The following is a 365,203-nucleotide window of genomic DNA, read 5'->3' on the forward strand; positions in this document are numbered from 1 at the left end:
CGCCGGGTGCCCATCGAGCCCGCCGAATCATGAGCCGCCGGGCCGCTCCCAAGGCGAATACCGAAGCGCTGCTGCGCGAAGGTTCACCAGTGCCCCGCCGCCAGGCGGCAGAATCGACCCCATGGCCCAGTTCTTCGAAGTCCACCCCGACAACCCCCAGCAGCGCCTGCTGAAACAGGCCGCCGCCCTGCTGGCGCGCGGCGAGATCGTCGCCGTACCCACCGATTCCAGCTACGCGCTGGCCTGCCACCTCGACGACAAGGACGCGGTCGACCAGCTGCGCCGGATCCGCCAGGTCGACGACAAGCATCACCTGACGCTGATCTGCCGCGACCTGAGCGAGCTGTCCAACTACGCCCGGGTCGACAACAAGCAGTACCGGCTGCTGAAGGCGGCCACGCCAGGCCCCTACACCTTCCTGCTCGAGGCGACCAAGGAGGTGCCGCGCCGGGTCAGCCATCCGCAGCGCAAGACCATCGGCCTGCGGGTGCCCGACCACCGGGTGCTGCTCGAACTCCTGACCCTGCACGGCGAGCCGCTGCTGGCGACCACGCTGATCCCGCCCGGCGAGACCGAGGCCATGAACGACCCGACCCAGATCCGCGAGCGCTTCGAGAAACAGATCGGCGGCGTGATCGATGCCGGCGCCTGTCCCTCCGAGCCGACCACCGTGGTCGACCTCACGCCCATGGGCACGGGCGGTGAACCGCTGCTGGTGCGGCAGGGGCGCGGCGCGCTGGCCGTGCTGGGCTTGTGAGTCCCGCAAGGGACATCCGGACCGTCTGAGACAATCCGGCGGTGGATATTTCAAATCTCATCCAAACCGTCCTGATCTACGCCTTGCCGGTGGTCTTCGCGATCACCATCCACGAAGCCGCCCATGGCTACGTGGCGAGGTATTTCGGCGACAACACGGCCTTCGTGATGGGCCGGGTCACGCTCAACCCGATCAAGCACATCGACCCCGTCGGCACCATCCTGATGCCGCTGCTGCTGTATTTCGCCACTTCGGGCGCCTTCCTGTTCGGCTACGCCAAGCCGGTCCCGGTCAATTTCAACCGCCTGCGCCATCCCAAGCGCGACATGGTCTGGGTCGCGCTGGCCGGCCCGGCCTCCAACTTCTTCCAGGCCATTCTCTGGGCGCTGTTCCTGGTCGGCCTGGTCGGCGCCGGCATCAATGAAACCTTTTTCATCAAGATGGCCCAGGGCGGCGTGCTGGTCAATCTCGTGATGTGGGCCTTCAACCTGTTCCCGCTGCCGCCGCTCGACGGCGGCCGCGTGCTGGCCGGCCTGCTGCCGCGCGGCCGCCCCCAGGAGTTCCTGGCCCGCATCGAGCCCTTCGGCTTTTTCATCGTGATGGGCCTGGTCATCGCCGGCGTCGTCAGCACCTGGTGGCTGAGCCCGCTGATGGCCTTCGGCTACCAGGCCATCTCGCTGCTCCTGAGCCCGCTCACCGCCCTCATCCGCTGAACCTCCCATGGCCCTGCTTCCCGACACTCCCATCCGCTACCTGACCGGCATCACCCCCAGCGGCACGCCGCACCTGGGCAACTACGTCGGTTCGATTCGCCATTCGGTGCGCTTCAGCCGGCGCGACGACGTCCAGAGCTTCTACTTCCTGGCCGACTACCACGCGCTGATCAAGACCGACGAACCGGCACGCATCCAGCGCTCGACGCTCGAAATCGCCGCGAGCTGGCTGGCCTGCGGGCTCGATCCGGAGCGCGTCACCTTCTACCGCCAGTCCGACATTCCCGAAATCCCCGAGCTGACCTGGTTCCTGACCTGCGTCACCGGCAAGGGCCTGCTCAACCGCGCCCATGCCTACAAGGCGCAGGTCGACAAGAACGCCGCCCGCGGCGAGGACCCGGACGCCGATGTCAGCGCCGGCCTGTTCATGTACCCGGTGCTGATGGGCGCCGACATCCTGATGTTCAACGCCCACAAGGTGCCGGTGGGCCGCGACCAGGTGCAGCACATCGAGATGGCGCGCGACATGGCGCAGCATTTCAACCATCTCTACGGCGAGCACTTCACGCTGCCCGGGGCAGAGATCGACGACTCGGTGGCGACCTTGCCCGGCCTCGACGGCCGCAAGATGAGCAAGAGCTACGACAACACGATCCCGCTGTTCACGCCGCGCGCCCAGCTGCAGAAGCTGATCAACGGCATCGTGACCGATTCGCGCGCGCCGGGCGAACCCAAGGAGACCGAGGGCTCGGCGCTGTTCCAGATCTACCAGGCCTTCGCCGACGACGAGGAGACCGAGAGCCTGCGCCAGGCCTTCGCCGCCGGCATCGCCTGGGGCGACGCCAAGCAGCTGCTGTTCGAACGCATCGACCGCGAAGTCGCGCCGATGCGGGCCCATTACGACGCCCTGCTCAACGACCCGGCCCAGATCGAGCGGATCTTGCGCGCCGGAGCCGAGAAGGCGCGCGCGCTGTCGCGGCCCTTCATGGAGGGCGTGCGCCACGCGGTCGGCCTGCGCAACCTGGCCAGCCACGATCCGGCGGTGGCCCGCAAGGCGGCCAAGGTGGCGCGGCCTAGCTTCAAGCAATACCGCGACAGTGACGGCCTTTTCTATTTCAAGTTGCTCGACGCCAGTGGGGTCCAACTGGTACAAAGCCGGGGGTTCGCGTCGCCGCAGGAGGCGGGCCGCGCCATCGGCACCTTGCGCCAGCAGCGCGCGGACGGCCTGGCGCAGCTCGCCGCGCAGCTTGAGCCACTGGACAACGAGAGTATGCGTGCGGCTTCGGCCGCACTGGAGGCGCTTGCTGCAGCCGATGCGGCGAGCGAGGGTTGAAGTGAGTCAATTTCCCGCGGCGATGGGCAGCGCCCGACCCGCGGACACTGCGAGTAAATCATGAGTATCTATGTCATTGACGACCACCCCCTGATGCGCGACGCGATCGTGATGGTGCTGCGGCGCCTGCGGCCGGCCGAGAACATCGTCGAACTCGAGCGCCTCGACAAGCTGGCAGCGGCCGTCAAGCAGCACGGGGCACCCGGCCTGTTCTGCCTCGACCTCAAGCTGCCGGACACCACCGGCGTCTCGGGCGTCGTGGCGGTCAAGCTGGCCTACCCGGACGTGCCGATCGCGGTCTATTCCGCCTCGCCCTCGGCCGACATGGAAGAAGCCTGCATCGAGGCCGGCGCCGACACCTACATCGAGAAATCGGCCAGCTCGGCCGAACTCACCGCCGCGCTGCGCGGCCTGCTGATGGCCGACACCGACGCCGAAGAGCCGGTGGCCGCCGCCAACAGCAAGCTGTCGAAGCGCCAGACCCAGCTGATCGCCATGCTCGACCAGGGCATGAGCAACCGCGACATCGCCACCGAGCTCGACATCAGCGAGCACACGGTGAAGGTGCACCTGTGGCGCCTGTTCCGTCGCCTCGGCGTGAAGAGCCGCACGCAGGCGCTGCACCACGCCCGCACCAACGGGCTTCTGTCGGGTTAACCAGCCCCCACGCTCCTCACTGCGTGTGTCGCTGCCCCCCGAGGGGGCGCAGGCCGCCTTGGGGCGGCCCGGCGTCGGCCCAAACCAGCCCCCACGCTCCTCACTGCGTGTGTCGCTGCCCCCCGAGGGGGCGCAGGCCGCCTTGGGGCGGCCCGGCGTCGGCCTAACCCAGCCCCCACGCTCCTCACTGCGTGTGTCGCTGCCCCCCGAGGGGGCGCAGGCCGCCTTGGGGCGGCCCGGCATCGGCCTAACCAGCCCCCACGCTCCTCACTGCGTGTGTCGCTGCCCCCCGAGGGGGCGCAGGCCGCCTTGGGGCGGCCCGGCGTCGGCCTAACCCACCGCGCCCGAGATCCGGGTCTGGGCCTGGGTCTCGTCGGCGTCATGCAGGGCGACGCGGAACACGCTGCCGCGCCCCAGCCGCGAACGCACACTGACCGGATGGCCGAGCGCGTGCGACAGCCGCGCCACGATCGCCAGCCCGAGGCCGAAGCCGTCCGAGGTGCCGGCATGGTCGGCCACCTTGTAGAACTCCAGGAAGACATCGCGCAGGTGCTCGCGCGCGATGCCGATGCCGGTGTCCCACACCTCCACCCGCAGGCCGTCGCGGGTCTGCCTCGACGCCAGCAGAATGCCGCCCTCGGCGGTGTACTTGGTGGCATTGGCCAGCAGGTTGCCGATCATCCGGCGCACGCGGATCGGATCGGTCAGCACGGTGCCGGGCGTCACGTGCATCCGGAAGGTCAGGCCCTTGGCCTCGGCCACCGGCCGGTACTGCAGTTCCAGGTCGTGCAGCAGCTGGGCCACGTCGACCCGCTCGATGTGCAGGCGCACCTGGCCCGAATCGATGCGCGCCAGGTCGAACAGCGAATCGAACAGGGCATTCACGGCGTGCGTGGCTCGCACGATCTTGGGCGCGATGTCGGCCACCAGCTCGGGCTCGTTGCGCAGCCAGTCGGCGTACAGCGACAGCGCCAGCACGGGCTGCCGCATGTCGTGGGCGGCGCTGGCGAGGAAGCGATTCTTCATGGCCACCGCCGAGACCGCCGCCTGCCGCTGCTGGGTCAGCGAATTGATCAGGATGTGGTTGTGGAACAGCAGCTCGAAGCTGTTGCGCGCGGTCTCGTGGATGCGCCGGCCGGCCCGCAGCAGCAGCCACCAGTGCAGCACCGGCAGCATCAGGAAGCCGTAGTGGAAATGCGGCCGCTCGAACTTGAGCTCGATCATGCGCAGGATGATCGCCGCCAGCATCGTGAAGAACAGGGTGTTGACGTAGCGCCTGAGCAGCGGCGGGTGCAGCGCCAGCCCGTTGAGCGGGAAGGTGGCGACGCCGGCGACGATCAGCCAGCTCATGAACTGGTTCACCAGCGGCGTGCGCTCGAAGAAGATCAGGATCGACAGGCCCCAGGCGAAGCCGCTGGCGCTCCAGAGATAGCGGTAGCGCTCGACGAAATACTGCTGCGCCGCCGAGTCGCGATCGGCGTAGTGGCGGGCATAGAGCTGCTCGCCCCAGATCCGGCAGCCGGTGGCGACGATGCCGATGACCAGCCAGACGATCAGTTGCCAGGCCGGCACATGGCCCCAGCTCAGGCCCACCATCGCCGGCATCAGCGCCGCCGCCAGCAGGTAGGAGCCGCGCGAGGCCCGCATCAGGCTGCGGATCAATTCGCCGCGCACCCACGGTTCCGCCTCGTCGGCGGAAGCCGGTGCCGGTGTGAGGCTGGCGAACGAGGAGTTGCCCAGCCCCGCGAACGACGAATTACCGATCATGGCTATCACGCCCTTGTCATCCAGGCCAAAAAAAAAGGCCCCTCGCGAGGGGGCCCTGCATGCGGCACATGGGAGCGTGCCGCCTCGTGCCACACACCCCGGGGTGCGCCAGGCGCTAGCGCTTGATCTTAATTGGCCGGCAGCGTGTCACCGGCCAAAACATGGCCTTGTTCGTCGCGTTCGCACAACGCACCCGCCATGAAATTGCTCACTGGGCGACCACCGCGATGCCCCGGATCTGCCCCGCCTTCGCCTCGACCGCCGGACGCGGATAGCGTTCGGGCGCGAAGCGGTGCAGCAGCTCGGCCTCGCGGCCGCGCGCCAGGGCGAGGTTGGCCAGCTTCACGTGGCCGTAGCCGCGGATCGCCAGCGGCACGGCCGCGATCTGCGCCGCCAGCCGCTGGTTGGCGGTCGACAGCCCGGCCGCCAACTCGTCGAGCCGGGACTCGAAGCGCGCGATCAGCTCGCGCTCCAGGCGACGCTCCTCGGTGTGGCCGAACAGGTCGAAGGCCGTGCCCCGCAGGGCCTTGCCGCGCGCCAGCCACTTCATCGCCGGCAGCATCCAGCCGCCGAGCCGGATCTTGACCGGCGGCTGGCCGTCCCGGGGCTTCGCGAGGAAGGGCGGCGCCATGTGGAATTCGAGCTTCAGGTCGCCCTCGAACTGTTCGGCGAGCTTCTCGCGGAAGTTGCCGTCGCTGTACAGGCGGGCCACCTCGTACTCGTCCTTGTAGCTCATCAGCTTGAGCAGGCTCTGCGCCGCATTGCGGGTGACGGGCAGCGAGGCGTCGCCGCCGGCCAGGGCGGCTTCGCGCTCGCGCAGCGACAGCACCCGGGCCTCGAAGCGCCGGGCCCAGGCCTCGTTCTGGTAGCCCGCCAGATGCCGCATGCCGCGCGCCACCAGTGTGTCGAGCGATTCATTCTCGGGCACCGCCGCGGGCGCGCCGCGGAGCGCATCGATCGCCCGCGGATCGCCGGCCGCCAGCCGGCCGAGCGAGAAGGCCATCAGGTTCGACGCCACGGCGACACCGTTGAGTTCGATCGCGCGGGTCAGCGCCTCCAGGCTCAGCGGGATCAGCCCGCATTGCCAGGCATAGCCGGCAGCCAGGATGTTCGATGCCAGCGTGTCGCCGAGGAACTCCTCGGCCAGGGTCTGGGCGTCGAAGGTCTGGACCTGGTCGCGACCGGCGACGAAGCGCATCTTCTCGAGCAGCAGCGCGGTCTTGAGGTCGGCGTCGGGGTTGCGCAGCGACTCGGCCACCGGGATCTCGTGCATGTTCGCAAGGATGCGGGTGCGGCCGTGGCGCACGGTCTGCAGCGCATCGGCCGAGGCGCCCACCACCACGTCACAGGCCAGGATCGCATCGGCCTGCTGGGTATCGATGCGCACCTGGTTCAGCCGCTCGGGCGTGTCGGCCAGGCGCACGAAGCTCAGCACCGCGCCGCCCTTCTGGGCGAAGCCCATGAAGTCCAACACGCTGGCCGACTTGCCTTCGAGGTGCGCGGCCATCGCGATCACCGCGCCCACCGTGACCACGCCGGTACCGCCGACGCCGGTCACCAGCAGGTCGTAGGGGGCGCTCCAGCCGTGGGCCGCGGGCCGTGGCAGCGCCGCGACGTGCTGCAGGAAGGCGTCCTTGCCGGCCGCCAGGGCGCCGCTCTTCTTGCGCAGCTTGCCGCCGCTGACGCCGACGAAGCTCGGGCAAAAGCCCTTGGCGCAGGAATAGTCCTTGTTGCAGCTGGTCTGGTCGATCTTGCGCTTGCGGCCGAGGTCGGTCTCGTGCGGCAGCACCGCGACGCAGTTGCTCTGCACCGTGCAGTCGCCACAGCCCTCGCACACCGCCTCGTTGATGAAGAGCCGCTTGTCCGGGTCGGCCAGCTCGCCCTTCTTGCGGCGGCGGCGCTTCTCGGCGGCGCAGGTCTGCTCGTAGATCAGCACCGTGACACCAGGCACTTCGCGCAGGCGGCGCTGCACCGCGTCGAGCTCGGCGCGGTCGTGGAACTCGGTGCCGGCCGGGAACTTGCCCTTGATGGCGTCGTACTTCTCGATCGCATCGCTGACCACCACCACCTGCTTCACGCCTTCGGATTCGACCTGGCGCGCGATCGCATCGACGCTGATGATGCCGTCGACCGGCTGGCCGCCGGTCATCGCGACCGCGTCGTTGAAGAGGATCTTGTAGGTCAGCGTGGCCTTGGCCGCCACCGCCTGGCGGATCGCGAGATAGCCCGAGTGGTAGTAGGTGCCGTCGCCGAGGTTCTGGAACACGTGCGGCGTGCGCGTGAACATCGAGTGCGAAACCCAGTCGACGCCCTCGCCGCCCATCTGGATCAGGCCGGCCGTGCTGCGGTCCATCCAGTTGGCCATGAAGTGGCAGCCGATGCCGGCGCGCGCGGTCGAGCCCTTGGGCACCTTGGTGCTGGTGTTGTGCGGGCAGCCGGCGCAGAAGTAAGGCACCCGCTTGACCGAGTCGCCGTCGTTGCTGAGCAGCTCGGGCGGCGTGAAGTCGCGCACGTGCTGCAGGTGGTCGCCGAATTCGGCGTGGCCGGGGAAATGGACCGCCAGCCAGTGGGCCACCAGCTCGATCAGCCGCGAAGGCCGCAGCTCGCCGAGCGCCGACACCAGCGGCCGGCCGTCGCGGTCCAGCTTGCCGATCAGCGCCGGGCGGGCTTCGGGCGGCGCGTTGTAGAACAGGTCGCGCAGCTGGGTCTCGACGATCGCGCCCTTCTCCTCGACGATCAGGATCTCGTCCAGGCCCTGCGCGAAGTCCTTGATGCGCGTCTGCTCGATCGGGAAGCTCAGCCCCACCTTGTAGAGCCGCACGCCGGCGCGCGCCAGGACGTCCGGCGTGATCTCGAGGCGGCGCAGCACCTCCATCAGGTCGTAGTGCGCCTTGCCGCAGGTCACGATGCCGACCTTGGCTTGTGGGCTCTCGATCACGTGGCGGTCGATGCTGTTGACGCGCGCGAAGGCCGCCACCGCCTCCAGCTTGTCGGCCAGGCGCGATTCGATGCGCAGCGACGGCAGGTCGGGCCAGCGGTAGTGCAAGCCGTCGTCCGGCGCGCGGTGGCCGGTGGCGGCATGCACCGTGTCGGCATCGGCCCAGGCGGCGGCGCGGGCGTTGACGAGGTCGAGATCGACCGTGCTGCCGCTCTCGACCACCTCCGACAGCGCCGCCATCCCGACCCAGGCGCCCGAATAGCGAGACAGCGCATAGCCGTAGAGCCCGAACTCGAGGTACTCGGCCACCGAGGCCGGCTGCAGCACCGGCATGCTCCAGGCCACGAAGGCATGGTCGCTCTGGTGCGGCATCGACGACGAGACGCAACCGTGGTCGTCGCCCGCCACCACCAGGACCCCGCCGTGCGGCGACGAGCCGTAGGCGTTGCCGTGCTTGAGCGCATCGCCGGCGCGGTCGACGCCCGGGCCCTTGCCGTACCACATCGCGAACACGCCCTCGACCGTGCGCTCGGGGTCGGACTCGACCCGCTGGGTGCCCAGCACCTGGGTGGCCGCCAGCTCCTCGTTGATCGCCGGCACGAAGCGGATGCCGGCTTCCTCGAAGCCCTTGCCGGCCTTCCAGATCGCCTGGTCGACCATGCCCAGCGGCGAGCCGCGGTAGCCGCTGATGAAGCCCTGGGTGCCGAGGCCGCGGGCCGCGTCGCGCTGGCGCTGCATCAGCAGGATGCGGATCAGCGCCTGGGTGCCGGTCAGGAAGACGGCGCCCGATGTCGCCCACAGGCTGTCGCTCAGCTTGTAGTCGGCGCGCAGGACGTTCGGATCGTGGGGAAGGCTTTTCATATGGCCGAAATTGTTCCATCGCGCGGCGAGTAAGTGCTTCTTCAATACACTATGGAATCCCCCTGATTGGAGGATGAAATTCTCCAAATACGCCATGAACGTCGATTCGATTCTTCTTGACGCCCACAGCCTGAAGATCCTTTTCGAGCTGCAGCGCGATGCGCGGCAGACCGTGCAGCAGATCTCGGAGGCCGTCGGGCTCTCGCCGACACCGTGCTGGAAGCGCATCAAGGACATGGAGGCGGCCGGCGTGATCCGCGGCTACACCGCCTTGATCGACCGCGAGAAGGTCGGCCTGCACGTGGCGGCGGTGGCCGAAGTCAACCTCGACCGCCACAGCGAATCGCAGGTGCAGCGCTTCGAGGACGCGGTCGCCGCCAGCCCGCAGATCACCAGCTGCGTGTCGGCCACCGGTCCGGCGGACTACATCCTGACGGTGCTGGTGCAGGACATGAAGCACTACGAGCGCTTCCTGCACGAGACCCTGTTCAGCCTGCCGGGCGTGACGCATGTGCGCTCGAGCATCGTGCTGCGGCAGGTGAAGTCGGAGATGGCACTGCCGATCGAGCAGGCGGTGCAGCCGGCCGCGCCGGCGCGCGGGCGGCGGCGCTGAGGGCGGCGCGTTGTGCCATGCCTGAACAAGTGATACGGTCCGATTCCCGTCCGCTCCCGAGCTTCAAGACAAAGGAATTGCCGTGGACCAGAAACACCCTCTGCAACCGGGAGAAGCCGCGCCGGCGTTCTCGCTTCCCGCGGCCAATCACGAAGGCCGGGTGTCTCTCGCCGACCTGCGCGGCCGGCCGTTCCTGATCGGCTTCTTTCGCGGCTTGCACTGCCCGTTCTGCCGGCGCCAGGTGCTGCGGCTCGGCGAGGTCCAGCCGGCGCTGCAGGCGGCCGGCATCGATACCGTGGCCGTGATCAACACGCCGGTCGAGCGCGCCAGCCTCTATTTCCGATATCGGCCGACGCCGGTCATGCTGCTCAGCGACCCGGACTGCCTCACCCACCAGGCCTTCGGCGTGCCGCGGGCCGAGTTCCTGCCGGAGGGCAGCACCGACAGCCCCCGGTGGCCCTACCTCGCGAGCATGGCGGAGTTCGAGGCGGCGCGCATCAACCCGACCGGCGAGCTGCCGGAACCGATGAACCCGATGGCGGCCAACCCGGTACTGAATGCCAAGGACGGCTTCGCCATGACCCAAGCCGACGAGGCGATCCTGGCCAGCCACCCGACCCAGCTCGCCGGCCACTTCCTCATCGATGCGCAGGGCATCGTCAGCTGGGTGCAGATCGAGGCCATGGACGGGCCGAACAGCATCTCCCTCTTCCCGACCGCGGCGGATATCATCGCCGCCACCGGCGGCCTCCGACACTGAGCGGCGCGGTGTTCCTGGAAGCCCGATCTTGTACAGCTGCACCTCACTGACCCAAGACACCGAGGTACGACGCGCCGTCTGCCTCTGCCATCGCCCTGAACTCCAGGCCTTGACCCGCCGCATCGACGCCGATCTGTCGCGCCGCGGCTTCGTGGCAGGCATGGCGGCCTCCGTGGCCGCGCTCGGCCTTCCGTTCCGCGTCCAGGCCCAGACGCCGGCGCCAACGAAGGTCCTCTTCACCAACGTGCGCCTGTTCGACGGCAAGTCTTCGACGCTGCGCGACGGCCTGCACCTGCTGGTCGAGGGCAACCGGATCCAGTCGATCGGCGCCGGCACGCCCGCCGCGCCCGAGGGGGCCCAGACCATCGATGGCCGCGGCCGCGTCCTGATGCCGGGGCTGATCGACGCGCACTGGCATTCCCTCTTTGCGGCCCTGCCGCTTCCCGTGCTCCTGCAGGGCAATATCGGCTACATCCACATGGCCGCCGCCGCGGAAGCCCAGCGCACGCTGATGCGGGGCTTCACGACCGTGCGCGATCTCGGCGGCCCGGCCTTCGCCTTCAAGCAGGCGATCGACGAAGGGCTCACGCCAGGGCCGCGCATCTATCCCTGCGGCGCCATGATCACCGGCAGCGGTGGCCACGGCGACTTGCGCGGCTTGTCCGATCTCCCGCGCTCGCCGGGCGTCCCGAGCGCCGTCGAGCGCACGGGAGCGGCGGCCATCGTCGACAGCCCCGACGAGATCCGCCTGCGGGTGCGTGAGCAGCTGACCCAGGGCGCTTCGCAGATCAAGGTCGTGGGCGGCGGCGGCGTCTCGTCGCCGCGCAGCCCGCTCGACCTGACCACCCTCTCCGAGGCCGAACTGCGCGCCGCCGTCGAGGTCGCGAAAGACTGGAACACCTACGTCGCGGTGCACGCCTATGCACCCGCCACCGTGCAGCGAGCGGTCATGGCCGGCGCGCAGTGCATCGAGCATGCGCACCTGATGGACGACACCACCGCGCGGATGATGGCCGACAAGGGGGTCTGGCTGAGCACCCAGCCCTTTCTCTCCGAGGAAGACACGGGCGCGCTCACGGGCCCCAACAGGGTCGCGGCCCTCCAGGTGTTCGCGGGCACCGACAACCTCTACAAGCTGGCGAAAAAGTACAAGCTCAAGACCGCGTTCGGCTCCGACATGCTGTTCGCGCCGGCGCTCGCGAAGCGGCAGGGCACGATGCTCACGCACCTGACGCGCTGGTATTCGAACCCGCAGATCCTCTCGATGGCGACGGCCGACAACGCGCAGCTGCTCGCCCTGTCGGGCCCGCGCAATCCCTATCCGGCCAAGCTGGGCGTGCTCGAGCAGGGCGCCTACGCCGACCTGCTGCTGGTCGACGGCAATCCGCTGGACGACGTGTCGCTGCTGGCCGAGCCCGATGCCAGCCTGGTGGTCATCATGAAGGACGGCAAGATCCACAAGAACCTCATCAAGGGGTGACGATGCCGCCCATCGTCATGGCGCTGATCCCGACGGTGCTGCTGCTGGTCTGGATGGGTTTTTTCATGATGGGCTCGCTGCCGCTGCTGGTGCTCAAGCACGACACGCCGCTCGACTCGCGCTTCATCCGCGGCCTGTTCAACGTCTACTACCTCGCCGTGATGCTGACGGCCGGCGCGGCGGCCCTGGGCTACGCCTGGACCGCCAAGCCTGCCTTCGCCCTGGGCATGGCCTGCATCGCCACCCTGGCCTTTGCGCTGCGCCGCTGGCTCGTCATCCCGCGCATGGACCTGCTGCGTGACTCGATCCCGGCCTCCGACACCGCGATCTTCCGGTTCCGCCGGCTTCACATCGTCGGCATGATGCTCAACGTGGCCGAGCTGGCCACCGTGGCCTGGGCCCTGACGCGGCTGGGGCTGTGACCCACCCCTCGACCATGACCGACCTACGTTCACTCTACCCACCGATCGAGCCTTACGACAGCGGCCTGCTCGATGTCGGCGATGGCCACCGCATCTACTACGAACGCGTCGGCACGCCGGGCGGCAAGCCGGCCGTCTTCCTGCATGGCGGCCCCGGCGGCGGCATCTCTGCCGACCATCGCCGGCTGTTCGACCCATCGCGCTACGACCTGCTGCTGTTCGACCAGCGCGGCTGCGGCCGTTCGACGCCCCATGCCGGGCTCGAGGCCAACACCACCTGGCACCTGGTCGCCGACATCGAGCGCCTGCGCGAACACATGGGCGTTTCGCAGTGGCTGGTGTTCGGCGGCTCGTGGGGGTCGACCCTGGCCCTGGCCTATGCGCAGAAGCACCCCGAGCGCGTCAGCGCGCTGGTGCTGCGCGGCATCTACACCGTGACCCGGGCGGAACTCGCCTGGTACTACCAGTTCGGCGTGTCGGAGATGTTCCCGGCGCAGTGGGAATGCTTCCAGGCGCCGGTGGCCGAGGCCGAGCGCGACGACATGATCGGTGCCTACCGCCGGCTCCTCACCGGCGACGACCCGGCGCGGCAGCTCGAGGCGGCCAGGGCCTGGAGCCTCTGGGAAGGCCAGACCATCACGCTGCTGCCCGATCCCTCGATCGCGGCGGCCCATGGCGACGGCCATTTCGCCCTCGCCTTCGCCCGCATCGAGAACCACTATTTCTCGCACGGCGCCTGGCTCGACGACGGCCAGCTGCTGCGCGATGCCGATCGGCTGCACGGCATCCCCGGCGTGATCGTGCACGGGCGCTATGACATGCCCTGCCCGGCCCGCTACGCGCATGCGCTGCACAAGGCATGGCCGGAATCCGAGTTCCACCTGATCGAAGGCGCCGGCCATGCCTGGTCGGAGCCGGGCATCCTGGACCAGCTGATACGGGCGACGGATCGCTTCGCGAAGGGCTGAGCCGAAAGGGGCTCAGGGCGCGCCGCCCCGCAGCTCGCGCCGTTGCACGAAGCGCGACGCCCACTCGGCCACGGGCATGAAGCTCGGGTCGGTGCGCACGACGCTTTCGGTCTGGGCCCAGATCGCCGCGTCATCCTGGTCGAGATCGAGCGGGTCGCCATGCGGTTGGCTCACGTACCACGGGGTGTCGAGGTAGACCTCGACCGTGTTGTCCTCGGGATCCATGCAGTAGATCGACAGCGCATTGCCGTGGTTCAGGCCGCGCATCTGCGTGGCGCCGAGCGCCAGCGCGCGGCGGCGCGCTTCGCGCAGGTGGTCCAGCGTCTGCACCTTGAACGAGAGCTGCATGACGGTGCTCGGGGCATCGCTGGCGCGGCCGCCAGCCAGCACCAGTTGATGGTGCTGGTCGTGGCGACCACTCAGGAACACGATCTGGAAGCGGAAGGTGACGCCCTCGCCGCGATCGGTTTCCTGCATGTCGAACACGCCGGTGTAGAACGCCTTCATCAGGTCGAGGTCGCGGCAGAAGATGCCGCAGTGCGAGAGGTTGGGAGCGTAGGGCTGCGTCATGGAGGCCTCCGGGCGCTATCAGGGGACGAGGACCAGCTTGCCGAGCGAGCCGCCGTTGTCGAGCAGTTCATGGGCCCGGCGAGCCTGCGCCAGCGGCATGCGCGTGGCGCGCGGCGCGCGCACCTGGCCGGAGGCCATCAGTGCGATCGCCTGCGCCATCAGTCCGCGGCGCTGCGCGACATCGGCATCGACCGTGTGGATCGAGAAGGTCCGGATCGCCAGGCTCCGGCCCAGCAGCCGGCGCAGTTCGTCGAAGACGTCGCTCGATGGCGGACCCGCGAGGATGTTGTAGGAGACCGCCATGCCGAACGGCGCCAGGCTGCGCAGGCAGGCGACGAAGAGCGCGCCGCCCACGTGGTCGAAGGCCAGGTCCACGCCGCGGCCGCCGGTCAGGGCCAGCACGCGCTCGGGCAGCGTCCGCGGGTCGCCGTCGACGATGTCGGAGACGCCGTTGTCCAGTGCGAAGGCACGCTTCTCGTCCGACGAGGCGGTGCCGATCACGCGCAGCCCCCGCGCGCGCGCCACCTGTGCCAGCGTGGTCGCCACGCCGCCGGCGGCACCCGGCACCAGCACCGCCTGCGCGGGCAGGTTGCCATTGCTCGCCAGCAGCGCGATCGCCAGCTGGAAGTTGCCCAGGCTGACGGCGGCGTCGAAGCTCACGCTGGCGGGGAGCACGAAGGGCACCGCCTCCGGCACGCAGATGTACTCGGCATAGCAGCCGCCGCGCTGCGGCAGCTCGCGCGCGCTGACCAGGACGCGCTCGCCGACCGCCAGCCGGCTCGCGCCTGGCCCCACCGCATCGACCACGCCGGCCAGCTCGTTGCCCGGAATGGCAGGCAGCGGCGGCATCCACTTGTAGGTGCCGTTGCGGATCAGCACGTCCGGCCCGCCGGCCCCGACGGCCTCGGCCTTGACCCGAACCTGGCCGGGACCCGGCACGGGCAGCGGCAGCTCGACCAGGGACAAGACCTCGGGGCCGCCCGTGACCTGCAACTGCACGGCTTTCATGGTGTTCGTCATGCTCATCGCTGCCCGTCGTGGACCGAGACCGCGTCCTTGGTCAGGCCGCCCAGGCGCGAATGGATGCGGCCGCCGTCGGCCATCACGAGGGCGAACAGGATCTCGTCGGGCCGCGGCGCGTCCTGGATGCCGACCTCCATGCTGTTGAAGTGGCTGCGCACATAGGCCGCATGGATGTAGTGCAACGGCACCATCAGGCGGTAGCCGGCCGCGGCCACGGCCTTGGCCGCAGGCACGATGGCCTTGGGCTCGCCCAGCACCTGGCGCATCGCCCAGCCGCCGGCCTCGTGCCACACCGCGCCATGCTCGAGTTCGCCGTTGACGCCGACGATGGCCGCCTTGCTGTAGGCCTCGACCTTGTCCTTGCCCAGCGTCGCCACCAGCTCCTCGGCCAGCAGGGTGCCGAGGCTGCGCAGCTCGGCCATGAAGGGCAAGAGGTCGGGCTCGTAGCGGCCCGCGTAGGGATTGCGGATCACCGCGCAGGCGGCGGCCACCCGCAGCGGCCTGTCGGCGACTGGGCCGCCTTCGTGGTACACGGTCTCGATGGTGAGGCTGCGTTTGCGCAGCGCGATCAGCGACATGGAATCATCCTTCGGTTCGTTCATTGCCTGGGAATCTTGGCATCGGCCACCACCTGCGTCCACTTGTCGACCTCGCGGCTGACCATGGTCTTCATCTCCTCGGGCGTGCTGCCGCGCGCCTCGCCGCCCATCTCCTCGAGGCGCTGGCGCACGGCCGCCGACTGCAGCGCGCGCTGGGTCTCGGCCTGCAGGCGCTCGACGATGGGCCGCGGGGTGCGCGCGGGTGCCATCAGCCCGGCCCACGAGCGCACGTCGTAGCCGGGCACGCCCTGCTCGGCGACGGTGGGCACGTTCGGCAGGCCGGGCCAGCGCTGCGGCCCGGTCGTGGCGATCGCACGCAGCTTGCCGGCCAGGATGTTCGACATGACCGCGGTCGGCGGAGCGACGATGAACGGGATGTCGCCGCCGAGCAGTGCGGTCAACGCGGCGGCATCGCCGCGGTAGGGCACGTGCAGCATCGACGCGGCGGCCATCTTCGCGAGCAACTCGCCGGCCAGGTGATGGGTCGAGCCGACGCCGGCCGTGCCGTAGGCCACGGTGCCCGGTGCGGCACGCGCCGCCGCGAGCACCTCCGGGAGGCCCTGCACCTTCGAGTTCGCGTTGACCACGATCAGGAACGGAAAGTAGGTGACCGTGGAGATCATCTCGAAGTCCGCCACCGACTTGTACGGCAGCGTGTTGTAGAGCGCCCCGGCCACCGCGTGGCCACCCGTCGCCAGCAGCAGCGTGTAGCCATCGGGCCTGGCGCGCGCCACCGTGGCCGCGGCGATGGTGCCGCCGGCGCCCGACTGCGCCTCGACCACGATCGGCTGGCCCAGCGTCTTGCCCATCTCGAGGCCGACTGCGCGCGCGATCGCATCGGCATTGCCGCCCGGCGCGAAGCCCTGGTAGATCTTGATCGGGCGCTCCGGATAGGCCTGCGCAGAGGCCCGGGGCGTCGACCAGGCCGCAGCGACTGCGGCGCAGGCCGCGACCAGTTGTCTTCTTTTCATGGGTGTCTCCACGGGCAGCGCGTCTCGGTCTCTGCGCTCGCCCTTGTTGCCGGGAATGCCGCAGGCGCTCAGTCCTGGGCGACGATGGGATTGCGCAGCAGGCCGACGGCCTCGATCTCGACCTCGACCACGTCGCCGGGCTTCATGAACTGCGGCGGCTTCTTGCTCCAGCCCACGCCGGCCGGCGTGCCGGTGGCGATCACGTCGCCCGGCACCAACGTGAAGATGGTCGAGGCATAGGCGATCAAGCGCGGGATCGAGAAGATCATGTGGCCGGTGTGGCTGGACTGGACCACCTGGCCGTTGAGGCGGGTCTCGAGCTTGAGTTCGCGGCCCGGCGCGATCTCGTCGGCCGTGACCATCCAGGGGCCGAAGCCGCCGGTCGATTCGAAGTTCTTGCCCGAGGCGATCTGCTTCGCATGGAACTGCCATTCGCGCACGCTCGCGTCGTTGTAGCAGCTGTAGCCGGCGACGTGGTTCCAGGCGTCGGCCTCCTGGATGTCGCGGCCACCGGCGCCGATGATCACGGCCAGCTCGCCCTCCCAGTCGAGCGACTCGGACACGCGCGGGCGGACGATCGGGCCTTGATGCGGCGTCTGCGAGCGCCACACGCGCAGGAAGATCGGCGGCTGCTCGGAGAGCTCGCGCTGCATGCCGGCGGCGAGCACCTCCTGGTGATGGTCCAGGTAGTTGCGCACCGCGCAGACGATCTTCTCGGGCTGCGGGATCACCGGCAGGTACTTCACGTCGGACAGCTGCGTGTCGGCGGCCAGGCCGGCGAGCAGCGCGTCGCGGCGGGCGAAATCGGGACTGGCGATGAAGGCGGCCAGGGTGGCATGGCCGGTGCGGCCCGCGAGGTCGACCACACCGCCATCGACGACGGCGCCCCAGGTCTCGCGCCCTGCGATCGAGTAGGACATCAGTTTCATTCGGCTTCCTTTGTTTAATGCACGAATGGATTTTTATGCACAAAAATGATCTCGTGCATAGTGGTTTCTACTGAACGCGGGTCGGCGGGCGGGCAGGCGCGCGCGTGCGGCTGCGCTGGCAGCCGCACGAAGCGGTGGGCGGGAAGCAGATCGGAGCGGGTCCGGACCGGCCCCGGCGGCGAGGTGCTAGGCGAGTTCCTTGAGCGCGGCGCCCAGGATCGTCATGACATTGCGCTGGGTGCCGAGGATGTGCTCTTCGAGCAGCATGCAGGCGGTGTCGGCGTCACGGCGCAGGGTGGCGTCCATGATCTTGCGGTGCTCGTTCGACTTGCGCCGGGCGCTCTTGCGAAAGCGCGCCGAGTAGCGCCGGTAGCGCTCGGCTTGGTCGAACAGGCTCGCGCTCCAGCCCCGCATCCGCTCCGAGGGACAAGCCGCCAGCAGCGACAGATGGAAGGCGGCGTGCAGCTGGGTCCAGTCGTCGTCGAGTACGACCGGGCCGTCGGCGAGGCGGGCCTCGACCTTCTCCAGCCGATGGTACGCACCGACCACCAGGGCCTCCCAGGCGTCGTCGCCATGGGCGATCGACTCGCGCAGCGCAGGCACGTCGAGCATCACGCGCATCCGCGTGATGTCCGCGAGGTCTTCGGGCGAGATCTCGGCCACCCTGAAGCCGCGCCGCTCGTCGGCGCGGATCAGACCTTCCTGCGCCAGCCGGCTCAGCGCCTCGCGCAGCGGGCTGCTGGAGAAGCCGTACGCGGTCTGCAGCTCGTCGAGCTTGAGCTTGGCGCCGGCCGCGAAGGTGCCTGTCAGCACATCGTGGCGCAGCCGCGCGAAGGCCTGGTCGACCAACGGCGGGGTACGGGCGAGCATCTCTTTTTTGTACATGATCCTAATTTTATGCATAAACTCCCGCAACCCAAAGAGAAGGATCCGCACCGTTGAACACTGCCCAGACCCCGCCCCTGCGCCTCGCTGCCATCTCGGGCAGCATCCGCCGCGCCTCGAACTGCACGGCCGTGCTGCGCAGCCTGCAGCCGCTGCTCCCTGCCGGCGTCACGCTCCAAATCTTTCCGCTCGACGAGATCCCCGTGTACAACGCCGATCTCGACGGCGAGTTGCCGCCACCGCCGGTCGCGCAGCTCAAGCAGGCGATCCGGAATGCCGACGGCCTGGTGCTGTGCTCGCCCGAATACAACTACGGCATGCCCGGCGTGCTGAAGAACGCCATCGACTGGGCCTCGCGCCCGGGCTTCGCGTCGCCGCTGAAGGGCAAGCCGGCGCTGGTCATGACGGCATCGCCCGGCACCGCGGGCGGTGTCCGCGCGCAGGCGCAGATCCGGGACGCGCTGGCGGCGACCCTGGCACGGCCCGTGGTGCGCCAGCATGTGGCGATCGCGAATGTCGGCGCCAAGATCCAGGATGGCCGGCTGGTCGATCCCGCCACCCTGGACTTCATCGGGGCGGCGCTGGGCGACCTGCTCGACGAGATCGCGCTGATCGCGGCGCGCGCGCCGCGCGGCTGAGGGCGCGACGCTGCCTGTTTTGGAGGCATCGTATCGGAAGCCAAGCCTGGAGCCCTTCCCCGGAGTTACCCCTGCTGTTGTCCACAAGGCTGTCCACGCGGCCGGTGGAGAACAGGCCCGGCCGGGGCCACCGTGCAGACGCAAAAAAGCCCCGGCTAGCGGGGCTTTCATGGGCTTTTTCGATGCGCCGCGAGGCGCATCAGATCCTGGAGGAGAGGGAGGGATTCGAACCCTCGGTACTATCGCTAGTACGCCTGATTTCGAGTCAGGTACATTCGACCACTCTGCCACCTCTCCGGTGTCTGTCGAGCCAACGATTATAGCAGCACTTTCTGGCCGATTTTTCAGCCTCGCAGCAGTTCGAGGCCGCCGAGATAGGGACGCAGCGCCGCCGGCACCCGGATCGAGCCATCCTCGTTCTGATGGTTCTCGAGCACCGCGACCAGTGCCCGGCCCACCGCCAGGCCCGAACCGTTGAGCGTGTGCACCAGTTCGTTCTTGCCCTGCGCATTCTTGAAGCGGGCCTGCAGCCGGCGCGCCTGGAAGGCCTCGCAGTTCGACACCGAGCTGATCTCGCGGTACGTGTCCTGCGCCGGCAGCCAGACCTCGAGGTCGTAGGTCTTGCTCGAACCGAAGCCCATGTCGCCGCTGCACAGCAGCACCACCCGGTACGGCAGCTCGAGCGCCTTCAGCACCGCCTCGGCGTGGCCGGTCATGGCCTCGAGCGCCTCGTAGCTCTTCTCGGGATGCGTGACCTGCACCATCTCGACCTTGTCGAACTGGTGCTGGCGGATCATGCCGCGCGTGTCGCGCCCGGCGCTGCCCGCTTCCGAGCGGAAGCAGGGCGTGTGGGCGGTGAGCCGGATCGGCAGCTGCGCCTCGGCCACGACTTCGTCGCGCACGAAATTGGTCAGCGGCACTTCGCTGGTCGGGATCAGGTAGAGCGCCGAATGGTCGGGTGCGGGCTCGCCGTCTTGCCCGCCCTTCTTGGCGGCGAACAGGTCGCCTTCGAACTTGGGCAGCTGGCCGGTGCCGCGCATCGAATCGGCATTGACGACGTAGGGCACGTAGCACTCGGTGTAGCCGTGCTGCTCGGTCTGCAGGTCGATCATGAACTGCGCGAGTGCCCGATGCAGCCGCGCGATCGGGCCCTTCATCACCGTGAAGCGCGAGCCCGAGAGCTTGGCGCCCATCTCGAAATCGAGGCCCAGCGGGGCGCCGAGATCGACGTGGTCCCGGGCGGCGAACCCGAGCGGCGTCGCCGAAGCGCCCTCGCCGCCCTGGGGGCTCCAGCGCCGCACCTCGACATTGGCGTGCTCGTCCTCGCCGACCGGCACGCTGGCGTGCGGCAGGTTCGGCACCGCCAGCAGCAAGGCCTGCAGCTCGGGCTGGATCGCATCGAGCCGCACGGCCGAGGACTCCTGCTCGGCCTTCAGCCCGTTGACCTCGGCCATCAGCGCGTCGACCGACTCGCCCTTGGCCTTCAGGGGCCCGATCTGCTTGTTGAGCGTGTTGCGGCGCGCCTGCAGTTCCTCGGTGCGCGTCTGCAGCGTCTTGCGCTCGGCCTCGAGCGCGCTGAACTTCGCGACGTCGAGGAAGGTCTGGTTCTTCTTGCGAGTTTCGAGGCGGGCAACGACCGAGGGGAGGTCCTTGCGTAACAGTGTGATATCGAGCATGGCGTGATTTTAGGTGCGCGTAGCATCCCACCCATTCCCCAAGGAGTTGCGATGCAAGCCTACCTGACCTTCAACGGCAACGCGGCCGAGGCGCTCGCGTTCTACGCCCAGGCCCTGGGCGGAAAGATCCTCTTCAGCATGACCTTCGGCGAAAGCCCGATGGGTGCCGAGACGCCGGCCGACTACAAGGACAAGATCATGCACGCCACGCTCGAGGCGCGAGGCCACCAGCTGATGGCGTCCGACGCCCCGCCCGGCTATCCGCTCAAGGGCTACCACGGCTTCTCGCTGTCGGTGCAGGCCAAGGATGTGAAGGAAGGCGAAAAGCTCTTCAACGCCCTCGGCGCCGGCGGCAAGGTGACGATGCCCTACGCGCCCACCTTCTGGTCGACCGGCTTCGGCATGCTCGAAGACAAATTCGGCGTGCCCTGGATGGTCAACTGCGAGCAGGAGCCGGCCAAGGCCTGACCGATCAGCCCAGCATCCCCGGATCGACGTTGGCGCCGCAGACTATCAGGCAGACCTTCTCGCCTTCGCGCGGCGCGTAGGCGCCGGTCTGCAGCGCCGCCAGCGGCAGCGCCGCAGCGGCCTCGACCCCCAGCTTGAGCTCTTTCCACATCCAGGACTGGGCGGCGCGGATGGCATCGTCGGACAGCAGCAGCGCATCGCCGACATGGCGCTGCGTGAGCTCCCAGGCGATCGCGCCGATGCGCTTCGCGCCGAGCGAGTCGGCCGCGATGCCGCCGACCTCGACGTCGACCGGCTCGCCGGCCTCGCGGGCCCGCGCCAGCGTCGGTGCGCGCTCGGGTTCGAGCGCCACCACGCGGCTGCGCCGTTCGAACCAGGCCGCCAGCCCGCCGATCAGGCCGCCGCCGCCGACGCTCACCAGCACCGCATAGGGCAGGCCGCCCTGCTGCTCGATCTCGCGGCCCAGCGTGCCCGCACCGGCCACCACTTCGGGCTGGTCGTAGGCATGCGTGAGCAAGGCGCCAGTCTTGCGCTGCCGCTGCAGGCAGGCCGCGAGCGCATCGGCGTATGCGGCACCGCCGACCACCACCCTGGCACCGAGCGAACGCAGCCGGGCACGCTTGGCCTCCGGCGACATCTCGGGAAGGAAGACTTCGCAAGGCACGCCGAGCGCCTGCGCGGCCGCCGCGGTGGCGATGCCGGCATTGCCTCCCGAGGCCACGATGGCGCCGCTGGCCGGAATCTCGTTGGCCAGCAGCCGGTTCATCATGCCGCGGGCCTTGAAGCTGCCGCTCACCTGCAGGTGCTCGAGCTTGAGCCAGACTTCGACACCCGGCGTGTCCACGCCCAGCGCGCGCCCCGGGAGCTTCCACAGCGGCGTCTCTCGCAGGAAGTGCGGCGCGCGCTCGCGAATCCGGCGCGCGGCGGCCTCGACGTCGCCGCGCCAGTCTTGCTGCAGGTCGCCGCTCACGAGATGTGCCCCGGCGGCGGGATGTCGTCGAGCTTGAGCCCCTTGGGCAGCGGAAACTTCAGGGTCTCCTGGATGCCGTCCATCTTGCGCACGGACACCGCGCCCAGGGCCTTGATGCGGTCGATCACCTCGCGCACCAGCACCTCGGGCGCCGAGGCGCCCGCCGTGAGGCCGATGCGGGACTTGCCCTCGAACCATTCGGGCTGCAGTTCCGCGGCGGAGTCGACCATGTAGCTTTCGGTGCCGAGGCGCTGCGAGAGTTCGCGCAGCCGGTTGCTGTTGGAACTGGTCGGACTGCCGACCACGATCACCAGGTCGACCTGCGGGCTCAGCATCTTGACCGCGTCCTGCCGGTTCTGCGTGGCATAGCAGATGTCCTGCTGCTTGGGCTCGCGCACGCTCGGAAAGCGCGCCCGCACCGCGGCCGAAATCTCGGCCGCATCGTCGACCGACAGCGTGGTCTGCGTCACGACCGCGAGCTTCGCCGTCTGGGCCGGCGCCACCTGCGCCACGTCCGCCACGTCCTCGACCAGGTGGATGCCGCTAGACAGCTGCCCCATCGTGCCCTCGACCTCGGGGTGTCCCTTGTGGCCGATCATGATGAACTCGTAGCCTTCCTTGGCCAGCTTGGCCACTTCGACGTGGACCTTGGTCACCAGCGGGCAGGTGGCGTCGAAGATCTCGAAGCCGCGCGCGCGCGCCTCGGCCTGCACCGCCTTGCTGACGCCGTGGGCGCTGAACACCAGCGTGGCGCCGGGCGGCACGTCGGCCAGGTCCTCGATGAAGACCGCGCCCTTGGCCTTGAGCTCGTTGACCACGTAGGTGTTGTGCACGATCTCGTGGCGCACGTAGATCGGCGCGCCGAACTTGGCAATGGCGCGCTCGACGATCTCGATCGCGCGGTCGACGCCGGCGCAGAAACCGCGCGGCTCGGCCAGGATGACTTCTTCGATTCCGTTCACAGCACGCCGATCAGCTTCACTTCGAAGGTCACGGGCTGCCCTGCGAGTGGATGGTTGAAATCGAAGCGCACCGCGGTCGCGTTCGACTCGATCACCGCGCCCGCATAGCTGCCGGTGCCGTCGGGTGTGGGGAACTGGATCACGTCGCCGATGGCGTATGGCTCGTCGGGGTCGCCGATCTGGGTCAGCAGCTTGCGCGCGACCCACTGCTGCATCTCGACATTGCGCTCGCCAAAGGCCTCGCCCGCCGGCAGCTCGAAGGTGGCGTGCGCCCCTTCCGCCAGGCCGATCAGGCGCTGCTCGACCGCCGGCGACAGCTCGCCGGTGCCGAGCGACAGCGTGGCCGGCTTGTCGTCGAAGGTGTTGATGATGTCGCCCGCAGGACCGGACAGCCGGTAGTGCAGCGTGAGGAAGGAACCGGGCGTGACGACGGCGGCGGTGGAAATCGAAGACAAGGTGAGGGGTCCCTATAGACTGGGCCCCTATTTTAGGGAGTGGGGTCAGAACCCCGTAGGCACCATGTCTTTCAAGGACCTGCCGGATGGCGCGCGGCCGCGCGAGCGACTCATCTCGCTCGGCGCCGGTGCGCTGGCCGATGTCGAACTGCTGGCGCTGCTGCTGCGCACCGGCCTGCGCGGCAAGAACGTGCTCCAGCTCTCGCAGGAACTGCTGGATCGCTTCGACGGCCTCTCCGGCCTGCTCCACGCCGGGCTCGACGACCTGAAGCAGATCAAGGGCCTGGGCGGCACCGCCAAGCGTGCCGAACTGGCGGCGGTGCTCGAGCTCGCGCGCCGCGCGATGGCCGAGCGGCTGAAGGAGCGCGCGGTCTTCGACTCTCCCGGTGCCGTCAAGCAGTACCTGCAACTGCACTTGGCCGCCCGGCCGCATGAAGTCTTCGCCGCCCTGTTCCTCGACGCGCAACACCGGCTGATCGCCATGGAAGAGCTGTTCCGCGGCACCCTCACCCAGACCAGCGTCTACCCGCGCGAGGTGGTCACGCGCGCGCTGCACCACCACGCCGCCGCCGTGGTGCTGGCGCACAACCACCCGAGCGGCTCGGTGGAAGCCTCGCGCGCCGACCAGTCGCTCACTCAGACGCTGAAGGCCGCGCTGGCGCTGATCGACGTACGCGTGCTCGACCACGTGATCGTTGCTCGCGGCGGGGCGCTGTCCATGGCCGAGGGCGGCATGCTTTGAGAACAATTTCGTTATGGATCAGAATTGAAACCATTCGTAACCGAGGCGGGTTCGACCGACAATGCCGGACCCCCAAGGATGCAAAGCTGGCCGTGGAAGACATATTGATCGTCGATGACGACCCGTCGGTGCGCGAGCGCCTCGAACGGGTGAGCGCCCAAGCCGCACCCGAGGCCCGCTGCGCGATGGCCGGTTCGCTGGCCGAGGCGCGCCAGCAGCTGTCGGCCGGCCGCTTCGACCTGGCGCTGCTCGATGTCGGCCTGCCCGACGGCAACGGTCTCGAACTCCTGCCCGGGATGCAGGCCCGCGCACCCACGGTCGACGCGGTGGTGGTCTCCCGCCTCGGCGACGATGCGACGGTGCTGCAGGCGATCCGCGGCGGTGCCGTCGGCTACCTGCTGAAGAACGGCAGCGACGCCGAGCTCGAGCTGTCGCTGGGCAGCATGCGGCGTGGCGGCGCGCCGATCGATCCGGTGATCGCGCGCCGCATCCTCCAGCTGATGGCCGCGCCGCAACTCGGTCCGGGCGCGCTTGCTAACATCGGCGCGGCCCCGGCGACCACGCCGCCCGCCCAGCTGAGCGCCCGAGAAACGCAGGTTCTGCAGCTGGTGGCGCAAGGCCACAGCAACCGCGAGATCGCCCATAGCCTCTCACTGTCCATCAACACCGTCGAATGCCACGCCAAGAACATCTACCGCAAGCTCGCGGTGCACTCGCGCGCGGGCGCGGTGTACAGCGCGCGGACGAAGGGCTTGCTGCCCTGATGCGCTGGGCAGGCCTGTGGCTGGCCTGCCTCTTCATCACCGGCACAGCGCAGGCCTTCGAGCGCATCGAGGCGGCGCGTTCCGACTGGAATGCCGGCGCGCAGCCCGCACGGGGCTGGACGGCCGTCACACTGCCGGACAGCTGGACTTCGCGCTGGCCCGGATTCGACGGCGTCGTGTGGTATCGCCTGCGCTGGTCCGAGCCCGCAAACCCCGCCGGCTTGCGCCCCAAAGGCCTGATGGCCGGCCACTTCAACATGGCGGGCGCCGTGTATCTCAACGGCAGCCTGATCGGCGGCGACAGCGACCTCGTGGAGCCGCTCTCGCGCGCCTGGAACCTGCCGCGCTACTGGGTACTCGACGCCCCGCTGCTGCGCCCCGGCGCCAATGAACTGCTGGTGCGCGTTTCCGGGCTGGCGGCCTACCAGCCGGGGCTCGGCGCGGTCACGCTCGGCGAACCCGAACTGGTGCGGGCAACGTACCGCCGCGCGACCCTGGTTCACCGGTCGCTGCCCCTGCTCGGCATCGGCCTGACCCTGGTCATGGGGGTGCTCTACGGCATGCTCTGGCTGATGCGGCGCAGTGAGCTGTCGTATGGCTGGTTCAGCCTGTTCTGCCTGCTGTGGGTGGCCTATTCGTACAACTACGTGGCGCTGGGGACCTGGCCCTTCGACAGCACCGAGGCCTTCCAGCGCGCCAACCACATCGCGATGCTCGCGAGCATCGGCTGCTTCCTGATGTTCGCACTGCACTTCTGCCAGCTGGCCGGCGCGGGGCTGCGGTGGATCCTCCTCGTGAGCTCGGGGGCCGGCATCGCGCTGCTCGTGTTGGCGCCGTCGGCAATCCAGGTGCAGGTGCGCAACCACACCGTACTGGCGACGCTGTTGCTCTATGTCGGCGGCTGCGTGGTGATCCTGCGGCATGCGTTCCGCTCGCGCCAACTCGAGGCGGCCGTGCTCGCGGCCTTCCTGTTGATCCCCTTGATGGCCGGCGTGCACGACACGCTGGTGTTCCTGGAATACCTGCCGGGCAACCGCTACTACGCCACGCTGTCGTCGAGTGCGACGCTGCTGGGAATCTCGTTCGTGCTGACCTGGCGCATGGTCAAGGACATGCGACTGGCCGAGCACTTCAACGCCGAGCTCAAGCAGCGTGTGGAAGAGGCCACGCGGCGCCTGGCCGACGGGCTCAGCCGGCAGCATGCGGCGGAACTGGTGCAGACCCGGCTGACCGAGCGCCTGAGCCTGGTGCGCGATCTGCACGACGGTCTCGGCATGACCCTCAGCAGCCACATCCATTCGCTGGGCAACCGGCCTGACAGCGACGACGGCGCGCTGTGGGCGCTCAAGGAAGTGAACGACGACCTGCGCCTGATCATCGAGAGTTCGGCCTTCCACGACACCGAAGAACTGGCGGAGCGGCTGCTGCCCCTGCGCCACCGCAGCACCCGCCTGCTGGAAGCGGCCGACATCGAATGCCGCTGGCGCTTCGCCGGGCTGCAGTCCTGCCGGCTGGGCGGCAAGCGGGACCTGGATTTCCTGCGCGTGCTGCAGGAAGCGCTCGCCAACGTGGTCAAGCACAGCGGTGCGACCCGGGTGGATGTCGCCATCGAGGCGGCGGGCGGACAGCTCGCGCTCTCGGTCCGCGACAACGGTCGGGGCATCGCGCCGGATGCGGCGTCGAGGCAGAGCAGTGGAATGGGCCTGAAGAGCATGGAGGCCCGCGCGGCACGGCTGGGCGGCAGGCTGGCCCTCCACAGCAACGACTCCGGCACGACGCTCGAACTGCATTGCCCGATCGACGCAACGGTCTCCCCGTGAGCGTTAGGCTCCACACCATGCCTGCCAAATCCAACAGCCTCAAGAGCCTCTCCGATCTCAAGCAGGTGCAACGCTCACTCGCCGAGCAACGCGAGCGCGAAGCGGCTGCGGCGGCCGAGCGGGCCGCCGCGCAGAAGAAGCGCCTGGCCGACCAGGACCTGTTCTCGCGCGCGATCGGCGCCACCCAACCGCTGCGCAGGAAGGCCTCGGTGCCCCTGGCCCCCGAGCCGCCGGCGCCGATCCCGGTACAGCAGCAGCTCGACGACCAGCGCGTGCTGCGCGAATCGCTGTCCGACGAATTCGACGTCAGCACTCTGCTCGACGCCGACGACGCCATGAGCTTCCGGCGGCCCGGCATCCATACCGATGTCACGCGCAAGCTGCGGGCCGGCGAATGGTCGATCCAGCGTCAGCTCGATCTCCACGGGATGCGCAGCGACGAGGCCCGCGAGGCGCTCGGCGCCTTCATCCGCGACGCCTGGAAACAGGGCGTTCGCTGCGTGCGCGTGGTGCACGGCAAGGGCCACGGCTCGCCGGGCAAGCAGCCGGTGCTCAAGGCCAAGGTGCAGCGCTGGCTGATCCAGAAGAACGAGACCTTGGCCTTCGTGCAGGCCAAGCCCGCCGAGGGCGGCGGCGGGGCGCTGGTGGTGCTGCTGGCGCCGGCGCGGCGCTGAGCCGCGGCAGCCCGCGAAGCGCGCTCAGCGCGCAGGCTCGCGATCGATCTCCTTCAGCAAGCGCGCATAGCGGTCGATCTGGGCCGCCAGGTAGGCATCCGCCTGCGCCTGGGTCGCGAACGGCTGCAGCACCGTTCGCCCTTCGGCTCCGAGCCGGGTGCGCACGTCGGGCTGCCTCAGCGCATGGCCCACCGAGGCCCGCAGCCGTTCCACGATCTCGTTCGGCGTCTCCAGTCCGATGTGCGCCCGGTCCTCGGCGATGAGATCGACGCCGCCCGCGGTGCTGGCGACGTGCACGGCCAGCGTGACCTGCGGATGGCCGCGCACGAAGTCGGCGATCAGCGGCTCGAAGAACAGGTCCAGCATGCCTTCGCCCAGCACCATGTCGACATGGCCCCGGCTCGCATGGCGCAGCTTGTCGACCTCGGCATAGAAGGTCGCCTGCACGTCGAGCTGGCGCCGTGCGTAGGTGGCCAGCAGCCGGCCCGCATCGGTCGGCACGACGCCGCGGCCGCGACGCTCCTCGGCGGCGGCGCGCACCGACCCGCTGGCGACGACCGCTGGAAGTAGTGCACCCGCCGCGAATCGAAGAGCTCCTGCATGCCGGCGTCTAGCGGTTCCGCATCCAGTCCGCCGTCTGGAAGAACGATCCGCGCAGGCGCTCGCGCAAGTCCTCCGGCACTCCGGTCTCGCCCATCGCCTGGTCCATGCAGGCCAGCCACTCGTCGCGCTCGCGGATGCCGATGCTGTGGCCGCCGATGCTCTGCGGCAGATGCCGCGCGCGCAGCATCGGATGGCCGAAGCGGTCGGTGTAGTGCTGCGGCCCGCCGAGCCAGCCGCAGAGGAACCAGAACAGGCGCTGGCGCGCGTTGTCGAGCGAGCTGCCGTGCACCGCGCGCAGTTGCGCATAGGCCGGCTCGAGATCCATCAGGTCGTAGAAGCGCTCGACCAGCGCGTGGACCGCGGCTTCGCCGCCGATCCATTCGAAAGGGGTGTCGAAAGGCGGTTTGTCCTGGATTTGCATGGACGCCATTGTCCCAAGACTTGAGGCACCATCGCAGCCATGGCCGATTCAACCCCCTCCTCCCCCGGCAAAAGCCTGCCCGTGATCGACGTCTCGGCCCTGGTCGCCGACGGCGCCGGGCGCGAACCGGTGGCGGCGCAAATTGGCGCCGCCTGCCGGGCCCACGGCTTCTTCTACGTCACCGGCCACGGCGTCGACCCGGCGCTGGTGCAGCGCCTCGAGGATCTGAGCCGCCGCTTCTTCGCGCAGGACGAGCCGACCAAGATGCGCTGGCGCATGGCGCTCGGCGGCCGGGCCTGGCGCGGCTACTTCCCGCTCGGCGGCGAACTCACCTCCGGCCGGCCCGACTGGAAGGAAGGCCTCTATCTCGGCACCGAACTGCCCGCGGACCATCCGCTGGTGCGCGCCGGCACGCCGGTGCACGGGCCCAACCTGTTCCCCGACATCGACGGTTTCCGCGCCACGGTGCTGGCCTACATCGACGCCGTCACGCGGCTCGGCCACCGCCTGATGGAAGGCATCGCGCTGAGCCTGGGCCTGCCGGCCGCCTATTTCGCCGAGCGCTACACGGCCGACCCTCTGATCCTGTTCCGGATCTTCAACTACCCGACGCAGCCGGTGCCCGAGGGCATGGACGTGCACTGGGGCGTCGGCGAGCACACCGACTACGGCCTGCTCACGATCCTGCGCCAGGACGACGTGGGCGGCCTGCAGGTGCGCACGCCCGGCGGCTGGATCGAGGCGCCGCCCGTCGCGCAGTCCTTCGTCTGCAACATCGGCGACATGCTCGACCGCATGACCGGCGGGCTCTACAAGTCGACCCCGCACCGCGTGACGCGCAACACCTCGGGCCGCGACCGGTTGTCCTTCCCGCTGTTCTTCGATCCGAATTTCGAGGCCCGGGTCCGGCGCATCGAAGGGCTGGACAGCGCCGCCACGGACGACAGCGCGGAGCGCTGGGACCGCGCCAACGTCCATGCCTTCAGCGGCCGCTACGGCGACTACCTGCTGGCCAAGGTGTCGAAGGTGTTCCCGCAGTTGCGCGACGAAGTGCTGTGAAGGGTCAGAAGCCGAGGAGAACTTCGCTGCGCAGAGCACACCATCGGCGCGAGCCGTCAAGCCGGTGGTTCATCCTCGGCCAGCACCGCACGGCGCTACCCGTGCCGAGGGCACCGGGTGGCCCCCGCAGCTACTCCGCAGCCTGCCGCAGCGTCGCCACCACCGGCCGCAGCAGCACTTCGCGCAGTCCCCACCAGCCGGCCGCGAGGGCCAGCGCCGCGCCCGCCAGGGCGCCGGCGATCGGCACCAGCGGCGACGCGGTCCAGGTGAAATCGAACACGAAGCGCGCCAGCGCCCAGCCGATGACCGAGGCCACGATGCTGGCCAGGAAGCCGGCCAGCAGCCCGACTCCCGCCAGCTCCGCGCGCTGCACCTGCCGCAGCAGGCTGGCCCGCGCACCCACCGCCCGCATCACGGCGAACTCGCGCGCGCGCTCCTCGCGGGTCGCGGTGACCGCCGCGAACAGCACCACCAGCCCGGCCGCGAGCGTGAAGCCGAACAGGAACTCGACCGCCCGGATCACCTGGTCGAGCACCCGCTGGACCTGGCCGATGGTGGCGCTCATGTCGACGTTGGTGACGTTCGGGTAGCTGCGCACCAGCGCGTTGTCGAAGCCCTTGACCTCGGGCGCGCGGAAGGCGCCCATGTAGGTCACGGGCACGTCGGCCAGCGCCGCGACCGTGTACATGACGAAGAAATTGGCGTGCATCGAGCCCCAGTCGACCTTGCGCAGCGAGGTGATGCGGGCCTCGTTCTGCTGGCCGCCGATGTCGAAGCGCAGGGTGTCGCCGAGCTTCAGGCCCAGCGTCTGGGCCAGCCCTTCCTCGACGCTCAGTTCGCCCGCGGCATCGGGCGTCCAGGCCCCCGCGGTGATCTGGTTGTGCGGCGGCGCCTCGGCGCTGTTGCTGAGGTTGAATTCGCGGTCGACCAGCCGCTTGGCGCGGTCTTCGGTGTAGTCGTCCGGCGAGACCGGCCGGTCGTTGATCGCCACCAGCCGGCCGCGGATCATCGGGTACCAGTCGAACTTGCGTACGCCACCGTCGCGCAGGCTCTGCTGGAAGGCATCGCTCTGGTCGGGCATGACGTTGATCACGAAGCGGTTCGGCGCATCCGGCGGCGTGGCCGCGCGCCAGCTCGACACCAGGTCGGTGCGCAGCAGCACGAGCAGGATCAGCGCCAGCAGGCCGACCGCCAGCGCGCTCACCTGCACCACCGCATACGCCGGCCGGGCCGAGATCTGGCGCGTCGCCAGCACCAGCCAGCGCGGCGCCGTGGTCTCGTTGACGCTGCGCCGCAGCACCTTGACGGCGAGCCAGCTCAGGAGCGCGAACACCGCCACCGCCACCGCAAACCCGCCGACCGCGATCAGCCCCAGCTTGAGGTCGCTGCTGGCCGCGACCAGCAGCGCCGCGAACCCGGCCACCCCGATGGCCAGCACGGTGATCGAGGCCGGCTTCAGGCCGCCGACATCGCGCCGGATCACGCGCAGCGGCGGGACCCGGGCGAGTTGCAGGACCGGCGGCAAGCCGAAGGCGAACAGCAGCGTGAGTCCGACGCCGAGTCCGAAGGCGACCGGCCACAGCGTGGGCGCAGGCAGCGCGCTCTCGACCAACCCGGCCAGCAGCAGCACGAAGACATAATGCACGCCGTAGCCGATCGCCACGCCCAGCGCGCTGGCGATCAGCCCGATGACGGCGAACTCGAAGGCATAGGCGCCTGCGATGGTGCGCTGGCTCTGGCCCAGCACGCGCAGCATCGCGCAGTCGTCGAGGTGGCTGGCCGCGAAGCCGCGTGCCGCCAACGCCACCGCCACGGCCGACAGCAGCGCCGCCAGCAGCGCCACCAGGTTGAGGAATTTCTCGGCCCGATCGAGCGTCTGCCGCATCTCGGGGCGGCCGCTCTCGAAGGATTCGAGGCGGGCCCCACGCAGTTCGCCCTTCTTGATCGAAGCATCGACCTCGTCGCTGAAGCGCTTCACCGCCGCCGTATCGCCGGCCACCGCGAAGCGGTAGCTCACCCGGCTGGCGGGCTGCACGAGCCCGGTGCGGGCAATGTCGGCCTGGTTCAGCATCACGCGCGGCGCGAAGCTCATGAAGCCGGCGCCGCGGTCGGGCTCCAGCGTGATCACGCGGGCGATGCGCAGGCCGGCATCGCCGAGCAGCAGCGTGTCGCCGACCTTGAGCGCCAGCGCGTCGAGCAGCGGGCCGTCGACCCAGGCCTCGCCGGGCGCGGGCACCTCGCGCGTGGCCTGTCCGGGACCTTCGGCGTCGACCGCGACCTGCACCGCGCCGCGCAGCGGATAGCCGGCCGAGACCGCCTTCAGCGCCACCAGCTTGCTCGCACCGCCCTGGGCCTCGCTGGCGCGCGCCATGGTCGGGAAGCCGTAGGTGCCGGCACCCGCCAGCCCGAGCGAGCGGGCCCGCTCGACGAAGGCCGGTGGCGTCGGGTTGTCGCTCGCCAGCACCGCGTCGCCGCCGAGCAGCTGGCGGGCATCGCGCTGCAGCCCGCCCTTGAGCCGGTCGGCGAAGAAGCCGACCGCGGTCAGCGCCGCCACCGCCAGCAGCACGGCGACGATCAGGAGTCGGAGTTCACCGGCGCGCAGGTCGCGCCAGAGCGTGCGCCAGCCGAGGCGAAGAAAGGCATTCATGGGCCCGACGATAGCCGAGCCGGCGGCGCCCGCGAAATCGAAGGATTTAGGGCCTGGCGCCGGCCAGCCCCGGCTGCAGCACCAGCCGCCGCGCCCCCGCAAAGCAAAGGAAGCGCCGGTTGGTCGCCCGCCCGATCGCGCACAGCCCGACCCGCTGCGCCACCTCGTGTCCCATCTGCGTGATACCGCTGCGCGAGACGACGATCGCCACGCCCATCTGCGCCGACTTGATGACCATCTCGCTGGTCAGGCGGCCGGTGGTGTAGAAGACCCGCGCGCCGGCCAGCTGCGCCTGCATCGCGATCCAGCCGGCTATCGTGTCGATCGCGTTGTGGCGGCCGACGTCCTCGACGAAGCACTGCATGCGGGCCTGGTCGCCCTCCTCGAGCGTGAACAGGGCGCAGCCGTGCACCGAGCCGGCCGACTTGTAGGTGCTTTCCTGGAGCCGGATCGCGTCGACCAGCGCATAGAGCTGGGCCTGGGTCATGCGGGTGTCGGGCAATTGCAGGCTGTCGATGCCGGCCATGAGTTCGCCGAACACGCTGCCCTGCCCGCAGCCGGTGGTGACCACCTTCTTCGCGGTCCGCTCCTCGATCCGGTCGATGCCGGCATGGGTCTTGACGGCCGCGGCACCGACCTCCCAGTCGACCGTGATCGACTCGACGTCGGCCGCGGATTCGATCAGGCGCTGGTTCAGCAGGTAGCCCAGCACCAGCAGTTCGGGCTGCGCGCCGAGGGTCATGAGCGTGACCAGCTCGCGGCGGTCGACGTAGATCGTCAGGTCGCGTTCGGCAGGAATCGACACTCGGCTCGACGCGCCATGCTCGTCGACCACCTCGACTTCGCGCGTGAGCGGTGCCCGCGCCTTCGTCAGCCGCGGAAGGGCCGCTGCCACGGCCGACGGGGTTTCAGGATTCGCCATGCAGGGGACGATAGCCGAAGCCGGGCGCCGGTGGCCGAGTCACATCCTGAAGCAAGCCCGGCGCGGATTTCGTGACAAAGGTCCGCACAAAAACGAAACCTTAGTTCTCATTTTCCAGGCTTGGCCGCTTTCTGCGCTCCAATGGACGCATTCCACCGGAGATCCCCCACATGAGCTACTACGAACACCTTCACGCAGTCGAATCGCTCGAGGTGACCGTGTCCGAACTCCTGATGGCGACCCCGGACATGAGCGATCCGCTGCTCGACCCCTCGGTCCACCAGGTGCTCAGGCTGCTGCGTGACCAGCACGCGATGGAGGCCGCCTTCGCCTGCGAGTTCGTCGACGGCCGCCAAGTCTCGCATCGCCGGCAGGACTCGCAGCGCGCCCAGTTCATCGACGAGCAGGCCGAGCCGCTCGAACTGGCTTTCTGCAAGCAGGTGCTGCGCGCCCAGGTGCCCGCGGGCTGCTACTTGAGCGCACCGGTGGTGCTCGCCGACGGCGCAGTCTATGGCACCTTCTATTCGTTCAGCTTCAATCCCGATCCGGCGCTGGAGGCGCGCGACCTCAAGAAGCTCGAATTGGCCGCCCAGCTGGTCGCCCGGCTGATCGCCGAGCGTCGCCAGGCGATGGCCATGCCGGCCCAGGCGATCGCGCCGCAAGGCCGGCCGATGGCGGCGCAGTACGCCTGAGGGCGCCCCGCGTCAGCGGGCGAACACGCGGCGCTCGGACAGGCGCCGGTTCGCGCTGCGCGCCATGTGCGCATCGAACTCCACCAGCTCGCCCGGCTGGGTCATGAGCCGAAGCGCATCGACCGGCGGCAGGGCCCGGCTGTAAAGAAACCGCAGCTGGCAATCGCCGACCACGATCGCATCGCCGTTGACCAGGGCGTGCGACCTGACCTTCTCGTTGTTGACGTAGGTGCCGTTGCGGCTGCCCATGTCGGTGAGCAGGAAATGCTCGCCGGTCCACTCGATCGCCGCGTGATGCCGGCTCACGCGCTGGCTGTCGATGCAGACGCTGTTGCTGCCGGACCGCCCGATCGTGGTGATCGGGCTTGCGATGTTGACCTGGCGCACGCTGCTGTTTCGAGCCAGGATGATCAGTCTTGCCATACCCCGTTCCTGTGGTTCATTGAACTGGGATCGAGCTTAGGACTTAAGTGCGCTTTCGAAAGAACGAAACAGAAGGCTTAATCCATTCCTGTTCGTTTCAGGGGCGTCAAGTTTTGGCATCCAGCGCGTGGCCGGCCGCGTACAGCACGCCGCGCGGGGCCCGGCACAGCCCCCACAGCCGCAGCCCGGCCAGCTGGGCGACCTGCACGCCCATCGCCGTCGGCGCCGAGATGGTGGCGATCGCGGCAATGCCGAGGCGCGCGCACTTGCGGACCAGTTCGTGGCTGCCGCGGCTGGAGAGGACGACGAAGCCGGGCTCGCTGAGCCGGCCGGCGCGCGCCAGCGTGCCGAGCAGCTTGTCGAGCGCATTGTGGCGACCCACGTCTTCCAGCACGTCGGTCAACTCGCCGCCCAGGGTCGCCCAGCCCGCCGCGTGAAGCGCGCCCGCCTCGGCATTGAGCGCCTGGCGCGCCGGCAGCGCCGCGAAGGCGCGCAGCACGGTCGGCAGGTCGACTCGTTCGATCCAGGCGCGGCGCGCGACCGGGCTGCTTTGCAGGTCGAGGGCCGCGAAGCTCTCGACACCGCAGACGCCGCATCCGGTGCGCCCGGCCATGCTGCGCCGGCGACCCTTGAGCCGCTCGAAGCTGCGCGCCGAGATCTCGAGCTGCACCTCGATGCCCTCGATGCCCTCGGGCAGGCCGGCCTCGCGCGCGTCGATCCGCCGCTGCGCGATGCCGCGGCAGTCGCGCACGTGGTCGAGGATCCCTTCGCTGAGCGCGAAGCCGAGGGCGAAGGCCTCGAGGTCCTGCGGGGTGGCCATCATCACCGCATGCGAAATGCCGTTGAAGACCAGGGCCACCGGCAGCTCGGTCGCCAGCACGTCGCCGCGCGCCAGTCCCGCCGCCGGCGCACCGGCCTCGCCGAACACGCGCACGCTTCGGTGCGACAGCGGCGCCGGGGCCTCGAGGTCGAACCCGACACCGGCGTCGACCAGGGCGCTCGTCACAGCGGCCCCGCCGCGTGCGGCAGCAACACCACCGGGATCGACTTGGACGCCGGCGTGCCGGCATCGCGCGCCACCGATTCCAGCGGCACCAGCGGATTGGTCTCGGGGTAGTAGGCCGCGAGGTTGCCGCGCGGAATGTCGTAGGCCACCAGCTTGAAGCGGTCGGCCCGGCGTTCCTGGCCATCGTCCCAGACGGTGTGGATGTCGACCCAGTCGCCGTCCTTCAGGCCCAGCGCCCGGATGTCCTCGGCATGGATGAAGACCACGCGGCGCTGGCCGAAGACCCCTCGGTAGCGGTCGTCGTGGCCGTAGATGGTGGTGTTGTACTGGTCGTGCGAGCGGGTGCTCAGCAGCGTGAACACCACCGTGTCGCCCCGCCGGGCGCGGGCCCGGTGCGAGGGCGTGTCCTGCGGCACCGCATGCGTGAAGAAGACGGCCTTGCCGGAAGGCGTGGCCCAGTCGCGCCGCGCCGCCGGATTGGGCAGGCGGAAGCCGCCCGGGACGGCGAGCCGGCGGTTGAAATCCTTGAAGTCGTCGAACACCGCCTCGATCCGGTCGCGGATGCGCCCGTAGTCCTCGATCAGCGCCAGCCAGGGCGTACGGCTGCGCGCCCCCAGCGTGGCGGCGGCCAGCCGCGCCACGATCGCCGGCTCGGACAGCAGGTGCTCCGAGGCCGGCGCGTTGATGCCCACCGACATGTGGACCATGCTCATCGAGTCTTCCACCGTCACCCCCTGCAGGCCGCCGGCCTGGCGGTCGACCTCGGTGCGGCCCAGGCAAGGCAGGATCAGCGCCTCGCGCCCGTGCACCACGTGGCTGCGATTGAGCTTGGTCGTGACGTGCACCGTGAGATCGCAGCGGCGCAGCGCCTTCCAGGTCTCGTGGGTGTCGGGCGTGGCGGCGGCGAAGTTGCCGCCGAGCGCGAAGAAGACCTTGCCGCGGCCATCGCGCATCGCGCGGATCGACTCCACCGTGTCCCAGCCGGGCTGACGCGGCGGCTCGAAGCCGAATACATCGCGCAGCCGGTCCAGCAATTCGGCCGGCGGCTTTTCCCAGATGCCCATGGTGCGGTCGCCCTGGACATTGCTGTGGCCACGCACCGGGCAGGCGCCGGCGCCGGGACGGCCGATATTGCCGCGCAGCATCAGCAGGTTGACCAGCATCTGGATTGTGGCGACCGAATCGACGTGCTGCGTGATGCCCATGCCCCAGCAGACGATCGCCCGTTTGGCCTGGCGGTAGACCTCGGCGGCGGCCCGGATCTGCGCCTCGGACAGCCCCGACTCGCGCACCAGCAGCGCCCAGGACTCGGCCCGCAGGTCGGCCGCCAGGGCCTCGAAGCCGACCGAATGCTCGGCGATGAAGGCGTGGTCGAGCGTGGCCTGGCCGGCGTCCTCGCACTCGACCAGGTGCTTCATCATCCCCTTGACCAGCGCGAAATCGCCGCCGACGCGCAGCTGGAAGTAGTGGGTGCTGATCGGCGTCGAGCCGAGCGTCGCCATCTCGAGCTTGTCCTGCGGGTCGGCGAAGCGCTCCAGGCCGCGCTCGCGCAGCGGATTGAAGCTCACGATCTTCGCGCCGCGCCGGTGCGCCGCGCGCAGCTCGCCGAGCATCCGCGGATGGTTGGTGCCCGGGTTCTGGCCAAAGATGAAGATCGCGTCGGCGTGCTCGAAATCCTCCAGCGTGACCGTGCCCTTGCCGACGCCGATCTGCGGCCGCATGCCGCTGCCGCTGGGCTCGTGGCACATGTTGGAGCAGTCGGGGAAGTTGTTGGTGCCGTACTCGCGCACGAACAGCTGGTAGAGGAAGGCGGCCTCGTTGCTGGCCCGGCCCGAGGTATAGAAGATAGCCTGGTTCGGATCGGGCAGCGCCTGGAGATGGCGGGCGATCAGCGCAAAGGCGTCGTCCCAGCCGATCGGCACGTATTTGTCGCTGGCGGCGTCGTAGGCCATCGGATGCGTCAGGCGGCCCTGGTCCTCGAGCCAGAAATCGCTTTGCTCGGCCAGTTGCCTGACGGTGTGCTGCGCGAACAGCTCGGGCCCGGCCCGCCGGGCGGTCGCCTCGGCCGCCACGGCCTTGGCACCGTTCTCGCAGAACTCGAAGGTCGAGGCATGGTTGCGGTCGGGCCAGGCGCAGCCGGGGCAGTCGAAGCCATCGGGCTGGTTGGCAGACAGCAGGGTCCTCGCCCCCTTCAGCGCGATGCTCTGCGCCCGCAGCGCCCGTGTCACGCTGCGCAGCGCACCCCAGCCGCCGGCCGGCCCCTGGTAAAACTCGATCTTCTGTTCCTGCATGGCGGGCAGTGTTGGCGGCCCCCGCCGCAGCGTCAAATTGAATCGGGACATGCCACGATTCAAAACGGAAATGATGCGCCCCCGCGTCCAGCTCAGCCCTTGGCGCCGCCCCGCCCCTTGAAGCGCGACTCCAGGAAGTCCAGCAGCGCCCGCAGCGCGGCGCTGTTGTGGCGCCGCTGCAGGTAGGCGGCCGACAGCCACATGTCGCTGCGCACGTAGTCCTGCAGCACCGGCACCAACTCGCCGTGGTCGATGTGCGGCTGCACCAGCATCTCGGGCATGTAGATCACGCCGAAGCCCTGCATCGCGACCTGGATCAGGGGCGCCGCCTCGGTCGCATCCATGCGGCTCTTCATCGCCACGTCGAAGGGCTTGCCGTCGACTTCGAAGCGCCACTCGGGGTGGGCGCCCAACCGGGTCTGGGTCAAGGCATCGTGGCCCGCCAGTTCCCGCGGGTGCGTGGGCTTGCCGTGCTTGCGCCAGTACAGCGGCGAGGCGCACACCACCAGGGCGCGGCGCGCCAGCTTGCGCACGATCAGGTTCTCGTCCTCGATCGGGCCGAAGTGCAGCGCCAAGTCGATGCCCTCCTCCGCCATGTCGGGGGCCCGGTTCAGGAGCTGCAGGCTGATGCTGACGTCGGGATAGTGGCCCATGAATTCGCCGATCATCTTCGGCAGGTCGCCCTGGCCCGCCCCCAGCGGCGCCGAGATGCGCAGCCGCCCGGTGGGGTGGCTGGCGTGCTCCTGGACCTCGGCCTGGGTCAACTCGAACATCTCCATCATCGGCTTGCTGCGCTCCAGCAGCAGCGACCCGGCGTCGGTCAGGCTGACGGCGCGCGTGGAGCGGTTGAGCAGCCGCACGCCCAGTCGGGTCTCGAGTTCGGCGATGTACTTGCTCACCGTGGCCTTCGACACGTCGAGCTTGGTCGCGGCCCGGGAAAAGCTGCCGTGCGATGCGACCTCGCGAAAGGTCTTGATCAGGTCGAGGCTGTCCATGGGTGGGGTGGATTGTCCCCCGTCGCGCCGGTTCCGTAACCCGCAGCCGCCATGGGCTGGCCGCCGCGCTCGATCCGCACCGCGCAATACTTGAACTCCGGAATCTTGCCGAAGGGGTCGAGTGCGGCGTTGGTCATCAGGTTGGCCGCCGCCTCGTAGTAGGCGAAGGGCACGAACACCGCCCCGTGCGGCGTGCCGTCGTCGCGCCGCACGTGGATCGCCACCTCGCCGCGGCGCGACCGGATGGTGATCACGTCGCCCGGCGCCAGCCCCATCGCGTCGAGGTCGGCCTGGTGCATCGAGGCGGTCGCCATCGGCTCCAGCGCGTCGAGCACGGTCGCGCGGCGCGTCATGCTGCCGGTGTGCCAGTGCTCGAGCTGGCGGCCGGTGATGAGCACGAAGGGGTAGTCGGCGTCGGGCCGCTCGTCGGCCGGGATGATGTCGGCCGGCACCAGCTTCACGCGGCCGTCGGCGGTCGGGAAGCGGTCGATGAACACGGTCGGCTGGCCGGGATCGTCCGCGCTCAGGCACGGGTAGGTCACGCTCGACTCGCGCTGCAGGCGCTCCCATGTGATGCCGCTGATGGCGGCATGCATGGCCTGGCGCATTTCGTCGTAGACCGCGGCCACGCCGCTTTCTTCGCCCTCGTAGTTCCAGGCCAGTCCCATGCGTCGGGCGATCTGCTGGATGATCCAGAGATCGGGCCTGGCATCGCCCGGCGGATCGAGCGCCCGCTTGCCGAGTTGCACCATGCGGTCGGTGTTGCTCACCGTGCCGGTCTTCTCGGGCCAGGCGCTGGCCGGCAGCACCACGTCGGCCAGCCAGGCGGTCTCGGTCATGAAGATGTCCTGCACCACCAGGTGCTCCAGGCTGGCGAGCGCATGGCGCGCATGGTTCAGGTCGGGGTCGCTCATGGCCGGGTTCTCGCCCATGATGTACATGCCGCGCACCTTGTGCGGATCGTCGTCGGGCGCCAGCGCCTTGTGCATGATCTCGACCACCGTGTAGCCGGGTTTCTCGTCGAGCGGCATGCCCCAGAACTCTTCGAACCAAGCGTGCGCTGCAGCGTTGTCGACGCGCTGGTAGTTGGGGAACATCATCGGGATCAGCCCCGCATCGCTCGCCCCCTGCACGTTGTTCTGGCCGCGCAGCGGGTGCAGGCCGGAGCCGGGCTTGCCGATCTGGCCGGTGACCGTGACCAGCGCGATCAGGCAGCGCGCGTTGTCGGTGCCGTGCACGTGCTGGCTGATGCCCATGCCCCACAGCACCATCGCGCCCTTCGCGGTGGCGAAGGCGCGGGCGACTTCGCGCAGCGTCTCGGCCGGCACGCCGCAGATCGGCGCCATCGCCTCGGGGCTGTAGCCCTTCACGTTGTCGCGCAGGGCCTCGAAGTTGCTGGCGCGGTCGCGGACGAAGGCCTCGTCGACCAGCCCCTCGTCGATCACCGCGTGGATCAGCGCGTTGAGCATCGCGACATCGGTGTCGGCCTTGAACTGCAAGGTGCGCCAGGCATGCTTGCTGATGTCGGTGCGGCGCGGGTCCGCCAGCACGATCTTCGCCCCGCGCCTGGCCGCGTTCTTCATCCAGGTGGCGGCCACCGGATGGTTGGCGGTCGGATTGGAACCGATGATGAAGATCAGTTCCGCGTGATCGACGTCGTTGACCTGGTTGCTCACCGCGCCCGAGCCCACGCCTTCGAGCAGCGCCGCGACGCTGGACGCATGGCACAGCCGGGTGCAGTGGTCGACGTTGTTGCTGCCGAAGCCGGTGCGAACCAGCTTCTGGAACAGGTAGGCCTCCTCGTTGCTGCCCTTGGCGGAGCCGAACCCGGCCAGCGCCTTCGGGCCGTGCGTGTCGCGCAGGCCCTTGAGCTGGCCGGCGGCGAGCGCCAGCGCTTCTTCCCAGCTTGCTTCGCGGAAGGCTTCGCTCCAGTCGCCGGGACGCGGCGCATCGTCGAAGCCCTTGGGAACGCCGGGCTTGCGGATCAGCGGCTTGGTGAGACGCTGCGGATGGTGCGCGTAGTCGAAGCCGAAGCGGCCCTTGACGCACAGCCGGCTGTGGTTGGCAGGGCCGTCGCGGCCGTCGACGCTGACGATCTTCTCGTCCTTGACGTTGTACGTGATGAGGCAGCCCACGCCACAGAACGGGCACACCGAATCGACCTTGCGATCGACCGCCTGCGAGCCGATGAAGCTCTTGGGCATGAGCGCACCGGTCGGGCAGGCCTGCACGCACTCGCCGCAGGCCACGCAGGTGCTGTCGCCCATCGGGTCGTCGAGGTCGAAGACGATCTTCGAATGCTCGCCGCGCAGGGCGTAGCCGATGACGTCGTTGACCTGCTCTTCGCGGCAGGCGCGCACGCAGCGGTTGCACTGGATGCAGGCATCGAGGTTCACCGCCATCGCCGGGTGCGACACGTCGGCCGCAGGCTGCTCGCGGCGCAGCGCCTTCAGTTCGGGCCGCACTGCGACATCGAGCCGCGCCGCCCAGTCGCTGAGCTCGCCGTGCTGGCGCGTCGCGTCGTCGCCGATCCACTTGTAGCCTGCGTCCGGCATGTCCGACAGCAGCATCTCGACCACCATCTTCTGGCTCTTCAGGGCCCGTTCGCTGGTCGCCTGAACCTCCATGCCGGAGGCGACGGTGCGGCAGCAGCTCGGCGCCAGGGTGCGCTCGCCCTTCAGCTCGACCACGCAGGCGCGGCAATTGCCGTCGGGGCGCAGGCCGTCCTTGTAGCAAAGGTGCGGAATGTCGACCCCGTGGCGTTGCGCCGCCTTCAGGATGGTCTCGCCCTCGAAGGCTTCCACGGTCTTGCCGTCGAGCCGGAACTCGACCGTCTGCGGCAGCAGTTCGGCCAGCTTGGCGGGCGCGTTCATTCGGCAATCTCCTGCGGAAAATATTTCTGGATGCAGCGTATCGGGTTGGGTGCAGCCTGCCCCAATCCGCAGATGGATGCATCGCCCATGACCTGCGCGAGGTCTTCGAGCGTGGCGTTGTCCCACACCGGCGCTTCCATCAGCGCCGCCGCCTTCGCGGTGCCGACCCGGCACGGCGTGCACTGGCCGCAGCTCTCGTGCTCGAAGAAGCGCATCACGTTGAGCGCGGCATCGCGGGCGCGGTCATGCTGGCTCAGCACCATCACCGCCGCCGAGCCGATGAAGCAGCCGTGCGGCTGCAGCGTGTCGAAGTCCAGCGGGATGTCGTTCATGCGCGCCGGCAGGATGCCGCCCGATGCGCCGCCCGGCAGGTAGGCATACAGCGCGTGGCCGTCCTGCATGCCGCCGCAGTATTCGTCGATCAGTTCCTGCACCGTGATGCCGGCCGGCGCCAGCTTCACGCCCGGCGACTTCACGCGCCCGCTCACGCTGAAGCTGCGCAGCCCCTTGCGGCCGTGGCGGCCGAAGCCGCCGAACCATTGGGGTCCCTTCTGCACGATGTCGCGCACCCAGTAGAGCGTCTCGAAGTTGTGCTCCAGCGTCGGCCGGCCGAACAGGCCCACCTCCGCGATGTAGGGCGGCCGCATCCGCGGCTCGCCGCGCTTGCCTTCGATGCTTTCGATCATTGCGGACTCTTCGCCGCAGATGTACGCACCCGCGCCGCGACGCAGTTCGATGTGCGGCAGCGGACATGGCGGGTCGGCCTGCAGCTTGGCCAACTCGGCGGCGAGCAGTTCGCGGCAGTCGTGGTATTCGTCGCGCAGGTAGAGGTAGCAGGCATCGATGCCCACGATGCGCGCCGCGATCAGCACGCCTTCGAGGAAGCGATGCGGATCGCGTTCGAGGTAGACGCGGTCCTTGAAGGTGCCGGGCTCGCCCTCGTCGATGTTGACCGCCATCAGCTTGGGCGCCGGCTGGTCGCGCACGATGCGCCACTTGCGTCCGGTCGGAAATCCCGCGCCGCCCAGGCCGCGCAGGCCCGAGTTCTCCATGGCGCGGATCACCGTCTCGGCCTGCTTGTCGTTGTCGACCAGAGCGGCGACCAGCTGATAGCCGCCGTGCGCGCGGTAGGTCGCGTAGTCGGTGTAGGCCGGATGGACCTCGATCGCGCCGAGCCCCGGCGACACGCTGCGCTCGGCCCAGGCCGAGGGCTCGAAGCGTGCCACCGGCTGCGCAGGCCCGGGCGGCTGCGCCCGCAGCGTGTCGCCGGAGCGCAGCGCGGCGAGCACCTTGTCGGCCGTCGCCTGCGGCACCGCGCGCTGGTGCACGGCCGCGGCGGGCGCCTGCTCGCAGCGGCCCAGGCATGGCGCCGCGACCACCCGCACGTCGTTGCGCCCGGCCTGCCCGAGCAGCGCGGGCAGCCGCGCGATCAGGTCCTTGGCGCCCGCCATCTCGCACGACAGGCTGTCGCACACGCGCACCGTGAGGCCGGGCGCCGCGTCGCCGCCGCGAACGACTTCGAAGTGGTGATAGAAGGTCGCGACCTCGAACACCTCCGCCATCGGGATGTTCATGAGCGTCGCGAGGGCGACCAGGTGGTGGTCGCGCAGGCAACCGTGCGCGTCGTTGACCTTGTGCAGGTATTCGATCAGCAGGTCACGCGGGTAGCCGTCGCCGGGCCGCGGGCCCAGCAGTTCGCCGACCTGCCGCAGCGAATCCTCTTCGGGTTGCCGCCCCTTCAGCCGGCTCTTCTTGCGAATGCGCTCGCGCAACTGGTCGGGGGTTGCGACGACGACTTCCCTGATTGTCTCTTCGGTGCCTGGGTATTGCATTTGCCTCGGCCTTGGGCGCCCGCCGTTCGGGCGGGCGCCTGGGTCTCACGGTCAGTTGAAAAATTTCGCGGCGGCCACCAGTGTGCGGTAGACGCCCCAGGTCAGCGGAATGCCGACCGCCAGCCAGGCCAGTGCGACCACGAGCGGGCTGACTGCGTCATTGTTGCGCGCCGAGGCCGAACCCATCTCGGCGGCAATGGCTTTTTCGTGCGCTAGCTTCTTCTCATGCGCGAGTTCTTCGTCGCTCATGAAGTGCTTGTCCGCCACGGGCCGCACCAGCAGGTTGCAGACCAGCCCGATCACGAGCATGCCGACCAGGATGTACATGGTCTGGTTGTAGACCTGCTCGCGCGGAATGCCAAGTCCGAGCTGGTATTCGCGCATGTAGTTCACCACCACCGGCCCGAGGATGCCGGCCGTCGCCCAGGCGGTCAGCAGGCGGCCGTGGATGGCGCCCACCATCTGCGTGCCGAACAGGTCGGCGAGGTAGGCCGGCACGGTGGCGAAGCCGCCGCCGTACATCGACAGGATGATGCAGAAGGCACCGACGAACAGCAGCTTGCTGCCGGCGCCGGCGGACGACGGAATGCTCCAGTACAGCAGGCCGCCGAGCACGAAGAAGACGGTGTAGGTGAGCTTGCGGCCCAGCTTGTCCGACAGGCTGGCCCAGAAGAAGCGCCCGCCGATGTTGAACAGCGAAAGCAGCGCCGCGAAGCCGCCCGCCACCGTGGCGATGGCCGCGAGCTGGGTCTTGTCGAGTTCGCCGAACTTCTTGGCGACGCCGATCAGGTTGCCGCCGAACACTTCCTGCAGCATCGGGCTGGCCATGCCGATGACGCCGATGCCCGCGCTCACGTTCATCGTGAGCACCATCCACACCAGCCAGAACTGCGGAATGCCCCAGACCTTCTTCACGTGCACGTGGCGCTGCGTGATCATGGCGTTGCCGGCCTGCGCGGGCGGCGGTGTCCAGCCCTTGGGCTTCCAGCCGGTCGCGGGCACCCGGTAGCCGAGCGCGCCGCCCATCATGAAGAGGAAGTAGACCATCGCCATCACGACGAAGGTCTGCATCACGCCGACGTCGGTCGGGCTCGCGAAGCTCTTCATGAGGTCGACGGCGAGCGGCGAGCCGATCATCGCGCCGCCGCCGAAGCCCATGATGGCCATCCCGGTCGCCATGCCGCGTCGGTCGGGAAACCACTTGATGAGGGTGCTCACCGGCGAGATATAGCCGAGGCCCAGCCCGATGCCGCCGATCACGCCCGAGCCGAGGATCATCAGCCAGAACTGATGCAGATGGATGCCGACGGCCGACAGCATCATGCCGCCGCACCAGCATACGGCCGACACGACGCCGGCCTTGCGCGGGCCCGCGCGCTCGAGCCAGCCGCCCCACAGCGCCGCCGAGCAGCCGAGGAAGACGAAGAACAGCGTGTACATCCAGCCCAGCGTCGCGATGCGCCAGTCGCAGCCGCTGGCGAACAGTTCGGCGAAGAAGCTCATGTCCTTGGCGCAGGCCTGGGCGCCGGTGCCGGCGGTGGCGAGCGCCTTCGACAACGGCAGCCAGAACACCGAGAAGCCATAGGCCATGCCGATGCAGAGGTGGATGGCCAGGGCGGCCGGCGGCACCAGCCAACGGTTGAAGCCCGGCCCGGCGATGATCCGTTCCTTGTCGAGAAAGCCGGGCTGCGGCCCGGTTGCGCCGATGCCGTCCCCGTCGAGGACGCCTGCGGATGAAGCTGCCATCTGTTTTTCTCCAGTTGTGGTGTGAACCCGAACGGCCCTCTCTGGGGCCCGTGGAGTGTCGGCGCGCTTGTTACAAAACGTCAAGTAGGTATGACGCTTGTATCCAGATCAGGCACCCAGGGCACCGCTGTGCATCTCGACCTGGGCCTGCCATTGCGGCGTGCGCAGCAGCGCCAGCGCCGCTTCGAGGGCGCGCGAAGGCCGCACGCCCTGCTGGGTCATGAAGCCGATCGGCGTCGTCACCTCCGGGGCCACGAGCGGCAGCGCCTCGAGCTCGCGCTGGCTGCGCACGGCGGCGACCATGGCGCCCGGCAGCACGCTGCAGACCTCGCCGGCGACGACGCCGAGCACCAGCGTGAGCACCGAGTTGGTCTCGATCGCCGGGGTCACGGTCGCGCCCGCGCTCCGGAAGGCCTGGTCGACGATGGAGCGGTTGTGCATGTCCGGCGTCAGCAGGCACAGCGGCTGCAACGCCGCTTCGGCCCAGCCGATCGGCTGGCCGATCCGCAGCGTATCGGCCGCCGGGCGCGCGGCGCGCCGCAACAGGAAGTAGTGCTCGATGCTTTGCGGCCAGGCCTCCAGCTTGACGTCGCGCAGGTGCATCCGCTCGATGTAGCCCAGCGCCAGGTCCAGCGACAGGGTCTCGAGGCCGGTCTCGAGCTCCTGGGAGCTCATCGTCAGCACCGCCGGCACGATGCCGGGGTGGCGCTGCTGCAGCAGCGCCGCGAAGCGCGAGAGCATCGGAATGGCGGTGGGGACGGCGGCCATGCGCAGATGGCCGCAGGGCCTGCCCTCCTCGCTGCGCAGCGCCTGCTGCAGCACTTCGCTTTCGCGCAGCATGCGCTGGGCGGTCGCGAGAACGAGTTCGCCTTCGTGCGTCAGACCGGCGTAGGTGCGCCCGCGGCGCGCGATGACCACGCCGTACTCGGCCTCCAGCGCCCGCAGGGCATTCGACAACGCCGGCTGCGTGATGTGGCAGGCCTGCGCCGCACGGCCGAAATGACGATGCTCGTCGAGCGCGACGAGATAGCGCATCGAGGCGAGCAGGTTCATCGAGCCGGCGCGGCCTCAGGTGTTCTTGCTGACGGTGATGGTCGGGAACTTGGCCGAGAAATCCTTGGCTTTTTCGGCGATGCCCACGGCCACCCGCCGGGCGATCGCCTTGTAGATGCCGGCCACCGCGCCGTCGGGGTCGGCCACCACCGTCGGCTTGCCGCTGTCGGCCTGCAGGCGGATGTCGATGTCGAGCGGCAGCGCGCCGAGGTAGTCCATCTGGTACTGCTCGGCCATCTTCCGGCCGCCGTCGGCGCCGAAGATGTGCTCGACATGGCCGCAGTTCGAGCAGACGTGCACCGCCATGTTCTCGACGATGCCGAGGATCGGCACGCCGACCTTCTCGAACATCTTGATCCCCTTGCGGGCATCCAGCAGCGCGATGTCCTGCGGCGTGGTGACGATCACCGCGCCGGTCATCGGCACCCGCTGCGACAAGGTGAGCTGGATGTCGCCGGTGCCGGGCGGCATGTCGACGATCAGGTAGTCGAGGTCTTTCCAGTTGGTCTGGCGCAGCAGCTGCTCGAGCGCCTGCGTGGCCATCGGGCCGCGCCAGATCATGGCTTCGTCGGAGTCGACCAGGAAGCCGATCGACATGACCTGCACGCCGTGGTTGGACATCGGCTCCATGGTCTTGCCGTCCTCGCTCTCGGGACGGCCCTGGATGCCCAGCATCATGGGCTGGCTGGGGCCGTAGATGTCGGCATCGAGCAGGCCGACGCTGGCGCCTTCGGCGGCCAGCGCCAGCGCCAGGTTGGCGGCCGTGGTGCTCTTGCCGACGCCGCCCTTGCCCGAAGCCACGGCGATGATGTTCTTGACGTTCGGCATCAGCTGGACGCCGCGCTGCACCGCGTGGCTGGTGACCTTGGTCACGATGTTCACCGAGACGTTGTCCACCTCCGGCACCGTCCTGGCGGCCGCCACCAGCGCCTTGCGCAGCGCCGGCGCCTGGCTCTTGGCCGGATAGCCCAGCTCGATGTCGAACGAGACCTCGCCCTCGTGGATCTGCAGGTTCTTCAGCGCCTTGGTGCCGATGAAATCCTTGCCTGTGTTGGGGTCGAGGACGGCCTTGAGGGCCTCCGCGAGCGCCTCTTGCGTAACTGCCATTGATCACTCCTGAATGGCGGGTAGTCTAGGGCAGGTACGCTCGGGCCATGCTGCCTGCCCCGGATGCCCCTCCCGCCGCCGCCACCGGCCTGGTCCTGACCGGCGGCGGCGCCCGCGCCGCCTACCAGGTCGGCGTGCTGCAGGCGCTGGCCAAATTGCGGCGCGCGGCCGGCGCGTCCTCCCGGGCCCCGCTCTTCCCGATCATCACCGGCACCTCGGCGGGCGCGATCAATGCGGCCGCGCTGGCGTGCGGCGCCGACGATTTCGAGGCCACGGTGCGCCGGATCGGCCAGGTCTGGGCCGGGCTCGGGCCCGACCAGATCTACCGCGTGGACGCCTTGCGCGTGCTCAGCAGCGATGCACCCTGGGCGCGCCTGCTCTCGGCCGGCTGGCTGATCGCGCGCTGGCGGCGCAGCGGCTCGCGCTCGCTGCTCGACAACAGTCCCCTGCGCCGGCTGCTGGAAGAACTGGTGCCGCTCGGCCGGCTCGACGAACTGATGGCCCAGGGCCACCTCGACGCCCTGGCCGTCACCGCGTCCAGCTATGGCTCGGGTGAGCACGTGACCTTCTACCAGGCCAGCGACACGCAGCAGCCCTGGGTCCGCTCCAGGCGACTGGCGGCGCCGGTGCGCATCGCGCACGAGCATCTGCTGGCCTCGTCGGCGATCCCGTTCGTCTTCCCGGCGACCGCGCTGGACATCGGCGGCCATGCCGAATACTTCGGCGACGGATCGATGCGCCAGTCGGCACCCCTGGCCGCCGCCATCCACCTGGGCGCGCGCCGCATCCTGGCGGTCGGGGCCGGCCGCATGCAGGAGCCGGCCGAAGCGCTGGCGCCCAATGCCCTGAGCGGCTACCCGTCGCTGGCGCAGATCGCCGGCCATGCGCTGTCGAGCATCTTCCTCGACGCGCTGACCGCCGACGTGGAGCGCCTGCGCCGCATCAACTCGACCTTGGCCCTGATCCCGGCCGAGGCACGCGCCGCCACCACGCTGGAGCCGGTCGAGCTGCTGCTGATCGCACCGTCGCAGCGCATCGACGCGATCGCCGCGCGCCACGTCCATGCCCTGCCGCCCGCGGTGCGCAGCCTGCTGGGCGAACCGGCGGTGTCCGCGGCGACAGCCGAGCTCAAGGGTTCGGCGCTCGCGAGCTACCTGCTGTTCGATGCGGGCTTCACGCGGGAATTGATGGCGCTGGGCCGGGCCGATACGCTGAACCAGCGCGACGCGGTGTGCGAATTCTTCGGCTGGGGCGGCCTCAGACGGCCGGGCCCAGTCGCTTGACCATCCGGACCGCATCCTCCACGTCTTCGTAGTAGCCCGGGCTCGATCCGCACTCGGTGAAGCCGTGCCTGCCGTAGAACGACTTGGCCGCCGCGTTGCCGGCCCTCGCCTCGAGCCGGATCGCGCGGATGCCGGCGACGCCGGCGGTCGCTTCGAGCCAGGCCAGCAGGGCGCTGCCCAGCCCCGAGCGGCGCTGCGACGCCCGCACCGCGAGCAGCGAGATGTGGGCCTCGTCGTCTCCGTACTGCATGATGGCGAAGCCGAGCAGCACGCCGTCGCGCCGCGCCACCACCACGTTGGTCGCCTCGTCGCGGCTGGCGCGCAGCACCCGCCGCTCGGTCCAGCGCCACGACAGGCCCTGCTCGATCGTGTCCCGGGAAAGCTCCGCGATCTCCCGGGCATCGGCCGCCTGGGCAAGGGTGATTTCGTAGGCGGTGATCACGGCTTCCTCCGGTTGCGGCAACGACTATAGCCCCGCGACCTAAAATGCACCCCCTATGTCCCAGCGCAAACTCTTCGTCACCACCGCCCTGCCCTACGCCAACGGCAAGTTCCACGTCGGCCACATCATGGAATACATCCAGGCCGACATCTGGGTTCGCTTCCAGCGCATGCAGGGCCATATGGTGCATTTCGTGGGGGCCGACGACGCGCACGGCGCGCCGATCATGATCGCGGCCGAGAAGGCCGGCAAGACGCCGCAGGCCTTCGTCGGCGAGATCGCCGCGGGCCGCAAGGAATACCTCGACGGCTTCCACATCCGCTTCGACAACTGGCACTCGACCGACAGCGCCGAGAACACCGAGCTCGCGCAAGGCATCTACAAGAAGCTCCGCGACGGCGGGATGATCGCCACCCGCACCATCGAGCAGTTCTACGACCCGGTCAAGGGCATGTTCCTGCCCGACCGCTACATCAAGGGCGAGTGCCCGGTGTGCCACGCCAAGGACCAGTACGGCGACGCCTGCGAGGTCTGCAGCAGCGTCTATTCGCCCACCGAGCTGATCAGCCCCTATTCGACCCTGACCGGCGCGACGCCCGAGCTGCGCAGTTCCGAGCACTTCTTCTTCAAGCTGTCCGACCCGAAGGTGGTCGACTTCCTGAAGACCTGGACCCAGGACGGCAAGCTGCAGCCCGAGATGGCGCGCAAGGCCAGCGAGTGGTTCGAGGCCGGCATGGCCGACTGGGACATCTCGCGCGAGGCGCCCTACTTCGGCATCGAGATCCCCGATGCCCCCGGCAAGTACTTCTACGTCTGGCTCGATGCGCCGGTCGGCTACCTCGCGAGCCTGAAGAACCACTTCGACAAGGGGCAGGCGGCCAGCCACTGGCACGAGCCCTCGCGCACCGCGCAGAGCTTCGACGACTTCGTCGCCGATCCGGCGGTGGAGCAGGTGCACTTCATCGGCAAGGACATCGTCTACTTCCACACCCTGTTCTGGCCTGCGATGCTGCAGTTCAGCGGCCGCAAGACGCCGAGCCAGGTCAACGTGCACGGCTTCATCACGGTCTCGGGCGAGAAGATGAGCAAGAGCCGCGGCACCGGCATCGACCCGCTCAAGTACCTGTCCATCGGCATGAACCCCGAATGGATGCGCTACTACATCGCGGCCAAGCTCAATGCCAAGGTGGAAGACGTCGACTTCAACCCCGACGACTTCATCGCCCGCGTCAACGCCGACCTGATCGGCAAGTACATCAACATCGCGAGCCGCGCCGCGGGCTTCATCGCCAAGCGCTTCGGCGGCAAGCTCGGCACGCCGTCGGCCGACGGCGCGGCGCTGCTGGCTACCTTGCAGGCCGCCGCGGCGCCGATGCAGGCGCTCTACGACAGCCGCGACTTCGCCCGTGCACTGCGCGAGATCATGTTGCTGGCAGACAAGGTCAACGAGTACGTCGACCAGAACAAGCCCTGGGAACTCGCCAAGAAAGAAGGCATGGAGGCCCGCCTGCAGGACGTCTGCACGACCTGCATCGAGGCCTTCCGCCTGTTGACGATCTACCTCAAGCCGGTGCTGCCCGCGCTGGCCGCGCAGGTCGAGGCCTTCCTGGGCTGCGCCCCACTGCTGTCGGCCGACGCCGGCCGGCTGCTGGGCGCCGGCCATGCGATCAACGACTACAAGCACCTGATGCAGCGAGTCGACGCCAAGCAGCTCGACCAGCTGTTCGAACCACCGGCCGGCGAGGCGCCCGCGCCCGCCGAGAAGGCCGTCGTACTGCCCGGCGGCGAGGGCATCGCGCCGACCATCACCATCGACGAGTTCGCCAAGATCGACCTGCGCATCGCGAAGATCGTCGCCTGCCAGAAGGTCGAGGGCTCGACCAAGCTGCTGCACCTGACGCTGGACGCCGGCGAGGGCCGGACGCGCAACGTGTTCTCGGGCATCGCCTCGGTCTACCAGCCCGAGCAGCTGGTCGGCAAGCTCACGGTGCTGGTCGCCAACCTGGCGCCGCGCAAGATGAAGTTCGGCATCTCCGAGGGTATGGTGCTGGCCGCCAGCCACGCCGACGAGAAGGCGAATCCCGGCATCCACGTGCTGGAGCCGTGGCCGGGCGCGACGCCAGGCATGCGGGTGCGCTGAGCCCCAAGCCATGAAACATCGCCTCGTCCTGATCCTGGCCCTGGCCGCCTGCGCGTCACTCCCCGGCTGCGCGGTGGTCAGCGTGGCCAGCACCGCCGTCAGCGTCGGTGCCGGCGCCGTGGGCCTGGCGGCCGATGCCGCCATCGGCACCGTTCGCATCACGGGCAAGGCGGTCGGCGCCGCCGCCGACGCGGTGCTGCCCGGCAGCTCCGACTGAGGCGCCCGCCCGGCGTCCACAATGGCGCCATGACATCGCCCCTGAAGCTCGCTGCCTTCCGCCCTCGACTGATCGACGCACTGGCGGGCTACGACAGGGGCCGCTTCCTGAAGGACGTCGGGGCCGGCGCCACCGTCGGCATCGTCGCGCTGCCGCTGGCGATGGCCTTCGCGATCGCGTCCGGCCTGAAGCCCGAGGCCGGCATCTGGACCGCGATCATCGCCGGCTTCCTCATCTCCGCGCTCGGCGGCTCGACGGTGCAGATCGGCGGCCCGGCAGGCGCCTTCATCGTGATCGTCTACGGCATCGTCGAGCGCTACGGCGTGGCCAACCTGCTGATCTCCACCGCCTGCGCCGGCCTCCTGCTGTTCCTGATGGGGCTGTTCCGGCTCGGCACGCTGGTGCGCTACGTGCCGGTGTCGATCGTGGTCGGCTTCACCAACGGCATCGCGGCGCTGATCCTGATCTCGCAGATCAAGGACTGGCTCGGGTTGTCGATAGAGAAGATGCCGGCCGACATGTTCTCGCAGCTGCACACGCTGGCGACGCACCTCGACACCTTCAACCCCTCCGCGTTCGGGCTCGGGCTGGCCTGCCTGGCCGGCCTGTTCGCATGGCCGCACCTGCTGCGCGAGAAGACCCGCGTCGGCCAGACGGTGCGCATCGTGCTCGGCCGCTTCGCCAACACCGGCGCGGCGCAGGCCGGCTCCCGCGTGCCGGGCCCGATCGTGGCGCTGGTGACCCTGACGCTGGTGTCCTGGGGGTTCAACCTGCATGTCGAGACCATCGGCACCCGCTTCGGCGGCATCCCCGAGGGCCTGCCGGCCTTCGCGCTGCCCGACTTCTCCTGGGAGACGGTCAAGCAGCTGGTCACGCCGACCCTCACCATCGCGGCGCTGGGCGCCATCGAATCGCTGCTCTGCGCGCGCGTCGCCGACCAGGTCAGCGGCCTGCCGCGCCACGACCCCAACCAGGAACTGATGGCGCAGGGGATCGCCAACGCGGTCGCGCCGTTCTTCGGCGGCATGCCGGCCACGGGCACCATCGCGCGCACCGTGACCAACGTGCGCGCCGGCGCCACTTCGCCGATCGCGGGCATCGTGCATGCGATCACCTTGATGGTGGTGGTGCTGGTCGCGGCGCCGCTCGCGCAGCATGTGCCGCTCGCGGTGCTGGCCGGCATCCTCGTCTCCGTGGGCTGGAACATGGGCGAATGGCGCGAGTTCGCACCGTCCATGCTGCGGCGCTTCAGCCGCCACTACCGGCTGCTGATGCTGGGCACCTTCTTCCTCACCGTGGTGTTCGATCTCACGGTGGCGGTGCAGGCGGGGATCGTGCTGGCCTGCGCGCTGTTCGTGCGGCGCATGAGCACCTTGTTCAGCGTCGAACTGGTTTCGCTGGAACCGCCGGTGCTGACCTACCGGCTCTACGGGGCGCTGTTCTTCGGCGCTGCCGCCAGGCTCGACCCGATGGTGGCGGCGGTCGAGCGTGCGCCGCGCGGCATGACCGTGGTGCTCGACGCCATGCAGCTGATCCTGATCGACGCCACCGGCCTGGACGCCTTGCGCCAGTTGCACAAGGCGGTGCGTGAGCGCGGCGGCGTGCTGCGGGTGGAATCGCTGCACGGGCAGCCGAGCGAGGCGTTCGAGCGCTCGGGGTTCGCGGCGGAGCTGGCGGCCGCGGCACCCGAATGAGCGATCAGGGCGCCTCGGTGCTGCGGTCCGGCGAAGAGCCGGCGCTCGTCACGCGCTGGTCGTCATCGAGCGTCGCGGTGAACACCATCGGCGAGTTCGGCGGCTGCATCCAGCGCCACTCCCACGCGGTCTCCTTTTTCAGCGGGTAGGGGATGCGCTGCGCCGGCTTGCCCAGCAGCCGGCGCAGATCCTCCATCGCCATCCCCGGCTTCACCCGGGCGAAATTCTCCGGCGTGAGCACCTGGCGCAAGGCCTTCATGCGGCCATCGGGCCCGATGGTGATCATGTAGTTCTTCTGGCCCTGCGGCTGGCGGTTGTATTCGAAGACGCGCCCAGCAGGCGTGTCCCAGACGTTCTCGGGCTCGCCGAAACGCGCGCGAACATCGGCCTCGGTGGAGACGCCCTCCTCCAGTTCGCTGATGCGCTTCGGGTCGCAGCCGAAAAGCCAGAACATGTTGGTCAGCAGCAGAAGGGCCGCGAGGCCGCGGCGGATTGTGGTTGGCGCCATACCGTCCCAGGAAATTGCACGGGGCGGTCAGTCTAGCCGCCGCCCTCAGTTCGCCGCGAAGCAATACATCAGCCCTGCGCCGCCCGTCCTCCTGAAGGCTTCCAGGCTGCAGCCCTGGGTTGCATGCGAAGAGTTCCAGGACATCGAGGCCGGAGGCGCGTTCGTGCCCATGCGGTTGTGATGGCCGACGATGGCCGAGCCCTCGCCGCTCTTGGTCCAGTTGCCGCAGGTGGTGTCCTTGCTGGTGTCGGTGGAGGCGCGCCCATCCGGCATCGAGCCGGTGAGGATGTCGTGGTTGTTGACGGGGTCGCCGCTGGCACTGACGATCTCGCCCTTTTCCGTCAGGCCGGTCTGCTTGTCGAGGTTGTTGGTGCCGTGCAGTTCGTCGATGTTGTTGGCGATCGTCACGCCTTTCACGTTGACCCACGGCCCCTTGCCAATGCGATCGCGGGCGTTCACGGCCGCACCGCCGGCCGTCGCGGTCGTGCTCAGGTACGCGCGCCAGCTGCGCCCGCCTGCGCCGACGCTGTCGGCCAGGCTCTGGCAGTAGCGGTCGGCGCCCGCGAGTCCGCCGAAGTCCCCGCCCTTGCCCGGGTTCGCGCTGGTGATGAAGAAGCTCATCTTGCTCTGGGGCGTGGCGGGTCCGCTGGTGCTGCAGGCGACCAGCGCCAGGGCAGCGGCTCCGGTCGCGGCGAGGAAGATCGAGTAGCGGCGCTTCATCGGCAATCTCCTTGGATGGATGGGAGCCGCCACGCTAGCGCATGCGCAAGAAGGCTTCAAGGCGGATTCCACCCGGTAAAATCCCGCCAAAGGTCCAATTGCCATGTCCATCTTCGCCCGTCCCCACTACCAGTCCGAAATCACCAACTTCATCGAGCAGATGAAGGAACAGAAGCCGACGCTGGAGGCCGAGCAGCGCGCCGGGCGCGCCCTGCTGTGGGACAAGCACCTCGACCGCAGCCTGCTCGAGGAGTACAGCGAGGCGAAGGTGCCGCAGCAGCCCTACGTCTACCAGACCCGCGTGAAGTAAGTGGTCATCCGGGCCGTTCCGGGTTCCGGTGCCCGCCGCCAGGGCGATGGCGCATCGGCCGACAGCGCAGGCTCGGGGCCGATCGAGGTGATCGCGGACGACGGCGCTGCGGTGGTCGCCGCCATGCCGGAGGTCATCGACCAGGTCGCCCTCGCCCGCCTCTACGGCGAACCCCTGTTCGCCCTGCCGAACGACCTCTACATCCCCCCTGAGGCGCTGCAGGTCTTCCTCGAGGCCTTCGAAGGCCCGCTCGACCTGCTGCTCTACCTGATCCGCAAGCAGAACTTCAACATCCTCGACATCCCGATGGCGGGGCTGACGCGGCAGTACCTGAGCTACGTCGACGAAATCCGCCAGACCAACCTCGAACTCGCCGCCGAATACCTGCTGATGGCGGCGATGCTGATCGAGATCAAGTCGCGCATGCTGCTGCCGCCCAAGAAGTCGGCCGAGGGCGAGGAAGCCGAAGACCCGCGCGCCGAACTCGTGCGCCGCCTGCTCGAGTACGAGCAGACCAAGCTGCAGGCGGCATCGCTCAGTGCCATGCCGCAGGCCGGTCGCGACTTCTGGAAGGCCCAGGTCTACATCGAGCAGTCGCTCAAGCCGCGCTTCCCGGACATGAACGTGGTCGACCTGCGCGACGCCTGGGCCGACATCCTCAAGCGCGCCAAGCTGGTCCAGCACCACAAGATCTCGCGCGAAGAGCTCAGCGTGCGCGAGCACATGAGCATCGTGCTGCGGCACCTGCAGGGACGGCAGTTCGTCGAGTTCGAGAAGCTGTTCGACATCACGCGCGGCACGCCGGTCCTGATCGTGACCTTCATCGCGATGCTCGAACTCGCCAAGGAAACCCTGATCGACATCACGCAGGCCGAAGCCTTCGCGCCGATCTACGTGCGGCTTGCGTACTCGCCGGCCTGACCTGACCCCCGCACGTCCCTCCGTCTCGTGGAGCGACCGGGCTCCAATGAGGTTCCTGGCTCGGCAGCACGGCTGATCGACAACCTCGAAATCGACACCTGAACACGATGAGCTACAGCGTCAAAGAAATCTTCTACACCCTGCAGGGCGAAGGCGGCCAGGCCGGCATGCCCGCCGTGTTCTGCCGCTTTGCCGGCTGCAATTTGTGGAACGGCCGCGAGAGCGATCGTGCCGACGCCGTCTGCCGCTTCTGCGACACCGATTTCGTCGGCACCGACGGCACGCTGGGCGGCAGGTTCGCGAACGCCGAGTCGCTGGCAGACACCATCGCCGCGCAATGGCCGGCCGATGACGCCGCGCATCGACTGGTCGTCCTGACCGGCGGCGAGCCGCTGCTGCAGGTCGATGCCGCACTGATCGCCGCATTGCATGCGCGCAGCTTCCGCATCGCTGTGGAAAGCAACGGCACCGTGGCGGCACCCGAGGGCATCGACTGGCTTTGCATCAGCCCGAAGGCGGGCGCGCCCTGGCTGCAGCGCTCCGGCCAGGAACTCAAGGTGGTATGGCCGCAGCCCGGCCTGGACCTCGACGCCCTGCAAGCCGGCGGTCACTTCGCACACCGCTTCCTGCAGCCGATGGATGGCCCGGCGCAGGCGGACCACATCGCGCTGTGTATCGACACCTGCATGCGCCGCCCCGGCTGGCGCCTGAGCCTGCAGACTCACAAGCTGACCGGCATCCGCTGATCCCTCAAGCATGACGACCCTCACGATGAACCCTCGCCGATTCACCGTCAGCCAGCGCTTTTTCTTCGACGCCGCCCACACGCTCGAGCGCGCCATCGAGACCGAAGCCAGCCGCCGTATCCACGGCCACACCTATCGCGCGGAAGTCGCGGTGAGCGGCCCGCGCGATGTCCGGACCGGCATGGTGGTCGACCTGGGCCTGCTGCGCCGCCGGCTGGACGCACTGCGCGAACGGCTCGACCACCACCTGCTCGACGAAGTGCCCGGACTGGGCGCGCCGACGCTGGAAAACCTCTGCGTATTCATCGCCGATGCCCTCGCCGACATGGAGCCGGCGCCCTCGCGCGTGCGGGTCTGGCGCGAGGCATTGGGCGACGAATGCGTGCTGGAGCTGGCGCCGCGCGCTTGAGCGCCAAGACTGGCTCGACGAAGCCGGCGGCTCAGGCCGATTCGACGCCCGGCTCGCGGCCCATCAGGCCGGCCACCGCTTCGGCCGGGGCCATCCGGCCATCCAGCACTGCCACCACGCTGTCCGAGATGGGCATCTCGATCCCGAGGTGGCGCGCCCGCTGGACCACCGTGCGCGCGCAATAGACCCCCTCGGCCACGTGGCCCAGCGAATCGACCGCCTGCGCCAGCGTGCGGCCTTGCGCCATCAGCAGCCCGACCCGGCGGTTGCGCGACAGGTCGCCGGTCGCCGTCAGCACCAGGTCGCCCAGTCCCGAAAGGCCCATGAAGGTGTCGCTGCGGGCACCGATCGCGAGGCCGAAACGCGTCATCTCGGCCAGTCCGCGAGTGATCAGGGCCGCCCGGGCATTGAGGCCCAGGTGCAGTCCGTCGGCCAGGCCGGTGGCGATCGCCAGCACGTTCTTGACCGCCCCTCCGACCTCGACGCCGACGATGTCGTCGTTGGCATAGACCCGCAGGGTCGGACCGTGAAAGGCCTCGACCAGCGCATCGCGCACCGCCGCCAGCGGACTGGCCGCGACCAGTGCCGTCGGCCGGCCCTGCGCCACTTCCTGGGCGAAACTCGGTCCGCTCAGCACACCGGCCTTCAGCCCCGGTGCCACGCGGGCCTGGATCTCATGGGCCAGCAGCCCCGGGTCCGCGGAGCCCGGGCGTGACGGCTCGACCCCCTTCGAGAGCCATGCCACCGGACAGGCCACGTCACGCAGGATGCCGAGTTGTTCGCGCAACGCCGCCATCGGCGTCGCCACGATGACCAGTTCGGCCCCTTCGAAGGCGGCCGTGGCGGATCCGCCGACGACCTTCAATGCCGGGGGGAAGGGAATGCCCGGCAGATAGCGGGCATTGTCGCGCGCCGCCGCCATGGCCTGGGCCTGGGCGGCATCGCGCGCCCACAGCGTGACCGCGTGGCGGCCGGCGGCATTGATGGCCAGCGCCGTGCCCCAGGCACCGGCACCGAGCACGCAGATCTTCATCGGCGTTGGCGCCAAGCCGGATTTACTGCGTGACGATCGGCGAAGCCTGGCCCGCGGCCTGGGCCTGCTGCTGTTCGAACATCGCCTGGAAGTTGATCTCGGCCAGGTGCACCGGCGGGAAGCCGCCGCGCTGGATCACGTCGGCCACGTTGCCGCGCAGGTACGGGTAGACGATCTGCGGGCAGGCGATGCCGAGGATCGGGCCCATCTGGTCTTCCGGCAGGTTGCGGATCTCGAAGATGCCGGCCTGCTTGGCCTCGACCAGGAACACGGTCCTGTCGCCGATCTTGGTCTGCACGGTGGCCGACACGGTGATCTCGAAGATGCCGTCGGTCACCGGCTGGGCGTCGACGCCGAGCTGGATGTCGACGGTCGGCTGCTCCTGCTCCAGCAGGATGGCCGGCGAATTGGGCTGTTCGAGCGACAGATCCTTCAGGTAGACGCGCTGGATCTGGAAAACGGGGTCTTGTGATTGCTGGTCGGCCATGGCTCTAACTTTCGAGGATCAAAACAAGGCCCGCCCGGGAAATGCTCCCGAGAGCGGGCTTCTGAGGGGTCAGCCGGCGATTATCGCCCGGCCGGATGGCAGGCCGGCGACCGGCTCAGGCGCCTTGCAGCAACGGCGCCAGACCGCCGCGCCCGTCGAGCGCGATCAGGTCGTCGCAGCCGCCGACATGGGTGTCGCCGATGAAGATCTGCGGCACCGTGCGCCGGCGCGTGAGGTCCATCATGGTGGCACGCGCCTGCGGGTCGCTGTCGATGCGGATCTCCTCGATCTGATCGACACCCTTGGACTTGAGGATTTGCTTCGCGCGAATGCAGTACGGGCAAACGGCGGTGGTGTACATCTTGACGGCTTGCATCTGGGCTATTTCGTGGAGGGTTCAGGCCTTTTCAAGCGGCAGATTAGCGTCTTTCCAGGATTTGAGTCCGCCAGCGACCGCTTGGGCCTGTTCGTAGCCGAGCTTCTTGGCGGTCGCCACGGCGCGCTGGGCCCGTGCGCCTGTTGCGCAGACAAGCAATAATGGCAACGACTTGTTCTTGACCGTGGCCGGCAGCTTCTGCTCGAGCTGGTTCAGCGGCACGTTCTTGGCACCGGTCACGTGGCCGGCCGCGAACTCCTCGGGCTCGCGGACGTCGACCACCACCGCACGCTCGCGATTGATCAGCTGCACCGCACCCTGCGCCGTGAGCGAGCCGGCGTTGGCGCCGCGCACCAACGGCCATGCCAGCATGCCGCCCGAGCTGAGCGCAATCAGGATCAGCATCCAGTTGTCGACAATGAATTTCACGGTGTTCCTTGAGTGGCAAACCCCGGATTTTAGAATGTCGGCTTTCCGAACGCGTTCCCAAAGGCCTCTCCCATGCACAAACTGGTACTGATCCGCCACGGCGAATCGACCTGGAATCTCGAAAACCGCTTCACCGGCTGGACCGATGTCGACCTCACGCCGACCGGCGTCGAGCAGGCCAAGCAGGCCGGCCGGCTGCTCAAGGCCGAGGGCTACGACTTCGACGTCGCCTACACGAGCGTGCTCAAGCGCGCCACCCGCACGCTCTGGCACACGCTCGACGAGCTCGACCGCACCTGGCTGCCCGTGATCCATTCCTGGCGCCTCAACGAACGCCACTACGGCGGCCTGCAGGGCCTGAACAAGGCCGAGACGGCCAAGAAGTACGGTGACGAGCAGGTGCTGGTCTGGCGCCGCAGCTACGGCACGCCGCCGCCGCCGCTGGAGCCCAACGATCCGCGCAGCGAGCGCGGCGACGTCCGCTACGCCAAGCTGGCCCCCGAGCAGGTGCCCTTGACCGAATGCCTCAAGGACACGGTGGCCCGGGTGCTGCCGTTCTGGAACGAATCGATGGCGCCGGCGATCCGCGCCGGCCGCCGGCTGGTGGTGGCGGCGCACGGCAACTCGATCCGCGCGCTGGTGAAGTACCTCGACGGCATCTCCGACGACGCCATCGTGGGCCTGAACATCCCCAACGGCATTCCGCTGGTCTACGAACTCGACGACGAACTCAAGCCGCTGCGGCACTACTATCTGGGTGACGCCGACGCCGCCGAAAAGGCCGTGGCCGCGGTGGCGTCGCAAGCCAAGGCGTAACAAATATTCTTAATTTGTTCAAAGGGTCGCGGAACCCCGGCAGACAACTTGCTTCCAAGCTGTGTATATTGGTTTGACAGGCGACAAGGACACTTTCACATGGGCCAGAAAATGAAGATCACCGGGTGGGTCGCCGCAGGCGCCTTCGCCGGCGTGCTGACAACCGTCTCGTTACAAACCGTTGCACGAGGCTCGCTGGCTCCCTTGCCGCTCGAAGAACTGCAGCAGCTGGCTGCGGTTTTCGGCATGGTCAAGAGCGACTATGTCGAGCCGGTCGACGAGAAGAAACTGATTTCGGATGCGATCTCGGGCATGGTCGCCGGGCTCGACCCGCATTCGCAGTATTTCGACAAGAAGTCCTTCAAGGAATTCCGCGAAGGCACGACCGGCCGTTTCGTCGGCGTCGGCATCGAGATCTCCCAGGAAGACGGTTTGATCAAGGTGGTGTCGCCGATCGAGGGTTCGCCAGCGTTTCGCGCCGGCCTCAAGCCGAACGACCTGATCACCAAGATCGACGACACCGCGGTGCGCGGCCTGTCGCTCAACGAGGCGGTCAAGCGGATGCGCGGCGAGGCCAACACCAAGGTGCTGCTGACGATCTTCCGCAAGGACGAGAACCGCACTTTCCCGGTCACGATCACGCGCGAGGAAATCCGCACCCAGTCGGTCCGCGGCAAGGTCATGGAACCGGGCTACGCCTGGATCCGCCTGTCGCAGTTCCAGGAACGCACGGTCGACGACTTCGTCAAGAAGGTCGAAGAAATCTACAAGCAGGACCCGAATCTCAAGGGCCTGGTGCTCGACCTGCGCAACGACCCGGGCGGCCTGCTCGACGCTGCGGTCGCGATCTCGGCCGCCTTCCTGCCCGAGAACGTCACGGTGGTGTCGACCGACGGCCAGCTGGCCGAGAGCAAGTCGATCTACAAGGCGGCGCCCGAGTTCTACCAGCGCCGCGCCGGCAGCGACCCGCTGCGCAACCTGCCGGCCGGACTCAAGACCGTGCCGCTGGTGGTGCTCGTGAACGAAGGCTCGGCCTCGGCCAGCGAGATCGTCGCCGGCGCCCTGCAGGACCACAAGCGCGCCACGATCATGGGCAGCCAGACCTTCGGCAAGGGCTCGGTGCAGACCGTCCGCCCCCTGGGCCCCGACACCGGCCTCAAGATCACGACCGCGCGCTACTACACGCCGAGCGGCACCTCGATCCAGGCCAAGGGCATCGTGCCCAACGTGCTGGTCGACGAGAGCGCCGAGGGCAGCCCCTTCGCAGCCCTGCGCATGCGCGAGGCCGACCTCGAGAAGCACCTGGCCAGCGGCCAGGGCCCCGAGAGCAAGGACCCGGAGCGCGAAAAGGCCCGCGACGAGGCTCGCAAGCGCCTCGAGGAAGAAGCCAAGAAGCCGCCGCAGGACCGCAAGGTGCCCGAGTTCGGCGCCACCGACGACTTCGCGCTGGCGCAGGCCCTCAAGAGCCTGAAGGGCCAGCCGGTGCTGGTCAGCAAGACCCAGATCATCGTCGACAACAAGGAAGAGAAGAAGGACAACTGATCCCGGGCGGCTCCTCAGGGGGCCCGCCCCGGCGGTCGGTTCCGCGCGGCGCATGGAAGACCAGGACCTGCTGCGCTATTCGCGCCACATCCTGCTGGAGGAATTCGGCATCGACGGCCAGGCGCGGGTGAGCGCCGGCCATGCTCTGGTGATCGGCGCCGGCGGGCTCGGTTCGCCCGCCCTTCTCTACCTGGCCGCGGCCGGCGTCGGCCGCATCTCGCTGGTCGACGACGACGACCTCGACCTCACCAATCTCCAGCGCCAGATTGCGCACGCCACGGCCCGCGTCGGCATGCCGAAGGTCGAGTCCGCGGCCGAGGCGATGCGCGCCATCAACCCCGACATCCAGATCGAGACCCACCGCCTGCGCGCCGACGCCGAGTTGCTCGACCGGCTGGTGGCCGACGCCGACGTGGTGCTCGATTGCTGCGACAACTTCGCGACCCGGCAGGCGGTGAACCGCGCCTGCGTCGCCCATGGCAAGCCGCTGGTGGCGGGGGCGGCGATCCGCTTCGACGGCCAGCTCAGCGTCTACGACACGCGCGATCCGGCGTCGCCCTGCTACGCGTGCCTGTTCCCGCCGGAGGCCGAGTTCGAGGAGACCCGCTGCGCCGTGCTGGGCGTCTTCGCGCCCGTGGTCGGGACCATCGGCACGCTGCAGGCCAGCGAAGCCCTGAAGCTGCTGGCCGGCATCGGGCCATCGCTGGCGGGCCGGCTGCTGATGTTCGATGGCCGGCGCACGGCCTTCGATTCGCTGGGCGTGGCCCGCGACCCGGGCTGCGGGGTGTGCGGCCACCGCCCGCCGCCGTCCTGAGGCCGGTTCGACTCAGCTGCCGCCTGCCGGCGTCGGCTGCTGCTTCGCCTTGGCGGCGCCCGCCTTGGCGGCGCGCGACGACGGGGTCTTGGCCTCGGTCAGCACTTCGGTGCAGTCCGCATCCTTGCCCGGACCGGTTTCGACCGTCGCCGCCAGCGCCAGCAGCGGATTGATCGCCGCCAGGGCCAGCGCCGCAGCGCCGCGGGCCGCGAGCGGCGCGACCTCCACACCGGCCTTCGGCGCCGCGAAGGTGCCGCGCACCCGCAGCGGCGTGCGCAGCGCCAGGATGCTCTTGTCCTTCGGCGCCTGTTTGACGATGAGGTCCATGCGCTCGTCGGCCAGGTTGATGCTGCCGGTGCCATGGAACACCGTGTCGCTGGTGTCGAACAGCAGGGTGCGGCCGTTCATCACGCCCTTCTCGACGTCGAAGGCCACGGCGGCGCAGCGCAGTTCCACGTTGTGGTCGCCTTCGAGCAGGAACTTGATGATCTCGCCGCCGTCGAGGCCGAGGAACTCGAGCAGCAGGTTGCTGAACTGCCCGCGCCCGGTGAGCGCCGCGACGTCGCCAGACGAATTGGCCAGCCAGGCCGCCACCGAGTTGCCGCGGCCCGACAGGTTGATCCGGCCGTCCAGTCGGCCAAAACTGGTCTTCAGGGTATCGACCTTCGGAATCAATCGATTGAGCTGCATCCCGCGGATATCGAGCGCCGCACGGATGTCGGCCGGATTCTGCGTTGCATCGATTCGGATCGCGCCGGCAATCCTGCCGCTCGCCACGCCGAGATCGAGCGGGTCCAGGGTCAGCACGCCGTCCTTCAGCTTCACCTGCACACTGCCCTTGTCCAGCGGAAGCTCGCGCACGTTCTGGATCCGCTCCGCGGTGTAGCTGACATCGGCGTTCATGGCACGCAGCCGCTCGAAATCCAGGGTCGCGTCCGGCAGCACCTTGCGCGCGGGGTCGTTGCGCTTTTGCTTGTCGACCTGCGCGATGCCGGGCGGTGCGGCCACGCCCTCGACCGCGTTGGCCGAGCGCGCGGTCGGTGGCAGCCCGATCAGCGGGCCGAGATCATCCATGTCCATGACCCGCGAACGCAGCGTGCCGCCCAGGTGCGGCACCTGCTGCGACTTGTCGAACTGCATGTCCCCGCCGATGTCGGACAGGCCCAGGCGTCCCTTCAGGCCGCGAACTTCCCAGAGCTCGCCGTTCTTTCGCAGGTTTCCGCTCAGCGCGTAGGGCGGCGTCTGCGGCAACGCGATGCCCAGCGCCGGATAGAGGCGGCCCAGGTTCGGCCCCCTCATCTCGACCTGGGCGTCGAGGCCGTCCAGGTCGGCCAGCTCGGCCACCGTGCCCTTGCCCGTCAGGCGGGTCTGCGCGACCTTCAGGTCGATCTCGATCGGAAACGGCGGCTGGCCGACGGACGTCAGCTGCAGCACGTTGCCGGTGCGCCCCACCGCGGACATTGGCTGCCCCCGGTAGCGACCCTTGATCTCGTAGTCGACGGGCAAGTCGCCGCGGCTGCTGTCGAAGCTGAAATCCGCGTGCAGATCGAGGGCCTGCGCCTTGGCGAGGAAGTCGATGCTGCCGTCGTCGACCTGGATCAGGCCGATGACCGGGACCGTTGCCGGGTCGGCGCTGTCCTTGCCGAGCGCCCAGGTCTTGCGGCCGTCCTCCTCCATCTGGAGGCCGAGCGATGGCCGGCTCAGCACCAGTCGCGGCAAGACGATGCGGCGCCGCAGCAACTCCCAGAAGCGGATGTCGAACTCGGCCTTTTCGGCACGAACGAGATAAGGATCCCGGGCCCACGACGGGTTGGCGAACTCGATGCCGTCGAACTTGACCGTCGCCTGCCGCCAGCCAAGGGCGACGTCGAGATGCCGCGTGATCTCGAACTTGCGCCCTGTCTGCTCGCTGACATAGCGATTGACCGGCGCACGCAGTGTGTCCCACGGGAAGAAAGCTGCCAGCAGCAGCAATGCGAGGACCAGGCCCAGGACCAGCGCGCCGAGCGTCACCCAGCGCCGGCGGCGCGGCGGGGAGGCGGCGGGAGCGGTCGGCATGGGCTTCAATCGATCGGCGCGCCCGTATGCACCGCGCTGAGGCCCTGGGCCGCCTCGCGGACGCAGACGGCAGCGATCCCGGCGGCAGCCGCCCTCGTGGCCGCCTCGGCCAACCGCAATTCGGCCACCGCCGGCTCGCCGCCGGCCACGGCGACGCCGCCGGCGAGCGCCAGCAGACCGATCGCGATGGAGCCCCAGATGATGTTCATTGCCGCACCTTGCAGAAATTGTGAAATGGTCGGCGGGCCGCCGCCAGTGGGTGCAAGCATGGATCCCCTTGCACGTCCGGCGGGTCGGCGGCCGAGTACAAACGGTGTGCGGCGTCGCCTACGGGTGCGTTCTCATCGGCGCGTAAGAACCAGCCTACAGCCGCAGGCCGCGCAAACCTTCATCATGCGAACGAACAACTCCGTAGCATTGCCACCGCGGGCTTTCCTTGGAGACAATCCAGTCCACCAAGAAAGCGCCCCCGGGGGACAGCGGTTCTCATGGACCCAAGATTAAAGACCTACATCGTCGAAGACAACGTCACGATCCGAGAGAACCTCGTCGGCACTTTGGAGGAGCTTACGTGCATTTCGGCGATCGGCTTTGCCGAGACCGAGGCCGAGGCCAGCCAATGGCTGACCGACCATGCCGACGAGTGGGAACTGGCCATCGTCGATCTGTTCCTGAAGCAGGGCAGCGGGCTGGGCGTGCTGCAGACATGCCGCTCGCGCCGGCCGAACCAGAAGGTGGTGGTGCTCAGCAACTACGCCACCCCCGACATCCGCAAACGCTGCGCCCAGTTCGGGGTCGATGCGGTGTTCGACAAATCCAACGAAATCGACGGACTGATCGACTTCTGCATCGAGCAGGCGTCCGCGTCGAGGGTCTCGCAGAGCAGCAACTGACGGCGCTGGACGCCTCGGGCTCAGTCGATCAGCTTGTTCTTCAGCGCGTAGTAGGTCAGGTCGCTGTTCGATGAAAGATTCATTTTTTCCATCAGCCGCGTCCGGTAAGTGCTCACCGTCTTCACCGACAGCGACAGCGTCTTGGCGATATCGCCGGCGGTCTCGCCCTTGGCCAGCTTGAGGAACACCTGAAACTCCCGCTCCGACAGCTGTTCATGCGGCGCCGCGTCGTCCTTGCGGTCGAGTTGGCGCGCCAGCAGTTCGGCCACCGCAGGGGTGATGTAGCGACGACCGAGCGAGATGGTGCGAATCGCATTGACGATCTCGATCGGATCGCACTCCTTGTTGAGATAGCCGCTGGCGCCCTGGCGAATCAGGTTCATCGCATAGTGCTCTTCCGGATAGCCGCTGAGGATCAGGATGCCGACGTCCGGCGCCTTGGCGCGGATCATCGCCAGGGCGTCGATGCCGCTTTGGCCCGGCATCGACAGATCCATCACCAGCACATCGAGTTCGGTGGTCCGCACGAGCTCGATCGCCTCGCGGCCGCTGGCCGCCTCACCTACCACCCGCAGGTCGACATGTTCCGAAAAGAACTGCCGCAAGCCGGAGCGCACGATGGCGTGGTCGTCCACAATTCCGATCTTGATCATCTGTTACCTTCGTCGTTGTATCGCGGCCTCTTGCGTCGCAACATGCCGGTCCCTGGTCGGCTCCGATTATTCCCGAATTTGATCTGCAGGCATTGCTCGGAGACCTCATGCGCTGGTTAGCTTTTCCCAAGATGGCCCTCGGGCTGGCGCTCGCCGCCTTGGCGGCCCTGGCGCTGGTGGGCATCAACGAGGCAGGCTACCAACAGTCGCACCGCGCCCTGCAGGATGTCGGCGACGCGCAAAAGGCGCGCGGCCTGCTCAACCTCGTGCTGCAGAACGTCCTCGATGCCGAAACGGGCCAGCGGGGCTTCCTGCTGACAGGGGAAGCCCGCTATCGCGAGCCCTATGACCTCGCCGTCAAACAGGTGGAAGGCAACCTGGCCACGCTGCAGGGCCTCTACGCCCGGCGCCCGGGCGAACTGACGCGGGTCGGCGAACTCTCCAAGCACGTGTCGCGCAAGCTCGCCGAAATGGAAATGAGCGTGCGCCTGCGCCAGAGCGGCAACGAGGACGCCTGGAAGTTCGTGATCACCACCGATGTCGGCCGCGAGGAGATGGAGGCCATCCGCCAGCAGGTCGGCCAGCTGATCGCGATCAGCAACGACGAGCTGACGCGCAGCCAGCGCCAGATCGCCAGCTCACTGCGCCTGGGGCGCATCGGCATCACCCTGGTCACGCTGGCGGGGCTGCTGGCCTTCTACCTCTACCTGCGCCAGACGCATGCGCTGCAACTGGTCGGCGAGCGGCAGCAAGAGGCGCTGCAGCGCGAACGCAACGCGCTCGAAGGCGAGGTGCGCGAGCGCACGGCGACGCTTGGCGAACTCGCCACCCATCTGCAGCAGGTGCGCGAATCCGAGCGCGGCTTCCTGGCGCGCGAGCTGCACGACGAACTGGGCTCGCTCCTGACGGCCGCCAAGCTCGACGTCGCGCGCCTGAAATCCAGGCTCGGCGATTCGCCGGACGCCATCCAGCGGCTGCAGCACCTGAACGAACTGCTCAACAGCGGCATCGCGCTCAAGCGCCGGATCATCGAGGACCTGCGCCCGTCATCGCTGTCCAACCTCGGGCTGATCGCATCGCTCGAAATACTGGGCCGCGAGTTCGCCGAGCAGTCGGGCATGGAGATCGAGATGGTGCTGGAGCCGGTCGATCTCGACGAGGACAACCAGCTCACGGCCTACCGGATGGTGCAGGAGAGCCTGACCAACATCGGCAAGTACGCGCAGGCCACCGAAGCCAGCATCGTCATGAAGAACTACGGCAACCACGTGGTGGTCGAAGTGATCGACAACGGCCAGGGCTTCGACACCCAGCGCACCCGTCCGACGACGCACGGCCTGGCCGGCATGCGGCACCGGGTCGAAGCCGCCAAGGGCAAGCTCAGCGTGGCGTCGACGCCCGGCAAGGGCACCCACCTGAGCGCCATCCTGCCGGCCAGGCAGGCCTGAGGCGGCCGGCCCGCGAGGCGCCCCTTTCGGTCCTCTCCTACGCCCCCAGGCCGCGGCTGCTGACAGGTTCCGGGCGACCATGCCCTTAACGTGGATGCCAAGCCGTTCGGAACCAGAACGCGCTGTTTTTGCATCCACGGGGGCCATCCCTCGGAAAAGGAGTCAGCATGTTGCACTACGCCGTCGTCTTCCTGGTCATTGCCTTGATCGCCGCGCTGTTCGGTTTCGGCGGCATCGCGGCCAGTGCCGTGGGCATCGCGAAAATTCTCTTCGTCATCTTCCTTGTCCTGGCCCTCGCCAGCTTCATCGCGGGCTTGATGCGACGCCGCTAGCGTCGTTACGATGGACAGGTCACGCAATCATTTTTCGGAAGGACTCATTTCATGAACACGACCACCAAGACGCCCGCACAGCTCGCCGAAGACGCGCGCCAGACGGCCAACGACGCGATCGACACGACGCGGGCCTATGCGCAGAACGCGGTCAATGCGGCCGGCGAGAAGGTGCGCGACCTGCGTCGCGATGCCGAGCCGGCGGTGGAGCAACTGGCGGCGCGGGTCCAGCAGGCGGTGCAGCGCGGGCTCGATGCCGCGTCGACCACCAGCGCCCGGGCCCAGCGCCGCCTCGAGGCCGCGGCCGATGTGACCGGCAAGTACATCGCCGACCAGCCGGTTCGCTCGGTGCTGGTGGCCGCCGCAGCCGGCGCCGCCATCACGGCGCTGATCGTCCTGGCCAGCCGCCGTCGCGACGACTACTGATCCCCCGCACCGGCCGCCGCAGCACCATGTTCCATCCCATTGTCTCCACGGTGCTCGGTCACCCGGAACTCGTCGCCGAACATCTCGCCAACTACGGCGCGCTGATCCGGGAAGAGTCCCAGGTTGCGAGCCAGGGCCTCATCTCGAAGGTCATGGCGGGTGTCATCGCGGCTGTCAGCGGCATGCTGGCCCTTGGCCTGGTCGGCGTCGCCGTGATGCTCGGCGTGCTGCATGGCAGTTTTCATTGGGTCTTGGCGGCAGTGCCCGGCGTGGCGATCGTGATCGCCTTGTTCTCGGCGCTGGCCGCGGCGCGTCCCCGGCCTTTCCACGCCTTCGACGACCTCCGCAGCCAGCTCGACGCGGACGTGCGGGCGCTGCGGGTGGCCGGAGAACGTCATGGGCGCTGAACGCCAGCCGCTCACGCCCCAGCAACGGCTGGCGCTGTCGCGCCGGGCGCTGGTTGCGCAGCTGCAGGGAGACCGGCCCGAGGCGCCCCAAGACGAACTGTCTGCCTTGCCTGCGCCTGCAGTCCGTCCTGCGGTATACGACCACTTCGCCTGGTCCTCGGTGGCCCGCGGCGTGGTGCGCCGCTGGTGGCGCCGGCACCCGGCGAATGCGGCGGGCCAATTGGCGCGTCCGCTGCTCGAGCGCTATGCACGCGAGGAGCCGGCCAAACTGGTCGGCGCGGCCGCCGCGGCCGGTGCCCTGGTGGTGCTGGTCAAGCCGTGGCGATTGCTCTCGATCACCGCGGTGCTCGCCGCGGTCGTGAAGACATCCGACGTCGCCGACATGGTGACGACGCTGATGCAGAAAAACGCAAACCCACGAAAGGACCCTCCATGAACACCGCCGTCAAAGAGCGCCATGAACCGCTGAAACTCGACCAGGCAGCGATCGACAAGGCCTCGAAGAGCCTCGAAGAAGGGGCCGTCACGCCCAGCTACGGCCCCTGGCGCGACGACATCGTCAAGCTGCTCAACGACGCCCTGGCCACCGAGCTGGTCTGCGTACTGCGCTACAAGCGCCACTATTTCACTGCCAGCGGCGAGGCCTCGCCAGCCATCGCCGATGAATTCCTGGTGCATGCCAACGAGGAATCGGCGCACGCCGACAAGATCGCGGAACGCATCGTGCAGCTGGGCGGCGAGCCCGATTTCAATCCCCAGACCCTGCAGGGCCGCAGCCACGCCAGCTATGACGCATCGCTCGACCTGCAAGCGATGGTGCGCGCCAACCTGATCGCGGAGCGCATCGCCATCGAGACCTACCGCCAGATGATCGTGCTGATCGGCGACAAGGACCCGACGACCCGCCGCATGCTGGAAGAGATCCTGAGCGACGAAGAAGAGCATGCCGATGAACTGAAGGACTGGCTCGGTCACTGAGCGCTCATCGGCCAGCAGAACCAGCAAAAAGCCCGGGCAACCGGGCTTTTTGCTGGGTGTCGCGCCGAAGCGGCGGCTACATCTTCACTTCGAGCCTGTTGTCGACCCCGCTCACGCCCTTGACGGACTTCGCGATCTCCTCGGCGCGCGCCTTGGCGGCGGCGTTGGGCGCGGGCCCGCTCAAGGTCACCTGGCCGCCCTTGGTGTCGACGTCGATCTTGATCGCGCTCAGGTCGGGGTCCTTGGCCAGTCCGGTCGACACGGCCGCGGTGATCGATGCATCGTCCATGGCGCCGGCCACCGATGCCGCGGCCGACTCCGTCTTGGCCTTGGCAGTGGTGCCGGCCTGCTCGGACTTGGCAACGGCCGAGTCGACCTTCTTGCCCATGGTCGTCTCGTTGTCTGTCTTGCTGCAGGCGCCCAAAGCCAGGACGCCGGCGGCCAAAAGCAGCGCCACGGCGCCGCGCCCGCTGGGTTTGTTCGATGGGGTCATGGATGGCTCCTTTCTCACGCTTACGGATTTTGGGGATCGCTTCTCAAGGCGTCCTTGGTCTTTTCCTTCACGTCGCCATAGGTCTTCTGCACCTTGCCGGCGGCCTGGTCGACCACGCCCTCGGTCTGAAGCTTGTCGCTGCCGGTCACCTTGCCCGCGACTTCCTTGATCTTGCCCTTGGCCTCTTCGACGCGGCCTGCAACTTGGTCCTTGTTCATGGCGTTTCCTTCGCAAATGAGATGAATCGGTGGTTCGACTGAACCACTGCTTTCAATCTAGTGCGGTGGAGCGGACGCTGCGGCGGGCAGCGGCTCGTCCTGTTGTAGGACACGGGGAAGTCAGGCCGTCACGATCCAGCCTTCGACCGGATCGATGGCCTCCGGAAGCCCGTAGCCGGGCCCTGGGCGGCTGTCGCGGCGCGCCTCGGCCCAGGCCGCCTGCAGGAGGCACAAGACCGCATCGAGACGGTCGCCCTTCGCGTCGGCGAGCAACGCGTCGCGCGCGCCCGGGTCCAGCGCGAGGCGCAGGCCGAGCCTTCCGGAGCCCCTCTCCAGTGCGGCGAGGAGGTCAGCCCGCGCCTGGCGGCGTTCGAGGGTTTGGTTGGACACCGCATCGCTCTTGTAGCTGCGCCGGCCGATCAGCTCGCGCGCCAGCAGGCCCGGATAGGCCTCCAGCGCGATGCGCGACGCGCCCGCCACCCGCAGCGGCGGGTGCAGGCCCGGCAGCGCGGCGCCGGCGGCCAGCAGCCGCGGCACGCCGGCATGCAGCATGAACGCCACTGGGGGGTTGACCCATTTCATGGAGGGGCTGGAGCCCGCAGGGCCATCCGTCTGCCGGCGCGCGAACTTCCCGCCGCTGGGCCGGGCGGCACAGAAGGCGGCGAAAGTGCGTCGGATCTCGTCGCGCCCGAGGCCCGCGTAGTGCGCGATCAGCGGCTCCCAGGCCAGCGGCCAGCCAAGTTGCACCACCAACTCGCGCGGCAGTCCGAACGGGAGGTCGAAGGCGCCCACCCAGGCCGGGAGCGTGCGCAGCCAGTGCGTCCAATTGTCGAGCGCGGCGAAGGTCTCGAAGCCGGCCAGGTCCACACGGCCGTCCAAGGCCGCGCCGAGCGCGACCACGATCGGCTTGCGCACGCTCGGCGCGCTCGAGAAATCGCAGCCGAGCAGTGGCGGCGAATCTGCGGACAGCGGCACCCCGGAGGCCAGGGCTTCAGTGGCGCCCGACGATGGCGGCGGTGGCCATCAGTTCCTCGAGCAGCGCCAGCGAGACCTTGCCCGACACCGCGTAAGGGTCGAGTTCGGGGCGCTCCGAGTACTTGAGCAGGGTCGAGGCGTTGAGCTTCGACAGGTTGACCTGCCCCATGGTCCAGCCGCCGAAGCGGCGTTCGGAGATCTCTTCGTAGTGCAGCAGCACCACGTCCTTGTGGCGCGGATCGCGCTGGATGTGGCCGTAGAGTTCGCTGATCGCCACCCGGCCGCCCTCGATCGCCTGCAGGAACACGCCGGCCCCGTAGCAGAGGATGCCGGTGATGCCGCAAGATGTGTTGTGCGAGCGCGCTTGCGCGAGGATGGCCTCGATGGCGCCCTGGCTGGTGTCCACGGCGCGGCTGGCGTAGAGAAGGCGTACGAGCATGGTGTGTCCGGCTTAGCGCTTGCGCGGCAGGAGAGAGAGGAATTCGCGCCGCAGGTTGGGGTCTTTCAGGAAGACGCCACGCATGACCGAGTTGATCATCTTGCTGTCCATCTCCTTGACGCCGCGCCACTGCATGCAGAAGTGTTCGGCCTCGACCACCAGCGCCAGCCCGTCGGGCTGGGTCTTTTCCTGGATCAGGTCGGCCAGCTGCACCACGGCTTCTTCCTGGATCTGGGGCCGGCCCATGACCCATTCGGCCAGTCGTGCGTACTTCGAGAGGCCGATCACGTTGGTCTTCTCGTTCGGCATGACGCCGATCCAGAGCTTGCCGATGATCGGGCAGAAATGGTGCGAGCAGGCGCTGCGCACCGTGATCGGGCCGACGATCATCAGCTCGTTGAGGTGCTCGGCATTGGGGAACTCGGTCAGCGAGGGCGGCGGCACATAGCGGCCCCTGAAGACTTCGTTGACGTACATCTTGGCGACGCGGCGGGCCGTGTTGCCGGTGTTGTGGTCGTTGTCGAGATCGATCACCAGGCTCTCGAGCACGTCCTTCATCTTGCCCTCGACCTCGTCGAGCAGGCCTTCGAGCTCGCCGGGCTCGATGAACTCGGCTATGTTGTCGTTGGCGTTGAAGCGCTTGCGGGCAGCGAGGAGACGCTCGCGAATCTTCACGGACACGGGCGTGCCCTCGTCTTCATCCCCTGCGGCGGGGCGCGGTACGGCGTCGATGGTCCTGAGCATCCGCCCATCGTATCAGCGAATGGATTCCCACAGGCTCCCTAAGGCGCCCTCCCCGCCTGCCGAGGCAGCTATTGTTTTGATAGCGAAAAGTCGGTCACCAGGGGCAGGTGGTCGGACATGCGGGCCCAGATCGGCCCGCGCGGCACCGCGCTGGCAACGGGCTCGACCTGTCGCCCATAGATGAAGTCGAGCTGTGCGACCGGCAGGCGCGAGGGATAGGTCAGCGTTCGCGGCCCGCGCAGGTCGCTGGAGTCGCGCATGCCCATCGCGTTCATCGCATAGCGCATGCGCGCACCCCAGTCGTTGAAGTCGCCGGCCACCACCAGCGCCTCGCCGGGCGGGATCTCGCGCTCGACGAATTCGCGCAGCTGCGCGATCTGGCGGATCCGGCTGCCCTTGATCAAGCCCAGGTGCACCACGATGGTGTGCACCGTGCGGCCATCGAGGTCGATCGCCACGTGCAGCAGCCCGCGCTGCTCGAAGCGGTGGTCCGAGATGTCCTGGTGGGTCTTGCGCAGCACCGGCCAGCGCGTGAGCAGTGCATTGCCGTGCTCCCCGTGCTTGGTGATCGCATTGGTCTCGTACACCGCCGTGTAGCCCTCCGGGGCGAGGAAATCCGCCTGAGGCAGCTCGGGCCAGCGATGGAAGCGCGCGGCCGCCTGGCGGTTCATCTTGCGGACTTCCTGGAGGCAGATGATGTCGGCGTCCAGTTGCTCGATCGCATGGCCGAGGTTGTGGATCTCCAGCCGCCTGGCGGGGCCGATGCCCTGCACACCCTTGTGGATGTTGTAAGTGGCTACGCGGAAGCTGGTCGCCGGAGGATTCATCGTGCAAATTGTGGCAGGAGCAGGATGGCTGCGGCATTGGTTGAGGAAAAAGTCGCTGCTGCCGCCTCCCGGTAGGGCAGCCAGCGCCAAGCCGTGTGCTCGCAAGGATCGAGCCGCGGCGCCAGCGGCGCCGGCACGCAGAGGCTGAACAGGTGTTCGGTGTTGGAGCTCACGCCCGGCGCATAGCGTGCGCGCCAGCGCGGCAGGATCTCGTAGACGTTCCGGCGCTGCCAATCGAGCAGCCGCGGCGCCAGCGGGCTGCCCTCGCCGCACTGGATGCCGGTCTCTTCCTCGACCTCGCGCGCGGCGGTGTGCGCAAGCGGCTCGTCGTCGAAATCCTTGCTGCCGGTGACCGACTGCCAGAGGTCGTCGTCGCCCGTGCGGCGGATCAGCAAGACCTCGAGCGCCGACGTGTGGACCACGACCAGCACCGACTCGGGGATTTTCCAAGGCCGCTCGCTCATGTCGGCGACCCCTTGCCTGAGTTGCGCCTTGGCCGCCTCAGGCGGCCTGGGGCGCGTTGCGCAGCTTGATGTGCAGCTCGCGCAGCTGCTTCTCGTCGACCGGGCTCGGCGCCTGCGTCAGCAGATCCTGGGCGCGCTGGGTCTTCGGGAAGGCGATTACGTCGCGGATCGACTCGGCGCCGGTCATGAGCATCACCAGGCGGTCGAGCCCGATCGCGATTCCGCCGTGCGGGGGCGCGCCGTACTGCAGCGCGTCCAGCAGGAAGCCGAACTTGTTCTGCGCGTCCTCGGCACTGATCTTGAGCGCGCGGAACACCTTGCTCTGCACTTCCTCGCGATGGATACGGACCGAGCCGCCGCCCATCTCGATGCCGTTGAGCACCATGTCGTAGGCCTTGGCGATGCACTTCTCGGGCGCCGTGTCCATGAGGTCCTCGTGGCCGTCCTTGGGCGCGGTGAACGGATGGTGCACGGCCGACCAGCGCTGGCCTTCCTCGTCGAACTCGAACATCGGGAAGTCGACCACCCAGAGCGGCGCCCAGCGGTCGTCGAACAGGCCGTTCTTCTTGCCGAAGGCGCTGTGGCCGATCTTCACGCGGAGTGCGCCGATAGCGTCGTTGACGACCTTTTCCTTGTCGGCGCCGAAGAACAGGATGTCGCCATTGCGGGCACCGGTGCGGGCGATGATCTCGGCCAGCGTGCCGTCGTCGAGGTTCTTGACGATCGGGCTCTGCAGGCCTTCACGGCCCAGCGCCGCGTCGTTGACCTTGATGTAGGCCAGGCCCTTGGCGCCGTAGATCTTGACGAATTCCTGGTAGCCGTCGATCTCGCCGCGCGACAGGCCGCCCTCGCCGCCGCCGCCCGGCACGCGCAGCGCCACCACGCGGCCGCCGGTCATCGTGGCGGCATTGGAAAACACCTTGAACTCGACCCGCTTCATGAGCTCGGTGAGCTCGGTGAATTCGAGCTTCACGCGCAGGTCGGGCTTGTCGGAGCCGTACTTGAACATCGCGTCAGCGTAGCTCATGGTCGGGAACACCGGCAACTCGATGCCGGCCGCATTGCGGAACACGTTGCGGATCATGCCCTCGAACATCTCGCGGATCTCCTCCTCGGACAGGAAAGAGGTCTCGATGTCGATCTGCGTGAACTCGGGCTGGCGGTCGGCGCGCAGGTCCTCGTCGCGGAAGCACTTGACGATCTGGTAGTAGCGGTCGTAGCCGGCCACCATCAGCAGCTGCTTGAAGAGCTGCGGCGACTGCGGCAGCGCGAAGAAGCTGCCGTCGTGCACGCGGCTCGGCACCAGGTAGTCGCGCGCGCCCTCGGGCGTCGACTTGCCGAGCATCGGCGTCTCGATGTCGATGAAGCCGTTGGCGTCGAGGAACTTGCGCGCCTCCATCGTCACCTTGTAGCGCAGCATCATGTTGCGCTGCATCGCCGGACGGCGCAGGTCGAGAACGCGATGCGTGAGGCGGGTGGTCTCCGAGAGGTTGTCGTCGTCGAGCAGGAACGGCGGCGTCACCGACGGGTTCAGCACCTTCATCTCGTGGCAAAGCACTTCGATCTTGCCGCTCTTGAGGTTGTCGTTGACCGTGCCTTCGGGGCGCGCGCGCACCAGGCCCGTGACCTGCACGCAGAACTCATTGCGCAGGCCTTCGGCGGCGGCGAAGGTGGCGGCGCGATCGGGATCGCACACCACCTGCACGTAGCCTTCGCGGTCGCGCAGGTCGATGAAGATCACGCCGCCGTGGTCACGCCGGCGATTAACCCAGCCGCACAGGGTGACGGTCTGTCCGAGCAGGGCTTCGGTCACGAGACCGCAATAGATTGAACGCATGGCCATAGATGGATTCCCCGGCGCCGCATGGGCGCGTCTTTATTTGATCGCGATCGTCGCGGGGCCGCCAGGAACGACCACCCCCATCGACACGATGTACTTGAGCGCGTCGTCCACGCTCATCTTGAGTTCGATGCAGTCGCTGCGCTTGAGCATCACGAAATAGCCGCCCGTCGGGTTGGGCGTGGTCGGCACGTAGACGCCGAGATAGTCGCCGCCGCCCAGGTGGCCGACCACCTCATGGCCGGGCGTGCCGGTCACGAAGGCGATGGTCCAGGCGCCCGCGCGCGGCCACTCGATCAGCACCGCGGTGCGGAAGGCGTTGCCGTTCTCGGAGAACAGCGTGTCGGACACCTGCTTGACGCTGGAATAGATGGAGCGGACGACAGGGATGCGCCGCACCACGGCATCGCCCCAGCCGAGCAGGCGCTTGCCGACGAAATTGCTCGCGATGGCGCCGACCGACAGCAGGATGCCCAGAGTCAGCAGCACGCCGAGCCCGCGTACCTTGTGCTCGTTCAGGTACTGCTGCCACGTCTCGGGCAGCAGCCACAGCGTCTGGTCGAGCGTGCCGATGATCCAGTTCAGCACGCCCAGCGTGATGACCAGCGGCACGATGACCAGCAAGCCGGAGAGCAGCCATTTGCGCAGCGCGAGCATGGGGGGTCTCAGTCGCTGCCTGAAGAAGAAGCGGCAGGGGCCGGGGCCGCCGCGGCGGGCGCCGGGGCGCTGGCGGGCGCGGCGGCGGGTGCCGCGGCCGTGCCGTCAGCCGGCGCGGCGGCCGGGGGGGCGGCGGTCTTGTCGACGCCGTCGCCCTTCTTGCCGCCACCGTCGCGGAAATCGGTCACGTACCAGCCCGAGCCCTTGAGCTGGAAGCCGGCGGCGGTGAGCTGCTTGCTGAACGCGCTCGCGCCGCAAGCCGGGCACTCCGAGAGCGGAGCGTCGGACATTTTCTGCAGCACGTCCTTGGCAAAGCCGCAGGCGCCGCACTTGTAGGCGTAGATAGGCATGGGATTGGAAAGCGGAAAAGGAGCGGCCGGCGGCCGCTCGCAAAGCCCTCGATTATAAGGGCGCCCCCGCTTCGGGCGGGCGGGCGTTCAGGCCGGATCGACCGCCAAGGGCCGATGCGGCGTGCGGGTGTTGGACACCCACTGCGGCGCCAGCGAGCCGGCCACCATGCCGCCGAACGAAGCCAGCAGGCCGGCCAGCTGGGCCGGGAACTCCTTGCCCCACGGCATTCCGAGGAACAGCAGCCAGGTCCCGATGCCCAGCACGACGGCCGCCACGGCGCCCTGGGTGGTCGCGCGCTGCCAGTAGAGGCCGCACACCAGGGGCACGAAGGCGCCCACCAGTGGCACCTGGTAGGCCCCGGACACCAGTTCGTAGATAGGGGTGCCCTGCATGCGGATCGCATAGGCCAGCACGGCCGCGCTGAACACCAGCACCGTGATGCGCATCGTCATCAGGTTGGACTTGTCGCTGCCCGCGGGCCGGAACTGGCGCCAGATGTTCTCGGTGAAGGTCACGCTCGGCGCCAGCAAGGTCGCCGAGGCGGTCGACTTGATGGCCGACAGCAGCGCGCCGAAGAACAGCACCTGCATCACGAAGGGCATCTTCTGCAGCACCAGCGTCGGCAGCACCTTCTGCGGATCGTCCTTCAGCAGGTCGGCGGTCTCGGCCGGCATGATCAGCAGCGCGCTCGCCACCAGGAACATCGGCACGAAGGCGAACAGGATGTAGGCGATGCCGCCGATGACCGGACCGCGCGTGGCCGACTTGACGCTGTTGGCCGACATGACGCGCTGGAACACGTCCTGCTGCGGGATCGAGCCCAGCATCATGGTGATCGCGGCGGCGAAGAAGAAGACCATGTCCTTGTAGCTCGGCTCGGGCCAGAACCTGAACAGGTCCTTGCTGACCGCGAAGGCCACCACCTTGTCGGCGCCGCCGGCCATGTTGCCGGCGAAAACCGCGATCACGGCCAGCCCGAGCACCAGGATGATCATCTGGATGAAATCGGTGACCGCGACCGACCACATGCCGCCGAACAGGGTGTAGGCCAGGATCGAGACGACGCCGATCACCATGCCCAGGGAAACCCCGATCGCGCCGCCCGAGAGCACGTTGAACACCAGCCCCAGCGCCGTGACCTGGGCCGACACCCAGCCCAGGTAGCTCAGCATGATGATCAGCGAGCAGGCGATCTCGATGGTGCGGCCGAAGCGCTCGCGGTAGTAGTCGCTGATGGTCAGCAGCGTCATGCGATAGAGCTTGCCGGCGAAGAAGAGGCCGACCAGGATCAGGCAGGTGCCGGCGCCGAACGGGTCTTCGATCACGCCGTTGAGCCCGCCCTCGATGAACTTGGCCGGAATGCCGAGCACGGTTTCGGAGCCGAACCAGGTGGCGAAGGTGGTCGTCACGATCATGTAGAGCGGCAGGTGCCGGCCGGCGATCGCGAAGTCGGTGGTGTTCTTCACCCGCCGGGCCGCATACAGGCCGATGGCGATGGTGACCAGCAGGTAGACGAAGACCAGTGTCAGCAGCACGGCAGCAATTCCTTCCTCAGAAAAGACGCACGCGCACCAGCACCTGCATCGCGATCAAGCCCAATACAAATCCCATGCCACCGTAGATGATCGCCTGCAGCAGCCGGTTGGTCCGCTTCTGTGCAGCCAGCAGTTCGAGCAGCTCGCGGCGGTGGTCCGGGGGGCGATTTTCCAGGAAATCGTGCATCAGTCGAGGCAGCTGCGGCAGCAATTTTGCGTAGCGCGGCGCCTCGGCGCGCAGCTGCTCGAACAGCTTGCGGGGGCCGATCTGGTCGGTCATCCACTTCTCGAGGAAGGGCTTAGCGGTGTGCCAGAGGTCGAGCTCGGGATCGAGCTGGCGACCCAGCCCCTCGATGTTGAGCAAGGTCTTCTGCAGCAGCACCAGCTGCGGCTGGATCTCGACCTGGAAACGGCGCGAGGTCTGGAACAGCCGCATCAGCACCATGCCGAGCGAAATCTCCTTCAGCGGCCGGTCGAAGTAGGGTTCGCAGACGGTGCGGATCGCCGCCTCGAGTTCGTCGATGCGGGTGCCGTGCGGCACCCAGCCGCTCTCGAGGTGCAGCTCGGCCACGCGCTTGTAGTCGCGGCGGAAGAAAGCGACGAAGTTCTGCGCCAGGTATTCCTTGTCCGACTCCGTCAGCGTGCCGATGATGCCGAAGTCGAGCGACACATAGCGCCCGAAGCTCTCCGGCTCGAGGCTGACCTGGATGTTGCCCGGGTGCATGTCGGCGTGGAAGAAGCCGTCGCGGAACACCTGGGTGAAGAAGATCGTGACGCCGTCGCGGGCCAGCTTCGGGATGTCGACGCCGGCCGCGCGCAGGCGGTCGAGCTGGGCGATCGGCACGCCCTTCATGCGCTCCATCACCATCACTTCGGGGTGGCAGAAGTCCCAGTACATCTCGGGGATCAGCACGAGGTTGAGCTTTTCCATGTTGCGCCGAAGCTGGGCCGCATTGGCCGCCTCGCGCACCAGGTCGAGCTCGTCGTGCAGGTACTTGTCGAACTCGGCGACCACCTCGCGCGGCTTCAGGCGCTTGCCGTCGGCCGACAGGCCCTCGACCCAGCCGGCCATCATGGCCATCAGGGCCAGGTCCTTCTCGATCACGTCGCGCATGCCCGGGCGCAGCACCTTGACCGCCGCGTCGCGCACCGAGCCATCGGCCAGGCGGACGGTGGCGAAGTGCACCTGGGCGATCGACGCGCTGGCCACCGGCGTCTCGTCGAACTGCACGAAGATGTCGCTCACCGGGCGTCGGAAGGCGCGCTCGATGGTCGCGATCGCCACCTTGGAGGGGAATGGCGGCACACGGTCCTGCAGCCAGGCCAGTTCGTCGGCGATGTCCGGCGGCAGCAGGTCGCGCCGGGTCGACAGCACCTGGCCGAACTTGACGAAGATCGGGCCCAGGCGTTCGAGCGCCTCGCGCAGCCGCTGGCCCCGCGGCGCGTCGAGATTGCGCCCGACCGAAACGATGCGTGCGACCACGCGCAGCCAGGGCTTCTGGAAACTCGTGAGGACGAGTTCGTCGAGGCCGTAGCGCAGTGCGACCCAGACGATGAATACGCCGCGGTAGATCCGCCTCATTCGGCTGCAGACCCGCCGGCCTTGCCCGGACGTTGGCCGACGAACTGCCGCAGCGCATCCACCACGCGGCGAGCCCCGGTCGCGATGGTGTGCGCGGGCACGTCGCCGATGGCGCGCGCCAGGTCGTCCTCGACGTCCCAGCGCACGTGGTCGACCAGCCAGTTGATCTCGGCCGCCAGCTGCACATCGCCCTCGATGCGCACCGCCGGCTTCTCGCCCTTGAAGGCCGCGCGGGCCAGGCCGAACGGCGAAGTCTCGGTGACGGTCAGCGTGAGTTCGGCGACGGCGCCTTCGGGAGCCAGGTCGAGCAGGCCGGCCGGCGTGGGGACGAACTGCATCGTGACGAAGCGCCACTCGAACTTCACCACCCGGCCCTGCAGCGGCAGCAGGCGCTGCTGCGCTTCGGGCTCCTGTTGGAGCACATGGTTGAGGAACAGGACGGCGCGGTGCTGGATCTCGTGGACCGCCCACTCGGGGGGTTGGAGGCGGCTGCCGACGCGATTCGCGAGGTCTTCCAAAAAAGCAAATGGGGACGATGGTGTAACCATGTCCCCATTATTCCCGCTCTTGACCCGGTCTTGCGACCGGGGCCAAGGGAAGTTCGCGTTTACTGCAGCGCTTGGACGCCCGCGACCAGCCAGCCGCTGCTCCCCTTGGTGTCCTTGGTCATGTTCCAGACTTCACGGAAGGGGCTCGGGCCCGACGACACGTCCTCGCGGATCATGCCGGAGAACTCGACGCTGGCCAGGTAGGCATCGGGCAGTTCCTCGATGCCGAGCAGCTTGGCGTCGAGCATCACGACCTCGGTCTTGTTCGGCTGGCCGCCGGTGTGGGTCTCGCGCTCGGCGAGCTGCTGGCGGATTTCGCCGACCATGCCGTCGGTCATCATCGAGCGCAAGGTGCCGATGTCGGCGCGGTCCCAGGCGTCCTGGAGCGTGACGAAGTTGCGCTTGGCCGCCGTCAGGAAGCCGTCGGCATCGAAGCCCGCGGGGATGCCCCAGGACTGCGAGCCGACCAGAGCCGAGCCGATCGTGCTGCCGCCCGCGGCGGCGGCACCGGCCATCGACGAGCCGCCCGTGCGGTCGGCCGGATGGTCGACAGGGGACGCGCTGGCATCGAAAGCGGCGGCATGGTTCTCCCAGGGCCTGGCCGAGGCGTCGTTGCCGACGTTGCGCGGGCTGTACTGGGGCGGTGCGGTGGCATCGGCCGGGCTGCCCGCGCCCTGGAAGGCGAAGCCGCCGGCGCGCGGCGCGGCCGCGGCACGCGAGCGGGCCGCGAAGATCCGCCAGACCACCACGGCGGCCAGCACCAGCAGGCCGATCAGGAGGATGTTGCCGAAGGCGGCACCGAGGCCGAGCGAATGGGCGAGCCAGGCCAGGCCCAGGCCGGCCGCGAGGCCGCCGAGCATGCCGGCCCACGGACGCTTGGGCGCCGCGGCCGCGGGCGCCGCCGGTGCCGGCTTGGCGGCCGTGGCGCTGTTCGCGGTCTGCGCCGGCGCGCCGGGCGTCGCGGGCGGCGTCGCCTGACGCTGCGTCACGTTGCTGGATTGCCGGCCGAACGACTTGCCGCCACCCATGCGGGCGGCACTGGCATCGATGCTCACGACAGCCAATGCGCACACCAGCAACAAGGACCCAAACTTCTTCATGACGTCTCCTCTTCGGCCAAAAACAGCTTCAACACTTGATTCCAACATGCAGGGCGACCACGCCGCCCGTCATGTTGTGATAGTCCACATGACCGAAACCGCCCTCCTTCATGAGGGTCTTGAGGTCTTCCTGGTCCGGATGCATGCGGATCGACTCTGCCAGGTAGCGATAGCTGGCGTCGTCGCCCGCCACCACCTTGCCCAGGCGCGGCAGCACGCTGAACGAATACCAGTCGTAGGCCTTTCGCAGGGGCTTGGCGACTTTGGAGAATTCGAGCACCAGCAACTTGCCGCGCGGCTTCAGCACGCGATTCATTTCTTTCAGCGCCGCATCCTTGTGCGTCATGTTGCGCAGGCCGAAGGCGACGGTCACGACATCGAAGTGGTTGTCGGGGAACGGCAGCTTCTCGGCATCGCAGACCAGCGTGGGCAGGACGACGCCGGCGTCGAGCAGGCGGTCGCGGCCGGTGCGCAGCATGGCCTCGTTGATGTCGGTGTGGACCACCTCGCCGCTGGCGCCCACCTTCTTGGCAAAGGCCAGCGCGAGGTCGCCGGTGCCGCCGGCGATGTCCAGCACCTTCGATCCTTCGCCGACGTTGGCGACCATCACCGTGTAGGCCTTCCAGGCGCGGTGAAGGCCCATCGACATCAGGTCGTTCATGAGGTCGTAGCGCGAGGCGACCGAATCGAAGACGCCGCGCACGCGCTTGGCCTTGTCGCTTTCGTCGACCGATTCGAATCCGAAATGGGTGGTGCTCATACCTCTGATGTTAGGCCGGAAGCGTTCACCTCAAGCCGGATACCCCGCAAGGAATCCGGAATTTGGTCGTTCAGTGGTTGCCGCAGGCGTGTCCGCCGTGGCCGGAAGCCGCGGGTTTGTCGGCCATCGGCGCGTCGCGATCGACGCCGGCCGCAGCCAGGCGCTGTTCGTACGCGGCCCACAGCTCGGCCTCCCGGGCGCCGAGGTCGTAGAGCAGGTCCCACGAGAAGATGCCGCTGTCGTGGCCATCGCTGAAGGTCGGCTGCACCGCGTAGTTGCCGACCGGCTGCAGGTCGACCAGCTCGACATTGCGCTTGCCCGTCTGCAGCACCTCCTGCCCGGGTCCGTGGCCCTGCACCTCGGCCGAGGGCGAATAGATCCGCATCAGCTCGAACGGGATGCGGAAGGTCGCGCCGTCGGAAAAGCCGACCTCCAGCACGCGCGACTGGCCGTGCACCGTGATCGACTGCGGGGTCGGTGCGCCCGCCTGCAAACCTGCCATCAGAAACTCCTTGTCGCCAGCTGCTGGACCATGTCGCGTTCCAGCCCTAGCAATTGTTGCGCGATCGCCTGCTCGCGCTGCGGGTCGGCCGGACGCTGGGCCGCGGCCCACACGGGCGAAGGAAAGCGGCTGTCCCAATCGAAGCGCGCGATCACGTGCCAATGCAGGTGCGGCACCATGTTGCCAAGGGCCGCCAGGTTGATCTTGGCGGGCGACAGGTGCGCGCGCAGACATTGCTCCACCACGGCCACGGCCTCCATGCAGAGGGCGCGGTCGTCGGGCGCCAGGTCGGACCATTCGGCCACGTGGTCGGCCCAGACCACCCGGTAGAAGGCCGGGAAGTCCGCCTCGGCCGCATGGATGACTCGCAGCTTCGCGCTCTGGAAGACCAGGCGGCCGCCCGGTTCGTCGCACAGCGGGCATCCCGCGACACGCAGCGCCATCACACCAGCACGCGTTCGATGCCGCCCTGGTTGGCGGCCGCGACATATTCCGGCATCCAGTCGGCGCCGAGGATCTTGTTGGCCATCTCGACCACGATGTAGTCGGCTTCGAGAAGGCCGTTGTTCAGGTCGTTGCCGTAGCGGCTCAGACCCTGCAGGCAGCTCGGGCAGCTGGTGAGGATCTTGACGTTGGCGCCGGGGGCCACTTGGCCGGCCTCGCGCAGTGCCGTCTCGCCCTTCTTCAGTTCCTCTTCCTTGCGGAAGCGGATCTGCGTCGAGATGTCCGGCCGGGTCACGCCCAGCGTGCCGGATTCGCCGCAGCAGCGGTCGTTCTTGAGCACGTTGTCGCCGACCAGCGCCTTCACGGTCTTCATCGGATCCTGCAGCTTCATCGGCGTGTGGCAGGGGTCGTGGTAGAGGTAGCCGCCACCGCCCGCATCGCCGAGCGTGATGCCTTTCTCGAGCAGGTATTCGTGGATGTCGATGATCCGGCAGCCCGGGAAGATCTTGTCGAACTGGTAGCCCTGAAGCTGGTCGTAGCAGGTGCCGCAGCTCACCACCACGGTCTTGATGTCGAGGTAGTTGAGCGTGTTGGCGACGCGGTGGAAGAGCACCCGGTTGTCGGTGATCATCTTCTCGGCCTTGTCGAACTGGCCGCTGCCGCGCTGCGGATAGCCGCAGCACAGGTAGCCCGGCGGCAGCACGGTCTGCACGCCCGCATGCCACAGCATCGCCTGGGTGGCGAGGCCGACCTGCGAGAACAGGCGCTCCGAGCCGCAGCCCGGGAAATAGAACACCGCCTCGGTCTCGGGCGTGGTCGCCTGCGGGTTGCGGATGATCGGGACGTAGTCGGCATCCTCGATGTCCAGCAGCGCCCGCGCCGTCTTCTTGGGCAAGCCGCCCGGCATCTTCTTGTTGATGAAGTGGATCACCTGCTCCTTGAGCGGTGCCGGGCCCAGCGTCGCCGGCGGGGCGGCGGTCTGCTTCTTCGCCAGGCCGCGCAGCAGGTCGTTGGCCATGCGCTGGGCCTTGAAGCCGATGTCGACCATGCCGGTGCGCATCAGCTTGATGGTCTGCGGGCTGGTCGCGTTGAGGAAGAACATCGCCGCCGCATTGCCGGGCCGGAACGACTTCTGCCCCATCTTGCGCAGCAGGTTGCGCATGTTCATCGAGACGTCGCCGAAGTCGATGTTGACCGGGCACGGCGTCAGGCACTTGTGGCACACGGTGCAGTGGTCGGCCACGTCCTCGAACTCTTCCCAGTGCTTGATGCTGACGCCGCGCCGGGTCTGCTCCTCATACAGGAAGGCCTCGACCAGCAGCGAGGTGGCGAGAATCTTGTTGCGCGGCGAATAGAGCAGGTTGGCGCGCGGCACGTGGGTGGCGCACACCGGCTTGCACTTGCCGCAGCGCAGGCAGTCCTTGACGCTGTCGGCGATGGCGCCGATGTCGCTCTGCTGCATGATGATCGACTCGTGCCCCATCAGGCCGAAGCTCGGCGTGTAGGCGTTGGTCAGGTCGGCATGCAGCGCCCGCCCGTCGGGGCCGGCATGCGCGCTGCCGCGCAGCAGCTTGCCCTTGTTGAAGCGGCCTTCAGGGTCGACTTTCTGCTTGTAGTCGGTGAAGGGCTGCAGCTCGGCGTCGCTCAGGAACTCGATCTTCGTGATGCCGATGCCATGCTCGCCCGAGATCACGCCATCGAGGCTGCGCGCCAGCGCCATGATGCGCACGACGGCCGCGTGGGCGGTCTGCAGCATCTCGTAGTTGTCGCTGTTGACCGGGATGTTGGTGTGCACGTTGCCGTCACCGGCGTGCATGTGCAGCGCGACCCACACGCGGCCCTTGAGCACGCGCTGGTGGATCTGGTTGCATTCGGCCAGGATCGGCGCGAATTCGGCTCCCGAGAAGATGGTCGCCAGCGGCGTGCGGATCTGCGTCTTCCAGCTGGCGCGCAGCGAGTGGTTCTGCAGTTGTGGAAACAGCGCCTCGACGTTGTCGAGCCACCCCTGCCACAGCGAACGCACTTCGCGCACCAGCGCCACGGCCTGCGCCACGCGGTCTTCCAGCAACTCGGCGGAAGGGATGTCGTTGGCGTCGTCGCTCTTGCCCAGCGGCAGGTTGCCGCGCGCCAAGAAGGCTTCGAGTTCGTCAGCCAGCGCGATCTTGTTCTGCAGCGACAGCTCGATGTTGATGCGCTCGATGCCGTCGGTGTACTCGGCCATCCGCGGCAGCGGGATCACCACGTCCTCGTTGATCTTGAAGGCGTTGGTGTGCCGGCTGATGGCGGCGGTGCGCTTGCGGTCGAGCCAGAACTTCTTGCGCGCCTCGGGGCTGATCGCGATGAAGCCCTCGCCGCTGCGCGAGTTGGCGATGCGCACCACCTCGGAGGTGACGCGCGCCACCGTGTCGGCGTCGTCGCCGGCGATGTCGCCGAACAGCACCATCTTCGGCAGGCCGCCGTGGCGCTTGGACTTGGTCGCGTAGCCGACCGCCTTGAGATAGCGGTCGTCCAGGTGCTCCAGCCCCGCCAGCAGGACGCCCGAGCGCTTCTGCTCGGCGAACATGAAGTCCTTGATCTCGACGATGCTGGGCACCGCGTCCTTGGCGTTGCCGAAGAACTCGAGGCACACAGTGCGGGTGTGGGCCGGCATGCGGTGCACGATCCAGCGGCAGCTGGTGATCAGGCCGTCGCAGCCTTCCTTCTGGATGCCGGGCAGTCCCGAGAGGAACTTGTCGGTCACGTCCTTGCCCAGGCCTTCCTTGCGGAAGGTCTTGCCGGGGATCTCGAGCCGCTCGGTGCGCAAGGGCGTCTTGCCGTCGGCGGCGAAATACTGCAGTTCGAACACGGCGCTCTCGGCGTCGTGGATCTTGCCGAGGTTGTGGCCGATGCGCGTGACCTCGAGCCATTCGGCGTCCGGCGTCACCATGCGCCAGGAAGCCAGGTTGTCGAGCGCGGTGCCCCACAGCACCGCCTTCTTGCCGCCGGCGTTCATCGCCACGTTGCCGCCCACGCACGAGGCCTCGGCCGAAGTCGGGTCGACCGCGAACACGAAACCGCCGCGCTCGGCCGCATCGGCCACCCGCTGCGTGACCACGCCGGCCTCGGTCCAGATGGTCGCCACCGGGGCATGAAGACCCGGCAGCGCGCGCATCTCGACCTCGGTCATGGCCTCGAGCTTCTCGGTGTTGAGGACCGCGCTGTTCCAGGTGAGCGGGATCGCGCCGCCGGTGTAGCCGGTGCCGCCGCCGCGCGGCACGATGGTCAGGCCGAGCTCGATGCAGCTCTTGACCAGGCCCGCCATCTCGGCCTCGGTGTCGGGCGTCAGCACCACGAAAGGGTATTCCACCCGCCAGTCGGTGGCGTCGGTCACGTGCGATACGCGCGACAGGCCGTCGAACTTGATGTTGTCCTTGGCCGTGACCCGCCGCAGCGCCCGCGTGGCCTTGCGCCGCAGCGCCGCCACGTCGCGGAACATGGCGTCGAAGGCGGTCACCGCCCGGGCCACCAGGTCGGTCAGCTCGCCGACCGAGACGTCGCGCTGGGCGTCGCTGGCGGGCGTGCGGCGCTTCTGCACCTCGCCCAGCCGGTGGTTGAGCGCCTCGACCAGCTGGCCGCGCCGGCGCGGGTTGTCCAGCAGGTCGTCGACCAGGTAGGGGTTGCGCTGGACCACCCAGATGTCGCCCAGCACCTCGTAGAGCATCCGGGCCGAACGGCCGGTGCGGCGCTCGGAGCGCAGGCTCTGCAGCAGTTCCCAGCCGCGCTCGCCCAGCAGGCGAATGACGATCTCGCGATCGGAGAAGCTGGTGTAGTTGTAGGGGATCTCACGCAGTCGCGCGGGCTCTGCGGCCTGCGACAACAACGCCGTCAACGCGGTCGGAGCATTCATCGGGGAGTGGCCTCGGTCGGGCGCTGCGCGCCCATCAACCAGGGGTGGGGATTTTAAGGCAGCACCGGCCGGCGTGCGGCGGCAGGGGCATCGGCCCCTAGAAGAGGACCCGGCTGCGGATCGTGCCCGGCACCTTGGCCAGCTTCTCGAGCGCGAGGTCGGACGAGGCGGCGTCGATGTCGGTCACCACGTAGCCGACCTTCTCGTTGGTCTGCAGGAACTGCGAGGCGATGTTGATGTGGTTGTCGGAAAAGATCCGGTTGATCTCCGACAGCACGCCCGGGACGTTGCGGTGCACGTGCAGCAGCCGGTGCTTGCCCGGGTGCGCCGGCAGCGCCACCTCGGGGAAGTTCACGGACGAGGTCGAGGTGCCGTTGTCGCTGTACTTCACGAGCTTCTCGGCCACCTCGAGGCCGATGTTGGCCTGGGCTTCCATGGTGGAGCCGCCGATGTGCGGCGTCAGGATCACGTTGTCGAGCCCGCGCAGCGGCGACTGGAACTCGTCCTTGTTGCTGCGCGGCTCGACCGGGAAGACGTCGACCGCGGCGCCCAGCAGCTTCTTGGCCTTCAGCGCCTCGGCCAGCGGCTCGATCTCGACCACGGTGCCGCGCGAGGCGTTGATCAGGATCGCGCCGGGCTTCATGGCGGCGATCTCGGCGGCGCCGATCATCCATTGCGTGGCCTGGGTCTCGGGCACATGCAGGCTCACGATGTCGCTCTGCGCCAGCAGGTCGGGCAACAGCCGGACCTGGCGGGCGTTGCCGAGCGGCAGCTTGGTGACGACGTCGAAGAAAGCGACCTGCATGCCGAGCGCCTCGGCCAGCACCGACAGCTGGGCGCCGATCGAGCCGTAGCCGACGATGCCGAGCGTCTTGCCGCGGATCTCGAAGGCGTTGTCGGCCGACTTGAGCCAACCGCCGCGGTGGGCCACCGCGCTTTTCTCGGGCACGCCGCGCAGCAGCAGGATGGCTTCGGCCAGCACCAGTTCGGCGACCGAGCGGGTGTTCGAATAGGGCGCATTGAAGACCGCCACGCCGTGTTCGCGCGCGGCTTCCAGGTCGACCTGATTGGTGCCGATGCAGAAGCAGCCGACGGCCACCAGCTTCTGGGCCTCGGCGAACACCTCGGCGGTCAATTGCGTGCGTGAGCGGATCCCGAGGAAATGGACGTCGGCGACGCGTGCCTTGAGTTCGGCGTCCGGCAAGGCGCCCGGGAGCGATTCGATGTTGCTGTAGCCGGCGGCCCGCAGCACCTCGACGGCCGAGGGGTGGATGCCCTCGAGCAGGAGAAACTTGATCTTGCTTTTGTCGAGTGAAGTCTTGCTCATTCCGGGGCCAGGAAGTCGAGGGACGATGCTAGCATGGTGCGCCGCAGCATGCAGCGCACGCCGCGGCGCACCAAAAGGGTTTCCCCCGTTGGTGCACACTCCGGGATTGTCAAAAAATGTGACGCTGTCGTGTCATACGCACGACCTAGCATCCGCGCTTTCATTTCCCCCTCAGGAGTCTTCATGCGATTCAAAACGCTCGCCATGGCATCGGCGCTGGCTGTGACGCTTTCCACTTCCGCGTTGGCACAGACCGAGATCCAGTGGTGGCATTCCATGACCGCCGTCAACGGCGAATGGGTCAACGACCTGGCCCGGCAGTTCAACGAGAGCCAGAAAGAATTCAAGATCGTGCCGACCTATAAGGGCCAGTACGACGAATCGATGACCGCCGCCGTCGCCGCCTTCCGGGCCGGCAACGCGCCGCACATCCTGCAGGTGTTCGAAGTCGGCACCGCGACCATGATGGCCAGCAAGGGCGCCATCGTCCCGGTCGGCCAGGTCATGAAGGACGCCGGCGAGAAGTTCGACCCGAGCGCCTACATCCCCGCGGTGGCCGGCTATTACACGGCGCCCAGCGGCCAGATGCTGAGCTTCCCGTTCAACAGCTCGACCACCATCTTCTATTTCAACAAGGACGCCTTCAAGGCGGCCGGCCTGCCCACCGACAAGGCGCCCGCCACCTGGCCCGAGGTGGTCGCCGCCGCCGCCAAGCTCAAGGCCAGCGGCCACAAGTGCCCGTTCACGACCGCCTGGCAGAACTGGACCCAGATCGAGAGCTTCTCGGCCTGGCACAACGTCGAGTTCGCGAGCAAGAACAACGGCCTGTCCGGCCTGGACACCCGCCTGAAAGTCAATTCGCCGCTGCACCAACGCCACGTCGAGAACCTCGCGAGCATGGCCAAGCAGGGCCTGTTCATCTACAAGGGCCGCGGCAACGTGCCCGAGGCTTCGTTCGTGTCGGGCGAGTGCGCCATGATCGCCACCTCGTCGGGCTTCTACGGCAACGTGGCGAAGAACGCCAAGTTCGCCTACGGCCTGACCGCGCTGCCCTACTACCCCGATGTCCCGGGCGCGCCCCAGAACACGGTCATCGGCGGCGCCAGCCTGTGGGTGATGGCGGGCAAGAAGCCCGAGGAGTACAAGGGCATCGCCAAGTTCTTCAGCTTCATCTCGACGCCTGAAGTGCAGTCGGCCAGCCACAAGCGCACCGGCTACCTGCCGATCACCACAGCCGCCTACCAGCTCACCGACAAGTCCGGCTTCTACAAGGAACACCCGGGGACCGACGTCGCCGTGACCCAGATGATCCGCAAGGTGACCGACAAGAGCCGCGGCATCCGCCTGGGCAACTACGTCCAGATCCGCGCCATCGAGGACGAAGAGCTCGAACAGGTCTGGAGCGGCAAGAAGACCGCCAAGGAAGCCCTCGACGCCATCGTGACCCGCGGCAACGAGCAACTGGAAAAGTTCCAGAAAGCTAACAAGGGCTGAAAGCCCTTGTTAGCTTGCGCTGCATTGCCGCACCCCTCCCAACCCTCCCCGCCGGGCGGGGAGGGCTCCTGCTGGCGGGGCTGACACAGTTGAGACACAGTTAGACTCGCAGCCCCGCCGGGCTCAAGAATCGGCGGGGTTTCTTTTTGAGGGATCCATGGAAAAACGCGTCGTCTTTCGCTCGGGCTGGCTGCCGTGGGCGCTGCTCGCGCCGCAGATGATCGTCATCATCGTGTTCTTCTTCTGGCCGGCGAGCCAGGCGCTGCTGCAGTCGATGCAGATGCAGGACGCGTTCGGCACCTCGACCGAATGGGTCGGCCTCGACAACTTCAAGCAGCTGTTCGCGGACCCGAAGTACATCGCCTCGTTCGAGACCACGGCGCTGTTCTCGATCCTGGTGGCCTTCTTCGGCCTCACGATCTCGCTGGTGCTGGCGGTCTTCGCGGACCGCATCGTGCGCGGGGCGATGATCTACAAGACGCTGCTGATCCTGCCGTACGCGGTGGCGCCCGCGGTGGCCGCGGTGCTCTGGGTCTTTATGTTCTCGCCGTCGCTGGGCGTGGTGGCGTACGCATTGGCCAAGGTCGGCATCGACTGGAACCACCTGCTCAACGGGACCCACGCCATGACCCTGATCGTCATGGCGGCGGTCTGGAAGCAGATCTCCTACAACTTCCTGTTCTTCCTGGCCGGCCTGCAGTCGATCCCCAAGTCGCTGATCGAGGCGGCGGCCATCGACGGCGCCGGACCCTGGCGCCGCTTCTGGACCGTGCAGTTCCCGCTGCTGTCGCCGACCACCTTTTTCCTGCTGGTGATCAACGTGGTGTACGCCTTCTTCGACACCTTCGCGATCGTCGATGCCGCGACCCAGGGCGGGCCGGGCCGCGCCACCACGATCCTGGTCTACAAGGTCTACTACGACGGCTTCAAGGCGATGGACCTCGGCGGCTCGGCCGCGCAGTCGGTCGTGCTGATGGCGATCGTCGTCGTTCTCACGGTCGTCCAGTTCCGCTATGTCGAGAAAAAGGTGAACTACTGATGGTCGAGCGAAACCCGTCCCTGGGCATCCTGGCCCACGCCGTGATGATCTTCGGCGTGCTGATCGTCGCCTTCCCGCTCTACCTGGCGTTCGTGGCGTCGAGCCACACGGCGCAGGAGATCGTCCAGGCACCGATGCCGCTCCTGCCCGGCGGCCACCTCTGGGAGACCTACAAGTCGGCCCTGTTCGGCCGCACGGCCGGCGCCGGCTCGACCGCGCCGGTGGCCCGCATGATGTGGGTCAGCCTGGTGACGGCGCTGGTCATCACCTTCGGCAAGATCGCGATCTCGCTGCTCTCCGCGTTCGCGGTCGTGTACTTCCGCTTTCCGTTCAAGTCGCTTTGCTTCTGGGCCATCTTCATCACCCTGATGCTGCCGGTCGAGGTCCGCATCGGTCCGACCTACCAGGTGGTGTCGGACCTCGGCATGCTCAACAGCTACGCCGGCCTGACGGTGCCGCTGATCGCCTCGGCGACCGCGACCTTCCTGTTCCGGCAGTTCTTCCTGACCGTGCCCGACGAGCTGATCGAGGCCGCCCGCATGGACGGCGCCGGCCCGATGCGCTTCTTCTGGGACGTGCTGCTGCCGCTGTCGAAGACCTCGATCGCGGCGCTGTTCGTGATCCAGTTCATCTACGGCTGGAACCAGTACCTGTGGCCCCTGCTCGCCACCACCAGCGAAGACATGTACCCGGTGGTGATCGGCATCAAGCGGATGATCGCCGGCGGCGACGGACAGAACGAATGGAACATCGTGATGGCGACCGCGCTGCTGGCCATGCTGCCGCCCGCACTGGTGGTGATCCTGATGCAGAAATGGTTCGTCAAGGGACTGGTGGACACCGAGAAGTGACCCGCCCACCCTCCCCGGTCCACCCCTTGCCTTCAACCGACTAGATATGGCTGCCCTCTCACTTCGCAACGTCATCAAGCGCTACGGCCACGGCCCGAAAGCCAACCAGGTCATTCACGGCGTGAGCGCCGAGATCCCCGACCACGAGTTCGTCGTCATCGTCGGCCCCTCGGGCTGCGGCAAGTCGACCCTGCTGCGCATGGTCGCGGGGCTGGAAGAAATCAGCGCCGGCGAGATCCGCATCGGCGACCGCGTGGTCAACAACCTCGAGCCCTCCGAGCGGGACATCGCGATGGTGTTCCAGAACTACGCGCTCTACCCGCACATGACGGTGTTCGACAACATGGCCTATGGCCTGAAGATCGCCAAGGTGCCGGTGCCTGAGATCAAGACCCGGGTCGACAAGGCGGCCGGCATCCTCGAGCTCGGCCACCTGCTCACGCGCAAGCCGCGCGAGCTCTCGGGCGGCCAGCGCCAGCGCGTCGCCATGGGCCGCGCGATCGTGCGCCAGCCGAAGGTCTTCCTGTTCGACGAGCCGCTGTCGAACCTGGACGCCAAGCTGCGCGCCCAGACCCGCCTCGAGATACAGAAACTGCACCGCGAGCTCGGCATCACCTCGCTGTTCGTCACCCACGACCAGGTCGAGGCCATGACCTTGGCCGAGCGGATCATCGTGATGAACGGCGGCGTGATGGACCAGTTCGCCACCCCCGAAGAGGTCTATTCGCGGCCTGCGACCACCTTCGTCGCCAGCTTCATCGGCTCGCCGCCGATGAACCTGCTGCGGCACGCGCCGGGTGTGCGTCCCGGCATGATCCTCGGCATCCGGCCCGAGCACCTGAGCCTCGACGCCAACGGCTGGTCGGTGCAGGTCGAGCATGTCGAGTTGCTGGGCGCCGAGCGCCTGATCTACGGCCGCATCGGCGAGGAACCGCTGATCATGCGGGTCGACGAAGGCCAGGCGCCGCCGGTCGCCGGCGACACCGTCAAGATCGCGGCCCGCCAGGACAAGCTGCACTGGTTCGACGCCGGCTCCGGAAAACGAAGCCCATGACCGACTGGCCCTACCCGCGCTGGATCGCCCATCGCGGTGCCGGCAAGCTGGCGCCGGAAAACACGCTGGCGGCGTTCCGTCTCGGCGCCGAGCATGGCTTCCGGATGTTCGAATGCGACGCCAAGCTGAGCGCCGACGGCGTGCCCTTCCTGCTGCACGACGCGACGCTCGAGCGCACCAGCAACGGGCGCGGGGTCGCCGGCGAGCTGCCGTGGGCGGCGCTGTCGCAGCTCGATGGCGGTGGCTGGCACTCGCGGCGCTACGCCGGCGAGCCACTGGCCAGCCTCGAGGGCCTGATCCGCTTCTGCCAAGCCAACCGCCACGCGCTCAACATCGAGATCAAGCCGACACCGGGCACCGAGCGCCGCACCGGCGAGGTCGTCGCCAACCACGCGGCGCGGCTCTGGACCGACGCTACCCAGCCTCCGCCCTTCCTGACCTCCTTCGCCCCGGACGCCCTGCGCGGCGCCCTCGCCGCCCAGCCGGGACTGCCGCGCGGCCTGCTGCTGGACACGCTGCCCGCGGGCTGGCTAGCCACCGCGCTCGCGCTCGGCTGCGTCGCGGTCGTCTGCAACTACGCGCTCTGGGACGCCGCGACCGTGGCGCAGGTGCATGCCGCCGGCCTTCGTGCGTTGAGCTACACCGTCAACGACGAATGGGCGGCCGAACGGCTGCTCGCGCTCGGCACCGATGGCATCATCACCGACCGCGTCGATCGATTCAGTCCGGCCTGAATGCCGGCCCGGCGCCGGCCTGAGCGCGCCCTCGGCCGACATCGATCCGGTCCGCCGGCTTTTATGATGAAGCCCATGCGCTGGCTCCTCCGTCTCCCGGCCCTCCTGCTGGCTGTCGCGCTGTGCGGCGGCGGCGCCTGGGCACAAGCCCCCGCCGCGCCCGATGCCGCCCCCACGGTGGCTGCCCTGCGCAGCCAGCTCGAAGCGATCCCGTCTTCGGTGGAGACCAGCGCCGACGTGCGCGGCGTGGTCGAGCAGCTCAACGCCATCAGCACCGCGACCGACAAGTTCATCGCCGCGCGCACCGGCGAGCTGAACGATATGAACGCCCGGCTCGGCGAGCTCGGCAACGCGCCCGCCGCGGGCACCACCGAAAACCCCGACATCACCCGCCGCCGGGCGGCGCTGACCCGGGACCGCAATGCGCTGGATGCCAATATCCGGCTGGCGCGGCTGGTGTCGGTGGATGCGCAGCAACGCGCCAACGACCTGCTGAACAAGCGGCGTGCCCTGTTCGAGGCCCAGCTGACCGAACGCGCGCCCTCGCCGCTCGGGCGGGAGTTCTGGGAGGACATCGCCGACGCCTGGTCCGGCGACGTCGCGCGGCTCGAGAGGCTCGGCGCCGAGTTCGAGAGCGGCTTCGAGGCCGCGCGCAGCCCGGACAACGCCGCCCCGGTGCTGGGCACGCTGGCCGCCGCCTTGCTGCTGGCACTGCTGGGCAACTGGCTGGCCGAGCGGGCGCTGGCCCGGTTCGCCGCGAGCTACCTGCCGCCCGGGCGCCTGCGGCGCTCGCTGTTGGTGATCGCGATAGTGACCACCAACATGGTGCTGGTCGGAGTGGCCGCGCAAGGCGCGTTCTCGGTGTTCGACAACCACGGCGTCTGGGGCCCGCAGACCCGCAAGCTGGCGCAGAGCGTGGTCCAGTCCAGCATCTTCATCGCTTTCGTGGTCGGGCTCGGGCGCGCGCTGCTGTCCAACGGGCGTCCCTCGTGGCGGTTGCCGCCGATCTCCGACCCGATGGCGGAACGGCTCGCGCCCTTCCCCTGGGTCATGGCGCTGGTGGCGATAGTTGTCTGGGCGCCGACCCAGATCAACGCCGTCGTCGAGGCCAGCTTCGCCGCGGTCGTCGCCACCCACGTGATGACGGCCCTGATCCTGACCGCCATGATCGGCGCGATGCTGCTGCGCCTGCACGGCGCGCCGGTGGCCGAGCCGCCCGCGGCGGCGCCGCCGAAGGAAGCCCCGCCGGGCCCGGCGCCGGCCGTCGTCGCGCCCGAGCCCCCCAAGGGCAGCCTCGACGAGCGGCCCATGTGGGTCGGCGTGCTGCTCGCGGCGGTCACGCTGATCTTGATCGGGATCTGGGTGCTGGTGGCGACCGGCTATGTCGCGATGGCGAGCTTCTTGGCCAGCCAGCTCACCTGGGCCGGCATCGTGGCCGCGGCCTTCTACGTGCTGTTCAAGTTCGCCGACGACCTCTTCGTGGCGGTGGTGTCGTCGCGCAGCAATTTCGGCCAGCGGCTTCAATTGAGCTTCGGCCTGGAACCGCGCACGCTCGACCAGGCGGCGGTGGTGCTCTCCGGCCTGAGCCGCGTGATCCTGTTCTTCTACATGGTGATCGCGCTCGCCACGCCACTGGGGACCAGCCCCGGCGAGGTCTACCAGCGCAGCGGCAAGTTCGGCGGCGGGATCAAGATCGGCGAGATCCAACTGGTGCCCAGCGCGATCATCAGCGCCGTCACGGTGCTGGTGGTCGGCTTCATCGCGCTGCGGGTGGTCAAGCGCTGGCTCGAACAGCAATTCCTGCCGCATACCGGGCTCGAGCCCGGTATGCAGAGTTCGATCACCACCCTGCTCGGCTACGTCGGCGGCATCCTGGTGGTCGCCTTCGGACTCTCGGCGCTGGGCATCGGCATCGAGCGCATCGCCTGGGTGGCGAGCGCGCTGTCGGTCGGCATCGGCTTCGGGTTGCAGGCCATCGTGCAGAACTTCATCTCGGGCCTGATCCTGCTGGCCGAGCGGCCGGTCAAGGTCGGCGACTGGGTGGTGCTGGGCAATGCCGAGGGCGACGTGCGCCGCATCAACGTGCGCGCCACCGAGATCCAGCTGGGGGATCGCTCCACCATGATCGTGCCGAACTCCGAGTTCATCACCAAGACCGTGCGCAACATGACCCTCGCCAACGCCGAGGGACGGGTGTTGATTCGGCTGCCGATGCCGCTCACGACCCACGCGACGCGGGCCCGGGAAGTCATGCTGGCGGCGTTCGCCGAGCACCCCGGCGTGCTGGCGAGTCCCGCCCCCTCGGTCACGCTCGAGGGCGTGGAGGTGGGATTCCTGATCTTCCAGGCGGTCGCCTACGTGCAAAGCCCGCGGCTGGCCGGCGGCGTGCGCAGCGACGTTCTGTTCGCCATGCTCGACGGTTTGCGCGCGGCCGAACTGCCGATGGCGGCCTATCCGGGGGCGCCCCCTTATCCGGGTGGACCGCCCGCGCCGGCGACCGTGGTGCCGCCACCGCCGCCCGTTCTGCCGGGTATGGCGACCTAGGAACGGCGCCAGCTGCCGGCCAGCAGCCACTGGCTGGAGGCACAGGCCAGCACCAGGGCCGCGTAAGTCGCCATCTTGCCGTCGCGGCCGAAAAAGACCAGCCCGCCTGCCAGCACGGCCACCCCCACTATAAAATTGATAGCGCCCTGACGCCACCAGGCCATGGCTCCAGCCGCTTTTCGCATCGTCAACCGACCCAGCAGCGCCGAAAGGAAGCCGACCGCAAAGGCCGGTGCGACGAAATTCAGCAGGTGATTGAAAAGGTCCAGCGGTGCCATGTCAGGGGGTCGCCGATCAGTTTGCGGCCTTTTTTCAGGCCGCGGGTGGTCTGGGCCTTGCCCATTTTATAATCAGCTGCTATGTCAGTCTGGGCCCTCGGCTTGAACCACACGACCGCGCCGCTCGACCTGCGCGGTCGTTTCGCGTTCGCCATCGACCAGATCGCCCCGACACTGCACAGCCTGCGCCACTCCTTCGGCTCGAACCGCCATCCCGGCGTCGAGGCCGCGATCATCTCGACCTGCAACCGCACCGAGATCTATTGCGCCGCCGACCAGGTCGCGCTCGAGCACACGGTCGACTGGCTGGCCCACAGCGGCGGCGTCTCGCCGGCCCTGCTTCGCTCGCACGCCTACACCCTGCACGACGACCACGCCGCGCGCCACGCCTTCCGGGTCGCGAGCGGGCTCGATTCGATGGTGCTCGGCGAGCCCCAGATCCTCGGCCAGATGAAAGACGCCGTGCGTGCCGCCGAGACCGCCGGCGCCCTCGGCAGCACCCTGAACCAGCTGTTCCAGCGCTCCTTCGCGGTCGCCAAGGAGGTGCGCACCGCGACCGAGATCGGCGCCCATTCGATCAGCATGGCCGCCGCCGCCGTACGCCTGGCCGGCCAGCTGTTCGAAGACCTGCGGCACACGCGCGTGCTTTTCATCGGCGCCGGCGAGATGATCGACCTGGCGGCGACCCACTTCGCGGCCCGCCAGCCCAAATCCATCGTGATCGCCAACCGCACTCTGGAACGCGGCGAAAAGCTGGCCTCGCGCTTCGGCGGCGAGGCGATGCGGCTGGCCGACCTGCCGGCCCGGCTGGCCGAGTTCGACATCGTCGTGAGCTGCACCGCCAGCACGCTGCCGCTGATCGGCCTGGGCGCGGTCGAGCGCGCGCTCAAGGTGCGCCGGCACCGCCCGATGTTCATGGTCGACCTGGCGGTGCCGCGCGACATCGAACCCGAAGTGAAGGCACTCGAGGACGTCTATCTCTACACGGTGGACGACCTGGCGCAGGTGGTGCAGCAGGGCCACGCCAACCGGCAGGCCGCCGTGGCGCAGGCCGAGGTCATCATCGATGCCGGCGTGCAGAGCTTCATGCACTGGCTCGACCAGCGCGGCACGGTGCCGCTGATCCGCCAGCTCAACGCCCAGACCGACGAATGGCGCGCCGCCGAACTGGCCCGCGCGCGCAAGCTGCTGGCCCGGGGCGAAGACGTCGATGCGGTGCTCGAAGCCCTGTCGCGCGGCCTGACGCAGAAGATGCTGCACGGGGCGATGGCCGAGCTGCACGCCGGCGATGCCGCGGCCCGCGAGCAGACGGCAGAGACGATCTCGCGCCTGTTCCTGCGCAACGAACCGCGCAAAGAGCGTTAGCGACGCTGGCCGTCCCGGCGGCGCCGCCTGCCGCCACGCCCGCCGCCGCGCACCGGCCGCGCCCCCTCTCATTCGCAACGCCCCTTCTCGTGAAACCCTTCCTGCGTCACCAACTCGAGCGCTACGCGCAACGCCTCGGCGAACTCGACTTCCTGCTTTCGCGCGAGGACATCATGTCCGACATGGCGCAGTACCGGACCATCTCGCGCGAGCATGCCGAGGTGACGCAGGTGGCCGGCCGCTACAGCCGCTACCTGCAGCGCGAGGCCGACCTGGCCAGCGCCCGCGAGATGCTCGACGAGCCCGAGATGGCCGAGATGGCGCAGGAGGAGATCTCCGCGGCCGAGGCCGAGCTGCTGCAGCTCGACGCCGAACTGCAGCGCCTGCTGTTGCCCAAGGACCCGGACGACGCCCGCAACGCCTTCCTGGAGATCCGTGCCGGTACCGGCGGCGACGAATCGGCGCTGTTCGCCGGCGACCTGCTGCGCATGTACACGCGCTACGCCGAGCGCGCCGGCTGGCGCTGCGAGATCGTCAGCGAGAGCGAGAGCGAGCTCGGCGGCTACAAGGAAGTCGTGATCCGGATCGTCGGCGACGACGTGTTCGGCAAGCTGCGCTTCGAATCCGGCGGCCACCGGGTGCAGCGCGTGCCGGCGACGGAAACGCAGGGCCGCATCCACACCAGCGCCTGCACGGTGGCCGTGCTGGCCGAGCCCGACGAGGCCCAGGCGGTGCAGATCAACCCGGCCGACCTTCGCATCGACACCTACCGCGCCAGCGGCGCCGGCGGCCAGCACATCAACAAGACCGATTCGGCGGTGCGCATCACCCACATCCCGACCGGCATCGTGGCCGAATGCCAGGACGACCGCAGCCAGCACCGCAACAAGGCCAAGGCGCTGCAGGTGCTGTCGGCGCGGATCCAGGAAAAGGACCGCAGCGAGCGCGCGGCCAAGGACGCCGCCATGCGCAAGGGCCTGATCGGCACCGGCGACCGCTCCGACCGCATCCGCACCTACAACTTCCCGCAAGGCCGGCTCACCGACCACCGCATCAACCTCACGCTCTACAAGCTGCAGGCGATCATGGAAGGAGACCTCGGCGACGTGCTGGCAGCCCTGCAGGCGGCACGCGAGGCCGAGCAGCTGGCCGAACTCGAAGCCAGTCTGCCGGCGTGACCGCTTCGCCCGAACACCGGCCCTCGACCCCGGCGCAGATGCTGGCCGCGGCGGCCGCGCTGGGCGTCGAGCGGCTCGACGCCCAGTTGCTGCTGCTGCATGCGCTGGGCCGTGCCGCCGGCGAGCGCGCCTGGCTGCTGGCGCATGACACCGACCCGCTGCCGGACGCCGCCTGGCAGGCCTTCGAGCGGCTGTGCGAGCGCCGCCTCGCCGGCGAGCCGGTGGCCTACCTGGTCGGCGAGAAGGAGTTCCACGGCCTGGGCCTGCAGGTCGACGCCCGGGTGCTGGTGCCGCGTCCCGACACCGAGACCCTGGTCGAATGGGCGCTGCAATGCCTGGACGGCCGGCCGGCCCCGGCCGTGCTCGACCTCGGCACCGGCAGCGGCGCGATCGCCCTGGCGATCCAGCATGCGCGGCCCGACGCCCGGGTGGCCGCGGTCGATGCCAGCGCCGACGCCCTGGCCGTGGCCCGCGCCAATGCGACGAGGCTCGGCCTGCCAGTGCGCTTCGCCCAGGCCGACTGGCTGGACGGCGCCGACCGCGGGCTGGACCTGATCGTCTCGAACCCCCCCTACATCGTGGCCGGCGACCCGCACCTGGCCGCCCTGCGCCACGAGCCGCTGCGGGCGCTGGTCTCCGGGGCCGACGGGCTGGACGACATCCGCCGCATCGTCCGGGCGGCGCCCGAGCACCTGGCCGAGGGCGGCTGGCTGCTGCTCGAACACGGCTGGGACCAGGCCGGCGCGGTTCGGCAGCTGCTGGCCGCAGGCGGCTTCGCCGGGGTCCAAAGCCGCAACGATCTCGCCGGCATCGCGCGCTGCTCGGGCGGAATCCGGCGCACAGTGAAATAATCCGCCCAATCCAATTTCCAGGAGTTCCCCATGTCCGATACCCAGCAACGCATCGACGATCTCGTCAAGAGCAACGACCTCGTGCTCTTCATGAAGGGCAATGCCAGTTTTCCGATGTGCGGTTTCTCGGGCCGCGCGATCCAGATCCTCAAGGCCGTGGGTGTCGACACCCGCACGCTCAAGACCGTCAACGTGCTGGACGACGCCGAAGTGCGCCAGGGCATCAAGGAATACAGCAACTGGCCGACCATCCCCCAGCTCTACGTCAAGGGCGAATTCGTCGGCGGCTCTGACATCCTGATGGAAATGTACGAGTCGGGCGAGCTGCAGCAGATGCTCAACGGCAGTCCGGCCTGAGCCTCCCCACGGCGATGAGCCACGACCACGCCGATCACGGACACGCCGAGCCGGCGTGGAAGCACGACGGCGTGCGCGTGATCCCCGGCAACCAGCTCGACACCAACACTGCCCAGACGCCGGGCATGAACCGGGCCGCCGCGATCAACTTCGCGCGCGTCGGGGCCCAGAAGCTCTGGGCCGGCACCGTCACCATCCACGCCAACGCCAAGACCGGCGCCCACCATCACGGCCATCTCGAATCCGTGATCTACGTGGTGCGCGGCCGGGCCCGCATGCGCTGGGGCGAGCAGCTCGAATTCACGGCCGAGGCCGGCCCGGGCGACTTCATCTACGTGCCGCCCTACGTGCCGCACCAGGAAATCAACGCCAGCGAGACCGAGGCGCTCGAATGCGTGCTGTGCCGCAGCGACGGCCAGGCGGTGGCGGTCAACCTCGACATCGAGCCGGCCGAAAAGCCCGAATCGGTGCTGTGGGTCGACCCGACCCATCCGCACGGCGGCGTGTGACCGCAGCGCGACAGATCCCCAAAACAGGGCAAAGCGAGAAAACGTAGACATCCGGCGAACCCGGGCACGGCTTATGCTGTCCAAAGAGTGTTCGAAACCGGAGGTGTCCATGGATTCCCGCAGTCTCGTCCCCGCATCGCCGTCGTTCCAGCTGCCGGTCGCCAACCTGCGCAGCGTGTTCCAGACGCACGATGTCGAACGCAAGCTCGCCAAGCTCCCCGAGCGCGAGCACGAACACCTTCGCACCACTTACGAGCGCATGCTCGAGCGCGGTCCCGACCGGTTCCAGGTCAAGCCGAGCGGCGTGCCCGAGATGGCATCGCTCTACGCCCAATTGCCCAATTTCACCGAAGTCCTCGACGACGTGCGGCGCCATGTCGCCCTGGCGCAGGACAGCCGCGACGGCCTCGAGGTCACGCCGATGCTGCTGCTCGGCGCGCCCGGCATCGGCAAGACCCATTTCGCGAAGAAGCTGGCCGATCTGCTGGGCACCGGGATGTCACTGGTGCCGATGAACTCCATGACCGCGGGCTGGCTGCTCTCGGGCGCCTCCTCGCAGTGGAAGGGTTCCAAGCCCGGAAAGGTGTTCGAGGCGCTGGTCGAGGGCCAGTACGCCAATCCGGTGATGGTGGTCGACGAGATCGACAAGGCCGGCAGCGACAGCCAGTACGACCCCCTGGGCGCGCTCTACAACCTGCTCGAACACGACACCGCCCACGCTTTCGTCGACGAATTCGCCGAGGTGGCCATCGACGCCAGCCAGGTGATCTGGATCACGACCGCGAACGACGCGCGCGGCATCCCGGAACCCATCCTCAATCGCATGAACGTGTTCGAGATCGAATCGCCCTCGCCCGAGGCGGCTCGCCAGATCGCGCGCCAGCTCTACGACGCGATCCGCGGCGACCACGACTGGGGCCGGCTGCTGGCCGTGGAGCCCGCACCGGACGTGCTCGACCAGCTCGCCACGCTGGCGCCGCGCGAGATGCGGCGCGCCCTCATGACCGGCTTCGGCAATGCCCGCCTGGCCGGGCGCGACGAGGTCCGGGTCGACGACCTGCCCCGGATCAACGCGGCGAGAAGCCGGATCGGCTTCGTCCAATAACGGGGCCGCTGCCGGTCATGGCACCATGGCGGTCTTCATCGACCGCACCATGACCCTGACTCAGAGCCTCCTGACCATCGTCGCGCTGATCGCGACCAGCGCCTTCTTCTCGCTGGCCGAGATCTCGCTGGCAGCCTCGCGCCGACTGCGGCTGCGCCAGATGGCCGACGAAGGCGATGCGCGCGCCGAACGGGTGATGCGCGTCCAGGAACAGCCGGGCCACTACTTCACCGTGGTGCAGATCGGCCTGAACGCGGTCGCGATCCTCGGCGGCGTCGTCGGCGAGGGCGCGCTGAGTCCCTATTTCGCCCGCCTGTTCGGACTCTGGCTCAGCGTCGACGCGGCGCAGACCGCCGCCTTCCTGGCCTCCTTCATCACCATCATCTCGGTCTTCCTGGTGTTCGCCGACCTGTTCCCGAAGCGCCTGGGCATGAGCAGCCCTGAACTGCTGGCGGTGCGCATGGTCGGGCCGATGCAGGTGCTGATCACCGCTTTCAAGCCGCTGGTCTGGCTGTTCACGGTCACGACCGACCTGCTCTTCAAGCTGCTGGGCATGCCGCTCGCGCGCGACGAGAAGATCACCTCGGCCGACATCCTCGCGATGACCGAGGCCGGCGCCCGGGCCGGCGTGCTCGCGGTGCGCGAGCAGCAGGTGATCGCCAACGTGTTCGAGCTCGACACCCGGCTGGTCAGCAGCGTGATGACGTCGCGCGACCGCATCGCCTGGTTCCTGCGCGACGACCCCGAATCGGTGCTGCGCGCGCGCATCGTCGCCGAGCCCTTCTCTGCCTACCCGGTGTGCGAGCGCGACATCGACCACGTGCTCGGCTACGTCGACGCCAAGGACATGTTCCAGCGCGTACTGAGCGGCCAGCCGCTGTCCTTCGACCATGGCCTGCCGCTGCACAAGTCGCTGGTGATTCCCGACCGGCTCTCGCTGACCGAAGTGCTCGAGCAGTTCCAGCAAGCTCACGAGGACTTCGCGATCATCGTCAACGAATACAGCCTGGTGGTCGGCGTCATCACGCTCAACGACGTCATGAGCACCGTGATGGGCGACCTGGTCGGTGCCCAGGACGAGGAGCAGCAGATCGTCAGGCGCGACGAGAACTCCTGGCTGATCGACGGCGTGACGCCGATCCAGGACGTGCAGCGCGCGCTTGACATCGAGAGCCTGCCGCACGACGACGAGTACGAGACCCTGGCCGGCTTCCTGATGGTCATGCTGCGCCGGGTGCCCAAGCGCACCGACAGCGTCAGCTGGGCCGGCTACACCTTCGAGGTGATGGATGTCGACAGCCACCGCATCGACCAGGTGATGGTGACGAAAATTTGACTCGCCCCCAGGTTGCCCGGCACTTCGTGTCCGGGCGCCCACCCCCCTACCGAGGGCAACGCCAGCGGCCCGGCAAAGCCGGTTCCGCTGTGTTTCACCAACGGGCCCCGGCTGCGCCGGCCGCAAAAGACAGACGCCGTGCTTGCTTGCGGGGCGGCGCGCAGCGCACGCCTGTTCGTGGGCAGTCGCGGAACCGGCTTTGCCGGGCCGCTGGTGGGAGGGCGACACGAAGTGAGCCCGACCTGGGGGCGAGCTAATCCTCCCGGTCCTTGAAGGCCCACACGCGCTGGTTGGCGAACACCGCATCCGGATACGGAGAGCGCCCGCGGCTGCCGTTGTAGCGCCCCAGCGTCATGAACAGGTCGCCCTTTTCGCGGTCGAGGTAGTGGCGCAGGATCACGCAGCCGAAGCGCAGGTTGGTCTGCATGTGGAAAAGCTTGGACGGATCGCTGTCGCCGATCACGCGGGTCCAGAAGGGCATGACCTGCATGTAGCCCCGGGCGCCGGCGCTCGAGACCGCGAACTTGCGGAAGTTGCTCTCGACCTGGACCAGCCCCAGCACCAGGCTGACATCGAGCCCGGAACGGCGGGATTCATACCAGACGGTCTGCAGGAACTCCTTGCGCGTCGGCCAGTCGGTCAGCTTCTTCTTGAGCCGCTCGCTCATGGCGCCGAGCCAGCGCAGGTAGGCCATGCGCGCTTCGGTGTCGCCGAATTCCGGGATCGGCGGCGCCTTGTTCTGGATCGCCGAGCTCAGCGCGGTGCGTACCGAGTCGATCAGCGGCTCCTCGATCTGCGCCCCGGCCAGGGCACTCTGCGGCAACGCCAGCGAGAGCGCACCCGCGGCCGCGCCGCCGAGGCACAGACGCCGGGAAAGGCCGGGCGCTTTCAAGGCCGTCGACTCAGGCCGCCGCGAGGCGGCCCGCGATGAAGTCGGCGATGCCGGCCGCCGGCACTTTGGTCGCCGCCGTGTCGCGGCGGTGCTGGTACTCCAGCTGGCCTTCCTTGAGGCCGCGGTCGGAGATCACGACCCGGTGCGGCACGCCGATCAGCTCCCAGTCGGCGAACATCGCGCCGGGCCGCTCGCCGCGGTCGTCGAGCAGCACGTCGACGCCGGCCGCCAGCAGCTGCTCGTAGAGCGCTTCGGCCGCGGTCTTGACCTCGGCGCTGCGGTCCATGCCGATCGGGCAGACCACCACGGTGAACGGCGCGATCGCGTCCGGCCAGATGATCCCGCGCTCGTCGTTGTTCTGCTCGATCGCCGCCGCCGGCAGCCGAGTGATACCGATGCCGTAGCAGCCCATCTCGAGGAACTGCGGCTTGCCGGCCTCGTCGAGGAAGGTGGCGTTCATCGGCTTGCTGTACTTGGTGCCGAGCACGAACACATGGCCGACCTCGATGCCGCGCTCGATCGCGAGCAGGCCGCGGCCGTCGGGCGACGCGTCGCCGGCCACCACGTTGCGCAGGTCGGCCACCGCATCGGGCTCGGGCAGGTCGCGCCCCCAGTTGACGCCGGTCAGGTGGAAGTCGACTTCATTGGCGCCGCAGATCCAGTCGGCCATCACCGCGACTTCGCGGTCGGCGACGATCTTGACCGGCTGCCTGGGGTTCAGCGGGCCCAGGTAGCCCGGCTTGCAGCCGAAGTGGTCTTCGATCTCGGTCACGGTGGCGAAGCGGAAGCCTTGGTCGAGCCCCGGCACCTTGCTCACCTTGATCTCGTTCATGTCGTGGTCGCCGCGCAAGAGCAGCAGCCAGACCGTCACCTTCCGGACGTTGCCGGCGTCGTCCAGCTCCTCGGTGGCCAGCACCAGCGACTTCACGGTGGTCGCCAGCGGCACGCCGAGCAGCGCCGCGACGTCCTCGCAGGTCGCCTTGCCGGGCGTCGGCGTCTTCGTGAGCGCATCTGCGGCCGCAGGACGCGGGCCGGCGGGCGCCAGCGCCTCGGCCTTTTCCATGTTGGCGGCGTAGTCGCTGTCGGGGCAGTAGACGATCGCATCCTCGCCGGTCGCGGCGATCACCTGGAACTCCTGGCTGACGTCGCCGCCGATGGCACCGCTGTCGGCCGCCACGGCGCGGTAGCGCAGCCCGAAGCGGTCGAAGGCCCGCCGGTAGGCGTCCGACATGATCTTGTAGCTGGCCTTGGCGCCGTCGAGGTCGCGGTCGAAGCTGTAGGCGTCCTTCATGATGAACTCGCGCCCGCGCATCAGGCCGAAGCGCGGCCGGCGCTCGTCCCGGAACTTGGTCTGGATCTGGTAGAAGTTCTTCGGCAGCTGCTTGTAGCTGCGGATCTCCTGGCGCGCGATGTCGGTCACGACCTCCTCGCTGGTCGGCTGGATCACGAAATCGCGGTCATGCCGGTCCTTGATGCGCAGCAGCTCGGGGCCGTAACCCTGGAAGCGCCCGGCCTCCTGCCAGATCTCGGCCGGCTGCACCACCGGCATCGCCAGCTCGACTGCACCGGCCCGGTTCATTTCCTCGCGCACGATGGCCTCGACCTTGCGGATCACGCGCAGGCCCATGGGCATGTAGGTGTAGATGCCGGTGCCCAGCTTCTTGATCATGCCGGCGCGCATCATGAGGCGGTGGCTGGCGACCTCCGCATCGGCGGGCGCTTCCTTGAGGGTGGAGATAAAGAATCGGGAAGCTTTCATCGGTCTCGCAGGGGGCTGGAACGGGTGGTCGGGAGGGCAGGTCCTGGGGGGTCCTGGAACCGGTCGCTTGCCGTGCGCAACCCGGCATGCATAATCGACTCAGTTCAAAAAATTGGGGTTTGATTATGCTCGACCGGGACGGCTTCAGGCCCAACGTCGGCATCATCCTGCTCAACCAGAGAAACCAGGTTTTCTGGGGCAAACGCATTCGCACCCATTCCTGGCAGTTTCCGCAAGGCGGCATCGATCGCGGCGAAAGTCCCGAGCAGGCCATGTTCCGGGAACTGCACGAGGAAGTAGGTCTCCATCCGGAGCATGTGCGGATCGTCGCCCGTACCCGCGACTGGTTGCGCTACGAGGTGCCGGATCGGTTCATCCGCCGAGACGCACGAGGCCATTACAAGGGCCAGAAGCAGATCTGGTATTTGCTGCAGCTGACCGGTCACGACTGGGATCTGAACCTGCGCGCCACCGACCACCCGGAGTTCGACGCCTGGCGCTGGCACGACTACTGGGTGCCGCTCGACGTCGTGGTCGAGTTCAAGCGCGGCGTCTACGAGATGGCGCTGACCGAACTCGCCCGCTACCTGCCTCGGCAGGATTTCCGCAACCGCTTCCTGCGCAGCAATGTGCGGGCCCGTGAATTCGAGCGCCATCCGCCCGGCCCGGGCCACGAACCGACCTTCGAGCTGCCGCCCGGCGCCAGCTTCGATCCCAACCCGAATGCCAATCTTGCCAACGATCCCGCCTCGACGAACGACCCGTCCCACTTTCCCCGCTAGCCGCGCCGGCCGCGCGCTGCTGCTGGCCTGCGCGCTGGGCGCCGCCGGCCTGACCCAGGCTCAGGTGTTCGGCGATGTCGACTGGAAGGAAACCGAGGCGCCGCCGCCGCCGGCGTTCGACCTGAACAAGCTGGTCCCGATCACCATGCCGCCCTACATGACGCTGAAGTTCGGCGTCGATCCGGCGACCATCAAGATCACCGGCGACGGCGTGGTCCGCTACGTGGTGGTGGCAACCCACAAGGAGGGCGGCGCGCTCAACGCCTACTACGAGGGGCTTCGCTGCGCCACGGCCGAATACAAGAGCTACGCGCGCTTCACCAACGGCGCCTGGGACCCGACGCCGGCGCCCGAATGGAAGCGCCTGAGCGAACGCAACTCGATCTACACCAAGGCGCTGGCGGCGCAGGCCCTGTGCCGCGGTGATGCCCCGCGGGGCTCGGTCGGCGAGATGATCCGGGTGCTGAAGGCGCCGGTGCGCGAAGTCGAGTAACTGGCGCCCCGCGGGCGCTCAGCCCTGCAGCAGCACCATGTTGTCGCGGTGCACCATCTCCGGCTCGGCCGCATAGCCCAGCAGGCGCTCGAACTCCGACGAGGGCTTGCGGCACAGCATCCGCGCCTCGGCGCTCGAATAATTCGCCAGTCCGCGCCCGAGTTCGACGCCCTGGGCATCGCGGATGGCGATCACGTCGCCGCGCGAGAACTCGCCTTCCACCCCCGTCATGCCGATCGGCAACAGGCTCTTGCCCTCGCCGCGGACCTTGGCCGCCGCGCCGGCATCGACCAGGACCGCGCCGCGCAGCTGCAGATGGTCGGCCATCCAGCGCTTGCGCGCCTGGTGCTTGGCGGTCTGGGCGACCAGCAGGGTGCCGATCGCCTCGCCGCGCGCCAGGCGCAGCAGGGCGTCGGGCTCGCGGCCCCAGGCGATCACGGTCGAGGCGCCGGAACCCGCCGCGCGCTTGGCCGCCAGGATCTTGGTGATCATGCCGCCGCGCCCGATGCTGCTGCCGGCGCCGCCGGCCATGGCTTCGAGCTCGGGGTCGCCGGCGGCCGCCTCGTCGACAAAACGGGCAGCCGGATCCTTGCGCGGGTCGGCCGTGAACAGGCCCTTCTGGTCGGTCAGGATCACCAGCGCATCGGCCTCGACCAGGTTGGCGACCAGCGCGCCCAGCGTGTCGTTGTCGCCGAACTTGATCTCGTCCGTGACCACCGTGTCGTTCTCGTTGATGACAGGCACCACGCCCAGCGCCAGCAGGGTCACCAGGGTCGAGCGCGCATTGAGGTAGCGCTCGCGATCGGCCAGGTCGGCGTGGGTCAGCAGCACCTGGGCGCTGCCCATGCCGTTCTCGCGCAGCTTGGTCTCGTAGACCTGCGCCAGGCCCATCTGGCCGACGGCGGCGGCGGCCTGCAGTTCGTGGATCTCGTGCGGGCGGGTGCGCCAGCCGAGGCGCTTCATGCCTTCGGCGATCGCGCCGCTCGACACCATCACGACCTCTCGGCCGTCACGCACCAGCGCCGCCAGCTGCCGGCACCATTCGCCGATGGCAGCTTCGTCGAGCCCGCGCCCCTCGTTGGTCACGAGGCTGGAGCCCACCTTGACGACGATGCGGCGCGCGTCGCGCAAGACGGTGGAGCCGGAAGTCGAACTCATGGCTGGAGATCGGGGAAGCGTGGATCGACTTCGACCGGCGGCTGCTCGGCCACCTGCTGCGCCTTGACGTGCTGGTAGATCGCCTGCACCAGCGGCTCGCAGCCTTCGCGCGTGAGCGCGGAGATCTCGAACACCGGCCCCTTGAAGCGCAGCCGCTTGACGAAATCCTTGACCTTCGCGGCCCGCTCGTCGTCGGCCACCATGTCGAGCTTGTTCAGCACCAGCCAGCGCGGCTTCTCGTACAGCGCCTTGTCATATTTCTTGAGCTCGCCGACGATCGCCTTGGCCTGGGCGACCGGGTCCACGCCCTCGTCGAAGGGGGCCAGGTCGATCACGTGCAGCAGCAGGCGGGTGCGCTGCAGGTGGCGCAGGAACAGATGGCCCAGGCCCGCGCCTTCGGAGGCGCCTTCGATCAGGCCCGGCAGGTCGGCGACCACGAAGCTCTGCTCCGGCCCGACGCGCACCACGCCCAGGTTCGGGTGCAGGGTCGTGAACGGGTAGTCGGCGATCCGCGGACGCGCGTTGGAGATGGCGCTGATCAAGGTCGACTTGCCGGCGTTCGGCATGCCCAGCAGGCCGACGTCGGCCAGCACCTTGAGTTCGAGCTTGAGGTTTTTCTTTTCGCCCGGCCAGCCGGGTGTCTTCTGCCGCGGCGCACGGTTGATGGCGCTCTTGAAGCGCATGTTGCCGAAACCGCCGTCACCGCCCTTGGCGATCGTGATGACCTCGCCGGGCGTCAGCAGTTCGTAGAGCACCTCGCCGGTCTCGGCGTCCGAGATGATGGTGCCGACCGGCATCTTCAGCGTGATGTCCTCGCCGGCGGCGCCGAACATGTCGGAGCCCATGCCGTGCTGGCCGCGCTTGGCGTCGTGACGGCGCGAGAAGCGGAAGTCGACCAGCGTGTTCAGGTTCGAGTCGGCGACCGCGAACACATGGCCGCCGCGACCGCCGTCGCCGCCGTTCGGACCGCCGAACTCCTTGTACTTCTCATGGCGGAACGACACGCAGCCGTTGCCGCCGTCGCCAGCGGCGACGTCGATGAAGGCTTCGTCCACGAACTTCATGAGATGTCCAGTTCAGTCAGTCTACAAAATGAAAAAGCCCCGGCAAAGCGGGGCTCCGATCGGGTCGAAGTGACTGGCTTACGCCGGCGTCACGTTGACCGTGTGCTTGTTGAGCGCACCCTTGGTGCCGAAGGAAACAGTGCCTTCGACCAGGGCGAACAGCGTGTGGTCCTTGCCGATGCCGACGTTGACGCCGGGGTGGAACTGGGTACCGCGCTGGCGCACGATGATCGAGCCTGCGCTGATCAGTTCGCCGCCGAAGCGCTTCACGCCGAGCATCTTGGGCTTGGAATCGCGCCCGTTTCGCGTTGAGCCGCCGCCTTTTTTCTGTGCCATGGAATGTGCTCCTTAGCCGGCGATCGCGCCGATTTGCAGTTCAGTGAACTGCTGGCGATGGCCTTGACGTTTCTGATAGTGCTTGCGACGGCGCATCTTGAAGATGCGAACCTTGTCGTGCTTGCCGTGCGACAGGACCGTGACCGTCACCGTGGCGCCGGATACCAGGGGCGTACCGACCTTGATTTCGCTGCCGGTTCCGACTGCGAGCACCTGATCGATCACGATTTCCTGGCCCACGTCCGCAGCAATCTGTTCTACTTTAATTTTTTCGCCGGAAGCAACGCGATACTGCTTGCCGCCGGTTTTTATGACCGCGTACATTATTGACCTCTTGGGAAAAGATGGCTCCACGGCGAATTCCGTAGAGCCCACGATTATAGCACTCCGGCCGTTTTGCGCCACATGGCATGCCGGGGCCGCCTGGGGACCGGGCCGGCCGTCCCTATAATCGACAGCTTCCGGCCCCTCCGGCCTCCCCGGCCGCCAGCGCCATCGTCGCATCTCCTGCTGCGCGCAAGCGCCCTTGCCTTTGTCAGTTCACGCCGCCGACACCTCCCCCGCCGCCGCCGTTCTCAGCCTGATCGCCGACGACATGGACAGCGTCGATCTCGTGATCGCACGTCGGCTCGACACCGGCGTGCCGCTGGTCAGCCAAGTCTCGAAATACATCATCTCCGCCGGCGGCAAGCGGCTGCGCCCGGCGCTGCTGCTGCTGATGGCGGGCGCCCTGGGCTATCGCGGCGAGCAGCGCTTCAACCTGGCAGCAGTGGTGGAGTTCATCCATACCGCCACCTTGCTGCATGACGACGTGGTGGACGAGTCCACGCTGCGCCGCGGCCGCCCGACCGCCAACGAATCCTTCGGCAACCCGGCCAGCGTGCTGGTCGGCGACTTCCTCTACTCGCGCGCCTTCCAGATGATGCTGGACGCCGACGACGTTCGCGTGATGCAGATCCTGGCCGAGGCGACCAACGTGATCGCCGAGGGCGAGGTGCTGCAGCTCATGAACATGCACGACGCCACCCTCGACGAGGACGCCTACCTGCGCGTCATCCGCTCGAAGACCGCCAAGCTGTTCGAAGCCAGCACGCGGCTCGCCGCCGTGCTGGCCGGGGTGCCGCCGGACGTCGAAGAAGCCTGCGCCACCTACGGGCAAGCGCTGGGCACGGCGTTCCAGGTCATCGACGACGTGCTCGACTACGCCGGCGACGCCAGCGAAACCGGCAAGAACGTCGGGGACGACCTGCGCGAGGGCAAGACCACGCTGCCGCTGATCCTCGCGATGCAGCGCGGCACGGCGGCGCAGCAGGCGCTGATCCGCGACGCCATCGAGGCCGGCGACACGACGCAACTGCCGCAGATCGTCGCCATCGTGCGCGAAACCGGCGCCCTGGAAGCCACGCGCGCCGCCGCCGCCGCCGAGGCGCAACGCGCGATCGACGCGCTTCGTGGTTTTTCTGCAAATCCGCACTCCGCGGCTTTGCTACAATTAGCGGCTCAGCTGCTTGAGCGGCGCGCCTGACGATCAACTCACCCGAGTGAACGCCACGGTCGCGTCACTGTTCTCGCAATCAGCACCATCGGGGTGTAGCTTAGCCTGGTAGAGCGCTACGTTCGGGACGTAGAGGCCGGAGGTTCGAATCCTCTCACCCCGACCATTTTTCTTGAATCAACTCGACATTTCTGGCGTCCATGCAACGTGGACCGCCTGCTGAACACGCAGGCACCGGCCGAGTCGTTTCGAATCCTCTGCGCCATCAACCGGTGTGCGGCATCCCCGCAACATCCCTTTCGGCGTCCCTGGACGCTGTGCTACGCTAAGCCTCCGGTGCGTCGATTGCACAGGGTTTGCCCATTGACTCAGGCAGCGGGCCCCTGGAGCAGGGCAGTGCAAAGGAGGTCCGACCCTCTCACCCCCATCAGCCTTTCAGGGCTGTAATTGCCAAATGCTCCGCGGAACCGTTGCCGCGCAGCGGTTTACAGCGCTTGGGCGATCAGCGATGATCGTGAAGCAAATTTTCACGTTTCTTACATTCGTTGAATGGCCGCAGCCGAACCCCTCGTCAAAGACAGCTCGCCGATCGCCCTTCCAGGGCTTGCGCGCGCACTGGTTTCGGCCGGAAAGCTCCCGGCCAAGACGGCCGAGGACATCTACCAGAAGTCCCTGAGCGGCAGGACCAGCTTCATTGCCGAGCTGACCGGCACCGGCGCCGTGTCGGCGGCCGACCTGGCGCACACGTTGTCGAGCGCCTTCGGCGCTCCGCTGCTCGACCTCGACGCCATTGATTCCCAGCGGCTGCCCAAGGACCTGCTCGACCCCAAGCTGTGCCAGGCCTACCGGGTCGTGGTGCTCAGCAAGCGCAACAACCGTCTCATTGTCGCAACAGCCGATCCTTCGGACCAGCAGGCGGCCGAAAAGATCAAGTTCGCCTCCCAGATGGGCGTGGACTGGGTCATCGCGGAGTACGACAAGCTTTCCCGCATGATCGAGGCGGCGGCGGTGAGCGCCTCCGAGACCATCGACAGCATCATCGGCACCGAATTCGAGTTCGACGAAGTCTCGGCCGACACCTCGAGCGAAAGCAACGACCCGGCGGTGGCCGAAGTCGAGGACGCGCCGGTCGTCCGGTTCCTGCACAAGATGCTGCTGGACGCCTTCAGCATGCGGGCCTCCGACATCCACTTCGAGCCCTACGAGCACAACTACCGCGTGCGCTTCCGCATCGACGGCGAGCTGCGCGAGATCGCCAGCCCGCCGACGGTCATCAAGGACAAGCTGGCCTCGCGCATCAAGGTCATCTCCCGGCTCGACATCTCCGAGAAGCGGATCCCGCAAGACGGCCGGATGAAGCTCAAGATCGGTCCCGAGCGCGTGATCGACTTCCGGGTCAGCACGCTGCCCACGCTGTTCGGCGAGAAGATCGTGATCCGTATCCTGGACCCGAGCAGCGCCCGCCTCGGCATCGATGCGCTCGGCTACGACGCCGACGAGAAAGAGCGCCTGCTCACGGCCATCGGCCGCCCCTACGGCATGGTGCTGGTCACGGGGCCGACCGGCTCCGGCAAGACGGTGTCGCTCTACACCTGCCTGAACCTGCTCAACAAGCCCGGCGTGAACATCGCGACCGCCGAGGACCCGTCCGAAATCAACCTGCCGGGCGTCAACCAGGTCAACGTCAACGACAAGGCCGGCCTGACCTTCGCGACCGCGCTGCGGGCCTTCCTGCGCCAGGATCCCGACATCATCATGGTCGGCGAAATCCGCGACATCGAAACCGCCGACATCTCGATCAAGGCGGCGCAGACCGGCCACCTGGTGCTGTCGACGCTGCACACCAACGACGCCCCCACCACGCTGACGCGGATGCGCAACATGGGCATCGCGCCCTTCAACATCGCTTCCAGCGTGATCCTGATCACCGCCCAGCGGCTGGCGCGCCGGCTCTGCACCGTGTGCCGGACGCCGACCGAGGTGCCGCGGCAGGCCCTGCTCGACGCCGGCTTCAAGGACAGCGACCTGGACGGCTCCTGGAAGCCCTACCACCCGGTGGGCTGCTCGGCCTGCAACGGCGGCTACAAGGGGCGCGTCGGCATCTACCAGGTGATGCCGATCACCGAGGAGATCCAGAAGATCATCCTTCGCGACGGCACCTCGCTCGACATCGCCAAGCAGTCCGAATCAGAGGGCGTCAGGTCGCTGCGCCAGTCGGGCCTGCGCAAGGTCATGCAGGGGCTGACCTCGCTCGAAGAAGTGCTGGCAGTCACCAACGAATAGAACGCGTCGATTCGCACGCATCAGCAGCAGCACCAGCACACGGAGAAGCGGAGATCCCATGGCAACGGCAACAGCATCGTCCCGGACGGTCAAGGAATTCGTCTTCGAATGGGAAGGCAAGGACCGCAACGGCAAGACCGTCCGCGGCGAAGTCCGCGCCGCCGGCGAGAACCAGGTGCAGGCCGCCCTGCGGCGCCAGGGCATCCTCACGACCAAGATCAAGAAGCGCCGGATGCGCTCGGGCAAGGCGATCAAGCCCAAGGACATCGCGATCTTCACGCGCCAGCTGGCGACCATGATGAAGGCCGGCGTGCCGCTGCTGCAGGCCTTCGACATCGTCGGCCGCGGCAATGCCAACCCGAGCGTGGCCAAGCTGCTCAACGACATCCGCAGCGACGTCGAGACCGGCACCTCGCTCTCGGCGGCGTTCCGCAAGTTCCCGAAGTACTTCGACAGCCTCTACTGCAACCTGGTCGAGGCCGGCGAGGCGGCCGGTATCCTCGAAGACCTGCTCGACCGGCTGGCCACCTACATGGAGAAGACCGAGGCGATCAAGTCGAAGATCAAGTCGGCGCTGATGTACCCGACCTCGGTCATCGTGGTGGCCTTCGTGGTGGTGGCGATCATCATGATCTTCGTGATCCCGGCCTTCAAGCAGGTGTTCACCTCCTTCGGCGCCGACCTGCCCGCGCCGACCCTGATCGTCATGGGCATCAGCGAATTCTTCGTCTCCTACTGGTGGCTGATCTTCGGCGTGATCGGCGGCGGCATCTATTTCTTCCTGCAGGCCTGGAAGCGCAACGAGCGGGTGCAGAAGGTCATGGACCGCCTGCTGCTGCGCCTGCCGATCTTCGGCACCCTGATCGACAAGTCCTGCGTCGCCCGCTGGACCCGCACCCTGGCCACGATGTTCGCCGCCGGTGTGCCGCTGGTCGAGGCACTCGATTCGGTCGGCGGCGCCTCGGGCAATTCGGTGTATGCCGATGCAACGGTCAAGATCCAGCAGGAGGTGTCGACCGGCACCAGCCTGACCACCGCGATGACCAACGCCAACCTGTTCCCGTCGATGGTGCTGCAGATGACCGCGATCGGCGAGGAATCGGGCTCGATCGACCACATGCTGGGCAAGGCGGCCGACTTCTACGAGTCGGAAGTCGACGACATGGTCGCCGGCCTGTCGAGCCTGATGGAACCCATCATCATCGTCTTCCTGGGCGTGATCATCGGGGGCATCGTGGTCTCGATGTACCTGCCCATCTTCAAGCTCGGCCAGGTCGTCTGATGCTGGTGTCGCAGGGGGTGGACGCCGCAATGGCCGGCGTGCTGGGGCTCATGATCGGCAGTTTTCTCAATGTCGTGATCTACCGGCTGCCCAAGATGCTCGAGCGGCAGTGGGCGGCCGAATGCGCGAGCCTCGCCGACGGCGACGCGGCGGCAGCGCCCGCCGTCGAGCCCTTCAACCTGATGGTGCCGCATTCGCGCTGCCAGCAGTGCGGCCACGTGATCCGCTGGTACGAGAACGTTCCGGTGCTGAGCTACCTGGCGCTGCGCGGCCGCTGCTCTTCCTGCAAGGCGTCGATCGGCCTGCGCTACCCGGTGGTCGAACTGCTGACCGGCGCGCTGTTCGCCTGGTGCGTCTGGCGCATGCCCGGCCAGTACGGCGCGCTGGCCTGGTGCGCCTTCGCCGCCGCGCTGCTGGCGCTGGCGCTGATCGACTGGGACACCACCCTGCTGCCCGACGACATCACCCTGCCGCTTTTGTGGGGCGGCCTGCTGGCATCGATCGCAGGCTTCACCGGTGTGCCCCTCGCCCATGCGGTCTGGGGCGCCGTGGCCGGCTATGTGTCGCTCTGGGCCATCTACTGGCTGTTCAAGCTGACCACCGGCAAGGAGGGCATGGGCTATGGCGACTTCAAGCTGTTCGCGGCCTTCGGCGCCTGGTTCGGCTGGCAGGCGCTGGTTCCGATCATCCTGATGGCGTCGGTGATCGGCGTGGTGGTCGGGCTCGCGCTCAAGTTCAGCAGCGGCCTGCGCGAAGGCGGCTACGTGCCCTTCGGGCCCTTTCTGGCCGCTGCCGGCTTCACCGCCATGATCTTCGGCCCGGACGCGATCCTGCGCGCGGTCGGGCTCTGAGGGCGGGCGCACCATGCGCATCGGCCTGACCGGCGGCATCGGCAGCGGCAAGAGCACCGTCGCATCGCTGCTGGTCGGGCTCGGCGCCAAGCTGGTCGACACCGATGCGATCGCCCGGGCGGTGGCGCAGCCGCAAGGCGCCGCCATGCCGGCGCTGGAGGCCGAGTTCGGCCCTTCGGTCATTGCGGCCGACGGCGGCCTCGACCGGGCGCGGATGCGCGAGCTCGTGTTCGCGGACCCGGACGCCAAGCGCCGGCTCGAAGCCATCCTGCATCCGCTGATCGGGGCCGAATGCGAACGGCAGGCGGCGACCGCGGCGGCCGGCCAGACGCTCGTCTTCGACGTGCCCCTGCTGGTGGAGTCCAGACGCTGGCGCGCCATCGTCGATCGCGTGCTGGTGGTGGACGCGTCCGAGGCGGTGCAGCTGCATCGCGTGGTGGCACGTTCCGGCTGGGCGCCGGAAGCGGTCCGCGCCGTGATCGCGCAGCAGGCCGAACGCAGCCTGCGGCGCGCGGCCGCCGATGCGCTGATCTTCAACGAGACCTTGTCGCTGGCGGAACTCTCCCTCGAAGTCCGGAGTCTTTGGGATCGCTGGGCCGTCGCGGACACGCGATAATCTCCGGTCCGCCGGCGCGCGTGCGCCCGACAACAAGAAAGCGGCGTGCGTTTCGACCCCGCGAGACAGCCCTCCCCCAAGATGCTTTTCAATTCGTACGCGTTCATCTTTTTCTTTTTCCCGATCGTGCTGGTCGGGTTCTTCCTGATCGGAAAGCGCAACGCACGGGCCGCCGCCGGATTCCTGGCGCTCGCCTCCCTGTTCTTCTATGGCTGGTGGAGTGTTCAGGCGCTGCCGCTGCTGCTGGGCTCGATCTGCTTCAACTACTGGGCCGGCCTGCGCCTGACCCCCGGCCCCGGACGCACCGACACCGGCCGCAAGCGGATGCTGGTGTTCGCGCTGGTGGTCAACCTGGGCGTGCTGGCGGTGTTCAAGTACGCGAACTTCTTCGTCGCCAACGTCAACGACGGCCTCCTGGCCGCGGGCTATTCGCCGATCTCGATGCTGCACATCGCGCTGCCGATCGGGATCTCGTTCTATACCTTCACGCAGATCGCCTTCCTGGTCGACTGCTGGCAGGGCAAGGTGCACGAGCGCAGCTTCGTGCACTACGTGCTGTTCGTCACCTACTTTCCCCATCTGATCGCGGGCCCGGTGCTGCATCACGCGCAGATGATGCCGCAGTTCGCCAATCCGGCGACCTACCGGGTCGACTACGACAAGGTCGCGCTCGGGCTGGCGATCTTCGTCTTCGGGCTGGCCAAGAAGCTGCTGATCGGCGACCCGATGGGCGAGTACGCCGACCTGATGTTCAACGGCGTCCACAACGGCATGACGCCGACGATGGGCACCGCGTGGGTCGGCGTGCTGGCCTACACGCTGCAGATCTACTTCGACTTCTCGGGCTACTCGGACATGGCCGTGGGCCTGTCGCTGTGCCTCGGCGTGCAGCTGCCGCTCAACTTCAATTCGCCCTACAAGTCGACCAACATCATCGAGTTCTGGCGCCGCTGGCACATCTCGCTGTCGACCTTCCTGCGCGACTACCTCTACGTGCCGCTGGGCGGCAACCGCAAGGGACCGGCGCGCCGCTACCTGAACCTGTTCCTGACGATGCTGCTGGGCGGCCTGTGGCACGGGGCCGCCTGGACCTTCGTCATCTGGGGCGCGCTGCACGGCTTCTTCCTGATGGTCAACCACCTCTGGAACGCCAAGGTGCGCCGCAACGCCAAGCCCGGCAGGCTGGCGCGCCTGCTCGGCTGGCTGCTGACCTTCGTCTGCGTGATGATCGCCTGGGTGGTGTTCCGGGCCGAGAGCATGCACGCCGCGACCACCATCTACCAGGCCATGCTCGGGCTGCACGGCACCTCGGATTCGGTGTTCAGCGAACTCGGCGCCGTGCCCTACCGAAAGAACGACTTCTTCCATACGCTCCTGGTCGGGCTCTTCATCTGCCTGGTCATGCCGCCGACCATCACGCTGCAGCGCTGGGTGCCGCAGCTGCAGGCGCTGGCCGGCCGGCCGCGCCTGGCCTGGGTGTTCACGGCGCTGATGGCCGCCTTCACGGTGTACCTGCTGGGCGTCTGCGTTTCGAAGCTGGGCTCGTACAGCCCCTTCCTCTATTTCCAATTCTGATATGACTCCCGCGAAACTCTGGCTGCGGATCTTCGGGGCCGGCTTCCTCGTCATCATCGCGCTGCTGATCGTGACCCTGAAAACGCCGCCCTTCTATGGCGACATGACCCGCATCGGCCTGCTGTCGGAGACCGCCTTCGGCTGGCGCATCGAACCGCCGCACGTCGACCCGAAGTACCTCAATGCGGTGCCGGTGGCCGAAGCCGACATCGTGGTGATCGGCGACAGCTTCTCGATGTCGAACCGCTGGCAATCGATGCTCACCCGGGCCGGCTACCGGGTCACGACCACCTTCTGGGGCCAGATCAACGAGGAGCTCTGCGGCGACTTCGATGCCTGGCTCGATCGCGCGGGCTTTCGCGGAAAGCTGGTGATCGTCGAGAGCATCGAGCGCCTGGTGAACGACCGCATGGTCGCCACGCAGACCTGCAAGACGATGGCCAAGCCCTTCTCGGCCGGCATCAAGCCTTTCTTCGAGTCGCCCTCGTCGGTGCCGGCGCCGGTGCTCAACTGGGACGGCAAGCTGACCTCGGGCGTGCGGATCTATCGCAACACCCGGCGGGCGCGCGAGGCGACCGAGCCGATCCTTTCGAACGACAAGATCCTGGTGCGACCGGTTCCCGAGGGCTGCGCGTTGTTCAGCCACCAGCTCTGCGACAAGGTCCCGTTCTGGCCGGCCGACGACGAGAACGGCGAGCTCACGGTGCAGCACGCGGCCCAGATGAAGGCCTTCGGCGACGCCCATCCGCGGCGCGCCGTGCTGTGGATGATCATCCCCAACAAGACCACCGTGTATGTCAAGCCGGAACATTCGAAAGATTTCGTGACGGCATTCGGTGCCGCCGACATCGGCCCCGACCTGTTCAGCCTCTCGTTCGAGCAGAAAAACAAGGTCCGCGACTATTTTTTCCCGAACGACACACACCTGTCGATGCACGGGCAACTGGTGGTCGGCCAGCGGATGCTCGAAGCGGTTCGCAAGATCCTACCCGCCGCCCCCTCGAAGGCCTCTTGAAGCTATCATCTGCAACCGGAAGCCACCACGCGTGATCCTCTACGAGTACCCCTTCAACGAGCGCATCCGGACCTACCTTCGGCTGGAACACCTGTTCCGTCGCCTTGGCGAGCTGGTCCCGGCCGATTCGCCGCTGCTGCATCACTACGCACTCGTCACGATCTTCGAGATCATGGACGTGGCGGCGCGCGCCGACCTCAAGGCCGACGTGCTGCGGGACCTCGACAAGCACAAGAACGTCTTCAACAGCTACCGCGGCAACCCGGCCATCGCCGAATCGGTGCTGGACCAAGTGGTGGGCAAGCTCGAAAGCAATTTCACCACCCTCAACACGGTGCCGGGCAAGGCCGGCCAGGCCCTGACCGAGAACGAGTGGCTGATGAGCATCCGCAGCCGCGCGGGCATTCCGGGCGGCACCTGCGAGTTCGACCTGCCGGCCTACTACGCCTGGCAGAACCGCCGCGCCCACGAGCGCCGCGCCGACCTCGAGCGCTGGTCGTCCACGCTCGCGCCGCTGGCCGAGTCGATCTACCTGCTGCTCAAGCTGCTGCGCGATGCCGACGTGCCCTACAAGGTGATCGCGGCCAACGGCCAGTTCCAGCAGACCCTGCCGCAGGGCCGCAGCTTCCAGTTGCTGCGCCTGCGCATCGACCCCAAGCTCGGGCTGATTCCCGAAATTTCCGGCAACCGGCTGATGGTGTCGGTCAGGCTGATGCGGCATGGCACCGATGATCGCCTTCACCAAAGCACGGACGAGGCCCCGTTCGAACTGACCCTTTGCGCCTGAGACATCCGATGAGCGGTGCGACGAATTCCATCGGCGAGCGGATCGTCCGCTGCCCGGCATGCGGACAGGACAGTGTCTACGCGGCCAGCAATCCCTACCGGCCGTTCTGCAGCGCGCGCTGCAAGGGCATCGACCTGGGTGCCTGGGCCAGCGAAGAATTCAGGATGCCGGCCGATGCGCCCCCGGACGACGATCCGTTCGGCGATCCGAAGCGGCAGTAGGCCGCCAGCCTCGGCCCCTGCTAAGCAGCGGGCGGCTCGAAGACCAGCCCGCGCTCCTGGGCCAGCCAGGCCAGCACCGGCAGTGCGCCCGGCAGCACCGGCGTCACGTCGAGCGGCAGTTGCTGCCAGCACATCGCCTGGCCCTCGCGCATCTCGAAATCGCCGCTCCAGCGATGCACCTTGCACCAGTGCAGGCGCACCAGCGCATGCGGGTAGTCGTGCTCGGTGACCTTCCAGACCGCGGCCCCGGCGATCGTGATGCCGAGCTCTTCGTGCAGTTCGCGCCGAAGCGCCTCCTCGACGGTCTCGCCGGCCTCGAGCTTGCCGCCCGGGAATTCCCAGTAGCCGGCATAGGGCTTGCCTTCGGGCCGGGTCGACAGCAGCAGCGCATCGTCCTCGCGGATCAGGATGCCGACCGCGACTTCGGTGTGCTTGCGGGTCCCGGTCAAGCCGCGCGTCCTGCGTAGTCGCGCGCGAACTGATAGGCCACGCGGCCGCTGCGCGAGCCGCGCTCGAGCGCCCAGACCAGGGCCTCGGGGCGCGCGGCCTCGACCGCCTTGGCGTCGACGCCGAACGAGGACAGCCATTGGGCGACGATCGCCAGGTATTCGTTCTGGCTGAAGGGATAGAAGCTGACCCAGAGGCCGAAGCGCTCCGACAGCGAGATCTTCTCCTCGATCACCTCGCCCGGGTGGACTTCGCCATCTTCGGTGTGGGTGTAGCTGAGGTTGTCCTTCATGTACTCGGGCAGCAGGTGGCGCCGGTTGCTGGTCGCATAGATCAGCACGTTGGGCGTCGACGCGGCGATCGAGCCGTCGAGGATCGACTTCAGCGCCTTGTAGCCCGGCTCGCCCTCGTCGAAGCTCAGGTCGTCGCTGAAGATGATGAACTTCTCGGGCCGGTTGGCCACCACCTCGATGATGTCGGGCAGGTCGGTCAACTCGGCCTTGTCGACCTCGATCAGGCGCAGGCCCTGCGGCGCATAGGCCTGCAGGCAGGCCCGGATCAGCGAGGACTTGCCGGTGCCGCGGGCGCCGGTCAGCAACACGTTGTTGGCCGGCCTGCCTTTGACGAACTGGCGCGTGTTGCGCTCGATCTTGTCCTTCTGGACGTCGATCTCCTTCAGTGCGTCGAGCGACATCGCGGCCACGTGGCGCACCGGCTCGAGCGTGCCATGGCCGGAGCTGCGGCGGCGGTAACGCCAGGCGATGGAGGCGCTCCAGTCGGCCGGCGCCGCGAGCGGCTGCGGCAGGATCGATTCGATGCGCGCGATGAGGTGCTCGGCCCGCTCGAGCAGGCGTTCGAACTGAGGATTCATGACCGGTAGTCGGCGTTGATCGAGACGTAGTCGTGGCTCAGGTCGCAGGTCCAGACGGTGTCGGCGGCGCTGCCGCGTCCGAGCGCGATGCGCACCGTGATCTCGCTCTGTTTCATGACGCGCTGGCCGTCTTCCTCGCGGTAGGCCGGATTGCGGCCGCCCTTGATCGCCACGTGGACATCGTCCAGGTAGAGGTCGATGCCGGTCTGGTCGAGGTCGGCGATGCCCGCGTAGCCGACCGCCGCGAGGATCCGGCCCAGGTTCGGATCGCTGGCGAAGAACGCGGTCTTGACCAGCGGCGAATGCGCGACCGCATAGGCGACCTGTCGGCACTCGGCCGCATCCTTGCCGCCTTCGACCCGGATGGTGATGAACTTGGTCGCGCCTTCGCCGTCGCGCACGATGGCCTGCGCCAGCTGGCGGGCAACGTTGCGCATCGCTTCGAGCAGCGCGCGACCTTCGGGCGATTCGAGCGAGCCGATCGTGGCATGCGCCGCTTTCTGCGTCGCGATGACCACGAACGAGTCGTTGGTCGAGGTGTCGCCGTCGATCGTCACGCGGTTGAAGGACGCATCGGCCAATGCCTTGGCCAGGGGCTGGATCAGCGCCGGGTCGATCTTCGCGTCGGTGGCCATGAAGCCGAGCATGGTCGCCATGTTCGGCCGGATCATGCCGGCGCCCTTGCTGATGCCGGTGACCGTGACGGTCGCACCGCCGATCTGCACCTGCTGGCTGAAGGCCTTGGGCACGGTGTCGGTGGTCATGATGCCCTCGGCCGCGCGCGCCCAATGGTCGGGCGCGGCATCGGCGAGCGCGGCGGGCAGGCCGGCTTCGATGCGGTCGATCGGCAGCGGCTCCATGATGACGCCGGTCGAGAACGGCAGGATCTGCTCGGGCGCCAGGTTCAGGTGGCGCGCCAGCGCGATGCAGGTGGCGCGGGTGCGCGCCAGTCCGTCCTCGCCGGTGCCGGCGTTCGCGTTGCCGGTGTTGATCAGCATCGCCCGGATGCCGAAGTTCTGCGCCAGGTGCTCGCGGCAGACCTGGACCGGCGCCGCGCAGAAGCGGTTCTGCGTGAACACGCCGCCGACCGCGGCGCCTTCGTCGATCAGGACGACCGTCAGGTCCTTGCGGTTGGCCTTGCGCACGCCCGCTTCGGCCACGCCGATGCGAACGCCGGGCACCGCATGCAGCGCGGCGGGGTCGGGTGCGGAGAGATTCACTGGCATGGAGAAATCCTGTCGATGGATGTCAGGTGAGCTTGCCGTGGCACTGCTTGAATTTCTTGCCACTGCCGCAGGGGCACGGGTCGTTGCGCCCGACGCGCGCGAAGGCCGCGGCACCGGCGGAGAGGCCGCCGACGAGTTGGCGACGCTGGCTTTCCTCGTCGACCCGGACCTCGACCTCGCCGGTCTCGGTCGGCGCGGTGTAGGTGATGTTGGCGAGGTTCTCGCCGCGGCTCTCCATCGCCTCGGCCGCCTCTTCGAGCTGTTCGCCCGACTGCACGCGCACCGTCATGAGCTGGCGCGTGACCTCGTTCTTGACCGAATCGAGCAGCTGGCCGAAGAGCTCGAACGCCTCGCGCTTGTATTCCTGCTTGGGCTGCTTCTGCGCATAGCCGCGCAGGTGGATGCCCTGGCGCAGGTAGTCGAGCGACGCCAGGTGCTCGCGCCAGTGGGTGTCGATGCTCTGCAGCAGCACCATGCGCTCGAACTGGGTGAAGTTCTCCTGGCCGATCAGCGCCAGCTTGGCATTGAAGACCTCGTTGGCGGCGGCCACCACCTTCTCGACCACGTCCTCGTCGCCGATCGCGGTCGCGGCCTCGACCTGCTGGCGCAGCGGGATCTCGAGGCCCCATTCGTCGCTCAGCACCTTCTCGAGGCCGGCCAGCTGCCATTGCTCCTCGACCGATTCCGCCGGCACGTACTGGCGCACCAGGTCGGTGAAGCAGCCTTCGCGCAAGGCCTCGATCTGCGCCGTCAGCTCGGTCGCGTCGAGGATGTCGTTGCGCTGCTGGTAGATCACCTTGCGCTGGTCGTTCGAGACGTCGTCGTACTCCAGCAGCTGCTTGCGGACGTCGAAGTTGCGCGCCTCGACCTTGCGCTGCGCGCTCTCGATGCTGCGGGTCACGATGCCGGCCTCGATCGCCTCGCCGTCGGGCATCTTCAGGCGGTCCATGATCGCCTTCACGCGGTCGCCGGCGAAGATGCGCATCAGCGGGTCGTCCAGGCTCAGGTAGAAGCGCGAGGAACCCGGATCGCCCTGGCGGCCCGAACGGCCGCGCAGCTGGTTGTCGATGCGGCGCGATTCATGGCGCTCGGTGGCGATGATGCGCAGGCCGCCGAGCGACTTGACGAACTCGTGGTCCTTCTCCCACTGGGCGCGCAGGCGGGCGATTTCCGCGGCCTTGGCCGTTTCGTCCCTGGACTCGTCGGCCTCGACCGCCTCGATCAGCTTCTCGACGTTGCCGCCCAGCACGATGTCCGTCCCGCGACCGGCCATGTTGGTGGCAATCGTGATCATCTTGGTGCGGCCCGCCTGGGCCACGATGTCGGCTTCGCGCGCATGCTGCTTGGCGTTCAGCACCTGGTGCGGCAGGCCGGCCTTCTCGAGCAGGCCGGCGATGATCTCGGAGTTCTCGATCGACGAGGTGCCGACCAGCACCGGCTGGCCGCGCTCGTGGCACTCGCGGATGTCCTGGATCGCGGCCTCGTATTTCTCGCGCGTGGTCTTGTAGACGCGGTCGAGCTGGTCTTCGCGCCGGCTCTGCCGGTTCGGCGGGATGATCATGGTCTCGAGGCCATAGATCTCCTGGAACTCGTAGGCTTCGGTGTCGGCCGTGCCGGTCATGCCGGCCAGCTTGCCGTACAGGCGGAAGTAGTTCTGGAAGGTGATCGAGGCCAGGGTCTGGTTCTCGGCCTGAATCTCGACGCCTTCCTTGGCTTCCACGGCCTGGTGCAGGCCGTCGCTCCAGCGGCGGCCGGTCATCAGGCGGCCAGTGAACTCGTCGACGATCACGACCTCGCCCTGCTGCACCACGTAGTGCTGGTCGCGGTGATAGAGATGCCGGGCCCGCAGCGCCGCGTTCAGGTGATGCATCAATGTGATGTTGGCCGGGTCGTAGAGCGAGGCGCCCTCGGGCAGCAGCTTGAACTCGGACAGCACCTGCTCGGCCTTCTCGTGGCCGTCCTCGGTCAGGAACACCTGGTGGGTCTTCTCGTCGACCGTGAAGTCGCCCGGCTTGGTGACGCCCTCGCCGGTGCGGGGGTCGGCCTCGCCCTCCTGCTTGACCAGCAGCGGCACGACCTTGTTGATCGCCAGGTAGAGCTCGGTGTGGTCCTCGGCCTGGCCGCTGATGATCAGCGGCGTGCGGGCCTCGTCGATCAGGATCGAGTCGACCTCGTCGACGATCGCGTAGTTCAGCCCGCGCTGGACCCGGTCGCCCGGCTCGTAGACCATGTTGTCGCGCAGGTAGTCGAAGCCGTACTCGTTGTTGGTGCCGTACGTGATGTCGCTGCCGTAGGCCTGCTGCTTCTCCTCGCGCGGCATCTGCGGCAGGTTGATGCCGACCGAGAGCCCGAGGTAGTTGTAGAGCCGACCCATCCACCGGGCGTCACGGTTGGCGAGGTAGTCGTTGACCGTGACCACGTGCACTCCCTTGCCGGTGAGCGCGTTCAGGTACACCGGCAAGGTCGCCGTCAGGGTCTTGCCCTCGCCGGTGCGCATTTCGGAGATCTTGCCGTTGTGCAGCGCCATGCCGCCCAGCAGTTGGACGTCGAAGTGGCGCATCTTCATGATCCGCTTCGAGGCCTCGCGCACCGTGGCGAAGGCCTCGGGCAACAAATCGTCGAGCGACTCGCCCTTGGTGACACGGTCCTTGAACTCCTGCGTCTTGGCGCGCAGCGCCGCGTCGTCGAGCTTCTCGAAGGATGGCTCCAGCGCATTGATGCGTTCGACCGTCTTGCGATACTGCTTCAGGAGCCGGTCATTGCGACTGCCGAAAATTTGAGTCAGGAAGTTGGTGGCCATGAATGGAGATCGATGCACACTCGCCGGATGCGGGCGCCTCGACCGAAATCCCTAAGATAGACAAGAGAACGAACTTGGGCGCGCTTGACCAAAAGGCAAGCGGGCCGGCGCGCAGGATGCCGGCAAACCGCTGATTTTAGCCACCTTGCCTCGACCTTCCGATCCGCCGCCCATTGCCCGCAAACCGCCTTCGAACCGTCCATGTACCGCCGTCTCAACCCCGCCGTCACCCTGCTCGAAGCCGCCGAGGGTTCGCCCACCCTGGCGAGCCTGGCGGCGCGCGCGCGTGACGCCAACGAACGGCTGGCCGCGGTGCAGGACCTGATCCCGACGGAAATGCGGGCCGCGGTCCAGGCCGGGCCGGCCGAAGCCGACGTCTGGTGCATGCTTGTCAACGGCAGCGCCGCGGCCGCCAAGCTGCGTCAGCTGGCGCCCATGCTGCAGGCGCGGCTCAAGACGCGTGGCTGGGACGTCTCGACGATCCGGATCAAGGTGATGTCGCGGCGCTGAGGCCGGCCGCGCCGGGGCTTCAGACCTGCGCCAGCGCCAGGCCCAGGGTCAGGGCGACCGAGGTCCCGAAGATGGCCAGCCCGACCGCGCGGCGGCGGTGGGTCAGCATCCAGAGGATCACCCCCGAGATCGACAGGAAGATCAGGCTGCCGGCCAAGGTGTCGACCAGCAGGATCCAGCCGACCGACATGCCGGCGCCCTTGTGCATGTTGGTCAGCGTGGCGACGAAGCCGTTCTGGGTGGTCGTGACGCCGACCGAGCGGTTGCCGCGCCAGTAGTCGGCCTGGACGATGGCGTCGGGTCCGCCGAAGTTGAAGGTCCAGCGTTCGGGCTGCATCAGCGTGTCGGGCTTGCCCTTCTCGCCCCAGGCCACCGGTCGCGCGGGCTCGGTGCGCACCGAGTTAGGAGGCCGGTCCTGGTCCAGCGCCGCCTGCAGCCAGACGGCCATCTCGGCCGCGCTCGCCGGTGGCGGCTCGGGCAGCGCCAGTTGGGCGCTGGCGCGCTGCTGGGCCATCGGCAGCTTGAGCACCGCGCGGTGGTTGAGCCAGATGCCGGCGGTGCCGAAGAGCAGGCCGAGGATCGCGCCCCAGAGGCCGATCCAGCCGTGGGTCTTGCGAATCCATTGCACGGCGGTGGCGCGGCGCTGCAGCGCCTGCACGCGCCCGCCGGCGGCGAGGGCATTCGATGAAGTGTTCATGGGAGCGCCGGACGGATGCGCCAGGAAATTGGTGCCGCTTGTCGGAATCGAACTGACGACCTACCGCTTACAAGGCGGTTGCTCTACCAACTGAGCTAAAGCGGCGGGACCTGGGATTTTAGCGGGCCGGAACGAACCGGGCCGCGCCGTTCATTTGATGCGCTTGAGCGATGGACGCGCCCCGCCGCCGGCCGGCGGCCGTGGCGGGTCTTCAGGGTCCGGCGGCGGCGTGCTGCTGCTGGTGGCGGCGGGCTCCTCGCCCTCCCCGGTCACCAGGTGCACGACCTTGCTGGCGTCGCCTTCGGTGCCGCGCGATGCGTCGCGCAGGGGTGTCCGGGTCGAGGCGGCCGACGGCGTCGGGGCGGCAGGTGCGGCAGCCCCATCGGCCGGTGCCGGTGCCGGCGCCGGGAACGCCATGCCCTGCCCGTTTTCTCGGGCATAGATCGCGATCACGCGGCCGACCGGCACGCTGATCTCGCGCGCCGTCCCGGCGAAGCGGGCCTTGAACTCGATGAAGTCGTTGCCGAGCTTGAGCGAGCTGGTCGCGTCGAAGCTGATGTTCAGCACGATCTCGCCGTTCTTGACGTACTCGCGCGGCACCTGCACCGTGTCGTCGACCTGCACCGCGACATACGGCGTGAAGCCGTTGTCGGTACACCATTCGTACAACGCCCGGATCAGGTAAGGGCGGGTGGATGACGACTCGAGCGCGTTGATCATGGGCGACGGCGCAAGCGACTCACTTGCGCATGACTTTTTCGGAGGGCGTCAGCGCCTCGATGTAGGCCGGGCGCGAGAAGATGCGCTCGGCGTACTTGAGCAGCGGGGCCGCGTTCTTGCTGAGGTCGATGCCGTAGTAGTCGAGGCGCCACAGCAGCGGCGCGATCGCGACGTCGAGCATCGAGAAGTTGTCGCCCAGCATGTACTTGTTCTTGAGGAACACCGGCGCCAGCTGCGTGAGGCGGTCGCGGATGTGCGAGCGCGCCTTCTCGAGGGCCTTCTCGTTGCCCTTGGTGGTGCGGTTCTCGAGGGTGGACACGTGAACGAACAGTTCCTTCTCGAAGTTGAGCAGGAACAGGCGCACGCGGGCGCGGTCGACCGGGTCGCCGGGCATCAGCTGCGGATGCGGGAAGCGCTCGTCGATGTACTCGTTGATGATGTTCGACTCGTACAGGATCAGGTCGCGCTCGACCAGGATCGGCACCTGCCCGTACGGGTTCATCACGTTGATGTCCTCGGGCTTGTTGTAGAGATCGACGTCGCGAATCTCGAAATCCATGCCCTTCTCGAACAGCACGAAGCGGCAGCGATGTGAAAACGGGCAGGTCGTTCCAGAATACAGGACCATCATGGCGAAAGACTCCTAAAAATCAAAAAGAGTGGGTCGCGTTCGCAACCCACTCTGCGGGACCCGGCGCACGAGGCGCCGGATCGGCGTGGCATTACTTGACGTCTTTCCAGTACGAGGCATTGAGGCGCCACGTGAAGACAATCGCCATGACCAGGAACAGCAGCACCCAGACGCCGACGCGAATGCGGGTGTTCTGCGCCGGCTCGGCCATCCATTGCAGGAAGCTCACGAGATCGCCCATGTTCTGGTCGAACTGGATCGGCGTCATGGTGCCGGGGCTCACTTGCTCCCAGCCCTTGAACACTTCGGTTTCATGGCCGTGGGCTTCGACCTTGTCGAAGACCGGGCGGCGCTCGCCCTGCAGCTCCCACATGACATGCGGCATCGCCACGGCCGGGAACGCGAGGTTGTTCCAGCCCGTGGCCTTGGTGTCGTCACGGTAGAAGGTGCGCAGGTAGGTGTAGAGGTAGTCGGCACCCGTGCCGCCGTGGCCGGCACGCGAACGCGCCACCAGGGTCAGGTCGGGCGGCACCGTGCCGAACCATTCCTTGGCCTGGCGCGGGTCCATGTTGACCCGCATGGTCTCGCCGATCTTGTCGGTCGTGAACAGCAGGTTGTCCTTGATCTGCTGCTCGGTGATGCCGAGGTCGGTCAGGCGGTTGAAGCGCATGTACGCCGCCGAGTGGCAGCTCAGGCAATAGTTGACGAACAGCTTGGCGCCATTCTGCAGCGCGGCCAGGTCGGTGGTGCGGTTCGGCGCCTTGTCCCAGGCGAGGCCGCCTTCGGCAGCGTGTGCACCGGTGACGATGCCGAGCGCCGCGATCAACGTGAGGATCAGTTTCTTCATTCTTGTTGTCTCCCGGTCAGTGAGCGTTGAAAACCACGCGCTCGGGGACCGGCTTGAATTCGCCGAGGCGGCTCCACCACGGCATCAGCAGGAAGAAACCGAAATAGAAGAGCGTTCCGATCTGCGAGATGCGTTCGCCGACCGGCGACGGCGGCTGCACGCCGAGGTAGGCCAGCACCACGAAATTGATGACGAACACGCCGTAGACATACTTGTGCCAGCTCGGGCGATAGCGGATCGACTTGACCGGGCTGTGATCCAGCCAGGGCAGGAAGAACAGGATGACGACCGCGCCGCCCATCACCAGCACGCCCCAGAACTTGGCGTCGATCGACAGCATCATCGCGACCACGCCGACGGCGACGATCACGATGCCGGCCTTGATGAAGGACGGGAAGCGGGCCTTCCAGACGCCGTAGGCGGCGGCACCGACCACGCAGGCGATCAGCGCATACATCATCTCGCTGGTGATGGCACGCAGCATCGAATAGAAGGGCGTGAAGTACCAGACCGGCGCGATGTGGTTGGGCGTCTTGAGCGAGTCGGCCGGGATGAAGTTGTTGTATTCGAGGAAGTAGCCGCCGGCCTCGGGCGCGAAGAAGATCACGGCCGAGAAGATCGTCAGGAACACCACCACGCCGAAGATGTCGTGCACCGTGTAGTACGGGTGCGACGGGATGCCGTCGACCGGATGGCCGTCGGCACCGCGGCTGGCCTTGATCTCGATGCCGTCGGGGTTGTTCGAACCCACTTCGTGCAGCGCGATCAGGTGGGCGACCACCAGGCCGAGCAGCACCAGCGGCACCGCGATCACGTGGAAGCTGAAGAAGCGGTTGAGGGTGGCGTCGCTCACCACGTAGTCGCCGCGGATCAGCAGGGCGAGGTCAGGGCCGACGAAGGGGATCGCGGCGAACAGGTTGACGATCACCTGGGCGCCCCAATAGCTCATCTGGCCCCAGGGCAGCAGGTAGCCCATGAAGGCCTCCGCCATCAGGCACAGGAAGATCGCGCAGCCGAAGATCCAGATCAGCTCGCGCGGCTTGCGGTAGCTGCCGTACATCAGGCCGCGGAACATGTGGAGGTAGACCACGATGAAGAAGGCCGAGGCCCCCGTCGAGTGCATGTAGCGGATCAGCCAGCCCCACGGCACGTCGCGCATGATGTACTCGACCGAGCCGAACGCCAGCGCGGCGTCGGGCTTGTAGTGCATCACCAGGAAGATGCCGGTCACGATCTGGATCACGAGGACCAGCATCGCGAGCGAGCCGAAGATGTACCAGAAGTTGAAGTTCTTCGGCGCGTAGTACTTGCCCCACTGGTCGTTCCAGAGCTTGGTCAGCGGGAATCGGTTGTCGACCCAGTTGAGCAGCTTCTCGTTGGCTGGCGCGTTGGGGGAAATTTCGTGGAATTCAGCCATGTTCTTGTTCTCTTCAGGCCTTCTTGTCGTCGCCGATCAGGAGGCGCGTGTCGGAGAGGTACATGTGCGGCGGCACCGGCAGGTTGTCGGGTGCGGGCTTGTTCTTGAAGACGCGGCCGGCCAGGTCGAAGGTCGAGCCATGGCAGGGGCACAGGAAGCCGCCCTCCCAGTTGTCGGGCAGCGAGGCCTGCGGGCCGGGCTGGAAGCGGTCGGTGGGCGAGCAGCCCAGGTGCGTGCAGATGCCGACGACCACCAGGATCTCGGGCTTGATCGAGCGATGCTCGTTGCGCGCGTACTGCGGCGTGAACTCGTCGGGGTTGCGCTTCGATTGCGGATCGGCGAGCAGCGGATCGAGCTTGGGCAGCTCGGCGACCTGCTGGGGCGAACGCTTCAGGATCCAGACCGGCTTGCCCCGCCATTCGACGGTCATCTTCTCGCCGACCTGCAGCGCGCCGATGTCGGCTTCGACCGGAGCGCCGGCGGCCTTGGCCTTTTCCGACGGCTGGAACGAACTCACGAAAGGCACTGCGACGGCCACGCCACCCACTGCGCCGGCGCAGCCTGAGGCAATCAACCATGTCCGCTTGCTGGTGTCGATCCGGGGTCGGCCGGCGGTACTCGCGCTGCTGTCACTCATGGAGATCCTCAATCTTCTTCGGGGGGACTTGGGTCAACCAAGGATTGTAGCGGAGCGTAAAAGGCGAATTCAACCGCACGCAGCGCCCGCCGCACGCGCCTGTGACCGGACGCAGACACCGCCCCCACCCCTATACTGGCCGCCGTTCAAAACCAACAGAAGACGAGGTGCACGACATGAGCTTTCTGAAAGAGTTCCGCGAATTTGCCGTCAAGGGCAACGTGATCGACCTGGCAGTCGGCGTGATCATCGGTGCGGCCTTCGGCAAGATCGTCGACTCGCTGGTGAGCGACATCATCATGCCGCTGGTCGGACTCATCTTCGGCAAGCTCGATTTCTCGAACCTCTACATCGTGCTGGGCCCCAGGCCCAGCGGCGTGGCCGACACGCTGGTCGAACTCAAGAAGGCCGGCGCACCGGTGCTGGCCTACGGCAACTTCATCACCGTGGCGGTGAACTTCGTGATCCTGGCCTTCATCATCTTTCTGATGGTCAAGCAGATCAACCGGCTGCGCAGCCTGACCGAAGCCCCGCCGCCGCCGGCGCCCGCGGCCACGCCCGAAGACGTGATGCTGCTGCGCGAGATCCGCGACAGCCTCAAGCGTTAACTTCCCCCACCAACGAACGCGCCATCCGCACAGCCTCGATCAAGCTGGAAGCATCCGCCCGTCCGGTCCCCGCGATATCGAAGGCCGTCCCATGGTCGGGACTGGTCCGCACCAGAGGCAGCCCCAGCGTCACGTTCACGCCCTTCTCGACCCCCAGGTACTTGACCGGGATCAGCCCCTGGTCGTGGTACATCGCGATCACGACATCGAACTCGCCAGGGCCATCGGCCTTCGCACGGGCGCGCATGAAGACGGTGTCGGGCGCGTGAGGTCCGTCGGCATCGATGCCTTCGGCGCGCGCGGCCGCGATCGCCGGCGCGATGATGTCGCGCTCCTCGGAGCCGAACAGGCCGCCCTCCCCCGCATGCGGATTGAGCCCCGCGACGCCGATCTTCGGCGCCCGCCCGAGCACCGCGCCAAGCGCCCGGTGCGCGATCCGCAGCGTCTGCAGCACGCCATCGGCGGTCACGGCCTCGATCGCCTGGCGCAGCGACATGTGGATGCTGACGAGCACGGTGCGCAGTTCGTCGTTGGCCAGCATCATGCGCACCGGCACTTCCGACAGCGGCCGGGCCAGGTGGGCCGCGGCTTCGGCCTGCAGCAGTTCGGTGTGGCCCGGATACGGGAAGCCCGCCGCTGCAAGTGCCTCCTTGTGCAAGGGGGCCGTGACGATCGCGGCGATCTCTGCGCGCAGCGCCGCGCGCGCGGCCCACACCACGCAATCGCCGGCGATGCGGCCGGCCTCGGCGCTGATCCGGCCATGGACGATCGGCGCGCCCGGGGGCGCGACCACTTGCAGCACCGGGATGCAGCCGGCCGGCGCATCGCGCACCTCGCCCGGCGTCTCGAGCAACGCGACCGGCAAGGCCGGCCCGCCGGTCGCGGCGATCGCCTGCGCGGCCCGGCGCACGGTCGCCACGTCGCCGGCCACGAAGCAGCCACGCAAGTCGGCCGCGGCATCGCGGAAGGCCTTGGCGATGATCTCGGGGCCGATCCCGGCCGGGTCGCCGAGCGTGATGGCGATGGGGAGGGAAGCGTCGTTGTTGCTCACGCCGGATTGTCGATGTCGATGAATTCGTGGGCCAGGCCCAGTTGGGCGGCGACATGCGCCGCGACGGCCGGCGCCCCGTAGCGTTCGGTGGCATGGTGGCCGCAGGCCAGGAAGGCGACGCCCATCTCGCGGGCGTAGTGGGCCTGGGGCTCGGAGATCTCGCCAGTGATGAAGGCATCGGCACCGGCGGCGATCGCGGCCTCGAAGTAGCTCTGCGCCCCGCCCGTGCACCAGGCGACGTTGCGGATCGGGCGCGGCGCGCCTTCCACCAGCGTCACGGCCTTGCCGAGCGCCTTCTCGACGTGCGCGGCCAGCGCCTTCGCATTCGTGAAGCCTTCGCCGTTGTCGCGCGCGCCGAGGAAGCCGAGTTCCTGCTCGCCGAAGCGGCCGGCCGAGCCCGGGTGCGCGACCAGGCCGAGCCGCAGCCCGAGCTGCGCGTTGTTGCCGAGTTCCGGATGGGCATCCAGCGGCAGGTGGTAGGCGAACAGGTTGACGTCGTCGCCGAGCAGGAGGCCCAGGCGCTGTCGCATCCAGCCCGTGACACGCCCGTCCTGGCCGCGCCAGAACAGGCCGTGGTGGACGAAGATCGCGTCGGCTTCGGCGTGGATCGCGGCTTCGATCAGGGCCCGGCTCGCGGTCACGCCGGAGACGATCTTGCGCACCGTGGTGCGGCCCTCGACCTGCAGGCCGTTGGGCCCGTAGTCCTTGAAACGCGCGGGCGCCAGCAGCAGGTCGAACGCGTGCAGGAGTTCGTGGCGGGTCGTGCTCATCGCGCCATTGTGGCCCCGGCCGGCCCCGCCCGCATCGCAAGACGTAGATGACGAAGTCGCAAGGCGTTGAGCGGTCATGGGCGGGCGAAAGGAAGGGTTTTCCCTTATTTCTGCCGACGCTCCCGGGCTCGCGGGCGGGGCCGACCGAAGCGCAGCACCCTTTGGGGGACAATTGGCGCTTTGCTTACCGCTTTTTCATGAAACGCACCTGGCTGCTGTTTGCCCAAGCCGTGACCGTCCTGCTGGCGGCCTATTTCGTCGTCGCGACGCTCAAGCCCGAATGGCTGAACCGGCGCACCGGCCCGCTCAACGGCCTGGTCTCGGTGGTCGAGGCCCCTGCCGCGCCGGCCGGCAGCATCGCCGTCGGCAGCCTGAGCGCCGCAGCCAAGAAGGCGTCGCCGGCCGTGGTCAGCATCAACACCAGCAAGGCGGCCCAGCGCTCGCCGCGCAGCAACGACCCCTGGTTCCGCTTCTTCTTCGGCGACCAGGGCGACCAGCCGCAGATCGGCCTCGGCAGCGGCGTGATCGTCAGCGCCGACGGCTACATCCTGACCAACAACCACGTGGTCGAGGGCGCGGACGAGATCGACGTCACGCTCAACGACAGCCGGCACGCGCGCGGCAAGGTGATCGGCACCGATCCCGACACCGACCTGGCGGTGCTCAAGATCGAGCTCGACAAGCTGCCCGTGATCGTGCTGGGCAACTCCGACGCGCTGCAGGTCGGCGACCAGGTGCTGGCCATCGGCAATCCGTTCGGCGTCGGCCAGACCGTGACCAGCGGCATCGTCTCGGCGCTCGGGCGCAACCAGCTCGGCATCAACACCTTCGAGAATTTCATCCAGACCGATGCCGCCATCAACCCGGGCAATTCGGGCGGCGCGCTGATCGACATCAACGGCAACCTAGAAGGCATCAACACGGCGATCTACTCCCGCTCGGGCGGCAGCATGGGCATCGGCTTCGCGATCCCGGTCTCGACCGCCAAGCAGGTGCTGGAGGACATCGTCAAGGCCGGCAAGGTCACGCGCGGCTGGATCGGCGTCGAGCCGAACGACCTTTCTCCCGAACTGGCCGAGACTTTCGGCGTCAAGGCCAGCAGCGGCGTGATCATCACCGGCGTGTTGCAGAACGGCCCGGCCGCCAAGGCGGGGGTGCGTCCCGGCGACGTGATCACGGGCGTGGCCGAGAAGAGCGTGGGCAACACCCAGGAGCTGCTGAGCGCCGTGGCCGGGCTCAAGCCGGGCACGGCGACGCGCTTCGCGCTTCAGCGCGGCAGCGACAAGCTGGAACTGGACGTGACGCCGGGCCTGCGCCCGAAGTCACCGGTGCGCCGGGTGCCGAGCAGCGACGCCGAGTGAACCCGGCTCCCGTTCAGGATTGCGCCGAGTCGGCGCTTTCCTCTGGCGGCTTGCTGAACCTGGTGAAGTAACGGGCGCCGAGGATGCCGACCTCGTACAGCAGACACATCGGAATCGCCAGTGCGAGCTGCGAGACGACGTCGGGCGGCGTCAGCACCGCGGCCACCACGAAGGCCAGCACGATGAAATAGCCGCGGAACGAACGCAGCTTCTCGATCGTGACGAGCTCGAAGCGGACCAGCAGCATCACCACGATCGGCACCTGGAAGGCGACCCCGAAGGCGATGTAGAGCGACAGGATCGCCTCCACGTAGGACGAAATGTCGGGCGTCGCGTTGACCGAGGGCGGCGTGAACTTCTGGATGAAGCCGAACATCTTGTCCAGCACGAAGAACTGCACGAAGGCGATGCCGCCGTAGGCCAGCAGGCTGCCGAAGAAGATCAGCGGCAACGCGAACTTCTTTTCGTGGCTGTAGAGGCCGGGCGCCACGAACATCCAGGCCTGGTACATGAGCCACGGCAGCGCCAACAGCACGGCCGTCATCGCCAGCACCTTGAGCGGCACGAAGAACGGCGAGAAGACGCCGATGGCGATCAGCTTGGCATCCGGCGGCATGTGGGCGCGGATCGGCACCGCGATCATGTCGATCAGCCCGGCCGGCCCGGGCCAGATGGCCAGCAGCACACCGGCCACTACCAGGCCGTAGACGCAATAGAGCAGGCGATCCCGCAGCTCCATCAGGTGCTGGACGAAAGGCTGCTCGGTGCCGGCCAGTTCGTCTTCTTTGTTCTTGTCTGTGGAATCGGCCATGTGGGGACGCTGCGTTCAGAAATCGGCGCGCGCTGTGCGCCGCCCTTCGCTTGCTTGCGCCTAATTGATTTTGTGAGGGCGGTAGCGGGCGACGCGCGCCGCGCCCGAGAGCGCCTTGGTGCGCACGCCGTTGCGCGCCTTGTACCACTGCGGGGTGGCGCCCTGCTTCAGGCGCCAGTTCTTGCGTGGGTGCTTGTACTCGGGATAGGCGGGCGTGGTGTCCGACAGCGCGGACAAGGTCTGACCGCTTTCCGAGAACTGCTTCTCGAAGTCGCTGGCGCCGGACTGGATGCTCTGCTCGACATCGCGCGCAGCCTCCTGCACGGTGTCTTTCATCTTTCGCAGTTCGTCGAGGTCCATCGACCTATTGACCTCGGCCTTGACGTCGTTGACGTAGCGCTGCGCCTTGCCGAGCAGGGTGCCGACGGTGCGCGCCACGCGCGGCAGCTTCTCCGGCCCGATGACGATCAGCGCCACGGCGCCGATCAGGGCCAGTTTCGAGATGCCGAGATCGATCACGGAACGGTCTGGCTCAGGACTTCTGACGCGCTTCGACGTCGATCGTGGTCTTGTCGGTGGTGCTGTTGCCACTCACCTGGGCGTTCGGGCCGGCGGCGGTCGGGGCATCGGTGCTCGCGCCGTCCTTCATGCCGTCTTTGAAGCCCTTCACGGCGCCACCGAGGTCGGACCCCATGTTGCGCAACTTCTTGGTGCCGAAGATCATCACGACGACGAGCAGCACGATCAGCCAGTGCCAGATGGAAAGTGAACCCATGGATTACTCCTGAAGAATGTGTCGCATTTTAGTCGGCGCCGAATGACCGGCCGAAAGGATGGCTTTCAGCCACGAAGCCAGGGCCGCGGGCCACCCATGACGTGCACATGGAGATGGTGAACCTCCTGCCCGCCCTCGGTGCCGGTATTGACCACGATGCGGAATCCACCCTCGGGATACGGCCGGCAACCCTGCTCGACCGCCAGCTTGGGCGCCAGGGTCATGATCCGGCCCAGCAGGCCCGCGTCGTCGGCCGTGACCTGGGCCATCGACGGGATGTGGCGCTTCGGGACGATCATGAAATGTATCGGCGCCCAGGGCGCGATGTCGTGGAAGACGAACAACTCGTCGTCCTCGTAGACCTTGCGCGAGGGAATCTTGCCTTCGATGATTTTGCAGAAGATGCAGTTCGGGTCAGATGACATTGCTGGTATCCATGGGACGGCCCGCGTTCATGCGCACCATCCCCTTGACGATGCGATAGAGGAACCAAAGCGAAATCAGTGCCCAGGCGATCCAGCCCGGCACCAGGAAAAGCAGCCACAGCCACGAGGTCAGAACGTACAGCACGCCGGCCCACAGCACCGAGCGGATGCGCCAGCTGAAGTGCGAGGCCTGCCAGGTGCCGGCCGCATCCTCTCGCTTGATCAGGTCGATCACCAGCGCGATCACCAGCAGGCCGATCGACGCCTGGGCGCCGGGCAGCACCGCGCCGACCGCCACCACCAGGTGCAGGATGTAGCTGACCCAGCCCCAGGTCTTGAGCGAGTCGTCGGGCTCGATGGTCACGATGTCGTTGGGCATGGCGTGCGCTCCTTTCAGTCGTTGGAAGCTTCGCGATCCTGCGCCTTGCGCAGGGCCTTTTCCTCGATGCCGCTGGTGCCCTCGCGACGCTCGAGTTCGGCCACCACGTCGGCGGGCGAAAAACCGTAGTGCGCGAGCGCCACCATGCTGTGGAACCAGAGATCGGCCACTTCGTTCACCACCTTCGCGCGGTCGCCGCCGTGGTCAGCATCCTTGGCCGCCATCACGACCTCGGTGGCCTCCTCGCCGATCTTCTTGAGGAAGGCATCCGGGCCGCGCTGCAGCAGGCGGGCGACATAGCTCTTGTCAGGGTCGCCGCCGCGCGACGGCAGGCGGCTTTCGATCACGGCCGCCAGGCGCGCCAGGGCGTCTTCGGCGTTGCGGGGTTCGGTGCTCATCTTGGGGACGATGTGTAGATCGAGGCCGGGTCTTTCAAGACCGGCTCGGTCGCGACCCACTGGCCGTTCTGGTATTTGCTGAAGAAGCAGCTGTGGCGGCCGGTGTGGCAGGCAATGCCGGGCTCGTGGCCCTGCTGCGTGACCTTGAGCAGCACCACGTCGTTGTCGCAGTCGATCCGGATCTCGTGCACGGTCTGGACGTGGCCGGATTCCTCGCCCTTGAACCAGAGCTTCTGGCGGGAACGGCTGAAGTACACGGCGCGGCCGAGTTCCGCCGTCCTGGCCAGCGCCTCGCGGTCCATCCACGCGAACATCAGCACGTCGTTGCTGCCCTGTTCCTGCGCGATCACCGGCACCAGGCCGTTCGCGTCCCATTTCACTTCGTCGAGCCAGTTCATAGCGGGCTATTGTCGGTCACAGACGCACCGGGATGCCGCGCGCGGCCATCTGCCGCTTCGCTTCGCCGACGGTGAACTCCCCATAGTGGAAGATGCTCGCCGCAAGCACGGCGTCGGCGCCGCCGGTCTGGATGCCGTCGGCCAGGTGCTCCAGGCTGCCGACACCGCCCGAGGCGATCACCGGCACGCTCACGGCGTCGCTCACGGCCCGCGTCAGTTCGAGGTCGAAACCGCTTTTCGTGCCGTCGCGGTCCATGCTGGTCAGGAGGATCTCGCCGGCGCCGCGGCGCGCCATCTCGACCGCCCACTGCACGGCGTCGAGGCCGGTGTTCTTGCGCCCGCCATGGCTGTAGACGTCCCAGCCCGGGCCGCGCGTGGCGGCGTCCTCGGGCGAGCGCCGCTTGGCGTCGATCGCCACCACGATGCACTGGGCGCCGTACTTCTGCGAGGCGTCCTCGATCACCTGGGGATCGGCGATCGCGGCCGAATTGAAGCTGGTCTTGTCGGCCCCGGCGTTGAGCAGCCGGCGCACGTCGGCCACGGTGCGCACGCCGCCGCCGACGGTCAGCGGGATGAAGACCTGGGAGGCCACCGCCTCGATGATCGGCAGGATCAGGTCGCGGCCGTCGCTGGTGGCGGTGATGTCCAGGAAGGTGAGCTCGTCGGCGCCCTGTGCGTTGTAGCGGGCCGCGATCTCGACCGGGTCGCCGGCGTCGCGCAGTTCGACGAAGTTGACGCCCTTGACGACGCGGCCGCCGGTGACGTCGAGACAGGGAATGATGCGTTTGGCAAGCATGGTGTGAGGTTCAGGCGAAGGAGGTTCAGGCGACCCTGAGCTGTTGCCAGCCCTGCCACTGTGCGCCGGGCGCCAGCAGCACGGGTTCGTCGATGCGGGCGGCCTCGACGCAGAGCATGTGGCGCCAGCCGTCGTCGGGCAGGTCGTCGAGCTTGGCGGCGAGCAGCGGGCCCGGGTTCCAGACCACGGTCTCGGTGCAGCTCGCGCTTTGCGAGATCTCGAGTGTGCCCGAAGGCTGGACCAGCCGCAGCGGTCGGGCGGGCGCGGCGTAGACACTGTCGAATTCGCTGCCGAAGGCCAGCGCCGGCGCCATCTCGACATGGCGGTCGTCGCGCACCGCATCCCAGCGGTTGGCGCCCTGCAGGCCCTCGAGCCGGACCTCGGTGGCCTCGTCGACCCGCAGGTAGCTGTGGAGCGCCGCCGCGAAGGACCAGGGTTCGCCGCCCATGTTGTCGATCGCCAGGGCGACGCGCAGCGAACGCGCGGCCAGGGTGACGGCCAGACGGGCCCGGAACGCGTGCGGCCAGAGCGCCCGCGTGGCGGCGCCGTCGCGCAAGGCCAGCACGACGGTGTCGCGTCGGTCGTCGGCCTGCGGCTCGGCCGTCCACGGCAGGGTGCGGGCAAAGCCGTGCTTGGGCAGCGGGCCGCGCATGTTGAACTGCGGCCAGCAGACCGGGATGCCGCCGCGGATCGGGCTCTGGCCGTCGAAGCGGGCGTCGGGGCTCAGGTAGAGCCGCTCGACGCCATCGGCCGTGGTCCACGACAACACATGAGCGCCGTGCAGCGCTACAGTGCAACTGTCGCCGCCGGGCAGCGCCAGCCGCACGGCCGGCTGGCCACGAAAGACGAGGGCTTGGAGGGTCATGGCCCGATTCTAGGTTTGGCCGGCGGTTGCGGTTGGGCACCGGCGACACGGATCTCGCTTCAGAACAACTCGCAACGAGGAGCGCCTCCATGAGAAGGAAACTGCCGCCGGCCGTCTGGATCCTGATCGCGATGCTGATCGGGATCGCCATTGGCTACATGGTCTTCGTCAACTTCCCGAACAAGAAGACAGCCGGCGAGATCGCCGGCTACATCTCGATCATGTCGGACGTGTTCCTGCGCCTGATCAAGATGCTGATCGGGCCGCTGGTGTTCTCCACTCTGGTGGTCGGCATCGCCCACATGGGCGACGCGGCCGCCGTCGGACGGGTTTTCGGCAAGGCGTTGGGCTGGTTCATCACCGCCTCGCTGGTCTCGCTGCTGCTGGGCCTCCTGATGGCCAATGTGCTGCAGCCGGGCCACGACCTCGGGCTGCCGCTGCCCGAGATCGGGTCGTCCGCCAACCTCGCCACCTCCAAGTTCACGCTCAAGGATTTCGTCGGCCACGTGGTGCCGAAGTCCTTCGTCGAGGCCATGGCGAACAACGAGATCCTGCAGATCGTGGTGTTTTCGATGTTCTTCGGCGTCGCGCTGGCCTCGCTCGGCGAGAAGGCCCGCACGCTGGTCAACGCGATCGAGGAGCTGTCCCACGCCATGCTCAAGATCACCGGCTACGTGATGAAGCTGGCGCCGCTGGCGGTGCTGGCCGCCATGGCGGCCACCGTGGCGGTCAACGGCCTGGGCATCCTGCTCAAGTTCGCGGTCTTCATGGGCGGCTTCTACCTGAGCCTGTTCATCCTGTGGGGGCTGCTGGCCTTGGCCGGGTTCTTCTTCCTCGGGCCGCGCATCGTGACGCTGCTGAAGCTGATCCGGGAGCCGTTCCTGCTCTCGTTCGCCACCGCCAGCTCGGAAGCGGCCTACCCCAAGATCCTGATCGCACTCGACCGCTTCGGCGTCAAGCGCAAGATATCCAGCTTCGTGATGCCGATGGGCTATTCGTTCAACCTCGACGGCTCGATGATGTACTGCACCTTCGCGGTGCTGTTCATCGCCCAGGCCTACGACATCCCGCTGTCGCTCGGCACCCAGCTCACGATGCTGCTGATTCTCATGCTGACGTCGAAGGGCATGGCCGGCGTGCCGCGCGCCTCGCTGGTCGTGATCGCCGCGACCCTGAACCAGTTCAACATCCCCGAAGCCGGGCTGCTGCTGATCCTCGGCGTCGACACCTTCCTGGACATGGGCCGGTCGGCCACCAACGCGGTGGGCAATTCGATCGCCACGGCGGTGGTCGCCAAATGGGAGGGCGAACTGCTCTCCGAAAGCGACGCCGCGGCCAATGCGCGGGCGATGGACATCGAAAGCGCCGCCACGCTCGCCCATCCGGTGCATGCCTGAGGCCCCGAAATGAGCGCCGTACGGACCCTGGCGACCACCGCCGTGCTGCTGGGCGCACTGCTGGGCCTGGCGCCGGCCGCGTTCGCCCAGTCCGATCCGACGCCGGCGACGCCGGTCGCGCTCAGCGGCACGCTGGCCAAGGTGCGGGCGGCCGGGGCGGTCGTGATCGGCTACCGCGAATCCTCGGTGCCGTTTTCCTTCCTGTCGCCGCGCAAGGAGCCGATCGGCTACTCGATCGAGCTGTGCAAGGCGGTGGTCGAGGCGATGGGCGACGCGGTGCACAAGACGCTGGAGATCCGGTGGCTGCCGGTGACGGCCGAGACCCGCATCGATGCCGTGGCGAGCGGCCAGGTCGACCTCGAATGCGGCTCGACCACCAGCAACCTCGAGCGCCAGAAGCGGGTCGCCTTCTCGCCGACGCTGTTCGTCTCGGGCACCCGGCTGCTGGTCAGGAAAGGCTCGCCGATCCAGTCCTTCCGCGACCTCGCCGGCAAGCCGGTGGCCGTGACCGCCGGGACCACCAACGAGAAGACGATGCGCGATCTGTCGGCGCGCTTCAAGCTGGGCCTGGAGCTGGTCGTTTCGCGCGATCATGCCGAATCGTTCGCGCTCGTGAAGTCCGGCAAGGTGGAAGCCTTCGCAACCGACGAGGTGCTGCTGTATGGCCTGATCGCCCAGGACAGGGGCAGCGCCCAGGGCCCGACCGACTACCAGGTGGTCGGCGACTTCCTGTCCTATGACCCCTACGGCGTGATGTACCGCAAGGGCGATCCGGAGATGGCGAAGGTGGTCAACGACACCTTCCAGGTGCTGGCCGAGGACGGGGAGATCGAGCGCCAGTACAAGCGCTGGTTCCTGCGCAAGCTGCCCGGCGGCACCAGCCTCGACCTGCCGATGAGCCCACAGCTGGAGACGATCATCCAGGCGATGGCCATCAAGGCCGAGTAGTCGGCCCGGACCTGAACCCTAGACCGCGAGTTCGTCGGCCCGGGCCTGGGCGGCGGCGAAGTCCAGGTCGCCCGAATAGATGGCCCGGCCGCAGATGACGCCTTCGATGCCGTCCGCCTCGACGGCGCACAGCTTGTCGATGTCGGCCATGTTCGAGAGCCCGCCCGAGGCGATCACCGGGATCGTCAGCGCCTGGGCCAGCCGCACGGTGGCATCGATGTTGATGCCCGACAGCATGCCGTCGCGGCCGATGTCCGTGTAGATGATCGACTCGACGCCGTAGTCCTCGAATTTCTTGCCGAGGTCGGAAACCTCGTGCCCGGTCAGCTTGCTCCAGCCATCGGTGGCGACTTTGCCGTCCTTGGCGTCCAGGCCGACGATGATGTGGCCGCCGAAGGCGCTGCAGGCGTCCTTCAGGAAGCCCGGGTTCTTGACCGCGGCGGTGCCGATGATGACGTAGCGCAGGCCGTCGTCGATGTAGCGCTCGATGGTGTCCAGGTCGCGGATACCGCCGCCCAGCTGCACCGGGATCTCGTCGCCCACCGCCTTCAGGATCGCCTTGATCGCCGCATGGTTCTGGGGCTTGCCCGCGAAGGCGCCGTTCAGGTCGACCAGGTGGAGGCGGCGGGCACCGGCTTCGAGCCACTTGCGCGCCATCGCGGCCGGGTCTTCGCTGAAAGTGGTGGACTGGTCCATATCGCCTTGCTTGAGACGAACGCAGTGGCCATCCTTGAGGTCGATCGCAGGAATGAGGAGCATGGTGGTGCGGGATTGCGGACGGGGAAAAGCGCGATGGTACTCAGAACCCGGCGGGCCGCGGGCACAGGCCCGGGCCGAACGGTGGAGGCGTTCAATGCGTCAGGGGTTCCAGTGGAGGAAATTTCGATAGAGCTGCAACCCGTGGTCCGCACTCTTCTCCGGGTGGAACTGGGTAGCGAAAATATTATCGCGTGCGACGGCAGCGGTAAAGCGCTCGCCATAGTCGGCCTCCCCGGCGCTGTGCGCGGGATCGGCGGGCCGGGCATAGAAGCTGTGGACGAAATAGAAATAGCTCTGGTCGGGCACGCCGGCCCAGACCGGGTGAGGCCGGGTCTGGAAAACCTGGTTCCAGCCCATCTGCGGCACCTTGAAGCGGCTGCCGTCCGGCTGCAGCCGGCCTTCGAGCTCGAACTTCCGGACCTGGCCCGGGATCAGGTCCAGGCCATCGGTCGGACCTTCGTCGCTGTGCGACAGCAGCATCTGCATGCCGACGCAGACGCCGAACAGCGGCTTGCTGGCGGCGGCCTCGAGCACCGAGTCGAGGAGGCCGGAGTCGGCCAGTTCGCGCATGCAGTCGGGCATGGCGCCCTGTCCCGGCAGCACCACGCGGGTGGCCCGGCGCACCACGTCGGGGTCGGAGGTGACGAACACCTCCACCCCGACCTGGTCGGCGGCGTGCTGCACGGCCTGCGACACCGAGCGCAGGTTGCCCATGCCGTAGTCGACCACGGCCACGGTGTTGTTTGCAGTCGACACGGTCAGAGGGAGCCCTTGGTCGAGGGAATGACGCCGGCCGAGCGCGGATCGAGCTCGAGCGCCGCCCGCAGCGCCCGCGCGAAGGCCTTGAACACGGTCTCGCACTGGTGGTGCGCGTTGACACCCTTGAGGTTGTCGATGTGCAGGGTCACGAAGGCGTGGTTGGCGAAGCCCTGGAAGAACTCGTAGGTCAGCTGGCTGTCGAAGGTGCCGATCATGCCGCTGGTGAAGGGCACGTCCATGACCAGGCCCGGGCGGCCCGAGAAATCGATCACGACACGGCTCAGCGCCTCGTCGAGCGGCACATACGCATGCCCGTAGCGGCGGATGCCCTTCTTGTCGCCGACCGCCTTGGCGACCGCCTGGCCCAGGGTGATGCCGACGTCCTCGACCGTGTGGTGGCCGTCGATGTGCAGGTCGCCCTGGCAGTCGATGTCGAGGTCGATCAGGCCATGGCGGGCGATCTGGTCGAGCATGTGGTCGAAAAAGCCGATGCCGGTCGACAGTTTCGCGCGGCCGGTTCCGTCGAGGTCGAGCTTGACCGTGATCTTGGTCTCGGCCGTGTTGCGGGTGACGGACGCCGCGCGCGCGCCGGTGGCGATGACGGCTTCGGGTGCCAGTGGGGTGTTCATAGTGAGGCTTCGAGGGCCGCGAGCATCTGCGCATTCTCGTCGGCGGTTCCGACCGTCAGGCGCAGGCAGTTGGCGAGCAATGGGTGCATTTTAGAAACGTTCTTGACCAGCACGCCGCGTGCCTTCATTCCCTCGAAGGTCTTTGCCGCGTCGGGCACCCGGATCAGGATCATGTTGGCCTCGCTCGGCCAGCTCCGGACCGCCGGCAGGCGGGCCAGCCGCGCCACCACCACGGCGCGCTCGCTGCGGATCTCGGCCGCCTGGGCGGCGAACACATCGGCATGCTCGAGGGCGAACAGGGCGCACTCGCAGTTCAGCACGCTGATGTTGTAGGGCGGGCGCACCTTGTCGATCTCGGCCACCAGCGCGGCCGGGCCCATCAGGTAGCCCAGGCGGGCGCCGGCCAGGCCGAACTTGCTGAGCGTGCGCATCAGCAGCACGTGGCCATGGCGGGCCACGCGGTCGATGTAGCTGCGGCCCGCGAACGGCTGGTAGGCCTCGTCGATGACCACCAGCCCGCCCTGGGCGCCCTGGGCCTGGACGATCTTCTCGATCACCGTGTCGTTCCAGAGATTGGCGGTCGGGTTGTTCGGGTAGGCCAGGAACACGATGGCCGGCCTCTCGCGGGCGATGGCGTCGAGCATGGCGCCCTCGTCGAGCTCGAAGTCGGCCGAGAGCGGAACGCCGACGAAGCGCAGGCCCTGCAACTGGGCGCTCATGGCGTACATCACGAAGCCGGGCACCGGCGCCAGCATCGTGGCGCCCGGCAGGTCGCAAGCAATCGCCAGCAAGGAGATCAGCTCGTCCGAGCCGTTGCCCAGCATCAGCGCGAAGCCCTCGGGCATGCCGGCGTGCGCCGCCAGCGCGCGCTGCAGGTCGGCGCCGCGCTCGCCCGGGTAGCGGTTCAGGGCCAGCGCGCCGAGCCGCTCGCCGAGGGCGGCCTGCAGCGCCGGCGCCAGGCCGTGGGGGTTTTCCATCGCGTCGAGCTTGAGCAGGCCGCGGGCGTCCTGCACGGCGTAGGCATGCATGGATTGCACGTCGGCGCGGATGCGGCCGAGGGCGCGGCGGGTATCGTCGGTGGCGGTCATTCGGGGCTGGTTCGGATTCACGGGTTGCAGCGATAGCTGTTGCGCAGCGCCGCCGAAAGGACGAGTTGCACCGGCATGTCGGCCTCGTAGCTGTCGGCGTTGCGCGTCAGTTCGGTTTGATAGAGGGAGCGCGCCATCGCGGGCTCGAGTCGGCGGCCGTTGATGCAGAACAGCGGCTTCTGGCCGGCGCGCTGTTCGGCGTCGTTGGCTTCCCGCAGGCCTTCCATGACGCCCACCAGGTAGTAGTTGGCGTAGAGCTTGCCATCTTTCTCGTTGGCCTCGAGCGTGCGCAGTTCGCGGATCGACATCGCCTGGGCGAAGGCCGTCATCGCCAGCAGCATCCCGGCCGCCCCGATGCGGATCAGGCGCGCGGCCGTGGCTTGATCAACACGCATGGGTTCCCCGCATGAACCGACCAGCCCTCGAGGTCGCGGGTGACCACCGAGCGGGCCCCGACCACGGCGCTGTCGCCGATCGTGACGCCGGGCGCCACGAAGGATTCAGCCGCCAGCCAGACACCGTCGCCGACGTGGATGTCGTCCCAGATCAGCGGGAAGCTGGGCAGCTTGTAGTCGTGCGTGCCGGTGCACAGCCAGACCCGTTGCGACACGCAGCAGTTCTTGCCGATGTGGACTTGGCCGTAGTTGTAGATCTCGACGCCCTCGCCGATCGCCGTGTAGTTGCCGATCACCAGGTTCCAGGGCATCAAAACCTTGACCCCGGCGCAGACCAGAACGCCCTCGCCGATCCGGGCGCCAAAAAGCCGCAGAAGCAAGATCCGCAGCGGCGAGAAGGCGCGTAGCCCGGGTCGGCCCAGGAGGCCCCAGATCAGGATCCAGCAGGCGCGGCGCAGCTTCTGGCCCAGGCTCCAGGGGTGCCTGCGGTTGGTCTTGAGGTCGAGGGCTTCGTGTTTCATGGCTTCGCGTTGCGCAGCCGCATCTCGGCCGCCCGGGCGTGGGCCTGCAGGCCCTCGCCATGGGCGAGCACCGAGGCCACCTGCCCGAGCGCCTGGGCGCCCTCCTCGCTGACTTCGATCAGGCTCGAGCGCTTCTGGAAATCGTAGACCCCGAGCGGCGAGCTGAAGCGTGCCGTGCCGCTGGTCGGCAGCACGTGGTTGGGGCCGGCGCAGTAGTCGCCCAGGCTTTCGCTGGTGTAGGCACCGAGAAAGATCGCGCCGGCGTGCCTGAGCAGGGGCTCCCAGCGGTGCGGCTCCTGGCTGCTGACCTCGAGGTGTTCGGGTGCGATCCGGTTGCTGATTTCGCAGGCTTCTTCCATGCTGCGCGTGTGGATCAGCGCGCCGCGGCCGTTGAGCGAGGCGGCAATGATCTCGGCGCGTGGCATCGAGGGCAGCAGGCGGTCGATCTCCTGCTGCACGCGCTCGATGTAGGCGGCGTCAGGACTGAGCAGGATGCTCTGCGCGAGTTCATCGTGCTCGGCCTGGCTGAACAGATCCATCGCGACCCACTCGGGCGGCGTGCTGCCGTCGGCCAGCACCAGAATTTCGCTCGGGCCGGCGATCATGTCGATGCCGACGGTGCCGAACACGCGCCGCTTGGCGGCCGCCACGTAGGCATTGCCGGGCCCGGTGATCTTGTCGACCGCCGGAATCGTGGCCGTGCCGTATGCCAGGGCCGCCACCGCCTGGGCGCCGCCGATCGTGAAGGCGCGCGTGACACCGGCCACGTAGGCGGCAGCGAGCACCAGCGGGTTGCGCTCGCCGCCCGGCGTCGGCACCACCATGATGATCTCGCCGACCCCGGCCACGTGCGCCGGAACCGCGTTCATGAGCACGCTCGACGGATAGGCGGCCTTGCCGCCCGGCACGTAGATGCCGACGCGGTCCAGCGGCGTGACCTTCTGGCCGAGCAGCGTGCCGTCGGCATCGCGGTAGCTCCAGCTCTCGCCGCTCGCCTTTTTCTGCGCCTCGTGGTAGCTCCTGACGCGGCTTGCCGCGGCTTGGAGCGCATCTTTCTGCTCCGCCGGCAGCGACTCGAAGGCGGCGCGCAACTCGGCGGCCGTGAGTTCCAGCGCCGGCAAGCCGTCGACGTCGAGGCGGTCGAAACGCCGCGTGTAGTCGAGCACGGCCTCGTCGCCCCGCTGCCGAACGTCGGCCAGGATGTCGGCCACCACCTGCTCGATGGCCGCATCCGCTTCGGCCGACCAATGCAGGCGCGCCTTGAATTCGGCCTCGAAGGTGGCCGACGCGGTGGACAGGCGGGCGGGAGCGGCTTTCAGGTTCATGTCGGGATGGCCGATGCGAAGGCATCGACGATGCGGCGGATGGGCTCTTGCTTGAGCTTGAGCGCGGCCTGGTTGACCACCAGCCGGGCGCTGATGTCCATGATGCGTTCGACCTCGATCAGATGGTTGGCCTTGAGCGTGTTGCCGGTCGAGACCAGGTCGACGATGGCATCGGCCAGCCCCGTGAGCGGAGCCAGTTCCATGCTGCCGTAGAGCTTGATCAGGTCGACGTGCACGCCCTTGCTGGCGAAGAATTCGCGCGCCAGGCCGACGTACTTGGTCGCCACCTTGAGCCGCGAGCCTTGCTTGACGGCCGAGGCGTAGTCGTAGTCGGCGCGCACCGCTACGCTCAGGCGGCAGGCCGCGATGCGCAGGTCGAGCGGCTGGTAGAGGCCCTGGTTGCCGTGCTCGAGCAGCACGTCGAGCCCGGTCACGCCGAGGTCGGCGCCGCCGTACTGGACGTAGGTCGGCACGTCGGAGGCGCGCACCAGCACCACGCGGACATCGGGCCTCGTGGTGGCGAGGATCAACTTGCGCGATTTCTCGGGGTCTTCGGTGACCTCGATGCCGGCCGCAGCCAGCAGCGGCAGGGTCTCCTCGAAGATGCGGCCCTTCGACAGCGCCAGCGTGATCACGGCTGCACCTCGGCCGGCCCGGCCACCCGCTCGATGTCGGCGCCGATGCCGCGCAGCTTGCCTTCCATGCGGTCGTAGCCGCGGTCGAGATGGTAGATGCGGTCGACCAGGGTCTCGCCATCGGCCACCAGGCCGGCGATCACGAGGCTGGCCGAGGCGCGCAGGTCGGTTGCCATCACGGTGGCGCCGGACAGCTGGCGCACGCCCTCGATCACCGCCACCTTGCCGTCGGTCTGGATCTTGGCGCCGAGACGCAGCATCTCGTCGACGTGCATGAAGCGGTTCTCGAAGATCGTCTCGGTGACGGTCGAGGTGCCTTCGGCGATCGCGTTGAGCGCCATGAACTGGGCCTGCATGTCGGTCGGGAAGCCCGGGTACTCGGTGGTGCGGAAGCTCTGTGCCTTGAGCCGGCCCTGGCTCTGCACCCGGATGCCGCCGTCGACCGCCTCCACCTGCGCCCCGGCCTCGCGCAGCTTCTCGATCACGGCATCGAGGTGGTCGGCGCGGCCATGCTTCAGGAATACCTCGCCGCCGGCCGCGGCCACGGCGCACAGGAAGGTGCCGGCCTCGATCCGGTCGGCCACCACCTGGTGGGTGCAGCCGTCGAGCCGCTCCACGCCCTGGATGCGGATGCGGCTGGTGCCGTGGCCCTCGATCTTCGCGCCCATGGCAATCAGCATCTCGGCCAGGTCGGCGATTTCAGGCTCCTGGGCGGCGTTCTCGAGCACCGTCTCGCCCTCGGCCAGCGCCGCCGCCATGAGGAAGTTCTCGGTGCCGGTGACCGTCACCATGTCGGTGGTGATGCGGGCGCCGTGCAGGCGTTTGCGGCCACCGCCGATGCCCGCCACCATGTAGCCGTGCTCGACCACGATCTCGGCACCCATGGCCTGCAGGCCCTTGATGTGCTGGTCGACCGGACGCGAGCCGATCGCGCAGCCGCCTGGCAGCGAGACCTTGGCCCTGCCGAAGCGCGCCAGCAGCGGGCCGAGCGCGAGCACCGAGGCCCGCATCGTCTTGACCAGTTCGTAGGGTGCCTCGGGCACCTCGAGCGAGCGGGCATCGATGCGCACCGTGCCGTTGTCGTCGCGCTCGGCGCGCACGCCCATGTTGTGGACCAGCTTGAGCATGGTCGCGACGTCCTTCAGGCGCGGCACGTTGTGCAGCATGACGGGGCGATCGGTCAGCAGAGCCGCGCAGAGTTCGGGCAGCGCGGCATTCTTGGCGCCGGAAATGAGTACCTCGCCGCGAAGCTTGCGCCCGCCGCGAATCAGAAGTTTGTCCATGAGGAATCCAGCGGAGGTCTAGCGAGACTGGCCTGCCCATTCGGCAGGCGTGAAGGTTTTCATCGAGAGCGCGTGCACTTCGTCGGTGTGCATTTTCGCACCCAGGGTGGCATAGACCCGCTGATGCCGCTGGATGGCGCGCTTGCCCTCGAACTCGGCGGAGACGATGGTGGCGTACCAGTGGCGGCCATCGCCCTCGAGCGTGATGTGGTCGCAGGCCAGGCCGGCCTGGATGATCGATTGGAGTTCGTCAGCTGTCATGGTTCGTTTTCATCCGCGGATCTTGTAGCCGATGCGCAGGAGGTGCACGGCGATCGCGCTGACCACCAGCCAGGCGCTGCCGACGATCGCCAGGCTCAGCCAGGGCGAAGCATCGCTGATGCCGAAGAAGCCGTAGCGAAAGCCATCGATCATGTAGAAGAAGGGGTTCAGGTGGCTCACCGTCTGCCAGAAAGGCGGCAGCGACCCGATCGAATAGAACACGCCGGACAGGAAGGTCATCGGCATGATCAGGAAGTTCTGGAACACCGCCATCTGGTCGAATTTCTCGGCCCAGAGGCCGGCGATCAGGCCCAGCGTGCCGAGGATGGCGGCGCCCAGGAAGGCGAAAACCAGGATCCACAACGGCGCCACGAAGCTCGGCATCGCGAAGAAGGCGGTGACGATGAACACGCCCAGGCCCACCGCCAGCCCGCGCACGATCGACGAGCCCACGTAGGCGAGGAACCAGCCCCAGTGCGACAGCGGCGTCAGCAGCACGAACACCAGGCTGCCCATGATCTTGCTCTGGATGATCGACGACGAGCTATTGGCGAAGGCGTTCTGCAGCACGCTCATCATCACCAGGCCCGGGACCAGGAAGGCGGTGTAGCTCACGGTGCCGAAGACCTTGACGTGGTCCTCGAGCACATGGCCGAAGACCGCCAGGTAGAGCACCGCGGTCAGCACCGGGGCGCCGACGGTCTGGAAGCCGACCTTCCAGAAGCGCAGCGTTTCCTTGTACAGAAGCGCGCGCCAGCCGAGCGCGTTGATCATCATCTTGCGACCTCCAGCGGCGTCTGCTCGCCCGCCATCAGGTCGATGAAGACGTCCTCGAGGTCGGCCTTGCGCATCTCGACGTCCTCGACGTCGAGCCCGGCTTCGCGGATCGCGGCCAGCAGCTGCTCGACCTCGTGGGCGTTCTGCGCCGGCAGCTGCACGATGCGGCCCGTGATGCGGGCGTTCTGGGCGATCGCCCAGGGCAGCATCCCGTCGGTCTTGAAGCGCAGCACGTTGCTGGCTGCCGACCGCAGCAGCTCGCTGGTGCGGTCGAGCGCGATCACGCGGCCTTGCTTGAGCATCGCGATCCGATGGCACAGCGCCTCGGCCTCTTCGAGATAGTGGGTGGTCAGCAGCACCGTGCTGCCCTGTTTGTTGAGCTTGGCGACGAACTGCCACAGCGTCTGGCGCAGCTCGACGTCGACGCCGGCGGTGGGCTCGTCCAGCACGATCACAGGCGGCTTGTGGACCAGCGCCTGGGCCACCAGCACGCGCCGCTTCATGCCGCCCGAGAGCTGGCGCATGTTCGCGCCCGCCTTGTCGGCCAGGCCGAGGCTCTGCAGGAGTTCGTCGATCCAGGCGTCGTTGTTCTTGATGCCGAAGTAGCCCGACTGGATCCGCAGCGCCTCGCGGACGTTGAAGAACGGGTCGAAGACCAGCTCCTGCGGCACCACGCCGAGTTGGCGGCGGGCCTGGGCGTAGTCCTTCTGGACGTCGAAGCCGTGGACCGCGATGGCGCCGCTGGTCGGGCGCGACAGCCCGGCGAGCATGCTGATCAGGGTGGTCTTGCCGGCCCCGTTCGGCCCCAGGAGGCCGAAGAACTCGCCCTCTTCGATCTGGAAGCTCACGTCATCGACGGCGCGGAGCCCGGGCTTGCCCTGGCTTCGTTGCTGGCGTGAGGGGGGGTAGGTCTTGCAGACCGATTGAAAGGAGATCGCGGGCATGGGAACCCGCGATTTTAAGCGGCCGCCGGTTTTCTAGGGCGCGGCCGGCAAAAGGCCTGCGATTCCGTACAGCGCGGCCAGTTCGCGCAGGCGGGCCGGCAACCCCTTGACGGCAAAGCCGCGACCGAGCGCGCTGGACTCGCGCCGGCACTCGAGCAACACCGCCAGCGCCGAGGAGTCGAAGTGGACCAGCGCGCTGGCGTCGACCACCGTGGCCGTATCGGTCTGCCCGGCCAGGCCGCGCTGGAGCATGTAGGCGCAGGCCGGCGCCTCGTCGTGCGTCAACTTGGGTGGCAGCACCAGCATGGCCGGCTCAGCCCTTGCCGTTGTTCTTGTTGCGCGCCTCGAGGGCGGCGATCAGGCCGTCGATGCCCTTGGCGTTGATCTGCTGCGCGAACTGGGTGCGGTAGGTATCCACCAGCCATACGCCCAGGACGTTGATGTTGTAGATCTTCCAGCCGCCGGCCTCGCCGGGGGTCTTCTCGAGCCGGTAGTCGAGCTGCACCGGATCGCCGCTGCCCTTGACTTCGGTGCGCACGAGCACCTCCTTGTCGTCGGCCGAGCCACGGAACGGGCGCACGACGACGGTCTGGTCGCTGACCTGGTCGAGGGCGCCCGCGTAGGTGCGCACCAGCAGGGTCTTGAACGCGTCCTCGAGCCGCTTCTGCTGCTCCGGCGTGGCCTGGCGCCAGGCCGGACCGACGGCCGAGGACGTCATGCGCAGGAAGTTCACGTTCGGCATGATCTTGGTGTCGACCAGCAGCATGATCTTGCCGACATCGCCCGCCTTGATCGACTTGTCGGCCTTGATCGTGTCCAGCACGTCGGAAGACAGCCGCTTCACGAGCGCATCGGGCGCCTCGTCCGCGGCCAGGGCCGGCCGCACGAATCCGGCAGCGGCAGCCGCCAGCAGCAGGCCGCCCAGCGCCAACCGTCCCAGGGTGCGGCGTTGAAGAATCTGGTTCATCGAGTCAATCCCTTGTCATGAAAAGTGAGGCGTTCGCCCAACGGGGTTCGAGTCCACGCCACACGGAGGGTTCCACATCGCGGCTCATGGCCTGCAACCGAATGCAATGGCCCCGCCCGCGCAAGGCCTTAATTGCCCTCGTCGGGCAGGTTTCCGTCGTGCACATCGTTGCGGCGGCGCTGCAGGAAGGCGTCACGGGTGAAGGTGTACCGGTCGAGCGCCGCATCCTCGAGCAGCTGGCCGACGCGCAACAGGTTGGCGCGGATGTCGATCAGGCGGAGAGCGTACATCGAGTTGCGCACCGAGATGTCCGACACGCCGCTCAGCAGGTCGCCCCGGAGGTCGAGCGGCAAGGCAGCGGTGTCGCGCAGGGTGGAGGGGCCGAGCAGGGGCAGGATCAGGTACGGGCCCGCCGGAACGCCCCAGCGGCCCAGCGTCTGGCCGAAGTCCTCGCTGTGGCGGTCGATGCCGAGTTCGGTTGCGATGTCCAGGATCCCGCCGAGGCCGAAGAACGTGTTGACGTTCAGGCGCATGAAAGTCTGCGCGCTGTCCTGGAGCTTGAGCTGCGCCACGCTGTTGGCGAAGCTCCAGACGTCGGAGAGGTTGCCGAAGAAATTGTTCACGCCGGTGCGCACCGGCGAGGGCAGCACCTTGACGTAGACCGTGGCGGCCGGCTTCAGAACCGCATCGTCGAGCGCGTTGTTGAAGCGATACACCTGCCGGTTGAGCGGCTCCAGCGGATCGGCCGGATTGGCGTTCGGGCCGGTGGCGCAACCCGTGAAGAAGGCGAGGACGCCGGCGGCGCCTGCTGCGCGCAGGCCATTGGCGATGCGGACGCACGCGACCCGGCCGGCGAGAGAAGTTCGTGGTTTCATTTCTTGTTGTTGGCGTTTCCGGATGGCGTGCTTCCTTCGGCCGCCTTGCTGTACAGGAACTGGCTGATCAGGTTCTCGAGCACGACCGCTGATTGGGTATCGGTCACGACATCGCCGGCTTGAAGGGTCTTTTCGTCGGCGCCGGCCTCGATGCCGATGTATTGCTCGCCCAGCAGGCCGCTGGTCAGGATCTTGAACGAGCTGTCCTTGGGGAAACTGTAGCGATTCTGGAGCGCCAGCGTCACGGCGGCCTGAAAGTTCTTGTCGTCGAACGTGATGGATTCGACGCGCCCGACCACCACGCCGGCGCTCTTGACCGCGGTTTGGGGCTTGAGCCCGCCGATGTTGTCGAAGCGCGCGGTCACGGCATAGGTCTTCTGGAAATTCAGGCTCAGCAGGTTGGCCGACTGCAGCGCCAGGAACAGCAGCGCCGCGCCGCCGATCAGCACGAACAGGCCGACCCAGATGTCATTGTTGGAACGTTGCATGTGTTGCACTCTCAGTGAACGTGGAGCCTAAATGCTGAACATCATGGCGGTCAGCATGAAATCGAGCCCGAGCACGGTGAGCGAGGCGACGACCACCGTGCGGGTGGTGGCGCGCGAGACTCCCTCGGGCGTCGGCTGGGCCTGGTAGCCCTGAAGCAGAGCGATGAAAGTCACGGCGATGCCGAAGACGATGCTCTTGACGACGCCATTGCCGACGTCCTTCCAGACGTCGACGCCGCCCTGCATCTGGCCCCAGAAGGCCCCCGCATCGAGGCCCAGCATCAGCACGCCGACGACATAGCCGCCGATCACGCCGACCGCGCTGAACACCGCCGCCAGCAGGGGCATGGTGATCACGCCGCCCCAGAAGCGCGGCGCCAGGATGCGCTGGACCGGGTCGACCGCCATCATTTCCATCGCGCTGAGCTGCTCGCCAGCCTTCATGAGGCCGATCTCGGCGGTGAGCGAGGTGCCGGCACGGCCCGCGAACAGCAGGGCCGCCACGACCGGGCCGAGCTCGCGCACCAGGCTCAATGCGACCAGCAGGCCCAGCGCCTCGGACGAGCCGTAGCGCTGCAGCGTGTAGTAGCCCTGCAGGCCCAGCACGAAGCCGACGAACAGGCCGGAGACGGCGATGATCGCCAGCGAGTAGTTGCCCAGGAAGTGGATCTGGTCACGCACCAGGCCGAAGCGGCGCAGGCTGCGCGCACCCTCCCCCACGAGCTGGAAGAACAGGCGCGCACCCAGACCGAGGTCGGCCAGCTTGCTGCGCACGGCGAAGCCGACGTCGGCCGGCTTGTACCAGCTCATAGGCTAACCTCCATGCTGCTGCGCACTGCGGTGCGAGCCCCCTTCGGAGCGGCCGGGCGGGGGCTCATTCGCGCCCCCCTTGGGAATTGCCGAAATCGGCCTCGACGGCCACCGCGGGGTAGTGGAAATGCACCGGCCCCTCGGGCAGCGCATTGACGAACTGGTGGACCAGCGGGTCGGCGCTGGCGCGCACCGCGTCCGGGCTGCCCTGCGCGGCAATGCCGCCGTTGGCGAGGATGATCACGTGGTCGGCGATGCGGAAGGTTTCCTCGAGGTCGTGCGACACGATCACGCTGGTGAGCCCCAGCGTGTCGTTGAGCTGCCGGATCAGCCGCGCCGCGGTGCCGAGCGAGATCGGGTCGAGGCCGGCGAAGGGCTCGTCGTACATGACGAGGTCGGGGTCGAGCGCGATTGCCCTGGCCAGCGCCACGCGCCGCGCCATGCCGCCCGAGACTTCGCTCGGCATCAGCTCGCGGGCGCCGCGCAGGCCGACGGCGTCGAGCTTCATCAGCACGATGTCCCGGATCAAGCCTTCGGACAGGCGGGTGTGCTCGCGCAGCGGGAAGGCCACGTTGTCGAACACGCTCATGTCGGTGAAGAGCGCGCCGAACTGGAACAGCATGCCCATGCGACGCCGGGCGGCATAAAGCGCATCGGGCGGCATCCGGCCGACGTCATGGCCGTCGAACAGCACCTCGCCACGGCGCGCCCGCACCTGCCCGCCGATCAGGCGCAGCACGGTGGTCTTGCCGCCGCCCGAGGCGCCCATCAACGCGGTCACCTTGCCACGCGGCACGAGGAACGAGACGCCATCGAGGATGGCGCGGTCGCCATAGCCGAAGACGACGTCGCGAAACTCAACGAGGGAAGTGGCTGGTGATGGGTCCATGGCAATGAAAAAGCCGGGGCGCCCCACATGAGGACATCCCGGCTCGCGGTAACAGCCAATGATAAGGGAAGCGCGTAACAGGCTGTGCCTACGACGATTCTGAAAAACGAACCGGATCAAAGGGACGCAGGCCGGCGCCGGGCCGCCCCAAGGCGGCCTGCGGCCCCCTCGGGGGCAGCGACCCACACGCCAGTGGGGGAGCGTGGGGCCAGTTCAGCGCGGCAGGTCGCTGAAGCCCATCAGGAACTCGTCGACCGAGCGGGCCGCCTGGCGGCCCTCGCGGATCGCCCAGACCACCAGCGACTGGCCACGGCGGATGTCGCCGGCGGCGAACACCTTGGGCACGTTGGTCGCGTAGCCGCCGATGAAATCGACGCTGGCCTTGGCGTTGCCGCGGGCGTCCTTCTCGACGCCGAAGGCGTCCAGCACATTGGCCACCGGGCTCACGAAGCCCATCGCCAGCAGGACCAGGTCGGCCTTGAGCACCTGCTCGCTGCCGGCCACCTCGACCATCTTGCCGTCCTTCCACTCGACACGAACCGTCTTCAGGCCCGTGACCTTGCCCTTTTCGCCGATGAATTCCTTGGTGGAGATGGCGAACTCGCGCTCGCAGCCCTCTTCGTGACTGGAACTGGTGCGCAGCTTGTACGGCCAGTAGGGCCAGGTCAGCGGGCGGTTCTCTTCCTCCGGCGGCTGAGGCATCAGCTCGAACTGGGTCACGCTGGCCGCGCCGTGGCGGTTGCTGGTGCCCACGCAGTCGGAGCCGGTGTCACCGCCGCCGATCACGATGACGTGCTTGCCGTCGGCGCGCAGCTGGCCCTTGACCTTGTCGCCGGCGTTGATCTTGTTCTGCTGCGGCAGGAACTCCATGGCGAAATGAATGCCGTCGAGGTCACGGCCGGGCACCGGCAGGTCGCGCGACTGCTCTGCGCCGCCGGTCAGCAGCACCGCGTCGAACTCCTTGTCGAGCTGCTCGGGCGTGACGGTTTCCTTGGCCCAGTTGGTGACCTTGGAGCCCTTGCCCAGCGGATCCTTGGCGGCGCCGACCATCACGCCGGTGCGGAAGGTCACGCCTTCGGCCTTCATCTGCTCGACGCGGCGATCGATGTGAACCTTCTCCATCTTGAAGTCGGGGATGCCGTAGCGCAGCAGGCCGCCGATGCGGTCGTTCTTCTCGAACAAGGTGACATCGTGGCCGACCCGCGCCAGCTGCTGGGCTGCCGCCATGCCCGCCGGGCCGGACCCGACCACGGCGACCTTCTTGCCGGTCTTGTGCTTGGCCGGACGGGCCGCCACCCAGCCTTCGTCCCAGGCACGATCGATGATCGCGTGCTCGATCGACTTGATGCCGACCGGATCGTCGTTCACGTTGAGCACGCAGGCCGCCTCGCAGGGGGCGGGGCAGATGCGGCCGGTGAACTCGGGGAAGTTGTTGGTCGAGTCGAGCACCACGAAGGCGCTCTGCCAGTCGGCCCGATACACCAGGTCGTTGAAGTCCGGAATGATGTTGTTGACCGGGCAGCCGCTGTTGCAGAACGGCGTGCCGCAGTCCATGCAGCGCGCGCCCTGGACCTTGGCCTGTGCCTCGTCGAGGCCGACCACGAATTCCTTGTAGTGCTTGACCCGCTCCTCGATCGGCTTGTAGCCCTCTTCGATGCGCTCATGCTCCATGAACCCGGTGATTTTTCCCATCGTGCTTTCCTGTTCTGTTCGTTGTCGCTCAGACCGCCGCCACCGGCTTGGCGGCCGCATGCGGCTCCATGCCGGCATGCGCGTTGTTGCCGCTGCTCGTGAGCTCGACTTCGCGGTCGTGGATCTCGGCCAGCGCGCGCTTGTATTCGTTCGGGAACACCTTGACGAACTTGGTGCGCGAAACGGCCCAGTTGTCGAGCAGTTCGCGGGCGCGCTTGCTGCCGGTCCAGCGGTGATGGTCTTCGAGCAGCTTGCGCAGCTGCGCCTCGTCGGTCTCGCCCTCGTGCCAGACCTTGCGGTGCACGCTAGCGGTCTGCTCGGCCGAGGTCAGCACCTTGTCGAGCGACACCATCGACAGGTTGCAGCGCGAGGCGAACTGGCCGTCCTCGTCGTAGACGAAGGCGACGCCGCCGCTCATGCCGGCCGCGAAGTTGCGTCCGGTCTGGCCCAGCACCGCGACCGTGCCGCCGGTCATGTACTCGCAGCCATGGTCGCCGGTGCCTTCGACCACCGCGGTGGCGCCCGACAGCCGTACCGCGAAGCGCTCGCCGGCCACGCCGCAGAGGTAGGCCTCGCCGGTGGTCGCGCCATAGAGCGCGGTGTTGCCGACGATCGTGTTGCGCGCCGCCTCGCCGCGGAAGTCCAGGCTCGGGCGCACCACCACGCGGCCGCCCGACAGGCCCTTGCCGGTGTAGTCGTTGGCATCGCCGATCAGGTAGAGCGTGATGCCGCGCGCCAGGAAGGCGCCGAAGGACTGGCCGCCCGTGCCTTCGAGCTGGATGCGGATCGAATCGTCGGGCAGGCCCTGCGGATGCACCTTGGTCAGCGCGCCCGACAGCATGGCGCCGACCGAGCGGTTGACATTGCGCGCCACCTCGATGAACTGCACCTTCTCGCCCTTGTCGATGGCCGGGCGCGAACGCTCGATCAGCTTCACGTCCAGACTCTTCTCGAGGCCGTGGTCCTGGTTCTCGACATGGAAGCGCGGCACGTCGGCCGGCACGTTCGGCTGCGCGAACAGGCGGCTGAAGTCGAGCCCGCGGGCCTTCCAGTGCTCGATGCCGGTGCGGGTATCGAGCAGGTCGGAGCGGCCGATCAGGTCGTCGAACTTGCGAATGCCGAGCTGGGCCATGATCTGGCGCACTTCCTCGGCCACGAAGAAGAAGAAGTTGACCACGTGCTCGGGCTTGCCCGAGAACTTCTTGCGCAGCACCGGGTCTTGCGTCGCCACGCCCACCGGGCAGGTGTTCAGGTGGCACTTGCGCATCATGATGCAGCCTTCGACCACCAGCGGCGCGGTCGCGAAGCCGAACTCGTCGGCGCCGAGCAAGGCACCGATGGCGACGTCGCGGCCGGTCTTCATCTGGCCGTCGGCCTGCACCCGGATGCGGCCGCGCAGGCGGTTCAGCACCAGGGTCTGCTGGGTCTCGGCCAGGCCGATTTCCCACGGGCTGCCCGCGTGCTTGATCGACGACCACGGCGAGGCGCCGGTGCCGCCGTCGTGGCCGGCGATCACGACGTGGTCGCTCTTGCACTTGGCGACGCCTGCGGCGATCGTGCCGACGCCCACTTCGCTCACCAGCTTGACGCTGACGCTGGCATGCGGCGCGACATTCTTCAGGTCGTGGATCAGCTGCGCCAGATCCTCGATCGAGTAGATGTCGTGGTGCGGCGGCGGCGAGATCAGGCCCACGCCCGGCACCGAGTAGCGCATCTGGCCGATGTACTTCGTGACCTTGCCGCCGGGCAGCTGGCCGCCCTCGCCGGGCTTGGCGCCCTGCGCCATCTTGATCTGCACCTGGTCGGCGGACGACAGGTACTCGGCCGTGACGCCGAAGCGGCCCGAGGCCACCTGCTTGATCTTCGAACGCAGCGAGTCGCCGACCTGAAGCGGCAGATCGACCTCGACATTGGCCTCGCCGATCACGCTCTTGAGCGTGTCGCCCATCTTGATCGGGATGCCCTTGAGCTCGTTGCGGTAGCGCGCCGGATCTTCGCCGCCTTCGCCGGTGTTGCTCTTGCCGCCGATGCGGTTCATCGCCACCGCCAGGGTCGCGTGCGCCTCGGTGCTGATCGAGCCGAGCGACATCGCGCCGGTGGCGAAGCGCTTGACGATCTCGCTCGCGGGCTCGACCTCGTCGACGGGAATCGCCTTGGCCGGATCGATCTTGAACTCGAACAGGCCGCGCAGGGTGAGGTGCCGGCGGTTCTGGTCGTTGATCAGCTGCGCATATTCCTTGTAGGTGCTGAAGTTGTTGGCGCGCGTGCTGTGCTGCAGCTTGGCGATCGCGTCCGGCGTCCACATGTGCTCCTCACCGCGCGTGCGCCAGGCGTATTCGCCGCCGGCGTCGAGCATGTGGGCGAGCACCGGATCGTCGCTGAAGGCCGCCTTGTGCATGCGGATGCCTTCCTGGGCGATCTCGAACACGCCGATGCCCTGGACCCGGCTGGCGGTGCCCGTGAAGTACTTCTCGACCGTCTCGGTGTTCAGGCCGATGGCCTCGAACAGCTGGGCGCCGCAGTAGCTCATGTAGGTGCTGACACCCATCTTCGACATGATCTTCGACAGACCCTTGCCGACCGCCTTGACGTAGTTGTAGATGGCCTTGTCGGCGCTCAGGTCGCCGGAGAGGTCTTCATGCATCGCGGCCAGCGTTTCCATCGCCAGGTACGGGTGCACGGCTTCGGCGCCGTAGCCCGCGAGCACGCCGAAGTGATGCACTTCCCGCGCCGAGCCGGTCTCGACCACCAGGCCGGCGGTCGTGCGCAAGCCTTCGCGCACCAGGTACTGGTGGATCGCAGACAGCGCCAGCAGCGCCGGGATCGCGACCTGCGTCGGGCCGACGTTGCGGTCGCTGACGATCAGGATGTTGTGGCCGCCCTTGATCGCATCGACCGCCTCCGCGCACAGCGAGGCCAGCTTGGCTTCCACGCCTTCGTCGCCCCAGGCCAGCGGGTAGGTGATGTCGAGCGTATGGCTCTTGAACTTGCCCTGGGTGTACTTGCCGATGTCGCGCAGCTTCGCCATGTCGGCGAAGTCGAGGATCGGCTGGCTCACCTCGAGCCGCATCGGCGGGTTGACCTGGTTGATGTCGAGCAGGTTCGGCTTCGGGCCGATGAAGGACACCAGCGACATCACGATCGCCTCGCGGATCGGGTCGATCGGCGGGTTGGTCACTTGCGCGAACAACTGCTTGAAGTAGTTGTAGAGCGGCTTGTTCTTGTTCGACAGCACGGCCAGCGGGCTGTCGTTGCCCATCGAGCCGATGCCCTCCTCGCCGGCCGCGGCCATCGGGCTCATCAGGAACTTGATGTCTTCCTGGGTGTAGCCGAAGGCCTGCTGGCGATCGAGCAGGCTGACCTGGCTCGGCGGCGGCTGCACGGCCTCGGCCTCGACGCTGTCGAGCTTGATGCGCAGGTTCTCGATCCACTGCTTGTAAGGCTTGCTGTTGGCCAGCGTCGCCTTGACTTCCTCGTCGTCGATCATGCGGCCCTGCTCGAGGTCGATCAGGAACATCTTGCCGGGCTGCAGGCGCCACTTGCGGACGATCTTCTGCTCGGGCACCGGCAGCACGCCGGACTCGGAACCCATGATGACCAGGTCGTCGTCGGTCACGCAGTAGCGCGACGGGCGCAGGCCGTTGCGGTCGAGCGTGGCGCCGATCTGGCGGCCGTCGGTGAAGACGATCGAGGCCGGGCCGTCCCAGGGCTCGAGCATCGCGGCGTGGTACTCGTAGAACGCGCGGCGACGCGGGTCCATCGTCGCGTGCTGCTCCCAGGGCTCCGGAATCATCATCATCACGGCCTGGCTGATCGGATAGCCGGCCATCGTGAGCAACTCGAGACAGTTGTCGAAGGTGGCGGTGTCGGACTGGCCGGCGAAGCTGATCGGATAGAGCTTCTGCAGGTCGGCGCCCAGCACCGGCGAGGACATCACGCCTTCGCGCGCCTTCATCCAGTTGTAGTTGCCCTTGACCGTGTTGATTTCGCCGTTGTGGGCGACATAGCGGTACGGGTGGGCCAGCGGCCACTCGGGGAAGGTGTTGGTCGAGAAGCGCTGGTGCACCAGGCCCAGGGCCGAGACGCAGCGCTTGTCCTGCAGGTCGAGGTAGTAGGTACCGACCTGGTCGGCCAGCAGCAGGCCCTTGTAGACCACCGTGCGGCTCGACATGCTCGGCACGTAGTATTCCTTGCTGTGCTTGAGCTTCAGGCGCTGGATGTTGGCGCTGGCGGTCTTGCGGATCACGTAGAGCTTGCGCTCCAGCGCGTCCTGCACGATCACGTCGTTGCCACGGCCGATGAAGACCTGGCGCAGCAGCGGCTCCTTGGCGCGCACGTTGGGCGACATCGGCATTTCGCGGTTGACCGGCACGTCGCGCCAGCCCAGCAGCACCTGGCCTTCGACCTTGATGGCGCGTTCCATCTCCTGCTCGCAGGCCTCGCGCGAGGCGTGCTCCTTCGGCAGGAAGATCATGCCGACGCCGTACTCGCCGGGCGGCGGCAGGGTCACGCCCTGCTTGGCCATCTCTTCGCGATACAGCAGGTCGGGCAGCTGGATCAGGATGCCGGCGCCGTCGCCCATGAGCTTGTCGGCGCCCACTGCGCCGCGGTGGTCCAGATTCTCAAGAATCTTGAGGCCCTGCAACACGATGGCATGGCTCTTTTCGCCCTTGATGTGGGCCACGAAGCCGACGCCGCAGGCGTCGTGCTCGTCAGCGGCGGAATAAAGACCGTGTTCTTGGAGATGCTGGATCTCGGCAGCCGTCGTCATGGGCGTGCTCCTTCAGTTTTCGCAGGGAAAAGGAGCATATTGCTTTGCACAAATAATGCCAAATCCTTTAATTGGGGTCAGATTCCAATTTATTTCCGATAAATCTTGTCGACTTAAAATCGGGGACATATCAAAAAACATAGCAAATGATCGCGCATTGGCGCGAGATCAGGCACTTTGCGCTACGATTTTCGAGGCAGCGGCGGCCTGCCTGCGCGTGCCTTGACCGTGCGCCGACCTGTCGTTTTTTGTAACGAATCGACGAATTCAGGGTCGCCGGCGGCCCACCCGTGCAACGTCGCTTCGGTCAACAGCGCCTGCGCGGCGGCCGGAACGCCCGCGCGCACCATTTCGGCATAAGCGGCCTCGCGCGCGAAGGGCGTGTTGCCCAGCGTCCAGTAGAGGGGGTGCGGCGTCAGCAGCTTGTCGTGCACCAGGCCGGCATAGTGCCCGTGGCTCGACCACGGATGCTCGCGCGCCTCCGCCACCAGACCGGCGCGCACCGGATTCAGGTCGATGTAGGCCATGCAGGCGAACAGGTAGCGGTCGGTCTGGATCAGCGTCGACTTGTAGCGCCCCTCCCACAGGGTCCCGCTGCGCCCGTGCCGGTCGTTGAAGTAGCGCACGTAGCGCCGCCCCACGGCCTGCATCCATTGCGGCAGACCGTCGGCGGTCGACGGCGTGGCCAGCAGGTGGAAGTGGTTGTCCATCAGGACATAGGCGTGCAGCGCGATGCCGAATCGCGTGGCGTATTCGCCCAGCAGGCCGAGGAACATCTCGCGGTCGGCGCGATCCAGGAACACCGCCTGCCGGTTGTTGCCGCGCTGGATCACGTGGTGCGGCTGGCCGGCGAGCGTGAGGCGGGGCAGTCGTGCCATGGCGGAGGACGGCGCAGGAGGGTGACGGGCGGCGCGCCGGCTCAGGCCAGTCGGAAGCGCGTCTCGAGCAGCGATGTCAGGCCGAACTGCTCGAGCAGCTCGCGCAGCCGCTCGGCCGCGCTGGCTTTGCGCTGCCCGGTGCGGCGCGCGATGATGAGCTCGTTCTTCATGCTGTGCTCCCAGCCCACGAGCTCCGTCACCGTGACCTGGTAGCCGCTGGCTTCGAGGTACAGGCAGCGCAGCACGTTGGTGAGCTGGCTGCCGATCTCGCGCGTGTGCAGCGGATGGCGCCACAGCTCCGCCAGCGGCGTGCGGGACAGCGCCAGCGCCTTGGTCTCGCGCAGGCAGGCGGCGACCTCGGCCTGGCAGCAAGGCACCAGCACCATGAAGCGCGCCTGCTTGGCCAGCCCGAAGGCGATCGCGTCGTCGGTGGCCGTGTCGCAGGCATGGAGCGCGGTGACGACATCGATCCGCGGCGGCAGCTCCGCCGCGGTCGCGGATTCGGCCACCGTGAGATTGAGGAAAGCCATGCGGTCGAAGCCCAGCCGCGCGGCCAGCGCGCGCGATTTCTCGACCAGCTCGGCCCGGGTCTCGATGCCGTAGACATGGCCGGCGCCGCCCTGCTTGAAGAACAGGTCGTAGATGATGAAGCCGAGGTACGACTTGCCGGCGCCATGGTCGGCCAGCGACGCCTCGGCGCCTTCGCCGGGGACCTCGCGCAGCAGCTTCTCGATGAACTGGAACAGGTGGTAGACCTGCTTGAGCTTGCGCCGCGAATCCTGGTTCAGCCGGCCTTCACGCGTGAGGATGTGCAGTTCCTTCAGCAGTTCGACCGATTGTCCCGGCCGCAATTCGGCCAGCACTTCCGCCTCGGCCCTGGACGCCTTCGACGCCTTGTTCATGATGCACTCCCAGGCCCGACGTCGAGCGCGGCCCAACCGTCGGCGCCCAACGCTTCGAGCGTCTCGATGTTGCGGCCGAAGATCGCCTCGGCCTCCGGAAAGGCGTCCACCGCCCGGCTCACGCTGTCTTCGCGCAGCAGGTGCAGCGTGGGATGAGGCGCCCGGTTGGTGGCGTTGGTGATGTCGTCGGCCTCGGTGCCGCCGAACTGGAAGCGCGGGTGAAAACTCGCCAGCTGGAATATGCCGTCGAAGCCGGCGCGCGCCAGGCGCCGTTCGGCACGCCCCGTGAAATCGTTGAAGTCGAGGAAATCGGCCAGCGTGTTCGGTGCCATCAGCAGCGTGGTGTCGCGCTCCGACGCAGCGCTGGCCGCCAGCGCCCGGGCTTCGGCGAGCAGCGCGTCGATCAGTCCGGATTCGTCGCCCGCCAGGTAGACGGCATAGTGAACCTGGCCACGCACGTGCACGGCCTTGGCGAAGGGGCACAGGTTGAGCCCGATCACGGCGCGCTCGAGCCAGCGCCGGGTGTCGGCCTCGGCTTGCGCAGCGGAGATCGGAGCGCTTTCGATCATGCAGTGCCCCTCCTGGAGACCGGCCGCGCCAGCCGGGCCGCCAGGCCCAGGCCGGCCAGCGAGCACGACAGGGTGACGATCCAGGTCCATTGCCAGCCGCCCATGCGATGGGCCAGCCAGGCCACGACCGGCGGGGCGACGAACTGCCCGAACGACGAGGCCTGCTGCATCATGCCCACGGTGGTCGAGACCGTGGCGGGCCCAGGCGCCAGCCGCACGCTGAGCATGAACAAGGTCGCCGGCACCATGCCGCCGCCGAGTGAGAACAGGCAGACCGCCAGGTAGCGCAGGGCCGGCGGCAGGCTCCAGGCGGTCTCGGGCGCACCGATCCGCAGAAAGGCCGCGACGCTCGCGAGCGCCATCACGACGAAGCCCCAGCGCAGCAGCCGAACCGGTGGCAGCCCTTGCTGGAGCAGCCGGCCGCCGACCACGTTGCCGATGATGTTGAGGGCCGCGGCGAGCGCGGTCAGTGCCGCGTTCCAGCCGCTCGGGACGCCGGCGTCGACATAGATGGCCGGCAGGAATCCGATCACGGCGATCCATTGCGAGGAGTAGACCGCGAAAGCCAGCGCCAGCGTCCACGGACCGCCCGCACTCAGTGTGTCGCGCAGGCGAACGCCCCACCCCTCTGCCGAGCCGACGGACGCCACTCGGACGCGGGCGCCGTCGGCCGGCACCGCCAGCGCGACCCAGACGGCCGCGCAGGCCGAAGCCGCCGCCAGGGCGCACCACCAACCGGGCCAGCCGGACTGGGCGATCAGCGCCGGCCCGACCAGCAGCGCCAATGCCACGCCGAGCGGCATGTAGGCCCCCCAGAGTCCGATGGCGGCCTTGTCGGCACCCACCGGCGCGACGGCACGGATCAGTCCCGGCCCTGGCATCACGGCCAACAGGAAGCCGACCCCCTCGAGCGCCCGCAGCGCGAGCAGCCAGGCAAAGGCCTGCGCCGGATCGTCGACCCAGACGCCGACACCGCCACCGGCCGCACTGGCGACGGCGAGCAGCGCCAGTCCGGCCAGCATGCTGCGTCGAAGACCGATGGCGTCGGCCATCAACCCGACACCCAGGCCCAGGCTCATGCCGGCGACCTGCACCAGCGATAGCAGGAAACCCGCCTGCACCAGCCCGATGGCCAGGCTGGCCTGCAAGGCGGGCACCGCCGGCGGCAGCTTGCCGATATGCAGCGCCGCGGCGACGCCGCCGGCGACCACCGCGAGCGCGGCGACCGGAATCCCGGGACGGGTCGCAAGGGGGCTCATGGCACCCACCGCTGCCCCGTAAGGCGCTCGTACTCCCGGATCGCGAACCGATCGGTCATGCCGGCGATGTAGTCCGCCACGCCGCGCTGCCGGTCGTCGCGACGGGCGAAGGTCTCGGGCATTTCCGCCGGCGCCGCCAGGTAGGCATCGAACAGCGCACGCACCACGCCCTGCGCCTGTTCGGCGGTCTGCACCACTTGCGGATGGCGGTACAGATTGCGAAACAGGAAGCGCTTGAGCGCCGTGGATTCGGCCCGCATCCCGGCACTGAAAAGCACCAGCGGGTCGCTTCGCCGGACCGCGTCGGCGTCGGCCGGCGCGGCCGCTTCGAGCGCGCCCCGCGTGGCGTCGATGACGTCGTAGACCTGGGCGCTCAGCATGCGGCGGATCGTCTCGTAGAGCACCCGCCGCCCTTCCAGCCCCGGGTGCTCGGCCAAGGCCTCGCGCCGGTGGCGATCGAACAGGTCGACCTCGCCCAGGAGCTCGATGCTGATCAAGCCCGACCTGACGCCGTCGTCGATGTCGTGGGCGTTGTAGGCGATCTCGTCGGCCAGGTTGCACAGTTGCGCTTCCAGGCCGGGCTGGGTCCGGTCGCAGAAGCGCCGCCCCACCCCACCGGGCTCCGCGGCCTCGATCCGCTCGGCATTGGCGCGCGAACAGTGCTTGAGGATGCCTTCGCGAGTCTCGAAGCTCAGGTTGAGGCCGTCGTATTGCGGATATCGGTGCTCGAGTTCGTCGACCACGCGCAGGCTCTGCAGGTTGTGCTCGAAGCCGCCATGCGCCTGCATGCAGGCGTCGAGCGCATCCTGTCCGGCATGGCCGAAGGGGGTGTGGCCGAGGTCGTGGGCCAGCGCGATCGCCTCGACCAGGTCTTCATTGAGCCGCAGCGCCCGCGCGATCGAACGTCCGAGCTGCGCGACCTCGAGCGAGTGCGTCAGGCGGGTGCGAAACAGATCACCCTCATGGTTCAGGAACACCTGGGTCTTGTAGACCAGGCGCCGGAAGGCGGTCGAGTGCACGATGCGGTCGCGGTCGCGCTGGAAGTCGTCGCGGGTCGGCGCCGGCGCCTCGGCATGACGCCGGCCGCGCGAGCGGGCCGGATCGCTGGCGTAGGGCGCGAGGCTCATCGGAAGAAGCCCGGCAAGATCAAGCGGCGCAGCACTGCGCCAGGACTTCGCGCACCATGGCATCGGGCGCGCCGCGCACGACCGCCGAACCGGGCTTGTCGAGCACCACGAAGCGGATTTCGCCGGCCTCGGATTTCTTGTCGACCCGCATCAGTTCCAGGTAGCGCTCGGCGCCCAGGGCGGGCGCGACCACCGGCAGGCCGGCACGCCGCACCAGCGCGGTCAGCCGCTCGACGAAGGCGGCATCGATGCCGCCGAGACGCGCCGACAGCTGCGCCGCCAGGACCATGCCGCAGCCGACCGCCTCGCCGTGCAGCCATTCGCCATAGCCGAGCCCGGACTCGATCGCATGGCCGAAGGTATGGCCGAAATTGAGGATCGCGCGCAGGCCGGCTTCGCGTTCGTCCTGGCCCACGACCTCGGCCTTGATTTCGCAGCTGCGCTTGACCGCATGCGCCAGCGCCGCGGGCTCGCGGGCGATCAGCGCATCGATGTGGGCCTCGATCCAGGCCAGGAAGTCCAGGTCGTAGATCGGCCCGTACTTGATGACCTCGGCCAGCCCGGCGCTGAGCTCGCGCGGCGGCAGGCTGGCCAGCGTCGCCAGGTCGCACAACACCAGCTTCGGCTGGTAGAAGGCGCCGATCATGTTCTTGCCCAGGGGGTGGTTGATCGCGGTCTTGCCGCCGACCGACGAATCGACCTGCGCCAGCAGCGTCGTCGGCACCTGCACGAAGGGCACGCCCCGCATGTAGCTGGCGGCGGCGAATCCGGTCATGTCGCCCACCACGCCGCCGCCCAGCGCGAACAGCACCGTCTTGCGATCGGCACCGCGGGCCAGCAGGGCGTCGAAGACCCGGTTCAGGGTCTGCCAGTCCTTGTGCGCCTCGCCATCGGGCAGCTCGAGCACGTGCACCTCGCGGTAGCGGCCGGCCAGCGCCTCGCGCAGGGTGGCCGCATAGAGCGGCGCCACGGTGGTGTTGGTGACGATCAGGGCGCTGGCGGCCGAAGGGGCGGCCGCGAAGCTGCGCGGATCGCCCAGCAGGTCGCTGCCGATCAGGATCTGGTAGCTGCGCTCGCCGAGCTGGATCTCGACGCGTTCGGGAGGGACTGGCAATGGCATCCCCCGAGTTTAGGTGCATGCGGCGGCGCGGGTCCGGGCCCGGCCCCGGAGGCCGGTCAGTCCGTCAGCGGGCCTGGGTCGGGGGGCACCACCACGCCGGCGAGTTCCAGCTGCATCACGATGATGTTGACCACCACCGAGATCGACGGTCGGCCGGTCTCGACGGTTTCGTGGGCGGTCTCGCGGTAGAGGGGGTCGCGCGCGTCATGGAGCTCGCGCAGCCGGCCCAGCGGATCGGCCACCTGCAGCAGCGGACGCTTGACGTCGTGGCGCAGCCGGCGGAACAGGTCCTCGGGCAACGAGCGCAGGTAGAGCACATGGAAGCCGGCCCGCAGGGCCTGCCGATTGGCCTCGCGCAAGACGCAGCCGCCACCGGTGGCGACCACCCCGCGGGGCGCCGCGGCCAGCTCGGCAATGACGGATTGCTCGACATCCCGGAAACTGGCCTCTCCTTCGCGCTCGAAATAGTCGCGGATCGAGCAACCGATCCGCTCCTCGATCAAGTGATCGCTGTCGACGAAGGGAAGTTGAAGTCGCTGCGCAAGGCGCCGGCCAATCGCGGATTTGCCGGCGCCGGGCAAGCCGACGAGTGCGACCGCCATGCAAAGCTGCGAACGCCGCGCGTCAGCGCGCAGCGTTGCGGTCGGTGATCATTTTCGGGGTGATGAAGACGAGCATTTCAGTTTTGTTGGCAGTGCGAGTGCGCGTCCGGAACAGCGCCCCGAGGTAGGGCACCTCACCAAGCACCGGGATGCGCGATTCGTCGTTGGCTTCGGTGAGCTCGAAGATACCACCGATGACGACCGTGCCGCCGTTTTCGACCAGCACCTCGGTCTGCACGTGCTTGGTGTTGATCGCGAAACCGGCGGTGGTCGGCTGACCCACCGTGTCCTTGTTGACGTCCAGCGTCAGGATGATGTTGCCCTCGGGCGTGATCTGCGGCGTCACCTCGAGCTTCAGGTTGGCCTTGCGGAAGGCGATCGAGGTGGCGCCGCTGGAAGTCGCGACCTGGTAGGGCAGCTCGGTGCCCTGCTCGATGAGCGCCTTGGTCTGGTCGGCGGTCACGACGCGCGGGCTCGACACCACCTTGCCCTTGCCGTCGGCTTCGAGGGCCGAGATCTCGAGGTTCAGGATGCGCGAGAGGCTCGAATTGAACAGCGAGACCGCAAAGGTGCCCGGCGCATTGCCGTTGCCGGAGACACCGGTCGACGGCAGGTTGACGAAATTGCTGCCCGTCGGGGTCGAGATCAGGTTCGGCGGCGTCGTAGCGGTCCCCGGGATGAAGGTCGTCGGCCCGATCGCGTTGTTGTTGTTCAGCGCGCCGCCACCGAGGCGCACGCCCAGCGACTTGCCGAAGGTGTCGGACGCCTCGACGATGCGGGCCTCGATCAGCACCTGGCGCACCGGGATGTCCAGCTTCTGGATCAGTTCGGCCACCTGCACCAGCCGCGACGGGATGTCCGAGACGAACAGCTGGTTGGTGCGGGCTTCGGCGATCACGCTGCCGCGCGGGCTCAGGATACGGGTGGTGCTGCTGCCGCCTCCGCCGCCGCTGGAAGCGCCGGTGCCGGTCAGGCCCTGGGCGATCTGGATCGCCTTGGTGTAGTTGAGCTGGAACGACTGGGTGCGCAGCGGCTCGAGGTTCTGGATCGCGGCCTGGGCCTCGAACTCCATCTTTTCCTTGGCGTTGATCTCGTCCTTCGGTGCGATCCAGAGCACGCTGCCGTTCTTGCGCATGCCCAGGTTCTTGGCCTGCAGGATGATGTCGAGCGCCTGGTCCCAGGGCACGTCCTTCAGGCGCAGGGTCAGCGAACCCGTCACCGAGTCGGAGGTCACGATGTTGAAGTTGGTGAAGTCGGCGATCACCTGCAGCAGCGAGCGCACTTCGATGTTCTGGAAGTTCAGCGACAGCTTTTCGCCGTTGTAGCCGACGCCCTGCGTCAGCTTGGTCGGATCGATCTTGCGCGGACGCACTTCGACCACGAACTGGTTCTCGCTCTGGTAGGCGCTGTGCTCCCACTCACCGCGCGGCTCGATCACCATCCGGACACGGTCGCCGACCTGCTGGGTGGTCACGAGCTGAACCGGGGTGCCGAAGTCGGAGACGTCGAGGCGGCGGCGCAGGCCTTCGGGCAGGGTCGACTTGGTGAACTCGACCACCAGGTTCTTGCCCTGCTGGCGAATGTCGACGCCGACCTGGTTGTTGGCGAGGTCGACAATCACTCGGCCGGTGTTGTCGCTGCCCAGGCGGAAATCGACATCGCGCAGCGGCAGCATGTCGCGGTTGCGGTTCTCGGCGAATGCGGACGGCGTCGAAGCGGCCAGTGCGGCCCCCGCGACCGGTTCCAGCGAGACCAGCAGGGACTTGCCCTGGATCTCGGTCTTGTAGGCGGTGGCCTGCTTCAGGTTCAGGACCAGGCGCGTGCGATCGCCGGCCTGGACCACGTTGACCGAGCGCAAGTTGCCCTGGTTGACCTCGATCGCGTTGCGGCCGATGGCGTTGGTCACGCCCGGAAAATCAAGCGCGACACGGGCCGGCGACTGGATCGCGAAGCCGGTCGGCGCCGCGGCCAGCGGCTGGGTGAAGTCGACCCGGATCACCTCGGCACCGGACTGCATCGAACTCGTGACCGATTCGATCGCGTTCTGCGCATGAACGACTGCCGCGGCACCGAAGGCCACGATCGCGGCACCGGCCACGCGCAGCCACTGCGCAAGCATAGATTTTTGTTGGTTCATTTCGCCTTCTCTTGCAACTGCAGCGTCGCCACGCGTTCGATCCATTCACCGGCAGCGTCCTGCACGATTTCACGCAAGCCGAGTTCGGTTTCGCTGATACGGGTGATGCGCCCGTAGTTGAGTCCCAGATAGTTGCCGACCCGCACCTGGTAGAGCAGCTTGTCGACGCTGATCAGCGCCACCGGCTGGCCATTGCGGCTCAGGCTGCCGACCATCGCCATCGAGTCGAGCGGGAAGGCCTCGAGCGCTTCCTTGCGACGCGCCAGTTCTGGCGCGATCAGGCCCGAGGTGCTGGGCTGGGCCGAGTCCCGGCGCAGCGCCTGCGTCAGCTTCTGAATGTTGAACGGGTCGAAGGCCGCGGCCTCGGTGTACGCCTGCGGCGTGAACTTCTTCGGTTCGGTGATCGGCGGCACGCTGGGCTTGACCTGCGCGCGCTGTTCGGCCATCCAGCGCTGGAGGTCTTCCTGCTCCGAGCCGAAGCAGCCGGTCAACCCGACGGCTGCGACCGCGATCCATAGAAAGCTGAGCGTTCTCATTTCTTCTTGGCCCCCGCAGCCGCGGCGGCTGCGCGCTTCTGCGCCGCCTGCTCTTCCTCGTCGAGATAGCGGTAGGTGCGCGCCGTGGCGTCCATGACCAGCACCCCGTCTTTCTGCGGCGCCACCGAGAGGTTGTTCAGCGTCACGATCCGCGACAGGTTCGCGATGTCGGCGGCGAAGGCACCCATGTCGTGGTAGCGGCCGGTCACGCGCACGGCGATCGGGAGCTCGGCGTAGTAGTCCTTGACCGAAATCTGACCCGGACGGAACAGCTCGAACTGGAGGCTGCGACCCAGGCCGGCCTGGTTGATGTCCGACAGCAGCGCATCCATCTCGGCCTTGCTGGGCAGTTGCTTCTCGAGCAGGGTGACGTATTGCTGCACCTGCTCGCGCTGCTTCTTGAGCAGATCGAGGTTGGCGGCCTGCGCCACCTTCTTCTGGTAGTCGGCCCTGAGGGTGACTTCCTTGGCGCGCTCGGCATCGAGCTCGTCGTTCGAGTTGGTGAGCCAGACGAACCACAGCGCCGCCAGCACTGCCGCGACCACGGCGACGCACAGGGCGTAGCGCGGCACCGGCGGCCAGACCGACGGATCGTTGGGGTTCAGCCCCTGGAACTGCTGGTTGAAGCGGCGCAGGGCCAGTGCGAGGTCGAACCTCTCGGAAGGGCGTTTCTTTGCCATGAGCGCTTACCCCTTCGCCTTGATGGCCGCGGGCGCGCCGGCGGGTGGTTTCTGGGCGTCGGTCGGCCGCTTGAGGCCGATGCGCATCCTGAAGTTGGCGACGCGCCGCTGGTCGCGCGCACTCAGGCTCACCGTCGCCGAAGTGATCTCGATGAGCTCGGGCTTGACCAGCCACGGGCTGCTGTTGCCCAGGTTGCGCAGCAGCTCGGAGACCCGCTCGTTCGACTGCGCCATGCCCTGCAGCGTGACGGTCTGGTTTTCCTGCTTCATGCTGGTGATGTAGACCCCGTCGGGCAGCTGCCGGACCAGCTCGTTGAGGAGGTGAACGGGCAGGTTGCGGTCGCCTTGCAGGTCTTCGACTGCCGTCTGGCGGGCGCGCAAGGCGGCGATCTCGGCCTGCAGCGTGGAAATCTCCTTGATTTCCGTCTCGAGTTTGGTGATCTCGGTTTTCAGTAGCGTGTTCTTCGCCTGCTGGTTGGAGATCTGGGCCTGGAACCAGAGGAAGGCGGTGACCGCGATGAGCCCGCCCAGCACCGCGGAAAGACCCAGCGTGGCATAGAAGGTCTCGCGACGGCGCTTGCGCGCGGCTTCGCGGTGCGGAAGCAGATTGATCAGGATCACTGCAGGAACCTCCGCATCGCGAGGCCGCAGGACGTCAGGTAGGAGGCCGCTTCGCGCCGCACCTTCTTCTCGCGGATGCCGCTGCCGATTTCCATGCCTTCGAACGGGTTGACCAGCGAGCAGGCGAACGAAGTCTGGCGCGTGACCGCGCTCGTGAGGCCGGGCAGGCCCGCCGATCCGCCGGCCAGCAGAACATAGTCGACGCGGTTGTGCGGCGTGCTGGTGAAGAAGAACTGCAGCGCCCGGGCGATTTCCTGCGCGATGCTGGCCACGAAGGGCTTGAGCACGCCGGCCGCGTAGTCGTCGGGCAGTTCGCCGCTGCGCTTCTTGGCCTCGGCCTCCTCGGCCGAGAAGCCGTACTGGCGAACGATCAACTGGGTCAGCTGGGCGCCGCCGAAAGCCTGGTCACGGTCATACAGCACTTCCTGGTTGCGCAGCACCTGCATGCTGGTGGTGAAGGCACCGACCTCGAACAGCGCGACCACGGCATCCTGGCCCTGACCGGGCAGTTGCTCGATCAGGCGCGCCGTCGCCAGCCGGGAGGCATAGGACTCGACGTCGAGGATCACCGCCTTGAGACCCGAGGCCTCGGCCAGGCCTTGGCGGTCCTGCACCTTTTCCTTGCGGGAGGCGGCGATCAGCACCTCGACGTCGCCGGCCGAGTTGGCACTCTGCCCGATGACGCAGAAATCGAGGCTCACCTCGTCCAGCGAGAACGGGATGTACTGGTTGGCTTCCGACTCGACCTGGATCTCGAGCTCCTGCTCGCTCATGCCGCCGGGCAGGATGATCTTCTTGGTGATCACGGCCGACGGCGGCAGGGCCAGCGCGACATTCTTGGTGCGGGTGCCGCTCTTGCGGACCACGCGCCGCACGGCCTCAGCGACTTCGTCGAACTTCTCGACATTGCCGTCGGTTATCCAGCCGCGTTCGAGGGGCTCGATCGCACAGCGCTCGAGCACCAGCTTGCCGCTCGCGTCACGGCCGAGCTCGACCAGCTTGACGCTGGACGAACTGACGTCGAGCCCGAGCAGAGGCGCGGGCTGGCGGCGAAACAACGATCCGAGAGCAGTCAAGTTCGATCCCATCCGTTTGTAACGATTGGAAATAATTGCGAGTGGTTGCATGCTAGCAGCAAGGTGCAAGCCAATCCAAGCGCCGAATCCCCAGTGAGTGAGCAATCGTTGTCAAAAGTCGACGTAACAGTTCGGAACTGCAACTTGCGTCACAAATAAGAGTACTTGGGTCCTAACTGCTACCGCGGGCGCCGTCCTACGGCGGCGCGTTTTTATAATGCGCTCAGACTCCAACAGCCTCAATGCCCGAAAACTCTCGACCCAAAGGGCCTGCGAAGGCTCCCGTTCCCAAACGCCCGGCCTGGCTGAAATGGTTGCTTCGCCTGATCCTGTGGAGCCTCGGCCTCGTGGTGGCCGGCACGGTCGCGCTGATCTGCGTGATCGCGGTCGCGCTGGCGGTCGCCTACCCCAACCTGCCTGACATCTCCGAACTCGCCGACTACCGTCCCAAGCTGCCGCTGCGGGTGTTTTCGGCCGAAGGGATCCTGATCGGCGAGTTCGGCGAAGAGCGCCGCAACCTGACGCCGATCGCGACCATCCCGAAGATCATGAAGGATGCGGTGCTGGCCGCCGAGGACGCCCGCTTCTACGAGCACGGCGGCGTCGACTACAAGGGCATGCTGCGGGCCGGCATGGCCAACATGAACCGGGCCAAGAGCCAGGGCGCGTCGACCATCACGATGCAGGTGGCGCGCAACGTCTATCTCAGCTCCGAGAAGACGCTGACCCGCAAGATCTACGAAGTGCTGCTGACTTTCAAGCTCGAGCACCTGCTGAGCAAGGACCAGATCCTCGAGATCTACCTGAACCAGATCTACCTGGGCAACCGCGCCTACGGCTTCGCGGCCGCCTCCGAGGCCTATTTCGGCAAGCCGCTGTCGGACATCACGATCGCCCAGGCGGCGATGCTCGCCGGCCTGCCGAAGGCACCGGGCGCCAACAACCCGGTCAACAACCCGGCCCGGGCCCGCGGTCGCCAGCTGTACGTGATCGATCGCATGCAAGAGGCCGGCTTCATCAACGCCGACCAGGCCGCCCAGGCCCGCAAGGAGGAACTGCACCTGCGCGACGCCGCCGACCCGACGCGGCTGCACGCCGAGTACGTGGCCGAGACCGTGCGCCAGCTGATGTACGCGCAGTACGGCGACAGCACCTACACGCGCGGGCTGAAGGTCTACACCACGCTGGTCGCGGCCGACCAGGCGGCGGCCTACCGTGCGCTGCGGCGCGGAATCATGGACTACGAGCGGCGCCAGATCTACCGCGGCCCCGAGAAATTCGTCGACCTTCCGAACGACCCCAAGGAGCTCGACGAAGCAGTCGACGACGCGTTGGCCGACCACCCCGACAACGGCGACGTCATGTCGGCCGTGGTGCTGAAGGCGAACGCCAAGGAGATCCAGGCGGTGCGCGGCAACGGCGACGCGGTCCAGATCACCGGCGACGGCCTGAAGCCGGCACAGTCCGGGCTGTCGGACAAGGCACCGCCCAACATCCGGATCCGGCGCGGCGCCGTGATCCGGGTCGTGAAGACCCCGAAGGGCGCCTGGGAAATCACCCAGCTGCCCGAGGTGGAAGGCGCTTTCGTTGCCATGGATCCGCGCGACGGCGCCGTCAAGGCGATGATCGGCGGCTTCGACTTCGACAAGAACAAGTTCAATCACGTCACGCAGGCTTGGCGGCAGCCGGGCTCGAGCTTCAAGCCCTTCATCTATTCGGCCGCGCTCGAGAAGGGCTTCACGCCCAGCACCGTGATCAACGATGCGCCGCTCTTCTTCGACGCCGGCACCACCGGCGGCCAGCCCTGGGAGCCGAAGAACTACGACGGCACCTTCGAAGGCCCGATGTCGATGCGCCGGGCGCTGATGAAGTCGAAGAACATGGTGTCGATCCGCATCCTGCAATCGATCGGCACCCGCTACGCCCAGGATTGGGTCACCAACTTCGGCTTCGAACGCGAGAAGCACCCGGCCTACCTGCCTATGGCGCTGGGTGCGGGCTCGGTGACGCCGATGCAGATGGCGACCGCGTACTCGGTGTTCGCCAACGGCGGCTATCGCGTCAACCCCTATCTCGTGACCCGGGTGACCGACCATAAGGACAAGGTGCTGGTCGACAAGCAGCCGCCGCTGCTCAACGAGACCCTGCGTGCGGTGCCGCAGCGCAACGCCTTCCTGATGGCCAGCCTGCTGCAGTCGGTGGCCAGCGGGGGCACCGCGGCCAAGGCGCAGGCGACTCTCAAGCGGACCGACATCTACGGCAAGACCGGGACCACCAACGACTCGCTCGATGCCTGGTTCGCGGGCTTCCAGCCCACCATGGCGGCGGTCGCCTGGATGGGCTACGACACGCCGCGCAAGCTGGGCGACCGCGAGACCGGCGGCGGGCTGAGCCTGCCGATCTGGATCAACTTCATGGAGACCGCGATCAAGGGCGTGCCGGTGGCCGAGGTGCCGGCGCCGCCGGGCGTGGTCAATGTCGGCGGCGAGTGGTACTACGACGACTACGCGCCAGGCCGCGGCGTCGCCAGCCTGGGGGTTGACAGCGGACCGACGCAGCCGGCGGAGGCGATCGCGGCACCGCCGATCAGCGCGCCGGCGCCGGTCGAGGAGCGCAGCCGGATCCTGGACCTCTTCAGGAATTAGGCTCGCCCCCAGGTTGCCCCTCACTTCGTGTGGGGCGCCCACCCCCTGCCGGGGGCAACACCAGCGGCCTGGCAAAGCCAGTTCCGCGGTGTTTCACCAACGGGCCGGGCTGCGCCGGCCGAGGGAGATCGTTACGCCGTCTCGCTCAGCCGGCGATGAACTGGAGCGGCTGGCCTGATTGCCGGGTCGCCTCACGCGACAGGTTGTCGAAGAATTCCTCGCCGGTCTTGGTGTCGACCCAGGCGCGGCCGTCGTGCCGGTAGTGGTAGCCGCCGGAACGCGCGGCGAGCCAGATCTCTTGCAGGGGCTTCTGCAGGTTGACGATCAGCTGGCTGCCGTTGCCGAAGATGATCGTGATCATTCCCCCGACGCGCTGGTTGTCGATGTCGACGTCGCTCTCGTCGTTGATGCGGTCGCAGCTTCGCTCGATCGCTGCCAGTGCGGCTTCAGCGCGGTCCATGTATTCGGGGTCGGTCATTACAATTTCGCCATGTTGAATGTTCGTCAAATTCTAGTGAGCGCCTTAGGCCTCGCGCTCGTCGGGGTCGGCCTGACGGCCTGCGGCCAGAAGGGCTCGCTGTACCTGCCCACCGATCCGCTCGCCAAGGAACGCACCACGCTGCCCGGCCTGCTGCTGCCCACGCCGCCCGCCAGCGCCGCCGGCGATGCCCCGGCCAAGCCGCCGGCAGCCGCCAGCAGCGCCCCCGCAGGAGCCAGCCAGTGAACGCCGCCACCGCCGCACGGCTCCCGGGCCATCCCCACATCGCGCGCCAGGACGGCGCCCTGCAGGTCGAAGGCCGGCCGCTCGCCGAACTGGCGCAGAAATACGGCACCCCCCTGTTCGTCTACTCGAAGCAGTGGATGCTCGACGCCCTCGCCGCCTACCAGCGCGGCTTCGCAGGCCGCGATGCGATGGTCTGCTACGCGATCAAGGCCAATTCCTCACTGGGCGTGCTGCGGGTCTTCGCCGAGGCCGGCTGCGGCTTCGACATTGTCTCCGGCGGAGAACTGGCGCGGGTGCTGGCCGCCGGCGCCGATCCGGCCAAGGTGATCTTCTCGGGCGTCGGCAAGACCCGGGCCGAGATGCGCGAAGCGCTGGCGGCCGGCATCGGCTGCTTCAACGTCGAAAGCGAAGCCGAACTCGACGTGCTGAATGCCGTCGCGCTCAAGGACGACCGCCGCGCGCCGGTCAGCATCCGCATCAATCCGAACGTCGATCCGAAGACGCACCCCTACATCTCGACCGGACTCAAGGGCAACAAGTTCGGCGTCGCGCACGATCGCGCGGTCGCGATCTACCGGCATGCGGCTGCCCTGAAGGGCCTGAAGGTGGTTGGAATCGACTGCCACATCGGCTCCCAGATCACCGACGCCTCGCCCTACCTCGAGGCGCTCGAGCGCGTGCTCGACCTCGTCGAGGCGATCGAGGCGGCCGGCGTGCCGCTGCACCATCTCGACTTCGGCGGCGGCCTGGGCATCGATTACAACGGCGACACCCCGCCCGCCGCCGATGCGCTCTGGCAGCAGTTGGTCACGCGGCTCGATGCCCGCGGCTTCGGCCAGCGCCGGCTGATCGTCGAGCCGGGCCGCTCGCTGGTCGGCAATGCGGGGGTCTGCGTGACCGAGGTGCTCTATCTCAAGCCCGGCGAGGAAAAGAACTTCTGCATCGTCGATGCGGCGATGAACGACCTGCCGCGACCCGCGATGTACCAGGCCTTCCACCAGATCGTCCCGCTCGCTGAACGCGCCGGCGCCGCCGCCACCTATGACGTGGTCGGCCCGGTCTGCGAAAGCGGCGACTGGATCGGCCGCGACCGCGCGCTGCAGGTCCAGTCGGGCGACCTGCTCGCGGTCCTGTCCGCCGGGGCCTACTGCATGGCCATGGCCAGCAACTACAACACGCGCGGGCGCGCGGCCGAGGTGCTGGTGAGCGGCAAGACGGCGACGCTGATCCGCCGCCGCGAAAGCATCGACGATCAACTGGCAAGCGAACGTTTCAGCGACTGAGCGGGGCCCGGGGCGCCGCGGCCAGTGGCCGCGGCAGCTTGTTGTTCTTGTTGCGCGCGAAGTTCCACACGCGCCAGCCGAGCAGCACGGCGATGATCCCGGCGTAGACGAAAACTTCGGCGAAGTTGTTCTTGCCGGCCCGCATCCAGAAGAAGTGCAGCAGGCCCAGCGCGGCGATGCCGTAGACCAGCTTGTGCAACGCCTGCCAGCGCTTCGCGCCCAGCGCCTTGATGGCGCGGTTGAACGAGGTCGCGGCCAGCGGCGTCAGCAGCACGAAGGCCGAGAAACCGACCAGGATGAACGGTCGCTTGGCGATGTCCTTGGCGATGTCGGCCATCTCGAAACCCATGTCGAACCAGCTGTAGCTCAGCAGGTGCACCACGACATAGAAGTAGGCGAACAGCCCCAGCATGCGCCGAAAGCGCGCCAGCGCGTTCGCCTTGGCGATGACGCGCAAGGGCGTCACGGCCAGCACGATGCAGATGAAGCGCAAGGTCCAGTCGCCGGTGGAGCGGATCAGGTACTCGGCCGGGTTGGCGCCGAGGCCGTCGGTCAGCGCGCCGTAGAACAGCCAGGCGAAGGGCAGCAGGCAGAGCACGAACACCACCGGCTTGGCGGCCGGGTGCATCAGCAGCTTGTTCATGGGTGATTCTGATCAGTTGAGGACAGAGCAAAAACTGCTGCGCAGTTTCTTGGTCTGTCCCGCAATGTCTCAATAATTCTTCTTCAAGTCCATGCCGGCGTACAACTGGCCGACCTGGGCCTCGTAGCCGTTGAACATCTGGGTCTTTGCGCGCTTGGCGAACAGCCCCCCGCCGTCGCCGATGCGCCGCTCGGTCGCCTGGCTCCAGCGCGGGTGGTCGACGTTCGGATTGACGTTGGAATAGAAGCCGTACTCGTTGGCCGCGGCCTTGTTCCAGGCCGTGCCCGGCTCCTTCTCGACGAAGCGGATCTTGACGATTGACTTGGCGCTCTTGAAGCCGTACTTCCAAGGCACCACGATGCGCACCGGGGCGCCGTTCTGGTTCGGCAGCACCTCGCCGTACATGCCGAAAGTCAGCAAGGTCAGCGGATGCATCGCCTCGTCCATGCGCAGGCCCTCGGCATAGGGCCAGTCGAGCACGCGCGAGCCGACGAAGGGCATGGTCTTGGGATCGGCCAGCGTCAGGAACTCGACGTACTTGGCATTGCCCTGCGGCTCGACCTTCTTGATCAGTTCCGACAGCGAATAGCCGACCCACGGGATCACCATCGACCACCCCTCGACGCAGCGCAGGCGGTAGATGCGCTCTTCCTGGGCGCTGAGCTTGAGCAGGTCCTCGATGCCGTACTTGCCGGGCTTCTTGACCAGTCCTTCGACCTCGACGGTCCAGGGCCGGGTCTTCAGGGTGCCGGCGTTCTTCACGGGGTCGCCCTTGTCGGTGCCGAACTCGTAGAAGTTGTTGTAGCTGGTGGCGTCCTTGTAGTCGGTCAGCTTTTCCATCGTCTGGGCGCCAGGCACCGCCGATTTCGCGCCCGCGAGCGGCGCCAGCTTGCCCGGTGCCGCCGCCTGCGCCAGTGCGTCGCGCGCCGCCCAGGAAGCCATGGCCGCGCCGGCGACACCGCCGGCCATCCAGCGCAGCATGTCGCGCCGGCCTTCGTAGACGCCCTTGGGCGTGATCTCGCTCGAACGCGGGTGGAGGAAGCCGTCGTCGCGGGAATGAATCAACATGAAATGCCTTTCGCCTGAAAACGCTCAGTCAGGGGGAGTTCGTTGCCGATGCCGATCCGGTTACGCGCAAAGCACGCCCCCGGATCATTCCACGCGCAAGAGACCGCGCTAGAGCGTGCCGTAGCTGTGCAGCCCGCTCAGGAACATGTTGACGCCGAGGAACGCGAAGGTGGTGACGGCCAGGCCGCCGAGCGCCCACCAGGCCGCCACAGTGCCTCGGAGGCCCTTCACGAGCCGCATGTGCAGCCAGGCCGCGTAGTTGAGCCAGACGATCAGCGCCCAGGTCTCCTTCGGGTCCCAGCTCCAGTAGCCGCCCCAGGCATCGGCCGCCCACAGCGCGCCCAGCACGGTGGCGATGGTGAAGAAGGCGAAGCCGACCGTGATCGACTTGTACATCACGTCGTCGAGCACCTCGTTGGCCGGCAGCCGCGCCGCGATGCGCTTGCGGCCCATCAGGATGCCGGCGGCGATCAGCGCCGAGATCGCGGCATAGCCGACCCAGTAGCTGCCGCCAGCCTCCTGCACGCGCTGGCGGAACGCCACCGGCACGAAGCACAGCGCCACGCCGAGCAGCCAGATCGGCGTCAGCTTGTACCAGCGGGTCTCGGCGGCCTGCTCCTTGATCAGGTAGGCGAAGGCCACCATGGCGGCAAGCGAGAAGGTGCCGTAGCCGATGAAGTTGGCCGGCACGTGCAGCTTCATCCACCAGCTCTGCAGCGCCGGCACCAGCGGCTGGATCTCGTGGGCGTCGCGCACCAGCGTGTACCAGAGCAGGAAACCGACCGCGGCGCTGACCACCAGCATCACGAAGGCACCCAGCGCGCGGGTGCGATAGCGCCATTCGAAATACAGGTAGAAGGTGGCGGTGAGCCAGCAGAAGAGGACGAACACCTCGTACAGGTTGCTGACCGGGATGTGGCCGATGTCGGGGCCGAGCTGGTGGCTCTCGTACCAGCGCACCATGGTGCCGATCAGCGCCATCGTGACCGCGGCCCAGGCCAGCCGCGAGCCGATCAGGTCCATGGCGTCGCCCTGCCGGCCGCTGAAGAAACCGATCCAGTAGAAGATCGTACTCATGAAGAACAGCATGCTCATCCAGAGGATGGCCGACTGGCTCGACAGGAAGTACTTGAGCCAGAAGACGCTGTCGGCCCGCGCCAGGTCGCCCTGGTAGGACGCGATGGCCAGCAGCGCGGCGGCCGCGACCACGATCGCCAGCACCCGCAGCGGCCGCCAGAACCAGCCCAGCCAGACGGCGGCGGGCACGGCCGCCACCAGGATAGTCTGCTCGTAGTAGTCCATCGCACCGTGGTAGCGCGAGAAGGCGAAGACGGCGCCCGCCAGCACCAGCAGCGCAAACACCCAGTCGAGGGCGTTGCGGCGGGAGAGCCAGCTGTCGTTGAGAGTAAGCGTGGTGGTCGTCATGACGCGGTGTCTTTCGTGATGGCGAGCAGCTTGTGCTTCAGGTGCTCGAATTCGCGGTCGCTGTCGATGGTCTTGCGGTTGACCGAGAAAGCCAGGGTCGCCGCCGTGCCCCGGGCGTCGTCGCCGTCCTTCGCGAGCCACACCCAGAGCCGGCGCTCGCGCACGTACAGCATCGCAAAAATGCCCACGATCAGCAACAGACAGCCCAGATAGACGATGTTCTTGCCAGGGGCTCGTGCGACCTGGAAGACGCTGGCCTGGACCTGCTTGAAGTCGGTCATCATCATCGCGACCGGCGCCGGATAAAAGTGGGCGTCGCTGATCGCCAGCACCGCCTGCGTGAGGAAGAGCTGCGATTTCTCGTCGGGCGGCATGGCGGCCAGGCCGGCCTGCTCGCGGCTCAGGTTGAGCACCTCGAACAGCACGTCGTTGAGGATGCGCACCAGCACGGCGGCCGCGCGTTCGCGCTCGGCCTCGGGCACGTTGGCTTCCATGAACTCGGCCACCGCCTGCCAGCCGCCGCTGCTGACCGCATCGACCTTGGCGCGCTCGGTGCCCGCGAACAGGGCCAGCGCCCGGGCCGCGGAGGCGCGCAGCTGGGCGGCCAGTTCGGGCCGCTTGGGATCGGTGGCGCGCGCGATGTAGCGGTCGAGGGCGCGGTCGCGCAACTTGGCATCGGCCAGGGCGGCGCGCATGCGCACGAAGCCTTCCATCGAGCCTTGCTCGTCGGCCGGCACGCGCAGGTAGCGGAAGGGGTCCTCCGGCCGCTCGCGCACCCCGAGCAGGAACACCGGCTGACCATCCCCGGTATCGACCGGCACCATGTAGTTCTGGAACTCGCGCGCCTGCCCCGAAGCGTCGCGCAGCTTGTAGCCGATGCTGGGGCCGATGTTGCGCAGCACCTTGGGCTTGTTGGTCTTGTTGGCCGCCCCCAGGCGCGACTCGAGGTCGTGCCGCAGGTCGACCTTGCGGACGTCGGCGCCGCTGGTCATGGCGCCGCCGCCGTCGGCGAAGTTCTCGACGTTGATGACGCGCAGCGCCACCAGCTCGAGCGTGAGCCGGTCGTTGCCGTTGGTGATCTCGCTGCTGCCGCCGATGGTGCCGTCGATCTCGAAGGGCTTGGCGGCCGCGCCCATCGGCACCGCCTTGAGCTTCACGCTGGAGCCGCCGTCGTCGAAGCTCGACTGGTAGATCTCGACGCCCTTGTAGCTGGCCGGGTGGTTGACCTCGATGCGCTTGGGCAGCTGCTCGCCGGTCTCGCGGTCGTGCAGCACCACTTCGCTGGCGAACAGCTTGGGCATGCCGGTCGAGTAGTACTCGACGATGAACTTCTTGAGCTCGATCGAGAACGGAAGGTCCTGGAGCAGCACGCCGTCGGCCTGGTTCAGGATCGCGACGCTGGATTGCGCGCCCTCGGGCACCAGGATGTTGCCGCGGAAGGTCGGGTTGCGCGGCGACAGCCGATGCTCGGGCGCCACGTCCTTGATCAGGCCGCCGCCGGTGTAGACGCTCTTGCCGTTGAACCAGGTCTGGGCCCGCACGACGAGGTCGCCGTCGAACAGGCCGCCGATGCAGACCAGCACGATCGCCCCGTGGGCGGCGATGTAGCCGAGCTTGTGGGCCCCGCCGGCGCGCGCGGCGACCATCCAGCCCTGGCTCTGCCCTTCGGCCTCGCGGTGCTGCAGCTTGACTTTCCAGCCGCCGCCGGCCAGCAGCTCGCCGATGCGCTTGGCGGCGCTGTCGGGCGTCTCGGCCAGCACGGCCTCGGCGCGCTGTCCGAAGGCCTTCAGGCTCTGGGCCCGAATGCCTTCCTTCACGGTCTTCAGGTCGCGCAGGATATGCGGCGTGTTGCGCGCGATGCACAGCGAGGTGCTGACCACCAGGAACAGCAGGATCAGCAGGAACCACCAGGCGCTGTAGATGGAGTCGAGCCTGGCGGCGCGGAACAGCTCGGCCCAGAAGGGGCCGAACTGGTTCACGTAGTTGCCGGCCGGTTCGTGCTGCTTGAGCACGGTGCCGATGATCGAGGCGATGCAGATGATGGTCAGCAGCGCGATCGCGAAGCGCATCGACGAGAACAGCTCCACCGCCGCGCGGACCGCGTGGGGGCCGCGGCGGACGCGAAGGCCGTGGGTGGAGACTGACATCGGTGCGAGGCGTGGAAAGCAAACAAGGCGGGCCATCCTGCCGGATGGACCCGCCTTGTTAGGAGTTTGTTATTGGCGGTTGGTTCAGGCTTGGAGGCCCGGCGTTCAGCGCAGGCCGGCGATGTAGTCGGCGACCGCGGTGATTTCCTTGTTGCTGAGCTTGGCCGCCACCCCGGTCATGACCGGCGAATTGAGGCGGGTGCCTTCGCGGAACAGGGTCAGCTGCTGCGCAGTGTATTCGGCGTGCTGGCCGCCCAGGCGCGGGTACTGGGCCGGGATGCCGGCGCCGTTCGGGCTGTGGCAGCCGGCGCAGGCCGGGATCTGGCGATCGGCGATGCCGCCGCGGAAGATCCGCTCGCCCAGGCCGACCAGGTCCTTCTCCTTGGCGAAGCCCGGCTTGATCTTTTTCGAGGTCACGAACCAGGCGATGTTGCGCATGTCGTCGTCCGACAGCGCCGTGGCCATGGGCTTCATGATTGCGCTCTTGCGCTTGCCGGACTTGAAGTCCTGCAGTTGCTTGAGGATGTATTCGGGGTGCTGCTGCGCCAGCTTGGGGTTCGCCGCGATGGCCGAATTTCCGTCCGCGTTGTGGCACGAGGCACAGCTCTGGCTGTTTGCCGGCGTGGCATTGAAGACCGTATCGCCCTTGGCGGGGTCGGGCTTCGGTGCCTTGGCGGGCGCCTCGGCAGCCGGCTTTGCAGCGGGCTCGTCAGCCGCGAAGCTGGCACTGGCGGCGGCGCCCAACAGGGCTGCAAGCAGAAATTTGGCAAACAACTTCATATCGGGGGCTTGGATTTATGGCGCAAAACCCGGCGATTCTACAATGGCGCCCCGTACCGAAAGCCCATCGATGACCACCCCGCCGCGGAAGCCCGCCGCCAGCTACTCCCGCAAAGCGACCACCGTCGACCCCCAGGCGGCCGAACGCGCCCGTGTGGCGCGCGGCTGGCTGCACACTGCCCACTTCCTCACGAGCGCCCCCCAGCTCGAGCATCTGCCGACCTTCGACCTGCCCGAGATCGCCTTCGTCGGCCGCTCGAATGCCGGCAAGTCGACCGCCATCAATACCCTGACCCAGCAGACCCGGCTGGCCTTCGCCTCGAAGACACCGGGCCGGACCCAGCACATCAACCTGTTCGGCGTCGGCAAGCAGAAGGTCGACGACGCCGTGCTCGCCGACCTGCCCGGCTATGGCTATGCGGCCGTGCCCAAGGAGGCCAAGCTGCGCTGGCAGCGCGTGATGGGCAACTACCTGATGACCCGTCCGAACCTGCGCGGCGTGGTGCTGATGTGCGATCCGCGCCACGGCCTGACCGAGCTCGACGACATCCTGCTCGACGTGATCCGGCCGCGGGTCGAGCAGGGGCTCAAGTTCCTGGTGCTGCTCACCAAGTCGGACAAGCTCACGCGTTCGGACGGCGCCAAGGCGCTGTCGATTGCGCGACTGCAGGCCGGCGGCGGCGAGGTCAAACTGTTCTCGGCCCTGAAGCAGCACGGCGTGGACGAGGCGGCCGAGCTGCTGTGGCGCTGGGCGCACCCGGAAGACGGGCAGCCCGCGCCGCCTTCCGAGCCGGCATCCGAGCAAGCCCCCATCGACGAGCAGCCCTGAATCCGGCGCTGGCCTCCTCGCCGCATGGACAACGAAGGAGACAGCCTGTGATCGAGACTTTCGCCCGCGCACTGCCGAACGGCACCACCCTGAGCTGCCGCGCGGCCGGCGCGCCCGGCCGGCCGCTGATGGTGTTCCTGCACGGCTTTCCCGAGGCCGCGTTCATCTGGGACGAACTGCTCGAGCACTTCGCCGCGCCCGAGCACGGCGGCTTCCGCTGCATCGCACCGAACCTGCGCGGCTTCGAACAGTCCAGCGCACCCACCGAGGTCTCGGCCTACCGGGCCCACCTCCTGGTGCAGGACCTCGCCGAACTGGCGGCCAGCGAGAACCCGGCCGGCCGCATCGAGGTGCTGGTGGCGCACGACTGGGGCGGCGCCTTCGGCTGGGGTTTCGGCAATCGGCACGGCGACCGGCTGGGACGCCTGGTGATCATCAACTCGCCGCATCCCGGCACCTTCGCCCGCGAGCTGCAGAACAACCCGGACCAGCAGGCCGCGAGCGCCTACATGAACTTCCTGGCCCGGCCGGATGCCGAGGCGCTGCTGGCGGCCGACGACTACCGCCGCATGTGGCCCATGTTCCTCGGCATGAAGGCCGGCGCCGATGGCTTCGGCTGGCTCACGGAGCCGGTCAAGGACCAGTACCGCAAGGTCTGGGATGCGGGCCTCACGGGCGCCTGCAACCTGTATCGCGTCACGCCGTTGAAGCCGGCCCTGCCCGGCCAGCCGGCGCCCGCGATGCCGGACCTGCCCCACGACAAGCTCACGGTCGCCGCACCCACCCTGGTCCTGTGGGCGCTCGACGACAAGGCGCTGCTGCCCGGGCTGCTGGACGGCCTGGAGGACTACGTGCCGAAGCTTGAGATCGTCCGGGTGCCGGGCGCCACGCACTGGGTGGTGCATGAGCAGCCCCGGTTTGTCGTCGGCGAGATCGAGGCCTTCCTGCGCCGCTCCTGATCAACTGCCGCGCAGTTTCTTGGCCTGTCCCGCAAAGTCCTAGTAGACAGGACGCTCGCCTTCCGGCCGGGTCTTGAAGCGCCGATGGACCCAGTAATACTGCGACGGCATGGTGTCGATGTAGCCCTGCAGGCGCTGGTTCATGAGGGCGGTGTCGGCCACCGCGTCATCGCTCGGGAAGTCTTTCCAGGCCGGCAGCACCTCGATCTCGTAGCCGTCGGGGGTGAGCTTCGAGACCACCGGCACCACCTTGGCCCGCCCCAGCCGCGCGAAGCGCGACAGCGAGGGCACGGTGGCCGCCTGCACGCCGTAGAAGGGCACGAACACCGTCTGGTCGCGGCCGAAGTCCATGTCCGGCAGCAGGTACAGCAGGCCGCCCTTGCGCAGACCGGCGACGATCGGCTTGATGCCGTCCACCCGGTTCAGCGTGATCACGTTGCCGAAGCGCTTGCGGCCCTCGCTGACCCACTGGTCGATCATCGGATCGCGCTGCGTGGTGTAGATGGTGGTCGATGGCCGGTCGGTGTGCATCGTGAGCGCCGTGGCGGCCGCGTCGAGGCCGTAGAAATGCGGCGCGAACAGGATCATCGGCTCGTGGCCGTGGGCGATCTCCTCGATCACGTCGGCCGCGCCCACGACCTTGAGGCGGCGCGCCACCACCGCCTCCGGCGCATGCCAGAGCCAGCTGCGGTCGAACCAGGACTGCGCCACGTAGACGAATGTCTGTCGCGCCATGCGGCGCCGTTCGGCCTCCGACCGGGTCGGAAAGCACAGCGCCAGGTTGGTGTCGACCACGCGCCGCCGCGGCACCGCCAGCACGTGCAGCACGCGCCCGAGCACCGCCCCGAAGCCGCGCACGAGCGGGAACGGCACGTGCGCCAGTGCGCGCATGAAGCCGATGCCGAGCTTCGAAGTGAGCTTGCTCATGTCGCCGCCTCCACCGCCGCCTCGGCGCGCGGCTGCTTGTAGCGGGCGTAGTCCCAGACGTATTGCCCCGGCAGGGCGCGGATCAGCTTCTCGATGCCTTCGTTCATCGCCGTGGCGGCGGCCTCCGGCGTGGCCTTGGGGTCGCTCATCGCGGTGCCGTCGAAGGGCACGAAACGGATCGCATAGCCGGCGCCGCGCGGCAGCCGCTCGCAGACACCGAGGAAGACCCGGGCACCGGTCTGCTGCGCCAGCCGCGGCAGCAGGGTCATCGTGTAGGCCGGCCGGCCCAGGAACGGTGCCCAGACCCCCTGGCCCAGCGGCGGCACCTGGTCCGGCAGCAGCCCGGTGTAGCCGCCGCCGCGCAGCGTTCGGATCAGGCCCCGCACGCCGGAGACGGTGGTCGGCAGGGTCTGCAGGCCGGGACGGTCGCGCGAACCGGCGATCAGGTCGGCCATGAATTTCTTGCGCGCCGGCCGGAACAGCGCCGTGATCGGACCGTAGTCCTTGAAGAAGCGCTCGCCCACCGCCTGGCCGAAGGTTTCCCAGCTGCCCAGGTGCGGCGACACCAGGATCACGCCCTTGCGCGCGGCCAGCGCGGCCTCGAAGGCCTCGATGCCGTCCCAGCGCACGATGTGCGGCAAAAGGCTCTCGTCGCGCGGACGGGCCCAGACCCAGGGCAGCTCGCCGACCATGGCGCCGGCGGCGGCGATCGCGGGGCGGTACTGCGCCGGCGTGAAGCCCGCCGCCTCGGCGTTCTCGCGGAAACGGCGGCGGTAGTCGGGTGCGAACCACCAGACCAGCCAGCCCAACCAGCCGCCCACCGCATGCATCACGGGCAGCGGAACACGAGCGAGCAATCTGAACAAGGCAATCATCGAAGCATGGGGATGGACATGGACGCGCGCGCAGGGTACAGCGCGGCTCGGATAGAATGCAAATTGTCGCCGAGTTATGGAACTACTTGCAGGGCGACGTTAAACACCACTGCTAAAGCGTTCGCCAGAGCTCCGAAACGGGTTGGCAACGCGCCAATTGACCTGCTGCTACGGAGTTTGAAACACATGGCGAACGATTTCCTCTTTACTTCCGAATCCGTCTCCGAAGGCCATCCCGACAAGGTGGCCGACCAGATCTCGGACGCGATCCTCGACGCGATCTTCGAACAGGACCCGCGCTCGCGCGTGGCCGCCGAGACGCTGACCAACACCGGCCTGGTGGTGCTCGCGGGCGAGATCACGACCAACGCGCACGTTGACTACATCCAGGTGGCGCGCGACACCATCAAGCGCATCGGCTACGACAACACCGACTACGGCATCGACTACAAGGGCTGCGCCGTGATGGTCTGCTACGACAAGCAGTCCAACGACATCGCCCAGGGCGTCGACCACGCCAGCGACGACCACCTCAACACCGGCGCCGGCGACCAGGGCCTGATGTTCGGCTACGCCTGCGACGAGACGCCCGAGCTGATGCCCGCGCCGATCTACTACGCCCACCGGCTGGTCGAGCGCCAGGCCCAGCTGCGCAAGGACGGCCGCCTGCCCTTCCTGCGTCCCGACGCCAAGAGCCAGGTCACGATGCGCTATGTCGACGGCAAGCCGCACAGCATCGACACCGTGGTGCTCTCGACCCAGCACCACCCCGACCAGAGCGAGACGCCGACCAAGATGAAGGCCTCGTTCGTCGAGGCCGTGATCGAGGAGATCATCAAGCCAGTGCTGCCCAAGGAGTGGCTCAAGGAGACCCGCTACCTGATCAACCCGACCGGCCGCTTCGTCATCGGCGGCCCGCAGGGCGACTGCGGCCTGACCGGCCGCAAGATCATCGTCGACACCTACGGCGGCGCCTGCCCGCACGGCGGCGGCGCGTTCTCGGGCAAGGACCCGAGCAAGGTCGACCGCTCGGCCGCCTATGCCGCGCGCTACGTGGCCAAGAACATCGTGGCCGCCGGCCTGGCGCGCCAGTGCCAGATCCAGGTCGCCTACGCGATCGGCGTCGCCAAGCCGATGAACGTGACGGTCTACACCGAAGGCACCGGCGTCATCTCCGACGAGAAGATCGCCGCACTGGTTCAGGAGCATTTCGACCTGCGTCCCAAGGGCATCATCCAGATGCTCGACCTGCTGCGCCCGATCTACGGCAAGACGGCCGCCTACGGCCACTTCGGCCGCGAAGAGCCCGAGTTCACCTGGGAAAGCACGGCCAACGCGCAGGCGCTGCGCGCTGCCGCCGGCCTCTGATTCCTGTCGGGCATTGAGCCTCGCCGAGCCTGCGGATGCGCCTGCATTCGCAGGCTTTTTCTTTGGCACCGGGTCCTGGCACCCTCACGCCAGCAGCCTGTCCACCTCTTCGTCGCTGGTCTGCGTGAAGTCCTGGTACCAGAGGCCCACCGCACGAAAGTGCTCCGGCGTGAAGAGGCACACCACCTCGTCGGCCAGCGCGCTCAGGCTTTGCACGGCCTCGGTCGAAGCCACCGGCACGGCGACAATGACCTGCTTCGGGTAGCCCGCGCGCGCCGCCTGCACCGCGGCGCTCATGGTTGCACCGGTGGCGAGGCCGTCGTCCACCAGGATCAGGACGCGGCCGGCCAGATCGAGCGGCGGTCGTCCGCCGCGATAGCGCTGTTCACGCCGCACCAGCTCGGCCTGTTCACGCGCCACGACCGCTTCGAGCTCCCGTGCCGAGACCGGCCAGCCAGCGTCCGCCTCACCCATGACGCGCACGCCGCCGGATGCGATGGCGCCCATTGCATACTCTTCCTGGCCCGGAAAGCCCAGCTTGCGCACCACCAGCACGTCGAGTGGCGCACCGAGCGCGCGGGCCACTTCCCAGGCCACCGGAACGCCGCCGCGCGGCAGCGCCAGCACCAATACGCCGGGCCGCCCGCGCCAGGCTTCCAGTGCCTTGGCGAGCGCACGGCCAGCGTCGCGTCGATCCTTGAATTCCATGGACTTCTCCTTTCTGGCGACTCTCGAGGTCTCAGAAACGATACGCCGCGCTCAGCCCCATCGTCCAGTTGCGCCCCGGTGCCGGCTCGTAGTAGCGGGCATTGCCCTCGTTGACGATCACCGAGCCGATGTACTGGCGGTCGAACAGGTTGTCGATGCGCGCAAAGGCATTCAGGTCCCAGCGCTGCCACTGCATGACGTAGCCCGCGAACAGCGCGACCACCGCGTAGCCCGGTGCGCTCACCGTGTTGCGGTCGTTGGCCTCGATGCTCGAGAGCGCGCGCAGCTCGGTGCCGGCACGCCAGCCCTGGGGCGGCACCCAGCCGTAGGAGGCGAACAGCGCTTGCGGCGCGATGCCCGGAATCCGGTTGCCGGCCGGCACCAGGCCCGCCGCCGTGCACGGCACCGTGGCGCAGAAGGTGTCGCTGTAGCGGGCGTCGAGCCAGGTGTAGGCCAGCTGGGTGCGCCAGTGGTCCTCGGTCTCGTGCTGCCAGGCCAGCTCGAAGCCGTCACGCGTGGTGCGGCCTGCGTTCTGGAAAGTGGCGCGGCCGCCGATGTTGGTGGCGGTGACGATTTCGTCGCTGGTCCGGGTCTTGAACAGCGCCGCCGTGAGCAGGCCGCCCGCCAGGCGCGCCTTGGCGCCCACTTCGAGACTGTCGTTGACCGCCGGCTGCAGCGCGAAGTTGAGCCCGCCCCGCCCGTCGGGACGGTACGAGAGCTCGTTCAGCGTCGGCGTCTCGAAGCCTCGGCCCACCGAGGTGTAGAGGGCGAGGTCGCGCGTGGCCTCGTAGCGCAGCGACGCCACCGGCAGCGTCTCGGTGTAGCGCGCGCTGCCACTGTCGTTGCCGTTGGCGCCGACGATGTAGTGGTCTTGCGAATCGAAGTCCACGCTGCTGCGGCGCACGCCGGCCTCGAGCGTCCAGCGATCGGCGAAGCGCCAGTTGCCCTGTACGTAGGGGTCGAGGTTGTAGACCTCGTTGACCTCGTTGCGCCGCAACCGGCCCTGGACGCCCAGCACCGGCCGCGCGACCGGCCCCAGGAAGTTCTCATAGCCGGTGCGGTGCTCGCGCAACTTGTTGTATTCCAGCCCGGCGACGAGCTCGAACGGCCGGTCGGCCAGCCGCATCTGCGAGATCCAGCGCAGGTCGACCCCGCCAAAGTCGCGATCCAGCCCGATCACGCCGCCGGCGCTGGTCGGGCTCGACTGCGCGGAGGGCGGGATGGCCTGGTACTGCGAGGTCTTGCGCTCGCCGCCGTAGACCATCAGGCGCAGCGCGTTGTCGCCGTCGAGGCGGCGCTCGTAGGTCAGGCCGGCCTGCGTCTGGTCGACGCTCTTGCGGGTGTCGAACTGCGTCGCGACGGCCGCGCTGCGCCGGTTCAGCGCGTACTGCTCGGCCGTCAGCCCGAGCGGGTCCTGCGCATTCAGGTGCACGCTGTTGGCGACCAGCGTCAGTCGGCTGCCGTCGTCGAGCGCGAGGCCGAACTTGCCGTTGACGATGTCGCGATAGGCCGCGCTGTGGTCGCGGTAGCCGTCGGTCTCGAAGCGCCCGGCGCTCAGGAGGTAGTCGACCGCACCGGAGGAGCCGCTGGCCATGACCCCGGTACGGGTCGTGCCGAAGCTGGCCACGGCCATCGAGAAGCCGAGCCTGGGCGGCCCCTCTCCGGTCTCGGTGAAGGTCTGCACCACGCCGCCCGAGGAGTTGCCGTAGAGCGCCGAGAACGGGCCGCGCAGCACCTCGACATGGTCCACCGAGCCGATGTCGATGTTGGAGGTCTGGCCCTGGCCGTCGGGCAGGGTCGCGGGAATGCCGTCGACATACAGCCGCACGCCGCGCACGCCGAAGGTGGAGCGGGCGCCGAAGCCGCGGATCGAGATCTGCAGGTCCTGCGCGTAGTTCTGCCGGTTCTGTATCTGCAGCCCGGGCACGCCGCTCAGGCTTTCCGACAGGTTCACGCCGAGCCGGCTGTCGCGCATGGCCGCGCCCTCCACCCGGTCGACCGAGCCGGCGACATCGAAAAGGGGCGTCGGGCCGGCCGGTGTGGAGACCGTGATCTCGCCCAGCGTCGGTGCGCTTCCGGCGTCCCGGGCCTGATCCTCCTCTTGGGCCAGGGCCGGGAACCAGGCTGCGAGCAGGAGGCAAGCGGTGGGGGCGGCTGAGAATTTCATCGCGGCGATTCTGCGGTGCGCGCTTCGCCGCTCCCGGGTGGGCAACACCCTATGGCGCGGTCCGACGTGCTGAGCTGGATCGGCTCGATGCCCGACGTGACGCAACAATGCGGCCGGAGAGCTACGATCCGCGGGCCGTCCATCCGGGGCGGAACTCCTTCCGGTCGCCTTGCCGCGGTCTCCCCAATGCTGCTTCGCTGCCTGGTCCTCGCCCTCGCCTGCCTGCTGTCGGCCTGCGCCGGGCTGCCGGCCGTCCCCGCATCGCCCTATGTCCCGGCCATTGCGGCCTCGACATCCAACGAACTTGGCCGGCTCGCCGCGCCCTTCAACGGCTCGCCCGAGGGCCTGTCGGGCGCGCGGGTGCTGGCACAGGGCGCCTTCGCGCTGGACGCGCGGCTGGAGCTGATCCGGCGGGCCCAGGCCTCGCTCGACCTGCAGTACTACCTGCTGGGCAACGACAAGACCGGCAAGCTGATCCTGCGGGAACTGCGCGACGCCGCCCGGCGCGGGGTGCGGGTGCGGCTGCTGCTGGACGACTTCTACACGACCAAGCTGGACCCCCTCCTGCTCGGCCTGGCCACCTGGCCGAACGTGGAAATCCGGCTGTTCAACCCCTTCGTGGCCGGCCGCGACCATTCGGCCACCCGCTGGATGGGATTCGCGGCCGATTTCCGCCGGCTCAACCACCGCATGCACAACAAGCTCTTCATGGCCGACGGCGCCTTCGCGATCGTGGGCGGGCGCAACCTGGCGGACGAGTATTTCCTGCGCAGCGAGGGCGCCAACTTCATCGACCTCGACATGCTGCTGGCCGGACCGGTGGTGACCGACCTGCAGACCATCTTCGACAACTACTGGAACAGCGAGGTGGTCTACCCGCTGCACACCATCGTGCCGGCGATCGAATCGGCCGCCGAGCTGCGCGCCGAGTTCGACCGGCGGACCTCACGCAAGGAAGCGCCTCTGCCCCCCGCACCGCCCGAGACCGACATGTTCGGCGACCCGCCGCTCGGCAGCCTGATCGCCCAGGGCCGGTTCGAGATGATCCCGGCGCGGGCCAACGCGGTGTCGGACTCGCCGACCAAGGCGCTGCAGACCGACGACGGCGAGTGGGCCCGCGAACGCCGCCCCCCGACCGTGGCCGAGCGCATGCGGGTGCAGCTCGACCTGGCGCGCTTCAGCGTCGACATCGTGTCGCCCTACTTCCTGCCCGGCGAGGAAGGCATGGCGCAGCTCGCCCGGCTGCGCGCCCGCGACGTCCGCATCAGCGTCGCCACCAACTCGCTGGCCGACACCGACGAGCCGCTGGTCAACATCAACTACAACAACTACCGCGTCGAGATGCTCCGCCTCGGCGTACGCCTCTACGAAGTGAGCTCCGAGCAGATCAAGCGCAGCCTGAACCTGCGCAAGGTGTTTCGCCAGTCGCGCGGGCGCCTGCATGCCAAGCTGTCGCTGATCGACCGCGAGTGGTCGCTGATCGGCTCGCTCAACTTCGATCCCCGCTCGGCCCACATCAACACCGAACTCGGGGTGCGCCTGCAGAGCTTCGAGGTCGCGCACCGCCTGCTCGACGCCTACCAGGTCGACAATGTCGAAAGCGCGTACGAACTGCGGCTGAAACCCGGCACCGACCAGATCCAATGGGTCAGCACCGACGGCGAGAACGCGGTGTACGACGACGAGCCCGAGGCCAGCACGCTGGTGAAGATCAAGCTGCTGCTGTTCTCGTGGTTCGTGCCGAGCGACCTGCTCTAGGAGTTTGCGGATGCATGACATCGTCTTCTTGCTCGACGTCGACAACACGCTGCTCGACTTCGACGGCGTGCTCGACGACCTGCGCCGCCGCCTGGTCGACGACCTCGGCCCCGTGGGGGCCGAGCGCTACTGGCGCGGTTTCGAGGAACTGCGCGACGAACTCGGCTACACCGACTACCTGGGTGCGCTGCAACGCTATCGCCTGGGCGGGCCCGGCGCCGACATGAGCGATCCGCGGCTGCTGCGGATGGCGAGCTTCCTGCTCGACTACCCGTTCGCCGAACGGCTCTACCCCGGTGCCCTGCAAGTCATCGCGCACCTGCAGCGCTTCGGCCTGCCGGTGATCCTGTCGGATGGCGACGCGGTGTTCCAGCCGCGCAAGGTGCAGCGCTCGGGCCTGTGGCAGGCGGTCGATGGGCGGGTGCTGATCTACATCCACAAGGAACTGATGCTCGATGCGGTGCAGGAGCGCTATCCGGCCCGCCGCTACGTGATGATCGACGACAAGCCGCGCATCCTCTCGGCGATGAAGGCCGGATGGGGCGAACGGCTGACGACGGTCTTTCCGCGCCAGGGCCAGTACGCGCTCGCCCCGCAGGCGTTTGCCGGTCATCCGGCTCCCGACATCACCATCGAGCGCATCGTCGAACTGCGCCAATGGCCCATCCTTTGAGACACTTGGACATCGACCAGGAGCTTTCATGGCCTCACGACTCAGCCCTCTTGCCGGCCAGCCGGCGCCCCCGGACAGCCTCGTCGACGTCGACGCGCTGCTCGCCGCCTATCTCGCCGAGCGCCCCGACCCGGGGGTCGCGACCGAACGCGTCGCCTTCGGCACCTCGGGCCATCGCGGCTGCGCCTTCGAGCGTTCGTTCAACGAATGGCACGTGCTGGCGATGACCCAGGCGATCTGCGACCACCGCCGGGCCCAGGGCATCGACGGGCCGCTCTACCTCGGCATCGACACGCACGCGCTGTCGGCCCCCGCGGCGGCCAGCGCGCTCGAGGTGCTGGCCGCCAACGGCGTCGAGGTGATGCTGGCCAGCGGCGACGAATACACGCCGACACCCGCGCTGTCGCATGCCATCCTCACCTACAACCGCGGCCGCACCAGCGGGCTGGCCGACGGCATCGTGGTCACGCCGTCGCACAATCCGCCGCGCGACGGCGGCTTCAAGTACAACCCGCCCAATGGCGGACCGGCCGGCCAGGACATCACGGGCCCGGTGCAGGAGGCGGCCAATGGCTTCCTCGAGAAAGGGCTCGCGGGCGTGCGCCGGATGCCGCACGAGCGGGCCCTGAAGGCCGCCACCACGCACCGCCATGACTTCGTGGCGGCCTACGTCGGCGACCTGGACAACGTGATCGACATGGCCCTGATCCGCGAAGCGGGCGTGCGCATGGGCGTCGACCCGCTCGGCGGTGCCGGGGTCCACTACTGGGGCGCGATCGCCGAGCGCTACCGGATCGACCTCAGCGTGGTCAGCGAGACGGTCGATCCGCGCTTCGCCTTCATGACGCTCGACTGGGACGGCCAGATCCGCATGGACCCGTCGTCGACCTACGCGATGCAGCGGCTGCTCGACATCAAGGACCGCTTCGACGTCGGCGTGGCCTGCGACACCGACCACGACCGCCATGGCATCGTCACTCGCAGCGCCGGCCTGCTGCAGCCCAACCACTACCTGTCGGTCGCGATCGACTACCTGTTCCGCCACCGGCCGCAGTGGGGCGCCGATGCGGCGGTCGGCAAGACGGTGGTCTCGACGCGGCTGATCGATGCCCTGGCGAAGCGGCTCGGCCGCCGGCTCTACGAAGTGCCGGTGGGCTTCAAGTGGTTCGTGGACGGCCTGGTCGACGGCTCGCTCGGCTTCGTCGGCGAGGAAAGCGCCGGCGCCACCTTCCTGCGCCGCGACGGCTCGGTCTGGACCACCGACAAGGACGGCATCACCGCGGCGCTGCTGGCCGGCGAGATCACCGCCCGAACAGGCCGCGACCCCGGTGCGCTCTACGCCGAGCTGGCGAACGAGTTCGGCAGCCCGGTCTCGAACCGCATCGATGCGCCCGCCAGCCGTCAGCAGAAGAAACAGCTGTCGGCGCTGAGCCCGCAGCAGCTCCACGCCACCGAACTGGCCGGCGAGCCGATCGAGAGCGTGCTGAGCCATGCCCCGGGCAATGGCGGCGCGATCGGCGGCATCAAGGTGATCGCGCAGAACGGCTGGTTCGCCGCCCGGCCGTCGGGCACCGAGGACATCTACAAGATCTACGGCGAGAGCTTCCGCGGCGCCGAGCACCTGCAGCGGATCCTGGCCGAGGCCCAGACCATCGTCGACGCGGCGATCTCGCCGGCGCCGTGAAGGCACGACCGGCGGATGCAGCCGCCGGCCGTCGCCTACACCGAAGCCTTGGCGCCCGGTCTATGAACGGCTTTTCAGTTGCGGAGACCTCATGAATCTCGACTCGTTGATCAAGACCGTCAAGGAAGCAGACGCCAACCGGCCGGATCTGCCGGGCGAGCACCTGATCGTGCTGGGCGTCGGTCTGTTGCTCATGATGGCCACGGGCCGCAGCCGCTCGCTGATCGGCAAGGCGCTGATCGGCGCCGCGGCGGGCGCCTTCATCGGCCGCGCGGCCAGCGGCACCGGGGGCGTCGCCAGGCTGGCAGCGCTGCTTCGGCCCGGCGCCCCGCGGGGCTGAAACGGCCCGGCGCAATGCCGGACCACGGTCGGCGAGGCGTGCCTCGGTCCGCCAGTCGGACGAATTGCGCCCCGCGCCTCCCGGCATTCGGGCGGCCCCGGCGCGGCGGCGCGACGCGCCTGCAAAAACAGTCCCCCGCCTTGAAAAGCCAAAAAACACCCTTATGATTAGCACTCGTTGCAGTTGAGTGCTAACAGCGCCTTCTGCCCAACGATGTGGTATCGGCACAACGCCGACGCCCGAACCAAACCCGTTCCCATCAGGAGATGCAAGCAATGAAACTTCGTCCTTTGCACGATCGCGTGATCGTCAAGCGCATTGAAAGCGAAACCAAGACCGCCTCGGGCATCGTGATCCCCGACAACGCCGCCGAAAAGCCCGATCAGGGTGAAGTCCTGGCCGTCGGTCCTGGCAAGAAGAACGACAAGGGCGACCTGATCTCGATGAACATCAAGGTCGGCGACCGCGTCCTGTTCGGCAAGTACAGCGGCCAGACCGTCAAGGTCGATGGCGACGAACTGCTGGTGATGAAGGAAGACGACCTGTTTGCAGTCGTCGAGAAGTAAGCACTTCTCTCTTCAACCCCCAATCAACTGAATCTCGGAGAAATCTCATGGCAGCAAAAGACGTAGTCTTCGGCGGCGAAGCCCGCGCGCGCATGGTCGAAGGTGTGAACATCCTCGCCAACGCAGTCAAAGTGACCCTGGGCCCCAAGGGCCGCAACGTGGTGCTCGAGCGCTCCTTCGGCGCCCCCACCGTGACCAAGGACGGCGTGTCGGTCGCCAAGGAAATCGAACTCAAGGACAAGCTCCAGAACATGGGCGCCCAGCTCGTGAAGGAAGTGGCCTCCAAGACTTCTGACAACGCCGGTGACGGCACCACCACCGCGACCGTGCTGGCCCAGGCCATCGTTCGCGAAGGCTTCAAGCTGGTCGCCGCCGGCATGAACCCGATGGACCTGAAGCGCGGCATCGACAAGGCGGTCACCGCCCTGGTCGCCGAGCTGAAGAAGGCTTCGAAGGCCACCACCACCTCGAAGGAAATCGCGCAAGTCGGCTCGATCTCGGCCAACAGCGACGAAACCATCGGCAAGCTCATCGCTGACGCGATGGACAAGGTCGGCAAGGAAGGCGTGATCACCGTCGAAGACGGCAAGTCGCTCGACAGCGAACTCGACGTCGTCGAAGGCATGCAGTTCGACCGCGGCTACCTGTCGCCCTACTTCATCAACAACCCCGAAAAGCAATCCGCGATTCTGGACAACCCCTTCGTGCTGCTGTTCGACAAGAAGATCAGCAACATCCGCGACCTGCTCCCGACGCTGGAACAAGTCGCCAAGGCTGGCCGTCCGCTGCTGATCATTGCCGAAGAAGTCGAAGGCGAAGCCCTGGCGACCCTGGTCGTGAACACGATCCGCGGCATCCTGAAGGTCGTGGCCGTCAAGGCACCTGGCTTCGGCGACCGCCGCAAGGCCATGCTGGAAGACATCGCCATCCTGACGGGCGGCAAGGTCATCGCTGAAGAAGTGGGCCTGACCCTCGAGAAGGTGACCCTGGCCGACCTCGGCCAGGCCAAGCGCATCGAAGTGGGCAAGGAAAACACCATCATCATCGACGGCTCCGGCGCTGCCGGCGACATCGAAGCCCGCGTGAAGCAAGTGCGCGTGCAGATCGAAGAAGCGACCAGCGACTACGACCGCGAAAAGCTGCAAGAGCGCGTGGCCAAGCTGGCCGGCGGTGTTGCCGTGATCAAGGTCGGCGCTGCCACCGAAGTCGAAATGAAGGAAAAGAAGGCGCGCGTCGAAGACGCCCTGCACGCCACCCGCGCTGCAGTGGAAGAAGGCGTCGTGGCCGGCGGCGGCGTGGCACTGCTGCGTGCCAAGCAAGCCGTGGGCGACTCGCTCAAGGGCGACAACGCTGACCAGGACGCCGGCATCAAGCTGGTGCTCAAGGCCATCGAAGCGCCCCTGCGCGAGATCGTCAACAACGCCGGCGGCGAAGCCTCGGTGGTGGTGAACGCTGTGTTGGCCGGCAAGGGCAACTACGGCTTCAACGCCGCCAACGACACCTACGGCGACATGCTCGAACTGGGCATCCTGGACCCGACCAAGGTGACCCGCACCGCACTGCAGAACGCCGCTTCGGTGTCCTCGCTGCTACTGACGACCGAAGCCATGGTCGCCGACGCACCGAAGGATGAGGCCGGTGCCGGCGGCGGCGGCATGCCCGACATGGGCGGCATGGGTGGCATGGGCGGCATGGGCATGTAATCGGCCCCCGGCGCCAAGCCAATCAAAAAGCCCCGCAGCTTGCGCTGCGGGGCTTTTTTTCGTTCCGGTGGTGGCGCGGCTTCAGACGCCGGCCGGCATGGCGCCGGACGGCGGCCCGTAGGCGTTCGACTCGGGCTGGCTGGGCTGGACCATGAAATAGAGCAGCACCAGGGTGCCAATCACCGGCACCAGGCCGAGCAGCAGGAACCAGGCGCTGCGGCCCACGTCATGCAGGCGGCGCGCGCCGACCGCCAGCAGGGGCAGCAGGAAGGCCAGCACTACGAGGTAGTACAGGAACTCGTGGATGAAACCCGCCACGAAGGCCGAGATGACATAGGCCAGGATGAACCACCAGTATTCGGGCCGGGTCGCCCGGCCGGAAAACTCGACGTACTTGCGAAAGCAGGTCTGGACCGCCTGTTGAAAGTTCATGCGCAGCTCCTCTTGATGTTTTCCCACGGGACAACCCCGCAACCATCATATCGAGCAGCCTGCTCCGGGTGATGACGAAAGCTAGGCGCGCGGGCGAAGCCGCGCCAGCAGCCCGGCCGTGGAGGCGTCCAGCCCCGCCACGTCGCCCGACGCCAGCCGCGGCTCGATGTCCCTGGCCAGCACCTTGCCGAGCTCGACGCCCCACTGGTCGAAGCTGTTGATGCCCCAGAGCGCGCCGCTGGTGAACACGCGGTGTTCGTACAGGGCCAGGAAGGCGCCGAGCGACTCCGGCGTCAGCTGCTCGAAGACGAAGAAGGTGCTCGGCCGGTTGCCAGGAAAGTTCTTGTGGCCGCCGGCGTCGCGCTGGCCCAGCATCAGCGCCTGCGCCTGCGCCAGCGCATTGGCCAGCAGTTTGGAATGGTGGCCGGGGAGATCGTGCGCCGCGTCTCGCACCGCAATGAACTCCAGCGGCGTCACGTCGGTGCCTTGGTGCAGCATCTGGAAATACGCATGCTGCCCGTTGGTTCCGGGCTCGCCCCACAACACCGGCGAGGTGCCGAAGGTGAGCAGCTGGCCAGCCATGTCGACCTGCTTGCCGTTGCTTTCCATCTCGAGCTGCTGCAGGTAGGCCGGCAGGCGCTTCAGCGCGCTGTGGTAAGGCGCGATGCTGCGGGTCGTGAACCGATGGAAATTGCGATACCAGACGTCGAGCAGGCCGAGCCGCACCGGCAGGTTCTGCGCCAGCGGGGCGGTGCGGAAGTGCTCGTCCATCGCGTGGGCGCCGGCCAGCAGGCCCCGGAAGCCGTCCGCGCCGATGGCCAGCGCGATCGGCAGCCCGATGGCCGACCACATCGAATAGCGGCCGCCGACCCAGTCCCAGAAACCGAAGGTGGTGTCGATGCCGAAGGCCTTGGCGGCCGCGACATTGGTGGTGAGCGCCGCGAAGTGGCGCGCGATGTCGACCCCGCCCGACTGCTCGAACCAGCGCTTGGCCGACTGCGCGTTGGCCATGGTCTCGGCGGTGGTGAAGGTCTTCGAGGCGATCAGGAACAGCGTGTGCTCGGGCGCCAGCCCGCGCAGGATGCCGGCCAGTTCGTGGCCATCGACGTTCGAGACGAAATGAAAGCGCTTGCCCGGCGCGACGAACTGGTCGAGCGCCAGCACCGCCATCTGCGGCCCGAGGTCGGAACCCCCGATGCCGATGTTGACGACGTCGGTGATGGTCGAGTCGGCGCGCACTTTCTCGGCGTAGGCGAGCATCGCATCGAGCGTGGCCTGGACGTCGCCGAAGGCCGCGGCCAAGTCGCCGCCAACCGGCGCCGAAGCCGGCCGGCGCAGCAAGGTATGCAGCACCGCGCGGTCTTCGGTCGCGTTGATGTGGCGGCCCGCGAACATCGCGTCGCGGTGTGCCTCCAGCCCCGTTTCGCGCGCCACGTCGAGAAGCAGTTGCTCGGTGCGCGCATCGAGCAGGTTCTTCGACAGGTCGGCGAAGACGTGCGGTGCCGACTGGCTCAGCGCCGCGAAACGCCCCGGATCGCTCGCGAAGGCCTGGCGGATGTCGAAGCCCAGGCCGACGCTGTCGTAGTGCTTCTGGAGCGCGGCCCAGGCCGCCGTGCCGTCGCAGCGAATGTGGGTCATCACGCCTCCATCAGGTTTTCGAGTTTCACGGCATCGGCCGCGAAGGCACGGATGCCCTCGGCCAGCTTCTCGGTCGCCATGGCGTCCTCGTTCAGCGCGAAGCGGAACGCGGCCTGGTCGAGCGACACCTTCGGGATCTCCAGGCGCTGGGCCGCCTCGGCGTCGAGTGCATGCGAAAGCGGGGCCTCGCTGGCGGCCAGTTCGGCCAGCAGTTCGGGGCTGATGGTGAGCAGGTCGCAGCCGGCCAACGCGGCGATCTGGCCGACGTTGCGGAAGCTGGCGCCCATCACCTCGGTCGCGATCCCGTTCTTCTTGTAGTAGTCGAAGATCTGGCGCACGGATTTCACGCCCGGATCGTTGGCGCCCGCATTGGCGGCCTCGTTCCACTGGCTGCCCTGCGACTTCTTGTGCCAGTCGTAGATGCGGCCGACGAAGGGCGAGATCAGCTGCACCTTGGCAGCCCCGCAGGCCACCGCCTGGGCGAACGAGAACAGCAGCGTCAGGTTGCAGTGGATGCCCTTTTGTTCGAGCTGGCGCGCCGCCTCGATGCCTTCCCAGGTCGAGGCGATCTTGATCAGCAGGCGCTTGGACACATCGATGCCCTCGGCCCGATAGAGCGCGACGATGCGCTCGGCCCGATCGATGGTCGCCTGCGTGTCGAAACTCAGGCGCGCATCGACCTCGGTCGACACCCGGCCCGGGATGATCGACAGGATTTCGGTGCCGAAACGCACCAGCAGGCGGTCGATGACCTCGTCGACCGGTGCCCCCTTGTGTTTCCCGACCACCTCGTCCAGCAGAGGACGGTAGTCCGCCTTCTGGACCGCCTTCAGGATCAGCGACGGATTGGTGGTCGCATCCTGCGGCTTGAACTGGGCGAGCTGGCGGAAATCACCGGTGTCTGCGACCACGGTGGTCCATTGGCGGAGGGCATCGAGTTGGTTCATGCGGCCATTATCCCGCCGCAGCACTACATGGCGTGTGGTCCGCGACTGACGCGGCGGCCACTCGCCGCCCGCTAGGCTCGACTTTCGATTGATCGCCTTTCCGGAGAAGCCCATGCCCTACCGCCCCCCTCGTGCAACGCCTCCCGCCGCCTTCGACGACCGCGCCCACAGCGCTTCGATCGGAACCCTCGCGGCGGCCTTCTGCGTCGGCGGCGCCCTGACCCTGCTGGCCCTCACCAACTCGCGCACGGCAAGGGCGCAGACCGTCGCCGGCCCGGCCGATGGCGCGCCCCTGATGCGCGCGCCGCTGCAGGTGGTGGCGCCGGTGGATCTCAAGCGCTATGCAGGGCTGTGGCACGAGCAGGCGCGGCTCCCCAACCGGTTCCAGAAACAATGTACCGGCGCCGTCTCGGCCGAGTACACGCCCCTGGAGGACGGCAGCGTCGAGGTGCGCAACCGCTGCATCCTGGCCGACGGCAGCTTCGACGAATCCGTCGGTTCGGCACGGCAGGTGCCGGTCGCCGGCCAGCCCGGCGCCGGGCGCCTCGAGGTGCGCTTCGCACCCGAGTGGCTGGGCTGGCTGCCGCTGGTCTGGGGCGACTACTGGATCCTCAAGCTCGACCGCGACTACCAGGTGGCCCTGGTCGGCACGCCGAACCGCAAGTACCTGTGGGTGCTCTCGCGGGTGCCGCGGCTCGACGACGCCGCGCTGCAGGCCGAGCTGGACTACGCCCGCACGCTGGGCTTCGATGTCGACAAGGTCGAGCTGACCGGCAGGTAGCCGGCCAGTTGGCCCGGCAAGGCGCTGGGCCGCTCGCAATGGATGGCTTGCCAGCCGAGTTCGCGCGCCGCGAGCACGTTGGCCAGCGAGTCGTCGATGAACACGGTTTCGGCGGCCGCCAGCCGGTACTGGGCGGCGAGCAGTTCATAGATCTCGCGCTGCGGCTTGATCATCTGGACATCGCCCGAAAAAATGCCGCCATCGAACCATTGGAAGAAGGGATGCCGGTACTCGAGCACCCGGGCGTACGGCGACGGCATGTTCGACAGGTAGTACAGCCGCAGATCCTCCCCGGCATCCCGGCGCGCCCGCAGGCTTGCCAGCAATTCGACCGTGACCGGGATCGGCTCGAGCCGCTCGCCCATGGGCGCCAGGACTTCGCTCAAGCGGTCGGCCGGCAGCGCCAGCCGCAATGCCATCCGGCCGATGGCATCGTCCAGGCTGTGGGTGCCGCGGTCGAAACCCAGCCAGTCCTCGTGATGGAACATCTTGCGCGCGAGCGCGTGCGCGGCCTCCGCCGTGGGCGCGTGGGGCGCCAGCTGGTTCTGGACGAGCGCGACAGGCTCCCAGGTCAGAAGCACGGCTCCGAGATCGAAAACGACATTCATAAGGCAACGGGGACGACGGAAACGCCATGGCTGGCGAGGGACAGGGTGGTCTGCGCACCGGCGGCCAGCGGCCGCGTGAGGTCGGACGACACCACGAACACCGGGCCCAGCGCGGTGTCGAAAGCATATTCGTAAAAGCTGCCCAGGTAGGCCGCCTTGCGCAAGGTCGCCGGCAGGCCGATGGCGGCGCCGATCAGCCAGGCCTCGGGACGCACCGCGACCTTGACGAAGCCCGGCGCGACGTCGTAGCGCGGCGTCAGGGTCAAGGGGCCGAGCTCGACCCGGCCGTCGGGCTGGGCCAGCGCCGGGAACACCATCGCCTCGCCCATGAACCCGGCCACGAATTCGCTCGTCGGGTGGCCGTAGAGCTGCTCCGGCGTGCCCTGCTGCGCGATCACGCCGTGGTCCATCACGATGATCTGGTCGCTGACCGCGAGCGCCTCGCTCTGGTCGTGGGTGACATAGGCGACCGTCAGTTGCAATCTTTGCTGCAGGTTGCGGATCTCCTCGCGCATCTCGCGGCGCAGCCGGGCGTCGAGGTTGGACAGCGGCTCGTCGAACAGCAGCACGGCCGGTTCCAGCACCAGCGCCCGCGCCAGCGCGACACGCTGCTGCTGCCCGCCCGACAGTTCGCTCGGCAGCCGCTGGTCGAAGTCGACCAGCCCGACGCCCCGGAGCGCCTCTCGGGCCCGCGCCGCCGCCTCGGGCTTGCGCAGGCCGCTCATGCGCAGGCCGTAGCCGACGTTCTCGATCACGTTCATGTGCGGGAACAGGGCGTAGCTCTGGAACATCATGCTGACGTTGCGCTCGGCCGGCCCCAGCGTGGTCACGTCGCGCCCACCCATGAGGATCGTGCCCGAGGTCGGCGACTCGAGCCCGGCGATCATGCGCAGCGTGGTGGTCTTGCCGCAGCCCGACGGTCCGAGGATGGTGGTCAGGGTGCCCGCGGGCACCTCGAAGCTGATGCCCTTGACGGCCAGCGGCGCGCGCGCATTGCTGCCGTAGCGCTTGGTGATGTTGCGCAGTTCGATGCCGTGGCTCATGGGTCCTCCGTGTTCAATGGGCGGCCACCGCGATGCTCGGCACGCCCTGCTTGCGCCGCCCCAGCTTGCGTTCGCCGACCAGCAGCTGCACCGCCGCGATCGCGACCGACATCAGCATCATCAGCACCGTGCAGTAGGCCAGCGCGATGCCGTAGTCGCCGTTGCCGACCCGACCGATGATGTAGGTGGTCGCCAGTTCGTTCTCGGCCGTGACCAGGAAGATCACCGCGCTCACCGTGGTCATCGCCCGCACGAAGCTGTAGACCAGCGCCGCGACGAGGGCCGGCTTCAACAGCGGCAGCACCACCTTGAACAGCGTCTGCGAGGTCGAGGCCCGCAGCATCAGCGAGGCCTCGTCGAGCGAGCGGTCGAGCTGCTTGAAGGCGGCAGTGCCCGCCCGCACGCCGACCGGCAGGTTCCGGAACATGAAGCACAGCACGATGATCAGGCCGGTTCCGGTGAGCTCCAGCGGCGGCACGTTGAAGGCCAGGATGTAGCTCACGCCGAGCACCGTGCCCGGAATCGCGAAGGCCAGCAGCGCCGCGAATTCGAACGCACCCTGCCCCTTGAACTCGTTGCGCGCCAGCAGCCAGGCGATCAGCAGGCCGAGCCCCGCGGTGAGCGGCGCCGAGATGCCGGCCAGCTTGACCGTGGTGATCAGCGAGTTCCATGCGGTGCCGGCCCAGACGATGCCGAACTGCCCCCATTCGAGCGCGAACGCGGTCTTGAAATGGTTCAGCGTGAAGGTGTAGTCGCGGCCCCAGGTCTGGACGAAGCCGCCCGCGAAGGCGAACAGGTAGACCACCACCGTGAAGGCGATCCATGGCAGCGCGATGCCGTAGATGGTGCGGCGCACACCGGCCGGCAGCGCCATCGCGATGCCGGCGTCGCCCTTGCCGCTGACCGTGGTGTAGTTCTGCTTGCCGAGCACGGCGCGCTGGAGCGCGAACACGCCGAGCGCGAAGAGCGTCAGCACCCACGCCAGCGAGGCGGCGCGGCCCTGGTCGTACTGGGCACCGACGATGGCAAAGAAGATGTCGGTCGACAGCACCGAGAACTGGCCGCCCACCACCACCGGATTGCCGAAGTCCGCGATGCTCTCGATGAAGCCGACCAGGAAGGCGTTCGCGAGCCCGGGCTTGAGCAGCGGCAAGGTGACGGTGAAGAAGGTGCGGCGGCGGTCGGCGCGCAGCATCTGCGCCGCCTCCTCGAGGCTGGGCGAGACACCCTGCACCACGCCGCGCATGATCATGAAGGCGATCGGCGTGAAGGCGAAGAGCTGTGCCACCAGCACGCCCGGCATGCCGTAGAACCAGCGCGTGGGCTCGATGCCGAAGGCGCTCTCGAGCAGCTGGTTGACGACCCCGGCGCGTCCGAACAGCAGGATCAGGCCGAGCCCGACCACGAACGGCGGCGTGATGATCGGCAGCAGCGCCAGCACCCGCAGCGGCGCCTGCCAGCGCCGGCTGCCGCGCTCGGCCATCAGCGCCATCAGCGTGCCGAGGAAGGTGGTGCCGGCGGCCGTCAGCAAGGCCAGCACCAGCGTGTTCCAGGCCACGCCGCAGCGCACGCCGCCGGCCAGGCAGCCCAGGCCCCAGACCCGCTCGGTGCCGATGCGCGCCACGAAGGCCGCGAAGGACGCGCGGCCGTCCTCGTCCAGGAAGGCACCGGCCAGCGCCTTGCTGACCGGGTAGGCGATGAACAGCGCCATCAGCACGCCGCAGCCGACCACCGCGCCGGCGACGAACAGGTCGCCTTTGAAGAAGCCGAGCCGCGCCAGCCCGAAAGCGGCGAGCAGGATCAGCGCCGAGAGCGCGATGAAGCCGCCGGCGCCGATGCCGAACTGATTGACCGGCAGCTCGCCGAGCCGGGCGTTGAGAACGGGCAGGGTCCAGCCGCGAGCGCCGATCAGGAAGGCGCTGAGCGCCAGGCCGATCGCCCCGACCGCGCCGCCCACCAGCAGCAGCCGGCCCTGGGTGCGCCCCGCGGGCAACAGGGCGCCGAGCGCGCAGATCGCCAGCCCGATCAACCCGATCCAGAGCCAGCTGCGGGCCTGCAGCAGCGCCTGCATGACGCCGCTGGCGCCTTCGGCGGAACCGAAGACCTGCGGCAGCGCCTCCCACCAGCTGGTGTCCTGGATCGCATACCAGGGCAGCACGAAGTAGGCCAGCAGCCCCGCCGCGACGCAGGTCCAGACCGGGGCATTGGGGCGCCGAGAAGACATGCTCTCAGCGCGGCAGCGAATTGACGTCCTTCTCCCAGCGCGCGATCAGGCGTTTGCGTTCGGCGCTGGCGCCGTACTTGGCGTAGTCGTAGTCGATCATCTTGATCTTCTTGAAGTCCGGCACGTTGGCGTCGACCGGCGTCGCCTTGTTCGACGGCAGCTGGAACTGCTTGGCCGCGGCGCCGAAGGTCTGCGCCTGCGGCGTCAGCGCCCATTCGTAGAACTTCTTGGCCTCGGCCAGGTTGCGCGCACCCTTGACGATGCTCATCGAGCCGATCTCGGCGCCGGTGCCTTCGGACGGCGTCACGGTCTGGACCGGGAAGCCCTGCATCCGCTCCTGCGGCGCATCGTGGACGAAGCTGATCGACACCGCGGTCTCGCCGCGCGCCACCGCCTTGATCGGTCCGGTGCCCGAGCGCGTGTACTGGCCGACGTTCTTGTGCAGGCCCTTGAGGTACTCGAAGGCCTTGTCCTCGCCCATCAGCTGGACCAGGGTCGCGATCATCGTGTAGGCGGTGCCGCTGGAGGCCGGGTTGGCGACCTGGATGTCGCCCTTGTACTCGGGCTTGAGCAGGTCGGCCCAGCTGCGCGGCACGGCCAGCTTCTTCTTCTGCAGCAGTTCGGTGTTGTAGCCGAAGCCCAGCGGCCCCGAGTAGATGCCGACGGTCTTCCAGCCCGACTGCTGGGCCTGCTGCTGCGCCCACGGATAGAGCTGCGGCAGGCTGGGCGACTTGTATTCGAGCGTCAGGCCCGATTCGGCCGCCTGCAGATGCGGGTCGCCGGTACCGCCGAACCAGACGTCGGTCTTGGGGTTCTCTTTCTCGGCGATCAGCTGCGCCAGCGCCTCGCCCGAGCCCTTGAGCGACATGTTGAGCTTGACGCCGGTGGTGCGTGCGTAGACCGTGGCGATCATGTTGCACCATTCGGCCTGCACCGAGCAGATGACGTTGACGGTCTGGGCCGAAGCGGCGCCCGTGGCGCCCAGCAGCGCAGCCGCCGCGGTCATCGCAAAAATTTTCTTCATCAGGACCCTGCTCCAGAGTAATAAGGTCCTCCCTGTTTCGTTTCAGCTTAGCGTGTAGTCATCGTCGCAACGATCGGTACAAGTACCATTCGCTGAAAGCTGCATGCTCGGCCCTCAACAACACCACGGATGTATCCATGAGTTTCGACCTCGTCCTCTTTGGCGGCACCGGTGACCTCGCATGGCGCAAGCTGATGCCGGCGCTGTTCCAGGCCTTCCGCCACGGCAGCCTGCCCGAAGGCGGGCGCATCATCGGCGTGGCGCGCGACAACCTCACCGACGACGCCTACCGCGAACTGATCCAGTCGCGCTTCGCGGCGGTCGAGGGCGCCAAGCGGCCCTCGCCCGAGGAGTTCAAGCAGTTCGCCTCGATGCTGTACTTCCAGCGCATGGACCTCTCGAAGCCCGAGGACTACGCCAAGCTCGGCGAACTGCTGAAGCAGCGCAATGCCGACACCGTCGTGATGTACCTCGCGACCGCACCCGGGCTCTTCACGCAGGCGGTCGAGCAGCTGGCCGTCGCCGGGCTCAACGGCCCGCACGTGCGCCTGGTGCTCGAGAAGCCGCTCGGCCATGACCTGGCGTCGAACCGCGAGATCAACAGTGCGGTGCGCAAGGTGCTGACCGAGCAGCAGGTGTTCCGCATCGACCACTACCTCGGCAAGCCCTCGGTGCAGAACCTGTTCGCGATGCGCTTCGGCAACGCGCTGTTCGAGCCGATCTGGCGCCGTGAATACATCGCCAACATCCAGATCACGATCGGCGAAGACCTCGGCGTCGAGAAGCGCGGCGCCTTCTACGACCAGACCGGCGCCCTGCGCGACATGGTGCAGAACCATGCGCTGCAGCTGGTCTGCGCGCTCGGCATGGAGCCGCCGATCAACGCCCACGCCGACGCCATCCGCGACGAGAAGCTCAAGGTGCTGCGGGCGCTCAAGCCCTGGACCGCCGAATCGATCGGGATGCACGCGATCCGCGGCCAGTACACGGCCGGCACCGCCTACGGCGAGCGCGTCCAGGGCTACCGCGACGAGCCCGGCGTCGACCCCGAGAGCCGCACCGAGACCTTCGTCGCGCTGCGCACCGAGATCGCCAACTGGCGCTGGGCCGGCGTGCCGCTCTACATCCGAACCGGCAAGCGGCTGGGCTCGCGCGATGCGCGCATCGAGGTCAGCTTCCGCGAGACCCCGCACGCGATCTATCGGGCGCCCGTCAACGCGGCCAACAAGCTGGTGATCAACCTGCAGCCCAAGGACGGGCTCGAACTGCACCTGCTGGCCCAGGCGCAGGACAAGCGGCAACGCAACGGCGACCGCCATGCCGGCCCGCAGTTGGCGCCGGTGCAGCTCGACCTCGACTTCGACAAGCGCTTCGGCACCGAGCGCGTCGGTGCCTACGAGCGGCTGCTGCTCGACGTCATCGACGGCCGGCTGAACCTGTTCGTGCGCAGCGACGAGCAGGAAGAAGCCTGGCGCTGGGTCGAGCCGCTGATCGACAGCTGGGCATCGGACGGGGCGCCGCGCCCTTACGCGGCCGGCACCTGGGGACCGAGCGCATCGAGCGCGATGATCGCCCGCGACGGCTATGCCTGGGGCGAAGAGCAATAGCCCTGATCAGTTGAGGACAGAGCAAAAACCGCTGCGCAGTTTCTTGGTCTGTCCCGCAAGGCTTCAATCTCTGTTCTCTTCCACCGCGTGGCAGGCGACTTGCACGCCGCGCAGCATCTGCAGCGGCGGCCGCTCGGTCTTGCAGCGCTCGTTGGCCAGCGGGCAGCGCGGATGGAAGGTGCAGCCGCTCGGCGGGTTCAGGGGGTTCGGCACCTCGCCCTGCACCGGCGTGCGGCGGCGGCCGGTGTGCTTCATCTGCGGGATCGCATCGAGCAGCATGCGGGTGTAGGGATGCTGCGGCGTCGCGAACAGCTGCGCCTTGTCCGCCACCTCCACCAGCCGACCCAGATACATCACGCCGACCTGGTCGGCCACGTGCCGCACCACCGCCAGGTTGTGCGAGATGAAGAGATAGGTCAGGCCCTGCGCGCGCTGCAGGTCCTTCATGATGTTGAGCACCTGCGCCTGCACGCTGACGTCGAGCGCCGAGGTCGGCTCGTCGCAGACCAGGAACTCGGGCTGGGTCGCCAGCGCCCGCGCGATCGAGATCCGCTGCCGCTGGCCGCCGGAGAACTGGTGCGGGTACTTCACCATGTCGAGCGGACTCAGGCCGACCGACTGCAGCAGCTCGCCCACGCGCGCCTTGAGTGCCGGGCCTTCCTTCAGGATGCCGTGCTCGCGCAGCGGCTCGCCGACGATGTCCTCGACGATCCAGCGCGGGTTGAGGCTCGCGTACGGGTCCTGAAAGATCATCTGCACGCGGCGGCGCAGGATGCGCCCCTCGGCGGTCTTGAAGGCGGCGTGCGCGTCCTGGCCGTCGAACTGCATGCCGCCACGGGTCGGCTCGTAGAGGCCGACCAGCAGGCGCGCCACCGTGCTCTTGCCGCAACCGGACTCGCCCACCAGTGCCAGCGTCTGGCCGCGCTCGATCGAGAAGCTCACGCCGTCGACCGCCTTCAGCTGCACGCGCGGCTTGCGCTCGAGCACCCGGTTGAGCCAGGGCGGCGAGACATCGAAGCTCTTCGCCAGGTCGTGCGCCTGGACCAGCGCCGTCATGCCAAGCCCCCATAGGCCGGCGACGCGGTGTGCACCTCGTGCAGCCAGCAGGCGGCGCGGGTCGCGCCGGCGTTGAACAGGTCCGGGCGCTCGGTCATGCAATGGTCGAACACGCGCGGGCAACGCGGGTTGTAGGCGCAGCCGCGCGGGATCGCGTTGAGGCGCGGCATCGCGCCATCGATCTGGTTCAGGCGTTCGCGGTCCATCGTCATGTCGGGAATAGCGGCCATCAGGCCCGCGGTGTAGGGGTGGGCGGGCTGGTGGATCACCTCGTGCACCGGCCCGATCTCGGCCACCCGGCCCGCATACATCACGGCCACGCGGTCGCAGGTCTCGGCGATCACGCCCATGTCGTGCGTGATCAGCATCACCGCAGCGCCGCGATCCTTGCAGATGCCCTTGAGCAGTTCGATGATCTGCGCCTGGATCGAGACGTCGAGGGCCGTGGTCGGCTCGTCGGCGACGATCAGCTTCGGCTCGGCCGCCAGCGCCAGTGCGATCACCACGCGCTGCCGCATGCCGCCCGAGAACTGGTGCGGAAAGTGGTCGATGCGCTGTTCCGCCGCCGGGATGCCCGTGTCCTGCAGCAGGCCGATGGCGCGCCGCCGCGCCTCGCTCTCGCTCACCGGCAGGTGCGCGCGGATGGTCTCCACCAGCTGCCGGCCCACGGTGTACAGCGGATTCAGCGAGGTCAGCGGATCCTGGAAGATCGCGCCGATCTTGCGCCCGCGGATGTGGCGCATCGCCTCGTGGCCGAGGTTGTCGATGCGCTGCCCTTCAAGAAGGATCTCGCCGCCGGCCACGCGGCCCGGCGGCTCCAGCAGGCCGATGATGGCGGCGCCGGTGAGCGACTTGCCGGCACCGGACTCACCCACCACACCGAGGATCTCTCCCGGCGCGATCTCGAAGGAAATGTCGTCGAGCGCTCGCAGCGTGCCGCGGCGATGCGGAAACTCGACAACCAGGTTCCTGACTTGAAGAAGGCTCATATCAGCGCAGTCTTGGGTTGAGCGCATCACGCAGCCAGTCGCCCAGCAGGTTGACGCTGAGCGAGATCAGCACCAGCATCGCGCCCGGGAACACCGTGATCCACCATTCGCCCGAGAACAGGTAGTCGTTGCCGGTCCGGATCAAGGTGCCCAGCGAGGGCGAGGTCGGCGGCACGCCGACGCCCAGGAACGACAGGGTGGCTTCGGTAATGATCGCGGTCGCGACCTGGATCGTGGCCAGCACCATCACCGGCCCCATGACGTTCGGCAGCACGTGGCGCATCATGATGCGCCAACGCGAAACGCCGGTCACGCGCGCCGCCTGCACGTACTCCTTGCTGCGCTCGACCAGCGTCGAGCCGCGCACGGTGCGGGCGTACTGCACCCAGCCGGTCAGCGAAATGGCGACGATCAGCACGCCGAAGGCGACCGAGGTCGGCGCGTCGGGAAACAGCGCCCGGCCGACGCCAGCCATCAGCAGGGCGATCAGGATCGGCGGGAACGACAGCATCACGTCGCAGACCCGCATCAGGAAGGCGTCGAGCCAGCCGCCCCAGAAGCCGGCGAGCAGGCCGAGCATCACGCCGACCAGGACCGACAGCACCACCGAGACGATGCCGACGACCAGCGAGATGCGGGCGCCGTAGATCACGGCCGAGAGAATGTCCCGGCCCTGGTCGTCGGTGCCGAGCAGGTATTTGGTGGAACCCTCGGCGCTCCAGACCGGCGGCAGGCGGGCATCGCCGAGTTCGAGCGTGGCCAGGTCGAAGGGATTGTGGGGCGTCACCCAGCCGGCGAAGACGGCGCAGAACAGGCACAGGAACGCGATGACGGCGGCGATCATCGCGACCGGCGAGTTGCGGAAGCTGTGTCCGACATCGCTGTCGAGCCAGCGCGCTAGGGTTTTTTTCATCGGGGAGCGGAAAGAAGACGTCTAAGGCCGGAAGCGATCAGGCCGCCGCGGGCCGCCCGGAGGCGGCCCGCGGGACTCGCCATTGCGTTACGGCTTGATGCTCATCCACTTGAAGTACATGAAGTTGTCGGCCAGCTGCGTCAGCTCGACCTTCTTGCTGACGCCCCAGGCCAGCGACTGCTGGTGCAGCGGCAGGTGGCCGACGTCGTCCATGTGGATCGTGAAGGCTTCCTTGATCATCGCGTCGCGCTTGCCCTTGTCGCTTTCCGACTGGATCTTCTTGGTCAGGTCGTCGAGCTTCGGATTGCAGTAGGCGCCCAGGTTGAACTGGCCCGTGCCCTTGTCGTCCGGGCAGGCGGTGAGCGACGACAGCGCGTTGTGCGCGTCATAGGTGGTCGGGGTCCAGCCCAGCAGGTAGAAGCTGGTGTCGCGGCGCAGGATCTTCGGGAAGTACGTGCCCTTGGTCTCGGTCGCGAGGTTGATCTTGACGCCGATCTTCGCGAGGTTGGAGGCCACGCTCTGGCAGATCTGGCCGTCGTTCACGTAGCGGTCGTTCGGGCAGTTCAGCGTGACTTCGAAGCCGTTCGGGTAGCCCGCATCGGTGAGCAGCTTCTTGGCGGCGTCGACGTCGAAGGGCAGGCGCTTGTCCTGCTGCTCGCTCCAGCCGTTGACACCCGGGCCGACCAGCAAGGCGGTCGGGCGCGAGGCGCCGCGCATCACGGTCTTCTGGATGCCGACGATGTCGATGGCCTGGAAGAAGGCCTGGCGCACGCGCTTGTCCTTGAACGGGTTCTTGCCCTTGACGCTCGAATAGAGCAGCTCGTCGCGCTTCTGGTCCATGCCCATGAAGATGGTGCGCAGCTCGGGGCCGGTGATCACGCGGGCATTGGGGCTGGCCGTGATGCGCGCGATGTCCTGCACCGGCACCGGCTCCATCACGTCGACCTGGCCCGACACCAGCGCGGCGACGCGGGTCGCCGGATTGGCGATCGGCGTGAAGATGATCTCCTGCGCGTTGCCTTCGATCTTGCCCCAGTAGTTGGCGTTGCGCGTGAACACGGTGCGGACATCGGGCTGGCGCTCGCGGACGCGGAACGGACCGGTGCCGTTGGCCTTGAACGACGCGGTGTTCTCGATGCCCTTGCGCTTGTCGACCGGCTTGGCGGCGCCGTTCTCCTCGCACCACTTCTTGCTCATGATCATGGTCAGCGAGATCACGTCGGGCAGGATCGGGAAGGCGCCATTGGTCTCGATCTCGACCGCCAGGTCGCCCACCTTGCGCACTTCCTTGATGTCGCTCAGCGTGGCCTTCATGTCGGAGCCGTCGCCCTTGGCGCGGGCGAAGCTGAAGACCACGTCGTCGGCGGTGAACGGCGTGCCGTCGTGGAACTGCACGCCCTTGCGCAATTCGAAGCGCCAGACGTTGGGCGAGGTCTGCTTCCAGCTGGTGGCCAGGAGCGGCGCCAGGCTCAGGTCCTTGTTGCGGCCGGTCAGGGTCTCGTAGACGTTGGCCGCGACGCTGAGCTGCAGCGATTCGTTGAGCGAATGCGGATCGAGCGACAGCGCATCGCCCTGGTTGGCGATGCGGATCGTCTGGGCACCGGCCATCAGGCTCGCGGTCGCCAGCACGGACAGGATCGCGGCCGCGACCACGCTTTTCTTCAGACTCATGGGAAGCACTCCTCGGGTTGGAAAGACTCAGGTGGCCGTCGAGACGGTCCTGTTTTGTGTTGTGCCGGCCTTGGCGGCCAGCGGCATGCCCTGCTCGACGAGGCCCGCATGCAAGGCGGCGCCCAACGGCAGAATCTCATCGTTGAAGTCGTACTTGCTGTTGTGCAGGAAGGCGCCGCCGCGGGCGTCCTGGCCGATGCGCAGGTAGGCACCGGCCTTCTTCTGCAGCATGAAGGAGAAATCCTCGGCGCCCATGCTGGGCTCCATGTTGCGCTCGACGTTGTGCGCGCCCACCAGGGCCTGCGCCACGTCGCCGGCGAACTGAGCCTCGGGGGCCGTGTTGATGGTGGCCGGATAGATGCGCTCGAACTTCACCTGGGCCGTGGCGCCGAAGCCCGCGGCCACCGCGCTGCTGAGTTCGACCAGGCGCCGCTCGACCTGCTCCTGCACCCGCGAGCTGAAGGTGCGCACGGTACCGACCAGCGTCGCCTTGCCCGGCACCACGCTCATCGCGCCCAGGTCGCCGGCGTGCACGGCGCAAATGCTGACCACCGCGGCATCGATCGGCCGCACATTGCGCGACACGATGCTCTGCACCGCCGTGATGATGTGGGCCGACACCACCACCGGGTCGACCGTCAGGTAGGCATGGGCCCCATGGCCGCCCTTGCCCGTGACTTCGATCGTGATGCGATCGGCCGCCGCCATCATCGCGCCGCGATTGATGCCGACCGTGCCGGCCGGCATGCCGGGCCAGTTGTGCATCGCATAGACCGAGTCGACCGGGAAGCGGTCGAACAGTCCGTCCTCGATCATCACCCGGGCGCCCGCGAATCCTTCCTCGCCGGGCTGGAAGATCAGCACCGCGGTGCCGTCGAAATTGCGCGTCTCGGCCAGGTAGCGCGCCGCACCGACCAGCATCGCGGTATGGCCGTCGTGGCCGCAACCATGCATCAGGCCCTGCTTGGCCGAGCGCCACTCGAAATCGTTGTCCTCGGCCATCGGCAGCGCATCCATGTCGGCGCGCAGGCCGAGCATGCGGCCGCTGGCCGTGCTGCGGCCGCGGATCACGCCAACCACGCCGGTCTTGCCGATGCCGGTGTGGATCTCGTCCACGCCGCAGGCCTTCAGCGCCTCGTGGACGCGGCCCGAGGTGTAGACCTCTTCGAAGCCGAGTTCGGGATGCGCGTGCAGGTCGCGCCGGAACGCGGTCAGTTCGGGATGGAGGCGCGCGATGTGCGCAAAGGGCCTGCCGGCCGCCTGCAGTCGGGGTTCAATCATTCAGTGGCCTCCGGCGTTGCTGATCCTCAACCTCGGATCGACCACGAAATAGAGCAGATCCACCACGAGATTGATGACGACGAAGATGAGGGCGATCAGGCACAGGTACGCGGCCATCACGGGGATGTCGGCGAAGGTCACGGCCTGGATGAACAGCAGCCCCATGCCGGGCCACTGGAATACCGACTCGGTGATGATCGAGAACGCGATCAGGCCGCCGAGCTGCAGCCCGGTGATGGTCATCACCGGCACCAGCGTGTTCTTGAGCGCATGACCGAAATGGATCGCGCGGTCGGACAGGCCCCGTGCCCGCGCGAACTTGATGTAGTCGGCGCGCAGCACTTCGAGCATCTCGGCGCGCACCAGCCGCATGATGAGCGTCAGCTGGAAGATCGCCAGCGTGATCGCGGGCAGCACGATGTGCATCCAGCCATCGGACTTCAGCAGGCCGGTGCTCCACCAGCCCATCTGCACCGTCTCGCCGCGGCCGAAGCTCGGGAACCAGCCCAGGTGCACCGCGAACACCAGGATCAGCAGGATGCCGATCAGGAAGGTCGGCAGCGAGACGCCGAGCAGCGACAGCGTCATGAAGACCTGGCTGGTGACGCTGCCGCGCCGCAGCGCCGTGTAGACGCCCATCGGGATGCCGATGACCAACGCCAGCACCGCCGCCACCAGCGACAGTTCGAGCGTCGCGGGGAAGCGCTCGCCGATCAGCCGCGAGACCTTGGCACCCTGTCGCAGGCTGAGGCCGAATTCGCCTTGCGCCGCATTGACCAGGAAGTGCCAGAACTGCACGAAGAAGGGCTTGTCGAGCCCCAAGGCGGCGCGCAGTTCGCGGATCTGCTCGGGCTTGGCGTCCTGGCCGAGCAGAAAGACGACTGGATCGCCCACGTACTGGAACAGGAGGAAGGCGAAGAAGGCGACCGCGACCATGACGATCACGGCCTGAATCAGGCGGCGCAGTACGAAAGCAATCATTCAGAAACAAGAGTGACCAATGATGCTAGCAGAGCAAGCAGCGTGCCCAAGGGGGAGTTCCCCGGGGGTGCGCCGCCGGTTCGGCCATGAAAAAAGCCACTCGACTTTCGTCGAGTGGCTTTCAAGACTTCCCATTGATGCTGGCTTGCGCCAGCGTCAGATCAGAAAGCGTGACGGATACCGAAGTCGTAGCCGGTCGAGCTCTTCGGCACGCCGGTAACGATGGTGTTGCTCGACGAGAAGAAAGCCGGGCCGCCCAGCACCAGGTCAGCACCGTCCTTGTTGCTGAGGTACGCCACCGTTGCGTACAGGGCCGTACGCTTCGAGAGGTTGTGCACATAGCCCAGGGCAAACTTGTCAGCCTTGGCGTCGTCGTTGAAACCGAGGAACGGGTTCGCCGGGTTGATCAGCGAGCCGGTGTTCTTGTAGTTGACTGCCGAGTACGACAGGCGGATCAGGCCAGGACCGACAGGAACGGTCGCGCCGATCAGCCAGCCGTCAGCGCCGGGGTTACGCCAGCCGAACGGGTTGGTCACACCAGCGATGAAGTTCGTCGAGCTCTCTTGCTTGAGTTCAGCATTCGAGTATTCACCGAACAGCTTGACCACGCCGAAGTCGTACGAAGCACCGAGGTTCCAGGTGTTCAGGTTGTTCGTCGTGCCTGCGTAGAAGTTCGACGCGATGGTGCTTTGGCCGTAGGCCAGCGCGACGTCCAGGGGACCGTTGGCGTAGCCGATGCGACCACCACCGTAGCGGCCAGCACGCTCATTGCCAGGAACGAGCAGCAGCGCGGGGTTGTTCACGATGGCCGCCGAGCCGGGAGGGGTCAGGCCGGCCGGATCGTAGCTGGTCTTCTCGTTGAACGAGTACATCACCTGGCCATAGAAACCACCCAGGTTCGGCGGCAGGAAGTAGCCGACCGAGTTGCTGGCGCGAACGTAGTTCTGGTTCGCGGTGAAGCCACCCGTACGGGCGCCGTTGCTGCTGAAACCGTTGGCAGTGGAGATCAGGTTGGTACCGACGCCGTTGGTGCCGAACGGATCGAACACGGTGTCGTTCCAGAACGTCGGGGTGTAGTCGCGACCGAGGCGCACTTCACCGAAGTTGCCCGACAGGCTGACCGTCGAACGACGGTTGAAGTTCAGGCCACCACCGGTAGCAGCACCGGTGCCGTCATCGTTGTTCATGCCGGCTTCGAGCCAGAAGCTGGCAGCCAGGCCACCACCGAGGTCTTCCGTACCACGGAAGCCCAGACGGCTGGAGTTGTAGCCCGAATTGGTCAGCCGCGTCTGGCTGGTCGTGACGCTCTGGACGCCGAAGACCGGCAGGCCATTGACGTTGCCCAGGAACACCGGCTGGTCGGTCTTGTTCGAAATGCCGTTGATCGTGGCGTCAACCACACCGAACAGGGTGACCGACGACTGAGCCGAGGCAATACCGGCAACAGCCAGAGCAGCCAGGGCAACTAGAGATTTTTTCATTGCAAGTTTCTCCAAGGTTAAACATAGGGCTCCGGTGCGAAGGGCTCACCGTGACTGGCACTTTGTGCTCCCACCGGACCCCGGGCCAACCTCCTTTTGGGAAGTTGTCGCTATTGCACCAGAGCCGCTTCGGGAGGGCAAAGCAATTCGCCCGAAAAGGCGGCCGGGCGAGGCGTTTCGTTGCAGCGGTGCAACAAAGCTTTGGCCCACTTGTCCGCTTCATGATGTGGAACGTTTGCGCTCCATGCCTGTGACATTTTGTACATCGGTTCCAATCGCTTCATGAACCGAACGCTTGACTCCGTCCTGGGCGCGGCCGACGCGGCGCTGCGCACTCTTTTTGCCAAGCCGCATGCGACGCGGGCGCTGCCCGCGCCCGCGGTGGCTGGCGGCAGCCTGAGCGAGGCCGAGCGGCGCGAGGCCGGCGCTCTGATGCGGGTCAACCATGTCGGGGAGGTGTGCGCGCAGGCACTCTATACGGCACAGGCGGCGGTCACGCGGGACCCTGCCCTGCGACGGCACTTCGAAGAGGCGGCGCGCGAGGAAACCGACCACCTGGCCTGGACCCAGCAGCGGATCGACGATCTGGGGAGCCACGCGTCGGTCCTGAACCCGCTCTGGTACCTGGGCGCTTTCGGGCTCGGACTGGTGGCTGGCCGCTTCGGGGATGCGACCAGCCTGGGCTTCGTGGCCGAGACCGAGCGCCAAGTCGAAGCGCACCTCGACGGCCATCTCGACCGCCTGCCGGCGGCCGACACCGCCTCGCGCGCGGTGGTCGAGCAGATGAAGATAGACGAGGCCCGTCACGCAGCCCAGGCCTGGAACGCCGGGGCCGAGGAGTTGCCGGCCCCCGCCAAGGCATTGATGCGGATGGCGTCCCGTGTCATGACCACGGTCGCCCACCGGATCTGAATCAGGCCTCCATCAGGTCGAAGCTGGTGGTGATCTCGGCCGTCTTGCCGAGCATGATGGTGGCCGAGCAGTAGGTGTCGTGGCTAAGGGCGATCGCACGTTCGACCGCCGCCGCCGGAATGCCCTTGCCCGCCACCGTGAAGTGCATGTGGATCTTTGTGAAGACCTTTGGATCTTTTTCGGCCCGCTCGCTGGTCAGTTTTACACTGCAGCGCTCGACCTGGTGCCGGCCGCGCTTGAGGATGTGCACGACGTCGTAGGCGGTGCAGCCGCCGGTTCCGGCCAGCACCGTCTCCATCGGCCGGGCCGCCAGGTTCTGGCCGCCGTTCTCGGGCTTGGCGGCATCCGGCGCGCCATCCATCACGAGGACATGGCCACTGCCGGTCTCGGCGACGAAGCCCATCGCCGATCGCGTGCCGGCGTTGCCGGTCCAACTTACTGTGCATTCCATCTTCAGCTCCGAAAATTCGTCGCGCGAGCAGGGAAAGCACCGCACGACGTGATTGAGTGTTCAAAAAAAGCAACGGGCGTGTTGCATTGCAGCAATCAACCGATATACTTTATTTCATCGCACATCCACATGTGTGCACCGGTTGTCTCCTCCACCCTCCCAATTGGTGGATTTAGCCCCGAGCCGCAAGGCCCGGGGCTTTTTTCTTGGGCCCCTGGCGACGCGTCGGCGAGGCCTATGATCGCGGCCCTATGTCCTCCCCGACCCCGCCCCTCACCCCTGCCGACTACCTCAAGAAGATCCTGACTGCGCGGGTCTACGACGTGGCGGTCGAATCGGCGCTCGAACCCGCCCGCGCCCTGAGCGCCAGGCTCGGCAATACCGTGCTGCTCAAGCGCGAGGACCAGCAACCGGTCTTCAGCTTCAAGCTGCGCGGCGCCTACAACAAGATGGCGCACCTGAGCGCCGAGCAGCTCGCCGCCGGCGTGATCTGCGCTTCGGCCGGCAACCATGCGCAGGGCGTGGCCCTGGGCGCGCGCAAGCTGGGGGCGCGGGCCGTGGTGGTGATGCCGGTGACCACGCCGCAACTGAAGATCGACGCGGTGCGGGCGCTCGGCGGCGAGGTCCACCTGCACGGCGACAGCTATTCGGACGCCTATGGCTATGCGCTCGAGCAGCAGAAACTGCACGGACTCACCTTCGTGCACCCGTTCGACGACCCGGACGTGATCGCCGGCCAAGGCACGATCGCCATGGAAATGCTGCGCCAGCACCAGGGGCCGCTGCACGCGGTGTTCGTCGCCATCGGCGGCGGCGGCCTGATCTCGGGGGTGGCCAACTACATCAAGGCGCTGCGGCCCGAGATTCGCGTGATCGGCGTGCAGATGAACGACTCGGACGCGATGATGCAATCGGTCGCCGCCCACCAGCGCGTGACGCTGCCGGACGTCGGGCTGTTTTCCGACGGCACGGCGGTCAAGCTGGTCGGCGAGGAAACCTTTCGCATCTCGAGCGAACTGGTGGACGAATTCATCACGGTCGACACCGATGCGGTCTGCGCCGGCATCAAGGATGTCTTCATCGACACCCGCAGCATCGTCGAGCCGGCTGGTGCGCTCGCGGTGGCGGCGATCAAGCAGTACGTCGAGGCCCGCGGCACGCGCGGCGAAACCTATGCAGCGATCCTCTGCGGCGCCAACATGAACTTCGACCGCCTGCGCTTCGTGGCCGAACGCGCGGAGGTCGGCGAGGAGCGCGAGGCGCTGTTCGCGGTGACGATTCCCGAGGAGCGCGGCAGCTTCCGCCGCTTCTGCGAACTGGTCGGCCAGTTGCCCGGCGCCTCGCGCAACGTGACTGAATTCAACTACCGCATCAGCGACTCGAAGGAAGCCCATGTGTTCGTCGGCCTGACGACCTCGGCGCGCGGCGAATCGACCACCATCGCCGACACCTTCGTGGCGCATGGCTTCGGTGCCATCGATCTCACGCACGACGAGCTCGCCAAGGAACACATCCGCCACATGGTGGGCGGCCGCACCAGCCTCGCGCAAGAAGAGCGGCTGCTGCGCTTCGTCTTCCCCGAGCGGCCGGGGGCGCTGCTGAAGTTCCTGAGCCTGCTGAGGCCGAACTGGAACATCAGCCTGTTCCACTACCGCAACCAGGGCGCCGACTACGGACGCATCCTGGTCGGGCTGCAGGTGCCCGCGGCCGAACACGAGGCCTTCGATGCCTTCCTCCAGACGCTGGGCTACCCGTTCGTGGAGGAAACCGACAACCCGGTGTACCGGCTCTTCCTGCTCTAGTTCTGCGGCGGCAGGGGCGCGGGCGGGGTCATGGTCGCCAGCGGCCGCGTCGGCAGCTGCAGCGTGAAGGCGGTCGCCGAGCCGGCGCTGGCGCCCAGGGCGGCGGCCCGGGCTTCGAGCGACTGCAGCACGTAGCCGTCGGCCACCGTGGCGCCGACCCGGAACGGCCGCGGCGGCTTGCCGTCGACGGCGATCAGCGCCACGCCCTGCTGGCCGGCATCGGCCACCACGCCCAGGAGCGCGAATCGGCTGGCGGCCTCGGGCGTCGCCGCCGCTGCGGCGGGGGTCGACACGGCGCCCAGCATCCGGGCCACCGCGGCCGGATCGGGCGCCGCCTGCGGCGTGCCGGCCACCGGCGGCGGGGCCGGCGCGTCGGCCGGTGCAGCCAGCCGCAGGCCCCAGAACACGACGCTCGCGGCGGCCAATGCCCAGAGGGCGGTCGTGGCGGCGGCCGCGGGCCAGCGAGGGGAGGCGTAAGGGACTGACATGGGGCCGGATTATCATTCCTCCATGCCCATTTCCATCCGCTATCCCGCCCGCGCCCTCCAGCGCGGCTTCACCTTGATCGAGTTGATGGTGGTGCTGGTCATCATCGGCGTGCTGGCCGCGCTGATCGTGCCCAACGTGATCGAGCGGGCCGATGACGCCCGGGTCACCGCGGCCAAGACCGATGTCAACAACCTGATGCAGGCGCTCAAGCTGTACCGGCTCGACAACCAGCGCTACCCGAGCGCCGAGCAGGGGCTGCAGGCGCTCATCGCGCGCCCCACCAGCGGCCCGGCGGCACCCAACTGGAAGCCCTATGTCGAGAAGCTGCCGAACGACCCCTGGGGCCGCCCGTACCAGTACCTGAATCCGGGCGTCAAGGGCGAGATCGACGTGTTTTCGCTCGGCGCCGACGGCGAGCCCGGTGGCGAAGGCAAGAATGCCGACATCGGCAGCTGGCAGTAGCGCGCACTGCCGCCAACCCGTCCACGGCCGGCCCGGCGCGGGCGGTTTCACGCTGTTCGAGCTGCTGGTGGTGATCGCGATCATCGCGCTGGCCACCGCCGGTGTCGGGCTCTCGCTCAGGGACTCCGGCCAGGCCACGCTCGACCGCGAAGCCGAGCGGCTCGCCGCCCTGCTCGAATCGGCGCGGGCGCAGTCGCGTGCCAGCGGCGTCGCTGTGCGGTGGCGCGTCACGCCCGATGGGCCCGGCAGCTTCAGCTTCGACGGCCTGCCACCCGGCGCGCTGCCGACGAACTGGCTGAGCGGCGGCATCTCGGCGCAGCCGATCGGGGTCGACGGCCGGGCCGTGGGCGCCCTGCAGCTGGGCCCCGACCCGATCATCGCCGCGCAGCAGGTGCAGCTGACCTCCGACGCGCTGCCCGATCGCAGCCTGCGCATCGGCACCGACGGCCTGCGCCCCTTCACGGTCGTGGCGCCATGACGCGAACACGCCGGGCCGCGCGCGGCTTCACCCTGATCGAGGTGCTGGTCGCCCTCGGCATCGTCGCCATCGCGCTGATGGCCGGCACCCAGGCCACGATGGCATTGACGCGCAACGCGCAGCGGCAAACCGACGTGATGCTGGCCCAGATCTGCGCCGAGAACGAGCTGATCAAGGCCCGGCTGGCACGGCAGATGCCGCCCGTGGGCGACGCCGGCGGCGTCTGCACGCAGGCCAGCCAGAGTTTCGGCGTGACCGTGACGACCACATCGACGCTGAATCCGAACTTCCGCCGGGTCGACGTCCAGGTGCGCGACGCCTTCGACGCGCCGGTGCTGCGGCTGTCGACGGTGGTGGGGCGCTACTGATGAGGCGCCAGGCCCGCGGTTTCACGCTGATCGAGCTCCTGGTGGCGATCGCCGCCATGGCGTTGCTGGCCCTGATGAGCTGGCGCGGGCTCGATGCGATGGGACGCGCCCAGTCGCTGAACCGGGAGCGCGGCGACGCCGTGCTGACGCTGCAGACCACGCTGTCCCAGTGGAGCGCCGACCTCGACGCCATGGTGGCGCTGTCGCAGACCTCGGCGATCGACTGGGATGGCCGCGTGCTGCGGCTCACGCGCCGCAGCACCGACAGCGCGACGCCGGTGGTCTTCGTCGCCGCCTGGACGCTGCGGCCGGACCCCGCCGGCGGCACCCACTGGCGGCGCTGGCAATCGCAGGGGTTCACGACCCGCGCCGAATGGCAGCAGGCCTGGGCCCAGGCTGCCGCCTGGGCGACGGACGGCGGCAGCGGCACCGGCGGCGCGGACGTCGACCTGATTCCGCTCGACAGCTGGCAGCTCGCCTACTTCCGCAACAACGCCTGGACCCCGGCCACGAGCGCCGAGGCGCTCGGCGCCACCACGCCGGTGCCGGATGGCGTGCGCCTGACCCTGGCCCTGCCCCAGGGACCGGCACTCGCGGGCCTGGTCACCCGGGACTGGGTCCGGCCCAGCTTGACGGTGCCGAAGTCATGAGGACGCCGGTGCACAAGGGGAAGTGTGGGCGCCAGTTCGGCGCAGCGCTGCTCACGGCCATGCTGACCGTGACGCTGGTCGCCACCTTCGCCGCGGCCGCGCTCTGGCAGCAATGGCGTGCGGCCGAGGTCGAGGCCGCCGAGCGGGGCCGGACGCAGGCCGCATGGGTGCTGGTCGGCGCACTCGACTGGTCGCGGCTGATCCTGCGCGAGGACGCCCGGGCGGCCGGCAGCGGCGGGGTCAATGCGGACTACCTGGCCGAGCCATGGGCGATTCCGCTCGAGGAGGCCAAGCTGACCACCTTCCTGGCGGCCGACAAGAACATCGCCAGCGACGCGCTGGAAGGGCTGCCCGACGCCTTTCTGTCGGGCCGCATCATCGACGCCCAATCGAAGCTCAACGCGTTCAACCTGGTCGATGCCGGCAAGCCGGTCGCCGCGTCGGTGGACGCGTTCAAGAAACTGTTTCAGCTGCTCGGGCTGCCGGCCGAGGAGCTGGCGCTTATGACCGCCAACCTGCAGCGCGCGCTGCCGGCCGCCGCCAGTACCGCGGCCACCGGAACCACGGGCACTACGGGCACCACCAGCAGCGCGAGCAGCACCGGCAGCACCTCAACCCCGCAGACCACGACCCCGACCACCACGGCGCCAACCACCGCGACCGGCAGCGCCACCGGCCCCCTGGTGCCCCAGCGCACGGCCCAGCTGGTCTGGCTCGGCCTGTCGCCCTCCACCGCCGCGGCGCTGGAACCCTATGTCACGGTGCTGCCCACCCGGACACAGCTGAACCTCAACACCGCCAGCGCCGAAGCCATTTTCGCGAGCACGCCGGCCCTCGACCTCGCTGGCGCCAAGCGCCTGGTCGCGGCCCGTACCCAGTCCTATTTCAAGACGCTGGCCGACGCCGGCGCGCTGGTCCAGCAGAGCTCGGCGCAGTTCGTGCCGGACCAGCACAGCGTGTCGACCAACTACTTCGAAGTGCAGGCCCGCCTGCGGATCGACCGGACCTGGGTCGAAGAACAGACCCTGCTGCGCCGAGTCGGCATCGACGTCGGGATCGTGTGGCGAGAACGTGGCGCCGGCGCGACGCCGCAGCCGGCCAGATCCTGACGCAACACACCACCTGTCACCGAATGGGTCAAAAATAGGCGCAACGCCCGTTGCATCTGAAAGAGATGCTATCAATTCCGTAGCATCGCCGACCGACCTTCTCTACAATAGCGACCCTTCACTCTCTCCATGGCCTTGCTGCTTGTAACCATTCCTCTCGTTTCCGGCCCGGCGGCCGGCGAGTACGGCTGGGCGCTCTGGTCCAGCGATGGCCGCAAGCTGCGCTCGCAGGGCAGCGCGGCACCGGCCCTGTTGCCGAGCAGCGACGAAGTCATCCTGGGCGTGCCCGCCGCAGCACTGTCGTGGCATCAGGTCACCCTGCCCCAGGGCAGCATGAGCGGGGCCGTGCGCCTGCGCTCGGTGCTCAATGGCCTGCTCGAAGACCGCCTGCTCGACGATCCCGAAGCACTTCATTTCGCCCTTGAACCCGCCGCGCGGGTGGCGGTGCCGGTCTGGGTGGCAGCCTGCAACCGTATCTGGTTGCGTGCCGCCGTGCAGGCGCTGGAGGCCGCCGGCCGGCGCGTGACCCGGATCGTTCCCGAGTTCACGCCCCAGCCGGCCGGCAGCCCGCCGATGGTGTTCGCGATCGGCGACCCGGACGCGGCGCTGTGCATCGTCTGCGGCACCGAGGGCGTGGCCACGCTGCCACTCGACGCCGCCGGCCTCGAGTTGGCCGGCCCCCTTCCCGCCGACACCACGGCACTGGCCGAGCCAGCGGTCGCCGAACTGGCCGAAAGCGTGCTCGGGCGCCGGCTTCCGATCGTCAAGCCGGCCGAGCGCTGGCTGCAGGCCAGCCGTTCGCCCTGGGACCTGGCGCAGTTCGACCTGGCATCGACGGGGCGTGCACGCGCCGGCAAGAAGGCGGCGGCCATGGCGCGCGCGCTGTGGTATGGACGCCGCTGGCGGGCGGCGCGCTGGGGCGTGCTGGCCCTGCTGCTGGCGCAGTTCATCGGACTCAACGCCTGGGCCTGGAAGGAGCGCAATGCGCTCGACGCCAAGCGCGGCGCGGTGCGATCGCTGCTGACCCAGACCTTCCCCTCGGTCAAGCTGGTGGTCGACGCGCCGGTGCAGATGGCGCGCGAGGTCGCGGCCCTGGAACAGGCCACGGGCGGCGTCACGCCGTCCGACCTCGAACCGATGCTGGTCGCGCTGGCCGCCAGCCTGCCGGCGGGCCGCGTGCCAACCGCGATCGATTTCAGCGCCGGCCAGCTGCGCCTGCGCGGGCTCGGCTTGCCGGCCTCGGAGTTCGCCGGCGTCAAGACCGCGCTGTCCTCGCGCGGCTACAGCGCGCGCACCGAGAGCGACCTGCTGCTGGTGCAGGCGGAGGCGCAGCGATGAAGTGGCTCGAAGTCCTCCAAGCGCGTTGGCAGGCCTGGTGGCCCGAACTCGCGCCGCGCGAACAGCGCCTGGTCGCGATCGCGGCCGCGCTGGTGGGCCTGGCGCTGGTCTGGTGGGTGGCGCTGGCGCCGGCCCTGGGCACCTTGTCCGCGGCCCCGGCCGAACACGCGAAGCTCGATGCGCAGCTGCAGCAGATGACGGCACTGCAGCGCCAGGCCAAGTCCTTGCAGTCGCAGCCCCGGGCCAGCCGCGACGACGCGTTGCGCGCCCTCGAAGCCTCGGTGCGCGAGAACCTCGGGCCGAACGCCCAGCTTCAAACCGCCGGCGCCGGCGAGAACGCCACCATCGCACTGCGCGCCGCGCCGGCCGACGCGCTCGCCCAGCTGATCACGCAGGCGCGCAGCAATGCGCGCGCGGTGCCGCGCGAAGTGCACCTGACGCGCAGCAGCACGTCGCAGGCCGGCCCCGGCGGCCCCGGGGCGGCGCCTGCGGCTCCCGCCGCGCCGGCCGAACCGCCCCGTCCGCGTTGGGACGGCACCCTGGTCATGGGCCTGCCGGCCCGTTGAGAGCGCGCATGGCGATCCCGTCCACCTCCCACGCGTCCGGCTCCGGCTGGCGCTGGGCCCTGCTCGGCGCCTGCATCGGCATCGCCCTCGCGCTGGCCGTGTTCGCGCCCGCGCGTTGGCTCGCGGCCGGCCTGGCGCAATGGAGCGACGGCCACCTGCAACTGATCAATGCGCGCGGCACGCTCTGGAACGGCACCGCCGGGGTCGTGTTCTCGAGCGGGGCGGGCGGCGCCGAATCGATCTCCCTGCCCGGCCAGCTGGGCTGGACGCTGCGGCCGCGCTGGGACGGCATCAGCGCCACGCTCGACCTCCCCTGCTGCGCGGCCAAGCCGCTGGAATTCAAGGGACGCCCGCGCTCCGACGGGCTCGAACTCGAGTGGCGCGACGGCCAGTCGCGCTGGCCGGCGGCGATGCTGGCCGGATTCGGCGCCCCCTGGAACACGCTCAAGCTCGAGGGCGCGCTCGACCTCTCGATGCAGGCGCTGGTGCTGCGCTGGAGCGGCCGCCAGCTGACGCTGGCCGGCCGGGCGACGCTCGACGCCACCGACATCTCTTCCAGCCTGTCGACCCTGAAGCCGATGGGCAGCTACCGGATCGCTCTCGAAGGCGGACCGGTGCCTTCGCTGCTCCTGACGACCCGCGAAGGCAGCCTGCAACTGAGCGGCAGCGGCCGCTGGAATGGCACGACGATGCGGTTCGACGGCGAGGCCAGCGCGGCACCGGGCCGCGAAGACGCGCTATCGAACTTGTTGAACATCATCGGACGACGCGACGGCGCGCGCTCCCTCATCACACTGGGTTGACCATGACGAAGCCAAAGTCTTCTTCCGGCGTCCGCCTCGGCACCCTCGCGCTCGCCGCGCAGATGCTGATCGCGGCCTGCATTCCTTCCGCCTTCGCCCAGGACGTGCTGCGGCGCGGCGAGCCGATCACGCTGAACTTCAGCAACGCCGAGATCGAATCGGTGGCGCGCACCATGGCCGTCGTGACCGGGCGCGACGTGGTGGTCGACCCGCGCGTCAAGGGCACCATCACCCTGCAGACCGACCGCGCCATCGAACCGGCCGCGGCCTTCAACCAGTTCGCCGCCGCGCTGCGGCTGCAGGGCTTCGCGATCGTGCAGGCCGACGGCCTCTACAAGGTCGTGCCGGAGGCCGATGCCAAGCTGCAGAGCAGCACCGTGACGACCTCGACGCCCGCCGGGTCCAGCCTCAGCGGCAACCAGATCATCACGCAGGTCTTCAAGCTCAACTACGAGTCGGCCAACAATCTGCTGCCGGTGCTGCGCCCGCTGATCGCGCCGAACAACACGATCAACGTCAACCCGGGCAACAACTCGCTGGTGATCACCGACTACGCCGAGAACATGCGCCGGCTGGCACGCATCGTGGCCGCGCTCGACGTCCCGAACGCCGCCGACATCGAGGTGATCCAGCTGAAGAACTCGGTGGCGACCGACATGGTGCCGCTGGTGACGCGGCTGATCGAAGGCGGCAGCACGACCCCCGGCGCCGGGGCGCCGGGCCAGGTCGACTCATCGTTCCGCACCACGCTGCTGGCCGAACCCCGCGGCAACGCGATCATTCTGCGGGCGGCCAATCCGGCGCGCGCCCAGCTGGTGCGCACGCTGATCGACAAGCTCGACCGCCCGGCGATCGACACCGGCAACGGCGCGGCCGGCAATGTCTACGTGGTCTACCTCAAGAACGCCGACGCCGTGAGGCTGGCCGCGACCCTGCGCGCGGCGATCTCGGCCGAAGCGCGCGGCGGCACCGGCGCCACCGGCGGCTCGCTCCAGGGCGGGGCTTCGCAGGTGGCGCCGCAGCTGGGCGCCAGCCAGCAGAACGCCGGCGCGAGCACCGCGGCCACTGCGCCGGTCAACAACGCGAACCAGCCGTCGACCGGCGGCCAGATCCAGGCCGACCCCTCGACCAACTCGCTCATCATCACGGCCTCGGAGCCACAGTACCGGCAGATCCGCGCCGTGATCGACAAGCTCGACGGCCGGCGTGCGCAGGTCATGATCGAGGCGCTGATCGTCGAGGTCACGGCCAACAAGGCGGCGCAGTTCGGTGTCCAGTGGCAGTCGGCGGTCGGCAACAACGGCGTCATCGGCACCAACTCCAGCCTCTCCGGCGCCAACATCCTGACACTGACGGCCGCCCTGGTGGCAAAAACCCCGGCCGCCCTCACCACGCTCGGCACCGGACTCAACATCGGCATCGGACGCAAGTACAACGGCGACTACGTGCTGAACGCGATCGCCAACTTCTTCGCCAGCGACGCCGACGCCAACCTGCTGTCGACGCCCAATCTGCTGACCCTCGACAACGAGGAAGCCAAGATCGTGATCGGCCAGAACGTCCCGTTCGTGACCGGCCAGTTCACCAACACCGGTGCGGCCAACGGCTCGGTGAACCCGTTCACGACCATCGAGCGCAAGGACGTCGGCCTGACGCTGCGCGTGCGCCCGCAGATCAACGAGAACGGCACCGTGAAGATGGTGGTGTTCCAGGAGACCTCCACGGTGCAGGCCGGCACCGAGAACGCCCCCAACGGCCCGACCACCAACAAGCGCTCGATCGAATCCAGCGTGCTGGTCGAGGACGGCGGCCTGGTGATGCTCGGCGGCCTGCTGTCGGACGACTACAGCAACAACGTCGACAAGGTGCCGCTGGCCGGCGACATTCCGGTCCTGGGCAATCTGTTCAAGAGCGAAAAAAGGGCGCGCACCAAGGTCAACCTCATGATGTTCCTGCGGCCGATGGTGATGCGCGACGGGGTGGCGACCACGAATGTCGCCAACGACCGCTACGACGCGATGCGCGTCCTGCAGCAGCGGGTGCAGCCCGACGACAACGTGATGCTGAACAACGTGACCTCGGCGCCCCCCCTCCCGCCTCTGGCGACGACCCCGGTGCCCGCCCAGCAACAGGACCGGACGGAGGCCACGACCCGGCTGGAGGGCGCCACCTTGATCCCGCTGCCGACGCCGCCGTCCCAGCGGCTTGCCCCCTCTCCGCTGAAGGGCGCATTGCCGCCGACGGCGGACCCGTCGAGCAGGCGCGAACTACCCTAGCAGCAGGACGCCGATCCGATGCGCTATCCCCTCCCCTACGCCTTCGCCCGTGGCCAGCAGCTGCTGCTGGAAGAGGCCGACGACGGCGCCCTCACGCTCTGGATGCCGAAGGTGCCGCCGCGCAGCGCCCTGGGCGAGGTGCTGCGCAAGTACCCGGTGAAGACCTTCGAGCCGCTGGCGCCCGAGCAGCTCGCCCAGCGGATCAGCGCGGCCTACGCCAAGGGCGAGTCGAATGCCGCCGCGGTGGTCAGCGAGGTGCAGGGCGACGCCGACCTCTCGCGCATGATGCAGGAGCTGCCGGCGGTCGAGGACTTGCTCGAATCGGCCGGCGACGCGCCGATCATCCGGATGCTCAATGCCCTGCTCACGCAGGCCGCGCGCGACGGCGCGAGCGACATCCACATCGAGCCCTACGAGCGGACCTCGTCGGTGCGCTTTCGCATCGACGGTTCGCTGCGCGAGGTGGTGCAGCCGAATCGCGCGCTGCATGCCGCGCTGATCTCGCGGCTGAAGATCATGGCCGACCTCGACATCGCCGAGAAGCGCCTGCCGCAGGACGGCCGCATCTCCTTGCGCATCGGCACCCGCGCGGTCGACGTCCGGGTCTCGACCCTGCCCTCGGCGCACGGCGAACGCGCCGTGCTGCGCCTGCTCGACAAGTCCGAGAGCAAGCTCACGCTCGAATCGGTGGGCATGCAGGGCGACACGCTGGCGCGCTTCGAACACCTGATCGGCCAGCCGCACGGCATCATCCTGGTGACCGGCCCGACCGGCTCCGGCAAGACCACCACGCTGTACGCCGCGCTGAGCCGGCTCGACGCCAGCAGCAGCAACATCATGACGGTCGAGGACCCGATCGAGTACGAGCTGCACGGCGTCGGCCAGACCCAGGTCAACGCCAAGATCGACCTGACCTTCGCCAAGGCGCTGCGGGCCATCCTGCGTCAGGACCCGGACGTCATCATGATCGGCGAGATCCGCGACTTCGAGACCGCCCAGATCGCAATCCAGGCCTCGCTCACCGGCCACCTGGTGCTGGCCACGCTGCACACCAACGATTCGGTCAGCGCCGTCACGCGCCTGACCGACATGGGCGTGGAGCCCTTCCTGCTGAGCTCCTCGCTGCTGGGCGTGCTGGCCCAGCGGCTGGTCCGCAAGCTGTGCCCGGTGTGTGCGCCGGCCGCCGGCCACGAGGCCCAGCCCGTGGGCTGCGAGGCCTGCGGCCACACCGGCTACCAGGGGCGCACCGGCATCTTCGAGCTGCTGGTGGCCGACGAGACGGTGCAGTCGCTGATCCACAACCGCGCGCCCGAAAGCCAGCTCTTCGTGGCGGCCGAGCGCGGCGGCCTGCGCTCGATGCGCGAGGACGGCGAACGGCTGGTCCAGGCCGGCATCAGCTCGCGCGCCGAATTGCTTCGCGTGACCCGCGACTGACGCCCGATGCCCGCCTATTCCTTCGAAGCGATCGACGCCCAGGGCCTGGCCCGCAAGGGCGTGCTCGAGGCCGATACGGCCCGCAGCGCGCGCGGGATGCTGCGGGCCCAGGCGCTGATCCCGCTGTCGGTGACGGCGGTCGGCAGCGTCGAGAGCGGCGTGCCGCAGACCCGAAGCTGGCGTCGCATGTTCGGCGGCGGCCGCATCTTCAACTCGACCACGCTGGCGGTCTGGACCCGGCAGATCGCCGGCCTGGTGTCCTCCGGCCTGTCGCTCGAACGGGCGCTCACCGCGCTGACCGACGAGGCCGAGACCGAGGCCCAGCGCAACCTGGTCGCCTCGCTGCGCGCCGAGGTCAATGCCGGCGCGCCCTTCGGCCGTGCGCTGTCGCAGCACCCGCGCGAGTTCTCGCCGATCTACGTTGCCGTGATCGGCGCCGGCGAGCAGAGCGGCAACCTGGGCCTGGTGCTCGAACGGCTGGCCGACGACCTGGAGCAGCGCCAGGCGCTGCAGCAGAAGCTGGTCGGCGCCGCCCTCTACCCGGCGATCGTGACCTTGGTGGCGATCGTCATCGTGGTCTTCCTGGTCAGCTACGTGGTGCCGCAGGTTGCCAACGTCTTCGCCGGCACCAAGCGCGCGCTGCCGATCCTGACGGTGGCGATGCTGGCGCTGAGCGCCTTCGTCCGCAACTACGGCTGGCTGATGCTGATCGCCGTCGTGGTCGCGGCCGTCGCTGCCCGGATGGCGCTGGCGCGTGCCGCCATCCGCGAGCGCTTCGACGCCGCCTGGCTCAACCTGCCGCTGGTCGGCAAGCTGGCACGCGGCTACAACGCGGCGCGCTTCGCCAGCACGCTGGCGATGCTGGCGACCGCCGGCGTGCCGATCCTGCGCGCACTGCAGGCGGCTTCCGAGACGCTCAGCAACAGCGCCATGCGCGCCGATGCGCTCGACGCGCTGGTGCTGGTGCGCGAAGGGGCGCCACTGGCCTCGGCGCTGGCGCAGAAGAAGCGCTTTCCGGGCATCGTCTCGATGTTCGCGCGCCTCGGCGAACAGACCGGCACGCTGCCGCTGATGCTGCAGCGCGCGGCCAACCAGCTGGGCGCCGAAGTGCAGCGCCGCGCGATGCACCTGGCGACCATCCTCGAGCCGCTGCTGATCGTGGCGATGGGCGGGGTCGTGATGCTGATCGTGCTGGCGGTGCTGATGCCGATCATCCAATTGAACCAATTCGTGAAGTAGCCATGGCCGCCTCTCTTGAAGACAAGCTGGTGGTGGCCATTTCCTCGCGCGCACTGTTCAACCTCGAGGAAGAGAACCGGATCTTCGAATCCGGCGACGACGCCGGCTACATGAAACTGCAGCTCGAGCGACTCGACGTGCCGGCCCAGCCGGGCATCGCCTATTCGCTGGTGCGCAAGCTGCTGCGCTTCAACGAAGGCGGCCAGCAGCGGGTCGAGGTCGTGATCCTGTCGCGCAATGACCCGGTGTCGGGCATGCGGGTGTTCCGCTCGGGCGTGGCCAACGGCATCTCGCTGCAGCGCGGCGTCTTCACGCAGGGCCGGCCGCCCTTCGGCTACCTGCGGCCGCTGCGCGCCCACCTGTTCCTGTCGGTCAATGCCGAGGACGTGCGCGAGGCGCTGGTGGCGGGCTTTCCCGCGGCCCGCGTGCTGGTCGAGTCGGTGCGGGCGAGCGACGCCTACCCGAACGAGGTGCGCATCGCCTTCGACGGCGATGCGGTGCTGTTCAGCGACGAAGCCGAGCGCGTCTTCCAGGCCGAGGGCCTGGACGCCTTCCAGTTGCACGAATCCTCCAAGGCCGGGCTGCCGCTGCCCGAAGGACCGTTCAAGCCGCTGCTGGCGGCGCTGCACCGGCTGCAGCAGGCCGGCAGCCCCGAGATGCGCATCCGCACCGCGCTGGTCACGGCGCGGAGCGCGCCGGCCCACGAGCGCGCGATCCGCACGCTGATGAACTGGAACATCAAGGTCGACGAGGCCATGTTCCTCGGCGGCCTGCCCAAGGGCGAGTTCCTGCGCGAGTTCGAGCCCGACTTCTTCTTCGACGACCAGACCGGCCACGTCGACGCGGCGGCGCGCCACGTGCCCTCGGGGCACGTGGCCAGCGGCATCAGCAATCCGCGCTAACGGCTGCGCCAGCCCTGGGTGCGCGCCAGCGCGGCCTGGCCGGCGAGCGCGAACAGCCCGCGCCCGATGGCCGCCGTGAGCATGATCAGCGAGGCCATCGCCGCCGCCGGCGCCACGTCGCCGGCATCGTCCATGTTCAGCACCGCGATCGCCGCCAGCGTGGTCTGCGGCGAATACAGGAACACCACCGCGGAGACGGTCGTCATCGCGTTGACGAAGAAGTAGCCGCCGACCTGCAGCACCGTGGGCAGCGCCACCGGCAGGTGCACGCGCCACAGCGTGCGCCAGAACGGAACGCCCATCGACTCCGCGACCAGCTCGTATTCGCGGTCAAGCTGGCGCAGCGCGGTGAGCGAGGTCAGGTGGGCGACCGAGAAGAAGTGCGCCACGGTGCAGACAATGAGGATCGCCATCCCGCCGTAGAGCCCGTTGAGCGGATTCGCGGGTGCGTTGAAGAAGAAGATGTAGCCCACGCCCAGCACCAGGCCGGGCACCGCCAGCGGCAGGTTGGCCAGCAGGTTCAGCGCCTCGCGCAAGAGGCCGAAGTGGCGCGGCTTCTCGACCAGGTAGGCCGAAAGGAAGGTGGCGACCGCCCCGGCCGCCGCGGCGCCCAGCCCGAGCTTGAGCGAGTTGACATAGCTGCCCCAGCCGCCGCCATCCATGTTGCTGAAGTCGTAGTTCTTCAGCGACGGCGCGAGCTTGTAGGGCCAGTAGGTGGCGAGCGATGCGAACACCGCCATCCCGATCATCACCAGGATGGCCGCGGCGATCAGCAGGCAGACGCCGAACAGCACCCGATCGCGCAGCGCAACGGGCTCGGGCCGGTGCGGCGTCGCCCGGGCCGACATCGCGGCCGCTTGGCGCCGCCGCACCCGACGCTCGACCGCGAACGACAGCACGGCCGGGATCAGCAGCACGAAGCCGACCACCGCACCCATCTGGAAGTTCTGCTGCCCGACCACCTGCTTGTAGATGTCGGTCGCCAGCACGCCGGTCTGGCCGCCCACCACCTTGGGCACGCCGAAGTCGGTGATGACCAGCACGAAGACCACCATGCAGGCCACGATCAGCCCATAGCGCGAAGCTGGCAGGGTGACCGTGCAGAAGATCCGCCAGCGCGAGGCACCGAGGGTCTGCGCGGCCTCGTAGAGCCGGCCGTCGGAGGTCGCTATCGCGGTGGTCAGGATCAGCAGCGCATGCGGCAAGGTCCAGAACACCGAGCCGAGCACGATGCCCAGCGGCCCGTAGATCGACAGGCCGCCCAGCCAGTCCTTGAAGATGCCCTGGTTTCCGAACAGGTAGATCAGGCTGATCGCCGGCAGCAGCGAGGGCGCCAGCAGCGGCAGCAGCGCGACCGCGCGCAGCGGGCCCTTGCCGCGCATGCAGGACAGCGTGAGCGCATAGGCGTAGACGTAGGCGATCGCGGTGCACAGCAGGGCACTCAGCGCGGCCAGCCAGACGCTGTTGAAGGCCGACTGCACCAGCGCCGGGTTGTCGAGGTAGCGGGCGAAGTTGGCCAGCCCGACGAAGGCACCGGCGCGATCGAAAAAGCTCTGGCCTACCAGCGCGGCCACCGGCAGCGCGACGATCACCACCAGGGTGGCGAGCGCGAGCCCGAGGCCGGCCGCCGTGAGCCAGCGTTCGCGGTCCAGCGCCTTCAACGCGCCAGCACCGACAGCGCGTGCTGCGGCAGCTCGATGTGCACCATGCTGCTGGGCACCAGCGCCTCGCCGACCCGGTGGTCGGCCGGCAGCTCGGCCTCGATCTCGATGCCCAGCGGTTCGCAGGCCAGCCGGGCGGCGGTGCGGTTGCCGAGGAACTCGGTGTCGAGCAGCCGGGCAGCGAAGCTGTTGGCGCCCAGGCCGTCGCCGAAGCGGCGGACCACGACCTGCTCGGGCCGGATGCCGACGGTGGCCTGCGCGCCCACCTGCAGCGCGACGGGCGCGCAGTGCAGCTCGCTGTCGCGCACCCGCACGCGGTCGCCGGCCAGCACGGTGGCGGGCAGCATGTTCATGCGGCCGACGAAGCCGGCGACGAAGCGGGTGCGCGGGCGGTGGTAGAGCTCGCCGGGCGTGCCGGCCTGCTCGATGCGGCCGTCGTGCATCAGCACCACGCGGTCGGCCATCGACAGCGCCTCCTCCTGGTCGTGCGTGACCATGATCGTGACGATGCCCAGGCGCTTCTGCAGCGCGCGGATCTCGCCGCGCAGGCTGGCACGCACCTGCGCGTCGAGCGCGGACAGGGGCTCGTCCAGCAGCAGCAGCCGCGGATTGGGCGCCAGCGCGCGGGCCAGGGCCACCCGCTGCTGCTGCCCGCCCGACAACTGCACCGGGTACTTGTCGGCATGGGCGGCAAGGCCGACCAGGTCCAGCATCTCGCGCGAGCGCTTGGCCATCTCCCGCGCCAGCGCGCCGGTCGGATGCAGGCCATAGGCGATGTTCTGCGCCGCCGTGAGGTTCGGGAACAGGGCATAGGACTGGAACACCACGCCGAAGCCGCGCGCCGCGGGCGGCAGGCCCGCGATGTCCTGGCCGTTCAGCAGCAGCTGTCCCTGGTCGGCGCGCTCGATGCCGCAGACGATGCGCAGCAGCGTGGTCTTGCCGCAGCCCGAGGGCCCGAGCAGGCAGACGAACTCGCCGGGCTCGACATCGAGGTCGATGCCGTCCAGCACGCGGCTGGCACCGAAGGACTTGCCGACGCCGCGCAGGGAAAGATAGGACGTCATGCGCCGGGTCTTACTGCGGCGGCGCCTTCTTTTCCGACTTCGATTCGTAGCGCTTCGACCATTCGGTCAGGATGCGGTCGCGGTTGGCGGCGGCCCAGTCGAAGTCGTTCCTGGCCAGCAGCTTCTCGACGTCGCCCGGCACGAATTCCAGCTTCTCCTGGATGCCCGGCAGCGCCAGCACCGCGAAGTTCTTCGCGTAGAGCTCGTTGGCCTGCTTCGTGACGGCCCAGTCGGCCAGCGCCTTCGCGGCCTCCGGCTTCTTCGTCGTCTTCATGACCCCGGTGGCCTCCATGTCCCAGCCCAGCCCCTCCTTCGGCAGCACGATGTCGATCGGCGCGCCGTCGCGCTTGGTCTTGTTGGCGCGGTATTCGAAGGACATGCCGAGCGCGAACTCGCCGGCGCCGGCCTGGCGGCAGGGCTTGCTGCCGGACTGGCTGTAGATGCCGATGTTCTGGTGTAGCGCGTCCATGTACTTCCACGCCTTGTCCTCGCCCATCATCTGGATCCAGCCCGACACCATCAGGTAGCCGGTGCCCGAGGCGGCCGGGTTCGGCATCGTGATCTGGCCCTTGTAGACCGGGTTGGTCAGGTCGGCCCAGCTGGTCGGCTTGGGCAGGTTCTTCTTCTGCGCCTCGGTGGTGTTGAAGCAGATCGCCGACGACCAGACGTCCATGCCGACCCACTTGGGCGGATTGGCGCTGTCGCGCATGGTCGGCTTGATGGCCTCGAGGCCCTTCGGCGCATAGGGCTGCAGCATGCCTTCCTTGTCGAGCAGCATCAGCGAGGTCGCGGCCAGGCCCCAGACCACGTCGGCCTGCGGATTCGCCTTCTCGGCCAGCAGCTTGGCGGTCACGATCCCGGTGGAGTCGCGCACGAACTTGAGCTCGATCGAGGGGTTGTCCTTCTCGAAGGCCGTCTTGTAGGCCTGCACCTGGTCGGCCTCGAGCGCGGTGTAGACCAGGAGCTCGGTGCGGCCTTGCGCGATGGCGCCGGCGCCGAGGCCGAGCAGGACGGCAGGCAGGAGGGATTGGAAGGTACGACGCAGCATGGGGATTCCTATCGGGACACGGGAGAACAGCGCGCAACGGCACGCGAAGCCCGTCGATCATCGGCAGCGGATGTGACAGGCGTTTGTCAGCCGGGCCTGGTTTTCAGCGCCGTTTAAGAAAGCGCGCCCGCGCGGGTTTAGGATGAAAGCAACGCGCCGCCTCCCGGCGCGAACCTACTCCCACGCCATGACTGCAAGCACCGGTTCCAAGAGCATGCTGACCACCCTGCGCCGCATCGGCGCACTGGCGGCGCCCTATTTCAACTCCGAGGAGAAATGGCGGGCCCGCGGCCTGCTGGCGGCGATCGTGGCGCTCAACCTCGGCGTGGTCTACATGCTGGTGCTCAACAACCAGTGGTACGCGCGCTTCTACGATGCGCTGCAGAACAAGGACCAGGCGGTCTTCTGGCGCGAGATCGTTTATTTCTGCTGGATCGCGGCCGGCTTCATCGCGATCGCGATCCTCAAGTTCTACCTGACCCAGCTGCTGCAGCTGCGCTGGCGGGCATGGATGACCCGCAGCTACCTGCAGCGCTGGATGGCCGACCGCACCTTTTACCGGCTCGAACTGGCACGCTACGGCCAGCAGGACGGCCGGTCGCCTGACAACCCCGACCAGCGGATCCAGGAGGACATGCAGCTGTTCACCGACTACACGATGACGCTCTCGATGGGCCTGCTCAACGCGGTGGTCACACTGGTGAGCTTCATCGGCATCCTGTGGGGCCTGAGCGGCGTGGCCAACTTCACGATCCTGGGCCACAGCTTCTCGGTGCCCGGGTCGATGGTCTGGATCGCCCTGCTCTATTGCGCCGCCGGCACCGTCATCACGCACTACATCGGCCGGCCCCTGATCGGGCTGAACTACCAGCAGCAGCGCTACGAGGCGGACTTCCGCCACCACCTGGTGCGGGTGCGCGAATACAGCGAGGCGATCGCGCTCGACCGCGGCGAGCAGGTCGAGCACGGCCAGCTCGAGCTGCGTTTCGGGTCCGTGCTGAAGAACTACCTGCAGCTGATCAAGAAGCAGAAGAACCTGGTGGCCTTCACGGCCTCGTTCGGCCAGGCCTCGGTGATCTTCGCCTTCATCGTGCAGGCGCCGCGCTTCTTCAGCGGCGCGATCCAGCTCGGCCAGCTGATGCAGGTCAACTCGGCCTTCGGCCGGGTCCAGGATTCGCTCAGCTGGTTCGTCGACAACTACGACCGGGTGGCCGTCTGGCGCGCCACCGCCGACCGACTGAGCTCCTTCGAAGCCGCGATGCGTGCCAACGCCGGCGCGGCCAGCGCGCTCGAGCGCACCCCGGCGGACAACGCCAGGGGCCTGCGCGCCGACGGCTTCGGCGTCACCCTGCCTGACGGCGCACGGCTGATCGAAGGTGCCGCGCTGGCCGTCCAGCCGGGCGACACCGTGATGCTGCAAGGCCCTTCGGGCAGCGGCAAGTCGACGCTGTTCCGGGCCTTCGCCGGCATCTGGCCGTTCGCCAAGGGCCGGGTCTCGATGCCCGACAACACCATGTTCATCCCGCAGCGGCCCTATGTGCCGGACGGCCGGCTGCGCGACGCGCTGGCCTATCCCCAACCTGCCAGCCAGTTCAGCGACGCGCAGCTGGTGCAGGCCCTGAACGACGCGCTGCTGCCCGACCTGGCCGGCCGGCTCGACGACCGCGATGCCTGGAGCCAGAAGCTCTCGGGCGGCGAACAGCAGCGCCTGGCGATCGCCCGCGTGCTGCTGCGAAAGCCGGCCTGGCTGTTCGCCGATGAAGCAACGAGTGCGCTTGACGCCGACAGCGAGGCGACGCTCTACAAGCGGTTGACGGCGATGGTGCACGCCGCCGGCGGCGCCATGGTGTCGATCGCCCACCGGGCCTCGGTCGGCGACCACCACCAGCGCCGCTGGACGCTGGTGCCGCAGCCCGAAGGCAGCGGCGTGCGCTACAGGGTCGAGGCGACGTAGCCGGCCCAGCCCCGGGCCCGCAGCTCGCAGGCCGGGCAGCTGCCGCAGCCGTAGCCCCAGTCGTGGCGCTGCGTGCGGTCGCCGAGGTAGCAGGTGTGGGTGTCCTCGACGATCAGCCCGACCAACGCATCGCCGCCGAGGCGATGCGCCATGGCCCAGGTCTGGGCCTTGTCGATCCACATCAATGGGGTCTCGATGACGAAACGCCGGTCCATGCCGAGCGTGAGCGCGACCTGCAGCGCCTTCATCGTGTCGTCGCGGCAATCGGGGTAGCCCGAGAAGTCGGTCTCGCAGACACCGGTGACGATGACCTCGAGGCCGCGCCGGTAGGCCAGCGCGCCGGCCAGCGTGAGGAACAGCAGGTTGCGGCCGGGCACGAAGGTGTTGGGCAGGCCGTTGGCCTGCATCTCGAAGGCGATGTCCTGGGTCAGCGACGACGCGCTGACCTGCCCCAGCACGTCGACCGACAGCAGGTGGTCGTCGCCGAGCCGGGGCGCCCATTGAGGGAAGCGCTCGCGCAGGCGGGCCAGCACGGTGAGCCGCGCATCGAGCTCGACCCGGTGGCGCTGGCCGTAGTCGAAGCCGATGGTCTCGACCCGCTGGTATTTCGCGAGTGCATCGGCCAGGCAGGTGGTGGAGTCCTGGCCACCGGAGAAGAGGACGAGGGCGGTGGTGTGCATGGTGTTCAGTCCGGAATCTTGATGTGGCGCTGGCGTTCGGGCGCGGTGGCGAGCAGTTGCGCGATGCCGCCATCGAAGGTGAGCAGCCTGGCGCCGTGGCGCATGGCCAGGGTCAGGAGCCAGGCGTCGGTGATCTGCCGATGGCCGCGCAGGCCGCCGGTGCAGCAGCCCAGCACCTGCTCGATGCCGAAATCCAGCGCCAGGAAGCGATGCTTGGGATGCGCGGTGTTGCGCAGCAGCACTTCGGCGATCTCGCCGATCGACATGGCCCGGCCCGAAAAGGCCGGCTGCGAGATCACGCGCACGAAAGCCGACTGGGTCAGCGCGCTGGTGGCCCAGCCCTCACGCGCATGGCGGCCGAACCAACGAAGCATGCGCTCGTGGTGCTCGTGCGCCGGCCAACCCAATGCGATCAGCGCATTGGCGTCCAGCAGCCAGCTCAAGGCGCGTCTTCCAGCAGGTCCCTGACCTGGCGGCTGGTGACGCGGGGCGCATCGGCCGGCAGCTCGAACACCCAGACGCCGCCCTTCTTGCGCACCGGCAGGCGCTCGCCGCCGCCGCGCCGGATCAGTTCGGAGATGGCTTGCCCGAGCTTCAGCGCGCGCGCCTGCGCATAGGCCTGGGCCACTTCGAAGGCGTCGTCTTCCAGAGTGACAGTGGTGCGCATGGCTGATGCACTTTCATGGGGTTGATGCACTTCATTCTATTTGATGCACCCCGGAAAGCCTGCCGATGACCCTACAGGAACCGCTCCAGCAGCTTCCTCGACCCGCGGTCCAATGCCTTCACGTCGGGAATCCGGAACTGCACCCCGTGCGCGCTGGCGATCAGCAGCGCGCCGCCTTCGAGCCGGCGGATGTCCTCCTCGGCCTTCAGCACGAAGCTGGTCTCGCCGCGGTCGGTGCTGACGGTCCAGGTGCTGGGCACGCCGAAGCTCGAGACCTTGTGCAGCCGCTGCAGCGTGGGCGCGAAGTCGCGCGGCGCGAGCTCCTGGCCGAGCAGCGCGCGGGCGCCTTCGGGCAGCTGGTCGAGGCGGTCGATCCAGAGCAGTTCGCGGCCGTCGGGCCCGACCAGCGAGAGCCCGTCGTCCGGCGCCGTCAGCGGAAAGGCACGCACCGGCACCACGCCCGCGTGACGCTGGCCTTCGGCATCGGTCAGCACCAGCCGGCCGAAGGCGTCGCGCTCGAGTTCGATGTTCATCATCATGCGTCCCCCGCCGGATGCGCGGCATGGCTGCCCAGCGCCAGGGCCACCGAGGTGCGCTCGGCCAGCGCGCCCGCGCTTTCGTCGTCGGCCTGGCGCAGCTGCGCCTGGTAGAGCCGCCAGTAGGCGCCCTGCTTTTCCATCAGCGTGTCGTGCGGACCGACCTCGACGACCTCGCCCCGGTCCATGACCACCAGCCGGTCGGCCTTGCGCAAGGTCGACAGCCGGTGCGCGATGGCGATCGTGGTGCGGCCCTTCACGAGGTTGTCGAGCGCTTTCTGGATCTCTTTCTCGGTCTCGGTGTCGACCGCCGAGGTGGCCTCGTCGAGGATCAGGATGCGCGGGTCGATCAAGAGCGCGCGCGCGATGCTGATGCGCTGGCGCTCGCCGCCCGACAGGCCCTGCCCCCGCTCGCCCACCAGCGAGTCGTAGCCGTGCGCGAGCCGCAGGATGAAGTCGTGCGCATGGGCGGCGCGGGCCGCCGCGACGATCTCCTCGCGCGTCGCCTCGGGCTTGCCGTAGGCGATGTTCTGCGCGATGGTGCCGAAGAAGAGAAAAGGCTCCTGCAGCACCAGCCCGACGTGGCGCCGGTAGTCGGCCACCGCGAAGCGCCGGATGTCGGTGCCGTCGACCTTGATCGCGCCGTCGGTGACGTCGTAGAAGCGGCAGATCAGGTTCACCAGCGTGCTCTTGCCCGAGCCGCTATGGCCGACCAGGCCGATCATCTCGCCCGGCTCGATCACCAGGTCGAGGTCGCGGATCACCGCCCGGCTGCCGTAGCGGAAGCCGACGTCGGCCATCTCGATGCGGCCCTGCACGCGCTCGACCTTGACCGGGTTGGCCGGCTCGGGCACGTTGCTCACGTGGTCGAGGATGTCGAAGATGCGCTTGGCGCCGGCCGCGGCCTTCTGCGTCACCGAGACGATCCGGCTCATCGAGTCGAGCCGGGTGTAGAAGCGCCCGATGTAGGCGATGAACGCGGTCAGCACGCCGACCGTGATGCGCCCGCGCGCCACCTGCCAGATGCCGAAGCCCCAGACCACCAGCAGGCCGATCTCGGTCAGGAGCGAGACGCTGGGCGTGAACAGCGACCAGGTCTTGTTGAGCTTGTCGTTGACCTGCAGGTTGTAGACGTTGGCGGCATGGAAGCGCTTCGCCTCGCGCTGCTCCTGGGCGAAGGCCTTGACCACCCGGATGCCGGGAATGGTGTCGGCCAGCACGTTCGTGACCTCGCTCCAGACCCGGTCGATCTTCTCGAAGCCGGTGCGCAGGCGGTCGCGCACCACGTGGATCATCCAGGCGATGAAGGGCAGCGGCACCAGCGTCACCACCGCCAGCAGCGGATTGATCGAGAACAGGATCACCGCCGTCATGGCGATCATCAGCACGTCGGTCAGGAAATCGAGCGCATGCAGCGACAGGAAGACATTGATGCGGTCGGTTTCGGAACCGATCCGCGCCATCAGGTCGCCGGTGCGCTTGCCGCCGAAGTAATCGAGCGGCAAGGTCAGCAAGTGTTCGTAAGTGGTGGTCCGCAGGTCGGCGCCGATGCGCTCCGAGACCAGCGCCAGCAGGTAGGTGCGGGCCCAGCCCAGGGCCCAGCCGACCAGCGCCGCGGCCAGCAGCGCGCTCAGGAACATCACCACCTTGGCGACCGCGATCTGCTGCCCGTTCTGGAACGGGATCAGGATGTCGTCCATCAGCGGGATGGTCAGGTAGGGCGGCACCAGCGTGGCGGCGGTCGAGGCCAGGGTCAGCAGGAAGCCGGCGATCAGCTGCTTGCGGTAGGGCTTGGCGAAGCGGCCGAGGCGCAGCAGCACCCAGGTCGAAGGCGGCGCCTGCAGTTCCGGTTCGACGAACGGCGCCTCGTCGAGGTCGGCGCCCCCCGCTGTCGCCTGCGCGACACCCTCGGTGCGGGCGTCGAACAGCTTCTGCAGCCGCAGCGCCGCCGGCTGCTGGGCCAGCGTGAAGCGCCAGCGGCCGAGCCGGCCTTCGGTCCCCAGCAGGTCGAGCGTGCCGATGCCGGCATGGTCGCCGAGGTGGATTTCAAGGCCCTGGGCCGGGACCGGCCATTCGGACCATTGGCCGTCCGGCGCGCGGGCCAGCAGGCGCTGGTCGGTCAGGGCCAGCAGGCCCGTCTTGAATCGAAGTTGCCCGTCGAGGTCAACCGCCAGCGTGGCCAGAACGTTTTCCGCGACAGAGAGCCGACTTTTCAGAGCGTCTGAAGCCGCCTCCCCTTCGCCCCCCGGGGTTCCGACTGGATCGTGATGTTGCATTGTGTTTCTGTATCTCTGGCCCGCCGACGGACCCTTCATGGCGCTCCCGGCGCGCCGATTTTGACCGATGGCCATGGGCGCGCTTGAGGGCGCATCCGTGCTCGGCCAAAGCACAACGAACGTTTTCATGACCCGTTTCGACGACATACGACTGCTGCGCATCAACTATTTGCGCGGCCCGAACCTCTGGACCTACCGGCCCGTGCTGGAAGTCTGGCTCGACCTCGGCGCGCTCGAGGACCACCCGTCCAACACCATTCCCGGCTTCACGGACCGCCTGACCACCCTGCTGCCGGCGCTGATCGAGCACCATTGCGGCGTCGGCGAGCGCGGCGGCTTCATCCAGCGCCTGACCGAAGGCACCTGGGCCGGCCACGTCCTGGAGCACGTGGTCATCGAACTGCTCAACCTGGCCGGCATGCCGACCGGCTTCGGCCAGACCCGCAGCACCTCGCAGCACGGCGTCTACCGGATGGTGTTCCGGGCCCGCGACGAGCAGGTCGCCCGGGTCGCGCTGGCCGAAGGCCACCGGCTGCTGATGTCGGCGATCAACGACCAGCCCTTCGGCGCCGCCGACGTCCAGCGCGCGGTCGATGCGGTCAAGGCCAAGGTCGAGGATTGCTACCTCGGCCCGAGCACCGCCTGCATCGTGGGCGCCGCCACCGACCGCGGCATCCCGCACTTGCGGCTCAACAGCGGCAACCTGGTGCAGCTGGGCTATGGCGCCAACCAGCAGCGCATCTGGACCGCCGAGACCGACTACACCAGCGCCATCGGCGAATCGATCGCCAGTGACAAGGAACTCACCAAGTCGCTGCTCGCCAGCTGCGGCGTGCCGGTGCCCGAAGGCCAGGTGGTGGCCAACGCCGAGGAAGCCTGGGAAGCCGCCGAGGACATCGGCCTGCCGGTGGCGGTGAAGCCTTCGGACGCCAACCACGGCCGCGGCGTCTCGCTCGAGCTCCACACCCGCGACGAGGTCATGGCCGCCTTCGCGGTCGCCGAGCCCGAAGGCAGCGACGTGATGGTCGAGCGCTTCGTGCGCGGTTCCGAACACCGCCTGCTGGTGGTCGGCGGCCAGGTGGTCGCGGCCGCGCGCGGCGAGATCATCACCGTGACCGGCGACGGCAGCTCGACCGTGGCCCAGCTGATCGACAGCCAGCTCAACAGCGATCCCCGCCGCGGCGCCGAAGAGGAATATCCGCTCGACGTGATCGTCCTCGACACCGACGCCAAGCTGCAGCTCGAACTCAAGCGCCAGGACCTCGACGGCCAGGCCGTGCCCGCGGCCGGCCGGATCGTGACGATCCAGCGCAACGGCAACATGGCGATCGACTGCACCGACCAGGTGCATCCGGACGTAGCCCATGCGGCCGTGCTGGCCGCCCGCGTGGTCGGCCTGGACATCGCCGGCGTCGACCTGGTGGCCGAGGACATCTCGCGTCCGCTGGCCGCACAGGGCGGCGCGATCGTCGAAGTCAACGCCGGCCCCGGCCTGCTGATGCACCTGAAGCCGGCCGTCGGCTCGCCGCGGCCGGTCGGCCGCGCCATCTGCGACCACCTCTTTCCGGACGACGCGCCGGGCCGCATCCCCGTGGTCGGCGTCGCCGGTTCGCAGGACACGGCCGTGCTGTCGCGCCTGGTGGCCTGGCTGATCGGCCTCGGCGGCCGCCACACGGGGCTGGCCTGCCGCGACGGATTGTTCCTCGAACGGCGCCGGGTCGACGCCCGCGACAGCGCCCACTGGGAAGCCGGCCGCCGCCTGCTCGTGAACCGCGCCGTGCAGGCGGTGGTGATCGAGAACGGCGCCGAAACCATCCTGCGCGACGGCCTGGCCTACGACCGCTGCGAAGTCGGCATCGTGACCGACCTCGAAGGCGCCCAGGCGCTGGGCGAGTTCGACATCACTGAGAGCGACCAGATGGTCCGGGTGCTGCGCACCCAGGTCGACGTCGTGCTGCCCGAGGGCACCGCCGTGCTCAACGCCGGCGACCCGCGGGTCGCGGGCCTGGCGCCGCTGTGCGACGGCGATGTGATCCTCTACGCCGCCGACCCGCAGGCCGAGGCGCTGGCCAAGCACCGCGAAGCCGGCGGCAAGGCCGTGCTGGTGCGCCAGGACCGCGTCGTGCTGTCCAACGGCAGCAGCGAATCTTTCCTGCCCGGCCTCGGCCGGCTGACAGTCTGGCGCGCGACCCACGCGGGTGTCAGCCTCGAAAGCCTGCTCGCCGCGGTCGCCGCCGGCTGGGCGCTGGGCATTCCGCTGAACCTCATCGGTGCCGGCGTCGAAGCCTTCGAAGCCGACCTGCAAGCGGCGCTGGCCTCGCTGCAGCTGTCGCAGACCCTGATCCCCACCGAACAACAATTTGCCTGACCGGCCGGGCCTGCGGGTCCGCCGGCGCCTGAACGCCATGGAAGTCACTCGCATCCGCGCCCTCCGGGGCCCGAACCTGTGGAGCCGCCACACCTGCATCGAGGCGATCGTCTCGTGCAGCCCCGAAGAATCCGCGATGGAGCGCCTGCCGGGCTTCGAGGACCGGCTGCGTGCGCTGTTCCCGACCATCGGCGAACTGCACCCGGTCGTGCTCGGCCAGCCGCTGGCGGTCGCGCACGTGCTCGAGAACGCCGCCGTCGCGCTGCAGGCCCAGGCCGGCTGCCCGGTCAACTTCGGCCACACCTCGCGCACCATCGACGAAGGCATCTACCAGGTCACCTTCCAGTACAGCGAGGAAGCCGTCGGCCGCCGTGCGCTGGAACTGGCCCAGGCCCTGATCGACGCCGCCCAGGGCGGCACCGAATTCGACGCCACCGCGGCGATCACCGAGCTGCGCGACCTCGACGAATCCGAGCGCCTCGGACCGAGCACCGGCTCGATCGTCGACGCGGCGGTCGCGCGCGGCATCCCCTACCGGCGACTCACCAGCGGCAGCCTGGTGCAGTTCGGCTGGGGCTCCAAGCAGCGCCGGATCCAGGCCGCCGAAGTCGACAGCACCAGCGGCGTCGCCGAGGCCATCGCGCAGGACAAGGAACTCACCAAGCAACTGCTCAACGCCGCCGGCGTGCCGGTGCCGCTGGGCCGGCCAGTGAGCGACGCCGACGACGGCTGGGCCGCGGCCCAGGAGATCGGCCTGCCGGTGGTGGTCAAGCCGCAGGACGGCAATCAGGGCAAGGGCGTCACGGTCAACATCACCAGCCGCGAGCAACTGCTGGCCGCCTATGACTCGGCCGCCGCCTACGGCGAAGTGATGGTCGAGAAGTTCCTGCCCGGCTTCGACTTCCGCCTGCTGGTGGTCGGCGACCGGCTGGTGGCCGCCGCCCGCCGCGACCCGCCGCAGGTGATCGGCGACGGCGTCAAGTCGGTGCGCGAACTGGTCGAGCTGGTCAACCAGGACCCGCGCCGCGGCGAGGGCCACGCCACCTCGCTGACCAAGATCCGGCTCGACGACATCGCCATCGGCCGGCTCGAATCGCAGGGCCTCCAGCCCGACAGCGTGCCGGCGCTCGGCCAGCGCGTGGTGCTGCGCAACAACGCCAACCTGTCGACCGGCGGCACCGCCACCGACGTGACGGACACGGTGCACCCCGAAGTCGCGGCCCGCGCGGTCGACGCGGCCCAGATGGTCGGACTGCACATCTGCGGCGTCGACATGGTCTGCGAGAACGTGCTGCGCCCGCTCGAGGAGCAGCATGGCGGCGTGGTCGAGGTCAATGCCGCGCCCGGCCTGCGGATGCACATCTCGCCCTCGTTCGGCCGCGGCCGCGCGGTCGGCGAAGCGGTGATGGACACCCTCTTCGCCCACGGCGACGACGGCCGCATCCCGGTGGTCGCCGTCACCGGCACCAACGGCAAGACCACCACCGCGCGGCTCATCAACCACCTGCTGGCCGGCAGCGGACTGCGCACCGGCATGACCAACACCGACGGCGTCTACGTCGATGGCCGCCAGACTGACAGCGGCGACTGCAGCGGCCCGAAGAGCGCGCGCAACGTGCTGCTGCACCCCGACGTCGATGCCGCCGTGTTCGAGGTGGCGCGCGGCGGCGTGCTGCGCGAAGGCCTGGGCTTCGACCGCTGCCAGGTGGCGGTGGTGACCAACATCGGCAGCGGCGACCACCTCGGCCTCAACTACATCACCACCGTCGAGGACCTGGCGGTGCTCAAGCGCGTGATCGTGCGCAACGTGGCGCCCGGCGGCTACGCGGTGCTGAACGCGGCCGACCCCAACGTCGCGGCGATGGCCACCAGCTGCCCCGGCAGCGTGATCTTCTTCAGCGCCGACCGGACCCATCCGGTGATGGCCACCCACCGCGCGCAGGGCAAGCGCACCGTCTACGTCGACCAGGATGCGGTGGTCGCGGCCGAAGGCTCGTGGCGCGAACGGATCCCGCTGCGCGACGTGCAGATCACGCGCAACGGCACCATCGGCTTCCAGGTCGACAACGTGATGGCCTCGGTGGCCGCGGCCTGGGCCGTGGGCCTGGACTGGGACACCATCCGCAGCGGCCTCGCGAGCTTCAAGAACGACGCCGCCGGCGTTCCCGGCCGCTTCAACGTGATGGACTACCGCGGCGCCACCGTGATCGCCGACTACGGCCACAACACCGACGCCATGCGCGCGCTGGTGGCCGCGGTCGACACCATGCCGGCGAAGAAGCGCTCGGTGGTGATCAGCGGCGCCGGCGATCGCCGCGACTGCGACATCCGCGACCAGACCGCGATCCTCGGCCAGGCCTTCGACGACGTGATCCTCTACCAGGACGCCGCGCAGCGCGGCCGCGCCGACGGCGAGGTCATGGCGTTGCTGCGCCAGGGCCTGGAGGGCGCCGAGCGCACCCGTTTCATCGACGAGATCCGTGGCGAATTCATCGCCATCGACAGCGCCTTGGCCCGGCTGCAGCCCGGCGACCTGTCGCTGATTCTGGTCGACCAGGTCGAAGAAGCGCTGGCCCACTTGGCCAAGCGCATCGCGGCCGGCTGAGCCGTCGGCGCGACTCTGTCCGACAGAAAAGCGCGCCTGCAGGACGCCGCGCGCGGCCCCCTCGTCCCACACGCCCCCTGAGCCCCGGCCCCCACAGTGGCGGCCTGGGGTGGCGCGAGTCCGCGCCGCCATGACTCAAGGAGTGACCATGAGAAACACACTGCGTTCCTGTTCCGCCGCCCTGCTGGCCGCCGGCAGCCTGTTCGGCGCCTCGGCCGCCTTCGCCGCCGGCGCGCCCCTCGGCAGCCTGCCCTGCGACGGCATGATGCAGGACCGCGCAGCCTGCCTGCGCGAGCGCGGCGCGGCTGCCGAGACGGCGCGTCGTGGCGGCTTCCCCGCCCCCGACGCGGCCACCCTGCAACAGAATGCGCTGGCCCGTTGCGCCCGCCAGCCGGCCAGCGACCGCGAGGCCTGCGAAGCCCGGGTCATGGACGGCAACGTCACCGGCAGCGTGCTGGGCGGCGGCGTGATCCGGCAGGCCGAAACGCCGGTGCGCTGAACCGGGCGTGACAAGCGGGGGAAACCCAGGCTTGTCATGCGACTGTCACAATTCGCATGTTTCGGCTGGCTATAGTCATGGGAATGTACTAACGAGGAAGCATTTCCCATGAACGCCATCAAGGTCGCCCGCCGCTTCATCGAAACGGACCCGGCCGACGCGTCTGCAAAGATCCTCGCCCGACTGGTGCTGGCGCTCGAATCAGAGGCCAGTTTCGAGCTCGTCACGCTCTACGACCTCGACTACAAGAGCTTCCAGCTGGCCATGGACATCCTGAAGGAATGGCGGCTTGATCGTTACTACGCCAGCAAGTCCAAGCTGTACGATCTATCGGTGCAGGTCAGCGAACTCAAGGAGTGAAGACGGCGCCCGATGCAGTCGGGTCCCCGCGTGGCCCCGTGGTCGAATTCGAACTCAAGTTCCAGGTCGATGCCGCGCATCAGGCGGCGGTCGAAGCGGCGGTGACGCGCGGGCGCTCGCACCGCGCGCATCTGCGCGCCCGCTACTACGACACCGCGGATGGCGCGCTGGCAGCGCAACACATCGTGCTGCGGGTGCGCAAGGAAGACGGCGCCTGGGTGCAGACCGCCAAGGCCCCGGGCGAGCGGCTGGTCGAGCGCCTCGAGCACAACGTCGAACTCCCTCCCGGCCGGGCCAGCGACACGCCGCCTCCATTGATCGGCCGGCATCAAGGCACGCCGGTCGGCGAACGGATCGCCGAGGCCCTGCGCCGGGCCGGCCACGACCCCGCCGAAGTCGCGCTGGTGCCGCTGTACGGGACCGATGTCTGGCGCACCACGCGCGAGATGCGCAGCGGCGATGCGCTGGTCGAACTGGCCTTCGACCTCGGGTCGGTGCGCGCTGGCGACCGCACCCATCCGCTGCGCGAACTCGAGATCGAGCTCAAGCACGGCAGTCCGTCGTCGCTGCTCGAACTCGCCGGCCGCTGGCGCGCGCGCTACGGGCTCTGGCTCGACACCGTCTCCAAGGCGGAGCGCGGCGAGCGGCTGGCCCGCGGCGCCGAGCACGGCCCGCCGGTCAAGGCCACGGCGCCGCGGCTGGAGACCGATGCGAGCGGCCCGCAGGTGTTTCGCGCGGTGCTCGACAGCTGCCTGAGCCAGATTCTTCCGAACGCCAGCGAGGTCGCGGCCGAAAGCACCGACCCCGAGCATGTGCACCAGCTGCGCGTCGGCATCCGGCGCCTGCGCACCGCCCTGCGCGAAATGGCCGAACTCGCGCCGGCCATCGATCCGGCGTGGGAGCCGGCGCTGGCCGAGACCTTCGGCGCGCTGGGCCGCCAGCGCGATCGCGAGCACGTGATGCGCAGCGTGCAGCCGCAGCTGGAGGCCCATGGCGCACCGCCCTGCAGCATCGCCGCGGACTCGGACGCCACCCCTTCGGCCGCGGAGACGGTGCGGAGCCCGGCCTTCCAGGCGGCGCTGATGAACCTGATCGCCGCCTCCTTGCCCGCCGCCGCCCCGGCCGAGCCTGCTGTCAAGGCCCCCTCGGCCCGCAAGGCGCTGCGGGCCCGGCTCTCGAAACTTCATCGACAGGTGCTGCGCGACGGCAAGCGCTTCGAAAGCCTCGGAGCGGTCGAGCAGCATCGCGTGCGCAAGCGTCTCAAGCGCCTGCGCTACCTGGGCGAGTTCGTGGCACCGCTGTTCGGGCGGCGCGCCGCCGAGCGCTTCCTGGCGCAGCTGGAGCCGGCGCAGGATGCCCTCGGCGCCCACAACGACGCCGCGACCGCCATGGCCGCCTACCGCGCGCATGCCGCGACGGACGGCGCAGCCTGGTTCGCGGTCGGCTGGCTGGCGGCCAACCATCCGGCCAGCGCCAAGCAGTGCCGCAAGGCGCTCGACAAGGTGGCCGAACTCACGCCGTTCTGGAAGTCCTGAAGCGGTTCGTCCCGGCCACCTGGGCTCAATGGGAGTGCCGCGGCACGGCCGCACCGCGGCAGCCGACCAGGAAGTCGAAGTCGCAGCCCTCGTCAGCCTGCAGCACGTGGTCGACATACAGACGCTGGTAGCCGCCGCCGGTCGCGGGTGCGGCGCGGCCTGCGATCGCCTCGAGGCGCGCCGCCAGTTCGGCGTCGTCGATGTCGAGGTGCAGCCGTCCAGCCTCGCAGTCGAGCTCGATCCAGTCGCCGTCCTGCACCGCCGCCAACGGGCCGCCGTCGGCCGCTTCAGGCGCCACATGCAGCACCACCGTCCCGTAGGCGGTGCCGCTCATGCGGGCATCCGAAATCCGCACCATGTCTTTGACGCCCTGGCGCAGCAGCTTCGGCGGCAGGCCCATGTTGCCGACCTCGGCCATGCCCGGGTAGCCCTTCGGCCCGCAGTTCTTCATGACCATCACCGAGCTGGCGTCGATCTCGAGCGACTCGTCGACGATGCGCGCCTTGTAGTGCTCCAGATTCTCGAACACCACCGCCCGGCCCCGGTGCCTGAGCAGCTCGGGCGAAGCGGCCGAGGGCTTGAGCACCGCGCCGCGCGGCGCCAGGTTGCCGCGCAGGATGCACATGCCGCCATCGGCGACCAGCGGCCTGTCCAGGGGCCGGATCACCTCGTCGTTGAAGCTCGGCGCCTCGCGCACGTTGTCCCACAGCGAACGGCCGTTGACGGTCAGCGCGCCGGGATGCGGCAGCAGGCCATGCTCGCCCAGGCGGCGCAGCACGGCCGGCAGGCCGCCGGCGTAGTAGAACTCCTCCATCAGGAACCGGCCCGAGGGCATCAGGTCGACCAGGGTCGGCGTGCCGCGGCCGAAGCGGGTCCAGTCCTCGAGCGCGAGCGCGACGCCGATCCGGCCCGCGATCGCCTTCAGGTGGATCACCGCGTTGGTCGAGCCGCCGATCGCCGCGTTGACGCGGATCGCGTTCTCGAAGGCGTCGCGGGTCAGGATCTTCGACAGCGTGAGCCCCTCGCGCGCCATCTCGACCGCGCGCATGCCCGACATCTGCGCCAGCACGTAGCGCCGCGCATCGACCGCCGGGATCGCCGCGTTGTGCGGCAGCGAGGCGCCCAGCGCCTCGGCCATGCAGGCCATGGTCGAGGCCGTGCCCATGGTGTTGCAGGTGCCGGCCGAGCGCGACATGCCGGCCTCGGCCGACAGGAACTGGTGGAGGTCGATCTCGCCGGCCTTCATCGACTCGTGCAGTTGCCAGACGGCAGTGCCGGAACCGATGTCGCGGCCCTCGAGCTTGCCGTTGAGCATCGGTCCGCCGGTGACGACGATCGCCGGGATGTCGCAACTGGCGGCCCCCATCAGCAGCGCCGGCGTGGTCTTGTCGCAGCCGGTGAGCAGCACCACGGCGTCGATCGGGTTGCCGCGGATCGCCTCCTCGACGTCCATGCTCGCGAGGTTGCGCGTCAACATCGCGGTCGGGCGCAGGTTGGACTCGCCGTTGGAGAACACCGGGAACTCGACCGGAAAACCGTTTGCCTCTGATATACCGCGCTTGACATGCTCGGCGATCTTGCGGAAGTGCGCGTTGCAGGGCGTCAGCTCGGACCAGGTGTTGCAGATGCCGATGATCGGCCGGCCGTCGAACTCGTGGTCCGGAATGCCCTGGTTCTTCATCCAGCTGCGGTACATGAAGCCGTTCTTGTCGGCCGGGCCGAACCATTCGGCGGAGCGCAGCTTCCGGGTCGGGGTGTCAGGCATGCCGTGGCCTCAGTGGGTACCGGTGCCGCGCGCCGTGAACAGGCGCTGCAGCAGGCAGAAGACGAACAGCAGCACGCCCACCACGATGCGGGTCCACCACGAGCTCAGCGTGCCGTCGAAGGAGATCAGGGTCTGGATGATGCCCAGCATGAGCACGCCGAACAGCGTGCCCACCACGTAGCCGACCCCGCCGGTGAGCAGGGTGCCGCCGATCACCACCGCGGCGATGGCGTCGAGCTCGAGGCCGATCGCATGCAGGCCGTAGCCCGACAACATGTAGAAGGTGAAGACCACGCCGCCCAGCGCCGAGCAGAAGCCCGACAGCGTGTAGACGCCGACCACGGTCGAGCGCACCGGCAGGCCCATCAGCAGCGCCGACTGCTCGCTGCCGCCGATGGCGTATACCGCGCGGCCGAAGGGCGTGAAGTGGGCGATGAACACCGCCAGCGCCACCACCGCCAGCGCGATCAGCGCCGACACCGACAGCGAGGCATCGCCCCACACCGGCAGCCGCCACTGCGAGACCTTGGCATAGAACTCGTTGGTGATGCTGATCGAGTCGATGCTGATCAAGTAGCACAGGCCGCGCGCGAGGAACATGCCGGCCAGGGTCACGATGAAGGGCTGCAGCCGGAAGCGCTCGATCAGCAGGCCCATGAAGGCGCCGAAGGCCGTGCCCATCGCCAGCACCAGCGGAATCACCAGCGCCGGGCTCCAGCCGTGCTTCTCGACCAGCGAGGCCGAGACCATGGTGGTCAGCGCGATCACCGAGCCGACCGACAGGTCGATGCCGCCCGACAGGATCACGAAGGTCATGCCGACCGCGACGATGCACACGAAGGCGTTGTCGATCAGCAGGTTCAGGAACACCTGCGGCGAGAAGAAGCCGTCGTAGAAGACCGACCCCAGGGTCGCCATCAGCATGAACAGAGAGATCGTCGCCGCCAGCGGCAGGTACTTGGGATTGAAGCGCGCGCCGGCCGGCCGGCCGCGCGACGCCGCGGTCGCGCCATCGGCGGCCGCGGTTTCGTTCGACACCAGCGCGCTCATCGCGTCGCCCCCCCGTGCGCCGGCCGCACCGCCAGCTGCCGCAGGCTGGCCCGGAACTCCGCCGACTGCAGCAGCATTACCACGAACACCACCACTGCCTTGACCACCAGGTTGATCTCGGGCGGCACACCGAGCGAATAGATCGCATAGGTCAGGGTCTGGATGATCAGCGCGCCGATCACGCTGCCGACCAGGCTGAAGCGCCCGCCCGTGAGCGCGGTGCCGCCGAGCGTCACGGCCAGGATGGCGTCGAGTTCGAGCAGCTGGCCGGCGTTGTTTCCGTCCGCGCTCTTGACGTTGGAGCTGATCAGCAGGCCCGCCACGCCGGCGCAGAAGCCGCAGAACATGTAGGCGCCGACCACGATGCGGCGCGCCCGTACGCCGGCGACCCGGGCCGCGCCCGGATTGATGCCGACCGCCTGGATGAACAAGCCGAGCGCGCTGCGCGTGATCGCGAGGTACAGCAGCGCGAAGACGAAGGCCGCGACGTAGACCGAGAACGGCAGCCCGAACAGATAGCCGCTGCCGATGAAGAAGAAGGGCGCGTAGTAGATGGTGATGATCTGCCCGCCGGTGATCAGCTGCGCGATGCCGCGCCCGGCCACCATCAGGATCAGGGTCGCGATGATCGGCTGCATGCCGACGCGAGCGACCAGCAGCCCGTTCCAGAGACCGCAGGCCAGCGCGGCGCCTAGCGCGCCCACGATCGCCAGCCACATCGGGAAGCGGCTCACCTGCGCCGCCGCGCCGTTGCTGACCACCAGCGAGCCGCCGATCATCCAGGCCGCGATGGCCGCCGCGATCGCCACCACCGCGCCGACCGAGATGTCGATGCCGCGGGTGGCGATCACCAGCGTCATGCCGAGCGACACCAGCACCAGCGGCGCGGCACGGTTCAGGATGTCGATCAGGCTGCCGTAGAGATGGCCGCTGCGCCATTCGAGGTGCAGGAAGCTCGGGTTGAAGGCCGCGTTGATCGCCAGCAGCAGCAGCAGCGTGACCAGCGGCCAGGCGAGGCGGTGTTTGAACAAATGGCTCATGTCTCCGCCGCGATCAGTTCGTAGACCGCGTCCTCGCTGCTGCCGCCGGGCAGTTCGCCGACCTTGCGCCGCTCGCGCAGCACCGCGATGCGGTGCGACACGCGCACCACCTCGTTCATTTCGGACGAGATGAACAGCACCGCCATGCCGCCGCGCGCGAGCCGCAGGATCTCGTCCATGATCTCCTGCTTGGCCGCGACGTCGATGCCGCGGGTCGGCTCATCCAGGATCAGCAGCCGCGGCTCGATCGCCAGCCAGCGCGCCAGCACGGCCTTCTGCTGGTTCCCTCCCGACAGCAGGCCGATCGGCGTCTCGATGCTGGCGGTCTTGATGCCGAGCGCCTTGACGAAGCGCTCGGCCAAGGCGGCCTGCTCGGCGCGCGACAGCGTGTTGCGCACGCCGCGCCGCGCCTGCAGCGCCAGCGCGATGTTTTCCCGCACCGACAGCTCGGCCACGATGCCGTCGGTCTTGCGCTCCTCGGGGCACAGCGCAATACCGTGCCCCACGGCATCGGCCGGGCTCGCCAGTTCGACCGCGACGCCATCGACGCGCAGACGCCCCTGGTCGGGCCTGGCCAGGCCGAACAGCAGCCGGGCCAGCTCGGTGCGGCCGGCGCCGAGCAGGCCAGCCAGGCCCACCACCTCCCCGGCGCGCACCCGCAGGTCCACCGGCAGGAGCTGCCCGCGCTGGCCCAGGCCCTCGGCCTCCAGCAGCGCCGGCGCCGTGGCTTCGATCGCCGGCAGTTCGGCATGGCCGCTGGCCTGTGCCGCGAACTCGCGGCCGACCATCGCCGAGATCAGGGCCTGCGGCCCCAGCTCGGCGGTCGGCCACTCGCCCACCCAGCCGCCGTTGCGCAGCACCGTGATGCGGTCCGACACCGCATAGACCTGGTTCAGGAAGTGAGTGACGAACAGGATCGCGAGGCCCTGCCCCCGCAGCCGGCGCAGCACCGCGAACAGGCTCTTCACCTCCTCGTCGTCCAGGCTCGAGGTCGGCTCGTCGAGGATCAGCACCTTCGACGACAGGCCCAGCGCACGCGCGATCGCCACCATCTGCTGCACCGCCACCGAGTAGCTCGAGAGCAGCTGCGTGACGTCGATGTCGATGTCGAGCCGCGCCAGCAACGCACGCGATTCGCGGTGCACCGCCGCCCAGTCGATGCGCCAGCCCTGGGCCGGGCCGCGGCGCGGATAACGGCCTGCGAAGATGTTCTCTGCCACCGACAGGTTGGGGCAGAGATTCACCTCCTGGTAGACCGTGCTGATGCCGAGGTGCTGCGCGTCGAGCGGCGAGGCTGGCCGGATCGGCTGGCCGGCCAGCGCCATCTCGCCGGCATCGGCCGCATAGACCCCCGTGAGCACCTTGATCAAGGTCGACTTGCCGGCCCCGTTCTGCCCCAGCAGGGCATGGATCTCGCCGGCACGCAGGCGCAGCGAGACGCCCGACAGTGCCGGCACGCCGTTGAATCGCTTGTCGATGCCCGTGAGCAGCAGCACGGGCGCGCCGGTTGAAGTGTCCATGCTATTTATTCTTGTTGTAGACATCGACGAACACCGCCGCCAGGAGCACCAGCCCCTTGATCACCTGCTGGTAGTCGATGCCGATGCCGAGGATCGACATGCCGTTGTTCATCACGCCCATGATGAAGGCGCCGATGACCGCGCCCATCACGCGGCCGACGCCGCCCGAGGCCGACGCGCCGCCGATGAAGCAGGCCGCGATCACGTCGAGCTCGAAGCCGAGGCCGGCCTTCGGCGTCGCCGTGTTGAGCCGGGCCGCGAACACCAGGCCGGCGAGCGCCGCCAGCACTCCCATGTTGACGAAGGTCAGGAAGGCCAGCCGCTGGGTCTTGACGCCCGACAACCGGGCCGCCTTCTCGTTGCCACCCAGCGCGTAGATGCGCCGGCCCACGGTGGTGCGATTGGTGACGAAGTCGTAGGCGACGATCAGCACCGACATCACGATCAGCACGTTGGGCAGGCCCTTGTAGGTCGCCAGCAGGTAGCTCAGCAGCAGGATGACGGCGGCGAAGAACAGGTTCTTGCCGAGGAAGAAGACGTAGGGCTCGGTCTCCATGCCGTGCTTGGCCAGCTTGGCCCGGCCGCGCAGCTTGAAGAAAACCAGCGCCGCGGCGGCGAGCGCGCCGAGCAGCAGGGAGGTGGAGCGCAGGCTCTCGCCGCCCAGCGGGTCGGGCACGAAGCCGGAGCTGAGCTTCTGGAACGCCTCCGGGAAGGGGCCCACCGACTGGCCCGCAAGCAGCGCCAGGGTCAGGCCCTTGAACACCAGCATGCCGGCCAGCGTGACGATGAACGACGGGATCCGGAAGAAGGCCACGAACCAGCCCTGCGCCGCGCCGATCGCGCCGCCGGCGATGAGGCAGACGATGAAGGTCGGCACGAAGTGCCATTCATACTCGACCATCAGAACCGCCGCCAGCGCGCCGATGAAGCCGCACACCGAGCCCACCGACAGGTCGATGTGGCCGGCCACGATCACCAGCAGCATGCCCAGCGCCATGATCACGATGTAGCTGTTCTGCAGCAGCAGGTTGGTGAGGTTCAGCGGCCGCATCAGGGTGCCGTCGGTCAGCACCTGGAACAGCACCATGATCGCGACCAGCGACATCAGCATGCCGTACTCGCGCAGGTTGTTCTTGAGGAAGCCGGCGTGGGCGCCGGGCGCCGCCGGCGCGAGGTGGGTGGCGGCCTTCACGGCCTCGAGTTCAGGCGGCATGGACGTTGCTCCCGGAAGCCACTATCACGCGCATGATCTTCTCCTGCGAGGCTTCGGCGGCCGGAAACTCGGCGACGAAGCGCCCCTCGTTCATCACGTAGATGCGGTCGCACATGCCGAGCAGCTCGGGCAGTTCCGACGAAATCATGAGGATGCCTTTCCCTTCGCTCGCAAGCCGTTCGATGATGGTGTAGATCTCGTACTTGGCGCCGACGTCGATGCCGCGCGTGGGCTCGTCGAGGATCAGCAGTTCGGGCTGGGCGAACAGCCATTTGCTCAGCACCACCTTCTGCTGGTTGCCACCCGAGAGGTTGACCACGCGCTGGTCCACGCCGGCACAGCGGATGTTGAGCGCGCGCCGGTAGTCGTTCGCGACCTTGAACTCCCGGCCGTCGTCGATCACCCCGCGCTCGGACACGGCCGCCAGGTTGGCGAGGCTCACGTTCTTGCGGATGTCCTCCTCCAGCACCAGCCCGGCGCTCTTGCGGTCCTCGGTGACGTAGGCGATGCCATGGTCGATCGCCTTGCGGATGGTGCTCACATCGACTTCCTTGCCGTGCATGTGCACCGAGCCGCTGATGCGCTGTCCGTAGGAGCGCCCGAACACGCTCATCGCGAACTCGGTGCGGCCCGCGCCCATCAGCCCCGCGATGCCGACGATCTCGCCGCGCCGTACATGCAGGTCGACGCCCTTGATCTGCTCGCGATCGGCGTGCAGCGCATGGTGCACGTGCCAGTCGCGCACTTCGAAGATGGTCTCGCCGATGTCCGGCCTGCGCTCCGGGTAGCGGTGCGCCATGTCGCGCCCGACCATGCCGCGGATGATGCGGTCCTCGCTGATCGGCGCGCCGCGGCAGTCCATGGTCTCGACGGTCGCGCCGTCGCGCAGCACGGTGATCGAATCGGCCACCTTGGCGATCTCGTTGAGCTTGTGCGAGATGAGGATCGACGCGATGCCCTGCGCCTTCAGCTCCAGCAGCAGGCGCAGCAGGGCATCGCTGTCGCTCTCGTTCAGGCTCGCGGTCGGCTCGTCGAGGATCAGCAGCTTGACCTCTTTCGAGAGCGCCTTCGCGATCTCGACCAGCTGCTGCTTGCCGACGCCCAGGTTGGTGATCAGCGCCGTCGGCGGCTCCTTGAGCCCGACCTTGGCCAGCAGGGCGCGGGTGCGGGCATAGGCCTCGAACCAGTCGATCACGCCCCCGCGCGCCGTCTCGTTGCCGAGGAAGATGTTCTCCGCGATCGACAGCAGCGGCACCAGCGCCAGCTCCTGGTGGATGATGATGATGCCGAGCTTCTCGCTGTCGGAGATGTCCTTGAAGCGGCGCAGCTGGCCCTCGAAGTGGATCTCGCCCTGGTACGAGTCGCAGGGATACACGCCACTCAGCACCTTCATCAGCGTCGACTTGCCCGCGCCGTTCTCGCCGACCACGGCATGGATCTCGCCCGCGCGCACCGCGAGGTTGACGTTGTCCAGCGCGTTCACCCCCGGAAAGGTCTTGGTGATGCCGCGCATCTCCAGGATCACATCATTCACCGTGGCTCCTTCCACCCGCACGCCGTTCACCGGCCTACTTGATCTGGCTCTCCTTGTAGTAGCCGCTGTCGACCAGCGTCTGCTTCCAGTTCGAGGCATCGACGCTGACAGGCTTCAGCAGGTACGACGGCACGACCTTGACGCCGTTGTTGTAGGTCTTGGTGTCGTTCACCTCGGGCGTCTTGCCGGCCAGCATCGCGTCCACCATGCCCACCGTCACCTTCGCCAGTTCGCGCGTGTCCTTGAACACGGTCGAGGTCTGCTCCTTCTTCAGGATCGACTTGACCGACGGCACCTCGGCGTCCTGGCCGGTCACCACCGGCATCGGCTGCTGCGCCGAGCCATAGCCCACGCCCTTGAGCGACGAGATGATGCCGATCGACAGGCCGTCGTACGGGGACAGCACCGCGTCGACCCGGTCCTTGGTGTAGTAGGCCGACAGCAGGTTGTCCATCCGTGCCTGCGCCACCGCGCCGTCCCAGCGCAAGGTCGAGACCTTGTCCATGCCCATCTGCTTGCTGCGCACCACCAGCTTGCCGCTGTCGATGTAGGGCTTGAGCACCGACATCGCGCCGTTGTAGAAGAAGAAGGCGTTGTTGTCGTCGGGCGAGCCACCGAACAGCTCGATGTTGTAGGGGCCCTTGCCCTCCTTGAGCTTGAGCGCGCTCTCGATGTAGCTGGCCTGCAGCACCCCGACCTGGTAGTTGTCGAAGGTGGCGTAGTAGTCGACGTTCTTCGAGCCCTTGATGAGCCGGTCGTAGGCGATCACCTTGACGCCCTTGTCGGCCGCCTTCTGCAGCACGTCCGACAGCGTAGTGCCGTCGATAGCCGCGATCACCAGCACCTTGGCGCCCTTGGTCACCATGTTCTCGACCTGCGCCAGCTGGTTGGGGATGTCGTCGTCGGCGTACTGCAGGTCGGTCTTGTAGCCCTTCTCGTTGAAGTACTTGACCATGTTCGAACCGTCGGCGATCCAGCGCGCCGACGACTTGGTCGGCATCGAGATCGCGACCAGGCCCTTGTCCTGGGCCTGCGCCAGCGGCGCCAGGCCGAACAGTCCCAGGGCGGCGCCGGCCAGCAGGGTCTTGATGAAAGTGCGTTTCATGAGAAGGTCTCCTTGTTGTATTTGCGGACGCAGCGGCGCTGCGCTGTCGCACGGCGCCGCGCGCGGTCTCAGTACTTGCGGTTCGGGAATTCGGCTTTTGCGACTTCCATCGGGAAGATCCCTTCCTTGGTCAGGATCCGCTTGGGCAGCGGCTTGCCGGCCTTGATGTCGGCCACCGCGGCCATCAGCTGCGGGCCCAGCAGCGGGCTGCACTCGACCGAGACATTGAGCTTGCCGGCCATCATGGCCTCGAAGGCGCCCTTCACGGCGTCGATCGAGATGATGATGATGTCCTGCGCCGGCTTCATTCCGGCTTCCTCGATCGCCTGGATCGCGCCGATCGCCATGTCGTCGTTGTGCGCGAACAGCACGTTGATCTTCTTGCCCTCGGCCTTCAGGAAGGCTTCCATCACCTCCTTGCCCTTGGCGCGCGTGAAGTCGCCGGTCTGCGAGCGGATGATCTTGAACTTCGGATCGGCCTTGATGATCTCCTCGAAGCCCTTCTTGCGGTCGATCGCCGGCGCCGAGCCCACCGTGCCCTGCAGCTCGACGATGTTGATCGGGCCGGGGTTGCCCTTTTCCTTCTCGACCAGCCAGCGGCCGGCCTTGCGGCCTTCCTCGACGAAGTCCGAGCCCATGAAGGTGACGTAGAGCGAGTCGTCCTTGGTGTTGACCGAGCGGTCGGTCAGCACCACCGGGATCTTGGCCGCCTTGGCCTCGAGCAGCACCGTGTCCCAGCCCGACTCGACCACCGGCGAGAAGGCGATGACGTCGACCTTCTGCGCGATGTACGACCGGATCGCCTTGATCTGGTTTTCCTGTTTCTGCTGCGCATCCGAGAACTTGAGCTCGATCCCGGCCTCGGCCGCGGCCGACTTGATCGACTCGGTGTTGGCGGTACGCCATTCGCTTTCGGCGCCGACCTGGGCGAAGCCGAGCACCGGCTTCTTCTGCGCCAGGGCCGTGGCCGGCAACAGCGAGGACAACGTGGCGGATGCGAGCGCGATATTGAGCGTGCGACGGTTCAGTTTCATGATGTCTCCTGGTTGGCGTGGTGAAAAGGCTCTTTTTGGTTCTCTTGTTTTTGTATGGTTGAGGACAGAGCAAAAACCGCTGCGCAGTTTCTTGGTCTGTCCCGCAAGGTCTCATGAAAGCACGTAGCCGGTCTTGACACTGGTATAGAACTCGGCCGCATGCCGGCCCTGTTCTCGCGGGCCATAGCTGGAGGCCTTGCGGCCGCCGAAGGGCACGTGGTAGTCGACGCCGGCGGTCGGCAGGTTGACCATCGTCATGCCGACCTTCGCATGCCGCTTGAAATGCATGGCACGCGCGAGCGAGGTGGTGCAGATGCCGGCGCAGAGCCCGAAGGGCGTGTCGTTGGCGATCTGCAGCGCATGGTCGTAGTCGTCGGCGCGCAGCACGCAGGCCACCGGGCCGAAGATCTCGTCACGCGCGATGCGGTGCTCGGGCCGCGCCAGGAACAGCGCCGGGCTCATGTAGTGGCCGACCGTCGCGCGCTGCAGCGCTTCGCCGCCCCAGACGTGCTCGGCGCCCTCCTCGCGCGCGGCGCTGACGGCGGCCAGGTTCTGTGCCAGTTGCGCGCGGTCGACCACCGGGCCGATGTCGGTGCCTCGCTCCAGCGCATGCCCGACCTTGAGCGCCGCCAGGCGGTGGCGCAGCCGCGCCACGAAGGCGTCGTGCACGGCGGCCTCGACGATCAGCCGGCTGGACGCGGTGCAGCGCTGGCCGGTCGAGAAGTAGGCGCCCTGCACGGCGCAGTCGACCGCCCGGTCGAGATCGGCGTCGGCCAGCACCAGCAGCGGATTCTTGCCGCCCATCTCGAGCTGCACCTTGGCCCGCCGCCGCGCCGCGGCGTGCAGGATCTGCTCGCCGGTGGCGACCGAGCCGGTGAAGCTGATCGCGTCCACGCCCGCACTGTCGACCATCGCCTGGCCGACTTCGCGGCCGCTGCCCATCACGAGGTTGAAGGTGCCCGCCGGCAGCGCGGCCCGGCTGATGATCTCGGCCAGCGCCCAGCCACAGGCCGGCACCAGTTCGGACGGCTTGAACACCACGCTGTTGCCATGGGCCAGCGCCGGCGCGATCTTCCAGGCCGGGATCGCGAGCGGGAAGTTCCAGGGCGTGATCAGCCCGACCACGCCGATCGGTTCGCGCGTCACGTCGACCTGCACCCCCGGCCGCACCGAGGCCAGCATCTCGCCGCCGCTCGCGCGCAGCGCCTCTCCGGCGAAGAACTTGAAGATGTGGCCGGCCCGCGCGGCCTCGCCGACGGCCTCGGCCAGGGTCTTGCCCTCCTCGCGCGCCAGCAGCAGGCCGAGTTCCTCGCGCCGGGCCAGGAGCTCGCTGCCGATCTGGTCGAGCGCATCGGCGCGCCGCTGCGGCGTGCTCTGGCTCCAGTGCGGAAAGGCATCGCCCGCGGCGCGGACCGCCACCTCGGTCTGGCTGCGGTCGGCCCGCGCGTATTCGGCCACCACTTCCCGGGTATCGGACGGGTTTTCGCTCAGACCCGTCGTGACGCCGCTTTCCCAACGGCCATTGATGTACTGGCGGGCTTTCTGTTGGAGTTCGCTGCGTTTCACGGTGACGCGAGTCTAGGAATCACACCCATATCTTTCCAATCAAGATTTGGATCGAATAGATATCCGAAGAAGCATTCAGGTAAACCCCATGACCAACTACACGCACTGGTTCATCCGTGCGCGACTCAAGACCCGGCAGCTGCTGTTGCTGGTGGCCCTGGCCGAGGAGGGCAACATCCATCGCGCGGCCCAGGTGCTCAACATGACGCAGCCGGCGGCCTCCAAGCTCCTGAAGGACCTCGAGGACGTGCTCGAGGTGTTGCTCTTCGACCGCCTGCCGCGCGGCATGCGGCCCACCTGGTATGGCGAGATCATGATCCGCCACGCCCGGGTCGCGCTGGCGAGCCTGAACCAGGCGCACGACGAACTCAGCGCGCTCAAGGCCGGCCGCGCCGGCCAGGTCAATATCGGCGTCATCACCGCGCCGGGCCTGGTGCTGCTGCCGCCGGCGGTGGCCGAGGTGAAGCGCGAGCAGCCCAACCTGCGGGTGTCGGTCGAGATCGAGACCAGCCCGGTGCTGCTCGAGCGCCTCGAGCAGGGCAAGCTCGATCTGCTGGTGGCACGGCTGTTCGCCGAGCACGACAAGACCAACCTGCGCTACGAGGCCCTGACCGAAGAGCCGGTATGCGCATTGGTGCGCCCGGGCCATCCGCTGCTCGGTGTCAGCGACCTGAGCCTGCGCGACCTGGTGTCGGCCGGCTGGATCGTGCCGCCCGCCGGCAGCGTGCTGCGGCACCGCTTCGAACTGATGTTCCAGGAAGAAGGGCTGGCACCGCCGATCAACGTGATCGAGACCGCGGCGCTGCTCTTCATCACCCGCATGTTGCAGCAGAGCGACATGGTCGCGGTGCTGGCCACCGACGTGGCGCGCTACTACGCGAGCCACGGCATCGTGGCGATGCTGCCGGTCGAGATGCCCTGTCACATGGATGCTTTCGGCATCATCACGCGGACCGACCGGCTGCTGTCGCCGGCCGCCAAGGTGATGATGAAGGCGCTGAAGGCGGCGAGCTTCAGCGCCTACGGCCGACGCCTCGACCCCGACTGAGCGCGTCATTGCAATTTCGCGATGCCGCGCCGCAACATCGGCGCGGATCGGTTATGGCGGCAGTTCGCCCGCCGATTGTTTCGCTGCTGGCAACACCGCGGTTCAACTTCATTAGGGTTTTTACTTAGTCTTCAGCCTTAGACTTGCGTGGACGGATCGCCGAAGCGCCCTCCGCCCGTTCAAACCAACAAGGACAACTGAAATGAAGACCTCGCAAATCATCGCCGCCGCCACCCTGTCGCTGCTTGCCGCCGCCGGCGCCCAGGCCGAAACCTATGACGGTGTTCATGCGCTTACTTCCGCCAACAGTCGTGCCGAAGTGAGCGCCCAGGCCGCAGTCGCGGCTCACAGCGCGAACCCCTACGCGGAAGGCTACAACAACGGCGTGACCACCATCGCCAGCACACGTGATCGCTCGTCGGTGCGCAGCGAAGCCGTCGCTGCCGCCCACCGGCCGAACCAGAACGTGCGGATCGAATCCTTCGCCAACAGCGTGATCCCGCCGCAATTCACCGGCCCGCGCACCAGCGGCACGACGCGCCAAGCCGCCCTGTAAATCCGCGGCCCCCGAATCAACCGGCCTGTGCCACGAGCGAGGCCGGTTTTTTTGCGTCAGCAACAAACGAGAAGTTCATTTAATAAGACTAAATAGCTACACAAATAGCAAATTGGTCTTCGCTTACACCAAAGGGCAGCTTGTCATGCCCCCAGGGCGCGTGTTCAATTCACCTTCGCCTGCGGGCGCCTGGAGGATTGGCATGGGAAAGCAAATCAATGCTGCCGCAGATGGGGAATCGCCCGTCGTCCGGCTGATCGATGACGACATCGCCTTTCGGCGCGCCCTGCAGCGGCTGCTCAAGAGCGCGGGGCACCAGGTGATGGAGTACGGATCGGTCGGCGAGATGCTGCTCGAAGGGATCGGCAGCGCACCGGGTTGCCTGGTGCTGGACATCCACATGCCGGGTCCCAGCGGGCTCGACCTGCAGGAGATGGTCGCCAGCCAGCCCGAACCCCTGCCCGTGATCTTCGTGACCGCGGAGGCCACGGTGCACGAGACGCTGCGGGCCATGAAGGCCGGTGCCTCCGATTTCCTGTTCAAGCCGGTGGACAGCGAGACGCTGCTGACCGTGGTGCGCAAGGCGATCGAGGACGACGCCGTGCGGCGCCAGGCGCGACGCCGGCTCTGCGCCCTGCAGACCCGCTATTCGCGGCTCAGCCCGCGCGAAAGGCAGGTCATGGAAATGGTCGTCAACGGCGCCCTCAACAAGCAGATCAGCGCCCAGCTCGGCGCCGCCGAACGCACCGTGAAGGCCCACCGCGCGCACGTCATGGAGAAGATGGAGGTGAGCTCCCTGGCCGACCTGGTGCGCGCCGTGGGACAGCTGGGCGTGACGCCGGACGGCGCCAGCCACGCCGGCGCCTGAGCTCAGCGAATGGACCGTGGGTCCTTCGAAAGAAAGCCGCTCACGAGCAGGCACAGACCGATCCCCAGTGCTACGCCGCCGATCAGCAGCCGGCGCGCATCGACCGATCCGAAGCCGAACAGCAGGCCCACGCCCAGCACCAGGGTGCAGGCGCTGACCACCAGCACCGGCACGCCCCCGCCGCGCGCGTCGACCGGCGCCTCGCGACTGCCCCTCAGGGCGAAGAACAGCCCGAACACGCCGAGCGCCACGCAGGCCGTGATGATGGCGCCGAAGAAGGCGATCGAGCCCAGGATGCGGCCCTCGATGTCCGGGGAAGCGATCGCCACGATGCCGATCAGCAGGCGCACCAGCGCATCGGCCAGCACCAGCCCGAACAGCCACTTGTAGCGCGGCGACTTCGACACCGCGAAGGCCATCGCCAGCCCGAGCAGCCCGTCGATCATCGAGAAAGTGCCGTTGCGGTTCAACGACATCGCCGCCGGAATCGTCGCCGGCGCCAGCTTGGACAGCGCAAACAGCACGCTGACCGCGCCGCGAAGCAGAAGCAGGATGCGAAGCGCGGGCATGAGCGTAGCGCCTCGGATCAGCCGCCGTTCCAGGGCGCCACCAGCTCCCACGGCGGCGTCTTGGACTTGGTGTTCTTGCAGAAGATGTAGCTGCCCGAGCCGAGCAGGTTCTTGTGGCGGTTCTCGATCTGCGCCAGCCGGCACGACGCTCTGCCCTTCGGGTCCTTGGCCGGCGTGATGCTGCCGCTGCTGGAGGTGTCCGGGTTCTCCCAGCTGACCTTGACGCCGTCAGCGCCCGAGTCCAGCGCCCCGTAGACCGCCTTGTTCATCAGGGCCATGTCGGCCTTGTTGAACTTGGTGATCGGCGTTTCGCGGATCCCGTTGTAATAGGTCAACGGGGTGGCGGCCGCGGTTGCCGCTCCGGCCATCGCCAGCACGATGGCCAGCCCCTTCAGTGTGTCGCTCGCACGCATGCCTGGCTCCTCATTTGGGAAGAACGAAATTGACCTGGAACCGGACGAACCAGTCGGACGCATTGTCGGGCCGGATCACGTTGTAGCCCGCACCGACCACGAAATTCATCGGCACGAAGCCCTCGGGCCGCACCAGCAGCGAATACGACACGCCGAGCGGCACCGTCCAGCGCTGGCTCGAACGCTTCTGCTCCCAGTCGGCCGTGACGATCCCGATGTAGCCGAGCGACTGTGTCGAATCCAGCCGGTAGCTGACGATGGGCTGGAACGAGAAGGCACTCACGTTCGGCTGGTTGTCGTCGCCGGCGACGGACCAGACCTGGGTCGCCAGCGCGCCCACGGTCCAGGGGCCGGACTCCTTGAGCCCGACCACCGCCGGGCCGAGCGACCACTTGCCCGCGCCCAGCCGGTCGTCGGTGGCGGTGCGCAGGACCGTCGCGGAACCGAAGCCCCAGATCCATCCAGCTTCGCCCGCCGGTGGCGCGAAGAAAGCTTCGTAGGTGATGTCGCCGAGACCGTTCTTGCGGTCCTGGCCCGGCAGCACCGCGGGGTTCGACAGCAGCGGAACGATGGCGCGGTTGATCAGCGACCAGCCGCCGCCGATCTTGATCGGATAGACCGGCTGGATGTTGAGCGTGTATTGCGGCTTCTCGAAGGGCCCGGCGTTGTAGTTGGTGGTCCACTGGAATGGCAAGGTGACGATGTCGGCGATCGGGTTCGCCAGTTTCTTCTGCAGGTCGGCGTCGTCCTGGGCCCAGGCGCCGCAGGCCGCGAACGATGCCGCCGCCATGGCCAGCCTGAGCGGGCGCTTCGCGATCGTCATGCGGTCTCCTGGTGAAGGGGAGCGTTCCGGACCGCTCCTGTTCGATTCGCAACCTCTGGCCACGAGAGCCATCTTGGGTGACCGTGCAAGCGCTGCAAATTGGACCAACGGGCAGGCCCCATTGCCCTTTCGGGCAACGGGCCGGGCGCGCCGGCGATGGCGCATCGGGCCTCCGAGGTCGTACGATGGCGCCTGCGACAGTGCATTTCCAGGAAGCAGGGGGACAGATGACAACGAGGTTCGACATCGCAGCCGTGGTGACCGCAGCGGTCATCGGCATGCCCATGATGGCCGGCGCCCAGCAGGCCGGGCGCGACGCGCCGATTTCGGGTGAACAGCAGGAGGCCGACCTGCGCGTGATCGCCGCGCGCTGCGGCACGCCGGGCTTCGAGAAGGCCTTCTACAAGCAATCCAGGGCCGCCGTGGCGGCCGGACTGGTGATCAAGAACCGGGACCCGGTGCAGGTCGAAAAAACCATCACGTCGCTGCGCCGCAGCCCCATCGTGCTGGTCGCGACCCAGGCCGACTGCGCGGCTGAACTCAAGCGGCTGGCCGAGGTTCAGAAGCACCGGAGCGAACTGCTCAGGGGCGGACCCGGACGGAAGAAATGAACGGCCGCGAAGGCGCCGGCCCCGCGCCGCACACGCGCTAAAGCGCGCCGAAAAGGCTCTCGCCAGGCTCGGCGCGGTCATGGCGCTGGGTCGCGGTCCGCAGGCTCAGCACCCACAGCCGCGCATGTCGCTGCTCGCGGCTCTCGAAGTGCTCCGTGAAGCGCCGGATGCCGGGCCGCTCGATGGCCGCGATGGTCATCCAGTCGGTGCCACCGAAGGATTCCGCGTCGCTGCTGCGGTCGACCAGCGCCGGACGCAAGGCCATCACCCATTCGGTCGGTACGCGCGGATCGCGGTCCAGCATCCGTAGCGCGATCTTGGCCGCCTTGGGACTCAGCGACTGAATCTTGTGGAGGTGGAAATCGAGTTCCATGGACATGGGCGGCCCTTTCAGATACACAAGGATACATGTGCATCTGGCGCGGATGCAAGGGCGCCTTTACCCGGGGGCGAACTCTCGGCTTATTGGGTCTTCAGCCGTTTGTATTCATTGCGCTTCATCTCGAGGTAGTCGTTGCGGTCCACCTCGTGCAGTTGGCGCGCATAGCGCTCGGTGCTGTCGAACCACTGGGCCAGGCGCTTGGGCAATTCGGCCTCGGCCGGCGAATCGAGGTAGGCGTCGATCGCGAGGTAGTAGCGCATGGTGTTGCGCTCCACCACCCCGATCACGCCGCCGACCAGGCTGGGCTGGCCGGAAGCGTCCTTGTCCCTGGTGCTGAAGCCCACCTTGTCGCTGCCCAGGGTCGAGAGGTAGCCCTGCATCGCGATCCGGGCCGCGGTGCCGTAGGCATAGGCGTAGGCCATGTGGATGAAGGTCTTGCCGTTGGGCAGCGGCGTGGCCTCGACCTCGATGCGGTAGTCGCGCGTCGAAAGCGGCCCCTTGTCGGCGCTCAGGCGGGCACTCATGTAGTCGGCCGCCGAGACCGGAGGCTGCCAGACGAAATCGATGCGCTGCGCATCCGACAGCGGCTGGTCGAACTTGCGGCCCACCGACACTGCCAGGGTGGTCGCCGCCCCGTCGCCTCGCACGGCGCAGTACTTGGTGTTGAGGTGCAGCATCAGGATGTCGCACCAGACCGCCGGCTTGACCAGCGCGGCGCTGACCTGGTCGAAGGGATGGTCGACCAGCGCGAAGATGTTGCCGCTCAACTGGCCCGAGGCCTCGGTCGATTCGAGCACCAGCGGCCGGCCGAAGGCGTTCTTGTCGAACTGCGACTTGACCGCTTCGAATTTCGCCTGCAGCGCGGCGGCGCTGCCGAGCTGGGTCTGCGCCCAGACCAGCGCCGGCAGCAGCAGGCAGAGACAGACCAGGAACCGGCGGAGCAAGAGCTTTGGCATGCCCGCCATTGTGGTCCGCTGCGCCGCCGACGCAAGGGCCGCTCATCCGCGCGGCCCCCGCGCCCGCGGCGCGTCAGATGGCCATGATCGAGACGGCCTTGGTGTTGAGGTAGTTCTCCATCGCCTCCGGACCGCCTTCCGAGCCGTAGCCCGAATCCTTGATGCCGCCGAAAGGCATCTCGGGCGACGGCGCGGCCGGCTGGTTGATCCACAGCATGCCGACTTCCATGCGCTGCGACAGCAGGTGGGCATTCTTGATCGACTGGGTGAAGGCATAGCCGGCCAGGCCGAAAGGCAGCCGGTTGGCCTCGGTGATCGCCTCGTCGAGCGAGTCGAAGCCGCGGATCGCCGCGATCGGGCCGAAGGGCTCGTTGTTGAAGACGTCGGCCTCGAGCGAGACGTCGGTCAGCACCGTGGGCGCGAAGAAGTTGCCGCTGCTGCCGACGCGCTCGCCGCCGGTCGCGACCTTGGCGCCGGTGGCGCGGGCGTCCTCGAGCACCTTGGCCATGGCGCCGAGGCGGCGGGCGTTGGCAAGCGGGCCGAGCGTCGTGCCTTCGGCCAGGCCGTCGCCGAGCTTGAGGCTCTCGGCATGCTTGACCATCGCCTGGGCGAAGGCGTCGCGGATGCTGTTGTGCACCAGGAAGCGGGTCGGCGAGATGCAGACCTGCCCGGCATTGCGGAACTTGGCGCCGCCCGAGGCCTTGACGGCCAGCTCGACGTCGGCGTCGGCCGCGACGATCACCGGGGCATGGCCGCCGAGCTCCATGGTCGCGCGCTTCATGTGCTGGCCGGCCAGGGCCGCGAGCTGCTTGCCCACCGGCGTCGAGCCGGTGAAGGTCACCTTGCGGATGATCGGATGCGGAATCAGGTAGTTCGAGATCTGGGCCGGATCGCCGAACACCAGGCCCACCGTCCCGCGCGGCACGCCGGCATCGACGAAGGTCTGCAGCAGCGCGGCGGGCGAAGCCGGCGTTTCTTCGGGCGCCTTGCACAGGAAGGAGCAGCCGCTGGCCAGCGCCGCGCCGAGCTTGCGGACGATCTGGTTGATCGGGAAGTTCCAGGGCGTGAAGGCGGCGACCGGGCCCAGGGGTTCCTTCAGCACCAGTTGCTGCGCCGCCAGGTTGCGCGACGGCACGATGCGGCCATAGACACGGCGGCCTTCGTCGGCGAACCATTCGATGATGTCGGCGCCGGCGAGCACCTCGCCGCGGGCCTCGGCGAAGGGCTTGCCCTGCTCCAACGTGAGGATGCGGGCGATGTCGGCGGCGCGCTCGCGCAAAAGGCCGGCGGCCTTGCGCATGGTGGCGGCGCGCTCGTTGGCCGGGATCCGGCGCCAGGCTTCGAAGCCGCGCTGGGCCGCATCGAGCGCACGGTCGAGGTCGGCGGTCGCGGCGAAGGCGACCTTGCCGATCGGCTGGCCGGTGGCCGGGTTGATCACGTCCTGGGTCTTGCCGCTCAGGGCGTCACACCATTCGCCATCGATCAGCAGGCGGGTGTCGGGGTAGCTGGGGGTGGTCATGCGGAGTCCTTGAATTGCGAGATTGCCCGCAGGCGCAGCGGACAGCCCGCAATCCTACCTAACTCGGCGGAGAGCGTGGCGGCCCCGCCCCGTTCGCCCGCACCCAGTAGAACTGCTTGGCCACCACCGCCGCCGCCTCGACCCGCAAGCGCCGCACCGGCCTGACGCCGATCAGGCCATCGACCGAGCAATGGAGCGGCTCGCCCTCCGCGAGGCTGCGATGCGCATCGAGCATCGCGCGCAACGACACCGGGGCGCTGTGGCGGCGGGCATCGACCGATCGCACGAAGAAGCGCTCGCGGGTCGCGACCAGCTGGCTGCGGGTGTCCGGGTCGTCGCCGGCCCCGGCAGGCCGCACGCCCTTCCAGGCCGCCTCGACGTCGAAGGCCAGCATCACGGCGTCGGGCGTGTCGATGCCTTTCAGGGAACCGCTCTGGGCGGCGGCGAGCCAGCCCAGCAATTGCGGCGTCAGCTCGAAGGAGACCGAATCGGGGGGCGCGCCGGGGAGTCCCGGCACTTCGACAAAGACCTGCCGGCAGCTGCGGCTCGCGCTTTCGACCCGCCGCGCCTGTTCCCGGCGCCGCGTGGCGCGCACATGGGCGACGGCGGCGAAGCCGGCCACCGGCGCGGCGAAGGCCAGCACCTTGAAGGCATCGTAGCCATAGACGGCCAAGCTCATCCCCGCCCCCTCGGGCCCGGACTGCAGCGACCCTGCATCGACCTCAGTTTCACGCTGGCTCCTCGTCGCGGCACGCCACCCGCCCGACGCGGCGAGGGCATGCGCTGACCGTATATCGGCCAGCCGCGCCGAAACTTGAGGGCGTTAGGGCTTGCCGTTCTGCGACAGCAGGACGGCGATGGGGCGGGTGCCGGGGAACTCCGAGAAGATGATGGTCATCATCGCGGTGATCGGCACCGCCAGGAAGGCGCCCGGCACGCCCCAGAGGGCGACCCAGACCGCCAGGCTCACGAGGATCGCGAACGGGCTCAGGTTGAGCGAATTCCCCATGACGTAGGGGTCCAGGAAGTTGCCGATCACGAACTGGACCACCGCCAGCGACATCATGATCTGGATCGCCTCGCCGGCACTGCCGAACTGGGCCACGGCCATCAGGCCCGGCAGCACGACGCTCAGGAACGAGCCGATGTAGGGCACGTAGTTGAGCAGCGCGATCATCACGGCCCAGAAGCCGGCGAACTCGAGGCCGGCGAAACGCATGATCACGTAGCTGAGCGCGCCAAGCAGCACCCCGAGGAAGGTCTTGAGCGCCAGGTAGGCGCCGACCCGCGCGTTGATGTCGGCGATGACCTGCTTGATGCGCCGTGCCTGCTCGGGGCTGCGCGCGATGGCCAGGATCTTGACGTCGAGGTGGGTCCGCTCGACCAGCAGGAAGCAGGCATACAGCGCGACCACGATCACGGTGGCGAACAGCGACGACACCGAAGCCAGCGCCGAGGCCGCCATCCGCTGCAGGCTCACCTGCGAAAGCAGGTCGCGCCGCAGCGTGGTCCAGGTCGGCTCGGCCTCGACCCGCATCAGCACCGCCACCCGCTGCACCGCCGCCAGCAGCGACTCCTGGTAGCGCGGCGCCATCGCGATCACGCTGTCCTTGTTGGCCAGGATCGTGTAGACCACCATGGCGAGCCCGAGCGCGATGATCAGCACCGAGAGGATCGAGATCACCAGCTGCGGCAGCGCCGGCCCCAGCAGCGGCACCCTGCCGATCAATCGCGCCAGGCCGAGGATCACGTAGACCACGAAGACGCTGAACATGATCGGCACGAAGACATTGCGCCCGATGTAGAAGACCCAGCCGATCATCAGCGCGATCGCCGTGCCGTAGACCAGGGTCTGGAAGCGCTCGTTCATGCCGCGCGGGATCAAGGCGTGCGCGGGCCGCCGGCCATGCCGACCGGACGCGGCGTCTGCGCATCCGCGAGGTCGACCCAGCCGCCGCCCATCGCCTGGTAGACGTTGATCGCCTGCGAGTAGCGGTTGGCCTGCAGATTCACGAAAGCCAGCTCGGCCGCGAACAGTTCGTTGTCGGCCACCAGCACCTCGAGGTAGCCGATCAGACCGGCCTCGAACTTGAGCCTGGACAGGCGTGCGAACTCGCGCAGCGCCTTGACCCGTCCGCGCTGGTACTCGACCCCCTCGATGCTCTTCTGGGTGCCGATCAGCGCGCTGTTGGTGTCGCGGAAGGCGCCCAGCACGGTCTGCCGGTAGACCAGCTCGGCCTGCGCCTTCTGGGCCTCGGCCGATCGGACCTGGCCCTCGATGGCGCCGAACGTGAAGATCGGGCCCGTGAGGCCCGCGACCACCGACCAGGTGGTGGCTGGCCCGGTCAGGAAGTTGCCGAAGGCGGTGCTGGTGGAACCCAGCGCGCCGGTCAGCGACAGGCTCGGGTAGTAGAGCGAGCGGGCGACGCCGATGCTGGCGTTGGCGGCCACCAGGTTCTGCTCGGCCGCCAGGATGTCGGGGCGCCGCTGCAGCAGGTCGGAAGGCAGGCCGGCCGGGATCAGCGGCGCGACCAGCTCGTCGATGGTCTTGCCGCGCGGGATGGGCGCCGGGTCGCGGCCCAGCAGGATCGAGATCTGGTTCTCGAGCGCCCCGATCTGCTGCTCGAAGGTCGGGATCGCGGTCAGCGCCTGCTGGTACTGGGAGCGCACCTGCGTCACCTCGGTCTGCGAGACCAGTCCGCGCTTGAAGCGAAGGTCGAAGATGCGCGCGGTCTCGCCGAAGTTGGCGGCGGTGGACTTGGCGATCTCGAGCTGCCGGTCGAGCGCCCGCAGCGCGATGTAGCTGGTCGCCACGCCGGTCACGAGCGTCAGCACCACGCCGCGCTGGCCCTGCTGGCTGGCGTAGACCTGCGCCTGCGCGGCCTCGCTCAGGCGCCGGACGCGGCCGAACAGGTCGACCTGCCAGCTGGCACTGACGCTGGCCTGGTAGAGCGAGAAGTAGTTGCTGGCGGGCTCGGGGATCGGCGGCTGGCCTTCGCGGCTGGCGCGCGTGCGGGCCGCCCCGGCGCCGTAGCCGAGCTGCGGATAGGCCTGCGAATCGGTGGTCGTCAGGGCGCCGAGGAACTGGTCGATGCGGGCCGCCGCGACCCGGACGTCGAGGTTGTCGCGCAGCGCGGTCTCGATCAGCTGGTTCAGGACCGGATCGCCGAACTGCTCCCACCACTGGGTGTTGGCCACCTCGGCGGCCATGGGGTAGTCGATCCGCCAGGCCGCCGGGGACTGCACCGCGGGCCGCACGAAGTCGGGCCCGACCGTGCAGCCCGCCAGGGCCACCAGGACCGCAGCGGACACCGCCGCGAGCGTTGACTTCCTCATCTCGTTCTCCTTCAGCCCTGTGCCATCAGCGCGTAGCCGAACAGCAGGGACACTACCAGCAATGCAATGCTCGCAACGGCCCAGCGCCGCGCGAAAGTGTCGATCGTCTCGAAGCCTCGTCCGGCCGCGGCGACCAGGCCGCCGAGCCGGCCCAGCGCGACGCCGAGATCGCCGGCCGGGATCTGCGGCAGCGCCCGCCCGAGGCTGTCCAGCCCGACCGCGATGGCGGCACCGATCAGCACCGGCCAAAGTGCGGCCCACAGCGCCGCGGGCGACAGGGCCTCGGGCAGCGCGCCGAGCGGCAGCAGCAGGCAGAGCGCCCACGGCAGCGCCACCGAGGCCAGCGCCATCGCCAGCCAGCAGACCACCAGCACCGACGGCGCGCGGGCGCCCGGATCGACCGCCGTGTCGGCAGCCAGCCGCCGCAGGAAATGGACCATCAGCAGGGTGGTGGCAATCGAGGACACCACGGCCACGGTGGCCGCCAGGCCGCTGCCCATGAAGTCCTTGGCCGCGTACTTGGCGAGCGCGCCGCCGGTCAGCGGCAGGCCACCGAGCCCCAGCGCGATGACCGCGGCCGGCAGCAGCATCGGCCACAGGTGGCGGCGCCCGGTCAGCATGACCACGCCGACGGCCAGGAACAGGGCGCCCTTCACGAGCAGGTGATGGGCCGCGTAGAAGGCCGCGGCCAGCGCGGTGCCGGGGTCGCCGGCGGCCAGGCCCATGCCGATCACGGCCGCCAGGAAGCCCATCTGGCTGACGCTCGAGTAGGCCAGGACCAGCTTGGGCTGGGTCTGCGTGATGCCGATCGCCACGCCGTAGAGCGCGCCGAGGAGCCCGAGCGCGGCCAGCGGCAGGCCGAAGGACGGCAGCGCGGCATCGAAGGGCAGGAAGCGGACCAGCGCGATGATGCTGGCCTTGACCACGGCACCGCTCATCACCGCCGCGGCCGGGATCGGCGCCGCGCCGTAGGCGATCGGCATCCAGAAGTGCAGCGGCAGCAGGCCGGCCTTCATGCCGAGGCCCACGACGAGCAGCAGCAGCGTGAGATCGCGCCACGGCGAGCCCGGCAGCGCCGCCACCGCATCGGCGATCAGCAGGCTGCCGTCCGGCGTGGCCAGCGCCAGCAGCAGCAGGCCGGCGAGCAGGAAGGCCTCGGCCAGCAGCGCCAGTCCGAGGTAGAGCGCGCTGGCGCGGAACGCATCCGGCCCTTCGCCCTGCAGCACCAGGCCGCTGGCACCGACGCTGAGCACGGCCAGCAGGAAGTAGAAGCCGATCAGGTCTGCCGCCAGGAAGACGCCGACCGAGCCGGTCAGCGTCATCAGCCAGCAGACGATGAAGCCGTCGCGGTCAGGCCGCCCGCGCAGCCAGCGCGCCGCGTAGGCACCGGCGAAGATCCACAGCACCGCGGCGACGCCGAGCAGCATCGCGCCCGGCGCATCGAGCGCGAACGTCAGCGAGAAGTAGGCATTGCCCAGCACCAGGTCCGGCTCGGCGCCGGCCAGCAGGGCCGCCGCCAGCGCCGGCACCGGGGCCAGCGCGAACAGCCCCGGCAGGCGCCGGCGCAGGGCGGGAAACGCGCAGGCCAGCAGCAGCAGCAGCGGCACGCCGAGCGCCAGCGGCAGCAGCACCGGCACTTCGAACACGATTGCGGCGAGTGTGACGGAGCCGATCATCGGACCCCCATCGCGAGCAGGCCTGTGCGGCCGATCTGGGCGACGTCGACCGGCAGCAGCGCCACCGCGCCGAGCAGGAACGAGCACAGCGCGAGCGCCAGCACGGCCCCCTGCTGGTAGCCCGGCACGCGCGCCTTCGGCACCCAGCCGAGGGCGGCCGGCGCCATCGCGCGCACCATCACCATGAAGACGTAGGCGCTGGTCAAGAGGCCGCCGGCCATCATCACCAGCACCCACCACCACTGGGCGGTGGCGATGGCCGCCGACAGCAGCATCCACTTGGCGAGGAAGCCGCCCGAGGGCGGCAGCCCGATCAGCGAGACGCCGGCCAGCGCAAAGGCAGTCATCGTCATCGGCAGGGCCCGCCCGGCGCCGCGCAGGTCGGCCACGCGGTCATGGCCGAGCGTCGTGTAGATGAGCCCGGCCGCCATGAACATCGCGGCCTTGGCAGTCGCATGCGAGATCGCCTGCAGCAGCCCGCCGGTGACCGCGAAGCTGCTGTCCAGCTGCGCGGCATCGAGCCCGGCCACCAGCGGGAACATCAGGAACAGGTAGCCGATCTGGGCCACGGTCGAGTAGGCGATCAGCAGCTTCAGGCGCGCCTGCCGCAGGGCGACCACATTGCCGACCAGGATCGCCGAGGCGCCGAGCGCCGCGAGCACCTGGGCCGAGGGCAGCGTGATGACGCCGGCGAAGACATCGACCCACAGCCGCACCACCAGGAACCAGGCGCCCTTGATCACCAGCGCCGACAGCAACGCACTGGCGGCGGCCGGCGCGCCGGCATGCGCCGGGGGCAGCCACAGGTGGAGCGGGAACAGCGCGGTCTTGGCCAGCAGGCCGACCGTCATCGACGCGGCGGCGATCCAGGTCACGGGCTCGGCGCCGATGCGCTGGCCCAGCAGCGCGATGTCCAGGGTGCCGTAGGCGCCGTACAGCAGGAAGCCGCCGAGCAGGTAGAACATCGAGCCGACCAGCGCATAAATCAGGTAGCGCAGCGCGGCCTGCAAGGTTTCGCCCCGGCCGTCGAGGCTGACCAGCGGCACGCCGGCGAAGGTGAGCAGTTCGAGCGCGACGTACAGCGTGAAGACGTCGCCGCTCACGAACACGAGGTTGAGCGAGCCCCAGACCGCGAGCAGCAGCAGCCAGAAGGTCAGCGCGGAGCGCTTCTCGCGCACCCCGGCCGGGGTGCCGAAATCGCCGTTGGCGTAGACGCCGATGCCGACCACCACCACCATCACGGCCACCATCATGCAGACCGCCAGGCCATCGGCGCGCAGGCTGACGCCGAGCGGCGGCGCCCAGCCGCCGAGCAGGTAGACCAGCGCGTCGCCCGACACCCACAGCCGGTGCGCGATCGCGGCCATCAGCACGATGCCGAGCACGATCGTCGCCCAGGCCACCTGCTGCGCGCGCCGGCCGCCGAGCACGAAGCCGAGCATCATGCCGATGAAGGGCAGCAGCACGGCCAGCACCAGCAGCAGGCCGCCTGGCGTCGCCGGATCCACTGCGGGCATCGAGAGCGGCACCTAGACCTCGCTCTCGGAAGGAGGGGTCCGCGGCGCGGCGTCCGGCGCGGTCAGCGAGGCCGAGCCGGTTTCCTCGAACAGCCGCAGCACCAGAGCCACCCCCAGGGCCGAGGCGGCGAACGCCACCACCAGCGCGGTGATCAGCAGCGCCTGCGGCACCGGGTCGCCGCCCATTCCGGCGCCGGCGCCGCGGCGCGCGATCACGGCGGCGACCAGGAAGATGCCGTTGCCCATCACGTTGAAGGCCATGATCTTGCGCAGCGGGTGCGGGTTCACGATGAGGCCGTAGAGCCCCAGGCCGATCAGCACCGCGGCGCACAGTCCGAGCAGGGTGGGCGTGTTCATTCGCGGGTGTCCTTGCGGCTCGGCGGCCCGGTCAGGAGCAGCGCCAGCGTGACCGCCAGCGACGGCAGCAGCGCCGCCTCGATGACCACGATCAGGGGCTTGGCGAACGCCTCCGGATAGCCGAGGAAGGCGCCCGCGATGACGCTGCCGAGCAGGCCGACCGCGATGAATGCGGCCGGGCCGCCGGCCAGCGCGATCCGGACCCAGCGCCGGTCGACCGCGGGCGCATCCGACAGGCCGGCCATCATGACCAGCAGCCACATCGCGGCCAGCACCGTGGCACCCTGGAACTTGCCGCCCGGATGGTCGGCGCCGACCCAGAGGATGTAGACGCCGACGACGATCCCGATCGGCGGCAGCACCCGCGCGAGGTAGCCCAGGATGCTGTTCGGGTCTTCCGTCGGAGCCGGCCCCGGCCGCCCGCCCCAGAAGCGGTCGGGCGCCAGCGACCAGACGCCGACCAGGCCCAGCAGCAGCACGATGGCCTCGAGCAGCGTGTCCATCGCGCGGAAGGACATCAGCACCGCGGTGATCGGATTGCCGACGCCGGTGGCGGCGATGTTCTCGACCACCGCGGGCGCCAGGCTCGGCGCCGGATCGGGCAGCAGCAGCACGCAGGCGCCGATGCCGGCGGCCACGGCGGCGGAGACGATCGCGGCCAGCAGCCGCGTCGCGAGGCCGGGCCGCTCGGCCCAGGCTGGCGTCTCGGTCGCGCGCAGCCGCGCGGCGGCGGCGATCAGCAGCACGCCGGTCAGGCCGGCGCCGATCGCCGCCTCGGTCATCGCGACGTCGACCGCGCGCAGCTGCAGCCAGGCCAGCGTGAGCAGCAGCCCGTAGGGGACGAAGCCGGTCACCGCGGCGAAGGTGTCGCGCGCCACCACGGTCCAGATGGCCAGCGCCATGAGCAGGCCCACCAGGGCCAGGGTCAGCGCCAGGGTCATGACTTGCCTCCGTCGGACCCGCCGCGCCGCGCCGCGCGCGCGATGAGCTGCGACACCGTGGCCGAGGCCAGCAGCACCATCAGCCAGACCAGGACCAACTTGAGCCCGGCCATCACGCCGTCCATCTGCGGCAGCAGGCCGATCACCACCAGGCCGAGCCCGAGGTTGTCGGCCTTGGTCAGCGCGTGCGCCCGCGTGAAGGTGTCGGGGAAGCGCAGAAGGCCCACGGTGCCGGCGAGGAAGAAGAAGGCGCCCGCGACCACGGCGACGATCGTGAAGATGTCCAGGATGGCCCTCATGCGCGGTCCTCCGGTTCTGTGTGCACGGCACCGGGGCGCGAGCCGGCCTTGACGAAGGCCAGCGCGGCGAAGGCCGCCAGCACGGCCAGGATCAGCGCCAGGTCGACCACGGCCTCGGCGCCGATCGCGGCTCCCAGCAGCAGCAGGGCCGCGATGCCGGCGGTGCCGAACAGCTGCACCGACATCATGCGATCGACGTCGTCGGGACCGCGCAGGATGCAGATCAGGCCCACCGCGACCGTCAGCAGCACGAAGGCCGAAGCGCCGAGCAGGAATTCAGTCATGGTGGCGCTCCCCGGCGACCAGCGCGCGGCGCAGGCGCAGCTCCTCGGCCGCCAGCTGTTCGGCGACCGGCGCGTCGAGGTCCAGGCAGTGGTAGGTGATGTCGTGCTCCGATTCGGCGACCGGCACCGAGCCAGGCAGCAGGCTGGTGATCGAGCTGAACTCGTTGCGCGCCAGGCCGGGGCGGAAGCCGACCTTGTAGACGATGAAGCCGGGCTTCAGCGGCATGCGCGGCGACAGCGCCCGGCGCGCGACGTCGACGCCGGCCAGCACCGACTGCCAGAGGAAATGCGGCAGGAAACCGAACAGCGCGCCCAGGCGCAGATGCCCCGCCTCGGGCGGCAGCAGGCGCAGGCTGGCGAAGGTTCCGGCGGCCACGGCGACCAGGCCAACCCCGAGGTCGGCGGGCTTGAGGCTGGGCATCAGCAGCAGCCAGAGCACCAGCAGCATCAGTCCACGGACCACGGCCGTGGCGCGCCGCGACGGTGCGGCCGGGGTGGCGGGATCGGCGGCGGCGGGCTTCATGCGCTCGCCTCCGTGCCGCCGGCACTGGTCAGCCGGACATCGATCCTGCTCAGTCGCTCGAACAGGCGGGCCTCCGTGCGCACCGGCCACCAGTCGTAGAGAAAGATCTCCATCGGCCGCCACAGCGCCACCCAGGCGCCGATCACGAGGCTGTCGTGGATCAGGGTCGCGTAGCGCCCCTGGCCGACGAAGCTGGCGATCGACTCGCCGACCACCGCGGCGGCGCCGACGAACAGCACGCCGATCAGCAGGCTGATGCGGCCGATGCGGAACAGCTTGCGCAAGCCGCGCCAGGTGGCCAGCGCGCGCTGGCGGAAGTATTCGTCGACCGCGTCCTTCAGCATCGCGGCATCGGACGGCGCAACGGCCTCGGCGCCGACGTGCACGACCAGTTCCAGCGGCCGGCCGGCCGGCACCTCCTGGGCCCAGTCGACGATGTAGTCCTGCGCCTTGGCATCGAGGTCGCGCTGGCGGAAAGGCGCCGGGTCCATCGAGTTGAACAGCTGCCGGAGTTCGGCCACGTGCAAGTCGAGCACCGCGGTCCCGGTCGGTGTTGCGGATGCCTGCATCTGCGTTGCCCCGTCAGCCAGCCGGCCGTTCACGCCGGCTCGGCCTCGCCTGCCGGCGGCGTCGGCTTCTCCTTGCCGAGCACCAGCACGTACAGGGTCGGCAGGAAGACCAGCGTCAGCAGCGTGGCCACCAGCAGGCCGCCCATGATCGCGAAGGCCATCGAGCCCCAGAACACGGTCGGCGCGATCGGGATCAGGCCCAGCACGGTCGAGATCGAGGTCAGCATCATCGGCCGCATCCGCGAGGTGCCCGAGGCCACCACGGCGTCGAGCACGTTCATGCCCTCGGCCCGGTAGGTCTCGATCTGCACGATCAGGATCACGCCGTTCTTGGCGATCATGCCGATCAGCGCCAGGATGCCGAGGATGGCGACGAAGCCCAGCGGCCGGTTGAACACCAGCAGCGTGAGCACCACGCCGATCAACCCCAGCGGCATCACGCAGACCACCATCGCGAGCCGGCGAAAGCTCACCAGCAGCACCATCATGCTCAGCAGCATCAGCACGATCATGAGCGGCACCACCGCGAACACCGAGGCGCTCGACTCCGCGCTTTCCTCGGACAGGCCGCCGGTCTCGATCTTGTAGCCCTTCGGCAGCTTGGCGTTGAACTCCTTGATCTTCGGTGCCAGCGCCTCGACGATGGTGTCGGGCAGCGCGCCGTGGACCACGTCGGCGCGCACCGTGAGCGTCGGCACCCGGTTGCGGCGCCACACCAGCGGCGACTCCTGCTCCTCGGAGAAGGTGGCGAACTGGTTCAGCGGCACCATGCGGCCGCTGGCGGTGGGCACCTGCAGGGTGCTCAGCGTCTGCAGCGACAGCCGCTGCTCGGCGCTCGAGCGGGCCACCACGTTGATCAGGTAGATGTCGTCGCGCACCTGCGTGACCGCGGTGCCGGTCACGGTCGCGTTCATGATGCCGGCCAGCGCGCCGGTGCTGATGCCGAGCTGGCGCGCCTCGTCCTGGTTGACGCGGATCTGGATCTGCCGCGCCGGCTCCATCCAGTCGAAGTTCACGTGCCGGGCCTGCGGATGCGAGCCCAGGATGCCCGCCAGCTCGAGCGATATCTTGCGCACCTCGTCCTTGTCGGGCCCCATCACGCGGTACTGCAGCGGCCAGCCCACGGGCGGCCCGAGCTCGAGCGGCGACACCCGCGCCACCATGTCCGGGAACTGCTCGGCCAGCACCTTCTCGAGCTTGATCTGCAGGCGGTCGCGGGACTCGAGGTCCTTGGCGACCACGACCAGCTGCGAGAAGAAGGGATTCGCCAGCTGCACGTTGAGCGTCAGGATGAAGCGCACCGCACCGCGGCCGACATAGCTGCTGAAGTGGTCGACATCGGGGTCGGCCTTGAGGATCTCCTCGAGCTTCTTGACCTCTTCCTCGGTGGCATAGATCGATGCGTTCTGACGCAGCGTCAGGTCGACCGTCAGCTCGGGCCGGTCGGAGGCCGGGAAGAACTGCTGCGGCACGAAACGAACCAGGAACATCGACCCCACGAAGGCCGCCAGCGTGAGCCCGATGGTCAGCCACTTGGCGCGGATCGCACCCTTGAGGAAACCGCCGTAGGCATTCAGGAACTTGCTGGGCTTGACCACCGCATCGGCCTTGGGCGACTTGAGCAGCGCCTTGCCCACCAGCGGCGCGAAGATCACGGCGCCGAGCCAGGAGACGATCAGCGCGATCGCCACCACGGCGAAGATCGAGAAGGTGTACTCGCCGGCCGAGCTGCGCGCGAAGCCGATCGGCACGAAGCTGGAGATCGACACCAGCGTGCCGATCAGCATCGGCGCCGCCAGCGTGCGGTAGGCGAAGGTCGCGGCCTGGTCCTTGGTGTCGCCGGCCGCGAGGCGGTTGAGCATCGCGTCGACCGTGGTCATCGCGTCGTCGACCAGCAGGGTCAGCGCGATGATCAGCGCGCCGAGCGAGACCCGGTGCAGGTCGATGTTCACGAAGTCCATGATCGCGAAGACGATCGCCAGCGTGAGCGGGATCGACAGCGCCACCACCGCGCCGGGCCGCACGCCCAGGCTCACGAAGCTGCACACCAGGATGATCGCGATCGCCTGCCACAGCGAGGCCATGAAGTCGCTGATCGCGACATCGACCGTGACCGCCTGGTCGGCCACCAGCGTCGGCTCGATGCCGTGCGGCAGGTTGGCCGTGATGTCGGCCATCACGGCCTTGATGTTCTTGCCGAGCGCGAGGATGTCGCCGGCGTCGCGCATCGCGATCGCGAGGCCGATCGCCGGCTTGCCGTTGACCCTGAACATCGGCTGCGGCGGGTCGGTGAAGCCGCGCCGCACGGTCGCGATGTCGCCCAGGCGGATGTTGCGCCCGCCCAGCACCAGGTTGACCGACTCGATGTCGCGCTCGTTGTCGAAGGAGCCGGTGACGCGCATGAAGACGCGCTCCTGCTCGGTGTGCAGCACGCCGGCCGGGCGGATCACGTTCTGCGCCTGCAGCGCCGCCACGATCGCGCCGTAGTCCAGGCGCAAGCCGGCCAGGCGCTCGGTCGAGAACTCGATGAAGATCTGCTCGTCCTGCGCGCCCAGCACCTCGATCTTCGAGACGTCGGGCACCTGCAGCAGGCGCGAGCGCGCGTCTTCGACCTTGTCGCGCAGTTCGCGGAAGGTGTAGCCGTCGGCGGTGAAGGCATAGATGATGCCGAAGGTGTCGCCGAAGTCATCGTTGAAGAAAGGGCCGACGACGCCGGTCGGCAGCGTCTGGCGCATGTCGCCGATGTTCTTGCGCACCTGGTACCAGATGTCCGCCACCTCGGCCGGCGGCGTCGACTGCTTGAGGTCGACGAAGATCGTGGTCTGGCCCGCCGTGGTGTAGCTGCGCACCCGGTCGAGGTGCCGCGTTTCCTGCAAGGTGCGCTCCAGCCGCTCGGTGACCTGCGACAGCGTCTCGTCGACCGTGGCGCCGGGCCAGCCGGCGGCGACGATCATGGTGCGGAAGGTGAAGGCCGGGTCTTCGGCGCGCCCGAGCTTCAGGAACGACAAGGTGCCCGCGACGACCGCGATGATCATCAGGAACACCACCAGCGAGCGCTTGGAGAGCGCCCACTCCGACAGGTTCGGGCCGATCACTTCGCGGCCTCGAGCCAGCGGACCTTCTGTCCCGGCCGCAGCGCCTGGACACCGGCGGTGACGATCACATCGCCGGGCGCCAGCCCCTGGGAGACTTGAACGCGGGCCGCGTCATAGGCGCGCACCTGCACGTTGCGAGCCGAAACCGTGCCGGCCTTGGTGTCGACCACCCAGACCGAGGTCTGGCCGTTGGCGCGGAGCAGCGCGCTGGCCGGGATGTCGAGCGCGGGCTCGGTGTTGAGCTTCATGCGCCCGGTGACGGTGCTGCCCAGGCGCATCGCCGCGGGCGGATTGATCAGCCGGACCCGGACCGCGAAGGTGCCGGTGACCGGATCGGCGCGCGGCGAGACTTCGCGCACCTTGCCCACCGCCGTGACCTTCGGGTCGCCGCCGAGCGAGACCAGGATGTCGGGATTGGTCGGCGCGATGTCCTTGATCTGGGCCGGGACGTCGAAGACCGCGTCGATGGCGCCTTCGCGTGCCACCTGCACGATCATGCGGCCGGCCGGCACCACCTCGCCGGGCTCGGCGCCGCGCGCCGTGACCACCCCGGCCACGTCGGACAGCAGCCGGGTGTAGCTCAGGCGGTTCTGCGCGATGTCGACCAGCGACTGGGCCGAATTGACCTGCGACTGCGTGACCTTGAGCATCGCCTCGGCCTGCTCGAACGAGGCCCGCGAGACCGCGTTCTCGGCCAGCAGGTCGCGCATCCGGTTGAAGGTATTGCGGGCCTCGATGCCCTGGGCCTGCGCGGCCGCCAATTGGGCCCGCGCGGACTGCAGGCTGCTGTCCTCGTTCATCTGGTCGAGGCGCGCCAGCAGCTGGCCGGGCCTGACCCGGTCGCCGATGTCGACGTTGCGCTCGATCAGCCGGCCGTCGATGCGGAAGGACTGGTTGACTTCGCTCTGGGCTTGTATGCGCCCGGTCAGCGACACGGTGTCGCCGACCGTGCGCTGCTCGATCGTCATGACGCGGACGGGACGGACCTCGGGCGCCGGCGCCTCTTCGGCCCGCCTGCAGGCCGACAGCGACACCAGGGCCGCGACCGCCAGCAGCGTCGTCGTCCAGGACCAGTTTCCGAATCGATGGGCAGCGGATTTCACATGCACGAGCTGGCTTCCTCTTTGATCTTGCGTCAGAAGTCGACCGGATCGCGAATGATCGGGCAGGTCATGCAATGGCCGCCTCCGCGTCCGCGGCCCAGTTCGGCCCCGACGATGGTCACCACCTCGATGCCCTGCTTGCGCAGCAGCGTGTTGGTGTAGGTGTTGCGGTCGTATGCATAAACCACGCCCGGTGACGCGCAGACCAGGTTCGCGCCGCTGTCCCACTGGGTGCGCTCGCGCTGGTAGTCGCTGCCGCCGGCTTCGACCACGCGCAGCTTCTTGAAGCCCAGCGCCTGGGCCACGACGTCCACGAAGGGCTTGTTCTCGGCATGCAGTTCGACGCCGCTCGGATGGCTGCTCGGGCGGTACGAGTAGGTGCGGGTCTGGTTCATGAAGTCCGGCGCCAGCAGCACGCAGTCGCGGTCGGCGAAGGTGAACACGGTGTCGAGGTGCATCGCGGCGCGGATCTTGGGCATGGCCGCGACGATGACGCGTTCGGCCGCGCCCTTCTTGAATAGCGTGGCCGCGAGCTGGCTGATGGCCTGGCGCGAGGTGCGCTCGCTCATGCCGATCAGCACGTTGCCCTTGCCGATCGGCATCACGTCGCCGCCTTCGAGGGTGGCCAGGCCGTGGTCTTCGGTCGGGTCGCCCCACCAGACGTTGACCTTGCCGGCGAAGTCGGGGTGGAACTTGTAGATCGCGGTGGTGAGGATGGTTTCTTCGTGGCGCGCCGGCCAGTACAGCGGATTGAGCGTCACGCCGCCGTAGATCCAGCAGGTGGTGTCGCGGGTGTAGAGCGTGTTGGGCAGCGGCGGCAGCAGGTATTCGGTGACGCCTGCGGCCTCGCGCACCACCTCCAGCGCCTTGCCGCCGATGGACTCGGGGAAGTCGTTGGTCGACAGCCCGCCGATCAGCGTCTCGGCCAGCTTGCGGTTGTCCAGGCCCTCGAGATAGCTTCGCAGTTCGTCGATGAAGCCGAGACCGACCTGGTTGGGCACGACCTGGTTGTCGAGGATCCACTTCTTGCCCTCGGGCACCGCCACCGTCTCGGCCAGCAGGTTGTGCATCTCGACCACCTCGACGCCGCGGTCGCGCATCTTGGTGACGAAATCGAAGTGGTCGCGCTTGGCGTTCTCGACCCACAGCACGTCGTCGAACAGCAGCTGGTCGCAGTTGCTCGGCGTCAGGCGCGAATGGGCCAGGCCCGGGGCGCACACCATCACCTTGCGCAGCTGCCCGACTTCCGAGTGCACGCCGAACGTTGTCTCTTTCGCTTCTGTAGTCGCCATGATGTTCTCCAGGAATCCGGTGAGTGAACGGTATATCCAGCTTGTGACTAGATGGTGATGGTGCCGGTCGCGAGTCCGTAGATGCCGACCACGGCACCCACTACAGCGACCAGGAAAATGACCCAGTCGGTGACCGTGAAGACGGTCTTGTTCTGCTCGCGCCGGGCCCAGATATACAGCAGCGTGCCGGGCGCATAGAGCACCGCCGACAGCAGGATGAACTTGAGGCCGCCGGCGTAGATCATGAAGACCGTGTAGACCACCGCCACCGACGCCATGACCAGGTCGCGCGTGCGCTCCTCGGGGCGCAGCTCGTAAGTCTCGGCGCGCTTCGAGATCATGAAGCCGTAGGCGGCCACGAACAGGTACGGGATCAGCGCCATCGCGCTGGTGAGGTTCAGCATCAGCGCGAAGGCATCGTTCGAGAAGTAGGTGGTGATCACCAGCAGCTGGACGATGATGTTCGACAGCCACAGCGCGTTGGCCGGCACCTGGTTGGCGTTCTCCCTGGCGAAGATCGCCGGCATGTCCTTCGTCTTGGCCGCGGTGAACAGCACCTCGGCGCAGATCAGCGACCAGGCCAGGTAGGCGCCCAGCACCGAGATGATCAGGCCGACGCTCACGAAGACGGCGCCCCAATGGCCGACCACCGCCTCCAGCACCGCGGCCATCGAGGGCTGGCGCATGCCGGCGATGTCCGCGCGCTGCAGCGCCGCATAGGGCAGCATCGTGACCAGCACCATCAGGCCGGTGACGCCGATGAAGCCGAGGATGGTGGCCTTGCCGACGTCCGCGCGCTCCTTGGCAAAGCGCGAATAGACGCTGGCGCCCTCGATGCCGAGGAACACGAACACCGTGACCAGCATGGTGGCGCGCACCTGCTCGAAGATCCCGCCCTCCAGGCCGCCGCCGTACAGGTTGGCGCTGAACAGGTCCATCTTGAAGGCGAAGGCCAGGAGCACGATGAAGACCAGGATCGGGATGATCTTGGCGACCGTGACCACGCTGTTGATGAAGGCCGCCTGCTTGATGCCGCGCAGGATCATGAAGTGGAACAGCCAGATGCCCACCGAGGCGACCACGATCGCCACCACCGTGTTGCCTTCGCCGAAGACCGGAAAGAAGGCGCCCAGCGTGGACTTGATGAGCACCCAGTACGACACGTTGCCGATGCAGCTGCCGATCCAGTAGCCGAAGGCCGACAGGAAGCCGGGGTAGTCGCCGAAGCCGGCCTTGGCATAGGCGAAGACGCCGGCGTCGAGGTCGGGCTTGCGTTCGGCCAGCGACTGGAAAACCCGCGCCAGCATGTACATGCCCGTGCCGGCGATGAGCCATGCGATGACGGCGCCGAGCGGGCCGGTCGCGTTCGCGAAGGTGCGAGGCAGGGAGAAAATCCCTGCGCCGACCATCCCGCCCACCACCATCGCGGTGAGCTGCATGCGCGACATCTTCTGGTCAGTCGAAGCCATTCCTACTCCTTGTTGTTCTTTGCGATCACGTCAATCCGAGCCAGCGCTTGACGTTTGGGCTGCAGGATTGATCCGTCAATGTGGTTTGTCAAGGCGCACGCATACGCACGCCGCGAAGCGCTCGCCCTCAGAAACCCTTGCGGATGTTCAGCCAGAATTCGGTCGAGCTGTAGTTGAATCCGATCGAGTTGCTCTGGTCTCGGATCCAGAGCAATTCGGGCCGCAGCGTCCAGGTGGGCACGAACTCCCACACCAGGTAGGCACCGACCTCGTACAGGTTGTCCTTGCGGCGCAGCAGTACGCTGTTGTCGAGCGCGTCGGGGTGGAAGTGGATGCGGTCGTTGTTGAAGGCATCTCGCTCCCACCAGACGAAGGTGCCCCAACCCAGCTTGTTGTTGACGGTGAAGTCCAGCGCGGCGGTGGCGCCGTAGAAGCTGGAGTTGCCGTCCGGCCTGCTGGTCGCGAAATGCTGGCCGCCGTGCGCAGTGAGCGTCAGGCTGCCGGCGCCCTCCAGCAGCGAATGTACCCACCCGCCCGAGACGTCGGCGCTGGTTCGGCTGCGGTCGCGCAGCCTGCCCTCGGGATAGCGGCGGCGGCGGTATTCGGCACCCAGCGTGAGCTGGTTGTCGGGGTCGACGCGATAGCGGTAGTCGGCGAACAGGCCGGCGTCGTTGCGGTAGTCGCCATCGCCGCGATAGCTGGTGCGCCCGCGGAACCCGACCGCCAGGTTGCTCTCGCCGAACGAACGGCTGCCGGCCAGGCGCCAGCGCAAGTCGGAGTCGTTGCGGCTTTCGGAGTTGTCGTAGTAGCGGAAGCGATAGTCCAGCGTGGCATCGATCGCGTAGTCGTTCGGCAAGGCGTAGTTCATGCCGCCGCCCGCGCGTGCGTTGTAGAAGGTGTCGCGACGGTCGCCGCCGCCGAGCGCGTTGGTGCCGACGGTGTTGTTCACCTGGTAGCGCCCGATGCCGGTCTCGGCATAGCCGAAACCGGTGAGCGACCGCTTTTCGTCCAGCGCCTGGGTCGCGGCCTGGTTGTAGATCTCGACCTGGCTCAACAGGTCCTGCGGGAGGTTGTCGAAGCGCAAGACGGTCTCGAACTCGATCTTCGCCTCGGCGTACTGCCCGAGCACGTAGTAGGCGCGACCGAGTTCCAGGTGCCCGTCGACCGTGCTCGGCGGCTGGGTCTGGGCGGCCTCGACCAGTTCGCGTGCCCGGGCCGGATCCGGCTCGGCCGCGAACGCCGCCGCGGCAGCGAACAGCGCGATCGCGCCCACGTACGCGCGCAGCGCACCAGGGCGCGCGTTTTCCTTCCTCTCGCGTCGGCTCATTCAAGTTCCTCCTGAGGCCCAGCCCCTTTTTTTGGGCATTAGACACGGACCCTTTCTCGTCGGCAATGCGAACGAAGAGCACAGATGCGTCTTGACAATGTCAGCAACTCGCCCCTCTCGGCACCGCGCGCTGATCCAAACGACAGCGGGCCGCGTAGAAGAAACCGGAGCACCGCTTCGGTGCCGACCAATCGAGGAAACGCGGGCATGCAGAATCACATCGCCGGAGCGATCAGCTGGGTCGAGAAGGGACGGGTGCCTGACCGCGTCGTGCGTTTCGGCATCCGTCGACTGCTGAAGGACCGACTGACCGAAATGAAAGCCGGCGACAGGGCCGCCACCGCCCGGCTGACGCGCGAATTCATTGCCGGGATGCACGGCGCGGAGCTGGCACCGCTGGCCGACAAGGCCAACGAACAGCACTACGAACTGCCGGCGGGCTTCTTCGCGGAGGTGCTCGGCAACCACCGCAAATACAGCAGCGGCTACTGGCCCGCGTCCGACTTCACGCTCGACCAGGCCGAAGCCGCGGCGCTCGCACAGACATGCGAGCGCGCCCGGCTGGCCGATGGCCAGGAAGTGCTGGAGCTGGGATGCGGCTGGGGCTCGCTGAGCCTGTGGATGGCCGAGCGCTATCCGGCCAGCCGGATCACCGCGCTGTCGAATTCGCGGAGCCAGCGTCATCACATCGAGGCCGAGGCCCGGCGCCGCGGCCTGCGCAACCTGTGGGTCGTCACCCGGGACATCAATGTCTTCGACACCCACGAGCGCTTCGATCGGATCGTCTCGGTGGAGATGTTCGAGCACCTGCGCAACTGGCCGAGGGCCTTCGCCGATGTCTCGCGCTGGCTGGCGCCGCACGGCCGCTTCTTCATGCATGTCTTCACGCATCAGGAGGCGCCCTATGCCTTCGTGGCGCGCGACGACAGCGACTGGATGAGCCACCACTTCTTCTCGGGCGGCATGATGCCGAGCGACGACCTGGCAGCGCGCTGCCAGGACAGCCTGCGGCTGGTGGAACAGTGGCGCTGGGACGGCACGCACTACCAGCGAACGGCCGAAGCCTGGCTGCGCAACATGGACCGGCGGGCGCATGCCCTGCGCCCGCTGTTCGCGGCCACCTACGGCGCCGAGGCCGACATCTGGTGGAACCGGTGGCGCGTGTTCTTCATGTCGGTGGCCGAACTGTTCGGCTTTGCCGGCGGCCGGCAGTGGGGCGTGAGCCACTACCTGTTCGAGAACGCGCAGCGCGATGCCTGAAAGGTCGGCGCTGCCGCATGTCGCATTCGTCGGCCTGGCCGGGCTGGCATTGATCGTCGGCCTCGCGCTGCTCACCTGGCTGGCCAGCCTGCGCCAGCGCGACGCCAGCCTGGCGGACCGCGCCTGGCCGGCCTTCATCGGCGGCGCGACGCTGGTCTACGCGGCACTGCTGCCCGCCTCCGGTGTGCGCAGCCTCTGCATGGTGGTGCTCGCACTCGCCTGGTCGCTGCGGCTGGGCATCTACATCACGCTGCGCAACCGGGGCCACGGCGAAGACCGCCGCTATCGGCAGATGCGCGAGCGCAACCAGCCGCATTTCGGATTCAAGAGCCTGTACCTGGTTTTCGGATTGCAGGCGCTGCTGGGATGGACCGTCACGGCGCCGCTGCTGGTCGGCATGGCGGGAACCCGCCCCTTCGGCGGGCTCGATGCGGCGGGGTGCGCGCTGGCCGCCTTCGGCGTCGTCTTCGAGGCGATCGCCGATGCCCAAATGGCGCGTTTCAGGTCCCTTTCAGCGCAGCGCGCACGCGTGATGGACCGCGGCCTGTGGCGCTACAGTCGGCATCCCAACTATTTTGGCGAAGCTTGCGTCTGGTGGGGGGTGTGGCTGATGGCCCTGTCCGCCGCCGGGTGGGCGGGTGCCTGGTCCGTCATTTCGCCTGCACTCATGACGTTCCTGCTGCTGCGCGTGTCCGGCGTCAGCCTGCTCGAGCAGGACATCGCCGAGCGCCGGCCCGCCTACCGCGACTACATCGCGCGCACCAACGCCTTCATCCCCGGCCCGCCGCGCAAGGACCCCGCATGACATTCAGACAATTCGCCATCGCCTATGGCGCCACCGCCGCGGTCTTCCTGACGCTCGACGCCATCTGGCTGAGCCTGATGGCGGATCGCCTGTACCGGCCGGCCCTGGACCACATCATGCTGGAGCGCTTCGCGCTGGCTCCCGCCATCGGCTTCTATGCGATCTACGTCCTGGGCGTGGTGGTGTTCGCGGTGACTCCCGCGCTTCGGCAGCGCAACTGGCCGGCGGCGCTCGGCTTGGGCGCCCTGCTCGGGCTCGTCGCCTATGCGACCTACGACCTCACCAACCAGGCGACGCTGAAGGGCTGGCCCTGGCCGGTGACGTTGGCCGACCTGTGCTGGGGCACGGCCGTGACCGGCGTGTCGGCGGCGGCGGCCTGCTGGACGACTGCCCGCTGGGGTGGCCGAGCTGCAGATTGAAGCGGCTGCACGCCGCCCCGACTACATCCCGACCAGCGACCCCAGCATGCGCGCAATCGCGCCCTGGAACATCACGCGCCCCTCGACCGAGGCCAGGCAGATGCATTCGCCGGCCGCCAGTACCTTGGGCTGGTGATGGATGTCGCCGTCGGCCTCGTCGAAATCGCCCGGACCGAACAAGGCCCGGCCATCATGGAAGGCACCGTGCAGCACCTGGGTCAGCTCGCTCCGGCTGTGGGTGTGGAAGGGCAGCTCCTTGCCGGCGCCGATGCGCAGCAGAAAGACGTTGGCCGCGGGGTCGTAAGGCACGGTGACCCGACTCCAGCGCATGCCGGGCCCGAGCCAGCGCCAGGCCGTGGCGCTGCAGCCATGCAGCGCGCGAGGCCACGACATGCCCGCGGGCAGCGCTGGCCGACTGCTGCGGCGAGGCGGCGCCTTGGCTTTCGGCGCCGCGGGCGGCGCGTCGATCGCCGCCATGGCTTCGGCGAGCGACTGCGAAGGCAGCACCGCGGGCGCCAGTTGCTCCAGCATGGCGCCGCCGATCGATTCGAGCTCGCGCAGGCGGGCCTGGCACTCGGCACAAGCTTCGACATGGCTGGCGACCAGCAGCGAATGCCCGCTGGAAAGGGTACCGGCCGCCTGGGCCAGCAAGAGTCCGTCGTCCGGATGATGGTGGATCATGGTTCAAGCTCGTCGAGCAAACGACGCAGGTGGTTCACGGCCAGCCGCACGCGGGACTTGACCGTGCCGAGGGGAATGCCCAGGTCTTGCGCGATCCGGGCATGGGGCTGATCCTCGTAGAAAGAAAGATGCAGCACTTGCGCCTGCTCGGCGGACAGCCGGGAAAGCGCTTCGCGCACGCTGCGCTCGCGGCGCCCGGCGCGCAACTGCTCGTCGAGCGGCGGGGCGGTGTCGGGCAGTTCGGCGCCGTCGTTGTCTTCGCCATCGACAAACACGCCTTGGCCCTGGCGCCGGAAATGGTCCACCCGCAGGTTGCGCGCGATGGTGAAGATCCAGGTCGACACGCCGGCCTGGCGCGGATCGAACATCGCCGCCTTGCGCCAGACGCTGACGAGGGTTTCCTGGGCCAGCTCCTCGGCCAGTCCCTCGGCACTGCCGCCGCGCATCAGGTAGGCCTTGACGCGCGGCGCGAAATGGCGAAAAAGCACGGCGAACGCCTGCCGGTCGCCCTTTTCGGCCACGGCCAGCAGCAGCTCGCTGAGTTCTTCGCTAGTCGGCATCGCTCCCCGGTTCTGATGCAGCGTCAGGATGGACCGGCTGGGCGGCCTGGGCAGGACAGGCCTCGCGGCCGCTGCGGAGGACTGTCGCGCGGTGTTCATGGCCTTTGGTACGCACCAGGCCCGAAATTAGATCACAGCGATTTGCCGAAAAGTAATCCAAAGGCCGGCGGCCGGCGTAGAAGCCCGGGACCACCAGTGCCAGGATCGCCCGCCATGACAACCCATTTCGCGCCCGACGGCGTCACCGCCACCCGCGCCGCCGACCGGCCCACCCTCGACATCGCGGTGATCGGCAGCGGCATCTCTGGCCTTGCGGCCGCCTGGCTGCTGTCGCAGAAGCACCGTGTCACGCTGTTCGAGGCCGACCAACGGGCCGGCGGCCACAGTCACACGGTCGACGTGCCGGCCATCGGCGGCCCGATCGCGGTCGACACCGGCTTCATCGTCTACAACGAGGCGGCCTATCCGAACCTCAGCGCGCTGCTGGCCCACTTGAAAGTGCCGACCCAGCCTTGCGAGATGTCCTTCGGGGTCAGCCTCGACGACGGCGCCCTGGAGTATTCGGGCAGCGGCCTGCGCGGCCTCTTCGCGCAGCCGAGCAACCTGGCGAGCCCGCGCTTCTGGTCGATGCTGCGCGACCTGGTCCGCTTCTACCGCCAGGCCCCCGGCGACGCCGGGCGCATCGGCATGTTGCCGCTGGACGCCTACCTCGACCAGCGCGGCTACGGACGCGCCTTCCGCGACGATCACCTGTACCCGATGGCGGCGGCCATCTGGTCGACGCCGGCGGCACAGATAGGCAGCTATCCGACCGAGGCCTTCGTGCGCTTCTGCGAGAACCACCAGCTGCTCCATCTCGGACAGCGCGATGCCTGGCGCACCGTGCAGGGTGGCAGCCGCAGCTACGTGCGGCGGATCACCGGCCTGCTCGGCGAACGGCTGCGGCTGGACAGCGCTGCGATCGAGGTGCGGCGCGGCGAGCAATGCGCCTTCGTGCGGTCCGCGCTCGGCGCCGAGGCCGAGCGCTTCGACCACGTGGTGATCGCGACCCACGCCGACCAGGCGCTGCGCCTGTTGCCCGACGCGAGCCTGGACGAGAAGCGCTTGCTCGGCGCCTTTCGCTACAGCCGCAACCGCGCCGTGCTGCACAGCGACCCGGCGCTGATGCCGCATCGCCGAGCGGTCTGGTCGAGCTGGAACTACGCGGCCGACCGCCGACGCCCGGACGCCTTGAGCGTGACCTACTGGATGAACCGGCTGCAAGGCATTCCCGAGGCCACGCCACTGTTCCTGACCTTGAATCCGATGCGAGACCCCGCCGCCGGCCACCTGATCCGCAGCGAGGTCTACGAGCACCCGATGTTCGATGCGGCGGCGATCCGCGCCCAGGCCGGGCTCTGGTCGCTGCAGGGCCGCGGCCGCACCTGGTTCTGCGGTGCCTACTTCGGCTCCGGGTTCCACGAAGACGGGCTGCAGGCCGGGCTGGCCGTGGCTGAGGCGGTCGGCCAGGTGCGCCGGCCATGGAGCGTCGCCAACGAATCGGGCCGACTCCGGTTGCCGACAGCTGGGTCGACGGTGGCATGAGCCTCCATTCGGCTCTCTACGTCGGCCGCGTAATGCACCAGCGGCTGCGGCCGGTGCGGCATCGGCTGGACTACCGGATGTTCTCGCTCCTGGTGGACGTGGACGAATTGGCCGATCTCGATCGGCGGCTGCGGGTCTTCTCGGTCGATCGCTTCAACCTGTTCAGCCTGCACCAATGCGACTACGGCGACGGCCGCGGCTTGCGCTCCCACGTCGATCGGCAGCTCGCCGCGGCCGGGCTTCGCACGGGCGGCCCGATCCGCCTGCTGAGCATGCCGCGCATCCTGGGCCATGTCTTCAATCCGTTGTCGGTCTACTTCTGCCACCGTGCGGACGGTGCGCTGCAGGCGATCCTGTACGAGGTCAACAACACCTTCGGCGAACGCCACGGCTACCTGATCCCGGTCGACGCCGGCGAAGCCAGCGGCGACTTGATCGCGCAGCAGTGCGACAAGAACTTCCACGTCTCCCCCTTCCTCGGACTCGAGATGCGCTACGGCTTCCGCGTCGAGCCGCCGCGACCGGACCGGGCGGGGCTGGTCATCGGCGTGAGCGCGAACGACGCCAGCGGCGCGGTGCTGCATGCGCGGCTCGATGCCCGGCGCCGTTCGCTCGGCGACGGCGCACTGCTGCGCGTCTTCGTCACCCATCCCCTGCTGGCGCTCAAGGTCGTGGCTGCGATCCACTGGGAAGCGCTGAAGCTGTGGATCAAAGGGGTGCGCCTGCACGCACGCCCAGCACCGCCGGCCACGCCGGTCACCATCATCCAGACCACCAAGGCCAGAGATTCATGAGTGCTTCTTCCTCTTCCTCCAACGGCTTCGCCGCCAACGAGAGCGCCGTCCGCCCGCCCGCCAGGCCCGGTGCCGCTGGCGGCGGCCCGCTTCGCAAGCTGCTGGCGCGGCTGCTGCACGGCGTGAGCCATGGTGCGCTCAGCGTGCAGTTGCCGGATGGCGCCCGCCTGGAAGGGCATGGGTCGGCCGACGGACCGCAGGCCTCGATCACGCTGCATCGCTGGCGCCCGCTGGCCCGGCTGCTGCTGCAGGGCGACCTCGGGCTCGCGGCGTCGCACCGCGACGGCGACTGGAGCACGCCCGACCTGACCGCGCTGCTGGAGTTCGGCATCCGCAACGAAGCCAGCTGGGGCCGGGTGCTCGAAGGCTCGTGGTTCGCGCGTCGGCTCGGCGACCTGTTCCGTGCCAGCCGCGCCAACACGCGGCGCGGCAGCCGGCGCAACATCGCCTTCCACTACGACATGGGCAACGACTTCTATGCCCAGTGGCTGGACCCGGCGCTGATCTATTCGAGCGCACTCTATGCGACAGGAGACGAGTCGCTCGAAGCCGCGCAGGCGGCGAAGCTCGATCGCATCATCGCCCTGCTCGATTTGCAGCCGCGCTCGACGGTGCTCGAGATCGGCTGCGGCTGGGGCGCCCTGGCCACGGCGCTGGCCGCCCGCCACGGCGCCCGCGTGACCGGCTTGACGCTATCGACCGAACAACTCGCGCATGCCCGGGAGCAGGTGCGTGCGCAGGGCCTCGGCGACGTCGACCTGCGCTTGCAGGACTACCGCGACGTGGAGGGACGCTACGACCGCATCGTCTCGATCGAGATGCTGGAGGCGGTCGGCGAGCGCTACTGGCCGGTGTACTTCGACACGCTGCGCGAGCGGCTCGCCCCCGGTGGTTCGGGCGTGCTGCAGGTCATCACCATCGCCGAAGACTACTTCGACCGCTACCGGGGCAGCACCGACTTCGTCCAGCGTTTCATCTTCCCGGGCGGCAAGCTGCCGTCGGTGAGCGCGATGACGGCGCACGCCGAGCGCGCCGGACTCAGGCTGCAGACCGCCGAATCGTTCGGCGCGAGCTATGCACTCACCCTGGCCGAATGGCGCCGCCGCTTCCACGCGGCCTGGCCGGCCATCGCCGCACTGGGCTACGACGATGCGTTTCGCCGGCTGTGGGAGTACTACCTGTGCTATTGCGAAGCAGGCTTTCGCAGCGGCCGCGTCGACGTGGGTCTTTTCAGTTTCTCGCACGCCTCGAAGCGCTGATCCGCTGCGCCCGCGGCTGCGTATCAACAGCAGCCGTCGCGCATCTCGTGGCGGTGCACTCAACCAGGAGCACTCCATGCAGATCAGATTCAAACGCGCCGCTTCCATCGCCCTCGCCGTCTCGCTCGCCGTCGGTGCCGCTTCAGCCATGGCGCAGGTGATGGTTGGCGGCGCGCCGATGCTGCCGACCAAGGACATCATCGACAACGCCGTGAATTCGAAGGACCACACCACGCTGGTGGCGGCGGTCAAGGCCGCGGGCCTGGTCGACACGCTCAAGGGTCCGGGCCCCTTCACGGTGTTCGCGCCGACCAACGAAGCCTTCGCCGCGCTGCCCGACGGCACCGTCGACATGCTGCTCAAGCCGGAGAACAAGGGCAAGCTGACCACCATCCTGACCTACCATGTGGTGCCCGGCAAGATCGACGCCGCGACCCTGCTGAAGCAGATCAATGACGGCGGCGGCATGGCGTCGCTGAAGACGGTGGCCGGCGGCGCACTGACCGCCAAGACCGCGAACGGCAAGGTGATGGTCGTCGACGCCAACGGCAACACGGCCAACGTGACCATCGCCGACGTCATGCAGTCCAACGGCGTGATCCACGTCGTCGACAAGGTGCTGCTCCCAAAGTGAGGCCCCGGCGCATCGCCACGCTCATCCAATTCACCAGGACAACGCCATGAACTCCAGACAGATCGCCATCGCGGCCCTGTGCGGCCTCTCGGCTTTGGGCGCCCAGGCTTTCCAGGGCGAGCAGAACCCGCTGCCGCCGCCGCCCTTCCAGTCGATGCAACCGCGCGCCGAGGTGCGCGCGCAAGCCCTGCAGCCGATCGCGATCAGCAACGGCGGCACCGGCGTCGCGGCGCGGGTCGACATGGCCGACCGCGCGCAGGTGCGCGCCGGGGCGCGCGCCATCAGCGCCGAAGGCGCCGCGGCCTACGGCGACACGACCACCCGCTGGCGCTAAGCCGGCAGCGCCGGAATCGGCAGGTCGTCGAAGCGCCGGAACTCCTGCAGCGAGAAGCTGCTCTGCACCTGCCTGGCACCCGGCAGGCGGTGCAGCCGGGTGGTCAGCAACTCCGAATAGGCATCGAGGTCCTCGGCCACCACCATCAGCAGGAAGTCGGCGTTGCCGGTGATGCCGTGGAACATCACGACCTGCGGGATCGCCAGCACCGCCTCGACAAACTCGCTCGAGCGGGCCTCGGTCTGAAAGTCGATGCTGATGCTGACGAAGGCCACCACGCCATAGCCCAGCGCCCGGCGGTTCAGCCGCGCGTGGTAGCCATCGATCAGCCCCGACTCCTCCAGCCGCTTGATGCGGCGCCAGCAGGGCGATTGCGAGAGCCCGGTCATCTGCGCCAGCTCGCCGGTGGTCAGGCGGGCGTTCTGCTGGAGGGCGGCCAGCAGCTGGCGGTCCGTCTCGTCTGATTCGATGCGCATAAAAAAACCTCAAATTGATTTTTTACGGACAAAATTATGCGTCGATGAAAAAACAGTTGGCATGACGATCCTTCGAACGAAGAATCCGGGCCTGGCCTTGCCCTTCTCGACGGACTTCTTCATGACCACCCCCACCACCTCGCTGTTCAGCCATGTCCCGCCCTACGAGGGCGACCCCATCCTTTCGCTGATGGAGGCCTTCCAGGCCGACCCGCGGCCGCACAAGGTCAGCCTCAGCATCGGCGTCTATTTCGACGGCGAAGGCCGCCTGCCGGTGCTGCCTTCGGTGCGCCAGGCCGAGACCGCGCTGTCGCGGGACATCGGTGCCCGGCCCTACCTGCCGATCGAAGGCATCGCGGATTTCCGCGCCGCCGTCCAGCGCCTGCTGTTCGGCGCCGGCCACGAGGCCGTGGCCAGCGGCCGCATCGCCACCCTGCAGACCCTCGGCGGCTCCGGCGGCCTCAAGGTCGGCGCCGACTTCCTGCGCCGCTACTTTCCGGGCGCCGGCGTCTGGGTCAGCGACCCGACGTGGGACAACCATCGCGCCATCTTCGAAGGCGCAGGCCTCGAGGCCCGCAGCTACCCCTATTACGACCCGGCCACCGGCGGCCTCTGCTTCGACCGCATGCTGGCCAGCCTCGATGTCCTGCCGCGTCGCAGCATCGTGCTGCTGCACGCCAGCTGCCACAACCCGACCGGGGTCGATCTCTCGAAGACCCAGTGGCAGGCGCTGATCCCGGTGCTGCGCGAACGCGAACTGATTCCATTCGTCGACATCGCCTACCAGGGTTTCGGCGATGGGCTCGACGAAGACGCCTTCGCGCTGCGCGCGCTGGCCGACGCCGGCATCCAGTTCTTCGCCGCCAATTCGTTCTCGAAGAACTTCTCGATGTACGGCGAGCGCTGCGGCGGCCTCAGCGTGGTGTGCAGCGACCGCGCCGCCGCCGACACCGTGCTGGGCCAGTTGAAGGCGACGGTGCGCCGCAACTACTCGACGCCACCCACGCACGGTGCCCGCGTCATCAGCCGCGTGCTGAACGACCCCGCCCTGTTCGCGCTCTGGCGCGACGAAACGGCCGCCATGCGCCAGCGCATCCGCGCCATGCGCGAACGCCTGCTGGCGGTGCTCGACGAGAAGTTCCAGGGACGGCGCGACTTCGGCTACCTGGTCCGGCAGCGCGGCATGTTCAGCTACACCGGCCTCGACGAGGCCCAGGTGGCACGACTGCGCGACGACCACGCGGTCTACCTGGTGCGCTCGGGCCGGATGTGCCTCTCTGGACTGACCGGCGCCAATGTCGACCACGTGGCGCAGTCGATGGCGGCGGTGCTCGCGTGAAGGAGGTGGTCGACACCGGGCTGCCGCCGCTGGCGCAGCCGTTCTCGTGGGCGGTCAAGGCCAGGGGCCTGCTGTTCACGGCCCACGGGCCGCTGCGCGCCGACGGCAGCATCGACACCGGCACGATCGAGGACCAGGCCCGCCTGACCTTCGGCAACCTGCAGCGCGCCGTCGCCGCCGCCGGCGGCAGCCTCGAAGACGTCACCCAGGTGCTGATCTACATGACCGATGTCAAGGACATGCCGCAGGTCGATCGCGTCTACCGCGAGTTCTTCGCCCCGCCCTATCCGAACCGCTCGAGCATGGGCGTCTCGGGGCTGGTGGTGCCGGGCATGAAGATCGAGATCGTCGCCTACGCAGCGATCGACGACTAGGGGTCAAACGCCCGCCTGCTGGTGCCGGAACTCCTGCGTCCTGCCGCCGTAGCCGTAGGCAGCGGCGCGGGCATCGATCAGGTGCACGTACGAGACCTCGTGCAGGTCGCCCCTGAGCGCGGCCATGGCGTCGAAGATCGCGCGCAGGTAGCGCGCCTTCTCGGCCTTGGTGTTGGTCTCGTCGGTGATGCTGATGTCCAGGTGGAAGGCCGACTTCCCGAGTTCGGCGAGCGACTGGCCGCCGATGAACCAGCTCTCGGCGCCGATGTATTGCACCGTGATCGCGATCACGGGCAGCTTCTTGTCGAGCACGGACTGGGTCAGCTCGGCCACCGTATCGACCACCTTGCGCGTGAGCTGCGGGTCGGGCTGGCCGGACAGATGAATGATGATGTGGGGCATGGTGCGTTGCTTTCCTCGTTGATCGAAGGCCCATTGTGAAATTCACCGATCTTCCTGAAAAGCGGGAAGATATGATGCATGCCATCTGGTTCATGAATGGATGTGCGCATGCAGCCGCTCGATCTCGAACAACTGAAGACCCTGGTCGCCGTGGTCGATGCGGGCAGCCTCACGGCGGCGGCGCCGGTGGTGTTCCTCTCGCAGTCCGCCGTCAGCGAGCAGATGCGCAAGCTCGAAGAGCGCTGCGGCCATGCGCTGCTGACCCGCAGCAAGGCCGGCGTGGCGCCGACGCCCGCGGGCCTTCGCCTGCTCGACCATGCCCGGCGCCTGCTCGCCGCCAGCGACGAGGCCCTGCGCGACCTGAGCGGCGAGACGCTGCAGGGCGAGCTGCGGCTGGCCGTCACCGACTATTTCCGGCCCGGTGATCTGAGTCGGCTCCTGAGCCGGCTCGGGCAGGACTACCCGCAGCTGCGCCTGCACGTCAGCGTGCTGCAGGGCAGCGCCATGGAAGCCGCCTTCGGCCGCGGCGATTTCGATATCGGCCTCGCGATGCGGATCAACCCCGCGGCCCCCCGGGCCGGCGCCCGCGGGCCCGCCTCGCCATGGCGTCGCGAAGCGCTCGCCTGGGTCGGCGCCGAGGGCCTTCGCATCCGGCGAGGCGAGCCGCTGCGGCTGCTGGTGCTGCCCGACAGCTGCTCGCTGCACCAGTTCACGGTCCGGCTGCTGCGCCAGCGGCGCGTGCCGCATGCGGTGGCGCACGTGGCCTCGGGCGTGGCGGGCCTGCAGTCGGCCCTGGCGGCGGGGCTGGGCGTGGCCTGCCTCAACGAATCGGCGCTTTGCCCTGGTGTGGCCCGGCTGCCGGCGCCGCACGGCCTGCCGGCGCTGCCCCGAGTCGCTTTCCAGTTCCTGCCGGCACGGCGCGGCGAGGCCGAGCTGGTCACGCGCGTGCGCGAGCTGCTGGCCTCCCAGCTGGGCTGAACCGGCTGCCTTTAAAGTCGACCCATGACAGCTCAGTACAGGACTTCCATCGGCCGCAAGGCGGCGGCCATCGCCTGCGCCGTCGCGGGCGCGCTGCTCGTCGGCTGCGCGTCGACGCCTTCACCGCCGCCGAAGCGGGCAACGCCGGCCGCCGCCCCTTCGGAGGCGGCTTCCAGCCCCGGCGCCCGCGCCAACCCCAGCCCCCGCGCCGAGTCTTCGCGCAGCGCCAAGGCAGCCAAGCCGAAGCAGGAGAAGGCGCAGCAGCGCACCCGCCCCGACAAGCCGCAAGCCATCGCCAAGGTCGACCGCAACTTCCTGCGGCCCTCGAGCGGCGCGGTCGTGTCGCGCTTCGACGGCGGCTCGAACAAGGGCGTTGACTTCGGCGGCGCCAAGGGCGATCCGGTACGCGCCGCCGGCGACGGCAAGGTGGTCTTCGCGGCCGCCACGCTGCGCGGCTACGGGCGGCTGGTCATGATCAAGCACGACGCCACCTACATGTCGGCCTACGCCCACAACAGCGAACTGCTGGTTAAGGAAGGGCAAGCCGTCAAGCGGGGCCAGGTCATCGCCCGCATGGGCAACACCGAATCGACCACCGTCAAGCTGCACTTCGAGCTGCGCAGCAACGGCAGCGCGATCGACCCGATGCCCTTCCTTACCGCCAGCGGGGGCGGTGCGAATACCGCCGACGACTGAGCGCCCCCGCGCAGGGGTTCACTGGATGACCCGGTCGGCCCGGTTCAGCACGGCGCGCGGAATAGTCACGCCGAGCCGCTTGGCGGTCTGCAGGTTGATCAGCAGCTCGAACTTGGTCGGCTGCTCGATCGGCAGGTCCGCCGGCCGGGCGCCCTTCAGGATCCGGTCGACGTAGCGGGCGCCGTCCTTGCCTTCCATGCCGTAGCCGGGCCCGTAGGCCATCAGGCAGCCGTTCTCGGCATAGTCGCCGCGGGCACAGATCGACGGCAGCTTGTGTGCGATCGCCAGTTCTGCGATCTGCCGCTGGTTGGAATTGGCGACCGGGTTCAGAGTCACCCACACGGCGCCGCTGCGCGCCTTGACGGCCGCGTCGAAGGCCTCCGCATAGCTGTCGGGGCTGCTCGCTTCCATCGAGTAGAGCTGGAGGCCGAGTTTCTCGGCCGGCACCTGGCTGGCTTGCCATTGGGGCACGGAGCCGGGCGCGCGAGGGTCCCACAGCACCGCCACCCGGGTGATGCCCGCCAGGGTCTCTTTCAGGATCTCCAGCCGCTTGCCGGTGAGGATCGCCGCCACGTTGGTGATGCCCGTGCTGTTGCCGCCGGGCCGCGCCAGGCTTTCGGCGAGCCCGGTGGCGATCGGGTCGGTGACGCCCATGAAGACGATCGGCACGGTCCTGGTCGCCTTGCTGGCCGCCTGCGCCGCATTGGTCGTGACGGCGACGAGCACGTCGATATCGAGCCGGACCAGTTCGTCGGCCAGGCCCGACAGGCGCTGCAGGTCCTGGCTCTCGTGACGGTACTCGATCAGGATGTTCTGACCTTCGACATAGCCAAGATCGCGGAGCCCGCGGCGAAACGCCTCCAGCCGCGGCGCGTCGGCGCTGGCAGAGACGGCCGCCAGGTAGCCCAGGCGCGGAATCTTCTTCGGCTGCTGGGCCCGCGCCAGCGGCCCGGCGACCGCCAGCGCCATGCAAAGAACAATCCACCACCACCTGCTGCGCATCACGTCACTCCTCGGGGCCGGCAGCCGCGCCCGACGATTTTGCGCCGCCGCGGGCGTCGCGTGCGCGATGGGCAGGTCGGCCAAGAGGCCTAGGCGGCCGGGCTTCCCATCCCGCAGGCGACGGGTGTCCAATCGACAGGCCATGACGGCCCCGGATTCGTTTCCCGCCTCGCTCTCGGGCGAGCTTGCCTCGACGGCCCACGGCCGGCGCTCGGCCCATTTGCCGCCGGGCACGCGCGACGTCCACCGGGGCCGGCTGTTCCGCAAGTACCTGCTGCTGATCCTCTCGCTGGTGACCACGGTGCTGCTCGCATCGAGCGCCATCAGCCTCTATTTTTCCTACCAGGAGAACAAGTCGGCGCTGGCCAGCCTGCAACATGAAAAAGCGGTGGGTGCGGCGTCGCGCATCGAGCAGTACGTGCAGCAGGTGTCGGAGCAGCTGGCCTACGCCTCGCTGGCCCAGCTCGAGGCCTCGGACCTGGAGTCCCGGCGGGCGGAGTTCTGGCGGCTGCTGCGCCAGGCGCCCGAGGTCACCGACATCGCGCTGCTCGACAGCACCGGGCGCGAACAGATCGAGGTCTCGCGGGTCGGCATGGACGTGCTGGGCTCCGGCCGCAACCGGGCGTCGGAGGCCGCCTTCCGGGGCGCCCTGCCCGACGCGCCCTGGTTCGGCCCGGTGTACTTCAACCGCGGCACCGAGCCCTACATGGCGGTCGCGATCCGCTCCGGCGGGCCCAAGGGCCCGGTCACGATTGCCGAGCTCAACCTGAAGTTCATCTGGGAGGTGGTCTCGCGCATCCACATCGGCGAGGCCGGCAAGGCCTACGTGGTCGACAGCAACGGCCTGCTGGTGGCCGACCCCGACATCGGCCTGGTGCTGCGCAAGACCAGCCTGGCCGCGTTGCCGCATGTGAAGGCGGCGGCCGGCGGTGCGCCGCAGGGCCAGGCGATGGTGTCGCGCGACCTGCAGGGCGCCTCGGTCCTGACCTCGATGGCGCCGATCCAGCCGCTGGGCTGGAAGGTGTTCGTCGAGCAGCCGATCGGCGAGGTCTACGCCAAGCTCAACGACTCGTTCCTGCGCGCCGCGGTGCTGCTGCTGGCGGGGCTGGCGATCTCGGCACTGGCGGCTTCGCTGCTGGCGCGCAGCATGGTGCGGCCGATCCGCACCCTGGCGCGCGGCGCGCGGCGCATCGGCCAGGGCGACCTCAACCAGCAGATCGAGGTCAGCACCGGCGACGAGCTGGAAGGCCTGGCCCAGCAGTTCAATCGCATGTCGGCCCAGCTGCGCGAGTCCTACGGCGAGCTGGAGCGCAAGGTCGAGCAACGCACCGCCGAGTTGAGCGCGGCGCTCGAGCACCAGACCGCGACGGCCGAGATCCTGCGCGTGATCAGCCGCTCGCCGACCGACCTGCAACCGGTCCTGCAGGCCGTGGCCGAGCGCTCGGCGGCGCTGTGCCGGGCCTACGGATGCAGGATCTGGCTGCCGGAGGAAGACCACCTGCGCTCCATGACCGGCTACCTGGGCGTGCGGCGCGACGAGGCCGTGGCGGGCCGCGACGAGGTCCTGCCGCTGACCCGCGGATCAGTGGTCGGCCGCGCCTTCGCCGAGCGCCGGACCGTGCATGTGCAGGACGTCACCCGGCTGCTCGATGCGGAGTATCCGGATTCGCGCGAGCCCCAGACCCGCCACGGATTCCGGACCGTGCTGGCCGTTCCGATGGTGCGCGACGGCGCATCGGCCGGCGTCATCGCCGTGATGCGCCGGCAGGTCCAGCCGTTCTCGAATGCCGAGGTCCGGCTGGTCGAGACCTTCGCCGACCAGGCGGTGATCGCGATCGAGAACGCGCGGCTGTTTCGCGAGATCGAGGAAAAGAGCCGCCAGATCGAAGTGGCCAACCAGCACAAGTCGGAATTCCTGGCCAACATGTCGCACGAGCTGCGCACGCCCTTGAACGCCATCATCGGCTTCTCCGAGGTGCTGACCGAACGGACCTTCGGCGCCGTCAACGACAAGCAGATGGAATACCTGCGCGACATCCATTCGTCCGGGCAGCACCTGCTGACCCTGATCAACGACGTGCTGGACCTGTCGAAGATCGAGGCCGGACGGATGGAGCTGGACCTGAGCTGCTTCGACCTCGGCCTGCTGCTGGAGAACGCCCTGACGCTGGTGCGCGAACGCGCTCAGCGCAGCGGCCTCTGGGTGTCGCTCGAAGTCGGCGACGGACTCGCCGAATGGGTCGCGGATGCGCGCAAGGTCAAGCAGGTGGTGGTGAACCTGCTGTCGAACGCGGTCAAGTTCACGCCGGCCGGCGGCCAGGTGCGGCTCATGGCGCGGCGCATCGAGGGCGCCGACGGCCATGCAATGGCCGAGGTGAGCGTCGCCGACACCGGCGTCGGAATCGCGCCCGAAGACCATGAATGGGTGTTCGACGAGTTTCGCCAGGCCGGCGACGACTACCTGCGCAAGGCCGAGGGCACCGGCCTGGGCCTGTCGCTGGCGCGGCGTTTCGTCGAGCTCCATGGCGGCACGCTGGCGCTCGACAGCCGCCTGGGCGAAGGCGCGACCTTCACCTTCGTGCTGCCGCTGATGACACTCGAGGCCGTCGAATGAACGCACAAGCGAACGCCCATATCCTGGTGGTCGACGATGTCGACAAGAACGTCCGGCTGCTCGCGGACATCCTGACCGCGCGCGGCTACCGGACCAGCACCGCCGCCTCGGGCGAAGAGGCCCTGGCGCGCATTGCCGACGACCCGCCCGACCTGGTGCTGCTGGACGTGATGATGCCGGGCATGAACGGCTATGACGTCTGCCGCGCCATCCGCGCCGACCCGGCCCGGGCCGTGCTGCCGGTGGTGCTGGTGACGGCGCTGAACCCCGAGCAGGAGCGCGTGAACGGCCTCAACGCCGGGGCCGACGACTTCCTGAGCAAGCCGATCCATCAGGCCGAACTGCTGGCCCGCGTGCGCTCCCTGCTGCGCGTGAAGACGCTGTACGACGAGGTCCAGCGGCAGCGTGCCGAACTGCTGGCCTGGAACCGCACGCTCGAGCAGCGCGTCGCGGAAAGCGTCCAGCAGCTGGAGCGCGTCGGCCAGCTCAAGCGATTCTTCTCGCCCCAGCTGGCGCAGGCGATCATCGAAGGCGGCGCCGACGATCCGCTCAAGAGCCACCGGCGCGAGATCACCGTCGTCTTCCTGGACCTGCGCGGCTTCACCGCCTTCACCGAGACCGCCGATCCCGAGGAGGTGATGGCGGTGCTGGCGCAATACCATGCCGCGATGGGCCAGCTGGTGCTCGACCACCAAGGCACGCTGGAGCGCTTCTCGGGCGACGGCATGATGATCTTCTTCAACGATCCGCAGCCCGTGGACGACGCGCCGGCCCGCGCCTTGCGGATGGCGGTCCAGATGCAGCGCGAGATGGCGGCCCTCAGCGGGCAATGGCGCCGGCGCGGCTACGACCTGCACATGGGCATCGGCATCGCGCAGGGCTTCGCCACGCTGGGCGGCATCGGCTTCGACGGCCGCATCGACTACGGCGCCATCGGCACCGTCACCAACCTGGCGGCCCGCCTTTGCGGTGAAGCGGCGGGCGGCGAGATCCTGGTCTCGCAACGCATCAAGGCGGCCTTGCACGACATGGCGCTTGAGGCCGAATGGTCGATCGAGGCGGTCGGCGAGCTGGAGCTCAAGGGCTTCCACCGCAAGGTGGCGGCCTGGCGCGTGTTCGGCGGGGTGGATCGCTGAGACGGCTGTTCAGGGCGCCCGCAGCAGGACCACCACTTCGGAGGTCAGCACGATCCAGCCCATGATCAGCAGCAGCCAGGCCGGAGGCCAGGCCAGGCGCCGAAGCAGCACGAGGAAGGCATAGAGAAGCATCCCCGAATTGTCCGGACGCCCCTGCGGCGGGGGAATACCACAGAAGGGGGAGGCCCGGCTCAGCGGCCGGACAGGGACCCCGAGGCCGTGTCGAAGTCGAAGCCCAGGGTCGTGGCGCATTCCCGCGCCAGGGCGGCCGAGCGAGAGACCTGCTCGGTCATCCGGTCGTTCAGGTGCCTTCCGCCGCGCCATGCCAGCCAGACCCACCCCGCCGCCACGGCGATCAGGCTGGCGCCAAGCCAGATCAGGTGAACGAACTCCATCGACAAGCTCCTCGTATTGGAGGCGCGAGTCTGTCTGCATGGCGCGGCATCGACATCCTACGGATTGGGGATGCGGCGCAAGGCCGGGGGGCGCGCGCCGGCCGGCACGAATCGGACGGGCTCGCATTGGCTCGACCTCCGTCGTCGGGATCCGCGAGCAGCACGGTTTGCCCCTGACCCGGCCAGGCACGGCCCGTCCCGATACGGGTATGTCCCGAGCAACTAGTTAATTTAAATAACTATTCTGCGTTTCGCGCGCTGCCCGTTTGTTGCCGACAACAAACAAAGCGCGGCGGGAACAGCGAGGAATCGCTGCAAAGAATAGTTAACAACAGGAGACATCATGGAGTCCCACGCCACGTTGAAGGTCTTGCTTGCGGGTGCCCTGTCCGCTGCCGCCGTGAGCGGTTGTGGCGGCGGGGGCGGCGGATTTTCGTTGCCGATCGCAAGCGCCCCTGTCCCTGCCCCTGCCCCTGCCCCCGCGCCTGCGCCAGCCGCTCCTCCGGCGCCTTCCGCATCGGCGCAGCCGCCGCTTCTCAACAACCCCGACGCCACGGCCGGCTGCGCCGCGGTGGCGACGCTGGCGTCCGAACTGTCGGCGACCGGTCGCAAGGTGAGCATCACGTCCGCCACGCTGTCGAAGACCACCGCCACCGACGCGAACGGCAATCCGCAGACCTATTGCGCCGTGGTCGGCACAATCAACGGCGGCCGGACGGGCTTCAAGGCCGCCGGCCAGACCGACGCGCAGACCACCTATGCGATCGGTTTCCAGATCAACCTGCCCAGCACGTGGAACAGCCGCCTCTTCTTCAGCGGCGGCGGCGGAACGGATGGATCCATCCCCAACACGACGGGCGTCATCACCAATGGCGAGGCGGTCAATCCGCTGCTCTCCGGCTACGCGACCGTATCGGACGACAGCGGGCACAGCGACAGCGTCAACAGCGACCCGAACAACGCCGGCAGTTCGGCCTTCGGCCTCGATCCGCAGGCGCGCCTGGACTTCGGCTACAACGCCATCGGCCAGACCAAGCAGCTCGCCAACCAATTGATCACGCGCTATTACGGCAAGAAGCAGGACTACGCCTATTTCATGGGCTGCTCCGAAGGCGGGCGCGAAGCCATGATGGTGTCGCAGCGCTTCGGCGACGAGTTCGACGGCGTCGTGGCCGGCGACCCCGGCTCCGATCTGCCCAAGGCGTGGCTGGCGGAAGCCTGGGACACCCAGCAGTTCGGTGCGGCAGCGGCGGCACAGGGATTCTTCGAGACCGCCGGCCCGGGGGCCGGCACCACGCCACTGCTCTCCTCGGCCTTCACGATGCCGCAATGGAAGGCCATCCAGACGGCGATCCTCGCCAGATGCGATGCCGACGACGGCCTGGTCGACGGCATGATCAACAAGTCATGTGCCTTCGACGTGAGCACGCTGGCCTGCGGCGCCGCGGGCGCGCCGGCGGACTGCCTCGTCCCGGCACAGGTCACGGCCATGCAGAAGGTCATGGGCGGCCCGAAGAACAGCGCCGGCACCGCGCTCTATGCGGACTGGCCGTGGGACGCGGGCATCGGCTCGACCGGCTGGCTGATCTGGAAGGTGGGGATCCCCGGCTTTGGCGCACCGGGCGTGAATGGCGCGATCAACGTGACGCTCGGCGGTGGCGCCGGTCCGCTCGTCTTCACCACGCCGCCCACGCAAGGCCTGTCGACCGCGAACTCGCTGGTTCAATACCAGCTGCGTTTCGACTGGGACAACGATGCACCGAAGATCACCACCACCAGCGGCATCTACGGCACATCGGCCTATGACTTCATGGGCACGCATTCGACCGACCTGTCCACTTTCAAGAACAAGGGCGGCAAGCTGATCGTCTATCACGGCACCAGCGATCCGGTGTTCTCGTTCAACTACACGGCCAACTGGTACAGCGCGCTGAGCCAGACGGCCGCGAACGGCACGGTCAAGGACTTCGCACGGCTCTTTGCCGTCCCAGGCATGAACCATTGCAGCGGCGGTCCCGCAACCGATTCGTTTCCGGCCTTCACAGCGGTCGTGAACTGGGTCGAAAAAGGACAGGCGCCGGACCGGCTGATCGCGCGTTCCAGCACCACCACACCGGCCCAGTTCGGCTGGACGCTGCCGACAGGGGCGACGACCCGGGTACGGCCGCTGTGCCCCTATCCGCAGTACGCGAAGTACACCGGCGCGACGGGCACTTCGCAGACTGCGCTGACAGCGCAGAACGATCCGGCCAACTACGTCTGCACGCCCTGAAGCGCTCCTGCGTGCCGGCATGAACGGCAGAAGGCGGCCGCTACACTGGCCGCCGACATGACGGCACGCCCCCCAATCCCAACGCACGAGTCCGCTGTGCACTCCCCCCCTCGCGGTGGCCTCGAAGACGAGCGCATGCGCCGGCTTCTCGGCTACAGCCTCGTGCAGGCGGCGATCCCCACGACCAACCTGTTCCTCAAGCACGTGGGAGAGCCATTCGATCTCCGCCGGGTCGAATATTCGCTGCTCGTGCTGGTCGACTCGAACCGCGATGTCGCCCCGAAGCAGCTGGCGCGCGCGCTCGCCGTGTCAGTGCCCTACCTCACGGTGACGCTCGACCGGCTGGAGGCCCGCGGCTTGCTGGGTCGCAGCCGCAGCGAAGTCGATCGGCGCTCGCAGCACGTGCGGCTGACCCGCAAGGGCGCCGACCTGGTCAAGAAGGCGGAGGCGGTCGCCCTGTCGATGGAGAAAGAACTTCTGGGCCATCTGACGCCAGGCGAAAGTGCTTTGCTCTTCGAGTTGCTGCAGCGCGTGTCCGCGCATCGACGCGGCTGAGTCAGAACACGCGGAGTCGCTTCAGCCCGGCAGGACGACCGGTTCGTCGAGTGCCGAGTAGTGGGGCCGCGATTCGTACACCAGTTTCCTGTACTGAGGCCCCAGCGCATTGAAGATGAACCCCATCTTGTAGTTCGTCCTCTCGAGATGGTAGTTCGCGCTCTTGAGCAAAGGCACGATGGCCTCGGTGTAGGCAACCGGACCGGTCGTGTAGAAGACCCCTTCGGGGCCTACGCCGAACCGTTCGACCGTGTAGTTCTCGATGTTGTTCAGCACGTGTTCGATGACGGCTCTGAGAATGACGTGGCGGGGCGCAGCGGCCACATACCAGTTCTGGAACTCGCCTTGCGGGAAGTTCGAGAAGTGCCCGCCCCATCCGGGATGCGTTCCATCGGGCCCGTTGTCCCAGTGCGAAAGCAGATACTCGTGACTTGAAACGATGTCGTCGAGCCTCTTGGTCAAGCCGCTCTTGAGATCCAGGTAAACGCCGCCCACCCTGTAGATCAACAGATAGCGAAAGAAGTCCGCCCGCGCAGCCCCGTACCGGGGATTGATCCTGTCATAGGCCTTCTGGATCCGCGGGTCGTAGTTCTTGCAGATGAAATCGACGCAGGCGTTGTCATCGTAGAACTCGTAGCGCCAGCCCGGGTTCTGAACCTGAAGCTTCCGGACGTGCTCCGCCAGCTCCGCGGGAAGCGCGGCATGGGCATTGGTCTGATGCAATATCCTGGGGATGCGGGTAAGCAATGGCTTTTGAAGCATGCGTCGTCGAGAAGCTCAGCCTGGGTGGCGCGATTCTACGCTTGGCGTGCCCATCGAATCACCATAGACTCGCGACCCCATGGACGTCCAGATCGCATGGGCCGAGCGCTACTTCCGCGCCGGCCAAATCAAGAGCGCAGAACCGCTGCTGCGCCAGATCGTAGCCAAGCCGAACCCACCGTCCAAGGCCTACGAACTGCTGGCCTACATCTGCGGCAACCGCGGCGAGACGGAGGCTTGCGAGGAATACCTGACGAAGGCCGCCCAGCTGTCCAAGTGCTCGCCGGAGTGCTTGTTCTATCTCGGTCGTGTGCAGCTCCAGAGCGGCCGGGCGCGCGAGGCGACGACTTCATTCGAACGCTCGCTCAAAGTGGGCGGCGACTACTTCGAAGCGCTGCACGAACTCGGTGTCGCCTATGCCGCCTTGCACGAGGACGAACGCGCCGTGGCGGCGTTTCGCCGCGCCGAGCGCAAGAATCCGCGTTCGCCATTGCTGTTGCACAACCTCGCGAATGCCTTGACCGGTTTGGAGCATTTCAACGAAGCGCTGGTTTGTTACGACCGGGCCCTGGCGCTGGAACCGGATCGTGCCGCCGCCTGGAGCGATCGAGGCTCGGTGCTCACTCGCCTCGGCCGCGGGCTCGAAGCGCTGCAGAGTTACGATCGCGCGCTGGCCCTGGACCCCGGCAACGTCGCCGTCCTGGAGGATCACGCCACCAGCCTGCTCGCGCTGCGGCGCTATCCGGAGGCGCTGGCCGCCTACGAGGCGTTGGCGAAAGTGGCTCCGGACAGCGACTACCTGCCCGGCCACCTGCTGCATCTGCGCATGCACGAGTGCATCTGGCAGGACTGGGAACGCGACACTCAGGGGTTGTTGGCGCGGGTCGGGCAGGGCGAACGCGTCGCGACCCCGTTCTCGTTGATGGGAACACCGGCGGATGCTGCGACGCTGCAGGCCTGCGCGCGAACCTTCGCCGAGAGCAGGTATCCGGCGCGCGCCAACGACGAGTCGGCAGCGGCGAGTGCGCCGCCGGGTGACGCCACCCGCAAGCTTCGCATTGCCTACTTCTCCTCCGACTTCCGAAACCACGCGACATCGCAACTCATGGTCCGGCTTTTCGAATGCCACGACCACACGCGGTTCGAGTGGTTCGGCTATTCGCTCGCCCACGGCGAAGGCGACGAACTGGGTCGCCGGGTCAGCGAGGCCTTCGATCATTTCATCGAGGTCGGCGATCACAGCGACGCCGAGATCGCCGACATGGCACGCGAGGCGTGCATCGACATCGCAGTCGATCTCAACGGCTTCACACAGGGTTTTCGGGCCGGCATCTTCGCCCGTCGCGCGGCGCCGCTGCAGGTCAACTACCTCGGCTTCCCCGGGACGATGGGGTGCACGTACATGGACTACCTCATCGCCGATCCGCGCCTGATACGCAGCGGCGAGGAGGCGTTCTACACCGAGAAAGTGGTGCGGCTACCCGAAAGCTACCAGGCGAACGACAACACCAAGCGAATCGCAGAAGGCGTGCCTTCCCGCGAAGCCATGGGCCTTCCGGCTCAAGGCTTCGTCTTTGCCTGTTTCAACAACAGCTTCAAGCTCACGCCCGACGTATTCGACGTCTGGATGCGCCTGCTGCGCGATGTGCCTTCCAGCGTGCTGTGGCTGCTGGCGGGCAGCGAGCGCATGCAGGCCGAGATCGCCGCCGAGGCGCAGGCGCGCGGCGTGTCGTCCGAGCGCATCGTCTGGGCCAGCCGAGCGCCCCTGGCCGATCACCTGGCGCGCCACGCCCATGCCGACCTGTTCCTCGATACCTTCCACTGCAATGCGCACACCACCTGCAGCGATGCACTCTGGGCTGGCCTGCCGGTGCTGACTTTGGCAGGAAGCACCTTCCCTGCACGCGTGGCGTCCAGCCTGCTGCATGCGGCCGGCCTGGCTGAGCTGGTCACGCACAGCGTGACCGACTACGAGGCGGCGGCACGGAGACTCGCGAACAACCCGGAGGACCTGGCAAGCCTGCGCGATCGCTTGCGCGTGGAGCGCGACCGGATGCCGCTCTTCGACACGCCGCGCTTCGCGCGCCACATCGAGGCCGCCTATGAGGCGATGGCGGAGCGCAGGCGAAATGGGTTCGAGCCCGATCACCTTTGGATCGACGCGTTGCCGATTTGAGATGGCCCGGCCACGCGGCAGAGGCTTCGGCGGGCGCAGCTTTGCATTGACTGCGGACAAAACTTGCATTCCGCCCCAGTTGTGGACAATTTGACCGCAGTACCGCTCGAACCGGCAGCTCAATCAGCCGTGAAGAGTGCAAGGCTTTACGTCGACGATTTTGGTTGCCGCTCGGTGCCGTCATCCGCCCGACCGTTGCGAATGTCCGCATTGCTTTCAGGCCAGTTGTAGCAACAAAAATTCAAGACTTTCCATTAAGCGCGCTGTGCCTCGGAGCGATTTGCTCGGCGGATGACCTGAGGGGGCTGGCCGTACGCTCGGAGAAACGCCCGGCGCATCCTGTCGGGGTCGCCGAAGCCGGTGTCCCTCGCGACAGTCTCGACGGGTAGAAGCTGTGACTCGATCATCAGCCGCGCTGCTTCGGTTCGGAGACGCTCGACCGCTCTGGCGGGAGTTTGTCCAGTCTCCTCTCGAAATACGCGGCCGAACTGACGAGGGCTGAGGTGTACAGCATCCGCAAGTTCTTCGACCGAGAGCTCGTTTGTCAGATGACTTTTCGCATACGTCAGTGCCTTCTGGATGCGATCGGTGCGCGGGAGCAATTCCAGCAGCGCGGAATGCTCGTAAACACGCCCTTCCATCGGCCGCGACCCAGCCCATGACGACTCGAACCGCTTTCGTATTTGCCGGTCGAAGCCGTTCTGGCGAGCAGCGCCATCCCGGGCGTGTTCCCGCCCATCTCGATCGAAGGTCGTGAATTGGTGGATGGCGGAGTGTGCAGCAACACGCCCATCGCGGCGGCGGTGCGACTGGGCGCGACGGATGTCATCGTGCTGCCTGCCGGCTTCGCCCGCGCGGTGCGGACTCCGCCTCGCGGCTGGATCGGCCACACGATGCACGCCCTCAGCCTCGTGGTGGCGCGCCAGTTGGTGCAGGACATCGAGCACTTCGCGTCGCGGGTCCGCATCTGCGTCGTGCCCGCGCTCTGCCCGCTCGAAATCTCATCCTATGACGATGACCACTGCGCCGCGTTGATCGAACGCGCCGCCGACACCACGCGATCCTGGCTGCACGGCGGCGGGCTGCGGGCTGCGCCGAATCCGGGTCCGCAGGTCTTCCACACGCACTGAGGCTGGGGCGGCCGGGGCTCGGGCTTGTGGCGGCGCGCCGTCAGGCTGTTCAGTTAGCCGGCGTCTTCGAGAAGCTCCCGTGCGGCTGGGCCCGCATCAGCGCACGAAACTGCGCGTGCGACATCCGCAGCAGCCGCTCGTGATCGCCACCTTCCATGTAGACGACGTCATTGGACTCGAGCTCGTCATCGACGATGGTCGGCACGCCCCACGCCATGCCGACGGGCGGGATCGCGCCGGGCTCGCAGTCGCCGAACAGCGCCGCGATCCGGGCCTCGCCGGCCAGCTTCAGCCTGTGGCGGCCGACGAAGCGTGAGAACTCGCCGAGCATGACCATCCGGTCGGCGGGAACGACGGCCATCACGCAGCCTCTTTCGTCCTCCAGGATGACCGATTTGGCCAGCTGGCCCAGGCTGACATTGGCGCAGCGGGCGGTCTCCAGGCTGCTGTGGCTTCGTGCGTGCGTGGAGATCTCGTAGTGCGCGCCACGCTGGTCGAGGTAGCTGGACAGATGGGAAGGAATGGACATGGCAATCCTCCTTGCGCAAACACGGCGGGGTCGCCGCCCCGTCAGTTTGCTCTTGCCGGCGGGGGATCGCAAATGGTTGAGCGGCAGGGGCCGCGGCCTCGCGCGTACGGGTCGGCGACTCTCAACGAACGCTGATCCACCGCCATTCGAGCCAGTTGTCCGGCCGATGCACCGCATCGATGTTGCTGCGCATGGCCCATGGAATCACCTGGCGGTGCAGGGGGATGTGGTGCACCTGTTCGTTGTGCTCGGCAAAGGCTGCCTTGATCAACTGCTCGCGCTTGCCGGGATCCTGCTCGGTGGACGACGCTGCCGCGAGCTCGTCGAGCTTCGCGTTCTTGTAGTTCCCGTAGTTGTAGTAGCCGACTCCGCCTTCCCCGCGTGATCGCAGCACCGGCGTCAACGTGACTTCGGCGTCGGTGATGGCGCCGCCCCAGCCCAGCATGTACATCGACACATCCAGTTTCTCGACCTTGGCAAAGTACTGCGCCCTCGGCTGTGCGCGGACGTTGACCTTCACACCGATCTGCGCCCACATGCCGGCCAGCGCGATGCAGATCCGTTCGTCGTTGACGTAGCGATTGTTCGGGCAGTCCAGGGTGACCTCGAAGCCTTGCGGGAAACCCGCATCTGCCATCAGGGCAGTTGCGCGCTTCGGGTCGAAGGGCAGGCGCTGCTCCAGCGCCGGATCGTTGTAGATGCCCAGCGGCGAAGGCGCCATCGCACCCGTGGGCCGCGCCTGGCCCAGCATGATGCTGGTGCGCAAGGCCTCGATGTCCACCGCCTGGTAGAGCGCCTTGCGCACACGCACATCCTTGAACGGATTGCGGCCCTTGACGGAGCTGTAGAGAAGCTCGTCCCGTCCCTGGTCCATGCCGATGAAGATGATGCGGTTCTCCGCGCCGTCCAAGACCTTCGTACCGGCGGCGGTGCGAAGTCGTTCGATGCCCTGCGGCGGCGGGTCGAGGACCAGATCGAGTTCGCCGGAAACCAGCGCAGCCGTTCGTGTCGAGTCGGTCTTGATGGGCGTGTAGACCACTTCCTGCACGTTGCCTTCGAACGACCCCCACCAGTTCGGATTGCGCTTGAAGGTCGTCTTGACATCCGGTTGCCGGGACACGACGACATACGGGCCGGTGCCGTTGGCATGCAGCGTGGTGTATTTCATCTCGCCGCCCTTGAAGTCCTGGGGCTTCGAGGCGTCGTGTTCTTCGCACCAGGCCTTGCTCATCATTTGCACCAGCGTTGCGTGCTCGAGGAAGATCGGGTTGAACTGCGGCAGCAGGAACTCCACGGTCAGGTCGTCGATCTTGCGCACCTCGCCCAGCCCGGCGGCATACGGGCGAATGTTCGATGCTTTGTCCCTTGCGCGCTCCACCGAAAACACGACGTCGTCGGCGGAGAAGTCCTGGCCGCCATGGAACTTCACGCCGCGGCGCAGGACCATCCGCCAGCGGGTGGGGCTCAACTGCTGCCATTCGGTGGCCAGCGCAGGAACGACCTTCAGATCCTTGTCTCGCCCGACGAGTGTCTCGTAGACCTGTCCGTTGATCGAGTTGGTCAGGAGTTCGTTTTGCGAGTAGGGGTCGAGCGTGAGCAGGTCGCCTTGGCTTGCCCAGCGCAGAACTTGCGCGTGGGCGGCGCAACTCGCAGCCACCGCGGCGCCCATCGCAATTCGTTTGAACGAGGTATTCATGGGCGAGAGCGCTTCGTCAGGGGCGGTTGTTGCCCCAGATGCGATCGAGCGGAGGCCGCAAGTCCATCAACCCGGCGCCAGCGACCCATGGTTTGTCGGCTGTCGGCACACGATTCGAAACGGGCACAAGAGCACCGGGTGGAGGAATTGGCGGCGGCTTGCCCGCCTGATTCGCGTAGTAGCGCGCAGCTTGCGGTGCGGCCACACTGGTTCCGCGCATTGCGATGCGGGTGCCATTGCGCGGCCCGGCGCTCAACGCCCCTGGGCAGGCTGTCGAATCGTCGCCAGGCGCAAGCCAGTCGGGTGCTCTCATGGTGCGAGAAGCCTCCGACGAATAGAGCGCAGGTATCCAGGCGCACGGGGTGGCCTGCCGCTGGTAGGCGCCGATCACGAAAGTGCGGGTTCCGGTCGCGATGCCGCTCAGCGTGCCCTGGCGCTTGACGTAACTTGTCGTGGCGGGGTCATCGAATTCGGTTGGCCGGCTGTTGTCGTCGAATCGCCTGTAGCGCGGGTCATCGAAATAGGATTGCCGCCCCTTTGCCCGGCGCCCGCCGGGCGTGTCGCTGCGCTTGATCCAAGCGTCGATGTCCAGTGGCATCTGCGAGATGTTCTTGACCGTCACTGACCATCGCCCGGAAGGAACTGTCAGATAAGGCGGGTCAACCCAGGGATCTGCGGCAGTCGGCGAAGCAAACAACGTGATGAGGGTGCGCTGTGGGAAATAGGTGTACTGCGCCAGGATGGTTCCATCGCCAGCCGACAACGCCGTGGGAGAAACCTTGAACTGGCGTCCGTCCGGCACAGTCAGCGTGACCTCGACAGCGGCACCCGCAATCGATGGCAACCAGATTTCCATGTTGCTGGGTGTCAGGGTGCACGGCTGCAATCGCCACTCGAGCTTGCGTGCTTGCGCTGGCGGTACCGTGAGGCTCGCGTGGGCGCGCGACTGGCGATAGTTGCCGGCGGCCAGGACGATCTGCATCGGAATTCCCAAACTGGGCGTCAGCTGGACGAGACTGTCCATGAGCCGCTCGAGAATCGTGCTGCCGTCATGTGGCCCGTCGTGCGGGCCATAGCTGATGTTGACAACCACCGGCAGTTCCTCGTCGCCCTTGCGCATCGAGAGGGCGCGCCAGAAGATGTATAGCAGGCCCCAGTAGGCATGAGGCACCAACGTCGACGATGCAGGGTCTCCCACGGCCGCTTCCGGCATGCCGACGACGATGATGGGCCTTTTCATTCCATCGGGATCCGTCGGTTCGAATCCGGCCGCGAGGTCCAGCACGTTCGTACCGTGCGAGCGACGGTGTGCCAACGGCTTGTACCCGTCGACATCCATCTTCAGGTCGCCGATGGCGCGATAGACGCCTTCGTCGCCGCCATCGAGCTTGTTCGCGCCGCCGACGGTCGAGTCAATTTTCCCTCCCGTGAGTTCGTTGAAGGGCGTCGCGACATCCTGCTGCCACACGTACCTGATTCGCGTCGAAGACCCCATCCCGCCGGCGGTGCGGAAGCGCGGATGAGCGAAGGCGACGCCTTCGTCGATCACTGCAATCAGAACGCGGTCACCGGCAAGCGTCGGGTCGGGCGTGGTGCTCGCGGGCGCATCGGGCGAGGGTCCCTCCTCCGGAACGCCTGGGGGAATGGGCGGGCCCATTTCGGCCATGCGGATCGTCTGCTTCCAACTCTCGCCGGACGTGAGCTCGAGAGCCGCTGTGCGCCGGATCAGGATCACATAGTGATTGAGTCCCGCCAACTCCATCTCCCCAGGCAGCGATTTGGTGGATAGGTTGGCGATGCGGACGTCTTTCCGGTGCGTGTCGAGAAGCCATTCGAGGCCGAGGAATCGACTCCGCGTGACCAACGGGTAAGTTTCCACGAGGAGTGGTATCCAGTCTCCGGGCCGCAGGAAGGCGAAGTTCGTGGCGATCGCCCAGTCCAGATAGGGCTGCGCCGGCGTTGGAGAGGCGGCACCGTCCGAGCGTCTTTGTGGATTCATGATCGCCTCGCGTCAAGCCCACTCGCGAGCTGCCAGATCCCAGAGCCATTTCAGCTTGGGCGCCGCGTCGACACTGAATTGAGCGTTGCCCTTCGCCAGGTAGCCCGCTACCGGAAAGATGCGGTCATCCTGGGCTACGTCGTAGATTTCCCCGCCCGTGAAATCCTGGTCGCCCGGGTAGGCGGTGCCGTCGAACGTCCAGAAATCCACCATGCCCCCACCCTTCGCCCGCGCGACGAAGTAGTCGCCGACGGCCAGACCCAGCGCCTGACCGGCCATGCTATCGACCGGATAGTGCAGGCCTGCCACGGTTCGATTGATGGCAATGCGGGCAGCCTGCCGCATCAACTGCTGATGCAGCAGCAGACGACTTGCGACCGTCGTGCCGGTCGCATTCAGGATCAGCCTGGACAGCACACGGGCAACGGCATGTGCCTCCGTGGAATGGCCGCTGGGCATTGAACCGTGGGGCGGCGTCTGGAGGATCGGCTGTATCTGGGGCGAATATTCGTCGGGGCGACGCACACACAGCGCGTTCTTGAACTGCATTTCGGCGTACTTGGCGAGCCGCAGCACCATCCCGATCAGTTCCAACGTGTACCGGTGCCGATCCGGGTAGATCGGCACGACGGAGTTCCAGAAAGCGTACTGAGGCGACATCTGAGCGACGATCTCGCGCGCGCGGTCGGCCCGCAGGTCCGCGTATCCGTTGAGGAAATCGAGTTGTCGGAGCAGCTTGGGTTCGTCGGGTCGGATCATCGTCACGAAGGACGTCCAGGAGCCCGTGGGCGGCGTGCTGCTCGATACACCGCCGTTGGTCTGTTGCATGCTGTACAGCGTGGCTCGTGGCTGCGCAACCCCGCCGACTTGCGGCGCCTCGAATACGAAGTAGAGCGACGAAAGCAACTCGAACTCGAACACGAAGCGCCGGATGCGGGGATCCCATCGCTCAAGGGGGCCCCGCATGGACCCGGAGTTGGGGTCAGCAGGATCGAGCGGCGCGCTGTTCCACGCGGGCGGATTCACCGGCGTGACCCAATACCCGACGATGCCCTCGCGATGCGCAATCAGCGACGAAACGGGCGATCGCGCAAAAGCGCCAACCCCCTCGACGCCCTCCACCCCTTCCACTCCTTCAACCCCCTCAACGCCCTCGACTCCTTCCACTCCTTCGAGATAGCTCATGTCGATTTCTCCTTATTGTGGAATTCCGGCGCTTTGCAAGGCTCGGGCCACCACCCGACCCAGTTGAAACGGCGCTGCCGGGGACCGTTCCATGAATGCGGACACCTTGAAGTTCGGATCGATCTTCAGCAGATCGCGCGCCGCCTCCCGTGCTTCATCTTCGCGACCAAGCTCCCACAGCGCGGTGATCAGCGCTCGCAGGGTCGAAGTGTGCACCCGGTTCAGTCGCAGCGATGCCTGTGCAAGGCTCACGGCTCTCGGATACTGCCCGGCAGACAGGGCTGCTGTTGCCGCCAGCGAGTCGAAGTAGTACTTCAGGGGATCGAGCGGTGACAGCCTCAACGCCTGGCGGGTGTGCCGCACAGCCTCCTTGCCCTCGTCCCGGAAGGCGTGCAGCGTGCCCTTGAGCAGCCAGGCGAGCGAGTCGTTGGGGTTCTCGTTCAGCGCCGCCTCGTAGCGATCCTGCGCCACGTCAAGGTGCTTCAGGATGTAGGTGTTGACCTGACCCTCTACGGTCATCGCAAGTGAGAGCGTCGGATCGCGGTCCAGTGCGCGACGCGTGTTCTCCAGTGCCCGTCTTCCGTCCGCCAGCGCGTCGTCCGACCATCCCTGCGTCACCCGCAGCACATAAGATTTGGCCAGCCATGCGTAAGGAGCCGCCAGGCGCGGCGATCGCTCGATCAGCGCCTCGAGCATCTGCTGCGCTCGATGGAAGGCCAAAGGCGAGATGCGATGCATGAGGTTGATACTGGCCAGGAGCAGCGTGCGACTCTCGAGCGTCGCCAAGGCCTTGCCGGTCGCACGCTGCAGTTCGTGCGCCATCAGTGCGTTGCAGATATCGCTCACCAACCTGTCGGCGAGTTCATCCTTGCCGGCGATGACGCCCTTGACCGTTCCCCTCAATGTCTTCGACCAGACGACCTTCCGGGATTTCGCCTCGGCCAGTTCGGTTTTGAGTCTCAAATGTTCACCGCTGGCCACCAGCGAGCCCGAAACCAGGTAGTCGGCATTCAAGTGGAGCGCCAGAGCGTCCAGCGTCATCTTGCGGCCACCCAGCGAAATCGTGGACAGCCGCGACACCACATTGATTTCTTGCGAGCGGGACAACGCCGTGATGACGTCGTCTACCAAGGCTTGACCGAGAACCGACGATCCAGCCGTCACACCGCGGACGAGGAATGGAATCACGGCGACCGTGGCCTTCAGGTCCCCGTCGATGGCGTCGGACTCGTTCAGCGGTCGCTCGCCGGGTACACCGACCCGAAATGCACGAACCGGATTTGTCACATGTTTGAGATAGCACTCCCCGAGGTCTTCGATGTCCGCATCGACCCCCGGAACCAACTGGTCCCGCACATCGGCCGAAACCACGATCTCGTCCGGACCGGCCAGCGTCGCAAGGCGGGCGGTCAGGTTGACGCCATGACCGTAGATGTCGCGCGCATCGGCGATCAGCGGGCCGATGTGCACGCCGATGCGCACCCTCATCTTGAGACGGTCCGCAAGGCCGATGTTCGAGGCCAGGCTGAGCTGTTGAAGCGCCAACGCCGCCTGGACGGCGCTTGGCGCGGAGGGAAACTCGATCATCAGCCCGTCACCCAGACTCTTGACCAGACGACCGCCGTAAGCCGGGACGAGCCGATCGGCGACTTCGGCCGAATAAGTTCGCCAGCGCTGGATAGCGCCTCCCTCGTCTTCCTGTATCAACCGGACCGATTCGACGACATCGACGACCAAGACGGCGCGCACGACACGCTCGAGGTCGCGATGGATGCGGTCCAAAGTCCACATTTTCTCCACTGGGAGATTGTGGAGGTCGCATTCGACGCGGGCAAGCCTGTTGTTGGAGCGCATGAAGACAGTGCGATGGATCCGCTGCTGTCCATGCCGCCTCGACGGGCATTCCCAAGGGAACAGTCCGCCCGCCACGACCAAGCGAGCGCACCAAGGACCAACACGACCGCTTGCGGTTGGACGAATGACGAATCTGACCGGTCCGCTCATGAGATGGCCTTCGCTTCGGTGCGGATGTTGGATCTCGCAGGCGCAACATAGGCCGCTGGCGCCTCTCGCGCATCCCCTGGGTGAGTGAGACCAAGAGACCAAGTCGAAGGAGTGTCGGCGACGAGGAGAAGAAAACGAGACCCCAGACCCAGACGACAAGGCATCTGATCATTGGCGGTGCAGTTGCGGTGACGGGCTCATTGGCTCGATTTCGAAGTGAGCCCGGAGTTTTTCAAAGGGTAATCGCGCGCTCCTGACTCGACTGACTGCAACCAGTCTGGAGTTGCCAGACGTTGCCCGTCCGTCCACGGGGAACTGAGTTGCCAAGGACAATCGATCGGACGCCGGGACCAACCCCTTCACGGCAAAGGCCACGTCGTAAACGCGACTCAGCGGGACACCTTCTTCGAATGCTGATATCCGCGGCGTGAGGCCGTTCGGCGCCCCGGGCGAAAAGTTGGCTCAAGGTTTCAGTCGAAAAATCCCGCAACTCAAATTTTGAGCAAATGACGCCATCTCCCTAGGGAAAATCCCACAACCTTAGTAAACCTAAGCCCCACCCTCCCCACCCTCCCCACCCTCCCCACCCTCCTCCTCTCCTCCCCGCCAGCGCACAGCGCCCCTACTCCACCGTCACGCTCTTCGCCAGGTTGCGCGGCTTGTCCACGTCGGTCCCGCGCGCGCACGCCGTGTGATAGGCCAGCAGTTGCAGCGGCACGACGTGCAGCAGCGGCGACAGCGCACCGTAGTGCTCCGGCATGCGGATCACGTGGACGCCCTCGCTGTTCTCGATCCGCGTGTCGCCATCGGCCAGCACATAGAGCACGCCGCCGCGGGCGCGCACTTCCTGCAGGTTGCTCTTGAGCTTCTCGAGCAGCGCGTCGTTCGGCGCCACCGTCACGACCGGCATCTCGCTGGTCACCAGCGCCAGCGGCCCGTGCTTGAGTTCGCCGGCGGCGTAGGCCTCGGCGTGGATGTAGGTCACTTCCTTGAGCTTGAGCGCGCCTTCGAGCGCGATCGGATAGTGCAGGCCGCGGCCGAGGAAGAGCGCGTTCTCCTTGCGCGCGAAATCCTCCGACCAGCTGATGATCTGCGGCTCTAGCGCCAGCACCGACTGCAGCGCCACCGGCAGGTGCCGCATCTCCTTGAGGTAGCGCGCCTCGTCGGCATCGCCGAGCCGGTCCTTGGCCTGCGCCAGCGCCAGCGTGAGCAGGAACAGCCCCGCCAGCTGCGTCGTGAAGGCCTTGGTGGATGCCACGCCGATCTCGACACCCGCACGGGTGATGTAGGCCAGCTTGCATTCGCGCACCATCGCACTGGTGGCCACATTGCAGATGGTCAGCGTCTGCTCCATGCCCAGCGACCGCGCATGCCGCAGCGCCGCCAGCGTGTCGGCGGTCTCGCCCGACTGGCTGATGGTCACGACCAGCGTCTTCGGATCGGGCACCGAGTCGCGATAGCGGTATTCGCTGGCGATCTCGACCTGGGTCGGGATCTTCGCGATGCCCTCGAGCCAGTACTTGGCGGTGCAGCCGCTGTAGTAGCTGGTGCCGCAGGCCAGGATCAGCACGCGGTCGATTTCCTTGAAGACGCGCCAGGCCGCCGCGCCCGGCGCACCATCGACGCCGACGCCGTCGAACAGCTCGGGCACGATGCCCTGGACGCCTTCGAGCGTGTCGGCAATCGCGCGCGGCTGCTCGAAGATCTCCTTCTGCATATAGTGCCGGTAGGGGCCGAGCTCAGCGGCGCCGCTGTGGGCGTGCACGGTGCGCACGGTGCGGGTCACCGGCTTGTGCGCCCGATCCACGATCCAGTATTTGCCGGGCTGGATGTCGACCACGTCGCCCTCCTCGAGGTAGACGATCTGGTCGGTCACGCCGGCCAGGGCCATCGCATCGCTGGCCAGGAAGTTCTCTCCGCCATCCTGCCCGACGCCGAGGATCAGCGGCGAGCCGGCGCGGGCGCCGACCACCCGCTGCGGCTCGTTGCGGCAGATGGCCGCGATGGCATAGGCGCCGTGCAGCTGCTTCACGCTGGTCTTCACGGCCTCGAACAGGTCGCCGTCGTAGTGGCTGTCGATCAGGTGGACGATGACCTCGGTGTCGGTCTGGCTCGCGAACACGTAGCCCTTGGCCTGCAGCGCGGCGCGCAGCGCCTCGTGGTTCTCGATGATGCCGTTGTGCACCAGGGCCACGCGGCCGGGCCGGCCGGTCTCGGCATCGGCGCCCGGACCGTGGCTGAAATGCGGGTGCGCGTTGTGCACCGCCGGCGCGCCGTGCGTGGCCCAGCGCGTGTGGGCGATGCCGGTGCTGCCCTCGATCTGGTCGTCGCGCACATGGGCCAGCAGGTCGGCGACCCGCGAAGTGGTGCGCGCGCGCTGCAGGCCGTGGGCGTTGACGGCCACGCCGCACGAGTCGTAGCCGCGGTATTCGAGCCGCTGCAGGCCCTGAACCAGGACCGGGACGATATTGCGACCGGAAACGGCGCCGACGATGCCACACATGTGATCTGCTCCTGAGGTTAGAGCCCTGATGCTAGGCTTCGTCAATTGAAATTTGAGATTGACTTATTGCTTTTTTTGTAGAAATATTTCATCAATCTAGTGACATCCAGTTTTATTTCATAATCTACACCGAAATGAAATCTGAAGACCTGGATGACATCGACCTTCGCCTGCTAGACGCCTTGCAGCGCGACACCTCCGCCAGCAACCAGTCGCTGGCGGAGCGCTTGAACATTTCGCCCCCGACCTGCCTGCGTCGGGTGCGGCGCCTGAGGGCGGGCGGATGGATCGCCAGCGAGGTCGCGATCCTCGACCCGGTGCGGCTCGGCCCGCTGCTCACCGCGGTCATCGAGGTCTCGCTCGACCGGCAGGATGCGGGCTCGCTGGAGGCCTTCGAGCGGCGGGTCGCGCCGGACGAGGCGGTCCAGCAGTGCTACCGCGTCTCGCCCGGGCCGGACTTCGTGCTGATCGCGACCGTGCGCGACATGCCCGCCTACCAGGCGCTGGCGCAGCGGCTGTTCACCAGTGACGCCAACGTGCGCAACGTCAAGGCCTTCTTCAGCCTGCACCGGGCCAAGTTCGCGCCGCGGCTGCCGCTGCCCGCCCCGGCCTGAGGCGCGACGCGGCTCAGGACTTCGGGGCCTTCTGCGGCCGCTGCCAGTCGGCGTAGCTGGCCTGCTTGGCGCGCGAGATCGTCAGGGCGCCGGGCTCGGTGCTCTTGGTGATGGTCGAGCCGCCGCCGATGGTGCCGCCGGCGCCGATCGTGATCGGCGCCACCAGCACGCAGTTGCTGCCCACGTGGACGTCGTCGCCGATGATCGTGCGGTGCTTGTTGGCGCCGTCGTAGTTGGCCGTGATGCTGCCGGCACCGTAGTTGACGCGCTGGCCGACCGTGGCGTCGCCCAGGTAGGCCAGGTGGTTGGCCTTGGCCCCGGCCGCGAGCGTGGAATTCTTGACCTCCACGAAATTGCCGATGTGCACCTCGGCCCCCAGCCGGGCTCCGGGCCGCAGCCGCGCGAACGGCCCGACCAGGGCACCGGCGCCCACCGTCACGCCGGCCTGCTCGCCGTCAATGTGGGTGAACGGATGGATCACCGCGCCGGTCTCGATGCGCGCGTTGGCGATCACGCAGTTGGCGCCGATGCGCACGTCCGCGCCGAGCGACACCGCGCCCTCGAAGACGCAGTTGACGTCGATCTCGACGTCGGATTCGCAGACCAGCGTCCCGCGCAGGTCGAAGCGCGCCGGATCGGCCAGCCGGACGCCCTGCGCCATCAGGGCGTGGGCCTGGCGCAGCTGGTGGGCGCGCTCGAGCGCCGCCAGCTGCGCCGGGCTGTTGACGCCCGCCACCTGCAGGGCATCGTCGGTGCGATGCGCAACCACCGGGACGCCGTCCACGACGGCGAAGCCGACGATGTCGGTCAGGTAGTACTCGCCTTGCGCGTTCTTGTTGTCCAGCCGCGCCAGCCAGGTCTTGAGCAGCCGGGCCGGCACCGCCATCACGCCGCTGTAGATCTCGCGGATGGCGCGCTGCGCCTCGGTGGCGTCCTTTTCCTCGACGATCGACTGGACCTCGCCTTCGGCGTCCTGCTGCCCCTGCACCCGGACGATGCGCCCATAGCCCTTGGGGTCGTCGACCTCGATGGTCAGCAGCGCCAGCCGGCGGCCCGCACTCTCGGCCACCAGCGCGCGAAGGGTGTCGCCGCTGATCAACGGCACGTCGCCCGACAGCACCAGCACCGTCCCATCGTCGGGCAGGAGCGGCGCCGCCTGCTGCACGGCATGGCCGGTCCCGAGTTGCGGCACCTGGCGCGCGAATTGCGGTGTCATGCCGGCCACGGCGCCTTCGAGCGCCGCCTCGACATCGGTCGCGCCATGGCCGGTCACGACCACGACATGGCGGGCGCCGATGTCGGCCGCGGTATCGATCACATGGGCGACGAGCGCGCGCCCGCCCAAGCGATGCAACACCTTGGGCAGGCTGCTTTTCATGCGCGTGCCCTTTCCGGCCGCCATGATGACGACGTCGACCGGCTCCTGGTTATCCTTCTGAATCTGATTCATGCCACTTTCCCGAGTGCGTTGCGCGATGCTGGCGCGGATTATCGGCGCGCTGATCGTCGCCGCCCGCGGCCCGAGAAAGCGGTACGCCGATTGCTATCCTGCGAGGGCAACCTTCGCCAGGTGGCAGATATCCAACAGCCGTCCGATCTACACCATACGACGGCCTGATTTGTAGAACGTTTGTTTACAATCGAAGAGTATCGTAACTCATCATCCATGACCATCACGCTCTGCACCCTGTTCGAGGGAAACTATCACTACGGCGTCGCGGCACTGTCGAACTCCCTGATCGCCGGAGGCTTTGTCGGTGATCTGTGGGTAGGCTACCGCGGCGCGTTGCCTTCATGGATCGTGGACTCCCGCGACTTCGACCGGGCCACCGCCACATTGCAGGTCGGCTCGGCGCTGCGCCTTCGCATGGTCGAGATCCAGACCCCGATGCACTTCACGTATTACAAGCCGACCTTCTTGCGCGAAGTCTTCGAGCGGCATGCGCCTGAAGCGACACTCGTGGCCTACATCGATCCGGACATCGTCTTCAAGTGCGACTGGGCGTCATTCACAGCCTGGTTCACCGAAGATGCGATTTCGCTGATCGAGGATGTCAACCCGAATTTGCCGGAGAGACATCCGAAACGCCTGCAATGGGCGCGTTTTTTCGCCCCCCATGGCATCGAGCCGCAGCGCAGGCTTGAACGCTACTACAACGCCGGCTATATCGCCGTGCCACGTGCGCACCTGGCGTTTCTCGACCTCTGGATCCAGTTGTGCGACCTGGTGATGCATCAAAACCAGGGCGTGAAGCATCTGAAAGCGGGCGAGGCGACTTCCCTCTTCCATTCGACGGACCAGGACGCGCTCAATTTCGCCCTCACCGTCAGCGATGTGCCGCTCAACACCGCAGGACCCGAAGCCATGGACATCGTCCCGGGCGGCTACTACCTGTCGCATGCCATCGGCTGGCCCAAGCCCTGGCATGGCAGGCACATTCGCCAGGCGCTGCGTGGCATGCCTCCCACGCCGGCGAGCAAGGCCTACTACGATTTCGCCAATCACCCGATCAAGGCCTATGACACGACCGCTTTCGCGCGCCGCGTCTTGGCCCGCAAGCTCGCGTCGGCCATCGGCAGGTTCTACCGGCGGACCTGAGAGTCCGCGCCCCATTGGCGCCAGCGCAGGGCCAGCAGGCCGTACTGGAAGATGACGTTGGCTACACCCGTCGCGATGCTGAAGCCCAGCACCGAACGCAGATCACTGACACCGATCACGGCCAGATAGAGCGACTGGACCGCCAGCGTCACCAGGATGCTGTAGCTCTGGCCCGCGGTCGCGCCGCGCACCGTGAGCGAACTGAAGGCGAAGCCCGCGGCGGCGGCGAGGATCGACGACAGAAAGAGCATCCAGACCAGCGGTTCCAGACTGCGGTACTTTTCGCCCAGCAGCAGGATCCAGTATTGGGGCAGGAAGTAGGCGCTCAGCAGCACCAACGCCATCATGCCCAGGTAGCTCACGTGGGCGCGCCACACGATCGCGCGCAGCGCCTGCCCGGCCTCCGCGCGCGCGATCGCCGGAAACAGCAGGATATGGGTCACCCGGTCGACCACCACCAGCGCCATTGCCAGCCGTCCGAAGGCGCCGACCTCCGCCACCATGCTGGAGGTTCCGAACAGGGAGACCAGGAACACCGTGATGACGCCCTGCAACTGATAGAAGATCGCCGGCAGCACCAGGGGTTTGGCGATGCGGATCACCTGTGCATCCACCCGCTTGGCGTCGGCGGCATCGAGCCGGGTGTCCGGGATCTCGCGCTCGGCGAAGTCGCGCCGGATCAACAGGATGCTGACGCTGCTGGCCACCACGGTGGCGGCGACCACGCCGGCCACCGCCCATGGCCCGAGCGGAAGCGCCAGCACGGCACACACGAGCGCGATGCGCACCACGGTCGACGTCAGCCCGATGCGGCTCAAGCTCGTCACGTGGCCCAGGATCGTGAGCACCGTGCCCAGGTAGTGCTCGCGCAGCGTGAACAGCACACCGACCAGCGCGACCGCCGATGCCAGCAGGTAGCCGCCGTTGAGCCAGCCGTGCCCGCGCGAGTTGACGAACCAGTAGGGCACGACGATCGCGAGTCCGACGACCAGCAGCAACCAGCGCCGGTAAAACACTTGGCGGCAGGCACCGACCACCCAGGGAATCTCCCGGGCGCGCTGCCCGACCACCGGCAGACAGCAATGGGCCAGCCCCAGGTCGGTCACGCCCAGCAGCAGCGTGAGGCAGGCGGTCAGGAACGTATAGGAAGCGTACGCGTCCTTCGGCAGCACGTTGACGATCAGCAGGCCGGCGATGCCGCCAGCGATCACGCCGAAGGTTTCGACGCCCCCGACCATGGCGATCTTGCGCAGACGGGTAGCGAGGTTCACAGGCGTGCGGGAGTCGTCGGTCATCGAATGGCCGGCGGCGGCCGGGTGGGAGAAGGCGCTGACCCGGAATGGGCGAAGGCTCTACGATACGTCCTGATCAAAAAACCTGTCGCAGTTGCCAAGCCAATTGCCGGCCCAGGAGACCCGGATTTCGCAGCAGGATGCCGAGCGCCTTGATGGCCCCCGCGGGGGTCCGGAGCAGGTTGCGCAGCGAAGGCCTGAGGAAGAGAGAGAGCCAGGACAATCCGCCATCCCGTGCTTCGCGGCACGTGCCACAGCCCGGATGCAGCTTTGCGTGCTTGCGCAGGACGGTGCTGCCGGTACGCCACATGGTTTCCACGTTCTTGCTCATGCTGCCGGGCACCACGCGATACACGCTGCGCATGTCGGGCGCCAACCAGAACTTGCCGCCGGCTCCGGCGACCCGCAGCCAGAGATCCCAATCCTCGCAGGATCGAAGCGAGACATCGAAAAATCCGACCCGCATCAGGATCTCGCGGCGCACGACGAAGGTCACCGGCGGCCCGAAGCTGCTGCGCAGAAGGGAGTGAAACGCATCGCCCGAAAGGTCTTGACCGCCGGATTCTCCGATGATCTTCTCGCCCCCTTCGTCCACGACGTCCGCGTAGCCGTGCACGACCGCAATCTCGTCGCCACGCGCGAATCCACGCGCCGCGGCAGCCAGCATGCCCGGTCGCAGGTAGTCGTCGGAATCGAGAAACAGGAGAAATCGACCAGTCGAGCTCAGAATGCCTCGATTGCGCGCCGCGCAAAGACCCGCGTTGGTTTGGCGGATGACCGTCACGCCTGCATAGCGGCTGGCGACCTCCGAGGCATCGTCCGGAGAGCCGTCATCGATGACGATCACCTCCAGATCGACGTCCCGCGCCTGCTCGAGTGCCGACTCGATGGCCTTGGGCAGCAAATGGGCCTGATTGAAGCAGGGGATAATGACGCTGAACTCCGGCATCAGCGCGCCCCCTGCCGGCGCGACCCGACCTGGCGGCTCGAGCCGGCGATGAACTCAGTTGCATTGGTCATTGTCGAAGACGCTTCCAGGCTCGGCAGCATCGAGAGAGTGCACATCGGAAAGGCCTCTGAGAGGTTGATGCACGATGATACACATTGAATACAAAAGTTTCATAGGTCCGATGGCCGTCGGCCGTGCGAAACCTCACGGCGATCCGTTCCGGCTGGTTCGCTCCCTGCGCCGAGGGACGGCGCGACAGGCGCTCAGATCAGCGGCAAGGGCTGCATCGGCCGTTCGAAATAGTCGCCCAGCGTCTCCAGGGCGTGCGGCTCCAGGATGCGCAGCCAGCCGCTGTCGAGCTTGTAGAGCCCCAGGCGCTGCAGGCGCCGCAGCGTCTTGTTGGTGTGCACCAGCGACAGGCCCAGCGCATCGGCGATGTGCTGCTGGTTGAAGGGGAACTCGGCCCAGCCGTCGCGCACCATGCCGGCGCGCTCCGCCCGCCGGTACAGATGCATCAGCAGCATCGCGACCCTTTCGCTCGCATTGCGCCGGCCGGCCGTCACGAGGTTGTCGTCGACCAGCTTCTCTTCGCGCGCCGCCAGCCAGGTGATGTGGTAGCCGAGCTTGGGACGGGCATGGAACAAGTTCCACAAAGTGTCGCGCTCGAAGCTGCACATCGTCGTATCGGTCACGGCCTCCACCCCGTGCGTATGGCCGTCGGCGAATTCGTCCTGCAGGCCGATGAAGTCGCCCGGCAGCAGGAAGCCGAGGATCTGGCGCCGGCCGTCGCTCAGCGTCTTGTAGCGAAAGGCCCAACCCGAATACAGCGTGAAGAGCTGGGGCGAGGGCCGGTCCTCGCTGACGATGACGCCGCCGGCTTCGACCACCCGGGTGCCGCTGCGGAACGACTGGATGGTGCGCACCTCGTCGGAGCCGACCGCGAGAAAGGCGGGGATCGCGCGCAGCGTGCATTCCTCGCACGGATGGGCACACCGCGGGGGGTGGGACGGCGCTGGATAGTCCTCGAACTTCACTCGAACACTATAGGCCAGAGCGCTGTGTCTTTTGACATTTCCTCCGGGCCGGACGACTCCTACACTCGGGCGCCCTCCCTCGGACGACGAATGCCGGAACTCGAAGAAATCCTCTATTGCAGCCTGCTGGCAGCCGATCAACCCACCCATGTCGTCGGCCGTATCGTGACCCGGGCCCGTTCGCGCAATGCCAGCGCGGGCATCACGGGCCTCCTGGTGTTCGACGGCATGAGGTTCTGCGAGCATATCGAGGGGCCGGCGGAGCCGCTGCGCGCGCTGTGGGCTAGGCTTCAAGCCGACCCGCGCCATACCGACCTGCGCGTCCTGCACCAGGGCAGCGTCGCCGCCCGGCGCTACCAGCGTTTCGAAATGGGGCTGGCCGAGGTCGAGTTCGAGGACGACCTCGCCGCCATCGCGCAGCTGCAGGGCGACGAAGCCCTGCACCGGTTCATCGCGCTGCGGCCACGCTTCGACATCGGCGGCTGAGCCTCGGGTGCTCGAGGCTCAGGCGGCGTCCCAGCTGTAGGTGGCGCCGTGGCTGTCCCACGGTTCCATCACGATCCGCTCGCCGGCGGCCACCGCCAGCGACTCGCCGGGCGCCAGCACCAGGTCTTCGCTGCCGGCATGGGCGGTGGCGTCGCGGGTCACCCAGACCCGGCCCTGGCGGATGCGCAGCACGCTCGCGCCCGACGCCTTGAGGCTCATGGCGTGGCCGGCATCGAGCTGCCAGGCACCGCGGCGCACGGCCGGCGGCACGGCAGCCGGGCGGGCCAGGGTGGCGGACGAAAGCGAGGGCGAGGTGTAGACGGCGGACATGAGGGACTCCTGAGGTGACTGTGCGCAAAGGCGCGCTTCGGGAATGAATGATCTTCCTCGGCTCGTTGGCAGTCCAATGAAAACGCGGTAGCCTACTGATTCCGGTTTCGCATCAATCCACCATCGGCCGAGGCCCCGTCCCGTGCTCCATTCCCAGACCCACCTGCGTTCCAGGCCGATCTCGGCCGGCCACCTGCGCGCCTTCGAGGCGGTCGCCCGGCACTTGAACTTCCGCGCCGCCGCCGAGGAAATGGCCTTGACCCAGTCGGCCGTCAGCCGCCAGATCCAGTCGCTCGAGGAAGAGGTCGGCGTCAGCCTGTTCCTGCGCCATACACGTGCGGTGGAGCTCACCGGCGCCGGGGCCCAGCTGCTGCTGGCGGTGCAGCAGTCGCTGCCGCGCATCGATGGCGCGGTGCGCCAGATCCGACAGAACGCGGGCCGCAAGAGCGTCTCGCTCACCACCTTCGCCTCCTTCGCCTCGATGTGGCTGATCCCGCGCCTCGAGGCCTTCCAGCGCGACAACCCCGAGATCGACATCCGCATCGACGCCAGCGATGTCGCGCTCGACATGGACATCGCCGACGTCGACATCGCGCTGCGCTACGGGCCGCGCGAGCACATGCCGCCGGGCGCGCACCGGCTGTTCGGCGAAACCATCACGCCGGTGGCCAGTCCCTGGCTGATCAAGAGCAACCCGGCGATCAAGGCGCCGGCCGACATCGCCCGCTTCACCTTGATCGAGGCCGGCGACGCCCATCGCACGCACCTCGAATGGCTCACCTGGCGCCGCTGGTTCGAGGTCAACGACATGCTGCGGGCCCAACCGCGGCGCTGGCTGTACTTCAACTACGCCTACCAGATGGTGCAGGCCGCGCTGACCGGCCAGGGGGTGGTGCTGGCGCGCAGTTCGCTGATCGCCGAGAGCCTGGCCAACGGCGACCTGGTCGAGGTGCTGCCGCACCACCGCATGGATTCGCCGATGGCCTACTGGCTGATCACCGGCCCGCGCAGCGCGCCCCGGCCCGAGATCCAGGCCTTCTGCGAGTGGCTGCAGGCCCAGGCCGAGACGACCCGGGAAACGATCGGCGAGGTGCCCGACCCCGACACCCTCGACAACATTGATTGACTTCAAGTGGCCGGCGCAGCCAGGCCCGTTGGTGAAACACCGAGGAACCGGCTTTGCCGGGCCTCTGGTGTTGCCCCCGGCAGGGGGTGGGCGCCCGGACACGAAGTGCCGGGCAACCTGGGGGGCGAGCTCAAGAGATCGGCCAGACCACGCCGTTGTCGTTCAGGATGGCGTCCAGAGGAAGATCGTGCGCCTCCGGCTCGAAATCGTCGAGGAAGCCGCCGGTGTAGCCGAGCCCGACTGTGAACGGGCGCGGCTCCAGCGCGGCCAGCGTGCGGTCGTAGAAGCCGCCGCCGTAGCCCAGCCGGTAGCCGCCCGCGCTGTAGCCCAGACAGGGCACGAACAACAGCGTCGGCACGATCAGCTCGGTGTCCTTGGGCTTGGGGATGTCGAAGGCGTCGTTCTCCATCGGGCAGCCGGGATGCCAGGCGTGGAAAGTCAGCGTCTTGTGGACCCGGTCGACCACCGGCAGGCCGATGCGGCGGCGCTGCGGCTCGTCGAGCAGCTCGCCGTCTTCCTTCCAGCGGTGCAGCGCCGGCAGCGGATCGAATTCGCCCTTGATCGGCCAATAGGCGCCGATGACAGTGTCCGGCCGACCCACCAGCCAGATCCGCATCACGCGCTGGAGCAGGTCGGCGCGCGCGAGGCGGTCAGGCATGGCCAGGCGCTGCTCGATCAGCGCGGCACGCAGTTGTCCCTTGAGAAAAGTGGCCGTTTCCGAGGTGTCGGCACCCTTTGACTTGTCCATAATCCCCCGATGCAGTTCGCAAGCATTTTGGCATCCGCGCGGCGCCTTCCCCGCACCTCTTTTTCCACCCTCGCTTTTTCGCTCGCCCTGGCCACCGCCGCCCTGTGGCAGCCGGCCCGCGCGCAGAGCGGCGGCGACGACGTCTTCCTCCAGATGAAGCAGGCCTCCCAGCGCGGCGACAAGGCCCGCCTGTCGGCCCTGCTGCCGCAGGCGCGCGGCCATGCACTCGAACCCTGGGCCGCCTATTGGGAGCTGAAGGCCCGGCTCGGCGAGAGCAACACCCAGGAAGTGCAGGATTTCCTGGCCCGCTACGCCGGCACCTACCAGGAAGACCGGATGCGCAACGACTGGCTGTTGCTGGCCGGCCAGCGCCGCGACTGGGACGGCTTCAGCAGCCTGCACCCGGCCTACCGCATGAACGACGACGCCCAGGTGAGCTGCTACGCGATCCTGGTCGAGACCCTGCGCTCGGGCACCGCCAGCCAGGCCCAGGCCAACGAGGTCCGCCGCCACTGGTTCGCCCAGCGCGATCTCGATGACGGCTGCCTGACCGCCGCCGACCGCATGATTGGCGCCCGCCTGATGTCGCCCAACGACGCCTGGAAGAAGGCCCGGCTGGCGATCGAGGCCAACCGGCCGCAGGCAGCCCGCGCCGCGGTCACGCTGGTGGCACCCGACGCCATCGCCCTGTTCGACGAAATGAACGCCAATCCGGCCAAGTTCCTGGCCGGCCGCGCCACCGCGGTCGCCAAGTCGCGCCGCGAGCTGGTGGTGCTGGCCCTGATCAAGATGACCGTGGCCGATCCGGGCGTGGCCGCCGCGCAACTCGAGGGCAAGTGGGACACCACACTGTCGACCGAGGAGCGCAACTGGCTCTGGGGCGCCATCGGCCGCCAGTTCGCGACCAAGCTGTCGCCGCTGGCCGGCAGCTATTTCGCCAACGTCACCAAGCTCGGCGACCTGACCGACGACATGCTGGCCTGGAAGGCCCGCGCGGCGCTGCGCACCGGCAGCTGGAAAGACGTCCAGGCCGCAGTCGACGCCATGAGCGAGGCGCAGCAGCAAGACCCGACCTGGGTCTATTGGAAGGGCCGCGCCCTGCTGGCCGGCGGCGGCGAAGAGCGCCGCGGCCAGGCCCGCATCCTGTTCGAGAGCATCGCCGGCACCCGCGGCTTCTACGAGCTGCTGGCGCTCGAGGAGCTCGGCCAGCGCGCCGCCGTGCCGACCAGGCCGGCGCCGCTCACGGCAGAGGAAAAAGCCGCCGCCCGCAGCAACCCGGCGCTCAACCGCGCGCTCTACGCGATCGCGATCGGGCTGCGCCCCGAAGGCACGCGCGAATGGAACTACGCCACCAACCTGCACGACAAGGGCGGCATGGGCGACCGCGAGCTGCTGGCTGCCGCCGACCTGGCCTGCCAGCGCGAGGTCTGGGACCGCTGCATCAACACCAGCGAGCGCACCAAGGGCGTCATCGACGTCGACCAGCGCTTCCCGATGCCCTTCCACGACGCCGTGCTGCGCAAGAGCCAGGAGATCGGCCTCGACCCGGCCTACGTCTACGGCCTGATCCGGCAAGAGAGCCGCTTCATCATGGACGCGCGCTCGGGCGTCGGCGCCTCCGGCCTGATGCAGGTGATGCCCGCCACCGCGCGCTGGACGGCCAAGAAGATCGGCCTGGCCGACTTCACGCCGGGCCAGATCACCGACCGCGACACCAACATCACGATCGGCACCAACTACCTCAAGCTGGCGCTGGACGACTTCGACGGCTCGATGGCGCTGGCCGCGGCAGCCTACAACGCCGGCCCGGGCCGGCCGCGCAGCTGGCGCAACGGACCGACCATGGAGGCCGCGATCTGGGCCGAGAACGTGCCCTTCAACGAAACCCGCGACTACGTCAAGAAGGTGCTCGCGAACACCACCAACTACGCCGCCGTGATCAGCGGCCAGCCGCAGTCGCTCAAGTCGCGGCTGGGCAACGTGGGGCCGCGCAATGCGGCCGAGCCGGAGCCCAACAAGGACCTGCCCTGAGGCGCTCGCGAACCGGGCAATGAACCGAACCCTGCAGGGCCTGCGCGCCCAGCTCCCTCCCTGGGCCATCGAATGGCTCGAAGTCATCGTCCCGCTGGCGCAGGTGGCGCTGATCCTGCTGGGCGCCTGGCTGCTGGTGCGCGTCGCGCGGCGCCTGATCGAGCGCGTGACCACCGGCTATGCATTGCCGGGCAACGTGGACCTCGTCACGCGGCGCACGGTCGCCTTCCTGATCTACGGCGGCGCGCTGCTCTGGGGCCTGGAGCGGCTGGGCGTCTCGGGCACCGTGCTCTGGACCGCCTTCACCAGCTTCGCCGCCGTCGGCGCGGTGGCCTTCTTCGCCGCCTGGAGCGTCCTGTCGAACATCTTCTGCGCGCTGCTGATCTTCACCACGCGGATGTTCTGGCCCGGCGACACGATCGAAGTGCTCGAGAACGGCGAGAAGCCCGGCCTCAAGGGCCGGGTGCTCGACATCAACCTGGTCTTCACCACGCTGGAGGAAAGCGGCAGCGCGCAGGGCGGGACCACGCTGAAGATCCCCAACAGCATGTTCTTCCAGCGCGCCGTGCGACGCTGGCACGGCAGCGCGCCCGCGTTGCCGCGCACGCTCGACCTGACGCCACGGCCCTCCACCGAGGCCCCGCCCGGCTGAGCGGCGCGAAAGTGCCGCCGTCCTACAGTCGGGCGCGCGCCGCCCGGCGACACTTCGGCCACCCCCGACTTCCGCCCGCAGCATGGCCGCCTCCGTCTGGGCGGCGACCACCGAGGTGCTCGCCGCCGAGTTCTCCGACGTTCCCGATCTCCCGCAGGTGCTGCGCATCGCCGTGCGCCTCACGCTGGCCTCGGTGCTCGGATTCCTGCTCGGCTTCGAGCGCGAGCAGCACGGCAAGGCCGCGGGGGTGCGCACCCACATGCTCGTGGCCATCGGCTCGGCGATGTTCGTGCTGGTGCCGCAGCAGGCCGGCATCGAACCGGCCGACATGAGCCGGGTGATCCAGGGCCTGGTCGCGGGCGTCGGCTTCCTGTGCGCCGGCACCATCCTCAAGCAGGGCCGGGACGAACAGCAGGTGCAGGGCCTCACGACCGCGGCCGGCCTATGGATGACGGCCGCGATCGGCATGGCCTGCGGCCTCGGGCGCGAAGTGACCGCCGTGCTGAGCGCGCTGCTGGCGCTGGCGGTGCTGGCGCTGGTGCCCCGGCTGGTCGCGCTGATCGAACGGGTGGTCGGGCCGCCCGCCGACAACGGCGCCAAGCCCCGCGTGATCGCCGCGCCGGACGACACGGCCGGGCGCCGCTAGCATCGGAGGCTTTGCATCACCCCGGAGGCCTTCATGACCCAGCTCTACATCGGAAACAAAAACTACTCGTCGTGGTCGATGCGGCCCTGGGTGCTCATGAAGCAGGCCGGCATCCCGTTCGAGGAAGTGGCCCTGCGCTTCGACTCCTTCGACACCGGCTCGCAATTCAAGAACGCCATCGGCGCCCTCAACCCGGTCGCCAAGGTGCCGGTGCTGGTCGACGATGGCCTCGTGGTCTGGGACACCCTGGCCATTGCCGAGTACCTGGCCGAGACCCATCCCGACAAGAAGCTGTGGCCGCAGGCGGCCGCCGAGCGGGCCCGGGCGCGCAGCATCTGCGCCGAGATGCACGCGGGATTCGGCGGGCTGCGCGGCCATTGCGGCATGAACATCGAGGCCTCGCTGCCCGAAGTCGGCGCCAGGCTGCTGCGCGAACAGCCGGAGGTGAAATCCGATCTCGAGCGCATCGTCCAGATGTGGGGCGACCTGCTGGCCCAGCACGGCGGTCCGATGCTGTTCGGCGAGTTCACGATCGCGGACGCCTACTTCGCGCCGGTCGGAACCCGCATCAAGACCTACGGCCTGCCGGTGCCTGCCGCCATCACGGCCTACATCGAACGCGTGCAGGCCCTGCCGGGCGTCAAGGCCTGGATCGACGATGCGCTGGCCGAGAAGGATTTCCTTCCCTTCGAGGAGCCCTACCGCAGCGCCCGCTGAGCCTAGACTCGCGGCATGCAAACCTATCTCGTCGGCGGCGCGATCCGCGATGCGCTGCTCGGCCGGGCCGGCAGCGACCACGACTGGGTCGTGGTCGGCGCCACGCCCGAGCAGATGGCGGCGCGCGGCTTCCTGCCCGTGGGGCGCGACTTCCCGGTCTTCCTGCACCCCGAGACGCGCGAGGAGTACGCATTGGCGCGCACGGAGCGCAAGAGCGCGCCGGGCTATCGCGGCTTCGTGGTCCACGCGGCGCCCGACGTCACGCTCGAACAGGACCTGGCGCGGCGCGACCTGACGATCAACGCGATCGCGCTGCCGGCGGACAAGCTCGCCGCGTCGGACCGGCTGGACATCGACCCGGCCGACCTGCTCGACCCTTTCCACGGCCAGCGCGACCTGCAGCGCAAGCAACTGCGCCACGTGACCGAGGCCTTCCGCGAAGATCCGGTGCGCATCCTGCGGGTGGCGCGCTTCGCGGCCCGCTTCGCCGATTTCGACGTCGCGCCCGAGACCCTGGCCCTGATGCGCGAGATGGTCGAGGCCGGCGAGGCCGACGCCCTGGTGCCCGAGCGGGTCTGGCAGGAGCTCGCGCGCGGACTGATGGAAGGCCGGCCCTCGCGCATGTTCGAGCTGCTGCGCGCCTGCGGCGCCCTCGCGGTGCTGCTGCCCGAGGTCGACCGCCTGTGGGGCGTGCCCCAGCCCGAGGCGCACCATCCCGAAGTCGACACCGGCGTTCACCTCATGATGGTGCTCGACATGGCGGCCCGGGTCGCGGCGCCGCTGGGCGTGCGCTTCGCCTGCCTGGTGCACGACCTCGGCAAGGGCACGACGCCGGCCGACGCGCTGCCGCGCCACATCGGCCACGAGCAGCGCAGCGCCCTGCTGCTGCGCGCGGTCTGCGAGCGCTGGCGGGTACCGGTGGAGGTGCGCGAGCTGGCCGACGTGGTGGCGCGCGAGCACGGCAACATCCACCGCAGCGGCGACCTGAATGCCGCCGCCATCGTCCGCCTGCTGGAGCGCTGCGATGCGTTCCGCAAGCCCGAGCGCTTCGACGAGGTGCTGCTGGCCTGCGAGTGCGACGCACGGGGGCGCCTCGGCCTGGAGGACACGCCCTATCCGCCGCGCCCCCGCCTCCTGGCCGCCCTGACGGCGGCGCGGGGGGTGGCCACCGAGCCCATCGCCCGCGAAGCGCAGGCCAACGGGGCCGCGGGCCCGAAGATCGGCGAGGCCATCGCGCGGGCCCGGGTCGCGGCGGTCGCGGCCGCATTGCCCGCCCCCTGAGTTCCGAATAGGGACATTGGCCGACGCGCCGCAGCGCGCGAGTCTGCTATGGTTTTCCCTCCATGCAGAAGCCTCCCCGACTCACGCCCGACGCGGCCCTGTTCCTCGACTTCGACGGCACGCTGGTGGACCTTGCCGAAACGCCCGAGGCGATCCGCGTGCCACCCGCCATGGTGGGGCTGCTCGGCGACCTCCGCGATCTGCTGGGCGGCGCGCTGGCGGTCGTCTCGGGGCGCCAGATCGACGTCCTCGACCGCTTCCTGGCCCCGCTGCGACTGCCCGCCGCCGGCGAGCACGGCGTCCAGCGCCGCGACGCCGAAGGTCGGATGCAGGAGCAGCGCGCCCCCGACCTGACGCGGGTCCTCGATGCCGCCAACGAACTGGCGCGGGTTCACGAAGGCCTGCTGGTCGAGCGCAAGCACGCCGCCATCGCCCTGCACTACCGGCTCGCACCGCAGCTCGAGGCGGTCTGCCGCGACGCCATGGCGCGGATCATCTTCGACCAGCCTCAGTTGGAGCTGATGCACGGCAAGTTCGTCTTCGAGGTCAAGCCCGCGGGCATCCACAAGGGCGGCGCGATCGCCGCCTTCATGGACGAGGCACCGTTCGCCGGCCGGGTCCCGGTGTTCGCCGGCGACGACACCACCGACGAGAACGGCTTTGCCGTGGTCCAGCCGCGCGGCGGCATCGCGATCAAGGTGGGCTCCGGCCCCAGCCAGGCACTGCACCGGCTCGACTCGCCGCGGGCGGTGTTCGAGTGGCTGATCGCGGCCCGCGACCAGCTGGCCTCGCCGCCCCTTCCAGAAACCCCGAAAAGGACCGACGAATGACATCCGCCACCGCAGAGGCCGCCGCAGAAGACCACGCGGGCCCCTCCCCGGCGCCCGCGCCAGGGGGCTTCGGTCCGCCGGCGCCCGCCTCGCTGGATGTCGGCGTGATCGGCAACTGCGCCTACAGCGCCCTGGTCGACGCCCGCGGCCGCGTGGTCTGGTGCTGCCTGCCGCGCTTCGATGGCGACCCGGTCTTCAACGCGCTGCTCGACCCCGGTGCGGACGCCAGCGCCTGGGCCATCGAGATCGAGGATTTCGCCTCGTCGACGCAGTGGTACGAGCCGAACACCGCGGTGCTGCGCACCCGGCTTTACGACAGCGCCGGCCAGGGGATCGAGATCACCGACCTGGCGCCGCGCTTCAGCAGCCGCTCGCGCTACTTCCGTCCGCTCACGATGGTGCGGCGGGTCAAGCCGATCAAGGGCACGCCGCGGATCCGCGTGTCGCTGGCACCGCGCTTCAACTGGGGCGCGCAGGCACCAATCATCACCCGCGGCAGCAACCACATCCGGTACGTCGGACCCGATTTCACGCTGCGGCTCAACACCGATGCCTCGGTCTCGCACATCCTTTCGCGCCAGCCCTTCGTGCTCTCGCGCGAACACAACTTCGTGCTCGGCGCCGACGAGACGCTGACCGACGGCATCGCCGACACCGCGCGACATTTCGAGCAAGAGACCATCGCCTACTGGCGCACCTGGAGCAAGCGGCTGGCGATCCCGTTCGAATACCAGGAGGCCGTGATCCGCGCCGCGATCACGCTCAAGCTTTCGCTGTACGAGGACACCGGCGCGATCGTCGCCGCGATGACCACCAGCATCCCCGAGGCGCCGGGCAGCCAGCGCAACTGGGACTACCGCTACTGCTGGCTGCGCGACGCCTTCTTCGTGGTGCGCGCGCTCAACAGCCTGTCCGAGGTCGGCACCATGGAGGACTACCTGCGCTGGCTGTCGAACGTGGTGATCGGTTCGCACGGCGAGCACATCCAGCCGCTCTACGGCATCGGGCTGGAGCCCGAGCTGCCCGAGTCTTTCGTCGAAGGTCTGGGCGGCTACCGCGGCATGGGGCCGGTGCGCGTCGGCAACCAGGCGCAGGAGCATTTCCAGCACGACGTCTACGGCAACATCGTGCTCGGCGCGGCCCAGTCCTTCCACGACCACCGGCTGCTGAGCCGGGCCGGCGTCAACGAGTTTCCCTACCTCGAAGCGGTCGGCGAACAGGCGATCCGGGTCTACGGCACGCCCGACGCCGGCATGTGGGAGCTGCGCACGCGGGCCCGCGTCCACACCAGCTCGGCCCTGATGAGCTGGGCCGCCTGCGACCGGCTCGCGAAGATCGCGCGCACCCTGAACCTGCCCGAGCGCGCGGCCTACTGGCACGGCCATTCGTCGCGGATGCGCGAAGAGATTCTGGAGAAATCGTGGTGCGAGGAGCGCCAGGCCTTCGCCGAGAGCTTCGGCGGCCACGAGCTCGATGCCAGCGTGCTGCTGATGGTCGAGGTCGGTTTGATCGACGCCCGCGACCCACGCTTCATCTCGACCGTCGAGGCGATGGAGAAGTCGCTCTGCGACGGCCCCTACATGCGCCGCTACGAGGCCGCCGACGATTTCGGCAAGCCCGAGACCGCCTTCAACATCTGCACCTTCTGGCGCATCGACGCCCTGGCCAAGATCGGCCGCAAGGCCGAGGCCCGGCAGATCTTCGAGACCATGCTGGCGGCGCGCAACCCGCTCGGGCTGCTGTCCGAGGACACCCACCCGGTGACCGGCGAGATGTGGGGCAACTTTCCGCAGACCTACTCGATGGTCGGCATCATCAATGCGGCAGTGAGGCTGTCGGCGCCCTGGGATTCGTGCATATGAGCAACGCCGGGCCGCCCCAAGTTGCGAGGGCCCCCTCGGGGGGCAGAGAGGACACGCCAGTGCCGAACGTGGGGGCTCGCATATGAGTCGCCTGGTCGTCGTATCGAACCGGGTCGCCGACCCGCGCAAGCCGGCTGCCGGCGGCCTTGCCGTGGCGCTCGGCGAAAGCCTGCAGCAGAGCGGCGGCCTGTGGTTCGGCTGGAGCGGCGCGATCGTCGAGGAAGGCCCGACCGGCGAGGGAGAACTGCACAGCCAGCAGGCCGGTAAAGTCACGCTGGCCACCATCGACCTCAGCCGCGAAGACCACGACAGCTACTACCTCGGCTACAGCAACGACGTGCTGTGGCCGGTGTTCCACAACCGCCTCGACCTGGCGCACTTCGATGCCGGCTTCATCGGCGGCTACCGGCGCGTGAACCAGCTGTTCGCGCGCAAGCTGATGCCGCTGCTGCAGGACGACGACATCATCTGGGTGCACGACTACCACCTGATCCCGCTGGCGGCCGAGCTGCGCGCGATGGGCTGCAGGCAGCGCATCGGCTTCTTCCTGCACATCCCGCTGCCGCCGCAGATCATCATCGCCGCGATCCCGCAGCACGAGTGGCTGATGCGCTCGCTGTTCGCCTACGACCTGATCGGCTTCCAGGCCGAGCAGGACGTGCAGCACTTCGAGCACTACGTGAAGAACGAGGCGCACGGCGAGATCCTGGCCGACCACATGTACCGCGCCTACGGGCAGAAGGTGCGCTGCAATGCGTTCCCGATCGGCATCGACGTCGACGAGTTCGCGGCGCTCACGCACGCCAAGGAATCGCGCGACATGTACGAGACCATGAGGCGCGAGTACTCGAGCCGCCGCCTGCTGCTGGGCATCGACCGGCTCGACTACTCCAAGGGCATTCCGCAGCGCGTGCGCTCGTTCCGCGAGCTTCTGGCCAACTACCCCGAGAACCGGCGCAGCGCGACCCTGATCCAGATCGCCTCGCCGACCCGCGAGACGGTCGATGCCTACGGCGACATCCGGCGCGAGCTCGAATCGCTGTGCGGCGCCATCAACGGCGACTACGGCGAGCTCGACTGGATGCCGGTGCGCTACATCCACCGCATGGTCGCCCGCAAGCGCGTGCCGGGCCTGTGCCGCGCCGCCGCGGTCGGGCTGGTGACGCCGCTGCGCGACGGCATGAACCTGGTGGCCAAGGAATACATCGCGGCCCAGGACCCGGCCGACCCGGGGGTGCTGGTGCTGTCGCGCTTCGCCGGCGCGGCCGAGCAGCTCAAGGAAGCGCTGCTGGTGAATCCGTACGACACCCACGGCACCGCCGAGACCGTGCAGCAGGCGCTGCAGATGCCGCTGGAGGAGCGCCGGGAGCGCCACCAGAAACTGCTGGCGCGCATCCGCGAGCAGGACGTGCACTGGTGGCGCAACGGCTTCCTGCTGGCACTGCGGGAAGCCGCGAGCGAGCGGTAGCGGAAGCGTCCGCCGGGACTCTTAGCAAGATCTGCCAAGTACCGCGCGACGTTGCGCGGCACACTGGCGCCATGACTGTTCGCCGCGCCGCGACGGCCTACCGGGACCGCATCGCGGCCGTGGTCGACGCCATCCTCCAAGACCCCACCCGAAATCACCGCCTGGAGGATCTGGCCGCCATTGCGCACTTTTCCCCCTTCCATTTCCATCGCGTCTACCAAGGCGTCACCGGGGAAACGGTGGCTGCCACGATTCGGCGCATTCGACTCGCGCAAGCGACGCAGTTGCTCGGGCGCGTCAATCAAAGCGTGACCCAGGTCGCGCTGGAGGTGGGATACGAGAGTCCCCAGGCGTTCACCCGCGCATTCCGGCAGTTCTCCGGCGAATCTCCGCGCGGCTTCCGGACGAAGACGCGCGCCGCCGGGGACCTCTGCCGAACGGGCGGCAAGATTCGCAGGAGCCTGCACATCCGCTCGTCCGCATCGTCGAACGCCCGCCCTTGCGGGTCCATGCACTGCGCCACCGAGGCCCCACGGCCACGATCCCCCACACCCACCGACGCCTGCAGCTCCACGTGGGCGAGCGCCAAACCCTGCAATGGCTGGGCATCTCATTCGGCGACCCTGCAGCCGATGTCGACTTCGCCTATTGCGGCCGCGGACCTGCCGGCAGCCGGGCCGAAGGATCCTGAGATCGAAGCGCTCGAGATTCCCGCTGGAAGCTATGCGGTGCATCGGCTCGACGGCCCCTATTCCCAAATCAATGCGGCCATCGGCGCCTTGTATTCGCTTTGGCTGCCGCAGAGCGGCTACGAACCGGACGACCGGCCAACGCTGGAGCACTACCTGAACTCACCGCAGACCGCCGAAGGCGGCGCCTTGCGCACCGATCTCCTGATTCCCATCCGAGCCTTGCGCTGAGCAGGGCGAAAGCGAACACACGCCATGCCAAACATCCTGCGCGCCCTCGCCGCGATCTGCTTTTCAGCCGCTGCGGCAACAACACATGGCGCGGGTTTCAGCTTCGTCGAGGTTCCCGCGGACGCAGAAGCTCCCGCCCTGCGGGGCGCCGTCTGGTATCCCTGCCGCGCGCCGACCGGCCAGGTCCACGTGGGCCCGATGCGGATTCCAGGCGTCGAGGACTGCGCGATGGAAGGAGACCACTGGCCCTTGGTCGTCTTCTCCCACGGCAGCGGCGGCTCCTTTCTCGGTCACCATGACACGGCGACGGCGCTGGCCGACGCCGGCTTCGTCGTCGCAGCAATCAGCCATCCTGGCGACAACTTCCAGGATCTGAGTCGGCAGGGCGACCTGTCGGTCTTCGAGAGCCGGCCGGTCGACATGCGGCGCCTGGTCGACCACATGGTGGGTCGCTGGCCCGCACGCGCCAAGCTGGCCCCAGGAGAAATCGGCTTTTTCGGCTTTTCGCGTGGTGGCTACACCGGTCTGGTCGCCATCGGCGCCAAGCCCGATTTCAAGGTCGGCCTGTCTCTGTGTCCGGCAGTTTCGGCCCGGCCGATCTGCCAGCAAATACGCCGCAACGAGCAACCGCGGCCGCCGCGTCGCGATGCCCGGATCAAGGCTGCGGTCATCGTCGATCCGTTGAGCTTCTTCACCGCTGAGGGCCTGAAGCAAGTGAACGTCCCGGTCCAACTCTGGGCCTCGGCGTATGGTGGCGACGGCGTGACGCCGGAGAGCGTCGACACGGTGCGCAGGCATCTGCCCTCCCCACCGGACTGGAACACGCCGGCGAAAACCGTCCATTTCAGCTACCTCGCGCCCTGCTCGCCGGCGCTGGCTCAGGCCGTGCCGGAGATCTGCAGCGACCGGCCTGGCTTCGACCGCGTGGCCTTCCACCAAAGCTTCAACGCCAAGGTGCTTGCCTTCTTCCGGACTCAATTGTCGGCGGCGGCCAGGCCGGTTCAGGCCGCCCCACCGATCAGTCGCTGAAACAGCCGAGTTATCCGGGAAACACCCACCGGAGCCGAGACAACAGGCGCTGGCAGGGCGCGAACGCGCGAGGCTGACTGCGCCGTCACCTCGATCCAGCCACCCCGCTCCGAAACGAAGGCCTCGCCTTCGTCTAGCAGCGTCTTCACGCTGAACATGGTTTCGCCGAACCAGCTGGGCGGCGCAGTCACATTGACGCAACCTTGAGTGACGAGCAACGCGAAGCCGGCATCGACGGCCATGCGCAGCGTCTGGCCGCGCTGCAGGCAGGTGGATTCGGGGAGTTCGGTGGTCATCGCAGGTGCCCTGTCGAAGAGTTGCAATGACTTCATCGTAGGGATCGCAGTGCCTGAAGAACAGGCACAGACAATGGCTTTCCCGGCCACAACAGCGGCCCTGCATGTGCATCTGTTATGGTCCCACTCCCGCAGAACTGCATCTGTTTCCCCGGTGCCGCCTGCGCGAGCATCGACCGCATGGAACCGTCACCGCTCTATCGCCAACTGGCCGTCCACTACCTGGACGCGATCCGTGCCGGCTCGCTGAAGCCGGGCGACAAGCTGCCTTCGCTGCGCAGCCTGACGCGCCTGCACAGCATCAGCCTGTCGACCGCGCTGCAGCTGTGCCGGACCATGGAAGGCGAAGGCTGGGTCGAGGCCCGCGACCGCTCGGGCTACTTCGTGCGGCGTCCGCGCCGGCTCGCGATCGCGGCCATGGAAGAGCCCGCCGCCCATGTGGCGCCCGACCCGGCGCAGTACGTCGGCATCCATGCGAAGGTCTCGGAGTTCGTCGCCCGCAGGCGCCAGGGCGAGGTGCGGATCGATTTCTCGCTGGCGCGCGGTGCGCCGGAGCTCTATCCCGCGCAGGCGCTGCAGACGATCATGATGCGGCTGCTGCGCCAGCGGCCCGCCCTCCTGACGACCGCCGCGCCCTCGCGCAGCCTTACGCCCTTGCGCGAAGCCGCGGCGCGGCGCGGCATGCGCGCCGGCATGACGCTCGCGCCCGACGAGGTGCTGTCCACCAACGGCTGCATCGAGGCGCTCAACCTCGCGCTGCGCGCCGTGGCCCAGCCCGGCGACACGGTGGCGGTCGAATCGCCGACCTTCTACGGCCTGCTGCAGGTGCTCGAGAGCCTGGGCATGCGCGCCGTCGAGATTCCCACCAGCCCACAGACAGGGCTGTCGGTCGAGGCCCTGGAGATGGCGCTCGAGGCCTACGACAACATCAAGGCGGTGGTGGTGGTGCCGCATCTGCAGAACCCGCTGGGCAGCGTCATGCCCGATGCGCACAAGCAGCGCCTGGTCGCGCTCTGCGAGCAGCACGGCGTGGCGCTGATCGAGGACGACACCTACAGCGAACTGCTCGACAGCGACACGCCGGCGCGGGCGATCAAGTCATGGGACCGCACGGGCAACGTGATCCACTGCGCCTCGCTGCACAAGATCCTGGCGCCGGGCATGCGGCTGGGCTGGATCTCGGCCGGACGGTGGCATGCGCGGGTCGAGATGCTCAAGTACACGCAGACCCGCAGCAACGAGGAGCTGTCGCAGTGGACCGCCGGCGAATACATGGCCACCGGCGCCTTCGACCGGCATCTGCGGCGGCTGCGCGAACGCCTTCGGGAGCAGCGCGAGCGCACGACCGATGCCATCGCGGCGCACTTCCCCCCCGGGACGCGGCTGAACCTGCCGCCGGGCGGACTGCAGCTGTGGGTCGAGCTGCCCGACCGGCTGTCGTCGATGACCGTGTTCGACCGGGCCTTGCGCGAGGGGATCCTGGTGGCGCCCGGCGCGCTGTTCTCGAACTCGTCACGCTTCGATCATTACCTGCGCATCAACTGCGGCTGGCCCTTCACCGACGCGATCGAGAGCGGGCTGCGGCGGCTGGGGGAGATTGCCTGCGAGTCGGGGGCGGTGCGGATGGCGGCTTGAGCCGGGTCAGTGCCCATGCCGATGATGCGCATCCGGCACGTGAGGATGCGAATGGCGCAACGGCTCATGGGCATGCCGATGACTGTGGGCGCCTGTCGGCATGGGGTGGTGCGCATGGTTGTGATGCCCATCGTCGTGGCGATGGGCGTGTTCGTGCGCCATCGCCTCGTGCGCATGCGCATGCCCATGTGATTCGGCCAGGTGCAGGACGACGCCCAACGCCATCAGCACGCCCGCGACGGCCATGATCCAGCTGCCGCTGCGGTCGCCCATCGACATCGCCAGCGCGGCACCGATGAACGGGGCGAAGGCGAACACCGAGCCGGTGCGCGCCGCACCGAATGCCCGCTGCGCCAACAGGTAGAAGCGCAAGCTCAGCCCGTAGCCGGTGGCGCCGACCGTCAGCAGTGCCGCTGCGGCGCCCAGCGTCGGGAGAGGATCGCGAAACACGACCGCCAGCACGGCGGTCGCGGCGGTACCGAGAACCGCCTTGGCCAACACCACTTGCGAAGGATCGCGCTCGGCCAGCGCCCGCGACAGCGTGTTGTCGGTTCCCCAGGCCAGCGTTGCCAGCAGCACCGCGAGCAAGCCCCAGAGCTGGCTTCCGCCGTGGCTGCCCTGGTCGAGCACCAGCACGATCCCCCCGGCAATGAGCAGAAACATGGCGGACCACACCCGCCGATCCAGGGTCTCGCCATACACGAGCCGCGCGAGCAATGCGGTGAACAGTGCTTCCAACGTGAGCATGAGCGAGGCACCTGTCCCGCTGGCGTGCTGCAGGCCCCAGGCAAGCGCGACCGGGCCAAGCAGCGCGCCGAAGGCCGCCATCGACATCAGCCGAGGCAGGTCGCCGCGCACCAGCTTCGCTTCCTTCGCGGCATGTTGCCGGGACAGCGCCCCGACGAGGGCCGCACCGGCATAGAGCAACGCCGCCGTCGTGAAGGCCCCCAGGCCGGCACCCCACCGTTGCACGAGCGGCGTGCTCATGCCGAACAGCGCGGCCGCGAGCAGCGCCAGCAGGCCGCCACGAAGCGCAGGAAAGCGAATTCGCGAAGCTTTCATGGTCGATCAGCTTCTACCACCAACCAGGTGGCGCACCGGGAGCCGCGCGGCCCCTACATGCGCCAAGGTTTCTATGTCACTAAGTCTACAAATATGTAGGATCTTCTACATGGAATTTGGAACGCCATTGTGGCTATTGCTGATCATCTCCCTGCCAACGACGAGCGCCACGGCCCGCATGCGGGTCTGGCGAGGCCTCAAGGCGCTCGGCTGCGTGGCCCTGCGTGATGGTGCGCATCTGCTGCCCGCCCGGCCCGAACTCGAACAGGCCCTGCAAGCGCTCGGCGACGAATGCCTGCGAGAGGGAGGCACCGCCTGGTTGATGGCCGTACAGGCACGCTCCACCGAGGAGGCCACAACCTACCGTGGGCTTTTCGATCGCAGGGAGGAATATGCGGTACTGCGCAAGGGGTGGCAGGAAACCCAGCGCGGCCTGGCATCCATGGGTGCGCCGGAGCTCGCACGGCTGCAGAGAAAGCTGCAGCGCGAGTTCGATGCCGCACGCGCCATCGACTTCTTTCCGGGTGAGGCGAGCATCGAGGCAGAAGCGGCCTGGACTGTTGTCAACGGCCGTATCGAGTCCCTGCTCTCGCCCGACGAGCCGCACGAGACCGAGGGCCGCATCCCACGGCTCGACGCTGCCGAGTACCAGGGCCGCCTGTGGGCGACCCGCCGCCGCTTGTGGGTCGACCGCGTGGCGAGCGCTTGGCTGATCCGCCGCTTCATCGATCAGGACGCCCGGTTCCAATGGCTCGCCAAGCCTTCCGACTGTCCGAAGCGCGCGCTCGGCTTCGACTTCGACGACGCGACCTTCACGCACGTCGGCGATCGCGTGACGTTCGAAACGCTGTTGGCCAGCTTTGACCTGGAAGGAGACCCTGCCCTCGTACGACTCGGGGCCATCGTGCATGCGCTGGATATCGGTGGCGATCCGGTTCCCGAAGCGAAAGGCTTCGAAGCCGTGATGTCGGGTGCACGGGAGAGGCTGGCCGACGATGACGCGCTGCTCGTCGAGATGAGCACGGTGCTCGATTCCCTGTATGCGCACTTCCAACGCGAAGCCCAGCGCAACGACGACAAGCCCGAAGCCCGATGAGCGAGAAGACCGCATGACGACAGACAGACCCGCACAGCCCAGCTATTCGATCTGGCAGCTCATTCGCTACATGCTCGCCCTGGGCACCTGGGGCTTCGGCGGCCCCGTGGCACTGGTCGGCTACATGTACCGCGACCTCGTCGAGAGACGCTGTTGGATCTCGGAAGGCGAGTACAAGGAGGGCATGGCCCTCGCGCAGCTGATGCCCGGGCCGCTTGCCGCCCAATTGGCGATCTACCTGGGCTACGTGCACCACCACGTGCTCGGCGCGACCATGGTCGGGATCGCGTTCGTGCTGCCGTCGTTTCTGATGGTCGTCGCCATCGGCGCGGTCTACACGGCCTATGGCGGCATCGCGTGGATGCAGGCCGTCTTCTACGGTGTCGGCGCCGCCGTGATCGGGATCATCGCGATGAGCGCCTATAAGCTCACGACGAAGAACATCGGCAAGGACAAGTTGCTCTGGGCCATCTTCCTGGCGAGCGCGGCGGTCACGGTGATCACCAAGTCCGAGATCGTGTGGGTCTTCCTCGGTGCCGGCGTGCTGGTCTGGCTCGTCCGCGCGCCGCCGAGGCGGAACTCGGGCAGTTCCGTGAACAGCGTCGCCGCCCCGATCGTGGCCTTCTTCGCGATCGATGCGCTCGACTGGCACAAACTGGGCGAGATCGGCGCGTTCTTTGCGTATGCCGGCAGCTTCGTGTTTGGCAGCGGCCTGGCGATCGTGCCTTTCCTGTACGGCGGCGTGGTCCAGGAGCACCACTGGCTGACGGATCGCCAGTTCGTCGATGCCGTCGCCGTCGCGATGATCACGCCCGGCCCAGTCGTCATCACCACCGGCTTCATCGGATTCCTGGTCTCGGGCTTCTGGGGCGCGGTGGTCGCGGCTGCGGGCACCTTCATCCCCTGCTACCTGTTCACCATCCTGCCTGCGCGGTACTTCAAGAAGCACGGCAAGCGCCCCGGCATCGTGGCCTTCGTCGACGGCGTGACCGCCGCAGCCATCGGGGCGATTTCCGGAGCGGCGATCGTCATCGGTCAGCGATCGATCTCCGATCTCCCCACGGCCGCACTGGCACTGATCACCGTCGGTGTTCTGTGGCGCTTCAAGAAGGTACCGGAACCGGTCGTCGTGGTCGTCGCCGCGTTGGCCGGCCTGGTGCTCTACCCGCTGACCGCTCACACGTGACATCCACCAAGAGGAGCCGGCAATGCATGCAGAGACCCTTGCTTCCCGCCGCGAGTTCGTCGCGGTAGCCCTGCTCTACCCAGGAGACCGCGCCGCACGCGACCGCAGCGACCCTGCCGAGAGCCGCTTTGCGGCACTGTTCACTGCGTTCGCATCCGCCGGCGTGGCCGCCGAGCCCGCCGTCTATCACGATGATTTCGCCGACGAGGTCGCCGCGCAGTTGCGGGGCGTCGACGCCGTGCTCGTCTGGTGCAATCCGGTCGAGGCGGGCCGCCGCCGCGACCGGCTCGACGCCGTCTTGCGCGAAGCCGCGCAGGCCGGCGTCTTCGTCAGCACGCATCCGGACACCATCCTGCGCCTGGGCACCAAGGACGTGCTGGTCGACACGCGCGACCTGCCCTTCGGCGGCGATGCGGTCCGCGTCGACAGCCTCGATGCGCTCGCGGCCGGCCTGCCCGATCGCCTGCGCCACGGCGCGCGTGTGCTCAAGCAACATCGGGGACACAGCGGCATCGGCGTGTGGCGGGTCGAGCGCGTCGAAGACTCTCCGCTGCTGCGGGTGCAGCATGCGCTGCGCGGCGGCGCGGAAGAACGAATCGACCTGTCGACGCTGCTCCAGCGCATGGCACCGTACTTTGAAGCAGCCGCTGGGGGTCACATGATCGACCAAGCCTGGCAACCGCGTCTGGTCGATGGCATGGTGCGCGCCTACCTGGTCGAGGACCGCGTGACCGGCTTCGGCCACCAGGCGATCAATGCCCTCTACCCGGCACGCTCGGGCGAGGCCGCGCCCACGCCCGGGCCACGTCTCTATCACGGCGCCGATCTGCCGCGGTTCCAGGCGCTGAAGCGCCTGCTGGAGACGCAGTGGATCGCGCAACTGCAGCAGCGCCTGGGGTTGACGCGCGCGCAGTTGCCGATGCTGTGGGACTGCGACTTCCTGCCCGGCGAACCGACCGTCGATCAACCCGAGCGCTTCGTGCTCTGCGAGATCAACGTCAGCAGCGTCTCGCCGTTCCCACCCTCGTCGATCGAGCCGCTGGTCAAGGCCGTGAAGGCACGCATCATGTTGCGGACCGGCTGAGCCAGTCGCGCCATCCCGCCCGCGCCCGGGACCACAATGCCCCATCTCCACCAACCATCGCGATCATGAACGACGATCTGGAAGAACGGATTCGCTCCGGCAAGGCACTCAGCGAGTCGATGGGCAATTTCCACGTGAGCGGGTGGGATGCCCAACACAAGATCCTGAAGGCTGCATTCACGGTTCGGCCCGAGTACTGCCACACGAACGGCACCATCGCCCAGGGCGGCTTCATCACGGCCTGGCTCGATGCAGCGATGGCGCATGCGGTGATGCACGACACAGGCCATGCGCAAACCGTCTTCAGCCTGGAGATCAAGGTCAGCTTCTACGAGAAGGTCGGCCCCGGCGAAGGCCGGGTCGAGGGACGGGTGGTCCGGCGCGGCAAGCGGGTCGCCTTCCTCGAGGCCTCCCTCTACAGCCCTGCCGGCAAGCTGGCGGCGGAAGCCACGTCGACCGGCATCCTGGCCGATCTCCAGGGCGTGGCGCCCCAGGGCATCAGTCCCACGCCTTGAGTTGCTTCGCTGCCGTGCCGAACTGACCCCGGTGGTAGATCGCAGCGCCCTTGAATGAAAAGTCAAAGGGCTCGAACGGTTCGGCGCGCGTCGCTGTCAGATGCCACGTACGTGGTCTAGGTGGCCACCGGGATGTTCAAGTTCCGTGTCCGAGTACAGACTGCCTCATTCGAAAAATACGCGAGGTCATGATGGCCGATTTCGACTATGACGTGATCGTGATCGGCTCCGGATTCGGCGGCAGCGTCGCGGCGTTGCGCGCGACCGAGAAGGGCTACCGGGTGGGCGTCATGGAAGCCGGGCGGCGCTGGCCCGACAGCGCGATACCCAAGACCAACTGGGACATCCGGAAATACCTGTGGCAGCCCGAGGCCGAGATGTACGGCCTGCAGCGCCTCAGCTTCCTGGACGACGTGCTGGTGCTGCACGGCGCGGGCGTGGGCGGCGGCTCGCACGTCTACGGCAGCACGCTCTATGTTCCGCCGAAGAAGTTCTTCGCCGCACCCGAGTGGTCCTACATCACCGATTGGTACGACGAGATGCCCGCGTACTTCGACCAGGCCCAGCGCATGATGGGCGTCAACCGCGTGCCCTACATGGACAGCGACAAGGATCGGCTGATGCGCGAGATCGCCGTCGAGATGGGGCACGGCGACACCTACAACAAGGCACCCGTCGCCACCTTCTTCGGCGCCCCGGGCGTCGAGGTCGACGACCCCTTCTTCGGCGGCGCAGGCCCGCGCCGCACCGGCTGCGTGAACTGCGGCAACTGCATGATCGGCTGCGGCCGCGGGGCCAAGAACAAGCTGACGGAGAACTATCTCTATCTCGCGGAAAAGAACGGCTGCGTCATCCACGACCTGCACGAGGTGATCGAACTCGCGCCGCTCGACGGCGGCGGCTACGAGCTGATTGCGACCCACCCCGGCTGGGTGCAGCGCGCGGCGCACGTCGATCGCCATCGCTACACGGCCAGGCAGGTGGTGGTCTCCGCGCATGCCTATGGCTCGGCGCGCCTGCTGCACCACATGCGCCATATCGACAAGCTCACAAGCCTGTCGGATCAACTGGGCAAGCTGGCCCGCACCAATTCCGAGGCGCTGATCCTGGTCACGCGGCCCTATGTCGACTGGAAGAAGGACCCGGACCGATTCATCATCACGCCCGGCAGCGTCGCCATCACCTCCGGCGTCTGGCCGGACCCGGACACCAGCATCGAGCCGGTGTCCTATGGCGTGGGCAGCGACTTCTTCGCGCTGGCCACGACCTACTACGCCTCCGGCCCGCAGAAGCACCCCACCGAGACCTGGCTCAAGCACCTGATGGAGCATCCGGTCCAGACCCTCGGCCAGACCTTCGACGCGCGGCACTGGTCGGAACGCGCGATCACCCTGTTGTGCATGCAGACCACCGACACCTCGATCGACCTCTACTTCAAGGACGGCATCCTGCGCAGCCGGCACGGCTCGGGCGATCCGCCGCCCACGCACATCCCGGCCGCCGACGAGTTCGCGAAGCGGCTCGCGGCCAGGATGGGCGGGCTCGAATCGGCGCTGGATTTCGAAGTCGTCAACCGCACGGCGTCGGCCCACTTCATCGGCGGCATTCCGATCGGCGACTCGCGCGATAAGGGCGTGGTCGATCCCTACCAGCGCGTCTTCGGCCATGCGGGCCTGCATGTCATGGACGGCAGCGTGATGCCCGCCAACCCGGGGGTCAATCCCTCGCTCACGATCCTGGCGCTGGCCGAGCGTGCCATGTCGTTCTGGCCGAACAAGGGCGACGCCGATCCGCGGCCTTCCCTGGGTGCCGGCTACCAGCGCCTGGCGCCCATCATGCCGCGCGCGCCCGCGGTGCCGGCGCAGGCACCCGGCGCCCTGCGCTTCGACAAGCCGCAGCGCGAAGTGATTCCCGAATATCCGTACTGAGTCGAAGGCCGACGCACAGGAGACGAGCATGGCGAACCCGACGGTCGAGTACCGAGACCTGGGCCCATCGGCCCGATTGCCGGACCAGTCCGTCAATCCCTATTACCTGGCCGATCGCAAGCTGCGTGTGTCCGTCGCTCGCGTCGGCAAGAGCCTGTTCGCCTTCGACGACCTCTGCCCGCACGACGGCGGCCAGCTGTCGGCGGGCCTCCTGACCGGCACGACGCTGATGTGCCCGTGCGACGGCTCCCGCTTCGACGTCTCGACCGGCGCCGTGCAGGGCGGCCCGGCAAAGCAGCCACTCCCCACCTACGAGGTGCGCGAGCAGAACGGAGAAATCTGGGTTCGCGTCTGACACCAGGAGTTCATCGCCATGTCCGTCCCCGACTACGCCTCGCTCGTCGCCAGCCAGCGCGCCTTCTTCCTCGAAGGCCACACGCGCCCGGTGGCGTGGCGCAAGACCCAGCTCGAAGCCGTCAAGGCCCTGTTCACCGACCACCACGACGAACTGTGCGACGCACTCTGGAAAGACCTGCGCCGCAACGTGAACGATGCCGACCTGATGGACGTGGACTACTGCGCCAAGGAAGCCGCCTACGCGCTCAAGCACATCGACACCTGGATGAAGCCGCTGCACGAGCCGATGCCGCTGGTGTTCGAGCCCGGCTACATCCGGGTGAACCGCGATCCGCTCGGCGTGTCGCTGATCATCGGCGCCTGGAACGAACCCTTCATGCTGGTCTTCGGCCCGCTGGTGGCGGCGCTGGCGGCGGGCAACACGGCGGTGCTGAAGCCCTCGGAGATCGCCGCCCACTGCGCGGCCGCCGCGGCGCGCCTCGTGCCCGAGTACTTCGATCCGCGGGCGGTCGCGGTCGTCGAGGGCGCCGTCCCTGAGACCACCGCGCTGCTGGCGCAGCAGTGGGACATGATCTTCTTCACCGGCAGTCCGCCCGTCGGCAAGATCGTGCACCAGGCCGCCGCGAAGAACCTGACGCCCTGCGTGCTCGAACTCGGCGGCAAGAACCCGACCATCGTGCATTCGTCGGCCAACCTCAAGGCGGCCGCGCGGCGCATCGCCTACGGGCGCTACCTGAACTCCGGCCACATCTGCACCGCGCCCGACCATGTGCTGGCGTGGCCGGAAGTGAAGGACGAGTTCCTGCAGCACATGAAGGACACGATCCGCGAGTTCTACGGCGACGACCCCAAGCAGAGTCCGGACTACGGGCGCGTGATCAACCGGCGCAACTTCGATCGCCTGGCCGGCCTGCTCGGCAGCGGCAAGGCCATTGCCGGCGGCCAGACCGATGCCGACGAGCTCTACATCGCGCCGACGGTGCTGGTGGACGTCGCGGTCGACTCGCCGATCATGAAGGAAGAGATCTTCGGGCCGATCCTGCCGGTGCTCGAGATCGATTCGGTCGAGTCCGTCGTCCAGTGGGTCAACAGCCGGCCGAGCCCGCTCGGCCTCTACATCTTCGCCGAGGACAAGGAGGTGATCGACAGGATCCTGTCGGCCACGCGCTCGGGCGATGCGGAGGTCAACGACTGCGCCATCCACCCGCTCTTTCCCGAGCTTCCGTTCGGCGGCGTGGGCAACTCCGGCATGGGCAAGTACCACGGGCGCTGGGGCTTCGAAGCCTTCACCAACGCGCGCGGCGTGCTCCACCACAGCAGCACCGTCGACCCTGGCGTGCGTTATCCGCCTTACGCGAAGCACGGCCTCGAACGCGTCGCCGTCAACAAGCTGATGCCATAGAGGCGGCATCGACGTGGACCTCGACCCCGTCCTCCTGTCGCGGATCCAATTCGGGTTCCTGATCAGCTTCCACATCATCTTCCCCGCCTTCACGATCGGGCTGGCGGCATGGCTGGCGACGATCGAGGGGGCGCGGCTGGCGACGGGCAACGCGCTCTATCGCCGGGTGTTCGACTTCTGGCTGCCGATCTTCGCCGTCTCCTTCGGCATGGGCGTGGTCACGGGCATCGTCATGGCCTTCCAGTTCGGCACCAACTGGGGCGTGCTCTCGGTGAAGACCGGTTCGATCCAGGGCCCGCTGCTCGGCTACGAGGGCTTCACGGCCTTCATGCTCGAGGCGACCTTCTTCGGCGTGATGCTGCTCGGGCGCGACCGGGTGTCGCCGCGCTTCTACTTCTTCTCGTGCTGCATGGTGTCGCTGGGCACGATGTTCTCGTCCTTCTGGATCCTCGCCAACAACAGCTGGATGCAGGTGCCGCTGGGCCACACGGTGGTGGACGGCAAGATCATCCCGACCGACTGGATGCAGATCGTGCTGGGCCCGGTGCAGATGGTGCGCTGGCCGCACATGCTGCTCGCCGCCTTGCTGACGACCTCGATGTGCGTGTCGGCGACCGGTGCCTGGTATCTGCTGCGCCGGGTGCACCTCGACGAAGGCCGGATGATGCTGCACTGGGGCCTGGGGCTGGCCGCGGTGCTGATTCCGGTCCAGCTCTTCTTCGGTCACCTGACCGGCGAATACGTGCTCAAGCACCAGCCCGCCAAGTTCGCCGCGATCGAGGCGCGCTGGAAGAACGAGCAGCCCGCCAGCGAGGTGCTGATCGCCATTCCCGACGAGGCCAACGAGCGCAATCTCTACGCCATCTCGGTACCGAAGCTGGGCAGCTTCATCGCCTCGGGCAATTTCACTTCGGCCGAGCGAGGGCTCGAATCCTTCCCGCGCGAAGACCGGCCGCCGGTGCTGATCCCCTTCTTCGCCTTCCGGCTGATGGTCGGCATGGGTCTGGTCATGCTGGCCGTCTCCTGGCTCGGCAACCTGCTGCGCTGGCGCGGCAAGCTGGAGTCCTCGCGCTGGTTCCTGTGGGCCACCTTCATGTCGTTCCCGACCGGCTTCATCGCCATCCTGACCGGCTGGTACACCGCCGAGATCGGGCGCCAGCCCTGGGTGGTCTACGGGCTGCTGCGCACCAGGGACGCCGTCACGCCCTCCCTGACGACCAGCGATGTCCTGACTTCGCTGATCGTCTACGTGCTGGTGTACTGGATCTTCGTATCCTTCGGCATCTACTACATCTACAAGCTCCTGCGCGAGGGCCCGCGCGCCAGGACCCAGGCCACGGAGAACGTCACCGGCAGCCGGCCTCTGGCGGTCGCCGCGCGCACCGACGCCGCATCCGAAGGCAGATCCGGGGGCCGGTCGTGAGCGCGGCGGCACCCAGCGACCTGGCGCTCTTCTGGGCGGCGGTCATTGCCGTCTCGATCCTGGTCTACGTGATCCTGGACGGCTTCGACCTCGGCGTCGGGATCCTCTTCGGCACCACCCGCGAAGAGAGCCACCGCCTGCACATGATGGACACCATCGCGCCGTTCTGGGACGGCAACGAGACCTGGCTGGTGGTCATCGGCGCCGGCCTGTTCGCGACCTTTCCGGTGGTTTATGCCGTCTTCCTGGGTGCCTTCTACCTGCCTGTCCTGCTGCTGCTCGTCGGCCTCATCTTCCGCGGCATTGCCTTCGAATTCCGCTACCGCAGCGTCAAGACGCGCTGGCTGTGGGACCTGGGGTTCTTCCTCGGATCAACGGTGGTCGCCTTCGTGCAAGGGGCCGCCGTGGGCGCATTGATGCGCGGCCTTCCAGTGGCGCAGGGCCAGTTCGCGGGCACCTCCTTCGAATGGCTGCATCCGTTTTCGGTGCTGACCGGCGTCGGCCTGGTCTTCGGCTATGCGTTGCTCGGCGCAGGGTGGATCGTGCTCAAGAGCGAAGGCGACCTGCGCGACTGGGCCTATCGCCGCATTCCGTGGCTGGCCGCGGCTGTCTTCGGAGTGCTCGGCCTGGCGTTCGCCGTGTCCTTGAGCGTGGACGCAGGTGCGATCGCGCAAAGCCATCTGAAGGACCGGCCATGGGGGTGGGCCTTTGTCGCGGTTGCGATCGCCTCATTGATCGGCGTCGTGACGGGCGTTCGTGTGCGCCGGGATGGTGTCGCGTACGCACTGACCGTGGTGTTCATCGCGGCGGCGTACCTGACGCTCGGCACGATGTTCTGGCCCTACATGGTCCCGTATGCGGTGACGGTGGCCAGTGCAGCGGCGCCGGAGGAATCACTGCGGTTCCTGTTCTATGGCGGCGTGGTGGTCTTGCCGGTGATCGCCGCCTACACCATCGGCGTCTACTGGGTGTTCCGCGGCAAGGTCCGCAGCGGCTACCGCTAGCAACCGCCTGGCGGCAGGCTCAGTCGAGCAGCGCCATCGCCCCGTAGTCGCCGACCCGGTCGCCCAGGCCGGCCGCCACCAGCACCGCGCCCCGGGTCAGGGCCGCGAGCTTGCCGTCGATCTGGGCCTGCAGCCGCGGCAGCAGGAAGTCGCGGTTGTTCCAGAACACGCTGCCGCCGAGGCTGATGCGCTGCAGGTCGAGGGTGGCGACCAGGTTGAAGAGCATCCGGCCCATCACGCGGCACAGGGCGTCGGTGGTGGCCAGGGCCTTGGCTTCGCCGCGGGCGGCGGCGGCGAAGAGGTCGACCGCCGGCTCGCCGAAGCGGCGTGCGATCGCATTGCCGGCCACCAGCCCCTCGACGTCGCCGAAATTGCCGCAGCCGCACAGCGCCTGGTTGTCGTCGTCGGACACGAAGCTGTGGCCGGCATGGCCGGCGTTGCCGTTCTTGCCGCGCAGGACGTGGCCGTCGACGCACAGCCCGACGCCCACGCCGGTGCTCCAGGTGACGAAGGCGCAATGGTCAACGCCCTGCAGCGCGCCCCAGCGCCGCTCGGCCTCGAGGGCAGCGACCGCGTCGTTCTCGACCCGCACATGGGCGAAGCGCCGCTTGAGCGGGGCCTCGATCAGCGCCGTCATCCACTGGTTCGGCAGCCCGCGCGCCGGGCCGGCGATGCCACCGCAGATGTTCGGCGACGCCAGCTCGACCATGCCGTCGCGGATCTCGAAGGGGCCGGCCGACGAGACGCCGACCCGCTCGATCGAGGCGCCGGCGATGTTCTGCTCGGCGCAGGCCTCATCGATCAGCCGCAGGATCTGCAGCGCCACCGCGTCGTTGCCGCCGGTCTTGGCGGTCGGTTCGCTGCGCCGGCCAACCAGCGGCGTGCGGCTGTCGGCGGAAAGGCTCACGGCGATCTTGGTGCCGCCGATGTCCACACAGGCTCTCATGCGTGCCCCCACGCTCGGCACTTCGTGTCCTCGCTGCCGCCCGAGGGGGCGCGAGCTTGCTTGGGGCGGCCCGGCGCTGCGCTCATCTTCATATCCATCGCGCGACCAGGGCCGCGATCATGCTCAAAACGACCGTGCTGGCGATCGGCAAGTGCCATTCGCGCCCAAACGCACGGAACTCGAAATCGCCGGGCAGCCGCCCGAAGCCGAAGCGCCGCAGCCAGGCCGTCAGCCCGCTCATGAGCACCAGGGCCAGGACGACGACGATCAGCCAGCGAATCATGGATGCAGTTTAGGGCTAGAGACCCGTCGCCTCACGTGTTGTTTTATCGCAACCCTCGGGCACCTGAGTGAGTGTCGGAGGGCGCTGGATCACGACCACGGCGGTTCGTAGAGAATGCGCTACGGGCAGCCAGATTGCCATTGCATACCGTGCCAGCGCGGTTTGTACGGAGCGGCGCGTTGAACGGGCCGATCACCAGAGTGACACCGTAGGGCTCCTTCGAAGTCCTAGGATCCGCCCTACTTGGAGGTGTAGCCGTCGTTGATCCGGATAGTCCGGCCGGTGACCCTACTGCTGTGGCGTGCAGTCAATCAGCAGGCCTCGAACTTGCTGACCTGCTGCAGCTGCCCCATGACAAAGCGGCGGCCAAGCGCGTCCACCACCGCGCAACTCCCACGAGAACACAGCTGCCGGCGAACACGTACAGTCAGTCGAAACGTGGCGCACGCCACCCGATTCAAAATGCAGCCGCCAGTACGGGTGAACAGCAAGGCAAGCGACACGGCTTTGCCAGACGCGCTGGATGGCCTTTGACGGCGCGTTCGAGTCGAGGTGATCTTCCTTTCGTACGCAGCGCCTTTAGCGAGCGTTTTCGGTGGTGACATGAAGTGATCTGCATACATGTGTACGGCTCGCGGGTGAGCGCATCGAACCATGTCCGCAATCTCGATGAGATCCGCACACCCAGTCCTTGACAAATCGAAGACTCGGGCCCGAAGGCACAGCCGTCACGGAGAGCAGGTTTCAAATTGCGGGCAAGCTCCCCGACCTTCCGGGGCCGCAGCCTCAGGAGCCGTCAGAGCGCCTGCCGTCGGTCCACCAGCCCTTTTCCAGTTCCTGCGCAATCAGGGTCTTCAAGATCTCCTTGACCCGCCGCGCGGCGCGCGACAGCGGCCTGCCCGTGGTGTGGGCGATCGATATCCTTCGGTCGATGGTCGGCTTGACGATGCGCGCCGTCACCAGCCGGCCTTCGGCCGGATCGTTCTGTATCGCCGCCAGTGAAAGGATGGTGAAGCAGCCGGTGCGGCGCACCATCTCCTTGAGTTGCTCGGTCGCATCGACCTCGGCCGTCACGTGCAGGCTGACGCCGACCTTGTCGAGCGCCCCTTCGACCACCGATCGAAGCCCGTGCTCGCGTCCGGGCAGCACCATCGGGAGGCCGGCCAGACGGCTGGCCGGCACCTGCCCCTTCGCTTCCAACAAGCCGTCGAGGTCGCACCGGTCGCGGGCGGCGAGGAACAGGTTCTCGTCCAGCACCCATTCGAGATCGAGGCCCGGCGCGCTCGAGGACGCATAGACCAAGCCGAAGTCGATCGCGCCTTCGGGCAGCCAGCGCGCGATGTGACCGGACAGGCCCGACACCACGCGCAGTTGCACGTTCGGCATCTCCTGTCGCACCGTCTGGATCAAGGGCACGGTCAGCAGCGAGGTGAGAGATCCCGGAATGCCGACCGCCACACGCCCCACCTCCGACGACTGATGCACCCGCATGCTCGAGGCGGCGGCCACCACCGCATCCAGCACCGTGCGGGCGTGGACCAGGAAATCCCGGCCCTCGGGCGTGAGGATGGCGCCGTCGAAGCGGCGCTCGAAGAGCTGAACGCCGAGCTCCTCCTCCAGCAGCTTGATCTGCGCACTCACCGAGGGCTGCGAAATATGCAGGACCTGCGCAGCCTGCAGGAAGGACCGCTGCTCCGAGATGGCGACGAAATACCTGAACTGCTTGAGATTCACCTTGGGCCTCTGGACGCTGCACAAGCGCCCAAGTATCAGGCCAACCGGTCAAGCTCCGCGAGGATCTCCAGCGTGTGCTCGCCGAGGCGCGGTGCCGGGCGCGTGAAGTTGCCCGGGCTCTCCGAGAGGCGCGGCACGATGTTGTGCATCGGGATGCTGCCGAGTTCGCGGTCCTCCATCTCGACGATCGCCTGCCGGCCAGTCACGAAAGGATGGTCGATCAGGTCGGCAACGGAGCACACCGGACCGACCGTCACGCCGGCCGCCTCGAAGGCATCGAGATTGGCTTGCTGAGTCCGCGCGCCGATGAAGGCCGCGATGATCGCATCGAGGGCATCGCGGTTGGCGACGCGGGCGTCGTTGGTGGCGAAGCGTTCGTCACTCTTCAGCTCCGGCCGGCCGATGGTGTCGAGGATGCGCATCGCCATCGACTGCATGGAGCCCGAGAGCGCGACGAACTTGCCGTCGAGGCATTCGTAGATGTTGCGCGGTGCGGTATGGGTCGACTGGTTGCCCGAGCGCATGGTCGGCACACCGGTGAGCTTGTACTTGGCCGCCTCCGAGGCGATCACCGAGAAGATCGGCTCGAACAGCGACAGGTCAATCACCTGCCCTCGCCCTTCCCCTTCGGCCACCCGTAGCGCGGTCAGCACGCCGGCCGCGCCGTAAATGCCCGCGATCATGTCGGCCAGCGCCAGCGGCGGCAGCACCGGAGGTCGGTCAGCGTAGCCGTTCAGGAAGGCGAAGCCGGACATCGCCTCGACCAGCGTGCCGAAGCCCGGCTTGTGGTTGAAGGGTCCGGTCTGCCCCCAGCCCGAGATGCGCACCACCACCAGCGCCGGATTCAGCTCGAGCAGCAACGCGGGTGCGAGGCCCATGCGCTCCAACCCGCCGGGCACGAAGTTCTCGATGAAGACCTGCGAGTGCCGCACCAGCTTTCTGAGTCGTTCCAAGCCCTCGGCCGACTTGAGGTCGAGCACCAGCGAGCGCTTGTTGCGGCCGTAGACCTTCCAGTAGATGTCCTGGTCTTCCTCCCGCCAGCTGCGCAGGTCGTCGCCGGCGCCCTCTCGCTCGACCTTGATCACGTCGGCGCCGAAGTCGGCCAGGTAGACGCTCAGCATGTTGCCCGCCACCAGGCGCGACAGGTCGAGCACGCGCACGCCCTCGAGCGGGCCCTTCGCATCGGAGTCGAATCGTTGCATCTTCTTGCTCCCGGCCTAGACGAGGATCACGGGCTTGATCTCCTGCATGTTCCGCATCCGCTCCAGGGCGATGTTCACGTCGTCAAGCTTGTAGCGCCCGGTGATCATCTTTTCAAACGGGAAGTCGTGGAGGTGGGTGGAGATGAAGTCCAGCGCCAGCGAGTAGCTGCGCGCATCGCCCGAGAAAGAGCCGACCACCGTGATGTTCTTCTTCACGATCAGCGAGGGCGCGAACTCGGTCTTGCCTTCGCCCAACTGCCCGACGATCAGGTACCGGGCGCCCCTGCGGCACAGATGCAGCCCCTCGACGAAGGCCGCCGGCACCCCGGTGAACTCCAGCACGATGTCCGCGCCGCGACCGCCGGTGAGAGCCTGCACCATGTCCAGCCGCTCCTGCGCCGTGGTCTCATCCACAGAGATGCAGAGATCGGCGCCGAACTCGCGCGCCAGTTCCAGCCGTGCGGCCGGAGCGCCGATCACGATCACCTTGCGTGCGCCGCGCACCTTGGCGTTGGCGGTCGCGAGCAGGCCGAGCGGCCCCGCGCCCTGCACCACCACCACCTCGCTCGGGTCGATCTCACCGAGCTGCGACATCGCGTTCATCACCGAGCGCAGCGCGCAGCTGGACAGGCTCGCCAGCTCGTTGGGCACGTTGTCCGGCACCTTGAGGCGGCCCGCCTGCGGCAGGACGTAGCCGTATTCCGAGAAGCCGCCCAGCAGGTAGGGCTCCTGCTCCATGTTCTCGTACATGTAAGCGCGCCGGTTCATGCACAGTGTCGGCTTGCGCGCTGTGGTGCAGAAGAAGCAGCTGCCGCAAGCGGTGTGGGTGTAGAGCACACGGTCGCCCACGCGCAGCGGGTTCCCAACCGAGTCGCGGTCGGCCCCGTAGCCCAGCTTGAGCACGCTGCCCACCATCTCGTGGCCGATGATGACCGGCAGGTTGACAGTGAGCGAGAGCGAGCCCTGCCACAAGTGGACGTCGGTGCCGCAGATCGAGCAGGCCTCGATCTTCACCAACGCGGCGCCGGTTTCGACGTTGCGCGGAATCGGCACGTTCTCGATCTGCAGCGGCGCCTTGAACTTGCGGAGCACCGCGGCGCGGGAGAATTCTGGAAGGGTCGTCATGGGGTTTCGTTCAGAAGAAATAGCGATACCAGAGAGAGAGCTGGGGCACGTAGGTGATGGTGGCCATCACCAGCAACGCGGCGACCAGGAACCAGCCCAGATAGCGCAAAAGGCTCACCAGATCGGCGTTGTTGGTGCGCGCCGCGACGTAGAGGTTGGCCGCCATCGGCGGGGTGAGCAAGCCGATCTCGATATTGGTCACGAGGATGATGGCGAAATGCACCGGGTCGATGCCGAACTTGGCCGCCGCCGGCGCCAGCAGGGGGCCCATCAGCAGGGTCGCGGCGTTGGTCTCCATGAACATGCCGATCAGCAGCAGAACCAGGTTCACCACCAGCAGGAACACCAGCGCGCTGTCGGTGAAGCCGGTGGCGTAGCCGGCGATCGACTGCGGCACCTGTTCCAGCACCATGGCGCGGTTGAAGATGCTCGTAAAGCCGATGATCACGAGGATCGCGGCGGACGACAGCGCGGCCCGGGCAAAGATGCCATTGAGTTCGCCGAATTTCGTCATCCGCCCGAGAACCGTCACCAGCAAGGCGTAGAGCGCCGCCACCGCAGCCGCCTCGGTCGGCGTGAAGATGCCCGAGTAGATGCCACCCAGCACCAGGACCGGCAGCATCAGCGCCGGGATCGATCGGGTCATGATGGCGGCCATCGAGCGCTGGACCATCCGGCCGTCAACGGCGGCATGGGTGGTCGGCTGCGCACCGGCCACCAGCTCCTGCCCGCCCGGCAGCACGTGCCGCGACATCCAGGCGTGCACCACCCCGAGCGCCAGCATCATCACGATGCCCGGCATCACCGATGCCAGGAACAGCTGCGTGATCGAGACGCCAACAATCGAGCCGTAGAGGATCAGAGGGATCGACGGCGGAATCAGCACACCGAGCAGGCCCGCCGAGGCATTGAGCGCCGCGGTGTAGCCGCGCGGGTAGCCGCGCAGCGACATCTCCCGGCCGACCGTGCCGCCGATGGCCGCCACGGTCGCGACCGACGAGCCCGTGATAGCGCCCATCAGCGCACTCGCGAGGATCATCACGTGGCCCAGCGGCGCCCGCACCCATCCCAGCAGGATGTCGCAGACTGCCGTGAGCTGGCGGATCAGGCCGCCTCGGTTCATGAGTTCGCCGCCCAACAAGAAGAGCGGGATGGCGAGCAGCGGAAAGCTCGACACCGTGTCGTAGGGAATCGACGCCAGCGACGACAATTCGATGCTCCAGGCCTCGGCCCGGACCATCACGATCAGCGCGAAGGCCACGCCCACAGGCACGCCGACCACCAGCAGAACCAGCAGCGCCAGCGCGATCATGTCAGCGACTCCTCATCGATCGGCAGTCGGTTGGTCAGGACGCGCCACAGCTCGACCGCCGCATGCAGCAACATCAGCAACATGCCCAGCATCAAGAAGAAAACCGGCACGACCACCGGTGTGCCCATGTCGAGCATGCGTTCGCCGGACTGCTTCATGTCGATGAAGAACAGGGCGCCGATCCAGGCGTAGACGCCCGCGAACCCCAGCAGGCACAGTGCGACCACACCGCGCGCGGCGCGCCTGATGGCGGCGTTGGGCATCAGCTTGACCACGTCGACCGCGATGTGCGACTGGGCGTAGGTGCACATCGCGGCGCCGATGAAAGTCAGCGGCGACATCGCGACGATGGCCCATTCGGCCACGTTCGGAAGTCCGAGATTGAAGTAGCGGGTCGCCACGCTGATCGACACCGTCAAGAGCATCACGAGGAGGCTCAGGACGCAGATCCAGCGTTCGATCCGGAAGACGCGGTACTCGAAGCCGTCTAGCCCATGGCTCGACGACGGCGAGGCGCGATGCATCAGCGCGGCGTGACTCACGGCTTGCGCAGTTTCGCGACTTCTTCGCGCAATGCCTTGATGCGCTCGGTGCCGTAGATCGGCGCCAGCTTGTCCCACAGCGAATCGCCGACCCGCTGGAACTCGGCCATCGCCTCCGGCGTGGGCACCGTGACGCGCACGCCACCGTCACCGATCTTCTTCAGGAAGGTCGCATTGAGCTCGCGGTTCTTCTGGATCTGCCGGGTGGAAACTTCGGCCGCCGTGTCCTGCAGGATTTTCCTCTGTTCCGCGCTCAGGCGGCCCCAGAACCGTTCGCTCGCGGTGATGGCGCCCATCGCGTAGACGTGGTTGGTGGTCGTCATGAACTTCTGCGCCTCGAACAGGCGCGAGTTGTAGGTGATGCTGGCGCCGTTGTCCTGGCCGTCGACCGTGCCTTGCTGCAGGGCCGTGAAGAGTTCGGGGAACGGCATCGCGACCGCCTGTGCGCCGGCGGCTTCGAAAAAGCCCTTGATGCCAGCCGAGCCCGGCACCCGCAGTTTGAGCCCCTTCAGGTCCGAGACCTTCTCGACCGCCTGCTTCGAATTGGTGACGGCGCGGAACTCCAGCTCGAAGAATCCGAGCGCCTGCATTTTGTGCCTGGCAAGGGTCGTGCGCAGGGTCGTCTGCAGCACGCCCTGCGGGTTATAGAAGATCGCATCCGCTTCTTTGAAACTGGTCGCGATGTAGGGCAGGTAGTGGATGTCCAGCAATGGGTCCAGGCCCGCCAGCGAGCCGGGATTCAGGAAGGCGAGTTCGATGGAGCCGCGCGACAGCTCGCGCGCCAGCGCCTCATCGCCGCCCAGCTGGCTGTTCGGGAACAGCGCGACGGTGATCTCGCCATTGGTGCGCTCCGACACCAGGCGCGCGAAGTCTTTGCTCGCCTCGTCGACCGGGCTGTTGATCGCGAACACATGGCCGAGCCGGATTTTCATCTCGGCGGCTGCCGTGCCGGCTCCCAGGGTGCCGACCGCCGTGACGACCAGGGTGGCAAGGACGCGCTTCGCCTTTCGCAACAGGGTTGCGTGATTCTTCATGTCTGTCTCCGTTCGTTTATTGTTGAAAAAGCGGCAGGGGCCACAGGCGCCCTTGAGTGAACCTGTTGTCAGCCGTGGTTCAGCACGATGGTCTTGGCCACTGTGTATTCGCGCAGCGCCTCGAAACCCTTCTCGCGGCCGTGACCGCTGCGCTTGAAGCCACCGAAAGGAAGCTCGATGCCCCCGCCCGCACCGTAGCCGTTGACGTAGACCTGGCCCACCCGCAGCTTCTTCGCCACCCTGATCTGGCGAGCACCGTTCTCGGACCAGACGCCGGCAATGAGGCCGTACTCAGTGCCGTTGGCGATCCGCACGGCGTCGCTCTCGTCGTCGAAGGGAATCACCACCAGCACCGGACCAAACACCTCCTCGAAGGCGAGCTCATGGCTGAGCGGCACTGGACCCAGCAGCGTCGGCTTGACGAAGAAGCCGTTCTTGCTCGCGCGCTCGTCAATGCGCCCTTCGCCGATCACGGGGATGCCGTCCTTGCGGGCGCGCTCCAGGAAGCCCATCACACGGCCGTGCTGCACCTTGCTGATCAGCGGGCCGCAGTCCAGGTCGGCCTCGTGCGGGCCGACCCGCACCGCGTTCATTCGCGCCGCCAATGCACTCACCACCTTCTCGTAGATCGATCGCTGCACCAGCACCCGACTGCCGGCCGAGCAGGTCTGGCCAGCGTTCTGGATGATCGCGTTGATCACCACCGGCAGTGCCTTGTCGAGGTCCGCATCCTCGAACACGAGCTGGGGCGACTTGCCGCCGAGCTCCAGCACGCAGGGCACGTGGTTGTCGGCTGCGGACTTCTGGATCAGCGTCCCGACCTCGGGCGAACCGGTGAACGAGAGGAAGTCGATGCCTGCGTGGCTCGCCAGAGCCGCACCCGCCTCTTCGCCGTAGCCCGTGACCAGGTTGATGGCCCCCGCCGGGATGCCGACCTCCGCGGCCAGCTGCGTCAGTCGTACGATGCTGAGACAGGCCTCCTCGGCGGGCTTGAGCACGGTCGCGTTGCCGGTGGCGAGGGCCGCGCCCAGGGTGCGGCCGAACATCTGGGCCGGATAGTTCCAGGGGATGATGTGGCCGGTCACACCGCGCGGCTCGCGCACGATCATCACCTGGTAGCCGTCGAGAAAGGGAATGGTGTCGCCGTGCAACTTGTCGGCCGCGCCGCCGTAGTACTCGAAGTAGCGCGCGGTCGCGATCACGTCGCTGCGCGCGAGCTTCAGCGGCTTGCCGGTATCGTTGGCCTCCAGCTGCGCCAGCTCTTCCTGGTTCGCCAGGATCGCCAAGCCCAGCCGCGAGAGCAGCCTGCCGCGCTCGGTTGCCGTGGTGCGGCCCCATTCGCCCTCGAAGGCGCGGCGCGCGGCGGCCACGGCAGCATCGATGTCCTCGGCGCCACCGCGGGCGATCTGCCCGATCACGTGGCCGTCGCTCGGACAGATCATTTCGATCGCGGCAGTGGAGGCGGGGCGCACCCATTGGCCGTCGATGTAGTTCAAGGGGGGAAGATCGGTCGTGAAAGGCATGGTCTCTTGTCTCGTCTCGCTGTGATGGGTAACTGGCTGCGAAGAGTACAAGTGACTGCGCTCCAGCAATAAATACTATTTAGCTGGAACCGCTGAAGCGAGGCCCTATAGGCCGAGCCGACGGCTACAGGCAAATCTGATAACGGCTAACCGAACATTCGATTTCCGCAAGCGGGTGCGGCGAACTACGATGCCATGCCCTTCAAGGAACATCTGCATGAGGACAACCCGCTACCGCTCTTTTCTCTTCGTCCCGGCGGACAACGATCGACTGCTGCAGAGCGCCGTCGCAAAGCCTTGCGACGTGATCATCCTCGACCTCGAGGACGGAACGCATCCGAGCCGCAAGGCCAGCGCGCGCGCCACGCTGCACGCGTCCATCGAGCGCGTGAAGGAAGCCGGCAAGACGGCCGCGGTCCGTGTCAACGGCGACCTGGACACGGCCGTGACCGACCTTCGCGTGGCAGTAAGCGAAGGGCTGGACATGGTGCTGCTCCCGAAAGTCGAACACCCGCGAGACGTGCAGTTGCTGTCGGGCCTGGTCGCCGCGCTCGAGGCTTCCGCGGGCATCGCGGCCGGGCGGGTTCGCTTCTTGCTGCAGATCGAGAGCGCCGCCGCCCTGCCCCGGCTGCATGAGATCGCCGCGGCCGATGCGCGCACCATGGGAATGATGCTCGGCAGCGAGGACTTCTCGCTCGACTGCGGCGCCCTGCCCACCCCGGAAGCGCTGATGCAGCCGAGCCTGATGGTGCTTCATGCGGCCCGTGCCGCGCGCATCCAGGCGATCGGCTTCGTCGGCTCGATCGCCGACCTTGGCGATGTCGCGCAGTTCGCACAGAAGCTCGATCAGGCGCGCTCGTTCGGCTTCAGAGGCGCCGTCGTCGTGCACCCGAAATTTCTGGATGCGGTGAACGCCTGCTACACCCCCTCGCCCGAAGCGCTCGCCGAAGCGCGCGAAGTCGTCGCCGCCTTCGAATCGGGCGATGCCGAAGGTATCGGCGCCATGAAGGTGAACGGCAAGATGATCGACAAACCGGTCTATCGAAGAGCGCTGGAGCTGATCGCGGAAGCCGACTAGGGCGTGTTAACACAAACGAAGTCCGTCGGCGATCAGCGCGAAGCTGATGAAGCCGATGAACATCACATCGAGTTTTTTGAAGCGAGAGAAGATCCGGCGGTAGCCT

Annotated in this window: 356 protein-coding genes, 3 tRNA genes and 2 pseudogenes (1 of these 361 cut by a window edge); 147 read left to right on the forward strand and 214 right to left on the reverse strand. The window is 68.0% G+C overall.

Going from position 1 to position 365,203, the window contains the following annotated elements:
- The 5 genes from QZH52_RS00780 to QZH52_RS00800 form a co-directional block, all read left to right on the forward strand.
- On the forward strand, nt 1-33 hold the 3' end of the coding sequence (locus tag QZH52_RS00780) for a DMT family transporter (RefSeq protein WP_301802438.1). The gene continues 903 nt to the left of window position 1, outside the view; 33 of the gene's 936 nt are visible here — the last part of the coding sequence; the start codon falls outside the window, past its left edge; the stop codon is at nt 31-33.
- Nucleotides 34-121: 88 nt separating this feature from the next.
- Entirely contained in the window at nt 122-757 is a 636-nt protein-coding gene (locus QZH52_RS00785; protein WP_301802444.1) for an L-threonylcarbamoyladenylate synthase, read from the forward strand.
- 41 nt (nt 758-798) lie between these two features.
- Nucleotides 799-1,470 carry a site-2 protease family protein gene (locus QZH52_RS00790; RefSeq protein ID WP_301802446.1) on the forward strand — a complete coding sequence of 224 codons (672 nt, stop codon included), beginning with the start codon at nt 799-801 and terminating at the stop codon, nt 1,468-1,470.
- Nucleotides 1,471-1,477: 7 nt separating this feature from the next.
- Nucleotides 1,478-2,803 carry a tryptophan--tRNA ligase gene (locus tag QZH52_RS00795; protein WP_301802449.1) on the forward strand — a complete coding sequence of 442 codons (1,326 nt, stop codon included), beginning with the start codon at nt 1,478-1,480 and terminating at the stop codon, nt 2,801-2,803.
- A 60-nt stretch (nt 2,804-2,863) separates the two neighbouring features.
- Entirely contained in the window at nt 2,864-3,460 is a 597-nt protein-coding gene (locus QZH52_RS00800) for a LuxR C-terminal-related transcriptional regulator (protein ID WP_286369234.1), read from the forward strand.
- Between the two features lie 330 nt (nt 3,461-3,790).
- On the opposite strand, the gene shkS is transcribed toward QZH52_RS00800, so the two are convergent.
- Nucleotides 3,791-5,227 carry a surface-behavior sensor histidine kinase ShkS gene (shkS, locus tag QZH52_RS00805; protein WP_286536122.1) on the reverse strand — a complete coding sequence of 479 codons (1,437 nt, stop codon included), beginning with the start codon at nt 5,225-5,227 and terminating at the stop codon, nt 3,791-3,793.
- A gap of 208 nt (nt 5,228-5,435) precedes the next feature.
- Nucleotides 5,436-9,026, reverse strand: coding sequence for an indolepyruvate ferredoxin oxidoreductase family protein (locus QZH52_RS00810; protein ID WP_301802461.1), 3,591 nt, complete (start codon nt 9,024-9,026; stop codon nt 5,436-5,438).
- Nucleotides 9,027-9,120: 94 nt separating this feature from the next.
- Between QZH52_RS00810 and QZH52_RS00815 the strand changes: the two genes are divergently transcribed.
- From QZH52_RS00815 to pip, 5 genes are all read left to right on the forward strand, one after another.
- Nucleotides 9,121-9,639, forward strand: a complete 519-nt coding sequence (locus QZH52_RS00815) for an Lrp/AsnC family transcriptional regulator (RefSeq protein WP_286523287.1) — start codon at nt 9,121-9,123, stop codon at nt 9,637-9,639.
- A gap of 82 nt (nt 9,640-9,721) precedes the next feature.
- Nucleotides 9,722-10,399 carry a redoxin domain-containing protein gene (locus tag QZH52_RS00820; RefSeq protein WP_301802464.1) on the forward strand — a complete coding sequence of 226 codons (678 nt, stop codon included), beginning with the start codon at nt 9,722-9,724 and terminating at the stop codon, nt 10,397-10,399.
- A 109-nt stretch (nt 10,400-10,508) separates the two neighbouring features.
- The gene (locus QZH52_RS00825; RefSeq protein ID WP_301802465.1) at nt 10,509-11,879 is read left to right on the forward strand and encodes a metal-dependent hydrolase family protein; all 1,371 of its coding nucleotides are present in this window, start codon (nt 10,509-10,511) and stop codon (nt 11,877-11,879) included.
- 2 nt (nt 11,880-11,881) lie between these two features.
- Nucleotides 11,882-12,301, forward strand: coding sequence for a hypothetical protein (locus tag QZH52_RS00830; RefSeq protein WP_301802468.1), 420 nt, complete (start codon nt 11,882-11,884; stop codon nt 12,299-12,301).
- Nucleotides 12,302-12,315: 14 nt separating this feature from the next.
- A complete protein-coding gene (pip, locus tag QZH52_RS00835) occupies nt 12,316-13,269 on the forward strand; it encodes a prolyl aminopeptidase (protein ID WP_301802470.1) in 954 nt (317 codons plus the stop codon).
- A gap of 12 nt (nt 13,270-13,281) precedes the next feature.
- On the opposite strand, the gene QZH52_RS00840 is transcribed toward pip, so the two are convergent.
- The 6 genes from QZH52_RS00840 to QZH52_RS00865 all read right to left on the reverse strand — a co-directional run bounded on the left by QZH52_RS00840 (nt 13,282) and on the right by QZH52_RS00865 (nt 18,264).
- Nucleotides 13,282-13,839, reverse strand: a complete 558-nt coding sequence (locus QZH52_RS00840; RefSeq protein WP_301802474.1) for a VOC family protein — start codon at nt 13,837-13,839, stop codon at nt 13,282-13,284.
- An 18-nt stretch (nt 13,840-13,857) separates the two neighbouring features.
- A complete protein-coding gene (locus tag QZH52_RS00845; RefSeq protein WP_301802476.1) occupies nt 13,858-14,865 on the reverse strand; it encodes a zinc-dependent alcohol dehydrogenase family protein in 1,008 nt (335 codons plus the stop codon).
- Nucleotides 14,862-15,440, reverse strand: a complete 579-nt coding sequence (locus QZH52_RS00850) for an amino acid synthesis family protein (protein WP_301802478.1) — start codon at nt 15,438-15,440, stop codon at nt 14,862-14,864. The genes QZH52_RS00845 and QZH52_RS00850 overlap by 4 nt, the downstream gene beginning before the upstream one ends.
- Before the next feature lie 20 nt (nt 15,441-15,460).
- Nucleotides 15,461-16,432: a tripartite tricarboxylate transporter substrate binding protein gene (locus tag QZH52_RS00855; protein WP_301802481.1), complete on the reverse strand. Its 972-nt coding sequence runs from the start codon at nt 16,430-16,432 to the stop codon at nt 15,461-15,463.
- Between the two features lie 68 nt (nt 16,433-16,500).
- Nucleotides 16,501-17,361, reverse strand: a complete 861-nt coding sequence (locus tag QZH52_RS00860; protein ID WP_301802483.1) for a fumarylacetoacetate hydrolase family protein — start codon at nt 17,359-17,361, stop codon at nt 16,501-16,503.
- Between the two features lie 186 nt (nt 17,362-17,547).
- A complete protein-coding gene (locus tag QZH52_RS00865) occupies nt 17,548-18,264 on the reverse strand; it encodes a GntR family transcriptional regulator (RefSeq protein ID WP_301802487.1) in 717 nt (238 codons plus the stop codon).
- A 35-nt stretch (nt 18,265-18,299) separates the two neighbouring features.
- On the opposite strand from QZH52_RS00865, the gene QZH52_RS00870 reads away from it, so the two are divergent.
- Entirely contained in the window at nt 18,300-18,884 is a 585-nt protein-coding gene (locus QZH52_RS00870; RefSeq protein ID WP_301802489.1) for an NADPH-dependent FMN reductase, read from the forward strand.
- A 207-nt stretch (nt 18,885-19,091) separates the two neighbouring features.
- On the opposite strand, the gene QZH52_RS00875 is transcribed toward QZH52_RS00870, so the two are convergent.
- Together QZH52_RS00875 and serS are read right to left on the reverse strand one after the other, a co-directional pair.
- Nucleotides 19,092-19,181, reverse strand: a tRNA-Ser gene (locus tag QZH52_RS00875).
- Between the two features lie 47 nt (nt 19,182-19,228).
- Complete coding sequence (gene serS, locus QZH52_RS00880; RefSeq protein ID WP_301802492.1) at nt 19,229-20,560, reverse strand: serine--tRNA ligase; 1,332 nt, start codon at nt 20,558-20,560, stop codon at nt 19,229-19,231.
- A 51-nt stretch (nt 20,561-20,611) separates the two neighbouring features.
- Here serS and QZH52_RS00885 point away from each other — a divergent pair, with 51 nt between their 5' ends.
- Nucleotides 20,612-21,028 (forward strand): VOC family protein, encoded by a 417-nt coding sequence (locus tag QZH52_RS00885; RefSeq protein ID WP_301802494.1) that lies wholly within the window; start codon nt 20,612-20,614, stop codon nt 21,026-21,028.
- 4 nt (nt 21,029-21,032) lie between these two features.
- Here the strand turns inward: QZH52_RS00885 and QZH52_RS00890 are convergent, their stop codons facing one another.
- The 3 genes from QZH52_RS00890 to QZH52_RS00900 are packed head-to-tail and all read right to left on the reverse strand — an operon-like array spanning nt 21,033 to nt 23,415.
- Nucleotides 21,033-21,998, reverse strand: coding sequence for a threonine/serine dehydratase (locus QZH52_RS00890; protein WP_301802496.1), 966 nt, complete (start codon nt 21,996-21,998; stop codon nt 21,033-21,035).
- Nucleotides 21,995-22,960 (reverse strand): 4-hydroxy-3-methylbut-2-enyl diphosphate reductase, encoded by a 966-nt coding sequence (gene ispH, locus QZH52_RS00895; protein ID WP_286523307.1) that lies wholly within the window; start codon nt 22,958-22,960, stop codon nt 21,995-21,997. The genes QZH52_RS00890 and ispH overlap by 4 nt, the downstream gene beginning before the upstream one ends.
- Nucleotides 22,957-23,415, reverse strand: coding sequence for an FKBP-type peptidyl-prolyl cis-trans isomerase (locus QZH52_RS00900; protein WP_286523309.1), 459 nt, complete (start codon nt 23,413-23,415; stop codon nt 22,957-22,959). The genes ispH and QZH52_RS00900 overlap by 4 nt, the downstream gene beginning before the upstream one ends.
- 64 nt (nt 23,416-23,479) lie before the next feature.
- Here QZH52_RS00900 and radC point away from each other — a divergent pair, with 64 nt between their 5' ends.
- The 4 genes from radC (at nt 23,480) to QZH52_RS00920 (ending at nt 27,415) form a co-directional block, all read left to right on the forward strand.
- Nucleotides 23,480-24,157, forward strand: coding sequence for a RadC family protein (radC, locus tag QZH52_RS00905; RefSeq protein WP_301802501.1), 678 nt, complete (start codon nt 23,480-23,482; stop codon nt 24,155-24,157).
- Nucleotides 24,158-24,249: 92 nt separating this feature from the next.
- A complete protein-coding gene (locus QZH52_RS00910) occupies nt 24,250-24,921 on the forward strand; it encodes a response regulator transcription factor (protein WP_301802503.1) in 672 nt (223 codons plus the stop codon).
- Nucleotides 24,921-26,741: a sensor histidine kinase gene (locus QZH52_RS00915; RefSeq protein WP_301802505.1), complete on the forward strand. Its 1,821-nt coding sequence runs from the start codon at nt 24,921-24,923 to the stop codon at nt 26,739-26,741. Before QZH52_RS00910 ends, QZH52_RS00915 begins: the two co-directional genes overlap by 1 nt.
- A gap of 17 nt (nt 26,742-26,758) precedes the next feature.
- Entirely contained in the window at nt 26,759-27,415 is a 657-nt protein-coding gene (locus tag QZH52_RS00920; RefSeq protein ID WP_301802508.1) for a Smr/MutS family protein, read from the forward strand.
- A 24-nt stretch (nt 27,416-27,439) separates the two neighbouring features.
- Here the strand turns inward: QZH52_RS00920 and QZH52_RS00925 are convergent, their stop codons facing one another.
- Together QZH52_RS00925 and QZH52_RS00930 are read right to left on the reverse strand one after the other, a co-directional pair.
- The gene (locus tag QZH52_RS00925) at nt 27,440-27,955 is read right to left on the reverse strand and encodes a LysR family transcriptional regulator (protein ID WP_301802509.1); all 516 of its coding nucleotides are present in this window, start codon (nt 27,953-27,955) and stop codon (nt 27,440-27,442) included.
- Between the two features lie 70 nt (nt 27,956-28,025).
- Nucleotides 28,026-28,439 (reverse strand): group II truncated hemoglobin, encoded by a 414-nt coding sequence (locus QZH52_RS00930; protein WP_286369217.1) that lies wholly within the window; start codon nt 28,437-28,439, stop codon nt 28,026-28,028.
- A gap of 39 nt (nt 28,440-28,478) precedes the next feature.
- Here QZH52_RS00930 and QZH52_RS00935 point away from each other — a divergent pair, with 39 nt between their 5' ends.
- Nucleotides 28,479-29,498 (forward strand): isopenicillin N synthase family dioxygenase, encoded by a 1,020-nt coding sequence (locus QZH52_RS00935; protein ID WP_301802512.1) that lies wholly within the window; start codon nt 28,479-28,481, stop codon nt 29,496-29,498.
- A 130-nt stretch (nt 29,499-29,628) separates the two neighbouring features.
- Here QZH52_RS00935 and QZH52_RS00940 read toward each other — a convergent pair whose 3' ends face one another.
- Nucleotides 29,629-32,145, reverse strand: a complete 2,517-nt coding sequence (locus tag QZH52_RS00940) for an ABC transporter permease (RefSeq protein ID WP_301802516.1) — start codon at nt 32,143-32,145, stop codon at nt 29,629-29,631.
- Between the two features lie 46 nt (nt 32,146-32,191).
- Nucleotides 32,192-33,067: a formate dehydrogenase accessory sulfurtransferase FdhD gene (locus QZH52_RS00945; RefSeq protein WP_301802519.1), complete on the reverse strand. Its 876-nt coding sequence runs from the start codon at nt 33,065-33,067 to the stop codon at nt 32,192-32,194.
- A 170-nt stretch (nt 33,068-33,237) separates the two neighbouring features.
- Here QZH52_RS00945 and QZH52_RS00950 point away from each other — a divergent pair, with 170 nt between their 5' ends.
- The gene (locus QZH52_RS00950) at nt 33,238-33,759 is read left to right on the forward strand and encodes a hypothetical protein (protein WP_301802522.1); all 522 of its coding nucleotides are present in this window, start codon (nt 33,238-33,240) and stop codon (nt 33,757-33,759) included.
- A gap of 12 nt (nt 33,760-33,771) precedes the next feature.
- Here the strand turns inward: QZH52_RS00950 and QZH52_RS00955 are convergent, their stop codons facing one another.
- From QZH52_RS00955 to apbC, 9 genes are all read right to left on the reverse strand, one after another.
- Complete coding sequence (locus tag QZH52_RS00955; protein WP_301802524.1) at nt 33,772-34,182, reverse strand: FHA domain-containing protein; 411 nt, start codon at nt 34,180-34,182, stop codon at nt 33,772-33,774.
- A 106-nt stretch (nt 34,183-34,288) separates the two neighbouring features.
- Nucleotides 34,289-35,188: a formate dehydrogenase accessory sulfurtransferase FdhD gene (gene fdhD, locus QZH52_RS00960; protein ID WP_436411520.1), complete on the reverse strand. Its 900-nt coding sequence runs from the start codon at nt 35,186-35,188 to the stop codon at nt 34,289-34,291.
- On the reverse strand, nt 35,185-37,479 hold the full coding sequence (locus QZH52_RS00965) for an FdhF/YdeP family oxidoreductase (RefSeq protein WP_301803320.1): 2,295 nt from the start codon (nt 37,477-37,479) through the stop codon (nt 35,185-35,187). The genes fdhD and QZH52_RS00965 overlap by 4 nt, the downstream gene beginning before the upstream one ends.
- Before the next feature lie 92 nt (nt 37,480-37,571).
- Nucleotides 37,572-38,474, reverse strand: a complete 903-nt coding sequence (locus tag QZH52_RS00970; RefSeq protein ID WP_301802527.1) for a LysR family transcriptional regulator — start codon at nt 38,472-38,474, stop codon at nt 37,572-37,574.
- Nucleotides 38,456-41,347: a formate dehydrogenase subunit alpha gene (gene fdhF / locus QZH52_RS00975; RefSeq protein ID WP_301802531.1), complete on the reverse strand. Its 2,892-nt coding sequence runs from the start codon at nt 41,345-41,347 to the stop codon at nt 38,456-38,458. Before fdhF ends, QZH52_RS00970 begins: the two co-directional genes overlap by 19 nt.
- Nucleotides 41,344-43,179 carry an NADH-ubiquinone oxidoreductase-F iron-sulfur binding region domain-containing protein gene (locus tag QZH52_RS00980; RefSeq protein ID WP_301802533.1) on the reverse strand — a complete coding sequence of 612 codons (1,836 nt, stop codon included), beginning with the start codon at nt 43,177-43,179 and terminating at the stop codon, nt 41,344-41,346. Before QZH52_RS00980 ends, fdhF begins: the two co-directional genes overlap by 4 nt.
- 51 nt (nt 43,180-43,230) lie before the next feature.
- Nucleotides 43,231-44,925 (reverse strand): OFA family MFS transporter, encoded by a 1,695-nt coding sequence (locus QZH52_RS00985; protein WP_301802536.1) that lies wholly within the window; start codon nt 44,923-44,925, stop codon nt 43,231-43,233.
- A gap of 108 nt (nt 44,926-45,033) precedes the next feature.
- A complete protein-coding gene (locus tag QZH52_RS00990; protein WP_301802540.1) occupies nt 45,034-45,978 on the reverse strand; it encodes a LysR substrate-binding domain-containing protein in 945 nt (314 codons plus the stop codon).
- Between the two features lie 15 nt (nt 45,979-45,993).
- Complete coding sequence (gene apbC, locus QZH52_RS00995) at nt 45,994-47,085, reverse strand: iron-sulfur cluster carrier protein ApbC (protein WP_301802543.1); 1,092 nt, start codon at nt 47,083-47,085, stop codon at nt 45,994-45,996.
- A 47-nt stretch (nt 47,086-47,132) separates the two neighbouring features.
- Here apbC and QZH52_RS01000 point away from each other — a divergent pair, with 47 nt between their 5' ends.
- Nucleotides 47,133-48,368, forward strand: a complete 1,236-nt coding sequence (locus QZH52_RS01000) for a patatin-like phospholipase family protein (RefSeq protein ID WP_301802544.1) — start codon at nt 47,133-47,135, stop codon at nt 48,366-48,368.
- On the opposite strand, the gene QZH52_RS01005 is transcribed toward QZH52_RS01000, so the two are convergent.
- Nucleotides 48,343-48,810, reverse strand: a complete 468-nt coding sequence (locus tag QZH52_RS01005; RefSeq protein WP_301802546.1) for a GNAT family N-acetyltransferase — start codon at nt 48,808-48,810, stop codon at nt 48,343-48,345. The two genes, QZH52_RS01000 and QZH52_RS01005, sit on opposite strands and share 26 nt — an antisense overlap.
- Before the next feature lie 55 nt (nt 48,811-48,865).
- Between QZH52_RS01005 and metG the strand changes: the two genes are divergently transcribed.
- Genes metG through QZH52_RS01020 form a run of 3 tightly spaced genes read left to right on the forward strand, consistent with a single transcriptional unit; the run spans nt 48,866 to nt 52,861 of the window.
- On the forward strand, nt 48,866-50,950 hold the full coding sequence (metG, locus tag QZH52_RS01010) for a methionine--tRNA ligase (RefSeq protein ID WP_301802548.1): 2,085 nt from the start codon (nt 48,866-48,868) through the stop codon (nt 50,948-50,950).
- A 10-nt stretch (nt 50,951-50,960) separates the two neighbouring features.
- Nucleotides 50,961-51,167 carry a hypothetical protein gene (locus QZH52_RS01015; RefSeq protein WP_301802550.1) on the forward strand — a complete coding sequence of 69 codons (207 nt, stop codon included), beginning with the start codon at nt 50,961-50,963 and terminating at the stop codon, nt 51,165-51,167.
- A gap of 29 nt (nt 51,168-51,196) precedes the next feature.
- Complete coding sequence (locus QZH52_RS01020) at nt 51,197-52,861, forward strand: SulP family inorganic anion transporter (protein ID WP_301802552.1); 1,665 nt, start codon at nt 51,197-51,199, stop codon at nt 52,859-52,861.
- Between the two features lie 4 nt (nt 52,862-52,865).
- On the opposite strand, the gene QZH52_RS01025 is transcribed toward QZH52_RS01020, so the two are convergent.
- The gene (locus tag QZH52_RS01025; protein ID WP_301803322.1) at nt 52,866-53,315 is read right to left on the reverse strand and encodes an outer membrane protein assembly factor BamE; all 450 of its coding nucleotides are present in this window, start codon (nt 53,313-53,315) and stop codon (nt 52,866-52,868) included.
- Nucleotides 53,316-53,414: 99 nt separating this feature from the next.
- Entirely contained in the window at nt 53,415-54,089 is a 675-nt protein-coding gene (locus QZH52_RS01030) for a hypothetical protein (protein WP_301802555.1), read from the reverse strand.
- 103 nt (nt 54,090-54,192) lie between these two features.
- Between QZH52_RS01030 and QZH52_RS01035 the strand changes: the two genes are divergently transcribed.
- The 4 genes from QZH52_RS01035 (at nt 54,193) to QZH52_RS01050 (ending at nt 56,475) form a co-directional block, all read left to right on the forward strand.
- A complete protein-coding gene (locus QZH52_RS01035; RefSeq protein ID WP_286504922.1) occupies nt 54,193-54,399 on the forward strand; it encodes a DUF3460 family protein in 207 nt (68 codons plus the stop codon).
- A gap of 123 nt (nt 54,400-54,522) precedes the next feature.
- Nucleotides 54,523-55,320 carry a segregation and condensation protein A gene (locus QZH52_RS01040; protein WP_301803325.1) on the forward strand — a complete coding sequence of 266 codons (798 nt, stop codon included), beginning with the start codon at nt 54,523-54,525 and terminating at the stop codon, nt 55,318-55,320.
- Between the two features lie 107 nt (nt 55,321-55,427).
- Nucleotides 55,428-56,066 carry a 7-carboxy-7-deazaguanine synthase gene (queE, locus tag QZH52_RS01045; RefSeq protein WP_286536191.1) on the forward strand — a complete coding sequence of 213 codons (639 nt, stop codon included), beginning with the start codon at nt 55,428-55,430 and terminating at the stop codon, nt 56,064-56,066.
- A gap of 25 nt (nt 56,067-56,091) precedes the next feature.
- Nucleotides 56,092-56,475, forward strand: a complete 384-nt coding sequence (locus QZH52_RS01050) for a 6-pyruvoyl trahydropterin synthase family protein (protein WP_301802559.1) — start codon at nt 56,092-56,094, stop codon at nt 56,473-56,475.
- Between the two features lie 31 nt (nt 56,476-56,506).
- On the opposite strand, the gene QZH52_RS01055 is transcribed toward QZH52_RS01050, so the two are convergent.
- The 4 genes from QZH52_RS01055 to QZH52_RS01070 form a co-directional block, all read right to left on the reverse strand.
- The gene (locus tag QZH52_RS01055; RefSeq protein ID WP_301802560.1) at nt 56,507-57,508 is read right to left on the reverse strand and encodes an NAD(P)H-dependent glycerol-3-phosphate dehydrogenase; all 1,002 of its coding nucleotides are present in this window, start codon (nt 57,506-57,508) and stop codon (nt 56,507-56,509) included.
- Nucleotides 57,509-57,530: 22 nt separating this feature from the next.
- Entirely contained in the window at nt 57,531-57,995 is a 465-nt protein-coding gene (gene secB / locus QZH52_RS01060; RefSeq protein WP_286536194.1) for a protein-export chaperone SecB, read from the reverse strand.
- Nucleotides 57,996-58,110: 115 nt separating this feature from the next.
- A complete protein-coding gene (gene grxC, locus QZH52_RS01065; RefSeq protein WP_286536195.1) occupies nt 58,111-58,371 on the reverse strand; it encodes a glutaredoxin 3 in 261 nt (86 codons plus the stop codon).
- Nucleotides 58,372-58,392: 21 nt separating this feature from the next.
- Nucleotides 58,393-58,800 (reverse strand): rhodanese-like domain-containing protein, encoded by a 408-nt coding sequence (locus QZH52_RS01070; protein WP_286536197.1) that lies wholly within the window; start codon nt 58,798-58,800, stop codon nt 58,393-58,395.
- A gap of 72 nt (nt 58,801-58,872) precedes the next feature.
- On the opposite strand from QZH52_RS01070, the gene gpmA reads away from it, so the two are divergent.
- The 3 genes from gpmA (at nt 58,873) to QZH52_RS01085 (ending at nt 61,972) form a co-directional block, all read left to right on the forward strand.
- Nucleotides 58,873-59,616 carry a 2,3-diphosphoglycerate-dependent phosphoglycerate mutase gene (gene gpmA / locus QZH52_RS01075; RefSeq protein ID WP_286504917.1) on the forward strand — a complete coding sequence of 248 codons (744 nt, stop codon included), beginning with the start codon at nt 58,873-58,875 and terminating at the stop codon, nt 59,614-59,616.
- 99 nt (nt 59,617-59,715) lie between these two features.
- Nucleotides 59,716-61,158: a S41 family peptidase gene (locus QZH52_RS01080; RefSeq protein WP_286536198.1), complete on the forward strand. Its 1,443-nt coding sequence runs from the start codon at nt 59,716-59,718 to the stop codon at nt 61,156-61,158.
- Between the two features lie 52 nt (nt 61,159-61,210).
- The gene (locus tag QZH52_RS01085; protein WP_301802566.1) at nt 61,211-61,972 is read left to right on the forward strand and encodes a HesA/MoeB/ThiF family protein; all 762 of its coding nucleotides are present in this window, start codon (nt 61,211-61,213) and stop codon (nt 61,970-61,972) included.
- A gap of 12 nt (nt 61,973-61,984) precedes the next feature.
- Here QZH52_RS01085 and QZH52_RS01090 read toward each other — a convergent pair whose 3' ends face one another.
- Both QZH52_RS01090 and QZH52_RS01095 read right to left on the reverse strand, forming a co-directional pair.
- Nucleotides 61,985-64,030, reverse strand: a complete 2,046-nt coding sequence (locus QZH52_RS01090; RefSeq protein WP_301802569.1) for an AsmA family protein — start codon at nt 64,028-64,030, stop codon at nt 61,985-61,987.
- A 5-nt stretch (nt 64,031-64,035) separates the two neighbouring features.
- On the reverse strand, nt 64,036-64,239 hold the full coding sequence (locus QZH52_RS01095) for a hypothetical protein (RefSeq protein WP_301802570.1): 204 nt from the start codon (nt 64,237-64,239) through the stop codon (nt 64,036-64,038).
- Nucleotides 64,240-64,518: 279 nt separating this feature from the next.
- Between QZH52_RS01095 and QZH52_RS01100 the strand changes: the two genes are divergently transcribed.
- Nucleotides 64,519-64,923 carry a response regulator gene (locus QZH52_RS01100; RefSeq protein WP_301802573.1) on the forward strand — a complete coding sequence of 135 codons (405 nt, stop codon included), beginning with the start codon at nt 64,519-64,521 and terminating at the stop codon, nt 64,921-64,923.
- 20 nt (nt 64,924-64,943) lie between these two features.
- On the opposite strand, the gene QZH52_RS01105 is transcribed toward QZH52_RS01100, so the two are convergent.
- The gene (locus QZH52_RS01105; protein WP_028249172.1) at nt 64,944-65,576 is read right to left on the reverse strand and encodes a response regulator; all 633 of its coding nucleotides are present in this window, start codon (nt 65,574-65,576) and stop codon (nt 64,944-64,946) included.
- 107 nt (nt 65,577-65,683) lie between these two features.
- On the opposite strand from QZH52_RS01105, the gene QZH52_RS01110 reads away from it, so the two are divergent.
- The 6 genes from QZH52_RS01110 to QZH52_RS01135 all read left to right on the forward strand — a co-directional run bounded on the left by QZH52_RS01110 (nt 65,684) and on the right by QZH52_RS01135 (nt 69,167).
- Nucleotides 65,684-67,024, forward strand: coding sequence for a CHASE3 domain-containing protein (locus QZH52_RS01110; RefSeq protein WP_436411521.1), 1,341 nt, complete (start codon nt 65,684-65,686; stop codon nt 67,022-67,024).
- A gap of 167 nt (nt 67,025-67,191) precedes the next feature.
- Nucleotides 67,192-67,356 (forward strand): DUF1328 domain-containing protein, encoded by a 165-nt coding sequence (locus tag QZH52_RS01115; RefSeq protein WP_286369177.1) that lies wholly within the window; start codon nt 67,192-67,194, stop codon nt 67,354-67,356.
- A gap of 51 nt (nt 67,357-67,407) precedes the next feature.
- Nucleotides 67,408-67,782, forward strand: coding sequence for a hypothetical protein (locus tag QZH52_RS01120; protein ID WP_286523367.1), 375 nt, complete (start codon nt 67,408-67,410; stop codon nt 67,780-67,782).
- 26 nt (nt 67,783-67,808) lie between these two features.
- Entirely contained in the window at nt 67,809-68,189 is a 381-nt protein-coding gene (locus QZH52_RS01125; RefSeq protein WP_301802591.1) for a hypothetical protein, read from the forward strand.
- The gene (locus QZH52_RS01130; RefSeq protein ID WP_301802595.1) at nt 68,179-68,625 is read left to right on the forward strand and encodes a hypothetical protein; all 447 of its coding nucleotides are present in this window, start codon (nt 68,179-68,181) and stop codon (nt 68,623-68,625) included. Before QZH52_RS01125 ends, QZH52_RS01130 begins: the two co-directional genes overlap by 11 nt.
- Nucleotides 68,622-69,167 (forward strand): ferritin-like domain-containing protein, encoded by a 546-nt coding sequence (locus QZH52_RS01135; RefSeq protein ID WP_301802597.1) that lies wholly within the window; start codon nt 68,622-68,624, stop codon nt 69,165-69,167. The genes QZH52_RS01130 and QZH52_RS01135 overlap by 4 nt, the downstream gene beginning before the upstream one ends.
- Before the next feature lie 76 nt (nt 69,168-69,243).
- Here the strand turns inward: QZH52_RS01135 and QZH52_RS01140 are convergent, their stop codons facing one another.
- From QZH52_RS01140 to serA, 19 genes are all read right to left on the reverse strand, one after another.
- Complete coding sequence (locus QZH52_RS01140; RefSeq protein WP_301802598.1) at nt 69,244-69,660, reverse strand: BON domain-containing protein; 417 nt, start codon at nt 69,658-69,660, stop codon at nt 69,244-69,246.
- 20 nt (nt 69,661-69,680) lie between these two features.
- Nucleotides 69,681-69,878, reverse strand: coding sequence for a CsbD family protein (locus QZH52_RS01145; protein ID WP_301802600.1), 198 nt, complete (start codon nt 69,876-69,878; stop codon nt 69,681-69,683).
- A 120-nt stretch (nt 69,879-69,998) separates the two neighbouring features.
- A complete protein-coding gene (locus QZH52_RS01150; protein WP_301802603.1) occupies nt 69,999-70,853 on the reverse strand; it encodes a DUF429 domain-containing protein in 855 nt (284 codons plus the stop codon).
- 16 nt (nt 70,854-70,869) lie between these two features.
- The gene (locus tag QZH52_RS01155) at nt 70,870-71,292 is read right to left on the reverse strand and encodes a BLUF domain-containing protein (RefSeq protein ID WP_301802606.1); all 423 of its coding nucleotides are present in this window, start codon (nt 71,290-71,292) and stop codon (nt 70,870-70,872) included.
- Between the two features lie 12 nt (nt 71,293-71,304).
- Complete coding sequence (folE, locus tag QZH52_RS01160) at nt 71,305-72,036, reverse strand: GTP cyclohydrolase I (protein ID WP_301802610.1); 732 nt, start codon at nt 72,034-72,036, stop codon at nt 71,305-71,307.
- A 68-nt stretch (nt 72,037-72,104) separates the two neighbouring features.
- Nucleotides 72,105-72,863, reverse strand: coding sequence for an endonuclease/exonuclease/phosphatase family protein (locus QZH52_RS01165; RefSeq protein WP_301802613.1), 759 nt, complete (start codon nt 72,861-72,863; stop codon nt 72,105-72,107).
- Nucleotides 72,860-73,327 (reverse strand): dihydroneopterin triphosphate diphosphatase, encoded by a 468-nt coding sequence (gene nudB / locus QZH52_RS01170; RefSeq protein ID WP_301802617.1) that lies wholly within the window; start codon nt 73,325-73,327, stop codon nt 72,860-72,862. Before nudB ends, QZH52_RS01165 begins: the two co-directional genes overlap by 4 nt.
- A gap of 37 nt (nt 73,328-73,364) precedes the next feature.
- The gene (gene aspS / locus QZH52_RS01175; protein WP_301802619.1) at nt 73,365-75,170 is read right to left on the reverse strand and encodes an aspartate--tRNA ligase; all 1,806 of its coding nucleotides are present in this window, start codon (nt 75,168-75,170) and stop codon (nt 73,365-73,367) included.
- A gap of 33 nt (nt 75,171-75,203) precedes the next feature.
- Nucleotides 75,204-75,824 (reverse strand): DUF502 domain-containing protein, encoded by a 621-nt coding sequence (locus QZH52_RS01180; RefSeq protein WP_286536225.1) that lies wholly within the window; start codon nt 75,822-75,824, stop codon nt 75,204-75,206.
- 8 nt (nt 75,825-75,832) lie between these two features.
- Nucleotides 75,833-76,174 (reverse strand): FmdB family zinc ribbon protein, encoded by a 342-nt coding sequence (locus tag QZH52_RS01185; RefSeq protein WP_301802624.1) that lies wholly within the window; start codon nt 76,172-76,174, stop codon nt 75,833-75,835.
- A gap of 87 nt (nt 76,175-76,261) precedes the next feature.
- The gene (locus QZH52_RS01190) at nt 76,262-77,710 is read right to left on the reverse strand and encodes a high affinity choline transporter 1 (RefSeq protein WP_301802626.1); all 1,449 of its coding nucleotides are present in this window, start codon (nt 77,708-77,710) and stop codon (nt 76,262-76,264) included.
- Between the two features lie 16 nt (nt 77,711-77,726).
- Nucleotides 77,727-79,292 carry a ubiquinone biosynthesis regulatory protein kinase UbiB gene (gene ubiB, locus QZH52_RS01195; protein ID WP_286523389.1) on the reverse strand — a complete coding sequence of 522 codons (1,566 nt, stop codon included), beginning with the start codon at nt 79,290-79,292 and terminating at the stop codon, nt 77,727-77,729.
- Complete coding sequence (locus tag QZH52_RS01200) at nt 79,289-79,840, reverse strand: ubiquinone biosynthesis accessory factor UbiJ (protein ID WP_301802630.1); 552 nt, start codon at nt 79,838-79,840, stop codon at nt 79,289-79,291. Before QZH52_RS01200 ends, ubiB begins: the two co-directional genes overlap by 4 nt.
- A gap of 59 nt (nt 79,841-79,899) precedes the next feature.
- Nucleotides 79,900-80,940 carry a Tim44 domain-containing protein gene (locus QZH52_RS01205; RefSeq protein ID WP_301802633.1) on the reverse strand — a complete coding sequence of 347 codons (1,041 nt, stop codon included), beginning with the start codon at nt 80,938-80,940 and terminating at the stop codon, nt 79,900-79,902.
- Nucleotides 80,941-80,968: 28 nt separating this feature from the next.
- Nucleotides 80,969-81,700 carry a bifunctional demethylmenaquinone methyltransferase/2-methoxy-6-polyprenyl-1,4-benzoquinol methylase UbiE gene (ubiE, locus tag QZH52_RS01210; RefSeq protein WP_301802635.1) on the reverse strand — a complete coding sequence of 244 codons (732 nt, stop codon included), beginning with the start codon at nt 81,698-81,700 and terminating at the stop codon, nt 80,969-80,971.
- Between the two features lie 70 nt (nt 81,701-81,770).
- Nucleotides 81,771-82,202, reverse strand: coding sequence for a gamma-butyrobetaine hydroxylase family protein (locus QZH52_RS01215; RefSeq protein WP_301802639.1), 432 nt, complete (start codon nt 82,200-82,202; stop codon nt 81,771-81,773).
- The gene (locus QZH52_RS01220; RefSeq protein WP_301802641.1) at nt 82,202-82,645 is read right to left on the reverse strand and encodes an HIT family protein; all 444 of its coding nucleotides are present in this window, start codon (nt 82,643-82,645) and stop codon (nt 82,202-82,204) included. The genes QZH52_RS01215 and QZH52_RS01220 overlap by 1 nt, the downstream gene beginning before the upstream one ends.
- Entirely contained in the window at nt 82,645-86,532 is a 3,888-nt protein-coding gene (locus QZH52_RS01225; RefSeq protein WP_301802644.1) for an FAD/FMN-binding oxidoreductase, read from the reverse strand. The genes QZH52_RS01220 and QZH52_RS01225 overlap by 1 nt, the downstream gene beginning before the upstream one ends.
- A 97-nt stretch (nt 86,533-86,629) precedes the next feature.
- Nucleotides 86,630-87,859, reverse strand: coding sequence for a phosphoglycerate dehydrogenase (serA, locus tag QZH52_RS01230; protein WP_286536234.1), 1,230 nt, complete (start codon nt 87,857-87,859; stop codon nt 86,630-86,632).
- 183 nt (nt 87,860-88,042) lie between these two features.
- Here serA and ugpB point away from each other — a divergent pair, with 183 nt between their 5' ends.
- From ugpB to QZH52_RS01260, 6 genes are all read left to right on the forward strand, one after another.
- Nucleotides 88,043-89,353 (forward strand): sn-glycerol-3-phosphate ABC transporter substrate-binding protein UgpB, encoded by a 1,311-nt coding sequence (gene ugpB / locus QZH52_RS01235; protein WP_286536236.1) that lies wholly within the window; start codon nt 88,043-88,045, stop codon nt 89,351-89,353.
- A gap of 157 nt (nt 89,354-89,510) precedes the next feature.
- Entirely contained in the window at nt 89,511-90,392 is an 882-nt protein-coding gene (gene ugpA, locus QZH52_RS01240) for a sn-glycerol-3-phosphate ABC transporter permease UgpA (RefSeq protein WP_286523401.1), read from the forward strand.
- The gene (gene ugpE, locus QZH52_RS01245) at nt 90,392-91,243 is read left to right on the forward strand and encodes a sn-glycerol-3-phosphate ABC transporter permease UgpE (RefSeq protein WP_286536237.1); all 852 of its coding nucleotides are present in this window, start codon (nt 90,392-90,394) and stop codon (nt 91,241-91,243) included. Before ugpA ends, ugpE begins: the two co-directional genes overlap by 1 nt.
- 46 nt (nt 91,244-91,289) lie before the next feature.
- A complete protein-coding gene (ugpC, locus tag QZH52_RS01250) occupies nt 91,290-92,297 on the forward strand; it encodes a sn-glycerol-3-phosphate ABC transporter ATP-binding protein UgpC (RefSeq protein WP_286536238.1) in 1,008 nt (335 codons plus the stop codon).
- On the forward strand, nt 92,294-93,031 hold the full coding sequence (ugpQ, locus tag QZH52_RS01255; protein WP_301802653.1) for a glycerophosphodiester phosphodiesterase: 738 nt from the start codon (nt 92,294-92,296) through the stop codon (nt 93,029-93,031). The genes ugpC and ugpQ overlap by 4 nt, the downstream gene beginning before the upstream one ends.
- A gap of 75 nt (nt 93,032-93,106) precedes the next feature.
- Nucleotides 93,107-95,575 carry a DUF3772 domain-containing protein gene (locus QZH52_RS01260; RefSeq protein WP_301802654.1) on the forward strand — a complete coding sequence of 823 codons (2,469 nt, stop codon included), beginning with the start codon at nt 93,107-93,109 and terminating at the stop codon, nt 95,573-95,575.
- On the opposite strand, the gene QZH52_RS01265 is transcribed toward QZH52_RS01260, so the two are convergent.
- Entirely contained in the window at nt 95,572-95,853 is a 282-nt protein-coding gene (locus tag QZH52_RS01265; protein ID WP_301802656.1) for a hypothetical protein, read from the reverse strand. The two genes, QZH52_RS01260 and QZH52_RS01265, sit on opposite strands and share 4 nt — an antisense overlap.
- 81 nt (nt 95,854-95,934) lie before the next feature.
- Between QZH52_RS01265 and hemA the strand changes: the two genes are divergently transcribed.
- The 7 genes from hemA (at nt 95,935) to paeA (ending at nt 102,554) form a co-directional block, all read left to right on the forward strand.
- On the forward strand, nt 95,935-97,218 hold the full coding sequence (hemA, locus tag QZH52_RS01270; RefSeq protein ID WP_301802657.1) for a glutamyl-tRNA reductase: 1,284 nt from the start codon (nt 95,935-95,937) through the stop codon (nt 97,216-97,218).
- Between the two features lie 89 nt (nt 97,219-97,307).
- Nucleotides 97,308-98,396, forward strand: coding sequence for a peptide chain release factor 1 (gene prfA / locus QZH52_RS01275; protein WP_301802658.1), 1,089 nt, complete (start codon nt 97,308-97,310; stop codon nt 98,394-98,396).
- 38 nt (nt 98,397-98,434) lie between these two features.
- Nucleotides 98,435-99,247: a peptide chain release factor N(5)-glutamine methyltransferase gene (gene prmC / locus QZH52_RS01280; protein WP_301803332.1), complete on the forward strand. Its 813-nt coding sequence runs from the start codon at nt 98,435-98,437 to the stop codon at nt 99,245-99,247.
- A 30-nt stretch (nt 99,248-99,277) separates the two neighbouring features.
- On the forward strand, nt 99,278-99,604 hold the full coding sequence (grxD, locus tag QZH52_RS01285) for a Grx4 family monothiol glutaredoxin (protein WP_286504878.1): 327 nt from the start codon (nt 99,278-99,280) through the stop codon (nt 99,602-99,604).
- Nucleotides 99,605-99,618: 14 nt separating this feature from the next.
- Complete coding sequence (locus tag QZH52_RS01290) at nt 99,619-100,113, forward strand: cupin domain-containing protein (protein WP_286523412.1); 495 nt, start codon at nt 99,619-99,621, stop codon at nt 100,111-100,113.
- Nucleotides 100,114-100,222: 109 nt separating this feature from the next.
- Nucleotides 100,223-101,218 carry an AAA family ATPase gene (locus tag QZH52_RS01295; RefSeq protein ID WP_301802662.1) on the forward strand — a complete coding sequence of 332 codons (996 nt, stop codon included), beginning with the start codon at nt 100,223-100,225 and terminating at the stop codon, nt 101,216-101,218.
- Nucleotides 101,219-101,267: 49 nt separating this feature from the next.
- Entirely contained in the window at nt 101,268-102,554 is a 1,287-nt protein-coding gene (gene paeA / locus QZH52_RS01300; protein ID WP_301802664.1) for a polyamine export protein PaeA, read from the forward strand.
- 253 nt (nt 102,555-102,807) lie between these two features.
- On the opposite strand, the gene QZH52_RS01305 is transcribed toward paeA, so the two are convergent.
- Entirely contained in the window at nt 102,808-103,446 is a 639-nt protein-coding gene (locus QZH52_RS01305; RefSeq protein WP_436411522.1) for a lytic transglycosylase domain-containing protein, read from the reverse strand.
- A gap of 10 nt (nt 103,447-103,456) precedes the next feature.
- Nucleotides 103,457-105,205, reverse strand: a complete 1,749-nt coding sequence (locus QZH52_RS01310; protein WP_301802668.1) for a proline--tRNA ligase — start codon at nt 105,203-105,205, stop codon at nt 103,457-103,459.
- A 125-nt stretch (nt 105,206-105,330) separates the two neighbouring features.
- Here QZH52_RS01310 and QZH52_RS01315 point away from each other — a divergent pair, with 125 nt between their 5' ends.
- Both QZH52_RS01315 and QZH52_RS01320 read left to right on the forward strand, forming a co-directional pair.
- Nucleotides 105,331-105,987 carry an RNA pyrophosphohydrolase gene (locus tag QZH52_RS01315; RefSeq protein WP_301803337.1) on the forward strand — a complete coding sequence of 219 codons (657 nt, stop codon included), beginning with the start codon at nt 105,331-105,333 and terminating at the stop codon, nt 105,985-105,987.
- Nucleotides 105,929-106,480: a CNP1-like family protein gene (locus tag QZH52_RS01320; protein ID WP_301802671.1), complete on the forward strand. Its 552-nt coding sequence runs from the start codon at nt 105,929-105,931 to the stop codon at nt 106,478-106,480. Before QZH52_RS01315 ends, QZH52_RS01320 begins: the two co-directional genes overlap by 59 nt.
- An 18-nt stretch (nt 106,481-106,498) precedes the next feature.
- Here QZH52_RS01320 and proB read toward each other — a convergent pair whose 3' ends face one another.
- From proB to rplU, 4 genes are all read right to left on the reverse strand, one after another.
- Nucleotides 106,499-107,638, reverse strand: a complete 1,140-nt coding sequence (gene proB, locus QZH52_RS01325) for a glutamate 5-kinase (RefSeq protein WP_286536254.1) — start codon at nt 107,636-107,638, stop codon at nt 106,499-106,501.
- A complete protein-coding gene (gene cgtA / locus QZH52_RS01330; RefSeq protein ID WP_286536255.1) occupies nt 107,635-108,702 on the reverse strand; it encodes an Obg family GTPase CgtA in 1,068 nt (355 codons plus the stop codon). The genes proB and cgtA overlap by 4 nt, the downstream gene beginning before the upstream one ends.
- Before the next feature lie 78 nt (nt 108,703-108,780).
- Nucleotides 108,781-109,038 carry a 50S ribosomal protein L27 gene (gene rpmA, locus QZH52_RS01335; protein WP_286369136.1) on the reverse strand — a complete coding sequence of 86 codons (258 nt, stop codon included), beginning with the start codon at nt 109,036-109,038 and terminating at the stop codon, nt 108,781-108,783.
- Between the two features lie 12 nt (nt 109,039-109,050).
- Nucleotides 109,051-109,362: a 50S ribosomal protein L21 gene (gene rplU, locus QZH52_RS01340; RefSeq protein WP_286369298.1), complete on the reverse strand. Its 312-nt coding sequence runs from the start codon at nt 109,360-109,362 to the stop codon at nt 109,051-109,053.
- A gap of 208 nt (nt 109,363-109,570) precedes the next feature.
- On the opposite strand from rplU, the gene QZH52_RS01345 reads away from it, so the two are divergent.
- The 10 genes from QZH52_RS01345 (at nt 109,571) to QZH52_RS01390 (ending at nt 119,163) form a co-directional block, all read left to right on the forward strand.
- The gene (locus QZH52_RS01345) at nt 109,571-110,563 is read left to right on the forward strand and encodes a polyprenyl synthetase family protein (RefSeq protein ID WP_286536381.1); all 993 of its coding nucleotides are present in this window, start codon (nt 109,571-109,573) and stop codon (nt 110,561-110,563) included.
- 59 nt (nt 110,564-110,622) lie between these two features.
- A tRNA-Pro gene (locus tag QZH52_RS01350) sits at nt 110,623-110,699 on the forward strand.
- 383 nt (nt 110,700-111,082) lie between these two features.
- Nucleotides 111,083-112,816, forward strand: coding sequence for a type IV-A pilus assembly ATPase PilB (pilB, locus tag QZH52_RS01355; RefSeq protein ID WP_286536257.1), 1,734 nt, complete (start codon nt 111,083-111,085; stop codon nt 112,814-112,816).
- 58 nt (nt 112,817-112,874) lie between these two features.
- Entirely contained in the window at nt 112,875-114,098 is a 1,224-nt protein-coding gene (locus QZH52_RS01360; RefSeq protein WP_286504868.1) for a type II secretion system F family protein, read from the forward strand.
- A complete protein-coding gene (locus tag QZH52_RS01365) occupies nt 114,098-114,949 on the forward strand; it encodes a prepilin peptidase (protein ID WP_301802686.1) in 852 nt (283 codons plus the stop codon). The genes QZH52_RS01360 and QZH52_RS01365 overlap by 1 nt, the downstream gene beginning before the upstream one ends.
- A 13-nt stretch (nt 114,950-114,962) precedes the next feature.
- Nucleotides 114,963-115,565 (forward strand): dephospho-CoA kinase, encoded by a 603-nt coding sequence (gene coaE / locus QZH52_RS01370; RefSeq protein WP_301802688.1) that lies wholly within the window; start codon nt 114,963-114,965, stop codon nt 115,563-115,565.
- An 81-nt stretch (nt 115,566-115,646) separates the two neighbouring features.
- Nucleotides 115,647-117,140 carry an MBOAT family O-acyltransferase gene (locus QZH52_RS01375; protein WP_301802690.1) on the forward strand — a complete coding sequence of 498 codons (1,494 nt, stop codon included), beginning with the start codon at nt 115,647-115,649 and terminating at the stop codon, nt 117,138-117,140.
- Nucleotide 117,141: 1 nt separating this feature from the next.
- Nucleotides 117,142-118,155: an alginate O-acetyltransferase AlgX-related protein gene (locus QZH52_RS01380; protein WP_301802695.1), complete on the forward strand. Its 1,014-nt coding sequence runs from the start codon at nt 117,142-117,144 to the stop codon at nt 118,153-118,155.
- Between the two features lie 31 nt (nt 118,156-118,186).
- On the forward strand, nt 118,187-118,942 hold the full coding sequence (zapD, locus tag QZH52_RS01385; protein ID WP_286523429.1) for a cell division protein ZapD: 756 nt from the start codon (nt 118,187-118,189) through the stop codon (nt 118,940-118,942).
- Nucleotides 118,943-118,950: 8 nt separating this feature from the next.
- A complete protein-coding gene (locus QZH52_RS01390; protein WP_286523430.1) occupies nt 118,951-119,163 on the forward strand; it encodes a DNA gyrase inhibitor YacG in 213 nt (70 codons plus the stop codon).
- 20 nt (nt 119,164-119,183) lie between these two features.
- Here QZH52_RS01390 and QZH52_RS01395 read toward each other — a convergent pair whose 3' ends face one another.
- Genes QZH52_RS01395 through secA form a run of 4 tightly spaced genes read right to left on the reverse strand, consistent with a single transcriptional unit; the run spans nt 119,184 to nt 124,507 of the window.
- Nucleotides 119,184-119,612: an NUDIX domain-containing protein gene (locus tag QZH52_RS01395; protein WP_301802698.1), complete on the reverse strand. Its 429-nt coding sequence runs from the start codon at nt 119,610-119,612 to the stop codon at nt 119,184-119,186.
- On the reverse strand, nt 119,609-120,481 hold the full coding sequence (locus QZH52_RS01400; RefSeq protein ID WP_301802700.1) for an ATP-binding protein: 873 nt from the start codon (nt 120,479-120,481) through the stop codon (nt 119,609-119,611). Before QZH52_RS01400 ends, QZH52_RS01395 begins: the two co-directional genes overlap by 4 nt.
- The gene (gene argJ / locus QZH52_RS01405; RefSeq protein ID WP_301802701.1) at nt 120,478-121,707 is read right to left on the reverse strand and encodes a bifunctional glutamate N-acetyltransferase/amino-acid acetyltransferase ArgJ; all 1,230 of its coding nucleotides are present in this window, start codon (nt 121,705-121,707) and stop codon (nt 120,478-120,480) included. The genes QZH52_RS01400 and argJ overlap by 4 nt, the downstream gene beginning before the upstream one ends.
- A gap of 22 nt (nt 121,708-121,729) precedes the next feature.
- Nucleotides 121,730-124,507 (reverse strand): preprotein translocase subunit SecA, encoded by a 2,778-nt coding sequence (secA, locus tag QZH52_RS01410; RefSeq protein WP_301802703.1) that lies wholly within the window; start codon nt 124,505-124,507, stop codon nt 121,730-121,732.
- A gap of 201 nt (nt 124,508-124,708) precedes the next feature.
- Between secA and QZH52_RS01415 the strand changes: the two genes are divergently transcribed.
- Nucleotides 124,709-125,017, forward strand: a complete 309-nt coding sequence (locus QZH52_RS01415) for a hypothetical protein (RefSeq protein ID WP_301802705.1) — start codon at nt 124,709-124,711, stop codon at nt 125,015-125,017.
- Nucleotides 125,018-125,036: 19 nt separating this feature from the next.
- Here QZH52_RS01415 and QZH52_RS01420 read toward each other — a convergent pair whose 3' ends face one another.
- The 7 genes from QZH52_RS01420 to petA form a co-directional block, all read right to left on the reverse strand.
- A complete protein-coding gene (locus QZH52_RS01420; RefSeq protein WP_301802706.1) occupies nt 125,037-125,714 on the reverse strand; it encodes a PepSY-associated TM helix domain-containing protein in 678 nt (225 codons plus the stop codon).
- Between the two features lie 29 nt (nt 125,715-125,743).
- Nucleotides 125,744-125,819 (reverse strand) — tRNA-Thr (locus tag QZH52_RS01425).
- Nucleotides 125,820-125,864: 45 nt separating this feature from the next.
- The gene (locus tag QZH52_RS01430; protein ID WP_301802708.1) at nt 125,865-126,434 is read right to left on the reverse strand and encodes a ClpXP protease specificity-enhancing factor; all 570 of its coding nucleotides are present in this window, start codon (nt 126,432-126,434) and stop codon (nt 125,865-125,867) included.
- A 19-nt stretch (nt 126,435-126,453) separates the two neighbouring features.
- Nucleotides 126,454-127,065 (reverse strand): glutathione S-transferase N-terminal domain-containing protein, encoded by a 612-nt coding sequence (locus QZH52_RS01435; RefSeq protein WP_286369119.1) that lies wholly within the window; start codon nt 127,063-127,065, stop codon nt 126,454-126,456.
- 91 nt (nt 127,066-127,156) lie between these two features.
- Nucleotides 127,157-127,912 carry a cytochrome c1 gene (locus QZH52_RS01440; protein ID WP_286536273.1) on the reverse strand — a complete coding sequence of 252 codons (756 nt, stop codon included), beginning with the start codon at nt 127,910-127,912 and terminating at the stop codon, nt 127,157-127,159.
- A 16-nt stretch (nt 127,913-127,928) separates the two neighbouring features.
- Nucleotides 127,929-129,329 (reverse strand): cytochrome b, encoded by a 1,401-nt coding sequence (locus tag QZH52_RS01445; RefSeq protein WP_301802716.1) that lies wholly within the window; start codon nt 129,327-129,329, stop codon nt 127,929-127,931.
- Between the two features lie 13 nt (nt 129,330-129,342).
- Complete coding sequence (petA, locus tag QZH52_RS01450; protein ID WP_286536275.1) at nt 129,343-129,966, reverse strand: ubiquinol-cytochrome c reductase iron-sulfur subunit; 624 nt, start codon at nt 129,964-129,966, stop codon at nt 129,343-129,345.
- 176 nt (nt 129,967-130,142) lie between these two features.
- Between petA and mscL the strand changes: the two genes are divergently transcribed.
- Nucleotides 130,143-130,574, forward strand: a complete 432-nt coding sequence (mscL, locus tag QZH52_RS01455; RefSeq protein ID WP_286523446.1) for a large conductance mechanosensitive channel protein MscL — start codon at nt 130,143-130,145, stop codon at nt 130,572-130,574.
- Here mscL and pdxA read toward each other — a convergent pair.
- Together pdxA and QZH52_RS01465 are read right to left on the reverse strand one after the other, a co-directional pair.
- Complete coding sequence (pdxA, locus tag QZH52_RS01460) at nt 130,564-131,625, reverse strand: 4-hydroxythreonine-4-phosphate dehydrogenase PdxA (protein WP_301802724.1); 1,062 nt, start codon at nt 131,623-131,625, stop codon at nt 130,564-130,566. The genes mscL and pdxA overlap by 11 nt on opposite strands.
- A complete protein-coding gene (locus QZH52_RS01465; RefSeq protein ID WP_301802727.1) occupies nt 131,622-132,395 on the reverse strand; it encodes a Nif3-like dinuclear metal center hexameric protein in 774 nt (257 codons plus the stop codon). Before QZH52_RS01465 ends, pdxA begins: the two co-directional genes overlap by 4 nt.
- Nucleotides 132,396-132,592: 197 nt before the next feature.
- Between QZH52_RS01465 and QZH52_RS01470 the strand changes: the two genes are divergently transcribed.
- Nucleotides 132,593-133,756 (forward strand): S1C family serine protease, encoded by a 1,164-nt coding sequence (locus QZH52_RS01470; protein ID WP_301802730.1) that lies wholly within the window; start codon nt 132,593-132,595, stop codon nt 133,754-133,756.
- Nucleotides 133,757-133,769: 13 nt separating this feature from the next.
- Here the strand turns inward: QZH52_RS01470 and tatC are convergent, their stop codons facing one another.
- The 9 genes from tatC to QZH52_RS01515 all read right to left on the reverse strand — a co-directional run bounded on the left by tatC (nt 133,770) and on the right by QZH52_RS01515 (nt 138,603).
- Nucleotides 133,770-134,567, reverse strand: a complete 798-nt coding sequence (gene tatC / locus QZH52_RS01475) for a twin-arginine translocase subunit TatC (RefSeq protein ID WP_301802733.1) — start codon at nt 134,565-134,567, stop codon at nt 133,770-133,772.
- 60 nt (nt 134,568-134,627) lie between these two features.
- Entirely contained in the window at nt 134,628-135,086 is a 459-nt protein-coding gene (gene tatB, locus QZH52_RS01480) for a Sec-independent protein translocase protein TatB (RefSeq protein WP_301802735.1), read from the reverse strand.
- Nucleotides 135,087-135,099: 13 nt separating this feature from the next.
- Nucleotides 135,100-135,342 carry a Sec-independent protein translocase subunit TatA gene (tatA, locus tag QZH52_RS01485; protein ID WP_301802738.1) on the reverse strand — a complete coding sequence of 81 codons (243 nt, stop codon included), beginning with the start codon at nt 135,340-135,342 and terminating at the stop codon, nt 135,100-135,102.
- A 65-nt stretch (nt 135,343-135,407) separates the two neighbouring features.
- A complete protein-coding gene (locus QZH52_RS01490) occupies nt 135,408-135,767 on the reverse strand; it encodes a histidine triad nucleotide-binding protein (RefSeq protein WP_301802741.1) in 360 nt (119 codons plus the stop codon).
- On the reverse strand, nt 135,757-136,146 hold the full coding sequence (locus tag QZH52_RS01495) for a DUF4870 family protein (RefSeq protein ID WP_301802742.1): 390 nt from the start codon (nt 136,144-136,146) through the stop codon (nt 135,757-135,759). Before QZH52_RS01495 ends, QZH52_RS01490 begins: the two co-directional genes overlap by 11 nt.
- 14 nt (nt 136,147-136,160) lie before the next feature.
- The gene (locus tag QZH52_RS01500; RefSeq protein WP_286654253.1) at nt 136,161-136,544 is read right to left on the reverse strand and encodes a phosphoribosyl-ATP diphosphatase; all 384 of its coding nucleotides are present in this window, start codon (nt 136,542-136,544) and stop codon (nt 136,161-136,163) included.
- Nucleotides 136,541-136,942 carry a phosphoribosyl-AMP cyclohydrolase gene (hisI, locus tag QZH52_RS01505; protein ID WP_301802749.1) on the reverse strand — a complete coding sequence of 134 codons (402 nt, stop codon included), beginning with the start codon at nt 136,940-136,942 and terminating at the stop codon, nt 136,541-136,543. The genes QZH52_RS01500 and hisI overlap by 4 nt, the downstream gene beginning before the upstream one ends.
- 16 nt (nt 136,943-136,958) lie before the next feature.
- Complete coding sequence (gene hisF, locus QZH52_RS01510) at nt 136,959-137,738, reverse strand: imidazole glycerol phosphate synthase subunit HisF (protein ID WP_301802752.1); 780 nt, start codon at nt 137,736-137,738, stop codon at nt 136,959-136,961.
- A gap of 25 nt (nt 137,739-137,763) precedes the next feature.
- Nucleotides 137,764-138,603: a D-hexose-6-phosphate mutarotase gene (locus QZH52_RS01515; protein WP_301802754.1), complete on the reverse strand. Its 840-nt coding sequence runs from the start codon at nt 138,601-138,603 to the stop codon at nt 137,764-137,766.
- Nucleotides 138,604-138,692: 89 nt separating this feature from the next.
- On the opposite strand from QZH52_RS01515, the gene QZH52_RS01520 reads away from it, so the two are divergent.
- Entirely contained in the window at nt 138,693-140,000 is a 1,308-nt protein-coding gene (locus tag QZH52_RS01520; protein WP_301802756.1) for a dicarboxylate/amino acid:cation symporter, read from the forward strand.
- A gap of 9 nt (nt 140,001-140,009) precedes the next feature.
- A complete protein-coding gene (locus tag QZH52_RS01525) occupies nt 140,010-140,948 on the forward strand; it encodes an amino acid ABC transporter substrate-binding protein (RefSeq protein ID WP_301802758.1) in 939 nt (312 codons plus the stop codon).
- Nucleotides 140,949-140,966: 18 nt separating this feature from the next.
- On the opposite strand, the gene hisA is transcribed toward QZH52_RS01525, so the two are convergent.
- The 32 genes from hisA to QZH52_RS01685 all read right to left on the reverse strand — a co-directional run bounded on the left by hisA (nt 140,967) and on the right by QZH52_RS01685 (nt 172,323).
- Nucleotides 140,967-141,707: a 1-(5-phosphoribosyl)-5-[(5-phosphoribosylamino)methylideneamino]imidazole-4-carboxamide isomerase gene (gene hisA / locus QZH52_RS01530; protein WP_301802759.1), complete on the reverse strand. Its 741-nt coding sequence runs from the start codon at nt 141,705-141,707 to the stop codon at nt 140,967-140,969.
- Nucleotides 141,708-141,806: 99 nt separating this feature from the next.
- A complete protein-coding gene (hisH, locus tag QZH52_RS01535) occupies nt 141,807-142,463 on the reverse strand; it encodes an imidazole glycerol phosphate synthase subunit HisH (RefSeq protein ID WP_301802760.1) in 657 nt (218 codons plus the stop codon).
- A gap of 2 nt (nt 142,464-142,465) precedes the next feature.
- Nucleotides 142,466-143,095, reverse strand: a complete 630-nt coding sequence (hisB, locus tag QZH52_RS01540) for an imidazoleglycerol-phosphate dehydratase HisB (protein ID WP_301802763.1) — start codon at nt 143,093-143,095, stop codon at nt 142,466-142,468.
- Entirely contained in the window at nt 143,092-144,183 is a 1,092-nt protein-coding gene (gene hisC / locus QZH52_RS01545) for a histidinol-phosphate transaminase (protein ID WP_301802765.1), read from the reverse strand. The genes hisB and hisC overlap by 4 nt, the downstream gene beginning before the upstream one ends.
- 17 nt (nt 144,184-144,200) lie before the next feature.
- The gene (locus QZH52_RS01550) at nt 144,201-144,578 is read right to left on the reverse strand and encodes a hypothetical protein (protein WP_301802767.1); all 378 of its coding nucleotides are present in this window, start codon (nt 144,576-144,578) and stop codon (nt 144,201-144,203) included.
- Nucleotides 144,545-145,099, reverse strand: a complete 555-nt coding sequence (locus tag QZH52_RS01555) for an LbetaH domain-containing protein (protein WP_301802769.1) — start codon at nt 145,097-145,099, stop codon at nt 144,545-144,547. The genes QZH52_RS01550 and QZH52_RS01555 overlap by 34 nt, the downstream gene beginning before the upstream one ends.
- Nucleotides 145,096-146,424 (reverse strand): histidinol dehydrogenase, encoded by a 1,329-nt coding sequence (gene hisD, locus QZH52_RS01560; RefSeq protein ID WP_301802770.1) that lies wholly within the window; start codon nt 146,422-146,424, stop codon nt 145,096-145,098. The genes QZH52_RS01555 and hisD overlap by 4 nt, the downstream gene beginning before the upstream one ends.
- Nucleotides 146,421-147,059, reverse strand: coding sequence for an ATP phosphoribosyltransferase (gene hisG / locus QZH52_RS01565; RefSeq protein ID WP_301802773.1), 639 nt, complete (start codon nt 147,057-147,059; stop codon nt 146,421-146,423). Before hisG ends, hisD begins: the two co-directional genes overlap by 4 nt.
- Nucleotides 147,056-148,342 carry a UDP-N-acetylglucosamine 1-carboxyvinyltransferase gene (gene murA, locus QZH52_RS01570; protein WP_301802776.1) on the reverse strand — a complete coding sequence of 429 codons (1,287 nt, stop codon included), beginning with the start codon at nt 148,340-148,342 and terminating at the stop codon, nt 147,056-147,058. Before murA ends, hisG begins: the two co-directional genes overlap by 4 nt.
- Nucleotides 148,343-148,360: 18 nt before the next feature.
- Nucleotides 148,361-148,603 (reverse strand): BolA family protein, encoded by a 243-nt coding sequence (locus tag QZH52_RS01575; protein ID WP_286536308.1) that lies wholly within the window; start codon nt 148,601-148,603, stop codon nt 148,361-148,363.
- Nucleotides 148,604-148,612: 9 nt separating this feature from the next.
- Nucleotides 148,613-149,377: an ABC transporter permease gene (locus QZH52_RS01580; protein ID WP_286523962.1), complete on the reverse strand. Its 765-nt coding sequence runs from the start codon at nt 149,375-149,377 to the stop codon at nt 148,613-148,615.
- Nucleotides 149,377-150,324, reverse strand: coding sequence for an ABC transporter ATP-binding protein (locus tag QZH52_RS01585; protein WP_301802780.1), 948 nt, complete (start codon nt 150,322-150,324; stop codon nt 149,377-149,379). Before QZH52_RS01585 ends, QZH52_RS01580 begins: the two co-directional genes overlap by 1 nt.
- Nucleotides 150,325-150,357: 33 nt before the next feature.
- The gene (locus QZH52_RS01590; protein WP_286523486.1) at nt 150,358-150,630 is read right to left on the reverse strand and encodes an STAS domain-containing protein; all 273 of its coding nucleotides are present in this window, start codon (nt 150,628-150,630) and stop codon (nt 150,358-150,360) included.
- 7 nt (nt 150,631-150,637) lie between these two features.
- Nucleotides 150,638-151,291 (reverse strand): MlaC/ttg2D family ABC transporter substrate-binding protein, encoded by a 654-nt coding sequence (locus QZH52_RS01595; protein WP_301802788.1) that lies wholly within the window; start codon nt 151,289-151,291, stop codon nt 150,638-150,640.
- A 128-nt stretch (nt 151,292-151,419) separates the two neighbouring features.
- A complete protein-coding gene (locus QZH52_RS01600; protein WP_301802791.1) occupies nt 151,420-152,166 on the reverse strand; it encodes an MlaA family lipoprotein in 747 nt (248 codons plus the stop codon).
- Nucleotides 152,163-152,654, reverse strand: coding sequence for an outer membrane lipid asymmetry maintenance protein MlaD (gene mlaD, locus QZH52_RS01605; RefSeq protein ID WP_286523493.1), 492 nt, complete (start codon nt 152,652-152,654; stop codon nt 152,163-152,165). Before mlaD ends, QZH52_RS01600 begins: the two co-directional genes overlap by 4 nt.
- A gap of 27 nt (nt 152,655-152,681) precedes the next feature.
- Nucleotides 152,682-153,464, reverse strand: a complete 783-nt coding sequence (mlaE, locus tag QZH52_RS01610) for a lipid asymmetry maintenance ABC transporter permease subunit MlaE (protein WP_286523494.1) — start codon at nt 153,462-153,464, stop codon at nt 152,682-152,684.
- A 64-nt stretch (nt 153,465-153,528) separates the two neighbouring features.
- Complete coding sequence (locus QZH52_RS01615) at nt 153,529-154,353, reverse strand: ABC transporter ATP-binding protein (RefSeq protein WP_301802800.1); 825 nt, start codon at nt 154,351-154,353, stop codon at nt 153,529-153,531.
- Between the two features lie 213 nt (nt 154,354-154,566).
- Nucleotides 154,567-156,045, reverse strand: coding sequence for a glutamate synthase subunit beta (locus QZH52_RS01620; RefSeq protein ID WP_301802803.1), 1,479 nt, complete (start codon nt 156,043-156,045; stop codon nt 154,567-154,569).
- 28 nt (nt 156,046-156,073) lie between these two features.
- Nucleotides 156,074-160,816, reverse strand: a complete 4,743-nt coding sequence (locus QZH52_RS01625) for a glutamate synthase-related protein (protein WP_301802807.1) — start codon at nt 160,814-160,816, stop codon at nt 156,074-156,076.
- Between the two features lie 182 nt (nt 160,817-160,998).
- Nucleotides 160,999-161,694 carry a transposase gene (locus tag QZH52_RS01630; RefSeq protein WP_301802809.1) on the reverse strand — a complete coding sequence of 232 codons (696 nt, stop codon included), beginning with the start codon at nt 161,692-161,694 and terminating at the stop codon, nt 160,999-161,001.
- 41 nt (nt 161,695-161,735) lie between these two features.
- Nucleotides 161,736-162,596 carry a class I SAM-dependent methyltransferase gene (locus QZH52_RS01635; RefSeq protein ID WP_301802811.1) on the reverse strand — a complete coding sequence of 287 codons (861 nt, stop codon included), beginning with the start codon at nt 162,594-162,596 and terminating at the stop codon, nt 161,736-161,738.
- Nucleotides 162,593-163,165: a DUF1415 domain-containing protein gene (locus QZH52_RS01640; protein ID WP_301802816.1), complete on the reverse strand. Its 573-nt coding sequence runs from the start codon at nt 163,163-163,165 to the stop codon at nt 162,593-162,595. The genes QZH52_RS01635 and QZH52_RS01640 overlap by 4 nt, the downstream gene beginning before the upstream one ends.
- On the reverse strand, nt 163,162-164,424 hold the full coding sequence (locus QZH52_RS01645; RefSeq protein ID WP_301802819.1) for an MFS transporter: 1,263 nt from the start codon (nt 164,422-164,424) through the stop codon (nt 163,162-163,164). The genes QZH52_RS01640 and QZH52_RS01645 overlap by 4 nt, the downstream gene beginning before the upstream one ends.
- Nucleotides 164,421-165,551 (reverse strand): deoxyguanosinetriphosphate triphosphohydrolase, encoded by a 1,131-nt coding sequence (locus QZH52_RS01650; RefSeq protein WP_301802821.1) that lies wholly within the window; start codon nt 165,549-165,551, stop codon nt 164,421-164,423. The genes QZH52_RS01645 and QZH52_RS01650 overlap by 4 nt, the downstream gene beginning before the upstream one ends.
- Nucleotides 165,552-165,570: 19 nt before the next feature.
- Nucleotides 165,571-166,671 (reverse strand): 3-dehydroquinate synthase, encoded by a 1,101-nt coding sequence (gene aroB / locus QZH52_RS01655; RefSeq protein ID WP_286536323.1) that lies wholly within the window; start codon nt 166,669-166,671, stop codon nt 165,571-165,573.
- Nucleotides 166,672-166,727: 56 nt separating this feature from the next.
- Nucleotides 166,728-167,273 (reverse strand): shikimate kinase, encoded by a 546-nt coding sequence (locus tag QZH52_RS01660; RefSeq protein WP_301802827.1) that lies wholly within the window; start codon nt 167,271-167,273, stop codon nt 166,728-166,730.
- 22 nt (nt 167,274-167,295) lie between these two features.
- Nucleotides 167,296-169,410: a type IV pilus secretin PilQ gene (locus QZH52_RS01665; RefSeq protein WP_301802829.1), complete on the reverse strand. Its 2,115-nt coding sequence runs from the start codon at nt 169,408-169,410 to the stop codon at nt 167,296-167,298.
- Nucleotides 169,407-169,946, reverse strand: a complete 540-nt coding sequence (locus QZH52_RS01670; protein WP_286523512.1) for a pilus assembly protein PilP — start codon at nt 169,944-169,946, stop codon at nt 169,407-169,409. Before QZH52_RS01670 ends, QZH52_RS01665 begins: the two co-directional genes overlap by 4 nt.
- Nucleotides 169,943-170,626: a type IV pilus inner membrane component PilO gene (locus QZH52_RS01675; protein WP_301802834.1), complete on the reverse strand. Its 684-nt coding sequence runs from the start codon at nt 170,624-170,626 to the stop codon at nt 169,943-169,945. The genes QZH52_RS01670 and QZH52_RS01675 overlap by 4 nt, the downstream gene beginning before the upstream one ends.
- 6 nt (nt 170,627-170,632) lie before the next feature.
- Nucleotides 170,633-171,247: a PilN domain-containing protein gene (locus QZH52_RS01680; protein WP_301802837.1), complete on the reverse strand. Its 615-nt coding sequence runs from the start codon at nt 171,245-171,247 to the stop codon at nt 170,633-170,635.
- Nucleotides 171,244-172,323: a pilus assembly protein PilM gene (locus QZH52_RS01685; RefSeq protein WP_301802839.1), complete on the reverse strand. Its 1,080-nt coding sequence runs from the start codon at nt 172,321-172,323 to the stop codon at nt 171,244-171,246. Before QZH52_RS01685 ends, QZH52_RS01680 begins: the two co-directional genes overlap by 4 nt.
- Before the next feature lie 242 nt (nt 172,324-172,565).
- Between QZH52_RS01685 and QZH52_RS01690 the strand changes: the two genes are divergently transcribed.
- On the forward strand, nt 172,566-174,968 hold the full coding sequence (locus QZH52_RS01690) for a penicillin-binding protein 1A (protein WP_286536329.1): 2,403 nt from the start codon (nt 172,566-172,568) through the stop codon (nt 174,966-174,968).
- 145 nt (nt 174,969-175,113) lie between these two features.
- Here the strand turns inward: QZH52_RS01690 and cyaY are convergent, their stop codons facing one another.
- The gene (cyaY, locus tag QZH52_RS01695; protein ID WP_286536330.1) at nt 175,114-175,446 is read right to left on the reverse strand and encodes an iron donor protein CyaY; all 333 of its coding nucleotides are present in this window, start codon (nt 175,444-175,446) and stop codon (nt 175,114-175,116) included.
- A 36-nt stretch (nt 175,447-175,482) separates the two neighbouring features.
- Between cyaY and lptM the strand changes: the two genes are divergently transcribed.
- On the forward strand, nt 175,483-175,692 hold the full coding sequence (gene lptM / locus QZH52_RS01700; protein WP_301802845.1) for an LPS translocon maturation chaperone LptM: 210 nt from the start codon (nt 175,483-175,485) through the stop codon (nt 175,690-175,692).
- Complete coding sequence (gene lysA, locus QZH52_RS01705) at nt 175,689-176,975, forward strand: diaminopimelate decarboxylase (RefSeq protein WP_301802847.1); 1,287 nt, start codon at nt 175,689-175,691, stop codon at nt 176,973-176,975. Before lptM ends, lysA begins: the two co-directional genes overlap by 4 nt.
- Here the strand turns inward: lysA and msrQ are convergent.
- The 5 genes from msrQ to QZH52_RS01730 form a co-directional block, all read right to left on the reverse strand.
- Nucleotides 176,965-177,618, reverse strand: coding sequence for a protein-methionine-sulfoxide reductase heme-binding subunit MsrQ (gene msrQ / locus QZH52_RS01710; RefSeq protein WP_301802849.1), 654 nt, complete (start codon nt 177,616-177,618; stop codon nt 176,965-176,967). The two genes, lysA and msrQ, sit on opposite strands and share 11 nt — an antisense overlap.
- A 69-nt stretch (nt 177,619-177,687) precedes the next feature.
- On the reverse strand, nt 177,688-178,686 hold the full coding sequence (msrP, locus tag QZH52_RS01715; protein ID WP_286536335.1) for a protein-methionine-sulfoxide reductase catalytic subunit MsrP: 999 nt from the start codon (nt 178,684-178,686) through the stop codon (nt 177,688-177,690).
- Between the two features lie 108 nt (nt 178,687-178,794).
- A complete protein-coding gene (gene ccsB, locus QZH52_RS01720) occupies nt 178,795-180,111 on the reverse strand; it encodes a c-type cytochrome biogenesis protein CcsB (RefSeq protein WP_301802852.1) in 1,317 nt (438 codons plus the stop codon).
- Nucleotides 180,108-182,258 (reverse strand): cytochrome c biogenesis protein ResB, encoded by a 2,151-nt coding sequence (locus QZH52_RS01725; RefSeq protein ID WP_301802853.1) that lies wholly within the window; start codon nt 182,256-182,258, stop codon nt 180,108-180,110. The genes ccsB and QZH52_RS01725 overlap by 4 nt, the downstream gene beginning before the upstream one ends.
- A gap of 105 nt (nt 182,259-182,363) precedes the next feature.
- Nucleotides 182,364-183,038, reverse strand: a complete 675-nt coding sequence (locus QZH52_RS01730; protein WP_286536337.1) for a c-type cytochrome — start codon at nt 183,036-183,038, stop codon at nt 182,364-182,366.
- A gap of 70 nt (nt 183,039-183,108) precedes the next feature.
- Between QZH52_RS01730 and yihA the strand changes: the two genes are divergently transcribed.
- A complete protein-coding gene (yihA, locus tag QZH52_RS01735) occupies nt 183,109-183,867 on the forward strand; it encodes a ribosome biogenesis GTP-binding protein YihA/YsxC (protein ID WP_286536338.1) in 759 nt (252 codons plus the stop codon).
- A 47-nt stretch (nt 183,868-183,914) separates the two neighbouring features.
- The gene (locus QZH52_RS01740; protein WP_301802856.1) at nt 183,915-184,826 is read left to right on the forward strand and encodes an alpha/beta fold hydrolase; all 912 of its coding nucleotides are present in this window, start codon (nt 183,915-183,917) and stop codon (nt 184,824-184,826) included.
- Between the two features lie 39 nt (nt 184,827-184,865).
- Here QZH52_RS01740 and QZH52_RS01745 read toward each other — a convergent pair whose 3' ends face one another.
- Together QZH52_RS01745 and QZH52_RS01750 are read right to left on the reverse strand one after the other, a co-directional pair.
- Nucleotides 184,866-185,753 (reverse strand): LpxL/LpxP family acyltransferase, encoded by an 888-nt coding sequence (locus QZH52_RS01745; protein WP_301802857.1) that lies wholly within the window; start codon nt 185,751-185,753, stop codon nt 184,866-184,868.
- Nucleotides 185,750-186,628 carry a lysophospholipid acyltransferase family protein gene (locus QZH52_RS01750; protein WP_286536341.1) on the reverse strand — a complete coding sequence of 293 codons (879 nt, stop codon included), beginning with the start codon at nt 186,626-186,628 and terminating at the stop codon, nt 185,750-185,752. The genes QZH52_RS01745 and QZH52_RS01750 overlap by 4 nt, the downstream gene beginning before the upstream one ends.
- 186 nt (nt 186,629-186,814) lie before the next feature.
- Between QZH52_RS01750 and metK the strand changes: the two genes are divergently transcribed.
- Nucleotides 186,815-187,996 carry a methionine adenosyltransferase gene (metK, locus tag QZH52_RS01755; protein ID WP_286523542.1) on the forward strand — a complete coding sequence of 394 codons (1,182 nt, stop codon included), beginning with the start codon at nt 186,815-186,817 and terminating at the stop codon, nt 187,994-187,996.
- Nucleotides 187,997-188,080: 84 nt separating this feature from the next.
- Here metK and QZH52_RS01760 read toward each other — a convergent pair whose 3' ends face one another.
- Both QZH52_RS01760 and QZH52_RS01765 read right to left on the reverse strand, forming a co-directional pair.
- A complete protein-coding gene (locus QZH52_RS01760) occupies nt 188,081-188,704 on the reverse strand; it encodes a phosphoribosyltransferase (protein ID WP_301802859.1) in 624 nt (207 codons plus the stop codon).
- 31 nt (nt 188,705-188,735) lie between these two features.
- Entirely contained in the window at nt 188,736-190,871 is a 2,136-nt protein-coding gene (locus tag QZH52_RS01765) for a TonB-dependent receptor (RefSeq protein ID WP_301802861.1), read from the reverse strand.
- A gap of 186 nt (nt 190,872-191,057) precedes the next feature.
- On the opposite strand from QZH52_RS01765, the gene QZH52_RS01770 reads away from it, so the two are divergent.
- The 6 genes from QZH52_RS01770 (at nt 191,058) to groL (ending at nt 197,595) form a co-directional block, all read left to right on the forward strand.
- Nucleotides 191,058-192,629, forward strand: coding sequence for a phospholipase D family protein (locus QZH52_RS01770; protein WP_301802864.1), 1,572 nt, complete (start codon nt 191,058-191,060; stop codon nt 192,627-192,629).
- A gap of 10 nt (nt 192,630-192,639) precedes the next feature.
- The gene (locus QZH52_RS01775) at nt 192,640-193,302 is read left to right on the forward strand and encodes an HAD family hydrolase (RefSeq protein WP_301802867.1); all 663 of its coding nucleotides are present in this window, start codon (nt 192,640-192,642) and stop codon (nt 193,300-193,302) included.
- Between the two features lie 28 nt (nt 193,303-193,330).
- A complete protein-coding gene (gene pgm, locus QZH52_RS01780; protein ID WP_301802869.1) occupies nt 193,331-194,986 on the forward strand; it encodes a phosphoglucomutase (alpha-D-glucose-1,6-bisphosphate-dependent) in 1,656 nt (551 codons plus the stop codon).
- Nucleotides 194,987-195,077: 91 nt separating this feature from the next.
- Nucleotides 195,078-195,326 (forward strand): hypothetical protein, encoded by a 249-nt coding sequence (locus QZH52_RS01785; protein WP_286536347.1) that lies wholly within the window; start codon nt 195,078-195,080, stop codon nt 195,324-195,326.
- Nucleotides 195,327-195,601: 275 nt separating this feature from the next.
- A complete protein-coding gene (gene groES / locus QZH52_RS01790; protein ID WP_286536348.1) occupies nt 195,602-195,892 on the forward strand; it encodes a co-chaperone GroES in 291 nt (96 codons plus the stop codon).
- A 47-nt stretch (nt 195,893-195,939) separates the two neighbouring features.
- On the forward strand, nt 195,940-197,595 hold the full coding sequence (gene groL, locus QZH52_RS01795) for a chaperonin GroEL (RefSeq protein WP_286523554.1): 1,656 nt from the start codon (nt 195,940-195,942) through the stop codon (nt 197,593-197,595).
- A gap of 81 nt (nt 197,596-197,676) precedes the next feature.
- Here the strand turns inward: groL and QZH52_RS01800 are convergent, their stop codons facing one another.
- The 3 genes from QZH52_RS01800 to tal form a co-directional block, all read right to left on the reverse strand.
- On the reverse strand, nt 197,677-198,027 hold the full coding sequence (locus QZH52_RS01800; protein ID WP_286523555.1) for a DUF805 domain-containing protein: 351 nt from the start codon (nt 198,025-198,027) through the stop codon (nt 197,677-197,679).
- An 81-nt stretch (nt 198,028-198,108) separates the two neighbouring features.
- Nucleotides 198,109-199,665 carry a glucose-6-phosphate isomerase gene (gene pgi / locus QZH52_RS01805; protein WP_301802881.1) on the reverse strand — a complete coding sequence of 519 codons (1,557 nt, stop codon included), beginning with the start codon at nt 199,663-199,665 and terminating at the stop codon, nt 198,109-198,111.
- Nucleotides 199,665-200,612, reverse strand: coding sequence for a transaldolase (gene tal / locus QZH52_RS01810; protein WP_301802882.1), 948 nt, complete (start codon nt 200,610-200,612; stop codon nt 199,665-199,667). Before tal ends, pgi begins: the two co-directional genes overlap by 1 nt.
- A gap of 112 nt (nt 200,613-200,724) precedes the next feature.
- On the opposite strand from tal, the gene QZH52_RS01815 reads away from it, so the two are divergent.
- Nucleotides 200,725-201,393, forward strand: a complete 669-nt coding sequence (locus QZH52_RS01815; protein WP_286536352.1) for a lipocalin family protein — start codon at nt 200,725-200,727, stop codon at nt 201,391-201,393.
- Here the strand turns inward: QZH52_RS01815 and QZH52_RS01820 are convergent.
- The 4 genes from QZH52_RS01820 to QZH52_RS01835 are packed head-to-tail and all read right to left on the reverse strand — an operon-like array spanning nt 201,339 to nt 206,292.
- Nucleotides 201,339-201,974, reverse strand: coding sequence for an HAD family hydrolase (locus QZH52_RS01820; protein ID WP_353506727.1), 636 nt, complete (start codon nt 201,972-201,974; stop codon nt 201,339-201,341). The two genes, QZH52_RS01815 and QZH52_RS01820, sit on opposite strands and share 55 nt — an antisense overlap.
- A gap of 23 nt (nt 201,975-201,997) precedes the next feature.
- Complete coding sequence (locus QZH52_RS01825) at nt 201,998-203,044, reverse strand: ABC transporter ATP-binding protein (RefSeq protein WP_286536354.1); 1,047 nt, start codon at nt 203,042-203,044, stop codon at nt 201,998-202,000.
- A 13-nt stretch (nt 203,045-203,057) separates the two neighbouring features.
- Nucleotides 203,058-205,268 (reverse strand): ABC transporter permease, encoded by a 2,211-nt coding sequence (locus QZH52_RS01830; RefSeq protein ID WP_301802887.1) that lies wholly within the window; start codon nt 205,266-205,268, stop codon nt 203,058-203,060.
- Nucleotides 205,269-205,272: 4 nt separating this feature from the next.
- Nucleotides 205,273-206,292: an ABC transporter substrate-binding protein gene (locus QZH52_RS01835; RefSeq protein ID WP_286523566.1), complete on the reverse strand. Its 1,020-nt coding sequence runs from the start codon at nt 206,290-206,292 to the stop codon at nt 205,273-205,275.
- A 137-nt stretch (nt 206,293-206,429) separates the two neighbouring features.
- Between QZH52_RS01835 and zwf the strand changes: the two genes are divergently transcribed.
- Complete coding sequence (gene zwf, locus QZH52_RS01840; RefSeq protein WP_301802892.1) at nt 206,430-207,899, forward strand: glucose-6-phosphate dehydrogenase; 1,470 nt, start codon at nt 206,430-206,432, stop codon at nt 207,897-207,899.
- Nucleotides 207,900-207,962: 63 nt separating this feature from the next.
- Here the strand turns inward: zwf and QZH52_RS01845 are convergent, their stop codons facing one another.
- The 7 genes from QZH52_RS01845 to QZH52_RS01875 form a co-directional block, all read right to left on the reverse strand.
- Nucleotides 207,963-208,955: an ABC transporter ATP-binding protein gene (locus QZH52_RS01845; RefSeq protein ID WP_286523570.1), complete on the reverse strand. Its 993-nt coding sequence runs from the start codon at nt 208,953-208,955 to the stop codon at nt 207,963-207,965.
- Complete coding sequence (locus QZH52_RS01850; protein WP_286523571.1) at nt 208,952-209,944, reverse strand: ABC transporter ATP-binding protein; 993 nt, start codon at nt 209,942-209,944, stop codon at nt 208,952-208,954. Before QZH52_RS01850 ends, QZH52_RS01845 begins: the two co-directional genes overlap by 4 nt.
- A 1-nt stretch (nt 209,945) precedes the next feature.
- Nucleotides 209,946-210,857, reverse strand: coding sequence for an ABC transporter permease (locus QZH52_RS01855; protein ID WP_301802894.1), 912 nt, complete (start codon nt 210,855-210,857; stop codon nt 209,946-209,948).
- A gap of 87 nt (nt 210,858-210,944) precedes the next feature.
- Nucleotides 210,945-212,528: an ABC transporter substrate-binding protein gene (locus QZH52_RS01860; protein WP_301802896.1), complete on the reverse strand. Its 1,584-nt coding sequence runs from the start codon at nt 212,526-212,528 to the stop codon at nt 210,945-210,947.
- A gap of 27 nt (nt 212,529-212,555) precedes the next feature.
- Complete coding sequence (locus tag QZH52_RS01865; protein WP_301802899.1) at nt 212,556-213,809, reverse strand: M20 aminoacylase family protein; 1,254 nt, start codon at nt 213,807-213,809, stop codon at nt 212,556-212,558.
- Entirely contained in the window at nt 213,810-214,790 is a 981-nt protein-coding gene (locus QZH52_RS01870; RefSeq protein ID WP_286523577.1) for an ABC transporter permease, read from the reverse strand.
- A gap of 161 nt (nt 214,791-214,951) precedes the next feature.
- A complete protein-coding gene (locus QZH52_RS01875) occupies nt 214,952-216,271 on the reverse strand; it encodes a porin (RefSeq protein WP_301802903.1) in 1,320 nt (439 codons plus the stop codon).
- A 282-nt stretch (nt 216,272-216,553) separates the two neighbouring features.
- Between QZH52_RS01875 and coq7 the strand changes: the two genes are divergently transcribed.
- A complete protein-coding gene (gene coq7, locus QZH52_RS01880; protein WP_301802906.1) occupies nt 216,554-217,183 on the forward strand; it encodes a 2-polyprenyl-3-methyl-6-methoxy-1,4-benzoquinone monooxygenase in 630 nt (209 codons plus the stop codon).
- Nucleotide 217,184: 1 nt separating this feature from the next.
- Here coq7 and QZH52_RS01885 read toward each other — a convergent pair whose 3' ends face one another.
- Entirely contained in the window at nt 217,185-217,634 is a 450-nt protein-coding gene (locus QZH52_RS01885; RefSeq protein WP_301802910.1) for an OsmC family protein, read from the reverse strand.
- Nucleotides 217,635-217,885: 251 nt separating this feature from the next.
- Here QZH52_RS01885 and ilvA point away from each other — a divergent pair, with 251 nt between their 5' ends.
- Complete coding sequence (ilvA, locus tag QZH52_RS01890; protein ID WP_301802912.1) at nt 217,886-219,436, forward strand: threonine ammonia-lyase, biosynthetic; 1,551 nt, start codon at nt 217,886-217,888, stop codon at nt 219,434-219,436.
- On the opposite strand, the gene QZH52_RS01895 is transcribed toward ilvA, so the two are convergent.
- Nucleotides 219,433-219,924 carry a type II secretion system protein N gene (locus tag QZH52_RS01895; protein ID WP_301802914.1) on the reverse strand — a complete coding sequence of 164 codons (492 nt, stop codon included), beginning with the start codon at nt 219,922-219,924 and terminating at the stop codon, nt 219,433-219,435. The two genes, ilvA and QZH52_RS01895, sit on opposite strands and share 4 nt — an antisense overlap.
- Before the next feature lie 22 nt (nt 219,925-219,946).
- Here QZH52_RS01895 and gspG point away from each other — a divergent pair, with 22 nt between their 5' ends.
- The 12 genes from gspG (at nt 219,947) to QZH52_RS01955 (ending at nt 231,550) form a co-directional block, all read left to right on the forward strand.
- The gene (gene gspG, locus QZH52_RS01900) at nt 219,947-220,387 is read left to right on the forward strand and encodes a type II secretion system major pseudopilin GspG (RefSeq protein ID WP_286536366.1); all 441 of its coding nucleotides are present in this window, start codon (nt 219,947-219,949) and stop codon (nt 220,385-220,387) included.
- Nucleotides 220,362-220,865: a prepilin-type N-terminal cleavage/methylation domain-containing protein gene (locus tag QZH52_RS01905; RefSeq protein WP_301802918.1), complete on the forward strand. Its 504-nt coding sequence runs from the start codon at nt 220,362-220,364 to the stop codon at nt 220,863-220,865. The genes gspG and QZH52_RS01905 overlap by 26 nt, the downstream gene beginning before the upstream one ends.
- Nucleotides 220,862-221,233: a type II secretion system minor pseudopilin GspI gene (gene gspI, locus QZH52_RS01910; protein ID WP_301802921.1), complete on the forward strand. Its 372-nt coding sequence runs from the start codon at nt 220,862-220,864 to the stop codon at nt 221,231-221,233. Before QZH52_RS01905 ends, gspI begins: the two co-directional genes overlap by 4 nt.
- Nucleotides 221,233-221,883, forward strand: a complete 651-nt coding sequence (locus QZH52_RS01915) for a PulJ/GspJ family protein (RefSeq protein WP_301802924.1) — start codon at nt 221,233-221,235, stop codon at nt 221,881-221,883. The genes gspI and QZH52_RS01915 overlap by 1 nt, the downstream gene beginning before the upstream one ends.
- Nucleotides 221,880-222,992, forward strand: a complete 1,113-nt coding sequence (gene gspK, locus QZH52_RS01920; protein WP_301802927.1) for a type II secretion system minor pseudopilin GspK — start codon at nt 221,880-221,882, stop codon at nt 222,990-222,992. The genes QZH52_RS01915 and gspK overlap by 4 nt, the downstream gene beginning before the upstream one ends.
- 129 nt (nt 222,993-223,121) lie before the next feature.
- Nucleotides 223,122-224,330 (forward strand): type II secretion system protein GspL, encoded by a 1,209-nt coding sequence (gene gspL, locus QZH52_RS01925; protein WP_301802931.1) that lies wholly within the window; start codon nt 223,122-223,124, stop codon nt 224,328-224,330.
- Nucleotides 224,327-224,896 carry a type II secretion system protein M gene (locus QZH52_RS01930; protein WP_301802935.1) on the forward strand — a complete coding sequence of 190 codons (570 nt, stop codon included), beginning with the start codon at nt 224,327-224,329 and terminating at the stop codon, nt 224,894-224,896. Before gspL ends, QZH52_RS01930 begins: the two co-directional genes overlap by 4 nt.
- An 8-nt stretch (nt 224,897-224,904) precedes the next feature.
- The gene (gene gspN, locus QZH52_RS01935) at nt 224,905-225,699 is read left to right on the forward strand and encodes a type II secretion system protein N (protein WP_301802939.1); all 795 of its coding nucleotides are present in this window, start codon (nt 224,905-224,907) and stop codon (nt 225,697-225,699) included.
- 2 nt (nt 225,700-225,701) lie between these two features.
- Nucleotides 225,702-227,975 carry a type II secretion system secretin GspD gene (gene gspD / locus QZH52_RS01940; protein ID WP_301802943.1) on the forward strand — a complete coding sequence of 758 codons (2,274 nt, stop codon included), beginning with the start codon at nt 225,702-225,704 and terminating at the stop codon, nt 227,973-227,975.
- 18 nt (nt 227,976-227,993) lie between these two features.
- A complete protein-coding gene (gene gspE, locus QZH52_RS01945) occupies nt 227,994-229,409 on the forward strand; it encodes a type II secretion system ATPase GspE (protein WP_301802947.1) in 1,416 nt (471 codons plus the stop codon).
- Nucleotides 229,410-229,415: 6 nt separating this feature from the next.
- Nucleotides 229,416-230,648 carry a type II secretion system inner membrane protein GspF gene (gene gspF, locus QZH52_RS01950; protein ID WP_301802950.1) on the forward strand — a complete coding sequence of 411 codons (1,233 nt, stop codon included), beginning with the start codon at nt 229,416-229,418 and terminating at the stop codon, nt 230,646-230,648.
- 2 nt (nt 230,649-230,650) lie between these two features.
- Nucleotides 230,651-231,550, forward strand: a complete 900-nt coding sequence (locus tag QZH52_RS01955) for a 5'-nucleotidase (protein WP_301802952.1) — start codon at nt 230,651-230,653, stop codon at nt 231,548-231,550.
- Here the strand turns inward: QZH52_RS01955 and QZH52_RS01960 are convergent.
- From QZH52_RS01960 to QZH52_RS01970, 3 genes are read right to left on the reverse strand one after another with little or no spacing between them, the layout of a single operon-like run.
- Complete coding sequence (locus tag QZH52_RS01960) at nt 231,547-233,211, reverse strand: putative 2-aminoethylphosphonate ABC transporter permease subunit (RefSeq protein WP_301802955.1); 1,665 nt, start codon at nt 233,209-233,211, stop codon at nt 231,547-231,549. The two genes, QZH52_RS01955 and QZH52_RS01960, sit on opposite strands and share 4 nt — an antisense overlap.
- Nucleotides 233,208-234,275, reverse strand: a complete 1,068-nt coding sequence (locus QZH52_RS01965) for an ABC transporter ATP-binding protein (RefSeq protein WP_301802959.1) — start codon at nt 234,273-234,275, stop codon at nt 233,208-233,210. Before QZH52_RS01965 ends, QZH52_RS01960 begins: the two co-directional genes overlap by 4 nt.
- A gap of 10 nt (nt 234,276-234,285) precedes the next feature.
- A complete protein-coding gene (locus QZH52_RS01970) occupies nt 234,286-235,323 on the reverse strand; it encodes a putative 2-aminoethylphosphonate ABC transporter substrate-binding protein (protein WP_301802963.1) in 1,038 nt (345 codons plus the stop codon).
- A gap of 187 nt (nt 235,324-235,510) precedes the next feature.
- Between QZH52_RS01970 and QZH52_RS01975 the strand changes: the two genes are divergently transcribed.
- Nucleotides 235,511-237,277 (forward strand): ABC transporter ATP-binding protein/permease, encoded by a 1,767-nt coding sequence (locus tag QZH52_RS01975; RefSeq protein ID WP_301802965.1) that lies wholly within the window; start codon nt 235,511-235,513, stop codon nt 237,275-237,277.
- Here QZH52_RS01975 and queC read toward each other — a convergent pair.
- From queC to QZH52_RS02000, 5 genes are all read right to left on the reverse strand, one after another.
- A complete protein-coding gene (queC, locus tag QZH52_RS01980; RefSeq protein ID WP_286538050.1) occupies nt 237,256-237,957 on the reverse strand; it encodes a 7-cyano-7-deazaguanine synthase QueC in 702 nt (233 codons plus the stop codon). The two genes, QZH52_RS01975 and queC, sit on opposite strands and share 22 nt — an antisense overlap.
- Nucleotides 237,958-237,962: 5 nt before the next feature.
- Entirely contained in the window at nt 237,963-238,400 is a 438-nt protein-coding gene (locus tag QZH52_RS01985) for a TA system VapC family ribonuclease toxin (protein ID WP_301802972.1), read from the reverse strand.
- Nucleotides 238,397-238,624 carry a hypothetical protein gene (locus QZH52_RS01990; protein WP_286523611.1) on the reverse strand — a complete coding sequence of 76 codons (228 nt, stop codon included), beginning with the start codon at nt 238,622-238,624 and terminating at the stop codon, nt 238,397-238,399. The genes QZH52_RS01985 and QZH52_RS01990 overlap by 4 nt, the downstream gene beginning before the upstream one ends.
- A 71-nt stretch (nt 238,625-238,695) precedes the next feature.
- Nucleotides 238,696-239,163: a cyanophycin metabolism-associated DUF1854 family protein gene (locus QZH52_RS01995; protein WP_301802978.1), complete on the reverse strand. Its 468-nt coding sequence runs from the start codon at nt 239,161-239,163 to the stop codon at nt 238,696-238,698.
- Nucleotides 239,160-241,436 (reverse strand): cyanophycin metabolism-associated ABC transporter, encoded by a 2,277-nt coding sequence (locus QZH52_RS02000; protein ID WP_301802981.1) that lies wholly within the window; start codon nt 241,434-241,436, stop codon nt 239,160-239,162. Before QZH52_RS02000 ends, QZH52_RS01995 begins: the two co-directional genes overlap by 4 nt.
- Nucleotides 241,437-241,563: 127 nt before the next feature.
- On the opposite strand from QZH52_RS02000, the gene QZH52_RS02005 reads away from it, so the two are divergent.
- The 5 genes from QZH52_RS02005 to QZH52_RS02025 all read left to right on the forward strand — a co-directional run bounded on the left by QZH52_RS02005 (nt 241,564) and on the right by QZH52_RS02025 (nt 248,803).
- Nucleotides 241,564-243,804 carry a cyanophycin synthetase gene (locus tag QZH52_RS02005; protein WP_301802984.1) on the forward strand — a complete coding sequence of 747 codons (2,241 nt, stop codon included), beginning with the start codon at nt 241,564-241,566 and terminating at the stop codon, nt 243,802-243,804.
- A 37-nt stretch (nt 243,805-243,841) separates the two neighbouring features.
- Nucleotides 243,842-246,409 (forward strand): cyanophycin synthetase, encoded by a 2,568-nt coding sequence (gene cphA / locus QZH52_RS02010; protein WP_301802987.1) that lies wholly within the window; start codon nt 243,842-243,844, stop codon nt 246,407-246,409.
- A 148-nt stretch (nt 246,410-246,557) separates the two neighbouring features.
- The gene (locus QZH52_RS02015) at nt 246,558-246,908 is read left to right on the forward strand and encodes a hypothetical protein (protein ID WP_301802990.1); all 351 of its coding nucleotides are present in this window, start codon (nt 246,558-246,560) and stop codon (nt 246,906-246,908) included.
- Between the two features lie 108 nt (nt 246,909-247,016).
- Nucleotides 247,017-247,268 carry a hypothetical protein gene (locus tag QZH52_RS02020; RefSeq protein WP_286504736.1) on the forward strand — a complete coding sequence of 84 codons (252 nt, stop codon included), beginning with the start codon at nt 247,017-247,019 and terminating at the stop codon, nt 247,266-247,268.
- A 38-nt stretch (nt 247,269-247,306) separates the two neighbouring features.
- Nucleotides 247,307-248,803, forward strand: coding sequence for a CYTH and CHAD domain-containing protein (locus QZH52_RS02025; RefSeq protein ID WP_301802998.1), 1,497 nt, complete (start codon nt 247,307-247,309; stop codon nt 248,801-248,803).
- Nucleotides 248,804-248,828: 25 nt separating this feature from the next.
- Here the strand turns inward: QZH52_RS02025 and QZH52_RS02030 are convergent, their stop codons facing one another.
- From QZH52_RS02030 to QZH52_RS02070, 9 genes are all read right to left on the reverse strand, one after another.
- Nucleotides 248,829-250,568 (reverse strand): IlvD/Edd family dehydratase, encoded by a 1,740-nt coding sequence (locus QZH52_RS02030; RefSeq protein WP_301803001.1) that lies wholly within the window; start codon nt 250,566-250,568, stop codon nt 248,829-248,831.
- 9 nt (nt 250,569-250,577) lie between these two features.
- On the reverse strand, nt 250,578-251,618 hold the full coding sequence (gene yjfF, locus QZH52_RS02035; RefSeq protein ID WP_286523624.1) for a galactofuranose ABC transporter, permease protein YjfF: 1,041 nt from the start codon (nt 251,616-251,618) through the stop codon (nt 250,578-250,580).
- Complete coding sequence (locus QZH52_RS02040; protein WP_301803010.1) at nt 251,615-252,658, reverse strand: ABC transporter permease; 1,044 nt, start codon at nt 252,656-252,658, stop codon at nt 251,615-251,617. Before QZH52_RS02040 ends, yjfF begins: the two co-directional genes overlap by 4 nt.
- On the reverse strand, nt 252,655-254,178 hold the full coding sequence (locus QZH52_RS02045; protein ID WP_301803013.1) for a sugar ABC transporter ATP-binding protein: 1,524 nt from the start codon (nt 254,176-254,178) through the stop codon (nt 252,655-252,657). Before QZH52_RS02045 ends, QZH52_RS02040 begins: the two co-directional genes overlap by 4 nt.
- Before the next feature lies 1 nt (nt 254,179).
- Nucleotides 254,180-255,391, reverse strand: coding sequence for a multiple monosaccharide ABC transporter permease (gene mmsB, locus QZH52_RS02050; protein ID WP_301803015.1), 1,212 nt, complete (start codon nt 255,389-255,391; stop codon nt 254,180-254,182).
- A complete protein-coding gene (gene mmsA / locus QZH52_RS02055) occupies nt 255,381-256,904 on the reverse strand; it encodes a multiple monosaccharide ABC transporter ATP-binding protein (protein WP_301803348.1) in 1,524 nt (507 codons plus the stop codon). The genes mmsB and mmsA overlap by 11 nt, the downstream gene beginning before the upstream one ends.
- 55 nt (nt 256,905-256,959) lie before the next feature.
- Nucleotides 256,960-258,030, reverse strand: a complete 1,071-nt coding sequence (chvE, locus tag QZH52_RS02060) for a multiple monosaccharide ABC transporter substrate-binding protein (RefSeq protein WP_301803019.1) — start codon at nt 258,028-258,030, stop codon at nt 256,960-256,962.
- Nucleotides 258,031-258,098: 68 nt separating this feature from the next.
- Nucleotides 258,099-259,064, reverse strand: a complete 966-nt coding sequence (locus tag QZH52_RS02065; protein WP_301803022.1) for an ABC transporter substrate-binding protein — start codon at nt 259,062-259,064, stop codon at nt 258,099-258,101.
- Nucleotides 259,065-259,175: 111 nt separating this feature from the next.
- A complete protein-coding gene (locus tag QZH52_RS02070) occupies nt 259,176-260,630 on the reverse strand; it encodes an aldehyde dehydrogenase family protein (RefSeq protein WP_301803025.1) in 1,455 nt (484 codons plus the stop codon).
- Between the two features lie 88 nt (nt 260,631-260,718).
- On the opposite strand from QZH52_RS02070, the gene QZH52_RS02075 reads away from it, so the two are divergent.
- The 3 genes from QZH52_RS02075 to QZH52_RS02085 all read left to right on the forward strand — a co-directional run bounded on the left by QZH52_RS02075 (nt 260,719) and on the right by QZH52_RS02085 (nt 263,102).
- On the forward strand, nt 260,719-261,678 hold the full coding sequence (locus QZH52_RS02075) for a LysR family transcriptional regulator (RefSeq protein ID WP_301803028.1): 960 nt from the start codon (nt 260,719-260,721) through the stop codon (nt 261,676-261,678).
- Nucleotides 261,679-261,880: 202 nt separating this feature from the next.
- Nucleotides 261,881-262,234 carry an alpha/beta hydrolase gene (locus tag QZH52_RS02080; protein WP_301803032.1) on the forward strand — a complete coding sequence of 118 codons (354 nt, stop codon included), beginning with the start codon at nt 261,881-261,883 and terminating at the stop codon, nt 262,232-262,234.
- A 202-nt stretch (nt 262,235-262,436) separates the two neighbouring features.
- Nucleotides 262,437-263,102, forward strand: a complete 666-nt coding sequence (locus QZH52_RS02085; protein WP_301803035.1) for a response regulator transcription factor — start codon at nt 262,437-262,439, stop codon at nt 263,100-263,102.
- Between the two features lie 2 nt (nt 263,103-263,104).
- On the opposite strand, the gene QZH52_RS02090 is transcribed toward QZH52_RS02085, so the two are convergent.
- From QZH52_RS02090 to QZH52_RS02100, 3 genes are read right to left on the reverse strand one after another with little or no spacing between them, the layout of a single operon-like run.
- Complete coding sequence (locus tag QZH52_RS02090) at nt 263,105-263,671, reverse strand: hypothetical protein (RefSeq protein WP_301803037.1); 567 nt, start codon at nt 263,669-263,671, stop codon at nt 263,105-263,107.
- A gap of 17 nt (nt 263,672-263,688) precedes the next feature.
- The gene (locus tag QZH52_RS02095; protein WP_301803040.1) at nt 263,689-264,084 is read right to left on the reverse strand and encodes a hypothetical protein; all 396 of its coding nucleotides are present in this window, start codon (nt 264,082-264,084) and stop codon (nt 263,689-263,691) included.
- A gap of 10 nt (nt 264,085-264,094) precedes the next feature.
- Nucleotides 264,095-264,907, reverse strand: coding sequence for a hypothetical protein (locus QZH52_RS02100; protein WP_301803043.1), 813 nt, complete (start codon nt 264,905-264,907; stop codon nt 264,095-264,097).
- 227 nt (nt 264,908-265,134) lie between these two features.
- Between QZH52_RS02100 and QZH52_RS02105 the strand changes: the two genes are divergently transcribed.
- Nucleotides 265,135-265,518, forward strand: a complete 384-nt coding sequence (locus tag QZH52_RS02105; RefSeq protein WP_301803046.1) for a hypothetical protein — start codon at nt 265,135-265,137, stop codon at nt 265,516-265,518.
- 37 nt (nt 265,519-265,555) lie between these two features.
- On the opposite strand, the gene QZH52_RS02110 is transcribed toward QZH52_RS02105, so the two are convergent.
- The 19 genes from QZH52_RS02110 to QZH52_RS02200 form a co-directional block, all read right to left on the reverse strand.
- The gene (locus QZH52_RS02110; RefSeq protein WP_301803049.1) at nt 265,556-265,897 is read right to left on the reverse strand and encodes a hypothetical protein; all 342 of its coding nucleotides are present in this window, start codon (nt 265,895-265,897) and stop codon (nt 265,556-265,558) included.
- 83 nt (nt 265,898-265,980) lie between these two features.
- Entirely contained in the window at nt 265,981-266,856 is an 876-nt protein-coding gene (locus QZH52_RS02115; RefSeq protein WP_301803053.1) for a hypothetical protein, read from the reverse strand.
- A 73-nt stretch (nt 266,857-266,929) separates the two neighbouring features.
- Nucleotides 266,930-268,375: an NAD-dependent succinate-semialdehyde dehydrogenase gene (locus tag QZH52_RS02120; RefSeq protein WP_286538023.1), complete on the reverse strand. Its 1,446-nt coding sequence runs from the start codon at nt 268,373-268,375 to the stop codon at nt 266,930-266,932.
- 58 nt (nt 268,376-268,433) lie between these two features.
- Entirely contained in the window at nt 268,434-269,054 is a 621-nt protein-coding gene (locus QZH52_RS02125; protein WP_301803059.1) for a hypothetical protein, read from the reverse strand.
- A 144-nt stretch (nt 269,055-269,198) separates the two neighbouring features.
- Nucleotides 269,199-270,245, reverse strand: a complete 1,047-nt coding sequence (locus QZH52_RS02130; RefSeq protein ID WP_301803062.1) for an AI-2E family transporter — start codon at nt 270,243-270,245, stop codon at nt 269,199-269,201.
- Nucleotides 270,246-270,256: 11 nt separating this feature from the next.
- The gene (locus tag QZH52_RS02135) at nt 270,257-271,711 is read right to left on the reverse strand and encodes an efflux transporter outer membrane subunit (RefSeq protein WP_301803064.1); all 1,455 of its coding nucleotides are present in this window, start codon (nt 271,709-271,711) and stop codon (nt 270,257-270,259) included.
- A gap of 11 nt (nt 271,712-271,722) precedes the next feature.
- The gene (locus tag QZH52_RS02140; protein WP_301803066.1) at nt 271,723-273,387 is read right to left on the reverse strand and encodes a proton-conducting transporter transmembrane domain-containing protein; all 1,665 of its coding nucleotides are present in this window, start codon (nt 273,385-273,387) and stop codon (nt 271,723-271,725) included.
- Entirely contained in the window at nt 273,384-274,904 is a 1,521-nt protein-coding gene (locus QZH52_RS02145; protein ID WP_301803069.1) for a complex I subunit 5 family protein, read from the reverse strand. The genes QZH52_RS02140 and QZH52_RS02145 overlap by 4 nt, the downstream gene beginning before the upstream one ends.
- Nucleotides 274,905-274,916: 12 nt before the next feature.
- Nucleotides 274,917-275,261, reverse strand: coding sequence for an NADH-quinone oxidoreductase subunit K (locus tag QZH52_RS02150; protein ID WP_286538010.1), 345 nt, complete (start codon nt 275,259-275,261; stop codon nt 274,917-274,919).
- Nucleotides 275,258-276,202 (reverse strand): hydrogenase subunit MbhD domain-containing protein, encoded by a 945-nt coding sequence (locus QZH52_RS02155; RefSeq protein ID WP_301803073.1) that lies wholly within the window; start codon nt 276,200-276,202, stop codon nt 275,258-275,260. Before QZH52_RS02155 ends, QZH52_RS02150 begins: the two co-directional genes overlap by 4 nt.
- Nucleotides 276,199-276,501 carry a cation:proton antiporter gene (locus QZH52_RS02160; RefSeq protein ID WP_286538005.1) on the reverse strand — a complete coding sequence of 101 codons (303 nt, stop codon included), beginning with the start codon at nt 276,499-276,501 and terminating at the stop codon, nt 276,199-276,201. Before QZH52_RS02160 ends, QZH52_RS02155 begins: the two co-directional genes overlap by 4 nt.
- Nucleotides 276,498-276,785, reverse strand: coding sequence for an MrpF/PhaF family protein (locus tag QZH52_RS02165; protein WP_301803077.1), 288 nt, complete (start codon nt 276,783-276,785; stop codon nt 276,498-276,500). The genes QZH52_RS02160 and QZH52_RS02165 overlap by 4 nt, the downstream gene beginning before the upstream one ends.
- On the reverse strand, nt 276,778-277,308 hold the full coding sequence (locus QZH52_RS02170) for a Na+/H+ antiporter subunit E (protein ID WP_301803080.1): 531 nt from the start codon (nt 277,306-277,308) through the stop codon (nt 276,778-276,780). The genes QZH52_RS02165 and QZH52_RS02170 overlap by 8 nt, the downstream gene beginning before the upstream one ends.
- Nucleotides 277,305-277,877, reverse strand: coding sequence for a hypothetical protein (locus QZH52_RS02175; RefSeq protein ID WP_301803083.1), 573 nt, complete (start codon nt 277,875-277,877; stop codon nt 277,305-277,307). Before QZH52_RS02175 ends, QZH52_RS02170 begins: the two co-directional genes overlap by 4 nt.
- A 29-nt stretch (nt 277,878-277,906) precedes the next feature.
- Entirely contained in the window at nt 277,907-280,972 is a 3,066-nt protein-coding gene (locus QZH52_RS02180; protein ID WP_301803086.1) for an efflux RND transporter permease subunit, read from the reverse strand.
- Nucleotides 280,969-282,081: an efflux RND transporter periplasmic adaptor subunit gene (locus QZH52_RS02185; protein ID WP_301803089.1), complete on the reverse strand. Its 1,113-nt coding sequence runs from the start codon at nt 282,079-282,081 to the stop codon at nt 280,969-280,971. The genes QZH52_RS02180 and QZH52_RS02185 overlap by 4 nt, the downstream gene beginning before the upstream one ends.
- 26 nt (nt 282,082-282,107) lie before the next feature.
- Nucleotides 282,108-283,367, reverse strand: coding sequence for an arginine deiminase (locus QZH52_RS02190; RefSeq protein WP_301803094.1), 1,260 nt, complete (start codon nt 283,365-283,367; stop codon nt 282,108-282,110).
- A 47-nt stretch (nt 283,368-283,414) separates the two neighbouring features.
- On the reverse strand, nt 283,415-284,836 hold the full coding sequence (locus tag QZH52_RS02195) for a basic amino acid/polyamine antiporter (RefSeq protein ID WP_301803100.1): 1,422 nt from the start codon (nt 284,834-284,836) through the stop codon (nt 283,415-283,417).
- Nucleotides 284,837-284,963: 127 nt separating this feature from the next.
- On the reverse strand, nt 284,964-286,163 hold the full coding sequence (locus QZH52_RS02200; RefSeq protein WP_301803103.1) for a tetratricopeptide repeat protein: 1,200 nt from the start codon (nt 286,161-286,163) through the stop codon (nt 284,964-284,966).
- Between the two features lie 207 nt (nt 286,164-286,370).
- On the opposite strand from QZH52_RS02200, the gene QZH52_RS02205 reads away from it, so the two are divergent.
- Genes QZH52_RS02205 through QZH52_RS02215 form a run of 3 tightly spaced genes read left to right on the forward strand, consistent with a single transcriptional unit; the run spans nt 286,371 to nt 288,647 of the window.
- On the forward strand, nt 286,371-287,423 hold the full coding sequence (locus QZH52_RS02205; RefSeq protein WP_301803106.1) for an SAM-dependent methyltransferase: 1,053 nt from the start codon (nt 286,371-286,373) through the stop codon (nt 287,421-287,423).
- Complete coding sequence (locus QZH52_RS02210; protein ID WP_301803109.1) at nt 287,416-288,228, forward strand: DUF1295 domain-containing protein; 813 nt, start codon at nt 287,416-287,418, stop codon at nt 288,226-288,228. The genes QZH52_RS02205 and QZH52_RS02210 overlap by 8 nt, the downstream gene beginning before the upstream one ends.
- Entirely contained in the window at nt 288,225-288,647 is a 423-nt protein-coding gene (locus QZH52_RS02215; protein ID WP_301803112.1) for a DUF2177 family protein, read from the forward strand. The genes QZH52_RS02210 and QZH52_RS02215 overlap by 4 nt, the downstream gene beginning before the upstream one ends.
- Nucleotides 288,648-288,668: 21 nt before the next feature.
- Here the strand turns inward: QZH52_RS02215 and QZH52_RS02220 are convergent, their stop codons facing one another.
- Complete coding sequence (locus tag QZH52_RS02220; protein ID WP_301803115.1) at nt 288,669-289,328, reverse strand: ChrR family anti-sigma-E factor; 660 nt, start codon at nt 289,326-289,328, stop codon at nt 288,669-288,671.
- Complete coding sequence (locus QZH52_RS02225; RefSeq protein ID WP_301803118.1) at nt 289,325-289,888, reverse strand: sigma-70 family RNA polymerase sigma factor; 564 nt, start codon at nt 289,886-289,888, stop codon at nt 289,325-289,327. The genes QZH52_RS02220 and QZH52_RS02225 overlap by 4 nt, the downstream gene beginning before the upstream one ends.
- A 213-nt stretch (nt 289,889-290,101) precedes the next feature.
- Between QZH52_RS02225 and QZH52_RS02230 the strand changes: the two genes are divergently transcribed.
- The 5 genes from QZH52_RS02230 (at nt 290,102) to QZH52_RS02250 (ending at nt 294,493) form a co-directional block, all read left to right on the forward strand.
- Nucleotides 290,102-291,472 carry an NAD(P)/FAD-dependent oxidoreductase gene (locus QZH52_RS02230; RefSeq protein ID WP_301803121.1) on the forward strand — a complete coding sequence of 457 codons (1,371 nt, stop codon included), beginning with the start codon at nt 290,102-290,104 and terminating at the stop codon, nt 291,470-291,472.
- On the forward strand, nt 291,469-292,266 hold the full coding sequence (locus QZH52_RS02235; protein WP_301803124.1) for a DUF1365 domain-containing protein: 798 nt from the start codon (nt 291,469-291,471) through the stop codon (nt 292,264-292,266). Before QZH52_RS02230 ends, QZH52_RS02235 begins: the two co-directional genes overlap by 4 nt.
- On the forward strand, nt 292,263-293,525 hold the full coding sequence (locus QZH52_RS02240; RefSeq protein WP_301803126.1) for an SAM-dependent methyltransferase: 1,263 nt from the start codon (nt 292,263-292,265) through the stop codon (nt 293,523-293,525). Before QZH52_RS02235 ends, QZH52_RS02240 begins: the two co-directional genes overlap by 4 nt.
- A 76-nt stretch (nt 293,526-293,601) precedes the next feature.
- Nucleotides 293,602-294,159 (forward strand): fasciclin domain-containing protein, encoded by a 558-nt coding sequence (locus tag QZH52_RS02245; RefSeq protein ID WP_301803129.1) that lies wholly within the window; start codon nt 293,602-293,604, stop codon nt 294,157-294,159.
- Nucleotides 294,160-294,205: 46 nt separating this feature from the next.
- Entirely contained in the window at nt 294,206-294,493 is a 288-nt protein-coding gene (locus QZH52_RS02250; RefSeq protein ID WP_301803132.1) for a DUF4148 domain-containing protein, read from the forward strand.
- Here QZH52_RS02250 and QZH52_RS02255 read toward each other — a convergent pair.
- The gene (locus QZH52_RS02255; RefSeq protein ID WP_301803135.1) at nt 294,490-294,969 is read right to left on the reverse strand and encodes an Lrp/AsnC family transcriptional regulator; all 480 of its coding nucleotides are present in this window, start codon (nt 294,967-294,969) and stop codon (nt 294,490-294,492) included. The two genes, QZH52_RS02250 and QZH52_RS02255, sit on opposite strands and share 4 nt — an antisense overlap.
- Nucleotides 294,970-295,111: 142 nt before the next feature.
- Between QZH52_RS02255 and QZH52_RS02260 the strand changes: the two genes are divergently transcribed.
- On the forward strand, nt 295,112-296,308 hold the full coding sequence (locus QZH52_RS02260) for an amino acid aminotransferase (RefSeq protein ID WP_301803352.1): 1,197 nt from the start codon (nt 295,112-295,114) through the stop codon (nt 296,306-296,308).
- Complete coding sequence (locus QZH52_RS02265; RefSeq protein ID WP_301803138.1) at nt 296,305-296,682, forward strand: RidA family protein; 378 nt, start codon at nt 296,305-296,307, stop codon at nt 296,680-296,682. Before QZH52_RS02260 ends, QZH52_RS02265 begins: the two co-directional genes overlap by 4 nt.
- A gap of 3 nt (nt 296,683-296,685) precedes the next feature.
- On the opposite strand, the gene QZH52_RS02270 is transcribed toward QZH52_RS02265, so the two are convergent.
- A complete protein-coding gene (locus tag QZH52_RS02270) occupies nt 296,686-297,084 on the reverse strand; it encodes a tautomerase family protein (protein WP_301803141.1) in 399 nt (132 codons plus the stop codon).
- 108 nt (nt 297,085-297,192) lie between these two features.
- On the opposite strand from QZH52_RS02270, the gene QZH52_RS02275 reads away from it, so the two are divergent.
- Together QZH52_RS02275 and QZH52_RS02280 are read left to right on the forward strand one after the other, a co-directional pair.
- Nucleotides 297,193-298,062 (forward strand): LysR family transcriptional regulator, encoded by an 870-nt coding sequence (locus QZH52_RS02275; protein WP_286537966.1) that lies wholly within the window; start codon nt 297,193-297,195, stop codon nt 298,060-298,062.
- Nucleotides 298,063-298,086: 24 nt separating this feature from the next.
- Nucleotides 298,087-298,758, forward strand: coding sequence for a M23 family metallopeptidase (locus QZH52_RS02280; RefSeq protein WP_301803146.1), 672 nt, complete (start codon nt 298,087-298,089; stop codon nt 298,756-298,758).
- Nucleotides 298,759-298,776: 18 nt separating this feature from the next.
- On the opposite strand, the gene QZH52_RS02285 is transcribed toward QZH52_RS02280, so the two are convergent.
- A complete protein-coding gene (locus QZH52_RS02285; RefSeq protein ID WP_301803149.1) occupies nt 298,777-299,760 on the reverse strand; it encodes an ABC transporter substrate-binding protein in 984 nt (327 codons plus the stop codon).
- 142 nt (nt 299,761-299,902) lie between these two features.
- Here QZH52_RS02285 and QZH52_RS02290 point away from each other — a divergent pair, with 142 nt between their 5' ends.
- Both QZH52_RS02290 and QZH52_RS02295 read left to right on the forward strand, forming a co-directional pair.
- Nucleotides 299,903-302,374 carry a sensor histidine kinase gene (locus tag QZH52_RS02290; protein WP_301803154.1) on the forward strand — a complete coding sequence of 824 codons (2,472 nt, stop codon included), beginning with the start codon at nt 299,903-299,905 and terminating at the stop codon, nt 302,372-302,374.
- Entirely contained in the window at nt 302,371-303,510 is a 1,140-nt protein-coding gene (locus QZH52_RS02295; RefSeq protein ID WP_301803156.1) for an adenylate/guanylate cyclase domain-containing protein, read from the forward strand. The genes QZH52_RS02290 and QZH52_RS02295 overlap by 4 nt, the downstream gene beginning before the upstream one ends.
- A 9-nt stretch (nt 303,511-303,519) precedes the next feature.
- On the opposite strand, the gene QZH52_RS02300 is transcribed toward QZH52_RS02295, so the two are convergent.
- Together QZH52_RS02300 and QZH52_RS02305 are read right to left on the reverse strand one after the other, a co-directional pair.
- Nucleotides 303,520-303,642 (reverse strand): hypothetical protein, encoded by a 123-nt coding sequence (locus tag QZH52_RS02300; RefSeq protein ID WP_301803160.1) that lies wholly within the window; start codon nt 303,640-303,642, stop codon nt 303,520-303,522.
- Between the two features lie 59 nt (nt 303,643-303,701).
- Nucleotides 303,702-303,905 (reverse strand): hypothetical protein, encoded by a 204-nt coding sequence (locus QZH52_RS02305; protein ID WP_301803164.1) that lies wholly within the window; start codon nt 303,903-303,905, stop codon nt 303,702-303,704.
- 343 nt (nt 303,906-304,248) lie between these two features.
- Between QZH52_RS02305 and QZH52_RS02310 the strand changes: the two genes are divergently transcribed.
- Together QZH52_RS02310 and QZH52_RS02315 are read left to right on the forward strand one after the other, a co-directional pair.
- Entirely contained in the window at nt 304,249-306,177 is a 1,929-nt protein-coding gene (locus QZH52_RS02310; RefSeq protein WP_301803167.1) for a tannase/feruloyl esterase family alpha/beta hydrolase, read from the forward strand.
- 96 nt (nt 306,178-306,273) lie between these two features.
- Entirely contained in the window at nt 306,274-306,732 is a 459-nt protein-coding gene (locus tag QZH52_RS02315; RefSeq protein WP_301803170.1) for a MarR family winged helix-turn-helix transcriptional regulator, read from the forward strand.
- Between the two features lie 21 nt (nt 306,733-306,753).
- On the opposite strand, the gene QZH52_RS02320 is transcribed toward QZH52_RS02315, so the two are convergent.
- Nucleotides 306,754-307,494 (reverse strand): glycosyltransferase family 32 protein, encoded by a 741-nt coding sequence (locus QZH52_RS02320; RefSeq protein ID WP_301803173.1) that lies wholly within the window; start codon nt 307,492-307,494, stop codon nt 306,754-306,756.
- A 79-nt stretch (nt 307,495-307,573) separates the two neighbouring features.
- Here QZH52_RS02320 and QZH52_RS02325 point away from each other — a divergent pair, with 79 nt between their 5' ends.
- Nucleotides 307,574-309,670 carry a tetratricopeptide repeat protein gene (locus tag QZH52_RS02325; protein ID WP_301803176.1) on the forward strand — a complete coding sequence of 699 codons (2,097 nt, stop codon included), beginning with the start codon at nt 307,574-307,576 and terminating at the stop codon, nt 309,668-309,670.
- A 254-nt stretch (nt 309,671-309,924) separates the two neighbouring features.
- Here the strand turns inward: QZH52_RS02325 and QZH52_RS02330 are convergent.
- Nucleotides 309,925-310,293: pseudogene (locus QZH52_RS02330) on the reverse strand (helix-turn-helix domain-containing protein); the annotation flags it as partial.
- A gap of 60 nt (nt 310,294-310,353) precedes the next feature.
- Here QZH52_RS02330 and QZH52_RS02335 point away from each other — a divergent pair.
- Complete coding sequence (locus QZH52_RS02335; RefSeq protein ID WP_436411523.1) at nt 310,354-310,800, forward strand: patatin-like phospholipase family protein; 447 nt, start codon at nt 310,354-310,356, stop codon at nt 310,798-310,800.
- A gap of 49 nt (nt 310,801-310,849) precedes the next feature.
- Here QZH52_RS02335 and QZH52_RS02340 read toward each other — a convergent pair whose 3' ends face one another.
- From QZH52_RS02340 to glmS, 6 genes are all read right to left on the reverse strand, one after another.
- On the reverse strand, nt 310,850-311,329 hold the full coding sequence (locus tag QZH52_RS02340; RefSeq protein ID WP_301803180.1) for an aminoacyl-tRNA deacylase: 480 nt from the start codon (nt 311,327-311,329) through the stop codon (nt 310,850-310,852).
- Between the two features lie 121 nt (nt 311,330-311,450).
- Nucleotides 311,451-313,025: an ABC transporter substrate-binding protein gene (locus tag QZH52_RS02345; protein ID WP_301803182.1), complete on the reverse strand. Its 1,575-nt coding sequence runs from the start codon at nt 313,023-313,025 to the stop codon at nt 311,451-311,453.
- 16 nt (nt 313,026-313,041) lie between these two features.
- Nucleotides 313,042-315,024 (reverse strand): S8/S53 family peptidase, encoded by a 1,983-nt coding sequence (locus tag QZH52_RS02350; protein WP_301803184.1) that lies wholly within the window; start codon nt 315,022-315,024, stop codon nt 313,042-313,044.
- A gap of 12 nt (nt 315,025-315,036) precedes the next feature.
- Entirely contained in the window at nt 315,037-316,209 is a 1,173-nt protein-coding gene (locus QZH52_RS02355) for a phosphatase PAP2 family protein (RefSeq protein WP_301803187.1), read from the reverse strand.
- 12 nt (nt 316,210-316,221) lie between these two features.
- A complete protein-coding gene (locus QZH52_RS02360) occupies nt 316,222-318,063 on the reverse strand; it encodes an adenylate/guanylate cyclase domain-containing protein (protein ID WP_301803190.1) in 1,842 nt (613 codons plus the stop codon).
- 772 nt (nt 318,064-318,835) lie between these two features.
- The gene (gene glmS, locus QZH52_RS02365) at nt 318,836-320,716 is read right to left on the reverse strand and encodes a glutamine--fructose-6-phosphate transaminase (isomerizing) (RefSeq protein ID WP_301803193.1); all 1,881 of its coding nucleotides are present in this window, start codon (nt 320,714-320,716) and stop codon (nt 318,836-318,838) included.
- 134 nt (nt 320,717-320,850) lie between these two features.
- On the opposite strand from glmS, the gene QZH52_RS02370 reads away from it, so the two are divergent.
- Nucleotides 320,851-321,330, forward strand: a complete 480-nt coding sequence (locus tag QZH52_RS02370; protein ID WP_301803196.1) for an Lrp/AsnC family transcriptional regulator — start codon at nt 320,851-320,853, stop codon at nt 321,328-321,330.
- A gap of 13 nt (nt 321,331-321,343) precedes the next feature.
- Here the strand turns inward: QZH52_RS02370 and glmU are convergent, their stop codons facing one another.
- Entirely contained in the window at nt 321,344-322,780 is a 1,437-nt protein-coding gene (glmU, locus tag QZH52_RS02375) for a bifunctional UDP-N-acetylglucosamine diphosphorylase/glucosamine-1-phosphate N-acetyltransferase GlmU (RefSeq protein WP_301803200.1), read from the reverse strand.
- A 216-nt stretch (nt 322,781-322,996) separates the two neighbouring features.
- Here glmU and QZH52_RS02380 point away from each other — a divergent pair, with 216 nt between their 5' ends.
- A complete protein-coding gene (locus QZH52_RS02380; protein WP_301803202.1) occupies nt 322,997-323,929 on the forward strand; it encodes a hypothetical protein in 933 nt (310 codons plus the stop codon).
- Here the strand turns inward: QZH52_RS02380 and QZH52_RS02385 are convergent.
- The 3 genes from QZH52_RS02385 to QZH52_RS02395 form a co-directional block, all read right to left on the reverse strand.
- Nucleotides 323,914-325,224 (reverse strand): polysaccharide biosynthesis protein, encoded by a 1,311-nt coding sequence (locus tag QZH52_RS02385; protein ID WP_301803206.1) that lies wholly within the window; start codon nt 325,222-325,224, stop codon nt 323,914-323,916. The two genes, QZH52_RS02380 and QZH52_RS02385, sit on opposite strands and share 16 nt — an antisense overlap.
- A 73-nt stretch (nt 325,225-325,297) precedes the next feature.
- A complete protein-coding gene (locus QZH52_RS02390; RefSeq protein ID WP_301803209.1) occupies nt 325,298-326,170 on the reverse strand; it encodes a glycosyltransferase in 873 nt (290 codons plus the stop codon).
- A gap of 263 nt (nt 326,171-326,433) precedes the next feature.
- Nucleotides 326,434-327,204, reverse strand: coding sequence for a Crp/Fnr family transcriptional regulator (locus QZH52_RS02395; protein WP_301803212.1), 771 nt, complete (start codon nt 327,202-327,204; stop codon nt 326,434-326,436).
- Nucleotides 327,205-327,294: 90 nt separating this feature from the next.
- On the opposite strand from QZH52_RS02395, the gene QZH52_RS02400 reads away from it, so the two are divergent.
- On the forward strand, nt 327,295-327,690 hold the full coding sequence (locus QZH52_RS02400) for a BLUF domain-containing protein (RefSeq protein WP_301803216.1): 396 nt from the start codon (nt 327,295-327,297) through the stop codon (nt 327,688-327,690).
- An 18-nt stretch (nt 327,691-327,708) separates the two neighbouring features.
- Here QZH52_RS02400 and QZH52_RS02405 read toward each other — a convergent pair whose 3' ends face one another.
- Nucleotides 327,709-328,020, reverse strand: coding sequence for a DUF2917 domain-containing protein (locus tag QZH52_RS02405; protein WP_286523751.1), 312 nt, complete (start codon nt 328,018-328,020; stop codon nt 327,709-327,711).
- A 142-nt stretch (nt 328,021-328,162) separates the two neighbouring features.
- Here QZH52_RS02405 and QZH52_RS02410 point away from each other — a divergent pair, with 142 nt between their 5' ends.
- Entirely contained in the window at nt 328,163-329,146 is a 984-nt protein-coding gene (locus QZH52_RS02410; protein WP_301803219.1) for a LysR substrate-binding domain-containing protein, read from the forward strand.
- A 130-nt stretch (nt 329,147-329,276) separates the two neighbouring features.
- On the opposite strand, the gene QZH52_RS02415 is transcribed toward QZH52_RS02410, so the two are convergent.
- The gene (locus QZH52_RS02415; RefSeq protein WP_301803222.1) at nt 329,277-329,894 is read right to left on the reverse strand and encodes a 5-formyltetrahydrofolate cyclo-ligase; all 618 of its coding nucleotides are present in this window, start codon (nt 329,892-329,894) and stop codon (nt 329,277-329,279) included.
- A gap of 9 nt (nt 329,895-329,903) precedes the next feature.
- On the opposite strand from QZH52_RS02415, the gene QZH52_RS02420 reads away from it, so the two are divergent.
- The 10 genes from QZH52_RS02420 (at nt 329,904) to QZH52_RS02465 (ending at nt 341,330) form a co-directional block, all read left to right on the forward strand.
- The gene (locus QZH52_RS02420) at nt 329,904-331,925 is read left to right on the forward strand and encodes a lytic transglycosylase domain-containing protein (RefSeq protein ID WP_301803227.1); all 2,022 of its coding nucleotides are present in this window, start codon (nt 329,904-329,906) and stop codon (nt 331,923-331,925) included.
- Nucleotides 331,926-331,944: 19 nt separating this feature from the next.
- Entirely contained in the window at nt 331,945-332,577 is a 633-nt protein-coding gene (locus QZH52_RS02425) for a mechanosensitive ion channel family protein (RefSeq protein ID WP_301803229.1), read from the forward strand.
- A gap of 82 nt (nt 332,578-332,659) precedes the next feature.
- Nucleotides 332,660-333,223 carry an MgtC/SapB family protein gene (locus QZH52_RS02430; RefSeq protein WP_301803231.1) on the forward strand — a complete coding sequence of 188 codons (564 nt, stop codon included), beginning with the start codon at nt 332,660-332,662 and terminating at the stop codon, nt 333,221-333,223.
- Nucleotides 333,224-333,256: 33 nt separating this feature from the next.
- Nucleotides 333,257-333,940 (forward strand): glutathione S-transferase family protein, encoded by a 684-nt coding sequence (locus tag QZH52_RS02435; RefSeq protein WP_301803233.1) that lies wholly within the window; start codon nt 333,257-333,259, stop codon nt 333,938-333,940.
- A gap of 15 nt (nt 333,941-333,955) precedes the next feature.
- On the forward strand, nt 333,956-335,221 hold the full coding sequence (locus QZH52_RS02440; protein ID WP_301803236.1) for a multifunctional CCA addition/repair protein: 1,266 nt from the start codon (nt 333,956-333,958) through the stop codon (nt 335,219-335,221).
- A gap of 62 nt (nt 335,222-335,283) precedes the next feature.
- Complete coding sequence (otsB, locus tag QZH52_RS02445; RefSeq protein WP_286523759.1) at nt 335,284-336,051, forward strand: trehalose-phosphatase; 768 nt, start codon at nt 335,284-335,286, stop codon at nt 336,049-336,051.
- Complete coding sequence (locus tag QZH52_RS02450) at nt 336,048-337,913, forward strand: glycoside hydrolase family 15 protein (protein WP_301803243.1); 1,866 nt, start codon at nt 336,048-336,050, stop codon at nt 337,911-337,913. The genes otsB and QZH52_RS02450 overlap by 4 nt, the downstream gene beginning before the upstream one ends.
- An 82-nt stretch (nt 337,914-337,995) precedes the next feature.
- The gene (gene otsA / locus QZH52_RS02455) at nt 337,996-339,381 is read left to right on the forward strand and encodes an alpha,alpha-trehalose-phosphate synthase (UDP-forming) (RefSeq protein WP_301803247.1); all 1,386 of its coding nucleotides are present in this window, start codon (nt 337,996-337,998) and stop codon (nt 339,379-339,381) included.
- A gap of 71 nt (nt 339,382-339,452) precedes the next feature.
- Nucleotides 339,453-340,301: an AraC family transcriptional regulator gene (locus QZH52_RS02460; RefSeq protein WP_301803250.1), complete on the forward strand. Its 849-nt coding sequence runs from the start codon at nt 339,453-339,455 to the stop codon at nt 340,299-340,301.
- A gap of 24 nt (nt 340,302-340,325) precedes the next feature.
- Nucleotides 340,326-341,330: an alpha/beta hydrolase family protein gene (locus QZH52_RS02465; protein ID WP_301803252.1), complete on the forward strand. Its 1,005-nt coding sequence runs from the start codon at nt 340,326-340,328 to the stop codon at nt 341,328-341,330.
- Here the strand turns inward: QZH52_RS02465 and QZH52_RS02470 are convergent.
- Nucleotides 341,303-341,626: a hypothetical protein gene (locus tag QZH52_RS02470; protein ID WP_301803255.1), complete on the reverse strand. Its 324-nt coding sequence runs from the start codon at nt 341,624-341,626 to the stop codon at nt 341,303-341,305. The genes QZH52_RS02465 and QZH52_RS02470 overlap by 28 nt on opposite strands.
- Nucleotides 341,627-341,806: 180 nt before the next feature.
- On the opposite strand from QZH52_RS02470, the gene QZH52_RS02475 reads away from it, so the two are divergent.
- A complete protein-coding gene (locus QZH52_RS02475; protein WP_301803257.1) occupies nt 341,807-343,261 on the forward strand; it encodes an aminotransferase-like domain-containing protein in 1,455 nt (484 codons plus the stop codon).
- A 6-nt stretch (nt 343,262-343,267) separates the two neighbouring features.
- Here the strand turns inward: QZH52_RS02475 and QZH52_RS02480 are convergent, their stop codons facing one another.
- Nucleotides 343,268-344,323, reverse strand: a complete 1,056-nt coding sequence (locus QZH52_RS02480; RefSeq protein ID WP_301803260.1) for a DMT family transporter — start codon at nt 344,321-344,323, stop codon at nt 343,268-343,270.
- 109 nt (nt 344,324-344,432) lie between these two features.
- Between QZH52_RS02480 and QZH52_RS02485 the strand changes: the two genes are divergently transcribed.
- The 9 genes from QZH52_RS02485 (at nt 344,433) to cydB (ending at nt 354,318) form a co-directional block, all read left to right on the forward strand.
- Complete coding sequence (locus QZH52_RS02485) at nt 344,433-345,419, forward strand: chromate resistance protein ChrB domain-containing protein (RefSeq protein WP_301803262.1); 987 nt, start codon at nt 344,433-344,435, stop codon at nt 345,417-345,419.
- Between the two features lie 13 nt (nt 345,420-345,432).
- Nucleotides 345,433-346,605 carry a chromate transporter gene (locus QZH52_RS02490; protein WP_301803264.1) on the forward strand — a complete coding sequence of 391 codons (1,173 nt, stop codon included), beginning with the start codon at nt 345,433-345,435 and terminating at the stop codon, nt 346,603-346,605.
- A 22-nt stretch (nt 346,606-346,627) separates the two neighbouring features.
- The gene (locus QZH52_RS02495) at nt 346,628-347,689 is read left to right on the forward strand and encodes a Cj0069 family protein (RefSeq protein ID WP_301803265.1); all 1,062 of its coding nucleotides are present in this window, start codon (nt 346,628-346,630) and stop codon (nt 347,687-347,689) included.
- 65 nt (nt 347,690-347,754) lie between these two features.
- Complete coding sequence (locus QZH52_RS02500; RefSeq protein ID WP_301803268.1) at nt 347,755-348,204, forward strand: PaaI family thioesterase; 450 nt, start codon at nt 347,755-347,757, stop codon at nt 348,202-348,204.
- Nucleotides 348,205-348,392: 188 nt separating this feature from the next.
- Nucleotides 348,393-350,132 (forward strand): GMC oxidoreductase, encoded by a 1,740-nt coding sequence (locus QZH52_RS02505; protein ID WP_301803270.1) that lies wholly within the window; start codon nt 348,393-348,395, stop codon nt 350,130-350,132.
- 28 nt (nt 350,133-350,160) lie between these two features.
- The gene (locus tag QZH52_RS02510; protein WP_301803273.1) at nt 350,161-350,487 is read left to right on the forward strand and encodes a Rieske (2Fe-2S) protein; all 327 of its coding nucleotides are present in this window, start codon (nt 350,161-350,163) and stop codon (nt 350,485-350,487) included.
- An 18-nt stretch (nt 350,488-350,505) separates the two neighbouring features.
- Nucleotides 350,506-351,891 carry an aldehyde dehydrogenase family protein gene (locus tag QZH52_RS02515; protein ID WP_301803276.1) on the forward strand — a complete coding sequence of 462 codons (1,386 nt, stop codon included), beginning with the start codon at nt 350,506-350,508 and terminating at the stop codon, nt 351,889-351,891.
- A 13-nt stretch (nt 351,892-351,904) separates the two neighbouring features.
- Nucleotides 351,905-353,314 (forward strand): cytochrome ubiquinol oxidase subunit I, encoded by a 1,410-nt coding sequence (locus QZH52_RS02520; RefSeq protein ID WP_301803278.1) that lies wholly within the window; start codon nt 351,905-351,907, stop codon nt 353,312-353,314.
- A complete protein-coding gene (cydB, locus tag QZH52_RS02525) occupies nt 353,311-354,318 on the forward strand; it encodes a cytochrome d ubiquinol oxidase subunit II (RefSeq protein WP_301803281.1) in 1,008 nt (335 codons plus the stop codon). Before QZH52_RS02520 ends, cydB begins: the two co-directional genes overlap by 4 nt.
- Nucleotides 354,319-354,337: 19 nt before the next feature.
- Here cydB and QZH52_RS02530 read toward each other — a convergent pair whose 3' ends face one another.
- The 9 genes from QZH52_RS02530 to QZH52_RS02570 form a co-directional block, all read right to left on the reverse strand.
- Nucleotides 354,338-355,264: an ROK family protein gene (locus tag QZH52_RS02530; protein ID WP_301803285.1), complete on the reverse strand. Its 927-nt coding sequence runs from the start codon at nt 355,262-355,264 to the stop codon at nt 354,338-354,340.
- Nucleotides 355,265-355,352: 88 nt separating this feature from the next.
- Nucleotides 355,353-355,547: a DUF2905 domain-containing protein gene (locus QZH52_RS02535; protein ID WP_286523780.1), complete on the reverse strand. Its 195-nt coding sequence runs from the start codon at nt 355,545-355,547 to the stop codon at nt 355,353-355,355.
- Between the two features lie 786 nt (nt 355,548-356,333).
- On the reverse strand, nt 356,334-357,281 hold the full coding sequence (locus QZH52_RS02540; RefSeq protein WP_301803292.1) for a LysR family transcriptional regulator: 948 nt from the start codon (nt 357,279-357,281) through the stop codon (nt 356,334-356,336).
- 35 nt (nt 357,282-357,316) lie between these two features.
- A complete protein-coding gene (locus tag QZH52_RS02545; protein WP_301803294.1) occupies nt 357,317-358,483 on the reverse strand; it encodes a CaiB/BaiF CoA transferase family protein in 1,167 nt (388 codons plus the stop codon).
- 15 nt (nt 358,484-358,498) lie between these two features.
- On the reverse strand, nt 358,499-359,608 hold the full coding sequence (locus tag QZH52_RS02550) for a zinc-binding dehydrogenase (protein ID WP_301803297.1): 1,110 nt from the start codon (nt 359,606-359,608) through the stop codon (nt 358,499-358,501).
- A 10-nt stretch (nt 359,609-359,618) separates the two neighbouring features.
- The gene (locus tag QZH52_RS02555) at nt 359,619-360,920 is read right to left on the reverse strand and encodes a TRAP transporter large permease (RefSeq protein WP_301803300.1); all 1,302 of its coding nucleotides are present in this window, start codon (nt 360,918-360,920) and stop codon (nt 359,619-359,621) included.
- Complete coding sequence (locus QZH52_RS02560) at nt 360,917-361,462, reverse strand: TRAP transporter small permease (RefSeq protein ID WP_301803301.1); 546 nt, start codon at nt 361,460-361,462, stop codon at nt 360,917-360,919. The genes QZH52_RS02555 and QZH52_RS02560 overlap by 4 nt, the downstream gene beginning before the upstream one ends.
- Complete coding sequence (locus tag QZH52_RS02565; protein ID WP_301803303.1) at nt 361,459-362,496, reverse strand: TRAP transporter substrate-binding protein; 1,038 nt, start codon at nt 362,494-362,496, stop codon at nt 361,459-361,461. The genes QZH52_RS02560 and QZH52_RS02565 overlap by 4 nt, the downstream gene beginning before the upstream one ends.
- Before the next feature lie 68 nt (nt 362,497-362,564).
- Complete coding sequence (locus QZH52_RS02570) at nt 362,565-364,019, reverse strand: aldehyde dehydrogenase family protein (RefSeq protein ID WP_301803305.1); 1,455 nt, start codon at nt 364,017-364,019, stop codon at nt 362,565-362,567.
- A 217-nt stretch (nt 364,020-364,236) separates the two neighbouring features.
- On the opposite strand from QZH52_RS02570, the gene QZH52_RS02575 reads away from it, so the two are divergent.
- Nucleotides 364,237-365,097 carry an HpcH/HpaI aldolase/citrate lyase family protein gene (locus QZH52_RS02575; protein ID WP_301803306.1) on the forward strand — a complete coding sequence of 287 codons (861 nt, stop codon included), beginning with the start codon at nt 364,237-364,239 and terminating at the stop codon, nt 365,095-365,097.
- Between the two features lie 6 nt (nt 365,098-365,103).
- On the opposite strand, the pseudogene QZH52_RS02580 reads toward QZH52_RS02575, so the two are convergent.
- Nucleotides 365,104-365,203: pseudogene (locus QZH52_RS02580) on the reverse strand (IS5-like element ISCARN85 family transposase); the annotation flags it as partial.

The organism is Variovorax ginsengisoli, from assembly GCF_030486595.1.
Classification (GTDB): Bacteria; Pseudomonadota; Gammaproteobacteria; order Burkholderiales; family Burkholderiaceae_C; genus Variovorax; species Variovorax ginsengisoli_B.

Coding starts and splice junctions, on each gene's coding strand:
- QZH52_RS02400 (WP_301803216.1), top strand. CDS start 327,295: ATGCCGGAACTCGAAGAAATCCTCTATTGCAGCCTGCTGGCAGCCGAT.
- QZH52_RS01140 (WP_301802598.1), bottom strand. CDS start 69,660: ATGACCCCATCGAACAAACCCAGCGGGCGCGGCGCCGTGGCGCTGCTT.
- QZH52_RS02190 (WP_301803094.1), bottom strand. CDS start 283,367: ATGGCGACTACAGAAGCGAAAGAGACAACGTTCGGCGTGCACTCGGAA.
- ubiB (WP_286523389.1), bottom strand. CDS start 79,292: ATGAGGCGGATCTACCGCGGCGTATTCATCGTCTGGGTCGCACTGCGC.
- QZH52_RS02235 (WP_301803124.1), top strand. CDS start 291,469: ATGAGCCTCCATTCGGCTCTCTACGTCGGCCGCGTAATGCACCAGCGG.
- QZH52_RS01145 (WP_301802600.1), bottom strand. CDS start 69,878: ATGAACAAGGACCAAGTTGCAGGCCGCGTCGAAGAGGCCAAGGGCAAG.
- QZH52_RS02195 (WP_301803100.1), bottom strand. CDS start 284,836: ATGGCTTCGACTGACCAGAAGATGTCGCGCATGCAGCTCACCGCGATG.
- QZH52_RS02075 (WP_301803028.1), top strand. CDS start 260,719: ATGACCAACTACACGCACTGGTTCATCCGTGCGCGACTCAAGACCCGG.
- QZH52_RS01600 (WP_301802791.1), bottom strand. CDS start 152,166: ATGAAACCACGAACTTCTCTCGCCGGCCGGGTCGCGTGCGTCCGCATC.
- QZH52_RS01835 (WP_286523566.1), bottom strand. CDS start 206,292: ATGAAGAAAATTTTTGCGATGACCGCGGCGGCTGCGCTGCTGGGCGCC.
- QZH52_RS01885 (WP_301802910.1), bottom strand. CDS start 217,634: ATGGAATGCACAGTAAGTTGGACCGGCAACGCCGGCACGCGATCGGCG.
- QZH52_RS01435 (WP_286369119.1), bottom strand. CDS start 127,065: ATGATGGTCCTGTATTCTGGAACGACCTGCCCGTTTTCACATCGCTGC.
- cgtA (WP_286536255.1), bottom strand. CDS start 108,702: ATGAAGTTCGTGGACGAAGCCTTCATCGACGTCGCCGCTGGCGACGGC.
- ugpQ (WP_301802653.1), top strand. CDS start 92,294: ATGACCGACTGGCCCTACCCGCGCTGGATCGCCCATCGCGGTGCCGGC.
- QZH52_RS02460 (WP_301803250.1), top strand. CDS start 339,453: ATGACTGTTCGCCGCGCCGCGACGGCCTACCGGGACCGCATCGCGGCC.
- msrP (WP_286536335.1), bottom strand. CDS start 178,686: ATGTTGATTCATTCCCGCGACGACGGCTTCCTCCACCCGCGTTCGAGC.
- QZH52_RS01615 (WP_301802800.1), bottom strand. CDS start 154,353: ATGGACCCATCACCAGCCACTTCCCTCGTTGAGTTTCGCGACGTCGTC.
- hisF (WP_301802752.1), bottom strand. CDS start 137,738: ATGCTTGCCAAACGCATCATTCCCTGTCTCGACGTCACCGGCGGCCGC.
- folE (WP_301802610.1), bottom strand. CDS start 72,036: ATGCTCAGGACCATCGACGCCGTACCGCGCCCCGCCGCAGGGGATGAA.
- QZH52_RS01120 (WP_286523367.1), top strand. CDS start 67,408: ATGAACACGACCACCAAGACGCCCGCACAGCTCGCCGAAGACGCGCGC.
- mmsA (WP_301803348.1), bottom strand. CDS start 256,904: ATGCGCGGCATCACCAAGACCTTTCCGGGGGTGAACGCGCTGGACAAC.
- pgi (WP_301802881.1), bottom strand. CDS start 199,665: ATGACCCACATTCGCTGCGACGGCACGGCGGCCTGGGCCGCGCTCCAG.
- QZH52_RS00840 (WP_301802474.1), bottom strand. CDS start 13,839: ATGACGCAGCCCTACGCTCCCAACCTCTCGCACTGCGGCATCTTCTGC.
- QZH52_RS02140 (WP_301803066.1), bottom strand. CDS start 273,387: ATGATCGGCTCCGTCACACTCGCCGCAATCGTGTTCGAAGTGCCGGTG.
- QZH52_RS02490 (WP_301803264.1), top strand. CDS start 345,433: ATGACGACAGACAGACCCGCACAGCCCAGCTATTCGATCTGGCAGCTC.
- msrQ (WP_301802849.1), bottom strand. CDS start 177,618: ATGAACAAGCTGCTGATGCACCCGGCCGCCAAGCCGGTGGTGTTCGTG.
- QZH52_RS00860 (WP_301802483.1), bottom strand. CDS start 17,361: ATGAAACTGATGTCCTACTCGATCGCAGGGCGCGAGACCTGGGGCGCC.
- QZH52_RS01465 (WP_301802727.1), bottom strand. CDS start 132,395: ATGAGCACGACCCGCCACGAACTCCTGCACGCGTTCGACCTGCTGCTG.
- QZH52_RS02085 (WP_301803035.1), top strand. CDS start 262,437: ATGGGAAAGCAAATCAATGCTGCCGCAGATGGGGAATCGCCCGTCGTC.
- QZH52_RS02450 (WP_301803243.1), top strand. CDS start 336,048: ATGACATCCGCCACCGCAGAGGCCGCCGCAGAAGACCACGCGGGCCCC.
- pip (WP_301802470.1), top strand. CDS start 12,316: ATGACCGACCTACGTTCACTCTACCCACCGATCGAGCCTTACGACAGC.
- QZH52_RS02530 (WP_301803285.1), bottom strand. CDS start 355,264: ATGAGAGCCTGTGTGGACATCGGCGGCACCAAGATCGCCGTGAGCCTT.
- QZH52_RS02225 (WP_301803118.1), bottom strand. CDS start 289,888: ATGCCGACTAGCGAAGAACTCAGCGAGCTGCTGCTGGCCGTGGCCGAA.
- QZH52_RS02015 (WP_301802990.1), top strand. CDS start 246,558: ATGAGAAACACACTGCGTTCCTGTTCCGCCGCCCTGCTGGCCGCCGGC.
- gspG (WP_286536366.1), top strand. CDS start 219,947: ATGCCCATTTCCATCCGCTATCCCGCCCGCGCCCTCCAGCGCGGCTTC.
- QZH52_RS01260 (WP_301802654.1), top strand. CDS start 93,107: ATGCGCTGGCTCCTCCGTCTCCCGGCCCTCCTGCTGGCTGTCGCGCTG.
- QZH52_RS00885 (WP_301802494.1), top strand. CDS start 20,612: ATGCAAGCCTACCTGACCTTCAACGGCAACGCGGCCGAGGCGCTCGCG.
- QZH52_RS02200 (WP_301803103.1), bottom strand. CDS start 286,163: ATGAGCCGACGCGAGAGGAAGGAAAACGCGCGCCCTGGTGCGCTGCGC.
- serA (WP_286536234.1), bottom strand. CDS start 87,859: ATGAGCAAGACTTCACTCGACAAAAGCAAGATCAAGTTTCTCCTGCTC.
- QZH52_RS01290 (WP_286523412.1), top strand. CDS start 99,619: ATGAGCCACGACCACGCCGATCACGGACACGCCGAGCCGGCGTGGAAG.
- QZH52_RS01905 (WP_301802918.1), top strand. CDS start 220,362: ATGCCGACATCGGCAGCTGGCAGTAGCGCGCACTGCCGCCAACCCGTC.
- argJ (WP_301802701.1), bottom strand. CDS start 121,707: ATGCCAGTGAATCTCTCCGCACCCGACCCCGCCGCGCTGCATGCGGTG.
- QZH52_RS01525 (WP_301802758.1), top strand. CDS start 140,010: ATGAGCGCCGTACGGACCCTGGCGACCACCGCCGTGCTGCTGGGCGCA.
- groES (WP_286536348.1), top strand. CDS start 195,602: ATGAAACTTCGTCCTTTGCACGATCGCGTGATCGTCAAGCGCATTGAA.
- hisA (WP_301802759.1), bottom strand. CDS start 141,707: ATGCTCCTCATTCCTGCGATCGACCTCAAGGATGGCCACTGCGTTCGT.
- QZH52_RS01585 (WP_301802780.1), bottom strand. CDS start 150,324: ATGCCCGCGATCTCCTTTCAATCGGTCTGCAAGACCTACCCCCCCTCA.
- QZH52_RS01130 (WP_301802595.1), top strand. CDS start 68,179: ATGGGCGCTGAACGCCAGCCGCTCACGCCCCAGCAACGGCTGGCGCTG.
- QZH52_RS01785 (WP_286536347.1), top strand. CDS start 195,078: ATGAATCTCGACTCGTTGATCAAGACCGTCAAGGAAGCAGACGCCAAC.
- QZH52_RS02250 (WP_301803132.1), top strand. CDS start 294,206: ATGAACTCCAGACAGATCGCCATCGCGGCCCTGTGCGGCCTCTCGGCT.
- QZH52_RS02415 (WP_301803222.1), bottom strand. CDS start 329,894: ATGGACAAGTCAAAGGGTGCCGACACCTCGGAAACGGCCACTTTTCTC.
- QZH52_RS02165 (WP_301803077.1), bottom strand. CDS start 276,785: ATGACTGAATTCCTGCTCGGCGCTTCGGCCTTCGTGCTGCTGACGGTC.
- ugpA (WP_286523401.1), top strand. CDS start 89,511: ATGGAAAAACGCGTCGTCTTTCGCTCGGGCTGGCTGCCGTGGGCGCTG.
- QZH52_RS02205 (WP_301803106.1), top strand. CDS start 286,371: ATGCAGAATCACATCGCCGGAGCGATCAGCTGGGTCGAGAAGGGACGG.
- ccsB (WP_301802852.1), bottom strand. CDS start 180,111: ATGACGACCACCACGCTTACTCTCAACGACAGCTGGCTCTCCCGCCGC.
- QZH52_RS01220 (WP_301802641.1), bottom strand. CDS start 82,645: ATGGCGCTGCGTGTCGCGGGATGCCCGCTGTGCGACGAACCGGGCGGC.
- QZH52_RS01725 (WP_301802853.1), bottom strand. CDS start 182,258: ATGTCAGTCTCCACCCACGGCCTTCGCGTCCGCCGCGGCCCCCACGCG.
- QZH52_RS02120 (WP_286538023.1), bottom strand. CDS start 268,375: ATGACCACCCCCAGCTACCCCGACACCCGCCTGCTGATCGATGGCGAA.
- QZH52_RS01295 (WP_301802662.1), top strand. CDS start 100,223: ATGGATTCCCGCAGTCTCGTCCCCGCATCGCCGTCGTTCCAGCTGCCG.
- QZH52_RS02000 (WP_301802981.1), bottom strand. CDS start 241,436: ATGCAACATCACGATCCAGTCGGAACCCCGGGGGGCGAAGGGGAGGCG.
- gspE (WP_301802947.1), top strand. CDS start 227,994: ATGCGCTATCCCCTCCCCTACGCCTTCGCCCGTGGCCAGCAGCTGCTG.
- QZH52_RS01105 (WP_028249172.1), bottom strand. CDS start 65,576: ATGATCAAGATCGGAATTGTGGACGACCACGCCATCGTGCGCTCCGGC.
- QZH52_RS02170 (WP_301803080.1), bottom strand. CDS start 277,308: ATGAAGCCCGCCGCCGCCGATCCCGCCACCCCGGCCGCACCGTCGCGG.
- QZH52_RS00830 (WP_301802468.1), top strand. CDS start 11,882: ATGCCGCCCATCGTCATGGCGCTGATCCCGACGGTGCTGCTGCTGGTC.
- QZH52_RS01000 (WP_301802544.1), top strand. CDS start 47,133: ATGCTGCCTGCCCCGGATGCCCCTCCCGCCGCCGCCACCGGCCTGGTC.
- QZH52_RS00945 (WP_301802519.1), bottom strand. CDS start 33,067: ATGGCGAATCCTGAAACCCCGTCGGCCGTGGCAGCGGCCCTTCCGCGG.
- hisI (WP_301802749.1), bottom strand. CDS start 136,942: ATGAACTGGCTCGACGAAGTGAAATGGGACGCGAACGGCCTGGTGCCG.
- QZH52_RS01205 (WP_301802633.1), bottom strand. CDS start 80,940: ATGAAGAAGTTTGGGTCCTTGTTGCTGGTGTGCGCATTGGCTGTCGTG.
- QZH52_RS01095 (WP_301802570.1), bottom strand. CDS start 64,239: ATGAACATCATCTGGGGCTCCATCGCGATCGGTCTGCTGGCGCTCGCC.
- QZH52_RS02345 (WP_301803182.1), bottom strand. CDS start 313,025: ATGAATACCTCGTTCAAACGAATTGCGATGGGCGCCGCGGTGGCTGCG.
- QZH52_RS00865 (WP_301802487.1), bottom strand. CDS start 18,264: ATGCATAAAATTAGGATCATGTACAAAAAAGAGATGCTCGCCCGTACC.
- QZH52_RS00985 (WP_301802536.1), bottom strand. CDS start 44,925: ATGGCAGCTTCATCCGCAGGCGTCCTCGACGGGGACGGCATCGGCGCA.
- apbC (WP_301802543.1), bottom strand. CDS start 47,085: ATGGCAGTTACGCAAGAGGCGCTCGCGGAGGCCCTCAAGGCCGTCCTC.
- QZH52_RS02105 (WP_301803046.1), top strand. CDS start 265,135: ATGACAACGAGGTTCGACATCGCAGCCGTGGTGACCGCAGCGGTCATC.
- zwf (WP_301802892.1), top strand. CDS start 206,430: ATGAGTTTCGACCTCGTCCTCTTTGGCGGCACCGGTGACCTCGCATGG.
- QZH52_RS02325 (WP_301803176.1), top strand. CDS start 307,574: ATGGACGTCCAGATCGCATGGGCCGAGCGCTACTTCCGCGCCGGCCAA.
- gspK (WP_301802927.1), top strand. CDS start 221,880: ATGAGGACGCCGGTGCACAAGGGGAAGTGTGGGCGCCAGTTCGGCGCA.
- queC (WP_286538050.1), bottom strand. CDS start 237,957: ATGCACACCACCGCCCTCGTCCTCTTCTCCGGTGGCCAGGACTCCACC.
- QZH52_RS01125 (WP_301802591.1), top strand. CDS start 67,809: ATGTTCCATCCCATTGTCTCCACGGTGCTCGGTCACCCGGAACTCGTC.
- gspI (WP_301802921.1), top strand. CDS start 220,862: ATGACGCGAACACGCCGGGCCGCGCGCGGCTTCACCCTGATCGAGGTG.
- QZH52_RS01750 (WP_286536341.1), bottom strand. CDS start 186,628: ATGATTGCCTTGTTCAGATTGCTCGCTCGTGTTCCGCTGCCCGTGATG.
- mlaD (WP_286523493.1), bottom strand. CDS start 152,654: ATGCAACGTTCCAACAATGACATCTGGGTCGGCCTGTTCGTGCTGATC.
- QZH52_RS00850 (WP_301802478.1), bottom strand. CDS start 15,440: ATGTCGCTGATCGCGCTGCGCAAACGCAGCCTCACCATCGAGACCGTG.
- pgm (WP_301802869.1), top strand. CDS start 193,331: ATGGCCTCACGACTCAGCCCTCTTGCCGGCCAGCCGGCGCCCCCGGAC.
- QZH52_RS02360 (WP_301803190.1), bottom strand. CDS start 318,063: ATGCGCTCCAACAACAGGCTTGCCCGCGTCGAATGCGACCTCCACAAT.
- groL (WP_286523554.1), top strand. CDS start 195,940: ATGGCAGCAAAAGACGTAGTCTTCGGCGGCGAAGCCCGCGCGCGCATG.
- QZH52_RS02305 (WP_301803164.1), bottom strand. CDS start 303,905: ATGGAGTTCGTTCACCTGATCTGGCTTGGCGCCAGCCTGATCGCCGTG.
- QZH52_RS00785 (WP_301802444.1), top strand. CDS start 122: ATGGCCCAGTTCTTCGAAGTCCACCCCGACAACCCCCAGCAGCGCCTG.
- QZH52_RS01745 (WP_301802857.1), bottom strand. CDS start 185,753: ATGAGCAAGCTCACTTCGAAGCTCGGCATCGGCTTCATGCGCGCACTG.
- metG (WP_301802548.1), top strand. CDS start 48,866: ATGTCCCAGCGCAAACTCTTCGTCACCACCGCCCTGCCCTACGCCAAC.
- QZH52_RS01825 (WP_286536354.1), bottom strand. CDS start 203,044: ATGAGCCACGGCATCGAACTGCGCAACATCACCAAGCGCTACGGCAGC.
- QZH52_RS01800 (WP_286523555.1), bottom strand. CDS start 198,027: ATGAACTTTCAACAGGCGGTCCAGACCTGCTTTCGCAAGTACGTCGAG.
- nudB (WP_301802617.1), bottom strand. CDS start 73,327: ATGAGCGAGCGGCCTTGGAAAATCCCCGAGTCGGTGCTGGTCGTGGTC.
- QZH52_RS02020 (WP_286504736.1), top strand. CDS start 247,017: ATGAACGCCATCAAGGTCGCCCGCCGCTTCATCGAAACGGACCCGGCC.
- glmS (WP_301803193.1), bottom strand. CDS start 320,716: ATGTGTGGCATCGTCGGCGCCGTTTCCGGTCGCAATATCGTCCCGGTC.
- pilB (WP_286536257.1), top strand. CDS start 111,083: ATGGCCGCAGCCGAACCCCTCGTCAAAGACAGCTCGCCGATCGCCCTT.
- QZH52_RS02505 (WP_301803270.1), top strand. CDS start 348,393: ATGATGGCCGATTTCGACTATGACGTGATCGTGATCGGCTCCGGATTC.
- QZH52_RS00915 (WP_301802505.1), top strand. CDS start 24,921: ATGCGCTGGGCAGGCCTGTGGCTGGCCTGCCTCTTCATCACCGGCACA.
- QZH52_RS01930 (WP_301802935.1), top strand. CDS start 224,327: ATGAAGTGGCTCGAAGTCCTCCAAGCGCGTTGGCAGGCCTGGTGGCCC.
- QZH52_RS02425 (WP_301803229.1), top strand. CDS start 331,945: ATGAACCGAACCCTGCAGGGCCTGCGCGCCCAGCTCCCTCCCTGGGCC.
- QZH52_RS01185 (WP_301802624.1), bottom strand. CDS start 76,174: ATGCCTATCTACGCCTACAAGTGCGGCGCCTGCGGCTTTGCCAAGGAC.
- murA (WP_301802776.1), bottom strand. CDS start 148,342: ATGGACAAACTTCTGATTCGCGGCGGGCGCAAGCTTCGCGGCGAGGTA.
- QZH52_RS02210 (WP_301803109.1), top strand. CDS start 287,416: ATGCCTGAAAGGTCGGCGCTGCCGCATGTCGCATTCGTCGGCCTGGCC.
- queE (WP_286536191.1), top strand. CDS start 55,428: ATGAGCTACAGCGTCAAAGAAATCTTCTACACCCTGCAGGGCGAAGGC.
- QZH52_RS02125 (WP_301803059.1), bottom strand. CDS start 269,054: ATGAGCTTGGCCGTCTATGGCTACGATGCCTTCAAGGTGCTGGCCTTC.
- QZH52_RS02340 (WP_301803180.1), bottom strand. CDS start 311,329: ATGTCCATTCCTTCCCATCTGTCCAGCTACCTCGACCAGCGTGGCGCG.
- QZH52_RS02090 (WP_301803037.1), bottom strand. CDS start 263,671: ATGCCCGCGCTTCGCATCCTGCTTCTGCTTCGCGGCGCGGTCAGCGTG.
- QZH52_RS02480 (WP_301803260.1), bottom strand. CDS start 344,323: ATGAAAGCTTCGCGAATTCGCTTTCCTGCGCTTCGTGGCGGCCTGCTG.
- QZH52_RS01760 (WP_301802859.1), bottom strand. CDS start 188,704: ATGGAATTCAAGGATCGACGCGACGCTGGCCGTGCGCTCGCCAAGGCA.
- coq7 (WP_301802906.1), top strand. CDS start 216,554: ATGAACCGAACGCTTGACTCCGTCCTGGGCGCGGCCGACGCGGCGCTG.
- QZH52_RS02215 (WP_301803112.1), top strand. CDS start 288,225: ATGACATTCAGACAATTCGCCATCGCCTATGGCGCCACCGCCGCGGTC.
- QZH52_RS00990 (WP_301802540.1), bottom strand. CDS start 45,978: ATGAACCTGCTCGCCTCGATGCGCTATCTCGTCGCGCTCGACGAGCAT.
- QZH52_RS02150 (WP_286538010.1), bottom strand. CDS start 275,261: ATGAACACGCCCACCCTGCTCGGACTGTGCGCCGCGGTGCTGATCGGC.
- QZH52_RS02485 (WP_301803262.1), top strand. CDS start 344,433: ATGGAATTTGGAACGCCATTGTGGCTATTGCTGATCATCTCCCTGCCA.
- QZH52_RS02575 (WP_301803306.1), top strand. CDS start 364,237: ATGAGGACAACCCGCTACCGCTCTTTTCTCTTCGTCCCGGCGGACAAC.
- QZH52_RS00950 (WP_301802522.1), top strand. CDS start 33,238: ATGAGCTACTACGAACACCTTCACGCAGTCGAATCGCTCGAGGTGACC.
- QZH52_RS01050 (WP_301802559.1), top strand. CDS start 56,092: ATGAACCCTCGCCGATTCACCGTCAGCCAGCGCTTTTTCTTCGACGCC.
- QZH52_RS01955 (WP_301802952.1), top strand. CDS start 230,651: ATGGCCGCCTCTCTTGAAGACAAGCTGGTGGTGGCCATTTCCTCGCGC.
- QZH52_RS01400 (WP_301802700.1), bottom strand. CDS start 120,481: ATGAATCCTCAGTTCGAACGCCTGCTCGAGCGGGCCGAGCACCTCATC.
- QZH52_RS01845 (WP_286523570.1), bottom strand. CDS start 208,955: ATGACGGCGCTGGTCCAGGCGCACGACCTGGCGAAGAGCTTCGATGTC.
- QZH52_RS02355 (WP_301803187.1), bottom strand. CDS start 316,209: ATGAGCTATCTCGAAGGAGTGGAAGGAGTCGAGGGCGTTGAGGGGGTT.
- ugpC (WP_286536238.1), top strand. CDS start 91,290: ATGGCTGCCCTCTCACTTCGCAACGTCATCAAGCGCTACGGCCACGGC.
- QZH52_RS02100 (WP_301803043.1), bottom strand. CDS start 264,907: ATGACGATCGCGAAGCGCCCGCTCAGGCTGGCCATGGCGGCGGCATCG.
- QZH52_RS01550 (WP_301802767.1), bottom strand. CDS start 144,578: ATGCGTGTTGATCAAGCCACGGCCGCGCGCCTGATCCGCATCGGGGCG.
- QZH52_RS02005 (WP_301802984.1), top strand. CDS start 241,564: ATGACCCGTTTCGACGACATACGACTGCTGCGCATCAACTATTTGCGC.
- gspL (WP_301802931.1), top strand. CDS start 223,122: ATGGCCTTGCTGCTTGTAACCATTCCTCTCGTTTCCGGCCCGGCGGCC.
- QZH52_RS01390 (WP_286523430.1), top strand. CDS start 118,951: ATGAGCGGTGCGACGAATTCCATCGGCGAGCGGATCGTCCGCTGCCCG.
- QZH52_RS01025 (WP_301803322.1), bottom strand. CDS start 53,315: ATGTTCTGGCTTTTCGGCTGCGACCCGAAGCGCATCAGCGAACTGGAG.
- prmC (WP_301803332.1), top strand. CDS start 98,435: ATGCTGGCCGCGGCGGCCGCGCTGGGCGTCGAGCGGCTCGACGCCCAG.
- QZH52_RS01490 (WP_301802741.1), bottom strand. CDS start 135,767: ATGTCATCTGACCCGAACTGCATCTTCTGCAAAATCATCGAAGGCAAG.
- QZH52_RS01420 (WP_301802706.1), bottom strand. CDS start 125,714: ATGAACACTTCATCGAATGCCCTCGCCGCCGGCGGGCGCGTGCAGGCG.
- QZH52_RS00970 (WP_301802527.1), bottom strand. CDS start 38,474: ATGGACAGCCTCGACCTGATCAAGACCTTTCGCGAGGTCGCATCGCAC.
- QZH52_RS01035 (WP_286504922.1), top strand. CDS start 54,193: ATGTCCATCTTCGCCCGTCCCCACTACCAGTCCGAAATCACCAACTTC.
- petA (WP_286536275.1), bottom strand. CDS start 129,966: ATGAGTGACAGCAGCGCGAGTACCGCCGGCCGACCCCGGATCGACACC.
- QZH52_RS01875 (WP_301802903.1), bottom strand. CDS start 216,271: ATGAAAAAATCTCTAGTTGCCCTGGCTGCTCTGGCTGTTGCCGGTATT.
- QZH52_RS01660 (WP_301802827.1), bottom strand. CDS start 167,273: ATGGCGGTCGCACTCGTCGGCTTGCCCGGCGCCGGCAAATCCGCGATT.
- QZH52_RS01895 (WP_301802914.1), bottom strand. CDS start 219,924: ATGTCAGTCCCTTACGCCTCCCCTCGCTGGCCCGCGGCCGCCGCCACG.
- QZH52_RS02295 (WP_301803156.1), top strand. CDS start 302,371: ATGAACGCACAAGCGAACGCCCATATCCTGGTGGTCGACGATGTCGAC.
- QZH52_RS02420 (WP_301803227.1), top strand. CDS start 329,904: ATGCAGTTCGCAAGCATTTTGGCATCCGCGCGGCGCCTTCCCCGCACC.
- ubiE (WP_301802635.1), bottom strand. CDS start 81,700: ATGAGCACCACCCATTTCGGATTCGAATCGGTCGACGAAAGCGACAAG.
- QZH52_RS02145 (WP_301803069.1), bottom strand. CDS start 274,904: ATGCCCGCAGTGGATCCGGCGACGCCAGGCGGCCTGCTGCTGGTGCTG.
- QZH52_RS01515 (WP_301802754.1), bottom strand. CDS start 138,603: ATGACCCTCCAAGCCCTCGTCTTTCGTGGCCAGCCGGCCGTGCGGCTG.
- QZH52_RS01055 (WP_301802560.1), bottom strand. CDS start 57,508: ATGAAGATCTGCGTGCTCGGTGCCGGTGCCTGGGGCACGGCGCTGGCC.
- QZH52_RS02350 (WP_301803184.1), bottom strand. CDS start 315,024: ATGAATCCACAAAGACGCTCGGACGGTGCCGCCTCTCCAACGCCGGCG.
- QZH52_RS01870 (WP_286523577.1), bottom strand. CDS start 214,790: ATGATTGCTTTCGTACTGCGCCGCCTGATTCAGGCCGTGATCGTCATG.
- cphA (WP_301802987.1), top strand. CDS start 243,842: ATGGAAGTCACTCGCATCCGCGCCCTCCGGGGCCCGAACCTGTGGAGC.
- QZH52_RS02285 (WP_301803149.1), bottom strand. CDS start 299,760: ATGCGCAGCAGGTGGTGGTGGATTGTTCTTTGCATGGCGCTGGCGGTC.
- QZH52_RS02130 (WP_301803062.1), bottom strand. CDS start 270,245: ATGAACGAGCGCTTCCAGACCCTGGTCTACGGCACGGCGATCGCGCTG.
- QZH52_RS01135 (WP_301802597.1), top strand. CDS start 68,622: ATGAACACCGCCGTCAAAGAGCGCCATGAACCGCTGAAACTCGACCAG.
- QZH52_RS01630 (WP_301802809.1), bottom strand. CDS start 161,694: ATGGCACGACTGCCCCGCCTCACGCTCGCCGGCCAGCCGCACCACGTG.
- otsB (WP_286523759.1), top strand. CDS start 335,284: ATGCAGAAGCCTCCCCGACTCACGCCCGACGCGGCCCTGTTCCTCGAC.
- QZH52_RS02545 (WP_301803294.1), bottom strand. CDS start 358,483: ATGCAACGATTCGACTCCGATGCGAAGGGCCCGCTCGAGGGCGTGCGC.
- QZH52_RS00980 (WP_301802533.1), bottom strand. CDS start 43,179: ATGCAATACCCAGGCACCGAAGAGACAATCAGGGAAGTCGTCGTCGCA.
- QZH52_RS02495 (WP_301803265.1), top strand. CDS start 346,628: ATGCATGCAGAGACCCTTGCTTCCCGCCGCGAGTTCGTCGCGGTAGCC.
- QZH52_RS02095 (WP_301803040.1), bottom strand. CDS start 264,084: ATGCGTGCGAGCGACACACTGAAGGGGCTGGCCATCGTGCTGGCGATG.
- gspN (WP_301802939.1), top strand. CDS start 224,905: ATGGCGATCCCGTCCACCTCCCACGCGTCCGGCTCCGGCTGGCGCTGG.
- shkS (WP_286536122.1), bottom strand. CDS start 5,227: ATGATCGGTAATTCGTCGTTCGCGGGGCTGGGCAACTCCTCGTTCGCC.
- QZH52_RS01675 (WP_301802834.1), bottom strand. CDS start 170,626: ATGGCAAAGAAACGCCCTTCCGAGAGGTTCGACCTCGCACTGGCCCTG.
- QZH52_RS02030 (WP_301803001.1), bottom strand. CDS start 250,568: ATGCCTGACACCCCGACCCGGAAGCTGCGCTCCGCCGAATGGTTCGGC.
- QZH52_RS02245 (WP_301803129.1), top strand. CDS start 293,602: ATGCAGATCAGATTCAAACGCGCCGCTTCCATCGCCCTCGCCGTCTCG.
- QZH52_RS02230 (WP_301803121.1), top strand. CDS start 290,102: ATGACAACCCATTTCGCGCCCGACGGCGTCACCGCCACCCGCGCCGCC.
- QZH52_RS02380 (WP_301803202.1), top strand. CDS start 322,997: ATGACCATCACGCTCTGCACCCTGTTCGAGGGAAACTATCACTACGGC.
- QZH52_RS02465 (WP_301803252.1), top strand. CDS start 340,326: ATGCCAAACATCCTGCGCGCCCTCGCCGCGATCTGCTTTTCAGCCGCT.
- QZH52_RS01440 (WP_286536273.1), bottom strand. CDS start 127,912: ATGAAGAAACTGATCCTCACGTTGATCGCGGCGCTCGGCATCGTCACC.
- QZH52_RS01165 (WP_301802613.1), bottom strand. CDS start 72,863: ATGAATCCTCCGGCGACCAGCTTCCGCGTAGCCACTTACAACATCCAC.
- tatA (WP_301802738.1), bottom strand. CDS start 135,342: ATGGGTTCACTTTCCATCTGGCACTGGCTGATCGTGCTGCTCGTCGTC.
- QZH52_RS01855 (WP_301802894.1), bottom strand. CDS start 210,857: ATGAAAAAAACCCTAGCGCGCTGGCTCGACAGCGATGTCGGACACAGC.
- QZH52_RS02160 (WP_286538005.1), bottom strand. CDS start 276,501: ATGAGGGCCATCCTGGACATCTTCACGATCGTCGCCGTGGTCGCGGGC.
- secB (WP_286536194.1), bottom strand. CDS start 57,995: ATGGCCGACCAGCAATCACAAGACCCCGTTTTCCAGATCCAGCGCGTC.
- QZH52_RS01665 (WP_301802829.1), bottom strand. CDS start 169,410: ATGAACCAACAAAAATCTATGCTTGCGCAGTGGCTGCGCGTGGCCGGT.
- QZH52_RS02270 (WP_301803141.1), bottom strand. CDS start 297,084: ATGCCCCACATCATCATTCATCTGTCCGGCCAGCCCGACCCGCAGCTC.
- QZH52_RS02065 (WP_301803022.1), bottom strand. CDS start 259,064: ATGAAACTGAACCGTCGCACGCTCAATATCGCGCTCGCATCCGCCACG.
- QZH52_RS02280 (WP_301803146.1), top strand. CDS start 298,087: ATGACAGCTCAGTACAGGACTTCCATCGGCCGCAAGGCGGCGGCCATC.
- QZH52_RS02435 (WP_301803233.1), top strand. CDS start 333,257: ATGACCCAGCTCTACATCGGAAACAAAAACTACTCGTCGTGGTCGATG.
- gpmA (WP_286504917.1), top strand. CDS start 58,873: ATGCACAAACTGGTACTGATCCGCCACGGCGAATCGACCTGGAATCTC.
- hisD (WP_301802770.1), bottom strand. CDS start 146,424: ATGAACCTGAAAGCCGCTCCCGCCCGCCTGTCCACCGCGTCGGCCACC.
- metK (WP_286523542.1), top strand. CDS start 186,815: ATGGCGAACGATTTCCTCTTTACTTCCGAATCCGTCTCCGAAGGCCAT.
- hisC (WP_301802765.1), bottom strand. CDS start 144,183: ATGACCGCCACCGACGATACCCGCCGCGCCCTCGGCCGCATCCGCGCC.
- QZH52_RS00940 (WP_301802516.1), bottom strand. CDS start 32,145: ATGAATGCCTTTCTTCGCCTCGGCTGGCGCACGCTCTGGCGCGACCTG.
- QZH52_RS01500 (WP_286654253.1), bottom strand. CDS start 136,544: ATGAGCACCGAACCCCGCAACGCCGAAGACGCCCTGGCGCGCCTGGCG.
- aroB (WP_286536323.1), bottom strand. CDS start 166,671: ATGCCATTGCCAGTCCCTCCCGAACGCGTCGAGATCCAGCTCGGCGAG.
- QZH52_RS01225 (WP_301802644.1), bottom strand. CDS start 86,532: ATGAATGCTCCGACCGCGTTGACGGCGTTGTTGTCGCAGGCCGCAGAG.
- QZH52_RS02510 (WP_301803273.1), top strand. CDS start 350,161: ATGGCGAACCCGACGGTCGAGTACCGAGACCTGGGCCCATCGGCCCGA.
- QZH52_RS02175 (WP_301803083.1), bottom strand. CDS start 277,877: ATGCAGGCATCCGCAACACCGACCGGGACCGCGGTGCTCGACTTGCAC.
- QZH52_RS01310 (WP_301802668.1), bottom strand. CDS start 105,205: ATGAAAGCTTCCCGATTCTTTATCTCCACCCTCAAGGAAGCGCCCGCC.
- QZH52_RS02370 (WP_301803196.1), top strand. CDS start 320,851: ATGAAATCTGAAGACCTGGATGACATCGACCTTCGCCTGCTAGACGCC.
- gspD (WP_301802943.1), top strand. CDS start 225,702: ATGACGAAGCCAAAGTCTTCTTCCGGCGTCCGCCTCGGCACCCTCGCG.
- QZH52_RS00845 (WP_301802476.1), bottom strand. CDS start 14,865: ATGAGCATGACGAACACCATGAAAGCCGTGCAGTTGCAGGTCACGGGC.
- QZH52_RS01650 (WP_301802821.1), bottom strand. CDS start 165,551: ATGAGCCTCGCGCCCTACGCCAGCGATCCGGCCCGCTCGCGCGGCCGG.
- QZH52_RS02390 (WP_301803209.1), bottom strand. CDS start 326,170: ATGCCGGAGTTCAGCGTCATTATCCCCTGCTTCAATCAGGCCCATTTG.
- QZH52_RS01580 (WP_286523962.1), bottom strand. CDS start 149,377: ATGATCAACGCGCTCGGCTGGCGCGCGCTTCTGTACAAGGAAACGCTG.
- mmsB (WP_301803015.1), bottom strand. CDS start 255,391: ATGCCGCCTGAACTCGAGGCCGTGAAGGCCGCCACCCACCTCGCGCCG.
- QZH52_RS02115 (WP_301803053.1), bottom strand. CDS start 266,856: ATGCCAAAGCTCTTGCTCCGCCGGTTCCTGGTCTGTCTCTGCCTGCTG.
- QZH52_RS02290 (WP_301803154.1), top strand. CDS start 299,903: ATGACGGCCCCGGATTCGTTTCCCGCCTCGCTCTCGGGCGAGCTTGCC.
- QZH52_RS01365 (WP_301802686.1), top strand. CDS start 114,098: ATGCTGGTGTCGCAGGGGGTGGACGCCGCAATGGCCGGCGTGCTGGGG.
- QZH52_RS01730 (WP_286536337.1), bottom strand. CDS start 183,038: ATGAAGTTGTTTGCCAAATTTCTGCTTGCAGCCCTGTTGGGCGCCGCC.
- QZH52_RS01320 (WP_301802671.1), top strand. CDS start 105,929: ATGCCAATCTTGCCAACGATCCCGCCTCGACGAACGACCCGTCCCACT.
- QZH52_RS01180 (WP_286536225.1), bottom strand. CDS start 75,824: ATGCTCGCGCTGCGCAAATGGCTGCTCTCCGGCTTGCTGGTCATCGTG.
- cyaY (WP_286536330.1), bottom strand. CDS start 175,446: ATGACCGACCCCGAATACATGGACCGCGCTGAAGCCGCACTGGCAGCG.
- QZH52_RS01200 (WP_301802630.1), bottom strand. CDS start 79,840: ATGGTTACACCATCGTCCCCATTTGCTTTTTTGGAAGACCTCGCGAAT.
- QZH52_RS00930 (WP_286369217.1), bottom strand. CDS start 28,439: ATGCAAATCCAGGACAAACCGCCTTTCGACACCCCTTTCGAATGGATC.
- QZH52_RS01430 (WP_301802708.1), bottom strand. CDS start 126,434: ATGATCAACGCGCTCGAGTCGTCATCCACCCGCCCTTACCTGATCCGG.
- QZH52_RS01625 (WP_301802807.1), bottom strand. CDS start 160,816: ATGACGACGGCTGCCGAGATCCAGCATCTCCAAGAACACGGTCTTTAT.
- tatC (WP_301802733.1), bottom strand. CDS start 134,567: ATGGCCGATTCCACAGACAAGAACAAAGAAGACGAACTGGCCGGCACC.
- QZH52_RS02310 (WP_301803167.1), top strand. CDS start 304,249: ATGGAGTCCCACGCCACGTTGAAGGTCTTGCTTGCGGGTGCCCTGTCC.
- QZH52_RS02275 (WP_286537966.1), top strand. CDS start 297,193: ATGCAGCCGCTCGATCTCGAACAACTGAAGACCCTGGTCGCCGTGGTC.
- QZH52_RS00955 (WP_301802524.1), bottom strand. CDS start 34,182: ATGGCAAGACTGATCATCCTGGCTCGAAACAGCAGCGTGCGCCAGGTC.
- QZH52_RS01085 (WP_301802566.1), top strand. CDS start 61,211: ATGGAAGACCAGGACCTGCTGCGCTATTCGCGCCACATCCTGCTGGAG.
- radC (WP_301802501.1), top strand. CDS start 23,480: ATGTCTTTCAAGGACCTGCCGGATGGCGCGCGGCCGCGCGAGCGACTC.
- QZH52_RS02475 (WP_301803257.1), top strand. CDS start 341,807: ATGGAACCGTCACCGCTCTATCGCCAACTGGCCGTCCACTACCTGGAC.
- coaE (WP_301802688.1), top strand. CDS start 114,963: ATGCGCATCGGCCTGACCGGCGGCATCGGCAGCGGCAAGAGCACCGTC.
- QZH52_RS01620 (WP_301802803.1), bottom strand. CDS start 156,045: ATGGGAAAAATCACCGGGTTCATGGAGCATGAGCGCATCGAAGAGGGC.
- QZH52_RS02565 (WP_301803303.1), bottom strand. CDS start 362,496: ATGAAGAATCACGCAACCCTGTTGCGAAAGGCGAAGCGCGTCCTTGCC.
- grxD (WP_286504878.1), top strand. CDS start 99,278: ATGTCCGATACCCAGCAACGCATCGACGATCTCGTCAAGAGCAACGAC.
- QZH52_RS01315 (WP_301803337.1), top strand. CDS start 105,331: ATGCTCGACCGGGACGGCTTCAGGCCCAACGTCGGCATCATCCTGCTC.
- QZH52_RS00800 (WP_286369234.1), top strand. CDS start 2,864: ATGAGTATCTATGTCATTGACGACCACCCCCTGATGCGCGACGCGATC.
- QZH52_RS01640 (WP_301802816.1), bottom strand. CDS start 163,165: ATGATCGAAAGCGCTCCGATCTCCGCTGCGCAAGCCGAGGCCGACACC.
- QZH52_RS01495 (WP_301802742.1), bottom strand. CDS start 136,146: ATGCCCAACGACATCGTGACCATCGAGCCCGACGACTCGCTCAAGACC.
- rplU (WP_286369298.1), bottom strand. CDS start 109,362: ATGTACGCGGTCATAAAAACCGGCGGCAAGCAGTATCGCGTTGCTTCC.
- QZH52_RS01850 (WP_286523571.1), bottom strand. CDS start 209,944: ATGAGCCTTCTTCAAGTCAGGAACCTGGTTGTCGAGTTTCCGCATCGC.
- QZH52_RS01830 (WP_301802887.1), bottom strand. CDS start 205,268: ATGTCTTCTCGGCGCCCCAATGCCCCGGTCTGGACCTGCGTCGCGGCG.
- QZH52_RS01815 (WP_286536352.1), top strand. CDS start 200,725: ATGCCCTACCGCCCCCCTCGTGCAACGCCTCCCGCCGCCTTCGACGAC.
- QZH52_RS00815 (WP_286523287.1), top strand. CDS start 9,121: ATGAACGTCGATTCGATTCTTCTTGACGCCCACAGCCTGAAGATCCTT.
- QZH52_RS02555 (WP_301803300.1), bottom strand. CDS start 360,920: ATGATCGCGCTGGCGCTGCTGGTTCTGCTGGTGGTCGGCGTGCCTGTG.
- fdhF (WP_301802531.1), bottom strand. CDS start 41,347: ATGAACGCGCCCGCCAAGCTGGCCGAACTGCTGCCGCAGACGGTCGAG.
- ugpE (WP_286536237.1), top strand. CDS start 90,392: ATGGTCGAGCGAAACCCGTCCCTGGGCATCCTGGCCCACGCCGTGATG.
- hisB (WP_301802763.1), bottom strand. CDS start 143,095: ATGAACACCCCACTGGCACCCGAAGCCGTCATCGCCACCGGCGCGCGC.
- gspF (WP_301802950.1), top strand. CDS start 229,416: ATGCCCGCCTATTCCTTCGAAGCGATCGACGCCCAGGGCCTGGCCCGC.
- QZH52_RS02470 (WP_301803255.1), bottom strand. CDS start 341,626: ATGACCACCGAACTCCCCGAATCCACCTGCCTGCAGCGCGGCCAGACG.
- QZH52_RS01995 (WP_301802978.1), bottom strand. CDS start 239,163: ATGATGATGAACATCGAACTCGAGCGCGACGCCTTCGGCCGGCTGGTG.
- QZH52_RS01415 (WP_301802705.1), top strand. CDS start 124,709: ATGTACCGCCGTCTCAACCCCGCCGTCACCCTGCTCGAAGCCGCCGAG.
- QZH52_RS01575 (WP_286536308.1), bottom strand. CDS start 148,603: ATGACAGCTGACGAACTCCAATCGATCATCCAGGCCGGCCTGGCCTGC.
- hemA (WP_301802657.1), top strand. CDS start 95,935: ATGTCAGTCTGGGCCCTCGGCTTGAACCACACGACCGCGCCGCTCGAC.
- QZH52_RS01670 (WP_286523512.1), bottom strand. CDS start 169,946: ATGAGAACGCTCAGCTTTCTATGGATCGCGGTCGCAGCCGTCGGGTTG.
- QZH52_RS02080 (WP_301803032.1), top strand. CDS start 261,881: ATGAAGACCTCGCAAATCATCGCCGCCGCCACCCTGTCGCTGCTTGCC.
- QZH52_RS01690 (WP_286536329.1), top strand. CDS start 172,566: ATGCCCGAAAACTCTCGACCCAAAGGGCCTGCGAAGGCTCCCGTTCCC.
- QZH52_RS02405 (WP_286523751.1), bottom strand. CDS start 328,020: ATGTCCGCCGTCTACACCTCGCCCTCGCTTTCGTCCGCCACCCTGGCC.
- QZH52_RS01975 (WP_301802965.1), top strand. CDS start 235,511: ATGACTGCAAGCACCGGTTCCAAGAGCATGCTGACCACCCTGCGCCGC.
- QZH52_RS02135 (WP_301803064.1), bottom strand. CDS start 271,711: ATGAGGAAGTCAACGCTCGCGGCGGTGTCCGCTGCGGTCCTGGTGGCC.
- QZH52_RS01265 (WP_301802656.1), bottom strand. CDS start 95,853: ATGGCACCGCTGGACCTTTTCAATCACCTGCTGAATTTCGTCGCACCG.
- tal (WP_301802882.1), bottom strand. CDS start 200,612: ATGAACCAACTCGATGCCCTCCGCCAATGGACCACCGTGGTCGCAGAC.
- QZH52_RS02430 (WP_301803231.1), top strand. CDS start 332,660: ATGGCCGCCTCCGTCTGGGCGGCGACCACCGAGGTGCTCGCCGCCGAG.
- serS (WP_301802492.1), bottom strand. CDS start 20,560: ATGCTCGATATCACACTGTTACGCAAGGACCTCCCCTCGGTCGTTGCC.
- QZH52_RS01015 (WP_301802550.1), top strand. CDS start 50,961: ATGAAACATCGCCTCGTCCTGATCCTGGCCCTGGCCGCCTGCGCGTCA.
- QZH52_RS01100 (WP_301802573.1), top strand. CDS start 64,519: ATGGACCCAAGATTAAAGACCTACATCGTCGAAGACAACGTCACGATC.
- mscL (WP_286523446.1), top strand. CDS start 130,143: ATGAGCTTTCTGAAAGAGTTCCGCGAATTTGCCGTCAAGGGCAACGTG.
- QZH52_RS01645 (WP_301802819.1), bottom strand. CDS start 164,424: ATGAGCCCCCTTGCGACCCGTCCCGGGATTCCGGTCGCCGCGCTCGCG.
- QZH52_RS01040 (WP_301803325.1), top strand. CDS start 54,523: ATGCCGGAGGTCATCGACCAGGTCGCCCTCGCCCGCCTCTACGGCGAA.
- QZH52_RS02240 (WP_301803126.1), top strand. CDS start 292,263: ATGAGTGCTTCTTCCTCTTCCTCCAACGGCTTCGCCGCCAACGAGAGC.
- QZH52_RS01110 (WP_436411521.1), top strand. CDS start 65,684: ATGCGCTGGTTAGCTTTTCCCAAGATGGCCCTCGGGCTGGCGCTCGCC.
- QZH52_RS01215 (WP_301802639.1), bottom strand. CDS start 82,202: ATGGCAGGTTTGCAGGCGGGCGCACCGACCCCGCAGTCGATCACGGTG.
- QZH52_RS01030 (WP_301802555.1), bottom strand. CDS start 54,089: ATGAAGCGCCGCTACTCGATCTTCCTCGCCGCGACCGGAGCCGCTGCC.
- ilvA (WP_301802912.1), top strand. CDS start 217,886: ATGTCCTCCCCGACCCCGCCCCTCACCCCTGCCGACTACCTCAAGAAG.
- QZH52_RS00810 (WP_301802461.1), bottom strand. CDS start 9,026: ATGAAAAGCCTTCCCCACGATCCGAACGTCCTGCGCGCCGACTACAAG.
- QZH52_RS01865 (WP_301802899.1), bottom strand. CDS start 213,809: ATGATTGAACCCCGACTGCAGGCGGCCGGCAGGCCCTTTGCGCACATC.
- QZH52_RS01470 (WP_301802730.1), top strand. CDS start 132,593: ATGAAACGCACCTGGCTGCTGTTTGCCCAAGCCGTGACCGTCCTGCTG.
- proB (WP_286536254.1), bottom strand. CDS start 107,638: ATGAGTTCGACTTCCGGCTCCACCGTCTTGCGCGACGCGCGCCGCATC.
- QZH52_RS01635 (WP_301802811.1), bottom strand. CDS start 162,596: ATGAACAAGGCGTCGAAGGCGTCCAGGGCCGAGGCGGAAGTGCTGGCC.
- QZH52_RS02255 (WP_301803135.1), bottom strand. CDS start 294,969: ATGCGCATCGAATCAGACGAGACGGACCGCCAGCTGCTGGCCGCCCTC.
- QZH52_RS02500 (WP_301803268.1), top strand. CDS start 347,755: ATGAACGACGATCTGGAAGAACGGATTCGCTCCGGCAAGGCACTCAGC.
- QZH52_RS01115 (WP_286369177.1), top strand. CDS start 67,192: ATGTTGCACTACGCCGTCGTCTTCCTGGTCATTGCCTTGATCGCCGCG.
- QZH52_RS01775 (WP_301802867.1), top strand. CDS start 192,640: ATGCATGACATCGTCTTCTTGCTCGACGTCGACAACACGCTGCTCGAC.
- QZH52_RS01590 (WP_286523486.1), bottom strand. CDS start 150,630: ATGCTGGTGCTGCCACCCAAGTTGACGCACGACGAGGCGCCGGCCTGC.
- ugpB (WP_286536236.1), top strand. CDS start 88,043: ATGCGATTCAAAACGCTCGCCATGGCATCGGCGCTGGCTGTGACGCTT.
- mlaE (WP_286523494.1), bottom strand. CDS start 153,464: ATGAGCTGGTACAAGCCGGCCGACGTCGGCTTCGCCGTGCGCAGCAAG.
- QZH52_RS00795 (WP_301802449.1), top strand. CDS start 1,478: ATGGCCCTGCTTCCCGACACTCCCATCCGCTACCTGACCGGCATCACC.
- QZH52_RS02155 (WP_301803073.1), bottom strand. CDS start 276,202: ATGACCCTGGCGCTGACCCTGGCCCTGGTGGGCCTGCTCATGGCGCTG.
- QZH52_RS00965 (WP_301803320.1), bottom strand. CDS start 37,479: ATGCAGGAACAGAAGATCGAGTTTTACCAGGGGCCGGCCGGCGGCTGG.
- QZH52_RS01445 (WP_301802716.1), bottom strand. CDS start 129,329: ATGGCTGAATTCCACGAAATTTCCCCCAACGCGCCAGCCAACGAGAAG.
- paeA (WP_301802664.1), top strand. CDS start 101,268: ATGACCCTGACTCAGAGCCTCCTGACCATCGTCGCGCTGATCGCGACC.
- QZH52_RS01090 (WP_301802569.1), bottom strand. CDS start 64,030: ATGCCGACCGCTCCCGCCGCCTCCCCGCCGCGCCGCCGGCGCTGGGTG.
- QZH52_RS01765 (WP_301802861.1), bottom strand. CDS start 190,871: ATGAAATTCTCAGCCGCCCCCACCGCTTGCCTCCTGCTCGCAGCCTGG.
- QZH52_RS02040 (WP_301803010.1), bottom strand. CDS start 252,658: ATGAGCCATTTGTTCAAACACCGCCTCGCCTGGCCGCTGGTCACGCTG.
- QZH52_RS02045 (WP_301803013.1), bottom strand. CDS start 254,178: ATGGACACTTCAACCGGCGCGCCCGTGCTGCTGCTCACGGGCATCGAC.
- QZH52_RS00920 (WP_301802508.1), top strand. CDS start 26,759: ATGCCTGCCAAATCCAACAGCCTCAAGAGCCTCTCCGATCTCAAGCAG.
- QZH52_RS02385 (WP_301803206.1), bottom strand. CDS start 325,224: ATGACCGACGACTCCCGCACGCCTGTGAACCTCGCTACCCGTCTGCGC.
- QZH52_RS01965 (WP_301802959.1), bottom strand. CDS start 234,275: ATGACGTCCTATCTTTCCCTGCGCGGCGTCGGCAAGTCCTTCGGTGCC.
- secA (WP_301802703.1), bottom strand. CDS start 124,507: ATGGCCACCAACTTCCTGACTCAAATTTTCGGCAGTCGCAATGACCGG.
- QZH52_RS02320 (WP_301803173.1), bottom strand. CDS start 307,494: ATGCTTCAAAAGCCATTGCTTACCCGCATCCCCAGGATATTGCATCAG.
- QZH52_RS01520 (WP_301802756.1), top strand. CDS start 138,693: ATGAGAAGGAAACTGCCGCCGGCCGTCTGGATCCTGATCGCGATGCTG.
- QZH52_RS02570 (WP_301803305.1), bottom strand. CDS start 364,019: ATGCCTTTCACGACCGATCTTCCCCCCTTGAACTACATCGACGGCCAA.
- QZH52_RS01155 (WP_301802606.1), bottom strand. CDS start 71,292: ATGCTCGTACGCCTTCTCTACGCCAGCCGCGCCGTGGACACCAGCCAG.
- QZH52_RS02515 (WP_301803276.1), top strand. CDS start 350,506: ATGTCCGTCCCCGACTACGCCTCGCTCGTCGCCAGCCAGCGCGCCTTC.
- QZH52_RS02220 (WP_301803115.1), bottom strand. CDS start 289,328: ATGATCCACCATCATCCGGACGACGGACTCTTGCTGGCCCAGGCGGCC.
- QZH52_RS01595 (WP_301802788.1), bottom strand. CDS start 151,291: ATGAACCAGATTCTTCAACGCCGCACCCTGGGACGGTTGGCGCTGGGC.
- QZH52_RS01375 (WP_301802690.1), top strand. CDS start 115,647: ATGCTTTTCAATTCGTACGCGTTCATCTTTTTCTTTTTCCCGATCGTG.
- yjfF (WP_286523624.1), bottom strand. CDS start 251,618: ATGAGCGCGCTGGTGTCGAACGAAACCGCGGCCGCCGATGGCGCGACC.
- QZH52_RS02110 (WP_301803049.1), bottom strand. CDS start 265,897: ATGTCCATGGAACTCGATTTCCACCTCCACAAGATTCAGTCGCTGAGT.
- aspS (WP_301802619.1), bottom strand. CDS start 75,170: ATGGCCATGCGTTCAATCTATTGCGGTCTCGTGACCGAAGCCCTGCTC.
- grxC (WP_286536195.1), bottom strand. CDS start 58,371: ATGCAAGCCGTCAAGATGTACACCACCGCCGTTTGCCCGTACTGCATT.
- QZH52_RS01020 (WP_301802552.1), top strand. CDS start 51,197: ATGACATCGCCCCTGAAGCTCGCTGCCTTCCGCCCTCGACTGATCGAC.
- QZH52_RS01860 (WP_301802896.1), bottom strand. CDS start 212,528: ATGAGTCTGAAGAAAAGCGTGGTCGCGGCCGCGATCCTGTCCGTGCTG.
- QZH52_RS01770 (WP_301802864.1), top strand. CDS start 191,058: ATGCTGCTTCGCTGCCTGGTCCTCGCCCTCGCCTGCCTGCTGTCGGCC.
- QZH52_RS01555 (WP_301802769.1), bottom strand. CDS start 145,099: ATGAAACACGAAGCCCTCGACCTCAAGACCAACCGCAGGCACCCCTGG.
- glmU (WP_301803200.1), bottom strand. CDS start 322,780: ATGAATCAGATTCAGAAGGATAACCAGGAGCCGGTCGACGTCGTCATC.
- QZH52_RS01970 (WP_301802963.1), bottom strand. CDS start 235,323: ATGCTGCGTCGTACCTTCCAATCCCTCCTGCCTGCCGTCCTGCTCGGC.
- QZH52_RS02300 (WP_301803160.1), bottom strand. CDS start 303,642: ATGCTTCTCTATGCCTTCCTCGTGCTGCTTCGGCGCCTGGCCTGGCCT.
- rpmA (WP_286369136.1), bottom strand. CDS start 109,038: ATGGCACAGAAAAAAGGCGGCGGCTCAACGCGAAACGGGCGCGATTCC.
- QZH52_RS00935 (WP_301802512.1), top strand. CDS start 28,479: ATGGCCGATTCAACCCCCTCCTCCCCCGGCAAAAGCCTGCCCGTGATC.
- QZH52_RS01990 (WP_286523611.1), bottom strand. CDS start 238,624: ATGCGCACCACTGTCACTCTGGAAGACGACGCCTTCGAAGTGGCCCAG.
- QZH52_RS01380 (WP_301802695.1), top strand. CDS start 117,142: ATGACTCCCGCGAAACTCTGGCTGCGGATCTTCGGGGCCGGCTTCCTC.
- QZH52_RS01360 (WP_286504868.1), top strand. CDS start 112,875: ATGGCAACGGCAACAGCATCGTCCCGGACGGTCAAGGAATTCGTCTTC.
- yihA (WP_286536338.1), top strand. CDS start 183,109: ATGACCACCCCGCCGCGGAAGCCCGCCGCCAGCTACTCCCGCAAAGCG.
- QZH52_RS01080 (WP_286536198.1), top strand. CDS start 59,716: ATGGGCCAGAAAATGAAGATCACCGGGTGGGTCGCCGCAGGCGCCTTC.
- QZH52_RS01915 (WP_301802924.1), top strand. CDS start 221,233: ATGAGGCGCCAGGCCCGCGGTTTCACGCTGATCGAGCTCCTGGTGGCG.
- QZH52_RS00855 (WP_301802481.1), bottom strand. CDS start 16,432: ATGAAAAGAAGACAACTGGTCGCGGCCTGCGCCGCAGTCGCTGCGGCC.
- QZH52_RS02440 (WP_301803236.1), top strand. CDS start 333,956: ATGCAAACCTATCTCGTCGGCGGCGCGATCCGCGATGCGCTGCTCGGC.
- QZH52_RS02550 (WP_301803297.1), bottom strand. CDS start 359,608: ATGACGACCCTTCCAGAATTCTCCCGCGCCGCGGTGCTCCGCAAGTTC.
- chvE (WP_301803019.1), bottom strand. CDS start 258,030: ATGAAACGCACTTTCATCAAGACCCTGCTGGCCGGCGCCGCCCTGGGA.
- QZH52_RS02535 (WP_286523780.1), bottom strand. CDS start 355,547: ATGATTCGCTGGCTGATCGTCGTCGTCCTGGCCCTGGTGCTCATGAGC.
- otsA (WP_301803247.1), top strand. CDS start 337,996: ATGAGTCGCCTGGTCGTCGTATCGAACCGGGTCGCCGACCCGCGCAAG.